The following is a 445,308-nucleotide window of genomic DNA, read 5'->3' as shown; positions in this document are numbered from 1 at the left end:
GCGAAGAGGACGAGGCAGGCCCAGGCGGCGGCGGCCCCGGTGGCGCGAGGATCGGGCGCCTGAGCGTCGAAGGTGCTGCGCTTCCACGGCTGCCAGAGGCGCAGCAGCAGGAAGAGGAAGGCGCTGGCGCCGATCACGCCGGTCGACCCCAGGATGGCCGTGGCGATGCTGGACGAGCGGAAGCTGCCGGGGCCGATGCCGAGCCCGGCGGTAGCGACGAAGGCGTCGAGCCCCTGCCGCGCCCAGAAGCTGCGCTGCAGCCCGGACAGCGAATTACCCTTGTCGACCGTGAAGTGAAGGATGAGGTTCCCGACCTCTGCCGCGAACCGGTGACTGCCGGCCATTACGCTTAGCACGAGCAACACGCCGACGACCGCGACCACCAATACGCCAAGCATCGCCGCCGGGCGTATCGCGCGCGGGAAGAGGAGCATGCGCAGCACCAGCACCGCGATATACAGGCCGAGCCCGAAGTAAGCGGTGGTGGAGGTGGAAGCGGCGAGCACCGCGAACAGCGCTAGCGCTGCGGCGCCGGTGAGCCGCGGCCGCACGCCGCGCACGGCGCACTCGGCGAGGAACACCATCCACACCAGGCCATAGGTGCCGTAGCCGGACGCCTCCGGGAAAATGCCGGTGATGCGCACGAAGCCCTGGTAGCTGTGATCGAGGATCGCATAGGATCCGTTGCGGAACAGCTGGATGACCTGATCCGCCGGCGCGCCCTTCACGACGAGCGCGACGACGCCGAGCAAGGCGTGGATCAGGCCGACCGCGGCGCCGGACTTGACCAACGTGTCGCGGCCGCGCGGATTGCCGATCGCGACGTAAGCAGCGAGCGCGAGCACCAGCGTGCCGGCGAGATAGATGGAAGTGGTGATGTTCTGCGGCGTCGGGCGCAGCGGCACCGCGGCGTAGATATAGGCCATCATGTTCGTGTACGAACTGGCGGACTGGCCGCGCATGGGCGTGACGTCGATCTGCCCCGCGAACAGGCGGGGGCCGATAAACGCCATCAGCAGGCCATAGCCGACGAAGACGGCGAGCGGCGCGAGATCGCGCAGCGCCATCAGCAGGCGGGGGCCCTGCGCCGCGCCGTCGCGCAGCAGGCGAAGCACGAGGAAGACCATGGCGAGGTTGATCGGGGGGATCGAGGAACCACCGAGCGCTGGCAGCAGGAGCGCGGCCGATCCGCCCATCAGGCCGGACACGATAACGAACGCCAACGTGGCCGGGATGCTGCCCCAGACCAGCAGCACGGCGCCGATCAGTAGCTGCGCAATGCCGATGAAGGTCGGCTGCATCGATCAGCCGGCCGGCACGGCCCGGTTGGGGCAGGCAACCGTGCGCCCGCTGCCTTGCGTGAACAATCGCGCGCGATAGCTGAAGCTGTCCCCACCACTCGTCTGGTTGGGCCCGACGCTGATGTCGAGCTGATCGCCGCGAGCGAGCGAGACGTCGATCGGCGCCACAATCTCCTGCGTCTTCAGCACCCGTTTCCAGATCGTTCGCCCGGCAGCGACGATCGCAATGTCGACGCCGTCGCCGTTCGCTTGCTTCATGAAGCAGGCGGCGAGGCTGACCGTTCGCGCCGCCGGTGCAGTATAGCGGATGATCGCACGAGTCGGCGAACCGCCCGTGCCCGCCACGGCGGCGCTGACGCCGCTGATCCGCAGCGGCCTGTAAAAGCGGGAGCCGAACGACGTATCGAACTGGCCGTCGAGCAGGTCGAGCGGGTGGAGTTTCCGGTCGCTCGTCTGCGCGAGATAGGACCAGGGCGCCTTGCCATAGCCGAACAACGTATCGGCGAGAATGCCGCTTCGCTGCGCGAGGCGCGCGCCGCTGGCCCCGGTGATGACGAGCGGGATCGTGCCCGCCTCGACGGTGGCGCCGCCGCCCTGCACCGCGCGGCCGTAGGCATCGCGGACCACCGGCCTGCCGCTGAACGTGACACGCCCGCCCCCACCCCACAGCACGAAGCCGGCGTTGCCGAAGCGGTAGAGCCGAATACCAGCGTCACCGACATCGACCGAGGTGGCGCGGGCGGCGCGGGTGAGCGGGATCATCTGCGCATAGGCACGGGCGGCCGGCTTCTCGCTGCCGTTTGCCGCGTAGAGCCCCATGTTGCGGAACCAGCGCTGGTCGATCAGCGCGTACCAGTAGGAGCGCGCGACGCCGGCGGCGCTGAGCAGCGTCACCATCCGCACCAGCTGTTCGGCGGCGAGCGTGTCACTGGCGAAATTGTCACTGAACTCGGTCGCCCAGATCGGCAGCACCTTGCCACGCCGGCGCATCACCGCCTGGAGATGGGCGATCTCGAAATCGACATTCTCCGCGTCGGATCGGTACGGGTGGACCGCGATCGCATCCGCGGCATTGAGCAAGCCGGCGGCGAACAAGGTGTCGAGGAAGCCGGTGCCGATCACGTTGGTCGATCCGCCGACCGCCGCCGCATTCGAGCCGCGACGGCGCAACTCGCGTCGCACGGCGCGCACGAGGATGACGTAGCGCGGCTGCCAGTTGAGGCCCGCCGGATAGTTGAGGTTGCGGCTGTCGTTGATCTCGTTGCCGATTTCGATCCCGGCGAGGCAGGTGCCGTAGCGCGCGCCAAGCTCCCCGGCGTAGCGCGCGAAGGCGGTGATGCCGGCATCGCTGTTGACCGTCCGGCCATTGTCATAGGCCGGATGTTGCGGGGTGAGCGTCAGGAGCAGCGAGCCGCCAGCGCGGCATATGGCGTCGAGCGCCGCGGGTGCGGCGCTGTCGATCGCGTAGCGGCCGCGCGTCGGCTCCCCGCGGGACCAGGGAATGCTGTCCCGCACGCCCATGGCGCCGCTGCTGCGCACGCGATCCACGAGGCTGGTGGCCCAGCCCTGGCTGAAATGCGTCTGGACGCCGAGCGGCATCGCGGCGCTGCCGCTGGCCGGCGCGGCCTGCAGCGCCGCCGCGGCCGCCGCCGCGCTGGTGGTGATCGCGCCGGCTGACGGCGGCGCCGTGCCGTCAGCCGCGGTGAACCGCGTCACCGCGCGCATTACCCTTGGGCCGAACTCGCCTTGCGCGAGAAGCAGCATGGCCGCCAGCGGCGCGGCGGCCAGTGCGGCGCGTCGGATCATCACAGGGCGAGTGCCTGCAATATGCCGGCATCGAAATGTGCCGGCGCGAAACGACGGGCCTGCTGCACCGCTGCCACCGGATCGAAGCCGGGAAGCCAATCCTCGAAGGTGCGCACCGCTTCCGCCAGCGAACCGGCGTTCTGCTCCTCGAAGAAGATGCCGGTGCGCTGGGGCACCACGCTGTCGAGCACGCCGCCGCAGCCGTAAGCGATGACCGGGCGACCCGAGGCCATCGCCTCGACGGGGACAATGCCGAAATCCTCCTCCGCGGTGAACACCAGGGCGCGGCAGGTGGCATAGGCGCGGCGCAGGCCGTTGAAATCGAGGCGCTCGACGATCTCGATCGTCGGGCCCGCGCGGCGGCGAAGCTCCGCCGCCATCTCCCCCGTCCCCACCATCAGCAGCGGCAGGCCGAGCTGGTTGAACGAGTCCAGCGCGATGTCCGCGCGCTTGTACGGCGTCATCTGACCGACCCACAGGTAGCGATCAGTGACCTGATCGGGTGGCACCGGGGTATACAGGTCGACCTCAACCGGCGGGTGGACCACCGCGGAGCGACGGCCCCAGGATTTGGTGATCCGCCCCTGGATGAAGCGTGAGTTGGCCACCAGCCGGTCGACCCGTTGGGCCGAGGCGACGTCCCAGCCGCGCAGGCGATGGAACAGCCAGGGCATCATCGCGCGGGCGACGGCGCCGGCAGTGCCGCGATACTGGTGGTAGTGATCCCACAGATAACGCATCGGCGAGTGGACGTAGCAAAGGTGAGTGGCGTCGGGCGCCACGATCACCCCCTTGGCAGGGCCGGACTCGCTGGAGATCACCAGATCGTAGCCGGTGAGATCGAGCTGCTCGAGCGCCATCGGCATGAGCGGCAGATACTTCTGATAATGGCGACGTGCGCCGGGCAAGCGGCCGATGAACGTCTCCGTCACCCGCTGCCCGCGAATGAGATCGGACACGCCGTCCGCCGCATAGACGTGGGTGAAGAGATCGGCGTGCGGGAACAGCCGCAGCAGCTGCTCCACCACCCGCTCCCCGCCACGCATCGTGACGAGCCAGTAGTGGACGATGGCGACACGCCGCGGCCAGCCGGGCGGGCGGCCCTCGATCACCTGGCGCGGCAAGCCCGAAGGACAAGCCTCGATCGCGCTGCGCACCATGGCGTCTGCATCAGCCATAATAGCTTTTGTACCGATCGTAATAGGAGACATCGTCGCCCAGCCCGAAGCGGCTGAGCTTCTTGAGATCGACGCGCGTGAGCACCACGCCGGTGACCGATGCGCGCTCGTGCGAGAGTTGACGGAAGGCGGCGCGCACCGCGTGATCAGGGGTGCTTCGCCAGCGCACGACGAAGATCTTGGCATCCGCCTTGTCCAGCATCAGCCGCGCATCGGCGATCGGCAGAACCGGGGCGGTATCGAGGATGATCGCATCAAACCGGGCGCGCAGTGTCGCGAGTAGGCGATCCATCTCCTCCCCGGTCAGCAGCTCTGATTGATCATGCGCATCGACCACCGGCAGCACTTCCAGCCCGGTCTGGAAATCTTTCGACAATGCCTCATCGAGCGTGTTCGCGCCGCGCAGTACCTCGATCAGGCCGGGCCGCCCTTCCCGCCCCGGCAGGCGGCGGCTGACGCCCTGCTGGCGCAGGTCGCAATCGACCAGCACGGTGCGCTCGCCGGACAAAGCGAAGGAGCGGGCGAGGCAGATCGCGGTTGCCGTCTTGCCCTCGCCGGGGAGCGCCGAGGTGATCGCGATCACCTTCGCCTCAGTACCGGCGGCAAAGCGGATCGAGGCGCGCAGCGAGCGGAAGGATTCGGCGAAGAACGATCGCGGATCGTTGACGATCAGCGAGGCCGGCGTCTCCTTTGTGCGCGTGACGCTGCCGACGCTGGGCACGAGCCCAAGATAGCGAACGTGGAGCTTCTTCGCGACGTCACCCGCGGTGGTGAGGCCGGCGAAATGAAGCTCCCGCGTGAAGGCCGCCGCGATACCGAGCGCGGTGCCGAGAACGATCGCCAGCGCCATGTTGAGCACGCGGTTGGGCGTGGTTGGCCGATCCGGCACACGCGCATTGGTGAGCACGGTGGCGGTCGGCTGCTCGGTGCCTTCGCGTGCGCTCAGTTGCTTGTAGCGGTTGAGATAGCTTTGATAGAGTTCCTGCGAGGTCTGCGCGCGCTGTTCAAGATCCTTGAGATCGACCATCGCGCGATTGTTCTGCGCCAGGGCGCCGCGCGCCTGGCCGAGCGTGCCGGTGAGCGAGGCGAGCCGCTGCTGCGACACGCGGGCGCGGGCAGCGAGGTTCGAGATGACGCGATCGATTTCCGACGCGATCTGGCGATTCACCGATTCCAGCTCGCTGCGTGCGCGGACCACATCGGGGTGGACCGCGCTGTACCGTGCCGTCAGATCCGCCAGCCGTGCGCCGATCGCTGCCTGCTGCGTGCGGAGCGATCCGATCACCGGGGAGCCGAGCGCCTCACCCACGTCATCGCCCTCCGAGCCCGAGCGAAGCTGCGCGCGTGCCGTGGCGAGCCGCGCCTGATCCTCGGCCGCCGCCGCCCGTGCGGTCGCGACCTGCTGGTTATAGGTCGAGATTTCCTGCTCGGTGAGCGACGTGCCCGTGGTGCTGAGCAGGTTGTTATCGATGCGGTAGCGCTGCACCGCCGCGGTTTCCGCTTGGGCGCGGGCGCGCAGTTGATCGAGCCGCTGTGCAATCAGCGTATTGGCGTCTCGCGTTTGCGCCTGCTGATCACCGAGATCGGCGAGCGCATATTGCCGCGCATATTCATTGGCGAGCCGCGTCGCTTCGACCGGATCCTCGGATTCCACGGCAATGTCGAGCGCATAGGTGCTGCCACTGCGGCGCACGTCGAGCCCGCGTTTCGCGTAATCGATCGCCGCCAGCCGCCGCTCCTCGCCGGTGCGCGGCCGCGCCTCCCTCCCGGACGAGCCGAACAATCGTGCGAGCATCCCCGGCCGGCTGGCTTCCGCCACGCGCACGTCCTGGCGCGCCTCGAGATTGAGCGCGTCGGCGACCTTTTCCGCCATCCCGTCCGAGCTGATCACCGCCACCTGGGTATCGACATATTGGTCGGTGGGATTGCTGGGGGGCGCGCCGCCCTCCTCGAGCGATGGCGGCGCGACGGGTGGCGTGCCCTTCAGCGCGACGCTGGCACGCGCGGTGTAGATCGGGGTCTGCCGCAGGGTGATGATCACCCCGGCGAGCAGCACCAGCATAAGCACGGCCAGGAAGGTGCCGATCCGCCGTCGGAAGATCGACCAGATGCCGCGGAGGTCGATCCGGTCCTCCGGCACCGGGGCGGCATATTCAAACGGGATCGCAAGCTGCGTTCCAGCGCGCAGTGCATCGACGGTGGCCACTGCGTTCGTCACGCTTGTTCACCTTTCACCGATGCGGCGCCTGGACCCGAAAGGAGCATGCGCGCGCGCATCACAGCTGCAGCCGCACGCCGGCGGTGATGCGGACGCGGTCATAGTCGCGACTGAGCAGCGAACTGGCGCCTCGGCGCTGCTTCGCACCAGAGATCGAGCCGACCAGCGACAGGTTGCGGTTCGCCAGATAGCGGACGCCGAACGCGCCCTCGAGGCGGCGATCGCGCCGGTCGAGACCACGATAATCGGCGATTGTATAGGTGACACCGCTGTCGAGCAGCAGGTTGCGGAGCAGTTCATAATCAGCGCTGATCGTGGCGCGATCGAGCCGGATGCCGGCTGCACCGATCAGGGCGCTGCGCTGGAACGTTCGGCCGACATCGAGATGAATGTCGGCTAGCGGCGTCGGGCCCCAGTTCAGCCGGACGCCGTAATTGATCCCGCTGATGTCGCGATACAGCGGCGACTTAAACGTCTGGCGCATGTAGCCGACGCCTGCCTCGCCATTGATAAGCGAGTTGGCGAAAGCGACCCCGCCAAGCAGCGCGTAACCGGCAGAATCGCGGTTCGGCAGGCGCGTGCTGCGAGCGTAGCGCGCATCATTGTATCGTGCCGCCGCGAACACGCCGACGGCCGGACCGACCGCCACCGCAACGCGCGCATTCGCACCCGCCTGCTCGGCATTGTTATCGCGCAGGGATACGCGCCGTCCGTCGACCTGGGTGGATCCATAGCGGAACTGGCTGACCGTGCCGCCGAGCGCGGCGGTGACCGGGCCGAAGCGCCGTTCCGCGCCTAGCGTGCTGGTGAGCTCGCGATAGGCAACGGGCGGCAGTGCACCGACCAGCGCTTCGTCCTCCGTGCCGCGGCGCTGGATGCGCCGCGCCGCGGTGAGGCTGGCGGATAGCTGAGTATCGCGATCCAATTCGATCCGGCCGGTGGCCGAAACGACCCCGCTGGTGTTGTTCTCGATCGTCTGCTGTGCGTAGCGCGTGATCGCGGCATCGGCGATCAGCGCGATATCGTAGCGCCGCGTTTCTTCCGAGCGGAGCGTGAGCCGCGGACTGAGCACCAGCGCGACATCATCGACCGGCGAGCCCGGGAGCGCATAGATGTTGCTGTCATAGCTGCCGCGGGCCTCGAGCGAGGGAAAGAGGCGGAAGCCGCCGACCGGAATGCCGATCGGGGCGTAGCCGGGTCGCGCGCGACCGGTCACCGTCTCACGTCCCGTCGGCGGCCTAGCGTCCCCCGCGGCAACCTGCGCCGCGCCGGGAGGAGAGGCAATAAGGCCGGTGATGGCAACAAGGCGCACGGCCGCGACTCCGCCTCGCCGCGATCGCCCTCGCCGGTCGTATCGCCCGTGCCGGCCAGCGCGCTCCTGTCGCCCATCCCGCGCATGCCCCAATGTTCACCCCCGACAGCCAGTCCGCCGAGCAAACCGCCCGACGATGAGGGAACATCTTAGACGGATGCGCCGATCGCGGCGCGACGACTGCGTCCGAAGTGAAGCTAAATCGAAACTGATCGCGCGCTGCGCAAGCTAACGCTGTGGTGACGATCACCCGCAGCGATCATCCGCACAGATGAGGCGCAGGCGATAACATGGAGGATGGTGGCATGTGGAAGACCGTGATCTTGCTGACTAGCTGTTGCGTTGCCCCAGCACTTGTCGCGTGCGGCCAGACTCCGCCGCCACTTACTGCCTCATCAAATAGTCGTCCAAGCGGCTACATGCTGGATTCGGGCGACAAGTTGCGGATCAACGTCTATAATGAGGAAAAGCTGAGCGGCGATTACGCGATCTCGGCGCTGGGCACCGTTGCATTCCCATTGATCGGCTCCGTCGATGCGAAGGGCCTGACGGCTGATCAAGTAGCTGCGGCAATCGCGGGTAAGCTCAAGACCTATGTCAATGAACCACGGGTCGCGGCCGAGGTGCTGAACTATCGCCCGTATTACATCCTGGGCGAGGTCAATCGGCCCGGCGAATATCCTTATGTGAACGGCATGCGGATCGAGCAGGCCATCGCCGCTGCCGGCGGGTATACGTATCGCGCGAACCAGAAGCGCGTTTTCGTGCAGCGCGGCGAGGAGGCGGAACGGACCGTCACCTTGCGGGACACGCCGATACGCGTGATGCCGGGGGACACGATCCGGGTGGGGGAACGCTATTTCTGACGCTTCGGTCCTGACGCGTTCAGGGCCGAGACCTCAGGCGAGTGCCTTTACCAGCCCGAACACTGCCGCCCAGGCGGCGGCGCCACCGATCACGAAGATTGCCAAGCGGACCATCCGCGGCCAGCGGCGCCCAGGATCGTCGACGCCCATTTCGTCTCCCGGCGTGATGCCTGACACCTCGGCACAGGTAAAAGCGGAGTCGAGTTGCGCTGCGGTGAGCGGCCAGTGAAACTCGCAGCCATGATCGTCCCCGTCGCGCCGGACGACACGGGCATTCGCCGATCCGGGACCAGCGAGACCCAAGCGGACCGATGCGCCGACGGGGATGTGGGACGACGAGGAAAAGCGAAAACCGGTGCGCGAGAGATCGTGCACGAGCACCTCGTGTGGGGCGCCGCCTTCGTCCCGCAGCGTCGAACCGCGCTCGACGCTGACCCGCGTCGCACGGTCGCTCAATTCGCGGTCCAGCAGGTCGATCGTCGCAGCAAGCGGCATAGTCTCTTTCCCTTCGCTGCTGCGACCAATACCCATCAGGCGTTAATCTCCGGTTCGCGGCAGAGCTTTTCGCTCGATATCGGATGATCCTATGACCGGGCGAAAGCGGAGATCAAGGCGAGTTGCTGAGGAAACGATGATTATGAGCTAGGTCTCTCCGATGCTGGAGTGTTCTGGCGGATCTTGACCGCTGCCGAGACTTGTAGAGATCGAGGACGTCCCCCACCCGAATTTGAAGTACAATTTTCGTGGATGGGTGAGGAATATACGGTTTTGCGCCCGACTCTTCAGCCACCTTTTTTACACAAAATACGTGAAAAAGTTCGGGCGACGCGCTTGCGATTATCGAACAGACGTCACGTAGAAGAGATGACCACGCGCTATCCTCTCACTGCACCTCACCGAGTCGGAACAGAGCAAATGCGGCGACGTTTCTGTTAGCCGAGAACAATAAGAGAGGATGGCTGATGCGCACCTTGGCCGCAGGCGCTGTGCGTCGCAATGCACGTGTCGAGCGCCGCGAAAGTGGCGCTCAGTTGAAGCTGCATCCCAAGCCCCGCTCCGACCTGCATCTTTCCGCGATGATCAACGCAGCGGGCCTGTCCGCGCTGCTGTGGGCCGGCCTGTATCATCTCATCCTGGGCTGAGAGGGTTGGATTGAAAGCGCCTCAGTAGGACCCACGCGCGAAAACGACACTCGGGATGGTCAGAGCCAGGATCTTGGCATCCATCAGGGCGGAGCGGGAGCGGCTGTAGGCGACATCAAAGGCGACTCGACGGCGGTATGAGACGTCGTTCCGCCCGCTGATCTGCCACAGACCGGTGATCCCTGGGCGCACGCTACAATAGTGGCTGAAGTAGCGACCGTAGCGATCGACCTCCGCATCCACGATCGGGCGGGGGCCGACCAAGCCCATTTCGCCGCGCAACACGTTAAACAGCTGGGGCAGCTCGTCGAGGCTGCTCTTGCGCAGGAAGCTCCCGACAGTGGTGATCCGCGGATCGCGCTTCAGCTTATGGTCCCTCGACCACTCCGCGCGGGCCGCCGGATCGTTCGCCAACAGCTCCGCCAGGCGCGCCTCGGCGTCCACCGCCATGCTGCGGAACTTGAGGCAGCGGAAATGGCGCCCCCCTTTCCCGACGCGCCGGTGTGCGAAGAGCACAGGGCCCGGATCGCTGGCATAGATGAGCAGCGCGATGATCAGCATCAGCGGAAGGAAGAAGACGAGCGCGATGAGCGCCGCCACTACATCCATCGCACGCGTAACGACGCTATCAAAATGTGGTGCAGCGGAGCCGCGGCCCTGCGCGGCAGCGGCCGATGCCCCTGTAGCAGTCAGATACATCACGGCTCCCCAATCCCGCGAGGCGCTGCCGCCGCGAGTCACTGTTGTGTTGCTGCTGGTATAATCAGGTTATTGTGTTGGACGGCCGGGCGTTGATCAATGTCCGTGCCTGCGAGTTCCGTTCACATCGGAAGCATTTCTCTGACGCGCAAGTCTTTCATAAGCCCGGATACAATCAAGAAGACCGGCCGAACTCTTGCTCGACCGGCCTTCCCGCGACCTTATCCATGGCAGGTGCGTTAAACCTGCGCCGCCTGTGCCGCTGTCACCAGCGCGTACAACTCGTCGTAGGTATAGGTGATCGAGGTGTAATTGATGCCAGTCGCTCGATCGACGTTGCGAAACGTGAACTGTTCCGCATCATAGAAGGTTATTGCATCACCCTTGCCGTCGGCGTCGGCAAGATATTGGATCTTGATCCCTCCATCCGAACGGGTGGTGAAGACGAAGTCCTCGACGCGGTAGTTGAGAAATACCCGGTCGAAGCCAGTACCCATCTTGACGACGCCGTTCAGATCGACATTCGGAGTGTTCGGCCCGAAGACGAATACGTCGTCACCGCCACCCAGGTTGATGACCTTGTCCTTGTCCTGCATGAGGTCATTCAGCGTCGCCCGCTCTGCAGCATCGGAGCCGGCGACTTTGCCGGTGCTTTGTCCGGTAACCGTCGCATAGCCCGTGGGCGTCGGGTCATTATCCGTCGTGGTTGGAGTGGTCACATCAAGTGAAACTGCCATCGATACTCTCCCGGTTAGGTGACCAGAAGAACGGCCCTATCGCCGCCCATAGTTCCTCCGGATCACCGGCACGCATTATCATCGTGATTGGGAGTATCCGACCCCCTTCTTACGAGATCCTCGTCCGCTACGGATAGATACACAATTTATGCATCTTGCCCCTGCCTCACTCTTGCTTCTTTAGCTTTGTTGCGGTGAAATACCTAATGCCGCTTATTTTGTACGGAATTGCACCGATAACTGCCCGATGTCACGCGACATTCATGCGAAATTGGCGGCTGCTAAAGTCGACATGTCCGAGAGATGACCGCGTCGGCACGCGGCGTCGAAGTTCAGGGCGCTTTCGACCGCCTTCGCGATGTATGATCCGGCATCCCCGGCGAGCAGCGGAAGACCGAAACGCTCGGCAATGAATTGCGTCTTGGCGTTGCCATCGTCCAGGACCACGACTGCGCAGCCGGACAGCAACGCGAAGATGATCGCGTGAAGACGATTGGTCACCACCAATGAGGCATGCCGATACTCGCTGAGCAGAGCGTCAAGATCATAGCTCGCGCTGATCCTCGCGCTTTCAAGCCTGGAGGCGCTTATCAGCTGTTCGGCGGCATCCCGATCCATTCCCGGTCGCGGATCGTGGCACGCGAACAGCAATTGATCAGCCGGCCGCTGCGCGCGTGCGGCGTTTACAATGTCAGTGATCGACGCCGCGGTGGTGGCCCGATCCTCACTGCGATCGATACAAGGTGCGATGATGATCCGATCGCGCGCCTGCGGCTCGCTCCCGGCGCGCTGGTTAAGGCGGCCGGGCATGAATGCCGCGTCTGCCGTCTGCCGCACTCGTTCTTTGCCGACCAATGCGATGGCGTTCGCGGCAGAGGCGGAGTCGCGCACGCGCACCTCCTCCGCCAGACGCAGCAGGGCACGCCAGATGGTCCGGCGGCGCGGGTCGCGGAGCGCGCTGACGCCGAGGCCCCGCGTCGTCACCCGCCCGCCCCGCGCCCGTGCGGCGCGCGCGCCGGCATATTGCGCGATCAGGCTGGCGAGCGAAACGTTGTCGCGGACGAGTTGGCCACCGCCAATCACCACGTCGCACGTCGAGGCGAGCCGAATGAAGGAGAGGATGCCGCGCCCGTCGACCAGCCGGCCGCCGGCAGCGTTCACCTGGCGCACGATTTCCGGGGGCAGCGGGTTCCAGCGGCGGACGTACGCGACCGATCCGGACGGCAGATGCTCGAGGTTTTGCAGCAACAGTGCAAGGTCGCCAAGATTACATAAATCCCCGCAGTAGAACATCACCGGTCGCATCGCTGCTCTTTCTCCGATCCCGCGTATCGATGCCGCGCCATGACCTTGAGCGAGGCGCACGCCTGCTCCACGCGCCGAAGTTCAATCCATCGATCAACTCCTTCTCAAGCATGGAAATTGGTGCAGCCGGGATCTTGTAAATCCGGGATGGTGCAATCTGGCCATTATCCGTGCGCTCGCTGCGATAGACAGGCGGTCAGCATCCACCGGTCGGCGCCTGGGGGGCGCAGAGGCGAACGCAACCGGAGTCGCGCGTGAAGGTCGCTATCCTCAACGTGAAATACAGCCCGAACCTGGGCGACGGACTGCTGGCGGAATGTCTCGAGTGCGAGCTTCGGCGTCATCACCCCTGCATCGAGCTGATCCCGATCGATCTGGCCGGCCGCACCAAGTACGATCGCCATGGCCGCCATCGTGCGGCAGCGATGCGCACGCTGGAATGGCTACCCCAGCCGCTGCGTCGCGCCGCGGCGCTGACGGTGCTGAGCATGCTGTCGCGCGCCAAGCTGCGCCCGGCGTTCAGGATGGCGCTGACTTCATGCAACGCTGCCGTCATCGGTGGGGGCAATTTGTTTGCCGACGACGATCTCAACTTCCCGGTGAAGATCGCCTCGGGACTCGCAGAGGCTCGGAAGCGCGCACTGCCGGTCGCCGTCCATGCGGTGGGCGTGGCCGACAACTGGAGTTCGACCGGCCAGCGCCTGTTTACGCGTGCGTTGGGGGAAGCACGGATCGCGGCGATCGCGGTGCGTGATGAGCGGTCGCAGGAGATTTGGAACCGGCGGCTCGGCGAACGTGGCATCCGTCCGGCTGACATCGCGCGTGATCCGGGACTGCTTGCCGCACGCTGCTACACATTGCCGGAAAACAGGGCGTCTCGGCGCCGCGTCGCGCTGTGCATCACCAACCCGCTGGCGGTTCGTTACCACGGCGGCGCGGCCGGCGGGGATGAAGCGCTTGGTGCCTGGTATGGCGCGACGATCGCGGCACTCGCAACGGACGGCTGGGAGGTGGCGCTGTTCACCAACGGCAGCCCCGAGGACCGCGCCTATCTGGATCGCCAACAAGGATCATGGAGCAAGCTTGCCGCCCCGGGGATTGTCCGCGCGGTGCCAGCGTTCGCACGGCCGGCCGATCTTGTGGCCGAGCTATCGCAAGCGACCGTGGTGATCGCGCACCGCATGCATGCGTGCATCGCAGCCTATTCCTGCAAGGTGCCGCCGATCGGCCTGAGGTGGGATCCGAAGCTCGACAGCTTCTTCGCGCTCTCGGATCGAAGCGACTTCATGGTGGATACCGCCGGCGTCGATGCGGCGGTGATGGTCGCATTGGTCAACCTGGCGGCGGCGGAGGGGATCGAACCTGTCCGCCACGAACGGCTGCTCGACGAGGCAAGCGTCAGCATCGCCGAGCTGGGGCGCACGCTTCGTCTGGCGGTGGCGGCGGCATGATCGATCGGATCGTGATCCTGAACGACATCGCACAGCCGATGGGCGGTGCGACTGCGCTGGCATTGCTTTCCGCACAGCTGTTCCGCGCGCGCGACATGCCCGTCACCTTCATCTGCGGCGATGATGGACGGAACGACGCACTGGTCGGCGCGGGGGTCGAGGTGGTCGCTCTGGGGCAGAAGCGGCTGGAAGCGGCTGGTAAGGCGACGGCGATGATCGGCGGGCTGTACAATGCTGCGGCGGAGGCAATGATCGGGCGCTGGATCGCCACGAACGATACGCCGCGCACCGTCTATCACCTTCACGGCTGGGCGCAGATCCTGTCGCCAAGCGTCTTCAAAGCACTTCGCCCGGTGGAGGATCGGCTGGTGCTTTCGGCGCACGACTTCTTCCTCACCTGCCCCAATGGCAGCCAGGCATTTCTGAAGAGCGGGAGGATCTGCCCGCTGACGCCGATGAGCACGGCCTGTGTCACGGCGAATTGCGACCGGCGGCATTATGCGCACAAATTGTGGCGGGTCGCGCGGCAGGCTGTCCAGCGGCGTTATTATCAGCCGCGCCAGTCACCCCCGGTGCTGGCGATTCACGAGGCGATGCGCCCCTTCCTGATGCGTGCGGGCATCGGAACCGAGCGCATCCACACCCTCCCCAATCCGGTGACGGCGTGGACGCAGACGCGGATCGCGGCGGAGGACAATGATGAGGTGCTGTTCGTCGGGCGGCTGGAGGCAACGAAGGGGCCCGACCTCGCCGTGCGCGCGTGCCGGGCGGCGGGCGTGAAGCTGCGGATGATCGGCGATGGCGTAATGCGCGAGCAACTGGCGCGGGAATATCCCGAGGTAAGCTTCATGGGGCGACGGGGGCCTGAAGAAATCGCGAGGATTGCACGCGGGGCGCGGCTGCTGGTGATGCCGAGCCGTTATCCCGAGCCGTTCGGGTTGGTGGCAGTCGAGGCGCTATGGAGCGGACTGCCGGTCATCGCCAATGATACCGCCTTTCTGGCGGGCGATATCGTGCGCGCAGGCGCCGGGTTGGCGGTGGCGCCGCGCGACACCGGCGCCTTTGCGGCGGCGATACGGACGCTGTTCGATGATGACGTTCGCTGCTGGACAGCGAGCGTGGCGGGGTATCAGCGAATGCCGGACGTGGCGCTGTCGCCGGAGTCCTGGGCCGAGCGGCTGATCGGCGCGTATCGCGCTCGGCTGAGACCTGAGCTTGAGGGGGGGCGCGGAGGGCGACTGGTTGGTGCCGTCTGAAAACCGGCGCCGATGCGCAAGCGGGATTCCGGCTCGAGGCCGGAGTGACGGTCAGGCCTCTCGGATTTTCCGCGCCGGATCAGGCGGCGGGGTACTGCTCGCGGCGAGCGATGCGGAGTACGATCCACCCGGCGAGACCCGCGACAAGCGATCCGACGAGGATCCCGATCTTCACCTCTTCCTGCAGCAGCGGATCATCGGCGAAGGCGAGCAGGCCGATGAACAGGCTCATGGTGAAGCCGATGCCGCACAGGAGCGATACGCCGAGCAACTGGAAGCCGCTGGCGCCCGCCGGCATGTCCGCGACGCCCGCCTTGATCAGCAGCGACGCGCTGCCGAACACGCCGACCAGCTTCCCGACCAGCAAGCCAAGCGCGACGCCGAGCGTCAGGTGATCGGTCAGCACCGCAGGCGAAACCCCTGCGAAGGAAACGCCGGCATTGGCGAAGCCGAAGATGGGGACGATCAGAAAGGTGACCCAGCCATGCAGGTGATGCTCCAGCCGGTGGAGCGGCGAATGGTCCATCTCGTCCGGCCGGCCGAGAACGCGGCGCAGCGGGATGGTGAGCGCAAGCACGACGCCGGCGATGGTGGCGTGAACACCGGAGCGAAGCACCAGATACCAAAGCAGAACGCCGAGGATCAGGTAGGGCGTCAGGCGAAGCACGCCGAAGCGGTTGAGCCCGATCAGTACGGCCGTGACGAGGCCGGCGCCGGCGAGATGGCCGACGGACAGATCGCCGGAATAGAACAGTGCGATGATCACCACGGCGCCGAGATCGTCGATGATCGCCAGCGCCGTCAGGAACACCTTGAGCGAGGTCGGCACACGATCGCCGAGCAGCGAGAGCACGCCGAGTGCGAAGGCGATGTCGGTCGCCGAGGGGATCGCCCAGCCACGCGCCGTTTCCGCATTGTCGATATTGAAGCCGAGGAAGATGAGCGCTGGCACCACCATGCCGCCGATCGCCGCGGCACCCGGGAGGAGGCGCCTGCTCCAGCTGGAAAGCTGGCCGTCGAGCACCTCCCGCTTGATCTCCAGCCCGACGAGCAGGAAGAACAGCGCCATCAGCCCATCGTTGATCCAGTGCGTGACACTGAGCGGACCGAGATACGCGTGCAGCGCGCCGAAATAGAGCGGTGCGGCAGGCGAATTGGCGACCAGCAGCGCCAGCGCGGCGGCACCCATCAATACCAGTCCGCCCGACGCCGAATTGTCGAGAAAGGCCCGCAGCATGGAAACCGGGCGTCCAGCAGGTCGCGTCGTGCTCATGTCAGAAGCTCCCGCGTTTCAACTGGACGATGGCTGCAGGACCATCGCAACGCTTACTCCCACTCGATGGTGCCCGGCGGCTTCGACGTATAATCGTAGGTGACCCGGTTGATGCCGCGCACCTCGTTGATGATCCGCGTGGTGACGCGGGAAAGGAAGCCGCCCGGGAATTCGAACGCCTGCGCCGTCATGCCGTCGGTGGAGGTGACGGCACGCAGCGCCAGCACGCTGTCATAGGTGCGGCCATCGCCCATCACGCCGACGGAGCGGACCGGCAGCAGCACCGCGAAAGCCTGCCAGATCGCATCGTAGAGCCCGGCGTTGCGAATCTCCTCCAGGTAGATCGCGTCTGCCTTGCGCAGGATGTCGCAGCGCTCCTTGGTGACTTCGCCCGGGATGCGGATCGCGAGGCCCGGCCCAGGGAACGGGTGGCGACCGACGAACACGTCCGGCAAGCCAAGCTCCCGGCCGAGATCGCGCACCTCGTCCTTGAACAATTCCCGCAGCGGCTCGACGAGCTTCATGTTCATGCGCTCGGGAAGGCCACCGACATTGTGGTGGCTCTTGATCGTCACCGACGGCCCGCCGGTGAAGCTGACGCTTTCGATGACGTCCGGGTAAAGCGTGCCCTGCGCGAGGAACTCGGCCCCGCCGATCTTCTTCGCCTCGGCCTCGAACACCTCGATGAAGGTCTTGCCGATGAACTTGCGCTTGGCCTCGGGATCCGTGACACCGGCGAGGCCGTTCATGAACAAAGCCTCGGCGTTCACATGGACCAGCGGAATATTGTAATGGCCGCGGAACAGGCTGACGACCTGATCGGCTTCGCCTGCGCGCATGAGGCCGTGGTCGACGAACACGCACGTCAGCTGATCACCGATCGCCTCGTGGATCAGCACTGCGGCAACCGCCGAATCGACGCCGCCCGAAAGTCCGCAGATCACCCGGCCCTTGCCGACCTGCTCGCGGATCTCCGCGATCTTGGTTTCGCGGAACTCGGCCATCGTCCAGTCGCCGGCGAGACCGCAGACGTGGCGCGCGAAGTTCTTGATCAGCCGTCCGCCGTCGGGGGTGTGCGCGACCTCCGGGTGGAACTGCATGCCGTAGAAACGGCGGCTCTCGTCCGCGGTGATGGCGAACGGGGCACCGGGCGACGTGGCGACCGGGACGAAGCCGGGGGCAAGCTCGGCAACGTGATCGCCGTGGCTCATCCACACCTGATGCCGCTCGCCTTCGCGCCACAGGCCGTCGAACAGCCCGCAGCCCGTCTCCACCTCGACGAAGGCTTCGCCGAACTCGCCCGAATAACCCTTCTCGACTCGCCCGCCGAGCTGGGTGTTCATCACCTGCTGGCCGTAACAGATGCCCAGCACCGGAACGCCGCTTTCGAACACGATCTGCGGGGCGCGCGGGCTGCCGTCATCGACGACGGAGGCGGGACCGCCCGACAGGATGACGCCCTTGGGCTTCAACCGCTCGAACGCTTCGGCGGCGGACTGGAAGGGCGCGATCTCGCTGTAGACGCCGGCCTCGCGCACGCGGCGTGCGATCAGCTGGGTCACCTGGCTGCCGAAATCGACGATCAAGATGCTGTCGGGGTGTTCCATCGCGCGCCTGTAGCGACAGACGCCGGACAAATGAAGAGGCCGCGCTCCCGGTGGGGAACGCGGCCTCTCGTGGATCTTAACGTTCGTGCCGGATCAGGCAGCGACGTCGAAGTCCTCGTCGGTCATCACCGGGCCCGAATCCTGGCCCTTCGCCGAGACGTCGCGATCGACGAACTCGATGATCGCCATCGGCGACGCGTCCGACGCGCGGATGCCGGCCTTGATGACGCGGGTGTAACCGCCGTTACGGCCGGCATAGCGCGGCGCCAGCACGTCGAACAACTTCACCAGCTGCGCATCGTCAAGCAGACGGGCGTGCGCGAGACGACGGTTCGACAGGCCGCCCTTCTTGCCCAGCGTGATCAGCTTTTCGATGTACGGGCGAAGTTCCTTCGCCTTGGCAAGCGTGGTGGTGATCTGCTCGTGCTTGATCAGCGCGGCCGACATGTTGCGGAACAGCGCGGCGCGATGTGCCGAGGTACGCTGAAGCTTACGACCGCCTACACGGTGACGCATGGTATGTCCTTCTCGTTCGTTCGGGGGCCGTATGAGGTACCCCGGACCAGGTGGGACGTGTGGGCCACCCTGTGTACGTCACCCCGGCATTGTGCCGGGGCCCCGGAAACTTTTCGCCGGTCCGACGTGGCGAAGCCACGTCGTCGGTCGGGATCGGCGTTGCCGACCCGCCGGCCGGGCCTGTCCTGTCTCCGGCGCAGCCATGCTGCGCCGGTGCAGGATCAGCCCATGATTTCCTGCTCGAGTTTCTTGGCCATCTCTTCGATGTTCTCAGGCGGCCAGCCCGGGATTTCCATGCCAAGACGCAGGCCCATCGAGGACAACACTTCCTTGATCTCGTTCAAGGACTTGCGGCCGAAGTTCGGGGTGCGCAGCATTTCCGCCTCGGTCTTGCCGACGAGATCACCGATATAGATGATGTTGTCGTTCTTAAGGCAGTTGGCCGAGCGGACCGACAGTTCGAGCTCGTCGACCTTCTTGAGCAGGTAACGGTTGATCTGCTGCGTGTCGCTGGCGACTTCGCCAGCCGGCGTCGGAGCGGCAATGCCGACCGGTGCCGAACGCGAAACCGCCGAATCGTCGAAGTGGACGAAGAGCGACAGCTGGTCCTGAAGGATGCGACCGGCGTAACCGAGCGCGTCTTCCGGGGTGACGGTGCCGTCGGTCTCGACGGTCAGCGTCAGCTTGTCGTAGTCCAGATCCTGACCGACGCGGGTCGGGTCGACCTTGTAGCTGACCTGACGTACCGGCGAGTACAGCGCATCGACCGGGATGAGGCCGATCGGCGCGTCGGCCGGGCGGTTCACGGTGGCCGGGACGTAGCCCTTACCGGTGTCGGCGGTCAGCTCCATGTTGAGCGTCGCGCCTTCGTCGAGGTGGCAGATCACTAGTTCGGGGTTCATCACCTCGATGTCACCCGAGACGGCGATGTCGCCAGCCTTCACTTCAGCCGGGCCGGTCGCGGAAAGCTGCAGACGCTTCGGGCCTTCGCCCTGCATCTTGAGCGCGATCTGCTTCACGTTGAGGACGATGTCGGTCACGTCCTCACGAACACCTGCGAGGCTCGAGAATTCGTGCAGCACGTTCTCGATCTTGATCGAGGTGACGGCGGCGCCCTGCAGGCTCGACAGCAGCACGCGGCGCAGCGCGTTGCCGAGGGTCAGACCGAAACCGCGCTCCAGCGGCTCGGCGACGAAGGTCGACTTGCGCTTGCCGTCGCCGCCCTTCTTCTCGAGCGCGTTGGGCTTCTTAAGTTCCTGCCAGTTCTTTGCGTTGACGGACAAGGCTCGTGTCCCCTGATGTTGGGCCGGACAGGGGCACGTCCGGCCGGGAGTAAAAAGCGCACCGGCTCGTCAGCCGGGCGCCGGAAGCATCAGACGCGGCGGCGCTTCGACGGACGCACACCGTTGTGCGGGATCGAGGTCACGTCACGGATCGACGTGATCTGAAAACCGACCGCCTGCAGCGCGCGAAGCGCCGACTCGCGGCCCGAACCCGGACCCTTCACCTCAACCTCGAGCGTACGCACGCCGTGCTCGGCGGCCTTCTTGCCCGCGTCCTCGGCTGCGACCTGGGCAGCATAAGGGGTCGACTTACGCGAGCCCTTGAAGCCCATCATGCCGGCCGACGACCAGCTGATGGCATTGCCCTGCGCGTCGGTGATGGTGATCATGGTGTTGTTGAAGCTGGCGTTGACGTGCGCCACGCCGGCGGTGATGTTCTTGCGCTCGCGACGGCGAATACGCTGCGGTGCCTGTGCCATTTGGTAATCCTGACCTTTGTTTCAAGCGGAGGCCGGGAGGCAACGTGCCTGCAACCAGCCCCTCGACCGAAGAAGAAGCGCGAAGCTTACTTCTTCTTGCCTGCGATCGGCTTCGCCTTGCCCTTGCGGGTGCGCGCATTGGTGTGCGTGCGCTGGCCGCGGACCGGCAGGCCCTTGCGGTGGCGCAGGCCACGGTAGCAGGCGAGATCCATCAGGCGCTTGATGTTCATCGCGGTCTGACGACGAAGATCGCCTTCCACGGTGTAGCCGGCGTCGATCGCCTCGCGGATCTGGAGCACTTCCTGATCGGTCAGGTCCTGCACCCGGCGCTCCGGAGCGATTTCCAGCTTCTCGGTGATTTCCTTGGCCTTGGCCGGACCGATGCCGTGAATGTACTGAAGCGCGATCAGAACGCGCTTGTTGGTCGGGATGTTAACACCCGCGATACGTGCCATGAACTTCTATCTCCTCGTGCTCCACAGGGTGCGGCATGGTACACGCACCCCATCTCGTCGCATGACGCTCCACCACGCAGGAAAACGGCAAGCGTTTGACAACGCTGCCGGTGACCGGGGTGTTGGAAGGGGGCTCAACTAGGCGCGGGCGAACGCAGTGTCAAGCGATCGGTTCCCGCAGCAACGGATTGATCGCAGCGTGGCGGCGACCAAATATTCGCCGCCCTGACACTCGCCAGGGCGGCAGCAAGCAATCAGGCAGCGCCATCGAGGATCGACTCGATCGAGCGCGTGACCTCGGCGATGTCTGCCATGCCATCGACCCGGCGCACCAACCCGCGCGCCTCGTAGATCGGCAGGATCGGCGCGGTCTTGGCGCGATATTCGGTCATGCGCGTGCGCACGGTTTCCTCGTTGTCGTCCGGACGGCGCTTGAATTCATGGCTGCCGCAGACGTCGCAGGTGCCCTCGACCTTCGGCTGCTTGAACCGGTCGTGATAGCCAGCACCGCAATTGCCACAGGTGAAGCGGCCGACGATGCGCTCGACCAGCGCATCCTCGTTCACTTCAAGCTCGATCACGTGATCGAGCGATCGACCGCGCTCGTCGAGCAGCAGATCCAGCGCGTCCGCCTGTGCGGCGGTCCGGGGATAGCCATCGAAGATCGCACCTTGCCCCGGGCCCAGACGATCGAGGTTCTCACCGATCAGCGCCGAGACGATCGCATCGGAAACGAGCTCGCCCGCGTCCATCACGGCCTTCGCCTGGAGCCCAACCGGCGTGCCCGCCTTCACCGCGGCGCGCAGCATGTCACCAGTCGACAGCTGCACCATGCCGCGCTCGGCCACGAGTCGTTCGGACTGGGTGCCCTTGCCCGCTCCCGGCGGCCCAAGAAGAATGATGTTCACGGAAAAAACGCCCTCCCCGTTCGACCGCTAGCGCCACTCAGCGCAGGCGGCCACCCTTCAGCTTCGCCTTCTTGATCAGATCGCCATACTGGTGGGCCAGCAAGTGCGACTGGATCTGCGTGACCGTGTCCATCGTCACGTTGACGACGATGAGCAAGCTCGTGCCGCCAAGATAGAAGGGAATCGACAGCGCCGAGACGAGATATTCCGGCACCAGGCAGATGAAGGCCAGATACGCCGCACCGATGACGGTGATGCGCGTCAGCACGTAATCGAAATAGACCTCGGTGTTCTTGCCCGGACGGATGCCCGGCACGAAGCCGCCATAGCGCTTCAGATTCTCCGCCGTCTCCTCCGGGTTGAAGACCACCGCGGTGTAGAAGAACGAGAAGAAGATGATGCCGGCGCCGTAGAGCAACATGTACAGCGGGCTGCCGTGCTGCAGATACTGGTTGAGGCTGATGATCGTGTCACCCCACCAGCTCTCGCCCGAAACGGCGGTGCCGGCGAACTGCGTGATCGTCAGCGGCAGCAGCAGCAGCGACGAGGCGAAAATCGGGGGGATCACGCCGGCGGTGTTGATCTTCAGCGGCAGGTGGCTGCGATCGGCCTGCATCCCGCGCTGCGTCTGGCGCTTGGGATACTGGATCAGGATGCGGCGCTGCGCGCGCTCCATGAAGCAGATGAAGAGCACGAGGCCAGCCACCGCGACGATGATCGCCAGCAGGACCGCCGGGTTCATCGAGCCGGTGCGGCCGCCCTCGAGCAGGTTGACGATCGTCGTCGGCAGGTGCGCGACAATGCCCGCCATGATGATCAGCGAGATGCCGTTGCCGATGCCGCGGCTGGTGATCTGCTCACCGATCCACATCAGGAACATCGTGCCGCCGATCAGCGAGATGACCGCGGCGACGCGGAACAGCATGCCCGGCTCGACCACCGCACCGCCCGCCTCGAGGCCGGTCGCAATGACATAGCCCTGGATCGCGGTGAGCAGCACCGTGCCATAGCGCGTGTACTGGTTGAGCTTCTTGCGACCGCTCTCGCCCTCCTTCTTGATCGCCGCAAGCTGCGGGGACAGCGAAGTCGCGAGCTGAACGACGATCGAGGCCGTGATGTACGGCATCACGCCCAGCGCGATCAGCGAGGCACGCTCCAGCGCACCACCCGAGAAGGTGTTGAAGAAATCGAGCACGCCGCCCTGGGTCTGACGCGCGAGCGCGGCGAGGCCGGTCGGGTCGATGCCGGGAAGCGGCACATAGCTGAGCAGGCGGAAGACGATCAGCGCACCGATCGTGAACCACAATCTCTTCTTGAGATCGGTCGCCTGCGCGAATTTCGCGAGGCTGATGTTTTGCGCCATCTGGTCGGCTGCGGATGCCATCGTACGTCGGTGCCTTCGGAAACGAAAAACGGCGGAGAAGGTCTAACGCCCCGCCCCGCCGCTCATATAGTCTCGCTCGAAGGCTTGTCTAACCTAGCGAGCAAATTCCGCTCCGGCTCGAGGCCGGAACCCAGTCGCGAGCGGCCCGTAACTGGGCCCCGGCATGGCGCCGGGGCGGCAGCTATGGCTTACTTGGCCTGCTTGGCAGCCTTGTCGGCCAGGCGCGCTTCGCGGGTCTTGCCCTTCTTCGCGGCAGCCTTCTCGCCAGCAGCGACGACTTCGATCACGTTGACCGAACCGCCGGCCTTCTCGATCGCTTCACGCGCCGAGGCCGAGACGCCGGCAACGGTGAAGTTCAGCTTCGCGCTGATCTCGCCCTTGGCGAGGAGACGAACGCCGTCCTTGCCACCGCGCGCAAGGCCTGCGGCCTTCAGCGCTGCATGGTCGATGTCGGTGCCGGTCAGCTTGCCTGCGTCGACCGCCTTCTGGATCGCGCCCAGGTTCACCTCGGCATAATCCTTGGCGAAGATGTTGTTGAAGCCGCGCTTCGGCAGACGCATGTGGAGCGGCATCTGACCGCCCTCGAAGCCCGCGATGGACACGCCCTCACGGCTCTTCTGACCCTTCTGGCCACGACCGCCGGTCTTGCCCTTGCCCGAGCCGATGCCGCGGCCGACGCGGATCTTGCGATGACGGGCGCCTTCGTTGTCCCGCAGTTCGTTCAGTTTCATGTGTGCACTCGCTTTCGCTTTTGTCGCGCTGATAAAAAGGAAGGGGGCCGCTTAGCCCCCTCCCCCGTGTTTGTCACTAGTCAGGCAAGGACGCTCAGTCCTGAACCTCGACCATGTGCTGCACCTTGCGGATCATGCCGCGGACCTCGGGGCTGTCCTCGAGCTCCGAAACACGGTGCATCTTGTTGAGGCCAAGGCCGATCAGCGTTGCACGCTGGTCCTTGGTGCGACGGATCGGCGATCCGGTCTGCTTCACCTTGATGGTTGCCATGTCGGCTTACTCCGTGATGGCCGCAGCGTCCGCCTCGGCGGTCTGCGAACCACCGCGGCCGAGCAGGTCGGCGATCTTCTTGCCACGACGCTGGGCAACCGCCTTCGGCGAGGTCTGGTTGTTCAGCGCCTCGAACGTGGCGCGGATCATGTTGTACGGGTTCGACGTACCGACCGACTTGGTCACCACGTCGGCGACACCGAGCGATTCGAAGATGGCACGCATCGGGCCACCCGCGATGATGCCTGTGCCCTGCGGCGCCGAGCGAACGGTGACGCGGCCGGCACCGAAGTGGCCGTTCACGTCATGGTGCAGCGTGCGGCCTTCCTTCAGCGGCACGCGGACCATCGCCTTCTTGGCAGCGGCAGTGGCCTTGGAGATCGCCTCCGGCACTTCGCGCGCCTTGCCGTGACCGAAGCCGACGCGGCCCTTGCCGTCACCGACGACGACGAGCGCTGCGAAGCCGAAGCGCTTACCGCCCTTCACCGTCTTCGACACGCGGTTGATGTGAACGAGCTTTTCGATCAGCTCCTCACCACCGTCATCACGGTTGCGGTCGTCACGACGACCACGACCGCCGTCACGGCCGCCACGATTGCCACCGGGGCCACCACGGCCACGACCGCCACCCGGACCGCCGCGACCGCGACCGCCACCGCCGCCACCGGCGTAACCGCCGCCCTGCGGCGCGTCGTTGGTGGCGGGAGCTGCGTCCTGCTGCACCGCTTCCGGCGCGTTGTTTTCGTCAGCCATGTCTTAGAACTCCAGTCCGGCTTCGCGCGCGGCTTCCGCCAGCGCCTTCACCCGTCCGTGAAAGAGGAAGCCGCCACGGTCGAACACGACCTGCGTGACGCCGGCAGCCTTCGCCGCCTCGGCGATGCGCTTGCCAACGGCACTGGCAGCATCGACGTTCGACGTCGCACCTTCGTGGCCCTGGAGCGTCGAGGCAGCAGCGACCGTGCGGCCCTGTGCGTCGTCGATCACCTGAGCGTAGATGTGCTTGCCCGAGCGATGCACGGACAGACGCGGACGGCCGCCGCTGCGCGCACGAAGCGCCGTACGGTTGCGGCGACGCCGCTTCTCGAAAAGCGAAAGGCCCTTGGTCACTTCTTCTTTCCTTCCTTACGGAAGATGAACTCGCCGTCGTACTTGATGCCCTTGCCCTTGTACGGCTCGGGCTTGCGCCAGCGGCGGATCTCGGCGGCCAGCTGGCCAACCTTCTGCTTGTCGGCACCCGAAATCTCGACCGTGGTCTGATCCGGGGTCTTCACCTCGATGCCTTCCGGCACGTCGATGTCGACATCATGGCTGTAGCCGAGCTGCAGCTTGAGCTTGCGACCCTGCGCAGCGGCGCGATAGCCGACGCCGGTGATCAGCAGCTTCTTGGTGAAGCCCTCGGTCACACCGGTGACCAGGTTCTGCACCATCGTACGCTGCATCCCCCAGAAGGCGCGCGCCTGCTTGGAGTCGTTCGCCGGCTGCACGGAAATGCCACCGTCCTCGAGCGTGTACTTGATCTCGTCGCGCAGCGTGAGACCGAGGGTACCCTTCGGGCCCTTCACGGTCAGCTGCTTGCCCTCGATCGTGGCAGTGACACCGGCCGGAACCGTGACTGCCTTCTTGCCGATGCGGCTCATCAGAACACCTCCGCCAGCACTTCGCCGCCGACGTTCTGCTCGCGTGCCTCGGCATCCGAGAGCACGCCACGCGGCGTCGAGACGATCGTGATGCCAAGGCCATTCATCACACGCGGCAGGCTCTGCGAGCCGCTGTAGATACGACGACCAGGCTTCGAGACGCGGGCGACATGCTTGATCGCCGGCTGGCCCTCGAAATACTTGAGCTCGATGCGGACGCCCTTCACGGGGCCCATATCTTCCTCGCTATAGCCACGGATGTAGCCTTCGCGCTGAAGCACGTCGAGCACGCGGGTCCGCAGCTTCGACGCCGGCGACACGACGCTGTCCTTGCGTGCGCGCTGGCCGTTGCGGATGCGGGTGAGCAGGTCACCCAGGGGATCGGTCACTGCCATCTTGGTGTCCTTACCAGCTCGACTTCGTCAGACCGGGGATCAGGCCCTTGTTGGCCAGATCGCGCAGCATCACGCGGGCAAGACGGAACTTGCGATAGTAAGCGCGCGGCCGGCCGGTGATTTCGCAGCGATTGCGGACGCGGGTCGGGTTCGAATTGCGCGGAAGTTCGGCCATCTTGAGGCGCGCGATGAGACGCTCGGTCTCGTCGAGCGACTTGTCGTTCGCCGTTGCCTTCAGCTTCGCCCACTTCGGGGCATATTGCTTCACGAGCTTCTTGCGACGCTCGTTCTTGTTCACGGAACTCAGTTTCGCCATGGACTTAAGCTCTCTCGTTCAGTTCGTTGCCAAGGGGCTCACGCCGCCTTCTTCTCTTCTTCCGCCTCGTCCCGCGGGAACGGGAATCCGAACAGGCGAAGCAGCTCGCGCGCCTCCTCGTCGGTCTTGGCGGTGGTAGTGACGATCACGTCCATGCCGCGCACCTTGTCGATGCGGTCATAGTTGATTTCCGGGAACACGATCTGCTCCTTCAGACCGCAGGCATAGTTGCCGCGTCCATCGAAGCTCTTCGGGTTCAGGCCGCGGAAGTCGCGGACACGCGGAAGCGCGATGGTGATGAAGCGATCGAGGAATTCGTACATGCGTTCGCGACGCAGCGTGACCTTCACGCCGATCGGCATGCCTTCACGCAGCTTGAACTGCGCGATCGACTTCTTCGCCTTGGTGATCACCGGCTTCTGGCCCGCGATCAGCTCCATTTCGGAAGCGGCCTGCTCGACGCGCTTCTTGTCCTGGGTCGCCTCACCGACGCCCATGTTGAGCACGATCTTCTCGATCCGCGGGATCTCGAGTGCGTTCTTGTAGCCGAACTTCTCGGTCATCGCCTTGGCGATCGACTCGTCGTACAGCTTGCGCAGGCGCGGCGTGTAGCCATCAGCCATCGATCTTCTCCCCGGTCTTGACCGCGACGCGGACCTTCTTGCCGTCCTGCGTCTCGAAACGGACGCGCGTCGGCTTGCCGTCGGCAGTCACGTGCGCGACCTTCGACACATGGAGCGGCGCTTCGAAGCGCTGCAGGCCACCCTGCGGGTTCAGCTGGGTGGGCTTGGCGTGGCGGGTCGCGACGTTGACGCCCGACACGACGACCTTGCCGTCCTTCGGCATGGCGGCGGTGACGGTGCCCGTCTTGCCCTTGTCCTTGCCGGACAGGACGATGACCTGATCGCCCTTCTTGATCTTCGCGGCAGCCATTACAACACCTCCGGAGCCAGCGAGATGATCTTCATGTGCTTCTTGCCACGAAGTTCACGCACCACCGGGCCAAAGATACGGGTGCCGATCGGCTCCTCGTTCTTGTTGACCAGCACGGCGGCGTTGCCGTCGAAACGGATGGTCGAGCCGTCCGCACGGTGAATGTCCTTGGCGGTGCGCACGATGACGGCGCGATGCACGTCACCCTTCTTCACCTTGCCACGCGGCTGAGCTTCCTTGATCGACACGACAATGATGTCGCCGACGCTGGCCGTGCGGCGCTTGGAACCACCAAGCACCTTGATGCACTGTACCCGCTTCGCGCCGCTGTTGTCAGCGACGTCGAGATTGGACTGCATCTGGATCATCGATCCGCTTCCTTCTCTCTGATGGGGTGGATACCGACCCAGCCCCGCCTAAAAAAACGCCCCGGGCGCGGAGCATTCCGCGTCCAGGGGGAGCGGCCCGTTAGCCGCTCCGCAGGAGAAAGGCAATGCCCCGTGGTGCGCTGCCTATTCCTGCCGTCGCTTCCTCGTGCCCCTCGACTGGTCTCCGGCGGATGCCGGACCCTGGCCGATACTGGCGCGAGGCCCTGGTCTACGTGCCGAGCGGCGGCTTACGCCGACGCCGGCTCGTCGATCTCGACCCGCTCCGGCGTCGCATGGGTGTTCACCCGATCGACGACCTTCCAGGTCTTCAGCTTGGAGATCGGCGCGGTCTCTTCGATCCGCACGGTCTCGCCCTGCTTGTACTCGTTCGCCTCGTCATGGGCGTGATACTTCTTCGAACGGCGGATGATCTTGCCGTAGAGCGGGTGCTTCACCTTGCGCTCAACGTTCACGACCACCGTCTTGTCGCCCTTGTCGGAGACGATCAGCCCGGTCAGCACGCGCTTCGGCATTGCTGTGGTCCTCTTACTTGCTGGCGGCAGCGGAACGCTGCGCCTGCAGGGTCTTGATGCGGGCGATGTCCTTGCGGACTTCGCGCACGCGGCTCGGCTTCTCGAGCTGGTTGGTCGCCGCCTGGAAGCGCAGGTTGAACTGCTCGCGCTTCAGGTTGCCCAACGCCTCGACGAGCTGATCGTCGCTCTGGCCGTTGTAGTCAGTCTTCGCCATCTTACTCGCCTCCGAGGTGCGACGTGTCGCCGAGGCGCGCCACGACCTTGGTCTTGATCGGCAGCTTCATTGCCGCGCGCTCGAACGCCTCGGCAGCGAGCGGCCCGGGAACGCCGTCCAGCTCGAACAGGATACGGCCCGGCTTGACGCGAGCCGCCCAGAATTCCGGCGAGCCCTTACCCGAGCCCATGCGGACTTCGGCCGGCTTGCCCGACACGGGCACGTCCGGGAACACGCGGATCCAGAGGCGACCCTGGCGCTTGATGTGACGCGTGATCGCGCGGCGAGCCGCCTCGATCTGCCGCGCGGTGATGCGCTCCGGCTCCATCGCCTTCAGGCCGTACGACCCGAAGTTGAGCGCGGTACCGCCCTTGGCGTCGCCGCTGATGCGGCCCTTGAACGCCTTGCGGAACTTGGTGCGCTTTGGTTGCAGCACTTCTTCTACTCCTTAGCGGCGGTCATCGCGCGCAGGGCGCACGCCGGAGGTCTGGGCCTCCATCATCAGGCGATCGGTCGCCGTCGGATCATGGCCCAGGATCTCACCCTTGAAGATCCAGACCTTGACGCCGCACACGCCGTAAGCGGTGTGGGCCTGCGCCTCGGCATAGTCCATGTTCGCACGCAGCGTGTGGAGCGGAACGCGGCCTTCGCGATAGCTCTCGGAACGCGCGATCTCGGCGCCGCCGAGGCGGCCACCACAGGCCACGCGGATGCCGTCGGCACCCAGGCGCATCGCCGACTGCACCGCACGCTTCATGGCGCGGCGGAAGGCGATACGACGCTCGAGCTGGTCGGCAATCCCCTGCGCGACGAGCTTCGCGTCGACTTCCGGCTTGCGGATCTCGACGATGTTCAGCGACACATCCGACGAGGTCATCGAGCCGAGCGTCTTGCGCAGCTTCTCGATGTCCGAGCCCTTCTTGCCGATGATCACGCCGGGGCGTGCAGCGAAGATGGAGATGCGGCACAGCTTGGCCGGACGCTCGATCACCACCTTGGAGATCGCTGCCTGCGGCAGCGTCTTCAGGATGTACTGGCGGATCTTGAGATCCTCCAGCAGCAGGCGACCATAGTCCGCGCCGTCGGCGTACCAGCGGCTGTCCCAGGTGCGGTTGATCTGCAGGCGCAGACCGATCGGGTTGCTCTTATGACCCATTAGGCTTCTTCCTGCTCACGCACGACGATCCGCAGCCGCGAGAACGGCTTGAGGATGCGGGTGGACTTGCCGCGGCCGCGCGTGGCGAACCGCTTCATGGTGATCGACTTGCCGACCGACGCCTCGGCGACGACGAGTGCATCGACGTCAAGGTTGTGGTTGTTCTCGGCGTTGGCGATCGCGGAGGCGAGCACCTTGCGCGCGTCGACCGCCATGCCCTTCTTCGAGAAGGCCAGGATGTTCATCGCGTCGCCGGCCTTCTTGCCGCGGATCAGACCCGCGACCAGGTTCAGCTTCTGCGCCGAACCACGGATCTGCGTGCCGACCGAGAGGGCTTCCTTCTCGCCGACCTTGCGGGGGGACTGAGGCTTGCTCATCAGCGCTTGCCCTTCTTGTCAGCGGCGTGACCCGGGAAGTAGCGCGTCGGCGCGAACTCACCCAGCTTCATGCCGACCATCTCTTCGTTCACCGACACCGGCACGAACTTGCGGCCATTGTAGACATTGAACGTCAGACCGACGAACTGCGGCAGGATGGTCGAACGACGCGACCAGGTCTTGATCGGACCCGAGCGGCCATTCTGGTCCTGCGCCACCTCTGCCTTCTTCAGCAGGTGAAGGTCCACGAACGGACCCTTCCAGACGGAGCGAGCCATTACTTCTTCCTCGCGTGACGGCTGCGGATGATCATCTTGTCCGTCGCCTTGTTGTGGCGGGTGCGCGCACCCTTCGTCGGCTTGCCCCACGGGGTGACCGGATGACGGCCGCCCGAAGTGCGGCCTTCACCGCCGCCGTGCGGGTGGTCGACCGGGTTCTTCGCGACGCCACGGGTAAGCGGACGCTTGCCCATCCAGCGGCTACGGCCCGCCTTGCCGAAGTTCTGGTTCTGGTTGTCGGGGTTCGACACCGCGCCAACCGTCGCCATGCAGTCGCTGCGCAGGTAACGCTGCTCGCCCGAGTTCAGGCGAACGATCACGAGACCGCGGTCACGACCGACGACCTGCACGTAGGTGCCGGCCGAACGGGCGATCTGGCCACCCTTCATCGGCTTCATCTCCACATTGTGGACGATGGTGCCGACCGGGACCTGGCCCAGCTCCATGGCGTTACCCGGCTTCACGTCGGTCTTCTTGCCGGCGATGATCTTGTCGCCGACATTCAGGCGCTGCGGCGCGATGATGTAGGCCTGCTCGCCGTCGGCGTAGCTGATCAGCGCGATGAACGCCGTGCGGTTCGGGTCATACTCGAGCCGCTCAACCGTGCCCTCGGCGTCCCACTTGCGACGCTTGAAGTCGATGTAGCGATACTTCTGCTTGTGGCCACCCGCGATGCCGCGGCTGGTCACGTGACCCTTGTTGTTGCGACCGCCGGTCTTGCGCTTGCCTTCGGTCAGCGCCTTGACGGGCGCGCCCTTGTGCAGGCCCGACCGGTCGATCAGCACCAGCCCGCGCATCGCGGGGCTGGTCGGGTTATAATGCTTGAGTGCCATCTTACTTGGCCCCCTCGGTGACGTCGATCGTCTGCCCATCCTTGAGCGTGACGATCGCCTTCTTCATGTCCGACCGGAAATAGGGCTTGCCCTTCCAGCGCTTCGTCTTGCCCTTCTGGACGATGGTGTTCACGCCAACGACGCTGACGTCGAAGATCGCTTCAACCGCCGCCTTGATCTCCGGCTTGGACGCGTTCTGCGCGACCTTGAACACCACGGCGTTCTGCTCGGAGAGAAGGGTCGACTTCTCGGTGATGTGCGGCGCGACGATCACGTCATAGTGACGGTTGTCGATCGCCTTCTGCTGCTGCTTAGCCATTGAAGCGAGCCTCCAGCTTCTCGACCGCAGCGCGGGTCAGCACCAGCGTATCGGCCTTGATGATGTCATAGACATTGGCGCCAACCGCAGGGAGCAGATCCACACCCGGCAGGTTGTAGCCGGCGCGGAAGCCCTCGGCCGTCTCGGCGTCGATGACCAGCGTGCGCTTGCCAACGTTGAGCGCCTCGAAGTGGCCCTTCAGTTCCTTGGTCTTGGCGACCTGGAAACCGTCGAGCACGATCAGCGAGCCGGCCTTGGCATGGCTCGAAAGCGCCATCTTCAGGCCGAGCGCACGAACCTTCTTGTTCAGCGACGGGTTGAAGTCGCGAACGCGGGCACCGTGAGCCTTACCGCCGCCGATGAAGACGGGAGCGCGGCGATCGCCGTGACGCGCCACACCGCCGCCCTTCTGGCGACCGAGCTTCTTGCCCGAACGTGCGACGTCCGAACGCTCGCGGGTGCCGCGGGCGGTGCCGCGACGCTTTTCGAGCTGCCAGGTGACGACGCGATGCAGGATGTCGGCGCGCGGCTCGAGGCCGAAGACCTCGTCCGACAGCTCGACGTCCGCGGCGCTCGCCTTGGCATCGAAGGAGGAAACCTTGACCTTCACGTTCAGCCCTCCTGGCCGTCGGTCGCTTCGGTTGCCGGAGCAGCCGCTGCGTTGTTGCTATTGGCAGCCTTCAGGCCGGCCGGACGCGGTGCGCCGGCATGCGGCTTCAGCTTCACGGCGTCCTTGACGAACAGCCAGCCACCCTTCGAGCCGGGCACCGAGCCCTTCACGAAGATGAGGCCACGCTCGACGTCGGTGCCGACGATCTCGAGGTTCTGCTGCGTGCGGTTACGATCACCCATGTGACCGGCCATCTTCTTGTTCTTGAAGACGCGGCCCGGATCCTGGCGGTTACCGGTCGAACCGTGCGAACGGTGCGAGACCGACACGCCGTGCGTCGCGCGCAGACCGCCGAAGTTCCAGCGCTTCATCGCGCCGGCAAAGCCCTTACCCTGGGTGCGACCCTGGATATCGACGAACTGGCCGGTGACGAAGTGATCGGCAGCGATCTCGGCGCCGACGTCGAGGAGGTTGTCCTCGCTGACGCGGAATTCGTGGACGATCGCCTTCGGCTCGACTTCGGCCTTGCCGAAGTGGCCGCGCTGCGGCTTGGCGACATTCTTTGCCTTGGCGACGCCTGCACCAAGCTGGACGGCCGTATAGCCATCACGTTCTGTTTCGCGGCGAGAGATGACCTGAAGCCCTTCCAGCTGCAGGACGGTGACGGGCACGTGGCGGCCGTCGTCCTGGAACAGGCGGGTCATGCCCATCTTCTTCGCGATCACGCCGGTACGCATGATCCGTAGCTCCTCAACAGAGGCACCCTGAGGCCCATCCCCAAGGTGCTTGTGACACCCCCTGGAAGGAGGCATCGTTTCGGGACCCCATCAAAGAACGCCTTTGACGAGATCCCTCAGCCCGGAAAATGCGAAACGTGCCCCCGTCCCGGGCTGGTCGCTTCCTCGCGGAAGCAGACGGGAGACGCTGTCCCAGCCGCGAGCGACTGGCGGTATCTCTTGCTTGTCAGGGGCCCCCGGGGCTTCCCAACCATTCCCTCACCACGGGAACGACAAACCCGCGGGACTCACGTCAACCGCGGGATGCGGGCCATTACGCCAGCTTGATCTCAACGTCAACGCCCGCGGCCAAGTCGAGCTTCATCAGCGCGTCGACGGTCTGGGGGGTCGGCTGCACGATGTCGAGCATGCGCTTGTAGGTGCGGACCTCGAACTGCTCGCGGCTCTTCTTGTCGACGTGAGGACCACGGTTGACCGTGAACTTCTCGATGCGCGTCGGCAGGGGAATAGGACCACGAATGAGGGCACCGGTACGTCGGGCCGTGTCGGCGATGTCGCCGGTGGCCTGATCGAGCACACGATGGTCGAACGCCTTCAGGCGAATGCGGATGTTGCTGTCCATAATCCCTACCGATGCGAAAGAGCGGGCCACGTGAACGCGGCTCTTGCTGTTCGTGAAACTGTCGAAGGCGCGGCCAATAGCCCTGCCCTCACTAAAAGGCAACCGCCCGACGCACCTTGTGGCGCGCCGGGCGGCAGCTTTGCGGCGAACCGCTAGATCTTAGAGAAAGATCTTACTTGGCGATCGCGCTGACGACGCCTGCACCGACGGTGCGGCCGCCTTCGCGGATCGTGAAGCGCTGGCCCACGTCCATAGCGATCGGCGCGATCAGCTTGATGCCCAGAGCGACGTTGTCGCCCGGCATCACCATCTCGGTGCCCTCAGGCAGCTCGACGGTGCCGGTCACGTCCGTCGTACGGAAGTAGAACTGCGGACGATAGTTGCCGAAGAACGGGGTGTGACGACCGCCTTCTTCCTTCGACAGCACGTACACTTCCGACGAGAACTCGGTGTGCGGCTTGATCGAGCCCGGCTTGCAGAGCACCTGGCCACGCTCGACTTCGTCGCGAGCAACGCCGCGGATCAGCGCACCGATGTTGTCGCCAGCCTGGCCCTGGTCGAGCAGCTTGCGGAACATTTCGACGCCGGTGACCGTGGTCTTGCGGACTTCCGGGTGGATGCCGACGATCTCGACTTCCTCACCAACCTTCACCACGCCGGTTTCGACGCGGCCGGTGACGACCGTGCCACGACCCGAGATCGAGAACACGTCTTCGATCGGCATCATGAACGGCTTGTCGAGCGGACGCTCCGGCTGCGGGATGTACTCGTCAACAGCCTTCATGAGCTCCATGACGGCGTCGGTGCCGAGCTTCTGGTCCGAACCCGAGAGGGCGCAGGTAGCCGAGCCCTTGATGATCGGAATGTCGTCGCCCGGGAACTCGTACGAGCTCAGCAGCTCGCGGACTTCCAGCTCGACCAGCTCGAGGATTTCCTCGTCGTCGACGAGGTCGACCTTGTTGAGGAACACAACCATCGCCGGCACGCCGACCTGACGGGCCAGCAGGATGTGCTCGCGGGTCTGCGGCATCGGGCCGTCGGTCGCCGAGACGACCAGGATCGCGCCGTCCATCTGGGCCGCGCCGGTGATCATGTTCTTCACGTAGTCGGCGTGACCCGGGCAGTCGACGTGCGCATAGTGACGGTTGGCCGTCTCATACTCGACGTGCGCGGTCGAGATCGTGATGCCGCGCTCACGCTCTTCCGGAGCCTTGTCGATGTTCGCGAAGTCGACCGCTGCGTTACCAGCGACGTTCTCAGCGAGCACCTTGGTGATTGCCGCCGTCAGCGAGGTCTTGCCATGGTCGACGTGACCGATGGTGCCGATGTTCAGGTGCGGCTTGGTCCGCTCAAACTTAGCCTTAGCCATTGTTGTCCTACCTTCTGGATTTCCACTTGAGCCGCACGAGGACTCGCCGTGAAGGCGGCCCCATAGCGGCTGAATTCCCGTTTCGCAAACCCTGCCTTCCGGCGGGGCCGACGCGGAAACAAGTCCCGCGTCGTCGGACGGGTCCGGCTTTGCCGACCCGCCGGCCGGCCTTGCAGCGTGTCGGGAGCAAGCATGCTTACTCCCGCGCGCCTCAGGCGAGCTTCGCCTTCACTTCGTCAGCGACGTTCTGCGGCACTTCGTCATAGTGCGAGAACTGCATCGAGTAGCTCGCACGGCCCTGGGTGAAGGAACGCAGCGAGTTCACGTAGCCGAACATGTTCGCCAGCGGGACCATCGCCGTCACCGCCTGCGCGTTGCCGCGCGTGTCGGTGCCCTGGATCTGGCCACGACGCGAGTTCATGTCACCGATCACGTCCCCGAGGTAATCCTCGGGCGTCACGACCTCGACCTTCATCACCGGCTCGAGCAGCGTGATGCCGGCCTTCTGCGCCGCTTCGCGCATCGCGCCGCGGGCGGTGATTTCGAACGCCAGAGCCGACGAGTCGACGTCGTGGTACGCGCCGTCATACAGCACGATCTCGAAGTCGATGATCGGGAAGCCGACCAGCGAACCGGTAGCCGCCGTCTCGCGGAAGCCCTTCTCGATCGCGGGGATATATTCCTTCGGAATGTTACCGCCCTTGATCTCGTCCTTGAAGATGATGCCGGCACCGCGCTCGCCCGGCGTCAGCTTCACCTTCACGCGACCGAACTGACCCGTACCACCCGACTGCTTCTTGTGGGTGAAGTCGATGTCGACAGGCTTCTTCAGGTATTCGCGATACGCCACCTGCGGCGCACCGACGTTCGCCTCGACCTTGAACTCACGCTTCATGCGGTCGACGAGGATCTCGAGGTGGAGTTCGCCCATCCCCTTGATGATCGTCTGGCCGGATTCGTGATCGGTCGACACGCGGAACGAGGGATCCTCGGCAGCCAGGCGGTTCAGGGCCACGCCCATCTTCTCCTGGTCGGCCTTGGTCTTCGGCTCCACGCTGAGCTCGATGACGGGCTCGGGGAATTCCATCCGCTCGAGGATGATCGGGTTGGCCGGATCGCACAGCGTGTCACCGGTCGTCGTTTCCTTCAGACCCGCGATCGCGACGATGTCGCCAGCGCGCGCTTCCTCGATGTCCTCACGCGAGTTCGCGTGCATCAGAAGCATACGGCCGATCTTTTCCTTCTTGTCCTTCACCGAGTTCAGGTAGGTGCCCTTGGCGAGCTTACCCGAATAGATGCGAGCGAAGGTGAGCGAGCCGACGAACGGATCGTTCATGATCTTGAACGCGAGCAGCGACATCGGCGCGTCATCCGACGGCGGACGGGAATCGACGGTCTCGCCGTCGAGCTTCACGCCCTGAACGTCAGGAATGTCGAGCGGGCTCGGCAGGTAGTCCACCACCGCGTCGAGCAGCGGCTGAACGCCCTTGTTCTTGAACGACGAGCCGCACAGCACCGGCACGAAGTCGAACGCCAGCGTGCCCTTGCGGAGCAGGCGCTTCAGCGTCGCCGTGTCAGGCTCGTTGCCTTCGAGATAGGCTTCCAGAACCTCCTCGTCCTGCTCGACGGCGATCTCGATCAGCTCGGCACGTGCTGCGGCAGCCGCGTCCTTCATGTCGTCCGGGATCTCGCGATACTCGAACTTCGCGCCCAGCGACTCGTCCAGCCACACAATCGCGCGGTTTTCGACGAGGTCGACGAGACCAACGAACTGGCTCTCGATGCCGATCGGCAGGTAGAGCACGGCCGTGCGCGCACCCAGACGATCCTTGATCATCTGCACGCAGCGATCGAAGTTCGCACCGGTGCGATCGAGCTTGTTGACGTAACAGAGACGCGGAACGCGATACTTGTCGGCCTGACGCCACACCGTCTCGGACTGCGGCTCAACGCCGGCGACGCCGTCGAAGCAGGTAACCGCGCCGTCGAGCACGCGCAGCGACCGCTCCACCTCGATGGTGAAATCGACGTGGCCGGGCGTGTCGATGATGTTGATGAGGTGCTCGTCACCCTTGCCTTCGTTCGCGCGCCACTTGCACGTGGTCGCCGCGGACGTGATGGTGATGCCGCGCTCCTGCTCCTGCTCCATCCAATCCATCGTCGCGGTGCCTTCGTGCACTTCGCCGATCTTGTAGGACTTACCGGTGTAATAAAGGATGCGCTCGGTCGTCGTCGTCTTGCCGGCGTCGATGTGCGCCATGATGCCGATGTTACGGTACTTCTCGAGCGGATGGCTGCGGGCCATGGTCGGGCTTTCCTTAGCGATGTGGGGAGCAGGCCCATGGCCGGCTCCCCACGATATAGTTCAGGTGCGTTGCGCTTCCAAGACGGAAGCCGCGGCCATTACCAGCGGTAGTGGCTGAAGGCGCGGTTCGCTTCCGCCATGCGGTGCGTGTCTTCGCGCTTCTTCACCGCGTTGCCGCGGTTGTTTGCCGCGTCGAGCAGTTCACCCGACAGACGCGCATCCATCGTGTTCTCGCTGCGGCCGCGCGCGGCGTTGATCAGCCAGCGGATCGCCAGCGCCTGCGCGCGCTCGGGACGAACCTCGACCGGCACCTGGTACGTTGCACCACCGACGCGGCGCGAACGGACTTCGATGCCCGGCTTGATGTTGTTCAGCGCTTCGTGGAACACGCCGAGCGGCTCACGCTTGGCGCGGGCTTCGACGGTGGTCAGCGCGGAATAGACGATGCCCTCCGCGACGGACTTCTTCCCGTCCAGCATCACGGAGTTCATGAACTTCGACAGAACCTCATCCCCGTAAACGGGATCAGGCAGGATTTCCCGCTTCTCGGGACGACGACGACGAGCCATCTGGTATCTTCCTTCTAAACTTCAGCCTGGGTGATCGCATTGCCACGTCCGGCCATGGCCGGAGGGCAGCGACCGGCTTACTTCGGACGCTTGGCGCCGTACTTGGAGCGGGACTGACGACGGTCCTTGACACCCTGTGTGTCGAGCACGCCGCGCAGCACGTGATAGCGCACGCCCGGAAGGTCGCGCACACGGCCGCCGCGGATGAGCACCACCGAGTGCTCCTGCAGGTTGTGGCCTTCGCCCGGGATGTAGCTGATGACTTCGCGCTGGTTGGTCAGGCGGACCTTGGCCACCTTGCGCAGCGCCGAGTTCGGCTTCTTCGGGGTCGTGGTGTAGACACGGGTGCAAACGCCGCGCTTCTGCGGGTTCTGCTCCATCGCAGGGACCTTCGACTTGGCCTTCTGCGGTTCGCGGCCCTTGCGGACCAGCTGGTTGATCGTCGGCATTGAAGCCTTCACCTTTCCATAGGTTACTTTGCTGGAGCCATAACAGCACGTGGAATACAAAAAGGACCGGGGGCGGTCGCAAGGCGACACTTCCGGCCCTTAACGCATCCAGCAATGTTCAAGCTGCTCGGACGGGCAGGACCCACCACGAACCGGCGGCCCTATACGCATCGACTCGCCACGCGTCAATGCTGGCGGGCTTGGCGGGGCAGGAGGACAGCCCCCTGCCCGGCTGCAATCAGCACAGGCTCAGTCGACCTGTTCGCCGCCCTTGATCACCGCTGCCGGGCGCTCCAGCGCCGTCACGTCGGTCAGTGGATTGCCCGGCACTGCCACCATGTCGGCATAACGCCCGACCGCGATGGCGCCGACATCGCGGGTGCGGCCCAGCGCTTCGGCCGCGGTGACGGTGGCGGCGCGGATCGCCTGCAGCGGCGTCATTCCATATTGCACCATGATGCGGAACTGCTTGGCGGCATCGCCATGCGGCATCACGCCAGCATCGGTGCCGAACACCATCCTTGCGCCGGCCGCATTGGCCTTGCGGAAATTGTCGCGCTGGATCTGCGCGACCTCGCGGTCCTTGCGCAGGTTATCCTCGAGGATGCCGTTCTTCTTGCCCTCGGCCTGGGTATATTCGGTGTTGTAGATATCCATCGAAAGATACGCGCCCCGCTCCTTGGCCAGGCGGATACCCTCGTCGTCGATCAGGCTGGCATGCTCGATCGTGTCGATGCCGGCGCGGATCGCGGCCTTAATGCCGGCCGCGCCATGCGCATGGGCGGCGACTTTCAGGCCCCATTGATGCGCCTCGTCGGCGATCGCGCGCAACTCGGCTTCGGACAGTTGCTGCTGGCCAGGCTCGGTGTTGCGGCTGAAGACGCCGCCCGTCGCGCAGACCTTGATTACCTCGGCGCCATATTTGCGCTGCTGGCGAACATGGGTGCGAAGCTCGTCGGGCGTGTCGCCGACCGCCTTGCCGCGCTGGTTGAACGAGGGCGGGAAGAAGGTGCTGTCACAATGGCCGCCGGTCGCGGAAAGCGCATGCGCTGCGGGAACGATGCGCGGCCCGGTCATCAACCCCTCCTCGATCGCCTGCTTGTAAGCGACGTCGTCATAGTTCTCGGAGCCGACGTTGCGCACGGTCGTGAAGCCAGCGCGCAGCATCGCCTGGGCATTGGCGACACCCTGCACTGCCCAGAAAGTGTCGGTAAACTGAAGCGCTTGATAAGGGCCGTAGCGCGGGTTGGCATCGAGATGGACGTGCATGTCGATCAGCCCGGGCAGCAGCGTCACGTCACCCAGGTCCAGCCGCTTTGCTCCGGCCGGCGCATTCGGCTCACCGCGGTTGATCAAGGCGATGCGGCCGTCGGTCACCACGATCACCGGCCGGTCGACGATCGCGCCCTTCTCGACGTCCAGCATCCGGGCCGCTGTAATGACCACAGTTTCGGCCGCGGCCGCGAACGGCGCCACCATTGCCGCCGCGCCCAGCAGGCTGGCAAGACACTTCATCTTCAAAGAACACCCCCCATTGAATCCATCGCGCGGCGATACTCCCCCGCCGCCTGTGCGATATCGACGAAATAGCCGATCCACATCGCCATCAGCACGATCACCGACAAAAGGTACACCAGGAACCGCGCCTGCACCTTCTTCGGGCCGATGTGAATGAAGCTGTGCAGCGCCCTGAGGCCGACGAACAGCCAGGCGAGCGTGACCTGGATGTAGTTTACCTGCGCCGTCAGCATCATCAGCGGCACTAGCGCGAAGTACAGCACCGGCATCTCGAACAGATTGGCGAGGTTGTTGGCCGGCATCTCGACCGGGCGGAAATAGCGCATCGCCGTCTCGCCATCGGCAAAGTCCGCGGGCTTCGGCGGGTTGCGCTTCATGTGGCCGAAGCGCTGCAGGAACAGCGTGAACCACACGATGAACACCAGCGCCACCAGCGCAAACGTCGGCCACAGAATATCAAGGATCGCCATGCGTCCCGCCCCCCAATCATTTTGCCCCATTGATCTGGCGGGCAGCATGGCGCGGAACAGGGCGCGTGGGAAGCCGCAGCCGTCAGCCTGCGGGCGACACACGCCCTAACGACGACGCCTTACTTCAGCGGGACAATGATCTCGTCGGGATGCGCGACGTTCAGTTCGCGCCGCACCAGTTCATCGACCATGTCAGGGTTGGCATGGCGCGGATCGAGAAGTGCCACGCGGTTGCGCAGCATCTCGCGCCGCTGATCAAGCGCGGCATAATGCCGCTCGCGCTGCGCCAGTTGCCGCTTGTAGTCTCCAAAGGCCAGCAAGCCGTTGGCGCCCAGCACGGCATAGCCGCCAAAGAACGCCATGATCGTCAGCGCCACCGCCGGCCAGGCGGCGCGCTTCAGCACGGACCGGAAGTTGGAGGGTTTGCGGCGCATCGGCATCGATTCTCGCGCAAACCCCCAATGGATTCAAGCGTCTTTACCGCGTGCGCAGCACGTCCCGGCCAGCATAAGCGGCGATGCTGCCCAGCTCTTCCTCGATACGGATCAGCTGGTTGTACTTGGCGAGCCGGTCCGACCGGGCGAGGCTGCCCGTCTTGATCTGGCCGCAGTTGGTGGCGACGGCGAGATCCGCGATCGTCGCATCCTCGGTTTCGCCCGACCGGTGGCTCATCACGGCGGTGTAGCCGGCGCGCTCGGCGACGCGGATCGCCTCCAGCGTCTCCGAGAGTGTGCCGATCTGGTTGACCTTGACCAGCAGCGAATTCGCAAGGCCGCGCTTGATGCCGTCGCGCAGACGCGTCGGATTGGTGACGAACAGATCGTCACCGACGAGCTGCACCTTGTCGCCGATCTTGTCGGTCAGCGCCTTCCAGCCCTCGAAATCGTCTTCGGCCATGCCGTCCTCGATCGAGAGGATCGGATAGCGGGCGACGAGATCGGCGAGGTAATCGGCCATGGCACCCGGCTCGAGCGACAGGCCCTCGCCCGAAATCTCATACTTGCCGTTCTTGAAGAACTCCGTCGCCGCGCAGTCCAGTGCCAGCATCACGTCGTCGCCCGGCGTGTACCCCGCCTTTTCGATCGACTGCATGATGAAGTCGAGCGCATCGGTTGTGCTCGCGAGGTTCGGGGCAAAGCCGCCCTCGTCGCCGACGGACGTCGCCAGGCCCTTGTCGTGCAGGCCCTTCTTCAGCGTGTGGAAAATCTCCGAACCGCAGCGCACCGCCTCGACGATATTCGCCGCGCCGACCGGCATGATCATGAATTCCTGGAAGTCGATCGGGTTATCGGCATGTTCGCCGCCATTGATGATGTTCATCATCGGCACTGGCAGCACATGGGCGGCGACACCGCCGACATAGCGATACAGCGGCAGGCCGCGCGCATCCGCCGCGGCCTTCGCCACCGCCAGGCTGACGCCGAGGATCGCGTTGGCGCCGAGGCGACCCTTGTTCTCCGTTCCGTCGAGCTCGATCAGCGCGGCGTCGATCTCGATCTGGTCCTCGGCCTCAAGCCCGCGGATGGTGTCCGCGATCTCGCCGTTCACCGCCTCGACCGCAGCGTCGACGCCCTTCCCCATCCAGCGGCTCTTGTCGCCGTCGCGCTTCTCGACCGCCTCATGCGCGCCAGTCGACGCCCCCGACGGCACGGCCGCGCGGCCGAAGCTGCCATCCTCAAGGAACACATCGACCTCCACGGTCGGATTGCCGCGGCTGTCGAGGATCTGGCGGCCCTGGAGGTCAATGATTGCGGTCACGTAACGATCCTTCTACGATATCGAGGAACGGGTTCGGCAAGCCCGATAACGAGGCGAGCCGCCCGCGGCAATTCACGATGGAACCGCTGCGCGCGCCACGGGGTTTGTCGCTTCGACCAAGGAAGGATTCGCAATGGCAGACGACACTCTGAAGCCGATGACCGATCAGGACATTACGCCGGCGGCGGCTGATCCGTTCGCTCCTGCCGATCCGCTGAAGGGGCTGGACACCGATGGCGGTGACCCGCTTGCCGCGGCAGGCAGCAACGGTTCGGCCGCCAGTGCCAGCGGCGAAGGCGCGAAGCAGACGATCAGCGACAGCGTCCAGAAGCTGAAGGGCGAGGCCGGCGACCGGGCGCGCACCCTCGCAGACGAAGGCAAGGCAAAGGCGACGGGCGCGCTCGATCAGCTGTCGCAAATGCTGAACGATGCCGCCGCGCAGGTCGATGAGAAGCTCGGCTCGCAATATGGCCAATACGCCCGCCAGGCGGCGGATTCGGTGCAGGGCCTCTCGTCCTCGCTGAACGACAAGTCGGTCGATGACCTGCTCGATGATGCGCGCGAACTGGTGCGCAAGAGCCCGGCGGTGGCGATCGGCGCCGCTGCGACGATCGGCTTCGTCCTCGCTCGCCTGCTTTCGGCCGGCCTCGACCAGCGTGAGCAGGGCGGCCAGAGCAACCAGCGCGATCAGGCCTAAGCTTCGTGCTGGGGGACAGGACGGCCCGTGACGAGGAAGCCGGCATTGCCGAGCTCGTCGCGCAGCTTGCACTCGACACGCGCGAAATGGCGCAGGCGGAAGTGGCGCTTGCCAAGGCTCGCGCCACGTCCGCCGTCGCACGTTATCGCACCGCCGCCGTCTATTTCGCGGTGGCCGGTGTGCTCGCGCTGGCGGCGCTGATCGCGCTTCTCGTCGGGTTGATCCTGTCGCTTGCCACGTTGATCGGGCCGGGGCTCGCGACACTGGCGGTGGTCGGCACCGTGCTAATCATCGCTGCGGTCCTTGGCCTGATGGGCAAGAAGCGCCTTACGCCGCAGGTGACGCCTTGAGCACCGACGCCGCAGCGGCCAGCCTTGCCCTTGCCGAAGCCCGTGCCGCTGCCGCACGCGAGCGGCTGAACAGAACGATCGGCGCGCTCCAGGTGAAGCTCGATCCGCGCCTGCTGGCACGCGGGGCGATGGATGGGCTGACTGAATCCGGCACGAAGGCGCTGCGCACCAGCGTTGATACCGCCAAGACACACCCCGAAATCGTCGCCGGGGTAGGCGCGCTGGCGGTCGCCTGGCTTGGCCGACGCCGGATCGCCTCGCTGTTCCGACGCCGCCACAAGCACGGCGCAACCGCCGACAATCTAGCGCGTTCGATCCCTGGTGACTGGCCAGCCACGGCCGAGAGGAACGATATATGACCGACGACCAGACGCAGACCAATCACGATCATGAGTCGCTGCGTGAGCGCGCGACTCACGCCTATGAAAGCGCCGTCGCGCGCGCGGGCGACACCGTTGAGCATTCGCGCGACACCGCCGGCAGCGCGATCGAGAACAACCCGCTGGGCGTCCTGGCGGGCGGGCTGGCGCTTGGCGCCCTCGTTGGTGCGCTGGTGCCACGCAGCGAGCGCGAGAAAACCATCCTCGCGCCGGTCGGCAAGCGCGTGAACGCCGCCGCTGCCGCCGCGGTCGTCGCCGCCAAGGAAGCCGGGCGCAACGAACTCCACGAGCGCGGCCTCAGCAAGGAAGCGGCGCGTGAGCAGGTGAAGTCGCTGTTCCAGGGCGTGACCAAGGCGGCGGCGCAGGCCGGAACTGCTGCGGCCCAGGCCGGAAAGGAGCAGATGACAGCCACGGCACAGTCGCAGGAGCAGTGAACGAAACTGCCGGCGAGATGATTTTCGTGGGCGCGATCGTGAATAGCCGTCTTCCTACGGCTTCAAACAAGGCCGCCGAGGCACTATGGAGCGCCGCATGAGCAAGCTTCATCTCGTTTTCGGCGGCCGGGTCTCCGACCCCCGTACCCTTGAGTTCGACGATCTCAATTCGATCGATATCGTCGGTGTGTTCCCTGATTATGCCTCGGCCGAAAAGGCGTGGCGCGGCGCAGCGCAGCGCACGGTGGACGACGCGGAAATGAAGTATGTCGTCGTACACCTGCACCGGCTGCTCGAGCCGGATCTGCTGAAGCCCGACACCAAGGACTGATCCAGGATCCGAGATCGCCAACCTTCACGTGCCGGGACTGACATCCCGGCACTTTCTTTATGTCCGTTGTGCGCTGGCGCTTATGGTGCCGCAGGCCCGCCCTGAGACGCGAGACGCGGCTACACACATGGGCGGCCGTAAAGGGCAGGTTTCCCTGCCCCGCGGTTCAGATGAACTCGATCTTCGAGACGACGTAGTAGCGGTCGCCAGCCGGCACCGACACCTCGACCTCGTCGTCGACGCTGCGGCCGATCAACGCGCGCCCGATAGGCGAATTGTAGCTGATCCGCCCAGACTTTGCGTCGGCCTCGGTCTGGCCAACGATCTGATACTTGATCGGCTTGTCGTCCTCGTCGAGCAACGTCACCGTCGCGCCGAACACCACCTTGTCGCCGGACAGGTCACGCGGATCGATGATCTGGGCGCGCGACAGCTTGTCCTCGATGTCGGCGATGGTCGCCTCGATCTGGCCCTGCCGCTCCTTGGCGGCATGATATTCGGCGTTTTCCGACAGATCGCCGTGGGCACGCGCTTCTTCGATGGCATCGACGATCTGTGGCCGTTCGATTTTCAGCCGTTTAAGCTCCGCAGTCAGCTTGTCATAGCCTTCCTGCAGCATCGGCATCTTCTCGACGGTCGCCATGTGCGCGTCACCCTTCAATAAACACGTCCCCGAGCGGCCTCCTCTTAGCCGCTTCGCACCTCAAACAAATTGTCGGGGATTAGTTGTGCGACTGCGAATAATAGGCCTGCAACGGGCGCACTTCAAGGTTCTGCGACACCGTCGTGATAGCCTTTGCTGCCTGAATGCTTGCTTGGGCGGTGGTGAAGTACGGGATCTTCTGATTCACCGCAGACGCGCGGATCGGCTGCGAATCCTTCAGGCTCTGCCAACCTTCGGTGGTGTTGAAGATAAGCGCGATGTCGCCGTCCTTGATCCGGTCAACGATGTGCGGCCGGCCCTGCGCCACCTTGTTTACCACCTCGACCGGCAGGCCGGCACGCTGCAGGTGATCGGCGGTGCCGCCGGTCGCGACGATGGTGAAGCCGGCGTCTACCAGTTCGCGGATCGCGGGCGTGATCGCCGCCTTGTCATTGTCCTTCACGCTGACGAACACCTTGCCGCCGCTCGGCAGCACATTGCTTGCCGCGAGCTGTGACTTGGCGAAGGCGGTGGTGAAATCGCGATCGATTCCCATCACTTCGCCGGTGGATTTCATTTCCGGGGACAACACGGGATCGATTCCCGGGAAGCGGTTGAAGGGGAACACCGCTTCCTTCACCGCGACATAATCGATGTTGCGATCGATCGCCGGCAGGTCCTTCAGCTTCTCACCCGCCATCACGCGCGCCGCGATCTTGGCGATCGGCGATCCGATCGCCTTGGCGACAAACGGCACCGTGCGGCTGGCACGCGGGTTCACCTCGATAAGGTAGACCTTGCCGTCCTTCACAGCGAACTGGATGTTCATCAGGCCGCGCACGCCAAGGCCGTGCGCCAGCGCCTCGGCCTGACGCTCGATCTCTGCGATGATCTCGGCCGGCAGCGAATAGGGCGGGATCGAGCAGGCGCTGTCGCCGGAATGGACGCCGGCCTCCTCGATATGCTGCAGCACGCCGGCAACCACGACATCGTCGCCGTCGCAGATCGCGTCCACGTCCACCTCGATCGCGTCGCGCAGATACTGGTCGATCAGCACCGGCGCGTCGCCGGACACCTGAACCGCGGTCTGGATGTAATCCTCCAGCTGCTGCGGCCCGTCGACGATCTCCATCGCGCGGCCACCGAGCACGAAGCTCGGGCGCATCAGCACCGGATAGCCGACGCGTTCGGCGACGTTCAGCGCCTCTTCGCGGCTGCGGGCGATGCCATTGTTGGGCTGGAGCAGGCGCAGCTTGTCGACCAGCGCCGCGAACTGCTCGCGATCCTCGGCCAAGTCGATTGCCGAGGGCGAGGTGCCGAGGATCGGAATCCCTGCCGCCTCGATCGCACGCGCCAGGTTCAGCGGCGTCTGGCCACCGAACTGGACGATCACGCCGACGAGTTCGCCCTTGGACTGCTCGACATGCAGGATCTCCAGCACGTCCTCGGCCGTCAGCGGCTCAAAATACAGGCGATCCGACGTGTCATAGTCGGTCGAGACCGTCTCCGGGTTGCAGTTGACCATGATCGTTTCGAACCCGGCATCCGCCAGCGCGAAACAGGCGTGACAGCAGCAGTAATCGAACTCGATCCCCTGCCCGATCCGGTTCGGTCCACCGCCCAGGATCACGATCTTGCGGCGATCGGACGGCATCGCCTCATTCTCGGGCTCGCCGAAGCTGGGCGCCTCATAGGTCGAATACATGTAGGGCGTCTTGGCGTCGAACTCGGCCGCGCAAGTGTCGATCCGCTTGAACACCGGGCGCACGCCCAGCTTGTGGCGATGCTCGCGCACCTCCTGCTCGGTGACGCCGCCGGTCATCGCCTTCACCGCCTCATGGATCAGGCCCGACCCTTGCGCAATGCCACGACGCATGCCGCGAAGGTTCGCCGACTGGAGCGCGAGCCAGGCAAGCCGCTTGTCGCTGAATCCCATCGCCTTCAGGCGGCGCATGCCGGCCGCGTCGATCGGCAGGCCGTTGCGGCACACTTCCTCTTCGGCGCGCACGATCTCCTCGATCCGCTCAAGGAACCAGGGGTCGTACTTGGCGATCGCGTGCACTTCGGCGACGGTGAAGCCCTCGCGCAGCGCCTGGGCGGCGACCAGCAGGCGATCGGGCGAGGCAACGGCAAGCGCCGCCTCGATCTCGGCGCGCGGCGCGCCGACCAGCCGCTCGACGCGATCGAAGCCGCTGAGACCGGTCTCCAGGCCACGCAGCGCCTTCTGCATCGACTCATGGATATTGCGCCCGATCGCCATCACTTCGCCGACGCTCTTCATCGCGGTCGACAGCACGGCTTCGGCGCCCTTGAACTTCTCGAAGGCGAATCGCGGGATCTTGGTGACGACATAGTCGATCGTCGGCTCGAACGAAGCCGGGGTCGCGCCGGTAATGTCGTTCTCGATCTCGTCCAGCGTGTAGCCAACCGCCAGCTTCGCCGCGACCTTGGCGATCGGGAAGCCGGTGGCCTTGGAGGCGAGCGCCGAGGAGCGCGACACGCGCGGGTTCATCTCGATCACGATCAGGCGGCCGTCCTTCGGATTGACCGCGAACTGTACGTTCGAACCGCCTGTTTCCACGCCGATTTCGCGCAGCACCGCAATGCTGGCGTTGCGCATGATCTGATATTCCTTGTCGGTCAGCGTCAGCGCCGGCGCGACGGTGATGGAATCGCCGGTGTGGACGCCCATCGGATCGATATTCTCGATCGAGCAGATGATGATGCAATTGTCCGCACGGTCGCGGACCACCTCCATCTCATATTCCTTCCAGCCGAGCAGCGATTCCTCGATCAGCACCTCGGTGGTCGGCGAGGCATCGAGCCCCTTGCGGACGATCTCGAGGAACTCCTCGCGATTGTAGGCGACGCCGCCGCCGGTGCCGCCCAAAGTGAAACTCGGCCGGATGATCGCGGGAAGCCCGGTCTTCTCCAGGGCCTCCAGCGCCTCCGCCTCGGTATGCGCCACGGCCGAGCGAGCGCTTTCCAGCCCGATCTTGTCCATCGCGTCGCGGAATTTCTGGCGGTCCTCCGCCTTGTCGATCGCTTCCGCGTCGGCGCCGATCATGGTCACGCCGTACTTCTCCAGCGTGCCGTCGCGGAACAGCGCCAGCGCAGTATTTAGCGCGGTCTGCCCGCCCATCGTCGGCAGGACGGCGTCGGGCCGCTCCTTCTCGATGATCTTCGCGACGATCTCCGGCGTGATCGGCTCGACATAGGTGGCGTCCGCCAGCTCGGGATCGGTCATGATCGTCGCCGGGTTCGAATTGACCAGGACGATGCGATAGCCCTCTTCCTTGAGCGCCTTAATCGCCTGCGTGCCCGAATAATCGAACTCGCACGCCTGACCGATCACGATCGGTCCGGCGCCAATGACGAGGATGGAGGAGATGTCGGTGCGCTTGGGCATTATGTCTCTCTTGGTCCTACTCGGCGGCGCCAGCCGTCGCGCCGATCGGCGTGAGGCTGGCTCCCGAAATCTTCTTCACTTCGGCGGCGATGCAGGCGGCGGCCTTTTCGGCAGCAGACGCTGGCATGTCGCCCGGCAATTCCATCGTCACGTCCGCGGCAGACGTCGCCTTGAGCCGCGCTTTCTCCACCCCGCATTTGTTCGGGATCGAGGAAAGCCGCGCCTGCAACTGGTGCTGGTTCGCCGGGGCAGCCTGCGAACAGGCAGCCAAGGCGAGGATCAGCACCGGAGCAGCAAGCCGGCCCGTGGTGATCAACGCAGCGAGCCCACGAACCGTTCGAACAGGTAGAAGCTGTCCTGCGGACCCGGGCTCGCCTCGGGGTGATATTGCACGCTGAACGCGGGCTTGTCGGTCAGCTCCAGGCCGGCATTGCTGCCGTCGAACAGTGAAACGTGGGTCTCGCGCGCATTCGCCGGCAGGCTTTCGCGTTCGACTGCGAACCCGTGGTTCATGCTGGTTATCTCGACTGCGCCATCCGCGAGGCGCTTCACCGGGTGGTTTGCACCACGATGGCCCTGGAACATCTTGGTCGTGCGCGCACCGACCGCAAGGCCGAGCAGCTGGTGCCCAAGGCAGATGCCGAACAGCGGCTTTCCGGTCTCCAGCAGCTTCTGGATCACCGGGACCGCATATTCACCGGTCGCGGCGGGATCGCCCGGGCCGTTCGACAGGAAGATGCCGTCGGGATTGAGCGACATGATCGTGTCGAAATCGGTCTCCGCCGGCACCACCGACACCTTCGCGCCCGCCTGAACTAGGTTGCGGAAAATATTGTGCTTGCTGCCATAATCGATCGCCACGACGTGCGGGCGATCGTCGCCCTGCACACCGTTATAGCCAAAGCCGATCTGCCAGATCCCGCCGTTGCGGTCCTCACCCCAGGTGGCGTGCGTCTCACGAGTTACCGTCTTGGCGAGGTCCATGCCCTCCAGCCCCGGCCACTCACGCGCCATCTTCAGGAGAAGGTCGAGATCGAAATTGCCGTCCGCGGAATGCGCGACGACGCCGGTGGGCGCCCCGCCCGCGCGGATGCGGCGGGTCAGCGCGCGGGTGTCGATCCCGGCAAGGCCGATGCGTGCGTGGCGCTTCATCCAGCCCTCGAGGTTCTCGGCGGCACGGAAGTTCGACGGCGCGGTCGGATCCTCGCGCACGATCATGCCCAGCGCGTGCGGCTCATCCGCCTCCACATCGTCCGGGTTCGCACCGACATTGCCGATATGCGGAAAGGTGAAGGTGATGATCTGCCCGGCAAAGGAGGGATCGGTCATGATCTCTTGATAGCCGGTCATCGCGGTGTGGAAGCACACCTCGCCCACTGCCTGTCCCTCGGCGCCGAAGCCACGGCCCCAGATCACATCGCCTGAGGCGAGGACGAGGACGCCGGTGGCGCCGTCAGGTTTGGGCGCGTGCGAAGGGTCGGCGTCGGCCATGGTGGCGGGCACTCCTGGGGTAAGCGGCGATGTACGTTAAGTGCGGCGCGCTAAACTCGCCCCTCCCCCGCGTCAATCTGATATGGGCGCAGTCATCATGATTCGAGACGATATCAAGCAAGCCCAGATCGCCGCCATGAAATCCGGCGACAAGGAAACCCGCGCTGCGATCAGCCTGATTCAGGCCGCGATCAAGAATCGCGACATCGAGGCCCGCACCCAGACGAACGCGCCGGAAGACGATGCGCTGGTCGTCGAAGTGCTGCAGAAGATGAAGAAGCAGCGCATCGAGTCGATCGACATGTATCGCAAGGGCGGCCGCGAGGAACTGGCCGCAGCCGAGGAAGCCGAAGTCGCCGTTATCGACCGCTTCCTCCCCCGCGCATTGAGCGAGGAAGAAACCACCGCCGCGATCGAGGCCATCAAGGCCGAGATCGGCGCTTCCGGCATGAAGGACATGGGCCGCGTAATGGCGGAACTGAAGGCGCGCCACGGCACGGTGCTGGACATGTCGAAGGCCAGTGGGCTGGTGAAGGCGGCGCTGGCCTAGGTTCAGGCTGTCAAACCGGACAGCACAAAACCCTCCGTTCGTCCTGAGCCTGTCGAAGGGCGCGCCCACCCACCGCCCCTCGACCGACTCGCATCGATCTGCCAAGCCAACGACATGCTGTTCTGGGTCTACTTACTGCACTGTTCGGACGGCAGCTTCTACGCCGGACATACGGGTAACTTGGACCCGCGAATTTCGCGGCATCACGCCGCACGCAGGAGTGACTACACGGCACGGCGGCAGCCGGGTTCGCTGGCATGGTCCCGGGAGTCTTCAACGCGGTTGGAGGCGCTCGAGACCGAACGCCGCATCAAGGGATGGTCACGTGCCAAGAAGGAAGCGTTGATCACGGGTGGGTGGGATCAAATTTCCCGACTGGCCGCCTCCCATCCGGCACGCCCTTCGACAGGCTCAGGGCGAACGGGCGGAGAGAGGCCCGGCGCCGCGCGAAAGCGCGCTCGTTCCGAGCTTCTCGAAGGACGTCGATTGAAGACAGAACACCCATGTCCCTGACCCCCGCCTTCCTCGACGAACTGCGCGCACGCACGTCGCTGTCTGCGCTGATCGGCAAGACGACCAAGCTCACCAAGGCGGGCCGGGAGTATAAGGGATGCTGCCCGTTCCATAACGAGAAGACGCCCAGCTTCTACGTCAACGACGACAAGGGCTTCTATCATTGCTTCGGCTGCTCCGCTCACGGCGATGCGATTCGCTGGATGACGGATCAGCGCGGGCTGCCGTTCATGGATGCGGTGAAGGAACTCGCGCAGGCGGCGGGAATGGACGTGCCCGCGCCCGACCGTCGCGCGGCCGAGCGAGCCGAGAAGGCGCAATCGCTGCACGACGTGATGGCGGCGGCGGCGGAGTGGTTCCGCACCCAGCTAGACGGGATTGAGGGCGCGCCCGCCCGCGAATTGCTCGAACGACGCGGCATCACGGAAGCGACTCGCCGCGCCTTCGGCTTCGGCTTCGCGCCCGATTCGCGCGGCAAGCTTCGCACCGCCCTGAAGCAATTCGGGGACGCGATGCTGATCGAGGCTGGCCTTCTGATCAGCGTCGAAAACAAGGAGCCCTATGACCGCTTCCGCGGGCGGCTGATGATCCCGATCCGCGATCAGCGCGGGCGGGTGATCGCCTTCGGCGGCCGGATCATCGGCGACGGCGAGCCTAAATATCTGAACTCGCCCGATACGCCGCTCTTCGACAAGGGCCGCACGCTCTACAATCTCGATCGCGCCCTGCCTGCCGCCCGCAAGGCGGACCGGGTGTTCGTGGTCGAGGGCTATATGGATGCGATCGCGCTGGCGCAGGCCGGGATCGGCGAAGTGGTCGCCCCGCTCGGTACTGCACTGACCGAGCATCAGCTGGAGCGCCTGTGGCGGATCAGCGACGTGCCGACTTTATGCCTCGATGGCGACAATGCCGGGCAGAAAGCCGCGATCCGGGCCGCGCACCGCGCCATGCCGCTGCTCGGGCCCGGCCGCAGCCTGCAGTTCGTGACGCTGCCCGAAGGGCAGGATCCTGATGACCTGATCCGCGCCAAGGGTGTCGGCGCGTTCGAAGCGCTGGTCCGCGAGGCGACCCCCCTGGTCGACCGGTTATGGGCACATGAACTCGCCGCCGAGCCGCTGACGACGCCCGAGCAGCGCGCGGGGTTCCGTGCCCGCATGGGGGAGCTCGCCAAGACGATCGGCGATCCGGTGGTGCGATCGGAGTATCAGGCCGAGTTCCGTCGCCGCTACGACGAGCAGTTCGGCCAAAGCCGCCGCCCTTTCGAGCGCGGGCGTCCGTTCGAACCACGCCAGCCCTTCACCCCGCGGCGCCCGGGGCAGAAGTGGACGCCGCCGCCCGCCCCCGTCACCGAGGACGCAAAGGCCTTCCGCGTTGCCGGTATCGACCGCGTCCTTGCCAAGGCGGTGCTCGCCGGTCTGATCCGCCATCCGGCCGAAATCGCCCGCCACGTCGAGGTGCTGGGATCGCTCCGCATGGCGGATGGCGCCCTTGGCCGATTGTTCGAGGCGGTTGTTGATGTGGCGCTTGAAGATCGGGCGCTTGATAGCGACCGCCTCGTCACCATATTGGCCGGCAGTGGTTTCGAAGCGATCGCCCGCGATCTGCTGAGAGCCGATACGATGCCCTATTCCTTCACGCAACCGACGGGGGACGAGACGCGCGCCAGGGAAGACCTTGACGAAGCGATCGCGATCCTCGTCGCGCAGCCAGAAGTGGATGCGGCATTGGCCGATGCAACCTCTGCCATGCAGGCGCGCTTCACCGAAGAAGCGTTTGAACGGCAGGTTGCGTTGGTGAAGGAAAAACAGGCGCTGGAGCTTCGGCTTGCAAATCTCGTGCAGTCGAACGAAGACGCCCGCGCTTTTGATGCCGAGGACGATTGATGGCGAAGGTGAACGGTAGCGGTGCAGACGAAGGCGCGGAAGTGGCCGATGCCCCGCTGATCGACCTGAATGACGCGGATATCAAGAAGCTGATCGCCCGCGCGAAGAAGCGTGGGTACATCACGTATGACCAGCTGAACGCCGCGCTGCCGCAGGACCAGATGTCCTCGGATCAGCTCGAAGACGTGATGTCCGCGCTCAATGAGATGGGCGTCAACATCGTCGAGAACGAGGAAGCGGGCGAGGACGGCGAGGATCAGCCTGAGGACGAGGTCGAGACCGTCGACGTCGATCAGGAAAACGCGCCTGTCGTCGAGAAGAAGAAGGAAACGGTGGACCGCACCGATGATCCGGTGCGCATGTACCTGCGCGAGATGGGCGCCGTCGAGCTGCTCAGCCGCGAAGGCGAAATCGCGATCGCCAAGCGCATCGAAGCCGGCCGTGACACGATGATCATGGGCCTGTGCGAATCGCCCATCACCTTCAACGCGATCATCGACTGGTCCACCCAGCTCAATGAAGGCACGATGCAGCTGCGCGAGATCCTCGATCTCGACGCGATGCTTTCCAAGGGTCCTTCGGCCGAACAGGTCGAGGGTGCCGAGGAAGACAATGGCGAGATTAGCGAGAAGACCGCTGGCGCCTCCTTCAAGGAAGAGGAAGAGCCCGAGGAAGTCTCGGCTGACGACGACGATGACATGACCGAGCGCCGCACGCCGCGGCCGTCGGACGACGAGGAAGAGGACAATACCCTCAGCCTCGCGCAGATGGAGGAAACGCTCAAGCCGATGGCGCTTGAGAAGTTCGCCAACATCACGTCGATCTACAAGAAATTCTCGAAGATGCAGCAGGGCCGGCTCGACGCCATGGGCGGCGGGACCGAGCTGACGGCGGCCGATGAGCGCAAGTACCAGAAGCTGCGCGAGGAACTGACGGCCGAGGTCGAGAGCGTCCAGTTCCACAACGCCAAGATCGAGTATCTGGTCGACCAGCTGTACAGCTACAACCGGCGCCTTACCGCGCTGGGCGGTCAGATGCTGCGGCTGGCGGAGCGGCACAAGGTAAGCCGCAAGGACTTCCTCGATCGCTACATGGGCCATGAACTCGACGATACGTTCCTGGCGACGGTGAACGGCCTCGACAAGAAGTGGACCGCCTTCGCGACCAACGAGGCGGCTGCCGTTGAGCGCATCCGCAGCGAAATCGCCGAGATCTCGCAGCAGACCGGCATGGCGCTGGGCGAGTTCCGTCGCATCGTCAACATGGTGCAGAAGGGCGAGCGCGAAGCGCGTATCGCGAAGAAAGAGATGGTCGAGGCGAACCTGCGCCTCGTGATCTCGATCGCCAAGAAGTACACCAACCGCGGCCTGCAGTTCCTGGACCTGATCCAGGAGGGCAACATCGGCCTGATGAAGGCGGTGGACAAGTTCGAGTATCGCCGCGGCTACAAGTTCTCCACCTACGCCACGTGGTGGATCCGGCAGGCGATCACCCGCTCGATCGCGGACCAGGCGCGCACGATCCGCATCCCGGTCCACATGATCGAGACGATCAACAAGCTGGTCCGCACCAGCCGCCAGTTCCTCCACGAGCAGGGCCGCGAGCCCACGCCCGAGGAAATGGCCGAGCGCCTGAGCATGCCGCTCGAGAAGGTGCGCAAGGTGATGAAGATCGCCAAGGAGCCGATCTCCCTCGAAACCCCGATCGGCGACGAGGAAGACAGCCACCTGGGCGATTTCATCGAGGACAAGAACGCCGTCATTCCGGTGGATGCCGCGATCCAGGCGAACCTCAAGGAAACGGTCACCCGCGTCCTCGCCAGCCTGACGCCGCGTGAGGAGCGCGTGCTGCGCATGCGCTTTGGCATCGGCATGAACACCGATCACACGCTCGAGGAAGTCGGCCAGCAGTTCAGCGTGACGCGTGAACGTATCCGCCAGATCGAGGCGAAGGCGCTTCGCAAGCTGAAGCACCCGAGCCGCAGCCGCAAGATGCGCAGTTTCCTCGACCAGTAACCAACGGCTGAAATGACACGAACGGAGCGGGAGGAGTGATCTTCCCGCTCCTTTTTTTGCGTTCGGAACGGGAGGCGCGGACGGAGTTCAAGCCAGATCGGCGCGATCGGCCACGCAAATACGCGCGCCTCTTGCCACTTTGGATCGATCCACTTGTCGCCCCCGGCATCGCGCCCGCAAGTTTCGGCTCATGAAGAACGCTCCCGTTTTTCCGATCGCTTCGGACCAGCAGGTCACCGCCTCCGATCTCGTGCGCCACTTCGGCATCTGGCAGGAGCGCGCCGGGCGCGGGCCGGTCTATATCCTCCACCGCGGCCGTCCCCGGCTGGTGATGACCTCGGTTGACGTGATGGACGCGCTGTGCTCGACGCACAGCGGTCAACCGGTCGAGGGCGGGCAGCTCGGCGCGTTGCTCGACGCGCTCGGCGATATGATCGTCGTGCTTGGCGCGGAGCAAACGATCATTGCGGCAAGTCGGGGCGCGCGCGCCTATTTTGGCGATGCCGCTGATGTCGGCGCGCCGGTCAGCGGCTTGGCCTCTCCCGGTGACGAAGCACTGGCAGCGACGGTCACGCGCGTCGCCGTCTCCGGCTTGTCGGAGACGACCGAGTGCCGCTCCCCTCGCTTCCCCGATCGCCTGCTCGCCTATGCGGTCGATTGCGTGCCCGCCGGCTGCATCGTTCAGATCAGCGACGCGACTGCAGCGGAGGAACGCCAGCACTGGCGGGACCGGCATGATTCGGCGTTCAGCGCGCTCGAGGCCGCCGGCGCTGCCTGCGCGATCATCAATTTGCGGGGTCGGATCGAACAGGCCTCCCCTGCCCTTGCCAAGCTCACCGGCGCCAGTGTCGAGGCATTGTCCCTCGCGCGCATCGTCTCGCTGGTTACCGTGGGAGATCGCAGCACCGTGGGCGAAGCGTTCGAAGCGGCGATCGACGAACGCACCCCGCAGTCGGTCACCGCCTCGCTGCTGGTCGGCGGCGCCGAGCTTCGCCCGGTTCGCGTCGGCCTGGCGCCACTTGCCAGCTCCGGGCGCGTCGTCGGGGTTACCGTCGTCGTCACGCCTACGACGTCGTAAACGCCATGTTTACGCTGTCGGCCTATGGTCAACCCTCAACCATCGGGGAACATGGGTGCCGACGCTTACCAGTCCAGGCTTCGCGACGACGGGTCGCTCGATCGGCGATCTGGTCGCCGACGAGGGCAGCGCCGCCATGGAGCATGCACTGGCACTGCGCGCGCCGGCGGCGCTGACGCGCGATCTGTCCGATGCGGTCCATGCTTTGTGCGCGCTACACGGCGCCGCGCCCAGCATGGTCGAGATCTCGCTTGATGCGCGCGGTGCGCAGGATATTCGCGCCTGGCTCTACGAGACGGCGGTCGCCTTCGATGACGAGCGCCACCTCCTGGTCAAGCTGACCGCCGCGATCGGCCCGCTCCCCTCCACGCCCGGACAGGCGGAGACTGAAGCCGCGATCGCCACGCAGCAGCGCGCGCTCGCCACATTGGCGCGCTCGGACCGCAATGGATGCGCGCTTGGCGCTACCTTCGCGTTCCTCATCGACTGGCGTGCGATCCGCTCCGTCCTGGCGGTGGCCGCCACCCGTGCCGGAGTCACGCTCCGCGAAACCTCATTGCCGTCCGCGGACGACATCGCGCCGATTGCCGAGCGGCTAGCCAGCGAGCCGGCCTGCGCCCGCGCCATGATGTTCGGCGCCCAGCAACTCGTCGCGCAGCATCGCGGCCTGTGGCATCTGCTCGCCGCCCGCGCGGAGGCACGCAACGCGCTTTAATCACCGCGGCTTAACTGGCTTGCGCACGATCGAAAATTCCCCCATCGTCGTACCCGATAGTCGAACGAGACGGGATGAGGGCATGAAGCGGTTCGAGGGCACGCAGAGCTACGTTGCGACCGACGATCTGAAAGTCGCGGTGAACGCCGCCGTGTCGCTACGCCGGCCGCTGCTGGTGAAGGGTGAACCGGGCACCGGCAAAACGGTTCTGGCCTATGAGATCGCCAAGGCGACCGGCGCGCCGCTGATCGAGTGGAACGTCAAATCCACCACCAAGGCGCAGCAGGGCCTGTACGAATATGACGCGGTCGCCCGCCTGCGCGACGGTCAGCTCGGCGACGAGCGCGTGCACGACATTTCGAACTATATCCGCAAGGGCAAGTTGTGGGAGGCGTTCACCTCCCCCGAACTGCCGGTGCTGCTGATCGACGAGATCGACAAGGCGGATATCGAATTCCCGAACGACCTCCTGCAGGAGCTCGATCGCATGGAATTCCACGTATACGAAACGAAGGAGACGGTGCGCGCCACCGAGCGCCCGATCGTCGTCATCACGTCGAATAACGAGAAGGAACTGCCGGACGCGTTCCTGCGCCGCTGCTTCTTCCACTATATCAAATTCCCCGACCGCGAAACGATGCAGGCGATCGTCGACGTCCACTTCCCCGGCATCCAGAAGATCCTGGTCTCCAAGGCGATGGACATCTTCTACGAGGTCCGCGACGTGCCAGGCCTGAAGAAGAAGCCGTCGACCAGCGAGCTGCTCGACTGGCTGAAGCTGCTGCTGCATGAGGACATGCCGCTCGACGTGCTGCAGAACCGCGATCCGACGAAGGCGATTCCGCCGCTCCACGGCGCATTGCTGAAGAACGAGCAGGACGTGATGCTGTTCGAACGCCTCGCCTTCATGGCGAAGCGTCAGGCGAACAAGGGCTGATCACCAGCCTCACGACGATCCCCGCCGCCTGCCGATGCTGGACGGCGGCGGTGATCGTTGAACGGGCGCCCAACGTACCCCTGACATGCCGGTAGCCGCTTCCGCGGTGCCGCGCTAAACGCACAACGTGTTGCTTCTCCCGTTGCTTGTCGCTGCCGCCGCACCGCTTGCCCTGCCCGCGGCCCAGCCGGTCGGCAGCGCGACTTTGGCGCGCGACGCCGAAACGCGCTGGGTGCCGTTCGAGCTCACGCCCGGCAATCAGCTCCGCTTCACCATGACGGTCGACGGCCGGCCGGCAACGGCCATCCTCGACACCGGGGTCAGCTATTCCGTCCTCTCCCGTCGCTTCGCCGAGCGCGCAGCGCTGAAGGTGCGCCCCGGCGGCAATGCGACCGCCATCGGCGGCGTGGTGGACATTGGATGGACGCCGACCGCGACGATCGCGATGGGCGGCCTGACGCGGCGCGGCGGCGGCCTCACCGTGGCCACGCTCCCCGCGATCGCAACCGGCAGCGCCGATGCGGTCGACCTTCTCGTCGGCCGGGACCTCACCGGCGGCTTTGCGCTCGACATCGATTATGCCGGCCGGCGCTTCCGCCTGCTGCCAAGCGGCCGCCTGCCTTTCCGCGGCTTCACCGCGCCGCTCAGCATTTCGCGCGACCGACTGGTGTATGTCAGCGAGATCACGCTGGGCGCCGCGCGGCTGCGGCCAATGGTGGTCGATACCGGCGATGGCTCGTCAGTGACGGTCACCGCCGGCGGCTGGGCCAATGCCCGCCTTCCCGGCATCCCCACGACCACCGCCATCTCCTTCGGCCTCGCCGGCGCGGTCACCAGCACGATCGGCATCGTGCCGACGCTCCGGCTGGGCGAGCTTACCGCGCGCAATGTCGAAATCCGTGTCGAGCCGGCTGGCGGATTCTCCGATTCGATCGAGGCGGCGGGCCGGATCGGTTCGGGCTTCCTGCAGAATTACCGCGTGCTGCTCGATCCCACCGCCGGGCGAATGATCCTGAGCCCCGTCCCGCATGCCGATCAGCCCCCGGTCCGCTCGACCAGCGGCCTGTTGGTCGGCGTCGCCAGGGACCGGCTGAAGGTTCTGCACGTGATGCAGGGCGGGCCGGCACAGGCGGCGGGGTGGAAGGAAGGCGACATGATCTGCGCCATCGACGGGCAAACGATCCCGGCCGATTATCCCGCCAGCCCGCTCGCCAGCTGGTCCGCAGGGACGCCGGGCCGAACCGTCACGCTCCGGATGTGCGACGGCACCGAGCGCAAGCTGACGCTGCGCGACTTCTACTGATCAGACGAACGGCGCGATGGTGATCCCGCGCGCCATCAGCACGTCGCGCACGCGCCCGGCCATCGCCACCGCGGCCGGGTTGTCGCCATGGACGCAGATCGAATCGACGTCGAGGCGCACCGTCCCACCCTCCATCGTCGCCATTTCGCCCGTCTCCAGGAAGCGCGCGAGACGCGCCGCCGCCTCGTCGGCGTCATGGATCACCGCGCCCGGCATGCTGCGCGGGACGAGGTCACCAGCGGGGGTGTAGCCGCGATCGGCGAAGACCTCGCTGAACACGCGCAGGCCCGCTGCCCGCGCGGCCTGCTCAAGCGCGGTGCCGGAAATCGCCAGAACGGCAAGCTCGCGGTCCACCGCCGCCACCGCGCGTGCGATCGCCGCCGCCACCTCGGCCTCTGCGGCTGCGACATTGGCCAGCGCGCCATGCGGCTTCACATAGCTGACGGGATGATCGGCAAGCGCGCCGATCGCGATCAGGGCGCCCACCTGCGCCGCAACGAATCGCTCGATCTCGGCCGGGGTGGCCGGTAGCCGCCGCCGTCCGAATCCCGGCAAATCCGGATAGCTCGGATGCGCGCCCACCACGACGCCGCGCTCGCGCGCGAGCCGCATCGTACGGAACATCGTCTCTGGGTCGCTCGCATGGCCTCCGCAGGCGACGTTGGCGCTGCTGACGAGCGCGAGCATCGCGGCATCGTCGCCCATCGACCAGGGGCCAAAGCCTTCGCCGAGATCGGCGTTCAGATCGATCGACCGCATCGCCGCCATCTACGCCTTTCACCCCCCGCTTGTCTAAGGGGGCTGTGACGGAACGCGCGCCTAGAGCGACTGGCCGTCGTCGATGTCCACCACCGTGCCGGTCACCATCTCGCTGGCATCGGATGCGAAATAGAGGAGCTGAGGGTCGAGCACGTCGATCGGCATGAAGCGCCGGCGATGCCAGCTGGAAACCTGCTTGGCCCCGCCCTCGGTCTCGAACCAGTCGCCGGCGATCTCGGTTTGGATATAACCCGGCTGGATCACGTTCACGTTGATTCCCATGCGGACCCACTCGCGCGCCAGGTTGCGCCCCAGATGGGCGACGGCTGCCTTGGAAGCGGCATAGGCGCTGTCGCCATGGCCGGTAACATGGGCGGTGATCGATCCGATCAGCACGATGCGTCCGCGGCCGGTATCGCGCGATCCTGCCGCCATCAGCCGCTTGGCGCCTTCACGGGCGGTCAGCAGCACGCCGGTGAAGTTGGTGTCGATCGTCTGGCGAAGCGCGTCGGGCGCGACGTCCACCGTGCGCCCGCCGTTGGCGACACCGGCATTGGCGATCACGGTGTCGACCGTGCCGAAATGCGCCTCGGCAGCGTCATAGGCAGCGGCGATGGATTGTTGGTCGGTCACGTCGATCGCGACGGGCAGCGCCTTGTCGCCAAGCTCGGCGGCAAGCGCCTCGACCCGGTCGATCCGCCGCGCGCCGATCACTACCCGCGCGCCGGCAGCAACAAAGATTTCCGCGAAATGGGCGCCCAGACCGGAGGATGCACCGGTAATGAGCGCAATGCGCCCAGTGAGATCGAAAGCCATTCATCCCCCCTCGCCTTGCGCCCGTTCGGTGACGCAAGCTGCGAGCGGGCGATGTGCTGGTGACCCCTACGGGACTCGAACCCGTGTTTCAGCCGTGAAAGGGCCGCGTCCTAACCACTAGACGAAGGGGCCAGCGGGGGGTGCAGCTAGAGGGGGTCTCCCGACCTGTCAATCGCACTCACGCCCGAAAGATATTTTTATTGCTGCAGCTGCTCAATCCGCCCAGGCCGCATCGTCGAGATGAAGCTCGGCGACCGGGCGCTGTGCCCAGTCGTCGATCTTTGCGCGGCCGGCGAGCCACAGCCGGCGGTGCGACGCGGCGCCGAGCAGCGCGGCGCCCAGCGGCGTGTCCGCGGCGCGAAAGGCCATCGCCTTCAGGCTGCGGCCGTCATCTCCGGCGACGATCGCGCGGACATGGCCATTGCCGACCACGTCCACGCGCACTGCGCGCACCGGCCCGATGGCCACACGCGGGCTCGGCCATCCCATGCCATAGGGCCCGCCCATTTCCAGCGCGGTGACGAGATCAGGCGTCACACCCCCTGGCGCATGAACCGAATCGACCAGCAAGGCGCGATCCGCCACCGCCGCCGCGACCCGCGCGGACAGAAGCTCCTCCAGAAAATCGGCAAAGGCCGGCACCTTGTCAGCATCGATGGTGAGGCCGGCCGCCATGGCATGGCCGCCGCCCGCCACCAGCAGCCCTGCCTCCTTCGCCGCCAGCACCGCCTGGCCAAGGTCGACGCCGGGGATGGAGCGACCCGATCCCTTGCCGAGGCCATGTTCGTCCAAAGCGATGACGATCGCCGGCTGCCCCAGCTTCTCCTTCAGGCGCCCCGCCACGATGCCGATCACGCCAGGATGCCAGCCGCGCCCCGAGACCACCGTCACGGCGCGATCCGCCGCGTACATCGTCTCCGCCTCGGCCTGCACGGCGCCTTCAATCGCACGCCGCTCCTCGTTCAGCCGATCGAGCTCCTGCGCGATCATCCGCGCTTCGTCCGGATCGCGCGTGGTCAGCAGGCGCACGCCCAGGTCCGCGCGCCCAACCCGCCCGCCGGCATTGATCCGCGGCCCCAGCGCGAAGCCCAGGTCACTTGCGGTCGGTGCGCGGGTCAGGCGCGACGCTTCGATCAGCGCAGCAAGGCCGATGTTGCGCCGCCCGGCCATTACCTTCAGCCCCTGCGCGACGAAGGCCCGGTTCAGCCCGCGCAGCTGCGCAACGTCGGCAACCGTTCCCAACGCGACCAGATCGAGCAGGTCGAGCAGGCGCGGTTCCAGCCGTGCCGCGAAGAAGCCACGGCCGCGCAGCACGCGCAGCAGCGCCGCACCCAGCAGGAAGGCGACGCCGACGGCCGCGAGATGCCCGTGCGCCGCGCCTTCATCTTCGTCCAGCCGATTGGGGTTCACCACCGCATGGGCGACCGGCAAGGCGCTGGCGCATTGATGATGGTCAACGACGATCACGTCGACCGGCACCGCACGTGCCGCCTCCAGCGCCTCGAACGCTTGCGCGCCGCAATCGACCGTGACGATCAGGCTCGCGCCTTCCTGCGCCAGCCGCGTCATCGCCGTCGCGGTCGGGCCATAGCCCTCGACCAGCCGGTCCGGGATATAGGGCCGCGCCTCGATCCCCAGCTGCCGCAGCAGCAGGATCATGACCGCCGCCGATGTCGCGCCGTCGACGTCATAATCGCCGAACACCGCGATCTGCTCGCCTGCCACCACCGCGTCGGCGAGCCGCTCGGCGGCACGGTCCATGTCGCGAAAGATCGACGGATCGGGCATGAAGGCGCGGATCGACGGGCTGCGGTGATCGTCCAGCGCCTCCCGCGGGCAGCCGCGCGCCAGCAGCAGCTGCGTCACGAGGTCGTCGAGCGACAGATTGTCCGCCGCCGTCGCGCGCCACCGCCACGGCTGGCCCATGATTGACCGTTCGACCCCCAGAACGTGCATCATCGGTTCACGCCCGCGCCGTCCAGGGCGCTTCGCGGAACCACTTGGTGATGATGTACTTCACCCCCTCGGACACTGCCGTCCCTTCGTGCAGCGTCATCGGATTGGGGCTGCCGTCCGCCAGCATGTTGTTCCACGCGAGCAGCGTGCCCCGCTTGGGCGCAACCCGCACGCCGGCCTGCGGAAACCAGGTCGCGCCACCTTCCTCCACATCGTTGAGGAAGATCATCGCTGTCCACACACGCTGCCCGCCGGACGCCTTCATGGCGGGCCAATAGCTTTCGCCCTCGTGGAAATAATCGTGGTGCGCCTTGAAATACTGGCCGGGCGCGTAGCGCTGCCCCTGCATCGTCTCGCCCCAGGCAGGATCGAGCCCCAGCAAGTCCGCCAGCCCCTCGTCGATCGGCCGGATCTCAGGCGAATGCCGGTTCATGTCGCAGCTTTCGGAGGTACGGAACGACGTATCGCCGCGATCGGACAGCAGCGTCGAGGGCCGCCGGTTGGCGTCGATCATCGCCACCAGCCGCTTGCAGGTGGCGACATCGAGATAGTTCGGGATCTTCCAGGCGTCGGCGACTGCGCTCAGCAGCTTCACGGCGCGCGGATCAGCCGACAGCCGCGCCGCGACCGCCGCCCCGATCTGCGCGCGATGCTGCGATGGATGTCCGGGTACAGATTGGCTCGCCATGGCACCTATTTGCGCGCCGCCCGGCCGAAGACAAGGGCGGTGCCAATGCGGCCCTCTCGGCGGGCACGACTGACCTTACCGCGCCAGCTTCGGGACGCGTGTCGATGTTGAGGAGACATGGCAGGTGGGGGGCTTCTGTTGCCCGGCGCCCCCCGTGCCGCTGGAATCCGCTTCTGTTGCCCGGTGCGGTCCAACCGCGCTATTTTGGTATAACCTTAGGCCGTTAAGCCGTCAGGTTACGCCGCAATCGCGAGTGCTTCGTTATCGTTGGCACTTGTGTATGGGCCGTCACGGTGGTCCCATTCCGAGCAAAAGCCAGCGCCTTTCAACACACGTCGATCCTGGTTCGGCCCCGTCAACGTCTCTGCTGAAAGCAGAAGCGATGGTGGAGCCGCCGGGTACTGCCCCCGGGTCCGCTGTGCCTATTCTTCGCCGGCGTTTATCGCCATAGCCGTGGGGCAAGCCCCGCGAGCCCGACCGATATAGGGCGTCGGGACGAAACTGCAAAGACCGCCTTTCGGTCGCCATAATGCGGGTGCATATAACAGGGTATCATGCTTACCCAGCGTTCCCGTTACGCCCTGCGCTCGATGCTGTATCTCGCAACGACGCCCGCAGGCGGCCCGCCCGTGCCGATGAACCGTATCGCCGTCGAGGCGAACGTCCCGCGCAAGTTCCTCGAGCTGATCCTCGCCGATCTGCGTGATGCCGGGCTGCTGCACAGCCACCGCGGCAAGATGGGCGGCTACGTCCTCGCCCGTCCGGCGCATCTCATCTCGCTGGGTGAGATCATCCGCGTGATCGAAGGCCCGCTCGCGCTCGTCCCTTGCGTCAGCCGGACCGCGTATCGCCCGTGCCGCGATTGCAAGAGCGAGGCGGATTGCGCGATCCGCCACGCCATGGCCCGCGTACGGGACGAGACGGCGCGGATCCTCGACGGCACCAGCCTCGCCGATGCGACGGCGGTGGAGATGGCCGCCGCCTGATCGCGGCGCGCCGATCCTCACCGTCCGCTGCGCCGGATTTAGATTTTCGGCCGCGCCTTCAGTTCGTCGCGAATCTCGCGCAGCAACGCGACATCCGCGGGTTCCGCCTTGGGCTCCTCGGCGCTCTTCTTCTTCTCGTGCTCGAACATCGCCACCGCGCGGTTCACCGTGCGCATCAGCATGAAGATGATGAACGCGACGATGACGAAGTTCACCGCCTGGGTGATGAACGCGCCATAGCCAAGCAGCGGCACGCCCGCCTTCTTCAGCGCGACATAATCGGTCGATCCGACGAGGTTCGGCGGCACCTTGCCCAGCGTGATGAAGTAGCTGGAGAAATCGAGCCCCCCGAAGACCCTGCCGATCACCGGCATCAGCACGTCCTCAGTCAGCGACGTGACGATCTTGCTGAACGCGGCGCCGATGATCACCGCCACCGCGAGATCCAGCACGTTGCCGCGCGCGATGAACGCCCGGAATTCCTTGAGCATGACAAAACCTTCCGCTGTTCTAATCTAGGTTACGCGCCGATTGCCCCCTCGCCAAGCGCAGCCGCTGTCCTATATGAATGATACAGGCCGTTTTCGGAGACCCACGCTAATGACCTTTCGTCCCCTTCTTATCGTTGCGCTTTCCGCCAGCGTCGCCGGCTGCGGCATCAACAGCGTTCCGACCGCGGAGGAGAATGCCAAGGCGCGCTGGGCCGACGTGCAGAATCAGTATCAGCGCCGCGCTGATCTGATCCCCAATCTCGTGTCGACCGTGAAGGCGGCCGGCGCGCAGGAGAAGGATATTCTCACCGAGGTGACCAACGCGCGCGCGTCCGCCACGCAGGTCCAGGTGTCGCCTGACGATCTCAGCGATCCGGCGAAGATGCAGGCCTATCAGCGCGCGCAGGCGGGCCTCACCTTGTCGCTGCAGCGGCTGCAGGAAGCGTATCCGGAGCTGAAGAGCCAGGCGAATTATACCACGCTGATGAGCCAGCTCGAGGGCACGGAGAATCGCATCACCATCGCCCGCAACGATTATAATGCGGCGGTGCAGGCGTATAACACGCGCATCCGCACCTTCCCCGACGCGGTCGGCGCGAAGATCTTCTACGGTGCAAAGCCGATGGTGCCGTTCCAGGCGACCACGCCCGGCGCGGAAGCCGCGCCCAAGGTCGATTTCGGCAGCTGATCGATCGTTTCCCGGCGGGGTCGCCTCCCGGGGCGCCCCGCCCCATCTTGCGCCGGAGTAAATAGTGCAGCGCTTCCACAGGCTCAGCGCGAACGCATGGCGGTCCTTGCTCGCCGCGATGATCGTGGCCCTTGCCGCGATGATTGTCCTGCCGGCAACCGCGCAGACATTCCCCAAGTTCACCGGCTTCGTCGTCGACGCGGCCGATATCCTGCCCCCGAATGTCGAGGCGGAGCTGACGCAGAAGCTCGACGCGCTGCAGCGGGATACGAAACGGCAGCTGGTCGTCGCCACCGTTCCCAGCCTCGAAGGCTATCCGATCGAGGAATATGGCTACAAGCTCGGCCGGGCCTGGGGCGTTGGCCTGAAGGACGTCAACAACGGCGCGATCCTGCTGGTCGCCCCCAATGATCGCAAGGTGCGGATCGAGGTCGGCAATGGCCTCGAGCCCTTCCTGACCGACGCTTATTCCAGCGTCGTCATCAACAATGATGTCCTGCCTTACTTCAAGGAAGGCGACATGGCGGCCGGTGTGGTCGCCGGCACGGACGCGCTGATCGCGCAGCTGCGCGCCTCGCCGGAGGAAGCGCAGGCCAGGCTCGACGCCGCGATCAAGGAATTCGACAGCACCCGCAAGGCGCAGCGCAGCGGCGGCGGTGGCGGCTTCCCGCTCGGCCTTGTCTTCTGGGGCATGGTCGCGATGTTCGTGCTGCTGTCGCTCGGCCGGCGCGGCTCGGTCGGTCGCGGCAAGCGCTACCGCGACGATGGCGGCCTCAGCTCCGTCATCCTGTGGAACATCGCAGCCAATGTCGCGAGCGCGGCGCTGCGTGATAACGACGACGACGATCACTGGGGCGGCGGGGGCTTCGGCGGTGGTGGCGGCTTCGGCGGCGGTGGCGGCGGCTGGGGTGGCGGCGGCTTCGGCGGCGGCGGCGGCGGATCGTTCGGGGGCGGCGGCGCCTCGGGGAGCTGGTGATGCGCCTGTCTGCTGAAGATCATGCCAAGGTGACGGCGGCGGTCGCTGCGGCCGAAGAGCATACCGATGGCGAGATCGTGACGATCGTCGCCCGCACCTCCGATGCGTATCACGATGTCGGGCTGCACTGGGCGGTGCTGGCCTCGCTGCTCGTGCTGGCACTGCTGTCGGCATTCCCCAATTCGGTCGATGCGATCCATTTCCTCACCGGCGATCCGTGGAACGAGCATGTCTCGACCGGCACGGCACTCACCATCGCAACCGTGCTCGCGACGGTCACCTTCCTTGTCGTGCGTTATCTCCTCGCGATCCGCCCGCTGCGTATGGCGCTCACACCCGCTGCGACCAAGACGCGCCGGGTCCATGCCCGCGCGCTCGCCCTGTTCCGCACCAGCGCCGAACACCGCACCATCGCCGCGACCGGCGTGCTCCTTTACCTCAGCCTCGACGAGCATCGCGCCGAGATCGTCGCCGATGTCGGCATCCACAGCCGCGTTTCCAGTGACGTGTGGGGCCACGCGATGGCCGCGCTCGTCGCCGCGGTGAAGGACGGGCGCCCCGGAGACGGCATGGCGGCGGCAGTCCAGGAAATCGGCGTCGTGCTGGCCGAACATTTCCCGCGCACCGGCAGCAATCCCAACGAATTGCCCGATCGCCTGATCGAGCTATGAGCGCACCCACCGATGCCCCGCAAGTCATGTGGGAAGGCCGCTTCATTCGCATGATGCGGCAGGGCAATTGGGAATATGCCGATCGCAGTCGCGGAATCGGCGCCGCGGTGATTTCTGTTCCTCGCCCGGCATGGTCAGCGAAAGCTTTACGCTGGTGCGCGCCCGCGATCTCACGCGGGTCAGCGATGGCGGCGGCGATGCGGACGAGGATATCACCGTCCATCTCGTCCTGCGCCGGAATCTTGCTGCCTTCGTCGCGGCGAAGCGCGCCGCGGGCGTCGCGATCGATGTGAAGCTTATGCTGCTGCTCACCGACGTGCTGCTGCCCTGACCGGTCGGTTCGCGCCGGCAACGAACCACCCTTCCCCCGCTTCGCGTCGCGGCCTATCTCTTGGTCATGCGCAAACACATCCTGATCGTGATCGGCCTGCTGATCCTGGTGGCTGCCGGCATCCTTGTCTGGCTTGGCTGGCCCGACAAGGCGAAGGTCGATTTCGCCGACGTCACGGGCCAGCGGCCGCAGATCACCGAACCCCGCCGGCAGATGATCCCAACGGTCAAGGTGGCGAAGGCCGTCGGCTGGCCGCAGGGCGCCGCCCCGACGGCGGCCGAGGGCCTCACCGTCACCCGCTATGCCGAGGGCTTCGATCACCCGCGCTGGCTGTACCGCCTGCCCAACGGCGATATCCTCGTTGCCGAGACGAACTCACCGCCGCGTGAGGGTGGCGGGATCACGGGCGCTGCGATGAAGCTTCTGATGGGTCGCGGCGGCGCCGCGGTGCCGTCCGCGAACCGCATCACCCTGCTGCGCGATTCGAACGGCGACGGCCGGGTCGATGAAAAGCACGTGTTCATGACCGGGCTGAACTCGCCGCATGGCATGACTCTGTTCGAAGGACAGCTCTACATCGCGAACACCGATGCGCTGGTGCGCGTGCCCTACACCGAGGGCGCAACCAAGGTCACCGCCAAGCCCGAGACCGTCATCAAATATCCGGGCGGCGCCAATCACTGGGCGCGCAACGTCATCAATGCCGAGGATGGCCGCACCCTCTATCTCTCGATCGGCTCGGCCTCGAACATCGGCGAGAACGGCCTCGACAAGGAGCGGTTGCGCGCCGTCATCCTGCAGGTCTGGCCGAAGGAAAAGACGTACCGCATCTACGCCGCCGGCGTGCGCAACGCGAACGGCATGGCGCTCAACCCCAATACCAAGCAGCTGTGGACGGTCGTTAACGAGCGCGACATGCTCGGTTCGGATATCGTGCCGGACTATCTGACCGCGATTGAGCTTGGCGATCACTTCGGCTGGCCTTGGTATTATTGGGGCGGTTACCCCGACAAGCGCGTCGAGCCCGCCAACCCGCAGCTTCAGCAGTATTCGAAGCGTCCGGATTACGCGCTCGGGCCGCACGTCGCAGCGCTCGGCCTCACCTTCGCTACCGATGCGAAGCTTGGCGATCGCTTCGCGAACGGGGCCTTCATCGGCGAACATGGCTCATGGAACCGCGTGCCGGTCTCCGGCTATAAGGTCGTCTTCGTGCCCTTCACCGATCGCGGCTGGCCGGTGCCCGGCGCAAAGCCGGTCGACGTGCTCACCGGCTTCCTCAACGCCAAGGGCGAGGCGCAGGGCCGCCCGGTTGGCGTCATCACCGATCAAACCGGCGCGCTGCTGGTGGCGGACGACGTCGGCAACGTGATCTGGCGGGTGAGCGCGGCAGGGCAGCCTGCCGCAGGCCAGCCGGCTGCAGCACAGCGGGCTGGGCAGCCCGCCACCCGCTGATCCCTTCCCTGGCGCGCTTCCCTTGGGAAGCGCGTCAATTGTGACACGGCCAAGCAAGACAGGCGAGATCCCAGGCGCTACCGGGGCGCCCATGTTTCGCCGATTCCTCCCGACTCTCGCTGCGCTCTCCGCTCTGGCCGGATGCGCTTATCCCGCCAACCCACCGGCGCTCCCGCCCGCGAACACACCGGCCCCGCTTGCCGCCGCCGATGCCGTCGCGCGCCGCGCCCCGGTCACCATCCTGATCTCGATCGACGGCTTCCGGCCCGATTATCTCGATCGCGGGCTGACGCCGGTGCTCTCCCGCCTCGCCGCGGATGGCGTCACCGGGCCGATGCGGCCGAGCTTCCCGTCCAAGACCTTCCCGAACCACTGGACGATCGTCACTGGCCTGCGCCCCGATCGCCATGGCATCACCGCCAATTCGATGGAGGATCCCGCGCGCCCCGGCGAAGTCTTCACCATGGCGAACGACGATCCCTTCTGGTGGAACGCCGCTCCGCCGATCTGGGTGACGGCGGAAAAGGCGGGCATTCCCACCGCCTCCATGTACTGGCCCGGATCGAACGTCGGCTGGGGCGGCGTGCGCGCTTCTACCTGGCCCAACTATGTCACCGGCGGCACGCGGCCCACGGACTGGCAGCAGTTCAGCCAGCAAATGCCGAACGAGAACCGCGTGCGCGCAATCTTGGACTGGATGCGCCGTCCGGCCGCCACCCGTCCCCGGCTGGTGACCACTTATTTCGACGTCGTCGACACCGCCGGCCATCAATACGGTCCCACCTCGCCGCAGGTGAACGAGGCGCTGGTCGAGGTCGACCGCGCCATCGGCCAGCTCGTCGAAGGGCTTGCCGCGCAGGGCCAGGCCGCGAACCTCGTCATTGTCTCCGATCACGGCATGGCGGCCACCTCGAGCGATCGCGTGATCGCGCTCGACAAGATCGTTTCGACCGAAGACGCGCGCGTGGTCGAAAGCGGTCCCTACGCCACCTTCGCCCCGCTGCCGGGCCGCGACGCGGCCGTCGCTGCCGCGCTGCTGAAGCCGCACGCGCACATGGAATGCTGGCGCAAGGCTGAGATCCCGGCCCACCTCCATTATGGCAAGAATCCGCGCGTCCCGCCGTTCCTCTGCCTCGCCGAGGACGGCTGGATGACGTACAAGACCGCGCCGACCACGCCCTTCTCGCGCGGCGAACATGGCTTCGACAACAATCTGCCCAGCATGCGCGCGCTGTTCATCGCCAATGGCCCGGCCTTCGCCCGCGGGCAGCGTATCGAAGATTTCGACAACGTCTCGGTCGCGCCGCTGCTGCGCACGTTGCTCGGCCTGCCGGCGGATCCTACGCTGGACGGGACGGATGCACCGTTCCGCCCGGTGCTGACGCAACGATAAGGAGAGGCAATGCAGTATTTCGAGGACATCGCTGTCGGCACGAAGGCCAGTTTCGGCAGCTACCGGGTGACGCGCGAGGAAGTGATGGAATTCGCCGCGCGTTACGATCCGCAGCCGTTCCACCTCTCCGACGAAGCTGCCGCGCAGACGCACTTCGGCCGCATCTCTGCCAGCGGCTGGCATACCTGCGCGATGGTGATGTCGATGATCGTCGAGAACCTGAAGAACAACCGCCAGGCGGGCCTCGGCTCGCCCGGTGTAGACGAGCTGCGCTGGCTGAAGCCGGTCTATCCCGGCGATACGCTGCGCTGCGAAACCGAGGTGATCGAGAAGCGCCAGTCGCAGTCACGCCCCGAAATGGGGATCTTCAAAAGCCGGATGACAGTCTACAATCAGGATGACGTGCCGGTCATGTCGATGGTGTCTAACGGCCTCATCGCCACGCGCCCGGCCGCCTGACGCTCAACGACAAACGCCACCCCGGATGATGATCCGGGATGGCAGTTCGTTTCCCTTAGACCACGCGCCGTGGCCCGGCCCGGTTACTGCCGGCGCGGCCGGGCGTAGCGCGGCTGCGCCGTGCGCGGCTGGGCACGGTTGAACCCCGGCGAGGATCGCGGCGCGCGATATCCCTCGGTGCGGTTTTCGCGGCGGTAGTCGCGATAGTCCTGCCTAACGTCGTTGCGGAATTCGCGGCGTGCCTCGCGCCGCCCCTGCTGGAACTGCCCGCGATCGATTTCGCCGCTACCATACGCGCGGCGATTGTCGCGCAGGTCGCCGCGATAGTCGCGCCGCTCATTGCGGTAATCACGCCGGAATCCGTCCCAGTTCGCCTGCGCGCCCGAACGATTCCACCCCGGCCGGCCCTGCCAGTAACGACGCTGTGCATCGTTCCAGCGATGCGGGCGGCGATAGCGATCGTACACGTAGATGCCGGTGCCCGGATAATAGAAGTTGTTATACCAGCCGAAGGTGCTGCCATAGCCATAGCCGGCATAGCCCGGATAACCGCCGAACCCGTCGTAATAGGGATCGCCGACATAGCCCGAGCTATAGCCAAGCGACGCACCGCCATAGCCATAGCCGTCGGTGCAGGCGGCCGTGCCCATGCCGATCCCGGCGAGCAACGCGACTAGGCCGATGCGTTTCCACTTCATCTCATGTCTCCCGAACGTTGGAGCCGCGGCAGAAAACGCGCCGCGCAGTTAACGGCAAACTCGGCCTGATAAGTGAAGTTCCCTAGTGCCCGGGAAACGACATCAGCGCGTCCACCTGAATACCATCGCCGCGCAGCAGATCGGCGCCGCCCAGATCGGGCAGATCTACCAGGAACTGCGCCTGTACTACCTCGGCCCCCGCCTTGCGCAGCAGCCGGACCGCGGCGCGCGCCGTGCCGCCGGTTGCGATCAGGTCATCGATCAGCAGCACGCGCGCGCCCGGCGCACAGGCATCGGCATGCATGGCGATCCGGTCCTGGCCATATTCCAGCGCGTAATCCTCCGCGATCGTCGCACCCGGCAGCTTGCCGTCCTTGCGGATCAGCAGCACGCCTGCCTTCAGCGGCACGGCCAGCGCAGCGGCGAACAGGAAGCCGCGCGCCTCGATCCCCGCAACGAGATCCACCGGCCCCTTCACCGCTGCCACCATCCGATCGACGGCGGTGGCGAGGCCGTGCGGGTCGAGCAACAGCGTGGTGATGTCGCGAAACTGGATCCCGGGCTTCGGGAAGTCGGGGATCGTCCGGATCAGCGCTTTCAGGTCTTCGTTGCTGCCTCCCGTCGATACGGGCAACAGGTCGGTCGAGCGGCGGTCGTCATAGCTCATCCGCCCCACATGCTCTTCGCCGCCCGCCATCGCAAGCAACCGTGATGCGCCCTCCCCCGCGGGCTGCGCGTGCCCGGCCCACGAAAAAGCCCCGCTCGCATCATGCGGGCGGGGCTCGTTCTCGTCAGCCTTCGGTGAAGGCCGGGCTCAATGCTTCACGTTGCGCCATACGTTCTGGTAGGCGCCCCAGGTCAGGAACACGAAGATCGCCAGGAAGATGATCGTCGCGAAGCCTGCGGCGTGGCGGGACTCCAGGTTCGGCTCCGCGGTCCAGGTCAGGAAGGCGGCGACGTCGTCGGCCATCTGCTGCTTGGTCGCCTGCGTGCCATCCTCGTAGGTCACCTGCCCGTCCGAGGTGAGCGGCGGCGGCATCGCGATGTTGAGGTTCGCGAAATACGGGTTGTAGTGCAGGCCTTCGGGCGTCTTGGCGTCCGGGAACTTGCGCAGAAGCTCGGCCGGCTGGTTCTGGTAGCCGGTCAGCAGCGACGCGACATAGTTCGCCCCGTCGTGACGTGCCTTGGTGATCAGCGACAGGTCAGGCGGCAGCGCATTGTTGTTCGCCGCGCGGGCCGCAACCTCGTTGGCATACGGGCTCGGGAAGCGGTCGAACGGCAAGTTCTTGCGCGTCGCGGCTTCGCCCGTGTCCGGGTTCACGCTCGGCTGCTCGATCGGCCAGGCCTGTGCCAGCGCCTTCACCTGACCCTCGCTATAGCCGATCTGCTCGAGATCGCGGAACGAGACGTACTTCAGGCTGTGGCAGGCGGCGCAAACCTCCTGATACACCTTCAGGCCGCGCTGCAGCTGCTGCTTGTCGAACTTGCCGAACATGCCGGCCGAGGAGAGCCCCACATCCTTGGGATGGAGGTGGAACTCATGCTCCGCGGTCTCGGGCGCCGGATCGGTGATCGCGGTCGAAATCGTGCCGAACAGCGCGATGCCGAGCACGAAGACGAAGCCGGCCCCGATCAGGAGTGCGATGGTACGAACCATTGTTTTCTAATTCCCCCGTATCGGCTCAGTGCGCCATCGCGGTCTTGGTCGGCGAGGTGCCGCCATGCTTCGCGAGCACCGCTTCGGTGATCGAGTTCGGCAGCGGGAGCGGACGCTCCGAGCGCGAAACGATCGGCAGGATGATCAGGAAGTGCGCGAAGTAATAAGCCGTCGCGATCTGACCGATGATAACGTTGCGCGCGGTTGCTTCTGCGCCGCCGACATAGCCGAGCACCAGCACGTCGATGAGCAGGACCAGCAGGAACCAGCGGTACGTCGGACGATAGTTGGCCGAACGGACCGGCGAGCTGTCCAGCCACGGCAGGAAGAACAGCAGCAGGATCGAGCCGAACATCGCCAGCACGCCCCACAGCTTGCCCGTCAGGATGAAGTCCGCGGTGAAGCTCTTGAGGATCGCGTAGAACGGCAGGAAGTACCATTCCGGAACGATGTGCGCCGGCGTCGAGAGCGGGTTCGCCTCTATGTAGTTGTCCGGATGGCCAAGCAGGTTCGGCGAGAAGAAGATCAGCGCCGCGAAGATCAGGAAGAAGACAGCGACGCCAACGCCGTCCTTCGCCGTGTAATACGGGTGGAACGGCACCGTGTCCTGCTCGCCCTTCACGTCGACGCCGGTCGGATTGTTCGAACCCGGGATGTGCAGCGCCCAGATGTGCAGGATGATGACGCCCGCGATCACGAACGGCAGCAGATAGTGCAGCGAGAAGAAGCGATTAAGCGCGGCATTGTCCGGCGCGAAGCCGCCCAGCAGCCACACGCGGATCGGCTCGCCGACCAGGGGGATCGCCGAGAAGAAGCCGGTGATCACCTGCGCGCCCCAGAAGCTCATCTGGCCCCACGGAAGCACGTAACCCATGAAGGCGGTCGCCATCATGAGAAGGAAGATCACGACGCCCAGCAGCCACACCATCTCGCGCGGCGCCTTGTACGACCCATAATAAAGGCCGCGGGCAATGTGGATGTAGACGACGGCGAGGAACATCGACGCGCCATTGGCGTGCGCATAACGCAGGAACCAGCCGGCATTCACGTCACGCATGATGCTTTCGACCGAGGCGAAGGCCACCGCGCCATTGGCGGCATAATGCATCGCCAGCACGACGCCGGTGACGATCTGCACCACCAGCGCAAGGCCGGCGAGCACGCCGAAATTCCACCAATAGTTGAGGTTGCGCGGCACCGGATAACCGGCACCAACGGCGTTGTAGACGAGGCGCGGCAGCGGCAGCTTCTCGTCCATCCACCGCATCAGCGGCTGCTTCGGCTCATAATGATTGGCCCAGGGAAAGCTCATCTGTGTGCTACCTCAACCGACCGTCACGACGGTGTCGGACGTAAATTCATAATCGGGAACGACGAGGTTCGTCGGTGCGGGTCCCTGGCGGATGCGGCCGGCGGTGTCATAGGCGGAGCCGTGGCACGGGCAGAAATAGCCGCCGAACGGCCCCTTGTTCTCGCCTTCGCCGGCGCCCAGCGGCACGCAGCCGAGATGGGTGCACACGCCCAGCGTGATCAGCCAGTTCTTCTTGCCGCTCTTGGTGCGCTCTTCCAGCGTCTGCGGGTCGCGAAGCGAACTCACCGCCACCGCATCGGCTTCCGCGATCTCCTTCGGCGTCAGGTTGCGCACGAACAGCGGCTGCTTGCGGAACGTGGACTTGATCGCCTGCCCCGGCTCGATCTTGCTGATGTCGATCTCGGTGGTCGACAGCGCCAGCACGTCGGCCGACGGATTCATCTGGTTGATCAGCGGCAGAACGATCACGCCTGCGCCAACGCCCGCCCATGCAACGGCCGCGATATTGATGAAATCGCGCCGGCGGGGGTCGTGGGCTTCCTCCAGATAAGGTTTCGGGTTTTCGCCTGGAGGAATCGTGCTCTCGACCGTCGCCATTCGCTAAACCCTTGTCCTTCCTGCCGGAGTCGGCCGCATCTTTGGAGATAGAGGTCCCCTGCGCCCGCCCATGGAATCCCCCCGTCCCCACGGAGGTTCGCGGCCTGATAGCTGCGCCCCCCGCGCCTGCCAACTGCCATTTTGCGCGGGCGTGACGGTGCTGTAACGGGCGCCATGCGCCTCGCCCTCTACGAACCGGACATCGCCGGCAACGTCGGCACCATCATGCGGACCTGTTCCTGCTTCGGCGTCGGGCTGGATCTGATCGAGCCGATGGGCTTCCCTTGGGGCGATCGCGCCTTGCGTCGCGCCGGCATGGATTATGCCGCCGCGGGGGACATCGTCCGCCATGTCGATTGGCGATCGTTTGAGGCGCACATCACCGGGCGTCTGGTGCTCGCCACCACACGCGGCGCGGTGGATCTATGGTCCGCCCGGTTCGATCCCGATGACGTGCTCCTCTTCGGCAGCGAGGGCGCGGGCGTGCCCGATCACGTCCATGCCCGCGCCGATCTTGCGGTGCGAATCCCGCTGCGCCCTGGCCTCCGCTCCCTCAACGTCGCGGTCAGTGCCGGCATCATGCTGGCAGAGGCACTTCGCCAGACGCAGCCACAACGGTGACCTCCTCTCCTTCCCCGCTGAGACATTCTGTCACCTCGACACGCCGTCCGCGCTATCGTTAAGGCACCACCATGATCGACCTCGACACCGAACAAGAAATCGCCCGCACGTGGTTCGAACAGCTGCGCGACCTGATCTGCGCCGAGTTCGAAGCGATCGAGCGTGAGGCCGGTTCCGATGCCAGCTTCACCTATATCCCCTGGGACCGCCCCGATCCCTCCCGCGCGCCCGGCGGCGGCGGTGTCCGCGGCGTCATGAAGGGCCGCGTGTTCGAGAAGGTCGGCGTCAACGTCTCCACCGTCGGCGGCAGGTTCGAGAGCGATTTCGGCAAGACCATTCACGGCGCGGAGGAAGACCCGACCTTCGTCGCCACCGGCATCAGCCTCGTCGCGCACATGGCCAACCCGCACGTTCCCGCGGTGCACATGAACACGCGCTTCCTGTCGACCACCAAGCGCTGGTTCGGCGGCGGCGCCGATCTCAACCCGCCGTTGCCGATCGCCGAGGATACCGAGGACTTCCACCGCACGCTGAAGAATGCCTGCGATGCCCATGATCCCACGCACTATCCGCGCTTCAAGCAATGGGCGGACGATTATTTCTACATCCCCCATCGCAAGGTTCATCGCGGCGTCGGCGGCATCTTCTACGATCACCTCGAGGGTGATTTCGCCGCCAACTTCGCCTTCACCCAGGATGTCGGCCGCGCCTTCCTCGACGTCTTTCCCCGCATCGTCCGCCGCCGCATGAACCTGCCCTTCACCGAGGCGGAGATGGAACAGCGCAACGCGTGGCGTGGCCGTTATGCGGAATTCAACCTCGTCTATGATCGCGGCACGCTCTTCGGCCTCAAGACCGGCGGCAACATCGATGCGATCCTGATGAGCCTGCCCCCTGTCGCCACCTGGGGCTGAGCAAGGAGGCTGACGGCATGAGCCTGATCGACGTCCCCGATGATCAGCTCGCGACCATCGTCACCACGCTCGAGATGCACCGGCGCCCGCCGCTCCGCCCCAGCCCGCCCTCGCGGTTGCGGCTGGTGCGCTGGGATCGCCCTTCCCCGGCCGCCTATCGCACGCTGTTCCGCCGTGTCGGCGCGCCATGGCTGTGGTTCTCGCGCCTCGTGCTCGACGATTCGGCGCTGCTCGCGATCATCCACGATGCCGGCATCGAGGTGTATGCCGCCACTGACGCGGCCGGCATCGAGGTCGGGATGCTGGAGCTCGATTTCCGCCACGCCGGCGCCTGCGAGCTTTCCTATTTCGGCCTCGTGCCGGAACTGACCGGCCAGGGCCATGGGAGCTGGCTGATGGCCGAGGCGATGACGCGCATGTGGCGCAAGGGGATCGATCGTGTGTGGGTTCACACCTGCACGCTCGATCATCCCTCCGCTCTCGGGTTCTACCGTGCCAAGGGCTTCATCCCGGTGAGGCGCACCGTGGAAACCTTCATCGATCCCCGCGCCGCGGGCCTGCTACCCGAGGAGTGCGCGCCTCACGTGCCGCTGCTGGCGAAGCCGCGATAGGTCGCGATCCCCAACATCAGCAGCGCGACATTGTAGATCGTCCCCGCGATTGCCATCAGCGCGGTCACCAGCGCGATCACGAACGGATTGTCATGCCCCGGCTCGCGCAGCCACGTGTCGAGCGGGAACAGCGGGCTCACCACCATCCATTGCACCAGGAACAGGGTGACGACGGCGCCCAGCAGCGCCCAGCGCACATCGCCGGTCACACGCCAGCTGCGCCCCATCGCGCGCGCGGCGCTCTGGTTCGGCTCCGCCACGATCACCGGTACCACCACGATCAGCCGTGCCTGCATGAACAGGCCGGGCAGCACGAACATCCACAGGCCAAGCCCCACGGGGATCGCGACCAGCAGGTTCGCCAGCACGAACCGCCCGATCCGGCGCAGCGCCAGCCGCAGCGCGTCGGCAACACTCGGCCGGTCGGGCGTCAGCAGCAAGGTGGCGATCGCTGACAGCCCGACGATCCCGATCAGGTCCGCCGCGACATACCAGAAGGCGTTGCCCTGCCCCCAAACCGCGACGGCGTTGAACCACGCCTCCATCGCCTGTTCATCGCCGCTCTCGCGCGGCAGCGTCGGCAACGGATCGCACAGCAATTGCACCGCAAAGGCGGGCAGGAAGATCAGCGCGCCGGCCAGGCGCACGATGAGATCGGCCTCGCGCCGGAAGACGCCCCAGGCGTCTGCCAGCAGCCGCACGAAGGAAGGGTTCATGCTTCCCCGCGCGCGTCCCGGGCCGCCAGGTAGAACTGGCCGGAAAAGACCGACTGGAGCACGCTGAACACTGCGGTCACGGCGGCGGTCGACAGCGCGACCATGAAGGTCACCGTCGCCGCGCCCTCGCTGCCGACAACCAGCCGCACGACGACGCCGATGATTGAGGTCACCGCCAGCAGCGTCACCAGCATCACGATCGAATAGAGGATCAGCACGCCGATCAGCTTCATCGTCGATCCGCGGGTCAGCGCAAAGGAGCGCCGGATCGCGCCCAGCCCCAGCCGTTCGTTCACGATGACGGCGAGCAGCGGCACCAGCCGCGCCGTCACCCAGAACAGCGCGATCAGCAGCGCCATGAAATAGAGCGAGGCAAATCCGGCGCTGGCAAGGTTCACCCCCTCCTGCGGCAGGTTCGCCCGCGCGCGAACCGGATCGAAGCCGGACGAGACGAGCAGCAGAACACCCGGCAGCGCGGCCATGAACAGCACCAGCACCAGCACGATGAGGATCCCCAGCAGCGGCCCGACGCGCGCGCCGCCGATCGCCAGCGCAGAACCGCGATCGACCGACGGGTCCGTCGCCACGGCCGTGATCGCCAGCGCCCCGATCGCGGTCGCCACCGCTACGGCGATCGAGACGAGCCCGCCAATTATGGATGTCGTCGATCCGCTCGTATTCGCGTCGACCAGCGCCTGCAGCACCGTCGGCACGAACAGCAGCATCAGCGCGATGGACGCGAGGATCGCGAACCTTCCCGCGATCACATCCATCGTCCGGTCCCAGACCGTACCCACGCTGACCATCAACCGACCCGTCTTTCGCTGTTGCCCGTCGCCCACGCTACTCTATCGCTGCGATGCTTGCCAATTGGTTCGCCCGTCCGCATCTCGCACGGCGTGATTGATGACACTATCGAATGGCGGGTGACGCCCGGCCTCACTGACTATCCCGCTGCCCTGGCCGAGATGGAGGCGCGCGCCGCCGCCGTCGTGGCTGGCGAGGCGCGCGAGCTGGTCTGGCTGCTCGAACATCCGCCGGTCTATACTGCGGGGACGAGTGCCGATCCCACCGAGCTGATCGACCCGCGCTTCCCCGTGGTCGATGCCGGCCGCGGCGGTCGCTACACCTATCATGGGCCCGGCCAGCGCATCGGCTATCTCGTGCTCGACCTCAATCGCCGCGGGCGCGACGTGCGCTGTTTCGTCCACGCCGTCGAAGGCTGGGTTATCAACGCGCTGGCGCAGCTTGGCATCACCGCCTTCCGCGCGCCCGGCCGGATCGGCATCTGGACCCATGACGCGGCAGGACAGGAAGCGAAGATCGGCGCGATCGGCGTCCGTGTGCGCCGCTGGGTGACGATGCATGGTTTCTCGGTGAACCTGTCCCCTGATCTGGCGCACTTCGGTGGGATCGTCCCCTGCGGCATCGCGGAATACCCGGTTACGAGCGCTGCGGCGCTCGGCAGCGACGCCACCCTTGAAACCTTTGACGCCGCGCTCGCGTTGACGGCCGACGCGTTCCTGCAAAGTCTTTCTTGCAAGGGTGAAATCGAGGCTTGAGGGGGCGCGGTTCTGTGTCTAATATCCACTTTGATTTGGGTATTAAGGATCCATCCGCGTCCAAATCCACTATCTAGGGAGCTATCCATGCGTGTTATCTCGAAGATTCTGACGGGTTCCGCCCTCGCCGCGGCCGCTCTGGCCGTGTCGGCTTGCGGCTCGAAGACCGACACGACCGTCGACAACACCACCATCACCGACATGAACGCCACCGAGGGCATGGACACCATGACCGACAACATGACGGCGGTGGACGCTGGCATGAACGGCGGCATGATGGCGAACGACACGATGATGTCGAACGACACGATGATGTCGAACGACATGACCGCCACCAACGCGATGTAATCATCGCGCCTTTGGCGTGTTTGAAGGGCCGCTCGGGCAACCGGGCGGCCCTTTCCATATCTGAGGCGGTACCCACACCGGCGGTCGTTTCACCAGCGTCCGAAATGTTCCATGCCGGCCACAAATTAGGTTGGCGATTCACGCCAAAACGCCTATGAATCCCGCGCGTTGCGTCAAAGGGGTTTTGTGATGAGCGGGTTGCGGTTGGTTGGCGCTGGCATGGTGGCAGCGACGCTTTTGATGTCCTCGCCGGCATCGGCGCAATTCTTCATGAAATCCAAGGATCTGTCCGGCCAGGTGGTGCGTGGCGACGAGCAGGGCGTGGCGCAGCCGATGCCCGGCGCGACCGAGAAGGAGCTGCGCGCTGGCCTCAGCTGGACGCTGCGTGCCGCGCTCAACGTCGCCGCGCTGCAATGCCAGTTCGAGCCGACGCTGCTGACGGTCGACAATTACAATGCCGTGCTGACCGATCATAAGGACGAGCTCAAGGAGTCCTATGATACCCTGCGCGGCTATTTCGCCCGCACCAACAAGGGCGTGAAGGCCGGTCAGTCGGCGCTCGACCAGTTCGGCACCCGCACCTATTCCAGCTTCAACGCCGTCGCATCGCAGTACAATTTCTGCCAGGCCGCCGGCGAGATCGGCCGTCAGGCGCTATATGCGCCGCGCGGCAGCTTCGGCACCGTCGCGCAGGAGCAGATGCGTAAGCTGCGCAACAGCCTGGTGCCGTGGGGCGAGCAGCAGTTCCCGCGCTATGTTCACACCGATCCGCGAATCCCGCGGCTGGACAATGTCTGCTGGTCCAAGAAGGGCGAGTGGCAGGTGCGCAAGTGCGGCGCGCTCGATTTCCCGCCGCCGCTCGCGCCGGTCAACGTCGCGCAGCGCTGAGCCCCGCCATTCGGATCACCATCTGACCCGACGGGTGTGACGCGCGTGCCGCGCCACACCCGCCCGGCTCTGGTGCTTACTTCTCGCCGTTGTCCTTGACGCCGACCACCGGCACGTCGACTTCGGTCTTCTTGGTGCCGACGACCACTTCCTTGCTGTCGACGTCCACCTTAGGCAGCTCGCCGCCCTTGGCGCTCACGTCCACCTGCGGCAGCGACCCTTCCTTGACGTCCGCGCTCCAGAAGCCGGTCGCGAAGAGGACCACGACCACCAGGGCCACGATCCCGAGCAGAATTGCAATCGTCCGCCCGGCGCCGCCACGGCGAACCACGACATGATCGTCCGTTGTACGATAATCGGCCATGACTTCCTCTCCCTCAACACTGTCTACACTGCGCTGGAACCCGTCTTGCTGCGCCTTTGTTCCGGCACCGTAAGCAAACATTTCTGGATCCGGCCTGTCGGGCGACCGCGCCGTCTCTTTCCCATGTAACACTTTGCGCCTAACGCCCGGCGACCATGGAACTTGCCGCCCCTCCCCCGCTGACCGGTAGCCGGCCGGAAACCGATCGCGCGGAATTGTCGGCGCTCGTTCGGATCGCGGCGCCTTTGGTGGGCGCGAACCTGCTTCAGATGGCGGTCAGCGCAGTCGACGTGATCTTCGTCGCGCGGCTCGGTACCGTCGATCTCGCCGCCGCGACGCTTGGCGTCTTCATGTTCAATCTCACCATGTACGCGCTGATCGGCCTCACCAGCGCCGCCGCGCCGCTGATCGCCGCGGAGCTCGGCCGGCGCAAACATGCCGTCCGCGAGGTGCGTCGAAGCGTCCGCATGGCCTTGTGGGTCGGCGCCGCGGGCGCGATCCCGGTGATCCTGCTCCTCGCGCACGGCGAGACATTGCTGCTGCTGGCCGGCCAGGATCCCGAGGTCGCGCGGCGCGCCGGCCATTTCCTCGACATCATCATGATCGCGATCGTTCCGGGCGTTGCCGCGGGCGTCATGCGCACCTCGGCGGCTGCGCTCGGCCGTCCGGGCTGGGCCTTCGTCGTCACCGGCCTGGCGCTCGGCATCAGCATCCTGGCCAATTGGATGCTGGTGTTCGGCAATCTCGGCGTCCCTGCGCTGGGGCTCGAAGGCTCCGCGCTCGCCAGCGTCATCAGCCTGACCGCCATGGCGCTGGCCTATGGGGTGATCCTCAAGTTCGACCGCCGCCTGCGTCGGTACCGTCTGTTCGGCCGCTGGTGGCGCACCGAATGGTCCCGCTTCCGCGAGATCATCCGGCTAGGCGTGCCGATCATGCTGACCTGGGTGTTCGAGGGCGCGCTGTTCGGCGGCGCGGCGATCCTGATGGGATTGATCGGCGTCACCGAGGTCGCCGCCCATGCGGTCGCGCTCAACATCGCCGCGATCGCCTTCCAGGTGCCGTTCGGCATCGCCCAGGCAGCCACGATCCGCGTCGGCATGGCCTATGGCGCCCGCGACACGCTGTGGATCGCCCGCGCCGGCCGCGTCGCGCTCACCCTCGGCATCAGCTTCATGGCGGTCACTGCCTTTGCGATCTGGGCGATGCCGCGCCTATTCGTCAGCGCCTATGTCGATGTCGATGATCCTGCCAATGCGGCCGTCGTCGCGCTCGCGATCAAGTTCCTCGCCATCGCCGCCATGTTCCAACTCGTCGACGGCGCGCAGGCCGTGGCGGCGGGCGTGCTCCGCGGCCTGCAGGACACGCGCGTCCCGATGCTGATCGCGCTGTTCGGTTATTGGGTGATCGGCTTCGGCACGTCCGGGCTGCTCGGCTTCTGGGCCGGATGGGAAGGCGTCGGGATCTGGGTCGGCCTGGCCGTCGGGCTGCTCGCCGTCTCGATCCTTCTCATGTGGCGGTGGCATGCACGCGGGCGGCTTGGGCTGTTGCCACGCACGTCCTGACGATTTGTTCCGATTTTTTGCGTCGTCCCCCCGTTGACGACTCAACGGGCCATTCACATATGGCGGCTGTTGGCACTCGTTTCAGGGGAGTGCCAAGAAACTGTCACACACCGCTCAACAAGAGGGTACAGCCATGAACTTCCGTCCGCTGCACGACCGGGTGCTCGTACGCCGCGTCGAGGCCGAGGAAAAGAGTGCTGGCGGGATCATCATCCCGGACACCGCAAAGGAAAAGCCGCAGGAGGGCGAAGTCGTCGCCGCCGGTTCGGGCACGAAGGCCGAGGACGGCAAGGTCACGCCGCTGGACGTCAAGACCGGTGATCGCGTCCTGTTCGGCAAGTGGTCGGGCACTGAAGTCCGCGTCAACGGCGAAGACCTGCTGATCATGAAGGAATCGGACATCCTCGGCGTCATCGCCTGAGATCTCGTTCGATCGCCTCAACTTCCTCAACATTCGTTCATTTGAAAGGGTAGCCCCATGGCAGCCAAGGACGTAAAATTCGGCCGCGACGCACGCGAGCGCATCCTGAAGGGTGTCGACATCCTCGCCGACGCGGTGAAGGTCACGCTCGGCCCGAAGGGCCGCAACGTCGTCATCGACAAGAGCTTCGGCGCGCCGCGCATCACCAAGGACGGTGTGTCGGTCGCCAAGGAAATCGAGCTCAAGGACAAGTTCGAGAACATGGGCGCGCAGATGGTGCGCGAAGTGGCCTCGAAGACCAACGACATCGCCGGTGACGGCACCACCACCGCGACCGTTCTCGCTCAGGCGATCGTTCGCGAGGGCATGAAGTCGGTCGCAGCCGGCATGAACCCGATGGACCTGAAGCGCGGTATCGACCTCGCCGTCCACAAGGTCGTCGACGACATCAAGGCGCGCTCGAAGCCCGTCTCGGGGTCGCAGGAAGTTGCCCAGGTCGGCATCATCTCCGCGAATGGCGACCGTGAAGTCGGCGAGAAGATCGCCGAGGCCATGGAGAAGGTCGGCAAGGAAGGCGTGATCACCGTCGAAGAGGCGAAGGGTCTCGAATTCGAGCTCGACGTCGTCGAGGGCATGCAGTTCGACCGCGGCTACCTGTCGCCGTACTTCATCACCAACCCGGAAAAGATGCAGGTCGAACTGAACGACCCGTATATCCTGATCCACGAGAAGAAGCTGTCGAACCTGCAGTCGATGCTTCCGATCCTCGAGGCGGTTGTGCAGTCGGGCCGTCCGCTCCTCATCATCGCCGAGGACATCGAGGGCGAGGCTCTGGCCACGCTCGTCGTCAACAAGCTGCGCGGCGGCCTGAAGGTCGCAGCGGTCAAGGCACCGGGCTTCGGCGATCGTCGCAAGGCGATGCTCGAGGACATCGCGATCCTCACCAAGGGCGAAGTCGTCTCCGAGGATCTCGGCATCAAGCTCGAGAGCGTCACGCTCGGCATGCTCGGCACCGCGAAGCGCGTCACGATCGACAAGGACAACACCACCATCGTCGATGGCGCGGGTGATGCCGAAGCGATCAAGGGCCGCACCGAGGCGATCCGTCAGCAGATCGAAGTCACCACGTCCGACTACGATCGTGAGAAGCTCCAGGAGCGTCTCGCGAAGCTCGCTGGCGGCGTTGCCGTGATCAAGGTCGGCGGCGCGACCGAGGTCGAGGTGAAGGAGCGCAAGGACCGCGTTGACGACGCGCTGCACGCAACCCGCGCTGCCGTCGAAGAGGGCATCGTTCCGGGCGGCGGCACCGCGCTGCTGTACGCGACCAAGGCTCTCGAAGGCCTGAAGGGCGACAATGACGACCAGACGCGCGGCGTCGACATCGTCCGCAAGTCGCTGACTGCGCTGGTGCGTCAGATCGCACAGAACGCTGGCCAGGACGGCGCCGTCGTCTCGGGCAAGCTGCTCGACCAGACGGATACCGCGTTCGGCTTCAACGCTGCGACCGACACCTACGAGAACCTGGTTGCGGCCGGCGTGATCGACCCGACCAAGGTCGTCCGCACCGCGCTCCAGAACGCCGCATCGGTGGCGGGCCTCCTCATCACCACCGAGGCGACCGTTTCCGAGCTGCCGGAAGACAAGCCCGCAATGCCGGCAATGCCCGGCGGCGGCATGGGCGGCATGGACTTCTGATCAGATTGCGGCCGTCGCCAGCGCGAACGCTGGCGACGGACTCGCACCGGATCGGCCAGCCGGTCGGCAAAGCCGAACCAGTCTGACGTCCAGCAGCGGCTCCGCCGCTGCCATCGACCAAAAGAAAGGGCCGGAGCGCACCAGCGCCCCGGCCCTTTTCTTATGCGGGCGCCAGGTCCCTCAGGCCTGCTCCCGCTCCGCCAGCAACTGCGTCGCCTTCTTGGATCGAAGCGCTACCACCAGCACCCCCGCCAGCGCCAGCATCGCCCCCGCAATCATCCGCATGTCCAGCTTGTCCCCGGTCAGCGCGACACCAAAGGCGATGGTGAACAGCGGCGTCATCAGCGTCAGCGGCGCTAGCAAATTGGCCTCATAGCGGCGGATCAGCCCGTAATAGCTTGTGTGCCCCAGCACCGAGACGACGAGCGCGGCAAACAGCACTGCGCCAACGAATGGCCAGCCGACTGCCATCGCACTCGCCCATTGGCCGTCCTCGAACACTGCCGATGCCAGCGCCAGCGGCAGGAACGAGACCAGGCCCACCCACGCCTGGAAGCGCAGCGGCGCCACATCCTCCACCTGCTTCATCAGCACCGCGCCCAGCGATCCCGTGAACGCCGCGCCGACGACGAACCACAGCCCGGCGGAAAGATCGATGCCCTCCGGGTTCCACACCACCAGCAGCACGCCCGCCAGCGTCAGCGCAATGCCCAGCCCGCGACGCCAGTGGATTCGCTCGCCCAGCATGACGATCGACAGCAGTGTCGTGAACGGCACGCCGATCTGGATCACGACCGCCGCGGCCGACGGCGACGCGGTCTGCAGACCGATGAAGAGAAGCGCGAAATTGCCCGCACCCATCAGGATGCCGATCGCCACGATCCGCCAGCGCGGCCGCGGCATCGGCAGCAGCCACGGCAAGGTCGCCGCGATCACCACCAGGAAGCGCACCGCGGCGAAGAACAGCGGCGGCACCGCCCAATTGCCCACCACGATCTTGCTCAACACGTTGCTATATCCCCACACCAGACAGATGAGGACGAGGAGCAGGAAGTCGCGGATCTTCATGCCGCACCCGTGGCAGAGGGCGACGGCGGACGCCAGACAGCCGCGCTTTTGCGGGCGATACCTCTCACCCCATCGCAAGAAGCCGCCCGTCGTTATTGCCGGCTTGGCGCATCGCGCCCGGCCCCCTATCTGCCGCCCCCATGGCTGCCCCTATTCTCGCGTACGAAGACCTTGGCCTCATCCAGGGCGCCGGCTGGTTGTTCCGCCACCTCAATTTCTATGTCGGCCCGCGTGATCGGCTGGCGCTGATCGGCCGGAACGGCGCCGGCAAGACGACGCTGTTGAAGCTTATCGCCGGCACGATCGACAGTGACGAGGGCCGCCGCACCATCGTGCCCGGCACCCGCGTCGTTCTGCTCGAACAGGATCCAAACCTCGCCGGCTTCGCCACGCTGGCCGATTACGTCCTTTCGGGAGCCGACGCGCCCCAGCATTTCGAGGCGGATGCGATCGCCGACCAGCTTGGCATCGATCTGTCGCGCGACGCCGCCACTGCCTCAGGCGGCGAGCGCCGCCGCGCCGCCATCGTCCGTGCACTGGCACAAGACCCGGACGTGCTCCTGCTCGACGAGCCGACCAACCATCTCGACATCGGCGCGATCGAATGGCTGGAGGAATGGCTGAACCGCTACCGCGGCGCCTTTGTCGTCATCAGCCACGACCGTACCTTCCTGACCCGCCTGACCAAGCAGACGCTGTGGCTCGATCGCGGCAATCTGCGCCGGGCCGAGGTCGGCTTCGGCGGCTTCGATGCTTGGACCGAGCAGGTCTATGCAGAGGAGCAGCGCGCCGCCGAACGGCTCGACGCGAAGCTCAAGCTTGAGGAACACTGGCTGCTGCGCGGTGTCACCGGCCGCCGCCGCCGCAACCAGGGCCGCCTTACCAAATTGAAGGAAATGCGCGCCGCCCGCGCCGCAATGATCGGCCCGCAGGGCGCTGCCGCGCTCGCCATGGGGCATGACGACAACAAGACGAAGGTCGTCATTGATGCCGAGCATGTCACCAAGGAATATGACGGCCGCACGATCATCCGCGATTTCACCTTCCGGGTGACGCGCGGCGACCGCATCGGCATCGTCGGCCGCAACGGCGCGGGCAAGACCACGCTGCTGCGCCTCCTCACCGGCGAGCTTGCCCCCGATAGCGGCAGTGTGAAGCTTGCCAAGACGCTCGACGGCATCATCATCGATCAGCAGCGCAAGCTGATGGCGCCGGAGAAGACGGTGCGCGATGTGCTGGCCGACGGTGGCGACTGGATCGACGTGCTCGGCACCAAGAAGCACATCCACGGCTATCTCAAGGAATTCCTGTTCGATCCGAGCCTCGCCGAGGCCAAGATCGCTTCGCTCTCCGGCGGCGAACGCTCCCGCCTGCTGCTCGCGCGCGAGTTCGCCCGCCACTCGAACCTCCTCGTCCTCGACGAGCCGACCAACGATCTCGACCTCGAAACGCTCGATCTGCTGCAGGAAGTGATCGGCGACTATGACGGCACGGTGCTGATCGTCAGCCACGATCGTGATTTCCTCGATCGCACCGTGACGGTCACGCTCGGCCTCGATGGCTCGGGCAAGGTCGACATCGTCGCCGGCGGCTATGAAGATTGGGAGCGCCAGCGCGCCGTTCGGGCCGAGCCCGCACGCAAGGCCGCGGCAAAGACGGCCACCACGCCAGCCCCCCCGCCGCCGACGCGCACCAAGCTCAGCTACAAGGACCAGCGAGATTTCGACCAACTGCCCGCGCGGATCGAGGCGCTCGACGCAGCGATCGCGCGCGATGAGGCACTGCTCGCCGATCCCGCCCTCTACACCCGCGATCCCGCCCGATTCGACGCGCTGATGAAGTCAGTCGCTGCCGCCCGCGACGAGAAGGACGCCGCCGAAATGCGCTGGCTGGAACTCGCCGAGATGGTCGAGGGGCTGGGCTAAAGCGCCTTGCCCGCGCGCCCGGCAAGGTCGACCACATATTGCCACGCGACGCGGCCCGATCGGCTGCCGCGCTTCGTCGCCCATAGCAGCGCATCCTGCGGCTCGAACGGCAAGCCGTAGCGCTCGGCATAGCCGCGCACGATGTCGAGGTAGAGCGGCTGGTCGACGACGTGGAAGCCCAGGCTCAGGCCGAAGCGGTCCGCCAGGGCGAGATGATCGTCCACCGCGTCGCGCGGATTGATCGCATTTTCCTGCTCGTGAATGTCACGCGGGATGAGGTGCCGCCGGTTAGACGTGACCACGAGCCGCGCATTGGCTGGCCGCGCCTCGGCACCCCCTTCCAGCAGTGACCGCAAGGTGCGCGCATCGGCCGCCGCATCGAAGCCCAGATCGTCGAGGAACAGCACGAAGGCGCGCGGCACATCCGCGATTGTGTCGAACAGCGCCGGCAGGCTGTCGAGCCGATCCGCAGCCATCTCGATCATCGCGAGCGCTCCGCCCGCGCCCTGCACCGCACCAACCGCAGACTTCACCAGTGCGGACTTACCGGTGCCCCGCGCACCCCACAGCAGCACGTCCTGCGCGGCATGGCCAGCCGCCAGTCGTTCCAGGTTCGCCAGCAGCGCATCCTTCTGCGCCTCCACCCCGTGGAGCAACTCCAGCGGCAGCGGCGCGAAGGCGCGCGCCGCCACCAGAACGCTGTCACGCCAGACGTAGGCGGGGTGGGCTAGCGGATCGGCAGCCGCCGGCGGCGGGGGCGCCAGCCGCTCCAGCGCGTCGGCAATGCGGGCGAGATCGTCCATACCCGGCTGCTACGTGCCGGGCGACGCCGGTGCAACGCCTCCCGCCCATCGCCGCGGGATCAGTCCTTCATCGCCTCCAGCAGCTTCTTCACGTCCTGGCTGCGTCCGCGCGGCAGGATCAGGATATCGTTCCCCGACGCGACCACGATCAGGTCCTGCACGCCCACCATCGCGATGCGCACGCCGTCAGTCCGCGCCAGGCAGTTGGTGGTGTCGAGCGCGATCACTTCTCCGCGGATCGCATTGCCGGCCTCATCGGCTGCGCTAATCGCGTGCAGCGCGTCCCAGCTGCCGACGTCGTTCCAGCCCATCGCCACCGGCACCACCGCCACGCGGTCGGCCTTCTCCATCACCGCATAGTCGATCGACTCGTTCGGCGCTTCGGCGAAGGCGCGCGCCGACGGCCGGACCTGCGTGCCGGCGCGCTCGCCTTCCGCGAGAGAGCGCCGCACCGCCTCCAGCATCTTGGGTTCGTACTGCGCGAGCGCATCCAGGAACGCGTCCGCGCGAAACAGGAAGATGCCGCCGTTCCACGCATGGTCGCCGCTCGCCAGCATCGCCTCGGCCGCCGCGCGCGGCGGCTTTTCGACAAAGCGGTCGACGCGGTGGACGCCCTCGGCGATCTCCTCGCCCACCTTGATATAGCCATAGCCGGTTTCCGGAGCGTCCGGCGTGATGCCGAAGGTTACCAGCCAGCCGTCCTCCACCATCGGCAAGGCAGACGCGATCGCCGCGCGGAACGCGGCCACATCCTCGATCACATGGTCGGACGGCATCACCAGTAGCGGTGCGTCCGGCTGCGGCGCAACCAAGGCGGCGAGCGCGATGGCCGGCGCGGTGTTGCGGCCCATCGGCTCCAGCACCAGCGCCTGCGGCTTGGCGCCGATCGCCGCCAGCTGTTCCTCGATCATGTCGGTGTGCCGCGCGTTCGCCACCACGATCGGTGCTGCGAACTGTTCACCGGCCGCACGACTTGCGGTCAGCTGAAGCATGGTCTCCTCCGCGGTCAGCGCCAGCATCTGCTTGGGACGCTCCGGGCGGGACATCGGCCACAAACGTGTCCCCGATCCACCGGACAGGATGACGGGAACGATCGACGGCATCGTTTACTCCTCACATGGCAGAGCAGTCGACCGGATGGCCGACACGCAGATGGTTATCTGGAAATCCCCCGCGCCGTACAATGCGCATGTTTCATTTCCGATCCATCACCAACTCCGCGATTCAGGCTTTGTTTGCCATTTCCTGCGACAGGGGGTGTCGGATCCCTTTACACGGCGGTACGGGCAAAGCGCGGGCGATGATCAGGGTATTCAAACATTACGTTCCCAATGCCGTCGCGCTGCTTGGCCTCATTGACCTCGTCATCCTGCTGTTCGCCGCCGAAGCCGGTTGGCTGATCCGCGCCTGGCAGCTCGATATGGCGCCGGAGACGATCTGGACCCGGCTGCCGCAGCTCGTCACCTTTGCGCTGCCCCTCGCCACCGCGATGGTCGCGGTTGGCGCCTACCAGGCCGACGTGCTCGTCTCGACCCGCCAGGCAACCATGCGGCTGGTGGTCGCGATCTCGCTCGGCGTCATCTTCCTCAGCCTGCTCTTCTTCTTCTTCCCCTCGATCACCTTCTGGCGATCGAGCCTCTTCTACGCGATGCTGATCGCGATCACCGGGCTCGTCGCCGTCCGCCTCCTGTTCGGCAAGCTGCTTGGCGGTGAACGGTTCAAGCGCCGCATCGTGGTGCTCGGCGCCGGCCATCGCGCCGCGCGGCTCGCCGCCCTGGAGCACGCCAATCGTTCCAGTTTCGTCGTCGCAGGCTTCGTGGCCATGGGCGAACCGGCAATCGTCGTCGACGGCGCTATCCCGCGCAGCGACATTCCTAACCTCGCGGCCCATGTCGTCGAACTCGGCGCGACCGAGGTGGTGCTCGCGATCGAGGAGCGCCGCAACGCGCTGCCGCTGAAGGATCTGCTGCGCGTCAAGACGACGGGCGTCCATGTCAACGAATTCTCGACCTTCCTCGAACGCGAAACCGGCCGGATCGATCTCGCCAGCGTCAACCCGTCGTGGCTGATCTTCTCCGATGGCTTCGCGTCGGGACGCATGCTGTCGGGCATGGCCAAGCGCGCGTTCGACGTCGCTGCGAGTGCGCTACTGCTGCTGTTCGCCGCGCCGGTGATCCTCCTCACCGCGATCGCCATCAAGCTCGAAAGCCGCGGCCCCGCCTTTTACCGCCAGCGCCGCGTCGGGCTCTACAACGAGCCTTTCGATATCCTGAAGCTCCGCTCGATGCGCGCCGATGCGGAAGTCGCCGGCAAGGCGGTCTGGGCCGCAGAGAGGGATCCGCGCGTCACCCGCATCGGCCGCTTCATCCGCAAGGTGCGGATCGACGAGCTGCCGCAATGCTGGAGCGTGCTGAAGGGCGAGATGAGCTTCGTCGGTCCCCGCCCGGAGCGCCCGCAGTTCGTCACCGAACTGGAAGAGCATCTGCCCTATTACGCCGAACGGCATATGGTGAAACCGGGCATCACAGGCTGGGCGCAGATCAATTATCCCTATGGCGCCTCGGTCGAGGATGCGCGGCACAAGCTGGAGTATGATCTCTATTACGCGAAGAATTACTCGCCGTTCCTCGATCTCTTGATCCTGCTCCAGACATTGCGCGTGGTGCTGTGGCCGGCAGGCGCGCGCTGATGCGTCAGCCTTGGTCGTGACGCGGTGATCGGCGCATCGCTCGGCTTGTGGACGCACGCGCTTGCCGCGCTGCTGTTCGGTACGCTCGCGCTGGCGCAGCTTCGCGCCGGCGGCAGCGGGCTGCCGCGCGTCACCTTCATCGCCGCGCTGCTCGCGACCTCGCTCTGGGCGCTCGCCGTCGCCGGGATCGACAATCTGGACGTCGCCACCCGGATCGCCGAAAGCATCCGCAATCTCGCCTGGCTCGCCTTCATGTATGCGATCGCCCGGCGGGATAGGGGCAATCCCGATCTTCACTGGATCGCGGGGGTCTATGCGGCGGTCGCGCTGGTGGTGGTGGCCACCGCGGGCCTCGCGATCGCCTCGGCGATGGTGGATGATCCGGAGGCAACCGCCGCAATAGCTTACACCCGCTCGGCGTTCCGCACGCTGTCGACCGTCGCGGCGCTGATCCTCGTTTATCGGCTCCGCGGCGCGGCGGCCTGGCGCACGCGCGGCGGCGTGCGGGTGGCGACGCTCGCGCTCACCCTGATGTGGAGCGCGGATCTGGTGATCTATGCCGCCGCCTGGGCAACGGGCGATTGGCCGGTCGGGCTGATCGACGCCCGCGGCGCGGTGATGGTCGCGCTTGCCCCGTTATTCGGTCTCGCCGTCCAGCGGGACGGCGAGTGGCAGCTCCAGGTCTCGCGCACGATTGCGCTGCAATCGCTCTCGTTGCTGACGATCGTGCTCTACGTGGTGGTGACGGGTCTCGCGACCGGGCTGCTTGCTTCGGTCGGCGGCAGCCACGCGCGGATCGTACAGACAGCCTTTGTCTTCGGCACCGCCGCGGCATTGCTGACGGTGGTCTCCACCCCCTGGATTCGCGCCTGGGTGAAGGTGCTCATCTCGAAGCATCTCTTCTCGCACCGCTACGACTACCGCAACGAATGGCTGCGCTTCACGGAGACGTTGGGCACGCCCGGCGCCGGCGCATCACCGCTCGACACCCGCGTCGTGAAGGCGGTGGCGGACCTCACCGGTTCGCCGGGCGGCGCCTTGCTGGTGCCGGATGATGCGGGTCTGGATGCCGGCCCGGCGTGGAACTGGCCCGACTCGCCAGCGCCGCCGGCCGCCGACAAGGCGCTGTTCGCCCATCTCGCCGCCAGCCACCGCATCCTGGAGCTCGACGCAGTGCGCGCCGGTCGTGCCGATCGCGCCGATGCGGCAAGCATCGCGCCCTGGCTGCGCGATCATGCGGATGCCTGGGCGGTGGTCCCCCTGATCCACTTCGATCGGCTCGCCGGAGCGATCGTGCTTGCCCGCCCGCCGGTCGACCGCGCGCTCGACTGGGAGGATTTCGACCTGCTCGGCGTGGCTGGGCGACAGGCCGCCAGCTATATCGCCGAGGCACGCACCCAGGCCGCACTCGCCGACGCGCAGCGGTTTGACGAGTTCAACCGCCGCTTCGCCTTCATCATGCACGATCTGAAGAACATGGTGAGCCAGTTGACGCTGGTCGCACGCAATGCCGAGCGGCATGCCGACAATCCGGCCTTCCGTGCCGACATGGTGGCGACTCTTACCGAAACGTCGAACCGCATGAACGCGCTTCTCGCGCGCCTGTCGCAGCATCACGGCGCGCGCGGCGAACCGCGCCGCGCGGTCGCGCTGCTTGATCTCGCCGAACGGATAGCCAACGCCCGCCGCGCCCAGCACCCGGTCACCGCCGATGGCGCCCCTCACGTGCTCGCCAACGCCGATTGCAGCGCGCTCGAAACGTTGCTCTCGCATCTGGTGCAGAATGCGATCGAGGCGAGCGGCCAGGAGGCCGCCGTCGCACTCCACGTTTCCGCCGAAGACGGCCGCGCCGTCATTACCGTCAGCGATCGCGGCTGCGGCATGTCGCCCGCCTTCGTGCGCGATCAGCTCTTCAAGCCGTTCGTCTCCGCCAAGCCCGGCGGGTTCGGCCTCGGTGCGTTCGAGGCGCGCCAGTTGGCCGAGGCGATGGGCGGCACCGTCACCGTCACCAGCCGCGAAGGCGAAGGCACGAGCTTCCGTGTCACGCTGCCGCTGGCGGCACCCGAAACCACCGCGGTGGGGATTGCGGCATGACCGAACAACGCAAGCTGCTGATCGTCGAGGACGATCTCGGGCTGCAGCGCCAGTTGCGCTGGGCTTATGATGGATATCAGGTGATCGTCGCCGGCGATCGCAGCAGCGCGATCGAGGCGCTGCGCGCGGAGGAGCCCGCCGTCGTCACGCTCGATCTGGGTCTGCCGCCCGATCCCGACGGCACCAGCGAGGGTTTCGCGCTCCTTGCCGAAATCCTGTCGCTGAAGCCCAATACCAAGGTGATCGTCGCCTCCGGCCACGGCGCGCGCGAGAGCGCGCTCAAGGCGATTGCCGACGGCGCCTGGGATTTCTACCAGAAGCCGATCGACATCGATGCGCTCGGCCTGATCGTCGCGCGCGCCTTCCACGTCCACGATCTGGAGGCCGAGAACCGCCGCCTGTCTGCCAGCGCCGCCGCCCCGGCGCTCGGCGGCCTCATCACCGCCGCGCCCGAAATGGCCAAGGTCATGCGCACGATCGAGCGGGTGGCGCCGGCCGATGTCTCGGTAATGCTGCTCGGCGCCAGTGGCACCGGCAAGGAGCTGCTCGCCCGCGGCCTGCATGAAGCCTCGCCACGCGCCAAAGGCGCCTTCGTTGCAATCAACTGCGCCGCGATCCCGGAAACGCTGCTCGAAAGCGAGCTGTTCGGCCACGAAAAGGGTGCCTTCACCGGAGCGGTGAAAACCACCGAGGGCAAGATCGAACAGGCACAAGGCGGCACCCTGTTCCTCGACGAGATCGGGGACGTTCCCTTGCCCTTGCAGGTCAAGCTGCTGCGCTTCCTTCAGGAACGCGTGATCGAGCGGATCGGCGGCCGCAAGCCGATCGCGGTCGACACGCGCATCGTCTGCGCCACGCACCGCGACATCGATGCGATGGTCGCCGACGGCTCGTTCCGCGAAGACCTCTACTATCGCCTCGCCGAAATCGTCGTTCGCATCCCCGCGCTGGCCGAGCGTCCCGGCGACGCGGCACTGCTCGCGCGGCATTTCGTGGCGAAGTACGCGCGCACCATGAACCCCGCCGTCACTGGCCTTGCGCCCGACGCCCGCGCCGCGATCGACGCGCACGACTGGCCCGGCAATGTCCGCGAGTTGGAGAACCGGATGAAGCGCGCGGTGATCATGGCCGACGGCAAGCTCGTCACCGCCGCAGACCTCGATCTTGCGTCTGCGGACGACGCGCCGATCAACCTTCGCGCCGCCCGCGAGGCGGCGGACCGTCGCGCGATCCGCCACGCACTCGCCCGGGCGGATGGCAATATCTCGCACACCGCCCGCCTCCTCGGCGTCAGCCGCCCGACGCTCTACGATCTCCTGAAAAGCTACGATCTGCATGCTTGATACGCCCGCGCGATACCCGATGCTGCGGGGCAGACGCCGCCGTTCGCGCGCGGGCATGCCCGGCCGCGCTTGGTATCGCGCGCGCACCACGCGCATCCTGGCCGTGCTCGCCGCGATCGCGCTGGTGCTGGGCGGCATCGTCTTCCTCGCCCGCCGTGCCGCCGCGCCGGATCCCGCGGGTGCGCTACAGGCCAGCCTCGCCGCGCTGGCGCGTGGCAATTACAGCGCCGCGCGCAACCATGCGATCACCGCTACCAAGGGCCCGGACGGGGCGGTGGCGAGCGCGCTGCTGGGGCGCATCTATCTGCTGCTGGGCGATGGGGCCGCCGCTGAAGGGGCGCTCAACCGTGCCCGTGCCGACGGCGTCCCGGCTGCGCGCCTCCACCACCTGTTCGCCGACGCCTGGCTGATGCAGGGCGATCCGCAGCGCGCGCTGACGGAGGCCGCACGCGCGGCGCCGCCCTACGCCGCTTACGCGGTCCGCGTGCGCGCCCGCGCCCTCGCCGCCGCGGGCGACGTTCCCGCCGCCACCCGCATGCTCGAGGCGCTCGTCGCCCGCGCGCCCCGTGACGCTTATGCCTACGCCGATCTCGGCCGCGTCCGCTTCGACGCGGGCGACATTGGTAGCGCAGACGTCGCCGCACGCCAGGCACTCGCACTCGATCCGACGAACCTTGCCGCCATCGTCCTTGCCGGGCAGGTCGTGCGCAGCCGCTACGGCCTCACCGCCGCCCTGCCCTGGTTCGATCGCGCGCTCGCGCTCGACGCTTATTATCACCCCGCCTTGATCGAATATGCCGCCACGGCTGGCGACGCCGGGCGCTACGCCGACATGCTGGACGCCACCCGCCGCGCCCGCGCCGCGCGCCCCGGCAGCCCGCCGGCGCTGTATCTCGAGGCGGTCATGGCGGCGCGCGCCGGCAACCGCGATCTCGCCCGCGCCTTGCTCGCCAAGATGGGCGACGCCGGCCTCGACACACCCGGCGTCGTGCTCCTCACGGGCATGCTCGCTTATGCCGACGGCGGCTACGAGCAGGCCGTCGTCAGCTTCCGAGAGATCGTCGGCCGCCAGCCGATGAACCTCGCCGCCCGCCGGCTGCTCGGTGCCGCGCTGCTGCGCTCGGGCGACGCACGCGGCGCACTGGACATGCTTCGCCCGCTGGCGCTCCGCCCGGATGCGGACAGCTACACGCTCGCCCTCGTCGGTCGCGCCTTTGAAGCGACCGGGGAGCGCGACTGGGCTGCCCGCTTCCTCGATCGCGCCGCTCGCCCGCTGCTCGCCGGCCCGACGCCCTTCGACGGCGACAATGGCGTTGCCGTCCTCGCCAACGAAGTCGCCGCATCGCCTGGCGATCCCACTGTCTCCGTCCCCTATGTCCGTGGCCTGCTCGCCGCCGGGGACCGTGACGGCGCGCTTCGCCGCGCACAATCGATCGCTGGCGTTTCGCCCGGCGTGCCGGACGCGCAGTTGCTCGCAGGTGATGTGCTTGCCAGCACCGGCAACTTCGCGTCCGCGCTCGATGCATACCGTCGTGCCGCTGATCTCCGCTTCGATGCGCCCGCGCTGCTGCGGCTCGCCGAGGCCGCCGGCCACACTGGCCAGCAGCGGCTCGGTGCGGAGGCGCTGGCGCTGTACCTGTCGCAGAATCCGCAAAGCCTCGTCGCCCGCCGCGCGCTGGCGAACCTTCAGCTCGCCGCTCGCGAATGGGAACCAGCGATCGAGACGCTCGAGGATCTGCGCGCCGCGATCGGGAACCGCGACGCGCTGCTGATGGCCCAGCTCGGCTACGCCTATTCCGGTGCCGGCGACGCGCCAACGGCGACGATCTACGCCCGCCATGGATATTCCCTGGCGCCGATGAACCCCGCCGTCTGCGACGCTTACGGCTGGGCGCTCTATGAGGGCGGTAACACGCCCGGCGCGCTGCAGTTGCTCGTCAAGGCCTCGAAGCTCGCCCCCGCCCATGCCGGCATCGCCTGGCATCTTGCGCAGGCACTGGCAGAAGCGGGCCGCAAGGCCGAAGCGCGCGCGCAGATCTCGATCGCGCTGCGCGACCCCGCCTTCCCGGATCGCGCACCCGCCACTGCCCTGCTCCAGGCCTTGGCCGGCTGACGCAAAGCACCGTCAGGCCGGGCACAGCCCGCGCTCCAGCCTCTTGTCCTTTGTCGTGAAACTTGGCCGAAACGGCACCGCTCAGGCCCGCTCGCGCTCCAGCAGGCCCGCCAGATCCAGTCCCAGCAGATCGATATAAGCGCGGATCCGCGGCCATTGCTGGGTCACGAACGCATCGCGCTCCGCCACGCGGAGCCGCTCCGCGGCGCCCGGCAGCACGAACATGCCCACACCGCGCCGCACCTCGACATAGCCTTCGTCCTGGAACGACTGATAGGCCTTGGCGACGGTCAGCGGGTTGGCGCCATGCTCGGCGGCAAGCGCCCTGACGGAGGGAAGCTGGTCGCCGGCGCGGAAGTCACCGCGCAGGATCCCCGCCGCGATCGTGCCACGCAGCCGGATGTAGACCGGGCTGTCCTCACTGCTCAGCGCTGTCATGCTGCCTTAATACAGCAATGGTGCGCCCAGTCGAGTCTTAAGCTGTCCACTTCCGGACGGTCGTGGCGAGGTCCGGCCGCGGGCGTTCGTCCAGCGGGCGCGTGGGCGTGCCGATGAAGATGAACCCCGCGATCCGCTCGGGCGCCGCGCCGAACGCGTCGCGCACCCGGTCGTTGAACGCGGCCCAGGTCGTCAGCCATCCGCCGGCAAAACCCATCGCATGCGCTGCGTGCAACAGGTTCATGCACGCCGCGCCTGCCGACAGTTCCTGCTCCCACACGGGAATTTGGCTGTCGAGTCGCGGCGAGGATAGCGCCACCACCAGCGCCGGCGCCTGGTGCGCGAATTGCTCGATTGCCTCGATCTCCGCCCGCTTCGCCTCCGGGCGGTCGGCGCGATAGGCATCCAGCAGCAACGTCGCGAAGGCGTCGCGCTGCTCCGCGCCGACGATCACGAACCGCCATGGCGCCAGCTTGCCGTGATCGGGCGTGCGCGCAGCGATGGCGCACATTTGCGCCAGCTGCTCCTCACTCGGTCCGGGCGCCCCGAGGTCGCGCGGCTTGCCCGATCGGCGGGTGGCGAGAAGCGACAATGGCGTGGCGGTATCGTTGAACATGCACCCTCTTATCGCGAACGGCTCGCAAGTCGAGCACCCCCTCAGAAACGTTTCGTTCGTAACAATGCTTTAGCAGCGCGAATTTCCGCGCTAGGCTCGCCACTTCCGGGGCGACCGCCCCGATCGTAATCACCTGGGGAGCGTATCCTTGCCCATCATTCCCGCGATCGCGTTAGGGTTTCTCGCGATCCTGCTGGCCGGCGGTGCCGCCGCCGCGACCACCAAGGGCCCCGAGTTCATGGGGCACCCGAAGGGGCTCTACGTCCTGTTCTTCGCCGAGATGTGGGAACGCTTTTCCTACTACGGCATGCGCGCGCTGCTGATCTTCTACCTGACGAAGCACTGGCTGTTCGACGACGGCAAGTCGAACCTCATCTACGGCGCCTACACCAGCCTCGTGTACATCACGCCGGTGCTCGGCGGCTATCTCGCCGATCGCTATCTGGGTCAGCGCAAGGCGGTGCTCTACGGCGCCGTGCTGCTGACGTTCGGCCACCTGTTGATGGCGGTGGAAGGTGACGGCGGCCAGGGATCGGCCGCGATCAACGTCTTCTGGCTGGCGCTCGCCTTCATCATCGTCGGCTCGGGCTTCCTGAAAGCGAACATCTCGGTCATCGTGGGCCAGCTCTATCCGCTGACCGACGTTCGCCGCGACGGTGCGTACACGATCTTCTACATCGGCATCAACACCGGCGCCGCGATCGGCACGATCATGGCCGGCTGGCTGGGTGAAACCTATGGCTGGGCCTATGGCTTCGGCGCCGCCGGCGTCGGCATGCTGCTTGGCCTGATCGTCTTCATCCTCGGCAAGCCGCTGCTGCTCGGCAAGGGCGAAGCGCCGAACCCGCTGACGAAGAAGAAGGAATTGTCGCTGTACGGCCTCGGCCTCGCCGCGATCGCGGTGATCTGGGCGCTGATCCAGTATCAGAGCGTGATCCAGACGCTGCTGATCATCTCGGGCGTCGCCTTGCTCGGCTATGTGCTGTTCGAAAGCTTCAAGCTCGAGCCGCACGCGCGCGATCGCATGTTCGCGGTGCTGTTCCTGATCGCGTTGAATCCGGTGTTCTGGGGCCTGTTCGAACAGGCCGGCGGCAGCCTCAACCTCTACACCGATCGCTACGTCGATCGTGGCGGGGTCCCGGCATCGCTCTTCCAGTCGATCAACCCGATCTACATCGTCCTGCTCGGCCCGATCTTCGCCGGGCTGTGGGTATGGCTCGGCAAGCGCGGGCTGGAGCCGTCCGCGCCGGCCAAGTTCGGCCTTGCGCTGGCGCAGGTCGGCCTGTCGTTCCTGGTCTTCGTCTGGGGCGCGAACACCGTCGGCGTCGAAGTCGCGACGCCGGTGTTCTTCGTCTTCGCGATCTACTTCCTGCAGACGACCGGAGAGCTTTGCCTGTCGCCCGTCGGCCTCAGCGCGATGAACCGGCTCGCCCCCAAGCACCTCGCCAGCCTCATCATGGGCGCGTGGTTCTACATGACGGCGGTCGGCAATTTCGTCGCCGGCAAGATCGGCGAGGCGACCGGCGGCGAAGGCGGAGAGATGACCAAGGAGGGCACGCTCGCCATCTATTCCACGATCGGCTGGTGGACGATCGGCATCGCGGTCGCGGTGCTGGCACTCAGCCCGCTGGTGCGCCGCTGGATGCATCTCGATACGCTGCGCGACGAGGCGGGCCATGGCCTCGCGGGGGAAGCCGAGCTGGCCGAGCCGCAGGCCGCAGGGGTCAACACGGCAGGCGAAACACGCCGATAAGCTAAAAGGGGGGAAGAGGATGGGAAATGTCGTCGCGGCAGCAATCGCCTTCGTTGGGACGCATTTCCTCCTCTCCCACCCGTTGCGCGCGCCGCTGGTGCGCGCGGCCGGCGAAAAGGGTTTCCTTGGCCTCTACAGCCTCGTTTCGCTGATCACCCTGGTCTGGCTGGCGCTCGCCTATCGCGCGGCGCCAGCCGAAGCCCCGCTCTGGCCGGTCGGTGATGGCCTGTGGGCGCTCGGCACCGTGCTGATGCTGGCCGGCGCGATCCTCTTCATGGGCTCGCTCGTCCGCAATCCCGCGCTGCCCGAAGCGAAGACCGATGTGGTGCCGGAGGCACGCGGCGTCTTCGCCATCACCCGCCACCCGATGATGTGGGGGTTGGCCATTTGGGGCCTCGTCCACATCCTCGTCTTCCCTGATCCGGCGAACATCGTGCTGGCCGGCGCGATCATCATCCTCGCGCTAGTCGGTGCGCATCTGCAGGATCGCAAGAAGGAGGCGCTGCAGCCCGAATTCTGGCGCGAATGGGAACGGCGCACCAGCTACTGGCCGTTCCTCGCCATCGCGCAGCATCGCGCGCGCATCGGCAAGATCGGCATGCATGCGCTCGGCGGCGGCGTCACCGTCTGGCTGGTCGCCACCTGGGCGCACCTCCCGCTCGCCGGCTGGCCCGCCGGCATCTGGCGCTGGATCGGCTAAGCGCCGCTTAGCCCGTCCAGATCCGCCACCGTATTCACATTCGCCGGCAGCGTCTCCAGCACCACCGATCGCGCGCCCACCGCCGCTGCCCAGTGCCGCACCGCGCGCGACCGGTCTTCCGCCAACCAGGCGTCCAGCGCGCCTGACAGGGTGGTTGGCCACCAGCCGATCACCGGCAGCCCATCCACCACTGCCGCCCCCTCGCCCGCCAGTGCGTGCGCAAGATCCAATGGCAGCAGCGGCGTATCGCACGGCACCGTCAGCACCGCGTCGAACCCGTGCGCACGCCCCCAGTGAAGCGCGCCGGCAATGGCCCCCAGCGGCCCCAGGCCATGGGCCGGCCGATCCTGCACACGCGCCAGCCCCGCATGATCGCGGCCCACCACCACCACACCATCCGTCTGCGGCGCCAGTCGCGCGATCACATGGTCGATCAGCGGCCGTCCCTCGAACAGCGCCAGCGCCTTGTCCGATCCGAACCGCCGCGCCTCGCCGCCGGCCAGCACCGCGCCCAGGACTGTCAATTCGCCACTCACGCCTGTGGCTCTAGCCTCCCGCGCTACCAAAAGCGACGAGGCCCAGCGATCGCCCGCTGAGCCCCGGCTCCCTTTTCTGCTCACTCACCGATCAGCGGCAGATCACCTGCCCACGATCGATTGCATTGCCGAGCGCCGCACCCGCGCCCAGCCCGATCAGCGCGCCGACGGTGTTCGAATCGCCATTGCCGAGCAGGCTGCCCAGAATGCTGCCGCTGATCCCGCCGATGATCAGCCCGGTCGTCCCGTCGCTGCGCCGGCAATAATAGCGCCCGTTAAAGCCGCGATAGATGCGGTCGTACCGCCCCAGACGCCGCGGCCGATAATAGCGGCCGTCACGGTAATAATGGTCGGCATAATACCAGGGCTGCCCCGGCGGCGGCCGGTTATAGTCCCAGCGGCGCCACTGCCTCCAATTGTTGCGCCAGTTTGACGGCAGCGGGGCCGGCGGCCGCATATTCGGCGGGCGGTTCCACGCCGGCCCACCCGGCGGGCGTACCGGCCCGGGCCCTTGCGCTCCCGGCGGCCGCACCGGGCCGGGCCCCTGCGGACGGGGCGGTGGCCCCGCACCCGGTCCGCCCGGGCGTCCGGGCGGCGGTTGCCCGGGAGGGCCCTGCGACTGCGCCGGCGCAGCAGCGAAGGTTGTCGCGACCAGCGTAGCAACAACGAGCAGACGCATGTTTCTCTCCCGTCCTGTGAACGAAAGAGCATCCGCGTGCGCGCCGCCGTTGCCGATACGTTAAGCTACGTACGGGCAACGGCGACGATGGTCATTCCGCCAGCGAATGTGTCAGCGTGATCTCGCAGTTCAGCACCTTGGACACGGGGCAATTCGCCTTGGCATCCGCTGCGATCTTCTCGAACTCGTCGGACGAGATGCCCGGGACCGAGGCCCGCAGATCAAGCGCGGACTTGGTGATCGAAAAGCCGTCGCCGTCCTTCTCCAGCGAGATCTTGGCGGTCGTTTCCAGCGTGCCCTTGTCGTGCCCGGCGCGCGCCAGCGCAAAGCTCAGCGCCATGGTGAAACAGCTCGCATGGGCGGCGGCGATCAGCTCTTCCGGGTTCGTCCCCGGCGTATCCTCGAAGCGCGTGCCAAAACCATAGGATTGATCGGCCAGCACGCCGGACTGGGTCGAAACCCAACCCTTTCCGTCCTTGCCAAAGCCTTCATACCGCGCGGAACCACTACGTGTCGGCATCTCGTCTTCTCCTCAAAGCGCAAGGGGCGCAGCCTGCATCAGACCGCGCCCCCAGAAACTCAGATGGTGGCAGCGCCGATCAGCGGCAACGCTTGCGGCTGCCGCTGCGCTCGATTTCGCGGCCGGCGAGCGCGCCCACCGCAGCGCCGCCCAGCGTGCCCAGCGTGCGATCGCCGCGCGTATCGATCGTGCGGCCGACCAGGGCGCCCGCAACGCCACCGACGATCAGGCCGGTCGTGCCGTCCGGCTTGCGGCAGCGCCAGCGGCCGTCCGTGCCCTTCCATTCGCGATACTGATAGCGGCGCTGCGCATCGGCATCGGTAGTGGTCACGGCGAGCGTCGGCAGCACCAACGCCGAGGCGCCAAGCGCCAGCATCATCTTACGCATGTAACTTCCCTCCAAGAAGACCCCAAACAAGTGACGGGGTCGTAACGTGTGCTGATGGCGAGGGTTGCATGAACGCAGCACAACGTCCGGTTCATCGCAAAGGCAGCGGCGCGCCGCCGATCACGACTGTCCACGCGGTTCGCAAGATCACTGGCAGAATAGCTGATGCTGTGTCAGCATCATCACCATGCTGATGCTGCTCGCGATGCTTGTTTCTGCGCCGCCTCCGACGGCACAGGCTGATGTGGCAAAGAAAAGCGTCCGCGACGCCGTCTGTACGCAAACGCTCGCGGCGGTGCCGGGCGACCGTTTCAGCCTGATGGCATTTGCCGGGCCCGGTCGCCGCAACGAAACCGGCGTGCTGCTCTTGGTGAATTGTTCTGATCGAAAGATCGTCAGCGTGCGCGATCCCAGCACCTCGCGCCGGCATCTCACGAAGTTTGTCTACGCCCCGGGCGTGCGCCGCCAGCTTCGCCGGGATCCTGACAGCTACGAATTCCTCAACTTCAACGAGCGCCCGAACAATTCCGCGATGGAAGTGACCAGCTACTCCCGCGAAACCTACTGGCGCGGCCCCTGCCGCTTCGACGGGCTGGAACTCACCACCATCGATCCGCGCGACGATCAGGATCGCCGCACGATCACCTTCAGCGTCAACGTGTGCGAGAACCACGTCCTCGCCCTCGTTCGCCCGCCCGAACCGGCCACGCCGCCGCTTCCGTAAGCGGCAGCGGCGCAAACGAGCCCGGCGCCCGCCCCCGCCTCAGTCGCGCAGCAGCTCGTTGATGCTCGTCTTGCTGCGGGTGCGCTCGTCGACGCGCTTCACGATCACCGCGCAATACAGGCCCAGCCCGCCCGAGGTCGTCGTCGTTCCCGGCACCACCACGGCATAAGGCGGCACTTCGCCGATGAACGTCTCGCCCGTCGCGCGGTCGATGATCTTGGTCGAGGCGCCAAGGTACACGCCCATCGACAGCACCGCGCCTTCGCCGACGCGCACGCCTTCCGCCACTTCGGACCGTGCACCGATGAACGCGCCGTCCCCGATGATCACCGGGTCCGCCTGCAGCGGCTCCAGCACGCCGCCGATCCCCGCGCCGCCCGAAAGGTGGACGTTCTTGCCGATCTGCGCGCAGCTGCCCACCGTCGCCCAGGTATCGACCATCGTCCCCTCGCCGACATAAGCCCCGATGTTGACGAAGCTCGGCATCAGGATCGCGCCCTTGCCGATGAAGGCGCCGCGCCGCACCACGCTGCCCGGCACCGCGCGGAAACCGGCATCGCGGAACTCGCCCTCGCTCCAGCCAGAGAATTTCGACGGCACCTTGTCGAACCAGTGGCCAGCGCCCGGCCCGTTGTCGATCAGCGCATTGTCATTGAGGCGGAACGACAGCAGCACCGCCTTCTTCAGCCACTGGTTGACGCGCCAGCCGCCCTCGCCGTCCGGCTCCGCCACGCGCGCCGCGCCCGAATCGAGCAGCGCCAGCGCCCGGTCCACCGCGATCCGCACCTCGCCCGCCGTGGTAAGGCCGATCTCCGCGCGATTCTCCCAGGCTGCGTCGATGGTCGCTTCGAGGTCGCTCATGCCGTCTCCAATATCCCTTCCAGCCACGCCGTCAGGTCGTGGGTCGTGTAATCGATAAAACTGCGGTCCATGTCCGCCGCCTGCTCGGATCCATTGTCGACCCACACGGTCGTCATGCCGATCGCCTTGGCCGGCGCCAGGTTGCGCGCCATGTCGTCGGCGAACAGCGCGGTCGTGGGATCGATGTCGAGCGAGGCGCATAGCCCTTCATAGGCGGAGGCGGCGGGCTTGGGCGCCAGGTCCATCGCGTGGATGTCGTGGATCGCCTCGAAGCTTCGCCCCAGCCCCAGCCGGTCGAGCACGCGCCGCGCATAGGGTCCGTCGCCGTTGGTGAACACCACCTTGCGCCCCGGCAGCTTCGCCACCGCCGCGGCAAGCGGCACATTCTCCTCCAGCACGTCCATCTCCACGTCATGGACGAAGTTCAGGAAATCGTGCGGGTCCACCTGGTGCTCGGCCATCAGCCCGGCCAGCGTCGTGCCATGGCCGAAGAAATACGCCTTCTGGATCCGGCGCGCTTCCACGCGGTCGAGGTCCAGCAGCCGCGCGATGTAATCGGTCATCTTCGCATCGATCTGCGCGAACAGGTCCGCGCTCGACGGATACAGCGTGTTGTCGAGATCGAAGACCCAGGCGCGGATATGGTCAAGGTCCGGCGGCATGGCGGTGCGTTAAGCGGCACGCGCGCATTGGGCAATGCCGATCGCCGTACATCCTCCCCAAGCCCAGCTTGGGCCGGCTGAAGGGCAAAGCACGGTTGCGATCCGCAACCGGTCGGCCCACATTTCGAATATGACCAAATATTCGCTGCTCGATCTCGTCCCCGTCGTCGAAGGCGGCACCGTCGCCGGCGCGCTCGCGAATGCCGCGGATCTCGCGCGCCATGCGGAGGCCAATGGCTACAACCGCTATTGGGTGGCCGAGCATCACGGCATGGCCGGCATCGCGTCGGCCGCCACCGCGGTGGTGATCGCGCACGTCGGCGCAGCGACCAGCACGATCCGGGTCGGCGCCGGCGGCATCATGCTGCCCAATCACGCGCCGCTGCAGATCGCCGAGCAGTTCGGCACGCTCGACGCGCTCTTCCCCGGCCGGATCGATCTCGGCCTCGGCCGCGCCCCCGGAAGCGATCAGCGCGTCGCCCGCGCGATCCGCCGCACGCTCGACAGCGATCCCAACGCCTTCCCGAACGATGTGGTCGAGCTGCAGAGCTATTTCGCGGACGATGGCCGCACCGGCATCACCGCCACCCCCGGCGCCGGCGCGAAGCCCGAGCTGTGGATTCTCGGCTCCTCCACCTTCGGCGCGCAGCTCGCCGCGATCCTCGGCCTGCCTTATGCCTTCGCGTCGCATTTCGCGCCCGATGCGCTGGACGAAGCCATGGCCATCTACCGCCGCGATTTCCGCCCCTCGGCGGCGCTCGACAAGCCGTATGCGATGGCCGGCTTCAACGTCTTCGCCGCGGAGACGCGCGACGAGGCGGAGTTCCTGGCAAGCTCGCAGCAGCAGCAGTTCGTTGCGCTGCGCACCGGCAACCCGGGCAAGATGAAGCCGCCCGTCCGCGGCTATCTGGAAAGCCTGCCGCGCTCACATGCCGCGATCCTGAACTCGGTGCTCTCGTGCAGCGCGATCGGTGACCGCGACGACGTTGCCGCCGGCATTGAAGCCTTCGTCAAGCGCACCGGCGTCGACGAAGTGATGCTCACCAGCAGCATCTACGATCACGAAGCCCGCAAGCGCAGCATCGCCATCGCCGCAGACGCCATGCGGGTAAGGGAAGCGGCCTGACCGCCAACCCCGTCGTCCCGCGGGACGTCGGGGCTGGCCGAGCAACTTGCGCCACCCCGGCCTAGGTCCGGGGTCCGCTCCTTACCCCATCACGTCGCCATCGGCAGCCGCAGCCGCACCAGCAGCCCGCCCAGGTCCTCGCTCTCTTCCAGGCTCACCGTGCCTTCGTAGATCTCCGCCACGTCGCGCACGATCGCGAGGCCAAGGCCGGTCCCCGGCTTCCCCGTATCCAGCCGCACTCCGCGATCGAAGATCCGCATGCGGTCTTCCTCGGGAATGCCCATCCCGTCATCCTCGACGAGGATCTCGACGAACCCGGCCTGCGCGCCCACGGTCACGAACACGCTGCCGCCGCCATATTTCGCGGCATTCTCGACCAGGTTGCCCATGATCTCGTCGAGGTCCTGCCGCTCGATGTGCGCGACCAGGTCCTTCGGCCCGTCCACGTCCACCCGCACATGCGGATAGAGCCGCCGCACTGCCCGCTCGACCGATTCGACACTCGGCCACACCTCCGCCCGGCTGTGCGCCGATCCGCGCCGGCCGACCGCGCGGGCGCGCGCCAGATGATGGTCCACCTGCCGCCGCATCGTGCGCGCCTCGCGCACCACGGTGTCCGCCAGATCGTCCGACTGCGCGGTCGCCGCATTCATGATCACCGTCAGCGGCGTCTTCAGCGCATGGGCGAGGTTCCCGGCGTGGCGCCGCGCTTCCTCCGCCTGCGTCTCGTTATGCGCGACAAGGGCGTTCAGCTCCTCCACCATCGGCGCGACTTCGTTCGGCATCGGCCCGCCAACGCGGTTCGTCCGCCCGCCGCGCATCCGCGCGATCTCCAGCCGCAGCTTCCTCAGCGGCAGCAGCCCGTAGAACGTCTGCAGCGCCGCCAGAACCACCAGTCCCAGCCCAAGCAACAGGAAACTGCGCACCAGCGTGCGGCGTAGCGCGCCGATCTGCGCGTCCAGCCCCTCGCGGCTCTGCGCCACCTGGAACCGCCAGCGCACGTCCGATCCCGGCAGCTTCACGTCGCGCTCGACGACGCGCAGCTTTTCCGCACCGAACTGCGTGCTGTCGTAGATGTGCACCGCGCGATCGTCGTGCGGCTGGCCATAATCGAGCTGCCGGTCCCACAAGGATCGTGACGGAAACGCCTCCCGCCCCTTGGCGGAAACCTGCCAGTAGAGCCCCGAATACGGCTCCAGGAAGCGCTGGTCGGCCGGCTCGCGGTTGAACATCACCTCGCCGTCCGGGCCGATTTCGGCTGAGACCAGCAAGGAACGAAGCACATATTCCAGTTGATCGTCGAAGTTTTGCGTGACGGCAGAAGTCAGCACGCGGTCGAGCGCAAATCCTCCGCCCGCCAGCAGCAAGCTGATCCACACTGCCGCGATCACGATCATGCGACGCGTCAAGGATCCCGCACGCCGGATCTTTGCGCCGTTGTTCACTTCGTCGCGATTCGGAACCATGTCGTCGCCATGATGTTGGGCAGCGGAGAAGGGAGACCAGTCGTGGCGCGTACCTTTCCGTTATATGCCGTCGGGTTCTTGGGCGGTCTTGTCGTCAGCATGCTTGCCGGCTTCCTGCTGGCGTCCTGGGCGATTGCCGGCATCACCCCCGCCTATGCCGTTCCCCCCGCGGTTTCCTCCAGCAACGTCCCCGGCGTCGCCAGCGTGGACTCGAGCCTTGCCGCCCCCGACAGCTGGCGCGAGGCAGGCTATGCCCGCATCGGCCTATGGGAAGAGCCGAGCGATCTTCACGCCGACGGATCTTCCAGGCTGTAACCAAGGCCGCGGATCGTGGTGATCACGTCCTGGCCCAGCTTCTTTCGGATGCGCGTCACGAACACTTCGATGGTGTTCGAATCGCGGTCGAAATCCTGGTCGTAGATGTGCTCGATCAGCTCGGTGCGGCTGACCACCTTGCCCTTGTGATGCAGCAGGTATGACAGCAGCTTGTATTCCTGCGCGGTAAGCTTCACCGGCTCGCCGGCGCGCGTCACCTTGCCCGATCGGGTGTCGAGGCGAACGTCGCCAGCCGTCAGCTCGGACGAGGCGTTGCCGGATGCCCGGCGGATCAGCGCGCGCAGGCGGGCGATCAGTTCCTCGGTCTGGAACGGCTTGGCGACATAATCGTCCGCGCCAGCGTCGAGCCCGGCCACCTTGTCGGACCAGCTGTCACGCGCCGTCAGCACCAGCACCGGCGTCACCTTGCCTTCCTTGCGCCAGCGGTCGAGCACGGTCAGCCCGTCGATCTCCGGCAGGCCAAGATCGAGCACGATCGCGTCGTAATTCTCCGTCGAGCCGAGGAAATGCCCTTCCTCGCCGTCCGTGGCGAGGTCGATCGCATAGCCGGCGCCCTCCAGCGTATTCTTCAATTGCTGGCCCAGATTGGGCTCATCCTCGACGATCAGGACGCGCATGGTGACTCCCGGAAATGAAGAGGGGTGGTTAGCACCGCCGTGGCGTGCGCAAAAGTGTGCTCACTTGCCGGTGCGACCGATCACTTGGCCGGAACGTCCATCCACATCCACCCAGATGACATTGCCGTCCTTGAGGAACTTCAGCGTGTAGATCGCGCTCGGCATCTCGAAATCGAAACCGATATATTGCGCGTCCTTCATCGTCGGGATCACCCGCCGCTCGATGTCCTTGATCGAAAGGATGCGTCCTTCGCGCAACGCCCGCCACGCGGCGATGCCGTCGCGCTGCTGGTCGCCCGGTTGCGCGGCAACGGGCGCGGCCGGCAACAGCAAGGCAAGGGGAATGAGCATCCGCATCGGGGGTGGCATAGCGGTAAGGGATTGAACACCCAGTGAATGCAGCAGCGACGTTCCCGGGCCACACCGTGGCGTCAGGGCAACACCGCCCCGATGCCGCCGGCATCGGCCGTTCGCATAACGCGGCTGCGTTTGGAAAATCCGGACGGCGATCGCCGGTGCGGGCGATAGATCTCGCGACGTCGGACGCCGGACGAACACCGGGGTCCGGAGAGCCGGGGAGCGGCAGCGGCATCGAACCGCTGCATTCCCGTCGCCCGCCGAACCCCGGTAACGATCGTCAGTTGATCCTTCTACATCGCCTCAGCCGGCGAGATCCTTGAACGCCGCGTCCTTGTCCGTCCGGATTTCGCCCGGCAGGCCAAGCACGCGCTCGGCGATGATGTTCTTCAGGATCTCGTCGGTGCCGCCGGCGATGCGCAGGCCCGGCGCGTTCATCACCGCGCCCTGGAACAGCCCCTTCAGCGGCAGCAGCGCGGGATCGTTGATGATCCCATACTGATCCTCCGCCTCCACCGCGGCATTGCCCAGGTCCTGCAGCACGTTGGCGGCGATGATCTTGCCGATCGAGCTTTCCGGTCCCGGCGTCTGCCCGCGGCTCAGCGCGGTCATCGTGCGCATGCGGGTGTTCTTCAGCCCCTCGGACTGGACGTACCAGTCGGCCAGCCGCTGGCGGAACGCGCTGTCCTTGATCAGCGGGCCGTCCGCCGCGTCCAGATCCTTGGCCAGCGCCAGGATCTCCTTCGGGCTCGCCCCGCTCGCACCGCCGACCGCGAGCCGCTCGTTCATCAGCGTGACCAGCGCGACCTTCCAGCCGTCGTCCACCGCGCCCAGCCGCTGCGAATCGGGGATGCGAACGTCGGTGAAATACACTTCGTTGAAGTTCGACCCGCCCGACATCTGGTGGATCGGCCGGATCTCGACTCCCGGCGATTTCAGGTCGAGCCAGAACATCGTCAGGCCCTTGTGCTTGGGCACGTCCGGGTTGGTGCGGACCAGGACGATGCCATAGTCCGAATAATGCGCGCCAGATGTCCACACCTTCTGGCCGTTCACCACCCAATCGTCGCCGTCCCGCACCGCACGGGTGCGGATCGCCGCCACGTCGGAGCCACCCGCGGGTTCGGAGAACAGCTGCGACCAGATTTCCTCCCCGCGCAGCGCCGGGCCGACGAAGCGCTTCTTGGTATCGGCATCGGCGAAGGCCATCACGGTCGGCACGCACATGCCGAGCCCGATGGTGAAATAGCCGTATTGCACGGGGAACTTGGCCTCTTCCTGGCCGAAGATCACCGACTGGATCGGCGTGCCGCCGGCGCCGCCCCATTCCTTGGGCCAGGTGATCTGCGCATAGCCGGCCTCGGCCTTGCGCCGCTGCCACGCCTTGCCCGCCGCCATGTCGTCGGCGTGATTCATCGCCTTGTGCTCGGCGACGTTCTTTTCCAGCCAGGCGCGCGCCTTGGCGCGATACTCGGCTTCTTCCGGGGAATCGTTGAAGTCCATCTCGCTATCCTCTCACGCGCTCAGGCGGCGTTCTTCATTTCAAGCTGGCTCACCAGCCGCTCACGCCACGTCGCGGGCGCACCCGCCACGAGGCTGAGCTGCCGCGAGCGACGGTAATAAAGCTGCGGGTCCGCTTCCCAGGTGAAGCCGATGCCGCCATGCGTCTGGATATTTTCCTTGGCGGCGAACCAGAACGCCTCGCTCGCCGCGACGCGCGCGGTCGCCGCCGCCAGCGGCAGCTCGCCCGCATCGGTGTTGAGCGCCCAGGCGCCGTAATAGGCGTTCGACCGCGCGATCTCGTTCTTCACATAGATGTCGGCCAGCTTGTGCTTGATCGCCTGATAGCCGGCGATCGCGCGCCCAAAGGCATGGCGCTCCAGCGCATAGGCCTTGGCCATCTCCAGGCACTTGTCCGAACCGCCGACCTGCTCGAACGCCAGCAGGATCGCCGCGCGGTCGAACACCGCCTGCATCGCCGCAATGCCGTCCTCGTCCCCCAGCCGCTCGGCCGGCGCGCCGGAGAAGGTCAGCTTCGCCGCCGATCGCGTCGGGTCCAGCGTCGTCAGTACCTCGGCCGATACGCCCTCGCCCTTCTCGACCAGATACAGCCCGTCCTTGGCCAGCACGACGATCAGGTCAGCGACATCGCCATCGGTGACCGGGATCTTCTCGCCGGTCAGCTTCCCGCCCGACACGCTCGTCTTGATCGAGCGCACCGTCACCGGCCCCTTGCCCTCGGCCGTCGCGAACGCGCCGATCACTTCGCCCGCGGCGATCTTCGGCAGCCACTTGGCCTTCTGCTCCTGCGAGCCAAACTTCATCAGCGCCTCGGCGACGAAGTAAACGGTCGAGGCGAACGGGATCGGCGCACAGGCGCGGCCCAGTTCCTCCGCCAGCGCGCACAGCTCGACATGGCCGAGCCCCAGCCCGCCGAACTCCTCAGGGATCGCCGCGCCCAGCCAGCCCTGCTCGGCCACGCCCTTCCACAGCGCCTCGTCATAGGCGCGGTCGTCATTGTCGAGCACGCCGCGAACCACCTTGGCGTCGCACTTCGCGGCGAGGAACTTGCGCGCCTCGTCCTTCAGCATCTTCTGGTCGTCGGAATAATCGAAGTTCATCTAAACTCTCCCCGCCCGCGCCGTTCGTGCTTCGGCCATGCCCAGCACGAACGGGAAGCTGCCATCCTGTTGGTTACTTGGGCTGCATCCGGATCGCGCCGTCCAGCCGCACGTCCTCGCCGTTGAAATAGCCGTTGCGGATCATCTCCAGCGCAAGCTTGGCATATTCCTCCGGCATGCCCAGCCGCTTGGGGAACGGCACCATGGCGGAAAGCGCGGCCTTCACCTGCGGCTTCGCACGGCCCAGCAGCGGCGTGTCGAATATGCCCGGCAGGATCGTGTTGCAGCGGATGCCTTCCGACGACAGGTCACGCGCGACGTTCAGCGTCATGCCGACGATGCCCGCCTTGGCCGAGGTATAGGCCACCTGCCCGATCTGGCCGTCCTCCGCCGCGACGCTCGCGGTGTTGACGATCGCGCCGCGGTCGCCATCCTCGGTCGGCTCCAGCGTCATCATCCCGGCAGCCGCGCCGACGATGCAGCGGAACGAGCCGACGAGGTTCAGCTCGATCGTCTTCTGGTAGTTCTCGACCGGATAGGGCTTGATCGAGCCGTCTTCCTTCGACCGCGCGACCGTCTTGTTCGGCCCGCCGAAGCCGCCACCGGCGCAGTTCACCAGGATACGCTCCTGGCCGTTCGCTGCACGCGCCTTGGCGAAGCCGGCGTCGACCGACGCCTGGTCCATGACGTCCACTTCGCAATAGACCGCGCCGATTTCCTCCGCGACGCCCGGGCCGATCTCGCCATTCTTGTCGAACAGCGCGACCTTCACGCCTTCCGCGCGCAGCGCCTTCGCCGTCGCGAGCCCCAGTCCCGAGGCGCCGCCAGTGATGATCGCGGCGATATCTGGTCCAAGCTTCAAAGCATCCCCTCCCGAGTCGTGCGCGGGTCTCATGCGACCTCGCGATTGCAGGATAACTTTAGTTATGTAGGATGCGCCGTCAACAGATCAGTGCAACAAGCAGGAACGGGAGAGGCACGTTGGAATATGAGATGATCTCGGTCGAGCGCCGGGGCGAAGTCGATTGGGTGACGATGAACCGCCCGCACGTCCTGAATGCGCTGAACGATCGCCACGTCGAGGAGCTGAGCCATTATTTCGGCGCGCTCCACAAGGATCGCGACTGCCGCGTCGTCGTGCTGAAGGGCGCCGGCCGCGCTTATTGCGCCGGCCTCGATCTTCAGGAGGGCGGCCGTTCCGAGTTCGATACGATCGATCGCCTCGCGCACCAGCGCTCGATCGCCGAGATCGTGATGAAGATGCGCTATTGCCCGCAGCCGATCATCAGCCTGGTCCACGGGCCCGCATGCGGCGGCGGCTTCGCGATGGCGCTGGCATCGGACATCCGCATCGCGGGCGAATCCGTCCGCATGAACGCCGCTTTCATCCGCATTGGCCTTTCCGCCTGCGACATCGGCGTCAGCTACTTCCTCCCCCGCCTGGTCGGCGCGAGCGTGGCAGCCGAATTCATGCTCACCGGCAATTTCATCACCGCCGATCGCGCACTCGCCACCGGCCTCGTCAGCCGCGTCGTGCCGGACGACCAGATGGAGGAAGCCGCCGCGCCGCTGATCGAACAGATGCTCACCACCTCGCCGATGGGCCTTCGCCTCACCAAGGAGTGCCTGCGCATGTCGATCGACGCGCCCAGCCTAGAGGCGGCAGTGGCGATGGAGGACCGCAACCAGATCCTGTGCGCGACCGCCCCCGATTTCGGCGAGGGCATCAAGGCGTTCTTCGAGAAGCGCCGCCCGAATTACAGCAAGAAGAGCAAGGAGCAGGCGGCATGAGTGGGGGACTTGAGGGCCGGGTCGCACTGGTAACCGGCGGGGGCCGCGGCATCGGGCGCGAGATTGCGCTCCGCCTGGCGCGCGACGGCGCCGACGTCGCGGTCAACTACCGACGCGATGCCGAGGCCGCCGAGGAAGTGGTGCGCGAGATCGAAGGCCTCGGCCGCCGCGCCAAGGCCTATGCCGCCTCGGTCGACCGGTTCGAGGATTGCGAGAAACTGGTCGGCGCGGTCGTCGCTGACTTCGGCGGCATCGATATCCTCGTCAACAACGCCGGCATCGCCAGCCGTGGGCAGAGCGTCGCCGATACCGACCCGGCCGAGTTCGAGCGTGTCATGCGCACCCACTGCTTCGCGCCGCACTACATGTCGAAGCTCGTCCTCCCCTCGATGCGTGAACGCGCCAAAGAAAAGGGTCGCGGCGACATCATCATGATTTCCAGCGTTGCGACGCTCTATCATGCCCCCAATGGTGCGCCCTATTCGATGGGCAAGGCCGCGGCCGAGGCACTCGCGCTCGTTCTGTCGAAGGAGGAGCGGCCCAACAACATCCGCACCAACATTGTCGCCCCCGGACTCACTGTCACCGACATGGGCGAGCGGCTAGCCAAGGCGACGCGCGGCGTGGCGGATATCCACGATCTGGCGGCACAATCCCCCTTCGGCCGCGTCTCCACCCCGGCGGATGTCGCCGCGGCGGTCGCTTATTTCGTTTCGGCCGACGGCGAATATACCAACGGTCAGAAGATCAACCTCCACGGCGGCGGCTGATCCCACATCCCACCGTCACCCCGGGCTCGACCCGGGATCCCGCTTCTTCTGTACCTGACGAGCAAGGCAGCGGGGCCCCGGTCCAGTCCGGGGCAACGGCAACCCCCTTACCCCTCGCGCAGCTTGCGCTCGCCCTCGATCATGTAATCGCGCGTCAGCGGCACCGAATAGCGCCCCTTGGTCAGCTGCACCTGGTAATTGCACAGCCCCCCGTTGCGGAACGCCGCCGCCGCGCCGGCGAGGTAGAAGGTCCACATGCGGAAGAAGCGCTCGTCATACAGCGCGACGATCGCGTCCTTGGCCGCCACCGTCCGGTCGTACCAATGGTCGAGCGTGTACGCGTAATGGACGCGCAGCACCTCGATATCGGTCGGGAACAGCTTCAGCCCCTCATACGCCGTCACGATCTCGCTCAGCGCCGGGTTATAGCCGCCCGGGAAGATGTATTTTGCGGTCCAGTCGTCGGTGACGCCCGGAGGACCCATGCGGCCGATCGTGTGCAGCAGCATCACGCCATCATCGGTCAGCAGCTCGCGGCACTTGCGGAAGAACGTGCGATACTGCGGCGGCCCGACATGCTCGAACATGCCGACCGAGACGATCCGGTCGAAGCTTCCCGTGACGCGGCGATAATCGATCAGCTCGAACTTCACCCGGTCGGCGACGCCCGCCTCGGCAGCGCGCTCGCGCGCTACCTTCAGCTGCTCTTCGGACAGCGTCACGCCCAGCACGTCGACGTCGAAATGCTTGTTGAGGTACAGCGCCATGCCGCCCCAGCCGCAGCCGATGTCCAGCACGCGCATCCCCGGCTTCAGCGCCAGCTTGGCCGCGATATGCGCCTTCTTGTCTTCCTGCGCCTGCTCCAGGCTGTTGCCCGGATCGGTGAAATACGCGCAGCTGTACTGCTTGTCGCGATCGAGGAAGAGGTCGTACAAACGTCCCGACAGGTCATAGTGATGCGCCACGTTGCGCTTCGATCGGCGCTCCATGTTGATCCGGTCGGCGCGATATTTCACCGCGTTGAAGGTGCGCGCGGCAAGGCCGGGCTTCAGGTTCTTCTGCCCCGATTCCCAGGCATCGTTGCGCTTCAGCAGCTCGACGAGGTCCCGAATGTCGCCCTTCTCGACGATCAGCCGCCCGTTCATGAAGCATTCGCCCGCGCCAAGCGCGGGGTTGCGCGCGATCGTAAGCGCAACGCGGCTGTCGGCGAAGCGGATCGTCACGTCGGGAAAGCCTGGCTCCGGCGTGCCATAGGTGCGCGTCGCAGCCTTGGGGCGATGAAGGGTCAACGTTCCGCGCTTCACGGCGCGCGAGAGGAAGATATCGATCAGGGCCATGGTGCGAACCCGTAACAATCAGATGCCGGCATACCAATCGTAATCGACATTATCCTCCCAATAGCCACCCTTGCCTTTGCCTACGCCTGCAAGGCTCGCCACGGCGTCGATCCGCATCAGATATTTGGCGTGCTTGTATCCCAGCTGCCGCTCCACTCGCAGGCGGCACGGCGCGCCGTTCATCACCGGCAGGAACCGGTCGTTCAGCGCCCAGGCCAGGATCGTCTGCGGGTGAAAGGCGTCGATCAGGTCGATCGATTCATAATAAGGTGCGCCGCCGTACAGGTCGGCGCAGGTGAAGACGATGTAGCGCGCGCCGTCGCGCATCCCCGCCGCCTTCAGCACCTGGCCCAGTTGCGGTCCCTGCCACTTGCCGATCGCGCTCCACCCCTCCACGCAATCGTGGCGCGTGATCTGCGCACGCTGCGGCATCGCGCCAAGATCGGCGAGGCTCAAGGACAGCGGCCGCGCCACCAGCCCGCCCACCGCCAGCCGCCAGTCCGCGAACCGCCCATCGCGCAGCGCGGCATATTCGGGCGTGCCCGGATCGCGCGTGCCGTTCGGTCGGAAGAAGGGTGATCGTTGGTCGGGCCGGAACTCGGGCGCCAGCGCATCGCGGTTGGTCAGCGCGCGCTGCAGCCCGCGGTGCATGTCCTCGCCCATGAACAGGATCCGCCGCGCCGCGGGCTGCTCGATCACCCGGTCGCATCCCGCCAGCAGCGCCGCACCGCCCAGCGCCCCGCCCGCGATCAGCCGCCGCCGCGAGATGATCATGGCCGCGGCTCCTCTGGCACTCGCCACCAGCCGGTGATTACCGAACGCACCTCGTTGAGCGGCCCGGCCAGGATCACCAGCGATAGGTGGATGATGACGAACAGCGTCAGCGCGATCATGCACAGGAAATGGATCGAGCGCGCCGATTGCCGCCCGCCGAACAGCTCGATCAGCCACGGCCAGGCCGCGTCCATGTTCGGGGACAGCGCCAGGCCCGTCAGGATCACCAGCGGCAGCAGCACGAAGATCACGCCGACGTACGACAGCTTCTGCCAGATGTTATAGGCCAGCGGCCGTTCCGGATCGTGGAAGCGGAAATCGAGATGCGCCTGCGCGTCCTCGATCAGGTGCCTCGGCGCCAGCTCGGCGCGCCGCACGCGCAGGTCACGCGCGAAGTGGCGGTTGATCAGGCTGACGATCATGTAGCCGAGCAGCCCGAACGCCAGCACCAGCGCGAAGAACAGATGCCAGCGGCGGGAGAGTGCCAGATTGTAGTTGGCCGGGATCGTCAGCCACGCGGGAAAACGCGGCAGCTGCCACCAGGCATGATCGAAGTTCGCGCCATAATGTCCCCAGTACAGGCGGGGATGCGCGTTCGAGATGCCGAGGCCCGATCCGATCAGGATGAAGATCGCGACTGCGTTGATCGCATGCCAGATCCGCGTGGCGAGCCGATGGCGATAGACGGCAGTCATCGGCGATCATCTAGCATGGCGCGGCGCCGCGGCGAAGGCAGCGCGGATCATCCTCAGGTATAGGCGCGCCAGAAGAACACCAGTGTCGTGGCGCCGGTCACGAACAGGGTCCAGATGCGCACCGCGACCGGCGGCAGCCGCTTGCCGACGGCCGCCCCGCCCCATCCGCCAAGGATCGCGCCCAGCATCATCGGCACGAACGCGGTCCACGCCACCATGCCCGCCGCGACGAAGACGATCGCCGCCGCGGCATTCGCCACCGCCAGCATCAGCGTGCGCGGCGCGAACATGCGCCGCGGGTCCAGCCCCGCCAGCAGGCCATAGGTCGCGGTCATCATCAGCCCGACGCCGCCGCCGAAATACCCGCCGTAAATGCCCAGCAGCACCTGCACCACGATCAGTGTCGGCACGCCGATCGTCACCCGCGCCGCCAGCCACGCCGACGCGCGCTGCCCGAACGCCAGCACCACGAAGGCGTAGAGCACTAGCCAGGGGATGATGAGGTCGAACGTGCGCGACGGGGTCAGCACCAGCAATGCGCTGCCCACCAGCCCCGCAAGGAAGGTGACGCTCGCCAGCACGCGCACGGACAGCCCGCCCACCGGCTCCAGCTCGTCGCGAAACGCCCAGGCGCTGGTCGCCGCGCCCGGCAGCAAGGCGAAGTTCGATGTCGCATTGGCGATATTGGCGGGCAGCCCCATGCCCAGCAGCGCGGGCAGCGTCGCAAAGGTGCCGCCCCCCGCCAGGGCGTTCATCGCCCCGCCGATGACGCCCGCGCCCGCCGCCAGCGCCACCGCGGCCCAATCGATCAAGTTCGCCGTTCCACGCGGCTATTCCCCCCTGTGGCGCGCCTCCCGGCGGCGATTGGCGATCAGATGCGGGTCGTCCCCGGATAGGCGAACAGCATGTCCGCATCGACGGACGCGTGCAGGATCTCCTCGCCCGTCACCATCACGCACTCGCCCGCCTTCCACGCGACGCCGCCGATCACGCCCTCGCCGCGGATCGGCACCAGCCAGCCCGTCTTGCCCTCGGGCAGCGCGATGTCGCGCTTGCCGCCGGTCCAGCGCTCCAGCACGAACTTGGGCCCTTCCACCAGGATCGTGCGTCCCGGCTCGACCGTGCCGGGCTGCGGCGGCGCGACATAGGGGTTGAGGTCCGCCACCGCGATCCCGTCGTCGAGGTGAAGCTCGCGCGGCCGCCCATAGTCATACAGGCGATAAGTGGTGTCGGAATTCTGCTGCACCTCGATCAGCGTCAGCCCCGCGCCGATCGCATGGACCACGCCGGAATGCGAATAATAGAAGTCCCCGGCCTTCACCGGCTTCCAGTCCAGCTTGTCCTCGATCGAACCGTCCAGTGCGCTGGCGCGCAGCTCGTCGGCGGTCATCGGCTGCTTGGGGCCGATCGCGATCGTCGAATCCGGCTCGGCGTCCAGGATCAGCCAGCATTCGTCCTTGCCGCGCGGCAGGCCGCGCTTGTGCGCTTCCTCGTCCGACGGATGGTCCTGCACCGACAGCTTCTCGCTGGTGAACAGGTACTTGATCAGCATCTCGGGTTCTTCGGGGTGCGGCGACTGGAACCACACCTCGCCGATCGGCTCGCCGCCGGGCGCGGGATCGGGAAAGCCGGGATACAGCTTGTGGCGTCCCCACGGCTTTTCGACGCGCTTGGTGGCCAGCAAGGTTGCAGTCATCTTTATGCCCCGATCTTGGAAGATGTTTCGTTACCCGCTCAACGCTGCCACGACCAACCTGTTTCACATCGCTTCTTCCCCCGAACCGGCGCGAACGTTTCGCCATTGTTCGCATGCGCCGCCCTGCGCTAAAGGCCCTTCCCGATGCGTATCAATCCGTCCCGCCCACTCGTCGCTCTGCTGCTTGCGGCAGTCGCCCTGCCGATGGCGGGTTGCGCCCGCAACAGCACCAAGGGTGATCTTCCCTATGTCGCGCGCGACGTGGGCACGCTGTACACCGCCGCCAAGCAAAAGCTGGATCAGCGCCAGTACAAGGTGGCTGCCGCCTTGTTCGACGAGGTGGAGCGCCAGCATCCCTATTCGGTCTGGGCCCGGCGCGCGCAGCTGATGGGCGCGTTCAGCAACTATCTGGCGAAGAACTACACCGCCGCGATCCAGGGCGCGCAGCGCTTCCTGTCGGTCCACCCCGGCAACCGCGACGCGCCCTACGCTTATTACCTGATCGCGATGAGCTATTACGAGCAGATCAGCGACGTCACGCGCGATCAGAAGATCAGCGAGCAGGCACAGGACGCGCTTGGCGAGCTCACCCGTCGCTATCCCAACAGCCGCTATGCCGCCGATGCGCGGCTGAAGATGGACCTCGTGCGCGATCACCTCGCGGGCAAGGAAATGGAAGTTGGCCGCTTCTACGAACGCCGCGGCCAGTGGCTCGCCGCCACGCTGCGCTTCCGCAAGGTCGTCGACGATTATCAGACCACCACGCACACGCCCGAGGCGCTGATGCGCCTGACCGAGACGTATCTGGCCCTCGGCGTGCGCGAAGAGGCGAAGCGCGCCGCCGCGGTGCTCGGCGCCAATTACCCCGAAACCTATTGGTACAAGCGCGCCTTCGATCTGCTCGGCGAGAACCCGGCGACGCCGATCAAGCCGCTCGCGCCGGGCGAACAGGTCGTGCCGCAGCTCACCGTGCCCGCGCCGGCCACCCCGCCGCGGACCGAGGTGGAAGTGCTGCCGATCGAGGGCGATGCGCCCACCCCGCGTGCCGAGGCACCGGGCGCCCCCACGCCGGCCACCACCAGCGGCGGCGCAGGCGCCACGCCCGGCGGCAACGCGCCCAGCACCGCGACGCCCACCGGCGTCCAGCCCGGCACGCCGCCCGCATCGGACACGCCCTCGGCGGATGCGCCGCAGAACCCCTGAGGCACCCCGCGCATCCTAGGGCGTTGACGCACCCATGCTGACCGCGCTCTCGATCCGCGACGTGGTGCTGATCGAGGCGCTCGACCTCGATTTCGGCCCCGGCCTTGGCGTCCTCACCGGCGAAACCGGGGCGGGCAAGTCGATCCTGCTCGATGCCCTGGGTCTCGCGCTCGGTGCGCGCGGGGACAGCGGCCTCGTGCGCCACGGCGCCGCGCAGGCCAGCGTCACCGCCACCTTCGATCCGCCCCCCGGCGTCGCCGCGCTGCTCGACGACAATGGCATCGAGGCCGATTCGGGCGAGCCGCTGATCGTTCGCCGCGTGGTGAAGGCGGACGGCGGCAGCCGCGGCTTCGTCAACAACCAGCCCGCTTCCGCGGCGCTGCTGCGCGAGCTCGGCACGCGCCTCGTCGAGATCCACGGCCAGCACGACGATCGCGGCCTCCTGAACCCGCGCGGCCACCGCGCCTTGCTCGATACGTTCGCCCGGCTCGACACCGCCGCCGTGGCGCAGTCGTGGCGCAGCTGGCGCGAGGCGGAGGACGCGCTGGCCGAGGCGCGCGCCGAGATCGAGACCGCAGCGCGCGACCGCGAATGGCTCGACCACGCCGTCGCCGAACTCGATTCGCTCGCACCGGAAGTGGGCGAGGAGGAAGCGCTCGCCGAACGCCGCCGCATCATGCAGCGGTCGGAAAAGATCACCGAGGATCTGAACGCTCTCGCCGATACGCTCGAGGGGTCCGACGGCGCGATGTCGAACATGCGCCAGGCCGCCCGCATCCTCGATCGTATCTCCGGCGATCACGAGGCGCTGGCCGAAGCGCTGGCCGCGATCGACCGCGCGATGATCGAGGCCGGCAATGCCGCCGAGCAGGTGGCCGAGGCCGCGCGCGCCCTGAGCTTCGATCCCCGGGCGTTGGAGGATGACGAGGCCCGCCTGTTCGAGCTTCGCGCCATGGCCCGCAAGCACCGCGTTCAGCCCGACGATCTCGCGGCCCTCGCCGAGGAACTGCGCGGCCGCCGTGATCGGCTGGAGGCCGGCGAGGAAGGCATCGCTGCGCTCCAGCAGCGCGCCGCGACCGCGCGCACCAGCTATCTCGCCGCCGCCGAGCGCCTGTCGGCCGATCGCGCCGCCGCCGCTGCCCGCCTCGACGCTGCCGTCGCCGCCGAACTGCCGCCGCTGAAGCTCGATGCCGCTCGCTTCCGCACCACCGTCGCCGAGCTGCCCGAGGAGCAATGGGGCCCCGCCGGGCGCGACCGCGTCGAGTTCGAGATCGCGACCAACCCCGGCGCGCCGTTCGGCGCCCTGATCAAGATCGCTTCGGGCGGCGAGCTTTCGCGCTTCATCCTCGCGCTGAAGGTCGCGCTCGCCGAGGAAGGCGGAGCAGCGACGATGATCTTCGACGAGATCGACCGCGGCGTCGGCGGCGCGGTGGCCTCGGCGATCGGCGAACGCCTCCACCGCCTCGCCTCCAGCGCGCAATTGCTGGTCGTGACGCACTCGCCACAAGTCGCCGCCCGCGGCGCCGCGCACCTCCTCATCGCCAAGCGCAACGACGGCGTGGTCACCCGCACCGGCGTGCGTCAGCTCGACGACGCCGAACGCCGCGAGGAAATCGCCCGCATGCTGTCGGGCGCCACGATCACCGACGAAGCCCGCGCCCAGGCCGATCGCCTGATCGAGACGGCGTAAAAGGCCGGCTCATCCGGTCGTAACCAGCGAAGTCGAGACGCGGCGCGCCCGCAACTCCGCCGTCATCCACGCAACGCAGATCCTGCGCGGCAACGTAACAGCTCAGTGTCGCTTCGGACGTGATCCGGGGTCCCGCTCACCTTCAAGCAACCGCAACGCTCACCCCAAAGCGGCGAGCTTTTCCTCCGCCTGCCGGTCCAGCTCTGCGCGGGTCTTCTTCTCCGCGGCGGTCTTCAGCTGGCCGCATGCCGCATCGATATCGCGCCCGCGCGGGGTGCGGGTCGGCGCGGAAATGCCACCCTCGAAGATGATGTTCGAGAACGCCCGGATCCGCTCCGGCGTCGAACACTCATACGGCGCGCCCGGCCAGGGATTGAACGGGATCAAATTCACCTTCGCCGGCAGCTTGTAGTGCCGGATCAGGCGCACCAGTTCGCGCGCGTCGTCATCCGAATCGTTCTTGTCCTTCAGCATCACGTACTCGAACGTGATGCGCCGGGCGTTGTTCGCGCCGGGATAATCGGCGCACGCCTGCAGCAGCTCCTCGATCCCGTATTTGCGGTTCAAGGGCACGATCTCGTCGCGCACTTCCTTGGTCACCGCGTGCAGTGAGACGGCCAGGTTGACGCCGATCTCCGCGCCCGCACGGGCCATCATCGGCACCACGCCGGACGTGGACAGTGTGATACGCCGCTTCGACAGCGCCAGGCCGTCGCCGTCCATCACCACGGACAAAGCGTCGCGCACATTGTCGAAATTATACAGCGGCTCGCCCATCCCCATCATCACGATGTTGGTGAGCATGCGGCCCTCGGGCTGGCTCGGCCATTCGCCCAGCGCGTCACGCGCCAGCATCACCTGGCCGACGATCTCGCCCGCCGTCAGATTGCGCACCAGCCGCATCGTGCCGGTGTGGCAGAAACGGCAGTTCAGCGTGCAGCCGACCTGGCTCGACACGCACAGGGTCCCCCGATCCGCATCGGGGATGAACACCATCTCGTAATCCTGCCCGTCGTCGGATCGCAGCAGCCACTTGCGCGTACCGTCGGTCGATACCTGCGCCTCCACCACGGCGGGACGTCCGATCACGAACCGCTCGGTCAGCCACGGATGCTGCGCCTTGGCGATGTCGGTCATCACCGAAAAGTCGGTCGCGCCGCGATTGTAGATCCAGTGGAAGATCTGCTTGGCGCGCAGCTTCGCCTGCTTGGGCTCCAACCCGGCGGCGGCCAGCGCCTCGCGCACTTCATCGCGTGACAGGCCGACGAGGTCGACGCGGCCGTCCTCACGCGGGGTGATGGCGCGTGCAACGGGCACGGGATCGATGTGCCCCGGTATGGGCATGGGAGCGGCCGACAGTGTCTGCATCGCGCGCATATAGCGCAAAAGCCCGGGAGTTTCCAGCCGGCCGCCCAAACTCCCCTCCCGCTCGCGAGAGGGGTCGGCGAGGGGCCTTGCCCTTGCCCACCAGCCAATCTCCCACCGTCCCGTTCGTGCCGAGCCTGTCGAGGCTCCCGCCTCACGCTCCCGCCCGGAAGCGGGAGGAGATCAGATCACCCCACACACCCCAGCACCGCCGCGTCGATCGCCGTCGCCGCGCCGCCCAGCGCATAGCTGTCGGCAAACGGCCGCCCGCTCGCGCTTACCGATGATATGCTCATGCTTCGGCCGCCACGCATGGCCGCCACGATCGCGCGGTCGGTAGCCGCATCCGGGGACCACGCCGCCCGCGCATTGCCCGACAGGGTGAAGCGCCGCTCCCCGATCGCCAGCGTCACCGGCGCGCGCGCGCTTCGTTCGGTCGACAGGCGGATGAACAGCGCGGGGCGCCGCGTGCGCCCGAAATGCGCCGCCACGCTTGCGAACGGCTTGGTCGCCGCCCGGCGTGCGCGCGATCCGCGCACCGGCGCGCTGATCGCATAGCAGCGCGGCGGCGATCCTTCGCGGAATGCACCCCAGGCGTCATAGACGCCGATCGCCGTCCGATCGCTCGCCAGCAACAGGGCGAGCAGCGCGATCAAGCCGGGGCATGCCCCGTGCCAAGGTGGATCACCGTCTCGCGCCCGCGCTCCAGCATCGTCACCGTGCCTTGCGGATGCGCGTCCATCACGGGCGCCCCGCACGGGTCGATCGGCGCACCGGTCATCACGCCGCGCATCACCCGGCTGGAAATGCCGTGCATGATCACCAGCCGGTCGCCGTGGTCGTCCATCGTCTCGCGCAGCCAGCCCGACACGCGCTCCGCGATCGCTTCGTAGCGCTCGCCATCGGGGGCGCAGCGCAGCAGGCCGCGCTCGTCGATCACCGGACCAACCTCGCCGACCACGTCGGAGTAATAACGGCCGCCCCAGCTTCCCATGCCGATCTCGATCAGCCGCCCGTCATGCTTCGCCTCGTGCCAGTCGAGTTCCAGATGCTCGGCGATGATCGCCAGCGTCTGCAGCGCGCGGCCGGTGGCGGAAGCATACATGGTCAGCTTCGGCTTGGGCCCCAGATAGTCGCGCAGCGCGCGGCCCATCTCCTCCGCCTGGGCGAAACCGGCGCGGGTCAGCGGGGTATGCGGTGCCTCGCCCTGCAGCCGGCGGGCAGCATTGAATACAGTCTCTCCATGCCGCGCGACGAAATCACGACCGCGGCGCTCAAAAGGGTTTATCGCCATCCGCCCGCTTTTGGTCGCCACGGGCGCGAAAGCAACGGCTTTTGGCGCGCAGCGATGGGACAGCCGCGCCCCGCACCGCAAACCGGCCCTCGCAAGGCCGCCAGCCCGGCGGCACGACAAGGGGATTCATCATGCGATTGTTCGTCATCACCACCGCCGCCGCCGCGGCCCTCCTCACCACGCCGGCCCTGGCGCAGGACGGCGGCAAGCCCGATTTCAGCGGCTTCCGGCTGGAGGCACTCGCCGGCTACGATCACATCTCGGGCGACGGTGATGGCAAGGGCGGTTTCACCTACGGCGCCGCCGGCGGCTATGATGCCGCGCTCGGCCAGGTGCGGCTCGGCCTCGAAGGCGAGATCACCGATTCCACGGTGCGCCAGCGCGATGTCGGCTTCCGCAGCGATCTCGGCCGCGACCTCTATCTCGGTGCGCGGGTCGGGTACGTCCTCTCGCCGCGCGCGATGATCTACGCCAAGGCCGGCTACACCAATGCCCGCGTCACGACGCGCATCACCACCGGGCCGACGACGCTGAAGGATTCGACCAATCTCGATGGCTTCCGCGCCGGCGCCGGCGTCGAGGTCGCGATCAACCCGCGCTTCTACGTGAAGGGCGAGTACCGCTACTCGCATTACGGCGATCAGAAGGGCCTCGATATCGATGCCGATCGTCACCAGCTGATGGCCGGTGTGGGCGTCCGCTTCTGATCAAGGGACGCGTGTAGCCCATGCGCTACCGCCGCCGGGGCAAGGCGGTCGCCGCACATGGGCTACAATCGCAACACAGCGTTTCGATAAGCGAAGCCGATGCTCGCCAAGAAAAGTTCCGAGCCCCTCCTGTATAAGCAGCACGCAGGTGCGCTCGCGCGTAAGAGAGTCAGCTTCCTCTTCAAGTCCCTGTTGCCAAAAAGCCACGAAAATTGCTGTTTATCTGAGGTTCATGCAACGCCTGCGCTTTCCCCCCATTTGAGCGCTGTCGCCGGCGAGTTTCGGCGACCAACGTGAAAATGGAGTCTCTTATGCGTAAGCTCATCCTGGCGACGCTCGCCGCCACCACCGCCGCAGTTGCCGTTCCTGCTGCCGCGCAGGATGCGGGGCCGTTCACTGGCCCGCGCGCTGGCGTCATCCTCGGGTACGACGCGCTGCGCCCCGGCGACACGCAGGATTCGCAGATCCGTGGCGATCAGGGTGCCGACGGTTTCCTGTACGGCGGCGAAATCGGCTATGACGTGGCCTTCAACAACCTCGTCGTCGGCGTCGAAGGCGAAATCACCGGCTCGACCGGCAAGGTCCGCAACGATCCGCGCAACCCGAACGACTTCGGCTATGGCCGCGTGAAGGCTGGCCGCGATCTGTACGTCGGCGCCCGCATCGGTGTCATGGCCGCGCCGCAGACGCTGATCTACGGTAAGGTCGGTTACACCAACGCCCGTCTCGATCTGACGCGCGCTGACGCGACCACCACGACCGGTGCGAACTTCAACCTCGACGGCTACCGCCTCGGTGCCGGTGTCGAGCAGTCGCTCAGCCCGAACACCTATGCGAAGCTCGAGTATCGCTACTCCAACTATGGCGATGCCCGCCTCGAATATCCGAACGGCGCCAGCACCGGCACGTTCGGCGTGGATACCGATCGTCACCAGGTGGCGGTTGGCCTGGGCTTCCGCTTCTGAACTCCTGCGGGTGCGGCCTCGCCGCACCTGTCTGGACGAAGATGCGAACTATCCACCGAAAACAAGGGCCGGGGCGCTTGCTCCGGCCCTTTCTCTTTGTCTAGGAAACCCGGGAGTTGCCCCTGGTCGAATCCGGCGGGCCGGGGGATCTGAATCATGAAGGCGACGATCGAACGCGCGACGCTCCTCAAGGGGCTGAGCCATGTCCAGTCGGTGGTGGAGCGGCGCAACACCATCCCGATTCTGTCGAACGTGCTGATCGAGGCGACGGCCGAAGGCTCGCTGAAGCTGATGGCGACCGATCTCGATCTGCAGATCAACGAGAATGTCGCCGCCGCGGTCGACCAGCCGGGCGCCACCACCGTGTCGGCGCACACGCTGTTCGACATCGCGCGTAAGCTGCCCGAGGGCGCGCAGGTCTCGCTCACCGCCGCGGACGGCCGCATGACGATCGTCGCCGGCCGCGCGCGCTTCTCGCTCGGCACGTTGCCGCGCGACGATTTCCCGGTTATCGCCGAGGGCGAGCTGCCGACGCAGTTCGAGATGCCGGCCGAGGCGCTGAAGCAGATCATCGACAAGACGCGCTTCGCGATCTCGACCGAGGAAACGCGGTATTATCTGAACGGCATCTTCCTGCACGTATCGGACGAGGGCGGATCGCAGCCGGTGCTGAAGGCCGCGGCGACCGATGGCCACCGGCTAGCGCGCGTGACGCTGCCGCGCCCCGAAGGCGCGGAGAACATGCCCGACGTCATCGTGCCGCGTAAGTGCGTGGCGGAGCTGCGCAAGCTCCTCGACGAGGTCGACGGCTCGGTCGGCGTGTCGCTGAGCGGCACCAAGATCCGCTTCGATCTCGGCAAGGCGATCCTCACCTCGAAGCTGATCGACGGCACCTTCCCCGATTACAGCCGCGTCATCCCGACCGCGAACGACAAGATCCTGAAGCTCGATCCTTCCGCCTTCATGGAGGGCGTCGACCGTGTCTCGACCATCGCCACCGAAAAGACCCGCGCGGTGAAGATGGCGCTCGATCGCGACAAGATCACGCTTTCGGTGACCAGCCCGGAAAACGGCACGGCGGCCGAAGAAGTGCCCGGCGAATATGTCGCGGCCCCGTTCGAGATCGGCTTCAACAGCCGCTACCTCATGGACATCCTCGGCCAGATCGACGGTGACGTGGTGGAGGTCCACCTCGCGGACGCCGCCGCGCCGACGCTGATCCGCGAGAACGACAAGGCGCCCGCGCTCTACGTCCTGATGCCGATGCGCGTCTGACGCGGACCCTCGCGGCAAGAAAATGCGTCCCGCCGGCCCCTCGCCGGCGGGACGTTTCGTATCAGCTCCCGATCTCGAACCGCAGGCCGACACGAAACGTGCGGCCGAGGAAATCGTACAGCGACCGGTTCGTCCCCGGATCGGGGCTTGACGTGTCGGACGGCCCGCTCCCCACCAGCGCCGGATCGCGGTTGAACAGGTTGTTGGTCTGGAAATAAAGCTCGCCGCGCGCGCCGCCCAGCGTCACCTTCTTCGCCAGATAGGCATCGACATAGAAGGCGCCCGGCAGCCGGTTGTTCGAGATCGTGCGGTTCAGCGCGGTCGAGGCCGGGCAGCCGCTCGTGCACTCGATGTAGGTGTTGTTGTACACCCCCGCACTAAATCCGCGCCCGGTGAGCTGCACCGTCAGATCGTCGAGCGAATAGTTCGCCGTCACGCGATATTTCCACTTCGGCAGCGCGCCGCTGTTCTGCCCAACGCTGTTCACCGGCGGCTGCGTGCCATTGTCGGACCAGCGCTCGATGAAGCGGGTGCCCAGCGCGCGCAGGAAGATCGTCCCCGGCAGCCCGGCCGAGATGCGGTCGAGCGCAGTGCGATAGCTCGCCTCCACGTCCAGCCCGCGGGTACGCTCGACGACGTAATTGAAGTTGGTGGTATAGACCCAGATGTCGCCAAGGTTCGGGATCACGTTCGGCCCCGTCGTCCGGTCCCACCCGTCGCCATAGGCATAGCGCGGCGCGGCGACATTGTCGGTCGTCGCCAGCGCGATCTGCTGGCACAGCGCCTCGTTCCCCTCGAAGCAGCGGTCGACGATCTGCTGCGCGCTCAGCGCGCCGATCGATCCATTGATCTTGATGTCGTAATAATCGACCGACAGGCCCAGCCCCGGCACGAACGACGGGCGATAGATCAGCCCCACGTCCCAGGTATCCGCCTTCTCCGGCCGGAGGTTGAGGTTGCCCTGCGGCACCCCGCGATAGCGCGCGCTCGCCTGCGTCCACGGGTTCAGCAGCGAGTTCGTGTTCCCCCCGCCGGATTGGAACAGCTCGGACAGGTTGGGCGCGCGGATGTCGCGCGATCGCACCGCGCGCAGCTGCAGGTCGCTCACCGGGCTCCACGTCAGCCCCGCCTTCCACGTCACCACCTCGCCCGCCTGGCTGTAGCTGGTCAGCCGCGCTGCGCCGTTGAACCCGATGTTGAACGGCAGCGAGATCAGCGTCTCGATATAGCCTTCGGTCACGTCATAGGCGCCCGCCACCTGCGAATTGTCCGGGAAGTTCCCGCTGTACCAGCCGCTCTGCGCAAATGGCGGTGTATAGGCGGACGTCTCCTCGCGGCGATGCTCGATGCCGAAGGCAAGGCCGATCGGCTTGATCCACGGATTGGCGATATCGGTGCTGAGGTTCAGCGCCGCGACATCCTGCTGGAAGCGGGTCTTCGTCCAGGGATTGCCCATGATGTAGCCGACCGCGGCGGGTGAATTCACCCCGATGCCGAAGCTGTTGTACGGCACGCATCCTTGCGCCAGCGGGTCGCTGCTCCCGTCCCGCGTCACGCGGCACACGATCGTGGCGCGCGCCGCATCCCACACCGCATCGCGCGCATAGCCAAGCTTGGTGCGATTGGGCGACACCAGCGAGATGTGGTTCTCCGTCACCCCGCGCTGGTAATAACCGTCCCAGCTCCACCGCGTCCCGATCAGGTCGAACTTGCCCTCGGCCCCGATCAGATAGCGCTGCACCTCGCGGCGATTGTCGCTCTGGCGCGTCGGATAATCGGCGTTGAACGATCCCAGCGTCAGGCCGGTGGTGGCGATGCTCGGATATTGCGCCAGCAGCGCGGCCGGGATGAAGGCATTGTCGCCGCGGATCGCGATGTTGCCGCGGTCGGTCTGCCGCCCGCCCCAGTTCAGGCCGCGCGTGTAATTATACGCCGCCTCGCCGAACAGCTCGATCCCGTCGGTGATCTCGTAGCTCAGCCGGCCGTAAAGCCCGCGGATCCGCTCGCCCGGCTGAAGCGAGGTGCCGTCGACATGCTGGTTCTCGCGCCAGTCGCCGCCGATCGTCCACTCGCCATTCCCGGCGCGATTGTAACCGGGGCCATAGTCATAGCGGTTGATCGTCCCGCCCTGCCCGAAATAGACGCCGCGCGCCGGCCCGCTCACCACGATCCCGCCGCCCGTCACGCTGTTCAGCCCGGCGCTGGTGGACGGCATATATTGCGGCTGGCCGTTCCCCGGCACGTACGCCGGGTTCTGCGTCATATACATGCCCTTCGCCGCCCAGCCGCGCGGGGCACCGTTCACGCCCTCGCGCTGGATGAAGGTCCCGTTCAGCAGCACATGGCCGCGCCCGCCGGCGAACGGCGCCCCCGCCGTCAGCGTCGCGCGATAGCTGTCGTCGTCGCCATAGGTGGTCTGGCCGTAGCTCAGGTCGCCCTTGATGCCGGTATAATCCTTGTCGAGGATGTAATTCACCACCCCCGCCACCGCGTCGGAACCATAAACGGCCGAAGCGCCGCCGGTGACGATCTCGATGCTCTTCACCAGCCCCTGCGGAACGGTGTTGATGTCCACCGTCCCGTCCGTCGTGGAGGCCACCGATCGCCGCCCGTCGACCAGCACCAGCGTGCGGTTGCTTCCCAGCCCGCGCAGGTTGACGGTGTTCAGCCCCGCCGCCCCGCTCGCCAGTGATCGGTTGCTGTTCGCCGGCGTGATGCTTCCCGCCACCGAAGGCAGCTGGTTCACATAATCGGCAAGGTTCGCCGGGGCCGCCGCCTCCAGTTCCTGCGTGCTCACCACCGTCAGCGGTGTCGGCGCATCATAGCCGTTGCGGATCACCCGCGATCCGGTGACCGTGATGTCCGGCCCGCTGTCACCCTCCACCACCGTCGCGCCTGCGCCTGTCGCCACCCCAGTGCCTGCCTGCGCCGCGTCGGCGGAGACCGTGTCTGCCGAGGCTGCTCCTGCAGAGGCCGGGTCCACGGGGGCCGCCACGCCGCTCGTATCGGGCGCGGTCTGCGCCATCGCCGTCGCCGGCAGCAAGGATGCGGACACCAGGAACACGAAGCGACGTGCGAACACCATTCAATCCCCCACCATCTTGCGTGCGGCGCCGGCTGCTTGTCGCCGCTCGGGCCGCGTGGAGGGGCTGGTTACGAACGATCACCTACTAAGTCGATAGGCTTTATAGGATCATCATTGATGGAGATCCTATCTTGATCCGCGGAACTGGCCCCAAGCGACAGAGAACACGCTCTTTTCTCGGAAACCGCCCCGCACCTGGCTTCGAAAAACAGCCGCGCGGGCCGCAACTGCATTGCGAAGGTAGCTAGGAGCAGTCGTCGCGCAGCCCGTCCGTCACGAACCTCAGCCATCGCGATCGCCCCCTCATCTCGCGAAAGGAAAACGCCCGATGGCGGTCTCGCTGATGCTCAAGATTACCGCCAAGCCGGGTCACGGCTGGAAGGTCGTCACCTATCTGGCACCCAGGCTGAAGGAGACCCGCGCCTTCCCTGGCTGCGAGTCAGTCGCGCTCTACACGGTGGATGATCAGCCCGATCGCGCGCTGCTGCTGGCACGCTGGGCGTCGATCGAGGATTACGAGAAATATGTCGCCTGGCGACAGGGCAGCGGGGCGATGGATCAGCTGATGCAGCTGCTTGCCCGGCCGCTGGAGGTGGTGAAGCTCCAAGAAGCCGCCACCTGATGCGCCATGGACGGGCGCCCCGGCATGCACCGGGGCGCCGCGCCATGGGTCAGTCGCGGCGTTCGCCGCGCGGGGTCAGCTGCCCCGGGGAGATGAAGCCGATCGGCTGGATCGAGGCCGCGTCCTGCTTCAGCTTGGATGCGATCTGCTGGTAATCGCGCTCCATTTCTTCGGTCACGCTCGCGCGGGATTCCTCCAGCGCCGCCTCGAAGTCACCCATGTACACTTCGCGCGCACCCAGCGACCGCCGCAGCGCGATCAGGCCCGCGCGACGCACCACGTCGCCAAGGTCGGCGCCGGTGAACCGCTCCGTCCGCCGCGCCACCACGTCGAGGTCCACGTCATGCGCCAGCGGCATCTTGGCGGTCTGGATGCCCAGGATGCGCCGCCGCCCGGCCTCGTCCGGCACGCCGACATAGATCAGCTCGTCGAACCGCCCCGGCCGCAGCAGCGCGGGATCGACCAGGTTGGGCCGGTTGGTCGCGCCGATCACCACCACGGACTGCAATTCCTCCAGCCCGTCCATCTCGGCAAGGATGGTGTTCACCACCCGCTCGGTCACCTGCGGCTCGCCGAGGCCACCGCCGCGCGCCGGCACCAGGCTGTCGAGCTCGTCGATGAAGATCACCGTCGGCGCCACTTGCCGCGCGCGCTGGAACAGCCGGGCGATCTGCTGCTCGCTCTCGCCATACCATTTGCTCAAGAGGTCGCTCGATTTGGTGGCGATGAAATTCGCCTCCGCCTCGCGCGCCACCGCCTTCGCCAGCAGCGTCTTGCCGGTGCCCGGCGGCCCGTAGAGCAGGAAGCCCTTGGCCGGCCGGATGCCGAGGCGCCGGAACGCATCGGGATCCTTCAACGGCAGCTCGACGCCTTCCTTCAGGCGCATCTGCGCATCGTCCAGCCCGCCGACATCGTCCCAGCGGACGGTCGGCGCCTGCACCATCACTTCGCGCATCGCGCTCGGCTGGACGCGCTTCAACGCTTCCATGAAGTCCTCGCGAGTCACCGCCAGCGTGTCGAGCACCTCGGGCGGAATGGTCCGCTCCTCCAGGTTCAGCCGCGGCATGATCCGCCGCACCGCCTCGATCGCCGCCTCGCGGGTCAGCGCGGCAAGGTCCGCGCCGACGAAGCCGAAGGTGGTGCGCGCCAGCTCGCCCAGGTCCACCTTGTCGCCCAGCGGCATGCCGCGAGTGTGGATGCCCAGGATCTCGCGTCGCCCGCGCTCGTCAGGCACGCCGACCACGATCTCGCGGTCGAACCGCCCCGGCCGCCGCAGCGCCTCGTCCAGCGCCTCGGGCCGGTTGGTGGCCGCGATCACCACCAGGTTCGCGCGCGCCTCCAGCCCGTCCATCAGCGTCAGCAGCTGCGCGACGACGCGCTTCTCCGCCTCGCCCGATACCTGCCCGCGCTTGGGCGCGATCGAATCGATCTCGTCGATGAACACGATCGAGGGCGCGCTCTTGGCCGCTTCCTCGAACACCTGCCGCAGCCGGCCCTCGCTCTCGCCATAGGCGGAGCCCATGATCTCGGGGCCGTTGATCAGGAAGAACTGCGCGTCGCTTTCATTGGCAACCGCCCGCGCCAGCCGCGTCTTGCCGGTGCCGGGCGGGCCATGAAGCAGCACGCCCTTGGGCGGGTCGACGCCCAGCCGCTGGAACAGCTCGGGGTAGCGCAGCGGCAGCTCGACCATCTCGCGCAGCTGGTCGATCGTCGCCGCCATGCCGCCGATATCGTCGTAGGTGACGTCGGCGCGGCGCGCCTCGTTCGGCTCCTCATACTCGGGCCGCAGCTCGACCTCGGTATTCTCGTCGATGTGGACGATGCCCTTGGGCGCCGCGGACACGACGACCAGCCGGATCTCCTGCAACGCATAGGCCGGGGCGTTGACGAACTGCTGCATCCCCGGCGGCATGTTCGCCACGCGCTGGTGCCCGGCAGTCGCCACCACATCGCCCTGCGCCAGCGGCCGGCCGATGAAGGTGCGTTTCAGCGCCACGGTCGACCCTTGCAGCCGCAGGTTCTGCGCCGCCGGCGCGAACACCACGCGCGTCGCCGGGCTCGACTCGGCCTTGCGCACCTCGACGAAATCGCCCGAGCCGACGCCGGCATTGGCGCGCTGCAGGCCGTCGATGCGGACGATCGCCAGTCCCTCGTCCTCGGAATAGGGGCCGACCGCGCGCGCCGGCGTGGTCTTCTTGCCGATGATCTCGATCACGTCGCCTTCGGTGAGGCCAAGCGACGCCATGAACGCCCGCGGCAAATGCGCGATACCGCGCCCGCTGTCTTCCGGGCGGGCGTTGGCAACCTGCAATTTGGTGGCTTGTGTGTCGCTGTCGGCCAAGCCGCTTCTCCTTCGGTATCCGTGTCCGCTAAGATAGATACGCACGAACGCTTTTGGAGTAGCCGGCCCGGCGGCCTTTTTCGTGCACGACGCACGAATGTCCCATGCCCCGGCAAAGGCACAAAAAAAGGGCCGGCCCGAAGGCCAGCCCATGGAAGTTTTTAGGAGAGGATGCCTGAAAGGCCCGCCCTATGTGCGTCGAACCCGCTTATTGTGCAAGTGCGAAGAAAACACCGCCGCGTGCATTTTGTGCAATTCGGCTTGCCGCGTGTCCGGCATTCCCGCATGATGCACCGCACCATAAGCGACTGGATTGACGATGCGCCGGCTCCCTCCCCTCACCGCGATCGAGGCGTTCGTCGCCGTCGCGCGCCTGGGATCGGTGAAGCTCGCGGCGGAGGAACTCGCGCTCTCCGCCCCCGCGCTCAGCCGCCGCGTGCAGACGCTCGAGCGCTTCCTCGGCCGCCCGCTGTTCGATCGCCGCCACCAGGCGATGGTCCCCAATGCGGAAGGCGAGCGGCTGCTGGCGCAGATCGCGCCGGTGCTCGATCAGCTGTCGGATGCGGTCGAATCCATGACCAGCGCGGTCGAGGTCGTCCGCCTGCGCCTCGGCGTGCTCCCGCTCTTCGCCTCGCAGCGGCTGTTCCCGCGCCTGCCCGAATTGCGCGCCGCGCATCCGGAGCTTCACCTCGATATCGACACCGCCGGCCACGGCATCGCCCGGCTGGGTGACGGGCTCGACGCGGTCATCGCCCTCGCGCGCGACATCGATCCCGCGCTCTACGCCCGCCGGCTCGATCGCAACATGGTCTATGTCATCGGCAGCCGCTCGCTGATCGAGCGCCCCGACCCCGTCGTCCGCCCGCAGCAGCTCGCCGCGCTCACCGCGCTCGTCCACCGCGACATGCCGGATACGTTCGTCGCCTGGCGCACCGCCGCCGGGCTCAACGACATCGAGCCGATGGCGGTCGATCATTTCGATTCGGGCGCGCTGATGCTGGAGGCCGCGGCACAGGGCCTCGGCGTTGCCTTCATGCACGAAAGCCATTTCGCCGACGCCGCGGATCCGCGCCTCGTGCGGCTCTTCGATATCGAGGTCGTCAGCCCCTACAGCTACTGGTTCGTCTGCCGCCCGCGCGCGCTCCAGCTGAAGCAGGTGCGCATCTTCCGCGACTGGCTGATCGACACGCTCGCTTCCGACCCGAGCTGAACGCCCGCCCCATCGCCCGGCTCGGCGCAAAGAAAAAGGGGGCCAGTCACCCGAGCCCCCTTCATCCCTCGACGATCGGCCGGTGCTTACTCGGCGCGTGCCTTCACGATCTTGCCCGGCTCGCGCGGCGGCTCGCCCTTGGGCAGCGCGTCAATCAGCTCCATGCCGTTCGTCACTTCGCCCCACACGGTATACTGGCCGTCGAGGAAGCGCGCGTCGTCGAAGCAGATGAAGAACTGCGAATTGGCGCTGTTCGGATCATTGGTCCGCGCCATGGAGCAGACGCCGCGCACGTGCGGCTCCTTGGAGAACTCCTGCTTAAGGTTCGGCTTGTCCGAACCGTGCATGCCAGTGCCCGTCGGATCACCGCCCTGCGCCATGAAGCCCGGGATCACGCGGTGGAACACGACGCCGTCGTAAAAGCCCTCGTTGGCCAGCTCGCCGATGCGCTTCACATGCTCGGGCGCCAGGTCCGGGCGCAGCTTGATCGTCACGTCGCCGCCGTCCAGCGTCAGCGTCAGGGTGTTGTACGTATCGGCCATGGAAAGCCTCCTTCGGGATAACCGGAAAGCCGGCGCCCTATACTTGGCTCTCTTCGAACGCAAATCTCCCCCGGTTGGCAGGCGCCGTCGCGGCGGCTAGGAGCGCCCGCAGATCAACCCGCCGGAGGAGGCCAGCGATGAGCGAAACCGAACTCCGTAGTGCCGAGCGTCCGGGCGAGGACGAGAACCAGCTCGACGCGGACGATCGGCTGAAGCCTGATTATGTCGACGCGGTGCTCGATGCGGTCGATCGCGGCGATACCGAGGAGGCGCAGCGCCTCGTCGAGCCGCTCCACCCCGCCGACATCGCCGACCTGTTCGAGCTGACGCCGGAGGATCGACGCGCCGCGCTCGCTGCCGCGGTGGCCGATCTGCTCGACGGCGACGTGTTCGCCGAGATGAACGATCACGTCCGCGAACAGCTGATCGACGCGCTCGATGCGCGCCAGGTCGCGGATCTCGCTTCCGAGCTCGATACCGATGACGCGGTCGCGATCATCGAGGATCTCGACGTGGAGGAGCAGCGCGAGGTGCTCCGCGCGATGGAGCCCGACGATCGCGCCGCGATCGAGGAGGCGCTGAGCTACCCGGAGGAATCCGCCGGCCGCCTGATGCAGCGCGAGCTGATCGCGGTGCCGGAACATTGGACGGTCGGCGACACGCTCGATTTCCTGCGCGGTGACGAGGAACTCACCACCGACTTCTGGGAAATCTTCGTCGTCGATCCGCAGCACAAGCCGGTCGGCACCTGCGCGCTGTCGTGGATCCTGCGCACTCCGCGCGCGATCGCCATCTCCGACGTGATGGCGCGCGAACAGACGCTGATCCCGGTCGACATGGATCAGGAAGAGGTCGCGCTCCGCTTCCAGAAATACGCGCTCATCTCCGCCGCGGTGGTCGACGGCTCGGGCCGCCTCGTCGGCATGATCACCGTCGACGATATCGTGCACATCATCCAGGAAGAGGCCGGCGAGGACGCCCTGCTGCTCTCCGGCGCTGGCGAAGGCGACATCAACGAGCCGGTGCTGGACAGCTACAAGGCGCGCGTCCGCTGGCTCATCGCCAATCTCTTCACCGCGCTCGTCGCCTCGTTCATCATCTCGCGGTTCGAAGGCACGATCGAACGCATGGTCGCGCTCGCCACGCTGATGCCGATCGTCGCCGGCGTCGGCGGCAATGCCGGCACGCAGACGCTCGCCGTCACGGTGCGCGCGATGGCCACCAACCAGCTGACGCAATCCAACACCGCGCGCGCGATCGGCCGCGAGATCCGCGTCGCCCTGCTCAACGGTGCGACGATCGCGGTGGTGATCGGCACCGGCGTCGCGCTGATCTTCGCCAATCCCCTGCTCGGCGGCGTCATCGCCGCGGCTATGATGACCAACATCCTCGTCGCCGGGCTTGCCGGCGTGCTCGTCCCCGTCGTCCTTGAGCGGCTGCGCGCGGACCCCGCGGTCGCCTCCTCCGTCTTCGTCACCATGACGACGGATTCGATCGGCTTCCTCGCCTTCCTCGGCCTGGCCACCGCCTCCGGCCTCGTCGGCTAACCCACGCGCGGTCGCCACCCGGGCTTGCCACACGAGGTAACGGGATGACCGCCCCCGTTCGTCCCGAGCCAAAGCGATCGCCAACGCTCGTCTCCAGCAACGAGGGGCGCCCTCAGCCCGTTCGTCCCGAGCGCAGTCGAGGGATAGCCCCGCTCGCCACGCAAACGCCATTGGCAACCCGCCCCCACCCACCCCACATGCCAGCCCCGATGGATTCAGAACGCCCACCGCTCCACATCACCAAGGTTGCCTTCGGCCACAGCGCGGTGGAGCATCTCGCCGACCGCCTGCGCCAGCGTGGCGAGGAAGGCCCGCTGTTCCTGACGACGCGCTATCTGCCCAAGCGGCATGAGGAGATCGCCGGCCGAGGCTCGCTGTTCTGGATCATCAAGCACCAGCTCGTCGCCCGCTCCCCCATCCTCGGCTTCGGCGAGGCAGAGGGCGGCCGCGTCGCGATCCACATCGATCCCGCGCTCCGCCTCGTCGCCGCCCGCCCGAAGCGCGCCCACCAGGGCTGGCGCTATCTCGAACATGCCGACGCGCCCGTCGATCTCGGCGGCGACGGCAGCGGCATGGCCACCCTGCCCCCCGCCCTGCTCGGCAAGCTCGCCGAACTCGGCCTCGTCTAGGCCCCGCCGCCGCACCGCGCCGCCGCCCCCCGAACACCCACCCCCGGCACCCCAAAAAGCCCCCGTCGGCCCGGTCACCCGGGCACGGCCACTCCGCTACCCCAGAACGCCCCGTCACCCCGGCCTTGAGCCGGGGTCCCGCTTCTTAACCACCTGCGCGACAAGCCTGTCGTTGAAGGGGACGCACCGCCATTGCTCTCGGTCAGGCGGCCACATCCTGCGCTCACCCCGGCACTGCACCCAGCACCGCGACAAAGACCACCCTCACCCCGGCCCTGAGCCGGGATCCCGCATCCTCACCAGCAACCGAGAAAGGCGCCGCGGCTCACCGCTCGCGCGCAGGCACGCTTACCGCCGCGGCTCCGTCAGCGCCGCCGCATTGGTCACAACAGATGCAGCACGAACAGGATCAGCCCGGTGGCGTCGCTCGCCTCGATGCTCCAGTCACCATCGTCCCAGACCTGCGAAGCCCGTGCGCGCAGCATGTCACTGGCAAACAGCGCCGCCTCATGGCGCAGCGCCGCCAGATCATCCTTCTCCACGTTCCGCGTCGCCTGTACGCCAGCGGGCGTGCGCAGCTCGATCCGGTATCGCGCCATCCTCAGCCTCCGCGCCCTTAACGTCGCTTCGCCGCGGTGTGTCCCTGATTTGGACGACTTTTGCGCGACTTCGACGCAATCGCTGTGACGCCGCAAGCCGCCGACGCTACTCAGCCGACGTCGATTGCGCCCGTGTCGCCCGCCGTTACAACAATCGCGCCTGCACTTCTGTGGTTTCGCGCGCGGCGCGTTTGAACGCGGCACTCGGATCGACATAGGGAATGTCCGGCCGCTTCCCCGCGAACAATTCCGCCAGCGTCAGAATCTGCAACCAGGGATAGCTCTTGCCGGTCAGCGCAGAGTGGAACACCCCACCGCCGCCGCCCCGCGCTCCATCACCTTGGTCGGCAGCGCCTTGGTGATGAACACGCCGATCGGCGTCTTTTCGCGCGCCATCGCCGAATGAAGGTCGCGGATCACCGGCACGCCGACATTGTCGCGCCCTTGACGGAAACGATCGCCTTCTCTGCCTCCTTCCCATCAGGCTTGAAGCGGCGATACCGTTGTTCCCACGGTCGGGGCCCGCGTTCTTGCCGCCGAACGGCAGTTGGATCCACTAGCTGACACGGCGCGATCCGCCCAAGCGGGGCTTTGTGGAAAGAGCCAGCGCCAACTTTTCGCAGGCTTCGCGGGTCAGGTTTAGGTGGGAACGCCGCCGATCAAACGGATCTGCCTCCCTGCTCAGAAGCCCAATGGTCACCATCTTGTCAATCCAGCGCAACGCAGTTGTGGCGGGTACATAGGAGGCAATGCAAGCGGAGCTGATCGATGTAGCCCGCCCATCGGCGCAATCAATCAAGAGCGCGAGCATCATATCCCAAGCTGGATCAGCGAACAGATCACTGTTCCGGAAATGAAAATCACGCTGGCGCCGTGCACTGTAGATCGCCCGGGCAGCTGCTACATGGTCATGGCCGAGCCCATAGTCTGAAAGCGGCGCCGAGAAGCGCGCCGATTGTTGGCATTCCCAATCGGAATCAAAGCGGCTAGTCATCTCACTACTCCCCAGTAGTCGGTTGTACGCGACTTATTATCTCGCCGTTAACCCTATTTCGAAACGATAGCTATGGCACATTCAAGCGATAATGAAGAATTGATCAAGCGAGTTCGACAGGCACTTGCGATGTCAGATCGGCTCGGCCTAACCGACACAAGTATTGCTCTGAACAGCGCCCTTATTACCTTGGACGGAGTGGGAACCCACGGCACGAACGTCGACGGGAGGCGTGATATCGGCCCGAACAGTTGTTCCGATCAACCGATCCGATGATGATCCATGTTTGAAGAGGTATCTCCAGAACGGATGCTTCTTGTTAGATCTTCGAACCCACGCACCGTTCCGTCTTAGGTAGAGTCCTCTTCGAGTCGCGGCGCACTTGCCGCGTGCCGGTGGGATTGATCGGACCTGAGGAGTCGCGCTTTCGTCGCACACATGCTCGCGCAGCACGTTCAGATTGGCGCTGTAGTACGGCCGGTTCACCATGCCGCACGGCAACGTTCTAACTCGCCTGCATCGCTCCACTCGCAACCCCGCTGCCCGCTTCCTACATCTCCGGTCTATCCTCCCGACCGGAACGGAAGTAGAACTAAACGCATGCTGACTCACATCTCCGTCCGCGGCGCGCGCGAGCACAATCTCAAGGACGTAAGCGTCGATATCCCCCGGGATACGCTGACGGTGATCACCGGCCTCTCCGGCTCGGGCAAGTCGAGTCTCGCGTTCGACACCATCTATGCCGAGGGTCAGCGCCGCTACGTCGAGTCGCTCTCCGCCTACGCCCGCCAGTTCCTCGAACTGATGCAGAAGCCGGACGTCGATCATATCGAGGGGCTCTCGCCGGCCATCTCGATCGAGCAGAAGACGACCAGCCGCAACCCGCGCTCCACGGTCGCGACCGTGACCGAGATATACGATTACATGCGCCTCCTCTGGGCGCGCGTCGGCGTGCCCTACAGCCCCGTCACCGGGGAGCCGATCGCGGCGCAGACGGTCAGCCAGATGGTCGACCGCGTCATGGCGCTGCCCGAAGGCACGCGGCTCTACCTCCTCGCCCCCGTCGTGCGTGGCCGCAAGGGTGAGTATCGCAAGGAAATGGCCGAGTGGCAGAAGGCCGGCTTCACCCGCGTACGGATCGACGGCGAGATCCACGAGATCGAGGACGCGCCCGCGCTCGACAAGAAGTACAAGCATGACATCGAGGTCGTGGTCGATCGCCTCGCGGTGAACGCGGACATCGCGACGCGCCTCGCGGACAGTTTCGAAACCGCGCTGAAGCTCGCCGACGGCCTCGCGTACGTCGATCTCGCCGACGGCGTCGTCCCGGGGCGCGAGGATGAGGCCGCGTCGGGCGGCGCGATGAAGAACGCCGGCATCCCCGCCAACCGCATCGTCTTCTCCGAAAAGTTCGCCTGCCCGGTCAGCGGCTTCACCATCGCCGAGATCGAGCCGCGCCTCTTCTCCTTCAACGCCCCCCAGGGCGCCTGCCCGGCCTGTGACGGCCTCGGCGAAAAGCTGATCTTCGACGAGGATCTCGTCGTCCCCAACCACGCGCTCACCATCAAGAAGGGCGCCGTCGTCCCCTGGGCGAAGTCCAACCCGCCCTCACCCTATTACATGCAAGTGCTCGGCTCCCTCGCCCGCGCCTATGATTTCAGCCTCGACACCCCCTGGGCCGAGCTTCCGGAGGAGGTGCGGAACATCATCCTCCACGGCACCAAGGGAAAGGCGGTCACCCTCACCTTCATCGACGGCAAGAAGAGCTACGACGTCAGCAAGCCGTTTGAGGGCGTCATCGGCAATCTCAATCGCCGCATGCTCCAGACCGAGAGCGCGTGGATGAAGGAGGAGCTCGGCAAGTACCAGTCGTCCCAGCCGTGCGAGGTCTGCCACGGCGCCCGCCTGAAGCCCGAGGCGCTGGCGGTAAAGGTCGCGATGCAGGACATCAGTCACGCGACCCACCTCTCGGTGGTCGACGCGCTCGCCTTCTTCACCGACCTCCCCAATCACCTCAACGACCAGCAGCGCGCCATTGCCGAGCGCATCCTGAAGGAAATCGTCGAGCGCCTCGGCTTCCTCAACAACGTCGGCCTCGATTATCTCAACCTCGATCGCACGTCCGGCACGCTCTCCGGCGGCGAAAGCCAGCGCATCCGCCTCGCCTCGCAGATCGGCAGCGGCCTCTCCGGCGTCCTCTACGTCCTCGACGAACCCTCGATCGGCCTGCATCAGCGTGACAACGACATGCTGCTCGCCACGCTGCGCCGCCTGCGCGATCTCGGCAACACCGTGCTCGTCGTCGAGCATGACGAGGATGCGATCCGCACCGCCGATTACGTGATCGACATGGGCCCCGGCGCCGGCGTCCACGGCGGGCAGATCGTGGCCCAAGGCACGCTCAAGCAGCTCCTCAAGTCGAAGGGCAGCGTCACCGCCGATTACCTCAACGGCACGCGCGAGGTCCCCGTGCCGGCCAAGCGCCGCAAGGGCTCGGGCAAGAAGCTGACGGTGCACAACGCCACCGCCAACAACCTCACCGGCGTCACCGCCTCGATCCCGCTCGGCACCTTCACCTGCATCACCGGCGTCTCCGGCTCGGGCAAGTCCAGCTTCACCATCGACACGCTCTACGCCGCCGCCGCGCGCCAGTTGAACGGCGCGCGCATCCTCGCCGGCAAGCACGACAAGGTCACCGGGCTGCAGCATCTCGACAAGGTGATCGACATCGATCAGTCGCCGATCGGCCGCACCCCGCGCTCGAACCCGGCGACCTATACCGGCGCCTTCACCCAGATCCGCGACTGGTTCGCCGGCCTGCCGGAGGCGCAGGCGCGCGGCTACAAGCCCGGCCGCTTCTCGTTCAACGTCAAGGGCGGCCGGTGCGAGGCGTGCCAGGGCGATGGCGTGCTCAAGATCGAGATGCACTTCCTCCCCGACGTGTACGTCACCTGCGACGTGTGCCACGGCGCGCGCTACAATCGCGAGACGCTGGAGGTGAAGTTCAAGGGCCACTCGATCGCCGACGTGCTCGACATGACGGTCGAGGACGCGGCGGAGTTCTTCAAGGCCGTCCCCCCGATCCGCGACAGGATGGCGATGCTGGTCGAGGTGGGCCTCGGCTATATCAAGGTCGGCCAGCAGGCGACGACGCTGTCCGGCGGCGAGGCGCAGCGCGTGAAGCTCGCCAAGGAACTCTCCCGCCGCGCCACCGGCAACACGCTCTACATCCTCGACGAGCCGACCACGGGCCTGCATTTCGAGGACGTGCGCAAGCTCCTCGAAGTGCTCCACGCCCTCGTCGAACAGGGCAACACCGTGGTGGTGATCGAGCACAACCTGGACGTCATCAAGACCGCCGACTGGGTGCTGGACCTGGGCCCCGAAGGCGGCGTCAAGGGCGGCGAGATCGTCGCCGAAGGCACGCCGGAGGTGGTGGCGGCGGAACCGCGATCATTTACGGGCAAGTATCTGGCGCCGTTGCTGGGGAAGCGGGAGGCTGTGGCGGCGGAGTGATCGTCGTTGATTGACGACGGGCATAATCTCGACTCATTGCGCGCCCAAACGGGCGCCAAGGGGAACGGCTTATGACTATGCTCGCTACGATCGGCTACGAAGGTGCTTCAATCGCTGATTTTTTGGCCACGCTGGACCTTGCTGGCGTAAAGCAAGTAATTGATATTCGGGATGTTCCTGTGTCCAGGCGTCCAGGCTTTTCGAAGAATATCCTCGCAAGCGCCCTTCACGACCAGGGTGTAAGCTATGTGCATTACAAGGCGCTCGGCGATCCCAAGCCGGGCCGCGAGGCTGCACGAGCAGGACAGTTTGATGCATTCCGGGCGATCTATGAAAAACATTTGACACTTGATGCTGGACAAGAAGCTTTGAAGTCGGCGGTGGAAGTTGCGAAGAGCGTTCGATCTGTGCTGCTATGTTATGAACGGGACAGCAGACATTGCCATCGAACGATTGTAGCGAACGCAATGTCCGAGCTTTATGCCTTTCAGATACGTCATTTAGGCGTTCAGAAGGTAGGGCGCTCGACTGAGAGAGGAACACCGAAGGGCCATGGAACAGTCGCGATCGCACCGTGCTGAGGTTCACATAATCGCCAAAGCATTGCCGCAGGTCGGCGATAAGCACGGTGAGACTGTATGCGTGGCAGCTTTGGACGATAATAGGCAATGGTTCAGGCTCTACCCCATCACTTTCCGAATGCTGTCGGGTGATCAGCGCTTTACAAGATGGAGCAGAGTCGGCGTCCAACTCAGGATGGTGCCTCCGAACAAGGATCGACGATTTGAGTCTCGAAATGTCGATCAAGATTCGATTGAGTTGCTGGGCGAGTTGAAGCCTCAAAATAGAACAGCGTTCATAGAGAAGGCGCTTGTAGATAGTACTAAAAGAGAGCGCTCAGAAGGTCGCAGCCTAGCCCTTATAAAGCCGAGCGACGTAGAGTTCTTTTGGCGCGCGCGTTCGGATGATGCCATAGCGGATCGCTTGTCCGCTTACAGGCGACTGGCTAGTCAACCCGACATGTTCAACAGCAAGCCTCTTAAGCCACTACCCCCGGCACCTTACGAGTTCTACTACAAGTATCGCGACAACGATGGACCTCACGAATGCAGATGTCATGACTGGGAGGTCGAGCAGACCTTTATAAATTGGCAGCGAAAATACGGGGAACGGCGAACTCTGGAGCTCATGGCTGAACGTTACGGGAAGGAGTATCCTTCAGGCGGCATGGCCCTCGCGATGGGCACTCACTCAGCTTATCCGGACGTATGGATGATCATCGGCGTGGTCCGTATGAAGCCAACGGTTCAACCAACATTGTTCTAATCAACCCAACCCCACCGCCTTCCGCAGCGCCTCGTTCATCCGCGCCTGCCACCCCGGCCCGCCCTCGCGAAACTTCTCGATCACGTCGGGATCGAGCCGCAGCGTCACTTGCCGCTTCGCCGCGCCGCGCAGCGGCGGGCGGCCGCGCACGACGCCGGTCCGGCCAAGATAGCCCGTCGCGGGGCGCACGACCTTCCCGCCGATCGAGAATTCGGCGGTCTCGAACATTTCCTCCGTCCACTCCGGTGCGTCGTCGGGATCAACCCAATCGCTGCCGATATCGGGCTTGTTCGCGTTCATTGGCCTTCCTCATCGAAATAATGCGCCGTCCCCCGCTGGTGGCGGTCCAGACGATGACGATCATCCGGCCGTCAAGCAGGCCGAAAGTGACGAACCTCGGCTCCGATAGTCGAACCGTTCGTCCGCCTGCGTAAATGCCGGCCCGGCGAACACCTGCTCCGCCTGCGCAAAGTCCAGCCCGCGCTCGTGCAGCGTCCTAGCGCGCTTCTCCGGGTCGAAGCTGATCTCCAAATCGGAAAATATGTAGCTACGGATTGTTGACGGTCAATGTGGCCGCACCGTTTCGGCGTCACTCACTCGTCATCCCCGCGCAGGCGGGGATCCAAAACCTCCGAACCCCGGCGATCGTGAGCGCTGGCGTTTATGGATTCCCGCCTTCGCGGGAATGACCCCTACAAAGGGAACGGGAACACCCCGCCGCGGCAAAGCCGCGTCGTCAGTCGGCGCTTGAGCGCCGCTGGCGGGGTCCCCGCAAAGTACTACTTTGCGGGGTGCCCTTGGCCGTGGCCGCGCCGGGTGCGCTCGTGCGTAGCTTTGCTACGCCCTCGCGGCGCACGCCGCGCGCGCTGTCCTACAACCCCCTTTTCGGTATAACTCCCCCGTCCAGCGATCACCCGCGAGGACGAAGTCGATGCCGCATCCTGCCGCCATCCCTCCCTTTCCCACCCACGCGCCCATCAGCGACACCAGCCTCGATGCCGTCCGCCACTGGCAAGCGCTGCTTGATGCGCGCCTGATCGGCACCCGCCCCGAAACCCCGCCGAACGTCGCCGCCAACCGCGCCGCCACCGACGCGCTGTTCCGCAGCATCGCGCACGATCGCCGCCGGCTGGAACGCGCCGCCTCCTTCACCCTGCCACCGCCCTGCATCGATCCCGGCCACCCCCGCCCCGCCGCTCCCCCAACCGGGCAGCCACTCAGCACGGGAGAAGCACGATGAGCCGCCGCAAGGCCCCCGCCAGCCTCTCCCCCGCCGCCGCCATCATCGACGCGCCCGCCGCGCCGGAGCCCGCCATCGCCGCGCTCCCCGCCCCGCCCGCGCTGCCGGACGAAACCTTCCTCCCCGATCCCGATGCGGAGGAGCCGTTCGGCCGTGTCTCGCGCCGTGCCGATGGCTGGTCCGCCGCCAACCAGCGCCGCTTCCTCGAGGCGATCGGCGAAGGGCATGGCGTGGAGGCCGCGTGCCGCCGCGTCGGCCTGTCGGTCGCGTCCGCCTATGCCTTCCGCCGCACGCCCAAGGGCGCCGCCTTCGCGCTCGGCTGGCGCGCCGCCTCGCTCGTCGCGCGGGAGGCGATCGCCGAAACGCTGCTCGTCCGCGCCCTTGAAGGCCAGGTCGATACCTATGTCCGCGCCGACGGCACCCACGTCACCCGCCACCGGCACGACAATCGCCTCGCCATGTCGCTGCTCGCCCGGCTCGATCGCCAGGTGGAGGCCGCGCCCGATGCGGATGTGAAGGCCGCGCGGCTCGTGGCGCAGGAATTCCACGCCTATCTCGATCTCGTCGGCCGCGATGAAGGCCCGGCGCGCGCCGGCCTGTTCCTCGCCCGGCGCTGCGGCGGCCTCATCGGCGATGATGGTGACGAGGCGGGCGACACCGCCGATCTCGCGCCCATCTATGCGCTCGCCACCGCCGATCGCCTCGCGCGCACCGGCATCGCCACCGCCGGCGAGGTGCCGGTCGATGATCTCGATCCCGCCCGGCGCGGCGAATGGACCGCGGAGCAATGGGCCCGCGCCGAGGCCGCCGGCCTGCTCCGCCTCGCCGTCCCGTCCGATCCCGCCGCAGACACCGATCCGCTCGCCGGCGAAAACGCGCCAGCGCCTCAACTTCCTCAACATTCGCGGGAGACTGACCTGCTCGACGGCGATGGCGACGGCCCGATCGAGCCCGAAACCCTGTTGTGGTGGGACGAGGATCAGCAGGAATGGCTCACCCGCTTTCCCCCGCCCGACGATTTCGATGGCGATGAGGAGCATACGCCCGATCATCCCGATTATTGCCGCACGCTCACCCCGGCGGAGGAGGCGGCGATCGGCCCCCCTCCCGAATATCTCGACGATACGACGCTCGATCTGCTCGCGGATCGACGCGAGGGCTTCTTTGCGGGGGCGGCGATGCGGCTGGCGGAGCGTCAGCGGCGGTGGGCGGAGGCGTCCGATTCGCTATTTCCGGCCGATGCGCCTATATAGGTAAAGCTACGTTCGCAAATCGACGGTCTTTGGCGCTTTGCGGCACCTTCTTCCTTCTTTCCCTGCTGCCGCGGCACCGGGGCGTACCGGTCGTCGGCCCCCGTCCGAAACAAGAAGGAAAATACACATGGCTAATCTTGGCACCGTCAAGTTCTTCAACGCTGACAAGGGCTTTGGCTTTATTGCTCCCGACAATGGCGGCGCGGATGCGTTCGTCCATATTTCCGCGGTGGAGCGTGCCGGCTTTGTTACGCTGAACCAGAACCAGCGGGTCAGCTACGAGCTGGAAAATGATCGCCGCGGGCGGACCAGCGCGGTCTCGCTCGAAGCCGCGGAGTAACCCTCCCGTTGCCGCGTGGGCCGGCAATGGTGCCGGCCCGCGGATCCTCGAACCAAGGAGCTTCCCCCGATGGCCGATGATGCAACCATGTACCGGGCCCGCGCCGCGACCGAAATGGCCAATGCGAAGGGCGCAACGCTCGCCAATGTGCGCGATCGCTGCGAACGCGCCGCGCGTGCGTGGGAAACCATGGCCGAGCGCGCCGAGCGGGTCGCCGTCCAGCGTCACGAGCGCGAGGCCGCAACCGCGGCGCAGCGCGATGCCGCTGCTGCCGCCACCGCCCCGCTCACCGCGGCCGGCTAGAACCCTCCTTCCCTGATCGTCTCCATCACCACGAAGGTGGAGGTGCTGGCGACATGCGGCAGCGTTGAGATCCGCTCCCCCAGCACGTCGCGATACTGGCGGATGTCGCTGGTGCGGATCTTCAGCAGATAGTCGAAGCTGCTGGCGATCATGTGGCATTCCTCCACCTGGGGGATGGCCAGCACGCCGCGGCGGAATTCCGCCAGCGCCGCCTCCCGCGTGTCGGACAGTTTCACCTCGGTGAAGGCGACATGGCCAAGGCCCAGCTTTTCCGGGTCCACGACGGCCTTGAACCCGCGGATATAGCCGCGGTCGGTCAGCCGCTTCAGCCGCGTCTGGCACGGTGTCTTGGACAGGCCCACCCGCTTCGCCAGCTCGGTGACGGAAAGCCGCCCGTCCTTCTCCAGCACCGCGATGATTTTCCGGTCAAACGCGTCGATCTCGTCCATTTGGCCTGTCCTACATTCCGGTGCCAGGCTAAATAGCCTGCGACGGCCGCGATCAAAAGTCGGATGGCCTGTGGCGGAATCGCTATATCTGCGGCCATGGAACCGCTGTTCGCCGATTTCGCCCCGCCGATCCGCCCCGCGACGCCGCTTCGCGCCGCGATCACCGCCGCCACCCGCCGCCCGGAGCCGGAGGCGCTGGCGCCGCTGCTCGACGAGGCGACGCTACCCGATGCGGTGAAGGCGCAAGCGCTGGCGACAGCGACGAAGCTGATCACGGCGCTGCGGGCCAAGCACAAGGGCACCGGTGTCGAGGGCCTCGTCCAGGAATATGCCCTGTCCAGCCAGGAAGGCGTCGCCTTGATGTGCCTCGCCGAAGCCCTCCTCCGCATCCCCGACGACGAAACCCGCGACGCGCTGATCCGCGACAAGATCGCCGGCGGTGACTGGCGCAGCCACATCGGCGACGGCCGCTCCCTCTTCGTCAACGCCGCCACCTGGGGCCTGGTGGTGACGGGCAAGCTCACCAACAGCGTCAACGACCGCGGGCTCGCCGCCGCGCTGACCCGCCTCATTGCCCGGGCCGGCGAACCGGTGATCCGCCGCGGTGTCGACATGGCGATGCGCATGATGGGCGAACAGTTCGTCACTGGCGAGACGATCGACGAAGCGCTGAAGCGCGCCCGCCCGCTCGAGGCACGCGGCTTCGGCTACAGCTACGACATGTTGGGCGAGGCCGCGACCACCGCCGCCGACGCCGATCGCTATTATCGCGACTATGAAACCGCGGTGCACGCGATCGGCAAGGCCTCCGCTGGCCGCGGCATCTATGTCGGCCCCGGAATCTCGATCAAGCTGTCCGCCCTCCACCCCCGCTACGCCCGCGCGCAGGCCGACCGCGTAGTGGCCGAGCTGCTGCCCAAGGTCCGCGCCCTCGCGCTGATCGCCCGTGGCTATGACATCGGCTTCAACATCGACGCGGAGGAGGCGGACCGCCTCGAACTCTCGCTCGACCTCCTCGAAAGCCTGGCGCTCGATCCCGCTCTCGCCGGCTGGAACGGCCTCGGCTTCGTCATCCAGGCCTATGGCAAGCGCTGCCCGTTCGTCATCGACTGGATCGTCGACCTCGCCCGCCGCGCCGACCGCCGCATCATGGTCCGGCTGGTCAAGGGCGCCTATTGGGACGCCGAGATCAAGCGCGCGCAGGTCGATGGGCAGGCGGATTTCCCCGTCTACACGCGCAAGATCCACACCGACGTATCCTACCTCGCCTGCGCCCGCCGCCTGCTGGCGAACCGCGATGTGGTGTTTCCGCAATTCGCCACCCACAATGCGCAGACGCTGGCCACCGTCCACGCCATGGCCGGCCCCGACTTCACCATCGGCGATTATGAGTTCCAATGCCTCCACGGCATGGGCGAGCCGCTGTATGATGAGGTGGTTGGCGCGGACAAGCTGAACCGCCCCTGCCGCATCTACGCGCCGGTCGGCACGCACGAGACGTTGCTCGCCTATCTCGTCCGCCGCTTGCTGGAAAACGGCGCGAACAGCTCGTTCGTCAACCGCATCGCCGATCCCGAGGTGTCGGTCGCCGATCTCGTCGCCGATCCGGTCGCGGTCGTCCGCGCGACCGATACGCCGGGGCAAAAGCACGCCGCGATCGCGCTCCCGGCCGATCTCTACCCCCGCCGCTGCAATTCGGACGGCCTCGACCTCACCGACGAACGCACGCTCGCCGCGCTGGGCGAGACGATGCAGGCCGGCGCGTACGGCAACTGGCGCGCCGCCCCCGCCGATGGTCAGGGCACGCCCCGCCCCGTGCTGAACCCCGCCGACCACCGCGACACCGTCGGCACCGTCGTCGAGGCAAGCCCCGAGCAGGCATGGGCCGCCGCGCGCACCGCCGCTGCCGCCGCCCAGTCATGGGCCGCCACCTCCCCCGCCGACCGCGCGGCCATCCTCGATCGCGCCGCCGACACGATGCAGGCGCGCATGGCCGAGCTGATCGGCCTGACCGTGCGCGAGGCCGGCAAGTCCGTCCCCAATGCGATCGGCGAGGTGCGCGAGGCGATCGACTTCCTGCGCTATTACGCCGACCAGGCCCGCCGCAGCTTCGGCCCCGCACACCAGCCGCTCGGCACCGTCACCTGCATCAGCCCGTGGAACTTCCCGCTGGCGATCTTCACCGGGCAGGTCTCCGCCGCGCTCGTCGCAGGCAACACCGTGCTGGCGAAGCCGGCCGAGGAAACCCCGCTGATCGCCGCGCAGGCCGTCGCGATCCTCCACGCGGCCGGCGTCCCCACCGACGCGCTTCAGCTCGTTCCCGGCGACGGATCGATCGGTGCCGCGCTGGTTGCCGCGCCGGAGACTGCCGCAGTGATGTTCACCGGCTCGACCGAAGTCGCCCGCCTCATCCAGCGCGAGCTCGCCACCCGCGTCTCGCCCGATGGCGCGCCGATCCCGCTCATCGCCGAGACGGGCGGCCAGAACGCCATGATCGTCGACAGCTCCGCGCTCGCCGAACAGGTGGTGGCAGACGTCATCGCCTCCGCCTTCGACAGCGCCGGCCAGCGTTGCTCGGCGCTGCGCATCCTGTGCCTGCAGGAGGAGGTCGCCGACCGTATCCTCACCATGCTGCGCGGCGCGCTGCAGGAGCTGCGCATCGGCCGCACCGACCGGCTGGCGGTCGACATCGGCCCGGTCATCACCGCCGAGGCGCAAGGCAACATCACTCGCCACATCGCGGCGATGCGCGATCGCGGGCACAAGGTAGATTCGCTCCCGCTCGGCGAAGCGACCGCCAACGGCACCTTCGTCGCCCCCACGATCGTCGAGCTGCCCGACATCGCCGAGCTGGAGCGCGAGGTGTTCGGCCCGGTGCTCCACGTCATCCGCTACAAGCGCAGCGGGCTCGACGCGCTGATCGATCGCATCAACGCCACCGGCTACGGCCTGACCTTTGGCCTCCACACCCGCCTCGACGAGACGATCGCCCATGTCACCGCGCGGGTGAAGGCAGGCAATCTCTACATCAACCGCAACGTCATCGGCGCGATCGTCGGCGTTCAGCCCTTTGGTGGGCGCGGTCTGTCGGGCACCGGGCCCAAGGCGGGCGGACCGCTTTATCTCGGCCGCCTGGTGCGAGGCGCGATCGAGGCGCCCGCGGGCACCTCGACCGCCACGGATGCGGCCACCCGCGACCTCGCACTCTGGCTCGAACAGCACGGCGACACCGCAGGCGCCGCGCACGCCCGCGACATCGCCGCCACCTCCCCGCTCGGCCTCGAGGCGGAGCTCGACGGCCCGGTGGGTGAGCGCAACCTTTATGCCCTCCACCCGCGCGGCCGCATCCTGCTGCTGCCGGAAACCAGCGCCGGGCTGATGGCGCAGCTCGCCGCCGCGCTCGCCACCGGTAACGATCTGGTGGTGGACTCGGCGCTCCGCACCGATCTGCCTGCGCCGATCGCGGCGCGCGTCCGCTGGACCAGCGACTGGGCGAACGATGGTCCCTATGCCGGCGCGCTGATCGAGGGCGACGCGGCGCGTGTGCAGGGCCTGCAGCAGCGACTCGCCGCGCTCGACGGCCCGATCGTGCTGACGCAGGCGAATGACTATCGCCTCGAATGGCTGGTCGAGGAGGTTTCCACCTCGATCAACACCACCGCGGCGGGCGGCAATGCCAGCCTCATGGCGATGACCTGACCGGCCACGCAGGCGGCGCAGCGCGGGTCGTGCACGGGACTGGATTTTCCCGCGCGACCCCGCTATGCGCGCGCTCTTCCAGGTAAATCGCTGGAACGCTTGCGGGAGGGTGCGGCAACGCGCCCGCGACGACCGCTAAACTTAAAGAGAGTGACATGGCGAAGAAAATCACAGGCTATATCAAGCTGCAGGTGCCTGCCGGCGCTGCAAACCCGTCGCCGCCGATCGGCCCGGCGCTGGGTCAGCGCGGCGTGAACATCATGGAGTTCTGCAAGGCGTTCAACGCGCAGACCGCTGACATGGAAAAGGGTTCGCCCCTCCCCACCGTCATCACCGTCTACGCCGACCGCTCGTTCAGCTTCGAGACGAAGACGCCGCCGGCGACCTTCCTCATCAAGAAGGCGCTGAACCTGAAGTCGGGCTCGAAGGAGCCGGGCAAGACCAGCGCGGGAACCATCAAGCGCTCGCAGCTGTCGGAAATCGCCCAGGTCAAGATGAAGGACCTGAACGCGAACGACATCGACGCAGCAACGAAGATCATCGAAGGCTCCGCTCGCGCGATGGGCCTCCAGGTTGTGGAGGGCTAAGAACATGGCGAAGCTCACGAAGAAGCAGAAGGCGATCACGATCGACCGCGAGAAGCTGCACGGCGTTGACGAGGCGATCCAGCTCGCCAAGTCGGGTGCGACCTCCAAGTTCGACGAGACGATCGAAGTCGCGCTGAACCTCGGCGTCGATCCGCGTCACGCTGACCAGATGGTCCGCGGCGTCGTCACGCTGCCCAAGGGCACCGGCAAGACCGTTCGCGTCGGCGTGTTCGCCCGCGGCGCGAAGGCTGACGAGGCCCGCGAGGCCGGCGCCGACGTCGTCGGTGCGGAAGACCTGATGGAAACCATCCAGGGCGGCAAGATCGACTTCGATCGCTGCATCGCAACCCCGGACATGATGGGTATCGTCGGCCGTCTCGGTAAGGTCCTGGGTCCGAAGGGCCTGATGCCGAACCCGAAGCTCGGCACCGTGACGATGAACGTCGCCGAGGCAGTGAAGGCGGCCAAGGGTGGCCAGGTCGAGTATCGCGTCGAAAAGGCCGGTATCATCCACTCCGGCATCGGCAAGGCGAGCTTCCCGGCCGAGGACCTGCGCGCGAACTTCGACGCGCTGGTCGATGCGGTGGTCAAGGCCAAGCCGGCCGGCGCCAAGGGCAAGTACGTCCGCAAGGTCGCGATCTCCAGCACCATGGGTGCGGGCATCAAGGTCGACGTGGCGGAAGTCGCTTCGGCCTGATCCGGGCTTTCCAGTTCGCGTAACGAAAAAGGCCGGGGGTAACCCCGGCCTTTTTTGTTGCCCGCTGCCGCCGCCGGCATCGCCCGCGTGAACCCATCCATTGCCGGGGCGTTACGAACCGCATGAGCGAGGGCACCCCCGCTGCGCCCTGGTGGAAGCGCGGCGTCATCTATCAGGTCTATCCGCGCTCCTTCGCGGACAGCGATGGCGACGGCATCGGCGACCTCGCGGGGATCGAGGCGCATCTCGATCATATCGCCTCGCTCGGCGTCGACGCGATCTGGCTCTCGCCGATCTTTCCCTCGCCAATGGCCGACTTCGGCTATGACGTCGCCGATTACACCGGCGTAGAGCCAATGTTCGGCGACCTCGCCGCCTTCGACCGCCTGCTTGCCGCGGTCCATGCGCGCGGGCTGAAGCTGCTGCTCGATTTCGTCCCCAACCATTCCTCGACCCAGCATCCCTGGTTCGTCGAAAGCCGCTCCAGCCGCGAAAACCCGCGGCGCGACTGGTATATCTGGCGCGATCCCGCACCGGAGGGTGGCCCACCCAATAACTGGATCAGCGACATGGGCGGGCCAGCGTGGGAGTTCGATCCCGCGACCGGCCAATATTACCTTCACACATTTCTGAAGGAGCAGGCCGACCTCAACTGGCGCAATCCTGAGGTCGCGGCGGCGATGACCGATGTGCTGCGCTTCTGGCTCGACCGCGGCGTCGACGGCTTCCGCATCGACGTTCTGTGGCACATCGTGAAGGCGGAAGGGCTGCCCGACAATCCGGCCAACCCCGACTGGCACGAAGGACAGGCCGAGAAGCTGCGCGTCCTCCAGCACAATTCCACCGACCAGCCCGAGGCGCACACCTTGACCCGCGCGATGCGCCAGCTCGCCGACACGTACGGCGAGACGCTGCTGGTGGGTGAGATCTTCCTGCCGCGCGATCGCCTGATGCGTTGGTATGGCAGCACCGCCGAGCCCGGCGTCCACCTGCCCTTCAATTTCGAACTGATCGAAAATCCGTGGGATCGCGACACCCTCGCGCGGCTGATCGCGGAATACGACGCCGCCATTCCGGACCACGGCTGGCCGAACTGGGTAATCGGCAGCCACGACGCGCCGCGCATCGCTGCACGCATCGGCGAGGCACAGGCACGCGTCGCCGCCATGCTGCTGCTGACGCTGCGCGGTACCCCGACGCTCTATCAGGGTGACGAGCTTGGCATCGGCACGGTTGACATCCCGCCCGACCGGATCCGCGACCCGCAGGACCTGCGCCAGCCCGGCATGGGGCTCGGCCGCGACCGCTCGCGCACCCCAATGGCATGGGATGCCTCGCCCAACGCCGGCTTCTCGACCGCCGAGCCGTGGCTCCCGCTCCACCCGGACTGGCGCACCCGAAACGTCGCCGCGGAGGAGGCGGACCCGGCCTCGATGCTATGGCTCTACCGCCGCCTGCTTGCCGCGCGGCGTGCCAGCCCCGCATTGTCCTTGGGCAGCATGACGCTGCACGCGGCCGCACCCGACGTGCTCGCCTACGAACGCCGCCACGGCGACGAGCGGCTGCTGGTCGTCCTCAACCTCGGCAGCACGCCGCGCGGCGTGGCGCTGCCCGATGCCACCCGCCCCGGCCGGATCATCGTCGCGACCGGCACGCGGACCACATTCGACGGCACGGTCGGTGCCGATGAAGCCTATGTCGTGGAGCTACTCGCCTGATGCGCATTGCCATGTTGTCGTCGATCTCCTGGCCGACGCCGCCGACCGGCTATGGCCCGTGGGAATTGGTGACCAGCCTCTTGACCGAGGCACTGGTCGCGCGCGGCGTCGACGTCACGCTTTTCGCCACGCAGAATTCGCGCACCGCCGGCAAATTGGAGGGCGTCGCCCCGCGCGGCTATTCGGAGCCACCGCACCTCGACGCCAAGGTGTGGGAGGCGATGCACATCGCGCATTGCATCGAGCGCGCGGGCGATTTCGACCTCATCCACAACCAGGCCGATTTCATGCCGCTCGCCTGGTCGCGGCTGATCGACACGCCGATGCTGACGACGATCCACGGCTTTTCCTCCGAACGGATCGTGCCGGTGTACCAGCGCTATGACGATCACGTGCATTACGTCTCGATCAGCGACGCGGATCGGCATCCGTCGCTCAGCTATGCCGCTACGATCCATCACGGCATTCCGGTGAATGAGTTCGCCTTTGATCCTGCGGGAAGCGAGGACCTGTTGTTCTTCGGGCGGATTCACCCGGACAAGGGGCCGCATGATGCAATTTCCGCGGCGAAGGGTGCGGATCGGCGGTTGATCATGGCGGGATTGGTGCAGGACCATGACTATCACCAGCGCGAGGTTGCGCCGCATATCGATGATGATCGCGTGGTCTTCCGGGGCGTGGTGGGTGGAGAGGAACGGGTCCGGGCGTTGGGGCAGGCTCGTGCTCTCCTCCACCTGATCGGGTTCGACGAACCGTTCGGGCTTTCCGTTGTCGAGGCGATGGCGTGCGGGACGCCGGTGATCGCGTTTAACCGCGGATCGATGCCCGAGCTGATCGAGCATGGCGTCACCGGGTTCCTGGTCGACACTGTCGAGGAAGCGGTGGCGGCGATCGAGCGGGTCGGCGAGATCGATCGCGCCGCCTGCCGCGCCCGGGTCGCCGAACGGTTCAGCGTTGAGCGGATGGCGGACGATTACATCAAGCTCTACGAACGGCTCCTCGATCAGGCATAAGCGTAGGGGCCGCCCTTGCGCAGCGCCTGCTGGAAGGCAGGACGGGCGTGAACCTTGTCGAGCCAGGCGATGGTGGCGGGGCGTGACGCGTCGAGGCCGGCACGGCTGCGGGCGGCCTCCAGGGGGAAGCTCATCATCACGTCGGCGGCAGTCATCGCATCACCGGTAAGCCATGGGCGCGTGGCGAGGTGCGCCTCGACGAAATCGAGATGGACGTCGATCATCGGCTGAATCCGCTTGAGCGCCGCCTTGCCGAACAGGGGAATCCGGCCGAGCACGAGCTTCAGCAACAGCGGCGGCATGAGCGAGCCTTCCGCATAATGTAGCCAGTAACGATATTCGAGCGCGCCCTTGCGGTTCGCCGGTGCGCCGAGGCGTCCATCGGCCTTGTCCACGAGATACTCGACGATTGCACCGGTCTCCGCGATCACGCGATTGCCGTCGTCGGTATCCTCGATCACCGGTGACTTGCCGAGCGGATGGACCTGCTTCAGCTCGGGCGGCGCGAGCATCGTCTTCTTGTCGCGCTCATAACGCTTGATCTCGTAGGGCAGGCCCAGTTCCTCGAGCATCCACAGCACGCGCTGCGACCGGGAATCCTCGAGGTGGTGGACGATGATCATTGGCCTCTCCCGCTAACGCGCGCCGTGACCAGCCAGGCGGCAGCGGGAAAGTCGAGCGCATTCCCCCTCACCTGCTCAGCCAGAACGGCGTGCAATCGGGACAGTAACGCCGGACGATCGGCATCGGATGCCTCGGCGATGGTGCGGGAGACCGGGCCGATGCGCTGGAAGAAGCTGGCGCCGTCCGCTGCCGGATCGGGGCCGGCGCCGGCGTGATAGGCATAATCGGCGGCGACGATCGACGGATCGTCAAAGCCCGCGCCGGTCAGGATGCGGCGGATCACAGCGGGATCGGCGAAGGCGAACGGGCCCGGCGCATAATCGCCGGGCGGATCAAGGCGACCGCCGATCGCGGCGATCGTTCGTGAGGCCCATGCATTCTCCTGCGAGGAGCGGAAGCAGGAGAACACGAGCGGAGCGCGGGATTTCAACGCAGCCGCGATCCCGCGGAAGGCGCCGATCGGATCGTCGAAGAACATGACGCCGTGGCGCGACACGGCGAGATCGAAGGGCTGATGCGCCTGAAGCGCCTCAGGAACGGCACCGACAGCGAAGGATAGGTTGGGCAAACCTTCTTCGGCGGCGCGGCTGCGCGCGACGTCTATCAGCGGGGCTGACAGGTCGACGCCATATACGTCGAGCTGCGGCCTTGCGGCGGCCAGGGACAGACTGGTCGCCCCGGCGCCGCATCCAAGATCGGCCACGCGGCCTTGCGTGGGAGCGACGGCAAGGATCGCCGCGTCCAGCTGCCTGGCGAGATCGGCGAAGCTCCGATCGGTACGGCGCCACTCGGCTGCCCAGACGTCACCGACGCGTGCTTGCCAGTCGGGTGCAGTGGTCATCGGCGCTCCTTCTTCGTCGCGGATGCGGGGATGGTAGCAGATTGCCGACCGCCTGCATGCAACGCGAATGTTGAGGAAGTTGAGGCTCTGGCGCGTTTTTTCGCACGCGTGCGCGAGACCGATGACTGTGCGTGTTGGAGCGAATGTTGAGGAAGTTGAGGCGCTGGCGCTTTTTTCTCCAACAGATGCAGTTCCCCACGACGTGCGAAGGGCCGGCACCTTGCGGTACCGGCCCCTCGTCGATGCTGGATCAGCGGCGCTGGACATGGCCGGCCGGCAATTGACGATTGATCAGACGTCATCCTCGTCGGTCTGGCCGGCCATCAGTTCCTCGCCGAGGCCTTCCTGACGCGCACGGATCTGGCGTTCCAGCCGCTCCGCGACTTCGGGATTGTCGCGCAAATAGCCCTTCGAATTCTCACGGCCCTGTCCGATGCGGATCGAATCATAGCTGAACCAGGAACCCGACTTCTCGACGAGCCCGGCCTTCACACCGAGATCGATCATCTCGCCGAGCTTCGAGATGCCTTCACCGAACATGATGTCGAACTCGACCTGCTTGAACGGCGGGGCGACCTTGTTCTTGACGACCTTCACGCGCGTCTGGTTGCCGGTCGCTTCCTCGCGATCCTTGACCGAGCCGATGCGGCGCACGTCGAGACGCACCGAGGCGTAGAACTTCAGCGCGTTGCCGCCGGTCGTCGTTTCAGGCGAGCCGTACATCACCCCGATCTTCATGCGGATCTGGTTGATGAAGATGACGAGACAGTTCGACCGGCTGATCGTGCCGGTAAGCTTGCGCAGCGCCTGGCTCATCAGGCGAGCCTGGAGACCGACATGGCTGTCGCCCATCTCGCCCTCGATCTCGGCGCGCGGCACCAGCGCGGCGACCGAATCGACAACGAGAACGTCGATCGCGTTGGAGCGCACGAGCGTGTCGACGATCTCCAGTGCCTGCTCACCGGTGTCCGGCTGCGAGACGATCAGTTCGTCGATGTTGACGCCCAGCTTCTTCGCATAAGCAGGATCGAGCGCGTGCTCGGCATCGACGAAGGCCGCCATGCCGCCTGCCTTCTGCGCCTCTGCGATGGCGTGGAGCGCCAGCGTCGTCTTGCCCGAGGATTCCGGACCGAAGATCTCGACGATACGGCCCTTGGGAAGACCGCCGACGCCAAGCGCGATGTCGAGCCCGAGGCTGCCGGTGGAGACCACCTCGACCTTCATCGTTTCCTTCTGGCCGAGCTTCATCGCCGAGCCCTTGCCGAAGGCGCGGTCAATCTGCGCCAGGGCGGCGTCCAGCGCCTTCTGACGATCGGAGTTCGCGCTTGCCATGTTGTTGGGGATCACCTTGAGATTGGCGGCCATTGGGAAGCCCTTTCGCTAGAGCAAGCGCGCGAACCGTTCAACGCGTGAACTTCGTGTATCTTGTTTGTTCCATCGGAACAAGAGGCGAACGAAGTTATTTGCGATAGGTGTGGGAAGGCAGCAGCGGGACCCCGGATCAAGTCCAGGGTGACGGCGCGGGTGTGGCTGAGGCAAGTCGGGTCGATGGGCGAGATGGCGCATGGGCGCACGCCCCTCGACGTTGCTCCGGCCGAACGGACGGGAATGCGAACGAGGACGCGGGAGCCGTGGACGCGAACGGGCGGGCGCTGCGGCTCGTGCCGGGCAGCGCCCCTGCCCCGTTCTTACTGCGCGCTCGTGAGCGTCGTGCGGGAAGCCGGGGCCACCGTGGCGTTGGAAGCGATGGTGTTCGCAGGGGCGCGCGCCGCCATGCGGATCGCGGGCTCGCCCTTCATGCCCGGGAAGCGTGGCCACATGCCCTGGGCGAGTGCCGAGCGGCTGACAGAGTTCTCGCGGCCGGTCTGGCCTTCGTACATCCAGTAATTGCGCAGCACCGTCACGACATAGCCGCGGGTCTCCCAATAAGGGATGCTCTCGATGTAAAGCAGCGGATCGCCATTGTCGCGAACGAGCGAGTTCCATTCGCCAACCGGCTTGGGTCCGGCATTATAGGCGGCGATCACCTTGGGCAGCAGGCCCTGGGTCAGCCCCATGTCGCGAAGCCGCTCAAGATGGCGCTGGCCAATGTCGATATTGGTCGAGGGTCGGGTGAGCGCCGTCTTGTCGACAGTGACGCCGCGCTCGCGCATGTAATCGGTCGCGGCGGCGGGCATGATCTGCATCAGGCCATAGGCGCCCGCGGGCGAGACGACCTTGTTGCGGAAGCCCGATTCCTGCAGCGTGTGCGCGTACACCAGTGCCTTGTCGACGCGCCACCCGGTATCCGGCGTCCAGTTCGGCGTCGGGTAGCGCGTATCGGCGGTGGCGACGAACCCTTCCGGGCAATTGTGCGCGAGCCAGACGACGCTTGCCGGCAGGTTCATCTGCTCGGTGACACGCACGAGACTGGCGAATTCGGCTTTCGGGCCGATCTTCGCCTGCTGGCGGATGACGGTGTCGGCGGCGCCCTCCTCGCCGATCTCGATCAGGGCAGCGGCGACGCGGATGTTCGGGCGACGCTCAAGGCTGGCCCAGTCGCTGGTCACCTTCTGCGGCTTCACCGCGGCGGTGCGCATCCCGAGCGCCTGACGGGCGAGCTGGCCGTAGAAGGTCTCGCCATATTGGGCGGCATTCTTGAGCCGTGCCTCGATCCGGTCCGGGCGGCCGCAGACCATGTCGGAGCGGCTTGCCCAGTAGAGGCCGGCGGCGCGCATGTCGGTGTCCCCGGCGCGGGCGGAGACCGCCTCGAAGCCTTCACCGGCGGCGGCGCAATCGTTCTGGCGCCAGGCAGCGAGGGCCGACGTCCAGCGGCCGTGAGTGGCCCAATCGCCCTGCCCGCGCGAGGCCTTGTCACCGACGCGACGAGCATCGGCATCGAGCCCCTGGAGGAAATAGATCCATGCGACGCGCGATTGCCATTCGGTCTGCGCCTCCGGCGTCAGCCCGCTGGTGGAATCGAGCAGGGATTCGGCCTCGCGGCCCATGTCGCCCTTCACATAGGGCTGCATCTTCAGCGCAAGATCGGCGGCGATCGCATCGCTGCGCGTCGCCTTGGCGCGAACGCGGGTGGGCGCGCCATTCTGCCACACGAGGCGCTGCGCGACCGGGAGCGCAGGCAGCTCCTCCGCGCCGCGCATCTTGGCGAGGCGCGCGATCGCCTCCGCCTGCGGCAGTTCCGGCGCTTCAGTGAGGAGGCGCACCAGCGGCTCAAGCTCGACGCGGGGCGAGCCCTTGGCGGTGTACAGCTCGGCGCGGGCGTAATTGTGCAAGGGCCCGGGCGCCATGGAATCGAGGCCGATCTGCGCATCCTGCCAGCGGCTTTCGCGGATCGCGGTGAAGACGGCGCGATATTGCGTGCGCTGCTCCGCGGTCAGCTGGTTCGGGATCACCGGCTTGGCCGACGCCTCGCGCGCGGGCTCGGCCGAGGCCAGCACCGGCGTCATCGCGGCGAGCGATGCTGCGGTCAGCAACTTCCGGATCACTTCGTTTCCCCCGTTTTCCCGGCGATCAGCATTTGCAGGTTCCTCCACGCCTCTGCCTTGAGCGCGGGCCGCTCCACCAACATGCGCGGGTGGAAGCTCGCGATGGCTTCGGTCGTTTTCCCGTTGCTGTGGTTAAGTACCTGTAAATGATGACTGGCTGCCATGACGTTCGCCGACAGGATCGCACGGCTCGCCGCATCACCGAGCACCAGAAGCCGTTTCGGCGCAACGAGCGCGACATGGTGACGGGCGATCTCGCCGAGCCGCGCCTCCATGTCGCGCGGCAGCCGGCCGACGGCCGGGCGCGCGGCGCAGACGCTGGCGAGGTGGACATCGGCACGGCTGCGGCCGATCGCAGCGAGCATCCGATCAAACAGGCGACCGGCACTGCCGCCAAGCAGCGAATCGGCCGCATCCCGCTCTGGGCAATCGACGAGGATCATGAGATCGGCGTCGAGCGGACCAGTCGCCGAGACGAGGGGGATGCCCCAGCCCGCCTCCGGCGCGCCATCGCCTGTGCGCCACGTAAGGAACGCGTCGAGCGTCTGCGGCAAGGCGGCGGCATCAGTTGCCGGCGCCGCAATCGCCGGGGACGCTACGGCAAGCGGCTCCTCGGCGCCCAGCCAATCGAACGGATCGTCGCCGACGAGCACGTCGACGCCGGCATCCCGCCACCATTCCAGTGTACTTGCGGCCTGTTGCCGCCAATCGTGGTTTTGCTCGGCCCCCATCGCATTACCGTTAGCGCAATGGTTGACGCAGCGGTCAATTCGCTCGACAGCCGATGAGGATAGGACGTTGCCGGCGCGCGCCCGAACGCGCGCCCGATCAAGGCTAGCGGTCGAGGCTAGCGATCAGGGGCCGGCGGATGGAGATGGTGATGAGCGAACGCGAGTCGATGCCTTATGACGTGGTGATCGTGGGTGCGGGGCCGGCCGGCCTCAGCGCGGCGATCCGCCTGAAACAGCTCGCGGCGGAAAAAGAGGCCGAAATCTCGGTCTGCGTGCTCGAGAAGGGCAGCGAAGTCGGCGCGCACATCCTCTCGGGCGCGGTGATCGATCCGCGCAGCCTGGACGAGCTGCTGCCGAACTGGCGCGAGGACGGCTGCCCGCTGGCGGAAGTGCCGGTGACGCAGAACATCCACTGGGTGCTGAGCAAGCAGGGCAAGTTCAACATGCCCCACCTCGTCACCCCGCCGTTCATGCACAACAAGGGCACGTACACCGGGAGCCTGGGCAATCTGTGCCGCTGGCTGGCGGGCAAGGCCGAGGAGCTGGGCGTCGAGATCTTCCCGGGCTTCGCCGCGGCCGAGATCCTGTTCAACGAGGACGGCAGCGTGAAGGGCGTCGCGACCGGCGACATGGGCGTGGCGCGCGACGGCACCCGCAAGCCCGATTATCAGCCGGGCCTCGAGCTGCATGCGAAATACACCTTCTTCTCCGAGGGGTGCCGTGGGCATCTGTCGAAGGAGCTGATGCGCATTTTCGACCTGCGCGCCGATTGCGATCCGCAATCCTATGGCCTTGGCATCAAGGAATTGTGGGACATCGACCCCGCGCTGCACGAGCCGGGCAAGGTGATCCACACGCAAGGGTGGCCGCTGAGCGAGAGCGACACCAATGGCGGCGGCTGGATCTATCATCAGGCGAACGGGCAGGTGAGCCTGGGTCTCGTCACCTGGCTCAATTATTCCAATCCCTATGTCTTCCCGTTCGCCGAAATGCAGCGCTGGAAGACGCATCCCGAGATCGCGCGGCTGCTGAAGGGCGGCAAGCGCGTGAGCTATGGCGCGCGCGCGATCAGCGACGGCGGGCTGCAGTCGATCCCGAAGCTCGTGTTCCCGGGCGGCGCGCTGATCGGCGACAGCGCGGGCTTCCTCAACGTGCCGCGGATCAAGGGCACGCACACCTCGATGAAGAGCGGCATGATGGCCGCCGAGGCCGCGGTCGACGCAATCCTGTCGCAGCGTCAGGGCGACGAGCTGACCGCCTATCCGGCGGCGTTCGAGACGTCGTGGGTGAAGAAGGAGCTGTCGATCGTCCGCAACGTCGCGCCGCTGGTGAAGAAGTTCGGCGACTTCATGGGCTCGGGCATCGCCGGCATCGCGATGTGGATGGAATATATCGGCTTGAAGTGGCCGCTGACCATGAAGCAGCATGCCGACCATGAGACCTTGTGGCGCAAGGATCTGGCGAAGAAGATCGACTATCCCAAGCCCGACGGGGTGCTGACGTTCGATCGCCTCTCGTCGGTGTTCCTGTCGAACACCAATCACGAGGAGGACCAGCCGATCCACCTGACGCTGAAGGACCCGAACATCCCGGTCGAATACGACCTGCCGCTGTATGACGAGCCGGCGCAGCGTTACTGCCCGGCGGGGGTGTATGAGATCGTCGGCGAGGAAACGGGCGATCCGAAGTTCGTGATCAACGCGCAGAATTGCGTCCACTGCAAGACGTGCGACATCAAGGACCCGACGCAGAACATCAACTGGGTGGTGCCCGAGGGCGGCGGTGGCCCGAACTATCCCAACATGTAAGCTGCTGGCAGCGGCGGCGCTTGCGGCGATCATCGCCGCAGCGCCGGCGCATGCCGCCGCGCCCGACCTGCTCGCCTATCTGAAGGCACGGGCCGCGAGCGGTGACGATGCGGCCGATCAGGCCGCAGCTTATTATACCCAGACGCTGAATGCGACGCCGGACGATCCGCGGGTGGCGGCCTATGCCTATCGCGAGGCGATCAGCGCGGGCGACTTGGCACTGGCGCTGCGGGCCGCCCGCGCGCTCGGCCCGGCCGCGCCGGCCGATGCCGACCTTCTGATCGTCGCTGATGCCGCCGTGCGTGGCGACCGCGCAGCCGCGGACAGCGCGATCGCCCGGCTCGCCAAGGGGCGACTGGCGGTGCTGGCAGCGCCGCTGGCGGGCTGGGCGGCCTTCGAGCGCGGCGAGAACCCGCTGCCGCTGCTCGCCGCGCATCGCGACGACATGGTGGCGCGGCGCTTCGCCGGCGAGGCACGCGGGCTGATCCTGATCGCGCAGGGGCATCATGCCGAAGGACTGGCGACGCTGCGCGCGGTAATGAGCACCGGGCAGGCGGGCGAGGATCTGCGCATCGCGGCGGCGCGCCTGCTGATCGGGGTGGGCCGGACCGAGGATGCGCGATCGCTGCTGGTGGGCGATGCGGCGCCGATCGCCGCTCTGCGCGCCAAGCCTGCCGGCGGCGCGAAGCCCTCGCTGGGGTTCGGTGCGTCGATATTGTTCACGCGCGTCGCGACCGACATTGCGCTTGGGCCCCCGGGCCCGCTTCCGCTGTCGCTCGCCCAGGCGGCGGTAATCGCGGACCCGACCAATGACCGCGCGAAGTTGCTGCTGGCCTATGCGCTGGGGCGCAGCGGGCAGGAAGACCGCGCGCTGACAACGCTGGCCGAGATCCCGGAAGCCAGCCCCTATATCGAGCCGGCGCGCGCCGGCCGGGTGCAGACGCTGAGCCAGTCCGGCCGAATGGAGCAGGCGCTGGCTGAGGCGAAAGCGCTGGCGAGCGACGGATCACGGGCAGGATCGCAGCGCTATGCCGATCTGCTGATCGAGGCGGGCAAGCCGCGCGAGGCGGCCGCGATCTATCGCCGGCTGATCGACGATGCGGACACGCCCGAATGGTCGCAGTGGCTTCAATATGGCGCAGCGCTGGACGAGGCCGACGACTGGCCGCGCGCGCGCGCCGCGCTGCAGAAGGCCGTCGAGCTCGCGCCGGACGAGCCGCTGGCGCTGAACTACCTTGGCTATGCGCGCATCATCCGCGGCGAGGCGATCGCGGAATCGGAAGCGCTGCTCGAGAAAGCGAACCGGTTGCGCCCCGACGATGCCGCGATCGGGGACTCGCTGGCCTGGGCCTATTACCTGTCCGGCAAAGCCGATCGCGCATTGCCCCTGATCGAGCGCGCCGCAGCGGCCTCGCCCGACAATGCCGAGATCGGCGAGCATCTCGGCGACATCTACTGGACGCTCGGCCGCCGGTTCGAGGCCCGTTATGCGTGGCGCGCGGCGAAGCTGACGGCGGAGGACGCGGAGAGCGCGCGGCTCGAGGCCAAGATCGCGAACGGGCCGGGCCAACAGAGATCAGTCGAAGAGAAATAATGTCGCACATCGTCGAGGCCGCGCCGGCCAAGCTGAACCTGGCGCTTCACGTCCGCCGCCGGCGCCCGGACGGCTATCATGACCTGGAGACGCTGTTCGCCTTTTGCCGGGACGGCGACGTGGTGACGCTGGCCGACGCACCGGAAGATTCGCTGCTGATCAGCGGGCCGTTCGCCGAGGGACTCGGTATCGGTGACGCTTGGCCGGCAGGCAATCTGGTCGTGCGCGGGGCCGACGCGTTTCGCGCCGCCTTCGGCATCGACCAGCGCCATGCGATTGCGCTGGAGAAGAACCTGCCGATCGCATCCGGCATTGGCGGCGGATCGGCCGATGCGGCGGCGACGCTTCGGGCGCTGGCACGTCGGCATGGGATCGCACCGGATGATGCGCGGCTGGTGGCGATCGCCGCGGCACTCGGGGCCGACGTGCCTGCCTGCCTTTCGGGAAAAACCGCATTCGGTACCGGCAAGGGTGACGCGCTCGTGCCGCTCGATGGCTGGTCCGGCACGCCGGCGCTGCTGGTGAACCCTGGCGTTGCCGTTTCGACCGGGCCGGTGTTCGCCGGGTGGGATGGCGTGGATCGCGGCGCGCTGGATCCTGCCGACCCGCTTGGTGGGCGCAACGATCTCGAGCCCCCTGCCCGAGCCATCGCCCCGGTGATCGCGGAGGTAGTGTCGCTGCTTCAGGCGCAACCGGGCGTGACGATGGCGCGCATGTCGGGTTCGGGCGCGACCTGTTTCGCGCTGTTCGATACGGAAGCCGCGCGTGATGCGGCCGATGCGGCAGTCGCGACCCAAGCGCCGCACTGGTGGCGGATGGCGACGGTGCTGGCATGATCCGGCTGGATGACGATGGCACGGTCGCGGTACTGGCGCTCGACCGCCCGGCGCAGCGCAACGCGCTCGCGACCTCGGACTGGCGGCTGCTTGAAGATACGATCGCCGCGGTGCCGCGATCGGCGGCGGCGGTGCTGCTGCGATCCTCGACGCCGGGCATCTTTTCCGCGGGCGCAGACCTGCGCGATCTGGCGCTGCTGGCCGAGGACGCGGGCCGGCGTGCGCCGTTCCGGCTGGCGATGCGCGGCGCGATCGACGCGCTGGCGGCCCTGCCGATGCCGGTGGTGGCCGCGATCGACGGCGGCTGTTTCGGGGCTGGCGTCGCACTGGCGCTGGCGGCTGACCTGCGGATCGCGAGCGATCTGGCGAGTTTCGCGGTGCCGCCCGCGCGGCTCGGCATCGCTTATCCGGCCGAGGATGTCGCGCGGCTGTCGGCGCGGGTCGGCGAAGCGCAGGCAGCGCGGCTGCTGTTCACCGGCGCGACGATCGACGCCGCGGAAGCTGTGCGCATCGGACTGGTGGATACGATCGACGACGGCGCGGCGGTGGCAGCGGCAATCGCCGAGAACGATCCCGCCGCGCTGGTGACACTGAAGGCGATGCTCCGGTCGCCGAGCGACACGGGCCATGCCGCGGCATTCGAGGAGAGTTTCGCCAATCCCCGCTTCGCTGCCGCCACGAAGCGCTATCGCTGAAGCTGGGGCGTTGATCGTGGGCGGGCGGCAGGCGATAGATGACCAATGCCGATCGACGAAACCCGCCGCTTCATCCCCGTGCGCATCGCGGTGCTCACCGTTTCCGACACGCGCGGGCTGGCGGAGGACCGATCCGGCGACACGCTGATCGCTCGGCTGAGCGACGCGGGGCACGAACTGGCGGAACGCGCGATCCTGCGCGACGATTGCGACGCCATCGTCGCCCTGCTGCACCGTTGGATCGACGACGAGAACGTCGATTGCATCATCACCACCGGCGGCACCGGCGTGACGGGCCGCGACGTGACGCCGGAAGCGGTGGAACGGGTGGCGGACAAGATGATCCCGGGGTTCGGCGAACTGTTCCGCTGGCTGTCGTACCAGACGATCGGCACCTCGACGGTGCAGTCCCGCGCCTGCGCGTGCGTGGCGCGCGGGACCTATATCTTTGCCCTGCCCGGCTCGACGGGCGCGGTGAAGGATGCGTGGGACGGGATCCTGGCGAGCCAGCTCGATAGCCGCCACGGGCCCTGCAACTTCGTGGAACTGATGCCGCGGCTGATGGAGCGCTGAGCGGCGGCGTTGGGCAGCTTGACGTAACGGCCGGCGGATTTGGGGCACGCTGCGGGACCCCGGCTCAAGGCCGGGGTGGCGGGGATCGGTCTATCGGCGCAAACCAGCTCGGGGCGACTCAGCGCCAGCCGAGTGCCGGCGCGACGTGCGTCAGGAGCGCCTCTATGACATGGGCATTATAGTCGACACCAAGCTGGTTCGGCACCGTCAGCAACAGCGTATCGGCTTCGGCGATCGCCTCGTCGGCGCGGAGCTGTTCGATCAGCCGGTCGGGCTCGTCGGCATAGCTGCGGCCGAAGACGGCGCGCATATTGTCGATCACGCCGATCTGGTCCTCGCTGCGATCACGCCCGAAATAGGCGCGGTCGCGATCGTCGACGAGGGCGAAGATCGAGCGGGAGACGGAGACGCGCGGGGCGCGATCGTGGCCTGCCGCGGCCCAAGCCTCGCGATAGGCGCGGATCTGCTTCGCCTGCTGGACGTGGAACGGCTCCCCGCTCTCGTCCATCTTCAGCGTCGAGCTTTGCAGGTTCATGCCCATCTGCGCCGCCCACGCCGCGGTCGCGTTCGAGCCGGCGCCCCACCAGATGCGGTCCCGCAAGCCCGGCGCGTGCGGCTCGAGGCGCAGCAGGCCGGGCGGGTTGGGGAACATCGGGCGCGGGTTGGGCTGCGCGAAGCCCTCTCCCTTCAGCAGTTCGAGGAACACCTCGGCATGGCGGCGGCCCATGTCGGCATCGCTCTGGCCCTCGGCCGGCTGGTAGCCGAAGTGGCGCCAGCCATCGATCACCTGCTCGGGCGAGCCGCGGCTGATGCCGAGCTGAAGTCGGCCGCGCGAGATGAGATCCGCCGCGCCGGCGTCCTCCGTCATGTAGAAGGGGTTTTCGTAGCGCATGTCGATGACGCCGGTGCCGATCTCGATCCGCCTGGTGCGCGCGCCGACGGCCGCCAGCAGCGGAAAGGGCGAGGCCAGTTGCTGCGCGAAATGGTGGACGCGGAAATAGGCGCCGTCCGCGCCAAGCTCCTCCGCCGCCACCGCAAGGTCGATCGACTGGAGCAGCACGTCGCTCGCCGAGCGAGTCGCGGATTGCGGGGACGCGGACCAATGGCCGAACGAGAGGAAGCCGATCTTTTTCATGTAGAAGAAGCTGGCGAGTTACGCCTGTGATCACAAGGCCGCGCGAGGAACCGCAGGGTTTCCGTTACTGCTCAATGCGTTAGCCGAGCCGCAAAAGCTTGGAATCATTGACGGGACAATATATATACCAGCCGTTATGGAAACAGCCACCATCCCCGCCCCCAAGGGCCGCCCGCGCGAGTTCTGCACGGAAGCGGCGCTGGCGGCGGCGCTTCGCGTATTCTGGAGCAAGGGTTATGAGGGCGCCTCGCTGGCCGATCTGACGGAAGCGATGGGCATCACCAAGCCAAGCCTCTACGCCGCCTTCGGCAACAAGGAGGCGCTGTTTCACAAGGCGCTCGACCTCTACGAGGCCGAGAAGCTGGAATATACCCGCGAGGCGCTGCTGGAGCCGACCGCCCGCAAGGTCGCCGAATTCTACATGCGCGGCGCGCTCGACGCGCAGATGAGCTGCAGCGAGCCCAAGGGCTGCCTTGGCGTCATCAGCTCGGTCGCGTGCGGTTCCGAGGCGGAGGCGATCAAGGCCGATGTGGTGGCACGGCGCGCCTCCTCGCAGGTCATGCTGGTCGAGCGGTTCCGCCAGGCGCAGCGCGACGGCGACCTGCCCGAGCACGTCGATCCCGAAGGGCTCACGAGCTATCTCTATGCCCTGCTGCAGGGAATGGCAGTGCAGGCCGGATCGGGCGCGACGCGCGAGGAGCTGGAGCGGCTGATCGAGACCAGCATGGCGATGTGGCCGAGCAAGTAGCGCTCGGCCGCTCGATTAAAGTACCGATCGGTAGAAAAGGCGATTGACGCGCCGGTCGGTGGTTTATATACCCCTTGGTACGGAATGAAGTGAAGCGACGCAGTTAGCCGCTCCCACGCGGTGTACCGCAGGCTTCCTCTCAGGATCTGACGACATTTTCCACCGGGCGCAGTGCGTCGCCGGCAACGGCGAGTGCTGTCCGGTGTACCAAAGGGAGAGTTTCCATGGCTTATCTGGCCTTTTCCGAAGCGAGCAGTGTCGGCGGGCAGGTCGCCCGCTCCTTCGTGCCGCAGCTCGTCAACGAATCCGAAGTGGAAGCCAAGGCGCCGAACCTGTCGGCGCTGGACTGGCTGGTGGTGGCGCTGGCCAAGCGTGACCGGCTGTCCTCGCTGCGCGAGCCGAGCCGGCTGTCGGTGGCGATGGGGACGATCTTCGGGTCGCGCGGCAATCCGCGACTGGCCGACGAGCGGCTCGAGGCGCTGCGCCGGATCGCGGTGCTGAGCTGGCACTTCGGCTATACGGTGCCGGGGCGCGAAGTGGAGCGCTTCCTCGCGGCGGGCTTCACGCCCGAACAATATGAGCTGGTGGTCGACAGCATCAGCGCGGACCAGCAGGCGCAGCGCAAGGAACGCTTCCGCGCCGCCGCCTGATCGATCAGCCGGCGTTGAGCTTCTGCAGCGCGATGCCGGCGAGGTTCTGCGTACGCCGCAGGTAGCGGATTACGAGCCGCCCCGGCGGCCGCGGCAGCGCGCGGAAACGATCGAGATGCTGGCGGCAGGAGGCGGGGCATCGGACGGCGCCGTTTGCCTGCGCGATCACCGCCGCGGCATCACCGAGCAGCAACGCATCCTCTAGGGCCAGATCATGCGCGAGCCGCGTCGCCTCGATCAGCGCCAGCCACTCCGCATCCATGCTGCTGCCCGGCCCGAGATCGCGCGTGACATAGCTGCGGCCGGCGGCGACCACAGCGATCTCCATGCCGGAAGGCCGGCTGCCGCCATCGAAGAAGATCTTCACGCGCGGCGCCATTCGCCCGGCACGATCCCGTCGAGCGACCAGTCCCCGATCCTCCACCGCACCAGCCGGAGCGTGCCGTGACCGAGCGCCGCCGTCATCCGCCGCACCTGGCGATTGCGTCCCTCGCGGATCGTGAGGCGCAGCCAGTGATCGGGGATGCTGGCGCGGTAGCGGATCGGCGGCACGCGCGGCCAGAGATCCGGGGGGTCGATCGCCTCCACCTCCGCCGGGCGGGTGACACCATCCTTCAGCGTGACGCCGCGGCGCAGCCGGTCGAGCGCCTCGGCGCTCGGCTCGCCTTCCACCTGGACAAGATAGGTCTTGGGCAGCTTGAATCTGGGATCCGCGATCCGCGCCTGGAGGCGGCCATCATCCGTCAGGAGCAGCAACCCTTCGCTGTCGCGATCGAGCCGGCCGGCGGGATAGACGCCGGGGACGTCGATATAGTCCGACAGCGTCGCCCGCTTGGTGTCCGTGCCGCGATCGGTGAACTGGCTCAGCACGTCATAGGGCTTGTTGAACAGGATCAGCGCCACGCGGTGAGACTTTGCGCGCCGACCAGACCTGCCCCCTGCATCATGCTCTGCGCCACCGCTTCCGCCACCTTGATGCCATCGACGGCGGCGGAGAGGATGCCGCCGGCATAGCCAGCGCCCTCGCCCGCCGGAAAGAGCCCGGCGGTATTGAGGCTCTGCATGTCCTTGCCGCGCGTGAAGCGGACCGGCGAGGACGTGCGCGTCTCCACCCCCGTCATCACCGCATCCTCATGATCATAGTCGCGGATCTGCCGGCCGAAGACGGGGATCGCCTCGCGCATCGCCTCGACGACGAAGCCGGGCAGAACGTCGGCGAGGTCGGTCGGCGTCACGCCGGGGCGGTACGACGGGACGACGCTGCCCAGTTCGGTCGACGGGCGGCCAGCGAGGAAATCACCGACCCGTTGCGCCGGCGCCTTGTAGTTCGATCCACCGGCGACGAAGGCCTTTTCCTCCAGCCGGCGCTGAAGCGCGATGCCGGCGAGCGCATCGCCGGGATAGTCGCGCGCAGGGTCAATCGCGACGACAAAGCCGGAATTGGCGTTACGCTCGTTGCGCGAATATTGGCTCATGCCGTTGGTGGCGACGCGCCCTTCCTCGGACGTGGCGGCCACGACCGTGCCGCCGGGGCACATGCAGAAGCTGTAGACCGTCCGCCCGTTATTGCAGTGATGCGAGATATGATATTCCGCGGCGCCGAGGATCGGGTGGCCGGCATCGTCGCCGAAGCGAGCGCGGTCGATCCAGGATTGCGGATGTTCGATCCGGACGCCGATGGCGAACGGCTTGGCCTCCACATGGACGCCGGCCTGCTGCAGCATCGCGAAGGTATCGCGCGCGCTGTGGCCGACGGCGAGCACGACATGTTCTGCCTCCAGGTATCCGCCGCCCGCCAGATGAAGCCCGCGCACGCGGCGCACGCCCGAACCGTCGGTGGCGATGTCGAGCCCGTCGACGCGGGTGGAGAAGCGATACTCCCCGCCGAGCGATTCGATCGTCTCGCGGATGCTCTCCACCATCGTCACCAGGCGGAACGTGCCGATATGCGGATGCGCCTCGGTCAGGATCTCCTCCGGGGCGCCGGCTTTGACGAACTCGGTCAGCACCTTGCGATTGAGATGCCGGGGATCCTTGATCCGGCTGTAGAGCTTGCCGTCCGAGAAGGTACCCGCCCCGCCCTCGCCGAACTGGACGTTCGACTCAGGGTTGAGCACGCTGCGGCGCCACAGCCCCCAGGTGTCCTTCGTGCGTTCGCGCACCACCTTGCCTCGATCGAGGACAATCGGACGATATCCCATCTGCGCCAGGATCAGCGCGGCGAAGAGGCCGCACGGCCCCGCCCCGACCACCACCGGGCGCGGGGCGCCGGCAGGGGCCGTGCCGATCGGGCGATATTCGGTGTCGGGCGTCGGCTGAACATCCTGATCCGCCGCGAACCGCGCGAGCAGTGCCGCCTCGTCGGCGACCTCGACGTCAACCGTATAGACCAGCATGATCCGGCCGCGCTTGCGGGCATCGTTGCCGCGCCGTGCAACGCTGTGGCCAAGCAACTCGTGCGACGCGAGGCCAAGCCGATCAGCGATGGCGGCGGGCAAGTGTTCGGCGGCGTGGCGGAGCGGCAATCGCAAATTGGTCAGGCGGATCATGCCGCGCCTTTACAGCGGGATGGCGCGCCTTGCTAACCGCACGTGCACGGCCGGTTATGGTATTTGCCAATCGGCTTCCTAGATGGCGCAAGCCCCGGCCGGGGCAGCCTACCTCCCCTTCCGGAGAAGCAATGCAACCTGTCATTTCGATCCGTGGCCTGCGCAAGGCCTATGCTTCCGGTCATCAGGCGCTGAAGGGAGTGGACCTCGATATCGCGCGCGGCGAGATCTTCGCGCTGCTCGGCCCCAATGGTGCGGGGAAGACGACGCTGATCGGCGCAATCTGCGGCCTGGTGACGGCGACGGGCGGAACGGTGCTGGTCGACGGTTATGACAATGTTCGCCAGTATCGCGAGGCACGCGCGCGCATCGGGCTGGTGCCGCAGGAACTCTACACGGATCAGTTCGAGCCGGTTGGCGCGACCGTCGCGTTCAGCCGTGGGCTGTTCGGCCGGCCGCCCAACCCCGCGCTGGTCGAGGAACTGCTGCGCGAACTGTCACTGTGGGACAAGCGAGACGCGCAGATCAAGGAACTGTCGGGCGGCATGAAACGCCGGGTGATGATCGCCAAGGCGCTGGCGCACGAACCCGAGATCCTGTTCCTCGACGAGCCGACCGCCGGCGTCGACGTGGAGCTTCGCCGTGACATGTGGGCGATGGTGCGGCGGCTGCGCGAGCGCGGCGTGACCATCATCCTCACCACCCATTATATCGAGGAGGCCGAGGAGATGGCCGACCGGATCGGCGTGATCGATCGCGGCGAACTGGTGCTGGTCGAGGAAAAGGCCACGCTGATGAAGAAGCTGGGCCGCAAGGAGCTGATCGTCCAGTTGGCCGAGCCGCTCGACGCACTGCCGCCCAGCCTCGCCGACTGGAAGCTGGACCTCACCGCCGATGGGCGCGAGCTGCGCTACGTCTTCGATCGCCACGCCGAGCGCACCGGCGTTCCGTCGCTGCTGGCGCGGCTGCGCGATCTCGGCATCGAATTCTCGGATCTCAACACTCACCAAAGCTCGCTGGAGGAAATCTTCGTCGGGCTGGTCAACGATCGGCGGGCCGCATGAACCAGAGCAGCATCAACCCGGCCCGCTTCAACGCCCGCGGCGTCTGGGCCCTCTACCGCTTCGAAATGCATCGTTTCCGCCGGACCTTGTGGACCGGCCTTGCCGTGCCGGTGATCACGACGACGCTTTACTTCGTCGTCTTCGGCTCCGCGATCGGATCGCGCATGACCGAGGTGAACGGCATTCCCTATGGCAGCTTCATCGTGCCCGGGCTGATGATGCTGTCGCTGTTCCAGGAAAGCACGTTCAACGGCGCGTTCGGCATCCACATGCCGCGCTTCACCGGGACGATCTACGAACTGCTTTCCGCCCCCATGTCCGCGTTCGAGACGGTGCTGGGCTATGTCGGCGCGGCGGCGACCAAGGCGATGGCGGTGGCGCTGGTGATCCTGGGCACCGCTCACCTCTTCGTCGATGTCGAGGTGGCGCACCCGGTGGCCATGCTGGCGTTCCTGATGCTCGTCGCCTGCGCCTTCTCGCTCTTCGGCTTCGTGCTGGGGGTGTGGGCCAAGGGCTTCGAGCAATTGCAGGTCATCCCCCTGCTCGTCGTGACCCCGCTGACCTTCCTCGGCGGCGCTTTCTACTCGCTCGACATGCTGCCCGAGCCGTGGCGCACGGTGACGCTGTTCAACCCGATCGCGTATCTCATCAACGGCTTCCGCTGGACCTTCTTCGGCACCGCGGACGTGTCGCCGCTGATCAGCCTTGCCGTGACGGCCGGCTTCCTGGCGGTGTGCCTGGCCGCAGTGTGGTGGATATTCCGCACCGGCTATCGCCTGAAGGCGTGAGCCGCGATTGCGCGATTGAGGAACCGCGGCCAAGGCGCTGACCATGGACTATGTCGCGCTCAAGACCCACGTTGCCGGCATCCTCACCACCGGCGGCGATTCGCTGGCGCACGTGCATGGCGGCATGGCGGTGCTGCTGCTCGCGCGGCTGATCACGCGCCGGTCGCTGGCAACGCCGATCCCGCTGCTGTGCGTGGTGGTGCTGCAGGCGATCAACGAGTGTATCGACCGGTACAACCATGGATCATGGCGCTGGCCGGACACGATCGGCGATACGCTGAACACGCTGTTCTGGCCGACGGTGCTGTTCATCGGCCTGCGGCTGCGGCGGCAGCGCGAGCATTGAGCCTGAAAAGTCCCTGATCTGCCGCAAGATCAGGAACCGTTGCGGGCGACCGGGCTTCATGAAGGCAGGCAAGCCTCTGCCGCTTCAGGGAGCCCATGAATGCTGGCGATGAATTACCGCGGGCCGTATCGCGTCCGCGCCGACGAACGACCGATGCCCAAGATCCTGCATCCCGAGGATGCGATCGTGCGCGTCACCCGATCCTGCATCTGCGGATCGGACCTCCACCTCTATCACGGCATGGTGCCCGACACGCGGGTGGGCATGACGTTCGGGCACGAATTCTGCGGGATCGTGGAGGAAGTGGGGCCGGAGGTGCAGAACCTGAAGCGCGGCGATCACGTCATCGTGCCGTTCAACATCGCCTGCGGTAAATGCCATTTCTGCCAGCAGGGCCTGTTCGGCAATTGCCATGAATCGAACGCCCAGGCGACCGCGGTCGGCGGCATCTTCGGCTATTCGCATACCGCCGGCGGCTATGACGGCGGGCAGGCGCAATATGTTCGCGTGCCCTATGCCGATGTGGGCCCGACGGTGATCCCGGAATGGATGGACCCGGATGATGCGGTGCTGCTGACCGACGTGGTGCCGACCGGCTACCAAGCCGCCGAGATGGGCGGCATCCAGAAGGGCGACACCGTCGTCGTGTTCGGCGCCGGCCCCGTTGGCCTGATGGCGGCGCGATCGGCCTGGCTGTTTGGCGCAGGCCGCGTGATCGTGATCGACCATCTCGACTATCGCCTTGAGTTCGCCCGCGTCTTCGGCCCGGCGGAGGTCTATAATTTCCGCGAGATCGACGACGTCGTCGTGTTCCTGAAGAAGCAGACGGATTCGCTGGGCGCCGACGTGTGCATCGACGCGGTCGGCGGCGACGCGGCGGGCAATGCGATCCAGTACGTGCTCGGCACCAAGCTGAAGCTGGAAGCGGGCAATGCCATCGCGCTCCACTGGGCGATCAACTCGGTGAAGAAGGGCGGGATCGTCTCGATCGTCGGCGTCTATGGTCCGACGGGCAACATCGTGCCGATCGGCAACGTGGTGAACAAGGGCATCACCATCCGTGCCAACCAGGCATCGGTGAAGCGCCTGCTGCCGCGGCTGATCGATCACGTGAAGGCCGGACACATAAACCCTAAGGCGATGATCACGCACCGCGTGCCGCTGGAGGACGTGGCCGACGCCTATCACATCTTCTCCGCCAAGCTCGACGGCTGCATCAAGCCGCTGCTGCTGCCCAACGGCCAGTGAGAGAGGACGCAAGGATGACGAAAGCCATGGTGGATACGTCCACGATCCCCGGCTGGGGCGTCGATGCCGAGCCGGACAACAACCCGACCTGGCCGATCCGGCACATCGAGAACCAGACGCGGGGGCTGACCTGGGAACGCCCGGCGCAGCAGAGCCCCAAGGTGGAGGTGCTGCGATCGATCGAGCACAACCGGCTGCCCGCGGTGATCGGCACCTCGACCCCGCCGAGCGGGCTTTCGGGCATGATTCGCCGCTACGCCTTCCGCCACAGCGAATCCGACTGGTGGCACTGGCTGCTGCTGATGGGCGCGGACCGGATCAACGTGGTCGAGGGCGTGGTCGAGGATTTGGCCAAGGGCAAGGTGCCCAACGTACCGGCCGAGATGGGCGCGCAGGCCGAGTGGAAGCATAACAAGGCGGGCTTTGCGCTGAAGGCGGGTGCGGTGCTGGCCGTTGGTGTTGGTTTGTTCGCGGCGCTTCGCGGCGGGAAGAGCAAGTCCTCGACCTGGCCATCCTCTGCCCCGCGGCAGCTCCCGCCGCCGCCCGCACCGAAGCGACCGACCCACGAAGCGGCTTGGGTGACGCCGACACCGCCAGGATTGACGCCCGAGCCGCCGGCCCACCCGGGAACGGCGCCGTTCAAGGTGGAGCCTCCCGAAGGCAATTGATCGACATCGTCACCCCGGCTGCGCGCCGGGGTGACGAACCATTATTGCGCCAGGTAGCGTTCCAGATCGTCACTGCCGCCGATCCGCTCTCCCTGGATGAACACCTGCGGCGTGGTGGCGACGCCATGCTCGTCCTTGAACGCATCCACCTCCCCGCGCGTGGCGAGGATGTGATCCTCCACCGTATAGCCCGCCTGCTCGAGCATCTCCTTGGCGCGTACGCCGAAAGGGCAGGTGTGATCGGGCAGCACCATGCGATAGAGGATCGCTTTCTTCGTCTCGGCCATGTCGAACTTCCGTTGTTGCGGCGCGTCAGCGAAGCAGCGGCGCGCGCGTTCCGGGACGGGCTCGAAATTTCCGCCCGGCGGCCCCATCTTGGGCGGCGAATGGAGGCGCTGATGACAAGCTACCGCAAGACCGACGAAGCGATCGCCGCACTGACCCCCGAGCAATATTACGTGACGCAGGAGAGCGGCACCGAGCGGCCGGGCACCGGCGCCCTGCTCTACAACAAGGAGCCTGGGATCTATGTCGACGTGGTCTCGGGCGAGCCGCTGTTCGCGAGTTCCGACAAATATGAATCCGGCTGCGGCTGGCCGAGCTTCACCAAGCCGATCGAGCCCGCGAACGTGACGGAGCTCGCCGATCACTCGCACTTCATGACCCGCACCGAAGTGCGCTCCAAGCACGGCGACAGCCATCTGGGCCATGTCTTCCCCGATGGGCCGCGTGATCGCGGTGGGCTTCGTTACTGCATCAATTCGGCCTCGCTCCGCTTCGTCCACCGCGACGACATGGAGGCGCAAGGCTATGGCGCGTACCTGCCGCAGGTCGAGGAAGTCGCCTGACACGACCGGCTGACTGACCATCGCGGCGGCGCGGCTTATCGCATCGCGCCGCCGCGGTGTTCCGCATCCGTTCCGCAGCTGCTATAGGCCCGCAGATGGAAGGCGGATCGACTCGCAAGATCATCCATGTCGACATGGACGCCTTCTTCGCGTCGGTGGAGCAGCGTGACGACCCGGCGCTGCGCGGCAAGCCCGTTGCGGTCGGCAGCGCCGCCGCGCGCGGCGTGGTGGCGGCGGCGAGCTATGAGGCACGGGCTTTCGGCGTCCGCTCAGCCCTTCCCTCGGTAACGGCCCTGCGCCGCTGCCCGGACCTCATCTTCGTTCGCCCGCGGTTCGACGTCTACAAGTCCGTATCGCGGCAGGTGCATGCGATCTTTGCCGAGTTTACCGACATCATCCAGCCGCTGTCGCTGGACGAAGCCTATCTCGATGTGACGGCAAATCGCGCCGGGCTGCCCACCGCCTGGGCGACGGCGAAGGCGATCCGCGCGCGCATCCTCGAGGAAACCGGCCTCACCGCCTCCGCCGGCGTCTCGTACAACAAGTTCCTGGCGAAGCTCGCGTCCGATCATCGCAAACCGAACGGTCAGTTCGCGGTGACGCCGGAGATGGGCCCGGCCTGGGTGGAGACGCTGCCAGTGTCGCGCTTCCATGGCGTCGGGCCGGTGACGGCGGCGAAGATGAAGCGGCTGGGCATCGAGACGGGCGCGGACCTGCGCGGCAAGTCGATGGCGTTCCTAGAGCAGCATTTCGGCAGTTCGGCGGGCTGGTATTACGCGATCGCCCGGGCGCAGGACGACCGGCCGGTGAACCCCAATCGCGAGCGCAAATCCTCGGGCTCGGAAACCACGTTCCGCACCGACCTGACCGAGCCGGCCGAGATCGAGGCCGGCGTGCTGCGCATGGCGGACGACGTGTGGGAGTGGTGCGAGAAGGCGCAGGCCTTTGGACGGACGGTGACGGTGAAGATCAAGTTCCAGGATTTTCGCCTGATCACGCGCAGCCGCAGCCACCCCGGGGCGGTCAACACGCGCGAACAACTGCACGCAGCCAGCCTTGATCTCATCCGGTCGATCTATCCACCCGAGAACGGGATCCGCCTCGTCGGCGTGACCGTATCGAACTTCGAGGCGGCGAGCGCAGCGCCGGCGGAGACGCTGCCGCTGTTCGACGCCGTCGCTGCGGGAGCACGCTGATGGGGCGGCGGGCGGGAAGCGCGGATCTGCCGCTGCATGGCGGCCGCGTGCCGGCATGGCTGGGCCAGCGGATGACCCGGCTCGGCGCCGTCATCACCCAGGCGATCGTGCTGGAATATGGCCGCGACGAGCTGCTGCGGCGGCTCGCCCACCCCTTCTGGTTCCAGTCGTTCGGCGCGGTGATGGGGATGGACTGGCATTCGTCCGGCATCACGACGAGCGTGATCGGCGCGTTGAAGCGTGGGCTCGCCCCGCTTTCCGGCGAGCTTGGCCTTCACGTCTGCGGCGGACGCGGACGGCATAGCCGCGCCACCCCGGGGGAACTCGTCGCGATCGGTGAGCGTGTCGGCATCGATGGCGCGGCTTTGGCGCAGGCCAGCCGGCTGGTCGCGAAGGTGGACAGCGCCGCGGTACAGGACGGGTTCGACCTGTACCTCCACGGCTTCATCGTGGCGGACGACGGCCGCTGGGTGGTGGTGCAGCAGGGCATGAACGGCGATCGCCGGCAGGCGCGCCGCTATCACTGGCTGTCGGAGGGGCTGGAAAGCTTCGTCGACGCGCCGCACGCCGCGATCGAGGGTCGGCAGCAGGGCGCGATCGTGAACCTCGCGGATCGACGGGCGGCAGCCTCGCGGAACCGCCAGCTCGATCTGCTGCGCGATGCCGGGCCGGACGGCATCATGCGCGAGGTTGCCCGCCTCGAACCACCATCGGCGCGTGCCGCCACAGCATCGGCCCAGCCGCTGCTGCCGCATCTCGTGATGCCCGATCATCATGCCTTACACGCGGAGAATGTGGTGGAGCGACGGCTCCACGGCGCGCTTGCTGCTGCCGCCGATCGCGGCCCGAAGGATTTCGCCGACCTGCTGCTGGTGCCGGGCATCGGCGCACGAACCGTCCGCTCGCTCGCGCTGGTGGCGGAGGTGGTGCACGGCGCGCCGTGCCGCTTCACCGATCCGGCGCACTTCAGCCTGGCGCATGGCGGCAAGGATCGTCACCCCTTCCCCGTGCCCACCAAGGTCTATGACCGGACGATCGCGGTGATGAAGCAGGCGGTGGATGCGGCGAAGCTCGGTCAGGACGAGAAGCTGGCTGCGATCCGCCGCCTCGACCAACAGGCGCGCCGGCTGGAGCGGACCGCGACCGGACCATCGGTGGAAGCATTGATCGCCAAGGAGCGCGCGCGATCGCACGACTATGGCGGGCGAAGCGTTTTCGGCTGGGAGCCGCCCGCCGGCGGCGAGCAGGCGAAGGCGTCCTGATGCTCGACCTGTTCGATACGCCGCTGCTGCCGGGCCTCACAGCGACCGACGATCTCGTCAGCGAGGCGGAGGAGCGCGCGCTGACCGCCGCGATCGATGGCGAAGCGCTGGCGCCGTTCCGCTTCCAGGGATGGACCGGCAAGCGGCTGACCGCCTCGTTCGGCTGGACCTATGACTTCGACAAGGGCCGCCTGCTGACGGGCGAGCCGCTGCCGGACTGGTTGCTGCCGATCCGCGCCCGCGCGGCGCGCTTCGCCGGCCTTCCCGAGGACGAACTCGTCCAGGCATTGCTGATCCGCTACGATCCGGGCGCCGGGATCGGCTGGCATCGCGACCGGCCGGCGTTCGAGCATGTCGTCGGCCTATCGCTCGGCGCGCCGACCGCGATGCGCTTTCGCCGGCGCGTGGGCGCGAAGTTCGAGCGCGTCTCAGCGCCACTGCCGCCGCGCGGCGCCTATCACCTTACCGGTGAGGCGCGCCACGATTGGGAGCATAGCATCGCCGAGATGGACCGGACGCGCTGGTCGATCACCTTCCGAAGCCTGCGCGCGCGCTGATCGCTCCTCGCCGGCTTCCAAACGAAACGGCGCCCCGGTTTTGCCCGGGGCGCCGTCGTCATCCCGTTCGAGCCATAGCTTAGAAGCGGAAGGCCCCCGTCACGCCATAGGTGCGGACCTGGCCCGGGAAGCGGACCACGATGTTCGCGTTGCTGGCGACGGCGTTCCAATAATATTGGTTGAAGAGGTTACGCGCCCAGGCGTTCAGCGCCCAGCTGTCGTCGGTCGCCTTCACGCCGAAGCCGGCGTTGACCACCGTGTACGGCTTGATGTCATACAGCGGATTGACCTCGAAGATCGTGGTCTGGCGCGACTGATACCGCACGTTGGCATTGGCAGTGAACGCCAGGTCGTCGTTGATCGGCTGATCGAGCAGCGCGGTTCCTGACAGCGTCCATTCCGGGCTGTAGATGAAGCGCGCGCCGTCGAAATCCTGCGGCTTGCCGGCGGCGTTGGTGCCGACATAGCCGTTGATCCGCGTCTTCAGCCACAAGGCGTTCGCCATCAGCGTCAGCGGACGGGCCGGACGGACCGTCAGCTCGCCTTCGATACCATAAGCTTCCGACTTCGGAATGTTATCGAGGCGGGCAAGCGCGGTGTAGATCGGATCAGCGAAATAGGCGCTGATCTGCTTGTCCTTGTAATCATAGTAGAAGCCGGCGAGATTCAGCTGGACCTTGCGATCGAGGAAACCGAGCTTCGCGCCGATTTCATAGGCGGTCAGCTGCTCCTGCCTGGCTGGCAGGTTCTGGCGCGCGTTGCTGGCTGCGTTGATCGGCGAGGTGCCGGACTTATAGCCGCGCGAGATCGAGGCGTAGAACAAGGTGGTAGCGTTCGGCGTCACGTCGATCGAGCCGCGCCAGGCGAAATTGTCCTCGTCGAGGCGCGAATTGACCACGCCGAAGCTGTTCGTCGCCGGGTTGAACGTGTTGCAGTCATTCACCCCGATCGGCGCCGCGAGCGGGCCGGTGGGATTGAACAGCTGCTGGTAGAGGCCGCGGTTGAACAGGTTGATGTTGGTGACCATGCTGCCGTTGAAATCGCGCGAGCAGCCAGTGAACTTCTGCAGATCCTGCGTGTACCGAGCGCCCAGCGTCAGTTTGATGAGATCGGAGAAGGCGTAATCGCCGTTGGCGAAGATGCTCCACGTCCGCGTGTCGAACGCACCCTCGTCGCGATAGGTGCGGAAGGTGCTTGCCGCGTCCGCCAGCGTATAGCCGAAGGTGTTGATCGGCGTGTTGATCAGCTGCGACGTGGCGAAGCGCAGCAGCGCCGAGTTCGCATTCTGGCCAAGCAGCGTGCGGTTCGTGTCGCTGATCGTGTCCTTCGAATAATAGCCGCCGACGAGCCAGTTATAGCCCGGGCCGTCGCCTTCGACGCGCAGCTCCTGCGCGAAGCTTTCGATATGGCCGTCCGCCTTCTGGATCAGCACTTCCGCCGGGATGCCCGACCAGTCGAAGGTCGCCTTGCGATCGAACTCGTTATAGCCGGTGAGCGACACGACGCGGACACTGTCGGACACGTTGAGCTGGATGCGGCCCTTCAGCCCGAGGAAGTAATTGTCCTCGGCGAGCGGATCGCTGATGCCGGCGCCGCGACCAATGTCTGCCGAGCGGCGCGCGTACGGCGCCCAGTCGGCCTGGTTGCCGCGGGTCGGGAAGTTCGCCGCGATATAGGCGGCTGCGCCCGGCGCGTTGAAGTTGCTGGCCGAGCCGCCCCCGCCCGGCGTCGTCGCCGGGGTGAAGCCGATCGCCTGGCCAGAGACGGTATCCGACTTGTTGACCCAATAGGTGGCCGACAGATCGATCTCGAACGGGCCCGGCTGGAACGCCAGCGAGCCGCGCAAGCCATAGCGCTTCACGCGGCCGAGCCGCTCGTCGGGCCGGCTGTTGCTGATCTGCCAGCCTTCGTTCGACAGGTCGACGCGGTAGCCGATACGCGCCTGGATGCCCTCGGCGATCGGGCCGGTGACATAGCCGCCGACGTTGAACGTCTCGTAATTGCCGACGTCGACCGTCATCGCGCCGGACGCGGTCTCGCTCGGCTTGCCGGTGACGAAGTTGATAAGGCCGGCGGTCGTATTGCGGCCGTAGAGTGTGCCCTGCGGGCCCTTCAGCACTTCGACCCGCTCGATATCAATCATCGGGCCGGTGTTCATGATCGGATAGGCGTACGCCACTTCGTCGACGTACGTGCCGACAGTCGACTGTGCCGAAAGGTTGATCGAATTGAAGCCGATGCCGCGCAGCGTGTAGGTCGGCACGCCCTGATAGCTTTGCGCAACGGTGAAGCTTGGCACCACGGCGGCGAGATCGCGCACGTTCTGGACGCGCAGCTCCTGCAGCGTGTCCGCTTCCAGCGCCTGAACCGAGATGCCGACGCGGTTGATGGATTCTGCGCGGCGCTGCGCCGTCACGACGATATCGCCGATCGCGCCGTCGTTCGCGGCCGTGGCGTGATCTGCCGGTGCCGCGGTGGTCGTCTGGGTGGTCTCGGCAGGCGCTTCCGCTGCGGCCGGCGCGTCCTGCGCCTGCGCGGCCCCTGCGATCACGAAGGCACCCAAGCTGACGCCAAGACCCAGCAAGTGCGCGTGCGAACCGATCCGACCATGTTATTTCCTCTCTAGATGTCACGGGCCCGTTCGTCCGGGCTCTGTAGCGTGCGTAGGTAGCAGCGCCGCCGGTGGGCGCGCCTGACACCTTAGACAGGTTGAGAATGAGCAGCGGCGCCCTTAGCGCGCCAGCCGCGGTAACGCGCGCAGCAGCCAGCGCCGCGCGCGCCTAGTTCAGCATATCGTCATTGCGCGGTGACGCGGACGAGCGACCAGTCGTAGCCCAGTTCCTGCACCCGCTTCTTCAGCAATTCCATGGTCTCGGCGCTTGGCTTCTTCTCGCGCGTCAATGCCCACAGGTAACGGCCGGACGGCTCGCCGACGATTGACCATTCGTAATTGTCGCCATGGTCAAGCACCCAATAGTCGCCATAGAACGGGCCAAAGAAGGAAACCTTCAGCTTGGCGTTGGTCGCAGGATCGACGATCTTCGCCTTGCCGGTGGTGGACTTCTCCTTGCCGTTCACGCCGCCCTTGCGGCCGCTGTTGACCACGCGGATCGATCCATCATCGTTCAGGCTGTAGAATGCCATGACGGCATCCATCCCCTTCTGGAACGATGCTTCGTAGCGAAACTGTTCGTACCAGCGGCCGAGATATTGCGGCAGGTCCACCGGGCGCGCGGGATCGGGGACGGACCGGTTGCCGACCGGGCCCGGGCGAGGAATGGCCACACAGGCCGCCAGAACTGCCGGGATGCCGATCGCGGCAGCGCCGACCAGAAGCTTTCTCATCGGGTTCCTTCTTCTTGTTAATGCCGATCAAGGTACGCGCCGCGGGCGGCTTGGTTGCGGGCCGGCGCTGATCGCGGGGTGGGGAACATCCGCCATCGGCAAGTCACGTGATCTTAACGGAAAGGCGCCGATAGCGAACGGCTATGTTCGGTTGGTGATCAAGCCCATGCTGTCCAGTCCGCTCAAGGAAATCACGAACAGCCCCGACGATCTGGTCCGGGCGCAGTTCGCGAACCTGCGTACGCAGATCCCGCTGATGTACGCGCTGATGCTGATGAATGCAGGGTTCCTAGCGCTTGCCACGGTGGGCGAGGTGCCTCTCACCTACAGCCTTGCTGCACCGCTGCTGCTGCTCGTCGGCACCGCGGCGCGATCGGGAATATGGATCTTCCGCGGGTTCAAGGATCCCGATCCGGAGACGATCCGGCGCTATTTCCGCGGGACGGTGTTCGTATCCGCCGTGTTGAGCGCGGGGTTCGGCGCCTGGGGCGTTCTGCTGCTGCAGGAAGCCGGGCCGTCGCGGGCCACCGCGATCGCGCTCTATGTCTTCGTCGGCTCGATCAGCTGCTGCTACTGCCTGCAGGCACTGCCGATCGCGGGCCGCTTCGTCCTGCTGTTCGGCGCGCTGCCGATCACGCTGACGCTGGCGGGGTCGGGCGACTGGTACCAGGTGGGCACGGCGGCGAGCTTCCTGCTCGTGTCGGGCGTGATCCTGCGCACGCTGACCGCGAACCACGCGACCATGGTGGCCTCGATCAAGGCGCAATCGGCGATGAGCGAGCTTATCGCAGCGCTGCGACAAAGCGAGGAGCATTACCGCCACTCGGTCGACCTCAACCCGCAGATCCCCTGGATCAGCGACCCCTATGGCCTGCTGACTGAACTCAGCCCGCGCTGGACACGGCTGACCAATTTGCCGGTCGAGCAATCGCTGGGCGCGCGCTGGATCGACAACATTCATCCGGAGGACCTTTCCCGCACGCGAGCGCAGTGGAGAGAGGCGCTGACATCAGGGCGGACCGACCTGGCGGACGCCCGCTTCCGCGTGCGCGTCGCCGACGGCAGCTATCGCTGGTTCCGCTCGCGTGCCGCCCCGCGGCGGGACGCCGATGGCACGATCATCTCGTGGTACGGCAACCTGGAGGACATCCACGACCAGGTGCTCGCGGAGCAGGCGCTGCAGCACAGCGAGGAGCGGTATCGCCTCGCGTCCCGTGCCACCAACGACATCATCTGGGACTTCCGCGTCGATGAGGGCGTGATCTCCTGGAGCGGGGCGACCAGCGCCGTGCTGGGCTTCCCGGAGACGGCCGAAGGCACCTCGTTCGCCTGGCTGCTGGCGCATGTTCATCCCGACGATCGCGGCAGGGTCGGCACCGAGGTGAGGCTGGATGATCCGGCCTTCACTTACTGGTCGGAGGAGTTTCGCATGCTCGCCGCCTCGGGCGAATATCTCCACATGCGAAGCCGCGGCTATGTGGTGCGCGACGAGGAGGGCCGTGCGACCCGGCTGATCGGATCGCTGCAGGACGTGACGGCCGAACGGCGCTTCCAGGACGAGCTGCGGTTCGCCGCACATTACGATGCGCTCACCCGCCTGCCCAACCGGCTGCTGTTCGCCGAGCGCCTGGACGCTGCGCTGGAGGATGCGCGCCGGTTCGGCCACGAAGTGATCCTGGTCGTGCTCGACGTCGACGGCTTCAAGACGGTGAACGACAGCCTCGGCCATGATTGCGGTGATGCGCTGCTGCGCGAGATCGCGGCGCGGCTGATGGAGTCCGCGCCAGGCCAGGCCACGGTCGCGCGGCTCGGCGGCGACGAATTCGCCATCATCCTGCCGGGCGCCGCGGGTGGCCAGAACAGTATCGGCGCCATCGAAACGCTGCTGACCGACATATCCACCCCGATGGTCTACGCCGGCCGTACGATCGAGGTCGGTTTGAGTGCCGGCATTGCGGTCGCGCTGCGCGACGGCGCCGTCGCGGAGGAACTGCACAAGAGCGCTGACCTTGCCCTGTACGCCGCCAAGCGCGACGGACCGGGCCGGGCTCGCACCTTCCAGCGCGAACTTCGCGATGACGCGGAGCGGCAGAAGCAGATGCTGTCGGATGCACGCGCCGCCCTGCAGGGCGAGTGGATCGTGCCGTTCTACCAGCCCAAGGTGTGCCTGCGCAGCGGCAAGCTTCTGGGGCTGGAAGCGCTGCTTCGGCTCCACCATCCGCAACAGGGGCTGTTGGCGCCGCATGCCATCGCGGCCGCGTTCGACGATCCGGGAACGTCCGTTCAGATCACCGACCGGATGCTCGACCGCGCCATCACCGACATGGCGCAATGGCAGGAGCACGGCCTCGACTTCGGCCGGCTGGCGATCAACGGCTCTCCGGAAGATTTCCGGCGCGGCGACTTTGCCGACCGGATCCTGGAACGCCTGCATCGCGCAAACCTGTCCCCTTCCCTCCTTGAGCTCGAGGTGACGGAAACGGTGTTCCTGCGTCAGCTGGCCGCCAACGTCAGCGCTGCGCTCACCACCTTGTCAGCGGAGGGTGTGACGATCGCGCTGGACGATTTCGGGACCGGCTATGCTTCGCTGACCCACCTCAAGCAGTTCCCGGTGGACGCGCTGAAGATCGACCGGTCCTTCGTCTCGCGCCTCGGCTCCGCAGATGGCGAGGACGCGGCGATCGTTGGCGCGGTCATCGATCTGGCCAGGAACCTCGGCATCGATACGGTGGCGGAGGGCATCGAGACGCCGGAACAGGCGAAATACCTGATCCTGAAGGGATGCGACGCGGCACAGGGCTTCCTGTTCAGCCGTCCGCTCGACGCCGATCAGGTGCCGCGGATGGTGCGCGACTGGAGCGCCAAGGCCATGGTGGGGCGGTGCGGCACTGATGATTGGGGGCCGGAGATGCGCCGCCAGTTCCTCAACCGCTTCACTTGAGCTCGCCACCAGTCGGCCGCTTCAACACGCCGGCTTGTTTTCGAGCTTCGCCGCCCGGTTCGCGGTCCGGGGACAGTGCGACCGGCAAGCGCCAGCCGAAGTGGATCGCCGCTACCCGCACGCCGAAACAGGCCAGGGCAGAGACGATCATCGTCGGCACCAGCGGCAGGCCAAAGTGAGTGCCCGTCACCGCAAGCCCCGCGCCGAGCAGCGCTGCAACCGCATAGATGTCGCTCTGCAAGATCGCTGGCACGCGCGCCACCAGAATATCCCGCGCGACGCCGCCGCCCGCCCCCGTCACCATTCCGAGCAGCGCCGCCATCAGCGGATCAAGCCCGTGCGCCAGTGCCTTTTCCGCGCCGGCGACCGAAAAGAGGGCAAGGCCAGCGGCATCGAACATCATGATCGCATTGTGGAGGCGCGACATCGGCGTGTACCACAGGAAGATGATCAGCCCCGCCGCGACCGAGGCCGCGAGATAGCGCCAGTCGCTGATCGCTGCCGGCGGCACCACACCGATCAGGATATCGCGCAGGATACCGCCTGCACTGGAGGCGGCGAACGACAGTACCAGCACGCCGAATATGTCCAGGCGGCGTTGAACGCCCAGCATCGCGCCGCTGATCGCAAAGACAAACGTGCCGCCCAGATCCATGAAGGACAGCAACTGATGCAGCATATGCTGCTCGATAAGCTCGCCGCTCGTCATCGGCCGCCACCTTCCATCATGTGAGCGCTGTTGCGACGTGGGGCGCGAAGACGCGGGCGGTCAGTTCTGCATCCGGATCTGCTGGCCTTGGATCAGCGGATAATTAGCGAGCGCCGATCCATCCAGATCCTCCTTGTGCATGTCGACGGCAGTGATCTGGCTGTTCTCGTACGTGGTGTAGTAATAGATGCCCTTGTCGACGTTGCAGCAGGACGAATAGATCGTGATCTCATATTGATCGCCGCCGACGTTCGCGCAGCCGCGTTGCTGGGCGACCGACCCCAAAATGTGGAAGAACTGGCTGACCGACGCGGATTCGGATTCATCGGCGATCGAGTTCATCTTGGTAAAGACGGCACGCACGAAGCGCGACGAGGAAGACAGGTCCCCCGGCAGGCCCAGCGCACCCATGCCCCGGCTATAGACGTCGAACTTGATCGCGTCCGAGAAGGTATTGGTCGGCGAATAGCGCGACAGGTGTATGAAATTGTTGAGGTTGAACAACTGAATATCGAAAGTGGGGTTGTTGGTCAGCACCCCCACCGGATTGTCATAGACCTTCAGCCCGTCGGGCATCGGCTCCACCGTGATCGACTTCGACCGATCGGCGATGATCCAGTGCAGCGGTGACGGCGGCAGGCCCTCGCTGAACGCGATGTCGACGAGATTGACGGCGCGCAGCGCCTCCTTGACCTCGTCAACGGTCTCGAACTGCGCGAGCACCCACAGGACGAACTCGAACGACGTGACGTTCGTCTTGCCCGGTTCCTCTGGCCGGTAGACGGCGTTCCCCATGAAGGCGAGCCCGGCCATGCTGAGCCCCTTCTCGTTCGTGCCATCGTAATAGAGCGGGGAATCATTCACGACCGTCGCCATGCCGATGATCGCATGGTGGGTGGGGATCGGCGGAAGCTTGCGAAGCTCGATCGCATAGTTGCGCGGCGTGACGGCGACCGATTCTCCATAGGATCGCTCGTAATCGAGATTGCGGCCGAAATAATGATCCTTGGTAGCGAAGCTGAGCCCCGTACACATGTCCGGCCTCCATTTTCCTGAAACACGGCAAACTGCGGCGTCCGGGCGCGCTTCGTTCAGTTTATCAATGGTTCCTCACTGTAGTCAGGGCACCATCGGCTCCTTCATCGTCATCGACGCGCCTATTGCCCCCTGCACGTGGGGACTACAGCATTCAGGTTAGACCATCTTGAAGGGGTACATATCCGCGAATTTACCTATTTCCCTGAATGCGCAAACGTTCCGATGTGACTGAACGGCTTCGGGAAATTCCGGCATGACAAGATCACAACAGATGAACACGTTCAGTGTTGTCAGCAGACTCCATCGGCTCTCACCTGCGAAGAAGTGATCTTCGCCTTTCGATAAGTACTTGCCACTATATGTCCTGGATTCAGCGCGTCGTACAAATTTGCTCAAAGGGAGCAAGTCTATGGGCAGCAGTCGTCAGACGATGCTTGGGCAGGCAAATGCCTCCCGGCGCGATGCCGACGCCACTCCATCGTGGCGGGAACTCACACAATGATGGATGTGCCGCCCGCCATCGTCGCGCAAGCCGTGCAGGAGGCGCCGCCGGCACGCCGCACATCCGGCGACATTCCCGCCGGCCGCGCGGACGGCATCCAGGTGATTGACGGTAGGATACGACGGTCTGGCCCGCCCACGCTGCCACAAGGCGGCCCGTCCGGATTGCGGACCGAGCAGCTCACCGCCGCCGCCAAGGACAGACCGCCCATCACCGACATCTACGACAAGGACGGGCTGCATGTGCGTTGGTATCTGCAGGGCGGCCTCGACTACGATGTTGAGAACAACCTCTTCTGGAATCTCGCATCCGCCTATTCGCCGCAATCGAAGTTCAATTCCGACGAGGATTGGCTCGAGGGATATGTGAAGCCGGGGATCGGCTTCGATAAAGCCTTCTCGGGCGGCAACGTCTTCTACGGCAAGATCTCGGGCGTCGCGTCGCGCACCTGGGGGACGGACGCGTTCGACTCGCGCAACCAGGGCGCGATCACGCTGGAGGAAGGCTATCTTGGCTTCCGCACCGAGGGCACCGGCACCAATTTCGACCTGTCGCTCGGCCCGCGCGAGCTGGTGCTGGGCAGCGGCATGCTCATCGCCAACGGCGGCGTGAACGGGTTCGAGCGGGGCGCGCTGAAGTTCGGGCCGCGCAAGGCGTGGAAGCAGGCCGCAATCGGCCGCATCATCAACGGTCGCCAGACGATTACCGGCTATTTCATCGAACCGCGCGAATTGAAGTCCAATAACGGGCACAACCAGCTTGCCGGCGTCGACTTCCGCTATGACGCGACGAACGAGGACTTCATCGGCTTCACCTATATCAACGCCCTGAAATCGCAGTCCCCCTACATCCGCGCCGCGCCGGGGGGCATCGGCGCGCCGACCATCATCCCCGACGGGCGCGACAAGACGAACGTCATCAACCTCTATTTCAAGGGCAGCCGCGACCAGGGCATCTGGCGCAACTGGTTCGTCACCGGCGATGTCGCCTACGAGTGGAACAACCGGATCAACATGTCCGCCTGGGCGGCACGCGGGCAGATCGGCTACACGTTCGCCGAGGCCCCCTGGAAGCCGACGCTGATCTACACTGCGAAATTCTTTTCCGGCGACGATCCGAACACGCCGAAGCTCGAGCGGTTCGATCCGCTTTATTATGAGGGATCGCCCGGCATCTGGGCGACGGGCGCGGAATCATCGATGGTGTTCATCAACACCAATCTGAAGGCGCTGGAGTTCAGCGCGGCAGTTCAGCCGTCGGACAAGATCACGGTCACGCTGCGCTACGCCTATATCAGCGCGGACAAGCTGGAGAGCCCGCTGCAGTTCGGCCAGGCGACCCGCCTCGTCTCCACGCCGAGCGGCTTCAACCTGGTCGACGGCGTGACCAAGCACCATCTGTCCGACGACCTCTTCCTGGAATACAACCAGATCCTGACCGAGAATCTGTTCCTGACGATCGGCCTCGCCGCGTCCTTCCCCGGCGCCGGCATCAAGGCGGAGCTTCCGGGCAAGGCGCCGACCTGGACCGGCGCGTTCGCGAACGTGGTGTTCAACTTCTAGCCGAGGCGCGGCGCGCCACATGCGGAAGCGCAGCCTGCACCGATGCTGCGCAGATCGCTCGTTGATCCGAGGACCAACCGGCGAGGGCCGGACGTGTCAATGCCGCCGGATTAAAGCCGCTGGCGTAGCTCGCATGGCTCATCGTGTTTTCAACCGCCTGCCACGCAATGTTGCCGCGGCTCGGCAGCCTGCCGTCCCTGCCATGCGCTTCGTAGCTGTGCGGGTGCAGCACGCAGACGTGCCAATAAGGATCAGGTGCCCTGTGGGGAGAGAAGCGACACGTCGCTTCCGCTCCACCCGCCAGCTGAGTGGCGGAAATCTCTGGTCGGGGCGACAGGATTCGAACCTGCGACCCCCACACCCCCAGTGTGATGCGCTACCAGGCTGCGCTACGCCCCGACCGAGGGGCGCGGCTCTACGCCGCGCCCGCCGGTTATGCAAGCACCGTTCAGATCAGCTTGCGCCAATGCTGCCCGTCCCACGCGTCGATCGACATGGCGCTGGGTGAATGGGCCCGCAGCGCGCGGCCGAATGCCTTCTGGTGTTCCGCCTGGCCGTGTGCGCCTAGCGCCTCCGCATTGGCCCAGCGTTCGGCGACGCGGACCAGATCGGGATCGGCCGCATCGAAGGCGAAGCTATATTCCTCGCAGCCTTCCTCGGTCTTCACCACGGCCGCATGATCCGCGAACAGCTTGGCCGCCTTGGCGCCTTCGCCCTCACCCAGCTTGATCGTGCCCATCACCAAAATCGTCATCATTCTCTCCCGTTGGCGGCCGTGTTGCCGACCGGTCGCGAGCAGCACCTATCGCGGCGCGCGAGTTGCGCCAAGGCCGCAGCGATGGTAGCGGCTCGCGCTTCACGTGGGGTCCGATCTCGGGCCCCGCGCCCCATGTGCACGCAAGGACGGCATGTTCATTTCCCCAGCTTATGCTCAGACGGCGACTGGCGCCGGCTCGCAGGGTGGCCTCGCCGGCTTCCTCAGCCTCGCGCCGCTGATCCTCGTCTTCATCGTCTTCTATTTCCTGATGATCCGCCCGCAGCAGAAGCGCATGAAAGCGCTGCAGAATGCGGTCGCCGCGGTGAAGAAGGGCGATAGCGTCGTCACCGCCGGCGGGCTCGTCGGCAAGGTGACCAAGGTGGAGGAACGCTTCGTCGAGGTCGAGATCGCGCCGAACACCCGCGTCCGTGTGGTCAAGGCCACGCTCGCCGAGGTGACCGCGCTCGGCTCCAAGCCCGCCAACGACTAAGACTGGGCAACCGAGATGCTCGATTTCCCGCGCTGGAAGGTCGTATCGATCTGGCTGACGATTGCGGTGCTTTGCGCGCTCGCCATCCCCAGCCTTCTGCCGCAGCGCATCACTGACCAGTGGGGCAGCTTCCCGCATCCGCGGATCAACCTTGGCCTCGACCTGGCCGGGGGAAGCTACCTGCTGCTCGAGGCCGACGTGAACGACGTCGCCGCGAGCCGGCTGGAAGCGATGCGCGAACAGGTGCAGACCGAGATGCGGCGGCAGAAGCCGCGGATCGAGATCGGCGACATCTCCACGCGCGGCGGGCGCCTCTCGTTCCTGCTGCGTGATCCGAGCCAGGTGGACGCGGCACGCGAGCGCCTGCTGAGCATCACGGGCGGCGGCGTCGGCATGACCGGCCAGCGCGAGTGGGACATCCAGGTGGTCGATTCGAGCCGCCTGGTGCTCACCCCCACCAAGGCCGGGCTCGACCAGGCGATCGACACCGCGATGGGCGATGCGACCGAAGTGGTCCGCCGCCGTATCGACGAGCTCGGCACGCGCGAGCCGACGATCATCCGCCAGGGTTCGAACCGCATCGTCGTGCAGGTGCCCGGCCTGCAGGATCCGCAGGCGCTGAAGGAGCTGCTCGGCAAGACCGCGAAGCTTGAATTCAAGCTGGTCGACGAAAGCGCGACCCCGCAGCAACTGGTCGCTCGTCAGGCGCCCCCGGGCAGCCAGGTGCTTCCCTATCCCAACAATCCCGCCGGTATCCCGTTCATCGCGGTGAAGCGCACGGCGATCCTCACCGGCGACCAGCTGACCGACGCCCGTCAGGAATTCAGCCAGCAGACCAACGAGCCGCAGGTCGCGATCACCTTCGACAGCCAGGGCGGCCGCAAGTTCGCCCGGGTGACGACGGAGAACGTCAACAAGCCGTTCGCCATCATCCTCGACAATCAGGTGATCTCGGCACCGAACATCAACGAGCCGATCATCGGCGGCCGCGCGCAGATCTCGGGCAGCTTCACGACGGAAAGCGCCAACGCGCTCGCCATCGCGCTGCGGTCGGGCAAGCTGCCGGTGACGCTGAAGGTCGTCGAGGAATCGACCGTCGGCCCGGATCTCGGCGCCGAATCGATCCGCGCCGGCATCCTCGCCTCCGCCGTCGCGGTGGCGCTGGTCGTCGCGTTCATGTTCGTGACCTACGGCCGCTTCGGCATCTATGCGAACCTCGCCGTCATCATCAACGTGTTCGTCATCGTCGGCGTCCTGGCGCTGATCGGCGGCACGCTGACGCTGCCGGGCATCGCCGGCTTCGTGCTGACGATCGGCACCGCCGTCGACGCGAACGTGCTGATCAACGAGCGTATCCGCGAGGAACGGCATCGTGGCCGCAGCGTGGTCCAGTCGGTCGAACTGGGCTATAAGGAAGCGAGCCGCACGATCTTCGAGGCGAACATGACGCACGCGATTTCGGGCATCATCATGTTCCTGCTCGGCTCGGGCCCGGTGAAGGGCTTCGCCGTCGTGCTGCTGATCGGCATCGCGACCAGCGTGTTCACCGCCGTCCTCTTCACCCGCATGCTGGTTGCGCAGTGGCTGCGCCGCACGCGGCCGCAGACGATCAACATATGATCGCCTCCCCCACCTTGATCGCCATGCCCGCCGGTGCGGGCCTGGCGGAGGTTTGCGAATGAAACTCCTCAAGCTCGTCCCCGACAACACGAACTTCGATTTCGTCCGCCTGCGTGGCTGGGCGTTCGGCCTGACGCTGATCCTGTCGGTGCTGGCGGTCGGCATCACCTTCGCCAAGGGTTTGAACTTCGGCGTCGACTTCGAAGGCGGTCTGATGATCGAGGAGCGGTTCGCAACGCCGCCCGATCTCGACAAGCTGCGCGCCGTGGTCGACGCCCAGGGCCTGGGCGAGGCATCGCTGCAGCAGTTCGGTGATCCGCGCACGCTCACCATCCGCCTGCCGGTGCAGGAAGGTGCCGACGAAGGTGCCACCAACGCCGCGGTGAAGAAGGTGGAGCTCGCGATCGCCGAGGCGTTCCCCGGCGCGACGTTCAGCCGTTACTCGACCATTTCCGGCAAGGTTTCGGGCGAGCTCATCCGCAACGGTATCCTGGCCGTCGTCCTGTCGATCCTGGGCATCGGCCTGTTCGCCATCGTGCGTTTCGAATGGCAGTTCGGCGTCTCGACCATCGCGGCGATCGTCCACGATCTCCTGATGACATTGGGCTTCTTCGCGCTGACGCAGTTCGAGTTCGACCTCAACATCGTCGCCGCGGTGCTGACGATCATCGGCTATTCGATCAACGACAAGATCGTCATCGACGATCGCATCCGCGAGAACATGCGCCGCTATCGCAAGATGGACATCCGCGAGATCGTGAACCTGTCGGTGAACGAAACGCTGCCGCGCACGGTGATGACCTCGGTCACCATCCTGCTCGCGCTCGGCGCGCTGCTGTTCCTGGGCGGCCACGTGCTGCGCGGCTTCACCGCGGCGATGATCCTGGGCATCGTCGTCGGCACCTATTCGTCGATCTACGTGTCCTCGTCGCTGCTGATCGTGCTCGGCCTGCGCGCCAACCCGGCGCCCGACAAGCCGGCGCGCGGCGGCAGCATCGACAATGCCGAGCGTGTCGCCCCGCGCGAGCCGCGCGCTTAAGGGCGACCAACGCGGTGCGGATGAGCCTTGACCGGAGCGCGGGAGGGCCGCTGGTGCGCGGCTTCACCCGCACCGGCTTTCGCATCGATGAGGAAACGGTCCTTCCCGCTGCCCTGCTGACAGTGAAGGAAGCGCGCAGCTGGAGCCCCCCTGTCCTCGGCGACCTGACGATCGAGGCGCTTGAGGCCGTCCTGGAAGAAAACCCCGAGTTCGTCCTGGTGGGCACCGGCAAGCTGCTGGCGCGGCCGCCCCGCGGGCTGGTGACGGCGCTCGAGGCGCGCGACATCGGCATGGAGGCGATGGACAGCCGCGCCGCAGCGCGCGCCTGGGGCGTGCTGCGCAGCGAAGGACGGCAGATCGCTGCCGCACTCTACCCGATCGACTATACCGCCTGAGCAGCCGCTGGAGGGCCGCCACGGCGGTTCCTCACGGCGATGTGGCCATGGCGGCCATCCCACGCCCTAAGCTCTACACGGGCGCCCTGCCCCGCCTGGAAGCACTGCTGCTCATGCAAAATAAAAGCGGCCCCGGCACATGGCCGGGACCGCTCAGTCTCTTGCCTGTTGTCGGCATCAGGCCACGGCAGGGCGCCGCGCGAACACGCCGAAGCCGGCGATCACCACGTAGCACAGCACCGGCAGGATCAGCGCGAACGACAGGCTGTTGAACCCGTCGGCCAGCGAGCCGTAGAGCGGCGGGATCACCGCACCGCCAACGATCGCGGTGGCGATCACGCCCGACCCTTCCGCCGCGCGCTTGTCCAGCCCTTCCGACGCAAGGCTGAAGATCGTCGGGAACATCACCGAGTTGGCGAGGCCAACCGCGATCAGCGCCCAGCCGGCCGACACGCCCGTCGCGTTGGCGGAGTAAGCGATCAGCAGGATGGCCAGCGTTCCGGCCGACGCCAGCACCTTGCCCGGCGACGCGACACGCAGCAGCCCCGACCCCAGGAAACGCCCGATCAGCGCGCCGCCCCAGTAGAAGGGCACGTAATTGCCCGCGATCTGGTGCGGCACGTTCCAAACCGTCGGCTGCGCGAGATACACGACGAGGTTCGAGCCGATCGCCACTTCCGCACCGACGTAAAGGAAGATGCACAGCACGCCGAATGCGAAGCGCGGCCGGCCGAGCAACGTCAGCGCGTGGAAGATCGAGCCGGTCTGCTCCTGCTCCTCCTGCAACCGGTTGCGCCGCGTCCAGACGACCGCGGCGATCACCAGCAGCGCAACGGCAAGGCCGATATAGGTGTGGACGATGGCGCGCGACGCCTCGACGCGATATGCGTCCAGCGCCGGCCCGCTCAGCGCCGACGCGCTGACGCCGGCGAGGCTGCCGAGGATCAGTGTCGAGCCGACGCGCGGGAAGATCGTCGTGCCGAGCGAGTTGAACGCCTGCGCGAACGTCAGGCGGCTGTGCGCGGTGCGCGCCGGCCCGAGCAGCGAGATGAGCGGGTTCGCCACCACCTGCACCACCGTGATGCCGGCACCCAGCACGAACAGCGCCAGCAGGAACATGCCGAACGTCGCCGAACTCGATGCGGGGATGAAGAGCAGACAGCCCACCGTCATGGTGACGAGGCCGATCGATGCGGTGCGCATGTAGCCTGCACGGCGCACGATCGCCGCGGCCGGGAGCGAGAACAGCAGATACGCGAGGAAGAAGGCCGAATTGACCAGGTTCGCCTGCGCGTGGCTGAGGGTGAAGAGTTCCTGCAGCTTCGGCATCACGATGTCGTTGAGGCTGGTGATGCCGCCGAAGATGAAGAACAGTGCGAAGACGAACCAGCGCAGATCCGGCGCGTCTACATGCCCGCCATCGCCCGTTTCAGGCACCGGGTCGGCACTGTTGGCGGTGTTTGTGCCGTGGGCGAAAGCCATAAGATCCCCTTTAAAACGTGTAACCGTTTACCGCGGAAATTTGCTGGAGCAATCACTGCTGAGCCGGGAACCAGTGCAGGACGGTTGACGGAAAAGGCGTCCAGGCGCCGATACGGATACCGGCGAAACGCAAAGCATCGCCGATCCAGGCGTTGCAGGTGTGCACCGCGCTGTAATGGCCCCTGGCGGCGTAGAAAGCGTCGTAGCCGTAATAGCCGGGATAGCGCTGACCGCCCGGCACCAGTGACGCCTGTACGTAGGCGGCCAGGCGGCGATATTCGGCCGGCCGTACGATGACACGGCGAACGTCTTCTCCGGCCTTGGGCCGCGGCACGTGATCGACATGCACCAGCGTGCGATCGCTCCCGAACGCCGCGGCGATCACGGTAGAGAGCCTGAGATCGGACCAGGTCGGCGTTTCGAGGTAAAAGTCCTGCTCGCCCCAGCCGATCGAGACATGGTCGAACCCGGCGTAGCGCGGATCGGCGAGGTCGCGCGCCGGGAAGACGCCGCGCCAGTCAACCCCCGCGGCCTGTTTGGGCATGACGATGCCCGCGTGGACGCCATTTGATTCGACATAGAGCACGATGCCCGCTGAAGGCTCCGTCCAGCCGGCGTTGCTCGGTATCGTGCCCCCGACAAGCCCGGCCACCGGATAGGCCGCGAGCACGCCGCTGATCCCCGCGATGGCGATAATGATCCGGCGCATGAGCAATCGCTTACCGCGTCCGCTCGCCCAAAAGCAAAAGGGCCGCATCCTTGCGGACGCGGCCCCTTCGTGATCCCAAGATCAGGCGGTGATCAGTTCAGGCGGCCAAGGCCCGAGATCGCGCGATCGACCAGTGCCCGGTCGGCCTCGGCGCCGTGGCGCTGCTTGATCAGCTGCGCCGCTGCGCTGGCGGCAGCGCTGGCCGTCTTGGCGCGGACTTCCGCGATCGCTGCACGCTCGGCCGCGGAGATGCGGTCCTGCGCCATGCGCGCACGACGCTCGACCAGCTCGGCCGCATCGGTGCGCGCCTGCGCCACGATCGCCTCGGCCTCATGCGTCGCCTGCGTCGCCATGTCGGCGGCGCTCTTCTCGGCGTCGGCGATCTTGCGCGCATATTCGTCGCGCAGCGCCTCGGCCTCGGCACGAAGCGTCTTCGCCTCGTCCAGCTGGCGGCGGATGTCCGCGATCTGCTTGTCGAGGCCGCCGACGATCATCGCCGGCACCTTCTTCACCAGCAGAATGATGATCAGCACCAGCATCGCCAGCGAGACGATCACCGTGCCGTTGGCAAAGCCGAACAGCGCCGGATCGACGTGGTGATCGGGCCCGCCCTCGGCGATCGAGGTCGACAGCGCCTCGGTGCCATGCGCGTTCATGCCCTCGGCATTGGCGGCGGTGGCGAGGTTGTGCGCCACTTCGGCCGAGCCCGGGGACATGGCGCTCATGATGATGAACTCAGCCATTGGCCATCGCCGCCTGAACGGCGCTCCTCGCTTCCTCGGCCGACACCTGGGTGCCGGACACGCGCGCCACGATATCCTGCGCGGCCTCAGCGGCAACCGCCTCGATCTCGGCCAGCGCCCGCTCGGTCGCCGCCCGGATATCAGCCTCGCCGGCCGCGATACGCGCCGCCTGCTCGGCATGCGCCGCGCTCAGCGTCTCCGCCGACGCAGCAGCGGCGCGCTGGCGCGCCTCGGCGACGAGCGCCTGAGCCTTTTCGCGGTTGGCCTGGTCGCGCACGCGCCATGCCTCTTCCGCCTGATCCGCCGCATCGCGCGCCGCCGACGCCGCAGCGAGATCGGCAGCGATCGACTGATCGCGCGTATCGATCGTCTTCTGCACCTTGGGCAGCATGCCGCGGCCCACGACGAAGAAGACGATACCGAAGGTCACGGCCAGCCAGAAGAACTGGGAAGCCCAGGTCGCGGCAAGTTGGGAGATCTGAGGCATCGAAAATCCCGCCTGAACGGGGCGCGCCGACCGGCGCGCCCCGTCGAGGATCGTAATGTTAGGCGACGAAGACCAGGATCATCGCCACGACGAACGCGAGCAGACCGAGAAGCTCGGCGCCGGCGAAGCCGATGAACAGACGGCCCTGCTGCGCGTCAGCCGCGCCCGGGTTGCGCAGCGCGCCTTCGAGGAACTTGCCGAACACGTTGCCCACGCCGAGCGAGGCGAGGCCCGCACCCACGGCTGCGAGACCAGCGCCGAGCAGCTTTGCGGCTTCTGCGTCCATTTCAATAACTCCCTATGAAAATCAAACGGTTGGAAAGAACAGGTGAAACTTAGTGCAGGTTGACCGCATCGTTCAGATAGAGCGAGGTCAACAGCGCGAAGACATAGGCCTGGATGCCGGCGACGAGCAGCTCGAGCGCCGAGATTCCGACCATCAGGCCAAAGCTGGGGATGCCCACCAGTAGGCCGACGCCGAGCCCGGCACTGCCGGCATTGACGACGAACCCGGCCAGCACCTTCAGCAGGATGTGCCCGGCGGTCATCGCGACGAACAGTCGCAGGCCGAGGCTGAACGGGCGCACCATGAACGACACGAACTCGATCAGCGGGATGACCGGCATCAGCCACCACGGCGTGCCGTGCGGCACGAACAGGCTGAAGAAGTGCAGGCCATGCCGCCAGAAGCCGACCACCAGGACGATCGCGAACGACATGATCGCGAGCACGCCGGTGATGGTGAAGTGGCTGGTGAAGGTGAAGGGGTGGATGCCGACGACGCCGAGCGGCAGGAGGCCGAGCACGTTGGCGAACAGGATGAACATGAACAGCGAGAAGACGTAGGGAACGTAGCGCTTCCCTTCCGGCCCGATGTTCGACGCGAGCATGTTGTCGACGAAGCGCACCGCGCCCTCGACCATCATCTGCCCGCGGGTGGGAACAACCTTGCCCTTGGTGCCGAGCGACATGAACGCGATCAGCACGATCGTCGCCACGGCCATCCACATCGCCGAGTTGGTGAAGGCGATGTTATAGCCGGCAATCTGCCAGTCCTGGGTGCCGAACAACGGCTCTACCAGAAACTGGTGCATCGGATCGATCTTGCCGCCGCCTTCCGCCACGCCTGTAATTCCCTAACGAAAGCGCCCGATCGTTACTTCGGGCGCTTGGTCGAAATCCGAATGATGTTTCTGAACGCGGCGATCGTCCCGAGGGCGAGCATCACGAGCAGACCCCAGGGCTGCGTGCCCGCAAATCGGTCGATTACCCAACCGATCAGCGCGCCGCCGACCATTCCGCCAGTCAATTCTGCGAGCACGCGGTTGCCGAGGCGATAGCCGCCATCGGATTCCGCCTTGCTCGCCTTTGTCCGGCGTGCCTCGTCCGCTTGCGCTGCATTCAACCGCTCGTCGAGCGAGGTGATGCGTGCATCCTGGCCGAGGGTGTCTGGTCCGGGCTCGTTCTCCGCCATCCGCGCGCTTCCCCGTGTTCTGGGCAGGCGCGAAGAGTGCCAAGTGGCGAGCCCGCCAAGGCGCGGTCCGGTTAGCCGGGGGGTCCGGGGGTGTCAACCTTTGCGCAACATTCGGACACGACCCGGAATGCCATGCCAGGGCCCCGTCCGGTCCAGCGGAAACAGCCGCTTAGCGAGCGTCCCTGCCGCGGCAGGGAACCCGCCCGGCGACCTCAGACACAGCGCGGGTCGCGAATCGGTGCGCCGGCGCCGCGCGTCTCCCAGTTGCCGTCCGGCGTGCGATACTTCTCGCCCGGCGCGGTCTGCTGGATGAGGTTGCAGCCGCTGGTGAAGGCCAGCTGTTCGACGGTGGCGCCCGAGGCCTGCGCCTTCTGCGTGTAGGCTGCCTTGCGCTGAATGTTGATCGCATTGACCAGCGCGCGGACCTGCGGCGAGCCGGCACCCACGACGCCAAGATAGCCGTCAGGCTGTTCGCCGACCTCGCCGGCAGAGCGCGCCGCTGCATAGGCCGGGTCGCGCTGCGCCCAGGCAGTGGCCGACACGCCGGTCAACGCCAGCGCCCCCGCCATCATCAGGATCGTCTTGCTCACTGCCTTGCTGGTCATCTTAAAAGATCCCCGGATTCTGTTTGATCAGCGACTTCGCTTCGCTGTCGAGACGGTACACCACTTCCTGCGTCACGCTGATGTTGAGGTTGATCACGATCGGCTTGTCAGGTGCGGCGACGTTGACGCACCCGCCCGTCACCACCGCCAGTCCGATCGCCGCCTTCCTCGTCATCGTGGAAATCGGGTGCCCTCCTCGCTTCTTCAATGTGTCGCTCATGGCATGTTCTCGCTTGCGGATGACTGAATGGCCGGCGTCGCTGCCGATGAAGGCACGGCGGGCGGGTTGGTGCGCTTGTTCTGCTCTTCCAGCAGGGCGGGCAGGTTGCGTTCGATCAGACGCTTGGGATCGTAGAAGCTCGCGGCCGAATCGATCAGCCCGCGGAACGGCGCCTTGATCCTGATGTTGAACACGAACGGCAGCCGCTGCAGCCGGCGGATGAGGAAGTTCGATTTCGCGCCCTCCCCCTGGCTGACCCCGGCGAAGCGCACCTCCGTGATCATCTCGCCCGCCAGCGGCCCGTTCATCACGACGTCCAGATTACGATAGCGCAGCGAGCGCAGCGCCTGGAACGCGATATTGCCCCAGGTACCCAGGTCCTCCTTGGTCAGCTCGCCGAGATAGGCGAGGCTGCCGCCGCCTTCGCGCACGGTCAGCGTCCCGTTCTCGATCCGGCCGCCGGTCTGGTCGAACACCATCGGCAGCTCGCCGTCGAAGACGCCGGTCGCGTCGAGGTTCTTGAAATCGAACTGCTGCAGGAACTGGCGCGCCTCGGCGCCTTCGACATGGAAGGTCAGTCGGCGCTGCTGCTGCGCGCCGAAATCGAGCAAGGTGGGCCGCAGCGTCAGCGTCCCACCGGCGAACGGCCAGCGCCCGTCGTTCACCTTGATGCGCAGACCCGGCAGCAGCTGATAATCGATCCGCCCGTCCGTCACCTCGACACCGGGGTTGATCGAGGCGACCGTTGCCACTTGGCTGGGCGCGCTCTCCAGTCCGAGAAGGTCGGTGAAGACCACCTCGCCCTTCAGCCCGGCGACCGGCCCGAAAGCGGCGGCGAGATCCGCGCGGTCCGTCGCGAACCTACCGGTGGAGGTGACGCCCTCGGGCGTCCAGGCGATATCGCCGCTGCCGCGCACCGTTCCGCGCACGTCGGCGATGACGCCGAAGGTGAGCGGGGTCAGTTCCTCCGGCTGGAAACCATCGCCGAAGGTGATGCCCGAGACGGCGAGGTGCGCGGCGCCGGTGCCACTCGCGAGCACGTGGCGGAGTGTCACGTCGGCCACCTTCACGCTCTTGCCCGGTTCGAACAGCGCGCCTTCCGCGCTGATCGTTCCATTCGCCAACCGAAGCGTGACATTGCGCGCCATCAGCTGCCGGAACCTTGCCGACGCTGCCGCATCCGCCACCGTCAGCGCGCCATTCAGCGCCAGATTTGCACGGGCAAATCGCCACTCTCCGGCGGCCTCGCTCAGCAGCAGCGGCACCGCGCCGATCTGCCCCGCTCCGCCGGCAAAGCGCCCGCTGATCCCGCCGCCGCTTATCCCGCCATCAAGCCGCGCGAGATCGAGCCGGGTGACGCGATCCCCCTGCCCCAGCCGCGCCTTCACGTCATCTAGCACGAAGCGGGCCGAGCCGTGCCGCCACTCGGCACGCGCCGCCGCCAGCGTCACCGGTGATCCGCCGAGCGCCCCCGCAAGCCGCGGCGCGGCAATGACCAAGCCGCCACCGATCTTCCCGCCATCGATCCGCAGCAGCGCACCGTCGAGCGGACATAGCCGCAAACCCGTCTCACGCAGCGTGAGGCCCGCCACCGCAAGTCGCCGGAAGCTTGCCGGTGCGCATGTCTCGATCACGCGCAGATCACCACCGGCGCTCCGCCGCGCGACGATCGGCAGGCGCAGCCCCTCGACCGCGCCGTCGCCCAGCGGACCACTCACGTCCGCCACGGTGCTCAGCCGAAACGCGCCGTCGGGCGCCAGGGTGAAGCGCGCACCGGCTAGCGCCAGTCGGGCGCCGCCGGCCGCATAGGGCGCCAAGGTCGCAGTGCCGGTGACGGTCTCGCCCGGTGCCGCTTGGGCCAACGTCAGTCGTGCATCGGGCAGCCCCCCGCCGCCCATCGACAAAACGCCGTCGGCGCGAACGCCGTCGGGCGCACCGAACACCAGCCCTTCGCCATCGCCGAACTGGATCGATGCGCCACTCGCCGCGCGCAAGACGAGCTGCCGCACCGTCGCCAGCGGCTGGCCAGAGGCAGTGCCAATTGCGACTTCACCGCCGAGGTCGAAGCGTTGCGCAGCGCGCGCAGCCGCGCGTGCCGCTGCTGCAGCGATGGGGCCGACCGGCGTTCCCGCCGTGCTGTCCGCGAGCGAGGCGAATTCAGCGCGTCGCGAGGCGGAAACGGAGACGTCGCCAGCGTCGACCCGGCCGGCCGCCAGCGCCCGGCCGGCTGCCACCCGCCAGGTACCGGCATAGGCGAGCAACGCCCCGCTCACCCCGGCGGCGCTGAACCTTTCGCCCCGCACCTGCGCCTCGCCTTCGGTGCGCGAGGCGTTGCCGCGAAACTCGATCTGGCCCGTCAGCGCACCGAGCGATGCATTGGCCGCCGTCATCTTTCCGGCGCGCAGCCCGGCCGATCCCTGCCAGCGGTCAAGCGCCGGCCCCAGAGTCACGTCGACCCGCGCCTCGGGCGCCGCGACCGTGGCCTGGCCGCATCGCAGCCCGGCCAGCCGCACCGGGCCGCTTAGTTGCGGCGTGAAATTGTTCACCGCCACGCCGAGCAGCGCGCTGGGACGCAGCAGCCGGCAATCGCCGATCGCCACCCCGTTGCTGATCGCCGCGACGGTGCCGCGGAAGCCGTCGTCCAGCCGCCCCCGGCCGGCGATGCGAAGGCCCACCGGTCCCAGCGGCGTCTCCAGCCGGACGCGTGCGTCGTCGACAGACAGGTCGAGCGCCGGCAACGCAAAGGGGCCGCCGCTGGGCGCCGGCAGCAACTGATCGATCGCGCCGAGCGATATCCGGCCCTCGACAAGGCGCGCGCGCATCCGAAGCTTGCCCGCGCGAATGCCGCTAAGCCGGGCGCCGCCGGGGTCGCTATCGGTGTAGGTTTCGATCCAGTCCGCGACGAGATCCGGCGAACGCGGATCGCCTACCACCACGTTGGTCAGCCGCTGGCGCCCGAAACCGAGTTCAGTGATCGCATAGCGTGCCGGCACCTTGCGCGCGCCGAGCGTGCGATCGATGTAGCGCGTCGCGATCGGCACCCTCGCCAGCCACAAGCCAAGCAGCAGAAGCGCCAGCAGGATCGCGGCGACCGCCAGCCTCCGGCGGAAGGGCCGGCGGCGGACATGCGGCAATCGTTCCTCGTCTGCCGCTTCCACGCGCCCTCGTTCGTCCTCCCGACGCGGGCCGCTCTACCGGCTGAACAGGGCCCCGTCATCCCCACGCACTGCCGCCCACGACCGATCGTTCCCGATTGCGTACAAGCTGCGTCCTGCTAGCCTTTCGACGATGGCCGACGCCGATCCACCGAACGACACACAGGGCCATCGCGCGCGGCTGCGCGAACGACTGCTCGGCAGCGGCGGTGACACGTTGCTCGACCACGAGCTGCTCGAGTACCTTCTTACCGTCGCCACCCCGCGGATCGATACCAAGCCGATCGCCAAGGCGTTGCTGCGCGAGTTCGGCGGCATCGGCGGCGTCTTCACTGCCGATCGCGAGGCGTTGCTGCGGGTGAAGGGCATGGGCGAAGTCAGCATCTCCGCGCTGAAGATCGCGCAGGCCACCGCGCTGCGATTGCTGCAGGCGGAGGTCGCGGCGCGACCGGTGCTCGGCAACTGGCAAGCGTTACTCGACTACCTGCGCGCCGACATGGCGCATCATGCCATCGAACGAGTGCGCGTGCTGCACCTCAACACGCGCAACATGCTGATCCGTGACGAGGTGATGAGCGAAGGGTCGATCGACCAAGCGCAAGTTCATGTGCGCGAGGTGATCCGCCGCGCCATCGATCTTGGTTCGGCCGCGATCATCCTCGTCCACAACCACCCGTCCGGCGATCCCTCACCGAGCCGGGCCGACATCGACATCACGCGCGCGATCGTCGAGGCAGGCCGCGGGCTGGGGATCGCGGTGCACGATCACCTGATCATCGGCACGAGCGGCCATGTCAGCCTCCGCGCCAAGGGGCTGATGTAGGCGTGGTGCCGCTTGCTGCAGCATGGCTGCGGCAAGAAATTTGCAAACTTATGTTGCGTTGCGCAACCGACCGATTTCTCGCGCATTATCCGCAGCATGCCCAGCTACTTCTTCCGTGTCCGTACTCCTGATCAGGTCGTTCGCCGGGCGGAGTGTCATGAGCTTCCGGATATCAATGCTGCGCTTGCTTTTGCGCAGCGTACCGCGCGCTCGATGGTGCGGGTGCCCGTGCGCCGTGGCACGCGCGTACTCGGCGGCAGCCTGGATATCGAAAACGAGATCCAGCAGCCCATCGCGCGCGTGATGCTTGCCGAAATGGCGCAGCAGATTTCCTGATTTCGCCTGAGATTTTCGATCAGACGCCCGGCAGGCGTCACTTCGCGTGGTAGAAGTCGTACACCTGTTGCGCGACGCCGGCGCTGACGCCGGGCGCCTTCTGCAGATCGGCAAGACTGGCGTTGCGCACCGCGCGCGCGGTGCCGAAGTGCATCAGCAGCGCCTTCTTGCGCGCCGGGCCGATGCCGGGGACTTCATCGAGCGGGCTCGCCCCCATCGCCTTTGCCCTTTTCTCACGATGCGCTCCGATGACGAAGCGGTGCACCTCGTCACGTAGCCGCTGGAGGTAGAACAGGACCGGCGAATTGACGGGCAGCGTCAGTTCGCGCCCGTCCATCAGGTGGAACACCTCGCGCCCCTCGCGGCCGTGGTGCGGTCCCTTGGCGACACCGACGAGACACACGTCCTCGATGCCGAGATCCTCGAGCACCGCCTTGGCAGCGTTCAGCTGCCCCCGGCCACCGTCAAGCAGCACCAGATCAGGCCAATTGTCACCATCACGATCGGGATCCTCCTCGATCGCGCGGGCGAAGCGGCGGGTGAGCACTTCGCGCATCATCGCGAAATCGTCATCGGTCGCCGCCTGCTTGATGTTGAACTTGCGATACTGCCCCTTGCGGAAGCCCTCCGGCCCAGCGACGACCATCGCACCCACCGCATTCGTGCCCTGAATATGGCTGTTGTCGTACACCTCGATTCGCTGCGGCGGCTCCGCCAGGCCGAACAGGTCCGCGACCTCGCGGTTGAGCTTCGCCTGCGTGGTGCTTTCCGCCAGACGGCGTTCCAGCGCCTCCTTGGCATTGCGGCACGCCTGTTCCATCAGCCGCTTGCGCGTGCCCCGCTGCGGCACCTCGATCGACACCTTGCGCCCGGCCTGCGTCGTCAGCGCCTCGGCCAGCAGGTCGGCCTCCGGCAGCACGCGATCGACCAGCACTGCCTTGGCCGGCGGAACCTCCTCATAGAATTGCATCAGGAACAGGGTCATCACCTCTTCCTCAGTCACATCGGCGGTGTGCGCGGGGAAGAAGCTGCGGTGGCCCCAATTCTGACCACCGCGGATGAAGAAGGCCTGGATGCCGATCACGCCCTCATGGCTGGCGAGCGCGAAGATATCCGCATCGCCCACCCCTTCGGCGTTGATGAACTGCGATCCCTGGATGAAGGTCAGCGCGCGCAGCCGGTCGCGCAGCACGGCGGCGAGCTCAAAGTCCATCGCCGCGGCCGCGGCCTCCATCTGCGCGCCAAGCTTCGCCTGAACGTCGGTGGTCTTGCCGGCGAGGAATTTCTTCGCGTCTGCGATGAGCTCGTCATAGCCGGCCTTGTCGATCCGGCCGACGCACGGGGCCGAGCAGCGCTTGATCTGGTACAGCAGGCATGGCCGGTCGCGCGTCTTGAAGAAGCCGTCGGTGCAGCTTCGCAGCAGGAACAGTTTCTGAAGCGCGTTCAGCGTGTTGTTGACGCTGCCGGCGCTGGCGAAAGGACCATAGTAATCGCCCTTCGCGCGGCGCGCGCCACGATGCTTCTGGATGCGCGGGAAGTCATGGTCGGCGCGCAACAGGATGAAGGGGAAGCTCTTATCGTCGCGCAAAAGCACGTTGTACGGCGGGCGGTAGCGCTTGATCAGCTGCGCCTCGAGCAGCAGCGCCTCGGCCTCGTTGTTGGTCGTGACGATCGTCATCGACCGGGTCTGCGACACCATCCGCTGGAGCCGCTTCGACAGGTTGTTGATCTGCGTATAGTTGCTGACGCGGTTCTTCAGCGCACGCGCCTTCCCGACATAGAGCACGTCGCCGCGCGCATCCTGCATCCGGTACACCCCCGGACGCGCCGGCAGCGTGCGCACGACGTTGCGGATCGCCGCCACGCCAGCATCCAGATCGGGCTGGTCGCTGCCGCGGATCGCGAACGTCGCTTTCTCTTCGTTGAACCGGTCTGGCGGGCCGTAGGAACCTTGCATCGTTCTCGCGATCTAGGGCCGGGCGGCCGGTTTTTGAACCATGTAGCGCCCAGAGTGCAGTGCATGCAGCATCGGGGGGAACGCGCGGCTTGCCACAGGTGTTGAGCGCGCATGACCCAGAAACGCGATAGCAGCGGCCGCTTCAAGGCCGATCACAGCCAGCGCAACACCGCGATCGGCGTTGCCACCGCGATCGGGGCGATTGCCACCGGCCTCGCCAGCGCGATCCATTTCGGCCTGTTCGACCGCTTCTTCCCACCGAAGGACGGGCACCCGGCGCCGGATCTCGAGGGCGATCATCACCCCGGGCCCCATGATCGGGCGGTCGATCATTTCCGCCCCGATCCCACCGCGCCGGTGCCCGCATCGGAACGTGAGGCGCTTCGCCCGGCGACCGGCCACGCACCGGGCTTCGCGGCCGACCGCGGCAGCACGCTGGGGTAACAGCGCCGACCCGTCGCTGCATCAGTACCGGCAGCACCGGCGGCGGAGCGAGAGGGAAAATACGCTCCGCCGCCGCCCCTCCCCTGCCGCCGGGTGCCGCGGCGGCAGGGTCGAGCCTGTTTGCGAAACTCCTTATTCGTAACGCAGCGCCCGGATCGGGTTCGCCCGCGCCACGCGCCATGCATGGCCCGCGATTGTGCCGACCGCGATCGCCAGCGCCAGTGCCCCGGCCAGCAGGAACGGCGTCGGCCCAAGCGTCACCCGCGTGTCGAAGCTGTTCAGCCAGTCACGCATCACCCACCAGGCGATCGGCCAGGCGATCAGATTGGCGATGAGCACCGGCCGGCTGAACTGCCACACCAGCAGCCGGACGATATCCTGCGTGCGCGCGCCCAGCACCTTGCGGATGCCGATTTCCTTCGTCCGCCGCTCCGCCGTGAAGGCAGCGAGGCCGAACAATCCTAGGCAGGCGATCACCACGGCCAGCAAAGCGAAGCCGGCGAATATCTTCGCCCGCACATCCTCGGCCTTGTACAATTCCTGGATGATCGCTTCGCTGAACTCCGCCTCGAACGGCACATCCGGCGCGGCTTCCTTCCACACCCGCTCGACACCCGCACGCACGGCGGCCGGATCGCCATCGTAGCGGATGACCATCTTGGTCTCGCCCTCACGCGTGCCGAGGAACATGATCGGATCGAGCGGCTGGCGAACCGAGCGGAAGCGCGAATCCTTCACGACGCCGATGATCGTGTTCGCCATGTCGCCATGTTCGGTGGAAATGCCGATCCTGATCGTCTTGCCCACGGCGTCGGCAGGATTGCGGTAGCCCATCTTGCGGGCCGCCAATTCGTTGACGAGGATGTTCGCGCCGCGGGCCGCCAGTGCGCGGATCTCCTCCTTATTTTCGGGGAAGGAGGTCGTCTGGTCATCCATCGGGCGCGCCCGATCGAACCAGCGGCCCGCGACGAGATCCAGCCCCATCGCATCCTTGAAGCCGACATCGACCCGGTAGCGCCCCAGCGTCACCGGCTGTGGCTGCCCGGGCACCAGCACGCCGGTGTTGCTCGAGTCGCTCGTTGCGACGCCGATGTCCGTACGGCCGACCGCGACCACGCCGGGCACCCGCTTCATCCGCTCCGCCAGCTGCTCACCGCGGCCGATCAGCTGGTATCGGGCCAGCCCGTCGATCTGGAGGATGTTGTTGCGCTTATAGCCCGGATCCACCGAACGCGCGTACACCGTCTGGCCATAGACGATCGCGGTGCAGATGATCAGCCCGATCGAGATGGCGAATTGCGCCACCACCAGCACGCTGCGCAGCCGGCCCGTGCCCGGCGTTTCCGCAGAAGATTTATTGGCCTTCAGCACGCTCGCCGGCTGGAAGCGCGACAGGAAGAACGCAGGGTAAAGCCCGCCGAGCACGCCAACGATCAGCACCAGCGCCAGTGCCGGCAGCAGCATGCCGTCCGCGCCGAGATAGCTGAAGCCAAGATCTGCATCGAGGAGCGCGGAGAACGGCCGGACGAGCAGTTCGCCCAGCGCGAGCGCCATCACCACCGCAATGGCGGAGACGAGGAGCGATTCGCCCACGAACTGCCCGATCAACTGCTTGCGCGTCGCGCCCAGCACCTTGCGCAGCGCCACTTCCCGCGCGCGCTGGCCGGCCCTGGCGGTGGCGAGATTGGTGAAGTTCACCACCGCCATGGCCAGGATCAGCACGGCGATGATCGCGAAGGTCGCGATGGTGCGGCGGTCGTTCCCCGGCGTCATCGCGCCGGCCTGGGCCGTGCCGAGGTGAACATCGGCCAGCGGCACCAGCTTCCAGTCGGTGTCGTCGCCGGCGTTGTAGTGGGTGCCGCCGAAATTCTCGTCGGCGATATTGCGCTTTTCCCACGCCGGAAGCTGCGCGTTGATCGTGTCGACGTCCGTGCCCGGCTTCAGCTTCACATAGACCCAGCCGGACTGGCAGCCCCAGCAATCAAGGAAGCCGGGCTCCTGCGCGAAGTAGGACGGGAAGTCGCGGCGCACCACGGCGTTGATACGCAAGTGCGAGTTCTTCGGCAGGTCCTCGAGTACCGCGTTGATGCGATAGTCATAGGTCTTGCCCTTCTGGATCAGGCTCAGCGTGCGACCGATGACATCATCCGTACCGAACTGGCGGATCGCTTCCGATCGCGTGATCACCGCGGTGTCCGGTGCGTTCAGGGCCGTCTTCGATCCGCGAAGGAGCGGCAGGTTGACGACCGCCAGGAAGTCCCCGTTGCTGATCAGGTAGTCCTTGGCGCTCGTAACCGTCCCGTCCTTGACGATCGTCGGGCTGCCGCCGAGGACGTAGACGGTCTTGTCGATCTGCGGGAAATCCTTCCGCAGCCGATCCTCGGTGATGTAGCTCGTCATCTGCAGGAACGTCGGCGGCCCGTCGCGCGGGTTCGGCCACCAGGTCTGCACCTGATAGGTGTTCTCGCCATCCGGCACCCAGCGATCGAAGCTGGTTTCGTAGCGGATGAAGACCAGGATCAGCAGGCACGCCGCCATGCCGATGGCGAGACCGAGCAGGTTGATCAGCGAATAGGTGCGGTTCTTCGCCAGCGCCCGGAACGCGACGGTGATATAATTGCGCCACATGGGCTTTGCCCCCCTTGCCGGTTACGCCGCGCGGCGCCGTTCTTGCAGTATCCGCCCGTCGAGCATGTTGACGACGCGGCTGGCGTAATCGGCATGCGCGGGCGAGTGGGTGACCATCACGATCGTCGCCCCTTCGGCGTTCAGCCCCTGCAGCATCCGCATCACTTCCTCGCCATGATTGGTGTCGAGGTTGCCGGTCGGCTCGTCTGCAAGGATCAGCTTGGGCTTGGCGACGAGCGCGCGAGCCACCGCCACGCGCTGCTGCTGGCCGCCGGACAGCTGGCTGGGCCGATGCCGCGCGCGATGCGCGATGCCGACCCGATCCATCACCTCGTCGGTGCGCCGCCGCCGCTCGGCAGCCGGCACGTCATGGTAGAGGAGCGCAAGCTCGATATTGTCGCGCACCGACAGCTCATCGACCAGGTTGAAGCTCTGGAAGATGAAGCCGATGTTTTCCTTGCGGAAATCGGCAAGTTTCCCTTCGGCAAGCCCCGCCACCTCGGTGCCATCGAACACATAGGATCCGCTGGTCGGGCTATCGAGCATGCCAACGACGTTGAGCAACGTCGATTTGCCGCAGCCGGACGGCCCCATCACGGCCACGAACTCGCCAGCGGCAATATCCAGGTCGATCCCGTCGAGCGCCACCGTCTCCACGCTGTCCGTGCGATAGAGCCGCGCCACATCACGCATGCGGAGCATCAAATGTCCTTTCCTTTGGTGAGGTCGAGCGCGTCCTTGTCGGCGAACCCGGTATAGGGAGAGGTGATCACGCGCTCGCCGGGGCTGAGCCCGTCGAGCACCTCGATCGTATCGGCATTGCGTCGACCGAGGCGGACGTTGCGCTTCACCGCGCGCGATCCGTCCGGGGTGACGACAAAGACCCAGGCGCCGCCCGTGTCATTGTAGAAGGCGCCGTTGCGGATCAGCACCGCCGGCGTTGGATCGCCCAGGGTGAGCCTGGCTTGTACCGTCTGGCCGCGCTGCAACCCGGCCGGCTCGGTGCCGACGAACTGAAGCTCGATCTCGAACTGGCCGTTCTGCACCTGCGGGAAGATCTTCGTCACCCGTGCCTGCTGCCGCTCGCCCCGGCCGCCCGCCGTCTCGATCGTCGCGCGCTGGCCGACCGCGACCCGGCCGAGATAATATTCGTCGACGCCGGCGCGCAGCTTGTTCCGGCCGGGGCTGTCGATCTGCCCGATCCGCTCGCCGCGCTGCATCGACTGGCCGACCTGGATCGAGAAGCCTGACAATTGCCCCGCCACCGGTGCGCGCAGCTTGAGCGCTTCGAGGTTCGCACGGGCAAGTTCCAGCCCGGCCTGGAGCGATCCGGTGGAGGCGCGTTGCTGGGCCAGCTGGCTGCGCAGCAACCGGTCGTCGGTCGTCTGCCCCTGGCGCAGCACGGCGACGCGGCGCTGTTCGTAATGGAATTGATCGGTCGTGTCGGCGAACTGCCGCCCGGCGACGAACCCGCGCTTCGCCAACGGGGCCTCGCGCTCATACTGACGCCGCGCCTTGTCGAGCGCCAGCTCAGCCTCCAGCACGTTGCGCTGATTGGCGACGCGCGTCTGCGCCAGCGCCAGTTCCTGGCTGCGCATGTTGTTGATCTGCTGCTCCACCTCGGTCTGCCGCGCGAGGGTCGACAGCTGAAGCTCCGCATTCGACAGCACCGCGATCGGCTGCCCCTTGGCAAGGTTGGCGCCGTCCTCGACCAGCACTTCCTCGACGCGGCCGCCCTCGATCGCGTCGATGTAGACGGTCAGAAGCGGCTCCACCCGGCTGCGCAGCGGGATGTAATCGTCGAATGTGCCGCGCGCGACGGTGGCGATGTTCAGCCGCTCCGCCGCCACGCTCTGAGTCCCGGCGCGCGGCGCGGCCCACCAGAATAGCCCGGCGGCGATCAACACGACCAGCGCGACTGCACCCGCGATCACCGCCTTCGGCATCTTCCGGCGCTCGATCACCCGGTCCATGCCGCTGCCGGAGACCGCGGCGCTCCCCGTTTCCCGATCCTTGGGCAAGGAAACGACGCTCATGTCCGCTTCCGAACGCAAGCATTGTCCGCTTCCGGACAGAAGCTCGAGGAAAAGTTCCGGCAGAAGCCCCCGCGCATGCTCACAGCGAGACCGCCAAGCTCAGTGTCGGCGTGGTGATCGTCAGCGATAATCGCGGCAGGCGGGGTTCGCTCAAGACACTCGCCGCCACAGCGATCGCACCGGCAGCGATCAGGATACGGTTACAGGCTTGCCTCATCATGAGACACAGCATTGCATCGTGCGTGCCAATTGGCGCGTGGAGAGATGCTCTTTGACAAATCTCCCGGGGTTTCCTCCGCGCCGGCGAGGTGTATGATCAATGTGGCACAGTTGTTGATTGTCCGCGGATGGACACTTGCTGTACGGGATCGAACGGGATGGGGCCTGAATTCAACCGATGCGTCATCGTCGATGACGACGACGATATCCTTTTGGCCGCCCGCTTGCTGCTGCGGCCGTTATTCCAGGAGATCATCACGGCCGGCACGCCGGACGAGGCCCTTCCGGAAATCCGCAGCATCGTGCCTGACGTAGTGCTGCTCGACGCCAACTTCGCTCGCGGCGCGACCGATGCGCGCGAAGGGCTTGCCTGGCTCGATCAACTGGTCGCGATCGATCCCGAGATCGTGGTGGTCATGATCACCGCCCATGCCGGCGTCCACGTCGCGGTGGAGGCGATGAAGCGCGGCGCGACGGACTTCGTGCCAAAGCCGTGGTCGAACGAACGGCTGCTCGCCACCGTCCGCACCGCAGCGGCGCTGCGCCGATCGCGGGTCGCGGCCGGCGCCTCGCGCGGGCAGGATACCGAGCGTAGCGGCGCAAAGTCCTCGCTGCTCGGCCGGTCGCCCGCCATGGCACGCGTCCATTCGCTGATCGAGCGCGCCGGGCCCACCGACGCCAACGTCCTGGTGCTGGGCGATAATGGCACCGGCAAGGAGCTGGTCGCGCGGGAGCTTCATGCGCGATCGCTGCGCGCGGGGCGCGTCCTCCAGACCGTCGATCTTGGCGCAGTATCGGCCGAGCTGATCGACAGCGAGCTGTTCGGCCACGTGAAGGGCGCCTTCACCGACGCTCGAACCGACCGGGTCGGCCGTATCCAGGAGGCGGATGGCGGCACGCTGTTCCTCGATGAAATCGGCAACCTGCCGCTGCACTTGCAGCCCAAGTTGCTCACCGTGCTGGAACAGCGGCAAGTGACGCCTGTCGGCGCGAACAAGCCGATCAAGGTCGACATCCGCGTAATCGCCGCGACCAATATGACGCGGGACCGGCTGACGGACGAACGCGTGTTCCGGCAGGATTTGCTCTACCGCCTCAATACCGTCGAGATCACCCTGCCGCCGCTTGCCGAGCGGCCCGAGGATATCGGCGACCTCGCGGAGCATTTCCTCACCGTCTACGCCGAACGATACAACCGTCCGCGGCCGACGCTGAGCGACAGCGCGCGCGCCGCGCTGACGCGCTACGACTGGCCAGGCAATGTGCGCGCGCTGCGCCACGCCGTCGAACGCGCGGTGATCCTCTCCACCGGTCCGGTGCTGGAGATCGAGGATTTCGGGCTCGAGGCGGCCGCGCCGCGCAATGCCGCCGCCGCGCCCCACCGTGCCGCGACGGACGATCTCAACCTCGACCGCGTCGAGCGCCGGCTGGTCGAGGAGGCGCTGCGCAAGCACGGCTACAATATCACCCTCGCTGCCTCCGAACTGGGCCTGTCACGCGCCGCTTTGTACCGGCGCATGGAAAAACATGGGCTTTGACGGGCGCTTCACGCTCGGCCTGATCTTCCGCGTCGCGCTGCTGGTGCTGGCGCTGATGATGGTGGTGTGGGCCTTCCGTACGCCCTCCTTCGTGATGGTCCGTCTGGTGGCGGTCGGCGTCGCCATCGTCGCGGCGATGACCCTGTGGTATCACGTCGAGCGAACCAACATCGCGCTCGCCCGCTTCCTCGAGGCGCTGCGGATCGGCGACTTCGCGGCACATTTCCCCGAACGGGGCGGCGCCGGCTTTCGTGCGCTCGGAGCGGCGCTGAACGATACGATCCGGCGGCTGCGCGAGCAGCGCGGGCAGACCGACTCCGAGCTGCGGTACTTCGAGGCGCTGATCGACGACATGCCGGTCGCACTGCTGACGATCGACGGTGGCCGGGTCGAGCTTGGCAACAAGGCCGCCCGCCGCCTGTTCGCGCGTCATAGCGGCGTGCGGCCGGAGGATTACGCCGTCTATGGCGCGACCTTCGCCGCGCGCCTCGCCGATCCGCGCGAAAGCGAGGAGATGCTGATCCTGAACCTCGACGGCCGTGCCAAGCGCACGCTCGTCCGTCACGCCTCGCTCAACCGGCTCGGTCGGCAGACCAGCGCGGTCGTCGTCCAGCCGGTGCAGGAGACGCTCGACGCGGTCGAGATGGCGGCGCAGACCGATATCGTGCGCGTCCTGACGCACGAGATCCTGAATTCGCTGACGCCCGTGATGTCGCTGGCGCAGACCACCGCCGGCCTGCTCGGGTCCGTCGACACTGCCGATCCGCGCATTGCCGACGCGCGCGAGGCGGCCGGCGCGCTCGCCCGGCGCACGGAGGGGCTGCGGCACTTCATCGACAGCTACCGCGCCGTCGCGCGCGAGCCGCGCGTGGTGCGCCACCGCTTCTCGGCACGCGAATTCGCCGACGAGCATGAACGGCTGTTCCGCGCCGAATGGCCGCATGTGGCGCTGGATGTGGAATGCGCCGACACAACGATTGACGGCGACCGCGCGCTCCTGTCGCAATTGCTGCTCAACCTGATGCGCAACGCGGCACAGGCAGCGAGCTCCCATGGTGACCAGCCGGAGGTAAAGCTCTCGATCACCCGCACTGCCGATGGCGTCGCCATCACCGTCGAGGACAATGGCCCTGGCGTGCCGGACGCGCTGCGGCAGGAGGTGTTCCTGCCCTTCTTCACCACGCGTGCTCAGGGCACGGGCGTCGGCCTCAATCTCGCCCGGCAGATCGCCGTCGCTCATGGCGGCACGCTGGATATTGGTGACAGTGCCTTAGGGGGCGCTGCCTTCCGCCTGCTGCTCTAGGCTCGGCGTTGGTCCGGTGAGCGCGCGCACTGCCTCCATGAAGCGGACCAGGCTGATCGGCTTGGAAACATAGGCCTCAGCCCCCGCCGCGCGGATTCGCTCCTCGTCCTCGCGCCCGGCATAAGCGGTGACTGCCATTACCGGGATCTCGCGCAGCCGTTCGTCAGCCTTCAGCTCCAGGATCAGCTCATAGCCGGTCACATGCGGCATCTGGATGTCCATGATGATCACATCCGGGGCGAATTCGCGCGCACGTTCGACCGCTTCTCGACCATCGCGGACCGGTTCGACCACATAGTCGTGCGCCCGCAACAGATCGCAAAACAGCTTCAGGTTCAGTTCGTTGTCCTCGACAACGAGCACCTTCTTTGCCACGCGCGTTTGTCCCCCGTTCGCGGATGACGATAGGCAATGAGACAGAGCGATTCAAACGGAGAACCTGCCGATGCGCTCGCGCTGCGTGCGCTGGTGTGGACGTTGCAGGAGCCCGATCGCGCTTCCCGCCTGATCTCGCTCACCGGCCTTGATCCCGATGATCTGCGCGCGCGGCTTACCAAGCCAGCCGTACTCGCCGCCTGCCTTCAGTTCCTGGAGGCATACGAACCCGATCTGATCGCCTGCGCCGCAGCGATCGACAGCCGGCCCGAGGCCCTGGTCCGCGCCCGCCAAACACTGGAAACCGCATGAAGCGTCCGCTGCTGATCTCCGATTGTGACGAGGTGCTGCTGCACATGGTGCGGCATTTCGGCGAATGGCTGGGCGATGCGCATGACATCGATTTCACGCCATCGAGCTGGGAATTGGCGAAGAACATGCGCCGTCGCGGCACCGGCGCCCCCGTCGAGCGCGAGGAGATGATGGGCTTCCTCGGCGGCTTCTTCCCGCACCAGATGGGGCGGCAGACGCTGGTGCCCCATGCCCGAGAAGCGCTGGCCGCGATTGCCGAGGTGGCGGACATCGTGATCCTCACCAACCTGCAGGACGATTGCCGCGTGCATCGCATCGAGCAGCTCTCCGCTTTCGGCATCGAGCATCGGGTCGAATGTAACCAGGGGCCCAAGGGCGGTCCGGTGGCCGCGCTGGTGGCGGAGCACGGCAATCCCGTCACCGTGTTCATCGACGATCTGCCGCATCACCACGAATCGGTCGCCGAACTCGCGCCTCATGTCCACCGCCTGCACATGGTGGCCGAGCCTGCGCTCGCGCCGGGCGTGCCCCCCGCCCCGGCGGCGCATGCGCGGATCGATGATTGGACTCAGGCGCTGCCCTGGATCACGCAGCGCTTCGCTGATGGGCGCCCCGCAGAGGATTGACGCTTCGAAGGCGCTGTGTTGAACCCGAGGTCATGACGAACCGTACCGATCGCGCGCTCGAAGAGCTTGGCCTGACGCTGCCGCAGGCCGCCGCTCCCGTTGCCACCTACGTCCCCACGGTCGAGGCCGGCGGGTTGCTCCATGTGTCGGGCCAGCTGCCGTTCCGCGATGGCAAGGTGGTGACCGGCCGGCTGGGTGACGATCTCGATGTCGCAGCGGGCAAGGATGCCGCCCAGCTCTGTGCGCTGATGGTGGTGGCGCAGGTGAAGGCCGCGCTCGGCGACCTCTCGCGGGTTGCGCGGATCCTGAAGCTCGGCGTGTTCGTCAATTCCGCGCCCGGTTTCGGTGATCAGCCGGAAGTGGCGAACGGTGCGTCTGACCTGATGGTCGCGCTGTTCGGCGATGCCGGCAAGCATGCCCGCGCCGCAGTCGGCGTCGCCGCGCTGCCGCGCAATGCGGCGGTCGAGATCGACGCCATCATCGCCGTGGCTTGAGCGCGAGCGATCGCACCCTAGATTAGGCGGGCATGACCGCCGTCACCGCCCGCCTCGCCGACGGCGTCGCCAGCATCCCCGCCGACCAGTGGGATGCCTGCGCCGGCAGCGACAACCCCTTCGTCAGCCACGCCTTCCTCAGCGCGCTTGAGCGATCGGGCAGCGTCGGCGGGCGAAGTGGGTGGCAGCCGATTCCTGTCATCGTCGACGGAGCGGATAGCGCCCCCGTGGCAGTCGCGCCGGCCTATGCGAAGTCACACAGCCAGGGCGAATATGTCTTCGACCACGCCTGGGCAGACGCCTGGGAGCGCGCGGGCGGAAACTATTACCCGAAGCTTCAGGTTGCCGCACCCTTCACCCCGGTGCCGGGTCCGCGCCTGCTGCTGCGCGATCCCACCGCGGCACCTGCGCTGATCGCCGCGCTAGAGGCCGTCACAGACCAGCACAACCTCTCCTCCGCACATGCAACCTTCGTCGAGCGTGATCAGGTGGCAGCGTTCGAGGCGGCGGGCTGGCTGATCCGGGAAGGCACCCAGTTCCACTGGCAGAACCAGCGCTTTGGCAGCTTCGACGATTTCCTCGACACGCTTGCGAGCCGGAAGCGCAAGGCGATCCGCAAGGAACGCGCCGCAGCCGTCGAGGGCCTCACCATCCGCCATCTCACCGGCCGTGAGATCGGCTCACGTGAGTGGGACGCCTTCTGGACCTTTTACCAGGACACCGGCGCGCGGAAGTGGGGGCGCCCCTACCTCACCCGCAGCTTCTTTCCGCTGCTGGGCGAGCAAATGGGCGAGCGGGTTCTCCTGATCCTCGCGGAGCGGGACGGCGTGCCGATTGCCGGCGCGCTCAACCTCATCGGCGGCCATGCCCTCTACGGGCGCTACTGGGGCTGCACGGAGGACGTACCGTTCCTCCATTTCGAGCTCTGCTATTACCAGGCGATCGATGCCGCGATCGCGCGGGGGCTCTCCACCGTCGAGGCGGGCGCGCAGGGCGAACACAAGCTTGCGCGCGGCTATGCGCCGATCTCCACCTGGTCGGCGCACTACATCCCCAACCCGGGGTTTCGTCGCGCGGTGGCCGACTATCTGGTGCGCGAACGTGCCGCGGTAGAGGCGGACCAGGAGTTTCTCGGCCGCATGACGCCCTTCAAACGCGGCTAGGGCGCCATATCCCGAGCGGCCGCCCTATTTGATCACCACGCTTTCATAGCCTGATGGCGGCCCCGCCTCCGGCCCGAGCGTGCGCACCGCGACTGGTGGCCGGATCTTCGGAGACAGCCGGAAAGACACACCGACCACCGCGGCGTGATTCATGTTCGCCCGGCCATTCACCGCACGCTGGCGCTGATTGAGATATCCAAGCTCGAGCGCCGCCGCCTCCGCGACCGGCAACTGCACGCCAGCATAGGTCCATAGATCGTCATAGCCCTTGCGGGCGCCCCAATCGGCATCGGTCAGGTTCCAGTAGAGCTCCATCGAAAGGACGCCGACCGGCCCGCCGCTTTCCTTGCGCGTCAGCGGCGTCGCGACCAGCACCTGCTGCGCGACGCGCAGGTTCCAGTCTTTCCCAGTGGAGCGATTGCGCTGTTCCAGCCGGGTCTGCGCGCGAAGTCCGATACGGCTGACCGCGCCCAGCCGGTACGATGCCTGCTGGAAGAAGCGGTTCTCGTGCAGGTCCTTCGGCAAGCGCGCGCCATCAATCAGTGCGTAGAGATAGCCGCCCGACAGGATCAGCGATTCGTTCTTACGCCACGAGATCACCGGCGGAATAAAAGTGATCGGGGCGGTGGCGGCATTGCGGGTGGTGAAGCGCGGCTGGATCTCGCTGGTCAGGAACCAATCGTCGCTGATCGGGGCGATCACCTGCACGCTGCCCCAGATCTGCCCGCCATGGTTGGTCTCTGCCGCCGCGGGAATCGCGAGACAAGCGATCCCCGCCGCGCCCGCGGCCACCCAACGATTCATGCAGCGCCCCCCGAGTCTTCTTATGAGGAAGCAAACACGTCACCCGGCAATCGGATGCGCGGCATGCCGCATTTTTGCGCGGCGCTGTCGATTCAGGACTTCGGCGGCGGCGGCAGTTCCTGCTGGCGCGCGCGCATCCGCCGCTCGCGCAACTCGAGGAACCACTTGGGGTACAGCTCCTCATCGGTGATCTGCGGCGCCGGGCGATCGTGGTTCACCTTGAACAGCGCACTCGCGCCGGTCGGCGAGCGCCAGATCCGGTCAAGGTCACTGGCGTAGCGCGAATTGAACGGCGGCGTGCGGATCAACCAGACATAGTCGAACGCCTCGCGCGGGAAGCGGGCCATCGAGAAGTCGATCGGCTTCCACCATTCGCGCGGGCACCAGCCCGGCGTCACGATTTCCGATGGATCATGCGCGAACATGCCGGCCTGACGGTAGCGCGCGGTCAACAGCTGTGCGCCGGCCATCGACCATTGATCGTTGGCATAGGCAAGCTTTCGCTCCAGCGCGATTGCCGGCAAATGTTCCAGCCGGCTCATCTTCCATTCGTTGTGGCAGTTGGTGCCAACGAAGGTGACGAGGCGCGCGCCGACCGGCACCTTGTCCAGCGCGGCCAGTTCGGTGTCGTAATCCCGGTCGAACATCCAGTAACTGACCGTCGTGCCGGCGGTACGCGCGAGGAAGAAGGCAAGACCAAGCGTCGCAAGGATCGAGGCATGCCGCGCCGTCATCGCCGGCCGCGGCCGGATCGCGATCAGCGCAATGGCGATGACGAACGGGGCAAGCCGCATGTCCGCATAAGCAGATCCAAATACGATCCGCGGCAGCAGCACGAAGACGGCGAGCAGGAACAGCGCCGACAGCGCGAGGTTGCGGGAATACTCGATTGCCGGATCGCGCAGCCCCTTGAACAGGATCAGCAGGCAGATCGCAGTGGAGGCGATGTCCCACAGCTCCCACCGGTCGCGCAGGACCATCATCACCCAGGCGACCTTGGCCTGCCAGTTGAACCAGTCCGCCGTCTGGCCAGTCACATGGTCGCCAGTGCGCCAGAAGATCATCAGCACCATCGGCAGCGCGAGCGGCACGCAGCCAAGCCCGGCGCGCACCCAGCTCTCCAGCCAATGGCCCGATCCCGCGTCTTTGCGGGCATCGTGCTGGCGGATCATCTCGGCCGAGAAGGCGAGCACGCCAAGCACGCCCCAGCCGAAGGTGTGGCACAGCCACAGAAGGCACGAGGCGGGGATGAAGATCGCGGTGCGCAGGCCGAACCGCTTGAGCCGTGCGAGCCGCAGCCAGAGCGCGAAGAGGCACAACGCCAGCGCCATCGACAGCGCGAAGTTCACGAAGCCGAACTGGAAGGGGTAGCTATAGGCCAGCGGCAGCGCAAAGAGTGCCGTCGGCGGGATTCGGCCGTGCACCTCGCGCGCGATCCACAGCAGCCCGGCGGTGGTCAGCGCCGGGATCGAGATCACGATCAGCTTCACGCCCAATTCCAGGCCGAACAGCTTGGCGAACGGCACGACCAGTAAGTCGATGCCGAGGTTGCCGATCAGCGACCATTGGAAATCATACCATTCGGCCAGCCACGGTGCATCGGCGCTGGGCGTCAGCTGCACGCGATAACGGCCCATGTGGCCGGGCAGGTCGACGAGCGGCGGTATCTCGGGCCACAGCAGTGGCACGATCGAGATAAGCGTCGCGATCAAGACGAACGCGCGCGTCTGCCACCAGCGAAGGGGGGCCCCCGTTTGCTCCATCAACCCGCCTTACGGTTCGGGTGTCGGCGAGGGCAAGGGGCGAATGACCCGCCAGGCCAGTGCCGGAGTGCCGGTGGCGATCGGCTGCAGCCACTCGAACCGCTCCCCGCGCTCCAGCCGGGCCCACAGGCCGTTCGGAAATCGGTCCCGATAAAGATCGGTTTCATTCAGCCCGGGGCAACCCGCCACATAGCTGGCGCCACTTGCGAGGATGATGCGCCGTGCGCGTTCCGGATCGGCAGAAAAGCCCTCCAGCACCGCTGCCAGCGCCTGCGGCGCGCGATGGTAGCCGCCGGCGACGCCGCGATGATGGGTGGTCGCCAGGATGTCCGGCGTGATGTCGATCGGGGCAAAGACGATGCCCGCTGGTAGCCGGCCGATCACGCGCACGTCGCCCACCCGGTCGCATGACGGGCGATGCGGCGCCGATGCGGCGTCGCTCGCGCTGTCCTGCCGCCCGGCCGCCATGAGGCCGATCGCCGCGACCTGCCCGGGCGACGCGACCAGCAACGCGCCGGCCGTCGCAGCCAACCGCGGCGCAAGTCGCGAGATCCCTCGCGCCCGAACGAGCAGCGCCAGCAACAGTGACGCGGCGCCCGGAATGGCGAGAGCATTGGCGGTCGCGCCCGCGCGGTTCACCATCAACGCGATGGCGAACGAAACAGTCGCAACCGCCAGCAACAGCGCCCAGCGCACGCGCCGCTCTCCCGTCGCCCCCCGCCACGCGCGCCAGCCGCCATAAAGGCCGACCAGCGGCAGCCCCACGCTCATCGCAGCCCAGGACGCATCCTGCTCCCACAGCGGACGGCCTTCCAGAACATTGACGTACCACAGGTCGTAGACGATCGGCGGCAGTGTCGCGAACGGCCCAGCAATGCACGCGGGCGACAGCACCACCAGCGTCGCCGCAGTGGCCGCTCCGGCCCCACCCAGCATCGCGGCCCGCCCCATCGGTCCGGTCCGCGTCCCCGCCATGGAGGCAATGGTGATGCCCAGCGCCGCAACGCCGAGCATCGCCAGCCATGCCGGCGCAATCGCGTCGCAGGCCGGTGCAAGGACCGCTGGTCCGCGCGTGGCAAGATGCAGCGCCAACGCGCCGACGAACAGGCTCCAGCCCAGCCCCAGCAGAAACGGCCGCCGCTCCGGCTGCCATGCCCAGGCAAGCGCCGCGACACCGGCGATACAGGCGGCAATCGGCATGCCCTCCAGCGATATCGTCAGCAGGGCCGCAAGCGCGAAACCCGCCAAGGCCCCGCCGCGAAACGTGGACCGCCCGAGCAACGCGGCAACGGCTGCAAGCGCCAACAAGATCTGCCAGCCATGATGATCGACGCGCATCGGCCGCAATTGGTAAACCAGCGACACGGATAGCGGCGCCAGCAGCACGGCGTAGCGCGCCACCTCTACCCCCGCGACTCGCCGCGTGATCTGCGCCACCAGTGCCATGGCGGCCAGCAGCGAAAGCAGCGGCACCACAACCAGCGCGATCCGCGTCGCCGCGGGCTCGCCGAGCGGGCTGGCGAGCATCAGCACCGCTGCGATCGGTAGATCGACGAGCCGCGACCAATGCATCGGGAAGGCACCGCCATTGAGCCGATGCTGCGCAACATCCCACCAGCTCTGCCCGGCCAGCCAGTCACGCACCTGAACCAAACGCATCGGATCGTCCGGATCGGCGAAGCGCAACGTCGCGATATTGTCCGCCATCGCCAGCGAAAGGACGATCGCGGCCAGCAACCAGGCGACAAGCACCGGGACCAGGATTGAGCCGGTCTCGATTTCGTCGCCCGGCTCCGCCGTGGCTATGCCAAAAGAGGTGAAGGCTCGTTCTTGAACCGGCTCTCCGGCCACACGTCCCTCGCCACCGCTCGGGACGAAAGGGCCGGTCAGTTGCCCCGCTTCCACAGGATCACGCCGCCTTCAGGCGTTCCGGCACGACACGCACGCTGGCGAGCGCCGCGCGCTCACCCTCGTTGCCGCTCTCGTGATACTCGGCGTCCTCGTTCACCGCCCAGATATCGTACACCCGCGCCCCAGCCTCGATGTTCCGCACCGTCAGCATCGCGGTCATCATCGCGTGATCCTGATTGTTGTAGCGGTGCATGCCGTTGCGGCCGACGCAGTGGAGCGTCGGATAGCGCGTCTCGATCTCCTGTCGGAGCATCTCGACGTTCGCGGCATAATCCTCGTCATAAACGGGATAAGCCTTCTCCTGCCGTACGACCGTACCGCCGACCACCTGCTCGGCTGCGCAGAGGCCAAGCTGCGCCATCTCCCTTTTCGCCAGCGCGACGAGCTCGTCGTCACTCGCGGACCACAAACCGTCGCCCTCGAAGCAGAAATATTCGAGGCCGACACAGGCGAGATCGGGATCGGGCACCATCTCGGGTGACCAGGAACGGAAGTTCTGCACCCGCCCCACCTTCACCTTGGAATCGTGAATGTAGATCCAATTGTCCGGGAACAGGTCAGGCGAGCGGATCATCAGTGCGACGGTCAGGAAGTCACGATACTTGAGGTTCGCGGCCTCCGGCAGCGCAGCCGGCAGCGGATGCAGCCGGCTCGCGAGTTCGCGCATCGGCGCCGAGGAAATGACGTGCGCCGCCTTGATCGCGACCTGCCCGCCATCGCCATCAACCGCGGTCATCGTCCACTGCTGCGTAACGTCATTGAACGCCAGCTGCTTAAGCTTGTGGTCCATCAGCACATGGTTGCCGTGCGCCACCACATGATCGCGCGCCGCTTCCCACATCATGCCCGGCCCGAGCCGCGGATAACGAAAGCTTTCCAGCAGCGTCTTGACGGCCATCCCGTCGTTCGGCCGCTTGTTGAGGCCAAGGCTGCGCTTCAGCCCGTCGGTAACGGCACCCCACAGCGACAGCCCCTTGATCCGCTGCGCCGCCCAGTCCGCGCTCATCTCGTCGCACGGCATGCCCCACACCTTCTCGGTGTAGGTCTTGAAGAAGATCGAATACAGCTTCCAGCCGAACGCGTTGACGGTCCAGTCCTCGAAGCTCTGCACCCTCTTGTTGGGCATCAGCTTGGCCTTGGCGAAGCTCGCCATGCACGACGCTGACCGCCAGACGCCAAGGTTCCACAGCGCCTCGAACGCACGCAGCGGATAGCTGTAGAATTTCCCCTCGTAATAGATGCGGCTCATCCGCGGCCGCTCGATGAAATCGTCCGGCAGGATCTCGTTCCAGAGATCGACGACTTCCTTCGATCGCGAGAAGAAGCGGTGCCCGCCGATGTCGAAGCGGAAGCCCTCATGCTCGACGGTGCGGCTGATCCCGCCGACGTAGCGCGGGTCCTTCTCGATCACGGTGACCGAATAGCCGGCCTTGCCCAGCAGATAGGCCGCCGTCAGCCCCGCCGGTCCCGCGCCGATGATCGCCACGTCCACCGTGCCGACAGGATTCGCCATGTGATGCCCGCCCCAAAGCACTACCCCATGGCAATGCAGCATCGGCAATGACGAAGGATGGTTGAGGCGTGGTTAACGCCCTGCCTTCCCCCTTAGCGACTGGCGAGGTGCTGCAGCGCAGGTTCGTCGCGATTGTAGACGTCCGCGACATATTTCACGCCGCCCTCGCTGGGGCTGGCGGTAAAGTACATGAGGTACACCGGCACGGGTTCCGGCACGGGCACGTGCTGCTCCGGCTTGGAGCTGTCCGGCTTCAGCGGGCTGCCGAACAGCCAGCGACCGAGCCGCGGCGCATCTTCCAGCCGCACGCAGCCATTCGAGAAGTGCCGATCGGGTTTGGCGAACAGGTTCTTCTGCGGCGTATCGTGAAGGTAGATGCCCAGATCGTTGGGGAACATGAACTTGACGGAGCCCATCGAATTGCCCCGGCCGGGCAGCTCGCGCACGCGCGGCTCGACCGTGCCGTCCGCCACGCCCTGCCAATCAATCGAGTTGGACGGGATCACCTGCGCATCATGCGTCCAGTCCGAAAGCGCTTCATAGCCCTGACGCTCCAGCGAGGTGCCCGCCAGTACCTTGGGCGCGATTCGCTTCCGCACCAGATCCACCGGCACGTTCCAATAAGGGTTGAGCGTCGCGTAGCGGACCATGCCGGCCATCATCGGCGTCTGCGTCTCAGGCGTGCCGGTGACGACGCGCATCGTCCCCTGCTCTGCGCCGGCGCCGTAATACCAGAGCCGCGCGGCGGCCGCGTCGACCACGATGTGCCGCGTATATGCATCGGGCAGCAGCCGCGCACGTTCGAGGTTGAGCCGAAGCAGCGCGGTTCGATCAGGCCCGCTCTCCAGCGCGTTCAGCGCCGCCAGCGTCTTCGCGCCGACGATACCGTCTGCCGGCATGCCGCGCGACGCCTGGAAGCTTCGCACGCGAGCGGCAAGCGCGGGATCATAGCTGTCGCCATCGGGCAGCCCCAATCGCTGACGAAGCAGCATGACACGCTCACCCGTCGCACCAGGCTTGAGCAGTGGTCCGCCGGGCACCAGAACCCCCGGATCACCGCCGCCGCCCTCACTCGCCGCCAAAGCCTCGCGAAGCTGCACATAGAGCGGGTTCATCCAACCCAGATTGCGGACATAATCCGGCATCGACTTGGCCAGCCCAGCGCGGCGCAGCACGTCATCCGGCTTCACTTTCGTCGGCGCGAGCGATTCCTCGAGGTAGCGAATCTCGACGTTCGGCTGGCGCATGTCCCGCACAAGATCGGCAAGCGTGCTGCTCAGCGCGATCTCGAGATAGGCAAGTGCGCGCAGATTGCCGTCCTGCGCCTCGTCGATCAGCCGCCGCAGGCGATCGGGCGAGTAGCGGCTTGGCCGCAGCCCATCGACTTCGATCATGTCGATCACGTCGACCAGCGCCACCGCCTGTGGGCCCGGCGCATTGTCGACGATCCACAGCGGCCAATAACCGCGTGAACGGTAAAAATCCTTGAGGCGCCCACCCACCTGACTGCGGATTGCCTGGGCAACCGCATTGTCGGGCTGGCTGGCTGCCGCCTCGGGAGCAACGGTCTGGGCGACGGCGACGCCCGGAAGCGCCACCGCCGCGATCAACATCAGTGATGCCAGCCGGCCGACGCGCCGGGCCGGCGCGCTGGGGCCGACCGGCAAGTCTTAGCCTCGCTCGCCGCGCGGGGTGGGCGGCGGGGGCGGCGGCGGCGGGGTCGGGCACGGCGGTGCCTGGAACGCCACATAGATGCCGTCTGCGGTGTAATAGCCGTCGACGATCCCGTCGCCGTCGCGATCCGCGGCAACGGTGCCGACGAGCGCGCCCGGGCCGGCGGGCGGTGCAGGCGCAACCACGTCTTCGCGTGTATTGGCGCAGGCGGTGAGCACGGACGCGCCGAGCAGCACCGCGGCGAATGTAGCACCCTTCATCACAATCTCCCTTCAACTCGGGGTGCGAGCACCCCAGGCGATTGATGAACGCCACATCCGCCGGACTCGTTCCCGGTCAGAAACGACCACGTGACCGGGGCGCGGCGCTTCGCCGCGCCCGAGCCGAGATCAGCGGCCGTCGCGGCGACCCAGCAGGCGGAGGCGAAGCGCGTTGAGCTTGATGAAGCCTTCCGCGTCGCGCTGGTCATAAGCGCCCTGATCGTCCTCGAACGTCACTACCTTCTCGCTGTAGAGCGAGTTGGGCGAATTGCGGCCGACGACGCCGACATTGCCCTTGTACAACTTCAGCCGAACCGTGCCGGAAACCTTCTCCTGGCTGTAGTCGACTGCCGCCTGCAGCATCTCGCGCTCCGGCGAGAACCAGAAGCCGTTGTAGACCAGCTCGGCGTATTTGATCGCCAGTTCGTCCTTCAGGTGCGCTGCGCCGCGATCGAGCGTCAGCTGCTCGATGCCGCGATGCGCCAGGTGATAGATCGTGCCGCCCGGCGTCTCGTACATGCCGCGGCTCTTCATGCCGACGAAGCGGTTCTCGACCAGGTCGAGCCGGCCGATGCCGTGCTTGCGGCCAAGGTCGTTCAGCTTGGCCAGCAGCGTCGCAGGCGAACATGCCTCGCCATTCAGCGCCACGCCGTCGCCGCGCTCGAAATCGACGGTGATATATTCCGGTGCGTCGGGCGCGTCCTCCGGGTTCACGGTGCGGGAATAGACGTAATCCGGCACTTCCTCCCACGGATCCTCCAGCACCTTGCCCTCGGACGAGGTGTGCAGAAGGTTCGCGTCGGTCGAGAACGGCGATTCGCCGCGCTTGTCCTTCGTCACCATGATCTGGTTCTGCTCGGCGAACTCGATCAGGCGGGTGCGGCTGGTGAGATCCCACTCACGCCACGGTGCGATCACCTTGATATCGGGCGCCAGCGCGTAATAGCCGAGTTCGAAGCGGACCTGATCGTTACCCTTACCGGTCGCTCCATGGCTGACGGCATCGGCGCCGACCTGACGCGCGATCTCGATCTGCCGCTTGGCGATCAGCGGACGCGCGATCGACGTGCCGAGCAGGTACAGTCCCTCATACGTCGCATTCGCGCGCATCATCGGGAAGACGTAATCCCTGACGAACTCCTCGCGCAGATCGTCGATGAAGATGTGCTCCGGCTTCACGCCCGCCAGCTGGGCCTTGCGACGTGCCGGCTCCAGCTCCTCGCCCTGGCCGAGATCGGCGGTGAACGTCACGACTTCGCAGTTATACGTCTGCTGCAGCCACTTCAGGATGACGCTGGTGTCGAGGCCGCCCGAGTAAGCAAGGACGACGCGCTTGATGGAGGAGTCAGTCATGGCGCGCGCGTCTACGGCTGCTGGGGCGGGACCGCAACGAAGGATTCAGATCACCGGATCGTCGAACGCCGCCACCTCCTGCGGATCGGGCTCGCGCAGGGCTACCCAGCAATAGGCGAACAGCGCGATACAGCCGATGCCGGCGACGAAATACGGCAGCGAATGCCAGACCTCGTAAAGGCCAACGCCGATCGACGGCCCAAGCACGAAGCTCGCCCCGTTGACGCTCGTCACCTTGCCGGCGACCGATCCCTGCTGCCCCGGGCCCACGGCCAGGCTCGATCCCGCCGTGAACCCCGGTCGCGTGAAGCCGAAGCCGAGGCTGGCGAGCGCATAAGCCGTGGCAATGCCGTAGAGAGAGTCGGCGAAACCCGTGAGGGTCGTACCCGCGGCCGCCAGCACGAGGCCGACGAGCACCAGGGCGCGCGGCGCGAGGTTAAGCGTCGGGATGATCCCCCATTGCGCCAGCAGCGCCGTGCCCGCGCCCATCATCAGCACGATGCCGGTAGGCTCGAGCGCCAGTGCCGGCGGCAGGTTCAACCGGTCGATCACAAGGAAGCCGATCGCCTGGCCGGTCATCGCTTGGGCATGGCCCATGACGAGGCCGGCGATCATCCAGGCGCGGATTCGGCGATCGAAGTAACTTACCTTCGCGCCGCCCTTCGGCTCGGTCGCGCTGCGTACGCTGGCGCCGGTCCCCTGCCCGCCGATCGAGGGATAGCCTGTGGTGCCGCCGTGCACGTTCGCCAGATCGCGATCATCGGGCAGCATGGCGCGCACCGTCAGGAACATCGCCACACCAAAGATGGTGAAGACGAACGCCGGCCCGGCAAGCCCGATCTCGACGGGCCCGAAATGGCCGAGCAAGAGATACGGCGCGATCGCCGGGCCCAGGATGGTGCCGAGGCCGAAGGCGCTGGCGATCAGCGTCAACGCGCGCGTGCGCTCCTCCCGCGTCGTCTCACCAGCGACCATCGCCTGGACGGCCGGCGGCGCGGCCGAACCGAAGGTGCCGTAGATGATCCGCCCCATGATGAAGAGCAGGAAGGCGGTCGTCCCGCCGATCCACCCGTTGATCCCCGCGGCAAGAAAAACGCCGCAGGTCGCAAGGCTGACGCAGAAGCCGCCCATGCCAAGGAGGATCATCACGCGGCGGCCGTGGCGGTCCGAACGATTGGCCCAGAATGGGGCAGCGATGACCCACAGAAGCGCGGAAACGGAGAAGGCCGCCGCCACCGCGCTGTCGGCCACGCCAAGCGATCGCCCGAGCGCCGGCAGCACCGATTGCAGCGCGGTATTTCCCGCCGCGATCGTCAGCATCACCATGAACAAAAGGGCAAAGCGTCGGTCCAACGGTTTACCGTTTCGCTTGCCCCGGCCGCGTGCGTGCGCGCCCCTCCCCTGCCCCGCAACGTTATTCATGCGGCTCGATTAGGGCCTTGGGGCGGCGGCGCAACCCCGCTATGGCAACCGACGTGCGTGTGCCGCGTTCGGCACGTTTGACGATCCGTTCGGGAGATATCTTTCCTCCATGCCAAGCTCCACCAGTGCGGTGCGCCGCGAGAGATCCCGTACCGGCGTACCGGGCCCCTGGCAGATGTTCTTCTCCGGGTTCCTGAAGCATCCCGTGATGGTGGGGTCGATCATCCCCTCCTCGGGCAAGCTCATCGACAAGATGCTGGCCCCGGTAGATTGGGCGAACTGCAAGCTGTTCGTGGAATATGGCCCCGGCGTCGGCACCTTCTGCCGCCCGATCCTGGAGCGGATGGCGCCCGACGCGACCTTGATCGCTATCGACACCAACGCCGATTTCATCCGCTATCTCGATCACACGATCGTCGATTCGCGCTTCGTCGCGGTCGAAGGCTCGGCGGCGGACGTCGAGGCGATCGTCGCCGAACACGGGCATGAGGCGGCGGACTTCGTCCTTTCCGGCCTGCCCTTTTCCACCCTGCCGGCGGGAGTCGGCCCGGCAATCGCAGAGGCAACGCAGCGCGTGCTCCGGCCCGGCGGCGCGTTCCTGGTCTATCAGTTCAGCCCCAAGGTGCGCGACTTCATCGCGCCGCATTTCACCCGCATCGATCACGACATGGAATGGTGGAACGTGCCGCCAGCGCAGCTCTACTGGGCCTGGAAGAACTGAACGCACACCGCCCGAACCGAGCGGTCACACCTCCAGGTACGTCGCCTCGTACCGCACCGGGAAGGCGACCGAGCGGGCAACGAAGCACACCTTGCCGATCTCATGGTGGATCGCGTCGGCCCGGGCGTGGTCGCTTCCCTGACGTAGCGTGATCCGCGGCCGAAGCGTCGCCGCGACGAAACGACCCGCACCATCCGGCGTGCTTTCGCCATGGCCGAGCGGCGCGTCCTGATAATCCTCCACCACAAGGCCCGCTTCGCTCGCGAGGTGGAGGTACCACAGCATGTGGCAGGCGGAGAGCGAGGCGATCAGCAGGTCCTCGGGATTGTGGAGCGCCGGATCGCCGCCGAGCCGCGGATCGTTCGAACAATCCACCCGCGGCTTGCCCGGCGTGGTGATCGACCAGGTCCGGTCGTAGCCGCGATAGCTCGCCGTCCCTGCGCCGCGATTGCCGGTCCATTCGATCCGGCTGGCGAAATCGTGCTTCTGGTTCATTCGTCGATCCCGAAGTTGAGGCTTCGCGACACCAACGGATCCGCGACGCCGACGATCAGATAGGCGACGAACTGCTTGATCCGCTGCAACGGGCCGGTCGCCGCCAGATAGCCTTCCTGCGTGATCTCCTCCGAACGCGCGATCTCTCCGTCGATATATTCGCGGACGTGATCGGCGAAGGCCTTGTCCTCGATCCGCAGCATCAGCTCCAAATTGATGAACAGGCTGCGCATATCGAAGTTGGCGCTGCCGATATGAACCACGTCGCCCGCCGCATAGAGCTTGGTGTGTAGCTTGGTCGGCAGATACTCGAAGATGCGTGCGCCTTTTTTCAGGAGGCCGCGGTAGGTGAAGCGCGCCGCAGCGATCGTCGCATTGTTGTCCGAATGGCGCGCCGTCACCACTCGGACCGCGCGGCCCAGCCGCCCGGCGCGATCCAGCCGGCGAAGCATCGTCGGGCTCGGCGTGAAATAGGCAGCGATAATGTCGATCCGGTCGGCGCGGCGCATGTCGTTTCGCACTGCCCGCGCCCACGGGGACAGCCGGCGCGTCGGCCCGCCGATCAGCCACCGCACCGCGCCCTCGCGCTCGCTCCACTGCGCCAATGCACGATTGAGGTGACGCAGCTTGCCGTTGGATGAGCGGATCCAGTCTTCCAGGGCATCGAAATAGCCGGCCATCCGCGCCGCCGCGGGCCCTTCGACGAGCAGGCCCAGGTCGCGCCACGCCTTCTCGTCGACCGTGCCGAAATAATCGTCCTCGATGTTGAACCCACCGATGATGATCCGGCTGTCGCCCGTCTCGCCATCGGCCAGTGCCAGCTTCTGGTGATTGCGCAGCAGGTATCGCCGGCCAAGCCGCGGCATGAAGCGGCACACGCTGACGCCCGCCGGCTCGAGCGGATCGAAGAACCGGCGATCCGCCGCCTCGTCGCTGCCGAAGCCGTCGACGATCAGCGCCACCTTCACGCCGCGCTGCGCCGCCGCGATCAGCGCGTCGCGCACCTGCCGCCCGGCATGATCGTCGGCATAGATATAGTAGAGCATGCGCAGCGACTGTTGCGCGCCGTTGATCAGGTCAGTCAGGGCGGCAAGACGATCCGGTCCCTCGGTCAGCAACGTCAGCTGGCTGCCGGCAACCTCGAAGGCAGGTGGATGCTTCATCGTTCCGCCCCTGATGGCCGCCCGCTCCCCCCGGGGCAAGCACGCGCTTTCCTTGACTTGTGCCGCGCCGCCCCCTAGATCGCCCGCCTTCTACCCAGCGGTATTTTTGCGAAGGAAGCGTCCATGGCGCGCGTCACCGTCGAGGATTGCGTCGACAAGATCCCCAACCGGTTCGATCTGGTCCTGCTCGCTGCGCAGCGTGCACGTCAGGTGTCGGGCGGTGCGGAGCTGACCATCGATCGCGATCGCGATAAAAACCCGGTCGTCGCGCTGCGCGAAATCGCGGAGCAGACGGTCAAGCCGACGGATCTCAAGGAAGCCGTCGTGCAGAGCCTGCAGCGCGTGCAGATCGACGACGAGGAAGAGGCCGATGCGGTCGGCTCGCTGGCGGCTTCGGCCGAGGCACTTCGCCTCACCGCCGCTGCCCCGCCGCGCAACCAGAACCTCGGCGCCGACTACGACGGCTAAACCGGCGCGGCGATCAGTCGCTGCCCCATCCGAACAAAAAAGGCCGCAGCGGACGCTGCGGCTTTTTTTGTGCCCCTTGCCCCGCGAACCGGCCTCGCGTTCTCAGAGAACAGCTTCTCAAATCCGGCGCCTTTCAGCCCGAAGGCACTGACAACAATCAATATGTTCTAGGTTGTCTTACTTATCGCCGCGCCATTCGATTCCGATAACCCTCCCCGCTCCGAAGCACTCCGCATGAAAAGCGCGGCGACGATCATCGATCGGGAAGGAGAGACAGCATGGCTGAAAGCGAGCAATTGACCCTGGCGCTCGAAGCAGAGCCAGGCCGAGGTGGCGGACGGCGGGACTTCTTCCGAATGGCGCTGGCCGGGGCGGCGCTTGGTGTCGGCGCCGTCGGCCTGGCCGGGCGTGCGGCGGCGCAAACCGCACCAAGCGACATCGATCTTCTCAACTTCGCACTCAACCTCGAATATCTTGAGGCGCAATTCTACAGCTTCGCCACGATCGGCACGGGCATCCCGCCGGATCGTCTGACGGGGACGCAAACGCAGGGCCAGGCGGTCGGCGCGCGGCAAGCCAATCTGCAGGACCCGGCCGTCATCCAATATGCCCGCGAGATCGCCTCTGACGAGCTCGCGCATGTCACCACGCTGCGTCGCGTGCTCGGCTCATCCGCCGTTGCGCAGCCGGCGATTGACCTGTCGCCCACGATATTCACCGCAGCGGCCGTCGCGGCCGGAATCGATCTATCCGCCTCGGGCGGCGTGTTCGATCCCTATGCCAGCGACGACAATTTCCTCCTCGCCGCGTACATTTTCGAGGACGTCGGCGTCACCGCGTACAAGGGCGCGGCACCACTGCTGACCAATGTCGACAATATCGACGGCGCGGCCGGAATCCTCGCTGCCGAGGGCTTCCACGCCGGGATCATCCGCGGCGCGCTTTATCGGCGCGGCGTCGAGGTCCCGGTCCTCCGTACGAATACCGACAAGATCTCCGCGCTGCGCAATCTGGTCGACGGATCGTTCAACTCGGCGGGGCCGCCGCAGATCGTCGCCGATGACGATTCGGGCGTCTCGCCGGTGGAGACCCAGTTCGGCCTCACGGCCAATTTTGTGCCGACCGACGCGAACGGCATCGTCTTCAGCCGGAACACCGAGCAGGTCCACAACATCGCCTATCTGACGCGCAATGCCGTGACGTCAGGCGGCTTCTTCCCGAACGGCACCAACAATCCGAACCCGGCGCTTCGCCGCTCGGGCGCAAATTGAGGAGGCGGCGATGAGCGACCAAATCGAGTTCCTGGATCTGATGGAGCGCGCAGAGCATCAGCGGCAAGCGCGGCGCAGCTTCATCCGCCTGTGCGGCGGCGCGGCCGCGATGACGGGGGGCCTGTCCCTGCTTTCGGCATGCGACGATGACGATGATGTCATTCCGCCGCCGCCTCCACCGCCGCCCCCGCCGCCTCCGGGGCTGACCGATCAGGACATCCTGAACTTCGCGCTTCAGCTCGAGTATCTGGAGGGCAATTATTACGCCTACGCCGTCTCCGGCCAGGGCATCCCCGCCGCTCTGCAGACGGGCACCGGCACGCAAGGGGCTGTCGCCACCGGCACCGGTCCGGGAGCGGCGCGCGCCGTCACCTTCACCGATCCGGTGGTGCAGCAATATGCGCGCGAAATCGCCTTCGACGAGATCGGCCACATCACCTTCCTGCGCAATGCACTGGGGAGCGCGGCGGCCGCGCAGCCGGCGATCAACCTCTCGGGGAGTGCCACCGTCACGATCGGCAATGCAACGCCGGTTGGTGCGTTCACGGCGGCTGCGCGAGCAGCTGGTGTGGTTGGACCGAACGACATCTTCGATCCCTTCGCCAATGACGAAAACTTCCTGATCGGCTCGTATCTCCTCACCGATGTCGGGGTCACCGCTTATCGCGGCGCGGCGCGGCTGATCTCGAACAAGACGTTCCTGGAAGCGGCAGCCGGCATCCTTGCCACCGAATGCTACCATGACGGGGTCATTCGCGCCGAACTCTGGCGGCGTGGGCTGACGACGCCGGCGATCTACGGTCAGATCGCGCGGATCTCGGAATCGCGGGATCTACTCGATGGCGGGGATGACACAGACCAGGATATCGGCACCGCAGCCGTCGCCAATCTGGTGCCGACAGATCCTGGTGGCCTGGTGATCGGCCGCACGGGCCAGCAGGTTCTGAACGTCGTCTATCAGAGCCGCTCGGCGGTCCAGAGCGGCGGCTTCTTCCCCGCCGGCGTCAACGGCACGATCCGGGCGAGCGGCGGCCCTGCATAGCGGCTGGGAACGTCACCCCGGGCTGCCCGGGGTGACGCATCCGCTTATTCCTCCGCGGCCTCATCAGGCCGGCCCTTGAAGCCCTGCGCCACGACGAACCATTCCACCGAACCCTTGCGGCTCGACGGCGGCTTGGCGTGCTTCACGGTCGTGAAGTTCTTCTTCAGAAGGGCGATCAGCGACGAATCGGCGCCGCCGGCGAACACCTTCGCCACGAACGTGCCGCCCGGCTTCAGCACCTGGATGGCGAAGTCGCTTGCCGCCTCAACCAACGCCATGGTGCGCAGCGCATCGGTCTGCGGGTGGCCCACCGTATTCGCCGCCATGTCGGACATGACGACATCGGGCGCGCCGCCGAGCGCCTCGATCAGCCGGTCGGGCGCTTCGTCCGCCATGAAATCCATCTGGAAGATCGTAACGCCGTCCAGCGGGTCTACGGGCAACAAGTCGATCCCGACGACGGTGCTTCCCGGCACCTGCCGGCGCACCACCTGGCTCCAGCCGCCCGGCGCCATGCCCAGGTCGACGATCCGCTTTGCGCCCTTCAGGATGCCGAACCGCTCGTCCAGCTCGATCAGCTTGTACGCCGCGCGGCTGCGATAGCCCTCGGCCTTCGCCCGCTTGACGTAGGGGTCGTTGAGCTGCCGCTCCAGCCAGCGCGTGGATTGCGCCGTCCGGCCGCGCGCAGTGCGCACACGCGTGCGCAATCCGCCTCCGCCTCTCACCGTCCGTTCGCCATCAAACGCCGCAAAATGCCCTCCCGTATGCCACGATCGGCCACGCCAAGCCGCTCGGCGGGCCATAGATCGAGGATCGTCTCCAGGATAGCGCATCCGGCAACCACCAGATCCGCCCGCTCGCGGCCGATGCAGGGCAACTGCGCGCGCTGCGCGATCGACATATGGGCAAGCTCATGGCTGATCCGGCGCATCGACTCGGCCGGCGCAATCAGCCCGTCCACCTGGGTGCGATCATAACGATCGAGCCCAAGGTGAACGCTTGCCAGCGTCGTCACGGTCCCCGACGTGCCGAGCAGCCGGCGAGGCCCCGGCTCCTTGGGGAGGCGGGCGGCAAACGGCGCGAAGCTCTCGCGCACCAGCCCGCGCATCCGCTCATAAGCCGCAGCCAGCCCCGCCGGCCCCTCGCCGCCGCCGGCACTTTCGGTGAGCGACACGACGCCCCATGGGGCCGAATGCCAGTCGATCACCGTCGGCACGGTCGTGGAAGTGTCGATCAGCACCAGTTCGGTCGAGCCGCCGCCGATGTCGAACACCAATGCCGGCGCGTTGCCGGGTTCCAGCAGCACGTGGCAGCCAAGCACCGCCAGGCGTGCCTCTTCCTCTGCCGAGATCACATCGAGGTGGATGCCGGTTTCCTCATAGGCGCGGGCGATGAACGCAGCACCGTTGCTCGCCCGCCGACACGCCTCGGTGGCGACAGACCGCGCCAGTGTGACGTTGCGGCGCTTCAGCTTGTCGGAACAGATGCGTAGCGCCCCGATCGTGCGCTCGATCGCCTCGTCGGACAGGCGCCCCGTGATCGCCAGCCCCTCGCCCAGCCGCACGATTCGCGAAAAGGCGTCGACCACCGCAAAGCCGTCTCCCTGCGGCCGTGCGATCAGTAACCTGCAATTGTTGGTGCCAAGATCCAGCGCCGCATAATGGCGCGCAAAGCCTTGGCGAAGGCGGGCCACAGGTGGGCCCTCGGAGGCCGAACGGGCGCGGGCCTCTCCGCGCCGGTACGGCAGGTCGGCGGATTGTTTCGCCACGTGCCGTGTCTTTCTTCTATGTTCTGCCGTCACGGGCCCTCGCGGCCCGCTCGGTGCTTGAAGCGGAAGGTAGCGTGAGCAACCACCTGCCGCAAGCGGCGCGCGATTCCAGTGCTTGACCTTCGTTTCATGCCGGCTTAGAGGCGCGCCCCTGTCGTTGCTTCTCGGAGCAGCGAGCGGCTGTTGCCCGATCCTCTAATGGTAAGAGAGCGGACTCTGACTCCGTCAATCAAGGTTCGAATCCTTGTCGGGCATCCAGCACTATCCTCCCCTTCGATGGCGATCCCCCGCTTCCCGCGGCCAGCATCGCTGCGCGGATGACGCTCCCCATGTCGCGATCTGACCACCGCCGGTTTGCCGGGTCTCTCCGTATGGCGCTCGGCGCCGCAAGCGCGGTCGCCGCCGTCAGCGTCGGGACGCCCGCGCTGGCGCAGCGGCACGACGAGCAGCTCTGGTTCCAGATCAACACGCACGTGCCGATCCAGGATAAGGTCCGCGTCACGCTGGAGCAGATCGCTCGCTTCAGCGATCGGCAGGACGGCCTCTACCAAACCGAGTTCGGCGTGCTGATCGGCTACCGCGTCGCTGACAACGTCGAGATCGGCACCGGTTATCGCAAGGTCGGCGCGCATAACGGCAACAACAGCGGTGACGAGGATCGGCTGCGCCAGCAGGTCGTCGCCAGCTTCGGCCCGTTCAGCACCCGCTTCCGCGTCGACGAGCGCTTCTCCGTTCGTGGCGGCGGCGTCGGCGTGCGGATCCGTCCGCTGGTCCGTTACAACCACAAGATCGGCGAGAACGGCCTCGCGCTGTTCCTAAGTCACGAGAGCTTCTTCATGCCCAACAGCACCCGCTGGGGCCAGCGCAGCGGCTATGACCGCATGCGCAACATCGTCGGCTTCGCGGTGCCGCTGGGCAAGAACACGGTGGCCGACATCGGCTATCTGAACCAGTTCCGACCCGGCCGCGACGGCGGGGAATCGCAGATGGAACATGCGCTGAGCGTCCAGCTGACGATCAACCTGCGCGATCTCCAGATCTTCCACGTCGACGACTGAGCAGCCGCGCGCCGCCGCAAAGCACTCACGTTCCGTTCATCGCCGCTGCGGAAAACAGCGTTGACGGGCATGCCATCCAGCCGCGATGGCAGGCCCCTCTCCTTTTCTTGTGCGAACACCGGCCGACCGATGCTGATCCTCCCCCTGCTTCTTCAGGCCACGCCTGTCCCCGCCGTGCCCCCCGGCCCCGCCCAGCCGCCGGCGACCATGGCCTATGAGCCTGCCGCGATGCTGATCGCGACCTTCGATGCCGATGGTGACGCACGCGTGACGCGCGCGGAACTCGATGCAGGCGCTCGCCGCACGTTCGAGGCGATCGACACCGGCGGCACCGGCGCGCTCGGCTATATCGCCTTCGCCGACTGGGCAGAGCGGTTCCTGGGCGATCGCAACGCCCTGCCAAGCCCGTTCGAGACCGATCGTGACGGCGACAATCGCATCACCCTCCCCGAGCTTCAGGCGAAGCTCGGTGAATTCTTCACCCGCTACGACCGTGACAAGGATGGTGTCGTCACACGCGCGGAGCTGCTGACGATCCGTGCGCGCGCGTTCGGCGACGATCGCATGCCGCAGGGCAAGGGAAAGCGGCGCCGGTGATGAGCGATCGCTTCACCTTCACCATCGCTGCGACTGATGGCGCCGCGCGCACCGGTTCGATCGCGATGCAGCGGGGCGTCATCCGCACGCCGGCTTTCATGCCGGTCGGTACCGCGGCCACCGTCAAGGCGATGAAGCCAGCTGATGTTGCCGCGACGGGCGCTGACATCATCCTTGGCAACACCTATCACCTGATGCTCCGCCCGGGGGCGGAGCGCGTCGCGCGCCTCGGCGGCCTTCATCGCTTCATGGGCTGGGACAAGCCGATCCTGACTGACTCCGGCGGCTATCAGGTGATGAGCCTCGCCGATCTCACCAAACGGTCGGAAGAAGGCATCACCTTCAAGTCGCACCTCGACGGGACGCGCCATCTGCTGAGCCCCGAACGGTCGATCGAGATCCAGCGCCTGCTCGGCTCGAACATCATCATGGCGTTCGACGAACTGGTGCCGACCACCTCGACGCGCGAGGTGCAGGCCGCCGCGATGGAACGTTCGATGCGCTGGGCCAAGCGCTCGCGCGAGGCATTCGACAGCGGCGGTGAGCATGCCGCCAACAATGCGATCTTCGGCATCCAGCAAGGCGCGCTGGACGAAGGCTTCCGCAAGGCAAGCGCGGACGCGCTGATCGACATCGGCTTTGATGGCTATGCGATTGGTGGCCTTGCCGTGGGCGAAGGACAGGAAGCCATGTTCGGCTGCCTCGATTTCGCTCCCGGCCAGCTTCCGGCAGACAAGCCGCGGTACCTGATGGGCGTGGGCAAGCCCGACGACATCGTCGGCGCGGTCGAGCGCGGCGTTGACATGTTCGATTGCGTGCTGCCCACCCGCTCCGGCCGCACCGGCCAGGCGTTCACCCGGAACGGGCCGATCAACATCCGCAACGCGCGCTTTGCGGAGGACCAGGGACCGCTCGATCCCGAATGCGCCTGCCCGACCTGCGCGACGTGGAGCCGCGCCTATCTCCATCATCTGGTGCGCGCCGGAGAAATCCTCGGCGCGATGCTGATGACCGAACATAACATCGTCTTTTACGAGGCCTTGATGGCCGACCTGCGCGCGGCAATCGCCGAGCAACGGCTCAAATCGTTCGCGGACACGTTCCGCGGGCGCTATCAACGGAGCAAAGGAGAGTAAGCGTGTCCGACGAACCCAATGAGATCCTCGCCACCGCCGCTTCGGCAAAGCAGCACGAGAAGGCCGCCAAGGACGCCAAGCGCGACCGCAAGGGATGGGATCTGGGCAAAATCGGGCTTGGCGTGGGCATCGGCTCCGCCGCCGTCGCCGCCGCGGTGCTCTTCGCGAACCGTAACAAGGATTGATTGCAGCTGTCCGCCGCCACGGCGGACCTGCCGCCTAACCAACACGTTCGCGTCACCCCGGTGCCGATCGGGGTGACGTTCGCTAACGGTGCCGGCTCCTCAGATCGGCTGGAAGGTCACCGGCAGGCCATCCTTCGGCTTCGGGATCGGAAAGATCTGCCAATCCTCACCTGCGCCCGGCGCCAGCTCGATGCGATAGCGGCTCAGCAGCTGCGCCATCAGGATCCGGATCTGCATCGTCGCGAAGTGAAGCCCGATGCACATATGCGCGCCGCCGCCGAACGGCACCCAGGCGAAACGATGCCGCCCCTTTGATGCTTCTGGCGTAAAGCGCATCGGATCGAACTGGTCCGGGTTCGGCCAATGCTCCGGCATGTGATGAGTGTAAGCGGTGTTGACGCCCACGAACGTTCCAGCAGGGATGCGATAACCGCCGAATTCGAAATCCCGCATCGCGCGGCGCGGGATTGAGGGCACCGGCGGCATCATCCGCAGCGCTTCCTTGAAGGCATATTCGGTCAACACCAGCCGATCGAGCTGGCCATAGGGCACCGTGCCGTCGTTGCTGCCGATGCCGGCAATTTCCTCGCGCAGGCGGTCCTGCCATTTCAGGTGCTGCCCCAGCAGCATCACTAGGCTCGTCGCCGAGGAGGTGATCGTGTCGTGCGCCGCCATCATCAGGAAGTTCATGTGATCGACGATCGCGTCGGTCGGCAGCAGGTCGCCCTTCTCGTCGGTCGCGCGGCAGAATTGCGAGAAGAAATCCTGCCCCGTCCCGTTGCGCCGTGCGGGCACTTCGCGAGTGAAGAAGTCGACCAGATATTCGCGTGCCTTCACGCCCTTGCGCATCGACGTGCCCGGCAGCGGCGTGCGGATGGGGGAGACCGAGGCCTGCACCTCGTCGACAAACGCCTGGTTGATTCGCGCCGCCTCCGGCCCCAGCGGCACACCGAGGAAGCTCGTTGCCGCAAGATCGAGGCTCAGCGCCTTGATCGCGCTGTAGAAAGGCATGGTGCGGTTGGCCCAGCCATCCACCTGTGACGCTATGCCGGCGTTCAGTTCCTCGGCGTAATGCTTCATCGGCTCCGGCTTGAACGCCACCGACAATGCCTTGCGGTCGGCACGATGCTTTTCGAAATCCATCAGCATCAGGCCGCGCGGGAAGACGAGATTGAGGATCGGGCCCCAGCCCTGTTCGGAAGAGAAGTTCTTCTCTTTGTCGAACAGCACCAGTTCGTTCGCGTCGGGACCGAGCAGGACGACCGAATCGCCGCCGAAGCTGTTGTTGCGATAAACCGGCCCGTGCTTGGCCACCATCTTCCGGGTGAAGCCCAGCGGGTCCTTCAGCACGCGGAACGTGTTGCCGACGAAGGGCAAACCGCGCTCACCGGGAATATCGTTCAACGCGGACGGGGGATTAACCGGCAGCCAATGCGGGTTACCCTCGATCGTGTGGGCGTACGGCATCCTCTTCCTCCGTGAGCTTACTTACACCCGTATAAGTAAGCTCACGGAATCTTGCCAGATACTTTATGTCGCAGCCGTCATCTGCGGCTGCGCTTGATCAGGATAGACGATCGCGAAGGTCCATCATCGCGATCGCGGCCAGCGCGGCGCCGCCGCCCTTGTCGAGCTGCGCCGGATCCGCGCGCCGGATCGCCTGCCCCTCGTTTTCGGTGGTGAGGATGCCATTGCCGATTGCAATGCCGTCCATGGTTAGCGCCATGATCCCGCGCGCGCTTTCGTTGGAGACGATCTCGAAGTGATAGGTCTCGCCCCGGATCACCACGCCAAGCGCGACGAAGGCGTCATAGCGTCCGCTTTCCGCAGCCATCGCGATCGCACCGGGCACTTCCAGCGCGCCGGGGACCGTCACCACCTCGGCCTGGTGGCCAGCCGCCTCGATGGCGGCGCGGGCGCCGGCGATCAGCATGTCGTTCAGATGATCGTAGAAGCGGGCTTCGACGATGAGGATGTTGGCCATCAATCTTCCTTCGGTCTGCCATGCTCGACCAGCGCGCCACCTTGGTAGCGCGGGTCGTTGCTGACTTCCCGTATCGAACCGGGCGGCGGCGGCAAGCCTCGAAGCCCGGCATCGTCCGGCCATTCGATCTCGGCGAGTTCCAGCCCCTCGAGCGGGCCGGCAAAACGATCGAGGCTGTAGGTGACCGGCCCGCCGACCAGATCGTGCCGGCGCTTGATCAGCGCCGTTCCCGGCAGGCGTGCCAGCAGGGTAAATTCCGCCTCTTTCAGATACGTGGTGACGATCGCGCGGGCGAGCGGATCGTCCGCGGTATATTTCTTGGTCAGCTTCAGCGCGACCTGTCCGGTCGTGCTGTCCGTCATCCGCCGCAGCCGCATCCGAGTTCTGTGGATGTACCGATCCTCGATCAGCACGTGATCGGTCGGCACAGGCGGTCGCGCCGCCGGGTCGACCAACCAGCGGCGCTCACGCTCGACATGCGCATATTTGGGCGAACGCGCTTCGTCCGCCCCGGTTCGCATCACTCGCCGCCGGTACCCGGGATCGCGCGTTCGCCGACGATCGACAGGCCGTAGCCTTCGAGGCCAACCAGCGTGTGGTGCGTGTTGGTGAGAAGCACCATCTCCTCAACCCCCAGTTCGGCCAGGATCTGCGCGCCGACGCCATAGTCGCGCAGTTCCTCAACCTCCGGTGCGCCGGCGCCCTTCCCCTCGGCGCGAAGCTGCATGAAGCGCGAAACCACGCCCTTCATCGCGCGGTTGATCACCACGATCACCCCCGCACCTTCCTCAGCGATCATCTCCATCGAGGTGGAGAGCAGCCCAGCGCGTTCGGAAACCTCACCGAACATGTCGACGAAGAAGCTCGCGGTGTGCATGCGCACCAGCGTCGGCTTGTCGGGATCGATCTTGCCCTTCACCAGCGCGATCGTCTCGTCGCCAGTCGCCTTGTTGTGGAAGGTCACGGCCTTCCACTGCCCGCCCCAGCGCGATTCGAAGGTCATCTCCGCCTTCTTCTCGACCAGATGATCGTAGCGGCGCCGATAAGCGATCAGGTCACGGATCGTGCCGATCTTCAGGTTGTGGAGCTGCGCGAACGAGACGAGATCGTCCATGCGCGACATCGTGCCATCCTCGTTCATGATCTCGCAGATCACGCCCGAGGGGTTGAGGCCGGCGAGGCGCGATACGTCGACCGCGGCCTCGGTATGACCCGCACGCACCAGCACGCCGCCGTCGCGCGCAACCAGCGGGAAGACGTGGCCCGGCGTCACGATCTCCTCCCGCCCCTTGCTGGCGTCGATCGCGACGGCGATCGTCCGCGCGCGGTCCGCGGCCGAGATGCCGGTGGTAACGCCGTCGCGCGCCTCGATCGAAACGGTGAACGCGGTCTCGTGCCGGGTGCCGTTATGGCGGCTCATCAGGTCGAGTCCGAGCGCATCGACCCGCGACTTGGTGAGCGCAAGGCAGATCAGCCCGCGCCCGTGCCGTGCCATGAAATTGATCTTTTCCGGCGTCGCCATCTGTGCGGGGATGACGAGATCGCCCTCGTTCTCGCGATCCTCGTCATCGACCAGGATGAACATCCGGCCGTTCTTGGCCTCGTCGATGATCTCTTCCGGAGTCGAAAGAAAGGCGTGGCGCAGGCGCGCGAGTTCAGCGGGCTTTTGCACGATAATGTTCCATCCGTTGGAGGTAGCGGGCCAGCACATCGATCTCGATGTTGACGGCGCTGCCCGGCGCCAGATCCGAAAGCGTCGTCACCGCCTGGGTGTGCGGGATGATGTTGACCGCGAAGTGGGTGAAGCCGTCATCGGCATCGGACACCTCGTTGACGGTCAGCGACACGCCATCGACCGTCACCGATCCCTTGGCGGCGAGGAATGGCGCGAGATCGCTGGCGACGCGGAAGCCGACTCGCTTCGAATCGCCCTCGGGGCAGATGCCGATCACCTCGGCGATGCCGTCGACATGGCCGGTTACGATATGACCGCCCAGTTCGTCGCCAAGCTTCATCGCGCGTTCGAGATTGAGGCGACGGCCGACCATCCACTGGCCCTGCTGCGTCCGCGTCATGGTCTCGCCGGAAACGTCGAAGGCAAGCCAGTCCGGCCCCTTGTCGACCACGGTCAGGCAGACACCCGAACAGGCGACTGATGCGCCAAGATCGATGTCGATCGTTTCGTAGCTGGTGGAGACGACGACGCGCGTATCGCCGCGCGTATCGACGCGCGTGATCTCCCCTACGTCCGTTATGATCCCGGTGAACATCGCGCCCGCTCGTAGACCTCGAGCCGGTCGCTGCCAAGCATCCGTGAATCGGTCAGCGTCCAGCGCCAGTGCGCATCCGCCAGCCGCTCCAGGCCGATGTCGCCCAGCGCCGGGCGTCCGCCACCGATCAGGATCGGCGCGCGGTACAGCAGCAGGCGATCGACCAGATCGGCGGCCAGGAAAGCCGAGGCCGCCCCGGCGCCGCCTTCCACGAAGACATGATCGCCCGGTAATGTCGCCACATCTTCGGGGCTCGCGATTCGCGTCACCCCGTCCTCCGCGCTGCCACGCGACAGCACTACGCGCGTCGGCGCGCGCGCTTCCAGCCCCGGCAGCCGTACGTCCAGCGCCGGCCGATCCATGTCCCAGGTGCCGCGCCCGACCAGGACGATCTCGTGCCGGCTGCGCTCAAGATGCACATGCGCGCGCGCCGCCGCGCCGGTGATCCACCGGCTTTCACCATCTGCACGCGCGATGCAGCCATCCAACGACGTGGCGAGCTTGAGCGTCACCAGGGGCCGCGCTTGCGCCTGGCGCATCAGGAAACCGGCCATCGACGCGCGCGCCTGGTCACTGCGGATGCCGACCGTGGTGGAAATCCCCGCTGCAGCGAGTCGCGCCAGCCCCTTGCCGTTCGTGCGCGGATCAGGATCGCCGATCGCCGCCACGACCCGCGCGACCCCCGATGCCAGCAAAAGATCGGCGCAAGCCGGCCCGCGAGGTGAAACATGCGCGCAGGGTTCCAGCGTCACGTACGCGGTTGCACCGCGCGCCGCCTCACCCGCCTCACCCAGCGCCATGGCCTCCGCATGCGGCCGCCCGCCCGGCTGGGTCCAGCCGCGTCCCACCACCACGCCATCGCGCACGATGACGCAGCCGACGGCCGGATTGGGACTGGTGCGCCCCCGTGCCCGTGACGCCAGGGCGAGCGCCGCGCCCATCCAGCGATGGTCGCCGGCGGTTACAGGCCCCACTTATCCATCTTGCTCTCGAGCCGCTTGAACGCCGCCTGGCGCTCCTCACGGCGGCGCTTTTCCTCGTCGATCCGCTTCTGCTTGATCGGCGCGTCGATCGCCTGCTGCGCCTTGATCTCGGCGTCGGTGCGATCAAGCGTCCATTGCTGAACGTAGACGATGTTCGGCCGATACTCCTTCTCGATCTTCGAATCCTTGGCGAAGCCGATCAGCAGCAGGCCAGTGATGAAGATCGACAGGAACAGGAAGATCAGCTCGTGCTTCTGCCGCTGGTGCAGAAACAGGCGCAAATCGCGCACGGCGCGCAACGGGCTCATGCGAGCGAAGAATTGCATAGCGACGAAGATAGGGATGCGGGGCCGGATAGGCCAGCCCCGCAACGCCCACCACCCTGAGAGGGCGCGTCAGGATTCGAGCTCGAACCTGACCGTCAGATCCTTCGTCGCCGTGACCGGCACGCCGTCGCGAGTCGCCGGGCGGAAACGCCATTTCGCCAGCGCCTGCTGCCGTGTCGCGCGGCAGAATTCGGTCGTGGTGGCGCTGAGGCACTCCACCGTCGCGACTCGCCCATCGGCCCGGATCGTCACGCGGACGGTAACGCTTCCCTCCCGCTCGGCCCGGCGCTCACCGGCGGGGTAGTGGGGCTGCAGATCACTGGCGTAGCGGGGGTCCACTTCGGCTCCGATCAGAACCGGCTGCGCTGGCGGATCGATGACCGTGGCCTCGCCCGTCGGAAGCGAAAGCGGGAGTGGTGGCAGGGGCAACGGCGGCAAATTAGGTACGACATAATCGCTGGTTGCTGTGACCGAGCGGGAAGCATCGACCCGTTCAGGCTGAGCCGCCGTTCGTGCATCCGGCTGGCGCTGAGGGGCGATCTCGATCAGCGGCGGCGGCGGCTCGTCTAGCGGGACGGAGGTAATGAGAAGCGACTTGTCGCCTTTCAGCACTCGGAAAACCGGCGTCGACAACATCAAGGCCCCGATCACGCCGGCATTGATCGCAATCGCAACAACGAGGCTGCCGACTCTCACGCTTTGCTGGGCGCCATAACGGTCCACGGTCATGCTTCCTCTCCTTGGCTATGCTCCTTCCCGGGTCTTCCGCCCGTATAGAGATGTTACAACGTCGCCAGTACGTAGCAAGCGATATTATCACCTGCTCCATCACGCCTGCTTCAGCCGCGCAATTGCACGATCGCGGCCGATCAACGGCAGCAGCGCGGCCATGTCCGGCCCATGATCGCGCCCGGTCAGGGCCCGGCGAAGCGGCAGGAACAGCGTCTTGCCCCTGCGTCCGGTCGCTTCCTTCAGGGCGGCGGTCAGCGCGTGCCAGGGGTCCCCGTCCCACACAATCGTGCCGGCGATCTCGGCAGCCGCGGCGAGGTATTCCGCATCCTCGCCAGCCGGCGGCGCCTCCACCGGCCCCTCGATCACGCGCCACCAGTCGGCAGCCTCGGCCACCGTCGCCAGGTTCGGCCGCACGGCCTCCCACGCCGCCTCTGTCATCCCGGCCGGGAGGCGCGCCTCGACCCACGCGAACGGCAGCTGGTGCACGATCCGCGCATTCAGCTGCGTCAGCTCTGCCTCGTCGAACCGCGCCGGTGCCCGGCCGAAGCGCGCGAAATCGAATGTCGCGAACAGCGGCGCCATGTCGATCACCGGCTCAACGGGATCGCTGGTGCCAAGCCGCGCCAGCAACGCACGGATCGTCTGCGGTTCGATGCCCTGCTCGCGCAGCTGATCCACCCCAAGGCTGCCAAGCCGCTTCGACAACTTGCCTTCCGCGCCCGTCAGCAGCGCGGCATGCGCGAACTGCGGCGGCGTCGATCCCAGCGCTTCGAACATCTGAATCTGCAGCGCGGTATTGGCGACATGATCCTCGCCCCGCACGACGTGACTGATCCCCATGTCGACGTCATCGATCGCGGAAGGCAGCATGTAGAGCCACGAGCCGTCGGCGCGACGCACGACGGGATCGCTCATCGTCGCGGGGTCGAACCGCTGATGACCACGCACCAGATCGTCCCATTCCACCGGCGCCGCATGATCCAGGCGGAAGCGCCAGTGCGGCTTCACCCCTTCCGCCTCCAGCCGCGCGCGATCCGCGTCGGTCAAGGCCAGCGCCGCACGGTCGTACACCGGGGGCAAGCCGCGCCCGAGCTGGATCTTGCGCTTCAGGTCGAGCTCCTGGCTCGTCTCGTACGCGGGATAGATCCGGCCCGCTGCCACCAGCTGGACGAACCGCTCCTCGTACAGCGCAAATCGCGCCGATTGGCGGACCTCGCCGTCATGGTCGAACCCCAGCCACCCGAGATCGGCGCGAATCGATTCGACGAAGCGCTCCTCGCTCCGCTCGCCATCGGTATCGTCGATCCGCAGCAGGAATTTGCCGCCATTCGCCCTAGCGAACATCCAGTTCTGCAGCGCGGTGCGAATATTGCCGACGTGCAGGCGCCCGGTGGGCGACGGGGCAAAGCGGGTGACGATCGTCTGGGGAGCGGTCATGCGCCGCGCGTACCCCGCGGGTCTTTTCGTCGCTAGCCCCTCGGCCTAAGGAGCCCCCGATTCGAGCATAGGGACGCGCGCACATGAAACTGATGACCGGCAACTCGAACCTGCCGCTGGCGCGGGACATCGCCTCCTATCTCGAAATCCCCCTGACGGAGGCGCTGGTGCGCCGCTTCGCCGACGAGGAGATCTTCGTCGAGATCATGGAGAACGTGCGCGGCGAGGACGTCTTCCTGCTCCAGTCGACCAGCTATCCGGTCAACGATAACCTGATGGAGCTGCTGATCTGCATCGACGCGCTGAAGCGCGCGTCGGCCAAGCGGATCACCGCAGTCGTGCCCTATTTCGGCTATGCCCGGCAGGATCGGAAACCAGGCCCGCGCACGCCGATCTCGGCCAAGCTCGTCGCCAACCTCATCACCACCGCGGGCGCCGACCGCGTCCTTTCGGTCGATCTTCACGCCGGCCAGATCCAGGGCTTCTTCGACATCCCGACCGACAATCTGTTCGGCGCGCCAGTGATGTCGGCGGACATCCTCGCCCGCTTCGGCAGCAAGAACCTGATGGTCGTTTCGCCGGACGTGGGCGGCGTGGTTCGCGCCCGGGCGCTGGCGAAGCGACTCAACAACGCGCCGCTCGCCATTGTCGACAAGCGCCGTGAGCGTGCCGGCGAATCGGAAGTGATGAACATCATCGGCGACGTCGAAGGCCGCTTCTGCATCCTGGTCGACGATATCGTCGATTCGGCCGGCACGCTGTGCAACGCGGCGACGGCGTTGAAGCAGTCCGGCGCCGAAGACGTCGTCGCCTACGTCACCCATGGCGTGCTGTCTGGCGGCGCAGTCGCCCGCGTCGAGGGTTCCGACCTGCTTGAACTCGTCGTCACCGATTCGATCGGCAATCAGGAATCGATCGGCGCCGCCAAGCGCATCCGCCACCTGACCATCGCGCCGCTGCTGGCCGAGGCGATCAAGCGCATCGCGGACGAGACCAGCGTCTCCTCGCTGTTCGACTGACAGAAAAAGGGGCAGGTATCGCCTGCCCCCACACGCCGTCGAGCCGTTCGGAACGCTCCGCGACTCGGCCGCGTAGTCTGTGCGGCTCAGCTGTTGCCGAGCGCCACGATGTGATCGAACACCGCCGGGTGCAGCGGCTTTGTGAAGGCGCAGCCGTAGCGATATTTGTCGCGCCACGCGACCACCGCCTCCAGCCCGGCCAGCCCAGGCAGAGTCAGCCACACGGTCGTCCCCGGCCATAGCGTGAAGCTCGTCTGCGCCCGAAAGCCGGTGGTGGACAGGTCCACGACCTCGATCTCGAAGCGAGTCGTGCCGCGGTCGCGCAGGTGAGCGCGCATCTTCACCGCCTTGCGTAATGCGCGGCGGCTTTCTTCGCTCTCGCCCGGGTTGGGAAGGGGTACAGCGGGGTCCATGCGCGGCGTTATCCGCGCCAGAAGTTACTTTTCGGCAAACATTGGGTCCGGGGTGGCCCAGGAAAGTCGCTCAGGATCGCCCGTCTGCGCCGGCTGGCGCTCGTACGCCGGCGCGCCCGCGGCGCTTCAATTCGGCCTTCAGCGCTTCCGGCTTGGGCGCGACGAGGAAGCCGAAGCTGACCGTGCCTTCCTTGGTATTCACCACATGGTGCAGCCGATGCGCCTGGACGATCCGCTTCATGTAGCTGGATTTCGGCAGATAGCGCGTGCGCACCCGTTCATGCACGATCACGTCGTGGAAGCCGAAATAGATCGCCCCATAGGCCGCAATGCCGGCGCCGACCCAGGCCCAACCCTCGCCCCAGCCGCCCTGCACCCCGCCATAGATCAGCAGGATCGAGGGGATGGCGAAGATCACGCCATAGAGGTCGTTCAGTTCGAACCGCCCAGTGCGCGGGCGATGATGGCTCTCATGCAGGAACCAGCCCGGCCCGTGCATCACCCAGCGGTGCATCACGTAAGCAAAGCCTTCCATCCCCGCGACGGTGAGGAAGAACAGGAGAAGGCCGGTCCAGATCGACATGCGCTGCCCATATAGCCATCGCGCGCCCGCGTCGCTACGTCGCACCGCGTTATGACAGACGCATTCGATCCCGAACGGCGCGCCGCAGCGCTTGAGTCCAAGGCTTGGCCCTATGAGGAAGCGCGAAAGCTTCTGAAGCGCTGGCCCGAGGGCAAGCCGAACGGTGAACCCATGCTGTTCGAAACCGGCTACGGCCCCTCGGGCCTGCCGCACATCGGCACCTTCCAGGAGGTGCTGCGCACCACCACGGTCCGCCGCGCCTATGAGGAAATGACCGGCCGCCCGACGCGGCTGGTAGCGTTCAGCGATGACATGGACGGCCTGCGCAAGGTGCCGGACAACGTGCCGAACAAGGAACTGCTGGAGGCGAACCTCGGCAAGCCCCTGTCGCGCGTGCCCGATCCCTTCGGCAAGTTCGACAGCTTCGCCGCGCACAACAACGCCATGCTGCGCGACTTCCTTGATCGCTTCGGCTTCGATTACGAGTTCGTTTCCTCGACGGACTATTACACCTCAGGCCGCTTCGACGAGAAGCTGCGCGACGTGCTGCGCAACTACGACAAGATCATGGCCGTCATGCTGCCGACGCTGCGCGCCGAGCGGCAGGCGACCTATTCGCCCGTTCTGCCGATCAGCCCCACCTCGGGCATCGTGCTCCAGGTCCCGGTCGAGGTGGTCGACGCAGAGGCCGGCATCATCCGCTTCCAGGATACCTCTGTTCCCGGGGGCCAGACCGTCGAACAGTCGATCCTCGGCGGCAAGGCGAAGCTCCAGTGGAAGCCCGATTGGGGCATGCGCTGGGCCGCACTCGGCGTCGATTATGAAATGTACGGCAAGGACCTGATCGATTCCGGCATCCTCGGCGGCAAGATCGCGCAGATCCTCGGCGGCCGTAAGCCCGAGGGCCTGGTGTACGAGCTGTTCCTCGATGCCAAGGGCGAGAAGATCTCCAAGTCGAAGGGCAATGGCCTTTCGATCGAGGAATGGCTGACCTACGGCCCCGACGAGAGCCTCGCCTTCTACATCTATCGCGAGCCGAAGAAGGCGAAGTCGCTCCACCTCGGCCTCATCCCGCGTGCGGTGGACGACTATTGGCAGTTCCGCGCCAATTATCCCGCGCAATCGTGGAAGGAGAAGCTCGGCAACCCCGTTCACCACATCCACACTGGCGACGTGCCGGCGGCAACGCTGCCGGTCACCTTCGGGCTGCTGCTGAACCTCGTCGGTGTGATGGGCGAAGGCGCGACGAAGGAGCAGGTCTGGGGCTATCTCGGCAATTACCTGTCGGATGCCAACGCCGCGGCGCATCCGGAGCTCGACCGGATGATCGGCTATGCCCTCGCCTATCACCGCGACTTCATCGCCCCGACGCTGAAGCGCCGCGCGCCCGAGGGCGTCGAGGTTGCCGCGCTCGAACGGCTCGACGCCGATCTCGCCACGCTGGGTGAGGACGCTTCGGCGGAGGATATCCAGAACGCCGTCTATGAGATCGGCAAGACCGCCGGCTTCGCGGAGCTGCGCGGTTGGTTCAAGGCGCTGTACGAAACGCTGCTCGGCTCCAGCCAAGGCCCCCGCATGGGCAGCTTCATCAAGCTCTACGGCGTCGCCAACACCCGCCGCCTGATCGCCGAGGCGCTCGCCGCGGCCAAGTGATACCGGCAGCTGGCGCCAATCTCCCCCGCCGCGGGAGGTTGGCGCCAGCCCCGCCGATCCGCTACCCTCCCGCCCATGTGCAACGAGGCCGCCCGTCGCATCGCCATCGGCGAATTGCGCAACGATTGGGGTGAGACGCGCATTCCGCTCGTCTTCCCCGAGGGCGTGCCCAACATGGCGCCGCTCGACAGCTTCCGCATCACCGATCCGACGATCATCATCCGCGGCGTCGACGGCCGCGCGGATGCGGCGGAATGCGTCACCCGCCGCTGGAGCTGGCCCGGCTCGGGCGGAAAACCCGTGTACAATTTCCGCTCCGACGGGCGAGATCTGCGCACCGGCCGCTGCCTGATCCCGGTCGACAGCTTCTTCGAATTCACCAAGCCCGCTGATCCCAAGGCGAAGCGCAAGGACAAATGGGCCTTCCGCCTCACCGGCCATGACTGGTTCTGCATCGCTGGCCTGTGGCGCAAGGACGCAAGTGTCGGTGAGGCCTTCACCATGCTCACCTGCGAGCCCGGTCCCGATATCGCGCCCTACCATTCGCGGCAGGTCGTCGTACTTAGCCGTGACGCCTGGTCCGCCTGGCTCGATCCCGCCGTGCCATCCGCCGATCTATGCCAGCCGCTCCCGGCAGGCAGCCTGACCGTCACTCAGGTGCGCTGAGCAACCTCCTTCCTCCTATCAAGGTACAGCCCGATGCGGCGCTTCTTCTCCCCCGATCAGCTCCATCACGCCCCGGCGCAGGAGCTGCACAACGGCAATTTCACCGACTATGCCGAAAAGCCCTCGCGCGCGCAGATGATCCTCGATGCCATCGGCGGCGCCGAGGAACCGGAGGATCGCGGCGAGGCACCGATCCGTGCGGTGCATGATGCTGGCTACCTGCAATTCCTGCAGGATGCGCCCGCCGCCTGGGCCGCCGCCGGACGCCCCGGCGATGCCATCCCGTACGCCTTCCCGGTCGTCGGCCGCCGCCCGCTTCGCCTAGATCGCATCGATGCACTGTTGGGCCGCTACGCCTTCGACGCCACGACCCCGATCACTCCCCAGACTTGGGCCAGCGCCTATGGCAGCGCACAGTCCGCGCTCGCGGCCGCCCACGCCGTGCTGGCCGGAGACCGCGCCGCCTTCGCGCTCTGCCGCCCGCCGGGCCACCACGCGGGCGCCGATTACTTCGGCGGCTACTGCCACCTGAACGTTGCCGCCATTGCTGCCCAAGCCGCGCGCGATGCCGGGCACGAGCGGGTGGCGATCCTCGACATCGACTACCATCATGGCAACGGCACGCAGGACATCTTCTGGCAGCGCGGGGACGTCTTCTACGCCAGCGTCCACGCCGATCCCGCGACCGATTATCCCTTCTACTGGGGCCATGCGGACGAAATCGGCGAAGGCGCTGGAGAAGGCACCACGCTGAACCTCCCGCTGCCGCACGGCACAAAGGCGGAGGCCTTCCGCGCCGCACAGGCCACCGCGCTGGAGGCCATTGCGCGTTTCGGCGCCACCTTCCTCGTGGTCAGCTTCGGCGCGGATACCTGGGAAGGCGATCCGATCAGCCAGTTCGCGCTAACGACGCCAGACTATGCAATCCTGGCCCGGGACATCGCCGGCTTAGGCCTGCCGACCGCCATCGTGATGGAAGGCGGCTATGCGATCGACGCGCTCGGCGCCAACGTCGCCAGCCTGCTCAGCGGCTTTTAACGCCCGGCGCCGCAATGAACGTGACCCCTGGGCATTTCCTCAAGTGACGTTCTGTAGCGTCAGGCGCCGCCCCGCGTGATCTTCGCGATCTCGCGGGCGACCAGCGTCTCCACCATCGCCGGCAGGTTCGCGTCCATCCACTCGCGCAGCATCGGGCGCAGCATCTCTCGCACCAGCCCTTCCAGCGTGCCGTCGCTCGGCGGCTCGGGCTTCACCATCATGCGTGACAGGTTTTCCAGCGCTCCGCGGGTCGCCTGGGCGGTTTCCTTGGAGATGATCTCCGCCAGCGTTCCCTCCGCCGGTTCGGTCGCGGCCGTGTCCTCGCGCGCCGCGGCTGGCGGCATGGGATCGCTCAGTTCGAGCACTTCTCCGGCCTCTTCCTCATCGGCTGCCTGCGAAACGGACCGGGCCAACGGGCGCCGCGGGCGCACGGGGCGATCATCGCCTTCCTCGGCGATGATACGCTTGATGGACGACAGGATGTCCTCCATCGACGGCTCGGCGCTGATATCCCCCATCCGCGCACTCCACCTTCGTGACGATTGACCGCTGACGATCAGCGGTTCGGTGCGTTCTCACCTGTCGTTAACGTCGGGCTCCTGTCAACCTTGCTGTCGAGCAGCGGGTCGAGCGGCCGGGTGACTGACGCGTCCTGTGGCGGGACGGTTGCGGTCGACGGCGCCAGCGGCGTCGGAGCCGGCCCATCGCTGAAGTCGGAGAAGCGTCCGCGCACCGAACGGAAATTGTCGTTCGGGTTGTATAGCGGTCCGCCGTCCAGCCCCAGATCTTCGGCCTCCGCCTCGCCCATCGCGGCAAGCAGCGCGAAGCCGGCGACATAGGCATCGCGGCGCGCCGTCACCAAGGTCACCTGGCTGTTCAGCAATTCCTGCTCGGCGTTCAGGATATCGAGGATCGTACGCGTGCCGACGCTGTTCTCGGCCCGCACGCCCTCCAGGCTCAGCCGATTGGCGGCGACCGCCTGCTCGGACGATCGGATCACCTGAAGCGAGGATTGCCAGACGGCGTAGGCGGATCGTGCCGAGGCGATCACCTGCCGCTCCGCCGCCGTCACATTCTCGAACGCCAGCGCGCGATTTGCCTGTGCCTGCCGCACCTGTGCCGCCGGCCGGCCACCCTGGAACAAGGGCAGGCTCATGTTCAGCCCGATGCCGGCAGACTTGCCCGACTGGCCGACACCAAGCCCGGTTCCGTCGCCCAGCGAGCCCAGATAGTTCACGTAATTTCCGGTGGCGCCCACGCCCAGCGTGGGCAGACGCCCCGCGCGCGCGACGCGTACGTCATAGGCGGTCGCGTCGCGCTCCTTCAGCGCCGCCAGCAGGTTCGGATTGTCGCGCAGCGCCACTTCCACCGCGCCATCGGCATTCTGCGGCAGGTTGGGGAGCGGCGGCGGCGGCTCAAGCGTCCCCGGCGCCGTGCCGACCAGCCGCACGTAATTCTCGCGGCTGCCGATCAGCGTCGCCTGCGCCCGCTCCAGCTGGGCGCGCGCCAAGCTCAGCCGCGCCTCGGATTGCGCCACGTCGGTCCGCGTCAGGTCACCCACCTGGAAGCGGTCGCGCGTCGCCTCCAGATTGGTTTCCAGCACGCGCACGTTCTGGAGGTTGAGGCTGACGATCGCCTCGTCGCGGATCACGTCGTTGTACGCGCCCACCACCTCGGTGAAGAGCGACGCCTCGGTGCCCCGGAGCCCCAGTTGCCCGGCCTCGACCCGGGTTTGCGCCGCACGCACCGAATTCTTCACCGCGCCGCCCGAATAGAAAGGCACGTTCAGCGACAGCTGCGCCTGCGCCACGCGTTCGGGCGTGGTGAAGGAATTGCCGCTGCGCAGGTAATTGTCGACTACCCCGGCGTTGCTGGAAAGGTTGGGTCGCCCCGCCGCCCGCGCGATTGGCACGGTCTCGTCGGTCGCCCGCTGGCGCGCCCGGCTGCCGGTGATGGTCGGATTGTCTCGGTAGGCCTTGGCAAGAGCCTCTCGGAGCGTGTCCGCGGAAGCTGGCGCCGATGCAAATGCCAGCGAAAGGGCAAGGGGAACGACGCGCTTCATCGGGGTCCTTATTAGAAGGTGAAACGGCGCGGGGTGGCGAAGCCCGGCAGCAGGCAGCATTCGATGTCGGCAAAATCCATCATCGCAAAGCCGCCCTCGCTGCGCCGACCTGCAGCGAGCCGGGTCACGCCCCGGTCGACCAGACCGCCGACCACGCGGCCGCCGACACGAACCTGCTCTTCCAGCGCTTCGGGCACGCGCTCGACCGCGCCATCGATGACCATCACGTCATAGGGGGCGCCTGCCGGATGGCCGGCTTCCAGCGGTCCCTCGATCAATGTCACCCGGTCCTCACCGGCCAGTGCCTCGCGAGCCATGGCGGCCAGCGCGGGATCAACCTCGACTGCCACGACGGATGCGACGATCATCGCCAGCACCGCCGCGGTATATCCGCCCGCGGCACCGATCAGCAGCACGCGGTCGCTCGGCAGCAGCCGCGCCTCGGTCAGCAACCGGCCCGTGGCGATCGGCAAATTGGCATGACGGCCCGCGCCCAGCGGCAGCAGCGCGTCGCGATACGCAAAAGCGGCCGACTCTTCCGGCACGAAGCGTTCACGCGGCACGTTCGCCATCGCGGCGATCACGCGCGCGTCCGACACCGCATTCGTGCGCAGCTGGCTGGCCACCATCGCGGTGCGCATCGCGGCAAAGTCCGGGCGGCGTTCGGTCGTCATGGTCATCGGGGTCATCCTGTCGCACAGCTGTTTTAGCGTTGCAATACACGTCGTCGAAGCTCGCGCTTTATCGCGCGCGCTCCGCCACGCCAACGATGAAACCCGCAACGGCCAAGCATAAACTTGACAGGGCCGCCCGCCCGCCGCATCTGCGCGCCTCGCTCGCATCGAGGCCCGATGGCGGAGTGGTGACGCAGAGGACTGCAAATCCTTGCACCCGGGTTCGATTCCCGGTCGGGCCTCCAGCGGCGACAGGCTGCCCGCCGTGGGCCAGCCTGTGCCCGATGCTTTTCAGATCACTCCGGCAGTCCCTTGATGATCTTGTCCAGTGTCAGCGGGAAATCCCGCACGCGGACGCCGCAGGCATTGTAGACGGCGTTGGCGATCGCCGCGCCGGCACCCGAAATGCCCAGCTCGCCCAATCCCTTCGCCTGCAAGGGATTGGCATGAACGTCTCGCTCCTCGAGGAAATGTACCTCGAGCTGCGGCACATCGGCATTCACCGGCAGATGGTATTCGGCAAGATCGCGGTTCACGAGCTTGCCGTTCCGGGGATCATGCACCAGTTCCTCGGTCAGCGCAGCGCCGATGCCGAAGGTCATGCCGCCGAGGCACTGTGACCGCGCAGTCTTCTCATTGAGGATCCGCCCCGCCGCGAACACGCCCAGCATCCGCCGCACCCGCACCTCACCCGTCACCGCATTGACGCCAACCTCCGCAAAATGCGCGCCGAACGACGCCTGGGTGGTTTCGTCCTTCTGCTTGCCCGGCTTGATCTCGCCCGTCGCTTCGATGCCGTCGCCGACGATGTCGGCAAGCCGCACCGATCGGTTCGCGGCGATCACCATGCCGTCCTTGAAGGTGACGTCCGCCGGCTCCGCATCCAGCTTCTTTGCGATATCTTCGCGGATCTTCTCGCACGCGAGATACACCGCTGATCCGGATCCGCATGCACCCCAGGACCCGCCCGAGCCCGCCGACGGCGGCGCCGCGCTGTCGCCCAACTTTACGGTGATCGCCTCGGGCGCAAGGCCGAGCAGTTCGCCCGCCACCTGTGAAAGGATAGTGTAGGTGCCGGTGCCGATGTCGGTCATCGCGCTTTCGATCGTCGCGTGGCCGGCGGAATTCACGGATACCTTGGCCGATTCGCTCTGGAGCAGGTTGCTCCGGCAGGCCGCGGCGACGCCCATGCCCACCAGCCATTCGCCCTCACGCCGTTTGCCGGCAGGCTGGCGCGCATCCCAGCCGAACCTGGCCGCTCCCGTCTCCAGGCACTCGATCAGGCTGCGCGACGAGAAGGGAACGCCCTTCTCTGGATCCTGCGCCGGCTCGTTGCGACGGCGGAGCTCGATCGGATCGATCCCGATCTTCTCTGCCAGCATGTCCATCGCCGATTCGACCGCCAGCATGCCGACCGCCTCGCCGGGAGCGCGCATCGACCCCGACAAAACGAGGTTCATGCGCACCAGATCATGAGTGATCCGCCGGTTCTCGCCAGCGTAAAGGAAGTGGGTGCCGATCCCGGCCGGCTCGAAGAAATCCTCGTTCGGCAGGTTCGCGCACACCGTCTCGTGGCCGATCCCGGTCAACCGCCCGTCGGCGTTCGCCGCCAGCAGGATGCGCTGCTCGGTGTTCGAGCGGCGCACGGTCGTCTCGAACACCTGCTGGCGCATCATGACTGCCTTCACTGGTCGACCAAGCTGTTTCGCCGCGATCGCTGCCGCCGCGCTTTCCGGCGAGATGCCGAGCTTCGATCCGAAGCCGCCGCCAACATATTCGGCGATGATCCGCACCTTCTTCGACGAAATGCCTAGCGCATCCGCCAGCGCCATCGCGTCCTTGGTGGGGATCTGGTACGATCCGTAGATCACCAGCTCTCCATCTTCCCACGTCGCGACCGAGGCGTGGGGCTCCATCGCCGCGGAATTCTGGCTCGGCGTCGTGAACGTCTCGTCGATCGTCACTGCCGCCTTGGCCATCGCCGCATCAAGATCACCTTGGGTAAAATGCGCGGGGATATTGTTCGGCGGCGGCACCTCGGTCTCGTGGCGATGCGCATCGAAGTCCCAGCGCCCGTCCGCCTCCTCCACCTCGATCGGTAACCGGAGTGCAGCGTCACGCGCCGCTTCGTAGCTCTCGCCCAGCACGATCGCGACGACCTGGCCAAAATAGGCCACGTCCTTGACGCCGGTAGTGGGTGCCTTGCTCTCGCCGCCCTGGCCCGCATTGCGAATGAAGTGTTTGAAGTCGGTCACGACGTCGATGACGCCGGGCAGCCGCTTCACTGCCTCCGCATCGATCGACTTGACGGTGCCGGCACCCTGCCTTGCACCGACGAGCACGCCATAAGCCATGTTCGGCAGGCTGTACTCGGCTGAATAGATCGCCTTCCCCGCCACCTTCTTGCGCCCTTCATGGCGGTTGAGCGGCTTGCCGATGACGTTCTGCGCACCTGAATCGAGCAGGCTCTGCTCGACCGGCTTGTCCATCTTCAGGCTGTTCGTGTGGCCAAAGCCGAACATCAGCGCTCTCCCGTCAATTCGTTGAGCGCCGCGATCAGCGTGCGCCGCGCGAGCGGTATCTTGAAGTCGTTGGCGCCATAGCCACGCGCGCCAGCCAGCAGCGCGTCCGCGGCCGCAGCGAACGCCTCGTGGCTCGGCGCCTTTCCGATCAGCGCCTGCTCCACCGCGGGATCACGCCACGGCTTGTGCGCAAGGCCGCCGAAGGCGAGCGCCGCGGATGCGATCTTCCCGTCCTTCATGTCCACGACGCCCGCCACCGACACCAGGGCGAAGGCATAGGACGCGCGGTCGCGCACCTTGCGGTACAGCTGGCGACCGGTTGGGGGCGGCGGCAGCTCGACTGCGGTGACCAGTTCGCCCGGCTCCAACACCGTCTCGATGTGCGGCGTGTCACCGGGCAGGCGGTGGAAGTCCGCGATCGGGATCCGACGACGATCGCCATCAGGCTTCAGTGTGACGATCGTTGCGTCGAGCGCCATCATCGCCACCGCCATGTCGCTGGGATGCGTGGCGATGCACTGTTCCGACGTACCGAGCACCGCGAGAATACGGTTGAACCCGCCAATCGCATCGCATCCGCTGCCCGGCTCGCGCTTGTTGCACGCACTGGCAGTGTCGTAGAAATAATAGCAACGCGTGCGCTGCAGCAGATTACCGCCGGTCGAAGCCTTGTTGCGCAACTGGCCGGATGCGCCGGCCAGCAATGCGCGGCTCAGCACTTCATAGCCTTCGGTCACGCGCTTGTCGGCGGCAAGGTCGCTGTTCGGGACCAATGCGCCGATCGTCAGGCCGCCGTCATCGCGTTGCTCGACAGTATCGAGCGGGAGGCGGCTGATATCAACCAGCCGCTCCGGTGTCTCGATCTGCAGCTTCATCAGGTCGAGCAGGTTCGTCCCGCCCGCGATGAACTTGGTCTGCTGTGCATTCGCCTGGCTCGCGGCAGCCTCCGGGCTCGCCGCACGCTCATATTGGAACAGCCTCATGCCCGTTCCTCCCCGAGCATGACCTTTTCGGGCCGACGATCGCCCATGCCCGCCACCTCGCGGATCGCATCGACGATATTGGGATAGGCCGAACAGCGGCACAAATTGCCGCTCATGCGCTCGGAGATCTCATCATCATCGAGCGAAACATCAGCAAGGTCGGCCGAGACATGGCTCGGCCACCCCTTCGCCACCTCGTCCAGCATGCCGGCCGCGGAGCAGATCTGACCCGGCGTGCAATAGCCGCATTGATAGCCATCGTGGCGGACGAATGCTTCCTGCAGCGGATGAAGCGTGTCGACACTGCCCAGGCCCTCGATCGTCGTAATCTCGTCGCCTTCGTGCATCACCGCCAGCGTCAGGCAGCTGTTGATGCGCCGGCCGTTGACCAGCATCGTGCAGGCGCCGCACTGGCCGTGATCGCAGCCCTTCTTGGATCCGGTGAGGCCGAGATGCTCGCGGCACAGGTCGAGCAGCGATGTTCGGATGTCGGCCTCAACATCGTGCGTATGGCCGTTGATGGTGATCCGCATGGGCAGCCTCTGGCGATAGTCGGGGGAATTGCTGGCTGAACGCCATCATCGCCCATCGGCTCCGCTTGCGAACCACTCGCAGCCGGCACGCAGCGCCGCCAGCGCGTCATCACGTCGTTTCGTCGATCCTTCCTCGCGCCGCCGCACGCGCGCGGTAAGCCTTGCGCCAAGCTCCAAAGCCGGGGGGCGACTCGTGCGTGACATGGATGGGGATTCAGACTGGATGGTGCGTTCGCACCCTTGGCTCGTGTTCGCCTTTGTCTTCTGCAGTCTCAGCATCTGCCTCGCCGCCTGACGGTTCCGATCTGATCAACAGATCGACAAAGGCCGCATCACCCGGTGGCATTGCCAGCCGCACAAGCGCCTGCGGCGCACCCCAGCATAATCCGGCCGCTTCGATTGCGCGCGGCTCGCCCAGCCATCGCTCAATTCGATAAAGCAGGAGCACAAGCTGCCGCCCGCGCGCTGCCGGGCGACTGGCGAAGCTCAACGGATAGAGATCGGTCGGATCCACCGCCACATCCAGTTCCTCCCGAAGTTCGCGGACCAGCGCCTCCTCCGGTGTCTCGTCTGCCTCTACCTTGCCGCCGGGAAACTCCCACAACCCGCCATGTTCCTTGTCGGCAGGTCGCTGCTGCATGAGGAACCGGCCGTCCGGCGTGCCGAGCGCGCCAGCAACCACCAGGAAGCTTCGTGAGTTTTCAGGCGCCTCGTTCGGCATGTCGACCTTTCATTAACGCTGGCGTGTCATCCCTAAGCCATGCGCCGCCCCCCGTCCTCGCCCGAACGATCGCTCATCCGGGCGCTTTTGCACTTCGTGCGTGACACGCGCGGTGCAACCGCGGTCGAGTATGGGCTGATCCTCGCCGTCATCGTGCTGGCGTTGATGGCCAGCCTTATCGGAGTGGCAGACGTCACGACGAACATGTGGAGCGACATCAGCTCCAAGGTCGTCGCGGCTCGGTAAAAGTTCCCTGCCAGCTTAAGTTTTTTTCAACCTGCCCGCCCTACCAGATCTATCACCGGACGGGGGCCATGTTCCAATCCGGTCGGGTGACTGAAGCTAAGACAACCACTGGAGATCGAACATGCAGAAGATCCGCGCCTTCCTGAAGAATTCCAAGGGCGCGACCGCGATCGAGTACGGCCTGATCGCCGCGCTGATCGCCGTCGCCGCCATCGCCGCCATGCAGGGCCTCGGCAATCAGCTGACCAAGACCTTCACCAACGTTTCGACGAACATGAAGGCTACCTAAGCCTCCATTTCCAAGATCGAAATAGAAAGGGCGGTGAGCTTCGGCTCACCGCCCTTTTCTTTGCCCAGACTACATCGACAAAATCACGCCCGAACCCTCAGGCCAGCGCACGGCCCATCGCGAGGAACTTCTCGCGCCGATCACGGCGCAGCGCGTCTGGGTCCAGCGATGTCAGCTCACCCAGAGCGCCGTCGATTGCATCGCCCAGCGCGCCGATCGCCGCCGCTGGCCCGCGATGCGCGCCGCCCAGCGGTTCGGGCACGATCGTGTCGATCACCCCCAGTTCCTTCAGATGCTGCGCCGTCACCTTCATCGCCTCGGCGGCATCCGCCGCCTTATCCGCGGTGCGCCACAGGATCGAGGCGCATCCCTCGGGCGAGATCACCGAATAGACGGCGTGTTCGAACATCAGCACGCGGTTTCCGCTCGCCAGCGCAATCGCGCCGCCCGAGCCACCCTCGCCAACAACCGCGGAGACCAGCGGCACACCAACGGCAAGGCACATCTCGGTCGATCGCGCGATGGCTTCAGCCTGTCCGCGCTCTTCCGCCTGCAGACCCGGGAAAGCACCCGAGGTATCCACCAGCGTCACGATCGGCAGGCCGAATCGGTCCGCCAGCGACATCAACCGCACGGCTTTGCGATACCCTTCGGGCTTCCCCATGCCGAAATTGTGCTTCAGCCGGCTTGCGGTATCCGCACCCTTCTCGTGTCCCAGCACCAGCACGCGCTGCCCGCGAAACGTGGCGAAGCCGCCCAAGATCGCCTGGTCGTCGGCGAAGGCGCGGTCGCCGGCCAGCGGCACAAATTCGCTGAACAGCCCGGTGACATAATCCTTGAAATGCGGGCGCTCCGGATGGCGGGCGACCTGCGTCTTCTGCCACGGCGTCAGCTTGGAAAAGGTGTCGCGCAGCAGCTTGTCGGACTTGGCCTGAAGCTTGGCGATTTCGGCGGTAATGTCGACGCCGCCATCGGCGCCGGTCTCGCGCAATTCATCGATGCGGCCTTGAAGCTCCGCAATCGGCTTTTCGAAGTCGAGGAAAGTCGGCATCGCGCGCAGCTAGGCGCGCCGGTTCGCTGCGTCAACGAGCGGGTGGCGTTCATTGACGAGCGCGACGAGACGCGAGCGATCAACATGGGTGTAGATTTCGGTCGTCGCGATATCGGCATGGCCAAGCATTGACTGAAGCGCGCGCAGATCTGCGCCGCCTTCCAGCAGGTGGGTGGCGAAAGCGTGACGCAGCACGTGCGGGCTGATCCGGTCGGGCGGAATTCCCGCCTCCGCCCCTAGCGAACGGATGATCTGGAACAGCCTGACGCGCGAAAGATGGGTTGCGCCGGAGGGAAAGAGAAATGGCCGATCGACGGCGACATGTGCACGCCAAGCCGCCACCGCGGCTCGCGCGCGGTCGGAAATCGGTACCAGCCGCTCCTTCCCGCCCTTGCCCGTAAGGATCACGAACGGGCGATCAGGATGAACCGCGTTGCGCGGCAGGGAGACGAGCTCGGTAGCGCGCAGGCCCGATCCGTAGAGCAGCTCCAGCAGCGCGGCGTTGCGCAGGTCCGCCGGCAGCGGCGGATCGCGCGCCACCCGCGCGGCGACCACCGCGAACAGCCGATCGACATCCTCGTGGCTCAGCGTCTTGGGCAGCGGCCGCCGGCTACCCGGCTTGGGTAGCGCATCCCCCGGGTCGTCGGCGCGGTCCCCTTCTTCGACCAGAAACGCAAAGTATCGGCGCAGCGCAGCGGCCTTCCGCGCCACCGTCGCGCGCGACAGCTTCGCCCATCCGTCGCCAAGCCGCGCCAGCGCCGCACCATCGGCGATCGAGAGCGCACCATCCAGTGCCTCGGACGCCAGCATCAAGTCGCTGCGATAGGCGGCGATCGTATTGCGCGCCGCCCCCGCTTGCGCTGCCAGCATTTCCAGGAAGCGGTCGATCGAGGCGTCGTCCGCGCCCATCGTTAGGCCCGTGCCAGCGCCTCGGCGGCGATCATCCGCGCCTCGCCGTCGAGGCCGACGGCGCGCAGCGATGCAACGATGCGGTACAGCATCTCCGGCGGCACGCCGCGCCAGCTCGCCGTCTGCATGGCCACGGCGGACAGCAGGATGACGGTCGCCGGCTGGCGCTCCCGCACTGCGCGGTCCATCGCGCGCGTCCAGGAATTGGTCGCGCCGATCGGAACGTCCAGCGCCTGCGCCCCGCGCTCCACATCGTCCTGCGTCATCCGGCCGAGCCCGGCCATGCCGGCAAAGAACATCCGCCGCTTCAGCGCCGCATCGCCCGCCCCCGAGTAGCCGGCGACATTGCTGTAGCTCATCCGCGTATTCGCATCGGGATCGGCAAGCGCCAGCATCGCCCACGCATCGCCGCCCTCGTCCACTTGCCCGCGCCAGCGCTGCGCGGAGCGGTCGAGCCCGGCGGTCAGCATCGAGGCAACGATGCGGTCAGCTTCCTCTCGGCCGTCGGTCGGCCGGATTCGTGCCGCAGCCCGGGCCGTCAGTACCAGCCGGGCGTAGCGCGTAGACGGCGTCTCGCCCGCATTCCACAGCTGTCGAAGCGCGCCCAGCCGGGTTGCGACATCGCCGCCGACATAAGCCGCGCGCAAGTCCGATGCGATTGCGCCAAGCGCCGCCGGAGTGTCGTCGGCGGCATCGAGCGCGGCGAACAGATCGACCAGCGCGGCGTTCGAGATCACCCCCATCGCCGCCGCCGCTTCCGCCGCCGGTGCGCGATCGGCAAGCGGAATGGCAGGCGCCAGCGCGCGCCAGCCGGTCACCTGCGGACCGACCGTCTCGTACAATGCGGCCGGGATCGCCACGCCAGTCGCCGTCGCCAGCCCGAAGCGCCAGGTGGTGAGCTGAACCACTGGGTCCCACTCGATCGTGATCGCCTGCCGGCTGTCGCGCCCCGCGCCGATCACCTTCTGCGCCAGCTGCAGATCGATCCCGCTCGCGACACGGCGGCGGCGCGCGTCGGCGAGCAACGGCTGCGCGCCACCATCGGCATTGCCCAGCGCCGCGCACATCGCGCGCGCCATGATCCAGCCGCGCTCGCTGTTCTCCGCATCATCGGCAAGCGGACACAAGCCGGCGGGATCCGCATTCGCCAGCATCGCCTGCATCGCGACCTGCCGGTACTTGGGCGTCGCATTGCCGGTGTCGACGCTCTGGATCACGCTGCGCGCCGCGACCGATTCGCCCATCCGCAGCAGCAGCCACGCGCGCTCGGCGGCGAAATCCGCGCCGTTGAGGCCCGCCGGCGTATCCAGCTGCGAGACGAGCGTACGGCGAAGCGCGATCGACAGCCAGCGTGATGGCAGCGGAGCCGAGAGCCGCCGCATCAGCGTTTCGACGAAGCCGCCATCGGCAGACCCGAAGGCATTACGCGGCAGGCCACCTTCCGCCGTCCCGATCGGGCCGACGATGGCGAGCGAGCGCCGCGCGAACAGCGGCATCTCGTAGCGCGCCAGTTCTTCTTCGCTCGGCGGCGTGGGCGTCGGTGTCGGGGTGGGGCTCACCTCCGGCAGGGGCAGGTCCAGCGGCGCCGGCAGCGGCTGCACGGTCGCGCCGTCAGGTGTTTGTGCCGGCGGCGCGGGAGCCACGGGCTCGCCGAACCCGGGCGGCAGCAGTGATTCGGGTGCCTGGGCGTTCTGCGCGACCGCCGCGGCAGCCAAGGAGGCAGCGGCGGCGAGCGCCGCCAGTGCCTTAGCTCGCGAGATTGCCAAGCTCGACCGCCTTTTCGACACGCGTCGTCGGCCGCTCGGTCGCGCTGCCCGCGAGGAAGAACAACCCGCCGACCACCACGACCAACAGCACCACCAGCGAGACGATCAACCGCGACATGTTTCTACCCTGTACGACGCGAGTACACCCGCAGCCCAGTTCCCCACGCACGTACCTTGTGCCCGGGGCGCCGACGCGCTGTATAGCCCGCCAGCCGATGATGCAAAGCCCCGCCCCTGCCGAACCTGTGAACAACGCCCGCCGCCCGCGCGGCCCGATCGTGCTGGTCGGCCTGATGGGTGCGGGCAAGTCAACGGTCGGCCGCCGCCTGGCGCACCGCCTCGGCCTGCCGTTCGTCGATGCCGACAATGAGATCGAGGATGCCGCGGGCATGACGATCCCGGAGATCTTCGCCCAGTTCGGTGAGGATTATTTCCGGGATGGCGAGCGGCGCGTGATCCAGCGGCTGATTGATGGCCGGCCCAAGGTGATCGCCACTGGCGGCGGCGCCTTCATCAACGATGCGACGCGCGCGCTGATCCTCTCCGAAGCGCTGGCGATCTGGCTCGATGCCGATATCGACGTTCTGGTCGAACGCGTGCGCAAGCGGGATACGCGGCCGCTGCTGCGCGGCAAGGATCCCGCCAAGGTGCTGCGCGAGCTCGCCGAGGTGCGCAATCCGCTCTACGCCCAGGCGCATATCCGCGTGCCCAGCAACAATGTCCCGCACGAGGCAACGGTACGTGCCATCCTCGATGCGATCGGTTACGGGGCGGCATGACGACGGTTCGGGTGGCGCTCGGCGCGCGCAGCTATGATGTGGTGATCGAGGCGGGACTGCTCGCCCGCGCGGGTGAACAGATCGCCCCGCTCGCCCGCGGCCGCCGCGTTCCGATCGTCGCTGACGAGAATGTCGCGCAACATCTCGAGACGCTGCGCACCTCGCTCGATGCGGCCGGCGTGGCCAGTGAGCCGATCGTGCTTCCGGCGGGTGAAAAATCGAAAAGCTGGGGCACGCTGGAAACGCTGACCGACCGCCTGCTCGATCTCGGCGTCGAGCGCGGCGATCACGTGATCGCGCTTGGCGGCGGCGTCATCGGCGACCTGGTCGGCTTCGCCACCGCGATCCTGAAGCGCGGCTGCGGCTTCGTGCAGATCCCCACCACCCTGCTGGCACAGGTCGATTCGTCCGTCGGCGGCAAGACCGGGATCAACACGCGCGCGGGCAAGAACCTGATCGGCGCGTTCCATCAGCCCAAGGTCGTGCTGATCGATCCCGACGTGCTCGATACGCTCCCGCCCCGCGAGCTTCGCGCTGGCTACGCGGAAGTCGTGAAATACGGCCTGATCGACGACGCGGATTTCTTCGCCTGGTGCGAGGCGAACGGCGCGAAGCTCCTCGCCGGCGACAGCGCGGCGCGCGAATATGCCATCGCTCACTCCGTCGCTGCCAAGGCGCGCCTCGTGGGCGAGGACGAATTCGAAACGCTCGGCCGCCGCGCGCTGCTGAACCTCGGCCACACCTTCGGCCACGCGCTGGAGGCGGAAGCCGGCTTTTCCGATCGCCTGCTCCACGGCGAAGCAGTGGCGGCCGGCTGCGCGCTCGCCTTCGGTTATTCGGCGGCGCAGGGGCTTTGCTCGGCCGAGGACGCGATCCGCGTCTCGGCGCATTGGCAGGCGGCCGGGCTGCCCGACGGCCTCGCCGCCGCTGGCATCAATGCCCCGGCAGAACGCCTCGTCGATCACATGCGGCACGACAAGAAGGCGAGCGGCGGGCGCATCCCCTTCCTGCTCGCTCACGGCATCGGCCAGACCTATCTCGACAAGAACGTCTCGCTCGACGACGTCCGCGACTATCTGGCAATCGCGGGCTGATGCCGAACGGCGTCGCCAAGCGCGATTTGCCGACGAAGATCTGCCCCGCCTGCCACCAGCCGTTCACGTGGCGCAAGAAATGGGCCCGCGACTGGGACAGCGTCCTCTATTGCTCGGACGCCTGCCGGAAGAAGCGCTGAGCCCGCGCACGAGCGTCGGCTAGGAGCGCATCCCGGCCCACGCCAGCCACAGCCAACCGGCGATTAGCAGCGTGCCACCCACCGGCGTGATCGCGCCCAGCCAGCGCGGCGCGCCCAGCGCCATCAGGTACAGGGTACCGGCGAACAGCGCGCCGCCGGCGATGAACAGCCAGCCCGGCCCGCGCACCTCCAGCCGAAGCGCCACCAGCGCCGCCACGGCATGGATCAGCTGATATTGCCCACCGGTCCGCAGCCATTCCGCCGCCTGCCCGCTCGCCCCATGCGCGCCGAACGCACCCGCGCCCACCGCCAGGGCGCCGGACAGTCCCGCCAACACCATCAGCCAGTTCATTTGCCGTTCCCCCATGGCTGTTGCTCCGCCACCAGCGCGCGTGCCGTGCGCAGGTCGCCCGCCTCGATCTGGATGCGCAGCCGCTCCTTGTCGCGCGCACGATACATGTCTTCCGCCCGGTCGATGTCACCGCGCTCGATACCCAGCCCCTCCATCGCGGCCCGGGCCATCTTGACCGCCGATTCCATCACTTCGCGCACCACGAGCTTCGCCGGGCCGTTCTTCAGCTTGATCAGCGCCCGGCGATCAAACGCGCGCACATAGATCGCCGCGTTCGGGAAGGCCTCGTGCACCGCCTCCACCACCTCGGGCGTCACCTGTTCGCCATCGATGCAGAACAGAATCAGCTCCGCCTCCGCCGCACCCGCCTGGCGCAAGAGGTCGAGCCGGGTGCCGTCACCATAATAGACCTTCGCGCCAAACTCGCCGGCGATGTCGATCATCTCGATATCGGTGTCGATCAGCGTGACGGGAATGTCCTGCGCCAGCAGCATCTGCCCCACCGTCTGCCCGAACCGGCCATAGCCGACGATCAGCGCATTGGCGCCGTCCGCCATCGGCCCGTCCCGCTCCTCCTTCACGATCGGCTCCTCGCGGAACCGGCGCGTCGCGGACATCAGGAACGGCGTCGTCGCCATGGAAAGCGTGATGATCGCGCCGAACAGCGAGGCAGCCTCGGGCGCGATCAGGTACGCGTGGGTCGCCTGCGCGAACAGCACGAAGCCGAATTCCCCGCCCTGGCTCAGCAGCAGCCCCAGCGCGAGCGCGGAGCGCCAGGTCATCTTGAAGGCAAGGCCAAGGCCGAAGATCACCAGCGTCTTGGTCGCGATCAACGCCACCGCCATCGCCAGGACGAAGAACGGCCGTTCCGCGATCGCGCTGAGGTCCAGCAGCATCCCGATCGTCAGGAAGAACAGGCCAAGCAGGATCGAACGGAACGGATCGACATCTGCCTCCAGCTCGTGCCGATACGGGCTGTCCGCCAGCATCACGCCGGCGACGAACGCGCCAAGCGCGGTCGACAGCCCAAGCGCCTCCATCAGCGCGGCACTGGCGATCACGGTGAACAACGCGGCGAACACGAACATCTCGCGCTCGCCCATGTTGCCGATCCAGCGGAACAGCGGGCGCAGTAGGAAGCGGCCCGCCGCGATGAGGCCCGCGACCGCGCCGATCGTGTAAAGGATCAGCAGCCATCCCGGCGGCCCGCCGGCATCGGCCGGGTTGCGGCTCAGCGCGGCGATGATCGTGATCAGCGGGATGATCGACAGATCCTGGAACAACAGGATCGAGAATGCCCGCTCACCGAACGGGGTGCGCAGCCGGCCCGACGATTGCAGCATCGGCAGCACCTGCGCGGTCGACGACAGCGCCAGCGGCAGGCCCAGCGCCAGCGCGGCCGGAAGCGAGAATTTGACGAACACCGCCACGATCGCGGCGATCACCATGCCGCACAGCGTCACCTGCAGCAGCCCGAGGCCGAAGATGTCTTCCTTCAGCTTCCACAGCCGCGTCGGGTTGAGCTCAAGCCCGACGACGAACAGCAGCAGCGTGATGCCAAGCTCGGCAATGCCAAGCTTCGCTTCGGCATCCCCCACCAGCCCCAGGATCTGCGGGCCCACGACGGCGCCGGCAACAAGGTAACCCAGCGTCGCGCCGAGGCCCAGTCTTCGGAACAGCAGGACAAAGCCTAGCCCCGCCCCCAACAGGATGAACCCGTCGCGGAGCAGGGATCCCGCCGCGTCTTCCATCAGGCCTCGTTCGCCTCCGTTGCCGGCCCTTGAGCCACCTGCGCGGCCTGGGCTGCCGCTTCCGCCGCCGCTTCGAACGCGAGACGGATCGAGGCATGGCGAGCGTGATAATCCAGCGCCGGGGCCAGCACGTCCAAGCCCGGCCAGTCCGGTATCGCCCCCTCCCGCGCCAGCCACGCGGTCAGCGCATCACGCGCTGCGGCGAGTTCGTCGGGCGTGCGGCCCACGATGTTGCCGGCCAACAGGGAGGAACTCGCCTGCCCCAGCGCGCAGGCGCGCACCAGCATGCCTGCTTCACTGACGCGGCCATCGGCGCCGATGTTCACGTCCACCGTCACCCGGCTGCCGCAGATCGGCGATCGTTTCTCGCTCGTCCCCTGCGGCTCAGCCAGGCGCTCGTCGATCGGATTGTCGGTCGCCAGCTTCAGGATCGCATCATTGTAGAGCGTGCTGCTCATGACGGGCTACTCGCATTGGCGGGGGGCGCCGCCGGGGTGCGCGGGCCGAACACCGGCTGGCCGCGGCGGCGGCGATCGACGAAGTCGGCCATGGCGGCGCTCGTCGCGCTCAGCAGCGGATAGGTCCGCGCCTCCCGCGTCCACGCCGGCCGCTGCCGCGGGCCGCCGCTGATCGTGTCGAGCACCAGGAAGACGAGCAGGAAGGCAAGGCTCGCCAGGATCAGCCCCTTCAGCGCACCAAAGCCGAAACCAAGCGCGCGGTCGACCGGCCCCAGCACCGACTTCTTCACCCGCTCGCCGAGCGCCCGGGCCACCATCCGTCCCAGGAAATAGGTGACGCCCGCCAGCAGCACGAACGCCAGCGCCGCGCCGCCTGATGGCGTACCGACCGGCCCGGCCAGGAACTGCGCAGTCGGCAAGTGGAAGATCTTCACCGCGAAGATCACCGCCACCCACGCGAACAGCGCCAGAACCTCGGTGACGAACCCCCGTTTCAGCCCCAGCAGCGCGCTCCCGCCAACCAGGGTGAGCACTGCAATGTCGAGTCCGTTGAGGTTCATTGTCGTCATCTAGTGCGACGCAGCGAAATCGTCACCCTGCCCGCCGCACGCTTTGTCGCGCCGCTGTCGCCGTCACTCGGCGAGCAGCGCCTTCGCCTTGTCGCCGGTCCAGTCGAGCGCGCCGGCCACGCGCCACAGTTCGCGCCCTTCGGCATCGAACATGATCGTCGTCGGCAGGTTCACCCGGTAATGCAGGCTCAGGCCCATGTCCGGATCGGTGTAGGGCTTCAACCGCGCCAGCTTCCGCTCGGTGAAGAAGGGCGCCACCTTCTCGGGCTGCATGTCCTGGCTCAACGCCAGCACCTGGATCCGCGGGTCCGCCGCCGCCGCATCCAGGCTCGGCATCTCCTTGATGCACGGCGCGCACCACGTCGCCCACAGGTTCAGCAGCACCGGCTTGCCGCGGAAGTCCGCCAGCGTCACCTTCTTGCCCGCCGGATCGACGAACGACACCGCCGGCGCCGCCTCGCCCCTGTGCGACCGATCGACCTCGCCCGACTTTGCCGCCGGGGTGCCCGTCCCGGGCGCGACTTCGTCCGGCGACACTTCGTCGGGGGTCACCGCGACGTTCGCTTGCTCCGGCGCAGGCGTTTGCCTATCGCAAGCCGCTGCCGCGAGCGCGGCCATGAGGAGAAAGACGGTTCCCGAGCGCGATGACATGAGCGGTTCCAACCAGATGTGGGGCGGTCGTTTCGCCGAAGGGCCCGCCGCGGTGATGCGCGAGATAAATGCCTCCATTCCCTTCGACAAGCGGATGTGGCGGCAGGATATCCGCGGCAGCCAGGCGCATGTCGCGATGCTCGCGAAGCAGGGCATCGTGTCGGGCGAGGATGCGGACGCGATCAGCGCCGGCCTGGGCAAGGTCGCCGAACAGTATGAGGCGAACGGCGTCGCGGAGGATCTCTCACTCGAAGACATCCACATGCAGACCGAGGCGCGCCTTGCCGAGGCGATCGGCCCCGCCGCGGGCCGCCTCCACACCGCGCGCAGCCGCAACGATCAGGTTGCGACCGACTTCCGCCTCTGGGTGCGCGACGCGATCGACGAGACGCTCGCCGCCCTCGCGGCCTTCCAGCGCGCACTGCTCGCCCGGGCGGAGGAACATGCCGGCAGCGTGATGCCCGGCTTCACCCACCTCCAGTCGGCGCAGCCCGTCACGCTCGGCCACCATCTGATGGCCTATGTAGAGATGGCGCGGCGCGACGTCGGCCGCTTCCGCGATGCCCGCGCCCGGATGAACCTGTCGCCGCTCGGCTCGGCGGCGCTGGCCGGTACCGGCTTCCCGGTCGACCGCCAGGCTACCGCCGCCGCGCTCGGCTTCGATGGTCCCACGCGCAACTCGCTGGACGCGGTGTCGGACCGCGATTTCGCGATCGAGTATCTCACCAGCGCCGCGCAATGCGCGCTTCACCTCTCGCGCCTCGCCGAGGAGTTCGTCCTCTGGGCCTCGCAGCCCTTCGGCTTCGTCTCGCTTAGCGACCAATGGTCCACCGGCAGTTCGATCATGCCGCAGAAGCGCAATCCCGATGCGGCCGAGCTGGTGCGCGGGCACGCCGGCCGGATCACCGGCTGTCTCGTCAGCCTGATGGTGACGATGAAGGGGCTGCCGCTCGCTTATTCGAAGGACATGCAGGACGATAAGCCGCCGGTCTTCGAATGCCATGATCTCCTGGGGCTCTGCCTCGCCGCGATGACCGGGATGGTCGAAAGCGCCACCTTCCGCACGGATCGGATGCGGGGCCTCGCCGAAAGCGGCTTTGCCACCGCCACCGATCTTGCCGACTGGCTGGTGCGTGAGGCCGGCGTTCCGTTCCGCGAGGCGCATCACATCACCGGCCGCGCCGTTGCGCGGGCAGAAGCGCTCGGCGTGCGCCTCGATCAGGTGCCGCTCGATGATCTCGTCGCGATCGATCCGCGCATCGACGCTCGCGTCTATGACGTGCTGTCGGTCGATGCCTCGGTCGCCAGCCGCACCAGCTTCGGCGGCACGGCGCCCGACAATGTCCGCGCAGCGATCCGCGAAGCACGTGAGGCCCTGGGATGAAGCCTGCAACACCGCTCGCCCTGCTTGGCGTTATCCTGCTGCTCGCCGGCTGCGGCGCATCGCGGGGGTTGAAACCGGCGCCGGGGGAACAGCTGCCGCCCGCCCCTTACGGCGCCGATGCACGCCCTACCCCGGCCGAACTTCTCACCCCCAGCGCTCAGGCCCGCCCGGGCCGCAGCGACGAGCTTCTGCGCAATTCCGATGAGCGCCGCAGCGACGAATTCGATCTCCCGCCAAGGTAATCATGGACCATTTCTCACTCGTCGACGGCGAGCTTCATTGCGAAGCCGTGCCGCTTTCGCGCATTGCGGCGGAGGTCGGCACCCCCGTCTACGTCTATTCGGCCGCCACGCTGCGCCGCCACGCCCGCGTCTTCCGCGATGGGTTGAAGCACGCCGGTCCGGTCCATCTCGCTTATGCGATCAAGGCCAATCCCAATATCGCGGTGCTGAACGTGCTTGCGCGCGAAGGCTATGGCGCTGACGTCGTCTCGGGCGGCGAAATGGCCCGCGCGCTCGCCGCCGGCATGCCCGCCGCCGACATCGTCTTCTCCGGCGTCGGCAAGACCCGTGCGGAGCTGACCCGCGGCCTCGAGGCGGAGATCGGCCAGTTCAATATCGAGCTGGAGGAGGAAGGCGCCGTCCTGGCGCAGCTCGCCGCGGCGATGGGCAAGACGGCGCGCGCCGTGCTTCGCGTCAATCCGGATGTCGATGCCGGCACCCACGCCAAGATCTCGACCGGCAAGCGCGAGAACAAGTTCGGCGTGCCGATCGACGAGGCCGCAGGGATCTTCGCTCGTCTCTCCGGCCTGCCCGGCCTCGACCTGCGCGGCGTCGCGATCCACATCGGCAGCCAGCTGCTCGATCTCGCCCCGCTGGAGGCAGCCTATTCTCGCATCGGCCAGTTCATCGCCGAGTTGCGCGCGGCCGGCCACACGATCACCCATGTCGATCTCGGCGGCGGCCTTGGCGTCAACTACAGGGCGGGCGACGTGCCGCCCGATCCCGCCGATTTTGGGGCGATGGTCGCGCGGGTCACGAAGGATTGGGGCGTCACGCTGATGTTCGAGCCCGGCCGCGTGATCGCGGGCAATGCCGGCGTGCTGCTGACCGAGGTGATCTGGGTGAAGCCCGGTGTCAGCAACCCCTATGTCATCGTCGATGCGGCGATGAACGATCTCGCCCGTCCTGCGCTTTACGATGCATGGCACGATTTCCAGGCGGTGCGGCCGACCGGCGATCGCATGATGGCGAACATCGCCGGCCCGGTGTGCGAAACCGGCGACACCTTCGCGCGCGATCGGGAGATCGATGCGGTGAAGTCGGGCGATCTGGCGATCTTCCGCACCGCCGGCGCTTATGGCGCGACCATGGCGTCGACGTACAATTCGCGCCCGCTGGTGCCTGAGGTGCTGGTCGACGGTGATCGCTACGCCGTGGTGGCGGATCGCATTGCGGCCGAGACGATCCTCGCTGCCGAGCGCGTGCCGGACTGGCTGTGACGCTGCACAGCCTGCCGATCTTCGTGCGGCTGCAGGGCCGCGCGGTGATCCTGGTGGGCGATGGCGAGGCGGCAGACGCCAAGCGCCGCTTGCTTGAACGGGCCAGCGCGATCGTCGTCGGTGAAGACGAAACTGACGCGGGCGCCCGGCTCGCCATCGTGGTCGACGACGACGCTGCCGTCGCGCGGCTCAAGGCACGCGGCGTGCTCGTGAACGCGGTCGACCGGCCGGAGCTGTGTGATTTCACGCTGCCCGCCATCGTTGACCGCGATCCGGTGATTGTCGCCGTGGGCACCGGCGGCGCCTCCGCCGGCCTCGCGGCCGCGCTTCGCCAGCGGCTCGAAAGTCTATTCCCCGCCAGCCTCGGCCGCCTGGCCGATGCGCTTTTCGCGGCGCGCGGCGCGATCCGCACGGCCTTTCCCGATGCGGCCGAGCGCAGGCGCGCCATTTCGGACGCGCTTCGACCCGGCGGTCTGCTAGATCCGCTTTCCTCGACCTCAGATGTCGCCCGTTGGCTCGCACGGGCTGGCAGGCGAGGCGACGGTGCCGGCACGATCGAGACCATTCGCCTCACCTCCACCGATCCCGATGATCTGACGCTGCGTGACGCGCGCCTTCTCGCCAATGCCGATCGCGTGACTCACGATGCCGCGGTGCCAACGGCGATCCTCGACCGCGCCCGCGCCGACGCCGATCGCATTGCCTGTGCCGAGCCCCCCGCCGGGCTCCCCGGATTGACCCTCGACGTGAGGATGATGTGAGCGGATTTGCCTATCGCATCGACGACGCCGGCGCGCACGAGATCGACATCAAGGACGCACTTGCCGTCCGCGATGCGATGGCCTGGGTGCATCTCACCTCCACCGCCGAGCATGCCCAGGCATGGCTCACCGACGAAGCGAAGCTGCCCGACTACGTCGTCGAGCCTTTGACGGCGAGCGAAAGCCGCCCGCGCTGCGAAGCGTTCGATAGCGGTGCCTTCCTCAACCTGCGCGGTCGCAGCACCGAACCGCTCGATTCGTCCGACATGCTCGCCTCGCTGCGGATCTGGGCGGTGAAGGGCCGCGTTATCTCGGTCGCACGCAAGCGACTCCTCGCGGTCGATTCGGTGCAGCGGGAAGTGAAGACCGGCAGCATCCGTGATCCCGGCGATCTCATCACTGCCTTCGCTACCGCCATCACCAGCGATCTAGATCCCGTCGTGGCCGATCTTGGCGATGATCTCGACGATTGTGAGCAGCAGCTCGACAGCAGCCAGATCATGAAGCTTCGCCTCAACGTCACGCGCGTGCGCGGCGAAGCCATCAGCTACCGCCGCTTCCTCAATCCGCAGCGTGCTGCGCTCGAGCGGCTTGTCGCGTTGCCCGGGGACTGGCTTGGATCGGACGATCGCGCGCACCTTGCCGCCGCGGCCGATCGCGCCGCGCGCATGGCGGAGGAACTGGAGGCGATCCGCGAACGATCCAGCCTGATGCACGAGGCACTGACCGATCTCCGCGCCGAACAGCTCGACAAGCGCAGCCTCATCATCTCGATCGCCGCCCTCGTCTTCCTGCCGCTCACCTTCATCACCGGCCTCTACGGGATGAACGTGGAAGGCCTTTGGTACGCCAAGGAGCCATGGGCATTCGACGCCATTCTCGGGATCTGCGCGGTGATCTCGGTCCTTGTCACCGGCTATTTCATGGCGCGCCACTGGCTTCGCTGACGCGGTAAGCAATCAACCAGGGTGACGCCGTCGCCCCGGGCGCCGGCTTCTGACCGCGACGACGGTCAGGCGGCCCGCGCCACCTTCCAGGCCTGGCCAATCTCGTCAAATGTATCCGCCACGGTGCGGAACGGCGCGCCGTCATTCCCCAGGCTCGCCTCGATCACCTGCCGCCGCGCACCGGCATAGAGCTTGGCGAGCGTGGTCGACACCTCGCCGCCTTTCTCGAAGTCGAGCCCCGCCTCCAGTGCGAACAGGATGGCGGTTGCCCTCGTCACGCGGTCGCTTTTTGTGGAAAATTTCTTGTGCTCCGCCGCCCAAGCCGCCGCGCGAAGTGCCTGGCACAGTTCCTCGTAGAGCAATTGCACCAGCGCCGGTCCGTCCGCGGTGGCGGTGCGTCCCGCAAGGTCGATCTGGCGATAGGTCTGCGCGGGATCGCGCGACAGTACGGACGCGTAAATCATCAGGGTTTCTCGTTGGTCCACGCCTTGATCTGATTCTCCATGAAGGTCATCGTCGACTTGTAAGCTGCGACGCGCGCGTTCATAGATGCGAATTGCTGCGTCATGCGCGTCGTCAACCGGTCGCGCTGGTCTGTCATCTTGTCCTGCTCTTTGGTGAGTTCGCCCTTCGCCTCGGTGTAGCGTTTGGCCGATGCGCCAAGGCCATAGAGCGCACTCGTTGCGTTCAGCTTCACCGAGTTCATCGCCGCCAGCAGGCCCGAGCCATCCGAGGAATTGGAAAAGATCGCTTCCAGGGCGCCGGGATTGTTGGTGATCGCCTTCGATAGTGTATCAACGTTCACCGATAGTGTGCCGTCGCGATTGGTGTTGACGCCGAGCTCCGCCAGCGTGCGGGGCGTGCCAGGCGCTCCGCCCGGCAGTAGGTCACGCAAGGTAAGCGCCTTCATGCTGCGCAGCAGGTTTTGCGCGCCTGGATCGCCGCGCAGGTCGCCGGTGATCGGGTCGGTCTGCTTCTTAAGCTCCGCCATCACCAAGTTGTAGGTGAAGACCACGTCTTCGATTGCGTTGGTCAACGCCGTCGTCGGCGTAGTGGTGGACAGCGACACGGGGGCTTCCGACGTGCCGGTCAGGTCCAGCTTCACGCCCGTCACCAGGTCGCTGATGCTGTTGCTCGCACGTTGCACGCTGATGCCGTCAACCGTCAGCTTTGCATTGCCAGCGGTGCTGTTGATCGTCATCCCGGTCGCATCCGGCCCGACGCTCAGCTTCTTCAGCTCGTCCGTCGAATCCCCGGAGGCCGTCAGCGTGAACGCCTTGGCCGCGCCGGTGTCGCCCTTAAGCGACAGAAAGGCGTGTCCATCCGCATCGGTCACCACCGTTGCCGTCACGCCGCTCTTCTTGGCGTTTATCGCCGCAGCCACGCCGGTCAGCGAGGTATCGCCGGTGAGGTCAATCGTGAACGTGTTCGTGGTATCGCCATTGGCGGGATCGGGACCAATGCTGAGCGTCAAGCTTCCCTTGAATGATGGCGCGTCCTTGGACTCGACACTCTCCTTGCTCACCGCTGTCTGCGGCGTCGCTAGTTGATCGACGCGAATGTTAGCCGTCAGCCCGGTCAGTTTGGCACCGGAGATCGCGGTCGCGGTCAGCACGCGGTCATCCGAACTCTTTGGCTGCGATTGCAGCGTCCCGCTTTTTACCAACGCTTCCAGAGCCGAGGCGAAATCCGTGATCGCGCTCTTCAGCGTGGACACGCCCGAAAGCTGAGCCGTCAGCCGGTCGGACTTTGCCGTGAGCATCGAGCTCTTGGCCGCGAACTGTGCCTCCACCAGGCCAGTGACCAGCGCATCGGTATCCACGCCCGATCCCGTATTCAGCGACGTCAGCAGCGCGCTTGCCGCCGATTTGGTGACGCTGGTCGTGGACGGCGTCGGGGTCGGCGCGGCGGTGGTGCTGGTCGTGGTGGTCATGACGTCGCATCAAACGACCAAGGCGCGCCAAACTTTACCATCTTTGTACCATCGGTGACCGTCTGTCACCGGCGCGGATCAATGCAGCGCCGCCCCATGCTCGTCGAAGCGCGCCCCCTCGGGCACATCCACCGCCGGCAGCGGCGGCGTTGTCCCGCCCGCCGCGGCGTTCAGCCCGAAGACAAATGCCAGCACCGTCGCGATCGCGAGGTACAGATCGTCCCGCACCTCCTGCCCCTCGCGGCTGGTGTAATACACCGCACGCGCCAGCATCGGATATTCCAGGATCGGCACTGCCGCCTCGCCAGCGAGTTCGCGGATCGCCAGCGCCGTCGCACCGCGGCCCTTCGCCACCACCACCGGCACCTGATCACGCCCGCGATCATAGCGCAGCGCAACCGCAAAGTGCGTCGGGTTGGTCAGGATAACATGCGCCTCCGCCACCGCGGCGCGCGTGGACCCGGATAGCATCGCCCGCTGCCGCGCGCGGATCTGCCCCTTCACTTCGGGATTGCCCTCGCTCTCCTTGTGCTCGTCCTTGATCTCCTGCTTGCTCATGCGCAGCTTCTTCATGCGCTGGAACATCTGCAGCGGCACGTCGACAAATGCGATCGCGGCCAGCCCCATCGCCATGACGACCATCAGGTGAGTCAGCGATCCCCCAAGCGCGTTCACCGCCTCGTTCAGGTTCGACCGCGCGAGGCTTAATGTGGTGCGTGAGGACTGCATCAGCAGCCATCCGCCGACCGTACCAAGCAGCGCCACCTTCAGCAGCGATTTGCCTAGCTCGATCCAGCCGTGCATCCCAAAGATGCGCTTCAGCCCGGAAGCGGGGTTGATGCGGTTGCCCTTGGGCGCCAGCAGCGACGCATTGAAGCGCAGCGAACCCAGCCCCGCCTGGCTCAGCACGCCCGCCACCACCGTGATCGCGAACAGCGCGCCAAGCGCCGGCAGCAGCTTCCACCCCGCCGCCGCAAGCGGGCGGAACGGCTGGAAATCTTCCACGTCACCGCGCCCGAAGCGGAAGCTTTCCGCCATCACGCCTTTGCACGCCGCAACCAGCGACGGGCCGAAGAAGACGAGCCATGCCACCCCCGCCAGTACCACCAGCGCGGTCGCGAACTCGCGGGACTTGAGGACATCGCCCTTGTCGACGGCGTCCTTCAGCCGCTTGGCTGTCGGGGCTTCTGTTTTTTCGCCGAACTCGTCTGCCATCAGCCAAGGACCAGGCTTTGCGTCGCTTCCAGCCCTTCGCGCACGATCACGAGCATATAATCACCCATGGCAGGAAAGCCGGCGGCCATCGCGATCACGCCGACCGCAAGGCTTGCTGGCAGGCCGATGGAGAACAGGTTCAACGCCGGCGCCGATCGGGAGATCATGCCGACAACCAGGTTAAGGCACAGTAAAAGGAAGCCGACGGGGAGCGCGAGCAGGAGGCCGGCAAGAAAGGCATAGCCACCGAACATCGCAATGTCCCGCAGTTGCGCGGGCGCGAGCCAAGCGGCCCCCGGCGGCAGCGCGACATAGCTTTTCGCCACCATCTCCACCAGCACGAGGTGGCCGTCTACCGACAGGAACAGCAAAGTCAGCAGGATCGACAGGAACTGGCCGATCGCCGGCGAGGAACGTCCGGTGTTCGGATCGATCATATTGGCAAAGCCAAGCCCCATGGATCCGCCGATCAGCTCGCCCGCGATCAGCGGCGCCGCAAAGGCGACTTGCAGGATGAAGCCGATCGCCAGCCCCACCAGCGCCTCCGCGGCAACGGCGAGGAAGGTAGCGAGCCCGAACACCTGCGCCGGCGGCGTGATGTTCTGGGTACCCAGCACCAGCACGCCCACCGCCCCCGCTAGCACGACGCGCACCTGCAGCGGCACGGAGACGTTGCCGAACACGGGCGCTGCAATGAATGCGGCGCCGACGCGAACCATGACGAAGACCAGCGCCCACAATTGCGGCTCGATCGAGAGGCCGAAGCCTAGCATCCGGCGTCGCTCTGCGGCCATGAGGTGATTTCACGCACCAACCCAACGCCGTTCGTCCCGCGCACGGTCGAGTGGCGAGCCGGGCATAACAGGAACAGCGCCTCGACTGCACGCGACACCACGGGAGGGCAGTTCAACCGCACCCGTTTAGCGGACCAGATCCGGGATCCGGTCGAAGATCGAAATGGTGAAATCGGTCAGCAGCCCGAGGATCATCGCCCCGAAAATCACGAGTGACAGGCCGACGACGATCAGCTTCGGCACGAAGCTCAACGTCTGCTCCTGGATCGACGTCGCGGCCTGCACCATGCCAAGGATCAAGCCGGAAACGAGCGCCGGGATCAGGATCGGCGCGGCGGCAAGCGCCAGCACCCAGAGCGTCTGGTTCGCGACGGTCAGGAAGTAATCTGCGTCTACCATGGTCGCCTGCTCAAATCCGTTCGTGCCGAGCGCCGTCGAGGCACGTGCCTCCGAGCCAGCACCATGTTGCCCGTCCCTCGACTTCACTCGGCACGAACGGGAGGATGCCGACTAAGTCGCGAAACTGTTCGCCAGGCTGCCCATCGTTAGCGCCCATCCGTCCACTAACACGAACAGCAGCAGCTTGAACGGCAGCGAAATGATCGTCGGGCTCAGCATCGCCATGCCGAGGCTCATCAGCACGGTCGCGACCACCAGGTCGATCACCAGGAACGGCAGAAAGATGAGGAAGCCGATCTGGAAGGCGGTCTTTAGTTCGCTCGTGACGAAAGCGGGCAGCAGCACCGAATAAGGAATGTCATTCGGGCTCGCATACGGACCGGACTTCGCCATCTCGGCGAACATCGTCACATCCTTTACCCGCGTCTGCTTCGCCATGAAGGCGTGAAGCGGCGCGCCGACCGTCTTGATCAGGTCCGTCCCGCCGATCTGCCCCGCGGCATAAGGCTGCACCGCCGTTGTGTTGATCTGGCTGATCACCGGCGCCATCACGAACATCGACAGGAACAGCGAGAGGCCGATCAGCACTTGATTTGGCGGCGTCTGCTGCAGCCCCATCGCCTGGCGCAGGATCGACAGCACGATGATGATCCGCGTGAAGCTGGTCATCATGAGGAGGATGCCCGGCAGTATGCTCAGCAGGCCCATGATGATGAGGACCTGGAGCGACAGCGACATGGATCCCGAGCCGTTCGCCCCGCCGCCTAGCTGGCCAAGCGCGCGATCCACGGCGTCTCCTGCGCCCGGCACAGCAGGTGCGGCCGGTGCAATCGGCGCGGTCTGGGCAAAGGCAGGCATCGCCACCAGCAGCGCGACGACCATGGCCAGCACGACCAACACGATAGTGTGCGCGCACAGCGGCGGGGCGGCGGTGCGCGAGCGAGCGCCATGCCGCGCCGGCGCTCCGCGCTCCGCGAACAGCGCGATGCCGCTATTGGTGCGGCGAACAGTGATCACAGCTGCGTCTTCCCATCAGCGCGGTCCACCAGCGTCACGCCGCCGCGGCCAACCGACACGAGCAGGCGCTTGCCCTCGAAATCGATGACCGCAAGCCGCAGGCCGGGCGAGATCATCATGGTTTCCTTCACCGTGATCAGCCGCGTCTCGGCGCGGCCCGGCATGCGGCTCTCCAGCCGACGCCACAGGTACAGGCAGCCGATCATCAAGCCGCACACGAGCGGCAGCAGCACGATCAGCTTCAGGATGTAGGACCACAGCATCGGGTGGCTCAGCCGCGCTTGTCGGGGTTGACGAGCTCGGTCATTCGCACGCCGAACCGGTCACCTACGGTCACCACTTCGCCGCGTCCAATAAGCGTGCCGTTGACGAAGACGTCGAGCAGTTCGTTCGCCTGCCGGTCGAGCTCGATCACGCTCGACTCGCCAAGTGCCAGCAGCTCCCGCAGCGTCAGCTGCGTCGAACCGATTTCCACCGTCAGCTTCACGTCGACGTCCTGCAGCAGCCGGAAATTGGCCGCCAACGCGCCGTCCGCAGGGAAGCCCCCGCTCATGTCGTTCATGGATTTAGTCCTTCGAGAGAGGCAAGCGAGGTGAGGCGGATGGCAGCATGGCCGTTCGACGTGCCGACGGTGCCCGTGCCCAGGCGATCATTGCCGACCATCACCGGCACATCCTGGCCGAAGCTGATCGGAATGACGTCGCCGGGCTGAAGTGCCATCAGCTTCGACAGGCGGATCGTCGGCTCGGCCAGAACCGACCGCACCGGAAAGCGGATGTTCATCGCCGCGCGGGTCAGCGCGGTCTGCCACAGCGCATCTTCGGCCGCCGCCTTGGCGACGACCTTGCCGGTCAGCGCGGTGCCGTGCGGCTTCAACGCGGACACTGGGTAAATGAGATCGATAAAGGCAGGCTTTCCGTGGCCCGGCGCCACGCCGAAACGGGTGATGATCATCGCATCGTCGCCATCGAAATCGGAAAGCATCGCGGCGTTGGCTTCGCAGCGTCCGATTGAAAAGCTGACGCGCGCCAGCGGCTCCCAAGCACTGGTCAGCGGCACCGCGATCATCTGCCCCAGCCGCGCGACCATCGCTTCGGCCGCGGGGGAAAATTCGCGCGGCATATCCGCCGGCGCCGCACCGGTGCCACCGAAGAACAGGTCCAGCAGCTCGAGCACGAACTTGCCGTCGAGCACCAGCAGCGCGGTGCGATCGTCCATCCCCAACGGCAGCCACGCGGTCAGCCGGTCCGGCCGTTCCGCGCGATAATCGGCGAAGCGCTGCACCGACAGCGGCTCCGCCCAGGCCCGCACCTCATCGCGCAGCAACGGCTCGAACACGCCGCGCATCCCCCGCGCAAGACGCGCCGAGAGATGCTGCAGCGTATGCAGGTCGCCGAACGGATTGAGCTTCGCCTGCCCCAGGCCGCCCGGCTGGACCGCTTGAGCGCGGGCGCGCTCGCGCCGTTCAGGCGCAGGGGAGGATTTGGCGTTAACCATGCCCGTTCACTGAACAACGAAATTGGTAAAGTAGACGTTACTAACGCCACCAAATCCCTCTTTCTGCTTCAGCGTGGTGTTGACTGCCGCCACCAGCCGCTTGGCCAGCTGCGCCTTCCCCTGGGAGGTAAATACCTGATCTTCCGTGGTATCTCCGAGCGCCATCAGGATCGCTGAGCGGATCGCGATGTCGTTCGTCTTGATGTTCTGGATTACCTTGTCGTCATAGGGGGTCGACACGGCGATGCCGACCTGGATGAAGTGCACCGAATCCTGCAGATTCGCGGTGAACTCCTTTTCAAGCGCATAATAGTTGGAGGCATAAGCCTCGCCACCCGCCCCGTCCGGCGTCGGCATGCCCTCGTGGCCGGCATCGCCTTCGGCTGCTTCACCGCCACCGTCGCCGCCCTCACCGCCGCGCTTCTGCGCGCTCTTGGGCACCAGCTTTGGCGTGTTCGGAGCTTCCGCCGAATGCGCGCCGCTCCCGACCAGGCCGGAGCCGGCAGCATAGAGGCCCGCGCCGACGCCCCCGCCGACCAGCACCATAACGCCAACCGCCATCACGACGATCTTGCCGAGCTTGCCGAGCTTGCCCTTCTTCTTGGACGCGGGCTCGGCCGCTGCTTCCTTTTCAATCATTGCTCAAAAATCCCCGCTCTCATGCGACTCGCTCGTCGGCCGACGACGCGCCCGTCTGGGCAGCATCCGGCGACACGTTGTTGGTGGGCGCGGTGCCGGTGCCAGCGCGCTGTTGCTGTTGCTGTGGATGGCTGCCGCCGTCGCTCGTCTGGGTCGACAAGCGCAGCCCACGCGCTTCCGCCATGTCGGCCAACCGCGGCTGGGCCTCGGCAATCAGCTGGCGCGTCTCGGCGTGCTGCGCCTGGAAGTGCACGGCAACCGTATCGCCGTCGCGGCGCAGCGAGACGTCGATCGTCCCCAGCCGATCGGGCACCAGGCGAATGCTGGTGTCGTTCGCGTTTGCCGCGTCGCGCAGCATCTCGATCCGCTCGATCATCTTGGCTGGCCAAGTGTCGCGCGCCATGTCGAGCGCGGCGTGGCGGCTGCTCTCCGCCGCGGTGACGGCGTGCGCGGCGAGATCCGTCGTGGGAGCGATGGCCACGATCGCCTGCTCCGCGGCAGCCGGGCGACGCTCCTCGCGCACCACTTGTTGAATCGCGGCGGCGAACACCTGCGCGGCCGGCGCGATCCGGTTTGCCTCGGCCGGCTGCAGCACGGGCCCTGCCTGCACACTCGCAGCCGGCAGATGCGCGCCACGATCTCGGCTACTTGCGGCTCCCGAGCCAGTGACCTTGTCCGCCACGGTCTGCGCCGACGCCGACTTATCACTCAGGCCGCTTTCCGGGCTCGGTGACGGGCTGTCGGATAGCGCGGTGTGCGTCCCATCTGGCCCGCCAGCTTCCGGCCGGCTCAGCATCGGGGGCATCGTCGCCGGTCCGACAAGAGCCGGAGCCTCCGCTGGCACGAGCCGCGCGGCGTTACCGCCAGCGAGCGGATCCGCAACTACCTGAGATGGTGACCGCCACATATAGCGCGGAGTCAGCGATGCTACCGGCTCTGCGTTCTCGCACTTCGACACCGAGGCGCCCTCGGAGGAGCGCTGCATCACACCTTCGCCATCGTGATCCAGCCAGCTCACAGGCAGCGGCACCACAGGAGCCGGAGCGTCCACTCGTACCAGCCGCGCGGCGTCGCCGCCAGCAAGTGAGTCCGCCACAACCGAGGATAGCGGCCGCGAGAGTTCAAACGGTGCCCGCCATACGCCGGGGGCGGCATTCCCGTGCTTTGGCGGCATCGCGTAGCCTGCGTGGCGCCTGGCAGTACTTTCGCCGCCGCCGTCCAGCCAGCTTGCCAGCGGAGTCGCTCCCGGCGGCGGCGACTGCGGCGTGTTCGCGAGAGTGCCAACCGGCAACAGATGCGCTGTGTTTCCGCCAGCATGTGGATCCGACATCACCGGAGATGGCGAACGCCACAGATGGCGCGACGTCAGCGGCGCGCCCGAAATTACATTGCGGCGCTTCGACGCCACGGCGCGATCGGATGCGGGCTGCGTCATACCTTCAGCGCCGCTATGCAGCCCGCCCGGCAGTGGGGGCACCGCATCAGCTATGGCGCCCTCCGAAGCCAGCCGCGAGGTGCCGGCAGCAATAGAGTTTGCCACGATTGGATATAGCGGCCGCGAAATATGGGTTGCCTTCGGCGATGGGTCCAGCGCCGCCCCTTGGCTCACCGGCACCGCAGCGCCGGCTGACGGGCTCTGCGCGAAGCTTTTCTCCGCGGCATCAGACGGGCTTACGACCCGGCGCGCTAGCAGTGGCACCAAATTGGCAACCGCGCCACCTGGCGCCGGCCGCGCGGCGTTCCCGTCAGCAAGGGGATTAGGAAGAACCGAAGAAGCCGTCCCCAGCGTGGCAGGCGGCGCAAGGGACACGTCGGGGGCCGTATCGTCGCTCTTCGGTGCCGCGGCGCCTGAATAGATGGCGGTCGTCACCGAAGGCGCGAGCCACAGAACAGTGCCGGCGCCGGCAGTCACGGCGTCATCCTCGCCGCCGGCAACCGGCAAGTCCTTGCCGGCACCTTCCGGCGCCATCGGCATCACCGGTACCATCATCGCAGGCAGCAACGCGGCAAAGCTCTCACCCGCGGCTGCGCCAGCAGGCAGGATACCGGCTGGTGAAGCCACCGGCGGGATAGTGATGGTGCGGATCGACATCATGGATCGGCTTCTCGTCGGATCTATTCCGACGTTAGTTCAGCAAGGATCGTGCCGGATCTTCCGGGTCGGCGGCGCATCCTGAAGCGCCCTGATCGCACGCAACGCCGCTTCCGCTTCGCCGCGCGCGATCAGCTTCTCCACCGCCGTCTGATCACGCTTGGCAGCACGTGTGGCTTCCACGGCGCGAGCGGCCGCTGCCTCAGCCGCGCGGACGCGATTGTCCACCGCCTGCGCATTGCGGTGCAGCTTTTCCCGATAATGCGCCATTGCCGCGAAGGAGAACGCCGCTCTCAGTCCTTCTTCGGGCGAAACCGCTGCGGCAAGCTGGGCGATCCGCTGCGACAGAGTCATCTCGCTCGACACCTGCTCATGCGCGCGCGTTTCCTCCGCCCGCGCCATGCCAAGCTGAAGCGTACGCACGCGATGCAACCGCTGGAGCTTCTTGTTATCCATCGCCGAACACGCCGGTCAGTTCCGTCACCGCATCCTCCAGTGACACGCTCGCGTCCGCATCCTGCCGGATGAACTCCATGACCGCGGGATGGTAGGCGATCGCTGCGTCGATCGCCGGATCGGCGCCTGCACGATAGGCGCCCATCAGCACCAGATCGCGGTTCTCTTCGTAGGTCGCCAGATGGCGCCGCAGGACTCGTGCGGCCTGAACGTGCGGCTTCACCGCGATGTCAGTCATTACGCGGCTGACGGACTTGGACACGTCGATCGCTGGGTAGACGGCATGCTCGGCAAGCGCGCGGCTCAGCACGATATGGCCGTCTAGGATCGATCGCGCGGAATCCACCACGGGATCGTTGCCGTCGTCGCCGTCCGCCAGCACGGTGTAGATCGCGGTAATGGCGCCGCCGGTGTTCACATCGGTACCGGCGCGCTCGATCAGGTTCGGCAGCATGGCAATCGCAGAAGGCGGATAGCCCCGCGCGGAGGCTGGCTCGCCAAGCGCCAGCCCGATCTCGCGCCCGGCATGCGCCACACGTGTGAGCGAATCCATGATGAGGAGCACATTCTTGCCCTCGGCGCGGAATGCCTCTGCGATCGCCGTCGCGCGCAGCGCGCCGCGGATGCGCAGCACCGGTGAATGGTTGGCCGGCACCGCGACGACCACCGACCGTTTGCGCGCCTCACCCGCCACCTTCGTTTCCAGAAAGTCAGCGACTTCGCGACTGCGCTCACCAATCAGGCCAATGACGATCACGTCCGCCTTGGCCGCGCGCACCATCATGCCGAGCAGCACCGACTTGCCGACGCCCGAGCCCGCCATGATGCCGACGCGCTGACCCTTGCCGATCGTCAGCAAACCGTTGATCGCGCGCACGCCGACATCGAGCGGCTCCAGCACGCGACCACGGTCGAGCGGCGACTGAAGCTTGCCGGCAAGCGGCCAGCGACCGGCGCCGCGGATGGGCCCCAGGCCGTCAATCGGATTTCCCGCGCCATCGACCACCCGGCCCAGCAGCGCCTCGCCAACTTCCGCTTCGCCCGGCGCGCCCGTTGGCCGCACCGGCATCTGCGGCAGCAGCGCGGCGGGGCCGCCGAGGTTCATCAGCAAGGTCCGGCCATTGCGAAAACCGATCACCTCGGCCTCCACGCCCACACGCGCGTCGCCGATCCGGCACACGGTACCTACAGGCAGTGTCAGGCCGACCGCTTCCATCAACAACCCGTCATAGGACGCAAGCCGCCCGGCCACCTTCGGCGCCGGTCGGAAATCGGCATCACCAAGCGCGTCGAGATAATCGGCGGTGAAACGGTTCAGCATTGATTGTCCCGTGGAAGAACACCCGGAACGCGTCGGCAGTCCGGCGTCTGGAGCGCAATCCCGGCGGTTGCCGGGCAGTCAGGAAATGGTCAAGCCGCGGCCGGCACGGCGACCTTGTCGAGTGCACTGGTCAGTTGCTCCAGCCACAGCTCCGGCCCCTCCTCGACGATCGTAGAGGCCGCCTCCAGCACGAAGCTGCCGCGTGTCAGCGCGGCATCGCCGACCGCAAAAACGGTATCCGGCAAGCGGCCCTCAAGCAGCGCCACATCCGCCGGGTTCACGCGCAGGATCGCGCTTTCGCTCTGGTCGGCCAGCAGTTCAGCCGCTGCCTCCACTCGGGCGGCGAGCAGCTCGGCGGAAATGCCGGTATCGCCCACCAGGCGGGTCACGAGATGCAGCACCGTCTGGCGCAGCTGCTGCGCAATACGCTCCCGATCGAGCCGTTCATCGGACTTCAGAGACGCAGCGATGCCCTCGAGCAACGCCAGATCCCGCGCGGTCTGCTGTTCCTGCTCGATCCGCCCCGCAGTATAACCGGCGTCGTAACCGACACGATGCGCCTCCACCAGCGGATCGATCGCCACAACCTCGGCCGCCGCCGTTACTGGATCAAGGCTCGGCGTCTCTTCCTCGTCTATCTCTGTGCCTGCTGACGCAGGACCAAAGCCGTTCGGTGAGGCCGCGAACGCTTCCTCGATTCGCGCGATCAGGTCGCCCGGCGCGAAGCCTGACGGCCGCTCCGCGAACATGCGGTGCAGCCGTACTGCCGCATCATCCTGTCGCGCGGAAAAGCCCGCAACGAACGCACCGCTCACCGCCGCCTCAGACATAATCGTCCTCACCCCCACCCATCATGATAGTACCGTCTTTGGCGAGGTTGCGGGCGATCGCGATGATCACCTTTTGCGCCTCAAGCACTTCGGACAGCTTCATCGGGCCACGCGCTTCCATCTCGTCGCGAATGCCGTCGGCGGCACGGGCAGACATGCAGCCCAGGAACCGGCTGCGCGCCGCTTCGTCGACGCCCTTCAGCGCGCGCGTCAGGATATCGCTGTCGATGTTTCGGATCAGCGTGCCCAGGTTCTTGTCGTCCATGTCGAGCAGGTTGTCGAAGACGAACATCGCCTCCTCGATCGCCCGCGCGGTTTCCTTGTCCAGCTTGAGCAGCTTGGGCATGACCCGCTGCTCGGTTGTCTTGCGCGCACCTTGCAGGATCTTTGCCGCCTCGCGCGTACCGCCCAGCTTGACCTGCGTGCCCTGCGCGGCACTCGCCGCGCGGCTGCCGATCATCGTCTTCAGCGTTTCCACCGCTTCCGGCGTGATCGGGCCAAGCTTTGCGATGCGATGCAGTATCTCCGGCTGCGCAGCATCGGGCAGCAATTCCAGCACCTGCGCCCCGACAGCGGGATCAAGATTCGCGATCAGCAGGGCGGCGACTTGCGGATGCTCCTTCTCGATCATGGCGGCGATGTCGGTCGCGTCAAGCCAGTCGAGCAGTTCGATCTCGCACGCGGCTTCCGGCGGCGTGATCCGCGCCAGGACGCTTTCGGCTTTCTCTTGGCCCAGCGCACGGTGCATCACCGCCTCGATCTTCGGCTTGGGATCGAAGGTGATGCCGGTCCGCTCACGCGCACGGCCGACGAAATCGTCCAGCACGCCCTCCACGTCGGCCTCGCTCACATCGGCGACGGTGTACATGGCGCGGCCAAGTTCGCGCACTTCATCAGGCTCCAGCTTTTGGAGGATCGCTGCGGCTTCCTCCTCGCCCACCAGCATCATCAGCACCGCGGCGCGTTCCGTGCCGGTGAAAGTGCGAAGCGCGATCTCGTTCACTGCGCCGTCGCCTTCATCATGTCACGCACCGCAAGTGCGGCGCGCGCCGGATTGTCACGGGTAAAGCCACGCACCTTGCCGATCCGCTCGTCATAGTTGCGACTGGCCTCGATCTCGTCGAGCGTCACCGGCGGGGTCACTGAGATTTCGGCGCCCCCATTCGCGCCCTCCTCGCCCTCAGCGATGGCCTCGCCCCCGGCGCTGAGCACGGCGTGCGACGGTGCCTCCGCCTCTTCCTTCTTCTTCATCAGCGCCTTGGCCAACGGGCGCACGCCCAGCAACAACACCATCAGCGCAATCACGATCGCCGTCACGTTTCGCGCGATCACCGGCAGCCAGCTATTGTCATACCAGGCCGGGCCGTCACTTGCGCCCTCGCCTTCGCCGGCGAACTTGCGACTGATCACCGTCACCTGGTCATTGCGGGCCTGATCAAAGCCAACGGCTGAGCGAATAAGCTGGGTAATCTGGTTGATTTCGGCTGCGGTGCGGCGGCCCTTCTCCGGTTCGCGCAGCAGGACGGCCACGGATAGACGCTTGACGGCACCCGGTGCCGCGCGGGTGACCGAAACTTCGCGGCCAAGGTCATAGGACCGGGCGAACTGGTCCGATTGCTTGTTCGCGTTCGGCGCCGGGCCACCGGCGATCGGCTGGCCGGACTGAACCGGCTGGCCGTCCGCGCCTACCGCCACCTGCGGCTGCTGCAGCGTCGCAGCCGGCGGCGGCGTGTTGCTCAACGCACCCGGAATGCCGCCGGGCGCCTGTGCGTCGCTTGCCTGGTTGCTGGTCCAGTTGCCGGTTTCGGCACGCAGCGCACCCTGCTTGTCATAGCTTTCACGCGTAGCGGAGGTCTCGTCCATGTTGACGTCGGCCTGCACCTCGGCCGTAAAGTTCCCCGCGCCGATCAGCGGCGTCAGCAGCTGGATCAGCTGCGTGCGATATTTCTCCTCCACCTGCCGCTGCAGCGCGATCCGTTGTTCGGTGCCGCTCTGGCCCATGGCGCCAGGCTTGGAGAGGAGGCCGCCCATTTGGTCGACGATTGTCACGGCTTCGGGCTTCATGCCCGGCACCGACGATGCCACGAGGTTGATGATCGACTGCACCTGCGCCTCGCTCAAAGCGCGGCCTCCCTGCAGCTTCACTACTACGGAGGCGGATGGCTGGGCATTGTCGCGCACGAACACGCTCGATTCCGGCATAGCCAGATGCACGCGCGCCTCGGTGACGACGTCGATCTCCTGGATCGACCGGGCAAGCTCGGTCTCGCGCGCCTGGCGCAGGCGCTCACCCTCGACGGCACGGCTGACGCCCATCGGCAGCTGATCGAGGATCGCGTACCCGCCCGGCGCCGCTTTAGGCAGTCCTTGGCCGGCGAGCAGAAGGCGCGCACGGGAATAATCTTCCTCGTTCACCGTCACCGCATCGGTCGCCTCGTCGATGTGGCTCGTGATGCTGGCGGCGGACAGTGCCTGGGTGACGGCTGCCTTGTCGGCGTCCGGCAGGCCCGAATAGAGCATCTTTTGCGGCGGCGTGGACAATGCCGACCAAGCGAGCGCCGAGGCGCCGATCAGGCTGACCATCAGCGCCATCGGGCCGGCACGGCGGACCGCGGGCTGCGCGAACACGCCCTGGATCTGCTTCAGCGGGTTCGCGAAGCGCTCCGGTATTATCGCGCTCGAAGGGGCAAGTGCGTTAGCCATATCAGACCGGCATGCTCATGATGTCCTTGTACGCGGACAGGATCTTGTTGCGGACTTGCAGCGTCGCCTCGAAACCGACCGACGCTTCCTGGCGGGCGAGCATCACTTTCGCGATGTCGACCGTCTCGCCGCGTTCATAGGCTTCCGACAGAGCGGAGGCCTTTTGCGACTGCGCATTCACGGACTGAAGCGCGCTTTCCATCGTCGCGGCAAAGCTGCCCGCCTGTTGCGCGCCGGAAGCGGGTGCTGTCTGCTCCGCCGCAACGGTCGCGTTCGCACGGCTCAGCGCGGCATTACGCTCCAGGATCTGGGCACGAAGCGCCATCACCCGGTCAATGCCGCCTACCCCACCAACACCGCTCATGCCGTCAGTCTCCGATCGTGCGGCGCAGCGATCTCTTCACCCTGTTCGCGCGCCTTCGCAAGACGGTAACGCAAGGTTCGTTCCGAAATGCCGAGGCGGCGGGCGGTTTCGATACGATTTCCGCCGCACGCCTTCAAAGTCTCTCGAATGGCGGCAAATTCGGTCAGCTGAACCACCGACCCCAGCGTGCTGGCAGGGGTTGCGGCGGCCTCTTCGGCAATGACGAACGGGCGCGGCGCGCTGGCGCGATCGAACAGGATGTGATCGGCCTCGATCGTGTCGCCACCGCAGAACAGCAGGGCGCGCTGGATGACATTCTCGAGTTCGCGGACATTGCCCGGCCAATCGTGCGCGACCAGCTTCGCGATCGCCTCGTGCGAGGGCCAAGGCACCACGGCGCGAACGCCGGCATGGCGCAGGATCATCGTCGCGGCGAGCGCCGGCACGTCCTGCGCGCGATCGGCCAGCGCGCGGGTGGTCAGCGGGAACACCGACAGCCGGTAGTAAAGATCGGCGCGGAAACGGCCCGCAGCGACCTCTTCCTGAAGGTCGCGATTGGCGCAGGCGACGACGCGCACGTCGATGGGCACCGGATGCGTCGCGCCGATCGGTACCACTTCGCGCTCCTGCAGCACACGCAGCAGCTTGGCCTGCAGCGGCAGCGGCATCTCGGCGATCTCGTCGAGCACAATCGTGCCGCCATTCGCTGCGCGAAAAAAGCCTTCGCCGCCGGACGACGCGCCCGTGTAGCTGCCCCTCATATGGCCGAACAGCATCGCTTCCAGCATGGTCTCGGGCAGCGCGGCGCAGTTGATCGCGATGAACGGGCCGTCCGCGCGCCCCGAATTGCGATGGATCGCACGCGCCAGCACTTCCTTGCCGGTGCCGGTCGGCCCGTTGATCAGGACGGTGATGTCGGCCGCAGCGACGCGCTCGGCCAGCGCGAACAGCGCCAGCGTCTCGGGGTCAGCGGCGGTTGGAAGCTCAGGGCCGCCAGCCAGCGCGCGGGCAAAGGCGTTGCCTACCGCCGAATCGCCATGGTCGAACCGCAGCCGCGCCGGCGCGCCGTCGCGAAAGGGCGTAACCTGCGGCGCGCCGCGCGACAGGATGACCGTGCGCGCCGGCACCGGAGAAGCTTCGCCCTCGGTCACCAGCCAGGCAGTGTCCGGCTGCGGCCGGACGGACGGGGCGGCAACAATAAAACCCTGGGCGCGGAGCGATGAAACCAGCGTGACATGCGAATCGGCAACAGCAGCGGACGGAACGATCGAGCGCAAAACTTTTCCCCCACGGAATGATCCTGCCTCTACCGGCCATTTGGTTAACGACCTCTTGAACCGGCAGCCGGCCGGCAGAATTTTTCCGGGCACGCATCGCGCGCGCGCGCGAATGCGCCCGAACGCACCTGCGCACACGAATGGGCGCGTTCCCGCATGAACTTGCGCGCGATGACGGCAACTTGGGCAGCCGCTTGCCGCCTTGCCGGAAAGGCCGGCCAAATCTTGCCGCCTGCCGGCAATCACCAGCGTTAGCGCCCGGCATTTCCCCCCGTCCGGCGGGCCCACAAAAAGTTCTAAAGGCTTCCACGCGTTGGCCGTTTCGTATGGCGACGGCTCGGCCCTCCGCTCCGGGGGCGGCGGGGCGGTCGTAGACACCGAAGGAACCCACCATGACCGTTATCGGAAGCAACATCTCGGCGCTTCGCGCCGCCAACGCATCGACGAAAGCGCAGTCGGATCTCTCGACCGCGATGGAGCGCCTCTCGACCGGCAAGCGCATCAACTCGGCGAAGGACGATGCCGCCGGCCTCGCGATCGCCAGCCGCATGACCAGTCAGATCAAGTCCATGGGTATCGCCGTTCGCAATGCCAACGACGGCATCTCGATGGCGCAGACCGCTGAAGGCGCGCTGAGCGAAGTCACCAACATGCTGCAGCGCATGAAGGAGCTGGCCACCCAGGCTGCCAACGGCACGCTGGGCACGTCGGAGCGTAAGGCGCTGCAGGCAGAAGTGTCTCAGCTGACGGCGCAGATCGACGATATTGCAAAGTCCACGAACTTCAATGGCCTGAAGCTGCTCGACGGCACCGCCAAGAACATCAAGCTCCAGACCGGCGCCAGCGCTGGTGACACCGTCTCGGTTTCGATGGGCTCGGTATCCACGAACGCGCTGGGGCTGAACGGCTACCGCGTCGAGGGTCAGCTGACCACGGGTCGCGTCGGGGACACCCTGGCTGCTGTCGCCAAGGGCGACATCACGCTGAATGGTAAGGCAGCCTTCGCCGCGGATCTGACGGCGGCCACCGACACCGCGAAGGCGTTGGCAAAGGCTGTCAACGACAATAGCGCCAAAACCGGCGTTTCGGCGACGGCCTACAACACGCTGACCGGCAACTCCGTGTCCTCGTCCGGGGTCGAAGCAGGAAAGCTCGAGATCAACGACGTCGAAGTGTCGGGTGCGAATGCGGAGGAACTGGTCAAGAACATCAACCGCGACGTGGCGGGTGTGACCGCGACGCTCAAGGATGGCAAGATCACGTTGTCCAACGACACGGGCATCGCGATCAAGATTGGCGGTACTACTCCAGGTCAGGCTGGCTTCGAAGCTGGTACTTTCCAGGGCTTCGTGGCGCTTTCGAGCAACGATGGCTCGCCGGTCGTCGTTGGAAAGGGCAAAGATGGCAGCGACACAGACTTCGCGTCCGTCGGCCTGAACCAGACCGCAGCCAACGGCGCGGTCACCGGCATCAAGGCGAGCGCGGACGCTCTCGACGAGAGCGACGATCTGAAGATCAACGGCGTCACCATTGGAAAGTCGTCGGACGCGTCGGCCGCATCGAAGGCGGCAGCGATCAACGCAGCATCCGGTGAGACTGGTGTTCAGGCGAGCGCTCGCAATCAGGTGACGTTGGACATCGATCTCACTGCAGTCGCTCCTGACGAATTCAGCATTAACGGCACCGTTGTCGATCTGTCCGCTGCAACGGACACCGCTGCCGTAGTAAAGTCCATCAACGAGGCACAGGTTTCGGGCATCAAGGCGTCGACCGACGCTGACGGCAAGCTGGTGCTGACGTCCGACACTGGGCAGGACATCACGATCAAGGATGATGGCGCCTTCACGACGGCAGTCACCAACGTCGATGGCACAACTGGTGTGTCAGACGGCTCGGCGGCGTCGCGTGGCCAGCTGACCCTGTCTTCGCAAAGCGGCGCGGACATCCGCGTGCAGGGTTCCGCCGCAACGCTTGAAAAGGTGGGTCTCACCGCACAGGGCGGCGAGGACGGAAAGCTGGCTGGCGGCATCTCAATCGCGACGCAGGACGCAGCAACTCAGGCTCTCAGTGCGATCGACGCCGCTCTCGACAAGGTCTCGGCGACGCGCGGCGACCTCGGCGCGGTCCAGAACCGGCTGGAGGTGACGGTGAACAACCTGACCACCACGAGCACCAACCTCGCCGACGCTCGCAGCCGCATCGAGGACGCCGACTTTTCGGCAGAATCGACGGCTCTCGCCAAGGCGCAGATCCTGAGCCAGGCGTCGACCGCGATGCTGGCGCAGGCCAACCAGTCGCAGCAGGGCGTGATGAAGCTTCTCGGCTGATCCGTGAGCGGCACCGGCACCGCCCCCAAATGGGTGCAGGTGCCGCTCCGCTCGGCGCAGCAGAGAAGATGTGGGAGCCCGGTGGCCGATCGGCCGCCGGGTTTTCTTGTTCATGGGCGACGAGCAGAGCGCCGGCTCATTCCCGCGCGCTCTGGCGGCGCGCTAGCCGGCGATCCGATAATCAATCGGCTTGAAGCTGCCGCCGTTGGAATCATACGCTGAACAGGCGGTCAGCCCGATCACCAGGTCCATCGCCGCGCGGAACACGATCTTGTCGCCCGCTTTGCTGATCGGCGGCAGCACGCGCAGCTTGCCGGTCTCGCCATCCACCGGTACGTTCATGAAGCAGTTGAATGCGCTGGGGATCATGTCCTCGGTCACGCCGTAAGGTCCCAGCGCCGCGGCGAGGTTGCCGAAGCAGCCGCGATGCAACGGCTTGTCTGGATAGAAATGCCGGAACGTGTCCACGCTGCACGGCGTCAGCAGGAAATCGTGCCGCCCGACATCGTCGGCAATGATCTCCAGCAACGGGCGCGAGCGGTTGGAATAGAGCGTGTGCCCGGTGGTGAGATAGATCGTCTCCGCATAGTCGAACGTCCGCCCGGAAGAGATCGCCTCCCCCGCGTCGTCCGCGTTGAATGCCAGTAGGTCCGCCACTTGGCATCCTTTCGGATCGATCACCTCAAGCGTTGCGCCCTTCTCCAGCCGGAACGCGGTACCGCTTCGCTCCGGGATGCGCGTCGCCTCAATCATCGGCGGTGGCGCCGGCATCGGTATCAGCGCCGCGATAATGGAACGGGCAGGCCCAGCCTTCATCGACCACGCGGCCGCTATATTGCCGTGCCTCGCTGGCCGCGCCGTGGCGCGCCAGCATCGGATTGCGCGATCCCGCCAGCGCCTCGTCGCGCACCAGGATCTTCTCGCGCATGCCTTCGTAGCGGCCCTCGGCGCGCAGCCGTTCGAACTGGTCGTGCAGGTTGAACACCAGCGCCGGCTTGGCGAAACGGCGCGCGGGGCGGCTGGCATTGGGGTGGATGCCGACGACGAAGAACGCCTCGCCGCCGAAGCTCAGCGAGAAATGCGGATCATCCGGATCATGGCTGACGCGCTGGTCATAAGGCTGGCCGCGCCACACGTCCTTGTCGGATAGCGATTGCACGCGGTCCCACAAGGCGCGCTCGAACGTCGCCTCATCCAGATCGACCGGCCCGTTGAAAACGACCGCGAAGCTGCGAAACAGCGCCGGCTCCTCGCGGTAGGCAGCGGCAAAGCGCATCAGCCCGTCGTGAATGCGCAGATCGTCCCACCCGCTGTCGATCCGGTTGCAGGCAAGGACGCTCAGCGTGCCACGCGCCAGCGCCGCCTTCGCCCCGACGCACGGGAACAAGCGGTCGGCCACATGGTCCTGAAGCAGTCGTTCAAAATGATCCTGGTCGGCGTGGCGCCAGGGAAAGAGCGGTGTTTCGGGCTGCGGCATGGACCGGTCCTACGCACAGCGGCCCGGCCGCGTTCCGTCGATTTGAGTTGATCTCAATCAATATCTTGCGAACGCAAGCTCACGGATTGCCGGTCAGACGCGCAGCATCGCCTTCTTCAAGCGGGCGTGCGCACTCGCCTTGATCTGGCACACCCGCGCCGCGCCGACCCCCAGCACTTCGCCGATTTCCTCGAGGTTCAGTTCCTCCACGTGATACAGTTGGATTACCATCTGCTCGCGCTCGGGCAGCGAAGTGATGGCGGTGATCAGTCGAGCGCGCATCTCCCCCTCCGCCAGCTGGTCAAACGCGCTCGGCTCGTCGCTCGCGAACCAGGGCTGGTCGTCGGCATAGACTTCATCGATCGAATCGAACTTCGCCGCTTCCGCGGTGACATAATCCGCACGCAGCTTCTCTATCGACACGCCGAGCCGCGCCGCACTTTCCGCGTCCGACGGCGCGCGTCCCAGTTCGCCGGTCAGCGCCTGCACCGCACGGTTATAGTCGCGCCGCCGCTTGATCGCACCGCGCGTCATCGCGGCATGGCGGCGAAGCTCGTCGATCATCGCGCCGCGCAGCCGGGTGGTGAGATATTGCTTGAACGTCACCTGCCCGCGATCCTCGAACGATCCCGCAGCCTCGACCAGCGCGACCAGGCCGGTCTGGACCAGATCCTCCACCTCAATCGCAGTCGAAACGCTGCCATGAACGTGCCACGCCAGCCGGCGGACCAGCGGCAGGTGCTCGCGCACCAGGGCGCCTTCGTCGCGCGCGCGCTGCCGCGGCGAATAGGTCAGCGGCATCGCCTCGGCGAAGGCTGCTGCCATCGGCATCGCGCTCATGCCGCCACCGCCATCTGCGGCTGGCCCGCACCGATTGCAGGATGCGTGTCATTCGCGCCGATCACGGCGACGACCTCGACGGCCTTGTCCTCGGGGACTTCGAAGAAGCTCATGACGGGGGTATCCGGCAGACAGGTTTTGACCAACTTGCGGATCGCGACGCGGATCGCGGGCTGAACGACGAGCGCGAAGGGCTTGGCCTCGGCGATCATCGGCTGGGCGGCGCGCTGCAGCGCATCGACAATGCGGCGGCCGAGCTCGGGCTCGACGACATGGCGGCGCGACGGGTCGGACCGCATCGCCTGGCCAAGCAGGCCCTCGAGGCCGCCCTCCAGCGTCATCACGCGCAGCGGCTCGCGCACGCCGCACAATTTCTGGATGATCAGCGGGCCCAGTTCCGGGCGGATCAGCTCGACGATCTCCTCGGCATCCTGCGTGCGCTGCGCCACGACTGCGACGGCAGAGGCGATACGGCGGAATTCCTTCAGCGTGATGCCTTCGTTCAGCAGCGCCTTCAGCACGCTGGTCAGCGTGGTGAGCGACAGCGGCTGCGGCACCATCGAGGCGACGAGCTGCGGGTTGCGCTCCTTCAGCCCGTCGAGCAGCGCCTGAACCTCGTCCGCGCCCAGCAGATCGGCGGCATTGGCGCCAAGCGCATGGTTGAGGTGCGTGGCGATCACGGTGCCGCTATCGACCACCAGGTAACCCGCGCCGGTCGCGGCATCGGCATCACCCGGCGCGATCCACGTCGCGTCGAGGCCAAAGGTGGGGTCCTTCGCCTTCTTGCCCTGCAACTCGCCGAAGCCGGTGCCGGTGTCGAGCGCCAGCATCTCGTCCGGCGACACCTGATCCTCGCCGACGACCACGCCGCCCACGAGGAGGCGATAGGTGTAGGGAGCGAGGTTGATGTCGTCGCGCACCTTCACCTGCGGCACGACGAAGCCGAGTTCCTTCGACAGCTGCCGGCGCACGCCAGTGATCCGGCCCATCAGCGGCGCGCCCTTGCGCTCATCGACCAGCGGCACGAGGCCATAGCCAATGTCGAGATTGACCATCATGCCGTCGGTCACTTCCTCCCAGCCGATGCGCGACTGGTCGACCGGCTCGGGCGCGGCGACTTCCTCGATGGGCGCCGGGCGCTGCGCGATCTTGTGCAGCTTCCACGCGGTGAAGCCGGCGATCGCGGCGGCGGGCAGCAGAATGAGGTGCGGCATGCCCGGCATGACGCCCAACAGGCCAAGGATGCCGGCCACCGGCGTCCAGGTGCGCGGGCTACCGAATTGGCTGCCGATCTGGCCGGCAAGATCCTTCTCGCTCGACACGCGGGTCACGATCGCGGCGGCAGCGATCGACAGCATCAGCGCCGGCAGCTGCGCGACCAGCGCGTCGCCGATCGCGAGCAGCGTATAGGTCTTGGCCGCTTCGGCGATCGACAGCCCGTGACTGACCGGGCCCAGGATCAGCCCGCCGATGATGTTCGCCGCAAGGATCAGGATTGCGGCGATCGCATCGCCCTTCACAAACTTCGACGAACCATCCATCGAGCCGTAGAAATCCGCCTCCGTGGACACCTCGATACGGCGCTTCTTGGCTTCGTCGGGCGTCATCAGTCCGGCGTTGAGATCGGCGTCGATCGCCATCTGCTTGCCGGGCAACGCGTCGAGCGTGAAGCGCGCCGACACTTCGGACACGCGGCCCGCGCCCTTCGTCACCACGATCAGGTTGATGATCATCAGGATCGCGAAGACGAAGATGCCGACGATATAGTCGCCGCCGATCAGGAAGCTTCCGAACGCCTCGATCACATGGCCGGCCGCCGCCTCGCCTTCATGCCCATGCACCAGCACGACGCGCGTCGAGGCCACATTGAGGCCGAGGCGAAACAGCGTCGCGAACAGCAGCACGGTCGGGAAGGACGAGAAGTCGAGTGGCTTCTGCGCGTTCAGCGCGACCATCAGCACGGCCAAGCTGATTGCGATATTGGCGACAAAAAAGATGTCGAGCAGGAAGGCCGGGATCGGCACAACCATCACGAGCACCAGCAGCAGGATCGCGGCGGGCAGCGCCACCTGGCGCGAATTGGCGAGCAGCTTCACTTAGGTCAGCCCCCCATGCTCGCGAGCATCATGTACGCCAGCCGGGCATTATCGGGCGACGGGCGCAGCAGATTGGCGGCCTGCGCCGATGCCTGATTGGCGGTACGGCCCATGGCGGCATTGGCCCAGGTCATGGCGTCGGACGCGGACTGGTTGGCACCGGTGATCACCGTCGCGCCCTCCATGTCGAGCATCTGGGCGGCAAATTGCAGACGCGGCAACGAATTGCCGGCATTGCCGGTGCTGCCGGCAGGCCCTGCCCCGTCGCCGAGCTTCGCGCCGAACCGCTCGTACACGTCGGACAGCGAGCGGGCGGAGCCGTCGCGGTTGAAGAATACGTTGCGGTTCGCGCCGGCCGCGGCGGGGAACATGCTCGCCGCGTTGCGATCGGGCGATACCTGCATTGCCTTCAGGAACTGCTTGGCCCCGCCCAGCCCCAGGAAATGCGCCATGTAGAGATCAGTGCCGGTCGCCTCGCGGCCAAGGCTCGCCTCCAGCGCATCCTTGTTGTCGGACGCATGTTCGGCCGCCATCAGCGACGCGGCTTCGGGGTTGTTGCGCAGGTCGAGGATCGCGCGGCGCAGGCCGGGATCGCTCACCGTCAGGCGTCCGGCGCCATTGCGCTGGATGCCGTCCGCGGCCCAGCCCATGCCATGCTCCGCGCCATGGTTCTTCACCACGGCCAGCCAGCTCTGCTCGATGAACTGATACAGGCCGCTCGCCGACGAGGTGCGCGCACGCGCCGATGCGTTGAAGCCGCTTTCCACCTTCGCCTGGCCAAGCAGGTAATCGAAATCGATCCCGGTCTTGGCAGCGGCGCGCTGGATCGCGGTCTGCACCCGCCCAGCGGCGGCATTGAGAGCGTTGACGGTCATCGGTGCTGAAACATTCCCTGTTCGCAGGAACGATCAGCAAGGAGTGTGCCAGAAGGCGTGTGCGTCAGCGAGGGATCAGGGGCACGCCAGGTCGAACGGCAAACAGGTGCTGCGCGGCCCGAACGCCGCCCGCACCACAGAACGATGACAGATCAGGCGTAGGCCGGTGCCCGACGATAGGAATTGCTGTCCTCACCGGTGAGGAGCTGCAGGCGACGGCGCACATTGGCCGCCATCAGGTTCACGTAAATCCGGCAGGTGTCGTTGAGCCGGTTGGCCTCGTCGGCCAGGTCGCGAAGCTCCGGCCCCGCGGGCCCCTCGCCCAGACCCCGCAGCGTCTCGATCGCGGTCAGCTTTGCCGAGGTCGCCTTTTCCAGCTCGGCGACATTGTTCGCCTTCAGCGCGGCGATCTCGCCGTGCAGCGTGTCGATCACGCGGATAAGGGCATCACGCCTTGTCATTCGACATCCATTCGTAGCGGGCGGCGATCAGCGCGTCGGCGATGGTGGAGGGGGAAAGCGGAAACGTGCCTTTGGCAATCGCTTCCTTGATCTTGGCGACGCGCTCCACATCGACCGGCGCGCTGGCCGACAGCTGCGCCGCCACGGTCGGCGTCGGCGCGGCCTGCGGCTGTTTCGTCACGCCGGCGGCGGCCGCCGGCGTCGTAACGCGCGACACGCCGGCGATGCGGTCGCGCGGTCTCGTCCCGATCGGTTCGACCATAAAAATCCCCGTTGCACCTCGATCCCACCGGCATAAACGGCCGGCGGCGAGGCACCTTTAGGAATTTTTTCACTCCACCCATCCGGGCAGGGTCGCGCGACCAGCGGCAACGGCCACTGCCTGCACCGGCATCTTGCCGCCATCGATTCGCACCATCAGGCGCTGGCCCTCTGCCGCGTCGGCCATGGCGATGCCCTCGCGCGTGATCGAAAAGCCGTCGGATCCCGCCTCGATCACCAAAGGATCGCCGCGCTTGATGACCTTTTCCGCCATCGCGGCCGGCGCCGCGGCGGCGCCCCCCGGCCGGGTCACTACCGTCGCGCCGGCGGGCATGCGGATCGGCACGAACAGCCGCCATTCCGGCGCGGCGCACGACACCACCACGGCATCATGCGCATCGGTGCGCCAGGACAGCGCCACGGTGGAACATTGCTTCAGCCGCAGCCGCGGGTCGATCGCGGCACGCGGGCCGCCATCCTCGCCGATCGACTTGCCGGCAAAGGCGGCGACCGCCTTGTCGAGTGCGGTCGTATCCTGATGGGCGGTGGCAGGCGCAGCGAGCGCCAGGACGAGCGCGATCACATGGATTCTCCGGTAAGGGACAAGGTAACGACGACCTGCCGGCGCGATGGCCGGTCGGCGGTCAGGATGATGATGCGGCCATTCGCCACCGGGGCAAGCGAGGACGCGACGGCGCGCGCGCGATCGGCGGCAAGCACCGCAGCACTGCCGGTCGCGCGATCGACATCGGCGGGTGACCCGTCGACCGCGCCCGTGATGCGCAGCGTCACACGCGGGTCGCGCGCCGCTTCTTCAGCCCAGGCGACAAGGCTGCCCGGCGCGGCCGGCAGGCGCGCAGAGCCGGGTGCGAAGTTGAACATGCCGGCGGCCGCCAGCGGCAATGGATCCGGCCTTGGCGCCGCGGCCGGCTCGCCAAAGGCCGCCCGCACCCCCTGCATCAGCGCGGCGCGGTCAAGATTCTGATTGGCGTGGAGCAGCACGAAGAAGCCGACCAGCAGCAGCGCGAGGTCCGCCAGCGTGATCAGCCACAATGGCCGATGCGCCGCCGCAACGGGAAAGTCGTCGGCTGTCGTCATGCCGCCTCGCTCCGCCGCGCGGGCGAGAAGCTGACCGGCTGCGGCTCCTCGCGCGCGGCCAGCGCGACGAGCGGCGCCTCCAGCCGCTGGCGCTCGAACCCCTCGATCCGCGCCGCCGTCCGCAGCCGCGTGGCAATCGGCAGCGCGACGAGATTGCCCAGCAACGCGCCATAGAGCGTCGCCAGCAGCGCCACCGCCATCGCCCCACCGATCGCTTGCGGATCGGTCATCTGCACGAACATCGCGACCAGCCCGACCAACGTTCCGACCATCCCCATCGACGGCGCGGCTTCCGCCATGCCGGCCCAGATGTCGGCAACCGACACGTGACGCTCGATCCGCGCGCGACGCAGATAGTGCAGCCGTGCGGCGACCTGCGCCGGGCCGTGCCCGTCAACGATATCGGCGATCGCCGCCGCAACATCGGGGTCGGCAATGACCGATCGGTCCAGCGCGAGGACCCCGTGCCGCTTCGCGATCCGGCTGAACGCTCCGATCTGCTCGATCAGCGGATCGGCGCTGAACGGGCGACGCGGCAAAGCGCGCAGCGCGACGATCGCGCCGCCCACATCGCGCAGCGGGCTGCGCAGGATGGCCGACGCCACCGTGCCGCCGCCCACGATGGCAAGCGCTGTTGGATCGAGGAAGGCACCAAAGTTCATCCCCGCGCCTACGCAAGCGCCGGGCCAGTTCCGTCGCCCACGGGCCAAGTCCTTGTTGATACGGCAATCGCGCCGGCTCACCGCCGCCACCCGGCAACCTTGCCGGCCGCCCGGCAACATCTTGCCGCCCGCGCCTTGCTGGCGGGTGGCGCTCTGCCGGCAAGGCGAAGTGGCACACACCTTGCTGGGACACTGCGCGCACAGGCACGTGCAGGAGATTTCAGGCCAATGGCCAACGGCAGTCTTTTCGGGGTTCATGGCGCGGCGCTCGAGGTGCGGGCGCAGCGCATGAACGTGCTCGCCTCCAACATCGCCAACGCCTCCACGCCGAACTTCAAGGCGAAGGACATCGATTTCACCAAGGCGCTCGCCTCGGTGGAGCGGCAGGGCGGCGTCGAGCAGGCGACACTGTACCGCACGCCCGACTCGCCCTCGATGGACGGCAACACGGTCGAGCTCAGCAAGGAGCAGACCGCCTTCGCCGAGAACGCCGTCCAGTATCAGACCACGCTGTCGTTCCTGAACGGTCGCATCAACCAGCTCACCCGCGCGCTGAAGGGAGAATAACCCATGGCGAACCAGCCTCTATCGATCTTCCAGGTCGCTGGCCGCGCAATGTCCGCGCAGCTCGTGCGGATGAACACGACCGCCTCGAACCTCGCCAATGCCGGCGCGGTGACCGGCTCGTCGGAAACCGCCTATCGCAGCATGAAGCCGGTGTTCCGGACACAGTTCGATCAGGCGAGCGGCATGGCTACCGTCAACGTGGAACGCGTCGTCACCGCCGGTGAGGACCCGATCAAGATCCGCGATCCCAACAACCCGATGGCTGATGCCGACGGCTTTGTTTACCAGTCGGCGGTCGATGAAACGCGCGAGCTGGTCGACATGATGGAGACCGCGCGCAGCTACCAGAACAACGTCGAGGTGATGAACACCGCCAAGTCGTTGATCGTCGACACGCTGAAGCTGGGGCGCTGATAGATGGCGACCTCCTTTGACGCCACGATCGGCAATTTGGGCATCGGCACCGCGAACGCGGCGGCCAAGAATGCGGCCGCAAAGTCCCCGACGATGGGCCAGGCCGATTTCCTGAAGCTGATGACCGCGCAGATGAAGAACCAGGATCCCTTCGATCCGGTCGACAATACGCAGATGGTTGCGCAGATGGCGCAATTCTCCTCGCTCGCCGGCATCACGGAGATGGGCTCCACGCTGAAGGCGATCGCCGACAAGCTGGGCGCCACCAGCATGCAGGACGCGGTCAGCTATGTCGGCCGCACCGTGCTGACGCCGGGCAATGTCGCCTACGGCCGCGCCTCGGGGGGTATCGCCGGCGGGATCGAGCTTGGCGCCGATGCCAGCAACGTCACCGTCGCGATCTCCGATGCCAACGGCCAGCTGCTGCACAGCGCCGATCTCGGCGCGCAGAAGGCGGGCACCGTCAGCTACGACTGGGACGGCAAGACCGCGGCCGGCGCGGATGCCGGCCCGGGCCCCTTCACCGTCAGCATCAGCGCCAATGACGGCAGCGGCTCGGTCGCCGCCAACAGCCTCGTCTGGGCGCCCGTCACCTCCGTTTCGACCACCAGCGGCGCTGCCGTCCTCACCTTGCCGGGGATCGGTGAGGTTCCCGCCACCGCCGTTCGCCAGATCGGCTGACCTCTCCCCTCACCTATCCCACGTTCCAGGAGCTTCCCTCATGTCCTTCTACACTTCGCTTTCCGGCCTCCAGGCTGCGCAGACCGACATGTCGACCATCTCGCACAACCTCGCCAACGTCTCGACCAACGGCTTCAAGAAGAGCCGCAGCGAATTCACCGACATCATGGCATCGAACTTCACCAGCGATCCGCGCCGCCTGACCGGCTCGGGCGCCGCGCTGGCGCAGAACAAGCAGATGTTCGGCGCGGGCAGCCTGGTGACGACCGGCTCGTCGCTCGACCTCGCGATCGCCGGTGACGGCTTCTTCCCGGTCAAGACGACCGCGCCCGGCGGCACCACCATCGCCTACACCCGCAACGGCAGCTTCGGCGTCGATCCCAACCGCTTCATCACCGATGCGCAGGGCAGCCGCCTGCAGGCCTATGCGGTCGAGACGGACGGCACCGTGCCCGGCGCCGGCACGCTGATCGACGTGCGCGTTCCCGACAGCAGCGGCCCGGCGATCGCGACCAGCAAGCTGTCGCTGAAGGCCAATCTGAACGCCGGCGCCGCCGCGTCGGACGTCGAGTTCAACCGTACCAATCCGGCCAGCTACGGCAGCGCGACCACCACCACCATCTATGACGCGGCCGGCAATCCGCAGACGCTGACCAACTATTTCGTGCGCAAGGCACCGGCCGATGCGACCAGCACCGCGAGCGAATGGACCGTCCACAGCTTCGTCGGCGACGTCGAACTGAACGAGGGCGGCACCGACATCGCCTTTGATTCGAGCGGCAATCTGCTGGGCAGCGGCACCTTCTCGCTCGCCTTCCCCGACGCTGGCGACGCGACCCGCGCGCCGATCAGCTTCGACCTGACCGGCACCACCGCCGGAAAGCAGCCGTTCAGCGTCGCTTCGCGCGCGCAGAACGGCGCCGCGCCCGGCGAATTCGCCGGCATCACCGTCGACAACAGCGGCATCATCACCGCCAGCTATTCCAACGGCGACGCGGTGAAGCTGGGCAAGGTCGCACTGGCGAACTTCGTCAACCCGACGGGCCTGCGCCAGACCGGCGGGCAATATTGGAGCGCGAGCGGTCTTTCCGGCACGGCAACGATGGGCGCCGCGAACGAGAACGGCTTCGGCAAGCTGATGTCGGGCACGATCGAGGGATCGAACGTCGACATTACCGAGGAGCTGGTCGAGCTGATCGCTGCGCAACGCAACTTCCAGGCGAACGCCAAGGCGCTCGATACCTCCAGCCAGATCTCGCAGACGATCTTCAACATCCGCGCGTGATTCTGGCCTGACTCTTGCTGTGTTCCGTTTGCGCTTCGGCGTGGACGGAACACCTTTGGATCGATCGAACCATGGACAAGCTGGTCTATACGGCGGCGACGGGCCTCAAGGCGCACATGGCGGCGCAGGCCGCCATCGCCAACAACATGGCAAATGCCTCCACGACCGGCTTTCGTGCCGATCGCGTGGTGTTCGACCGGATCGAACTGAAGGGCGGCGGCGCACGCTTCGATGCGCGCGCGCCGGCCGCGCAGGAAGTCACCGATGCCGACCGCAGCGTCGGCGCGATGATCCAGACGAGTCGCAATCTCGACGTGGCGCTGACCGATGCCGACACCTGGCTGACGGTACAGGCGCCCGACGGCACCGAAGCCTATACGCGCCGCGGCGACTTGACCGTCACCGCATCGGGCACGTTGCAGACGGGCGACGGTTACCTGGTGATGGGGTCGGGGGGCCCCATCACCATTCCGCCGTACAATTCGCTCTCGATCGGCTCCGACGGCTCGATCTCGATCGTGCCGCAGGGCGGCGACGCCACCGACGTCACCGTGATCGACAAGCTGAAGCTGGTGTCGGACCGCGGCTCGTCGACGGTGAAGGGCCTCGACAATCTGATGCACGTGCGCGGCGGCGGCGTGCTGCCCGAGAACATGGACGCCAAGATCGCGTCCGGCACGCTCGAACAAAGTAACGTCAACATGACCCAAGTGCTCGTCGACATGATCGAGAACCAGCGCAGCTACGAGGTCCAGGCGAACCTGCTGAAGGAAGCCAAGACCATGGACGAAGGCGCCGCCTCCGTCATGCGGATGCCCGGCTAAGCCCCGCGCGCGATTAGAAGGAATTAGACCATGACCACCGCCGCCATGCACATCGCGCGCACCGGGCTCGACGCCCAGGATACGCGCATGCGGGTGATCTCGAACAACCTCGCGAACGTGAATACCACCGGGTACAAGCGTGATCGCGCCGCGTTCGAGACGCTGAGCTATCAGGTGATCACCGCGCCCGGCGCGCAGTCGACGCAGGAAACGAAGTACGCGACCGGCCTGAACCTGGGCACGGGCGTTCGCGTACAAAGCACGGCGCGGATTGACACGCAGGGCTCGCTCGCCACCACCGGCAACAGCCTCGACATGGCGCTGGACGGCGACGGCTATTTCCAGGTGCAATTGCCCGGCGGGCAGCTCGGCTACACCCGCGCCGGCAATTTCTCGCGCTCGCCCGAAGGCCTGCTGGTCACCTCCGAGGGGTATCAGGTGATGCCGGGCATCAACGTGCCCGAGAATGCCACCGCGATCACCATCGGCATGGACGGCACGGTGTCAGCGACGATCCCCGGCCAAGCGGAATCATCCAACCTCGGTCAGATCCAGGTCGCCAGCTTCCCCAACACCGCCGGGCTCCAGTCGATCGGCGACAATTACCTCGTCGAAACCGCCGCGTCGGGCACCGCCAACATGGGCGTTCCCGGTGAGGACGGCCGCGGCAAGGTCCGCCAGGGCATGCTGGAGGCGTCCAACGTCAACGTCGTCGAGGAACTCGTCGACATGATCGAGACGCAGCGCGCCTATGAGGTCAATTCCAAGATGATCTCGGCCACCGACGAAATGCTCAAATACGTCAATCAGAACATCTGAGGACTGACCGGCCATGACGTCCCGCACGCTCCCGCTCGCCGCCGCGCTGTGCAGCGCCGCGCTCCTCGCCGCGCCCGCGCACGCTGGCCTGTTCGGCAAGAAGGCGCCGGCGGAGGATTTCACCGCCGTCCATCCCCTCCCCGTCGCCTCGGCGCCGGCGCCGGCGACCGGCGCGATTTTCCAGGCGGCGGACGGCTATGCCGCACTCCACGAGGGCTGGCGCGCGCGCCGCGTCGGCGACCCGCTGACGATCGTCCTGGTGGAACGCACCGCAGCGTCCAAGTCGTCGACGTCGAAGCTCGACTCCGGCGGCGGCTTCGGCATCACCCCGCCGACCACCGGCCCGCTCAACCTGTTCAACACCAGCGACGCCAGCGTCAGCGGCAATCGCAACTTCAACGGTACCGGCACCGCCGGCCAGGCCAATTCGCTGTCGGGCGAAATCTCGGTCACCGTGGCGCAGGTCTATCCCAACGGCACCATGCTGGTGCAGGGGCAGAAGCGCGTGACGCTGAACCGCGGCGACGAATTCATCCAGATCAAGGGGCTGGTGCGCACCGCCGACGTCGACCGCGACAATCGCGTGGCGTCGACGCGCGTCGCCGATGCCCAGATCGCCTATACCGGCAAAGGCGATGTCGCACGCGCCGGGCGGCAGGGCTGGCTCAGCCGGTTCTTCCAGGTCGTCAGCCCGTTCTGACCGCCGCCATTTAGCGCCGAATTAACCACGCCTGCCCCAGAAGCGAGCATCATGACCATGTTCCGCACCCTTCTCGCCCTCCCTGCGCTGCTGATCGCGGCGCTGTGCGTTGCGGCGCCCGCCTCGGCCGACCGGATCAAGGATCTCGGCGGGTTCCAGGGCATCCGGTCGAACCAGCTCACCGGCTATGGCGTGGTCGTCGGCCTGCCCGGCACGGGCGACGACAATCTCGAATATACCGTGCAATCGATGAAGGCGGTCGCCTCGCGCTTCGGCCTGCAACTGCCGCCCAATGCGAATCAGGGGCTGAAGAACGCCGCGGTCGTGATGATCACGGCCGAGCTTCCCGCCTTTGCGAAGCCCGGCCAGCGGATCGACATCACCGTCTCCTCGATGGGCAAGGCGAAAAGCTTGCGCGGCGGCAGCCTGATCATGGCGCCGCTGCTCGGTGCCGATGGCCAGATCTACGCCATGGCGCAGGGCAACCTCGCCGTCGGCGGGCTCGGCGCGGAGGGCAAGGACGGGTCGCAGATCGTCGTCAACACGCCCTCGACCGGCCGCATCCCCGAAGGCGCCACGGTGGAGCGCGCGGTTGCGACCGGCTTTGCCGATTCGCCCAACCTCACCTTCAATCTCCAGCGCGCGGATTTCACCACCGCGCAGAATGTCGCCGCGGCGATCAACCAGCGTCTCGGCTTCGGCGTGGCGCAGGCGGTCGACGCCGTGTCGGTCGCGGTGCGCGCACCGGTCGGTGCCGACGTGCGCGCGACGCTGATGTCGACGATTGAGAACCTCGACGTCGTCTCGGCAGAGCCGCCCGCCAAGGTCATCGTCAACGCCCGCTCCGGCACGGTCGTCATCAATTCCGCGGTGCGCGTCGGCCCCGCCGCCGTGACGCACGGCAAGCTGACGGTGCGGATCGACGAGAATCAGCGCATCAGCCAGCCCGCGCCGTTCAGCCAGGGCCAGACCGCGCGGGAGCAGAAATCGGGTGTTGCGGTGGATGAGGAGCATCGCCCGATGTTCCTCCTCGCCCCCGGCCCCAAGCTCGCCGACATCGTCAAGGCCGTGAACGCGATCGGCGCTTCGCCGGCAGACCTCGTCGCCATCCTCGAGGCGCTGAAAGAAGCCGGCGCACTCAAGGCCGAGTTGATCGTCCTGTGAGCGGGCCGACGCAGATTGCCGCCGCCCCGATCGGCCGCATTTCCGGAACCACCGGCATCGACTCGGGCCTGAAGCGTGAGGCTTCCAGCGAAAACCTGAAGGCCGCCGGGGAGCAGTTCGAGGCGGTGTTCACCGGCATGATGCTGAAATCGATGCGCGCGGCAAAGCTTGCCGAGCCATTGTTCGACAGCCAGGCGATCGACACCTTCCGCGACATGCAGGACCAGAAAATGGTGCAGCAGATGGCGCAGCACACGCCGCTCGGCATCGGCAAGGCGATGGCCGAATTCCTGTCGCGTGGCCTTTCCGCCACAAGCGCCGAAAATCAGAACGTCGGCCAAAAAGATGCGGAACCAACGCCTGCGCCTCAACCCCGCCTTAACTACGACTGATCCACAAGGCCCGCGTGAGCGACCTTCTTTCCATCGGCGCATCGGGCGTCCGCGCGAATCAGACCGCCCTTGGCGTGGTGTCGGAGAACATCGCCAATGCCGGGGTCACGGGCTATTCGCGCCGGACGATCACGACGACGGAGATCAGCAGCGCGTCGGGCACGACGGGCCGCGCGACCGGCCACGGCGTCTTCGTCACTGGCGTCACCCGCGCCGCTGACCAGTTCAAGGCCGCCGCCGTGCGCACCGCCGGTGCCGACCTCGCGCGCACCCAGGCTGGCGGCGTGTGGATGGACCGGATCCAGTCCTCGTTGACCGGCGCCGGGCTTGAAGGGCGGCTCACCGCCTTCTTCAACGCCGCAAAGGGCGTTGCCGCCGACCCCACTGCCACCGCGCCGCGCGCGGTGATGCTGGAACAGGCGAATGCCGTCGCCGCCTCCTTCACCGCCACCGGCGTAGCGCTCGCCAATGCCATGGCGGAGCTCGATGCGACCGCCGACGGCGCGGTCGCTGATCTCAACAGCCTGTCGGCCGCGCTCGCCAAGGTGAATGACGGGCTGAGCCGCGTCACGCCCAACACCAACGCCGCCGTGAATCTCGCCGACCAGCGCGACGCCCTCCTCGAAGAGATGAGCGGCCTGGTCGACATCACCGCCAGCTATGACGCGGCCGGCCGCGCCACCGTGCGCGCCGGCGGCGGTACCGGCACGACGCTCGTCAGTGGGAACCAGGTCGCGACCGTCAGCTACGCGCGCAATGCGCAAGGCGCGGTCGCCTTTGCCGTCACCAACGGCGACACCGTATCAGTGGTGTCGCCTCAGGGCGGCGCGCTGGGCGGGATCGTTGATGGTGCGCAGCGCATCGCGGGCGCGCGGATCGAGCTCGCCGAACTCGCCACCCAATTCGTCGATGGCGTCAATGCGGTGCAGGCGGGCGGTCGCACGCTCGACAATGGCGCCGGTGCGCCGATGTTCGCTGTCGGCGCCTCTCCCACCGATATCACCATGACGATGACCGACCCGCGCGAGATCGCCGCGGCGGCACCGGATGAGGGGACCCGCGGCAACGGCAATCTCGCCGCGCTCGAAACGCTGCGCGACAATGCGCGCTTCGAAGGCACGATCGGCAACATGGTCGCGACCAACGCCGCCGCGATTCAGGCACGCGGCGTCGTCGCCGATGCGCAAAGCGCGATCCATGACGGCGCGATCGCCGCGCGCGACACGATCTCGGGCGTCGATCTCGATCGCGAGGCGGTCGACCTCTTGCGCTTCCAGCAAGCCTATCAGGCGTCGAGCCGCGTCATCTCGATCGCCCGCGACACGTTCCAGACGTTGCTGGATATCCGCTGATGAGCGTCAATCTCTCCACCAACCTGTTCTACAACCGCTCGACCGCATCGATGCAGAAATTGCAGGCGGATTTCGACCGGCTCAACGAACAGGTCGCGACCGGCAAGAAGCTGCTCGCTCCGTCGGACGACAGCGTGGGCTATCAGCGGCTGCAGGTGATCAACCGCGCCAACGCCGATGGCACGCAGGACGCCGCCAATGTGAAGCTCGCCCAGGCGACGCTGCAGCAGGCCGGCACCAACCTCTCCTCGATGACCGAGCGGCTGCAGCGTGCGTCCGAACTGGTGATCCAGGCTCGCAACGGCACCAACTCCCCCGCCGCCAAGCAAGTGATCGCGACCGAGCTCGACAGCATCATGGAATCGATCGTCGCGCTGGCGAACGGCAAGGATGCCCGTGGTCTGCCGCTGTTCGGCGGCAAGGACGACGGTACGGCCGTCGCGACGGGTGCCGCCGGCGCGCTGACCTTTGCCGATGGCGAGGCGGCGGCGATCCCGATCGGCGACGGCCAGAGTGTCGAGGTGACCGTCAACGCCCGCGAATTCCTGGCGGTGAAGGACGGCGACGACCTCGGCACCGCCATGGCCGCGATCATCGCCGCGCTGCGCGCCGACGAACCGATCCCCGACAGCGCGGTCGATACGCTTGGCACGATCGGTGATCAGGTCACGGCGATGCAGACGTCGCTCGGCGCACGTGAGGTGCGCGTCGACCTGCAGCTCGCCCAGCTCAAGACCAGCGCCGACGACCGCGAACTCGCCCGCGCCGAGATCGAGGATGCCGACCCGACCGAGACGATCGTCCAGCTGCAAAAGACCATGACGATCCTGCAAGCGACGCAGGCGAGCTTCTCCAAGCTCTCCAGCCTGTCGGTGTTCGACTATCTGCGCTGAGGCCGGCCGCCCGCCTCCGCGGGAGGCACTTTTTGCGGTAAAGAAATCGCCCGGCCGGTCGTTTTACAGATAGCACCTTATGTAGCGTCCGGGGATAAAGATGTTCGCCGCCATCGGCCTTGTTGTTCTTATCGCCATGGTCTTCGGCGGCTTTGCCTTCACGGGCGGATCGCTGGGCCCGGTGCTCCACGCCCTGCCGCACGAGATGCTGATCATCGGCGGCGCCGCTGCCGGCGCGCTGATCATCGGCAATTCGGGCAAGGAGCTGAAGGCAGTCGGCGGCGGCCTCGCCAAGGTGTTCAAGGGCCCGAAGTACAAGAAGCAGGATTATCTCGACGTCATCTTCCTCGTGTCGAAGCTGATGAAGATGCTGCGCATGGAAGGCCCGATCGCGCTGGAGCCGCATGTCGAGGATCCCAAATCCTCCGCGATCTTCGCCGAATATCCCCGCCTGCTGGCCGATCACACGCTGGTCAATCTGGTGTCCGACACGCTGCGCCTGGTGGTCGTCTCCTCCGGCACGCTCGACGTGCACGCGGTCGAGGAAGTGATGGATAACGCCATCAAGACCCACCATCACGAGGTGGAGGGGCCGCACACCACGCTGACCTCGCTCGCCGATGCGCTCCCCGCGCTCGGCATCGTCGCCGCCGTGCTGGGCGTGGTGAAGACGATGGGCTCGATCGATCAGCCGCCAACCGTGCTCGGCGGCATGATTGGCTCCGCGCTCGTCGGCACGTTCCTTGGCGTGCTGCTCGCTTATGGCATCGTCAGCCCGCTCGCCTCGCGGCTGAAGCAGGTGATCGATGCCGATGCGGCGATCTATCACGTGGTGAAGCAGATCATCATCGCCTCGCTCCACGGCCATCCGCAGCCGCTGGTGATTGAGGCCGCGCGCTCGGGCATCGCCCACACCAACCAGCCCGGCTTTGCCGAGGTGTTCGACGGCCTGCGGGGCAAGTAAGCCATGGCCGCGCGCGCACCCCATGGCAGCAACCAGCCGCCCAAGATCATCGTCAAGAAGGTCTATGTCGAAGGGCATGGCGGCCATCACGGCGGCGCCTGGAAGGTCGCTTATGCCGATTTCGTCACCGCGATGATGGCGTTCTTTCTCCTGATGTGGCTGCTCGGCGCCACTACGGAGAAACAGCGCAAGGGCATCGCCGACTATTTCGCGCCGACGGTCATCAACACCCGCTCCCTCGGCGTGGGCGGCACCGGACTGCTTGGCGGCGAATCGGCGACCTCACAGCAACAGACCGGCCCATACGAGGGTAATTCACGTATGCCCACGATCGTCTCGCGCGCCGATGGTGCCGGCGGGCCTGACATGGGAACCGGCAAGAAGGGATCACTGCGCAGTCCGACGTCAGTTGCTGCGGAGGACAAGCGCAACTTCGCCAAGCTCAAGCAGCAGGTCGAACAGCAGCTGAAGGAGCGAAAATCGCTCGCCGCGCTCGCCAAGCACATCCGCTTCACGATGACGCCCGCCGGCATGCGCATCGATCTGGTCGACGACGCCAATTACTCGATGTTCGCGCTCGGCACGACGACGCTCGAAAGTGATGCCTCAGCGCTGATCGGCATGGTGGCCGAAGGGATCCGCGCCACGCAGAATCCGATCATGATCCGCGGCCATACGGACAGCCTTCCCTATGGCGATCCGCGCGCGATGAACAATTGGATGCTGGCCACCGGCCGCGCCGAGGCGACTAGGCGGCGGCTGGCGCTTGGCGGCATTCCGGAAAGCCGCTTCCATCGCATCGAAGGTGTCGCGGATCGTGAACCGATGATTGCCGCCGATCCCGGCGATCCACGTAATCGGCGTGTCGCTATTACCCTTCTCTATAGAACCGGTGTGTTCGGCCAGTAACGTAACCATCCCGGATGCATATCTTCTCGTAACACGGGCGGGGGGCTGCCACGGCGCGGAATAGAGCATTTGCTTGTCCGCGGGGGGCGCCGTGTTTTTGTTCCCGGTTGTTGGGTGCAGAGGTGTGTTGTGCGCCGCTACCACAGGGTTCGCGGTGGCGGGGCTTGCTGTGCCCGTCGCCGCACAGACTGCCGCTCGATCTTTCAATAACGCGCCGCGCGCGACCCCGCTGCTGCCCGCGCACAGCGGGGATCCGATGCGGATCCGCGCCACCGATGATCCGCTGATCGCGCTCCTGCGCACCACCGCGCCGACTGCACTGATGCAGCAGATCGTCGCGGAGACGATCGCCCGTGCCCCGGAGGCGACTGAGGCGGAGGCGACCCGCGACGAGGCCGGCGCCGCCCTCGGTGAAGCCAAGGCGGCACGTCGCCCGACGGTCGATCTCACCATCACCAGCTATAAGGTGCTGTCGCGCAACTTCGGCAACAACATCGAGAACGTGATCGAGGAGGCGCGCCCCGGCCACCGCACCGATCAGTTGCTCAATGTCGATCAGCTACTGCTCGACGGGGGCAGCACCAACGCCCGGATCGGCGCCGCCCGCGATCGGCTGCGCGCAGCGGAGACGGACATTCTCGGCGCGCAGGACCGCATCGCGCTGCAGACGCTCGCCTCCTGGTACGACGTCTTCACCTATCGTTCGCTTGTCGCCCTCTCCACCGCCTTTGCCGCCAGCCAGCGTGAGCTGCGCGTGATGGTGCAGGAGAGGATCCGGCGCGGAGTCTCGGCAGAGGCGGATATCGCGCGGGTCGACAGCTATATCGCTTCGGCCGACGCGCGGCTTGCCCGCTTCCGACGGATCGAGGCGCAGGCGACCGCGCGCTTCCAGTCGCTCACCGGCACGCCGCCCCCGCTCGGGCTGGCCCGCGCGCCGTTCGTCGGCCAGGCTGCCGTCAGCAAGGATCTTGCTGTCGCACAGGCGGTGGACGTGCCGGCGGTGCGCTCAGCCCGCTCGCTGGCGGAGGCGTCACGCAACGATGCCAGGGCGGCGCGTGCCGATCGTCTGCCCACTCTCTCCGCCGGCCTCGATACCGGCCGCTACGGCATCTACGAAACGCCGCGCGATTATGACGTGCGCGCCCGCCTCACGTTGCGCCAACGTTTGTGGGGCGGTGTCGAGGAACGTGCGCAACAGGCGCAGGCCCGCGCCCGCGCAACCGAGGCACGCGCCGATCGGGTCTCGATCGAGGCCGCGCGTGACGCTGAAATCGCCTGGTCCGATGTTCAGGCGCTCGAAGAGCAGCGCACCGCGCTGGAGGCGACCTATATCGCCAGCCGCCGCTCCCGCGATTCCATCGCCGAGCGCTTCCGCGTCGCGTCGGGCACCCTGTTCGACGTGATTGGCGCGGAGGACAGCTATTTCGAGACGGCCGTCGGCTATCTCCAGGCCGTCACCGAGCTCGACGCCTCCCGCTACGTTCTGCTTTCCAAGACCGGGCAGTTGCTCCCGACACTTGGCATCACCGATCCAGTCCAAGGACGCCAGCCATGAGCGATTTCACGCTCGTTCCCGAACCGAAGAAGCGCTTTGCCGCCTGGCTGCTCGAGCCGATGCTTGAAAACCGGCAGACCTATTTCAAGGTCGCCGCCGCCGCAGTGCTGATCAACATCTTCGGCCTCGTCACGTCGCTGTTCTCGATGGTCGTCTACGATCGCGTCATCCCGAACAACGCCATGTCCAGCCTGGTCGCGCTGTCGATCGGCTTCGGCATCGTCATCATCTTCGATTTTCTCCTGAAGATGCTGCGTTCCTATTTCGTCGACGTAGCCGGGGCGGACATTGATTACGAGGTGGGCAAACGGGTCTTCGCGAAGCTGCTGGCGATCCGGCTCGATCACAAACAGGGCTCCACCGGCGCGCTCGCCGGCATGATGCGCGAGCTGGAGGCGCTGCGCGATTTCTTCGCCTCGGCCACCATGTCCGCGCTGGTCGATCTGCCGTTCCTGCTCCTCACCGTGATCGTCATCTGGATCATCGGCGGCAAGCTGGTGATCGTCCTCCTCGTCATCATTCCACTCGTCCTTCTCACCGCCTGGGCCACCAACCCGGCACTTGAGCGGCTCACCGCGCAGACGATGCGCGAAGGGCTGTCGAAGCAGGCGGTGCTGGTCGAGACGATCGGCGGGCTGGAGACGGTGAAGGCATCGGGCGCCGGGCCGATGCTGTCGCGCCGCTGGCTCACCGCCGTTCGGCAGCAATCCGAATCCTCGCTGCGCCAGCGGCTCATCTCCGCCATTGCGATTACGGTCGCGGGGTCGGCCAGCACGGTCAGCTATGCCGCGGTGGTAATCGTCGGCGTGAACCTCATCGCCGCGCGCGAACTCACCTCGGGTGGCCTCATCGCCTGCTCGTTGCTGTCGGGCCGCGCCATTGCGCCGCTCACCACCATCTCGCAGCTGCTCGGCCGCCTCTCTGCCACGCGCACAGCCTATCGCCAGATCAATGCGATGATGGAGCAACCGAGCGAGGGGCCAGCGGGCGAGCCGCTCAAGCTCGCGCGGATTGCCGGCCGAATCGAGTTCCGCAACGTGTCCTTCCGCTATCCCGGCGCGTCGGAGCCGGCGCTGCAGGGGATCTCCTTTACGATCCAGCCGGGCGAGCGCGTCGCGCTGCTCGGCCGGGTGGGTTCGGGCAAGTCGACGATCACCCGGCTGATCCTCGGCCTCTATCCGCCCGCCGACGGGCTGGTGATGATCGACGGCACGGACCTGCGCCAGATCGATCCTGCTACGCTCCGCGCTCAGATGGGGGTCGCCATGCAGGACAGCGTTCTGATGACGGGCTCCGTGCGCGAGAACATCAGCCTCGGCCGCTCCGGGGTCGACGATGCGGAGGTGCTGCGCGCCGCCGAGCTTTCCGGCACGCACCAGTTCATGGGGCAGCTCGCCAACGGCTATGATCTGAAACTGGCCGATCGCGGTGAGGGCCTGTCGGGCGGTCAGCGGCAGTCGATCGCCATTGCCCGTGCGCTAGCCGGGCGCCCGTCGATGCTGGTATTCGACGAGCCCTCCGCCAGCATGGACGCGCAAACCGAACAGGCGCTGATCGACCGTTTGCAAGGCGAGGTGCAGGGCCGAACGATGGTGCTCGTCACGCATCGCCAGCCGCTGCTTCAGCTCGTCCAGCGAGTCATCGTCATGGATCGCGGCAAGATCGTCATGGATGGTCCGCGCGATCAGGTGATGCAGCAGCTTACCCGACCCAAGGTGGCCTGAGCCATGTCCCAAGCAGCTATTCCGCACGCTACTGCCGCAGCCGCCGCACCGGTCGAACTGGCATCGGCCGATCATCCCAGTCAGCTTGAGGAGTTCGCCGCGCGCATCAAGCCGCGCCAGGCATCCAGCGTGCTTCTGTGGGCGATCCTCGCCTTCTTCGTCATCTTCGTCATCTGGGCGTCCTGGGCGACGCTCGATCGCACCGTGCGCGGCAATGGCCGCGTGATCGCCAGCTCGCAGCTTCAGGTCGTCTCCAACCTCGAAGGCGGCATCGTGAAGGAGATATTGGTTCGGACCGGCCAGGTCGTGCGCGCCGGCCAGCCGCTCGTCCGTCTCGATCCCACCGCTATGGGCGGCGAACTCGGCTCTGGCGAAGCGCAGACTGGCGCGCTCCTCGCCAAGATCGCCCGCCTGAAGGCCGAGGTGCTCGGCCGCGAGCCGGTCTATCCGCCGGCCACCAACGCCGTGGTCGCCGAGCAGATCGAGATCGAGAAGGCGCTCCACGCCGCGCGGATGCAGGAGCTCGCCGGCATCACCGGCACCTATGCCGCGCGCGGCGTTCAGGCCAGCCGCGCCGTGGCGGAAGCGCAATCTTCGCTCGCCGCCAAGCAGAGCGCGCGGGAGGCGCGCGAGGTGGAATATGCCACCATCAAGCCGCTGGTCGAAAAGGGTATCGAGCCGCGCCTGTCGCTCACCCAGTCGAGCAGCGCCGCCGCCGTCGCCGCCAGCGAAGCCGCGCAGGCAGCGGCCGCTCTGGCACGCTCGCAGGCGGGCGTCGCGGAGGCACAGGCTAGCCTCGCCCAGGCACGGCAGGATTGGCGCGCCCAAGCGGCGGACGAGCTTGCCCGCGCCCAGGCCGATCTCTCCGCACGCGCCTCGACCATCCCGGCGCTCGCCGCCCGGCTCGAGCGGACGACCGTTCGCGCGCCGCTCGCCGGCCGGATCAACCGCGTGATCGTCACCACGGTCGGGGCCGCCGTCGCCCCCGGCGCGCCGATCGTCGAGCTGTCGCCAAGCCGCGATACGTTGCTGGTCGAGGCACGGGTGATGCCGCAGGATATCGCCCGCGTGCGCACCGGGCAGCATGCGCGGATCAACATCACTGCCTATGACAGTGCCATCTACGGCTGGATCGATGGCAAGGTGGAATCGATCTCGCCCGACGCAATCGTCGATGAGCGCACGCAGATGAGCTATTACAACGTCTTCGTGCGGACCGACACGAAAGGGCTGCTCGATCGCCGCACCGGCAAGCTGCTCCCGATCGGCACCGGCATGACGGCGGAGGTCAATCTGCTCGGCGATCCGCGCACCGTCATGCAATACATCCTGACGCCGATCACCCGCCTGTCGGAACGCGCCTTCCGCGAGTGACAGCGCGCCCGCCCCGCCCCTCGCCGCGTCAGATGATCGCGGGGCGGGGCGGCACAGCGGCGCTGGCCCGGTGCAGCCGCAGGCCGATCAACGGGCGCAGCCACATCACTTCGCGTCCGGCAAGGTAGAAGGCCCAGCATCCCGCCACCGTCGCCGCGACCAGGATCGCGAACTCCGCGCCGCCGGAAAGCCCCAGCGGCATCAGCCAGTAAGCGACGACGACGATGATCGTCTGGTGGATGATGTAGAAGGGGAATACCGCCTCGGTCAGCATCGGCCGCCAGCGGTGGTCGCGGTTCCAATAAGTCTCCGCGACGCCAATCAGCGCGGCGATCGTCATCCAGCCCTGCACCCCGCGCGCCAGGCTGAAGATCGTGCCAAACGGCCGCGGCGTCACGCGGTAGCCGGCAAAGACGATCTGGATCGCCGCCACCGTTAGGAACGCCAGCAGGGCGGCCAATGCCGCCACCTTCCACCAGCGCGCGAAGGTGGCGATCATCCGCTCGCTGCCGGCCATGGCGTATCCCAGCGCGAACATCGGGAAATAGGTCGCATGCGCCACCCAGTCCCCGATCATCTCATGCGTCTCGCGCGCACCCGGGAACAACACGCCGCTGACCAGCATCAGCCACGCCATGGGCAGGATCAGCGCGCCGACGCCGCCGAACAACCGCTCGAACCCCCGCTGCGCCGCTGCTCGTACCCCGCGTGGGGTGATCGCCAGCACCGCCGTGAAGACCAACGTGTAAACCCACAGATAGGCGACGAACCACAGGTGGTTCCACGTCGGCAGCGCGATGCCGTCGACGCGGCGGAACACGAAATAATCGTGGCTCCAGAACGCCAGGAAGCCGCCCGCCCAGCCATGCTGGGTCACCAGTTCGACCCATGGCTGCGGCGGCACGATCACTGCCATGCCGAAGATCAGCGGGATCAGCAGCCGCGCGGTGCGATTGCGTACGAACGGCCATGGCCCCGGATGCCGCACGCACAGCGCCCGGCTGGCATAGCCAGACACCAGGAACAGCAGCGACAATCGCCACGGGTTGGACAGCATCATCGGGATGGTCACCCATTGCTCCGTCGCCAGCTTGGCGTGAAAGCCCCAGGGCACGAAGACCATGCCGATATGGTAGAGGATAAGGATCGCGAACGCCCCGATGCGGAGCCAGTCCAGACCATAATGCCGCTGCATCGCCGGGCTCGTAGCAGGTTCGCTTAAGGGCGGATACCGCTAGGCCAGGCGCCGCGCCGGCCGGGGTTTCGCCGGCGCAAGACCGATCAGCGGCCGCAGCCACGCGACATCGCGCCCGATGACGTAACAGGCAGCACAAGCGGCGGCGGTCGCGCTCAACAGGAAGACGAAGCCGGCACCCGCGCTCAGCCCCCATGTGGACGCGGCCCAGGCGAGCACCACCAGGACGGGGTGATGGATCAGATACGCCGGGAATACCGCTTCCGCGAGCGGCACGCGTACCGGGTTATCCCGGTTCAGCACCACGTCTGCCAGCCGCAGCAGCGCGACGATCACGCCCCAGGCCATGGCAAGCCGCGCCGCGCGATCCGCCGCCATCAGCGCATGCCCCGGCACGTCGGCCCCCTGGTAATGCAGCTCCACCAAGATCACGAGCAGCGAACAGGCCGCCGCGATGACGAGCGCGCCCGCCCAGTGCCGCCCGATCGCACGCCACAGCATCGCCGAGCCGCCCAGCGCGAAGCCGAAAAGGAACAGCGGCAGGTATCCCGCATGTCCCGCCCAATCGGTCGTCAGCCCCTGAGTTTCCGGCACCACGAACATCAGCGCGATCTTCGCGCCGGCCAGCGCCAGCATCGGCACCCAGATCATCCGGCGCCCTACCGTCAGCCGCTCGAACCACCCCTGGATTCGCCCGGCATCCACTCTGGCCAGCAGCGCACTGAGCACCATGGTGTACGCCCATAGGTACACCACGAACCACATATGCTCCCACTGCGGGAAACTGCGGCCGTAATGCGCCAGGGGGCTCCAGTAACCGCCCAGCCAATAGGTCGCGAGGCCATCAGGATCGCCGGCCAGCCGCACCCGCACCCAAAGCTCCGGCGGCAGCAGCACCAGCATGGCGAACGCGAGCGGCACCAGCAGGCGCAGGCTGCGCTGCTGCGCGAACGCGCCGATGCTCGGCATGCGGGCGATCAGCCGCCGCGTCGCAAAGCCCGATACGACAAACAGCAACGGTATCCGCCACGGCGTCAGCAGCGCCATCGGCACGATCAGCGACGGGAACGTCTCGGGCCATTTCACCACCCACGGCCATGGCGCGAACACCATCGCCACATGGTAGACGATCAGCAGCCCGAACGCACCAATCCGCAGCCAATCGAGACCATAGTGGCGCGTGTCGGGTACAGGGTCGTTCATTGGCGGCCGCTATAGCGCCACCGATGATGACAAAACATTGCTGAAATCGATGCTTGCCGTCGCGGCGCGCGTCACCGCTTGATGCGCAGCGCCCCCAGGAAGTCTCGCTTGCCCAGCTTCACGCCCTGCGCCCGCAGGATCCCGTATGCGGTCGTGGCGTGGAAGTAGAAATTGGGCTGCGAGAAGGAGAGCAGGAACTGCGCGCCGGTGAACGGCATGCGGAGCTCGCCCATCGAAAATTGCGTGTCACGGTCAGCCAGTGCGTCGAACTCGGCACGATCCACGCCCTTCAGCGTCTCGATCGCATCCCGCATCCGCTGGTGCAGCCCGGCGAAGTCGGTCGGCCATGCCGCCAGGCTTGGCGAGAAATTGCCGCTCTTCACGCCTTCGATCCCGCCGATCGAATGCTCCGCCACCGATTTGATCTGGTATCCGAACGGCAGCATGTCCGGCGCCAGCCGCGCATCGATCAGCGCCTCCGGGGTCATGCCCTTCTCGGCCGCGAACGCTTCCGCCTTGTCGATCAGCCCATCCACCGCGCCCAGGATCTGGAGGTTCGACGGCACCACGGCGTCGTACAGCGAAAACGTCATCATCCTGCCCTTTGTTTCGTTTATTGGTGCAAGGCGCTATATCGCTGCCAAAGCCGTTAGGAAGCCTTTCATGTCCCTCCGCCCCTGGCGCGATATCCAGCGCCGCCAATGCCGCCAGATCATGGTCGGCAATGTCCCCGTCGGTGGCGACGCGCCGGTGACGGTTCAGACGATGACCAACACGCCGACCGCCGATGCGCGCGCGACGATCGATCAGATCCGCCGTTGCGAGGATGCGGGCGTCGACATCATCCGCGTCAGCTGCCCGGATACCGATTCGACCTCGGCGCTGCCGCAGATCGTGCGCGCAGCCCGCGTGCCGATCGTGGCCGATATCCACTTCCACTATAAGCGCGCGCTCGAGGCGGCGGACGCCGGGGCCGCGTGCCTGCGCATCAACCCGGGCAACATCGGCTCGGCGGATCGCGTCAACGAAGTCGTCAACGCCGCCAAGGCGAACGGCTGCGCGATCCGCATCGGCGTCAACGCCGGGAGCCTCGAGAAGGACCTGCTCGAAAAATACGGCGAGCCCTGCCCCGAGGCTTTGGTCGAAAGCGCGCTCGATCACATCAAGCTGCTGCAGGACCGCGATTTCCACGAATTCAAGGTGGCGGTGAAGGCGTCCGACGTGTTCCTCGCCGTCGCGGCCTATCAGCAGCTCGCCGAGGCGGTGGATTGCCCGCTGCACCTCGGCATCACCGAGGCGGGCGGCTTCGTCGGCGGCACGGTGAAGAGCGCGATCGGCATCGGCTCGCTGCTGTGGTTCGGCATCGGCGACACGATCCGCGTCTCGCTCTCCGCGGAGCCGGAAGAGGAAGTGCGAGTCGGCTTCGAGATCCTGAAGTCGCTCGGCATCCGCAATCGCGGTGTCCGCGTAGTCAGCTGCCCCAGCTGCGCGCGCCAGGGCTTCGACGTGATCCGCACCGTACAGGCGCTGGAGGAACGGCTCCAGCACATCCGCACGCCCATGTCGCTCTCGGTGCTCGGCTGCGTCGTTAACGGCCCGGGCGAGGCGCGCGAGACGGACATCGGCATCACCGGCGGCGGCAACGGCAAGCACATGGTGTATCTGTCGGGCGTCACCGATCACCACGTGCAGGACGCGGGCATGATCGACCATATCGTGAAGCTGGTCGAAGCGAAGGCAGCGGAGATCGAGGCAGTCGAGGCCGCCAGCAAGGTCGCGGCCGCCTGACCTCCGTCTAGTTCCTGGCACTCTGGCGCGGCGGCACCTCAGCCCCGCGCCAGTTGCGCCGCCAGTTCCTGCAACGCCGCACCGACCGCCGCATCTGTGTGGCGTGCGGCATCGGCGAAGAAGGATACCGATAGGCACAAGGCCGGGTCCGTGCGCGGCACCGCGACGGCGATCGATCGCACGCCGGCATGGCCGTAGCGATCATCGACGGCATAGCCCGCCTGCGCGGCGTCGCTCACCTGCTGCAGGTAGAGGGCAAATTCCAGCGGCCGCTCCCAGCGAACCGCGGTGAAGCGCGTCTCCAGCCGCGCTGGATCCACGCCTTGCGCCGCCGCCAGCGCACGCCCAGTCGCGCCGCCGCCGATCGGCTGGCGCTGCCCCACCTGCATGTGGATCCGCGTTGCCGCCCCGCTTTCTCCCAGGGCGATCAGCTGCAGTCGCTCGCGCGGCACGACGCACCATAGCCCCACCGGCGCGTCCAGCGTGCGGGCGAGCCGGTCGAGCTGCGGCTGGGCAAGTGCGATCATCCGCGCCTGCGGATCGGCCCAGCGCGCCGCGCCCTCGCGCCACGCCGGAGCCAGCGCATATCGCTTGCTCGCCGCGGCGATCAGCACCCGCTCCGCCACCAGCGTCCTGAGCAGTGCGAGGCACGACGAGGGGCTGAGCGAACAGGCGCGCGCGATCTCTGAAAGGGTGCGCGCCTCGCCATCCGCTAGCAGGCGCAGGATCGCAAAGGCGTGGCTCACCGATCTCACCTGCGCATCCATCACGCCTTCATTATCTTTCAGTATTCTGAAAAACAATGCGGCGGCCTGAAAGAAGCGCGGTTGAAATCGGCCGCCCGCTGCGATAGCGCGAAGCGCAACAAGGAGAGCGGAATGGCGGGTATTCTCGAGGGCAAGGTCGTCGCGGTCACGGGCGCCGGGCGCGGCATCGGGCGCGAGATCGCCCTGCTCTGCGCCCGTGAAGGCGCGTCGGTCGTGATCAACGATCCGGGCGTCGGCGGTGGCGGCGAAGGGGGCGAATCGGGCCCCGCCGAACAGACTGCGTCGGACATTATCGCCGCCGGCGGCAAGGCCGTCGCCAATCTCGCCAGCGTCGCCGATCCCGCCGCAGCCGCCACGATCGTCGAGGATGCTGTGAAGCATTTCGGCCGCATCGACGCGGTGGTGAACAACGCCGGCATCCTGCGCGATTCGATCTGGCATAAGATGAGCCATGAGGATTGGCGCGCGGTGATCGACGTTCACCTCAACGGCGCGTTCAACGTCTCCAAGGCCGCCACGCCCTATTTCCGCGAGCAGCAGTCCGGCAGCTTCGTCCACTTCACCTCGACCAGCGGCCTCATCGGCAACATCGGCCAGGCGAATTACTCCGCCGCCAAGGCCGGCATCATCGGCCTGTCGCAGTCGATCGCGCTCGACATGGCGCGCGCCGGCGTCCGCTCGAACTGCATTGCGCCGTTCGCGTGGAGCCGCATGACCGCCTCGATCCCGGCCGAAACTCCCGAAGCCAAGGAGCGTGTCGCCCGCCTCCAGACGATGAGCGCCGACAAGATCGCGCCACTGGTCGCGTTCCTCGCCTCCGATCTGTCGAAGGACGTCAGCAACCAGATCTTCGCGGTGCGCAAGAACGAGATCGTGCTCTTCTCCAAGCCGCGCCCGATCCGCTCGATGACGAAGCTGGAAGGCTGGACGCCGCAGTCGATCGCCGACGAGCTGATCCCCTCCTTCCGCCCGAGCTTCGCCCGCGCCGACGAAGTCTCCGCCCACGTCTTCCCCTACGATCCGATCTGAGGCCACTGCCCATGTCCAATCTCAACCCCGGCATGGATGCCGAGACGTTCGAACAGTTCATCGATCAGCTGCGCCGCTACGTGCGTGATCGGCTGATCCCGGCCGAACGCGACATCATCGAGAGCGACTGCATCCCGCCCGAGATCATCGACGAGCTGCGCGAGATGGGCCTGTTCGGCATCACCATCCCGGAGGAATATGGCGGCGCGGGGATGAACATCTCCCAGTACACGCGCACGATCCGCGAACTGGCCTATGCCATGCCGTGCTTCCGCTCGATCATCTCGATCACGATCGGCATGTTCACCTCGGCTATGAAGAACGGCGCGACCGAGGCGCAGCGGCAGGGATGGCTGCCCAAGCTCGCCGCCGGCACGATCACCTCCTTCGGCCTGACCGAGCCAGGCTCCGGCAGCGATTCAGCCGGCATGCAGACGATGGCGGTCCGCAGCAGCGATGGCGGGTGGGTGCTGAACGGCACGAAGCGCTACATCACCAACGCGCCGCAGGCGGAGGTGGCGCTGATCATGGCGCGCACCTCGAAGGAGCCGCTGCCGAAGAACGCGCACGTCTCCGCCTTCATCGTGCCCATGAACACGCCAGGCGTCAGCGTCGGCAAGTCCGACAAGAAGATGGGCCAGGCCGCCAGCCACATCGCCGACATCATCCTTGAGGACGTGCACCTGCCCGCGGACGCGCTGCTCGGCGGCGAGGAAGGCAAGGGCTTCATCACCGCGATGAAGAGCCTCGACAACGGCCGCCTGTCTGTCGCCGCCGCCTCGATCGGCTATGCCCAGCGCGCGCTGGATTCGGCGCTCCGCTACGCCAACGAGCGCAAGGCGTTCGGCGAGCCGATCGCCAATTTCCAGCTGATCCAGCAGATGCTGGCCGACAGTGATATCGAGATCTACGCCGCGACGACGATGCTGGAAGACGCCGCACGGCGCGCCGACGCTGGCGAGAACGTGCTGCGCAAGGCGGCTGCCGCCAAGGTCTTCGCCTCCGAGGCATGCGGCCGGATCGTCGATCGCGTGGTCCAGGTATACGGCGGCGCGGGCTATCTCGCCGAATATGAGGCGGAGCGCTTCTTCCGCGATGCGCGCGTCTATCGCATCTACGAAGGCACCACCCAGATCCTCCAGCTCCAGATCGCCAAGCACATGCTGCGCGAGTTCAACGCCGGAGTGAATTGAGATGTACAACCTCCTCCCCGGCCTGACCGTGATCGAGGCGTCGTCCTTCGTCGCCTCGCCCACCGCCGGGCTCTATCTCGCGCAGATGGGGGCGGAGGTTATCCGCGTGGACCAGATCGGCGGCGGCCCCGATTTCCGCCGCTGGCCGGTCACGCAAAACGGCGACTCGCTCTATTGGGAGAACCTCAACCGGGCGAAGAAGAGCCTCGCGCTCGATCTCGGCCGGCCGGAGGGGCGCGAGCTGCTTCAGGCGCTGGTCCGCGCGACCGGGCAGTTCGTCACGAACTTTCCGGTAAAGGGCTTCCTCGCCCATGAGACGCTGGCGCAGGGCCGCCCCGATCTCATCACCGTGCGCGTGATGGGCTGGGCCGACGGCAGCCCGGCGCTTGACTATACCGTCAACAACGCGGTCGGCTATCCGATGCTGACCGGGCCGGGTCCGGACCCGGTAAACCACGTCCTCCCCGCCTGGGATTTGCTGACCGGCGCCTATGCTGCCTTCGCGATGATGGCCGCGCTTCGCCGCCGCGACGCCACCGGCGAAGGTGGCGAGATCCGCGTGCCCTTGTCGGACGTCGCAATCGGCACCGTCGCCAATCTCGGCGGTATCGCCGAGGTGATGGACACCGGCGCTGACCGCCCGCGCCTGGGCAACACCGTCTTCGGCCTGTTCGGGCGAGATTTCACGACGCGCGATGGAAAGCGGACGATGATCGTCGCCGTCACCCATCGCCAGTGGGCGAACCTCGTCGCCGCGCTGAACCTCGGCGACGCGATCGGGCGGGTCGAGGCGGAACGCGGCGTCAGCTTCGCAAAGGACGATGGCCTGCGCTTCACCCACCGCGATGCGCTGTTTCCGCTGTTCGAGGCTGCGATCGCCGCGCGCGATCATGCCGATCTAGCCGCCGCCTTCGACGCCGGCGGCATCGTCCACTCCGCCTACGGCACCATGGCCGATGCGGTGCGCGATCCCCGCCTCGTCACCGAAAACCCGATCTTCGGCACCGCCGACGATCCCAGCGGCACGCGCTATCCCGCGGTCGGTGCCTTCGCCACGCTGCCGGGCGAGGAACGCCGCCCACCCGCTCCCGCGCCGCGCAACGGCCAGCACAGCGAACAGGTGCTCGCCGAAACCCTCGGCCTGTCATCGGGTGAGATCGCGCGGCTGTTCGATGCCGGCATCGCCGCCCCGCCCCGCAACCCGGAATGAACCTTCCGTCCCGTTCGCCTCAGACTAGGATCCCATCATGACCCCCAGCACCGGCCTGCGCCGCGCCGCCATCGTCGCCCCAATCCGCACCGCCGTCGGAAAGTTCGGCGGCAGCCTCTCCTCGCTCACCGCGGGCCAGCTTGGCGCGACGATCCTGAAGGCGCTGATGGAGCGCACCAAGATCGATCCTGCCCGCGTCGACGACGTCGTGTTCGCGCAAGGGTACGGCAATGGCGAGGCGCCCGCGATCGGCCACTGGGCATGGCTGGCCGCCGGCCTGCCGATCGAGGTGCCGGGCTATCAGCTCGACCGTCGCTGCGGCTCCGGGCTTCAGGCCGTGATCGACGCCGCGATGATGGTGCAGACCGGCGTCAGCGACGTGGTCGTCGCCGGCGGCTGCGAAAGCATGTCCAACGTCGAACATTACACCACCGACATCCGCAAGGGCGTGCGCTCGGGCAACCTCACGATCCACGACCGCCTCACCCGCGGCCGCCTGATGTCGCAGCCGGTCGAACGCTTCGGCGTCATCAGCGGCATGATCGAGACCGCCGAGAATCTCGCCAAGGATTACGACATCAGCCGCGAGGAGGCTGACGCTTACGCCGTCCGCTCGCACCAGCGCGCCACCGCTGCCTGGGAAAAGGGCCTGTTCGCCGACGAACTCGTCCCCGTCTCGGTACCGCAGAAGAAGGGCGAGGCGATCGTCTTCGATCACGACGAAGGCTACCGCCCCGACGCCACGCTTGAATCGCTTGGGCGTCTGCGTCCGATCGAGGGCGGCGTCGTCACCGCCGGCAACGCCAGCCAGCAGAATGACGCCGCGGCCGCCTGCCTCGTCGTCGCCGAGGACAAATTGGAGGAACTGGGCCTGGAGCCGATCGCCTGGTTCCACAGCTGGGCCGCCGCCGGCTGCGATCCCTCGCGCATGGGCATCGGCCCGGTCCCGGCGGTCGAGCGCCTGTTCGCCCGCAACGGGCTCGGCTGGGACGATATCGACCTCGTCGAGCTGAACGAGGCGTTCGCGCCGCAGGTGCTCGCCGTGCTCAAGGGCTGGGGCTGGAGCAAGGACGACAGCCGTAACGAGATCCTCAACGTCAACGGCTCGGGCATTTCGCTCGGCCACCCGATCGGCGCCACCGGCGGCCGCATCCTCGCCAACCTGACGCGCGAACTCGTCCGCCGCGACGGCCGCTATGGGCTGGAAACGATGTGCATCGGCGGCGGCCAGGGCATCGCCGCGGTCTTCGAGCGCGCCTGATGCTGGGGCTTTCGGTGAGGACGCGCGCATGAGCTTGCTTGGGGGGGCACTGGCGGCGGCGCAACGCTATCGCGACGACGCCCGTGCCGCCCTCGCGGCCCGGCTCGACGCCGCGCCGATCGATACGGAACAACGGGCAGCGCACGGCTTCGCCTGGGTCGCCACCACCGTCGCTGCGCTGGAGGCGTTGGCCGACTGGGCCGATCGCAACGAGGGTGAGGTCAACGCCCTCGTCGCCCGCCTCGCCTTTCAGGAAAGCATCGCTCAGCTCGTGGGTGGCCTGCCGATGGGCCAGAATGAACTGTTCCGCCCCGCCGACCTCGGCCTCACCGCCGCCGCTCGCACGCTGGCGACCGCCTGCGCCGACCTTCTCGATCACGACGCCGCCGCGGATCGCCGCGCGCTGGTCGAGCGGCTCGCCGCCGGCGAATGGCCCAGCGAAACGCTCCACGACGCGGAGCTCGACGCGATCCGCGACCAGTTCCGCCGCTTCACCGATGCCGAAATCCTGCCCCACGCCCACGGCTGGCATCTCGCCAACGACCTGATCCCCGACGCCACCGTCGCCAAGATGGCCGACCTCGGCACGTTCGGCGTCTGTATTCCCGAGACTTACGGCGGCCTCGGCCTCTCCAAGCTCGTGATGTGCATCGTCACCGAGGAATTGTCGCGCGGCTGGATCGGCGCCGGCTCGCTCGGCACCCGCTCGGAAATCGCCGGTGAACTGATCGCCGGCTCGGGCACCGACGCGCAAAAGGCCCAGTGGCTCCCGCGCATCGCCAGCGGCGAAGTGCTGCCCACCGCCGTCTTTACCGAACCCGATGTCGGCAGCGACCTCGGCTCGCTGCAGACCCGCGCCCGCCGCGATGGCGATACGTGGCGGATCGACGGCACGAAGACGTGGATCACCCACGCCAGCCGCTCCGACCTCATGACCCTGCTCGCCCGCACGCTGCCGGATGCGAAGGGCTATGCCGGCCTGTCGATGCTGCTCGTCCCCAAACCGCGCGGGACGCAGGGCGATCCCTTCCCTGCACCCGGCATGTCGGGCAGCGAGATCGAGGTGCTCGGCTATCGCGGGATGCGCGAATATGCGCTCTCCTTCGACGGCATGGTCGCCCCCGCCGACGCGCTGCTCGGCGGCGAGGAGGGTCAGGGCTTCAAGCAGCTGATGCGCACTTTCGAAGGCGCGCGCATCCAGACCGCCGCCCGCGCCGTCGGCGTCGCCCGCCGCGCGCTCGAACTCGGCCTGTCCTACGCGCTCGATCGCCAGCAGTTTGGCCGCGCGATCATCCACTTCCCGCGCGTCGCCGACAAGCTCGCGATGAGCCTCGTCGATCTCATCGCCGCGCGCGAACTCACCTACGCCGCCGCGCGCGCCAAGGATTCGGGCAAGCGCTGCGATATCGAGGCCGGCATGGCAAAGCTGCTCGCTGCCCGCGCCGCGTGGAGCAATGCCGATGCCGCGCTCCAGATCCACGGCGGCAACGGCTATGCGCTGGAATTCGAGATCAGCCGCATCCTGTGCGACGCGCGCATCCTCAACATCTTCGAGGGCGCGGCGGAAATCCAGGCGCAGGTGATTGCGCGCGGGCTGGTCGCGCAGCGCAACTGATCGCTCCCGCCCGCCGCCTTTCGAAAAAATCCCTGGCGGATCGTTGCGGATTGTCGTTCGTAGCTCCGTCTTGCGTCGTGCCTGTCATTTTGTTCAGGAAACGGACAGCGAAACGATCTAGGCCCGTCCGGTGCAGCGCCGGTCGGCGCGAGTTCAGGGAAGGATGCTGCGATGTCGCAATCGGATCAATTGCTTGAGACGCTGGAATCGCGGGCCCGCGTGCGGGAGGATCGTCGAGCCTTCTTCGCCGCCGCGCTTGGCGCTGCCGCGGTCGGGGCGGGCGCCGTCGCCCTTTCCACCCCCGCCGCAGCGCAGACGACGATTACCGACGTCGACGTGCTGAACTTCGCGCTGAACCTCGAATATCTCGAGGCGAACTTCTATTCCTTCGCTACCACGGGCTCCCCGCTCGCCAGCGCTGACACCAGCGGCACCGGAACGGCGGGCGCCGCCACTGGCGGTCGCCAGGTCAGCTTCACTGATCCGGCGGTCGCCTCGTTCGCGCGGGAAATCGCCGCGAACGAACTGGCGCACGTGCGCTTTCTGCGCACCCAGCTTCCCTCCGTCGCGATCGCCCAGCCGCAGATCGATCTCAGCGCAACGCCGCTCAGCCCGTTCAGCACCATCGCGCGCACCGCGGGGCTGATCAGCACCGGGCAGACGTTTGATCCCTATGCCAGCGAGGACAATTTCCTCCTCGCAGCTTTCCTGTTCGAGGATCTGGGCGTCACCGCCTATCGCGGCGCGACGGGCCTTCTCGCCAACAAGACCTTCCAGGAAGCGGTCGGCGGGATCCTTGCCGTCGAGGCGTACCACGGTGCGATGATCCGCACGACCTTGTACCGCAAGGGCCTCACCACGCCGTCGCTGATCAACGCGACCGAGGCGCTGTCGAACGTGCGCGACTCGTTCGATGGCGGCAGCGATCTCGATCAGGGCGTCGCCCCAACCACCGTCAACGGCCAGCAGGTCGCCAATATCGCGCCCCTCGATGGCGACGGCATCGCCTTCGGCCGCTCGCCCGGCCAGGTGCTGAACATCGTCTATCTGAACCGGGCCGCGGTGTCCGCCGGCGGCTTCTTCCCCGCCGGCGTCAACGGCACGATCAAGACGTCTGCCGCGAGCTGACGGCGCGCCCGCGCCTCGCTCCACCTCATCCGGATTTCAGGGACAGCCCTCATGATCGACCAGAAGAACCTCGACGCCATCCTCGACGCCACCGAACGGCGCCGCGCCGAACGCCGCCGCTTCCTCCAGCTCGCCGGTGGCGCCTCCGTGGCAGCCGGTGGCCTTGCGCTGCTGTCGGCCTGCGGCGGCAACGACGATGACGACACGCCCTCGCCGACGCCCAGCCCGACGCCAACGCCCACCGGCACGTCGACCACCAACCCGGACGGCGATCTCCTCAATTTCCTGCTGCAGTTCGAATATCTCCAGGCGCAATATTACTCTTTCGCCGCCACCGGCGTCGGCCTGCCCGATACGTTGCTCAGCGGCACCGGCACGCTCGGCGCCGTGACCGGCGGCGCGCTGGTGCCCTTCGCCGATCCGCTGGTCGCCGCCTGTGCGCGGGAGCTCGCCGCTGACGAACGTGCCCATGTCGCGTATCTGCGCGCGCAGCTCGCCGCCGTCGCGGTCGCGCAGCCGGCGATCAACATCTCGGGCGCGGCCGACGGCCCCTTCACCACGCTCATGCGCAATGCCGGGGTGATCGGCGCGGGCGCGGTCTTCAACCCCTACGCCAACGACAACAGCTTCCTGCTCGGCGCGTATGTGTTCGCCGACGTCGCTGTCTCGGCGTACAAGGGCGGCGTGCCGCTGATCGTCAGCCCCACGATCGCGTCGGCCGCGGCCGGCATCCTCGGCGCGGAGGGCTACCACGCCGGCCTGATCCGCACGCTCCTCTACACCCGCGGCAGCGATCCGGCGACGGGCCTGCGCGACGCGGCAAACAAGATCAGCGACGAACGCGATCGCCTCGATGGCACCACTGACATCGATCAGGGCATCACCCAGGCCGATGGCGCGGCGAACATCGTGCCGGCAGACGGCAACGGCATCGCCTACAGCCGCTCCGCCGCCCAGGTGCTGAACATCCTCTACCTCAACAAGGCATCGGTGAATTCGGGCGGCTTCTTCCCCGCCGGGCTCAACGGCAACCTCAAGACGAGCGCCGCCAGCTGATCGGCCGCGGGGCGCTTTACCGCGCCCCGCAAACCACGTACACATGACGCATCCTCGGGGGACCGCTGTCGGCGGTTGAGAGGCGGGCACGAGCCCGCGACCCGCTGAACCTGATCCGGTTGACACCGGCGGAGGGAAGGAGCGGCCTGCCACCCAAGGCACCTGTTCTCTCTCCGTATTGAGGAGAGAAAAGCATGGCCGACGCAGATTCCCCCATCGAAGCAGCGCGCGGCGCCATCGGCGTCACCACCGGCCCGATCCGCGGCAGCCGCAAGATCCACGTCGGTCCGCTCAAGGTCGCAATGCGCGCGATCGATCTGGAGCCGGGCTGCGGTGAGCCGCCGCTCAACGTCTATGACACCTCGGGGCCGTACACCGATCCCACCGCCCGCATCGACATCAACGCCGGCCTCGCGCCGCTGCGCCGCGAGTGGATCATGGCCCGCGGCGACGTCGAGGCCTATGATGCGCGCGAAATCCGCCCGGAGGATAACGGCCAGCTCGGCCCCGACCGTTCCGGCGGGGTCCAGCCCTTCCCCAATGTCGTGAAGCGCCCGCTGCGCGCAAAGCCGGGCGCCAACGTCAGCCAGATGCACTACGCCCGCCGCGGTATCATCACGCCCGAGATGGAATATGTCGCCACGCGCGAAAACCTCGGCCGCGAGATGCTGCGCGAATACGCCCGCGACGGCGAAAGCTTCGGCGCCGCCATCCCGGATTACGTCACGCCCGAGTTCGTCCGTGACGAGGTCGCCCGCGGCCGCGCGATCATCCCCAACAACATCAACCACCCTGAATCCGAGCCGATGGCGATCGGCCGCAACTTCCTGGTCAAGATCAACGCCAACATCGGCAACAGCGCCGTCGCCAGCAACGTCGCGACCGAGGTCGACAAGCTCGTCTGGGCGATCCGCTGGGGCGCCGACACGGTGATGGACCTCAGCACTGGGCGCAACATCCACGACACGCGCGAATGGATCATCCGCAACTCGCCCGTCCCGATCGGCACCGTGCCGATCTACCAGGCGCTGGAGAAGGTCGGCGGCATCGCCGAGGACCTGACGTGGGAGATCTTCCGCGACACGCTGATCGAGCAGGCCGAACAGGGCGTCGACTATTTCACCATCCACGCCGGCGTCCGCCTGCCCTACGTGCCGCTCACCGCCAAGCGCGTCACCGGCATCGTCAGCCGCGGCGGCTCGATCATGGCGAAATGGTGCCTCGCGCACCACAAGGAGAGCTTCCTCTACGAGCGGTTCGACGAGATCACCGAGATCATGAAGGCCTATGACATCGCCTATTCGCTGGGCGATGGCCTGCGCCCCGGCTCGATCGCCGACGCCAATGACGAGGCGCAGTTCGCCGAACTCTACACGCTGGGCGAACTCACCAAGCGCGCCTGGGCGCAGGACGTTCAGGTGATGATCGAGGGGCCCGGCCACGTGCCGATGCACAAGATCAAGGAGAATATGGACAAGCAGCTGGAGGCGTGCGGTGAGGCACCCTTCTACACGCTCGGGCCGCTGACCACCGATATCGCGCCCGGCTATGACCATATCACCAGCGGCATCGGTGCGGCGATGATCGGTTGGTATGGCACGGCGATGCTTTGCTACGTCACGCCCAAGGAGCATCTCGGCCTCCCCGATCGTGACGACGTGAAGGTCGGCGTGGTGACGTACAAGCTCGCCGCCCACGCCGCCGATCTGGCCAAGGGGCACCCCGCGGCCAAGATGCGCGACGATGCCCTGTCGCGCGCCCGCTTCGAATTCCGCTGGCGCGACCAGTTCAACTTGAGCCTCGATCCCGACACGGCGGAAAAGTACCACGATCAGACGCTGCCCGCGGAGGGCGCCAAGACCGCGCATTTCTGCTCGATGTGCGGGCCGAAGTTCTGCTCGATGAAGATTACGCAGGAAGTGCGCGACTTTGCCCGGCTGCAGAACCAGGGCAGCGAAGGCTTCATCGCCAGCGAAGAGGCGGAAGCCGGCATGGCAAAGATGAGCAACGTCTACGAGGAAACCGGCCGCGAGCTCTACATGGGCGCCGGTGACCGCGAACACGACTGACACCGCACGCGCGATTGTTTCTCCCGTACCCGCGGCCCACCAGCCGCGGGTACAATCGTTTTGGGGGTCACGCTTGCCGGTCGCTCCGCTAGCCTCAGTGTCAGGATCAGGTGGGACAGCGTGAGGTTTGATGGCTCCCGGAGTTGAGGCGCTGACAGAAAAGGAGAAGGAGACGCTTCGCCTGCTCCTTGTCGGGCACGACGCCAAGTCGATGGCGCGGCACTTCGATCTGTCGGTCCATACGATCAACGAGCGGTTGCGCGACGCACGCCGAAAGCTCGCCGTCTCCAGCAGCAAGGAAGCCGCACGGCTGCTCCGCGAGGCGGAAGGCACGACCCCCGAAATCCTCGGGGACACCGGATTACGGGGTGCGCAGCCCGGCCACGATCAACACCATGAGCCTCTATCCCCACCAACGCCGCGATCGTCGCGAGCGACTGGCTGGGCGATCGGAGGAGTTGCCATGATCACCATCGCCGCTGCCCTGCTGGCCTTGACCAGTCCCATCACCCAGCCCGCCGAACAATCCCCGTCAGCCGCCACCGTGCCCCTGACCGAAAGCGAGGGCGCGAAGGCCGCACGGGAATGGCTGGAGCTTGGTGACGCTGCCAACTGGCGGGACAGTTATGCCGCCACCGCCCAGTCCTTCCGCACCGCCAACACACTCGAAAACTGGCAATCCGCCGCGCAGAAGGTGCGCCTGCCGCTCGGCAAGGTCGTGTCCCGCACCTTGATCAGCGATATCGACACGCCCGCGCCGCCCAATGGCAATCGCACCGTCCAGTTCCGCACCGATTTCGCCAACAGGAAAGGCGCCATCGAAACGGTTGCGCTCAATCGCGAAGGCGGGACCTGGAAGGTCGCCGGCATCTACGTCGAATAAGACGCCAGCTGTCTGCCGATCGGAGGTGCAGAAGGGCCGCTGCCCGCGCCGCGGCCCCGCGCCATCCTCAATAATGATACCGGCACTGCGCGATCTCCAGCGTCTGCGCATCGCCACTGCCGCTCACCCGGTACACCAGCCGATGTTCGCGATTGATCCGGCGGGACCACCAGCCGGTCAGGTTGCCGCCGAGCGGCTCGGGCTTGCCGGTGCCGCGAAACGGGTCACGCTGGCATTCCTTGATCAGCGCATTGACGCGTTCCAGCCCCCGCCGATCGTCGCCCTGCCAGTGCAGATACTGGTTCCAGGCGCGGTCGGAAAACATCAGCCTCACGGCTCGATCAGGTCGCGCTCGCTGCCCTTGCCCGCATCCAGCTCGGCGATGCTCGCCAGCAACTCACGCGCGTTCGCCGGCGATTGCAGCAGGTAGAGCGTCTCCTCGATCGAGGCCCATTCGCTTTCGGAGATCAGCACCGCGCCTTCGCCCTTCTGCCGGGTGATCGCGATCGGCGCCTTGTCGGCCACCACGCGGTCCACCAGCGCCTTCATGTTGGCGCGCGCCTCGGAAATGCTGATCGATTGCATCGGAACAATGTACGAATTTACGTACAGTGTTCAAGCGGTGTAGCCATGCGACCGCGGCGTCGGCTTTCAGAGCCCGGCCACCACTTTGGCCTGACAAGGGGACTGCGCGATGGCGTATCCCTGCTACACCAACCGCCATGCCTCCCGAATCCACGCTCGCGCATCTTGCCGAAACGCCGCCCACGCCTGATCAGACCGCGCCCGAAGGCATCTCCCACCCGCCCTATATCTTCATCGCGCTGGCCGCGGTTGCGGGGGCCGTGCTGATCATTGCGCTGCTCGGCGGCACCATCGCGCGCGGGGCGCAGTTCGATTTCGATCACGCGATCATGCTCGCGCTGCGCACCCCTGCCGACCTCGCGACGCCGGTCGGCCCGAAGTGGCTGGTCGAGGCGATGATCGACATCACCGCGCTTGGCGGCAAGACGGTGCTGACGCTCGTCGTCATGCTGACGCTCGGCTTCCTCCTCGCGTCGCGCCACTTCCTCACCGCCGCGCTCGTCCTTGCCGGCACGGTCAGCGGCTCGGCCGCCATCTCGATCGGCAAGCGGCTGGTCGGGCGCGAGCGGCCGGCGCTGGTGGATCACCTCGTCGAGGTTTCCTCGGCCAGCTTCCCCAGCGGTCATGCCGGGAACAGCGCGATCATCTACCTCACCATCGCGCTGATGGTGATGCAGATCGTGCCCAGCCGTGCGGCGCGCTGGTATCTGTTCAGCGCGACGATCGCGCTCGTCGTGCTGATCGGCTTCAGCCGAGTCTATCTCGGCGTCCATTGGCCGAGCGACGTGATCGCCGGGTGGAGCGCCGGCACCTTGTGGGCGCTTGCCTGGTGGGCGTTCGGCTCGTGGCTGCGACTGCGGCGCACCGGCGCTTCTCATTCAGCCACCGCTTATTGATTCCGATCGAACGCCTCCCGGCAAGCGGCAGGCTGTCCTACAAACACGCATCCGTGCCATGTCTCCATGCGGAACACAAGGAGAACATGATGCAGATGCTGGCGGAACGGGGCGTGGATTCGGATGGGCGGGTGGTGGCGGCGCGCCGCGCCCGCAGCGTCACGGTAAACCTCGCCGAATCGCCGCTCTCGTGGCTCGGCGCGCGCGGGCTGGTTGATGCGCGCCAGATCGAGGCGGGCGAGCGGCTGCGCGCCGATTACGAGCGCGCCGCCTTGCCGCAGCGCACCACCATGCGATGGACGGCGCGGGTCGACGGCGGCGCCGGCACCGGCCTTGATCCGACGAGCGCGCAGATTGCCGCCAAGCGCCGCTTCGATGCGGCGGTCGCCGCGGTCGGGCGCGGCCTCAGTGACGTGTTGTGGCGCGTGGTATGTGCGGGTGAGGCGTTGCCGGTGGCCGAGAAGTCGCTCGGCTGGCCGGCGCGCTCGGGCCGGCTGGTGCTCACCATGGCACTCGATCGCCTGGCGGATCATTACGCCTTGCCTTGACTCGCCGTGTCTCGGGCGGCGGAGGGTTGCGGCATCCCCCGCCCGGGTCGATATGCGCCACCATGCGTCTCCAGATCACGAAGTGCCACGGCTCCGGCAACGATTTCGCGCTGATCGATGCGCGTGCGCTTGATCTGTCGGACGCCGCCTGGGCCGGCATCGCCCGCGCGCTGACGAACCGCGCCGGGCCGGTCGGCGCCGATGGCATCCTGCTGCTGACGGCCGGCGATGACCGAGCCGCCTTCGGCATGCGCATTTTCAACGCCGATGGCTCGGAACCGGAAACCTGCCTCAACGGCCTGCGCTGCGTCGCGCGCGCCGGGCTCGATGCGCTGGGGCTGGAGGCGGCCACCGTCCGCCTCAAGACCAGCCATGCAGAGGTCGCGCGCGACCCCGACCTCGCGCCCGGCGTCTATACCGTGCGCGAAACCGCCGGCCCCGCCACACTAAGCATCGCCGATTGGCCGCTCCTGGGCGAAGGCGACGAGATCATCGACCGCCCGATCGCGCACCTCTCGCCCACCCTCGCCTTCACCGCCGTCGCCATCCCCAATCCGCACCTCATCGCCTTCGTCGATACGGTGGACGAGGCGGAACTGGTCCGCATCGGCACCCTCTGTGAGGCTGCGCCCGCCTGGCTCCCCAACCGCGCCAACGTCTCCTTCGTTCATGTGCGTGATGATCGAGAAGTTTACGTGCGCACCTTTGAACGCGGCGTCGGCCTCACCAACGCCTGCGGCAGCGCGATGGGCGCCTCCACTTTCGCCGCTGGCCTGACGGGTCGCCTGCCGTTCGATCGGTCGATCGTGGTGCGCAACCGCGGCGGCCTCGTCCGCGCGATTGCCGCGACGGACGGGATGGTCACGCTTAGCGGCAATGCGACGTTCGAATGGTCCGGCACCGTCATCGTGGAGAACGGCGCGGCCCGCGACCTCGTGATGTCGGAGCAGCACGCGGACGAAGTCGCCGCCTGGGCCGCCGCCGTCGCAGCCTAGCTCAGCGCCGCCGCCACCACATCAGCACGCCGGTCACCGCCAGCAGCGTCGGCATCAGCCCGGCGGCAAAGATCAGCGCCTGCCACGCCAAGCCCATGCCGGTCCCGTCATGCAGCCGCCGCGCCCATTGCGCGAAGCTGACCCCGCCCGCCGCCGCAAAGGCCCTCCCCGGCGCCGCCGTCCCGCTGTCGTCCGCCACCATCACCGTGCGTAGCGGCATGGTGTCATAGGAAAGCGTCCAGTCGGCCTGCTGCTCGGTCGGCAGGATGATCGTGCGCAGCGGCGCGGAAGGCGCGAACGGCTGCCCGCGCGCCACCACGTCGTCGATCTCCAGCGCGGGCTGCGCCACCGGACGCTGCGCGATCGCCAGCGCCCGCCGCTGCACCGGCTCCCCCACCAGCGCGCCGAAGAAGGCCGGGAAGCTGATCCACGCCCCCGTCAGCGCCAGCAGGAACAACGGCAGCGCGATCCAGAAGCCAGCCATGTGGTGCAGGTTGGCGGCAAGGCTCGGCTGCCGCCGCCAGCGCAGCCCGCGCGCGATGCGGCCAGTGACCGGCCACCACAGCCACAAGCCGGTCAGGCTCGCCACCATCAGCGCAACGCCGATCCACCCCACGATCAGCCGCCCCGCACCCGGCACGAACAGGCTGCCATGCAGCACATGCAGCGCCCGCATCACGCCCGTGCCGCCATCCGCCACGTCCAGCACGCGCGCGGTGGCCGGATCGAGATAGATCAACAGCCGCCGCCCACGCGGGTCCGGCAACGCGGCGGGCGCGGTCAGCGTCACCAGCACGGGGCCATGCTGCGCGGGCAGAACCAGGTTCGCGATCCGCACGCCGTCCCGCACCTCCGGCTGCACAGCCGCGACATAGCGCGCCAGCGGCAGCAGCACGGAACCGCTGGTCGAATGGCGCGCAGGATGGATCAGCCGGTCGAGCCCGTCGCTCCAGACCAGCGCGGCGCCGCTCAGCGTGATCGGCACGATCACCGCGGCCAGGAGCAGCCCGATCCATCGGTGGACCTGAAACCAACGCCGCCGCACCGCCAGCCTGTTCATCGCGCGCCCTTCGTAGCGGCGCGCGGGTGACACGCCGGCCGACCGGCCGTCAATCGGCCTGTCAGGCGTCCGCCCAGCGGCGCAGCAGATTATGGTACACGCCGGTCAGGCGGATCGTCGTCGGGTCGTCCTGCCCCTTGTCGCCGGCCACCGCCTGCACCCCGCGGTCGAGATCGAACAGGATGCGCCGGGCACCATCGTCGCGCACCATGGATTGCAGCCAGAAGAAGGATGCGACGCGCGTGCCGCGGGTCACCGGCGTCACATGATGCAGGCTGGACGAGGGATAAACCACGGCATACCCCGCCGGAAGCTTGACGCGCTGCTCGCCGAACAAATCCTCGATCACCAGCTCCCCGCCGTCATAATCGGCAGGATCGGCGAGGAACAACGTCACCGAGATATCGGCGCGGATGCGAAAGTCGGTTCCGCGCTGGATCCGCACCGCATTGTCGACATGCGTGCCGAACGTCTGCCCCTCGCCATAGCGGTTGAACAGCGGGGGGAAGACCTTGAGCGGCAGGGTCGCGGCGAAGAAAAGCGGCGATCGGCCCAGCGCCTCGAGCACCATCCGGCCAGCCTCGCGCGCTGCCGCGCTGTCCTCCGGCAATTGCTCGTTTTGCTTGGCGAGCGCGGATTGATGGCCGGACGTCGCGTTGCCATCGACCCACTCGGCCGCATCGATGATCCCGCGCAGCCGCGCGACGCCCGCGGTATCGAGCAGGTCGGGAACAGCGATCAGCACGGCACGGTCTCCTTCGATCTCGTCATGACGAAGGCCGCACCGCGCTCCATCGTCAGAAGTTGTAGAACAGGCTCAACGTCGCCTGACGCCCATCGCCCGGCACGGCCCAGCCGCCGGTGATCACACCGCTCGTCGCATTCGCATTGTTGCGGATGCCGGTGTAATATTTCTCGTTGGTGAAGTTCTGCACGTTCAGCTGCGCTGTCAGTCCGCCCGCGATCGTGTACGCCATATACGCGCGGTGGATCAGGTAATCGTCGGAACGGAACTGCGGCGTGTCGATGGTCACGCCGTTCACGACGGCGCGCACGCGGTTGTTGAGCGCGAAGCTGCCCTGATAGGTCAGGCCGTAACCGATCTCGAGGCCGAACGGCAGCTTGTAGGTCGTGAACAGGCTGCCGGAATGGTCCGGCGTCTGCAGCAGGTCCTGCCCCGCTTGCGCATCGAACACACCCGCCGCCCGGTCACGTACAGAGATGCTCTGCCGCACCTTGCCGTCGAGATAGGTGTAGTTGGCGAAGATCGTCCATTGCGGCGTGATGTTGCCCGATGCGCCCAGCGTGATGCCGTCGACCCGGCTCTTGCCGTCGAGAACCTGCAGCCCCGCCGGCAGCAGCGGATCGTTGGAAGGGACACGGAAGTTCGTTCGTTCGTTGCGGAAGAACGCGGCGGTCAACTCCAGCCGGCGATCGAACAGGCCCGCCTTCACGCCCGCCTCGTAGTTCTTCGCCGTCTCCGGCGCGCTGGCGCACGGATCCGCCGCACCCGGCGCGCTGATCGTGCCGCAGCCCAGCCGAACCGTGGCCGAAGCCGGAACCTTGGAATTGCCGAAGCTTGCGTAGACGCTGACGTCGCGGACCGGGTGGAACACGCCGCCCACGCGATAGGACAGCAGCTTCTCGCGGCTGATCTGCCGCGCCTGCTGCGCCGGCGTCAGCGGCGCCGTGCCCGGCGGCGTGATCTGCAGCGGCAGGGCGCGGAAGTTCGCATATTGATACTCCCAGCGGATGCCACCGTTCAGCTCGAACAGCTCCCCGATCTCGAGCGTGTCGAACGCGTAGACAGCAAGATTCCGCCACTCGCCCTTGTTCTGGCCGGTGATCGTCTTGTTCACCGGGCCGGTCCATGTTGTGTCTGGATGGCGCAGCGCCAGGATCGGCAGCGGCGTTATGGCGGCGCCGGCCGGGGTGCGCAGCAGGGAACCGGACGAGATCTGATAATCCTCGATCATGCCGGCCACGCCGATGTTCAGCACGTTGCGGAAGGCTCCGCCCCGTTCGCCGCTCTCGACGCGCAAATCGGTCTGGTTGACGAGCAGCTGGTTCTCCTGGTCGCGCACCGTGCCCCGCGGTCCGGACGGCAGATACTGGCCGGGCGCGAGTCCCGACGGGCACGGAATGCCGACGGTCGACAGGCCATTGGCACCCACCGGCTGCAATCCGTTCGGCAGGCAGAAGGTGCCCTGCGGCGCCGAGGTCTGGCTATACTGGCCGACGCGCTGCCAGCGCGTGATGTTGCGCAGCGAAATGCCGTCGCCGGCATCGTGGCGGAACGTCGCAGTCAGCCGGTCGACGACGGTGTCCTGCTTGTCCAGGTTGACGATCCCGTAATAGTCGGCGCGGTCGACGCTCGGCAGGCCGCCGTCGTTCACCAGGCTCTTGAAGTATGGCACGCCATAGACGGGCGTGTTGTTGTCCTCCTGATGGACATACGCCAGCGTCAGGCTCGACGGCCCATCGATTCCAAGCGTGATCGCAGGCGCCACGCCCCATCGCTCGAACTTCTCGAGGTTGCGGCCCGGGATCTTGTTCTGGTGGTACATCGCGTTCAGGCGAACCGCGACCAGATCGTTGGCGCGCACGTTGCTGTCGATCGCCGCGCGATAATAGTCCGACGTGCCGAGCGCGCCCTGAACGATGGTGAGGTCAACGGGGGTCGGTACTTTGCTGACCAGATTGATCGTTCCGCCTACACTTCCCGAACCATTGAAGACCGAATTGGCACCATTGTAGACCTCGATCTGCTGAAGATTGAACGGATCTGTACGGCTATATTGGGCTGAATCGCGCAGCCCATCGATGGTGATGTCATTCGCGGCGGAATAACCGCGCAGGTTGATCGAATCCCCATAACCGCCGCCGCCCTCGCCCGCGCCGAAGGTGATTCCCGGCACCGTCTGCAGCGCATCGCGCAGCGTCTGGAGGTTCTGCTTGCGCAGCGTCTGATCGCTGATGACGGTGATCGTCTGCGGCGTATCGAGGATGTCGGACGTCGCCTTCGGGCTCTCAACCTCCGGCGGGCGCGCTTCCGCGGTGCCGGTCACGATGATCTCGTCCCGCTCCGCCGGCCTGTCCTGCCCTCCGCCCGCCGTGGGTGCATCAGCCGCAAGTGCCGGTGCGCTGGCGATAAAGCCGACTGCGGCGAGTGCAAGAAAGGCCGGTCCGCTGCGCGGCGCGCCGAGAGTCGACATGAAAGCTGCCCCTTTTTATTTCCCTGGGACGCAGCTATTGCGAGTCGTTCTCACTGTCAACGCTAATGAGAATGACTCTTATTTTTCCGAAACAGTGGTGACGATCCAGGTGCGCAAAGCGCTAGCCAAGTTCGGCGGATCTTCAGCGGCGATGCGAAGCGCATCGATCTGCGCGACGAGGGCGGAAAGCGGCAGCGCGCGGGCCGCGGCCGCCTCTTCCAGCAACTTCCAAAATAGGGGTTCCAGGCTAATCGAGGTGGTGTGCCCGGCGATGGTGATCGAGCGCTTCACCGGTCCGATGAAGCCGTCGGCCGGTGGCATGATCGCCGCAGCCATCGTGCCGCCCGTCAGTTCGCGTCGAACAGCGCCGCCAGCTGCTCGATGATCGTGCCGCCAAGCTGCTCGGCATCCATGATCGTCACGGCGCGCTTGTAGTAGCGCGTCACATCATGCCCGATGCCGATGGCGATCAGCTCGACGGGCGACTTGCGCTCGATCCAGTCGATCACCTGGCGCAAATGCCGCTCCAGATACGAGCCACTGTTGACCGAAAGCGTCGAGTCGTCGACCGGCGCGCCGTCCGAAATGACCATCAGGATGCGCCGCTCTTCCGGTCGCGCGATCAGCCGGCCATGTGCCCAAAGCAGCGCTTCGCCGTCGATATTCTCCTTGAGCAACCCTTCGCGCATCATCAGCCCAAGCGAGTTGCGCGCGCGTCGCCAAGGCTCGTCCGCCTGCTTGTAGACGATGTGGCGTACGTCATTGAGGCGACCGGGCTGCGGCGGGCGACCGGCGGCGAGCCACGTCTCGCGGCTCTGGCCGCCCTTCCAGGCCCGCGTGGTGAAGCCAAGGATTTCGGTCTTCACCCCGCAGCGCTCAAGCGTACGCGCGAGGATATCCGCGCTGATCGCCGCGATCGAGATCGGCCGGCCCCGCATGGAACCGGAATTGTCGATCAGGAGGGTGACCACCGTGTCCTTGAATTCGGTGTCCTTCTCCACCTTGTACGACAAGGATTGCATCGGGTTGATCACGACACGCGCCAGCCGGGCGGCGTCGAGCAGCCCTTCTTCCTGGTCGAAGTCCCACGAGCGGTTCTGCTGCGCCATCAGGCGGCGCTGCAGCCGGTTGGCGAGTCGCGACACCACCGCCTGCAGCGGCACCAGTTGCTGATCGAGATAGCCACGAAGCCGCGCTAGTTCGTCCGCGTCGCACAGTTCGGTCGCGGCGATGATCTCGTCGAACTGCGTCGTCCACACCTTATAGTCAAAGTGCGGCGACAGATCCGCGACCGGGCGGTTTGGGCGAACGGGCTGCATGCCCTCCTCCCCGTCATCCCCTGGCTCGCCATCGAGATCGTCGTAGCTTTCCTCGCCCTGCTCCTGCCCTTCGCCCTCGGTATCGTCGGACTCGCGCTGCTCGCCGCGCTGCTCGCTCTCGGCCTGGCCCTCCCCGTCCTGGTTCTCGCCTTCCTCGCCTTCGTCCTGCTGCTCGCTGTCGGTGCCCTCGTCCTCGTTGCCGCCCTCGTCGCTGTCCTCGGGCGTCTGGTCGCCCTCGACGAGCTCGAGGTCCTCGAGCAGCTTCATCGCGAGCGTCTGGAAGGCGCGCTGATCGTCGAGCGCCAGCGCGAGGTTCGACAGGTCCGCCTTCTGCTCGATCCATTCACGCACCAGCGCGATTCCCGGCGCAGCGGCGGCCGGCGCCTGTTCGCCCGTCAGCGCTTCACGAACCATTAGGCCAAGTGCGGTCGAGAGCGGCACTTCGTCCTTCGTCCGCGCACGGGTGATCGGATCCGCACGCAGCCTGACGTCGAGCGCGTGCGCGAGATTGTCGGTGATCCCGCGATAGCCACGGCTGCCCAGCGCCTCGACGCGCGCATTCTCGACCGCGTCGAACACGGCGCGCGCAACGGCCTCAGGCGGTGCACCGCGCAGGTGAAGCGCCGGATCGTGATGCTTCAATCGCAACGCGAAGCTGTCGGCAAAGCCGCGCGCCTCCGCCACCTGGTCCGCCGGCAGGCTGCGCGCGGGCATCGGCACCTTGAGGTGCTTGCCCGACTGGCTCGGCGCGTCGGCGGTGAAGGCGAGTTCGATCTCCGCCTCGTCGGCAAGCGCCCGCGACGCGCCGCCAAGGACGTTCTTGAAGCGATCGATGGGCGTTTCGGTGGCCAGAGGTTACGCTTTCCCCACCACGCTCTCCGGCAGGTCCTTGCCGAAGACGCGCTGGTAATATTCAGCGACCAGCGGCCGCTCCGCCTCGTCGCACTTGTTGAGGAACGACAGGCGGAACGCGAAGCCGACGTCCTTGAAGATCAGCGTGTTCTGCGCCCAGGTGATCACCGTGCGCGGGCTCATGACGGTCGAGATATCGCCATTGATGAAGCCCTTGCGGGTGAGATCCGCGACGCGGATCATGTCCTCGACCTGCTTGCGGCCCTCCGGCTTGTCATATTCGCCGGACTTGGCGAGCACGATGTTCGCCTCAGTCGCCGCCGGCAGATAGTTCAGCGTGACGACGATGTTCCAGCGGTCCATCTGGCCCTGGTTGATCTGCTGCGTGCCGTGATAAAGCCCGCTCGTGTCGCCCAGGCCCACCGTGTTGGCGGTCGCGAATAGCCGGAAATACGGGTTCGGGCGGATCACCCGGTTCTGGTCAAGCAGCGTCAGCTTTCCCTCGGTCTCCAGCACGCGCTGGATCACGAACATCACGTCCGGGCGCCCGGCGTCATATTCGTCGAAGACGAGCGCGGTCGGGGTCTGCAGCGCCCACGGCAGCAGGCCTTCACGGAATTCGGTGACCTGCTGGCCGTCCTTCAGGACGATCGCGTCGCGCCCGATCAGGTCGATACGGCTGATGTGTGCATCGAGGTTGATGCGGATGCACGGCCATTTCAGCCGCGCCGCCACCTGCTCGATATGGGTCGATTTGCCGGTGCCGTGATAACCCTGCACCATCACGCGGCGGTTGTGCGCGAAGCCAGCCAGTACCGCGAGGGTCGTGTCGGGATCGAACACATAAGCGGGGTCGAGATCCGGCACACGCTCGTCCGCCTCGCTGAAGGCCGGGCACTGCATGTCCGAATCGATGCCGAACATCTCGCGCACGCTGACCATCTTGTCAGGCGCGTCGAGGATCGTCGTCTCGCGGCTGTCGGGAAGCGTGTTCGGAATATCGGTCATGCGCGCCTCGAAAGTAACACGACTGCCTTAGGCGCGATTTCGGGGGTTATTCAACCTTTGCCTTCGCCGGAAGATAGAAGAGATCGATGAAGCGCGCCGCCGCGGCGCGATCGCCGCTGAAGACGAGTTCGCCAGCGCTTTCAGCCTCTTCCAGCGGCCACTTGCCGTAGATGAGGTTCGCCAGCAGCCGCGCGCTGGTGGCGAAATGCACGTCGCCAGCCCCCGTCTCGCGCGTGATCGCAAGTTCACCGTCGGCAAGGCGTGCAACGAACGAGTCGGCACCCATAGTGAAGCCGACCGTCATTGTCGGCATGGTACGCGCTCGTCCGTGATCGATGTTGACACGCAGAGACATCATCATCGACGCGGCGGACAGCGACAGCAGCGGATTATAGTCCGGTGATCGGGCGGCCCAGGCGGCCAGCGCCTTGATCGGCTCCTCCGCCTGGTATCCCCAAGGGGTCAGTTCATAGACCTGGACGTTGGCCGGCGACGGCAGCTTCACACGGCGGAGGATGTGCGCTGCCTCCAACCCCTCCAGACGCTGCGTCAGCACATTCGCGCTGATCCCGTTCAGCGCCGCCTTGATCTCCCCGAAGCGCCGGGCGCCGAACAATAGCTCTCGCACGATCAGCATCGACCAGCGCTCGCCGACCAGTTCCATCGCGAGCGCAGTGCCGCACGCATCATCATACCAGCGCCTGGCCGCACGATCCTCCTTGGTCACTTTTTCTAACTTCATAGTTGCTTTTAGTAACTGTTGCCGGCATCAAAGACAAGGATCGAGTCGGCAAAGGAGTGTTTGCCATGGCCAAGAAGATCTTCGTGAACCTGCCCGTCAGCGACGTTCCCAAGGCGACCGCCTTCTACGAAGCACTCGGTTTCACCAGGAATCCGATGTTCTCGAACGAGCAGGGCTCCGGCATGGTGTGGTCCGACGAGATCGGCGTCATGCTGCTCGATCGCGCATTCTACGCCACCTTCACGCCAAAAACGATCATCGACGCGCATTCGCAAAGCGGCGTGTTGTTGGCCTTGGCGTTCGACAGCCGGGGCGAGGTGGATGCGATCACCGAGGCGGCGATAAAGGCGGGCGGGCGCGAGGCCCATGATCCGGAGGACCACGGCTATATGTACAGCCGCGCCTTCGAAGACCCCGACGGCCACGGCTGGGGACCGTTCTTCATGGACATGGCCGCCGCTGAACAGACGATGGCGCAGCCCGAAGCGGCCACCGCCTGACGCCCCGCCCGAGCACGCATCGCCGGCAACTGCCGGATCAATGACAGGAGAGAGAGGATGTCGAGACCCGTCATCACGGCCTTCGACTGGGTGCCCCCGTTCGCGGAGGGCCAGGTGCGCGACCTGCGCGTGCGCTGGGCATTGGAAGAAGCTGGCCAGCCCTATGAGGTTCGCTATCTCAGCCAAGGTAGCCAGAAACACGCGCCGCACCGTGCGCGCCAGCCGTTCGGGCAAGTGCCGACCTATGAGGAAGGCGATCTCACGTTGTTCGAGAGCGGCGCGATCGTGCTCCACATCGCGGAGCGGTTCGGCGGCGGGCTGCTCCCGAGTGATCCCGGCGCGCGCGCGCGCTCCATTGGCTGGATGTTCGCCGCGCTCAACACGGTCGAGCCGCCGATCATGGATCATGCCATCTGCACTTTGTTCGAGGCGGAGCAGCCCTGGTCGAAGCCGCGGCTGCCCTCGGTGGAAACGCGCATCGACGAGCGGATAGGCGAAGTTTCCCAGGGGCTCGGCGACCGCACCTGGCTGGATGGCGACACTTTCACCGCTGGCGATTTGCTAATGGCCGATGTGCTTCGGATCGTGTCTGGCGACGGTTATCTCGACCGCTACGACAATCTCGTCGCCTACGTTGCGCGCGCGACCGCGCGACCTGCCTTCCAGCGCGCGATGGAGGCTCAACTGGCCGGCTTCACCGGCAGCCCGCCGCCCGAAATCAAGGCGTGGCTCGAACGCCAGGGAGAAGCCGCATGACCTATGTCGATGGCTTCCTGGTCGCCGTACCGACCGCCAACAAGCAGAAGTACAAGGATCATGCGGAAAGCGCCCTGCCCCTGTTCAAGGAATTCGGTGTCGCCCGGATGGTGGAAGGCTGGGGCGATGACGTCCCCCGCGGCGAGGTGAACGATCTCTATGGCGCTGTGCAGGCGAAGGATGACGAGGCGGTCCTGTTCAGCTGGGTCGAGTATCCCGACAAGGCGACGCGCAACGCCGCGGGCGAGAAGATGATGAACGACCCGCGGATGAAGGCCATCCACGATATGCCGTTCGACGGGCAGCGCATGATCTATGGCGGGTTCGAGCTCCTGCACGAGGACGGGCCGGGCGGCGCGTGCGGTTATATCGACGGGGTGGTGACGCCGGTGCCGGAGACGCAGAAGGACGCCTATCGGGCCTATTGCGCGGCGGTCGATGCGGCGTTTCTGGAACATGGCGCGACGCGGGTGGTCGACACTTGGGGCGACGATGTCAGCGATGGCAAGGTCACCGACTTCCGGCGCACCGTAAAGGCGGAGCCGGGGGAAGCGGTGGCGTTCGGGTGGATCGAATGGCCGTCCAAGCAGGTCCGTGACGCGGCGTGGGAGAAGCTAATGAGCGACGAGCGGCTCGCGCCGAGCGACCGGCGCCCGTTCGACGGCAAGCGCATGGTGTTCGGCAGCTTCACGCCACTGGTCGATCGTTGAAGAGGGCAGGGTGCGCAACGTGCATGGCTCGCCGATCTGGTACGAATTGCTCACGCCGGAGCCCGAGCGGGCAATCGCTTTCTATGAGGCGGTGGTCGGGTGGAAGTTCGGCGACCGGCCGGCGGATGGTCCCGACTATCGCATGATCATCGCTCCCAACGGGGAAAATACCGGCGGCATGATGCCGCTGTGGCGCGAGATGATCGATCAGGGGGCGAAGCCGACGTGGCTGTTCTACATCGGCGTTGATGATGTCGATGTGGCGGTGGAGAGGATCACGGCCGCGGGGGGCAGCGTCCACCTTCCGGCGCGCGACATACCGGGGGTCGGCCGCCTGGCGATGGTGGCGGATCCGCAGGGCAATACCTTCTACGTCATGCGCGGCGCGGTCGACGCACCGAGCACCGCCTGGGAACGGACGGGCATGGGCAAGTGCAACTGGAACGAGCTTGCCACGGCCAACCCGTTGGACGGACAGGCCTTTTACGCCGATGTGTTCGGCTGGCGATACCCGGACAAGATGGTCATGCCGGACGATCTGGGTGATTATACCTTCATCGAAATCGGCGCTGAGACGATCGGCGCGATGATGAAGATCAACGACCAGCAGCCGCCTGGATGGCTGTTCTACTTCCGCACGAACGACATTCAGGCCGCCAAAAAAGCGGTCGAAAATGGCGGTGGAACGGTCCTGTCCGGTCCGATGACGGTGCCAGGTGGCGACGAGGTGATCGTCGCTGGAGACCCGATGGGGGCTGTTTTCGGCGTCGTTGCGCCAGGCAGAGCGTGAGGAGACACCATGAGCGACGACAAGATGGTGACGTGCCTGTGGTTTGACCAAGGCCAGGCCCGCGAGGCCGCGACCTTCTATGCCAGCATCTTCCCCGACAGCGGGATCAAGGCGATCCAGGCATCTGCCGCGGATAACCCGTCGATGCCCGCAGGCGGCGAGCTGACGGTCGAATTCACGGTGCTGGGCCGACCGTTCCTGGGATTGAACGGCGGGCCGAACTTCAAGCCCAATGAAGCGGTGAGCTTCATGGTGATGACCGAGAGCCAGGAAGAAACGGATCGCTACTGGGACGCGATCGTCGGGAACGGCGGGGCCGAGAGCGACTGCGGCTGGTGCAGGGATCGCTGGGGCTTTTCCTGGCAGATCACGCCGCGCGCGCTGATGGAGGCAATGGCCGATCCTGACCGCGAAGCGGCGAAGCGGGCGATGGAGGCGATGATGACGATGCAGCGGATCGATATCGCAGCGATCGAGCGCGCCCGCGCCGGAGCCAAAACCGTATGAGCAACGAATTGCGGATCACGCGGCTGATCGATGCCCCCGTTTCGACCGTTTGGCGTGCTTGGACCGATCATTTCACCGAATGGTTCGTGCCGCGCCCATGGACGGTCGAGCTTGTCGAAATGGATCTTCGCCCCGGCGGCCGATCAGCAATGATCATGCGCGGCCCCGATGGCGAGGAGAACCCGTCCGAGGGCGTTTATCTGGAGGTGGTGCCGGAGCAGCGGATCGTTTCGACAGACGCTTTTGCGCCCGGCTGGGTGCCGCAGGGGCCATTCATGCTCCGGATAGACGAGTTCGCCGATGAAGGCGGCAATACGCGCTACAACGCCATCGCGCGCCATTGGACCGAGGACGCGCGCGACCAGCACGCCGCCATGGGGTTCGAGCCCGGGTGGAATGCGGCGACCGACCAGCTGGAAGAGGTCGTCCGCCGGATTCGGTGATGACGTCCCGGACGGCGATTAGTACGCCCCCGGCGTCTCGCGCTGCGCCGTAGTCGGGCGCGCGGGCACGAGAAGCTCGCGCCGCGCGGGCACGTCGCGCGTGCGCGCGGCGGAGGCACTGGCACTCGCCCCGCCGATGCGGGTGCAGCTGCGCCCGGCCAAGAAGTCGAGCGCCTGCCGGGTCGATGCTTCGCGCGGATCGCCGAGCGGATAGTAGAGATCGTCGCCGGCCTGACAGGTCGCCTCCATGACGGGTGCGAGCCCGTTGTAATAGGCCCCCTGCCGGGCGGCATTCTGCGTTGCGAACGCCACCACCCGCAGGCGATCGTCGCACGCGGTGAGATCGCGCGCGATCTGGCCGACCGGCTTGCCATAGGTGTTGGTGCCGATCAGCGCGGCGTTGCCGTGCAGATAGGGCACGAACGCGTTGATCACGACTTCGCTGGCAGAGGCGCTCTGATCCGTGCCGATGAAGGCGATCTTCGTCGGCGACACGGATTGCGGTTGCGGCGAGAAGAGGCGCTGCTCGTTCTCGGACGATTTCTCCGATCGGTAGCTGATGTAGCCGAACACCTCGTTCGAGGAGCGATTGCCGCCGAGCAGATCGCCGAGCAGCTCCGCGGTGGAGACCAGCCCACCGCCATTGTAGCGCAGGTCCACGATCAGTTCCGTGATGCCCGCCGCGCGGAGCCGCGCAAAGCCGTCGCGCAGCGCCTGATCAGCGGTGGAGATGAAAGTGCGAAGGTTCACATAGCCGACGCGGCGCCCATTATCCTCGATGATCTTGACGCCATAGCGACTGGAAACAGGCGCGATCTCGTAATCGGCCTGAGCGATCGTCACGTCCCGCTCTGCACCGCCCGGCACGCGCACCCGGAAGACGCGCGACACGCCGGCCTGCGACGGCCCGAGCGCATTGTTGAGCGCGTTGACGCCACCCGACTGGTACAGGCTGGATACGCTGAGCAAACCCGCAACCGTTTCGCCGATCGCGACGATTTCGGCCCCGCGATCGACCCCGGCGGCGAGCGCCGGCGTCTGTTCGAACGTTTCCGTCACGAAGATCCGCCCCGAGGCATCGAGCGCCAGGCGGAAGCCATAGCCGGCGCTGGAGCCACTTTGATAATAAGCATTCTCCTCCTTGATGGAGGTGACGTAAGTGAAATAGCGATCCTTGTTCTGCGCCCGCGCCGTGGCAGTCAGCGCGTCGACATAGTCCGACAGGTCCGAAAAGCCGCCCGGATTGAGGCTGGTCGGCAGCGTCTCAGGGAAGAGATACCATTCGCGCAGCTGCGCCGCAGCCCAGTCCTGCCGGGCGCGAAGGCTGCAGGCACCCGTGGGCGTCGGGCTTGGCGAAGGGGTTGGCACCGCAGCGGTGCCGCCGCCAGCGACCGGCGACGAGCCGCCATCGCCGCCCCCGCAGCCGGAAACGAGCGCGAGCAGCGCAACGGACGCGGCAACGCGCCGGCGGAAGTTCCCCATCATGATATCCCCCCATTTTCCAAGGGGGTTAGCGCAAGCGCCTGATGCGCGCTAGGCGCCTGTTCGGCCTTTCAGCACATCAATCGTTGCCGCGTCCTCTTGGCCGGCAAAGAAGCGGTCGAGCGCGGCCCGGAAGGGCGCCGGATCATCGGCGGCAAGGGCAAACAACGTCATCGAGGAACGCAGCTTCATCGCATCGACGTCGCCAAGGGTCGTCTCCGCGCTGCCAGGCGCAGCCAGCAGCGTCGCCGTCGCCTCGTACAGCCGGGCCCCGAGTACCGGATGTGCGAGATAGGCACGCGCCTCGTCGAGCGAGGCAATGCCATAGGTATGCGCCATGGCGCTGCGGCCGAGCCCGCGAAGCTGCGGGAAGATGAACCACATCCAGTGACTGGTCTTTCGTCCGCGCCGCAGTTCGCCAAGCGCGTCTTCCCAGACGCCCTGTTGCGCGGTGACGAAACGATCGAGATTGTGCGGGTCTGCCATCAGCGGCCAACGCGCGGGTGGGACCGCGGTGCCGCCTGACGCGTTTGATGGATCGGAGGAGGTACCATGTTAGAACATGTTCCCGCATGGCTTGGCCGTGCGCTTTCCGGCATCCGCGCGGGTGCGGACAAGCTGGCGATCGTTCAACCCGAACTGGGCGGTCGTTTCGACGCCCTCGATCTTTCCAGCCCCGCCTTCGCGAATGAAGGGCGATTGCCACCCCGCTTCACCGCGGACGGCGCCGGCATTTCCCCGCCGCTGGTGTGGGGTGCCACGCCCGAAGGCACGATGATGCTGGCGCTTCTGGTGGAGGATGCGGACGCCCCTGCCCCGCAGCCGCTGGTTCATGCGGTGGTATGGGGCCTGCCCGCGGATGCCGCGCGGCTGGCGGAAGGTGCGATCAGCGCCGATGGCACGGGTAGCGAGGAGCGCGGCGACGTCGGCCGTCATTCCTATTTTGGCGAGGGCTGGCTGCCACCCGATCCCCCGACGGGACACGGGCCGCACCGTTATGCCTTTCAGCTGTTCGCGCTGGACGCTTCGGTGGAGGATCCCGGCCCATCGCCCGGCCGCACCGCGCTGATGCGGGCGATGGCCGGGCATGTGTTGGCTGCGGGATTGCTCATTGGCACCTATTCACGTGGTGAGGAAGGAAGGGTGGAGCCGGTTCAGGCGACCACGGCGGCAGCTGCATTGACGTAGAGCAGCAGGGCCGAGGAGCTGGCGAGCGCGGCAACGGCGAGGGCGGCGGAGCGGAACATGGCGATATCCTTTCGGTGAGAGTGAGAGTGGCTGGTTGCGGTCAGGCGATCGGCGATACGGGCACTGCAGCGCTGATCATCAGGGCGGCGAATGCGAGAGCGCCGAGGAAGCTGACGGCGTGGTTCTGAAGGTTGGCGAAACGGTTGATCATGGTGTGTCTCCTGGGTGGCAGTGGGTGATCCATCTGCATGCCAGGGACATTGCATCGACCGTGCCAATTTCACGGCCCACGCAAAATCAACAACTTAGGACAGCGCCGCTTTTCGCGTGGAAAATTCCGCCAACCCCTGTTGGCGCGCTACACCATCAAGCGGCGCAGATTACGCGATTCCGACCATTGGCCTTCGCCTCATACAAGGCCGCGTCCGCTACCGCGTACAGCGCCTCGAGCGCATCGGCTGCGCGACCGATGGCGATGCCGCCGGAAATGGTCACCTCGCCGATCGGCATGTCCGTATCGCGCACGCGGAAACGGCGCGCCGCCACCGCGCCGCGGGCACGGTCAAGCGCATCACGCGCCGAGGCGACGGCGGGGCCGCTCATCAGCACCGCAAACTCCTCGCCGCCATATCGGGCGACGAGGCCATGTTCGACGGCACCCGCGAGCGTCTGTCCTACTGCGCGCAGGACCCGATCGCCGACGGCATGTCCGAATTCGTCATTCACCCGCTTGAAGTGATCGATATCGCACAATGCGATTGCGATCGGCGTATCTGGGGACAAGGCGCCGAACGCCTCGTCGAAGCCGCGGCGATTGGTCAATTCGGTCAGCGGATCGAGTCGCGCGCAGTCCCGCGCCTCGTCAAGCGCACGGCGCAGCTCGTCAGCTTCCTGCTCGGCCGCGGCCAGCCGCTGTTCGGATGACCGAACCCGCTCGATCATCGCGCCCGTGAGGCGAGCCAATTCGTCACCCCCTGCGAGCGGATCCGCACGGCGGATGGCCGCAGCGCTTTCTTCCAGGTTGCGGCCGAAGCCGGTCGTTTCGGCGTGCATCGCACGGACCAGATCGGAGAACCCGCTGACCTGAAGATCGGCGCGTGCGATCAGCTGGTCGGCGCGCTGGTTGGCAGCGGCCACATGATCCGCCAGTTCGGCGCGTGCCGCGTCGGCCGCGCGCCACGGCGCCCAATCGCCGCCGGCGCCGACGCCAAGGTTGCGGATGTCCTCTCGCGACAGGCGAATGCCGCCGTCGGTGATTTCGGCAACGGCACGTGCCAGCGGCCCGGCAGGATCGCTCAGCACCGTGTAGGCGAACGCGTAATTGGCCGGTTCGGGACTGAGGTGATGATCGGCGAGGAAGGTGCCGATGGCGTCGAAGAGATCGGACGGTGCGATCCCTATCGGCGTCATCATCGAACCCACAATCAGCTTCTCCGCCCCGCGATGCCGCCCGAAGCGCGGCCTTTCCCGGAACCGGTGGTTAGCCGAGAGTTGCTAATATTGCGTTGTCGTCATTGGTCCTTCAGCTTGCGAACGGCGGCAAGCGTGAGCGCGACATGATGGTCCGCCGCCAGCTCGCTGTGGACGAAGGTGACGCGCCCATCGCGATCGATCACGTAGCTGGTGCGGTTGGTGGCATCCCGCCCCTTCACCTGACGGCCGAGCGCCACGTCATAGCCGGCGACGACGCCGGGGCCAGCGCTCGCCACCGCGAACTTGCCAGCGCATTCGGTGGCGGAGAACTTCTGCAGCGCCTCGACCGGATCGGCCGACATGCCGATCACGGTGGCGCCGGCGGCACGGAAGTTGGCGATATTCTCGGCAAAGGCACGCGCCTCGGCATTGCAGCCGGCGGTGAAGGCGGCGGGGAAGAAGTACAGCACGACCGGCCCCTTCTTCAGCTGCTGCGCGAGGTTCACGGTGACGATCTTCCCCGCGACCGCGCCGCGGGTGGTGAAATCGGGGGCCTTGGCGCCGACCGGCAGAGCGGCGGAAGCAGGCGTGGCGAGGATGGCAAGCGACACGGCGGCAATCAGACGGCGCATGATGGTTCTCCCAGGGTGGGTTGATCCTAGCGCGGGCGGGCGGCGCACGATAGGGCAGTGAGGATGCCGATCCGCCAGTCCGACCTCGATCTCGCCGCCCGCCTCGCCGATGCTGCCGGCGACGCCATCCGCCCCTATTTCCGCGGGGAGCTCGGCACCGAGATGAAGGACGATCACTCCCCCGTCACGCTGGCGGACCGGGCGGCCGAAGCGGCGATGCGCCGTATCCTCGATGCCGAGGCGCCGGGCGACGCGGTGCATGGCGAGGAATATGGCAGCAAGGACGGCGTCACCGGGCGGCGCTGGGTGCTCGACCCGATCGACGGCACGCGCAGCTTCACCGTCGGGCGCGCGATCTTCGGCACGCTGATCGCGCTGGTCGAGGATGGCTGGCCGATGCTGGGCGTGATCGACCAGCCGATCCAGCGCGAACGGTGGATCGGCGCGGCGGGGCGGCCGACCCTGTTCAACGGCGCGCCGACGCGCACCCGCACATGTCGCGAGATCGAGGGCGCGATCCTCGCCACCACCAGCCCGCATGCCTTCAACGACGACGAGGTACCGCACTTCATGGCGCTGGTCGCGGCGGTGTCGGGCGGGCATGCGCGGCAAGGGCCGGTCTATGGCGGCGACTGCTACAATTACGGGCTGCTCGCGAGCGGGCACCTCGACATCGTGTGCGAGGCGGGGCTGGCGCTGTACGACTTCGCCGCGCTCGCCCCGATCGTCGAGGGCGCCGGCGGGCGGATGTGCGACTGGAACGGCGATCCGCTGACCGAGGCGAGCACGGGCCAGGTGCTGGCGATCGGCGATCCTGCGCGGATGGACGAGGTGCTGGAGGCGCTGCACGCCATTCGGCACGCGCACTAGGGGCCGCTGCGGGGATCAGAAGATCCCCCCGGCTCAGAAGATCCCGAGGAACTTCTTGCGCTGTTCCTTGCCGGGCTTGTCCTTGCCCTTCTCGTCCTTGGCGGTCGTCCCGCTGCCGACGTCGTCGCGCGGCTGGCCCTTGGTGGTGCGCTGCGCGGCGGCGGTGGCGGCGGACAGCACCGGACCGCAGGCGGCCGATTTCGCGTCGCCGATATCCACAAAGGCCAGCACGCCCGCGACCGGCGCGGCGGCCACGGCAAGCCCCAGGCCCACACCGGCGCGGCCGATCAGTTGCGGGCTGATCACGTTCAGCGTCGGCGCGGAGAAATAGCCGCCGATCCCGACCGGCGACTGGCCGGAGAACAGGCTGAACTTCTTGGCATCGGCGCGGATCGCGATGTCGATCGCCTCGGTCCGGAAGCTGAAGCCACCGCGGCCGAGGATCACGTTCTTGCTGGTATCGATCAGGATCGGGTCCGCCGCCGCGATCCCGCTGCGCACGGTGAACGCGACGAGACCGCAATTGATCTCGACCGGCTTCTTCAGCTTGCCGGCGAACATCTTCTGGACGAACGTGCCTATGTCGAGCTCGGACAGCTGGACGTTGCGCGTCCACAGCGCGCCCTGCGGCATGACGAAGGCGATGCGGCCGCTTGATGTCGCGAGCGAATCCGCGATCGAATCGCCGCGGCCGTTCAGCTGGATGCGGCCCTTGATCGTGCCGGTGGTGCCCGATTCCGCGACGCCCCAGCCGGCGAACAGCCGCCCCATCGGCGTCGGGGCCAGCCGGAAGTCGTACTTCACCGCGCTCGGCCGCTGGCGCGTGTCGAACACGATGTCGCTGGCGACGTTGCCGCGCGCCATGGCGAAGTTGAACGGCGACAGCGCAAGGCGGCCGCGGTCGAGATCGAGCGTGAGCTCCATGTTCGAGATTGGCACGCGGCGCGACTTCACCTGATCGACCGTCCAGACGAGATCGGCGTCGAAGGTGCGCATCTTCTCGACCGGCATGTCATCGTCCGGCAGCAGCTTGCGCGGGCCGGAGCCGGTGGCGGCCGCTGCGGCAACCGCGCCCTTCGTTTCGACGATGTCGGGATTGTAGCCGACCAGCACCGACGCATCGACGATATCGAGGCTGCGGGTGCGGATCACCGAATCGAGGTGCAGCCGATCGCCATTCGTCACCGTCAGCTTGCCGGCGACATCGCTCTCACCCACGGTGCCGGCGATGTTGGTGAAGCGGTAGACCTCACCGTCCTTCACCATCCGGCCCTTCAGGGCGTAGCGCCGCGTTTCCGGCAGCACGACGCCGATGATGCCGAGCAGTTCAGACAGGTCGCGACCACGCGCTCGCGTCTCAAGAGGCACCTTCTCGATCTCGGCCAGAGAAGGAAGCGTGCCTGACACGTCGACCACGTTGTTCGCCGCCCAGGCACGCGCGGTCAGCTTGTTCTCGCCGCGGTTCACCGTCGCGTCGGGCGACAGCAGTTGCGCGGTGACGCGGAACGGCGTGTCGCGGATGCGTCCGGTGCCGCCCACCCGAACCGACTTGCCGATCTGCGCATCTTGCGAGCGGATATCCTCGATCCCGAGGTCGGCGAGCAGCCTCATGCGGGGATCGAGATAGCGCACCGTCGTTCCACGCACCGTCGCCACGTCGATGCGGGGAAAATCGAGCGGCTTGCCGCCCTTCTTCTCGCTGAACGTCCAGGTGTTGGTGGTGTGCCCGGCGTTCCATTCCAGGTCCGCCGCGCCGTTCTGAAGGTCGAGCCAGTACAGCCGCCGCTTCCCGAACAGCAGCGACAGTGGCGCGATCCGAGTGTCGATCCGGTCGGCGCGGAACAGATAGGGCCGCGTCGCCCAGGCCGGATTGGCGATGGTGAAGCGCTCGGCGTAGAATTTGATCCTGAGCGGCGCGAAATACAGCTGGAAATCGCCGCCGACGCGCACCTCACGGTTGGTCATCCGGCCGACGATCGTCTCGAACGGCCCTTTCAGAAATCGGCCCTTGGTGATGAACAGCACCAGCCAGATGAGCGCGGGGATGGCGAGGATGGCGATGATCGTGTTGCGCAGGATATGGCGGCGGCGACGCGGATCGCGCAGGCCGGTGCCCGGCGGGGGCTTCACCCCAGACAGCGCAGGCTGCCGATCAGGTTCAGTCGCCATGTCCATGAAAGCGCAAATCGCATGGCGCAGGGGTTGGTTGCATTTCACCCGCCCCGCCGCTATGCGCCCCGCTTCTTCCCAGCGAGGTGAAAAGAATCGCCCGGCCATCAGGGCTGCCGCGGCGGTTCCAGTCTCGCTCGATTTGAAAGGACCAAAATGCCCAAGCTCAAGACCAAGAGCGGCGTCAAGAAGCGCTTCAAGCTCACCGCATCCGGCCTGCTCAAGCACGGCGTCGCTGGCAAGCGCCACCGCCTGATCAGCCACAACAGCAAGTACATCCGCCAGAACCGCGGCACCAAGGTGCTGTCGAAGGCCGACACCGCGACGGTGAAGGCCTGGGCGCCGTACGGCCTGCGTTGAGCGAGAGGAACTAGCACATGGCACGCATTAAGCGGGGCGTAACCACTCGCGCCAAGCACAAGAACATTCTGGAACAGGCCAAGGGTTACCGCGGCCGCCGCAAGAACACGATCCGCATCGCGCGTCAGGCCGTCGAAAAGGCCGGCCAGTATGCGTATCGCGACCGGAAGGTTAAGAAGCGGACTTTCCGCGGCCTGTGGATCCAGCGCATCAACGCCGGCGTCCGCGCCGAGGGCCTGACCTACAGCCAGTTCATGCATGGCCTGAAGCTTGCGGGCATCGATCTGGACCGCAAGGTCCTGGCCGACATCGCGATGCACGAAGGCGAAGCGTTTACGGCGCTCGTCGCTCAGGTGAAGAACGCGCTGCCGGCCCAGGCCTAAGCCTCTTCACCTGAAGCGACACGAAGGGCGTGGGTGGCAACACCCGCGCCCTTTGCGTGTCTGGCGCCTGGCGATCGAAACGTCATTCCCGCGCAGGCGGGAAGCCATATTCTCCGACCCCAGGTGAGGAGAACATCAGGTGGCCAAACAACCCTGCGTCTACATCCTCGCCAGCGGCAAGCACGGCACCCTCTACATAGGCGTCACATCGAACCTGCTGGCGCGGCTGCATCAGCACCGCGCAGGATTGATCGAAGGGTTCACCAGCCGCTACGGGGTGCATCGTCTTGTCTGGTTCGAGATGGCAGACACGATGGAAGCCGCGATCGGCCGCGAGAAGCAGCTGAAGAAGTGGAATCGCGACTGGAAGCTGCGGCTGATCGAGGAAAACAACCCCGGGTGGGTGGACTTGGCGATCAACCTTGGCTTCGAGCCAGTCGAGGATACAGCGCGTATGGATTCCCGCCTGCGCGGGAATGACGGGATAGTTACCGATGACCGAGATTGACGACCTGAAAACGCACCTGCTGACCGCGATCGAGGCTGCGGCGGGGCTGGACGCGCTGGACGCGGTGCGTGTCGACGCGCTGGGCAAGCAGGGCCGCGTTACCGCGCTGCTGAAGTCGATGGGCGGCCTCAGCCCCGAGGAGCGCCAGGTGAAGGGCCCGGCGATCCACGGCCTGCGCGAGGCGGTTACCAACGCGATTGCCACCCGCAAGGCCACACTGGAGGCCGCCGCGCTGGAGGCAAAGCTCGCCGCCGAGCGGATCGACATGACGCTGCCGGTCGATGCGCCGCTCGCCGGCACGATCCACCCGGTGAGCCAGGTGATGGACGAACTGGCGGAAATCTTCGCCGATCTCGGCTTCGCGGTCGCCACCGGCCCGGAGATGGAGACCGACTGGCACAATTTCACCGCGCTCAACATTCCGGAAACCCATCCGGCACGCGCGATGCACGACACCTTCTATCTCGCCGGCGATCATGTGCCTGAGGATCGCGAGCGGCCCCGCCTGCTGCGCACCCACACGTCGCCGGTGCAGATCCGCACCATGCTGGCGAACAAGCCGCCGATCCGAATCATCGCGCCCGGCCGCACCTATCGCAGCGACAGCGACGCGACCCATACGCCGATGTTCCACCAGGTCGAAGGGCTGGTGATCGACAAGGGCATCACCATGGGTCACCTGAAATGGACGCTGGAGACCTTCCTCAAGGCCTTCTTCGAGCGTGACGACATCGTGCTTCGCCTGCGCCCCAGCTATTTCCCCTTCACCGAACCCTCGGCGGAGGTCGACGTCGGCTACACGCTGCAAAAGGGCAAGCGCGTGATCGGCGGCGGTGGTGACGTGCCCAACGGCGGCTGGATGGAAGTGCTGGGCAGCGGCATGGTTCACCCCAAGGTGATCGCCGCCTGCGGGCTCGATCCCGACGAATGGCAGGGCTTCGCCTTTGGCTGCGGCATCGATCGCCTCGCCATGCTGAAATACGGCATGGACGATCTGCGCGCCTTCTTCGACGGCGATATCCGCTGGCTCAAGCATTATGGCTTCTCCGCCCTCGACGTCCCGACCCTGTCGGGCGGCGTCGGCGCGGCGTGATCGGACGATAGAGATGAAATTCACGCTTTCCTGGCTCAAGGACCACCTCGACACCGCGGCATCGCTGGACGAGATCCTCGTCGGCCTCACCCGCATCGGCCTTGAGGTCGAAGGGGTCGAGAACCCCGGCGAGAAGCTCGCCGCCTTCCGCATCGCCAAGGTGCTGACCGCCGAGCGGCACCCGCAGGCGGACAAGCTTCAGGTGCTGTCGGTCGACGCCGGCGACGGCCCGCTTCAGGTCGTGTGCGGTGCGCCCAACGCCCGTGCCGGCCTCGTCGGCGTGTTCGGCATGCCCGGCGCGACGGTGCCGGCCAACGGCATGGTGCTGAAGGTCGCGGCGATCCGCGGCGTCGAATCGAACGGCATGATGTGCTCCACGCGCGAGCTGGAGCTGGGCGACGATCATGACGGCATCATCGAACTGGCCGCCGACGCGCCGGTCGGCGAAGTCTATGCCGAATGGGCGGGCCTCAACGATCCGGTCATCGACGTGTCGATCACGCCCAACCGGCAGGATTGCATGGGCGTGCGCGGCATCGCGCGCGATCTCGCCGCCGCCGGCCTCGGCACGCTGAAGCCGCTGACGGCAGAGCCGGTTGCGGGCGAAGGCCCCGGCCCCGACGTACGGACCGACGATCCCGCCGGCTGCCCCGCCTTCTTCGCGCAGGGCGTCAATGGCGTCAGCAACGGCGCCTCGCCCGAATGGCTGGCGAAGCGGCTGCGCGCGATCGGTCAGAAGCCGATCTCGGCATTGGTCGACGTCACCAATTACGTCACCGTCGATCTCGGCCGCCCGCTGCACGTCTATGACAAGGCGAAGCTCTCCGGCGGCCTCGTCGCGCGCAAGGCAAAGGCCGGCGAGACGGTCCTTGCCCTCAACGGCAAGACCTACACGCTTGATCAGACGATGACGGTCATCGCCGATGATGCCCATGTCCATGACATCGGCGGCATCATGGGCGGCGAGGAATCGGGCGTGTCGGACGCGACCACCGACGTCATCATCGAATGCGCCTTTTTCGATCCCGAGCATATCGCGCGCACCGGCCAGAAGCTGATGCTGACCAGCGATGCGCGCCAGCGGTTCGAACGCGGCGTCGATCCGGCGTTTCTGGACGATGGCCTCGCGATCGCAACGCGCCTCGTGCTCGACCTGTGCGGTGGTCAGCCGACCGGCACCACCCGCGCCGGTGAGCCGCCGCTGGGTACGCGCAGCTATGCCTATGACCCCGCGCGCGCCGAAACTCTCGGTGGCCTCGCCGTCGCGCCGGAGCGGCAGCGCGCGATCCTCACCTCGCTCGGCTTCACCGTCAGCGACGATTGGCAGGTCACGCCGCCAACGTGGCGCCGCGATATCGACGGCGCGGCCGATCTGGTCGAGGAAGTGATCCGTATCGAGGGGATCGATAACGTCCCCTCTGTGCCGCTGCCGCGTGCGCCGGGTGTGGCCACGCCGACCGCAACGCCGGAACAGAAGCTGGAACGCCGCGTCCGCCGCGCCGCCGCCGCGCGCGGCCTGGACGAAGCAGTGACGTGGAGCTTCATCTCGGAAGGCGAGGCCGCGCCGTTCGGTGGGGGTGCTTTCACGCTCGCCAATCCGATCAGCGAGGACCTGAAGGTCATGCGTCCCTCGCTGCTGCCGGGGCTGCTCTCGGCCGCCGCGCGCAACGTGCGGCGCGGTGCCGGCACGATCCGCCTGTTCGAGATCGGTCGCCGCTATCTTGCCGACAAGGAGCGCCCGACGCTCAGCCTCGTCCTCGCCGGCGACCGCCGCGCGCGGCACTGGCAGACAGGCAAGGCGCAGGCCTTTGATGCGTTCGACGCCAAGACGGAGGCGCTGGCGCTGCTCGCCGCCGCGGGTGCGCCGGTCGATAATTTGCAGGTGTTCGGCGAAGCAGGCGACGCCTGGCACCCGGGCCAGTCGGGTACGCTGCGGCTTGGGCCGAAAACGGTGCTTGCTGCTTTCGGCATCCTCCACCCCAATGTCACCCGCGCGTTCGATCTCGACGCTGGCGTTGCCGCGCTTGAGCTGTACCTCGATGCCATCCCGGCGAAGCGTTCCGCTGGCTTCATGCGCCCCGCCTATACGCCGCCCGCGCTCCAGGCCGTCCGCCGCGACTTCGCCTTCCTGGTGCCGGAGGGGCTGGCGGCCGATGCGCTCGCCCGAGCGGTGAAGGGCGCGGACAAGGCCGCGATCGTCTCCGCCCGGGTGTTCGACGTCTTCACCAAGGATGGCGAAACATCGATGGCGGTCGAGGTGGTGCTGCAGCCGGGCGACAAGGCGTTCGTCGAGGCGGAGCTGAAGGCGATCGCCGACAAGGTCGTCGCCGCCGCCGCCAAGCTCGGCGCCTCGCTGCGGGGCTAATATATGTCCGTCATCCTCGCGCTGGCGGGGATGACGGATCGGCCAGGGAGGCGAGCATGACCGACTGGATCACCATCGCGAACGATCAACTGTCCGCAGCGATCAACCCGCTCGGCGCGGAACTGTCCTCGCTGAAGGACGCCGCCGGGCGCGAGCTGATGACCGACGCGGATCCGAAGTTCTGGACCGGCCGCGCGCCGCTGCTCTTCCCTGTCGTGGGCAAGCCCGCGGGCGAGAAGATCCGCGTCGACGGGCGCAGCTATCCGATGAAGCAGCACGGCTTCGCGCGGCGACTGCCGTTCGCGCTGGTCGAGCGGGACGACGCGCGATTGCTGTTCCGGCTGGAAGCGGACGCGCAGACCCGCAAGCAATATCCGTTCGATTTCGTGCTCGACGCGGCCTTTCGCCTCGACGGCGCGACGCTCGTCACCGAGATCACGGTCCGCAATCCGGGCGCCGAACCCATGCCGGCAAGCTTCGGCTTCCACCCGGCGTTCGCATGGCCCCTGCCCTATGGCCGCGACCGCAGCGATCATCGCATCACCTTCTCGCATGACGAGCCGGAGCCGCTGCGTGTGATCGCCAGCGACGCGACGATCGCGCCCGGAACCCGCCCCTCCCCGCTCGACGGGCGCACGCTGTACCTTGCGGACGACCTGTTCGCCAACGACGCGCTGGTATGGGACGACATCCGCTCGTCCAGCGTGACCTATGGCGCAAGCGACGGTCCGCAGCTGGAGATCAGCTTTCCGGATACGCCGATGCTGGGGATCTGGACCAAGCCGGGTGCGCGCTACATCTGCGTCGAGCCGTGGCATGGCATTGCCGATCCGCAAGGCTATCGCGGCGAGCTCAAGGACAAGCCGGGCATCTTCCTGGTGCCGCCCGGCGGTTCCAAGCAGATCGCAATGTCGGTAACGCTGCGGCCATGAAGCTTGAGACGCTGATTGGCGAACCCTGGGGCGATTATGGCCTCGTCGATTGTGGCCATGGTCGCAAGCTGGAGCGCTACGGCGACTATCGCTTCATCCGCCCCGAACCGCAGGCGCTGTGGGCGCCGGCACATGACAATTGGCAGGCGCATGGTGAGTTCGTCCCCGGCAGCGACGAGGATGGCGGCGGCCAGTGGCATTACAGCCGGCCCGTGCCGCGCAATGGCTGGCCGCTCTCCTGGGGTGTCGGCGCCGGGACGATCCGCTTCACGGCGCAGAACACGCCGTTTCGCCACCTCGGCTTCTTTCCCGACATGGCCCCCGTCTGGTCATGGCTGCGCGAGCAGATCGACGGCGTTGCCGAGCCCGAAGCGCTGAACCTGTTCGGTTATACGGGCGTCGGCACGCTCGCGCTGTCCGCGGCGGGCGCGAAGATGGTCCATGTCGATGCGTCCAAGAAGTCGGTCGAGGCGGCGCGCGCCAATGCGAAGCTCTCCGGCATGGCCGATCGCCCGGTGCGCTGGATCGTCGACGATGCGGCGAAGTTCGTCGCGCGCGAGGTACGCCGCGGTCGCCGCTATGACGCCATCCTGCTCGATCCGCCCAAATACGGTCGTGGACCGGAGGGCGAGATCTGGCGGCTGGAGGAGCATCTGCCCGCTCTGATCGCCGATTGCCGCCAGTTGCTCGATGCGAACTCGCGCGCGCTGTTCCTCACCGTCTATGCGGTCCGCATGTCCGCACTGGCGATCGGCGAGATGCTGCGCCAGCTGTTCGCCGACCTGCCCGGCACGGTCGAATGCGGCGAGCTTGGCGTGCGCGAGGAAGCGCGCGGGCTGGTGCTGCCCACCGCCATCTGGGCACGCTGGTCGAACGACTGAACGCGGCGGGCGCAGCTAACACCCTGGGATGAGCGCGAGCCGAATCGCGTTGCCGCGCGTTACCCGCGGACATGAACGCCCATCTCAACATGATCGGCACGGCGGTGCCGGGGCACGACATCCATGGCGCCTTCATCGCCTGGGCCCGTGCTCGCCTGCCCGAGCGGGAGCGCCGGCTGTTCGATCGCATGGGCACGCGATCGGGGATTGAGCATCGCTGGTCGGTATTGCCGGACGCGAACGGATCGCCGGTTGATCCCGGCGGCTTCTACGCCGCGGAGCCCCACCCCGGAACGGCCGAACGGATGCGGATCTATGCCGAGGCGGCGCCGGTCCTGGCACTCGCCGCGATCGACGATCTCGCCAGCCGCCAGCCGCTCGGCGCGATCACGCACCTGGTGGTGGCGAGCTGCACCGGCTTCGTCGCGCCAGGGATCGACCAGATCATCGCCGCCCGGCTTGGCTTGCCGCCCAGTGTGGAACGGCTGCTCGTCGGGTTCATGGGCTGTTATGCTGCGGTCGCGGCACTCCGAAGCGCCCGCCACATCGTGCGATCGGAGCCAGAGGCACGCGTGCTGGTGGTAACGGTGGAGCTTTCCACCCTGCACCTGCAGGCTGCCGACGCGCTGGAACCTTTGCTTGCCATGCTGCAGTTCGGGGACGGCGCAGCGGCCGCGCTCGTCACTGCCGAGCCGAATGGCTTTGCGCTGGAGCGCCCCTTTGCCACTACCCTTCCCGGCTCCGCCGAGCTGATCCGCTGGGACATCACCGACCGCGGCTTTGCCATGCATCTGTCTGGCGAGGTGCCCGGCCGGATCAGCACCGCGCTTGCCGATCCCGACCTCGTGGAGGTGCTGACCCAAGGCGCGACGCCGGACGTCTGGGCGGTCCACGCCGGCGGACGTTCGATCCTCGATGCGGTGGAACATGCCCTACGGCTGCCGGATGATGCGCTGGCCGGGTCGCGCGCCGTGCTGGCGGACAACGGCAACATGTCCTCCGCGACGCTGATGTTCGTGCTTGCGCGGCTGTTCGCCGGCCCGCCGGTGACGCACGGCGTGGCGCTCGCCTTCGGGCCGGGGCTGGCGGCGGAAGGCTTCGGCTTCCGGAGCGCCGCATGAGCCTTGCCGTGCGCGCTACGGCCGAGGAACTGATGGACGCTGATGATCTCGAACCAGAGGTCTATGCCGCTGTCGTTGCCGATCTGGCGAAGGTGAATGTCGTGACGCTGGCGGCCCGGCCGACGCTCGCCTTCCTGTCGCGCGCGACGCGTAAGGGCGGGCGTTACCGGCTGCTGGACGTCGGCTTTGGCGATGGCGACATGCTGCGCCGCATCGGCAAATGGGCCGACCGGCACGGCCGAAGCTTCGATCTCGTCGGCGTCGATCTCAATCCACGCAGCGAACAGGCCGCCCGGCCACGCACGCCGGCATCGATCCGGCTCGTCACCGGCGACTATGCGGATCTGGCGGCCGAACCGTGGGATTTCGTCATTTCCAGCCTCGTCGCGCATCACATGAGCCACGATCAACTCGTCGCTTTCCTGCGCTTCATGGAGGCTGAGGCGCGCGTGGGCTGGCTGGTCAACGACCTGCATCGCCACGGTTTTTCCTATCGCGGCTATCCCCTGCTCGCCCGCCTCGCGCGCTGGCATCCGATCGTGCGGCATGACGGCACGCTCTCGATCGCCCGCAGTTATCGGCCATCGGAATGGCCGCCGATCCTTGCCGAGGCCGGCATTCAGGATGCGCGCGTGTCGCGCTATTTTCCCTTTCGGCTGTGCGTGGAGCGCGTGTGCGAACGCTAGACGCGCTGATCGTTGGTGGTGGGCCCGCGGGATCGGCGGCGGCGATCACGCTCGCGCGGGGCGACGAAGCGCCGCTTTTGCTGGAGCGCAATCGCGAAGCCGGTGATGCGCTGTGCGGCGGCTTCCTCAGCTGGCGCACGCTGGAAACCCTGCAAGACCTCGGGATCGAACCGGATTCGCTGAACCGGGAACGGATCACCCGCGTCCGGATCATCGCCGGGGACCGGGTGGCCGAGGCGGCGCTGCCGCGCCCTGCGATCGGCGTATCGCGCCGACGGCTCGACGCCCTGCTGCTCGACCAGGCGGCGGCGCTGGGCGCGGCGGTTGAGCGAGGTGTTTCGGTTCGGTCGATCCGCGACGCCGTCAGGCTCGACGATGGCAGTTTGTTTGCCCCCAAGGCGCTGTTCCTCGCGAGTGGGAAGCATGAGGTGCGCGGCCTCGGGCGCCCATCCGGCGCACGCGGCGAGGATCCGGCACTCGGCCTGCGCGTGCGGGCCGCGACGCACCCGGCGCTCGATCGGCTGATCGGCGATGCGATCGAGCTTCACTTGTTCGATCGCGGCTATACCGGCGTGGTGCGGCAGGAGGACGGGTCGGCGAACATCTGCCTCGCGGTGCGCCGGTCCCGCCTGCACGAGGTGGGCGATCCTGCCACCCTGTTGGCCGGCATCGGCCGCGAGGCCCCACAGCTCGGCGACCGCCTCGCCTTTGCCCATAGTGGCGCCGACGCGGTGGCGAACGTGCCGTACGGGTGGCGCGACGAGGAATCGCATCCCGGGCTGTTCCGGCTGGGCGACCAGGCCGGAGTGATCCCCTCGCTCGCCGGTGAGGGCATGGGCATCGCGCTGGCCAGCGGGGTTTCGGCGGCGCGCGCCTATTTGCGCGAAGGGGCGATGAGCGACTGGCAGCCGCGCTTCGCCCGGCGCCTGCGCCGCCCGATCGGAATTGCCGATGCGGTGCGCGGCGCCGCCGAGCATCCGCCGCTCGCCGCGCGGCTGCTCCCCGCCTTCCGCCACGCGCCCGCGCTGGTGCGGATGATCGCCCAGGCGACGCGGATTTCGGCCGAGCGGGGGTGATCGCGGCCTGTCCGGCCATCTTGTTAAGCATGGCCTAAGCTTCTATCCGGCAAGCGGTATCCAATGGCACGCCGCCCCGCACCCCGCTCGCCCTGGCGCCGCCGCCTGTCGATCACGATCAAGGTTATGATCGCGCTCGCCGTGCTGGCGCTGGGTGCCCTCGTCACCGCGGTCTATATCGCCCGCGCGCAGCTCCCTTCCTTCGAGGAGCTGAAATCGTCCCCCAACGGCCAGATGATCCGCGTCCATGCGGCCGACGGCACCGTGCTCGTCTCGATCGGGCCAAGCTATGGCGAATGGCTCGCCTATGATCGCATCCCGCGCGTGATGCGTGACGCGACCGTCTCGGTCGAGGACAAGCGCTTCTACAGCCACCTCGGCGTCGATCCGATCGGCGTCGCGCGATCGGTGAAGGTGCGGCTGGATCGCGGCCGCTGGGTGCAGGGCGGCTCGACCATCACGCAGCAGCTCGCCCGCAACGTCTTCCTCAACAACCAGAAGAAGTTCGGCCGCAAGTTCCGCGAATGGATCCTCGCGCTCGCGATGGAGCGCAAGTTCAGCAAGGATCAGATCCTCGAGCTGTACCTGAACAAGGTCTATTACGGCGGCGGCGCCTATGGAATCGACGCTGCGTCGCGCAAATTCTTCGGCCATGGCGCGAACCGGCTGACGCTGAGCGAGGCGGCGATCATCGCTGGCCTCGTCAAGGCGCCCTCCAACTACTCGCCGACAGCCGACGCGCAGGCAGCGGTCGATCGCGCGCAGGTGGTGCTGCGCGTGATGGCCGACAACGGCACGATCTCGCCCTCCGAAGCGGCCAGCGCCGATCCGCAGGCGGTGAAGCTGGCGCCCGAGCCCAAGCAGAACAGCGTACGCTATTTCACCGACTGGGCGCTGCCCCAGTTGGAAATGCTGATCGACGAGACGGAAAAGCCGCTGGAAGTCTGGACGACGCTGGACCTCTCGATGCAGCGCGCGGCCGATGCGGCGATCCGCCAGCAGGCACCCGGCGGCGCGCAGGGTGCGCTGGTCGCGCTCGACCGCGACGGCGCCGTTCGCGCGATGGTCGGCGGCAAGGATTACGTCTCGTCGATCTATAACCGCGCGACGCAGGCGCAGCGCCAGCCGGGATCGGCGTTCAAGCTGTTCGTCTATCTCGCCGCGCTGGAAGCCGGGAAGACCCCGGAATCGAGCGAGCTCGACGGCCCGATCACGATCGACGGCTGGAGCCCGCGCAACGATTCGCGCCGTTTCTCCGGCCAGGTGACGCTGCGCACGGCCTTCGCCTATTCGCTGAACACGGTGGCGGCGCGGCTGGGCCAGCAGGTGGGCTTCACTACGGTGGCGGACATGGCGCGCCGCTTCGGCATCACCACGCCGGTCAACACCCAGCCCTCGATGGTGCTCGGCACGTCGGACGTGCGGCTGATCGACATGACCCGTGCCTTCGCCAGCGTGGCCAACAAGGGCGTTGCCGTCACGCCGTTCGGCATCACCAAGGTGACCGCGAACAACGAGGTGATCTACAACCACGAGGTGGATCGCAGCCGCGTGCTGGTGGCGCCTTACGTCGCGGCACAGATGACCGATCTGCTCCAGACGGCCGTCAACACCGGAACCGGCCGCGCGGCGCAGATCGGGCGGCCGGTGGCGGGCAAGACCGGCACGACCTCTTCGTCGAAGGATGGCTGGTTCCTCGGTTTCTCCTCCGGGATCACCACCGGCGTCTGGATGGGCCGGGACGACGCGAGGCCAGTGCCGGGCCTCCACGGCGGCACCGCCCCGGCGCGCGCCTTTGCTCAGTTCATGCGCGTCGCGGTGGCGAACCGGCCGATCGAACAGTTCGACACCGAAGTGACGTTGCCCGAATGGCAGCTGGAGCCGGACGAGGAGAGCTATTTCGGCGAACCCGACAATGGCGTGTTCGTCGACGAGAACGGCGATCCGGTGGCGGCCGGCGGCGTGCCGGTGCCGGTCGACCCGGCGGGCCAGGGCATCGAGCGGCCCTCATCGCGCGCCGAACGGCCGGTGCCCGAAGGCTATCCGGATGGCGATCAGCCGCCGCCGCAGCAACTGGACCAGGACTGGATCGACCGTGTCACGGGTCGGGATCAACCGCGCGAGCCGCGGCGTGAACAGGGGCGTGAGCCGGGCCGTGAGCAGGGGCGTGACATGAGCCGGGAGATGGGCCGCGACCCCTATCGCGAGGCGCGCCGCGATCCCCGCTATCAGGCGCCGCCCCCGGCCGACCGCCCGTACCAGTGAAGCGCCGCGCCGTTGGTGCGCAGCCAGCGGCGATGCGGGGTTGGATCGCTGCCATAAAGCGCCGCGACCAGCGCGTGGAACGCCGGCGAGTGATCCATGTGGACGCGGTGCGCCACTTCATGCGCGGCAGTCGCCCGCCGCACCGCTTCGGGCGCCAGCACGAGCCGCCAGCTGTACCTGATCGCGCCGCTTCTGCTGCAACTGCCCCAACGGCCGCGCGGATCGCCGACCGTCACCTTGTCCACCGACACGCGCGCACGGGCCGCATAGAAGGCCGTATCCGTTTCCAGTAGCCGCAGCGCCTCGCGTCGTAGCCAGGCCTCGACTCGCCGGGCAATCGTCTCGCGCGGGCCGGACAGCATGAGCGTGTCGCCTTCGCGGCGAACGACGCGCGACGCCCCTTCCCGCCACGCGATCGTCAGCACCGCGTCCGCGAACGGCAGGGTGGCGCCATCGACGAACGGGCACGCATCGGGCAACTTGGCGCGCTGCGCGGCGATCCAATCCTCGTAATCGGCCGCCCAGGCGAGCGCGGCCTTGGCCGAGGCGCGGCGGGGAATCGTAAGGCGGACGCGGCCGCTCGCCGGATCGAAGGCCAGCTTCAACCGCCGTGCGGTGGGATGCCGCACGACATCGATGTCGTGGCTCACAGCACCCGATCGACGATATGATGCTCGAATTCGCCGGCGTCGTCTTCGCTTACCGTCCAGCCGCGCACTGATTCGCCGGCGCGATGCACCGCATCCCGGTCTCCCGAGACGAGGTAATGCCAGTCGGGAAGCGCTTCCCCCGCCGCCCGCAGGCGATAGGCGCAGGTGGTCGGCAGCCAGTCGATCTCGCGCACGTTGCGCATCGTCAGCCGCACGCATTCCGAGACATAGGCGTGGCGGTGCCGGTAATCCGAACACTGGCCGCTGCGCCGGTCGAGCAGCCTGCATGCGACATTGGTCGGGATCAGTTCACCTGTCTCTTCATCTTCCAGCTTGTGAAGGCAGCATTTGCCGCAGCCGTCGCACAGCGCCTCCCACTGCGCGCGATCAAGCTTTTCCAGCGGTGTGTCTTCCCAGAACCGACTCATTTCGCCCAGCGTTTGATCTCGTCCACGATGCCCTGCGGCGGCCCTTCCTGCGGCAGAAGCGCCAGCGGTTTACCGTCCGGCGACATCAGATAGGCCTGGCGGCTGTGGTCCATCATATACCCATCTGGGGTGCCGGCACCGCGTTTGAAATAGACGCCATATTCCTTGGCGACGCGCGCGATCTCTTCCGGGCTGCCGGTGAGGCCTACCATGCGCGGGTGGAAGGCGGAGACGAACTGCTTCATCACCGCGGGCGTGTCGCGCGCGGGATCGACGGTGATGACGATCGGCACGATGTTGCGCGCCAGGGTGGGATCGGTCTTCTCCAGCAGCTTGAGCGCCGCGCCGATGTTCTGCGCGTCGAGCGGGCAGACATCCGGGCAGAAGGTGTAGCCGAAATAGACGATGCGGTACTTTCCGGCGAAGCTTGCGTCGGTAACCGCCTTTCCGTCCTGATCAGTCAGCGCAAAGGGGCCGCCGATCCGCGCGCCCTCAAGCGGCGGGCGCTGCGGCGGAGCTTCCGGCGAACAGGCGGTTGCGGCGAGTGCGGCGAAAAGGGCAAAGATACGGGCGTTCATAGCCTTGCCAGCCTTGGTCTGTTAGGGCCGTCGCTGCAACCATGACGATGGATTGACCCCCGTGAAGACGATGCGCCGACTGATCCTTCCTGCCCTTTTCGTCCCCGCCCTCATCGGCACTGCCCTGCCCGCTGCCGCGCAGCAGCAGTCGCAAGGGTACAAGTTCCTCGAAGCCGTGAAGAGCGCCAAGGGCGAGGAGGTGATCAAGATCCTCGACCAGCCGGGGCAGACGATCGTCAACGCGCGCGACGTGACCACCGGCGAAGGCGCGCTGCACATCGTGATCAAGCGCGGCGACGAAACCTATCTGCGCTATCTGCTGTCGCGCGGCGCCGATCCGAACCTGCGCGACGGCCGCGGCGACACACCGCTGCTGCTCGCCGTGCAATATGGCCAGAACGGCATGGTCGACCTGCTGACCGGGGCCAAGGCGAATCCCAATCTCGGGAATGGCGGCGGCGAAACGCCGCTGATCCGGGCCGTGCAGAAGCGGGACCTCGCATTGGTGCGCGCGCTGCTCGCGGCCGGCGCCAACCCTGACCAGACCGATAATGTCGCCGGCATGTCCGCGCGGGACTATGCCCATGCCGATGCGCGCTCCCCCGCCATCGCCAAGCTGATCGACGAAAAGCCAAAACGCGCGCCGCGTGCCGTCGCGGGCCCGAAGTTCTGACGAACGTTTCTTATCAGGTGAGGGCCAGAGTTTCGGGCCCTCATCTTTGATCTGGCGAGTTATGCCAAGATCACGCTAGACTTATAGTTTGGTTAACGTATCCTTTTCGCGAGTCGCGGTTGAACAACCCGGCCGTGGGGGGATCGCTGACATGGCCAGTGCAGTGCCAACCAACTGTATCCGTGCGCACTCCAGGAGAACTCCAGCGATCCGATCGATCGCGTGATCGGCTCTTCCCTGGATATCCTGATCCTCGGTCACAATTACGCGCCTGAGCCGATCGGAATCGGACCCTGCACCGCAGGGATGGCCGAAGCATTGGCAGAGAGTGGCCATCGCGTAAGGGTGATCTGCGGCCAACCCTGCTATCCCGCATGGAAGATCGATCCGGCCTATCGCGGTATCTTGCCTCGGCGATCGCGCGAAAGCGGGGTGTCGGTGCTTCGGCTCCCGCTTTACGTGCCTGCGGTTCCACGCGGCTGGCCGCGGGCGGCGCATCATCTTTGCTTTGCTCTGCTGGCGGCCGCGGCGCTGATCGCGGTGCTGTTGCTTCGGCGGCGGCCGGACATCGTCGTGGCCATTGCACCGTCCTTCCTCTCGACGATCGTCGCCCGCTTGTTTGGGTGGGCAGCACGGCGCCCCGTGTGGGTCCATGTTCAGGATTTCGAGCTCGACATGGCCAGCGCAACCGGCCAGCTCTCGATCGCCGATCATCCGCTGATGCGCCGGCTCCAGCGCCTCGGCCATCGCGGCAATCGCGTGAGCAGCATCTCACCGGCCATGTGCGACAAGCTGGTCGCCAGCGGCAACGATCCACGTCGGGTGATCGAGTTCCGCAACTGGGCAAATCCAGCCGTTGAGCCGCTCACCGAAGCGTCGCCCTGCCGCGCACAGTGGCGGATCAACGAACCGTCCATCGCGCTCTACTCCGGCAACATCGCCGCCAAACAAGGCATTCCCATCATCATTGAGGCAGCAAAGTTGCTCGCGGCGCGGCGCGACCTGCTGTTCGTGATCTGCGGCGATGGGCCTGAGCGCGAGCGGCTGGAGCACCTTGCGGCGGGTTGCGAGAACGTGCGCATCTTCGGCCTTCAACCCATGGCGCGATTGGGCGATCTGCTGGGGCTTGCGACCATCCACCTCCTGCCGCAAATAGGCGGTGCGGCGGATCTGGTGCTGCCGTCGAAGCTACCCAACATGCTCGCCTCCGGCCGGCCGATCGTTGCCACGGCCGCACAGGGCACCGGGCTCGCCGAGGAGATCGGCGCGGGCGGCCTGACCACGCCGCCGTCTGATGCGCTGGCGTTTGCCGCGGCGATCGAGCGGCTGCTGGACGATGCACCGCTGCGCGCTGCGTGCGAACAGGCGGCGAAGGAGCGCGCGGCCTCCCGCTGGAGCAAGGCCGCGATCCTCGCCGATCTCGAGCGCGAATTGCGGCTCCTCCACGCAGAGTGGCGCGCGCTGCCGAGCTGGCGTCGTTCTCTGCCGATGCCGAGGCTCGGGCTGCTGGCGGAATGAACCAGCAGCCCGGTTGCATCAGGCGCCCGCCAGCACCGGCAGCACCTTGGCCCGGATCGCCTGCTCGATCCGCTGGGCATAATAATCGAAGCCGATCTCCGGCGGATGCACATTATCCGCGGCGACATAGAGCCCGCCATTGACCGTACCGCTCGGCACACCGCCGCCGCCATTGTTCCAGCTGCCCAGCACCCAGGGCGGCGATGCACCGCAAATGGGAACGAAGAAGGCCAGCGGGTCCCCTGACTGCGCAACCCCCGCCTGAACTGCCCCTTCCGCGGCCACGGCGCCTGCAACGTTGATCGACGGAACACCGACGACGATGATCGGCGCCGGTGTGCCGGCACGGATGGCCCGCATCGTCTGCAGCACTTCGGCCTGCAGCGCCGCCGGCGGATGATCGACATCGTTGGTGGAACCCATCAGCAGCAGCACGTCCGGAGCGAGCGCCAGCGCTTGCGGCACGCGCTGTCGGAAAGTGAAGAAGCCGGTCGGAGACGGGTTTAGATACCCCGTGCCGCCGATGGACAGGTTCCACGTGTCGCGCCACCCGAGCCGCTTCCCCAGCAGCTGCGCGATCGATCCCCCGGCGAGCCACGGCCCGTAGCTGGAGCCGGCATTGTAGCTGTCGCCGATCACCACCATGCGCGGCGTGCCGGCGCCGGCCGCGCTGACCGTCGAGGTCACAGGAACCTGTGCGCAGCCGAAGAAGGAGGCGCTCTTGCCCGTTTCCAGTTCGTAGCGCCGCAGCCGACGCCCGGTGCTACCCGTCCAGTCGATCACCATCCACTGGTCGTTGCCGCCCACCACATGGCTGCCCGGCATGAGATAACGGCCGCCGACGATCACGCGGACCTGCGCCGAATTCGCCGGTAGGAACAGCGCCAGCCGATCCGCGTCGCTTTCGAACACCACCGATGCGCCGGCCGACATGACCGTGCCGAGCTTCGCCTCGAACGTGCCGAGCGACCAGAAGGTCGATCGGTAAGGCGAGGGCGCGGCGCCGCGAACAGCGTAAGCGGCGGGGTAGGTCTCCGGCTGCCAATTGGGCCCGATCGACGGGCTGGCAGTGACGATGGAGACCGTGGGTGCGCCATCGCCCTGATCAGGAGCACGTGCCCCGCCAAGGCAGGTCCAATAGACACCGCTCCCGCCATCCGCGACATATTGCCCGCTGTTGGTGACCAACGGACCACCACCCGTTGCCGGCGTTGTACCGGCCAGACCGCACATGAACCAAAAGCCACCATTGGTGACCACCTGACCCACATTGTAGCTCGTGCTGGCGGCGTAGGCGGGCGGCGCGAGCCAGGGCGGGAGAACGACCGGGTTGCGGCCCTCGGCGGCATCTGCGGCGCGCAACAACCGGCCGTGCCGACTGCCCGCCGCGACGGCGCTGCGCGCACGAACGGCAACGCCGCGCGCTACCACGTCCACCGCGCTCATTGCGCCACCCGATACGCGAGCGTGCCGGACTGCAGGGCAACCGCGAGGAAGTAGCTCGCCGCCGCTTCCCTTTCCTCCGTCACGATCTCGTTGGCGTTACCAGTGAACCGGCCCCAGCGTTCGCCGCCGATCGTCAGCGGCAGCTTGGTCGCGCCGCCGTCCACCGATCGCACCAGCTCCACCGCTCCGGTCCACGCGCCCGAGAGTGTGACGCGGATCGGATGATCGAGCGCAGGCACGAATGGTCCAAAAACGCCGCTCGCCGTGGCGATGCCCGCCAAAGCAACCGTCGCCGCCTCCGCCGCCACCGAGCGAACGGGCAGCGGATTGGCCATGTTCACCGATACCGCGGGGCCGTCCACCGCGCCGAACGCCACTGCATATTGCGGGACAAAACCCGCCGGTACTTCCACCTCGACCGCCATCTAAGCCTCCGTTGCAGTTCTTGTTATGTTCCTGCCACAGACGGTCGCATGTAGGACAGCGGCTAGCGGATTTCGCGTTGGAGGAGGGTCATGAGTTCGGCTGCCGCGTGTTCGAGATCGAAGCGATGCTCGAAACAGTGCAAGGCCCTACCGCGCATCGCAGCGCGCTCCTCCGGCGAAAGCGCGAGAAAGCGGGTGAGCAGATGCGCCGTTCCGGCAAGCGTGTCCGGCGCGACGAGCCCGGCACCCTCCGCGAGCACTTCTCGCCAGATGTTCACCTGATCGCTGATTAGCACCGGCGTGCCATGCGCAAGCGCCTCGGCCACGGCGATGCCGAAATTCTCCTGGTGCGAGGGAAGGATGAAGGCTTCCGCGGCGCGAAGCGCACCTGCCTTTGCCTCCCCCTCGATCATGCCAGGGAAGTGGATGCGGTCGCTGAGGCCAAGCTTCTGCGCCGTCTCCTGCAGCGACGAGCCGAGCCCGGTCTGATCGGGCCCGGCAAGCACCAGATCGAGGTCCGGATGATGGGGCGCGATCTTGCCGAAAGCCTCTACCAGCAAGTCGCAACCTTTCTTGGGATGAAGGCGGCCGAGGTACAGCAGGTATCGGCAATCGCCGAGCGACGGGAAGAGGGCGCGAAAGGCCGCAGCGGAAGCGTCGCTGTGGCTCGGGCGCGGCGTGCCATAGGCAACCACGGTGCCGTTGACGCGGTACGGCCAGAATGCGCCTCGGGCACGGCACCTCTCCTCCTCGCTCGTGAACAATACGTGGCGTGCGCCGGCGAGCAGCCGACCCTCCGCCCACCACCAGGATGCCTGTTTTCCGAGGTGCTTGAGCGGCGCGGTACGCCGAAACCAGGGATCGAGCATCCCGTGCGGGAAGACGACATAGGGTATGTCGCTGCCCGCCAGCGCCCGCATCGCGCCACGCGCCGCATAGCGCCACAGGCCGGACACGATCACCGCGTCATAATCCCGCAGGTGCGCCGCCAGCCATGGCAGCATCGCCGGGCTATAACGGTAGCGCTCGGCCAGCCGCGTACCGCGTGACGGGCCAAGCGCGACGATGGTGCCAGGATAATCATGAAGGTGATGTTCATCCGGCGGATCGAGCGTCAGCAGATCCTGTTGGTGGCCGGCTCGCGACCAGATCTCGCCGACTTGCCGTGCGCCTTCGATCGGCCCGCCGGTGCGCGGATCCGCGCTGGTGATGATACGCAGGATCCGCGTCACGTCGCGGCGCCAAGGGTAAATCCGGACAGGCGCGAAAGGCAGGCGATCTGCTCGTCGCGCGACGTGCAGCGCGCCAGCGTCGGCCCCCACTCCGCAACCTTCGCCGCGACCAGGAAGCGATACCAGAAGCCTTGCAGCAGATGATAGACGAGGCCCGGCCGCCCATCGAGGAAGCCAAGCTGCACCACGTAGCGCTGGAGAAAATAGGTTAGTGGCCCCGCCCACAGCGGCAGTCGATTGTAGATGCGCAGCTTGATCCAATGCCGTCGCCGGGCCTGGCGGGTGGAGGGTGGCGGGGCGGCCTCGAACAGGCCGTGGCGTGCCGCCAGCACTTCCACCGCCTCGCGACTGGCGTAATCATTGTGTTTCGCGGTGAAGAAGCTGAGGTCCCCCAGGTTCATGTCCGCGAGACCGCCGCGCAACAGGATCGTGCGGCCGCCGTGGACGACCACGTGCTCATCCATCCAGCGCTGTTGCACTCGCCCGCTGCCCGTGCGCCACAGCCGCACCAAGCGCAGCGGGTAACGGCCGCCATGCCTGATCCAGCGTCCCATGAAGATATGCTTGCGATCGACCTCAGCACCGCAGACATCGGGTGGCAGATCGGGCAGGCGTCGCGCAATTTCATCCGCGAGGTCAGCTTCGACCACTTCGTCGGCGTCCAGCCGCATCGTCCAGTCGGTGGTGATGTCGCCATGATCGAGCGCCCATTGCAGCTGCGCCGCATGGCTGACGAAGGTGTGCTGGATCACGCGCGCACCGAGCGCCTGCGCCAGTGTAACAGTCGCATCGCTGGAGAAGCTGTCGATAACTAGGATCTCGCGCGCGATATTCCGAACGCTCTGGATGGCGCGCGCGATGTGATGCGCCTCGTTGAAGGTGAGGATGACCACCGTGAGGTCAGGCGGCTCGCCCGCCGCGGCGGTAATCATGCAGTAGCGACGAAGCGAATTCGGCGCTGCCGCACCACGCGTGCCGGATTACCGCTACATACCGTCCACGCGGCGACATCTCGCATCGCGCAGGCGCGCGCGCCCAGCACTGCCCCTTCCCCAATGCTCACGCCCGGCCCGACGAAAGCCTCCGCAGCAATCCAGGCGCGTGCGCCGATGACGATCGGGCGTACGCGGAGCTGGAAGGCTGAATCCTCGATATCATGTGTCCCGGCGCATAGATGGGCACCCTGGGAGACCACGGCGTGTGCACCGATCCGGATCGGGGCCATCGCATAGATCGTCGCGCGCGGCCCGATCGCGGCATGATCGTCCATGATGAGGTTGCCAGGCGACCAGATGCGCGCACTGCCATAGACATTGGCGGTTGGGGCTATCGAAGCGCCGAACAGCCGTAACAAGACACGGCGCCACGCCCGGAACCCTGGTGGCGTCCACGCGGCAAGGAGACACCAAGTAACGATCCAGACCGCGCGATAGAGCCGATTGCCGAGCGTGAAGCTGGCGCCGCCCTCCCACGAACGCGCCATGTGGCCGTCAAGCGGCCGCCCCATCCTATTGGCGTGACGAATCATGCAAGCTCCCCGCAGAGGTTTGTAGGTGCTGTTGAGAACAGCAGCAACAGTTATGGTTAATCTGGCGTGACGTAGCGCCATCTAGCCTTTACGGTGCGAGCAAGGACGCGGGGAGGTTCAGCGCCGATGAGGGTTGTTTATGTTATATACAGCGTTTCTCTTGCTCTTATTTTTTTCGCGCAGCTCATGCTCGGCGCGGATATTCCCGTTCTATTATCACTCGTGATCGTTGCAGCATGCGCGCTTATTCCGTTGCAGATGCGCGGGTGGCGCATTTCGGACGGCCTTTATGCAGTGATGTGCGTTTATTTTGGAACCGCCAGCCTGATCGTGAAGACAGCGGCGATGCAGCCGGTGCAATCGAATCTTCGGATGCCGGAACTCTCCGCGGGATTGCTGCTCGCCGGCTTTGCCTCGATCAGCATTGGTTATTTGGGGAGCCATCTGGTGCGGCAGCCGTGGCGGATCGAGCATGATTTGCACGGGATCACCGCCGCGCCGGTCAATCTCGCCCGACTTGCACTACCGACATTCACGCTCGGCGCCGTTCTCTACTTTCTGCAGACGCAGATGCGGCCACTCGCCAGCAACGGTGGCTTCGAGACGAGCGGGTTCGGTGGCTTCGGTGCCTTCTACCCGCTGCTGCTGCTTGGCGCCGCGATGCAGACGGCGCTGATCGCCAGCCACCCAGGGCAGCTAGGCCACAAGGCCCGGCTAGGCCTGATGACGATCGTCATCGTAGCGCTGACGCTGGCGGACAACACGAAGCGCACCTTGTTCGATTTCGTGATGGTAGTCGGCGTTACTTTCCTAGCCTTTGGCGTGCGGCCCAGACTGCGGTGGATCGTGCCGCCGGCGGCGGCTGCTCTGATCGCGATCGTCTATGTCGTGCCCGCGATCCATATCGTGCGGATGCAGCCTGACGTGCGGAGCATCAGCCGGATTGCGGCGACCTTCGAAGTCATTCGTAACGCGGGGTTCGACCCCGTCGAACTGTCGCAGCGCGCCGATGCGATTGCCGCGGGCTACCACCTGACGTACCGCGACAGTTACGTTTACCCGCTGACGTGGAACACGGAACGTTTCACAATGATCCAACCGATCGACCAAGTGGCGCGAAAGCTGGAGGAACGGGGTACCATGGGCGGCGCGGATCTGTGGCGCGACGCCGCGGAAACGCTATTGCCGTCGTTCCTGCTCACGAAGACGCTCGCTACCGCGCCTGATCGGATCGCCTGGCATTACGGGTTTCGCGCGAAAGGATCGATCGCGCGCCCGGTCGTCGGGCTGATTGCGAGCAGCCTTGCGGCCTTCGGCCTCGCGGGCGTGCTGCTGCTGCCCGGGCTGACGGTGGCGTTCACGTTCATCATGCTGGACGGCATTGGCGGACGAATGGTGAGCAACTGCTGGGCGAGCTTCGTATTCGCGTCCACAACGTTCCTCGCGGAACGGGAGGTCAGCACCATGCTGTCGTTCTTCTGCCGCGGCTACCTGTTCCTGCTGATCGTCGCGGGAGCGCTGTTACTGCTCGGCTATCGCAGGGTGCCGCGTGCGTCAGCGCCCAGCAACGCGCCCAGATTGGCGACGAACGCTTCGGCAGAATAGAGGCGCGCGACCTTCTCGTGCCCGGCAGTCGCCATCCGCGCCGCCAAGTTTGAATCCCGAAGCAACGTGACGAGAGCATCGGCCAGCGCCGGCACATCATGCGGATCGACGGTGAGGCCATCGACGCCGTTCTCGATCACATCGGGCGCAGCGCCGAACTGCGAGCCGACGACCGGGAGGCCAGCGGCCCATGCTTCGAGGAAGACGATGCCAAATCCCTCTTTCGACGAGGGCAGGCAGAAAACCGCCGCGTTGTTGAAGGCATCGGCAAGGCCGGCGGCGTCCACTGCACCCGACAGCGTGACGCGATCACCTACGCCCAATTCCTTCGCAAGCGCCTGCAGGCGACCACGCAGGGCGCCCTCACCCACGACCCGCAGCCGTGCGGCAGGAACCTCGGCCAGCACCCGCGGCATGGCCTCGATCAAGCGATGGATATTCTTCTCATGCTCACCGGCGCCAAGCCGCGATACCGAAAGGATCGTGGATCCTTGCTTCGGCCCGACAGGTGTTGACGGAAGGTCGACCGCGTTTGGGAAATGCGTGAAGCTCGCGTCGGCGATATCGAATGCCTGCATCATCCGATTCCGCGAATAGCGACTGACGATCGCTATCTGGTCCACCAGCCGGCGCAGCAGCAACGTATCTCGCGCGCGAGCGGGGCGATACGCAGGATCGCCCCACACCTCGATGCCGTGCGCGAACAGGATCACCCGCCCCCGCGGACGAAGCATACGATAGAGCGCGGCGATCGGGAGCAAGTTGATGTGACCAAGCAGCAACATATCCGTGCTGCGCGCCCGAGATGACACGGCCCTCAAAAGGCCAAGAAAGCTGCCGCAGAGCGCTTCGGTCTCCCCCTCGCCCTCCGGATCGGCGTACATGATCACGCCGGCTTCCACCGACAGTTGCCGAAGCGCGCCGCTCAACCGACGGTTGAAACCCTGGATGCCGCCATGCCCCATCGCGGAGAGGCCAACGAACAGGACCCGCGGCACGCGTTCACGCGCCATGGTTGGTCTTTTTCAGGACCAGCAGGCAGAGCGGGATCATTGCCAGTTGCGCGGCGAGCACGCTGCACGCGATCCCCGTGAGCCCGTACGCCCGGCTCAGCGCGGGACCTCCGGCCAGCGCGACGAGCGCAATGATGAGGAAGCCGAAGGTGGCCCGTCCGTGCCGATTGACCGCAGAGATCGGCGTGAACAGGGCGGACCAGAAGAGTTCCGCCGTCACACCCATCAGTAGGATGAAGAAGAAGGGCTGCTGCACCGCAACATTGCCGTGCGTCAGGAGCCGCAAGCCCCAGGGGGCAAGCACCAAGAGCGCCACGATATAGATCGCACCGAGGATCAGCGTCGCCCCGACCTGCGTCCTGATCAGGCGCGCGAATCCGATCCAGTCGCCGGCGCCCGCGAGGGCGGAAAACTCGCTCACGACGCTGTTGTTGAGCATGTTGCCAGCCGACGTGCCAAGGCGCGCGAGCGTGCGGGATGTCGACAGGACGACCACAGCCGACGCTCCCAACGTGCCGCCGACAATGATAACGGGCCCCTGGATGAGCAGCGCCTGACCAAGCGGCATCGCCATATAGGCGAACGCCAGAGGCGCGATCCGACGCAGTTCCGCCACCGAGGCTTGAGCGAAGCCGAAGCGCAGCCATGCCGAGCGCACGTGGAGCCAGTGGCTGGCAAGCACGATGAACAACAGACGGCTCAGCAACGCCGCCCCCGCTGCCGCGATCACACCCCCCCCTCCCAGTGCCGCGAGCGCAATCGCAGCGCCCTCCCCGAGGCGCGCGGTCGCGGCCCAGCCAGCCTCGCTGGCGGGCCGATTCTCTGCTCGAATCCCGGCGCAGATCAGGAGAAACAGCTGGTAGAGCAGCACGTTCGCGGTAAGCAGCAGGAGCACGCCACTGACAGCGCCTGCACCAAGCGCGTTGATCCGCAGAACCGCGCGAACATCGACGACCACGAAGATGAGCGCGGCAACGACAAAAAGCAGCGGAAGCGCAATGCTGAGTAGCGCAAGAATGCTCTGGAACGTGCGCAATGCGCCGTCGCGCCGGCCAGCGGCCACAGCCATCACCATCTCGTTCTTGGCGACGAAGGTGAAGCCGAGGTCGCTGAAGGTAAGGAAGAACGGGATCGCCGCCAGAACCAGCCAGGCGCCGTAAACATCCGCGCCCCAGGCATCGAGCAACAACGGCACGAGTGCGAGCTGAACGACGATCGTGACGACCTGGCCATAAGCCTGCGCCGACAGCGTCCGCCCGAGCCGCAGCGTGGCGGCGCGATCGAGCGAACCGATCACCTGCCGCCGTGCCGGCTGATCACCGCCATCCTGCCCCCCGCCTGTTGCCCCAAACGAAGCTGCGCGGTTTGTGAGCGCAGGACAAGCGTTGATCTCGACCGGCAGTTGGCGAGGGCCGCCGAGCGGCTAGTTCAGCCGCTTGAGCCAATCGAGAAGCAACCGGTTCACTTCCTCCGGCCGCTCCTGCTGGGTCCAGTGACCACACCCTTCCAGCATATGTCCTTCAACGTTCGGGACGTGCGGACGCATGATCGCGATCGGATCGGCAATCGCGCCAAAGCCGGTGCTGGCCGGGTCCTTCGTGCCACCGATGAACAGCGCCGGCTGCTCGATCTTGCGGTCACGAAACTGCTGCAGCCAGGCCCAGTCACGCTCGTGATTGCGATAGCGGCTGATCGGGCCGAAGAAGCCGGAGCCTTCGAACTCCGCGACATAGTAATCCAGATCCTCCGGCGTCATCCACTCGGGGAACTTGCCCGGATCGACCATGCCTTCCAACAGCGTCGCGTCTGCGGCCTTAGTCGGCCACGTCCCTTCGGGCGCATCGCCAGCGATGCCGAAATAGAATTTGCGCAGGAAATCGCGCACGTCGCGCTCCGCCTCTTCCTCCGGCGGACCCACCTTCTGGAACCATTCCTGATAGAAGAAGCGGTTCTTCTTCGTGAACGCCTCGCGGAAGATCTCGGTGAATGGGCGCGCAGGCACGCCCGTGTAGGGGACCGAAAGCGCCGCGATGGCGGAGAACTGCTCCGGCCGCGTCAGCGCGGAATTCCACACCTGCGGCGCGCCCCAATCGTGGCCGACGAGGATCGTCGGGCGATCGGGCTGAAGCGTTTGCGCAACGGCCGCGATGTCAGCGACCAGTTCCTCCATCGCGTAGGCCTCGATCGTCTTCGGCTTGTCCGATCCGCCATAGCCGCGCACGTCGATTGCCGCAGCGGTAAATCCCGCGTCCGCAATCGGACCCATCTGGTGACGCCAGGAATACCAGCTTTCCGGAAATCCATGCACCATCAGCACCAGCGGCCCCTCGCCTTCGATGGCGGTGCGGATCGTCGACCCACCGGTGTCGATCATGCGGAAGGTCGGCATCATGTTCTCCCCAACGTTTTGTTGCTCTGTCGGCGCAAACCATGACGCAGCCGCCGTGGCAGGGCTAGAGTGAGCGCATGCGACCACGTCATCTTTTCTTCGCCGCTGCTGCAATCACCACCGTGCTTCCAGGCGTCGCACGCGCTCAGACGAGCCATGACGAGGGGGCCTGGATCAACGCGACGGTGATGGGGCCCATCAGCGGTCGCTTGGTGTTCTTTGCGGAGGTCCAGCCGCGCGTCACCGATGGCGTATCACGCCTGTCGCAGGTGCTGCTGCGCCCGGCGATCGGCTGGCAGGTGTCGAAGGACCTGACGCTCTACCAGGGCTATGCCCATGTCATCGAGCCGCTGGCGGACGGGCCGGATCGCAACGAGGATCGATCGTTCCAGCAGGCGACGTGGAACGTCGGCAAGATCGGGAAGCTGGAGGTGCAATCGCGCACCAGGCTCGAGCAACGGTGGCGCTCGGACGGTAACGGCATGTCGCTTCGCGCACGCCAGATGGTCCGACTTGAGTATCCGTTGCGCCCCGGTGCGCAACGCTTGGCGCTGCTTGGCTCCACCGAGGCGTTCGTCGGGCTGAAATCCGCTGACTGGGGCGGCAGCAAAGGCTTCGACCAGATCCGCACGTTCGCGGGGTTTGAAATTCCGATCGGCGGCACCTCCACGGTGGAAGCGGGCTATCTCAACCAGACGCGGGACGCACCGGGCCGACAGGTGGCGATGGCCCATGTCGCATCGCTGACGCTGTTTCTACGCCTCTAGGGCGCAGCCCCTCCTTACCGGCCGGGCAGCCAAGCCCGCCATCGTCGCAAATGAAAGCGCCCCGTGAGTTTCCTCGCGGGGCGCTTCCGTTTTGTCATCGAGCGTGTCGACGATCGAAGATCAGGCTCAGTGCTTGGAGTCCTCGATCACCGGCAGCGTCTCGAACTGGTGATACGGCGGCGGCGAGGAGAGCGTCCACTCCAGCGTCGTCGCGCCTTCACCCCAGGGATTGTCCGGGGCCTTCTTGCCCGCGATCAGCGACCAGATCACGTTGACGAAGAAGATTGCCATGCCGACGGCCATGATCTCGTAGCCGTGCGTCGCGAACTGGTTCCAGTACGCATAGGCGTCCGGATAGTCCGGGTAACGACGCGGCATGCCCTGCAGGCCGAGGAAATGCATCGGGAAGAACAGCATGTTCACGCCCAGGAAGAACACCCAGAAGTGCAGCTGGCCGAGGTACTCGTTGTACATCTTCCCGAACATCTTCGGGAACCAGTAGTAGAAGCCCGCGAACAGAGCGAACACGGCGCCGAGCGAGAGCACGTAGTGGAAGTGTGCCACCACGTAATAGGTGTCGTGCATGTAATCGTCGACGCCGCCGTTGGCGAGGACGACGCCCGTCACGCCCCCGACGGTGAACATGAAGATGAAGCCGATCGCCCAGGTCATCGGCGTCTTGAAGGTGAGCGAGCCACCCCACATCGTCGCGATCCACGAGAAGATCTTGATGCCCGTCGGCACCGCGATGACCATCGTCGCGGCGGTGAAGTACATCTTAGTGTTCACGCTGAGGCCGGTGGCGAACATGTGGTGCGCCCACACGACGAAGCCGACCACACCGATGGCGACCATCGCGTAGGCCATGCCGAGGTAACCGAAGACCGGCTTGCGGCTGAACGTCGCGATGATGTGGCTGATGATGCCGAAGCCCGGCAGGATCATGATGTACACTTCGGGGTGACCGAAGAACCAGAACAGGTGCTGGTAGAGAATCGGATCGCCACCACCGGCCGGATCGAAGAAGGTCGTACCAAAGTTACGATCGGTGAGCAGCATGGTGATCGCCGCAGCAAGAACCGGCAGCGAGAGAAGCAGCAGGAACGCGGTGACGAGAACCGACCAGGCGAACAGCGGCATCTTGTGCAGCGTCATGCCCGGGGCACGCATGTTGAAGATCGTGGTGATGAAGTTGATCGCGCCCAGGATTGACGAAGCGCCGGCCAGGTGGAGCGAGAGGATGCCCATGTCGACCGAAGGCCCTGGCTCACCATAAGTGGAGAGCGGCGCGTACACCGTCCAGCCCGTGCCTGCACCGGCGCCGAAGAACGGCGAGGCGAGGAGCAGCAGGAAGGCCGGGATCAGAAGCCAGAAGCTGATGTTGTTCATGCGCGGGAACGCCATGTCCGGCGCACCGATCATGATCGGAACGAACCAGTTGCCGAACCCGCCGATCATCGCCGGCATCACCATGAAGAACACCATGATGAGACCGTGCGCCGTGATCATGACGTTCCACAGGTGGAGCGCTTCGTCGAACGTGCCCGGGCCGTGCAGCATGGCGAGCCACGTCGGCAGATACTGAATGCCCGGATCGCGCAGTTCGACGCGCATCAGGCCGGAAATCGCGCCGCCGATGATCCCCGCGACGATCGCGAAGATCAGATAGAGCGTGCCGATGTCCTTGTGGTTCGTGGACATGAACCAGCGCTGGAAGAAACCGGGCTTGTGATCCGCGTCATGGTGATGCGCGTGATCGCCGTGCGCCTGGAAGGCGGAGGGGTGAAGAGCGGTGTCGGTCATGATCTTAGCGTCCCGTGTCGCCGGTGCCGCCCGGGTTGCCGGTGGCGCCTTGCGGGGAAGTGGGAGAGGTGCCGGTCGCGTTGACGACCGGGCCCGTAGCGTTCGACGCGGCAGCGGCATCCTCGACCGCGGCGGCCGAGTTGTCGGCGCCCGGCTGCGGGATCACGGACGACGACGGTTCGGCCGCGCCCGGCATCTTGCCACCCTTGGCAGCGATCCACGCCGCGAACTCGGCCGGCGGCACCGCCTCGACGGCGATCGGCATGTAGGCGTGGCGCGCGCCGCACAGTTCCGAGCACTGGCCGAAGTAGAGGCCCGGCTTCTCGATGGTGAAGCTGGTCTCGTTCAGACGGCCCGGAACGGCGTCGAGCTTGATCCAGAACGCCGGCATCGCCCAGCTGTGGATCACGTCGTTCGCCGTGGTGATCAGGCGGATCGGCACGCCGACCGGCAGCACCACGCGATTGTCGATAGCGAGGAGACGGGGACCATCAGCGTCGGTGCGGAAACGCTCACCGGCGGCGACCTCATTCTTCTCCTTCAGCATGTTGGCGGTGATCTCGATCCCGCCATGATCCGGATACTGGTAGCTCCAGTACCATTGGTTGCCGATCGCCTTCAGCGTGACGGCACCGGCCGGAGCCGGCTTGAACTGCGCCGAGAGGAGGCCGATCGACGGCACGGCGATGGCGACCAGGATCAGCACCGGAACGAGCGTCCAGACGACCTCGATCATGGTGTTGTGGCTGGTCTTCGACGGCACCGGGTTGCGAGCGCGGCGATAGCGGATCGAGACATAGACCAGCAGCGCGAGCACGAGCAGACAGATGATCGTGATCAGCGGCAGGAGGATGCGATCATGGAACCAGTGCGCGCGGCGACCATTTTCGGTCACCTGCGGCTGGATCGTCATCAGGCCGTCGGTCGGCTGTCCCAGCATCGGCTTCGCCGTCATGGCAGGCGCGCCGTCCATGGCGAGGACCGGGGCAGACGGGGCGGTATCCGCCGTCACGTTGCCCGTATCCGCCGAGTTTCCGATCGCCGTCGCCGCTTCAGCGGTGGCATTGCCCGCCGGCTGGGCGGCGGCCGGGGCGAGCCCCGCCAGCGCGAGCCCCGCGGCCAGCATCACTCCCTTAAACGCGCTTCTCATCGTTTTGTCGTTACCCCTGCTCGTCCCGGCCGACGCCAGCGCCATGCCGCGCGGAATCCGTCCATCGGGCGGCCTATACGCAGGGCACCCCTGCGCCTCAAGCACGCAAGCGGCATTATTTGGCGCCGGACGGCCACGTTCCGTTGCACAGGCGCCACAGCAACCGTATCTCGCCGGCAAGACGAAAGGGCGAATTGTGACTGAAGACGAGGTGTTGGCCGAATTCCGCGCGGCGGATGCGTTGCTCGAAGGCCATTTCATCCTTTCATCCGGACTGCGGTCCTCGCGCTACCTGCAGTGCGCGCGCGTGCTGATGGACCCGCGCCGCGGTGCGCGGCTGGCCGAAGCACTTGCCGCGCAGATCCCGGCCGAACTTCGCGAGCGGATCACCGCCGTGGTATCGCCGGCGATGGGCGGCGTCATTGCCGGGCACGAGATGGCGCGCGCTCTCGGCGTCCCCGCGATGTTTGTCGAACGCCCCACTGGCACCTTCGAACTGCGCCGCGGTTTCCGCCTCGAGCTAGGCCAGGAAGTGCTGATGATGGAGGATGTCGTCACCACCGGGCTTTCCAGTCGGGAGGCGATCAAGGCGATCGAGGCCGCGGGCGGGCGGGTGATCGCCGGCGCAGCGCTGGTCGACCGATCGAACGGCAGCGCCGACATCGGCGTCCCGTTCTTCCCGCTGATCCGGCTCGACGTGCCCACCTATGACCCCGATGCCTTGCCGCCGGAACTGGCCGCGATTCCGGCGATCAAGCCGGGCAGCCGGGCGGCGGCCTGATGCCGCCCCGCCCGCTTCGCCTCGGCGTCAACATCGATCATGTCGCGACCGTGCGGAATGCGCGGGGCGGCGAATATCCCGATCCGGTGCGCGCGGCGCTGCTCGCCGCCGACGCCGGCGCAGACGGCATCACCGCCCATCTGCGTGAGGACCGTCGGCACATTACCGACGAGGACATCGCACGGCTGATGGACGCGCTGGACATCCCGCTCAACCTCGAGATGGCAGCGACCGAGGAAATGCTGGCGATCGCGCTTAAGCATCGCCCGCATGCCGTTTGCATCGTTCCGGAAAAGCGCGAGGAGCGCACCACCGAAGGTGGCATTGACGCTGCGGGTCAGCACGATCGGCTGGCACCGCTCGTCGCGGCACTGAACGACGCCGGCTCGCGCGTGTCGCTGTTTATCGAGCCGGACGCCCGGCAGATCGACGCCGCAGCCCGGCTGCGCGCGCCGGTCGTGGAGCTTCACACCGGCCGCTATTGCGAACTGCAGGGCCCGGCACGGGCGGAGGAGCTTCGCCGACTAACCGACGCAGCGGCGCTCGCGGCGAAGAACGGCATCGAGGTGCATGCAGGACACGGCCTCACCTTCGACAATGTCGCGCCCGTCGCCGCGATTCCGCAAGTGGTGGAGCTCAACATCGGCCACTTCCTGATCGGCGAAGCGATCTTCGTCGGGCTCGACGCAAGCATCCGGCAAATGCGCGCGGCGATGGACGCCGCCCGGTGATCATCGGGATGGGCGCGGATCTCTGCAATATCGAGCGGATCCAGACGTCTCTGACCCGGTACGGCGCGCGCTTCGAGGAGCGCATCTTCACCGCCGGCGAACAGGAACGCGCCCGCAGCCGGCCGTTCACCGCCGCCGGCACTTATGCGAAGCGTTTCGCCGCGAAAGAGGCTTTCTCCAAGGCGATCGGCACCGGCTTTCGTGGCGGTGTGACGATGAAGGATATCGAGGTCGTCACCGACGCGGCGGGTGCCCCCGCGCTAACACTGACGGGCGGCGCACGCGCCCGGCTGGCGGCAATGACGCCGGCGGGGCATAAGCCGCGTATTCACCTGACCTTGACCGACGATCATCCTTGGGCGCAGGCCTTCGTGATCATCGAAGCGGTCGCGGCATCAGACCGATTTTCTCCAACCGAGTGAATGATGTGGCCGAGGACGTGGCGTTGACGGGCAAACCAGCAGCCGACGAGGGGCCGAGGCGTCCCGCGCGCGGATTGGACTGGTGGGGCGAGGCAAAGGGCCTCTTCTGGCTCATCCTCGCTGTCCTCGGCTTTCACAGCTTCATCGCCAAGCCGTTCTACATCCCCAGCGAATCGATGCTCCCGGGCCTAGAAGTGGGCGATCGCCTGATCGTGTCCAAGTTCGCCTATGGCTGGTCGTTCGTATCGCCGACCGTCCCCAATCCGGTGGCGATCTTCGAAGGGACGGTGCTGCACAAACCGGTGGAAAGCTGGTCGTTCCAGTTGCCGGCATGGCAGGGCCGCATCTGGGGGAAGATGCCGGAACGCGGCGACGTGGTGATCGTGACCCCGCCCGGTCAGACCAGCGACTATATCAAGCGGGTGATCGGGCTGCCGGGCGACACCTTGGAGGTCCGCGGCGGCACCGTGATCCTGAACGGGAAGCCGCTGGCACGCGGGCCGCTCCACTACAAGGACCTGCCAGTCGACGCCAATGCGACCTGCGATCAGTGGCAATATCCGGATGCGCGTGTGACGCGGGCGGACGGCACGACTGTGTGCCGCCTGCCGATCGTCACCGAAACCAACCCCGAAGGCCGCCGCTATGACACTGTTGAGCTCGGGGCGAGCCCGGGCGACGATTATGGCCCGGTCAAGATCCCGGCCAATCACGTCTTCCTGATGGGCGACAATCGCGACCGCTCCGCCGACAGCCGCTTCGCGCTGGGCGGCACCGAAAAGGGCCTTGGCGGCGCGGTGCCCTGGGAGAATATCGGCGGCCGCGCGGAGTTCATCACTTTCTCGGTCGATGGATCGGCGACCCTCAATCCGCTGAGCTGGTGGTCATCGCTTCGACCGGGCCGCGCCGGCACGTCACTGAGGCCAGAGGAGACCCGATGAGCCAAGACCAGGTCCGCGTCGTCAAGGGCGCCAGCCCAAGCGAGGTGCACGATCCCGCCACCCGGCGCGAGATCAAGCGGGCCGCGGTGTGGCTTGGGATGGCATCGGCGATCGCGCTCGTCGTGCTGCTCATCCAGCCGCTGCTGATCATCTTTGCAGGCCTCGTCTTCGCCTCCTTGCTCGATGGCGGCGTGCGGCTGCTGAACCGGGTGCTGCCGATCGGGCGCAGCTGGCGGCTGCTGATCGTCTGCGTTCTGACAATCGTCTTCCTGCTCGGCACCTTCTATCTCACCGGCGTTCAGGTCGCGGAGCAGATCTCGCAGCTGCGCACGACACTCGAGGCGCAGACGGTGAAGCTGACGACGTGGCTCACAAGCCAGGGCCTGATGCCGGGCGCGTCCGACATCAGCAGCGTCGCACGCCAGGCGCTGAGTTCGGTCGGTCGGCTGACCTCCTGGGTCGGCAGCGCGTTCGGCGCGCTCACCACCATGTTCATGATCATCGTGATCGGCCTGTTCGTGGCGATGGATCCCAGGGTCTATGATCGCGGGCTGCAGTGGATGATCCCGGAGGAGCATCGCACCGAGTTCGCCCTCACCATCACGCGCATGGGGACGACGCTGCGCCGGCTGCTGTTCGGGCGGATCATCGGCATGGTGGCGGAGGGTGTGCTCACCTGGGTTGCGCTGATGATGGGCGGGGTCCCGATGGCGATGATCCTCGGCATCCTGACCGGCGTGCTCGCCTTCATCCCGAATATCGGCGCGTTCGTCTCCGGCGCGCTGATGGTGGCTGTGGGCTTCTCGGCCGGCGTCGACACCGGGATCTGGGCCATCGGTACCTACGTGATCGTCCAGACGTTCGACGGTTATGTGCTGATCCCGATGGTCGCGAAGCGCACCGTCGATATGCCGCCGGCGCTGACGCTGGGCGCGCAGATCCTGGCCAGCGCATTGTTCGGCATCCTGGGCCTTGCGCTTGCCGACCCGATGACGGCGCTGATCAAGACCGCGATGGAGCGCCGCAGCGAGATCGAGGAAGAACGCGACGACGACAACACCCCGGAAGCGGCCATGGTATGAACATCGTCCTCCACGATTACTGGCGATCCTCCGCTTCTTACCGGGTCCGGATCTGCCTCAACCTGAAGCGCGTCTCCTACGAAACGCTGCCGGTGAACCTGCTGACGGGGGAGCAGGCCGGCGCGGAAAACCGCGCGATCAATCCGCAGGGCTTCGTGCCGACGTTGAGGGTTGATGGTCGGCCGCTGGTGCAGAGCCTCGCGATCGTCGACTGGCTGGATGCCAACTTCCCCGAACCGCCGATGGTATCGAAGGACCCGTTCGAGCGATCCGGCCAGCTCGCCCGCGCGCTGGTGATCGCCGCGGATATCCATCCGATCGACAATCTGCGCGTGCTGAAGCGGCTGGAGACCCAGTTCGGCGCCGATCAAGCGGCGAAGGACGATTGGTATCGCCACTGGATCGCGGAGGGCCTGGCCGCGCTGGAGGAGATGGCGGCGCCATTGCCCGGCCCGTTCCTTGGCGGCGACGGGCCGGACATCGCGGACCTGTGCCTTGTCCCCCAGATGGCGAACGCGCGCCGTTTCGCGCTTCCGCTCGACGCCTATCCACGGCTTCTGACGGCAGAAGAGGCGAACCTTGCGCTGCCCGAGGTGCAGGCTGCAGCCCCCGACCGCGTCAAGCCCGCCTGAGCGAATCGAAGAGCTCAAGGTAGCGCAGCGCCGAATCAGCACCGGGCGGCGGCACCGGCGCCGGGCGCGCCGCGCCGTCCAGCCAATGATCCAGCGCCGCGATGAGCGCATCAGGATCATCTCGCGCCACGATGGTGCCGAGGACCGGCGAGACCACGATTTCTGCCACTGCCGGCGACGCATCGGTCGCCACCACCGGCGTGCCGACCGACAGGGCCTCTCGCAACACGCCCGGCACCCCCTCGAAGTCCGACGACAGCGCCACCACCGCCGCATTCGCCATCGCCCCGAGCGGATCGCGGACATGGCCCGGCATGATGAGCCGATCCGCGATGCCGAGTGTTTGAGCCTGCGCCATCAGCGCGGCGCGCTCCTCTCCCTCACCCAGGATGACCAGCGGCACTTGCCGATCCCGTAATCGCGGCACGGCGGCAACGAGGCGGTCCCAGCGCTTCTGCCGGGCAAGCCGCCCGACGCCGAGGATGTAGCGCGGGGGCAACTGCACAGGTGCCCCACTGGGGATCGGCCGGGCCGGCGGATTGGGGATCACCACCACATCCTCGGGCGCCAGCCGCATTGCCGCCGCAATTGCCGCAGCACTCGCCGCGCTCATCCCCACCACTCGATCGAGAAATAGCGGATGGAGGAGAAGCCAGGCGGCGTGACCGGCGGCTAGCGCGACATGATGATCGGGTCGGCGGATTGCATTCGACACTTTCCCGACGATCGGCGGGCAGGCTCCCCTCAACCGTAGCCGTGTCCATGCCGCCACACTCGTATAATGGCTCCCGGCGCAGAAAATGACGTCTGGCCTGATTGTCCGCACATGCCGGGGTAGTGCGAACAACGCACGATAAGTGGCTGATCCAAGCGGCACGACGTCGACATCTTCAGCGACCTCGGCGGCCAATGGGCCTCGCGGGTCGGCGACCACCAGCGTTACCCTTCGCCCCGCCTCCACCCAGGCGCCAGCCAGCCGTAGAAGCGCACGCTCCACCCCGCCGCCTTTGAAGCTTTGCGCATATCCAAGGATGTGGTGAGCCGCCGTCATCTTGAAGCCCGTCATGCTGCAGCCCAAATTGCCGCTCAAAGACACCACATTCCGCGGGCACCGGCCAGACCGACCTGCCGTATGTTGCGTGGGAATGTGCAAAGGAACTCGCCTGTCTTGACCGCGAAAGCTGACCGGATGCCGGCATCGGTAATCGATGCCGAACTGCCGGACATTGCAGCGCTTGAGCCTGCCGAAACGATCCGTCGGCGCTGGCCGACGATCGTCGGCGGGCTGATCAGCGCGGCGATGGTCGTGATGCTCGGCCGTGAGCTCCTGGGCTCCGGCCTTGAGGGGCTGAGCCGCACAACGCCTGATTCGCCGTGGTTCTACCTTGCCTTCTTCTGCCTCTACATGGCTGCACCGACGGGCGATTTCATCATCTTCCGCCGGCTCTGGCGCATCCCGCTGTCCGGCTTCGTCGCGCTTCACAAGAAGCGGATCGCGAATGACGTGGTGCTCGGCTATTCGGGCGAGGCATATTTCTACGCCTGGGCACGGGCACGGGCGAACATCGTGGCGGCCCCATTCGGTGCGGTGAAGGACGTGTCGCTACTGTCGGCGATCGCCGGCAATACCGTCACCATCCTGTTGTGCGCCATCGCGCTGCCGATCGGCTATCAGCTGATGTCGCCGAACGTGCTGCACGCCGTGGCGGGATCGGCCGCGATCACGCTCGTGATCAGCCTGTTGATGCTGATCTTTTCGCGGCGGATCTTCTCGCTGCCCCGGCAGCAGCTGCGCTGGATCTTCTGGATCCACACCGGCCGTATTGCCGCAAGCTCGCTGTTCGTCGCGCTTGCTTGGCATTTCGCGATGCCGGACGTGGCGCTTGGCGTTTGGCTGTTCCTGGCCGCGGCGCGCCTGCTCGTCTCGCGCTTGCCGCTGGTGCCGAACAAGGACCTGCTGTTCGCGAGCTTCGCAATCCTGGTGATCGGGCAGGACGAGGCGCTGAGCGCGATGATAGCCTTTGTCGCCGCGCTGACGCTTGGCGTGCATCTGTTGCTGGTGCTTGTCTTCTCTGGGGCGGCTGGCTGGAAGGGGCTGCGGCTGTGGCGCGGCTGATGCTGTTCGGCCTCGCCGCGCTTCTTGCGCCTGCCGCCGCCGTCGCTGCCCCGATCGGCAGCGATGCCCCTGCTTGCGCCGCGCGTAATGTGCCGGCGATCGAGGTGACGGTGGAGGGGCTGAAGGACCGCACCGGTGGGCTGAAGCTCGAGCTATACCCGGCCACCGAAGAGGATTTCCTGAAGGACGACCGCGATCTGCGGCGCGAGGGCAAGGTGTTTCACCGCGTACGCGCCGATACGCCGGCGCGCGGGCCGGTGGTGCTGTGCATCCAGGCACCCCAACCGGGCCGTTACGCACTGTTCTTCACCCATGATCGCGACGGCAAGAACAAGTTCAACGTCTGGACGGATGGTGCAGGCGTGCCGACCAACAACCGCATCGGCCGGGCCAAGCCGAAGCTGTCGCAGGCGATCGTGAACGTACCGCGCGGTTTGACCCGCCTCACCATCCGCGCACAGTATCTGCGCGGCATCATCCCGAGCTTCGGACCGGTCGGCAACTGACGTGCGCGTCGTCGACGTCAACGAATTCTATTCGCCGACCGGCGGCGGGGTACGCACCTATATCGATCGCAAGATCGGCATCATGAACGATCTGGGCCACGAACTGATCGTGCTCGCGCCCGGGCCTGACGAACGGATCGAGGAACAGCCCGGCGGCGGGCGGATCCATTACGTGCGATCACCCCGTCTGCCGTTCGATCGGAACTACGGCCTGTTCTGGGATCGCGCCGCGGTTCACCGTCTGCTCGATCGCTACGCACCGGATGTGGTGGAATGCTCCTCGCCCTGGCGGCCGGCCTGGTTCGTGGGCGAATGGCAGGGAACGGCGCTCAAGTCGTTCTTCATGCACAACGACAACATGGCCGCCTACGCCCAGCGCTGGTTCGAGGGGTTCGCCAGCCACGAGCGGATCGAGCAGGCATTCGGCTGGTACACCCGCTACATGGCGCGCTTTCTCGATCTTTACGACTGCGTCGTCACCAACGGCCCGGCGCTCGTGAAGCGGCTGCGCGCACGCGGCCTGCGGATTGACGCGGCGATGCCACTGGGAATCGAGCGCAGCCACTTTTCCCCCGGGTTTCGTGACGAGCGCCTGCGTCGCGCGCTGCTGGAGCAGTGCGAGTTGCCGCACGACGGCCTCCTGCTGCTCGGGCTTGGCCGCCATCACCCTGAAAAGCGCTGGCCGATGGTGATTGATGCGGTGGAGCGGGCGGGCGCCAACCTGCCGGTCGGGCTGGTGCTGCTCGGCCAGGGGGTCGACAGCGACCGGATCGAGCGCCGGATCGCTGGAAGCCCGCACATCCGCATCTTCCGCCCGGTCTATGATCGCGAGCGACTCGCGCGGATCATGGCAAGCTGCGACGCACTGATCCATGGATCGGAGGCCGAGCCGTTCGGGCTGGTCGCGGCCGAAGCCATGGCATCGGGCCTGCCGCTCATCGTGCCGCACACCGGCGGATGCGCGGAAGTGGCGGACGCACGGTGCGCCGAGCTGTACGAACCGCGTGACCCGATGTCCTGCGCCTGGGCGATCGAACGAATGCACGCGCGCGATCGGGCACTCCTCCGAAGGACGGCCCTCGTTGCGGCCGGGCAAGTGCGCACCGACCGGGAACATACCGTCGAGCTGATGGCCTATTACGCGGATCAGATCGCGCAGCGCGAGCGGCGCGCCGCCTGACCATCAAGCCTCAGCGCCGCTGGTAGATCGTCAGCACCTCGTTCCCCAACGGATGCCGGGCGGCGACAACATAATCCGCACCGACGGCACGCTCGACCATAGCGCGAATGTCGCGCCGCTCGCCGATCGACGGCGGCCGCATCACGATCACCTCCGGCCCCCGGCGCAGGATCCGCGCGACTTCCAAAGCCTGCGGAACGCCAATCGCGCCGTCTTCACGCGTGCGATAAAGGTGGCTGGGGAAGAGGTAGCGCGTGACATGGCATCGGTTTGCCGTGGCATATATCTTCGGGCTGCCGGAATAGACCCACAGGCAACCGGGCCCCGCCCCGATCGACGCGGTGATGGCGGCCAACTCGCGCCCATTGCCCCGTGACACGCGGTTGGCGATCACCAGCACCTGCCCGATCAGCGCCGCCGACAGCAGCACGGCGATGCGGCCACGAGGTCGCGTCTCGAGGAAACCGGCGGCGCAGACCGCGCCCGGCACCGCCGCCGGCAGCGCATAATGATCGAACCAGCCGCCGAGGACGAGGATGCCGAGGAGTGCCGCGGCAAACCAGCACAGCATGAAACGACGCTCGGACGCTTCTGCCAACGTGCTCCTTCTCGCCGACACAAGCGCCATCGCCATCAGGGGCGACAGGATCAGGACGAGCTTGGCGAGATTGCCCCAGCGCTCGCGTGGCGGATCGGCCTGCCGCGCGATGATCGACTCGAAATTCGCGTAGAGGAAGGCGTCGATCTGCCCGATCGCCGCGTAATAGCCCATGACTGCCAAGGTCGGCAGCAGCGCGATGGCCGCCAGCACGCCGGCGCGAGCGGCGATGCGGGATGGTCTCACCCCCGCACGCCACTCGCGCACAAGAGTCCACAGGCCGAAGAACACGCCCTCGAACACGACGGAATACTTTACCTGCAGCGCAAGGCCCATCAGCGTCATCGCTGCTGCGTCCTGCCACCAACTGCGGCGGCGCGTGTTGGTGACGATCAGCCAAGCCGCACCAGCCACCAGCGGGTTATAGAGGATCGGCGCCTGCCCGCCGTGCCCGTCCGCCAGGTTGAGCCACAGGATGTAGAGGATTCCGGCATATGTGGCGCCCCGTCCCCACCCTGCGAGCATTGCCAGGCGTGCGACGATCCACGCGGCGGTCACCACCGCGGCGAGCGCCATCAACTGATAGGCGATGATCCCCCAGCCGAACGGCAGCGAGGCCGGCACAAGGTAAAGCAAGAACAGCCCGATCGGCTTACGGTCCCACACCTCGACGTACGGCACCGCCCCATCCGCGATCAGCCGCGCCGCGGCGAAGTAGAAATCCTCGTCGACGTGGATCAGCGGGTTGCCGAACGTGGCGGCGCGCGCGGCGACGGCAACAGCGATCAGCACCATCAAGCGATTGCGATCGAGCCAGCGCGCATCCATCCATGGCGCGCCTAGCGGGCCTGACACCGATCTGTCACCTTCCCACGGCAGGGGCGGCACGAACCGCACCGCTTTTGGGGAGGGATTTGATGATCAACGTCAGCCGCCGCTCGCTCTTGGCCACTGGCATGTTCGGCGCAGGCGCACTCGCGCTGCCCGGGCTTGCCCCTGCGCAGACCGTCCTCACCGCGCGCGGCTTCACCCATTCGGTGGCCAGCGGTGAGCCCGGGCCCGACGAGATGCTGCTGTGGACCCGCTACGTGCCGGCCAGCGGCGATAGCGCGCGTCTGAAGCTGGAACTGAGCGAGACACCGGATTTCGCGCGCGTTGCCGCCGGCGGGGAGACAATCACAGGGCCATGGCGCGACTGGACCGCGAAAGTCACCGTGACCGGGCTGAAGCCGGCCCGCGATTATCACTTCCGTTTCGTCGCGGCGGACGGAACGATGTCACCCGTCGGCCGCACGCGTACCCTGCCGGATGATCGCGCAAGCCGCTTTCGCGCCGCGATCTTCTCCTGCTCCAATATCGGCTTCGGCTTCTTCAACGCTTATGCCCATGCCGCCGCCCGCGATGATCTCGATCTGTGGATCCACCTCGGCGACTATTTCTACGAATATGCCAACGGCACCTATCCATCGCTTCAGGAAGTGGTGGCGAGCCGGCTGCCGCAGCCGCGGACCGAGATCATCCACCTTGCCGATTACCGACTGCGCTATGCGAGCTACCGCGCCGATCCCGATCTCCAGGCACTGCACGCGCGGCTGCCGATGATCGCGTCGATGGACGACCACGAAAGCGCCAACAACAGCTGGGAAGGCGGCGCACAGAATCACGATCCGGCGAGCGAAGGCGAATGGATCGCGCGGCGTGCGGCCGCGATCCAGGCGTGGCGCGAATGGATGCCGGTCTCCGACGAACCGTGGAAGGCCTATGACATCGGCCGCCTCGCGACGCTGTTCCGCACCGACACGCGCCTTGCCGGCCGGTCACAATCGCCGGAACTGGCCGACATGCTGCGCGGCCCCGATCCGATGCGCGCGCTTGCCGCCTATCGCGACGGCGCATGGCACGATCCGGCGCGGACCATGCTCGGGTCACAGCAGGAAGCATGGCTCCAGCATGGTCTCGCCAGATCGGTGACGTCGGGTGCACGGTGGCAGATCGTCGGCTTCGGCACGATCATGGGAACGATGCGCGTGCCGCCCGAAGTGGAAGGCTGGATCGCGCAGGCGCGCCCGGGGGCGGCAGGATACATCCAGGCTGCAGTGGCGGTCGGAAAGGCCGGTCTGCCGTCGGACCTCGACAATTGGGGCGGCTATCCGGCGGCGCGCGCCCGCTTCCTCGATGCGGCGCAAGCGGCAGACGCGAACCTCGTCGTGCTGTGCGGTGACAGTCATAATGCCTGGGCGTTCGACCTCGCGCAGAAGGGTAAGCCCGTCGGCGTGGAATTTGCCGGCCAGTCGGTCACGTCGTCCGGTTTCGAAAGCGCCCTCACCGTCGACCCGGCGACCGTCGCGCGCGCCCTCGTTGCGGCCAGCCCGGAGCTCAAATGGTGCGATACCAGCAGGCGCGGATATATGGCGCTGACGATCACGCCCGATCGCGTCAGCAATGACTGGCTGTTCGTCGACACCGTCAAGACCCCCAATCCGGCTGCCAGGGTGGGGCACAGCGCGACGGTCGAGCGGGGCCGCCGCCAGATGGCCTGACGGCCACTTAATAGTAGGCGCTTAGCGCGGCCGCGTCCAAAGCCGCGGATCGCGGGGCGTCTCTCGCACGGGCCGCCGAGCCGCCACGGCCGCCTTGGCCACCCAGCCGAGCTTCGCCGCCTTCGAGGTACTGGCGCGATGATCCCAGGCGTGGGCACCGCGTGCCGCCACTTCGCGTGCGATGTCGCCATAGATCCCGGCCGCGGCCAGGACCGCCCAGCGTGCCCGCGGCGGCAGCTTCGCCGCACCGACCCGCGCGCTCGCCTCATGCAGCGCAGCGCGACCGGCAAGGCGGCGCGCAAGCACCACCAGGCGATCACGGAATGGCGGCTTCATGTGCTGACCCGGCGGGATGTCCATCTCCACCAGCCATTCCACCGGCAGGTAGCACCGGCCGATGCGATCATCCTCTTCGATGTCGCGCGCGATGTTGGCGAGTTGGAAGGCAAGGCCGAGGTCACATGCCCGGTCCAGCGTATCCTCGTCGGCCGGGTCCACCCCCATCACCACCGCCATCATGCAGCCGACCGCGCCGGCAACATGATAGCAATAGCGATACAGGTCGTCCTCGCTACGCGGCCGCCAATCTTCGGCATCAAGGCGGAAGCCGGCGACAAGGTCGTGCGCGAAACGGGGCGGGAGGCCGGTCTCCGCCGCCACGACGCGCAGCGCATCGAAGGGCATATCGCCAACCACCCGCCCGGCCAGCGCCGCGGTCGTCTTCTCGGCGATCAGCGCGACGCGCGCTTCCGCGTCGCTGACGGCGGTGGCGCCATGGCCATGGTCCTGCCCGTCGACGATATCGTCGCAGGCACGGCACCAGGCATAGAGCAGCCACGCCCGCTCGCGCGTTTCCCGATCGAACAGCTTGCTCGCCATGGCGAAGCTCTTGGAGCCGCGCGCGATCGAGTCGCGAGCCGCCTCGACTAGCCGGGCGCGCTCTTCAGGTGCCGCGGCCACTGCCTGCCTCAAAGATCGGCCGCGCTCATCCGCACGATCGGCTGGCTCGGCTGATGCGCCGCCATCCGCTCCAGGAGCAGATCGAGCGTGTCGGCGACGATCAGCAGGTCCCGATGCTGCGGACGCAGGAAGCCGACCTCCCCCATTTTCTCCCAGAAGGCGATGAGGTGATCATAATAGCCGTCCGTGTTGAGCAGGCCGACCGGATCGGAGTGATAACCGATCTGCGCCCAGCTCAGCGCCTCCCACAATTCGTCCATGGTGCCGGTACCGCCGGGCAGTGTGACGAAGCCGTCCGCCAGATCGGTGAAGATACGCTTGCGCTCGTGCATCCCTTCCACGACGTGAAGCTCGGTAAGGCCGCGGTGCGCGACTTCAGCATTGACCAGCGCCTGCGGGATCACGCCGATCACCTCGCCGCCGGCCTCCAGCGCGCCATCCGCCACTGCGCCCATCAGGCCCAGCCGTCCGCCGCCGTAGACCACGCCGATGCCGCGCTCGGCCAGCGTGCGACCGATCGTGCGCGCATTCTCCATGTAGATAGGGTCACGCGGCGTGGCAGAGCCGCAGTAAATTGCCAGGCGCTTCACCGCCTTACTCCTTCAAGCATGAGCGCCGCAGTCGCTTTCGCGCTGCCGACGACGCCCGGGATACCCGCGCCGGGATGCGTACCGGCGCCAACGAAATAGAGGTTCGAGATCGCATCGTCCCGGTTGTGCACGCGGAACCAAGCGCTTTGCGTCAGCACCGGCTCTAGGCTGAAGGCGCTGCCGAGATGGGCGTTCAGATCCCGCGCGAAATCGGGCGGGGCGTAGCTGAACTTGGTGATGATCCGATCATGGATGTCGGGGATCAGCCGCCGCCCCACCTCGTCCAGAATGCGCTTCTCCAGGATCGGGCCGACGCGATCCCAATCCTCCGGGAACTTGCCCATGTGGGGCACCGGCGCGAGCGCATAGAAAGTCGAGCAACCCTCCGGCGCCAGGCTCGGATCTGTCACGGTCGGATGGTGCAGGTACAGCGAGAAATCCTCGCTAAGCACGCCGTGATCATAGATGTCCGCCAGCAGCCCCTTATAGCGCGGGCCGAACAGGATCATGTGGTGCGGGATCCCGGGCCAGGTGCCCTTGATCCCGAAGTGCACCACGAACAGCGACGGCGAATACTTCTTCTGCTCCAGCCGTGCCGCAGAACGGCGCGCGCTGCTCGATCCGCTCAGCAGATCGCGATAGGTGTGGACGATATCGCCGTTGGAGGCGACCATCGCCGCTTCCTGCCGCCAGCCGCTCTGCGTGCGCACCGCCGTCACCCGGTCACCCAACGTCTCGATTTCGGCCACGGGATCATCGAGCCGCAGCTTCCCGCCGAGGCGCTCGAACAGCGCCACCATTCCGCGCACCAGCCGGTTGGTGCCGCCATGCGCGAACCACACGCCCCCGTCCCGCTCCAGCTTGTGGATGAGCGCGTAGATCGCACTGGTCGTCATCGGATTGCCGCCAACGAGCAGCGTGTGGAACGACAGCGCCTCGCGCAGCTTCTCGCTCTTCACGAACGAGGACACCATCGAATAGACCGAACGCCATGCCTGGTATTTCGCCAGCGCCGGCGCCGCCTTGATCATCGAGGCGAAGTCGAGAAACGCGACGTGGCCAAGCTTCTCATAGCCTTCGCGATAAACGCCTGCGGAGTAGGTCAGGAACTTCTCGTAGCCAGCGACGTCAGCCGGATCGAGCTTCGCGATCTGATCGCGCAGCAGGACGTCGTCGTTGGTGTAATCGAAATTCGTACCGTCGGGCCAGTTCAGCCGATAGAAAGGCTGAACCGGTTCCAGCATCACGTCGCTGGCCATGTTCTGACCGGTCAGCGCCCACAATTCCTCCAGGCAGGCGGGATCGGTGATGACGGTCGGGCCCGCATCGAAAGTGAACCCGTCGCGCTGCCATACGTAAGCCCGACCACCTGGCTTATCGCGTGCCTCGACAATGGTGGTGTCGACTCCGGCCGATTGCAGCCGGATGGCGAGCGCGAGCCCGCCGAAACCGGCACCGATGACGATCGCCTTGGTCATGACACACGCCTCGCCACGCGTACCGCGCGCCAGAAGGGCACCGGCGGCTTGCCGGACAGAATCCGCATCTTGTCTGCGCCCGTCGAGCGCGCGGCGTAGAACCGCGAGATCAGCCCGGGGCGCAGGCGGTAGAAACGTTCGAGCACCTTGTATCGGGCCTCCGGGTCAGCGGCGCGAAACAGCATCGCGTCAAGCAAGCGGTAGAAGCGGCGTTCGTCCCACCGCTCCCGCGCATAATCATGGGTCAGTTCGTGTAATCCTTCACCACTAAGGTCCGCCGTCCCGGCGATCCGCACCGCGAGCCGGACGGCGTCGGGCAGGGAATAGCCGGTCGTGGGGTGGAACAGCCCGGCCCGCGCCCCGGCCTTGGCGACCTTCGCCCCGCCCCAACGCCAGTAAGCCTCGAAGTCTCCGCCGATCACCACCGGTAGCGCGCCTTTTTCCTCGCGCCCCGACGGGGTGGCGGCCCAGCCGCGGCTTTCAGCATAGACGCCGATGCGGCGATTGAGCGCCCCGACATTCAACGCGGGTGTATCGCTGTAATAGGTGTCCTCGACGAAGATCTGCGTCGGCGAGAAGGGCAGCAGATAGATGAAGCGATATCCGTCGTGCTGCATGACGGTCGCGTCCATCACCATCGGTCGCTCGACGCCGTGGCCGGCAGGAACATCGAGCAGTCGCCCGACGAATTTCTGCCAGCCCACTTCCAGCATCGACATGTCGCCCGCGCCGCGCGCGTCGATCACGCCCGTCGCCTCGACACGCTCGCCGTCGGCCAGCACTACCGCCGTGGCGCTGCATGCCAGCACCTTGCGCTCGGTCATGATCGCGCTCGCCGGCAGCGCCTTGCGCACAACCGCATCGAAGCGCTCCGACTCGATCGAATAATAAGGCTGCGCGATGGTGCGGCTGTGTGCCGGGAAGCGCACGTCGTAGCTCGGCCAGGCATGGCAGACGAGCGGCGTCAGCAGCCAGCGGTCGTCCTTCGCCACGTCACCATCGAAGAACGACCAGACGTGGTTGCCGCCCAGCTTCTCGCCGCTGTCGATCAGCCGCACCGACAAATCAGGGCGGCGCGCGGCCATCGCCAGCGCGATGAGGCCGCCTGCCAACCCGCCGCCGACGATGGCGAGATCGCAATGGTGGGTTTCGGGCATAACCCTCCGCCTAGCGGATCGGGCATGCGCGCGAAAGCGGGATCGGCGCATGGCCTGTCTCGGCACGGGGTGGCGAGCTTGTCCAACGGCGCATCAACGGCAGCGCCTTCCCCCGTCCCACCGGCAGGCGTAGAGCAGCAGCATGACCGCTGCGCTTGCCATTGCCCTCTCTGCTGTCGCCATGACGCTGATCGTTGGCGTACGCTATCTCGCGGCAAGCGGCGCCTTCGCATTCGTCACCCGGCGCAAGCATCCGGGACTCTACGTCGGCCTCGATCCGCAGATCCGGCGCGAGATCCTGTGGAGCCTCGCCTCCGCGGCGATCTACGGCATCCCGGCCGGCATCGTCGCCTGGGGCTGGCAGAACCGCGGCTGGACGCGGATCTACGACGACGTCCACGCTTATCCCTTGTGGTATCTGCCGGTGTCGGTGCTCCTGTACCTGGCTGCACACGATACCTGGTTCTACTGGACGCACCGCTGGATGCACTGGCCAAAGCCTTTCCGCATCGCCCATACCGTCCATCACGCCAGCCGCCCGCCCACCGCTTGGGCGGCGATGGCGTTCCATCCGATCGAAGCGATCACCGGTGCTGTGGTAATTCCGCTACTGGTGTTTCTCATTCCGATCCACGTCGCGGCGCTCGGGGTAGTGCTGACGATCATGACGGTTATGGGAGTGACCAACCACATGGGTTGGGAGGTTTTCCCGCGGTTCATGTGGCGCGGGCCATTGGGTGCCTGGCTGATCACGGCCAGTCACCATCAGCGCCATCACGAACGGTACGGATGCAATTATGGGCTTTATTTCCGCTTCTGGGACCGGTTGTGCGGCACCGATGACGGGCTCGGCGATTTCACGCGCGATCAGGCCCGCGCGCGCGCTCGTGCTGGGGGCGGCTGCGCTGCTCATGATCGGCGCGGCGCCGGTGGGCCAGCTTGACCTAACCTTTTCCAATGTGCGCTCGAACAAGGGCATGCTGCGCATCTGCGTGACGGGTGATCCGGACAATTTTCCCCGCTGCACGAACGATCACAACGCCACCAAGCGTTCGATCCCTGCCGGCACGACCGCGCTTCACCTCGCCGGGCTCCCCTATGGCAAATATGCCGTGGCGGTGATCCATGACGAGAACGGCAACAAGAAGCTCGATACCTTCGCCGGCATCCCGCGCGAAGGCTTCGGCTTCTCGCGCAATCCGCCGATCCGCTTCGGCCCGCCGAAGTTCGAGGCGGCGCGCTTCACCCTCGATGGTGATGCTGAATCGCAACAGGTGAAATTGCGCTACATGCTCTGACGCGCGGGGCGGACCTTAAATCAATCAGGGTTGTTACGCAGGGCGACCATAAGGAAGCCCCAACGTGAATCCCAAGAGCCTGATCGGATTTGTTGCCCTCATTGCTGCCGTCCCAACGGCCGTTTCGGCCCAGAGCGTCTCTGGCCCTGCCGATACCCCCACGGCGACCGAGCAGCCGAGCGGCGACATGGTCACGATCGGCATCGGCGCAGGTTACCTGCCTGATTACGACGGTTCGAACGACTATCGCTTCGTTCCCGTACCGGCGGCAATCGGCACCATCGGCGGTATCAATTTCTCCGTCACCGGCAACCGCGCTAGCGCGGATCTCCTCCCCAGCCGCCCGGGCGAGGCATGGGACATCCAGCTGGGCCCGGTGGCAGTGATCAACTTCACCCGCAGCAGCCGCCAGGGGATCGATGACCCGCGCGTACGCCGCCTGGGCGAGCTTGATACAGCGGTCGAAGTGGGCGGCTACTTCGGCATCGGCAAAACGGGCGTCATCACCAGCCCGTATGACAAGCTATCCCTGTCGCTGAGCTATCGTCACGACGTCGCCGGCGTTCATCGCAGCGGCATCTGGCAACCGACCCTGAATTATTTCACGCCGTTGAGCCGGAAGACCGCGGTCGCTCTGTTCGCCTCGGCTGAGCGAGTCGAATCGAAGTACGTCCGCACCTATTTCAACGTGTCGCCGGAGGCATCGGTGGCTTCCGGCCTGCCAGTCTACAACGGCCGCGGCGGCTGGAAGAGCTATACGCTGGGCGCAGTCGGTACGGTCTCGCTGACCGGGGACCTGCTCAAGGGCTTCAAGCTGGTCGGCGGGGGTACGTACCGCCGGATGCTTGATGACGTGGCGGCAAGCCCGCTCGTCAGCATCGCCGGTTCGCGCAACCAATGGGCCGGCGTGCTGGGCATTGGCTACACCTTCTGATCGCCACCAGATGTGTCCCCGAAGACGAGGCCGGCGGTTGATCCGCCGACTCGCTTCGGGCAAGGCACGGGGATGGTTCCCTTTTCGTTCGCCGGGCATGATCTGACGCCGCTGCCGCAAGGCGCGATGTTCTGGCCTGCACGGCGCGCGTTGCTGGTCGCCGATCTCCATCTGGAGAAGGCAAGCTGGTTCGCGCGATCGGGCCAGATGCTGCCGCCCTATGATTCGCTGGCGACCCTGGCGGAACTGTCCGCCGTCGTTTCAGCAACCGGGGCCGAGGAGGTCTGGTGCCTGGGGGACAGCTTCCACGATCCCGCCGGATGCGAACGGCTTCCCGAGACAGCGCAGGCGGCGCTGAGAACTCTGACGCAAACGACTCGCTGGACGTGGATTACCGGCAACCACGATCCCCACTTCGTCGACCGGTGCGGCGGCGATGTCGTGGACGAGGCATCGGTGGACGGTCTGGTGCTGCGGCACGAGGCATCGCCAGCCGAACACCGGCCAGAATTGTCGGGCCACTTCCACCCCAAGCTGCGCGTACGCGTGCGCGGCAAATTGGTGTCGCGGCGGTGTTTCGTGGCCACGAGCACGAAGATCATCCTGCCGGCGTTCGGCTCGCTCACCGGCGGGCTGGATGCCGATCATCCCGAGATCGTGCGCGCGATGGGCGGCCCCGCGCAGGCACTGGTCGCGATCAACGATCGCCTGCTGCGTTTCCCACTCGCCGCCTGAGGCAGCCTCGGCCGTCTCAGGCCGCTTCCAGTGCTCGCTGCAGTCGATCGCGGATCGAGATAAGCGCGGTGTGATCCGGCTTGGCGCCCGGCACATCGATGGGCGTGGCAGCCCCGGCGGGCTGATCCCCCTCGGTCGCCAGCAGCTTCTGCACGCCCTTCACTGTATAGCCTTCAGTCGCCAGCAGCCGCTGAATCCGCTCCACCAGCGCCACGTCCTCGGGCCGATAATAGCGGCGATTGCCGGCACGCGTGATCGGGCGCAGCTGCGGAAAGCGCGTTTCCCAATAGCGCAGCACATGCGGCGCGACGCCCGTCGCCGTGGCGACTTCGCCGATCGTCCGAAAGGCGCCGGCGGCCTTGTCGCTGCCGCTCACGCGCCCGCGGCGACGATGCGATCGCGCATCATCTGGCTGGCGCGGAAAGTGAGAACCCGGCGCGGTGCGATCGGCACCTCGACGCCCGTCTTCGGATTGCGTCCGATCCGTTCGCCCTTGTCACGCAGCACGAATGTGCCGAAGCCGGAGATCTTGACGTTCTCCCCCTTGGCCAGCGCGCCGCACAGCTTTTCCAGAATCTGCTCTACCAACTGAGCGGAATCCGCGCGTGACAGGCCCACTTGGCGATGAAGTGCCTCGGCCAGATCGGCCCTGGTCAACGTGCCAGCTTCGCTCATCGTTCGTGCCTTATCCCCCGGAAGTGATTGGAGGACGTTACCACCTCCCACCGATCACCGGAAGGCACATGTATGGTAATTGTTACATATTAGAAACGGACTACCGCAGCGCCCCACGTAAATCCGCCACCCATGGCCTCGAGGACAAGGATCTGTCCCGGCCTGATACGCCCATCCCGCACCGCAGCATCCAGCGCGAGCGGTACGGAGGCGGCAGAGGTGTTGGCGTGCTGGTCAACGGTCATCACCACCTTCTCGGCCGGCAGCCCCAGCTTGCGCGCGGTCGCATCGAGAATGCGGGCATTGGCCTGATGCGGTACCACCCAGTCCACCGCGTTCGGCTCCAGCCCGGCGATGGCGAGCGATTCCTGCATGACCGTGGCAAGGTTCACCACGGCATGGCGGAACACCTCCCGCCCCTTCATGCGCAGCTTGCCCACGGTGCCGGTCGTCGATGGTCCCCCATCGACATAGAGCAGTTCATTATGGCGGCCGTCGGCGTGCAGCTTCGTCGCCAGGATGCCGCGCCCGTCGGCATCGGCGCTTTCCTGCGCTTCCAGCACCATCGCGCCCGCACCATCGCCGAACAGGACGCAGGTGGTGCGATCCTCCCAGTCTAGGATGCGGCTGAACGTCTCGGCGCCGATCACCAGCGCGCGCTTCGCCGTGCCGGCGCGGATCATGCTGTCCGCCACCTGCACCGCGTAGAGAAAGCCCGAGCAGACCGCCGCGACGTCGAACGCGACGCAATCGTCGATGCCAAGCATCGCCTGCACCTTCGTCGCCGTGGCGGGGAAGGTCTGGTCCGGCGTCGCGGTCGCCAGCACGATCAGGTCGATGTCCTGCGCGGTGATGCCGGCGGCCGCCAGCGCTGCGCTCGATGCGTCGCGCGCCAACGTTGCAGTCGTCTCGTCAGGGCCGGCGATGTGGCGAAAGCGGATACCGGTCCGCTCGACGATCCACTCGTCCGTCGTATCTACCATCTGCGCCAGATCGGCATTCGACACGCGACGCGCGGGCAGCGCCGAACCGGTTCCGATGATGACGCTGCGAATCATGCCGCCTGTTTCTCGAAATGTCTGAGGTCGTCGGCAATACGCCGGACAAGATCGGCCTGCACCATCTTGGCCGCGGCACCAATCGCCGTCGCGATACCGAGCTCGTTGGCGCCGCCATGGCTCTTCACCACCAGGCCATTCAGGCCAAGGAAGACGGCGCCATTGTGATTGTTGGGATCGAGATGGTCGCGCAGCAGCTGGGTCGCCGGGCGCGAGATCAGGAAGCCGATCTTCGAGCGGACCGAGCTGGTGAAGGCGCGCTTCAGCAGGTCCGCGACGAACCGCGCGGTCCCCTCCGCGGTCTTGAGCGCGATGTTACCGGAGAAGCCGTCGCAGACGATCACGTCATGATCGCCACGAGACAGCCGATCGCCCTCGACGAAACCGGTGAAGGTCATCGGCAAATGGCCGCCACCGCGCAGCGCAGCGGCGGCGTCGCGGATTTCCTCGGTACCCTTCTGGTCCTCGCTGCCGATGTTGAGTAGCGCGACGCGCGGGCTGTCGAGATCCATCGTGACGCGCGCATAGGCAGCGCCCATCACGGCGAACTGGACGAGGTTCTTCGCCTCGACCTCGGTGTTGGCACCAAGATCCAGCACGACGACGTCGTTCTCGCCCAGCGTCGGCAGCAGCGCAGCAAGCGCCGGGCGATCGATGCCGGGCATCGTCCGCAGCGACAGCTTGGCCATCGCCATCAGCGCACCGGTATTGCCGGCAGACACGGCGGCGGCAGCGCGACCCTGCTTCACGCAGTCGATCGCGATCCCCATCGACGTGGTCTTCGCACGGCGAAGCGCCTGACCGGCCTTCTCGTCGCCCGAAATCACATCGGGCGCGTGCACGATCTCGGCGTGGCGACTGAGATTGGGGTGACGTTCCAGGCCGGCGCGAATCGCCTGCTCGTCACCGACGAGGAGGAATTTGATCCCCTCGAACCGATGACGCGCACGCGCGACTCCGGACAGCATCACCGCCAGCCCCTCGTCGCCGCCCATCGCATCGACGGCGATCCAGGAACTGTCGGCCATGATGCGTCGTACTCCCGTGACCTGTGGGGTCAGCCCTCGACCGACACGACCTCACGGCCATTGTAGTGGCCGCACGAGGTGCACAGGTTGTGCGGGCGACGCAGCTCGCCGCAGTTCGGGCATTCCTGGAACGCTTCGACCGACAGCGCATCATGCGAACGGCGCATGCCACGACGGGAGGGGGAGGTCTTTCGCTTGGGGACGGCCATTGCGGCACCTTAATCTTGATGTTCTAAACAAATGCGATTGGCCCGACGACGATCGGCACGGACCGGAGGGAACCGGCCGCGCCGGGCAGCCGGGCGCATCGCGAAGCCCCGCGCCTATAGCGGAACACGCGGCGGTTGCAACCCGCCTCCGCCCCCGGCAGGCTGATCCGCACAGCAAAGGGGAGGCACAATATGGTTCTACCGGTCACGCTCGCCACTGCGGCGGCCTGCGCGGTGATCAACATCTGGCTGGCGGTACGGCTGGTTCGTGGGCGCGTGCGCGGCAAGGTGATGGTGGGGGATGGCGGCGATCCGGCGATGCTGTCTGGCATGCGGGCACATGCGAACTTCATCGAATATGCCCCGATCGTGCTGATCCTGATGGGCCTGATCGAGTTCGCGCGCGGGCCGCTGGTGGCCCTGTGGGTGCTGGGCATCCTGTTCGTCATCGCGCGCGTCGCGCACCCCTTGGGCATGGCGCGCAACAGCCCCAATCCGCTGCGCGCCGGCGGCGCTCTGGTGACATGGGTGGTGACGCTGGTGCTTGCCGGCTGGGCGATCGCCATCGTGATCGATTCGCCGAGTGCCCGGCCAGTGACGGTCGTGCCGGCCGAATCGGTGCCGCACGCCTGATCTGATCGGCTGCGGCCGGCGGCAGTCAGTCTTCGAGGCGCGCGCCGTCGAGGGCGCGCTCCTGCCGCTCCTGCTCGGCCTTCGCGGCGGCGCGCTCAGCCTTGGTGCGGCCGAAGGCCACCCGATTCGCCGCGGCGGTCGCGGCAGCATCTTCCCGCGCGCGTGCCTTCCGCATGCGACGCAGGTTGATGATTTCCACCATCAGGGGCGGACCTCGCGCGCAATCGCATCGAGCAGACCGTTGACGAAGCCCGCCTCGCGCCGCTCGTAGAAGGCGTGCGCCACATCGACATATTCGCTGATCACCGCGCCCTTGGGCACGTCAACGCGCGACAGCAACTCATAGGTGCCGGCGCGCAGGATCGCCTTCATCGGCTTGTCGAGCCGATCGAGGCTCCACCCGGCGGCAAGCTTCTTCTCGATCAGCTGGTCGATCTCGCCCATCCGGGCATGGGCGCCCGTGACGATGTCGTCGAAGAAAGCGACGTCGGCTTCGGCATATTCGGCGTCCTCGATGGTCGCGCCGATGCGGTGCATATGGAATTCGTGCAGCAGCGCCGGAATCGCGGTCGATTCCATATCGTGCTGATAGAGCGCCTGGGTGGCGGCGAGGCGCGCAGCGGCGCGGGCCTTGGTTCGGGCAGCGGTACGGGACATGGCGGCGGCCCTTACGCCGCCAGGCGCGGATCGGCCAGTCCCCCTGGCCTGCCCCGTGCTGGCGGTGCCGTGATTAGAGCCGCAGCGCCACCGATTGCGCGTGCGCCGGAAGCCCTTCCGCTTCGGCCAGCGCCACCGTCGCCGGACCAAGCTTCTGCAGGGCCGCAGCGTCGAGCTGGAGGAAGCTGGTGCGCTTCATGAAATCGGTCACGCCCAGCCCGCTGGCGAACCGCGCACGGCGCCCGGTCGGCAGCACGTGGTTGGGCCCGGCCACATAATCGCCGATCGCCTCGGGCGTGTGCCGGCCAAGGAAGGCGGAACCCGCATGGCGCAGTTGATCGAACAGCGGCTGCGGATCATCCACCGCGATCTCGACATGCTCTGGAGCCAGTGCATCCACCAACGGCATCGCCTCCGCCAAGTCGCGCACCAGCACGATCGCGCCATTCGCCTCCCACGCGATGCGCGCCGTCTTGCCGGTCGCCAGATCGCCAAGCTGGCGCTCCACCGCCGCCACGACGGCGTCGGCAAATTCGGGCGAGTCGGTGAACAGGATGGACTGGGTGGTCACGTCATGCTCGGCCTGGCTCAGCAGGTCGGCCGCGATCCAGTCCGGATCGTTCTTGCCATCGGCCACCACCACGATCTCGCTAGGTCCCGCGACCATGTCGATGCCGACGACGCCATAAACCTGCCTTTTGGCCTCAGCGACCCAGGCATTGCCCGGTCCGGTGACGACATCGACGCGTGCGATCCGGTCCGTGCCCCAGGCGAGCGCCGCGATCGCCTGCGCGCCGCCGATCCGCCACACCTCGTCAGCGCCCGCCAGGTGCGCCGCCGCCAGCACCAGCGGGTTGACGATGCCATCAGGGGTCGGCGTCACCACCACCAGCCGCTCGACGCCAGCGACTTTCGCGGGGATCGCGTTCATCAGCAGCGTGGAGGGGTAAGCCGCCCGGCCGCCGGGCACATAGATGCCTGCCGCATCCACCGCCCGCCACCGGGCGCCCAGCCGGACGCCGGCGTCGTCGGTGAACGCGGTATCCTCGGGCCGCTGCTTCTCGTGATAGGCGCGGATCCGCGCCGCGGCGAGTTCCAGCGCCTCACGCAGCGCCGGGTCGAGCCCGCCAAAGGCAGCGGCACATTCGCTCAGCGGGATCGACCAGCCGCTCGCATCAAGATCGTGCCGGTCGAGCTTCAGCGTGAAAGCCTTCAGCGCGGCATCGCCCTCGTCCCGTACGCTGCGCAGGATCGTGGTGACATCGCGGGTCACGTCCGCATCCGATTCGCGGCGTGCATCGACCAAGGCGGCAAAGTCCGTCGTGAACGATGCGTCGGCAGTGGACAGGCGGATCATGCGGCGGCCGCCTCGTTCGCGGCGCGTCGGAACGCCTCCACCAGCGGAACCACCGCGGCGCGCGTCTTCATCGCCGCGCGATTGACGATCAGGCGCGAGGAGACCTCGACGATCGTCTCCACCTCGACGAGGCCGTTTTCCTTCAGCGTTCGGCCCGACGAGACGAGATCGACGATGCGCGGCGCCAGGCCAAGCATCGGCGCCAGCTCCATCGCACCGTTCAGCTTGATGCATTCCGCCTGCACGCCGCGGCGCGCGAAATGCTGCGCGGTAAGGTGGGGATATTTGGTCGCCACTCGCACGTGGCTCCAGCCGCGCGGATCGTCCGTGGCGGCGAGGTCCGCCGGCTCGGCCACCGACAGTCGGCAATGGCCGATGCCCAGATCCACCGGCGCGTAAAGCTCGGGGTAGGCGAATTCGCCCAGTACGTCGGACCCGACCACGCCAAGCTGCGCCGCGCCATGTGCGACGAAGGTCGCGACGTCGAATGCACGCACGCGGATCAGCGCGATATCGGGGTCGCTGGTGGCGAAGCGCAGCGCCCGGCTGTCCTCGTCGAAGAACGCGGCCTCCGGCACGATGCCGGCCGCCGCGAGCAGTGGCTGCACCTCGCCGAGAATACGGCCCTTGGGCACGGCAATGACGATCGGATCGCTCATGCCGCGGGCTTTACGCAGCGCCCCCGGAAGGCGCAACATGGGCACAAGAGGGAGAGAGCGGATGGCAAACGAGCACACGAACCGCGGCGCGTTCCTGATTCAGCACCATTATTGCACCGTCATGGCGGCGCCGATCACCGCGCGAATATGCAAGGCGCTGGCAAACGCAGTGTCACGCGACAGCCGCACCGGCGCCCGCGTGCTCGACTGGCCCGGCGAGCCCACCGCCGACGCCCTGCCGCTGCGCCTCGTCGGCGGCCTCCACGCACTGCATCGCACGGGCGCTGACGCACGCCTCGACCAGGTCTTCACCGGCGCGGTAGCGGAGGAGGGCGAGGTCGCCGCGATCATCGGCGAGACGCTGGTGGCGCATGACGACGAACTCTACCCCTGGCTCGACGGCCCGCCGCAAACGAACGAGCCTGGTCGCTCGGCGGCGCTGATGGTCGGCCTGATCGACGTGGCGCGCCGCTTCGGCCAGCCGATCGAGCTGCTGGAGATCGGATCGAGCGCCGGACTGAACCTGATGATCGACCGCTTCGGTTTTGATCTCGGCGGCAGTCGCTACGGGCCGGCCGATGCAGCCGTGACGATTCGGCCGGAGTGGCACGGCGCAGCCCCGCCGCCGGCCGACGTGCGTTTCGCCTCGGTGCGCGGCGTTGATGTACATCCGATCGACGCGCGCGATCCGGCCGCAGCCCGGCGGCTCGCGGCCTATGCCTGGATCGACACCCCCGAACGGATCGCGCGGATCGAGCAGGTCATCGCGCTGATCAACGCCGATCCGCCTGACCTCACGCATGGTGACGCGGCTGACTGGCTGGAGGAGCAACTTGCGCAATCGCAGGCGGAAGGCACCACGCGCACGCTCGTTCATTCGGTGGTGTGGCAGTACCTCGGCGAACAGCGGCAGGAGCGGATTCGCGCCACCATGGCGCGCGCCGCCGCTGCCGCAACGCCCGAGCGCCCGCTCGCCTGGGTACGGATGGAGCCGAACAAGGACACGGCGGTCCAGGAAGTCTGGGTTCAGGCATGGCCCGGCGCTGCTGCCCCGCGCCGCCTGGCGCAGACCCACGCACACGGCACCTGGGTATCACTGACGGATCCTGCCGATACGCCGATGGAGAGCGATTTCGTTACCGGCGGGGAAGGCTATTGGGCCAACGCCGCGACTCGCAAGCTGGCGGGGGCATGAAGCCGCCCGCCGCCGCCCCAAGGCGTCACGGATAGCTGACGGTCTTCGGCTGTCCCGGGATCGGGATCCACTCGATCTCGTCGCCCGGCACCACCGGAAACTCCCGCGCCATCCACGCGCGCCGCGCTTCCTCGATCCGCTCGCGGGAGGAGCTGACGAAGTTCCACCACACATGCCGCGGCGTCTTGAAGGCGTCGCCTCCGGCCAGCATCGCGCGCGCGCCGCCGGTCGTGCGCAGCGTCGCCGCGATGCCCGGTCGAAGCACGTAGAGCTTCTGCGGTTCCAGCGGCACGCCCTCCAGCACGGCATCGCCCTCGACCAGGTAGATCGCGCGTTCGTCGGCATCGGCATCGATCGGCACGCTCGCGCCGGCCGCCAATGCGATATCGGCGTAGATTGTGTCGGCATAAGTGGTCGTGGGTGCGGACTTGCCCCACAGGCTGCCCATGATGACGCGCGCGTTGACGCCCGCACCCTCCACGATCGGCAGGTCGCCGGCGGGCACGTGCTCGAACGCGGGATCGATCTCCTCGCGCCCGTCCGGCAGTGCCAGCCAGGTCTGGATGCCGGACAGGCCCGGGCCGGCCGCGCGCTCGTCGCCCGGCGATCGCTCGGAATGGACGATGCCGTGCCCTGCCGTCATCAGGTTCACCGCACCGGGACGGATGACGATCTCGGTACCCAGCGAATCGCGATGCCCGATCGCGCCGTCGAACAAATAGGTGACGGTGGCGAGATTGATGTGCGGGTGCGGCCGAACGTCGATCCCCTGCCCCGGCGGCAGATGCGCTGGCCCCATCTGGTCGAAGAACAGGAACGGGCCGACCATCGTGCGCTCGCGATGCGGCAGCGTGCGGTGAACCTTGAAGCCGCCGATGTCGTGCGTCGCCGGTAGCAGCGTCAACTCGATCAGTTCGTCTCTCGTCATCGATCCGTCGCCTCCAGCATCGCCATCAGATCCGCAGGATAGATCAACTCGGGCCAATCCGCGATCTCATCACGCGCGAACCAGCGCCACTCGGTCATCACGCGCCGCTCAAGCTCGGTATGGCCCACCGGATCCACCTCCGCCGCGTCGATATCGACACGGAACCAGCGCTCGTCCGCAGTCACCGGCACCCGCTCGATCGTCAGGAAATCAACGGTGCGCTGCGCAACTTCAGGCCCCGGATCGGCGATGATGCCGGTCTCCTCGAACAACTCGCGCCGCGCCGCCGCGACGTAGCTTTCGCCGGGATCCAGCGCGCCGCCAGGCGTACACCAGAACGGCGGCCGATCGTCCGTCACGAAACGGAACAGCAGCGCGCGGCCTGCTCCATCGACCAGCAATATCCGCGCCGCGGGCCGCGCCGCCCGCGCAATCGTGTCACTCACCGTCAAGCTCGGGATAATGGCGGAAGATGCCGTCGGTGTTGAACGCCAGCCGCCGATCGCTGGCGAGATAGGCCGCGATGCCGGGCAACGCCGAGACAGAATCGCGGATCCGGATCAGGCCGGGATAATCCTCCTCGATCGCCGCCATCCGGCGCGGGAACATGTAACGAAGCCCCTCGATCAGCTGGAACAGAGACGTATCCGCACAGGTCCAGCGGCCCTCGATCAGCCATTCGCCGGGGTTCGCGTTCGCCGCGGCCTCGAAATAGTCCAGGAACTTGGGCAGCCGCTCTTCGCGGAACTGGCGTGCGGCACGTGCCGCCTCGTCCTTCTGCTCGTCATAATAGGACATCAGTTCCACCGGATGGTGGACGTTATGGACCTCGGCCACAATGTCCGTGACGGTCAGTTGCAGCTGGTGGATCCAGTAACGATCGGCGGGTGCCTCCGGCGCCAGATCATGACGCTCGCCGAGGAACAGAAGGATGTTGGCGACCTGCGCGATGGTGAAGCCGTCCGCCTCCAGATAGGGCGGCGCGAACGGCCCGCGCCCCCCCCATGCCTCCATGTTCGCGACCAGCGCGTCCGCACCCTCTTCGCGCGCGCAATCCTCATATGCGATTCCGGCTGCCTCCAGCGGCAGGCGGACGAACTCACCCCGCCCCTGGATCCCCGGCCAATACCAGAGGCGGTACGTCATCACGCTTCTCCCGGTGCCATGGTCTTCATCGCCAACGCATGAACATGATCACGCAACAGCTCAGCGAGCGCCTGGTTCACCAGTCGCTGCCGCGCGACTCGATTGAGGCCGGCGAAGGCGGCGCTTTCCACCATCACGCGAAAGTGCGATTCGCCGGAGCCGTCATCGCCGGCGTGGCCGCGATGCTGGGCGCTTTCGTTGATCACCTCCAGCCGGGTTGGATCGAGCGCCTCGGTGAGACGGGCCGTGATCGCCTGCTGGATCGGCCCGATGAAAGTATCAGTCATCGCGCCTATATAGCCGGTTTTTGCAGGGAAGATCGGATTTTGGCGAAGGAGCGTCGGAACACGCGCTTTCATGGAAGGATCGAGGGGGATCGGCCGTGCGGCGTGCCGGGCTGCGATGAGCCGGGCGAGTTCCGCGCGCCGCCGCTGGAGGGTCCCAGCAGCGATGGTCCGCCGGCGTTCCGCTGGTTCTGCCTCGATCACGTGCGCGCGTTCAATGCCGGCTATAACTACTTTGACGGCATGACGGCCGAGGAGATTCACCACGCCCAGCGGCCGATGGCCGGCTGGGAGCGGGAGACACGCGCCTTCGCGCGTGCCGGCGGCGGGGACCAGGGGCCACGCTGGGCCGACTTTGCCGATCCGCTCGACGCGATCGGCGCGCGCTTCCGCCGCGAAGTCGCGCCCGAGCGCAAGGACGGCAAGCCGCTTTCCGGCCAGGATCGCGCCAGCCTGAAAGTGCTCGGCCTCGCCCCCGACGCGGATCGCAGCGCCCTGCGCAAGCGCTACAGCGAACTGGTGCGCCGCTATCATCCGGATCGGAACGGCGGCGATCGCAGCCACGAGGCGATGCTGCAGAAGGTAATCTCCGCCTATCAGCAGCTCCGCCAGGCGCCCGCGTTCGCCTGACCTTCCGACTCCTCCACTCCCCGAAACGAGAAAGGGCCCCGGCATCGCTGCCGGGGCCCTTCCTGTATCACCCGAAGGCGACGGATCGCTTAGTCGCGATCGCGGTCGTTCGTCAGGAACGCAGGTGCGAACTCGGGCGCCGGGCCGTCATCGTTGCCACCGCCGTTGCCGCCTTCCGAACGCTCGCGGCGCGGGCCACGGTCACGGCGCGGGCCGCGATCGCCACCACGGTCACCACCGCGACCACCGCGATCACCACCGCCATCGCGGCGCGGACCACGATCACCACGCGGCTCGCGCGGTTCGCGTGCCGGACGAGTGTCTTCCAGCTCTTCGCCAGTTTCCTGGTCCACGACCCGCATCGACAGGCGAACCTTGCCGCGCGGATCGATCTCGAGGACCTTGACCTTCACTTCCTGGCCTTCGGACACGACGTCGGTCGGCTTCTCGACCCGCTCGTTCTTCATTTCGGAGACGTGGACGAGGCCGTCCTTGCCACCCATGAAGTTCACGAATGCACCGAAGTCGACGATGTTGACGACTTTGCCGGTGTAGATCTTGCCGACCTCGGCCTCTTCGACGATGCCCTTGATCCAGTTGATCGCGGCTTCGATCTGCGAGTGGTCGGACGAGCTGATCTTCACCACGCCCTCGTCGTCGATGTCGACCTTGGCGCCGGTGGTGGCGACGATCTCGCGGATCACCTTGCCGCCGGTGCCGATGATGTCGCGGATCTTCGACTTGTCGACCGTGATCGTCTCGATGCGCGGTGCGTGCGCGCTGAGCTCGGTGCGGGTCTCGCCCAGCGCCTTGTTCATCTCGCCCAGGATGTGCGCACGACCGGCCTTCGCCTGGTTCAGCGCCGCCTCGAAGATCTCCTTGGTGATGCCCGCGATCTTGATGTCCATCTGCATCGTGGTGATGCCTTCGGACGTGCCAGCCACCTTGAAGTCCATGTCGCCCAGGTGATCCTCGTCACCCAGGATGTCGGACAGGATCGCGAAATCCTTGCCTTCCAGGATCAGGCCCATGGCGATGCCGGACACCGGACGCTTGATCGGCACGCCGGCGTCCATGAGGGCCAGCGAGCCGCCGCACACCGACGCCATCGACGACGAGCCGTTGGACTCGGTGATGTCGCTGGTCAGACGGATCGTGTACGGGAACTCTTCCTTCGATGGTAGCACCGGGTGCAGCGCACGCCACGCCAGCTTGCCATGGCCAACCTCGCGGCGGCCCGGCGCGCCGAAGCGGCCCACTTCACCGACCGAATACGGCGGGAAGTTATAGTGCAGCATGAAGTGCTGGTACGACAGGCCGTTCAGACCGTCGATCATCTGCTCCGCGTCGCGGGTGCCAAGCGTCGCAGTCGCGATCGTCTGGGTTTCGCCACGCGTGAACAGTGCCGAGCCATGCGCACGCGGCAGGAAGTGGGTTTCCGCCTCGATCGGGCGGATCTGCGTGGTGGTGCGGCCGTCGATGCGCTTGCCGTCCTTCAGGATCGCCTGACGGACGATGTTCGCCTCCAGCTTCTTCACCAGCTTCAGCGTGCCGAGATACTGGGCGGGATCGCTTTCCTTGAGGTCCGCGAAGGCTTCGCGGGCCTTGGCGCGCGCCTCGTTCAGGGCGTTCTGGCGCTGCTGCTTGTCGGTCAGCTTGTAGGCAGCGGCGATATCCTTGCCGATCGCCTTGTCGAGCTTCTTCAGCGTCGCCGACTTGTCGTCGACCGGCGCCAGCTCCCACGGATCCTTGGCGGCCTGCTCGGCGAGCTTCACGATCGCCTTGACGACCTCACGGCAGGCATCGTGCGCGAACAGCACGGCGCCCAGCATGATCTCTTCCGACAGCTCCTTGGCTTCGGATTCGACCATCATCACCGCGTCGTAGGTAGCGGCGACGACCAGGTCGAGCTGACCCTCTTCGACCTGCTTGTCGGTGGGGTTGAGGATATACTCGCCATCGACATAGCCGACGCGCGCCGCGCCGATCGGGCCCATGAACGGCACGCCCGAGATGGTGAGCGCAGCCGAGGCGGCGACCATCGAGAGGATGTCCGGCTCGTTCTCGCCGTCATAGCTCAGCACCTGAGCGATGGCGTTGATCTCGTTGTAGAAGCCTTCGGGGAACAGCGGGCGGATCGGGCGGTCGATCAGGCGGGAGACCAACGTCTCCTTCTCGGTCGCGCCACGCTCACGCTTGAAGAAGCCGCCCGGGATACGACCGGCGGCGGAGAACTTTTCCTGGTAGTGGACGGTAAGCGGGAAGAAATCCTGCCCTTCCTTGACCGTCTTGGCCGCGGTGACGGCGCACAGCACCACCGTCTCGCCGAGCGTCGCGATGACCGCGCCGTCGGCCTGGCGGGCAACCTTGCCCGTCTCGAGCGTCAGGGTCTTGCCGCCCCACTCGATGCTTACCGTTTTCTTGTCGAACATTTCGTTTCCTTCACTCCGGCCGCCCTATGCAGCCGGGGCCTGCTTGAGCCAGTCTTGGCTCGTGCCAGTCGGGCCTTATTGCCCGCTGGCGTTGCACGCTCGCGTCACACGCGAAGCGCATATGCGAGAAGGGCGCCGCGAGGGCGCCCTTCCGTTATTACTTGCGAAGACCGAGCTTCGCGATGAGGGCGAGGTAGCGATCCCCGTCCTTCTTGCGGAGATAGTCGAGAAGCGAACGACGCTTGTTGACCATCATCAGCAGGCCGCGACGCGAATGGTTGTCCTTGGCGTGGCCCTTGAAGTGCTCGGTCAGGTTCCGGATCCGCTCGGTCAGGATCGCGACCTGAACTTCCGGCGAACCGGTGTCGCCTTCGGCGCGGGCGTGATCCTTGATGAGTTCCTGGCGGCGTTCCGCAGTGATCGACATGTGTTTTCCTTCGACATCTTTACAGGTTGAAGCCGCGGACGACACGACCCTCGCGGGCCTGGACCTCGATCAGCGCTACCGGCACATCGTGCAGGCAGGCAAAATACTGGCCATCGTCGGCAACGATCCCGGCCAGAACACGCCCCTGGCGGAGCGCCCCTGCCTGGTCGGGAGTGAGGGGTAGAGCCGGGATGTCGTCCAGCCCCGCCCTCAACGGCAGGAGAATATGTTCAAGGGTGCGCGCCTTAGCGGCTTCGCTCAAATTGTCCAGCGATATCGCTCGGCCGAGGCCAAAGGGCCCCGCCTTGGTCCTCCTGAGATAGGTGACATGGCCGACGGCTCCAAGGGCGAGCGCAATGTCCCGCGCGAGGCTGCGGATATAAGTGCCCTTGGAAACATGCGCGGTCAGCGTCGCTTCTTCCAGCGCGCCTGCGTCGGCCGCCGCGGTGACGCTCAGCGCGAACACCGTCACCGCGCGCGTCTTCAGGATCACCTCCTCGCCCGCCCGCGCCAGGTCATAGGCGCGCTGCCCATCGACCTTCAGCGCGGAGAACGCCGGCGGCATCTGCTCGATCGGCCCGGTAAAGTCCGCCAGCACCGCCGTCAGCGCATCCCGCGTCGGGCGCACGTCGCTGGTCGCGATCACCTTGCCCTCGGCGTCCAGCGTATCGGTCTGCTCGCCGAAGCGGATGGTGAAATCATATACCTTATCGCTGTCGAGCATCCGCCCGGCGAGCTTCGTCGCCTCCCCCAGCGCGATCGGCAGCACGCCCGACGCCAGCGGGTCGAGCGTGCCGCCGTGGCCCACCTTCGCCTTGCCATATCCGCCCTCGCGCAGCGACCGCTTCACCGCGCTCACGCCCTGAGTCGATCCAAGCCCCAGCGGCTTGTCGAGGATCAGCCATCCATGCATGTCAGGGGTCCTCAGGCGAACAGCTGCGCAAAGGCGAGATACTGGCGCACGAGCCAGTCGGCGGGCGGACCGACGATCTTGCCGACGATGCTCGCGCTCGGCCAGATCATCGGCACCACCACCAGGAGGACGATGATCAGCGGAAAGCCGAAACGCGCCAGCTTCGCCCATTCCACTGCCAGCCGCCGCGGCAGCACGCCTTCCACCACATGCCCGCCGTCAAACGGCGGCAGCGGCAGCAGGTTGAACACCGCGAGGAAGATGTTGATCAGCAGGAAGTTGACGAGATTGGCGAAGATGAACTGGCTGACGCCCTCCGGCGGCCCGCTCATTTGCCCATAAAGCACGCCGATCGCGATCGCCGCGACCGCCGCCAGCAGGAAGTTCATCCCCGGCCCGGCGAGCGCCACCGCCACCATGCCCCAGCGCGGATTGCGCAGCCGCCGCGCATCCACCGGCACCGGCTTGGCCCATCCAAACACCGGCGCCTTGGCGAGCGCAAGGCCCAGCGGCAGGATCACGGTTCCAATCGGATCGACATGGCGGATCGGGTTGAACGACAGCCGGTTGAGCTGCGCCGCGGTCGGATCGCCGAGCGCACGCGCCATCAGGCCATGCGCCACCTCGTGAAAGACGATCGCGATGATCAGCGGAATGATCCACACCGCCGCGGCGTAGATGGGATTGTCGGGTGTCATGATGCCGGCGAGATAGGGGGGCGGGCGAGCGAGCGCCAGCGCCCCCGCGTGTCACGCCTGGCCCGCGGCGCCCAATTCCAGCGCGGCGGTGAAATGCCGCCGGCACAAGGCGACATAGCGGTCGTTCCCGCCGATCACCGTCTGCGCCCCCGCCGCGACCGGGCGCCCCTTGGCGTCGACCCGAAGGTTCATGGTCGCCTTGCGCCCGCATTCGCAAACCGACTTTATCTCGATCAGCGCGTCGGCCAGCGCCAACAGCCGCGCCGATCCCTCAAACAACGCCCCCTGGAAATCGGTGCGCAGGCCATAGGCCAGCACCGGAATGCCATCGACATCCGCCAGCCGCGCGAGCTGATCGACCTGCGCCGCCGTCAGGAACTGCGCCTCGTCCACCAGAACGCACGCCACCGTTTCCTCGGCATGGCGATCGAGCACGCAGGCGGCGATGTTGGTGCTCGCGTCGAACATCGTCGCCGGCGCCGACAGGCCGATGCGCGAGGTAATCGTGCCCGCCGCAAAGCGATCGTCGATCGCAGCGGTGAACAGCATCGTCGCCATGCCGCGCTCGCGATAGTTGAAATCGGCCTGCAGCAGGTTGGTCGATTTCCCCGCATTCATGCTGGCATAATAGAAATAGAGCTTGGCCATCGCGTTGCTGTTCCCCATCGGCGCGTGCCGCGCCACTATTTTCCTGCCGCCCGTTTTGCAGCTCGCGCGGGATACGAAACCGCTCCCAGCGATTGTTCGCGCGAACCACACGAGGAATTCGCCGATGCTTCGTTCCTACCTCATCGGGCTGGCCGCGGGTCAGCGCGGGATCGTGCCGCTCGCCGCGCTCGCCGCCGCCGGCCGTCGCGGCGCGCTGCCCGATGACATGCCGCTCGCCAAATTGTTCAAGAACCCGCTGATCGCCTGGGGCGCCGTCGCCTTCAGCGCCGCGGAAATGGCGGGCGACAAGCAGAAGACCGCACCCGACCGGATCGTGCCGATCGGCCTTGCCGTGCGCAGCGTCACCTCCGCCTATGCCGGCGCGGCGCTGGCGCCCAAGGGGCAACGGGTGACCGGCGCCGCGGTCGCGCTCGGCACGGCACTTGCCAGTTCCTACATCGGCTGGCGCATCCGCATGGCCGCGCTTCGCCGCTATGGCCAGACCGCCACCGGCTTCGTCGAGGATGCGCTGGTGCTCGCCACCGGCGTCGCCGCCGCCGACCCGCGCCTCGTCAAGCGCGCTGCCTAAGCCGGATCGTAGCTAAGCTGAACCTTCGACGCCGCCTCGGCCGCAATGCGCCGGGCGTCGTCGGTGGTCGCGGCGCGCGCCAGCGCCACGCCCATGCGGCGATAGGGCCGTGTCGTCGGCTTGGCGAAAATCCGCACGTCCACGTCGCCCCCCGGTGTAGCCAGCGCCTCGGCGATGCCGTCATAGCGCACCGTGTCCGACGCGCGATCCGCCAGGATCACTGCGGAGGCGGACGGGCCGTAGCTGGTCAGCGTCGGGATCGGCAGGCCAAGGATCGCGCGGGCGTGCAGGTCGAACTCGCTCAGCGATTGCGAGATCAGCGTCACCATCCCCGTGTCATGCGGGCGCGGTGACAATTCGGAAAAGATCACCTCGTCATCCTTGACGAAGAACTCCACGCCGAACAGGCCATACCCGCCCAAATCGTCGACCACCTTGCGCGCCATGTCCTGCGCGTCGGCGATCGCCTTTTCCGACATGGCGGCCGGCTGCCAGCTTTCCTGATAATCGCCGCGTTCCTGCCTGTGGCCGATCGGCGGGCAGAAGACGACGCCGTCGCGCGTGCGCACCGTCAGCAACGTGATCTCATAGTCGAAATCGACGAACTCCTCGACGATCACCCGCGCCCGGTCGCCGCGCATATTGGCGACGGCATAATCCCACGCCGCTTCCAGATCCGCTTCGCTGCGAACCGTGCTCTGTCCCTTGCCCGATGAGGACATGACCGGCTTGATCACGCACGGCAGCCCGGTGTGTGCCGCGCCCGCGCGCACCTCGTCCAGCGTCTCGGCATAGCGATAGCGCGACGTGCGCAGCCCCAGCTCGACCGCCGCCACTTCGCGGATGCCGTCGCGGTTCATCGTCATCATCGTCGCGCGCGCCGACGGGACGATCGTCGTCCCCGCCGCCTCCAGCTCGGCCAGCACTTCGGTGCGGATCGCCTCCACCTCCGGAACAACGAAATCGGGCCGGTGCCTCTCCACGGCTGCACGCAGTAGGTCGGCGTCGAGCATGGAGAAAACCTCGCGCGCATCCGCCACCTGCATCGCCGGCGCGCCGTCATAGCTGTCGCAGGCGATGACATAGCAGCCGAGCCGCTTGGCCGAGATCACGAACTCGCGTCCAAGCTCGCCCGAACCGAGCAGAAGGATTGTTGCCGTGAACGCCATGCCGCACCGCCTTGCTGTTGCCGGTCGCGTGAGTGGCCCGATCGACGCGGCTTGTCCACGGGGGGCATCACTCGTAGCACCCGGCAAAAGGGCGCGCCGCGACGCGCCGGTGCAATCTGCGAGGGGATGAAATGGCCGGTTCCGATTTGCCGAAGGTGCTCGCGTTCGACGTGTTCGGAACGGTGGTCGACTGGCGCACCAGCATCACCGCCGAATCCGCCGATTTCCTCGCGCGCATCGGCCGCAGCGACCTCGATCCCGCCACCTTCACGGACAATTGGCGCCGCCGCTATCTCACCGGCATGGCGACCTATGCGAAGTCGGGCCGCGACTTCACCATCCTCGATGTGCTTCACCGCGAGATGCTGGACGAAACGCTGAACGATGCGGGCGTCGATCCCGCCACGCTCGACGAGGCATTGCTGCAGGACTGGACCTTCGCCTGGCGCCGCCTCACGCCGTGGCCCGACTCGGTTGAGGGGCTGACGCGCCTCAAGGGCCGCTTCCCGATCGTCACCTTGTCGAACGGCAATATCGCGCTGATGCTCGAAATGGCGCGTCGCGGTCGCCTGCCCTGGGACGCGATCATGGGGGCTGAGGTCACCCGCGCCTACAAACCCGATCCGCGCGCCTATCTCGGCACTGCCGAGATCCTCGGCTTGTTGCCGCAGGAGGTGTGCCTGGTCGCCGCACACCACAGCGACCTCGCGGCCGCGCGCGCCTGCGGGCTGAAGACCGCCTTCGTGTCACGCCCGATGGAATATGGCGGCCGCCCCGCCCCCGATGCCAAGCTGGCGCAGGATTGGGAATGGTCCGCCGACAGCCTCATCGACCTGGCGGCAAAGCTCGGCTGCTGATCGGCAGCCGGCGGCTTACTCCTCGCCCGCCTCCAGGTCGCGCGCCACGGTGGGCGATCGTAGCAGCTGGTCGATATGGCTGCCCTCGTCGAAGCTCTCGTCGCTCAGGAACTTCAGGCGCGCGGCATATTTCATCTTCACCCGCCGCGCGACTTCGCGCTGCAGATAGGCGGTGTTGGTACGCAGCGCCTTCAGCACCGCTTCCTCGTCCTTGCCCAGCAGCGGCTTCACGAACACCGTCGCATGGCGCAGGTCGGGGGACATGCGCACTTCGGTGATGCTCACCAGGTGAGTCGTGAGCACGTCGTCATGCACGTCGCCGCGCTGCAGGATCTCCGACAGGATATGACGCACCTGCTCGCCAACGCGCAGAGTACGGACGGATTTTTCTGGTTGATCGGTCATCGTGAGACTCCCCTCTCCCCGCATGGGGGAGAGGGTTCATGTCCTTACAGCGTGCGTTCGCGCAGCTCGACCTCGAACGTTTCGAGGAAGTCGCCCGGGCGGATGTCGGTGAAGTTCTGCGTGAACGTCACACCGCATTCCAGACCAGCGCGAACCTCGGGCACGTCGTCCTTGAAGCGCCGCAGCGAAGCAATTTCGCCATTGTAGATAATGACGTCGTTGCGCGTGATGCGGGCCTTGAGCGCCTTGCGGATGACACCCTCGACCACCAGCAGACCGGCCGCCTTGCCGTGCTTGCCGGCGGAGAAGACCTCGCGGATTTCGGCGCGGCCAACGACCGTCTCGAACGCCTCGGGGCCAAGCTCGCCCGCCATACCGGCGCGGATCTCGTCGATCAGGTCATAGATGACGTCGTAATATTTCAGCGCCACCTTGTGCCGCTCGGCGATCTCGCGCGCCTTGGCATTGGCACGGACGTGGAAGCCGATGATCGGCGCGCCCGAGGCCGCAGCCGCGTTCACGTCGCTCTCGGTGATGCCGCCGACGCCCGAATGCAGGATGCGCGCGCGGATGTCGTCGGTCGAGATCTTGTTGATCGCAGCGACGATCGCCTCGACGGTCCCTTGCGTATCCGCCTTCACCACCAGCGGATATTCGATCGCCTTGTTCGCTGCCAGCGCAGAGAACATGCTCTCGAGGCTCGCCGGCGCCGCCGTCGTGCGCTTCTGCGTCAGCACGCCCTGGCGATATTCCGCCACTTCGCGTGCTCGCGCTTCGCTCTCGACCACCTGCAGCTGGTCACCAGCCGACGGCGTGCCCGAAATGCCAAGCACCTCGACCGGGGTCGACGGGCCCGCTTCCTTCAGCTGGCGACCCTTGTCGTCGACCATCGCACGCACCTTGCCGCTTTCCGCGCCGACGACGAACACGTCGCCGACCTTCAGCGTGCCGCGGGTGACGAGCACGGTGGCAACCGGGCCACGGCCCTTGTCCAGCTTCGCCTCGATCACGCTGCCTTCGGCATCGCGGTCGGGGTTGGCCTTCAGGTCCATCAGCTCGGCCTGCAGCTGGATCTTCTCGATCAGCTCGTCGAGGCCGGTCTTCTTCAGCGCGGAGACCTCGACGTCCTGCGTCTCGCCGCCCATCGCCTCGACCTGGATGTCATGCTCCAGCAGGCGCTCGCGCACGCGCTGGGCATTGGCATCGTGCTTGTCGATCTTGTTGATCGCCACGATCATCGGCTTGCCGGCCGCCTTGGTGTGATTGATCGCCTCGATCGTCTGCGGCATCAGCCCGTCGTCTGCGGCAACCACCAGCACCACGATATCGGTGACGTCGGCACCACGCGCACGCATGGCGCTGAACGCCTCGTGGCCCGGCGTGTCGAGGAAGGTGATCTTCGACTTGTCCTTCAGCGTCACCTGATAGGCGCCGATATGCTGCGTGATGCCACCGGCCTCGCCGCGCACCACGTCGGTGCCGCGCAGCGCGTCGAGCAGGCTGGTCTTGCCATGGTCAACGTGGCCCATGATCGTCACGACCGGCGGACGCGGCTTCAGATCGGCCTCGGCGTCGGGCGCGGTATCCAGCACCAGATCGATGTCGCTGTCGCTGACGCGCACGACATTGTGGCCGAATTCGGTGACCAGCAGCTCGGCCGTATCCTGGTCGATCGTCTGCGTCATGGTGACGGGCGAACCCATCTTGAACAGCGCCTTCACCAGGTCAGCGCCGCGTTCCGCCATGCGGTTCGCCAGCTCCTGGACGGTGATCGCCTCCGGCACCTGAACGTCGCGGACCTGCTTGGCCTGCGGTTCGCGCGGGCCGGTCCAGCCACGCTTTTCCTTTTCGCGCGCACGCTTCAGCGCGGCGAGCGAGCGGGCGCGTGCGCCATCCTCGTTCAGCGCGCGGGTAACCGTCAGCTTGCCGCCACGACGCTCGTCGCCCTTGCGGTCGCGCTGCTGCGGACGCGCCGGCGCCGCATTGTTGCGCGGCGTCGCCTGCCCCGACGGCAGGTTGCGCTGCTGCGGGGTGGACGACGAGGACGACGACGAAGCGGTCGCGGTGGGCTGCGCAGGCTCGGACTTCGGCTCGGGCTTGGGCTGCGGCTTAGGGATCTCCGGGCGCGGCACCGGCGAGAAGCGGCGCGGCGCCGGCATCGACGGATCCCGGCTCAGTTCCAGCACGGGCGGCGGCGCAGGCGGTGCCGGCGGCGCAGCCTTGGGCGCGCGCGGTGCTGGCGTAGCGGCAGCACGCACGACTTCCGGCTCATGCGCCGGCGCGGCCGGTGCAGGCGTTGCCGCCGGCGCGTCAGACGGTTCCGCCGCCGCGGGCGTCACGTCAGCCTTCGGCTCTTCCGCTGCAGGCGCCGGCGTAGCAGCCGCCTCGGGAGCCTTCGTCGGCTCGGGCGCGGGCTCGGCCTTGGGTTCCGGTGCAGCGGCGGCAGCAGCGGCAGCGGCGCGCTCTTCCGCACGGCGGCGCTCCTCCTCGGCCTGGCGGGCGCGCTCGGCTTCCTCGCGCAGACGCTGCTCTTCCAGCGCGCGCATCCGCTGCGCTTCGGCCTCGCGCAACAGGCGGGCCTGGCGCTCCTGCGGCGTCTCGTTCGACGGCGGGCGCGCGGGTGCGGGCGCCGGGGCAGGCGCCTGCTGGACCGGCGCGGGCGCAGCTTCAGGCGCCGCAACCTGCTCGGCCGGGGCGGGGTCGCCCGGCCGGCGCATCGGGCGCGCCTTCTTCGTCTCCACGATCACCGTATTCTTGCGGCCGTGACTGAAGCTTTGCTGCACCTTGCCGGTCTCGACCGTGCGCCGAAGGCCCAAGGGCGCGCGCATGCCAAGTTTCGGCTTTTCGTTGTCGGTGTCGCTCACTCAAATTCCTCGTGTGTCGTCACGGCCGGTACGCGCCCGGAAAGTCCGGGCGCCGATGCGCCTTGCGCGGCCGTTGCGCAAGATGCGGAGTCTAAAGCGCCCATCAAAGTGTCACCTTGACGGGCTTCTACAGGGTCGGGGCCGATAAAGCGCCGCCAGCGATCGAGTGCTTCGCCCAATCTGCCGGCCGCCATGCGGTCGATGACGCCGATATGTACCACGTTCTCGCGGCCCAGCGCCATCGACAATATGGGGCGTGGGACCGGAAGAACCAACCCCTCAAGATCGCTGCCCTCCCGATCGGATCCCACGCGCCATGCTTGGGCAAGCCGGCGACGGCCGTCCTCGCTGGCGTCCGACGCATGATAAAGCGCGAATACCCGCCCTTTGCGCGCCGCCTCGACGATGCGCTCCGATCCCGTCAGCACCATGCCGGCGCGCGATTCCAGCCCCAGCCGGTCGAGCGCATTTCGCTCGAGTGCAATGGCGATCAGCGCCGGCAGATCGTCCGGTACGGTGAAGGTGCCGGTCTTGAACGAACGGGCAAGCGCGCCGCGCAGCTTGCCCTTGGCCTGCGCCTCGGCAAGCTCGGCCGCAGTCACGCCGATCCAGGCGCCGCGGCCCGGCGCCTTCGCGCGCACGTCAGGCAGCACGCGTCCTTCGGGCGCCAGCGCCAGCCGGATGAGATGCGCCGGCGACGACGAGTCGCGGGTCAGGATACAGGTACGCTCGCTCATCGCCGCGCCTCCTTCGGAAGCGCGTCGCAACGCGAGACACTGATACGGGGCGGCGTTAGCGCATCATTGTGAGGGTTCCGCATGTGCGTCTCCCTCACTTGGCACCTTGGCACTTGGCACCTTGGCACTTGGCACCTTCGGCGCGTCCCGGTCGGCGATCAGCACGCCGCCGGCACCATAATTCTCGGTCGAAACTTCCTCGATCACGATCTGCACCGCGGCCGGGTTCTTGCCCAGCCGCGTGACCAGCGAGGACGTGACGTCAGCCACAATCCCCGCCTTCTGCTCCTTGGATGCGGAGCCCGACAGTCTGATCGATACGAACGGCATCAGGCGTTCGATTCCTCCGTTGCGGCCGCCGGCTCGCCAGCGTCCTCATTCTCGTCCTCGAACCAATGGGCGCGGGCAGCCATGATGATCTCGTTGCCCTGCTCCTCGGTCAGGCCATACTGGCCCAGCACGCCGCCCTTGTGCTCCGGCCGGCGCGGCGCATCCTCGTTGCGGCGACGCGGCTCGGCGCGCTTCTTCTCGATCAGCTCGTCGGTCGCCAGATCGGCGAGATCGTCGAGCGTCTTGATGCCCGCCTTGCCCAACGTGACGAGCATCGCCTCGGTCAGGTACGGCAGCTCGGCCAGCGCATCCTCGACGCCCAGCGCACGGCGCTCGTCGCGGTTCGCCTGCTCGCGACGCTCGATCGCCTCGGCAGCGCGGCTCTGCAGCTCCTGCGCGAGATCCTCGTCGAAGCCTTCGATCGCGGCGAGCTCGTCGAGCTCGACATAAGCGACCTCTTCCATCTCGGTGAAGCCTTCGGCGACCAGCAGCTGCGCCAGCGTCTCGTCAACGTCGAGCTCGTTCTGGAACATCTCGGTGCGGGCGACGAAGTCCTGCTGGCGCTTCTCGCTCGAATCGGTCTCGGTCATGATGTCGATCGCCTTGCCGGTCAGCTGGCTGGCGAGGCGAACGTTCTGGCCGCGGCGGCCGATGGCAAGGCTCAGCATGTCATCGGGAACGACGACTTCGATCCGCTCCTCTTCCTCGTCGATGATCACGCGGCTGACGTTTGCCGGCTGCAGCGCGTTGACGACGAAGGTCGCGATGTCGGGCGACCAGGGGATGATGTCGATCTTCTCGCCCTGCATTTCCTGCACGACGGCCTGAACGCGGCTGCCCTTCATGCCGACGCAGGCGCCGACCGGGTCGATCGAGGAATCGTGGCTGATGACACCGATCTTGGCGCGGCTCCCAGGGTCGCGGGCGGCGGCCTTGATCTCGATGATGCCGTCGTAGATCTCGGGCACTTCCTGCGCGAACAGCTTCTTCATGAAGTCGGGATGCGCGCGGCTGAGGAAGATCTGCGGCCCGCGGTTTTCGCGCACCACCTTCAGGATCAGCGACCGGATACGATCGTTCACGCGCACCACTTCGCGCGGGATCTGCTGGTCGCGGCGGATCACGCCCTCGGCGCGGCCCAGGTCGACGACAATGTGCCCGAACTCGACGCGCTTGACGACCCCGGTGATGATCTCACCCGCGCGGTCCTTGAACTCCTCATACTGGCGCTCGCGCTCGGCGTCGCGCACCTTCTGGAAGATGGTCTGCTTGGCGGCCTGTGCCTGGATGCGGCCGAATTCGATTGGCGGCAGCGGATCGACCAGGAAGTCGCCGACGCTCGCGCCCGCCTGCAGCTTCTGCGCGCCCTTCAGGTCAACCTGCTTGTAGATGTCGTCGACCTGCTCGACCACCTCGACGACGCGCCACAGCCTGAGGTCGCCGTTGTTCGGGTCCAGCTTCGCGCGGATATCCATTTCCTGGCCGTAGCGGGTACGTGCCGCACGCTGGATCGCATCCTCCATCGCCTCGATGACGATCGCCTTGTCGATCATCTTCTCGCTGGCGACGCTGTTGGCGATCGCGATCAGTTCCGCGCGGTTCGCGGTGACGCCGGTAGCCATTACTCGGTTTCCTCTGCTTCGATTTCTTCTTCTTCCGCGCCCTCGACGGAGAGCGGGACGGTGGCAGCGATCAATTTGTCGGTCAGCACCAGCTTCGCATCGATGATCCGACCGAAGGGAACGTGGGCGACCGTGCCGGTACGATTGCGGATGGCGATGTCCTCACCCTCAACGCCGGCAATCTCGCCGCGGAACTGCTTCTGCCCGTCGAGCGGCGCGTCCAGTGTCAGCTTCGCCTCATGCCCGGTCCAGTCGGTGTAATCCGACAGGCGCGTCAGCGGGCGATCGATGCCGGGGCTCGACACTTCCAGGCGATAGGCGCCCTCGATCGGGTCACGCCCTTCTTCCTCCAGCACGTCGAGCACGTCGGAGATGCGGCGCGACAGGTCGGCGCAATCGTCGATCGTCAGCTGCCGCGTATCGGGCCGCTCGGCCATCACCTGCAGCGTGCGCTCGTCACCCTTGCCGAACAGCGCGACACGCACGAGGTCGAAGCCGAGCGCCTTCGCCTCGGTCTCGATCATCTGGGTCAGCGCGGCAATATCCGCCATCGGGGCTCCACATACACACAGGTTGTTGCCGCCGCGAAGCCTTGCCCCGCGACCCCTCGCATCTGACGATGTAAGAGAAAGCACAGCCAATATAGATCGGGATGGGTTGCGGAGCAATCCCCCACCGGCGGGCAGGCCGCATCCATCATCCACGGGGCCGGGCACGTGTTACACAATGTTGCCGGCCAGCACGGAACGGTCGCTCCACGGCATCGTTCACAAGGCATAAGCTTGAAAGGAACGCGCCTTGCTCTGGACGATCGTTGTTATCCTGTTGATCCTGTGGCTCCTCGGCTTTAGCCTGCATGTCGCCGGCGGCCTGATCCACATTCTCCTGGTGATCGCACTGATCGTCGGCCTCGTGCAGCTCTTTACCGGCCGCCGCGTCTAGCGACTTGCGTCCGGCCGGCGCGGCGAATCGTCAGCCGCGCTCGGCCAGCGCCTTCAGCGTCGCCAGGTCCTTGCGGATCCAGCGGCGGTCGCGCGCAAACGCCTCGTCATCCATGCCGGGCTGGCGGAACAGCGTCAGCTGAACCTCCGCGCCTTCGCCATTGGCGATCACGCGCAGCGGCACGTTCACCGGCTCCCCGCCGTCCGGCTCGACGCGATGATCCATCACGCCAAACTCGTTGTGCGGCGTAAAGAAGACGCGGATTCCACCGTCCGCGCCCTCGCCGACCCACGAGTCGCCATCCTCGCGCAGCGCGAACTCGCTGAGCCCTGAGGCCCAGCGCGGGAAGGCCGTCGGGCGCCAGAACGCCTCGTAAACCTCTCGCCATGGCCGCGCGATCGTGACGGACAGGACGATAGCGGGAAGCATCGCCCCCCTCAGTCCGCAAACAGCAGCACGGGCGTCTCGAGCAGCTTCTTCACCGCCTGGACGTAGCTTGCCGCATCCCAGCCATCGACCACACGGTGGTCGCAACTGATCGACAGGTTCATCAGCTTCGCGCGCACAATATCATCCCCTCGGAACACCGGCCGCTCGACGATCTTGTTCGGCCCGATGATCGCCACTTCCGGCCGGTTGATCACCGGCGTCGTCGCGATACCGCCCAGCGGGCCGAGCGAGGTAACGGTAATTGTCCCGCCGCCCAGCTCCTCGGGCTTCAGCTTCTGCGTGCGCGCCGCTTCCGCCAAGCGCCCGATCTCGGCGGCGAGCTGCCAGACGTTCTTGTCCTGCGCATCGCGGATCACCGGCACGGTAAGGCCCGCATCGGTCTGCGCCGCCATGCCGAGATGCACCCGGCCCGACCGCGTCACCACGCCCGCCTCGTCGTCATAGCGCGCGTTCAGCATCGGGAAGTCCGGCAACGTGCGGCAGATCGCGACGATCAGGAACGGCAGCATGGTCAGCTTCGGCCGCTGCCCGCGATTGTCGTTCAGGTCGGCACGCATATCCTCCAGCGCCGTCACGTCGATCTCGTCGACATAAGTGAAGTGCGGGATGTTGCGCTTCGACGCGGCCATGTTCTCGGCAATGCGACGACGCATCCCGATCACCTTGACCTGCTCGTCCGCGCGCGCACGGCTGGCATGCGGCGGGTGATAGCCCTGCCCGCCCGCGTAGCGCAGGTACGCGTCCAGATCGGCGTGGCGGATGCGATCGCCTTCCGACACCTTCACCTCGGACAGGTCGACGCCCAGATCCTTCGCGCGCGCCCGCACCGCGGGCGAAGCAAGGACGGGAGCCGTTGGCGATGCCGCGGCATCAGCCGGAGCCACGTCCGCAGCGGGTGCAGCAGGAGCCGGCGTGGCAGGAGCGGCTTCCACCACCTCCTCGACCCCCGGGTTCTCCGCCTCGAACGCCTCGGCTTCGTCCGCGCCGCCCAGCTTGTGCTCGACGTCCGCCGCCGTCTCGCCCTCCGGCTCCACCGCGCCATCGGCATCGGTCTCGATCACCACCAGCATCGCGCCGATCGCGATCTGGTCGCCGACCTCGCCGGCCAGCTCCACCACCACGCCGGACACCGGCGATTCCATCTCGACCGTCGCCTTATCGGTCATCATGTCTGCGATATTCTGGTCTTCCTCGACGCGGTCGCCCACCGCGACGTGCCAGCCGACGATCTCCGCCTCGGCAATGCCTTCGCCGATGTCCGGCAGCTTGAAGGTAAAACGCGCCATGTGCCGATCAGTCCTTCAGAATCTTCTTGAGGGCCATGCCGATGCGCACGGGGCCCGGGAAATATGCCCATTCCAGGCTGTGCGGATAAGGCGTGTCGAAACCCGTCACGCGCTCCACCGGCGCCTCGAGATGGTAGAAACAGCGCTCCTGAACCAGCGCCGACAGCTCCGCACCGAACCCGCCGGTGCGCGTCGCCTCATGCACGATCAGGCAGCGCCCGGTCTTCTTCACGCTCTCCTCGATCGTCTCGATGTCGAGCGGCACCAGGCTGCGCAGGTCGATGATCTCGGCATCGACGCCGGTATCCTCCACCACCTGCGCACAGACGTGCACCATCGTGCCATAGGCCAGCATCGTCACCGCCTCGCCCTCGCGGACGACGGCGGCCTTGCCGATCGGGATCTTGTAATAGCCGCTCGGCACGTCGCCGCCGGGATGCTTGGACCAGTTCGCCGCCGGCCGGTCCCAATGGCCGTTGAACGGCCCGTTGTAGATGCGTTTGGGCTCGAAGAAGATCACCGGATCATTGTCCTCGATCGCGGAGATCAGCAGGCCCTTGGCATCATACGGCGTCGACGGGATCACGGTCTTCAGGCCCGATACGTGGGTGAAGATGCCTTCCGGGCTCTGCGAGTGCGTCTGCCCGCCGAAGATGCCGCCGCCGAACGGCGATCGCACCGTGATCGGCGCGGTGAATTCCCCGCCCGAACGATAACGCAGCCGCGCCGCCTCGCTGACGAGCTGGTCGAGCGCGGGATAGATGTAATCGGCGAACTGGATCTCTGGCACGGGCCTCAGGCCATAGGCACCCATGCCGATCGCGACGCCGATGATGCCGATTTCGGTGATCGGCGTGTCGAACACGCGCGTCTTGCCATATTTCGCCTGCAGGCCCGCGGTCGCGCGGAACACGCCGCCGAAATAGCCGACGTCCTCGCCCATCACCACCACGTCCGGGTCGCGCGCCATCATCACGTCCATGGCGGAATTGATCGCCTGGATCATGTTCATGCGCTGGGTGGCATCGGTGCCATCCGCGGCTCCGGCCGCTTCAGCCTGTGCAGTTTCGATCTGCGTGTCGGTCATAGCATGTCACCGTCACCCCGGCCCTGAGCCGGGGTCCCGCTGTTTTGAAGCGGGAGAAGAGAAGCGGGGTCCCGGATCAAGCCCGGGGTGACGACAGAGGAGAGGCTCACTTGCGCGCCCATGGCCGCCCGCTTTCCTCTTCCTCGGCCAGCATCTGCGCCTGCTGTTCGCGCAAATGCCACGGCATCTCCTCGAACACGCCGTCGAACAACGTGTCGAGCGGCTGGTGCAGGCCATGGCCAAGGATGCCGTTCTTCTCGGCTTCCTTCTGCGCGGCCTTCACCGCGTCGGCAACTTCCTTGTCCATCGCCGCGTGGCGTTCCTCGTCCCATTCGCCGATGGCGATCAGGTGGTCCTTCAGCCGCCGGATCGGGTCGCCCAGCGGCCATGCCGTTGGTTCGCCCGCGCTGCGATATTGCGACGGATCGTCGGAGGTGGAGTGCCCCTCGGCACGATAGGTGAAATGCTCGATCAACGTCGGGCCCTGGTTGGTCCGCGCGCGCTCCGCCGCCCATTGCGTCGCGGCATAGACCGCCAGCGCGTCATTGCCGTCGACCCGTAGGCCAGCGATGCCATAGCCCACGGCGCGCGCGGCAAAGGTCGTCGCCTCCGCGCCGGCAAAGCCGGAAAAGCTTGAAATCGCCCATTGGTTGTTGACGACGTTGAAGATCACCGGCGCGCGGTAGACGGTGGCGAAGGTCAGCGCGGAGTGGAAGTCGCCTTCCGCGGTCGATCCCTCGCCGCACCAGGTGGCGGCGATGCGCGTGTCACCCTTCGATGCCGACGCCATCGCCCAGCCCACGGCCTGCGGATATTGCGTCGTCAGGTTGCCGGAGATCGAGAAGAAGCTGAAGCGCTTTTCCGAATACATGATCGGCAGCTGCTTTCCCTGCAGCTTGTCGCCCGTGTTCGAATAGATCTGGTTCATCATGTCGACCAGCGGGCAGCCGCGCGCGATCAGCAGGCCCTGCTGGCGATACGACGGAAAGCACATGTCGTCGGCGTCCAGCGCATAGGCCTGCGGCACGGCGACCGCCTCCTCGCCCAGCGACTTCATGTAGAAGCTGGTCTTGCCCTGCCGCTGCGCGCGGAACATGCGCTCGTCGAACGCGCGCACCGTTGCCATGTGGCGCAGCATGCGCCGCAGCGTGTCGGGTGACAGCTTGGGATTCCATGGGCCGACGGCCTGGTTGTTCTCGTCCAGCACCCGCACCATCGTGTAAACGAGGTCGGTGAAGGCGCGTGGGTCCTCGGCCGTGTCGGGCCGGCGCACGGATCCTGCCGCGGGAACATCGACGTCCGCGAAATCCACCGTGTCGCCGGGTCGAAACTTGGGCTCGGGCACATGCAGCGCGAGCGGGGGCAAATTGCTGCGGGCGGCGTCCGCCATGATCTCTCCGGTCTGAAAACCGCCGGCAAAACGCACCAGCGGGTCCTTGGAGCCCTTGTTATAAAATTTCAAAGCGCCGCGCTAGTGATGGTTGCAGCTGAAACGATCAGCGCGGAAATCAGGGCGCGGTTTTGCCTGATTGACTCTGATGACTGTTGGAACAAAATGGGAACAACAGTCTTGATCGAGTCGTGCCAGTGTCCTCTCCCGCCGTCATTGCAGAGCTTCGCGAAACGCTCCGCGCCATTGAAGGCGACGGTCATCGCCGGCGTGAAACCCTGCCGTTCGGGATTGCGCAAGTTGATTCGCGGCTGGCCGATGGCGGGCTGCGGCTGGATGCCCTGCACGAGGTCGCGGCCGGCTCTGCCGAAATGTCGGACGATGCCGCCGCCACCTTGTTCATGGCCGGGATCGCCGCGCGTGCCTGGGGCCCGATCCTGTGGGTCGTGCGTCGCCGCGATCTGTTCGCTCCCGGCCTCTATCAGGCAGGGCTGACGCCCGAACGCGTCCTTTATGCCGAGGCACGCGATGATGCCGAATTGCTCGCGCTGATGGAGGAAGGGCTGCGTCACCGCGGCCTTGGTGCGGTGATCGGCGAAGTGAAGCGCGCCGGCATGGGCGCCACCCGCCGGCTGCAACTCGCGGCAGAGGGGGGCCGCACGATCGCGCTCCTCATGCGCCGCCATGCGCGCGAGGATTCCGATCCGCTCGGCATGCCTTCTGCCGCGCTCACCCGCTGGCGAATCGGCGCTGCTCCTTCCGTTCCCCTGCGCTGCGGCAGCATGGGCCGTCCGCGCTGGTCCGTCTCGCTGGTGCGGCAACGCGGCGGCGAACCTTTCGATACTTTACTGGAGGCCTGCGATGACACGGGTCGTCTCGCTCTACCTGCCGCACTGGGCAATCGATCGCGTGCGCCGGGCCGAGCGTCGCCGCGCACCAACGCCGCGGCCTGAACCGGGAACCCCGCTCGATCTCGCGCCGCTCACCGCGGCGGTGGCCGAGGAACAGGTGCTGCAATGCGACGCGCCCAAGAACACCGGCTGGCGTCCCGGCGCCCGCTGGGCTCGCGGTGATGCGGCTGCGCCTGTTGAGAAGCGCTGGTCGCAATCGACGCGCGCCGATGTCGCACGTCAGGTGGAGGCCATGCCCGCGCACCAGCGCCCGCCGATGCGCGAAATGGGTCGCCGCAGCGAGGCCGCCGATCATCCCTTCCGCGCCATGCCGCCGGACGAGGGCGCGCGCCCCGTGCCGACGAGCCTTCCCGGGCGTCCCGATCCGGAGGACGTGCCCAATACCCGCTGGCGCGGTTTCGAGGGCCTCGATCCCAATGCTGACGACCGCGCCGCCGCCGCGCTCGCGCGGTGGAATGCCATGCCGTCGGTCCGCTACCCGGGCGAGGGTCCACATCCCGACAAGCACGCCCGGTGCGGCTCCAACGATGCCGGTGCCCATGTGCCGGGCGTCGCCGCCTTTTTCGACACTGGCCGCACCCTCGCCAACACCGTCGCCCGCGCCAGCAATCTCCAAAATCCCGCCAACCAACCCCATAAGCGCAATGTTCGAGAAGTTTGCGCCCCCCTCATCACCGTGCACAAGGTAGGCAGCCGCATCGAAATCGCCGCCGCCTCGCCCGAAGCACGCGCCCTCGGCCTCACGCCCGGCATGGCGCTGACCCAGGCACGCGCCTCCGTGCCCGACATCGACGTGCGCGATGCGGATGCCACCGGCGATCTCGCCGATCTGCAGCGCCTTGCCACCGCGCTCGCCCGCCGCTGGTGCCCGGTGGTTGCGCTGTCCGGCGAAGACGGCCTGTTCCTCGAGATCAGCGGCACCGCCCACCTTCACGGCGGCGAGGAAGCGATGGCGCGCCGCCTGCTGCGCCTGCTCGCCCGGCTCGGCATCACGGCGCAGCTGGCGATCGCCGACACTGCCGGCGCCGCCTGGGCCTTCGCGCGTCAGGCCGCGCCCGCTGCGATCATCCCGCCCGGCGCGCACGTCGCCGCGCTCGCCCCGCTGTCGGTCGCGGCGCTGCGCCTTGAGGATGCCGCGCGCGAGCTGCTCGCCCGGCTCGGTGTCGACACGATCGGCGAACTCATGGCGATGCCACGCGCCCCACTCGTCCGCCGCTTCGGCAAGGCAATTGCGCAGCGGCTCGACCAGGCGACCGGCGCCGTGCCCGAACCGCTCGATCCGATCATCCCGGTGCAGCCGATCGCCATCACCCGCCGCTTCGCCGAGCCGATCGCCACCGCCGATGCGATCGGCCATTGGTTGTCCGGCCTCGTCGATGATCTGGCAGACGCGCTGGCGAAGGCTGGGGTCGGTGCCCGCGCGCTCGCCTTCGTCGCCGCGCGTGTCGATTCGACCGATCAGGTGATCCGCATCGGCCTTGCCCGTGCCAGCCGCGAACCATCGCACCTCTTGCGCCTCATTGCCCGCCGCATCGAGGAAATCGACGTCGGCTACGGCCTTGACGCGCTGACGCTTCACCTCGTCCGCGCCGATCCGCTTGCCCCCGAAACGCTGGGCGCGGCCCTCGCGGAACAGCAGGCGCCCGATCTCGCCCCGCTGGTCGATACGCTCGCCAATCGCATCGGCCCGACGCGTCTGTGGCGGCACCAGCCGATCGAAAGCGATGTTCCCGAACGCTCGGTCGCCCCGCTGCCGCCGCTCGATCCCCCCGCCACTGCTGCCACCCGGCTGAAGCGCGACGACGTGCGTCAGCTCGACGCCCGCACGCCGGATCATGCCTGGCACCCGCGCTGGCCGCGCCCCCCGCGGCTACTGCGCCGGCCCGAGCGGATAGACCACGTCATCGCCGAAATGCCCGATCATGCGCCCCGCCGCTTCACGTGGCGTGGCCGCCCGCACCGAGTCACCCATTCCGACGGCCCCGAACGGATCACCGGCGAATGGTGGCGCCGCGCCGGTGAGCGCGACGGGGTGCGCGATTATTTCCGCGTCGAGGACGAACATGGCCACCGCTACTGGCTGTTCCGCCGCGGCGATGGCGTGCGCGCGGAAACGGGCGATCTCAGCTGGTACATCCATGGCACATTCGCGTGATCCGCATGGTGCCGCATGACCTACAGCGAGCTTCAGGTCACCACGCACTTCTCCTTCCTGCGCGGCGCATCCTCGTGCGAGCAACTGTTCGCCACCGCCGCGCTGATGGGGATGCCAGCGCTCGGCATCACCGATCGCAACTCGGTCGCCGGCGTGGTCCGCGCGCTCTACGCTACCGAACAGGTACGCAAGGATCAGGGGCTGGAGATCCGCTCCATCCCCGGCTGCCGGCTCGATCTTGTCACTGGCGAATCCCTGCTCGTCTGGCCGGAGGATCGCGCCGCCTGGAGCCGGCTCACCCGTCTGCTCACGCTCGGCAAGTCGCGTGCGGACGCACAACGCGGTGAAAAGGGGCAATGCTTCCTCCATTGGGAGGATGTCTCCGCTTACGCCGATGGCCTCGTTTCGGCGCTGGTGCCGGGGCGCAGCGGCGCGCCGCCCAATGCGCTCGCCGCCACCGCCGACATCTTCGGCAAGCGCGGCCATGTCTGCCTCACCCCCTGGCGCCGCCCGGGCGAGTGGCGGCGCTTCGCCGAGACGATCGCCGCCGCCACCGCTTACGGCCTCACCCCGCTCGCCACCGGCGACGTGCTTTACCACCATCCCGACCGACGGATGCTGCAGGATGTCGTCACCGCGATCCGCGAGAAATGCACCATCGACGAACTTGGCTTTCGCCGCGAACGCCATGCCGATCGCCATCTCCAGCCACCCGAGGAAATGGCGCGCCGCTTCGCTGCCCACCCCCATGCGCTCGCCGCGGTCGAGGCGATCGTCGAACGCTGCACCTTCTCGCTGCGCGACCTCGACTATCAATATCCCGACGAGATCATCATGTCCGGCCGCAGCGCGCAGGAAGCGCTGGAACGCCTGTCGCGCAACGCGCTCGCCGCCCGCTTCGATGGCCAACCACCCGACGCTTATACCCGGCAACTCGAACACGAACTCTTGCTCGTCGCGAAGATGGGCTACGCGCCGTATTTCCTCACCGTAAACTCGATCGTCAGCTACGCCCGCTCGATCGAGATCCTGTGCCAGGGCCGGGGATCGGCGGCCAATTCGGTCATCTGCTTCGTCCTTGGCATCACCTCGATCGACCCGATCAAGCACCAGCTCCTCTTCGAGCGCTTCGTCTCGGAGGAACGCCGCGAGCCGCCCGACATCGACATCGATTTCGAGCATGAACGGCGCGAGGAAGTGATCCAGTGGATCTACGAAACCTACGGCCGTGACCATGCCGCACTGACCGCCGTGGTCAGCCGCTTCCGTACCCGCGGCGCGATCCGCGAAGTCGGCAAGGTGCTCGGCCTGCCAGAGGACATGACCTCCGCGCTGGCCGGCCAGGTGTGGGGCTGGTCGAACGACGGCGTGCCCGACAGTCACGTACAGGCACTCAACCTCGACGCCGGCGAACCGCGCCTCGCGCTCGCGCTGGAGCTAGCCCGGGAACTGATCGGCACCCCGCGCCATTTGTCGCAGCACCCCGGCGGTTTCGTCCTGACGCGCGATCCGCTGCATGATCTCGTACCGATCGAGCCCGCCGCGATGGTCGATCGCCACGTCATCGAATGGGAAAAGGAGGATATCGAGCATCTCGGCTTCATGAAGGTCGATATCCTTGGCCTCGGCATGCTCGGGTGCATGCGCCGCGCGTTTGATCTGCTCGGCCAGCAAAAGGGCATCGCGATGACGATGGCCAGCGATCCCTTGCAGGACGACGATGAACCGACGTTCGAGATGATCCGCCAGGCCGATACGCTCGGCGTGTTCCAGATCGAGAGCCGCGCGCAGATGAGCATGCTGCCGCGCATGAAGCCGAAAAATTTCTACGACATCGCCATCCAGGTCGCGATCGTTCGTCCCGGCCCCATCCAGGGCGACATGGTGCATCCGTATCTGAAGCGCCGTGAAGGCAAGGAACTGGTCGAATACCCCAATGAGGCCTTGAAAGCGGTGCTGCAGAAGACACTTGGCGTGCCCTTGTTCCAGGAACAGGCGATGCAGGTCGCGATCATCGGCGCCGGCTTCACCCCAGGCGAGGCCGACTTGCTGCGCCGCGCGATGGCGACGTTCAAGATGACCGGCGGGGTGGGCGAGTTCCGCGAGAAGCTGATCGCGGGGATGCGCGCCAACGGCATCTCGCAGGCTTTCGCCGAACGGCTGGTGAAGCAGATTGAGGGGTTCGGCAGCTACGGCTTTCCCGAAAGCCACGCGGCCAGTTTCGCCAAGATCGCCTACGCCTCGTCATGGATGAAATGCCATCATCCCGACGTGTTCTGCGCGGCATTGCTCAACGCCCAGCCGATGGGTTTCTACGCCCCGGCGCAGATCGTCCGCGACGCCCGGGCGCATGGTGTCGAGATCCGGCCGGTATGCATCATGGCCAGCGAATGGGACACGACGCTGCTGGAGGATCGGAGGGCGCGAAAGCCGCTCCGCCTCGGCCTGCGCATCGTCCACGGGCTTTCCGCCGCCGATGCAGGCAAGATCCTCACCGCTCGCGCCGTCCGCCCCTTCACCTCCGTGGAGGATGTATGGCGCCGCTCTGGCGTACCGCTCGCCGCGCTGGAGAAGCTGGCCAAGGCCAATGCCTTTGCCGGCATGGGGCTCGATCGGCGGCAGGCGTTGTGGGCGATCCGCGGCCTTGGCGATACGCCGCTCCCGCTACTCGCCGCGATCGAGACGAAGGAGGATCCTGTCCACCTGCGGGCGCTCACCGCGGGGCGCGAGGTGGTGGAGGATTATCGCGCCACGCAACTCACGCTGCGCCAGCACCCGCTCACCTTCCTGCGCGATCGCTTGCGTGAACGGCGCTGCGTCCGCTGCGAGGACCTGAAGACGATCAAGGAAGATGCGCTGGTCGACATCGCCGGCATCATCCTCGTCCGCCAGCGACCGGGCAGCGCCAAGGGCGTGCTGTTCATCACCATCGAGGACGAAACGGGTGTCGCCAACGGCATCCTGTGGCCTGACCGGTTCGAGGCGCAGCGCCGCACCGTCATGTCCTCCGCGATGGTGAGCATCCGCGGGCGCGTGCAGAAAGAGGGCATCGTGATCCATGTCGTCGCGGATCTGATCACCGATCTCACCTGGATGCTGCGCGAGGTGGGCGAGATCGACCTCCCCTCCCTCGTCGCGCGCGGCGACGGCGCGACCCACCCCGGCGCCCCCGATCGCGGCGACGCCGGGTGGAAGCCGCGCAACCGTACGGATTATCATTATCGCGACAGGCCGGAGGACGTGATTCCGATCCGCAGCCACGACTTCCATTGATCTTGATAAAGCGATCGGCTTACGTCGCGGCGAGCCGGCGGTGCGACCGGCATGATGGAGAGAGATACCATGGCCACAGCCGCCGCCATTGCCGAACCGGACATCGGCCTCACCCCCAACGTTCCCTCGCCTGCTGACAAGGCCGCTCTCGATGCCGCGATCGTCGATCCCGACAGCTACGCGCATGAGGAGCGGTACCACGCGATCTTCAAATACCTGCGTGAGGAAGCGCCGGTTTATTGGTGCGAGCCAGAAGGCTATCGCCCGTTCTGGACCGTGGCGCGCCACGCGGACATCAAGCGGGTCGAACTCGATACCGACACGTTTCTCAACGACCCGCGCCTGACGCTGACGACCATCGCCGACGAGGAACGCGTCAAGGCGATTACCGGCGGCGACGGCAAACTGACCCGCAATCTCGTCAGCATGGACAACCCCGATCACCGCCACTTCCGCGCGATGACCCAGGGTTACTTCTCGGCCAAACACATGCGGCAGCTGGAAGAGGACATCCGCTTGCTGGCGAAAGAAAGCGTCGAGCAGATGGTCTCGCTCGGCGGCGAATGCGATTTTGCGACCGAGGTCGCGATCTGGTTCCCGCTGCGCGTCATCATGCTGACCCTCGGCGTGCCGCGTGAGGACGAGAAGTTCCTGATGAAGATCACCCAAGAAGTATTCGGCGCCCAGGACTTCGATCACATGCGGCCTGAAGAGATGGGTGGCCTCTTTGCTACCATCGCCGAATTCAACGCCTGGTGTGATCGCATCACTGCCGACCGCAAGGCCAACCCGCGCGACGACGTGTCGACCATCATCGCCAATGCCACCCTGACCGACGGTTCGCCGATGGGCAACATGGAGGCGATGAGCTATTACCTCATCATCGCCGCCGCGGGCCACGACACTACCAGTTCCTCCTCCTCCGCCGGCTTGCTCGAACTGATCCGCAATCCCGGCGAGCTTCAGAAGCTGCGCGACGACCCCGATCTGCTGCCCAACGCAGTCGACGAGATGATCCGCTGGTCCAGCCCGGTGAAGCATTTCTTCCGCACTGCCGCCGCGGATGCGGAAGTTGGCGGCATGCAGGTCAAGGCCGGCGACGGGCTTGTCATGGCCTATCCGTCCGCTAATCGCGACGCTGCGGTGTTCGAAGATCCTTTCGCATTCCGCGTCGATCGCGAGAATGTGCGCCAGCATCTCGCCTTCGGCTATGGCCCGCATCTGTGTCTGGGCCAGCATCTGGCCAAGATGGAGATGCGTATCCTGTTCGAGGAATTGCTCGCCCGCTTCGATGATTTCGAGCTCGCCGGCGAACCAGCATGGACCCGCGCCAGCTTCGTCAGCGGCTTGAAGCGCCTGCCGATCCGGTACCGCACGAAGTGAGCCGCAGCGATCCTGAGCGGCTGTACCCGGGCTTTCCGGGCAGCCGACCCAACGAGCATATCAGCACCATCCCGGCCTGCGCAGCACTCGGCATGCGCCAATGCGCGACCGTTGGCGAACCAGTGTCTACCTCGCTTGACGGGGCGCTGCCGGCCGTCTGCGACGCGGACGGACGCATATCACGCGGCGCAGCGCTGGTGCTTGCAGACCAGGCGACTGCCGGCGGCGTGTTCACCATCCTGCCGCGGCCAACGCCGATGATGACGCTGGACCTGCGTGTCGACTGGTTCGGCCCGCTGCCCGCCGGCCCGCTCGACTGCGTCATCGACGACGTGACGCGCGAGGGCGACCTGGCGCTGTCACGCGCTCGCCTGACGTCGAATGGCCAACCCGTCGGAGCCGCGATGGCACGATATCTGATTGGTTCGATGCCTGGCGGCACGCCGGGGCGGATGGATGAACGCCACGAGGTGCTGCCGCCCTCGCCCGCGCCAGACTTCGCCGCTTACCTCAGCGCGATCGCTTCAACTGACGGGCTGACGATGCAGCCGTGCGTGGAGCATGTCGGCGCGCCACTGCCCGCTTACCACGGCGGCGTGATCGCGGCATTGCTTGAACATGCCGGCGTGTCAGCGATCGATCCTGCCTTCCGCCCGCTCGATATCGAGATCCGCTTCCTGGCGCCTGCGCTCGCCACGCTACCGCTCGTCGCGCGTGTCACACCGCGTCGCACCGGCCGCCGCGCGGTGACGCTCGACATGGATGCACATCAGGGTGATCCGAACCGCCCCGTCGCGAGCGCCCGCATGCTGGGGATCACGGACGCGGCGGGGGAGCCCAGCCGCCACGAGCTGCCCCGCGGCTAAGAAGCCTTCCAGCCGCCGGCCGCCCGGCGGCTGGCGTCGCATCAGCCTCCAACAACCTGCTCGATTACGCCGAAGATAGGATGATGCCGATCATCCTCGGCCCAGATGCGGACGGTGTCGCCCTTCCTCAGGAACGGCGTCATCGGCTTGCCCCCCGCGATCGTCTCGATCGTGCGCACCTCGGCAATGCAGGAATAGCCGACCCCGCCCTCGGCGATCGGCTTGCCCGGGCCCCCGTCAGCATCACGGTTGGACACCGTACCGGAGCCGACGATCGTCCCCGCGCCAAGAGCACGTGTTCTCGCGGCGTGCGCGATCAGCGTACCGAAGTCGAACGTCATGTCCTCGCCCGCCTCGGCGCGGCCAAACGGCTGGCCGTTCAGGTCCACCATCAGCTTGCGGTGCAGCTTGCCGTCCCGCCACCAGTCGCCCAGCGCGTCAGGCGTCACGAACACTGGTGAAAAGGCGGATGCCGGCTTCGATTGGAAGAAGCCGAAGCCCTTGGCGAGTTCCCCCGGGATCAGATTACGCAGCGAAACGTCGTTGGTGAGGCCGACGAGCCGGACGGCCGCCAGTGCCTCCTCTCGGGTCGCGCCCATCGGGACGTCACCGGTGACCACCACCACTTCCGCTTCCAGGTCGCAGCCCCAGCTCTCGTCGGCGAGCGGGATCGGATCGCGCGGGGCCAGGAAACCATCCGAGCCGCCCTGATACATCAGCGGATCGTGCCAGAACGTCTCCGGCATCTCTGCGCCGCGCGCCTGCCGCACGAGCGCGACATGATTCACATAGGCCGAGCCATCCGCCCAATGATATGCCCGCGGGAGCGGTGAGGCCGCCTCGCGCTCGTGGAAGCGCTCCCGCGGGATCACCTCATGATCGAGGTCGGTGGCGAGGTTCTGCAGGTCCGGCAGCAGCCGATCCCAGTCGTCCAGCGCCGCCTGCAGCGTTGGCGCGATGTGCGATGCATCGGCATACCAGGCGAGATCGGTCGACACCACGACGAGCTTGCCGTCACGACCATGTTTCAGGCTCGCAAGTTTCATCCGTTACCTCTCTTTCCCATCCCGCATAGGCCTTGGCCGCAATGGAAGTCGAGGGCCGCGGCACGCCGCCTGCCACCATAACAAAAGTTACTTGACCCTCTGCGGCCGCATCGCGAGAAGAAGCGATCAGTTTTCGGAGGGGTTTCTTCAATGTCGCTCGACCAGATCGCGGGCCGTTTCGCTTACAACGAAGATCATGAGGCGTTCCGCCAGACCGTCCGCAGCTTCCTGGCCAAGGAAGGCGTGCCGCACGCGGATCAGTGGGAAAAGGATCGCCTCGTTCCCAAGGCTTTCTGGCAGAAGGCAGGCGAAGTCGGCATGCTCTGCCCGACCGTTCCGGAAGAGTATGGCGGCCTTGGCCTCGACTTTGGCTATAATGCCATCGTCGACGAGGAAATGGCCTATTCGGGCGTCCCCGCCGGCTTCTCGCTCCAGTCCGACATCGTCGCCGGCTATATGGAGACCTACGGCTCCGAAGAGCAGAAGAAGGAATGGCTTCCGAAGATGGTGTCGGGCGACGTCATCACCGCGATCGCGATGACCGAGCCGGGCACTGGCAGCGACCTTCAGTCGATCCGCACGACCGCGAAGAAGGACGGCAATCACTACGTCATCAACGGCTCGAAGACGTATATCACCAACGGCCAGAACACCGATCTGACGCTGGTCGTCGCGAAGACCGATCCCGATGCGCAGCCCGCCTATAAGGGCATGTCGATCATCCTCGTCGAAAGCGACCGTGAGGGCTTCAGCAAGGGCCGCAAGCTCGACAAGATCGGCCAGGACGCCGCCGACACCTCCGAGCTGTTCTTCGAGGACGTGCGCGTTCCGATCACCAACTGCCTTGGTGAAGAGGGCATGGGCTTCATCTATCTGATGAGCCAGCTGCCGCAGGAGCGTCTGTCGATTGCGGTCAGCACCATGGCCTCCTCGCAAAAGGCGTTCGACGACACGGTTGCTTTCGTGAAAGAGCGCAAGGCGTTCAAGGGCACCGTGTTCGATTTCCAGAACACCAAGTTCGTACTCGCTGATCTGAAGGCGAAGCTGCAGGTCGGCTGGGCGCACCTCGACTGGGCGATCGCGCGCCATCTGAAGGGGGAACTCACCAACGAGGAAGGCGCGGCGGCCAAGCTGTGGCATACCGACCTCCAGTGGGAAGTCATGGACAAGTGCCTCCAGCTGCACGGCGGCGCTGGCTATATGAACGAATATCCGATCGCCAAGATGTGGCGCGGCGCGCGTGTCAGCCGGATCTATGGCGGCACGAACGAGATCATGAAGGAAGTGATCAGCCGCAAGCTTTAAGCAGCGCAACTAAGCGGCCTTGCGGCCGGCCGCCACGCTGCCGGCCGTTCTTTTCTGGCTATGCCGCGACTTTGGCCGTCAAGCTGTGCGGTGCCGGCGTATCGCCACTGCGCAGTTGCTGCACGAAGCCATCGGTGGTGACGCGCAGCCTCCGCGCCTGATCGGACAGTGCGTCCGCAGCGTCGCGCACGTGACGCGACAGCGCACCCACTTCGTTCGCCGCGGTGGCGACCTCGACGATGCGCCGCTCGATCATATCGACGCCCCGGGCGGCCTCCTGCGAGGTTCGCTCGATCGTTGCTGCCATCAAACGCTGATCGCTCACCGCACCGCGGATGTCGCTTGCGGCTGTTGCGACACGGCCGACCCCGTCGGACGCCTCCACGATGTTCGCCTCGGTCGCCCGGATTGCCTGTTCGACGCCCTGCATCAGCGCCACAATCTTTTCGGTAGCGCGTGCTGTTCCGCCAGCAAGCTGCTTCACCTCACCTGCCACCACCGTGAAGCCGCGGCCGGCGTCTCCTGCGCGCGCGGCCTCGATGGTCGCGTTCAGCGCGAGGAGATTGGTGCGCGCGGCAATCGCGTGGATCTCGCCCACCAATCCGCCAATGCTCTGTGCCTGCACGGAGAGGTCAAGCACCGCGCCTTTGCCCTCATCGGTATGGCGGCGCACGCTGCTGGTGAGTGTCGCCTGAGCCTCCGCGCTACCGGAAATCCCGACGATCGAGCCGGTAAGGCGGTGAACCGCGTCGGCCACGTCCTGGGTTGCACCGGCAGCCTGGCTTGCACCTGCAGCCACTTCGCTCGCCTGTCTCCCCGCATCCGCGGCAATCCGCGTGAGGTTCGCTGCCGACACTTCCATTGATGACGCCGCGCCTTCGATCGCGACGGCCACACCTGCCACGGTTTGCTCGAACTCGTCCGCCAGGGCGGCCAGCGCATGACGGCGCTCATCGTCCAGCCGCGCTTCCGCCGCGACACGCCGACGACGTTCATCGGCGGAACGCTCCTCCGCGACCTTCGCGGATGCCAGCGCGTCGATCGCGCGCCGCCGCTCCTCCTCTGCTACGGCGACCAACTGCTCCCCTTCGGCCCGCGCCGCATCCAGCCCGACGATCAGCGTGCGCAGGCGTACGGTGAGATAGCCGAGCGCCGCGAACTGCAGCGCTACGGCAAACGCATGGAACAGCACGCGCCCCATCGTTCCATCGGTTCCAAAGACCCAGGCCGGCATCAGGAAGGACAGCGAGAAATGGTGAAGCGCGACGAGGACCGAGGCCAGCGCCAGCGGTCGCCAGTCGCACAACACCGCCAGCATCGACAACGCGACGAAAAAGTACATGTGCGCGTCCATCTGCCACGCATTTCCCGCCAGCATGTAGACGAAGCAGGCCGGCAGAACCGCACCCAGCGCAGCAACGCTCATCCGCGCCGCCGCATCGTGCCGGCGGCGCAGCACCATCATCGTGGGCACGACGTTCGCCGCGGCGGCGACAGCGACAGCAAACCCGATGTTCGGGCTCGACAGCGCGTGCCCCAGGATCAACAGCGAGGGAATGCACAGCCAGCCCATGCCGACCAGCAACCGCATGCCGCGACGCCGCAGTGAGACGAGGGAGGACATCAGCCCGGCTCCCCGCAACCACTGACCGGCGCGGCCACGACGAGAATACCCGCCTTCATGAGGGGCCAGAGCAATTCGTCGCGCTCCCCCCGCACGACCAGTTGGCCGCCGGCACTCGACGAGACGAGCAGCGCATCATGCTTGCGCGCAATCGCAACCCCCGATGCGCCGTCCGTCAGCGGTAGCAGCAGCATCGCGCCGTTGGCGGGCGGCGCGAACGCCAGCGCAGCCAGCGCGCCGCTCCCAAGGGCAAATTGCGTGAGAACCGCGATCCAGGTTGCAGGCACAGAAGATACGCTCATGCGCTCCCCTTGGCGGAAGAACAATTAGCGCCAAGTAAAGGTTAATCCGCGCCATGCGTGGCAGTTGGCACTCGCGGCGCAGCTTGACTTACGCGCCGCACGTGCGCATTTATTCGAGCATCGAGGCGTATGCAGCGTGATCGGGCATCAAGCCCAGGCTCCGCCTCGGTCGATCGAACCGGCTTCCCAAGTCACGCGGGGTGTCATTTTTCCCCGCTACCCGTGTGTCCTCGTGATGCGCGGGTGCGATCATATTAGGTACGTTTTTGATGAACTTCTCCGATCTCGGTCTCGCCGAGCCTCTCGTTCGTGCGCTCGAGACCAAGGGTTATGAGACGCCGACGCCGATCCAGCGCGATTCGATCCCGATCGTGCTGACCGGGCGCGACCTTCTCGGCATTGCCCAAACGGGTACCGGCAAGACCGCCGCTTTCGTTCTCCCCTCGATCCAGCGCTTGCTCGAAGGCCAGAAGCGGGTGCTGCCGACGCATGTGCGCATGCTCGTGCTCGCCCCGACGCGCGAACTCGCCAATCAGATCGCGGACAATGCGCGCGGCTATGCCCGCAACTCGCGGCTGACCGTCGCGACCGTTTTCGGCGGCACCAGCATCAACAAGAACCGCCAGGATCTGTCGCGCGGCGTTGATATCCTTGTCGCGACGCCGGGTCGCCTGCTCGACCTCGTCGAGCAGGGTTTCTGCAACCTCACCATGCTCGAGATCCTCGTGCTGGACGAGGCCGACCAGATGCTTGACCTCGGTTTCATCCACGCACTGCGCAAGATCGTGAAGATGGTCCCGCGACGCCGCCAGACACTGTTCTTCTCGGCCACCATGCCAAACTCGATCCGCGAACTCGCGGACCAGTTCCTGCATCAGCCGCAGACCGTCTCCGTCGTTCCGGCCTCGACCACGGCGGAGCGCGTCGACCAACAGGTTATCTTCGTCAACCAGACTGAAAAGCAGGCGCTGCTGACGATCCTGATCCAGGAAGAGCAGATCGACCGTGCGCTCGTCTTCACGCGCACCAAGCACGGCGCCGACCGCGTCGTGAAGCTGCTGGCGGGCAACGGTATCGCGTCCAACGCCATCCACGGCAACAAGAGCCAGCCGCAGCGTGAGCGTGCGCTCGCCGCGTTCAAATCGGGCGAAGTGCCGATCCTCGTCGCGACCGATATCGCGGCGCGCGGCATCGACATTTCGGGCGTCAGCCACGTGTTCAACTTCGAACTGCCGAACGTCGCGGAGCAATATGTGCACCGCATCGGTCGTACGGCGCGCGCCGGCGCCAGCGGCATCGCAGTTGCCTTTTGCGCGGACGATGAGCGTCCGTACCTGAAGGACATCGAAAAGCTGACGCGCCAGAAGGTGCCGGTCCGCGCGCTTCCGGCAGATTTCATGAAGCGCGCCGACGCGTTGAAGGCGGCGCGGATCAAGGCGATCGGCAATGATCCCGCCCCGCGCGAGGATCGCCCACGCCAGCAGCGTGGCCCGGCACGTCCGAAAGCAACGCATCAGCCGACCGCCACACGCGACTATGCGAACGCCAGCCGCCGTGGGGCGGGCGGCAGCCGTGGTCGCGGCGGACGCGGCCGTGGCGGCCCGCGTGCGGCCGCCCAGGCCTGAACGGCTTACGGTCGTTGATAAGTGCGGCGCCGTGGAAACCCGGCGCCGCCTAAACTGTTGCTTCTCCGGAACAAGGAGAAGCCAGCATGGATATAGCTACCGTCCCGGCACTTGAACGGATTGCGCGGGTCCTCGCCGGCCAGCGCATCAGCGCGAACGGGGAAGGCGATCAGGAATCGGCGGCCGATGCGGTGGACGCAACCTGGCGCGATTTCCGCAACGATGCGCTGGCGGTTCTACACACCCTGCGTGCGCCCACCGAAGCGATGGCGAACGTCGGTGATACCGCCGCATGGGAACGGATGATCCTCGCCGCCATCGACGAGGGCAAGCCAGACTAAGCGCCGATAGCTTGCTGAAGCAGGGGAAGCCGCGATCCGCGCGGCCCCCCTCCTTTTATCCCTACCGCTGCCTACGCGAGGATGGTCAGCCATTCCTCTTCCGGCGCGCGCGGCGCGCGTGTCCGGTTCGCTGGCTCCTCCGGGTCTTCATAGCCGATCGCCACGCCGCAGAAGAGCATCCGCTCCGCCGGTGTGCCGAGGAAGCCTTCAACGGTATTGGGGTAAACCGCCCAGCATTCCTGCGGGCAGGTCGCCAGTCCTTTCTCGACCGCGAGCAGCATCAGGTTTTGCAGGTACATGCCAAGGTCGGCCCATTGCGGCGGCCCCATGCGGCGGTCCACCGTCACGAAAAACGCCGCCGGCGCGCCAAAGAACTGGAAGTTGCGCGCGAACCATTGCGCGCGTGCCGCCTTGTCCTCGCGCGGAATGCCAAGATGGCCGTACATGATCTCGCCGATCTGGAAGGTGCGCTTCTTCGTCGCCTCGGTCATTTCACGCGGATAGATGTCATAGCCCGGCGTTTCCTTTTCGCGCCGCTCCAGCTTGCCGCGCATGATCGCCTTCAGCTCGTCCATCTTCGCACCGGTGACGATGTCGATGTGCCAGGGCTGAATGTTGCCGCCCGTCGCGGCGCGTGCCGAGCGCAGCGCGA

The 445,308-nt window shown here is 66.6% G+C and carries 466 protein-coding genes, 4 tRNA genes, 1 other RNA gene, 2 pseudogenes and 1 riboswitch (2 of these 474 cut by a window edge); of the genes and pseudogenes, 205 read left to right on the top strand and 268 right to left on the bottom strand.

Annotated features, from left to right (window positions below):
• From ACH0AE_RS05700 to ACH0AE_RS05680, 5 genes are all read right to left on the bottom strand, one after another.
• On the bottom strand, positions 1-1,301 hold the 5' portion of the coding sequence (locus ACH0AE_RS05700; protein WP_294442374.1) for a hypothetical protein. 145 nt of this gene lie to the left of the window's left edge; only the first 1,301 of its 1,446 coding nucleotides appear in the window; it begins with the start codon at positions 1,299-1,301; its stop codon lies beyond the left edge, outside the window.
• 3 nt (positions 1,302-1,304) lie between these two features.
• Positions 1,305-3,107: a glycosyl hydrolase gene (locus ACH0AE_RS05695; protein WP_294442425.1), complete on the bottom strand. Its 1,803-nt coding sequence runs from the start codon at positions 3,105-3,107 to the stop codon at positions 1,305-1,307.
• A complete protein-coding gene (locus ACH0AE_RS05690) occupies positions 3,107-4,153 on the bottom strand; it encodes a glycosyltransferase (RefSeq protein ID WP_294442424.1) in 1,047 nt (348 codons plus the stop codon). The genes ACH0AE_RS05695 and ACH0AE_RS05690 overlap by 1 nt, the downstream gene beginning before the upstream one ends.
• A 124-nt stretch (positions 4,154-4,277) precedes the next feature.
• Positions 4,278-6,503 (bottom strand): GumC family protein, encoded by a 2,226-nt coding sequence (locus ACH0AE_RS05685; RefSeq protein WP_406875530.1) that lies wholly within the window; start codon positions 6,501-6,503, stop codon positions 4,278-4,280.
• A 58-nt stretch (positions 6,504-6,561) separates the two neighbouring features.
• Positions 6,562-7,815, bottom strand: a complete 1,254-nt coding sequence (locus ACH0AE_RS05680) for an outer membrane beta-barrel protein (RefSeq protein ID WP_294442372.1) — start codon at positions 7,813-7,815, stop codon at positions 6,562-6,564.
• A 290-nt stretch (positions 7,816-8,105) separates the two neighbouring features.
• Between ACH0AE_RS05680 and ACH0AE_RS05675 the strand changes: the two genes are divergently transcribed.
• On the top strand, positions 8,106-8,681 hold the full coding sequence (locus tag ACH0AE_RS05675; RefSeq protein ID WP_406875529.1) for a polysaccharide biosynthesis/export family protein: 576 nt from the start codon (positions 8,106-8,108) through the stop codon (positions 8,679-8,681).
• 33 nt (positions 8,682-8,714) lie between these two features.
• Here ACH0AE_RS05675 and ACH0AE_RS05670 read toward each other — a convergent pair whose 3' ends face one another.
• A complete protein-coding gene (locus ACH0AE_RS05670) occupies positions 8,715-9,176 on the bottom strand; it encodes a PilZ domain-containing protein (RefSeq protein ID WP_406875528.1) in 462 nt (153 codons plus the stop codon).
• A 467-nt stretch (positions 9,177-9,643) separates the two neighbouring features.
• On the opposite strand from ACH0AE_RS05670, the gene ACH0AE_RS05665 reads away from it, so the two are divergent.
• Positions 9,644-9,823 (top strand): hypothetical protein, encoded by a 180-nt coding sequence (locus ACH0AE_RS05665; protein ID WP_294442369.1) that lies wholly within the window; start codon positions 9,644-9,646, stop codon positions 9,821-9,823.
• Positions 9,824-9,844: 21 nt separating this feature from the next.
• Here ACH0AE_RS05665 and ACH0AE_RS05660 read toward each other — a convergent pair whose 3' ends face one another.
• From ACH0AE_RS05660 to ACH0AE_RS05650, 3 genes are all read right to left on the bottom strand, one after another.
• On the bottom strand, positions 9,845-10,522 hold the full coding sequence (locus ACH0AE_RS05660) for a sugar transferase (RefSeq protein ID WP_406875527.1): 678 nt from the start codon (positions 10,520-10,522) through the stop codon (positions 9,845-9,847).
• Between the two features lie 239 nt (positions 10,523-10,761).
• Positions 10,762-11,259 (bottom strand): hypothetical protein, encoded by a 498-nt coding sequence (locus tag ACH0AE_RS05655; protein ID WP_294442368.1) that lies wholly within the window; start codon positions 11,257-11,259, stop codon positions 10,762-10,764.
• 261 nt (positions 11,260-11,520) lie between these two features.
• A complete protein-coding gene (locus ACH0AE_RS05650) occupies positions 11,521-12,564 on the bottom strand; it encodes a polysaccharide pyruvyl transferase family protein (protein WP_294442367.1) in 1,044 nt (347 codons plus the stop codon).
• A 254-nt stretch (positions 12,565-12,818) separates the two neighbouring features.
• Between ACH0AE_RS05650 and ACH0AE_RS05645 the strand changes: the two genes are divergently transcribed.
• Positions 12,819-14,015, top strand: a complete 1,197-nt coding sequence (locus ACH0AE_RS05645) for a polysaccharide pyruvyl transferase family protein (RefSeq protein ID WP_294442366.1) — start codon at positions 12,819-12,821, stop codon at positions 14,013-14,015.
• Positions 14,012-15,271 carry a glycosyltransferase family 4 protein gene (locus ACH0AE_RS05640; RefSeq protein WP_294442365.1) on the top strand — a complete coding sequence of 420 codons (1,260 nt, stop codon included), beginning with the start codon at positions 14,012-14,014 and terminating at the stop codon, positions 15,269-15,271. The genes ACH0AE_RS05645 and ACH0AE_RS05640 overlap by 4 nt, the downstream gene beginning before the upstream one ends.
• A 79-nt stretch (positions 15,272-15,350) precedes the next feature.
• Here ACH0AE_RS05640 and nhaA read toward each other — a convergent pair whose 3' ends face one another.
• The 37 genes from nhaA to eno all read right to left on the bottom strand — a co-directional run bounded on the left by nhaA (position 15,351) and on the right by eno (position 41,944).
• On the bottom strand, positions 15,351-16,544 hold the full coding sequence (gene nhaA / locus ACH0AE_RS05635) for a Na+/H+ antiporter NhaA (RefSeq protein WP_294442364.1): 1,194 nt from the start codon (positions 16,542-16,544) through the stop codon (positions 15,351-15,353).
• A gap of 53 nt (positions 16,545-16,597) precedes the next feature.
• Positions 16,598-18,151, bottom strand: coding sequence for a glutamine-hydrolyzing GMP synthase (gene guaA / locus ACH0AE_RS05630; protein ID WP_406875526.1), 1,554 nt, complete (start codon positions 18,149-18,151; stop codon positions 16,598-16,600).
• 93 nt (positions 18,152-18,244) lie between these two features.
• Positions 18,245-18,667: a 50S ribosomal protein L17 gene (gene rplQ / locus ACH0AE_RS05625; protein ID WP_406875525.1), complete on the bottom strand. Its 423-nt coding sequence runs from the start codon at positions 18,665-18,667 to the stop codon at positions 18,245-18,247.
• 221 nt (positions 18,668-18,888) lie between these two features.
• Positions 18,889-19,950, bottom strand: coding sequence for a DNA-directed RNA polymerase subunit alpha (locus ACH0AE_RS05620; RefSeq protein WP_406875524.1), 1,062 nt, complete (start codon positions 19,948-19,950; stop codon positions 18,889-18,891).
• An 89-nt stretch (positions 19,951-20,039) separates the two neighbouring features.
• Entirely contained in the window at positions 20,040-20,429 is a 390-nt protein-coding gene (gene rpsK / locus ACH0AE_RS05615; protein WP_019516037.1) for a 30S ribosomal protein S11, read from the bottom strand.
• Between the two features lie 86 nt (positions 20,430-20,515).
• Entirely contained in the window at positions 20,516-20,884 is a 369-nt protein-coding gene (gene rpsM, locus ACH0AE_RS05610) for a 30S ribosomal protein S13 (RefSeq protein WP_406875523.1), read from the bottom strand.
• A gap of 254 nt (positions 20,885-21,138) precedes the next feature.
• Positions 21,139-21,792, bottom strand: a complete 654-nt coding sequence (locus ACH0AE_RS05605) for an adenylate kinase (RefSeq protein ID WP_294445077.1) — start codon at positions 21,790-21,792, stop codon at positions 21,139-21,141.
• Positions 21,793-21,829: 37 nt separating this feature from the next.
• On the bottom strand, positions 21,830-23,176 hold the full coding sequence (gene secY / locus ACH0AE_RS05600) for a preprotein translocase subunit SecY (protein ID WP_294445078.1): 1,347 nt from the start codon (positions 23,174-23,176) through the stop codon (positions 21,830-21,832).
• A gap of 188 nt (positions 23,177-23,364) precedes the next feature.
• A complete protein-coding gene (gene rplO, locus ACH0AE_RS05595; RefSeq protein WP_294445079.1) occupies positions 23,365-23,907 on the bottom strand; it encodes a 50S ribosomal protein L15 in 543 nt (180 codons plus the stop codon).
• A 94-nt stretch (positions 23,908-24,001) separates the two neighbouring features.
• Complete coding sequence (gene rpmD / locus ACH0AE_RS05590; RefSeq protein ID WP_046408576.1) at positions 24,002-24,178, bottom strand: 50S ribosomal protein L30; 177 nt, start codon at positions 24,176-24,178, stop codon at positions 24,002-24,004.
• A gap of 6 nt (positions 24,179-24,184) precedes the next feature.
• On the bottom strand, positions 24,185-24,931 hold the full coding sequence (gene rpsE / locus ACH0AE_RS05585) for a 30S ribosomal protein S5 (protein ID WP_294445080.1): 747 nt from the start codon (positions 24,929-24,931) through the stop codon (positions 24,185-24,187).
• Between the two features lie 3 nt (positions 24,932-24,934).
• Positions 24,935-25,285 (bottom strand): 50S ribosomal protein L18, encoded by a 351-nt coding sequence (rplR, locus tag ACH0AE_RS05580; RefSeq protein ID WP_227770943.1) that lies wholly within the window; start codon positions 25,283-25,285, stop codon positions 24,935-24,937.
• The gene (gene rplF, locus ACH0AE_RS05575; protein WP_294445081.1) at positions 25,282-25,815 is read right to left on the bottom strand and encodes a 50S ribosomal protein L6; all 534 of its coding nucleotides are present in this window, start codon (positions 25,813-25,815) and stop codon (positions 25,282-25,284) included. The genes rplR and rplF overlap by 4 nt, the downstream gene beginning before the upstream one ends.
• Complete coding sequence (gene rpsH / locus ACH0AE_RS05570) at positions 25,815-26,210, bottom strand: 30S ribosomal protein S8 (protein WP_046408570.1); 396 nt, start codon at positions 26,208-26,210, stop codon at positions 25,815-25,817. Before rpsH ends, rplF begins: the two co-directional genes overlap by 1 nt.
• Before the next feature lie 10 nt (positions 26,211-26,220).
• Positions 26,221-26,526, bottom strand: coding sequence for a 30S ribosomal protein S14 (gene rpsN / locus ACH0AE_RS05565; RefSeq protein WP_231021864.1), 306 nt, complete (start codon positions 26,524-26,526; stop codon positions 26,221-26,223).
• Between the two features lie 38 nt (positions 26,527-26,564).
• Positions 26,565-27,149: a 50S ribosomal protein L5 gene (gene rplE, locus ACH0AE_RS05560; protein WP_406875521.1), complete on the bottom strand. Its 585-nt coding sequence runs from the start codon at positions 27,147-27,149 to the stop codon at positions 26,565-26,567.
• The gene (gene rplX, locus ACH0AE_RS05555) at positions 27,142-27,459 is read right to left on the bottom strand and encodes a 50S ribosomal protein L24 (protein ID WP_294445084.1); all 318 of its coding nucleotides are present in this window, start codon (positions 27,457-27,459) and stop codon (positions 27,142-27,144) included. Before rplX ends, rplE begins: the two co-directional genes overlap by 8 nt.
• Positions 27,459-27,827, bottom strand: coding sequence for a 50S ribosomal protein L14 (rplN, locus tag ACH0AE_RS05550; RefSeq protein ID WP_017979484.1), 369 nt, complete (start codon positions 27,825-27,827; stop codon positions 27,459-27,461). Before rplN ends, rplX begins: the two co-directional genes overlap by 1 nt.
• A gap of 248 nt (positions 27,828-28,075) precedes the next feature.
• On the bottom strand, positions 28,076-28,360 hold the full coding sequence (rpsQ, locus tag ACH0AE_RS05545; RefSeq protein WP_046408562.1) for a 30S ribosomal protein S17: 285 nt from the start codon (positions 28,358-28,360) through the stop codon (positions 28,076-28,078).
• A gap of 13 nt (positions 28,361-28,373) precedes the next feature.
• Entirely contained in the window at positions 28,374-28,574 is a 201-nt protein-coding gene (rpmC, locus tag ACH0AE_RS05540) for a 50S ribosomal protein L29 (RefSeq protein WP_294444132.1), read from the bottom strand.
• A gap of 1 nt (position 28,575) precedes the next feature.
• Positions 28,576-29,010: a 50S ribosomal protein L16 gene (gene rplP, locus ACH0AE_RS05535; protein ID WP_066776779.1), complete on the bottom strand. Its 435-nt coding sequence runs from the start codon at positions 29,008-29,010 to the stop codon at positions 28,576-28,578.
• Positions 29,011-29,022: 12 nt separating this feature from the next.
• Entirely contained in the window at positions 29,023-29,730 is a 708-nt protein-coding gene (gene rpsC / locus ACH0AE_RS05530) for a 30S ribosomal protein S3 (RefSeq protein WP_294444134.1), read from the bottom strand.
• Complete coding sequence (rplV, locus tag ACH0AE_RS05525; protein ID WP_227770950.1) at positions 29,730-30,107, bottom strand: 50S ribosomal protein L22; 378 nt, start codon at positions 30,105-30,107, stop codon at positions 29,730-29,732. Before rplV ends, rpsC begins: the two co-directional genes overlap by 1 nt.
• Positions 30,107-30,385 (bottom strand): 30S ribosomal protein S19, encoded by a 279-nt coding sequence (rpsS, locus tag ACH0AE_RS05520; RefSeq protein WP_085810277.1) that lies wholly within the window; start codon positions 30,383-30,385, stop codon positions 30,107-30,109. The genes rplV and rpsS overlap by 1 nt, the downstream gene beginning before the upstream one ends.
• Positions 30,385-31,218 (bottom strand): 50S ribosomal protein L2, encoded by an 834-nt coding sequence (rplB, locus tag ACH0AE_RS05515; protein WP_227770951.1) that lies wholly within the window; start codon positions 31,216-31,218, stop codon positions 30,385-30,387. Before rplB ends, rpsS begins: the two co-directional genes overlap by 1 nt.
• A 1-nt stretch (position 31,219) precedes the next feature.
• Entirely contained in the window at positions 31,220-31,537 is a 318-nt protein-coding gene (locus ACH0AE_RS05510; protein WP_227770952.1) for a 50S ribosomal protein L23, read from the bottom strand.
• Positions 31,530-32,147, bottom strand: coding sequence for a 50S ribosomal protein L4 (rplD, locus tag ACH0AE_RS05505; RefSeq protein WP_294444135.1), 618 nt, complete (start codon positions 32,145-32,147; stop codon positions 31,530-31,532). The genes ACH0AE_RS05510 and rplD overlap by 8 nt, the downstream gene beginning before the upstream one ends.
• Before the next feature lie 2 nt (positions 32,148-32,149).
• A complete protein-coding gene (gene rplC, locus ACH0AE_RS05500; RefSeq protein ID WP_406875520.1) occupies positions 32,150-32,884 on the bottom strand; it encodes a 50S ribosomal protein L3 in 735 nt (244 codons plus the stop codon).
• A gap of 313 nt (positions 32,885-33,197) precedes the next feature.
• Positions 33,198-33,506: a 30S ribosomal protein S10 gene (gene rpsJ / locus ACH0AE_RS05495; protein WP_066776796.1), complete on the bottom strand. Its 309-nt coding sequence runs from the start codon at positions 33,504-33,506 to the stop codon at positions 33,198-33,200.
• Positions 33,507-33,678: 172 nt separating this feature from the next.
• The gene (gene tuf, locus ACH0AE_RS05490) at positions 33,679-34,875 is read right to left on the bottom strand and encodes an elongation factor Tu (RefSeq protein WP_294444137.1); all 1,197 of its coding nucleotides are present in this window, start codon (positions 34,873-34,875) and stop codon (positions 33,679-33,681) included.
• A 211-nt stretch (positions 34,876-35,086) separates the two neighbouring features.
• Positions 35,087-37,180, bottom strand: a complete 2,094-nt coding sequence (gene fusA, locus ACH0AE_RS05485; RefSeq protein WP_294444138.1) for an elongation factor G — start codon at positions 37,178-37,180, stop codon at positions 35,087-35,089.
• A 98-nt stretch (positions 37,181-37,278) separates the two neighbouring features.
• A complete protein-coding gene (rpsG, locus tag ACH0AE_RS05480) occupies positions 37,279-37,749 on the bottom strand; it encodes a 30S ribosomal protein S7 (protein WP_294444139.1) in 471 nt (156 codons plus the stop codon).
• Positions 37,750-37,826: 77 nt separating this feature from the next.
• Positions 37,827-38,198: a 30S ribosomal protein S12 gene (gene rpsL / locus ACH0AE_RS05475; RefSeq protein ID WP_029936467.1), complete on the bottom strand. Its 372-nt coding sequence runs from the start codon at positions 38,196-38,198 to the stop codon at positions 37,827-37,829.
• A 249-nt stretch (positions 38,199-38,447) separates the two neighbouring features.
• The gene (locus ACH0AE_RS05470) at positions 38,448-39,713 is read right to left on the bottom strand and encodes an amidohydrolase family protein (RefSeq protein ID WP_406875548.1); all 1,266 of its coding nucleotides are present in this window, start codon (positions 39,711-39,713) and stop codon (positions 38,448-38,450) included.
• A 2-nt stretch (positions 39,714-39,715) separates the two neighbouring features.
• On the bottom strand, positions 39,716-40,186 hold the full coding sequence (locus tag ACH0AE_RS05465; RefSeq protein ID WP_294444141.1) for an MAPEG family protein: 471 nt from the start codon (positions 40,184-40,186) through the stop codon (positions 39,716-39,718).
• Positions 40,187-40,305: 119 nt separating this feature from the next.
• Positions 40,306-40,620 (bottom strand): septum formation initiator family protein, encoded by a 315-nt coding sequence (locus ACH0AE_RS05460; RefSeq protein WP_294444142.1) that lies wholly within the window; start codon positions 40,618-40,620, stop codon positions 40,306-40,308.
• Positions 40,621-40,663: 43 nt separating this feature from the next.
• Positions 40,664-41,944 carry a phosphopyruvate hydratase gene (eno, locus tag ACH0AE_RS05455; protein ID WP_294444143.1) on the bottom strand — a complete coding sequence of 427 codons (1,281 nt, stop codon included), beginning with the start codon at positions 41,942-41,944 and terminating at the stop codon, positions 40,664-40,666.
• 133 nt (positions 41,945-42,077) lie between these two features.
• On the opposite strand from eno, the gene ACH0AE_RS05450 reads away from it, so the two are divergent.
• From ACH0AE_RS05450 to ACH0AE_RS05430, 5 genes are all read left to right on the top strand, one after another.
• Positions 42,078-42,641, top strand: coding sequence for a hypothetical protein (locus ACH0AE_RS05450; RefSeq protein ID WP_294444144.1), 564 nt, complete (start codon positions 42,078-42,080; stop codon positions 42,639-42,641).
• A 5-nt stretch (positions 42,642-42,646) separates the two neighbouring features.
• Positions 42,647-42,991: a phage holin family protein gene (locus ACH0AE_RS05445; protein ID WP_294444145.1), complete on the top strand. Its 345-nt coding sequence runs from the start codon at positions 42,647-42,649 to the stop codon at positions 42,989-42,991.
• Positions 42,988-43,350: a phosphatase gene (locus ACH0AE_RS05440; protein WP_294444146.1), complete on the top strand. Its 363-nt coding sequence runs from the start codon at positions 42,988-42,990 to the stop codon at positions 43,348-43,350. Before ACH0AE_RS05445 ends, ACH0AE_RS05440 begins: the two co-directional genes overlap by 4 nt.
• Entirely contained in the window at positions 43,347-43,805 is a 459-nt protein-coding gene (locus tag ACH0AE_RS05435) for a hypothetical protein (RefSeq protein ID WP_294444147.1), read from the top strand. Before ACH0AE_RS05440 ends, ACH0AE_RS05435 begins: the two co-directional genes overlap by 4 nt.
• A gap of 97 nt (positions 43,806-43,902) precedes the next feature.
• Positions 43,903-44,136, top strand: coding sequence for a DUF4170 domain-containing protein (locus ACH0AE_RS05430; RefSeq protein WP_294444148.1), 234 nt, complete (start codon positions 43,903-43,905; stop codon positions 44,134-44,136).
• Between the two features lie 166 nt (positions 44,137-44,302).
• Here ACH0AE_RS05430 and greA read toward each other — a convergent pair whose 3' ends face one another.
• From greA to carA, 4 genes are all read right to left on the bottom strand, one after another.
• Positions 44,303-44,779 carry a transcription elongation factor GreA gene (greA, locus tag ACH0AE_RS05425; RefSeq protein ID WP_294444149.1) on the bottom strand — a complete coding sequence of 159 codons (477 nt, stop codon included), beginning with the start codon at positions 44,777-44,779 and terminating at the stop codon, positions 44,303-44,305.
• Positions 44,780-44,858: 79 nt separating this feature from the next.
• A complete protein-coding gene (gene carB, locus ACH0AE_RS05420) occupies positions 44,859-48,188 on the bottom strand; it encodes a carbamoyl-phosphate synthase large subunit (RefSeq protein ID WP_294444150.1) in 3,330 nt (1,109 codons plus the stop codon).
• Between the two features lie 16 nt (positions 48,189-48,204).
• On the bottom strand, positions 48,205-48,504 hold the full coding sequence (locus tag ACH0AE_RS05415; protein ID WP_294444151.1) for a hypothetical protein: 300 nt from the start codon (positions 48,502-48,504) through the stop codon (positions 48,205-48,207).
• Positions 48,501-49,679 (bottom strand): glutamine-hydrolyzing carbamoyl-phosphate synthase small subunit, encoded by a 1,179-nt coding sequence (carA, locus tag ACH0AE_RS05410; RefSeq protein WP_406875519.1) that lies wholly within the window; start codon positions 49,677-49,679, stop codon positions 48,501-48,503. The genes ACH0AE_RS05415 and carA overlap by 4 nt, the downstream gene beginning before the upstream one ends.
• A gap of 97 nt (positions 49,680-49,776) precedes the next feature.
• Between carA and ACH0AE_RS05405 the strand changes: the two genes are divergently transcribed.
• From ACH0AE_RS05405 to ACH0AE_RS05370, 8 genes are all read left to right on the top strand, one after another.
• Entirely contained in the window at positions 49,777-50,229 is a 453-nt protein-coding gene (locus ACH0AE_RS05405) for a GatB/YqeY domain-containing protein (protein WP_294444156.1), read from the top strand.
• Positions 50,230-50,343: 114 nt separating this feature from the next.
• Positions 50,344-50,742 carry a GIY-YIG nuclease family protein gene (locus tag ACH0AE_RS05400; RefSeq protein ID WP_294444153.1) on the top strand — a complete coding sequence of 133 codons (399 nt, stop codon included), beginning with the start codon at positions 50,344-50,346 and terminating at the stop codon, positions 50,740-50,742.
• Positions 50,733-52,625, top strand: coding sequence for a DNA primase (dnaG, locus tag ACH0AE_RS05395; protein ID WP_406875518.1), 1,893 nt, complete (start codon positions 50,733-50,735; stop codon positions 52,623-52,625). The genes ACH0AE_RS05400 and dnaG overlap by 10 nt, the downstream gene beginning before the upstream one ends.
• The gene (gene rpoD, locus ACH0AE_RS05390; RefSeq protein WP_406875517.1) at positions 52,625-54,640 is read left to right on the top strand and encodes an RNA polymerase sigma factor RpoD; all 2,016 of its coding nucleotides are present in this window, start codon (positions 52,625-52,627) and stop codon (positions 54,638-54,640) included. The genes dnaG and rpoD overlap by 1 nt, the downstream gene beginning before the upstream one ends.
• 190 nt (positions 54,641-54,830) lie before the next feature.
• Positions 54,831-55,718: a PAS domain-containing protein gene (locus ACH0AE_RS05385; RefSeq protein ID WP_294445099.1), complete on the top strand. Its 888-nt coding sequence runs from the start codon at positions 54,831-54,833 to the stop codon at positions 55,716-55,718.
• 55 nt (positions 55,719-55,773) lie between these two features.
• The gene (locus ACH0AE_RS05380) at positions 55,774-56,433 is read left to right on the top strand and encodes a DUF6975 family protein (RefSeq protein WP_294445098.1); all 660 of its coding nucleotides are present in this window, start codon (positions 55,774-55,776) and stop codon (positions 56,431-56,433) included.
• 82 nt (positions 56,434-56,515) lie between these two features.
• Positions 56,516-57,370, top strand: a complete 855-nt coding sequence (locus tag ACH0AE_RS05375) for a MoxR family ATPase (protein ID WP_294445097.1) — start codon at positions 56,516-56,518, stop codon at positions 57,368-57,370.
• A 130-nt stretch (positions 57,371-57,500) separates the two neighbouring features.
• A complete protein-coding gene (locus ACH0AE_RS05370; protein WP_406875516.1) occupies positions 57,501-58,673 on the top strand; it encodes an aspartyl protease family protein in 1,173 nt (390 codons plus the stop codon).
• On the opposite strand, the gene ACH0AE_RS05365 is transcribed toward ACH0AE_RS05370, so the two are convergent.
• From ACH0AE_RS05365 to ssrA, 6 genes are all read right to left on the bottom strand, one after another.
• Positions 58,674-59,441, bottom strand: coding sequence for a LamB/YcsF family protein (locus ACH0AE_RS05365; RefSeq protein WP_406875515.1), 768 nt, complete (start codon positions 59,439-59,441; stop codon positions 58,674-58,676).
• Positions 59,442-59,492: 51 nt separating this feature from the next.
• A complete protein-coding gene (locus ACH0AE_RS05360; protein ID WP_294445094.1) occupies positions 59,493-60,248 on the bottom strand; it encodes an SDR family NAD(P)-dependent oxidoreductase in 756 nt (251 codons plus the stop codon).
• 57 nt (positions 60,249-60,305) lie between these two features.
• Positions 60,306-60,380, bottom strand: a tRNA-Glu gene (locus tag ACH0AE_RS05355).
• A gap of 81 nt (positions 60,381-60,461) precedes the next feature.
• The gene (gene recJ, locus ACH0AE_RS05350; protein WP_294445220.1) at positions 60,462-62,207 is read right to left on the bottom strand and encodes a single-stranded-DNA-specific exonuclease RecJ; all 1,746 of its coding nucleotides are present in this window, start codon (positions 62,205-62,207) and stop codon (positions 60,462-60,464) included.
• A 4-nt stretch (positions 62,208-62,211) separates the two neighbouring features.
• Entirely contained in the window at positions 62,212-62,892 is a 681-nt protein-coding gene (locus tag ACH0AE_RS05345; RefSeq protein ID WP_294445218.1) for a 2OG-Fe(II) oxygenase, read from the bottom strand.
• A 123-nt stretch (positions 62,893-63,015) separates the two neighbouring features.
• Positions 63,016-63,404, bottom strand: a transfer-messenger RNA (tmRNA) gene (ssrA, locus tag ACH0AE_RS05340).
• A gap of 42 nt (positions 63,405-63,446) precedes the next feature.
• Here ssrA and ACH0AE_RS05335 point away from each other — a divergent pair.
• A complete protein-coding gene (locus ACH0AE_RS05335; RefSeq protein WP_294445036.1) occupies positions 63,447-63,878 on the top strand; it encodes an Rrf2 family transcriptional regulator in 432 nt (143 codons plus the stop codon).
• Positions 63,879-63,916: 38 nt separating this feature from the next.
• On the opposite strand, the gene mscL is transcribed toward ACH0AE_RS05335, so the two are convergent.
• Positions 63,917-64,369, bottom strand: a complete 453-nt coding sequence (gene mscL, locus ACH0AE_RS05330) for a large conductance mechanosensitive channel protein MscL (RefSeq protein ID WP_294445037.1) — start codon at positions 64,367-64,369, stop codon at positions 63,917-63,919.
• 109 nt (positions 64,370-64,478) lie between these two features.
• Here mscL and ACH0AE_RS05325 point away from each other — a divergent pair, with 109 nt between their 5' ends.
• From ACH0AE_RS05325 to ACH0AE_RS05295, 7 genes are all read left to right on the top strand, one after another.
• The gene (locus ACH0AE_RS05325; protein WP_294445038.1) at positions 64,479-65,057 is read left to right on the top strand and encodes a LemA family protein; all 579 of its coding nucleotides are present in this window, start codon (positions 64,479-64,481) and stop codon (positions 65,055-65,057) included.
• A gap of 118 nt (positions 65,058-65,175) precedes the next feature.
• Complete coding sequence (locus ACH0AE_RS05320; protein WP_294445048.1) at positions 65,176-66,033, top strand: YgcG family protein; 858 nt, start codon at positions 65,176-65,178, stop codon at positions 66,031-66,033.
• Positions 66,033-66,704: a TPM domain-containing protein gene (locus ACH0AE_RS05315; protein WP_294445039.1), complete on the top strand. Its 672-nt coding sequence runs from the start codon at positions 66,033-66,035 to the stop codon at positions 66,702-66,704. Before ACH0AE_RS05320 ends, ACH0AE_RS05315 begins: the two co-directional genes overlap by 1 nt.
• A gap of 154 nt (positions 66,705-66,858) precedes the next feature.
• Positions 66,859-67,035: a hypothetical protein gene (locus ACH0AE_RS05310; RefSeq protein WP_406875514.1), complete on the top strand. Its 177-nt coding sequence runs from the start codon at positions 66,859-66,861 to the stop codon at positions 67,033-67,035.
• Positions 67,036-67,101: 66 nt separating this feature from the next.
• The gene (locus tag ACH0AE_RS05305) at positions 67,102-68,487 is read left to right on the top strand and encodes a sorbosone dehydrogenase family protein (protein ID WP_294445042.1); all 1,386 of its coding nucleotides are present in this window, start codon (positions 67,102-67,104) and stop codon (positions 68,485-68,487) included.
• Positions 68,488-68,578: 91 nt separating this feature from the next.
• Positions 68,579-69,880 (top strand): ectonucleotide pyrophosphatase/phosphodiesterase, encoded by a 1,302-nt coding sequence (locus ACH0AE_RS05300; protein ID WP_294445044.1) that lies wholly within the window; start codon positions 68,579-68,581, stop codon positions 69,878-69,880.
• Between the two features lie 9 nt (positions 69,881-69,889).
• The gene (locus ACH0AE_RS05295; RefSeq protein ID WP_294445045.1) at positions 69,890-70,339 is read left to right on the top strand and encodes a MaoC family dehydratase; all 450 of its coding nucleotides are present in this window, start codon (positions 69,890-69,892) and stop codon (positions 70,337-70,339) included.
• Between the two features lie 83 nt (positions 70,340-70,422).
• Here the strand turns inward: ACH0AE_RS05295 and ACH0AE_RS05290 are convergent, their stop codons facing one another.
• The 5 genes from ACH0AE_RS05290 to petA all read right to left on the bottom strand — a co-directional run bounded on the left by ACH0AE_RS05290 (position 70,423) and on the right by petA (position 74,603).
• Entirely contained in the window at positions 70,423-71,037 is a 615-nt protein-coding gene (locus tag ACH0AE_RS05290; RefSeq protein WP_406875513.1) for a peptidase, read from the bottom strand.
• A gap of 82 nt (positions 71,038-71,119) precedes the next feature.
• Complete coding sequence (locus tag ACH0AE_RS05285; protein ID WP_294443762.1) at positions 71,120-71,704, bottom strand: adenine phosphoribosyltransferase; 585 nt, start codon at positions 71,702-71,704, stop codon at positions 71,120-71,122.
• 147 nt (positions 71,705-71,851) lie between these two features.
• Entirely contained in the window at positions 71,852-72,694 is an 843-nt protein-coding gene (locus tag ACH0AE_RS05280; RefSeq protein ID WP_294443709.1) for a cytochrome c1, read from the bottom strand.
• Positions 72,695-72,719: 25 nt separating this feature from the next.
• A complete protein-coding gene (locus ACH0AE_RS05275) occupies positions 72,720-74,006 on the bottom strand; it encodes a cytochrome bc complex cytochrome b subunit (RefSeq protein WP_406875512.1) in 1,287 nt (428 codons plus the stop codon).
• A 12-nt stretch (positions 74,007-74,018) separates the two neighbouring features.
• Positions 74,019-74,603: a ubiquinol-cytochrome c reductase iron-sulfur subunit gene (gene petA, locus ACH0AE_RS05270; RefSeq protein WP_294443711.1), complete on the bottom strand. Its 585-nt coding sequence runs from the start codon at positions 74,601-74,603 to the stop codon at positions 74,019-74,021.
• A 174-nt stretch (positions 74,604-74,777) separates the two neighbouring features.
• On the opposite strand from petA, the gene ACH0AE_RS05265 reads away from it, so the two are divergent.
• The 3 genes from ACH0AE_RS05265 to ACH0AE_RS05255 all read left to right on the top strand — a co-directional run bounded on the left by ACH0AE_RS05265 (position 74,778) and on the right by ACH0AE_RS05255 (position 76,749).
• Positions 74,778-75,224: a tRNA (cytidine(34)-2'-O)-methyltransferase gene (locus ACH0AE_RS05265; protein WP_294443712.1), complete on the top strand. Its 447-nt coding sequence runs from the start codon at positions 74,778-74,780 to the stop codon at positions 75,222-75,224.
• A 71-nt stretch (positions 75,225-75,295) separates the two neighbouring features.
• Positions 75,296-76,138, top strand: a complete 843-nt coding sequence (gene hemF, locus ACH0AE_RS05260) for an oxygen-dependent coproporphyrinogen oxidase (protein ID WP_294443714.1) — start codon at positions 75,296-75,298, stop codon at positions 76,136-76,138.
• 17 nt (positions 76,139-76,155) lie between these two features.
• A complete protein-coding gene (locus ACH0AE_RS05255) occupies positions 76,156-76,749 on the top strand; it encodes an N-acetyltransferase (protein WP_294443716.1) in 594 nt (197 codons plus the stop codon).
• On the opposite strand, the gene ACH0AE_RS05250 is transcribed toward ACH0AE_RS05255, so the two are convergent.
• Together ACH0AE_RS05250 and ACH0AE_RS05245 are read right to left on the bottom strand one after the other, a co-directional pair.
• A complete protein-coding gene (locus ACH0AE_RS05250) occupies positions 76,719-77,465 on the bottom strand; it encodes a hypothetical protein (RefSeq protein ID WP_294443718.1) in 747 nt (248 codons plus the stop codon). The genes ACH0AE_RS05255 and ACH0AE_RS05250 overlap by 31 nt on opposite strands.
• Positions 77,462-78,262, bottom strand: coding sequence for a hypothetical protein (locus ACH0AE_RS05245; protein ID WP_294443719.1), 801 nt, complete (start codon positions 78,260-78,262; stop codon positions 77,462-77,464). Before ACH0AE_RS05245 ends, ACH0AE_RS05250 begins: the two co-directional genes overlap by 4 nt.
• Positions 78,263-78,367: 105 nt before the next feature.
• On the opposite strand from ACH0AE_RS05245, the gene lipB reads away from it, so the two are divergent.
• From lipB to ACH0AE_RS05230, 3 genes are all read left to right on the top strand, one after another.
• Positions 78,368-79,027 (top strand): lipoyl(octanoyl) transferase LipB, encoded by a 660-nt coding sequence (lipB, locus tag ACH0AE_RS05240; RefSeq protein ID WP_294443765.1) that lies wholly within the window; start codon positions 78,368-78,370, stop codon positions 79,025-79,027.
• A gap of 87 nt (positions 79,028-79,114) precedes the next feature.
• Positions 79,115-79,375 carry a hypothetical protein gene (locus ACH0AE_RS05235; RefSeq protein ID WP_294443722.1) on the top strand — a complete coding sequence of 87 codons (261 nt, stop codon included), beginning with the start codon at positions 79,115-79,117 and terminating at the stop codon, positions 79,373-79,375.
• 189 nt (positions 79,376-79,564) lie between these two features.
• Entirely contained in the window at positions 79,565-80,263 is a 699-nt protein-coding gene (locus tag ACH0AE_RS05230; RefSeq protein WP_294443724.1) for a hypothetical protein, read from the top strand.
• Positions 80,264-80,339: 76 nt separating this feature from the next.
• On the opposite strand, the gene ACH0AE_RS05225 is transcribed toward ACH0AE_RS05230, so the two are convergent.
• Positions 80,340-80,627 carry a hypothetical protein gene (locus ACH0AE_RS05225; protein ID WP_294443726.1) on the bottom strand — a complete coding sequence of 96 codons (288 nt, stop codon included), beginning with the start codon at positions 80,625-80,627 and terminating at the stop codon, positions 80,340-80,342.
• 155 nt (positions 80,628-80,782) lie between these two features.
• Here ACH0AE_RS05225 and ACH0AE_RS05220 point away from each other — a divergent pair, with 155 nt between their 5' ends.
• The 3 genes from ACH0AE_RS05220 to groL all read left to right on the top strand — a co-directional run bounded on the left by ACH0AE_RS05220 (position 80,783) and on the right by groL (position 84,305).
• A complete protein-coding gene (locus ACH0AE_RS05220) occupies positions 80,783-82,189 on the top strand; it encodes an MATE family efflux transporter (RefSeq protein ID WP_294443727.1) in 1,407 nt (468 codons plus the stop codon).
• Positions 82,190-82,322: 133 nt separating this feature from the next.
• Complete coding sequence (groES, locus tag ACH0AE_RS05215; protein WP_406875511.1) at positions 82,323-82,610, top strand: co-chaperone GroES; 288 nt, start codon at positions 82,323-82,325, stop codon at positions 82,608-82,610.
• A gap of 57 nt (positions 82,611-82,667) precedes the next feature.
• Positions 82,668-84,305, top strand: a complete 1,638-nt coding sequence (gene groL, locus ACH0AE_RS05210) for a chaperonin GroEL (protein ID WP_406875510.1) — start codon at positions 82,668-82,670, stop codon at positions 84,303-84,305.
• Positions 84,306-84,485: 180 nt separating this feature from the next.
• On the opposite strand, the gene ACH0AE_RS05205 is transcribed toward groL, so the two are convergent.
• Positions 84,486-85,373 carry a DMT family transporter gene (locus ACH0AE_RS05205; protein WP_294443732.1) on the bottom strand — a complete coding sequence of 296 codons (888 nt, stop codon included), beginning with the start codon at positions 85,371-85,373 and terminating at the stop codon, positions 84,486-84,488.
• Positions 85,374-85,513: 140 nt separating this feature from the next.
• On the opposite strand from ACH0AE_RS05205, the gene ACH0AE_RS05200 reads away from it, so the two are divergent.
• Positions 85,514-87,298 (top strand): ABC-F family ATP-binding cassette domain-containing protein, encoded by a 1,785-nt coding sequence (locus ACH0AE_RS05200; RefSeq protein ID WP_294443734.1) that lies wholly within the window; start codon positions 85,514-85,516, stop codon positions 87,296-87,298.
• On the opposite strand, the gene ACH0AE_RS05195 is transcribed toward ACH0AE_RS05200, so the two are convergent.
• Positions 87,295-88,101: an ATP-binding protein gene (locus tag ACH0AE_RS05195; RefSeq protein WP_294443735.1), complete on the bottom strand. Its 807-nt coding sequence runs from the start codon at positions 88,099-88,101 to the stop codon at positions 87,295-87,297. The genes ACH0AE_RS05200 and ACH0AE_RS05195 overlap by 4 nt on opposite strands.
• A 59-nt stretch (positions 88,102-88,160) precedes the next feature.
• Positions 88,161-89,147: a mannose-1-phosphate guanylyltransferase gene (locus tag ACH0AE_RS05190; RefSeq protein ID WP_406875547.1), complete on the bottom strand. Its 987-nt coding sequence runs from the start codon at positions 89,145-89,147 to the stop codon at positions 88,161-88,163.
• Between the two features lie 254 nt (positions 89,148-89,401).
• On the opposite strand from ACH0AE_RS05190, the gene ACH0AE_RS05185 reads away from it, so the two are divergent.
• From ACH0AE_RS05185 to ACH0AE_RS05170, 4 genes are read left to right on the top strand one after another with little or no spacing between them, the layout of a single operon-like run.
• Complete coding sequence (locus ACH0AE_RS05185; protein WP_294443739.1) at positions 89,402-90,790, top strand: TIGR03013 family XrtA/PEP-CTERM system glycosyltransferase; 1,389 nt, start codon at positions 89,402-89,404, stop codon at positions 90,788-90,790.
• A gap of 24 nt (positions 90,791-90,814) precedes the next feature.
• Positions 90,815-92,884 (top strand): XrtA/PEP-CTERM system histidine kinase PrsK, encoded by a 2,070-nt coding sequence (gene prsK, locus ACH0AE_RS05180; protein ID WP_294443740.1) that lies wholly within the window; start codon positions 90,815-90,817, stop codon positions 92,882-92,884.
• A complete protein-coding gene (gene prsR / locus ACH0AE_RS05175; RefSeq protein WP_294443741.1) occupies positions 92,881-94,227 on the top strand; it encodes a PEP-CTERM-box response regulator transcription factor in 1,347 nt (448 codons plus the stop codon). The genes prsK and prsR overlap by 4 nt, the downstream gene beginning before the upstream one ends.
• Positions 94,228-94,282: 55 nt before the next feature.
• Complete coding sequence (locus tag ACH0AE_RS05170) at positions 94,283-96,340, top strand: tetratricopeptide repeat protein (RefSeq protein WP_294443742.1); 2,058 nt, start codon at positions 94,283-94,285, stop codon at positions 96,338-96,340.
• Positions 96,341-96,421: 81 nt separating this feature from the next.
• On the opposite strand, the gene ACH0AE_RS05165 is transcribed toward ACH0AE_RS05170, so the two are convergent.
• Positions 96,422-96,778 (bottom strand): GntR family transcriptional regulator, encoded by a 357-nt coding sequence (locus tag ACH0AE_RS05165; protein ID WP_294443746.1) that lies wholly within the window; start codon positions 96,776-96,778, stop codon positions 96,422-96,424.
• 37 nt (positions 96,779-96,815) lie between these two features.
• The gene (locus ACH0AE_RS05160) at positions 96,816-97,394 is read right to left on the bottom strand and encodes a nitroreductase (protein ID WP_294443748.1); all 579 of its coding nucleotides are present in this window, start codon (positions 97,392-97,394) and stop codon (positions 96,816-96,818) included.
• A gap of 238 nt (positions 97,395-97,632) precedes the next feature.
• Here ACH0AE_RS05160 and ACH0AE_RS05155 point away from each other — a divergent pair, with 238 nt between their 5' ends.
• Both ACH0AE_RS05155 and ACH0AE_RS05150 read left to right on the top strand, forming a co-directional pair.
• Positions 97,633-99,147: a peptide MFS transporter gene (locus ACH0AE_RS05155; RefSeq protein ID WP_294443767.1), complete on the top strand. Its 1,515-nt coding sequence runs from the start codon at positions 97,633-97,635 to the stop codon at positions 99,145-99,147.
• A 19-nt stretch (positions 99,148-99,166) separates the two neighbouring features.
• Positions 99,167-99,847, top strand: coding sequence for an NnrU family protein (locus ACH0AE_RS05150; protein WP_294443750.1), 681 nt, complete (start codon positions 99,167-99,169; stop codon positions 99,845-99,847).
• Here ACH0AE_RS05150 and ACH0AE_RS05145 read toward each other — a convergent pair.
• The 4 genes from ACH0AE_RS05145 to ACH0AE_RS05130 form a co-directional block, all read right to left on the bottom strand.
• A complete protein-coding gene (locus tag ACH0AE_RS05145; RefSeq protein WP_294443753.1) occupies positions 99,844-100,383 on the bottom strand; it encodes a molybdenum cofactor guanylyltransferase in 540 nt (179 codons plus the stop codon). The two genes, ACH0AE_RS05150 and ACH0AE_RS05145, sit on opposite strands and share 4 nt — an antisense overlap.
• Before the next feature lie 91 nt (positions 100,384-100,474).
• Positions 100,475-100,840, bottom strand: a complete 366-nt coding sequence (locus ACH0AE_RS05140) for a glycine zipper 2TM domain-containing protein (protein WP_365928428.1) — start codon at positions 100,838-100,840, stop codon at positions 100,475-100,477.
• Between the two features lie 313 nt (positions 100,841-101,153).
• On the bottom strand, positions 101,154-101,582 hold the full coding sequence (locus ACH0AE_RS05135) for an OsmC family protein (RefSeq protein WP_294443758.1): 429 nt from the start codon (positions 101,580-101,582) through the stop codon (positions 101,154-101,156).
• 79 nt (positions 101,583-101,661) lie between these two features.
• Positions 101,662-101,970 carry a glycine zipper 2TM domain-containing protein gene (locus tag ACH0AE_RS05130; protein WP_406875508.1) on the bottom strand — a complete coding sequence of 103 codons (309 nt, stop codon included), beginning with the start codon at positions 101,968-101,970 and terminating at the stop codon, positions 101,662-101,664.
• A gap of 187 nt (positions 101,971-102,157) precedes the next feature.
• Between ACH0AE_RS05130 and ACH0AE_RS05125 the strand changes: the two genes are divergently transcribed.
• Positions 102,158-102,694: a hypothetical protein gene (locus ACH0AE_RS05125; protein WP_294445246.1), complete on the top strand. Its 537-nt coding sequence runs from the start codon at positions 102,158-102,160 to the stop codon at positions 102,692-102,694.
• 39 nt (positions 102,695-102,733) lie between these two features.
• On the opposite strand, the gene dapD is transcribed toward ACH0AE_RS05125, so the two are convergent.
• On the bottom strand, positions 102,734-103,555 hold the full coding sequence (gene dapD / locus ACH0AE_RS05120; protein ID WP_294445245.1) for a 2,3,4,5-tetrahydropyridine-2,6-dicarboxylate N-succinyltransferase: 822 nt from the start codon (positions 103,553-103,555) through the stop codon (positions 102,734-102,736).
• Positions 103,552-104,217: a pyrimidine 5'-nucleotidase gene (locus tag ACH0AE_RS05115; RefSeq protein ID WP_406875507.1), complete on the bottom strand. Its 666-nt coding sequence runs from the start codon at positions 104,215-104,217 to the stop codon at positions 103,552-103,554. Before ACH0AE_RS05115 ends, dapD begins: the two co-directional genes overlap by 4 nt.
• A gap of 130 nt (positions 104,218-104,347) precedes the next feature.
• Between ACH0AE_RS05115 and ACH0AE_RS05110 the strand changes: the two genes are divergently transcribed.
• Entirely contained in the window at positions 104,348-105,343 is a 996-nt protein-coding gene (locus ACH0AE_RS05110; RefSeq protein ID WP_294443608.1) for an LLM class flavin-dependent oxidoreductase, read from the top strand.
• A gap of 89 nt (positions 105,344-105,432) precedes the next feature.
• Here the strand turns inward: ACH0AE_RS05110 and ACH0AE_RS05105 are convergent, their stop codons facing one another.
• Positions 105,433-106,809, bottom strand: coding sequence for an ATP-binding protein (locus ACH0AE_RS05105; protein ID WP_294443607.1), 1,377 nt, complete (start codon positions 106,807-106,809; stop codon positions 105,433-105,435).
• A 42-nt stretch (positions 106,810-106,851) separates the two neighbouring features.
• On the opposite strand from ACH0AE_RS05105, the gene ACH0AE_RS05100 reads away from it, so the two are divergent.
• A complete protein-coding gene (locus ACH0AE_RS05100; RefSeq protein WP_294443606.1) occupies positions 106,852-107,124 on the top strand; it encodes a hypothetical protein in 273 nt (90 codons plus the stop codon).
• On the opposite strand, the gene ACH0AE_RS05095 is transcribed toward ACH0AE_RS05100, so the two are convergent.
• The 5 genes from ACH0AE_RS05095 to ACH0AE_RS05075 all read right to left on the bottom strand — a co-directional run bounded on the left by ACH0AE_RS05095 (position 107,097) and on the right by ACH0AE_RS05075 (position 111,602).
• The gene (locus ACH0AE_RS05095; protein WP_406875506.1) at positions 107,097-107,762 is read right to left on the bottom strand and encodes a response regulator transcription factor; all 666 of its coding nucleotides are present in this window, start codon (positions 107,760-107,762) and stop codon (positions 107,097-107,099) included. The two genes, ACH0AE_RS05100 and ACH0AE_RS05095, sit on opposite strands and share 28 nt — an antisense overlap.
• A 60-nt stretch (positions 107,763-107,822) precedes the next feature.
• Complete coding sequence (locus tag ACH0AE_RS05090) at positions 107,823-108,119, bottom strand: hypothetical protein (RefSeq protein ID WP_294443604.1); 297 nt, start codon at positions 108,117-108,119, stop codon at positions 107,823-107,825.
• A gap of 303 nt (positions 108,120-108,422) precedes the next feature.
• A complete protein-coding gene (locus ACH0AE_RS05085) occupies positions 108,423-109,622 on the bottom strand; it encodes an acyl-CoA dehydrogenase family protein (RefSeq protein WP_294443603.1) in 1,200 nt (399 codons plus the stop codon).
• A gap of 20 nt (positions 109,623-109,642) precedes the next feature.
• Positions 109,643-110,740 (bottom strand): acyl-CoA dehydrogenase family protein, encoded by a 1,098-nt coding sequence (locus ACH0AE_RS05080; protein WP_294443602.1) that lies wholly within the window; start codon positions 110,738-110,740, stop codon positions 109,643-109,645.
• A 73-nt stretch (positions 110,741-110,813) separates the two neighbouring features.
• On the bottom strand, positions 110,814-111,602 hold the full coding sequence (locus tag ACH0AE_RS05075) for an SDR family NAD(P)-dependent oxidoreductase (RefSeq protein WP_294443601.1): 789 nt from the start codon (positions 111,600-111,602) through the stop codon (positions 110,814-110,816).
• A gap of 131 nt (positions 111,603-111,733) precedes the next feature.
• On the opposite strand from ACH0AE_RS05075, the gene ACH0AE_RS05070 reads away from it, so the two are divergent.
• Both ACH0AE_RS05070 and ACH0AE_RS05065 read left to right on the top strand, forming a co-directional pair.
• Positions 111,734-112,531, top strand: a complete 798-nt coding sequence (locus ACH0AE_RS05070) for an enoyl-CoA hydratase/isomerase family protein (protein ID WP_294443610.1) — start codon at positions 111,734-111,736, stop codon at positions 112,529-112,531.
• A complete protein-coding gene (locus tag ACH0AE_RS05065; RefSeq protein WP_294443600.1) occupies positions 112,528-113,301 on the top strand; it encodes an SDR family NAD(P)-dependent oxidoreductase in 774 nt (257 codons plus the stop codon). Before ACH0AE_RS05070 ends, ACH0AE_RS05065 begins: the two co-directional genes overlap by 4 nt.
• A gap of 107 nt (positions 113,302-113,408) precedes the next feature.
• Here ACH0AE_RS05065 and ACH0AE_RS05060 read toward each other — a convergent pair whose 3' ends face one another.
• From ACH0AE_RS05060 to ACH0AE_RS05040, 5 genes are read right to left on the bottom strand one after another with little or no spacing between them, the layout of a single operon-like run.
• Positions 113,409-114,638: a cyclopropane-fatty-acyl-phospholipid synthase family protein gene (locus tag ACH0AE_RS05060; protein WP_294443599.1), complete on the bottom strand. Its 1,230-nt coding sequence runs from the start codon at positions 114,636-114,638 to the stop codon at positions 113,409-113,411.
• An 18-nt stretch (positions 114,639-114,656) separates the two neighbouring features.
• Positions 114,657-115,412 carry a molybdopterin-dependent oxidoreductase gene (locus ACH0AE_RS05055; protein ID WP_294443598.1) on the bottom strand — a complete coding sequence of 252 codons (756 nt, stop codon included), beginning with the start codon at positions 115,410-115,412 and terminating at the stop codon, positions 114,657-114,659.
• Positions 115,409-116,107 (bottom strand): cytochrome b/b6 domain-containing protein, encoded by a 699-nt coding sequence (locus tag ACH0AE_RS05050; protein ID WP_294443597.1) that lies wholly within the window; start codon positions 116,105-116,107, stop codon positions 115,409-115,411. The genes ACH0AE_RS05055 and ACH0AE_RS05050 overlap by 4 nt, the downstream gene beginning before the upstream one ends.
• A 53-nt stretch (positions 116,108-116,160) precedes the next feature.
• On the bottom strand, positions 116,161-116,919 hold the full coding sequence (locus ACH0AE_RS05045; RefSeq protein ID WP_294443596.1) for a sulfite exporter TauE/SafE family protein: 759 nt from the start codon (positions 116,917-116,919) through the stop codon (positions 116,161-116,163).
• Positions 116,920-116,978: 59 nt separating this feature from the next.
• A complete protein-coding gene (locus tag ACH0AE_RS05040; protein WP_294443595.1) occupies positions 116,979-117,803 on the bottom strand; it encodes a class I mannose-6-phosphate isomerase in 825 nt (274 codons plus the stop codon).
• Between the two features lie 144 nt (positions 117,804-117,947).
• On the opposite strand from ACH0AE_RS05040, the gene bamD reads away from it, so the two are divergent.
• Complete coding sequence (bamD, locus tag ACH0AE_RS05035; RefSeq protein ID WP_294443594.1) at positions 117,948-119,006, top strand: outer membrane protein assembly factor BamD; 1,059 nt, start codon at positions 117,948-117,950, stop codon at positions 119,004-119,006.
• A gap of 34 nt (positions 119,007-119,040) precedes the next feature.
• Complete coding sequence (gene recN / locus ACH0AE_RS05030) at positions 119,041-120,696, top strand: DNA repair protein RecN (RefSeq protein WP_294443592.1); 1,656 nt, start codon at positions 119,041-119,043, stop codon at positions 120,694-120,696.
• Between the two features lie 159 nt (positions 120,697-120,855).
• Here the strand turns inward: recN and rlmN are convergent, their stop codons facing one another.
• From rlmN to ACH0AE_RS05015, 3 genes are all read right to left on the bottom strand, one after another.
• Positions 120,856-122,040 (bottom strand): 23S rRNA (adenine(2503)-C(2))-methyltransferase RlmN, encoded by a 1,185-nt coding sequence (gene rlmN / locus ACH0AE_RS05025; protein WP_294443591.1) that lies wholly within the window; start codon positions 122,038-122,040, stop codon positions 120,856-120,858.
• 209 nt (positions 122,041-122,249) lie between these two features.
• On the bottom strand, positions 122,250-122,717 hold the full coding sequence (locus ACH0AE_RS05020) for a hypothetical protein (protein ID WP_294443590.1): 468 nt from the start codon (positions 122,715-122,717) through the stop codon (positions 122,250-122,252).
• Positions 122,714-123,355 carry a histidine phosphatase family protein gene (locus ACH0AE_RS05015; protein ID WP_294443589.1) on the bottom strand — a complete coding sequence of 214 codons (642 nt, stop codon included), beginning with the start codon at positions 123,353-123,355 and terminating at the stop codon, positions 122,714-122,716. Before ACH0AE_RS05015 ends, ACH0AE_RS05020 begins: the two co-directional genes overlap by 4 nt.
• 131 nt (positions 123,356-123,486) lie before the next feature.
• Between ACH0AE_RS05015 and ACH0AE_RS05010 the strand changes: the two genes are divergently transcribed.
• From ACH0AE_RS05010 to dnaN, 3 genes are all read left to right on the top strand, one after another.
• A complete protein-coding gene (locus ACH0AE_RS05010; protein ID WP_294443588.1) occupies positions 123,487-124,062 on the top strand; it encodes an outer membrane protein in 576 nt (191 codons plus the stop codon).
• Positions 124,063-124,373: 311 nt separating this feature from the next.
• On the top strand, positions 124,374-125,027 hold the full coding sequence (locus ACH0AE_RS05005) for an outer membrane protein (RefSeq protein WP_294443587.1): 654 nt from the start codon (positions 124,374-124,376) through the stop codon (positions 125,025-125,027).
• Positions 125,028-125,183: 156 nt separating this feature from the next.
• Complete coding sequence (gene dnaN / locus ACH0AE_RS05000; RefSeq protein WP_294443586.1) at positions 125,184-126,302, top strand: DNA polymerase III subunit beta; 1,119 nt, start codon at positions 125,184-125,186, stop codon at positions 126,300-126,302.
• 61 nt (positions 126,303-126,363) lie between these two features.
• Here the strand turns inward: dnaN and ACH0AE_RS04995 are convergent, their stop codons facing one another.
• Positions 126,364-129,387 carry a TonB-dependent receptor domain-containing protein gene (locus tag ACH0AE_RS04995; RefSeq protein ID WP_294443585.1) on the bottom strand — a complete coding sequence of 1,008 codons (3,024 nt, stop codon included), beginning with the start codon at positions 129,385-129,387 and terminating at the stop codon, positions 126,364-126,366.
• 328 nt (positions 129,388-129,715) lie between these two features.
• On the opposite strand from ACH0AE_RS04995, the gene ACH0AE_RS04990 reads away from it, so the two are divergent.
• Positions 129,716-130,009 carry a putative quinol monooxygenase gene (locus ACH0AE_RS04990; RefSeq protein ID WP_294443584.1) on the top strand — a complete coding sequence of 98 codons (294 nt, stop codon included), beginning with the start codon at positions 129,716-129,718 and terminating at the stop codon, positions 130,007-130,009.
• A 49-nt stretch (positions 130,010-130,058) separates the two neighbouring features.
• Here the strand turns inward: ACH0AE_RS04990 and ACH0AE_RS04985 are convergent, their stop codons facing one another.
• Complete coding sequence (locus ACH0AE_RS04985) at positions 130,059-132,350, bottom strand: CDC48 family AAA ATPase (RefSeq protein ID WP_294443583.1); 2,292 nt, start codon at positions 132,348-132,350, stop codon at positions 130,059-130,061.
• A gap of 319 nt (positions 132,351-132,669) precedes the next feature.
• On the opposite strand from ACH0AE_RS04985, the gene ACH0AE_RS04980 reads away from it, so the two are divergent.
• On the top strand, positions 132,670-133,560 hold the full coding sequence (locus ACH0AE_RS04980; protein WP_294443582.1) for a LysR substrate-binding domain-containing protein: 891 nt from the start codon (positions 132,670-132,672) through the stop codon (positions 133,558-133,560).
• An 86-nt stretch (positions 133,561-133,646) separates the two neighbouring features.
• Here the strand turns inward: ACH0AE_RS04980 and ACH0AE_RS04975 are convergent, their stop codons facing one another.
• Entirely contained in the window at positions 133,647-134,102 is a 456-nt protein-coding gene (locus ACH0AE_RS04975; RefSeq protein ID WP_294443581.1) for a peptidylprolyl isomerase, read from the bottom strand.
• Positions 134,103-134,239: 137 nt separating this feature from the next.
• Between ACH0AE_RS04975 and mgtE the strand changes: the two genes are divergently transcribed.
• Together mgtE and ACH0AE_RS04965 are read left to right on the top strand one after the other, a co-directional pair.
• The gene (gene mgtE, locus ACH0AE_RS04970; RefSeq protein ID WP_294443580.1) at positions 134,240-135,649 is read left to right on the top strand and encodes a magnesium transporter; all 1,410 of its coding nucleotides are present in this window, start codon (positions 134,240-134,242) and stop codon (positions 135,647-135,649) included.
• A 209-nt stretch (positions 135,650-135,858) separates the two neighbouring features.
• Positions 135,859-136,278, top strand: coding sequence for a DUF1489 family protein (locus ACH0AE_RS04965; protein WP_294443578.1), 420 nt, complete (start codon positions 135,859-135,861; stop codon positions 136,276-136,278).
• A gap of 383 nt (positions 136,279-136,661) precedes the next feature.
• On the opposite strand, the gene ACH0AE_RS04960 is transcribed toward ACH0AE_RS04965, so the two are convergent.
• The 4 genes from ACH0AE_RS04960 to ACH0AE_RS04945 all read right to left on the bottom strand — a co-directional run bounded on the left by ACH0AE_RS04960 (position 136,662) and on the right by ACH0AE_RS04945 (position 137,871).
• The gene (locus ACH0AE_RS04960) at positions 136,662-136,877 is read right to left on the bottom strand and encodes a DUF6894 family protein (protein WP_406875504.1); all 216 of its coding nucleotides are present in this window, start codon (positions 136,875-136,877) and stop codon (positions 136,662-136,664) included.
• A 145-nt stretch (positions 136,878-137,022) separates the two neighbouring features.
• On the bottom strand, positions 137,023-137,187 hold the full coding sequence (locus ACH0AE_RS04955) for a hypothetical protein (protein ID WP_406875502.1): 165 nt from the start codon (positions 137,185-137,187) through the stop codon (positions 137,023-137,025).
• Positions 137,169-137,297, bottom strand: coding sequence for a hypothetical protein (locus ACH0AE_RS04950; protein WP_406875501.1), 129 nt, complete (start codon positions 137,295-137,297; stop codon positions 137,169-137,171). The genes ACH0AE_RS04955 and ACH0AE_RS04950 overlap by 19 nt, the downstream gene beginning before the upstream one ends.
• Before the next feature lie 136 nt (positions 137,298-137,433).
• Positions 137,434-137,871, bottom strand: a complete 438-nt coding sequence (locus ACH0AE_RS04945; RefSeq protein WP_406875500.1) for a MarR family transcriptional regulator — start codon at positions 137,869-137,871, stop codon at positions 137,434-137,436.
• Positions 137,872-138,471: 600 nt separating this feature from the next.
• Between ACH0AE_RS04945 and uvrA the strand changes: the two genes are divergently transcribed.
• The 3 genes from uvrA to ACH0AE_RS04930 all read left to right on the top strand — a co-directional run bounded on the left by uvrA (position 138,472) and on the right by ACH0AE_RS04930 (position 142,713).
• Complete coding sequence (gene uvrA, locus ACH0AE_RS04940) at positions 138,472-141,387, top strand: excinuclease ABC subunit UvrA (RefSeq protein ID WP_406875499.1); 2,916 nt, start codon at positions 138,472-138,474, stop codon at positions 141,385-141,387.
• A gap of 71 nt (positions 141,388-141,458) precedes the next feature.
• Complete coding sequence (locus ACH0AE_RS04935) at positions 141,459-141,968, top strand: DUF488 family protein (RefSeq protein ID WP_406875498.1); 510 nt, start codon at positions 141,459-141,461, stop codon at positions 141,966-141,968.
• On the top strand, positions 141,940-142,713 hold the full coding sequence (locus ACH0AE_RS04930; protein WP_406875497.1) for a hypothetical protein: 774 nt from the start codon (positions 141,940-141,942) through the stop codon (positions 142,711-142,713). The genes ACH0AE_RS04935 and ACH0AE_RS04930 overlap by 29 nt, the downstream gene beginning before the upstream one ends.
• On the opposite strand, the gene ACH0AE_RS04925 is transcribed toward ACH0AE_RS04930, so the two are convergent.
• Together ACH0AE_RS04925 and ACH0AE_RS04920 are read right to left on the bottom strand one after the other, a co-directional pair.
• A complete protein-coding gene (locus ACH0AE_RS04925) occupies positions 142,714-143,013 on the bottom strand; it encodes a BrnA antitoxin family protein (protein WP_294443509.1) in 300 nt (99 codons plus the stop codon).
• Positions 142,973-143,077 carry a hypothetical protein gene (locus tag ACH0AE_RS04920; RefSeq protein WP_294443508.1) on the bottom strand — a complete coding sequence of 35 codons (105 nt, stop codon included), beginning with the start codon at positions 143,075-143,077 and terminating at the stop codon, positions 142,973-142,975. The genes ACH0AE_RS04925 and ACH0AE_RS04920 overlap by 41 nt, the downstream gene beginning before the upstream one ends.
• Positions 143,078-143,644: 567 nt before the next feature.
• Between ACH0AE_RS04920 and ACH0AE_RS04915 the strand changes: the two genes are divergently transcribed.
• The 4 genes from ACH0AE_RS04915 to ACH0AE_RS04900 all read left to right on the top strand — a co-directional run bounded on the left by ACH0AE_RS04915 (position 143,645) and on the right by ACH0AE_RS04900 (position 145,849).
• Positions 143,645-143,953 carry a hypothetical protein gene (locus tag ACH0AE_RS04915; protein ID WP_294443507.1) on the top strand — a complete coding sequence of 103 codons (309 nt, stop codon included), beginning with the start codon at positions 143,645-143,647 and terminating at the stop codon, positions 143,951-143,953.
• Entirely contained in the window at positions 143,950-145,206 is a 1,257-nt protein-coding gene (locus ACH0AE_RS04910) for a hypothetical protein (RefSeq protein WP_294443506.1), read from the top strand. Before ACH0AE_RS04915 ends, ACH0AE_RS04910 begins: the two co-directional genes overlap by 4 nt.
• Positions 145,207-145,333: 127 nt before the next feature.
• Complete coding sequence (locus tag ACH0AE_RS04905) at positions 145,334-145,546, top strand: cold-shock protein (protein ID WP_227771683.1); 213 nt, start codon at positions 145,334-145,336, stop codon at positions 145,544-145,546.
• Between the two features lie 69 nt (positions 145,547-145,615).
• Positions 145,616-145,849 (top strand): hypothetical protein, encoded by a 234-nt coding sequence (locus ACH0AE_RS04900; protein ID WP_294443505.1) that lies wholly within the window; start codon positions 145,616-145,618, stop codon positions 145,847-145,849.
• Here ACH0AE_RS04900 and ACH0AE_RS04895 read toward each other — a convergent pair.
• Positions 145,846-146,298, bottom strand: a complete 453-nt coding sequence (locus ACH0AE_RS04895) for an Lrp/AsnC family transcriptional regulator (protein ID WP_294443504.1) — start codon at positions 146,296-146,298, stop codon at positions 145,846-145,848. The genes ACH0AE_RS04900 and ACH0AE_RS04895 overlap by 4 nt on opposite strands.
• Before the next feature lie 96 nt (positions 146,299-146,394).
• Between ACH0AE_RS04895 and putA the strand changes: the two genes are divergently transcribed.
• The 5 genes from putA to ACH0AE_RS04870 all read left to right on the top strand — a co-directional run bounded on the left by putA (position 146,395) and on the right by ACH0AE_RS04870 (position 154,012).
• The gene (putA, locus tag ACH0AE_RS04890) at positions 146,395-149,997 is read left to right on the top strand and encodes a trifunctional transcriptional regulator/proline dehydrogenase/L-glutamate gamma-semialdehyde dehydrogenase (protein ID WP_294443503.1); all 3,603 of its coding nucleotides are present in this window, start codon (positions 146,395-146,397) and stop codon (positions 149,995-149,997) included.
• Between the two features lie 155 nt (positions 149,998-150,152).
• Positions 150,153-150,584 (top strand): 50S ribosomal protein L11, encoded by a 432-nt coding sequence (gene rplK / locus ACH0AE_RS04885; RefSeq protein ID WP_227771686.1) that lies wholly within the window; start codon positions 150,153-150,155, stop codon positions 150,582-150,584.
• A gap of 4 nt (positions 150,585-150,588) precedes the next feature.
• Positions 150,589-151,281, top strand: a complete 693-nt coding sequence (gene rplA, locus ACH0AE_RS04880) for a 50S ribosomal protein L1 (protein ID WP_227771687.1) — start codon at positions 150,589-150,591, stop codon at positions 151,279-151,281.
• Between the two features lie 122 nt (positions 151,282-151,403).
• Positions 151,404-152,999 carry an alpha-amylase family glycosyl hydrolase gene (locus tag ACH0AE_RS04875; protein WP_294443502.1) on the top strand — a complete coding sequence of 532 codons (1,596 nt, stop codon included), beginning with the start codon at positions 151,404-151,406 and terminating at the stop codon, positions 152,997-152,999.
• On the top strand, positions 152,999-154,012 hold the full coding sequence (locus tag ACH0AE_RS04870; RefSeq protein WP_294443501.1) for a glycosyltransferase family 4 protein: 1,014 nt from the start codon (positions 152,999-153,001) through the stop codon (positions 154,010-154,012). The genes ACH0AE_RS04875 and ACH0AE_RS04870 overlap by 1 nt, the downstream gene beginning before the upstream one ends.
• On the opposite strand, the gene ACH0AE_RS04865 is transcribed toward ACH0AE_RS04870, so the two are convergent.
• The 5 genes from ACH0AE_RS04865 to ACH0AE_RS04845 form a co-directional block, all read right to left on the bottom strand.
• On the bottom strand, positions 154,003-154,635 hold the full coding sequence (locus ACH0AE_RS04865) for a glutathione S-transferase family protein (protein ID WP_294443499.1): 633 nt from the start codon (positions 154,633-154,635) through the stop codon (positions 154,003-154,005). The genes ACH0AE_RS04870 and ACH0AE_RS04865 overlap by 10 nt on opposite strands.
• Positions 154,632-155,477 carry a trans-aconitate 2-methyltransferase gene (locus ACH0AE_RS04860; protein WP_294443498.1) on the bottom strand — a complete coding sequence of 282 codons (846 nt, stop codon included), beginning with the start codon at positions 155,475-155,477 and terminating at the stop codon, positions 154,632-154,634. The genes ACH0AE_RS04865 and ACH0AE_RS04860 overlap by 4 nt, the downstream gene beginning before the upstream one ends.
• A 291-nt stretch (positions 155,478-155,768) precedes the next feature.
• Positions 155,769-156,842, bottom strand: coding sequence for a recombinase RecA (recA, locus tag ACH0AE_RS04855; protein WP_294443497.1), 1,074 nt, complete (start codon positions 156,840-156,842; stop codon positions 155,769-155,771).
• A 323-nt stretch (positions 156,843-157,165) separates the two neighbouring features.
• Positions 157,166-158,923 (bottom strand): lytic transglycosylase domain-containing protein, encoded by a 1,758-nt coding sequence (locus tag ACH0AE_RS04850; RefSeq protein ID WP_294443512.1) that lies wholly within the window; start codon positions 158,921-158,923, stop codon positions 157,166-157,168.
• A gap of 35 nt (positions 158,924-158,958) precedes the next feature.
• The gene (locus ACH0AE_RS04845) at positions 158,959-159,693 is read right to left on the bottom strand and encodes a uracil-DNA glycosylase family protein (protein ID WP_294443496.1); all 735 of its coding nucleotides are present in this window, start codon (positions 159,691-159,693) and stop codon (positions 158,959-158,961) included.
• Between the two features lie 149 nt (positions 159,694-159,842).
• Here ACH0AE_RS04845 and ACH0AE_RS04840 point away from each other — a divergent pair, with 149 nt between their 5' ends.
• The 5 genes from ACH0AE_RS04840 to moaB are packed head-to-tail and all read left to right on the top strand — an operon-like array spanning position 159,843 to position 165,199.
• Positions 159,843-161,501, top strand: coding sequence for an electron transfer flavoprotein-ubiquinone oxidoreductase (locus tag ACH0AE_RS04840; protein WP_294443494.1), 1,659 nt, complete (start codon positions 159,843-159,845; stop codon positions 161,499-161,501).
• Positions 161,476-163,095 (top strand): tetratricopeptide repeat protein, encoded by a 1,620-nt coding sequence (locus tag ACH0AE_RS04835; protein WP_294443492.1) that lies wholly within the window; start codon positions 161,476-161,478, stop codon positions 163,093-163,095. The genes ACH0AE_RS04840 and ACH0AE_RS04835 overlap by 26 nt, the downstream gene beginning before the upstream one ends.
• Positions 163,095-163,931 carry a 4-(cytidine 5'-diphospho)-2-C-methyl-D-erythritol kinase gene (locus tag ACH0AE_RS04830; protein WP_294443490.1) on the top strand — a complete coding sequence of 279 codons (837 nt, stop codon included), beginning with the start codon at positions 163,095-163,097 and terminating at the stop codon, positions 163,929-163,931. The genes ACH0AE_RS04835 and ACH0AE_RS04830 overlap by 1 nt, the downstream gene beginning before the upstream one ends.
• Positions 163,904-164,626, top strand: a complete 723-nt coding sequence (locus ACH0AE_RS04825) for an enoyl-CoA hydratase/isomerase family protein (RefSeq protein WP_294443489.1) — start codon at positions 163,904-163,906, stop codon at positions 164,624-164,626. Before ACH0AE_RS04830 ends, ACH0AE_RS04825 begins: the two co-directional genes overlap by 28 nt.
• 45 nt (positions 164,627-164,671) lie before the next feature.
• Positions 164,672-165,199, top strand: coding sequence for a molybdenum cofactor biosynthesis protein B (gene moaB / locus ACH0AE_RS04820; protein ID WP_294443488.1), 528 nt, complete (start codon positions 164,672-164,674; stop codon positions 165,197-165,199).
• Positions 165,200-165,317: 118 nt separating this feature from the next.
• Here moaB and ACH0AE_RS04815 read toward each other — a convergent pair whose 3' ends face one another.
• The gene (locus ACH0AE_RS04815) at positions 165,318-166,334 is read right to left on the bottom strand and encodes an LLM class flavin-dependent oxidoreductase (protein ID WP_294443487.1); all 1,017 of its coding nucleotides are present in this window, start codon (positions 166,332-166,334) and stop codon (positions 165,318-165,320) included.
• Between the two features lie 136 nt (positions 166,335-166,470).
• Between ACH0AE_RS04815 and ACH0AE_RS04810 the strand changes: the two genes are divergently transcribed.
• Together ACH0AE_RS04810 and ACH0AE_RS04805 are read left to right on the top strand one after the other, a co-directional pair.
• Positions 166,471-167,082, top strand: a complete 612-nt coding sequence (locus ACH0AE_RS04810; protein ID WP_294443486.1) for a TetR/AcrR family transcriptional regulator — start codon at positions 166,471-166,473, stop codon at positions 167,080-167,082.
• Between the two features lie 224 nt (positions 167,083-167,306).
• Positions 167,307-167,732, top strand: a complete 426-nt coding sequence (locus ACH0AE_RS04805; protein WP_294443485.1) for a hypothetical protein — start codon at positions 167,307-167,309, stop codon at positions 167,730-167,732.
• A 4-nt stretch (positions 167,733-167,736) separates the two neighbouring features.
• Here the strand turns inward: ACH0AE_RS04805 and ACH0AE_RS04800 are convergent, their stop codons facing one another.
• The 3 genes from ACH0AE_RS04800 to ACH0AE_RS04790 are packed head-to-tail and all read right to left on the bottom strand — an operon-like array spanning position 167,737 to position 170,281.
• The gene (locus ACH0AE_RS04800) at positions 167,737-168,099 is read right to left on the bottom strand and encodes a hypothetical protein (RefSeq protein WP_294443484.1); all 363 of its coding nucleotides are present in this window, start codon (positions 168,097-168,099) and stop codon (positions 167,737-167,739) included.
• Positions 168,096-168,635, bottom strand: a complete 540-nt coding sequence (locus ACH0AE_RS04795; RefSeq protein WP_294443483.1) for a pseudouridine synthase — start codon at positions 168,633-168,635, stop codon at positions 168,096-168,098. The genes ACH0AE_RS04800 and ACH0AE_RS04795 overlap by 4 nt, the downstream gene beginning before the upstream one ends.
• Positions 168,626-170,281, bottom strand: a complete 1,656-nt coding sequence (locus ACH0AE_RS04790) for an NAD(P)/FAD-dependent oxidoreductase (protein WP_294443482.1) — start codon at positions 170,279-170,281, stop codon at positions 168,626-168,628. Before ACH0AE_RS04790 ends, ACH0AE_RS04795 begins: the two co-directional genes overlap by 10 nt.
• A gap of 131 nt (positions 170,282-170,412) precedes the next feature.
• Between ACH0AE_RS04790 and ACH0AE_RS04785 the strand changes: the two genes are divergently transcribed.
• The 5 genes from ACH0AE_RS04785 (at position 170,413) to ACH0AE_RS04765 (ending at position 174,395) form a co-directional block, all read left to right on the top strand.
• Positions 170,413-171,345, top strand: coding sequence for an ABC transporter ATP-binding protein (locus tag ACH0AE_RS04785; RefSeq protein ID WP_294443481.1), 933 nt, complete (start codon positions 170,413-170,415; stop codon positions 171,343-171,345).
• Positions 171,342-172,133 carry an ABC transporter permease gene (locus ACH0AE_RS04780; protein WP_294443480.1) on the top strand — a complete coding sequence of 264 codons (792 nt, stop codon included), beginning with the start codon at positions 171,342-171,344 and terminating at the stop codon, positions 172,131-172,133. Before ACH0AE_RS04785 ends, ACH0AE_RS04780 begins: the two co-directional genes overlap by 4 nt.
• A gap of 43 nt (positions 172,134-172,176) precedes the next feature.
• Positions 172,177-172,479 carry a hypothetical protein gene (locus tag ACH0AE_RS04775; protein ID WP_294443479.1) on the top strand — a complete coding sequence of 101 codons (303 nt, stop codon included), beginning with the start codon at positions 172,177-172,179 and terminating at the stop codon, positions 172,477-172,479.
• Between the two features lie 99 nt (positions 172,480-172,578).
• On the top strand, positions 172,579-173,727 hold the full coding sequence (locus tag ACH0AE_RS04770) for a zinc-dependent alcohol dehydrogenase (protein ID WP_294443477.1): 1,149 nt from the start codon (positions 172,579-172,581) through the stop codon (positions 173,725-173,727).
• Between the two features lie 14 nt (positions 173,728-173,741).
• Positions 173,742-174,395: a hypothetical protein gene (locus ACH0AE_RS04765; RefSeq protein ID WP_294443476.1), complete on the top strand. Its 654-nt coding sequence runs from the start codon at positions 173,742-173,744 to the stop codon at positions 174,393-174,395.
• Positions 174,396-174,436: 41 nt separating this feature from the next.
• Here the strand turns inward: ACH0AE_RS04765 and ACH0AE_RS04760 are convergent, their stop codons facing one another.
• Positions 174,437-174,682 (bottom strand): glutaredoxin domain-containing protein, encoded by a 246-nt coding sequence (locus tag ACH0AE_RS04760; RefSeq protein WP_365928277.1) that lies wholly within the window; start codon positions 174,680-174,682, stop codon positions 174,437-174,439.
• A 111-nt stretch (positions 174,683-174,793) separates the two neighbouring features.
• On the opposite strand from ACH0AE_RS04760, the gene msrB reads away from it, so the two are divergent.
• From msrB to ACH0AE_RS04740, 4 genes are all read left to right on the top strand, one after another.
• Complete coding sequence (gene msrB / locus ACH0AE_RS04755; protein WP_294443474.1) at positions 174,794-175,243, top strand: peptide-methionine (R)-S-oxide reductase MsrB; 450 nt, start codon at positions 174,794-174,796, stop codon at positions 175,241-175,243.
• 95 nt (positions 175,244-175,338) lie between these two features.
• Positions 175,339-176,439, top strand: a complete 1,101-nt coding sequence (dinB, locus tag ACH0AE_RS04750) for a DNA polymerase IV (protein ID WP_294443511.1) — start codon at positions 175,339-175,341, stop codon at positions 176,437-176,439.
• Complete coding sequence (locus tag ACH0AE_RS04745) at positions 176,439-177,701, top strand: DUF763 domain-containing protein (protein WP_294443472.1); 1,263 nt, start codon at positions 176,439-176,441, stop codon at positions 177,699-177,701. The genes dinB and ACH0AE_RS04745 overlap by 1 nt, the downstream gene beginning before the upstream one ends.
• A complete protein-coding gene (locus tag ACH0AE_RS04740; RefSeq protein ID WP_294443471.1) occupies positions 177,701-178,258 on the top strand; it encodes an alpha-ketoglutarate-dependent dioxygenase AlkB in 558 nt (185 codons plus the stop codon). Before ACH0AE_RS04745 ends, ACH0AE_RS04740 begins: the two co-directional genes overlap by 1 nt.
• Before the next feature lie 79 nt (positions 178,259-178,337).
• Here ACH0AE_RS04740 and ACH0AE_RS04735 read toward each other — a convergent pair whose 3' ends face one another.
• Positions 178,338-180,809, bottom strand: a complete 2,472-nt coding sequence (locus ACH0AE_RS04735) for a TonB-dependent receptor (RefSeq protein WP_406875495.1) — start codon at positions 180,807-180,809, stop codon at positions 178,338-178,340.
• Between the two features lie 245 nt (positions 180,810-181,054).
• Positions 181,055-181,603, bottom strand: coding sequence for a lipocalin family protein (locus ACH0AE_RS04730; RefSeq protein ID WP_294445165.1), 549 nt, complete (start codon positions 181,601-181,603; stop codon positions 181,055-181,057).
• Positions 181,604-181,769: 166 nt separating this feature from the next.
• On the opposite strand from ACH0AE_RS04730, the gene ACH0AE_RS04725 reads away from it, so the two are divergent.
• Complete coding sequence (locus ACH0AE_RS04725; RefSeq protein WP_294445166.1) at positions 181,770-184,544, top strand: bifunctional diguanylate cyclase/phosphodiesterase; 2,775 nt, start codon at positions 181,770-181,772, stop codon at positions 184,542-184,544.
• Here ACH0AE_RS04725 and ACH0AE_RS04720 read toward each other — a convergent pair.
• Both ACH0AE_RS04720 and bsh read right to left on the bottom strand, forming a co-directional pair.
• Positions 184,537-185,253 carry a trimeric intracellular cation channel family protein gene (locus ACH0AE_RS04720; RefSeq protein ID WP_294445167.1) on the bottom strand — a complete coding sequence of 239 codons (717 nt, stop codon included), beginning with the start codon at positions 185,251-185,253 and terminating at the stop codon, positions 184,537-184,539. The genes ACH0AE_RS04725 and ACH0AE_RS04720 overlap by 8 nt on opposite strands.
• 60 nt (positions 185,254-185,313) lie before the next feature.
• A complete protein-coding gene (bsh, locus tag ACH0AE_RS04715) occupies positions 185,314-186,288 on the bottom strand; it encodes a choloylglycine hydrolase (RefSeq protein ID WP_406875494.1) in 975 nt (324 codons plus the stop codon).
• 501 nt (positions 186,289-186,789) lie between these two features.
• Between bsh and ACH0AE_RS04710 the strand changes: the two genes are divergently transcribed.
• Positions 186,790-188,355 carry an alginate export family protein gene (locus ACH0AE_RS04710; RefSeq protein WP_294445204.1) on the top strand — a complete coding sequence of 522 codons (1,566 nt, stop codon included), beginning with the start codon at positions 186,790-186,792 and terminating at the stop codon, positions 188,353-188,355.
• Between the two features lie 322 nt (positions 188,356-188,677).
• Here ACH0AE_RS04710 and ACH0AE_RS04705 read toward each other — a convergent pair.
• Positions 188,678-188,754 (bottom strand) — tRNA-Pro (locus ACH0AE_RS04705).
• A 49-nt stretch (positions 188,755-188,803) separates the two neighbouring features.
• Positions 188,804-189,109, bottom strand: coding sequence for a putative quinol monooxygenase (locus ACH0AE_RS04700; RefSeq protein WP_406875493.1), 306 nt, complete (start codon positions 189,107-189,109; stop codon positions 188,804-188,806).
• A gap of 154 nt (positions 189,110-189,263) precedes the next feature.
• Between ACH0AE_RS04700 and yajC the strand changes: the two genes are divergently transcribed.
• The 4 genes from yajC to ACH0AE_RS04680 are packed head-to-tail and all read left to right on the top strand — an operon-like array spanning position 189,264 to position 192,656.
• Positions 189,264-189,602, top strand: a complete 339-nt coding sequence (gene yajC, locus ACH0AE_RS04695; protein ID WP_294445032.1) for a preprotein translocase subunit YajC — start codon at positions 189,264-189,266, stop codon at positions 189,600-189,602.
• A 15-nt stretch (positions 189,603-189,617) separates the two neighbouring features.
• Positions 189,618-191,222 (top strand): protein translocase subunit SecD, encoded by a 1,605-nt coding sequence (secD, locus tag ACH0AE_RS04690; protein WP_294445031.1) that lies wholly within the window; start codon positions 189,618-189,620, stop codon positions 191,220-191,222.
• A gap of 58 nt (positions 191,223-191,280) precedes the next feature.
• The gene (gene secF / locus ACH0AE_RS04685) at positions 191,281-192,261 is read left to right on the top strand and encodes a protein translocase subunit SecF (RefSeq protein WP_294445030.1); all 981 of its coding nucleotides are present in this window, start codon (positions 191,281-191,283) and stop codon (positions 192,259-192,261) included.
• Positions 192,262-192,281: 20 nt separating this feature from the next.
• Entirely contained in the window at positions 192,282-192,656 is a 375-nt protein-coding gene (locus ACH0AE_RS04680) for an Mth938-like domain-containing protein (RefSeq protein ID WP_294445027.1), read from the top strand.
• Positions 192,657-192,833: 177 nt separating this feature from the next.
• On the opposite strand, the gene ACH0AE_RS04675 is transcribed toward ACH0AE_RS04680, so the two are convergent.
• The 10 genes from ACH0AE_RS04675 to ACH0AE_RS04630 all read right to left on the bottom strand — a co-directional run bounded on the left by ACH0AE_RS04675 (position 192,834) and on the right by ACH0AE_RS04630 (position 201,534).
• Entirely contained in the window at positions 192,834-194,138 is a 1,305-nt protein-coding gene (locus tag ACH0AE_RS04675) for a sugar MFS transporter (protein ID WP_294445026.1), read from the bottom strand.
• 52 nt (positions 194,139-194,190) lie between these two features.
• Positions 194,191-194,847 carry a TIGR02117 family protein gene (locus ACH0AE_RS04670; protein ID WP_294445025.1) on the bottom strand — a complete coding sequence of 219 codons (657 nt, stop codon included), beginning with the start codon at positions 194,845-194,847 and terminating at the stop codon, positions 194,191-194,193.
• 92 nt (positions 194,848-194,939) lie between these two features.
• The gene (locus ACH0AE_RS04665; protein WP_406875492.1) at positions 194,940-195,590 is read right to left on the bottom strand and encodes a hypothetical protein; all 651 of its coding nucleotides are present in this window, start codon (positions 195,588-195,590) and stop codon (positions 194,940-194,942) included.
• Complete coding sequence (locus tag ACH0AE_RS04660; protein ID WP_294445024.1) at positions 195,583-196,077, bottom strand: ATPase; 495 nt, start codon at positions 196,075-196,077, stop codon at positions 195,583-195,585. Before ACH0AE_RS04660 ends, ACH0AE_RS04665 begins: the two co-directional genes overlap by 8 nt.
• A 58-nt stretch (positions 196,078-196,135) precedes the next feature.
• Positions 196,136-196,363 carry a F0F1 ATP synthase subunit C gene (locus tag ACH0AE_RS04655; RefSeq protein WP_228945703.1) on the bottom strand — a complete coding sequence of 76 codons (228 nt, stop codon included), beginning with the start codon at positions 196,361-196,363 and terminating at the stop codon, positions 196,136-196,138.
• Positions 196,364-196,412: 49 nt separating this feature from the next.
• Positions 196,413-197,201 (bottom strand): F0F1 ATP synthase subunit A, encoded by a 789-nt coding sequence (locus ACH0AE_RS04650; protein WP_406875491.1) that lies wholly within the window; start codon positions 197,199-197,201, stop codon positions 196,413-196,415.
• A 32-nt stretch (positions 197,202-197,233) separates the two neighbouring features.
• A complete protein-coding gene (locus ACH0AE_RS04645) occupies positions 197,234-197,551 on the bottom strand; it encodes an AtpZ/AtpI family protein (RefSeq protein ID WP_294445102.1) in 318 nt (105 codons plus the stop codon).
• Positions 197,552-197,763: 212 nt separating this feature from the next.
• Entirely contained in the window at positions 197,764-198,156 is a 393-nt protein-coding gene (locus tag ACH0AE_RS04640) for a YdbL family protein (RefSeq protein WP_294445103.1), read from the bottom strand.
• A gap of 1 nt (position 198,157) precedes the next feature.
• Positions 198,158-198,376, bottom strand: a complete 219-nt coding sequence (locus ACH0AE_RS04635) for a YnbE family lipoprotein (protein WP_294445104.1) — start codon at positions 198,374-198,376, stop codon at positions 198,158-198,160.
• Positions 198,373-201,534: a YdbH domain-containing protein gene (locus tag ACH0AE_RS04630; RefSeq protein ID WP_406875490.1), complete on the bottom strand. Its 3,162-nt coding sequence runs from the start codon at positions 201,532-201,534 to the stop codon at positions 198,373-198,375. The genes ACH0AE_RS04635 and ACH0AE_RS04630 overlap by 4 nt, the downstream gene beginning before the upstream one ends.
• A 130-nt stretch (positions 201,535-201,664) precedes the next feature.
• On the opposite strand from ACH0AE_RS04630, the gene radC reads away from it, so the two are divergent.
• Both radC and ACH0AE_RS04620 read left to right on the top strand, forming a co-directional pair.
• Positions 201,665-202,354 carry a DNA repair protein RadC gene (radC, locus tag ACH0AE_RS04625; RefSeq protein WP_406875489.1) on the top strand — a complete coding sequence of 230 codons (690 nt, stop codon included), beginning with the start codon at positions 201,665-201,667 and terminating at the stop codon, positions 202,352-202,354.
• 12 nt (positions 202,355-202,366) lie between these two features.
• Positions 202,367-202,690 carry a DUF6894 family protein gene (locus ACH0AE_RS04620; RefSeq protein ID WP_294445107.1) on the top strand — a complete coding sequence of 108 codons (324 nt, stop codon included), beginning with the start codon at positions 202,367-202,369 and terminating at the stop codon, positions 202,688-202,690.
• A 37-nt stretch (positions 202,691-202,727) separates the two neighbouring features.
• Here the strand turns inward: ACH0AE_RS04620 and uvrC are convergent, their stop codons facing one another.
• A complete protein-coding gene (gene uvrC, locus ACH0AE_RS04615) occupies positions 202,728-204,647 on the bottom strand; it encodes an excinuclease ABC subunit UvrC (RefSeq protein WP_406875488.1) in 1,920 nt (639 codons plus the stop codon).
• Positions 204,648-204,758: 111 nt separating this feature from the next.
• Between uvrC and ACH0AE_RS04610 the strand changes: the two genes are divergently transcribed.
• On the top strand, positions 204,759-205,091 hold the full coding sequence (locus ACH0AE_RS04610) for a hypothetical protein (protein ID WP_294444349.1): 333 nt from the start codon (positions 204,759-204,761) through the stop codon (positions 205,089-205,091).
• A gap of 132 nt (positions 205,092-205,223) precedes the next feature.
• Here ACH0AE_RS04610 and ACH0AE_RS04605 read toward each other — a convergent pair whose 3' ends face one another.
• From ACH0AE_RS04605 to ACH0AE_RS04595, 3 genes are read right to left on the bottom strand one after another with little or no spacing between them, the layout of a single operon-like run.
• Positions 205,224-207,719: an ABC transporter permease gene (locus ACH0AE_RS04605; protein WP_294444347.1), complete on the bottom strand. Its 2,496-nt coding sequence runs from the start codon at positions 207,717-207,719 to the stop codon at positions 205,224-205,226.
• A gap of 21 nt (positions 207,720-207,740) precedes the next feature.
• Complete coding sequence (locus tag ACH0AE_RS04600) at positions 207,741-208,421, bottom strand: ABC transporter ATP-binding protein (protein ID WP_294444346.1); 681 nt, start codon at positions 208,419-208,421, stop codon at positions 207,741-207,743.
• Positions 208,421-209,755, bottom strand: a complete 1,335-nt coding sequence (locus ACH0AE_RS04595) for an efflux RND transporter periplasmic adaptor subunit (RefSeq protein ID WP_294444345.1) — start codon at positions 209,753-209,755, stop codon at positions 208,421-208,423. The genes ACH0AE_RS04600 and ACH0AE_RS04595 overlap by 1 nt, the downstream gene beginning before the upstream one ends.
• A 377-nt stretch (positions 209,756-210,132) precedes the next feature.
• Here ACH0AE_RS04595 and ACH0AE_RS04590 point away from each other — a divergent pair, with 377 nt between their 5' ends.
• Both ACH0AE_RS04590 and ACH0AE_RS04585 read left to right on the top strand, forming a co-directional pair.
• Positions 210,133-211,512 (top strand): sigma-54 dependent transcriptional regulator, encoded by a 1,380-nt coding sequence (locus ACH0AE_RS04590; protein ID WP_294444343.1) that lies wholly within the window; start codon positions 210,133-210,135, stop codon positions 211,510-211,512.
• Entirely contained in the window at positions 211,502-212,815 is a 1,314-nt protein-coding gene (locus tag ACH0AE_RS04585; protein ID WP_294444342.1) for a PAS domain-containing sensor histidine kinase, read from the top strand. Before ACH0AE_RS04590 ends, ACH0AE_RS04585 begins: the two co-directional genes overlap by 11 nt.
• Here ACH0AE_RS04585 and ACH0AE_RS04580 read toward each other — a convergent pair.
• A complete protein-coding gene (locus tag ACH0AE_RS04580; protein WP_294444341.1) occupies positions 212,783-213,190 on the bottom strand; it encodes a response regulator in 408 nt (135 codons plus the stop codon). The genes ACH0AE_RS04585 and ACH0AE_RS04580 overlap by 33 nt on opposite strands.
• A gap of 36 nt (positions 213,191-213,226) precedes the next feature.
• Between ACH0AE_RS04580 and ACH0AE_RS04575 the strand changes: the two genes are divergently transcribed.
• The 4 genes from ACH0AE_RS04575 to ACH0AE_RS04560 are packed head-to-tail and all read left to right on the top strand — an operon-like array spanning position 213,227 to position 215,785.
• A complete protein-coding gene (locus ACH0AE_RS04575; RefSeq protein ID WP_294444340.1) occupies positions 213,227-213,502 on the top strand; it encodes a DUF3572 domain-containing protein in 276 nt (91 codons plus the stop codon).
• Complete coding sequence (locus ACH0AE_RS04570) at positions 213,499-214,128, top strand: HAD family hydrolase (RefSeq protein WP_294444339.1); 630 nt, start codon at positions 213,499-213,501, stop codon at positions 214,126-214,128. The genes ACH0AE_RS04575 and ACH0AE_RS04570 overlap by 4 nt, the downstream gene beginning before the upstream one ends.
• Positions 214,129-214,160: 32 nt before the next feature.
• Complete coding sequence (locus ACH0AE_RS04565; protein WP_294444338.1) at positions 214,161-214,622, top strand: RidA family protein; 462 nt, start codon at positions 214,161-214,163, stop codon at positions 214,620-214,622.
• A 32-nt stretch (positions 214,623-214,654) separates the two neighbouring features.
• On the top strand, positions 214,655-215,785 hold the full coding sequence (locus tag ACH0AE_RS04560; protein WP_294444337.1) for a GNAT family N-acetyltransferase: 1,131 nt from the start codon (positions 214,655-214,657) through the stop codon (positions 215,783-215,785).
• A 24-nt stretch (positions 215,786-215,809) separates the two neighbouring features.
• Here the strand turns inward: ACH0AE_RS04560 and ACH0AE_RS04555 are convergent, their stop codons facing one another.
• The 8 genes from ACH0AE_RS04555 to ACH0AE_RS04520 form a co-directional block, all read right to left on the bottom strand.
• Complete coding sequence (locus tag ACH0AE_RS04555) at positions 215,810-216,589, bottom strand: DUF2490 domain-containing protein (RefSeq protein ID WP_294444336.1); 780 nt, start codon at positions 216,587-216,589, stop codon at positions 215,810-215,812.
• Positions 216,590-216,681: 92 nt separating this feature from the next.
• A complete protein-coding gene (locus ACH0AE_RS04550) occupies positions 216,682-218,352 on the bottom strand; it encodes a hypothetical protein (protein ID WP_294444335.1) in 1,671 nt (556 codons plus the stop codon).
• A gap of 9 nt (positions 218,353-218,361) precedes the next feature.
• Positions 218,362-220,203, bottom strand: a complete 1,842-nt coding sequence (locus tag ACH0AE_RS04545; protein WP_294444334.1) for a hypothetical protein — start codon at positions 220,201-220,203, stop codon at positions 218,362-218,364.
• 58 nt (positions 220,204-220,261) lie between these two features.
• Positions 220,262-221,776: an NAD(P)/FAD-dependent oxidoreductase gene (locus ACH0AE_RS04540; protein ID WP_294444333.1), complete on the bottom strand. Its 1,515-nt coding sequence runs from the start codon at positions 221,774-221,776 to the stop codon at positions 220,262-220,264.
• A gap of 92 nt (positions 221,777-221,868) precedes the next feature.
• Positions 221,869-223,389, bottom strand: a complete 1,521-nt coding sequence (locus tag ACH0AE_RS04535) for a murein L,D-transpeptidase (protein ID WP_294444332.1) — start codon at positions 223,387-223,389, stop codon at positions 221,869-221,871.
• Positions 223,390-223,446: 57 nt separating this feature from the next.
• Positions 223,447-223,710, bottom strand: coding sequence for a hypothetical protein (locus tag ACH0AE_RS04530; protein ID WP_406875487.1), 264 nt, complete (start codon positions 223,708-223,710; stop codon positions 223,447-223,449).
• A 129-nt stretch (positions 223,711-223,839) separates the two neighbouring features.
• On the bottom strand, positions 223,840-225,063 hold the full coding sequence (locus tag ACH0AE_RS04525) for an argininosuccinate synthase (RefSeq protein WP_294444733.1): 1,224 nt from the start codon (positions 225,061-225,063) through the stop codon (positions 223,840-223,842).
• A gap of 45 nt (positions 225,064-225,108) precedes the next feature.
• Positions 225,109-226,389: an MFS transporter gene (locus tag ACH0AE_RS04520; protein WP_294444748.1), complete on the bottom strand. Its 1,281-nt coding sequence runs from the start codon at positions 226,387-226,389 to the stop codon at positions 225,109-225,111.
• A gap of 205 nt (positions 226,390-226,594) precedes the next feature.
• Between ACH0AE_RS04520 and ACH0AE_RS04515 the strand changes: the two genes are divergently transcribed.
• Positions 226,595-227,206: a class I SAM-dependent methyltransferase gene (locus tag ACH0AE_RS04515; protein ID WP_294444734.1), complete on the top strand. Its 612-nt coding sequence runs from the start codon at positions 226,595-226,597 to the stop codon at positions 227,204-227,206.
• A 24-nt stretch (positions 227,207-227,230) separates the two neighbouring features.
• Here ACH0AE_RS04515 and ACH0AE_RS04510 read toward each other — a convergent pair whose 3' ends face one another.
• Entirely contained in the window at positions 227,231-227,701 is a 471-nt protein-coding gene (locus ACH0AE_RS04510) for an OsmC family protein (RefSeq protein WP_294444735.1), read from the bottom strand.
• Positions 227,698-228,864 (bottom strand): phosphatidylserine/phosphatidylglycerophosphate/cardiolipin synthase family protein, encoded by a 1,167-nt coding sequence (locus ACH0AE_RS04505; protein ID WP_294444736.1) that lies wholly within the window; start codon positions 228,862-228,864, stop codon positions 227,698-227,700. The genes ACH0AE_RS04510 and ACH0AE_RS04505 overlap by 4 nt, the downstream gene beginning before the upstream one ends.
• A gap of 123 nt (positions 228,865-228,987) precedes the next feature.
• Here ACH0AE_RS04505 and rpoZ point away from each other — a divergent pair, with 123 nt between their 5' ends.
• The 3 genes from rpoZ (at position 228,988) to ACH0AE_RS04490 (ending at position 231,645) form a co-directional block, all read left to right on the top strand.
• Complete coding sequence (rpoZ, locus tag ACH0AE_RS04500; RefSeq protein ID WP_294444737.1) at positions 228,988-229,332, top strand: DNA-directed RNA polymerase subunit omega; 345 nt, start codon at positions 228,988-228,990, stop codon at positions 229,330-229,332.
• 278 nt (positions 229,333-229,610) lie between these two features.
• Positions 229,611-230,603: a ferritin-like domain-containing protein gene (locus tag ACH0AE_RS04495; RefSeq protein WP_294444738.1), complete on the top strand. Its 993-nt coding sequence runs from the start codon at positions 229,611-229,613 to the stop codon at positions 230,601-230,603.
• A 10-nt stretch (positions 230,604-230,613) separates the two neighbouring features.
• Positions 230,614-231,645 carry a ferritin-like domain-containing protein gene (locus ACH0AE_RS04490; protein ID WP_294444739.1) on the top strand — a complete coding sequence of 344 codons (1,032 nt, stop codon included), beginning with the start codon at positions 230,614-230,616 and terminating at the stop codon, positions 231,643-231,645.
• A gap of 44 nt (positions 231,646-231,689) precedes the next feature.
• Here ACH0AE_RS04490 and ACH0AE_RS04485 read toward each other — a convergent pair whose 3' ends face one another.
• Both ACH0AE_RS04485 and ACH0AE_RS04480 read right to left on the bottom strand, forming a co-directional pair.
• Positions 231,690-232,352 (bottom strand): RlmE family RNA methyltransferase, encoded by a 663-nt coding sequence (locus ACH0AE_RS04485; RefSeq protein WP_406875486.1) that lies wholly within the window; start codon positions 232,350-232,352, stop codon positions 231,690-231,692.
• 14 nt (positions 232,353-232,366) lie between these two features.
• Positions 232,367-233,413, bottom strand: coding sequence for a Ppx/GppA phosphatase family protein (locus ACH0AE_RS04480; protein ID WP_406875485.1), 1,047 nt, complete (start codon positions 233,411-233,413; stop codon positions 232,367-232,369).
• A gap of 184 nt (positions 233,414-233,597) precedes the next feature.
• Between ACH0AE_RS04480 and ACH0AE_RS04475 the strand changes: the two genes are divergently transcribed.
• From ACH0AE_RS04475 to ACH0AE_RS04455, 5 genes are all read left to right on the top strand, one after another.
• Positions 233,598-233,671 (top strand) — tRNA-Gln (locus ACH0AE_RS04475).
• Between the two features lie 113 nt (positions 233,672-233,784).
• Positions 233,785-234,471, top strand: a complete 687-nt coding sequence (locus ACH0AE_RS04470; protein ID WP_294444743.1) for a DUF2490 domain-containing protein — start codon at positions 233,785-233,787, stop codon at positions 234,469-234,471.
• 129 nt (positions 234,472-234,600) lie between these two features.
• On the top strand, positions 234,601-235,068 hold the full coding sequence (locus tag ACH0AE_RS04465) for an EF-hand domain-containing protein (protein ID WP_294444744.1): 468 nt from the start codon (positions 234,601-234,603) through the stop codon (positions 235,066-235,068).
• On the top strand, positions 235,068-236,204 hold the full coding sequence (gene tgt / locus ACH0AE_RS04460; RefSeq protein WP_294444745.1) for a tRNA guanosine(34) transglycosylase Tgt: 1,137 nt from the start codon (positions 235,068-235,070) through the stop codon (positions 236,202-236,204). The genes ACH0AE_RS04465 and tgt overlap by 1 nt, the downstream gene beginning before the upstream one ends.
• A 2-nt stretch (positions 236,205-236,206) precedes the next feature.
• A complete protein-coding gene (locus ACH0AE_RS04455) occupies positions 236,207-236,389 on the top strand; it encodes a hypothetical protein (protein WP_294444746.1) in 183 nt (60 codons plus the stop codon).
• Between the two features lie 99 nt (positions 236,390-236,488).
• On the opposite strand, the gene ACH0AE_RS04450 is transcribed toward ACH0AE_RS04455, so the two are convergent.
• The 9 genes from ACH0AE_RS04450 to gltX all read right to left on the bottom strand — a co-directional run bounded on the left by ACH0AE_RS04450 (position 236,489) and on the right by gltX (position 244,121).
• A complete protein-coding gene (locus ACH0AE_RS04450) occupies positions 236,489-237,856 on the bottom strand; it encodes a cytochrome P450 (protein ID WP_406875483.1) in 1,368 nt (455 codons plus the stop codon).
• Positions 237,857-237,953: 97 nt separating this feature from the next.
• Positions 237,954-238,373 carry a 6,7-dimethyl-8-ribityllumazine synthase gene (gene ribH / locus ACH0AE_RS04445; RefSeq protein WP_294442274.1) on the bottom strand — a complete coding sequence of 140 codons (420 nt, stop codon included), beginning with the start codon at positions 238,371-238,373 and terminating at the stop codon, positions 237,954-237,956.
• Entirely contained in the window at positions 238,373-238,894 is a 522-nt protein-coding gene (locus ACH0AE_RS04440) for a hypothetical protein (RefSeq protein ID WP_294442275.1), read from the bottom strand. The genes ribH and ACH0AE_RS04440 overlap by 1 nt, the downstream gene beginning before the upstream one ends.
• Complete coding sequence (gene ribB, locus ACH0AE_RS04435; RefSeq protein WP_406875481.1) at positions 238,894-240,084, bottom strand: 3,4-dihydroxy-2-butanone-4-phosphate synthase; 1,191 nt, start codon at positions 240,082-240,084, stop codon at positions 238,894-238,896. Before ribB ends, ACH0AE_RS04440 begins: the two co-directional genes overlap by 1 nt.
• Positions 240,029-240,643, bottom strand: coding sequence for a riboflavin synthase (locus ACH0AE_RS04430; RefSeq protein ID WP_294442277.1), 615 nt, complete (start codon positions 240,641-240,643; stop codon positions 240,029-240,031). Before ACH0AE_RS04430 ends, ribB begins: the two co-directional genes overlap by 56 nt.
• Entirely contained in the window at positions 240,625-241,584 is a 960-nt protein-coding gene (gene ribD, locus ACH0AE_RS04425; protein WP_294442359.1) for a bifunctional diaminohydroxyphosphoribosylaminopyrimidine deaminase/5-amino-6-(5-phosphoribosylamino)uracil reductase RibD, read from the bottom strand. Before ribD ends, ACH0AE_RS04430 begins: the two co-directional genes overlap by 19 nt.
• Positions 241,585-241,604: 20 nt before the next feature.
• Positions 241,605-241,934: a hypothetical protein gene (locus ACH0AE_RS04420; protein ID WP_294442278.1), complete on the bottom strand. Its 330-nt coding sequence runs from the start codon at positions 241,932-241,934 to the stop codon at positions 241,605-241,607.
• Between the two features lie 87 nt (positions 241,935-242,021).
• Positions 242,022-242,681, bottom strand: coding sequence for an energy transducer TonB (locus ACH0AE_RS04415; protein ID WP_294442279.1), 660 nt, complete (start codon positions 242,679-242,681; stop codon positions 242,022-242,024).
• A 99-nt stretch (positions 242,682-242,780) separates the two neighbouring features.
• Positions 242,781-244,121, bottom strand: coding sequence for a glutamate--tRNA ligase (gene gltX / locus ACH0AE_RS04410; RefSeq protein WP_294442280.1), 1,341 nt, complete (start codon positions 244,119-244,121; stop codon positions 242,781-242,783).
• 83 nt (positions 244,122-244,204) lie between these two features.
• Between gltX and ACH0AE_RS04405 the strand changes: the two genes are divergently transcribed.
• On the top strand, positions 244,205-245,140 hold the full coding sequence (locus ACH0AE_RS04405) for a ribose-phosphate pyrophosphokinase (RefSeq protein WP_294442281.1): 936 nt from the start codon (positions 244,205-244,207) through the stop codon (positions 245,138-245,140).
• Positions 245,141-245,226: 86 nt separating this feature from the next.
• Here the strand turns inward: ACH0AE_RS04405 and ACH0AE_RS04400 are convergent, their stop codons facing one another.
• Together ACH0AE_RS04400 and ACH0AE_RS04395 are read right to left on the bottom strand one after the other, a co-directional pair.
• On the bottom strand, positions 245,227-245,478 hold the full coding sequence (locus tag ACH0AE_RS04400) for a PilZ domain-containing protein (RefSeq protein ID WP_231731744.1): 252 nt from the start codon (positions 245,476-245,478) through the stop codon (positions 245,227-245,229).
• 145 nt (positions 245,479-245,623) lie between these two features.
• Positions 245,624-246,136 (bottom strand): sterol desaturase family protein, encoded by a 513-nt coding sequence (locus ACH0AE_RS04395; protein ID WP_294442282.1) that lies wholly within the window; start codon positions 246,134-246,136, stop codon positions 245,624-245,626.
• A 51-nt stretch (positions 246,137-246,187) separates the two neighbouring features.
• Between ACH0AE_RS04395 and ACH0AE_RS04390 the strand changes: the two genes are divergently transcribed.
• From ACH0AE_RS04390 to ACH0AE_RS04380, 3 genes are all read left to right on the top strand, one after another.
• Positions 246,188-247,789, top strand: coding sequence for a lysine--tRNA ligase (locus ACH0AE_RS04390; protein ID WP_294442283.1), 1,602 nt, complete (start codon positions 246,188-246,190; stop codon positions 247,787-247,789).
• A gap of 75 nt (positions 247,790-247,864) precedes the next feature.
• Positions 247,865-248,455 (top strand): SOS response-associated peptidase family protein, encoded by a 591-nt coding sequence (locus ACH0AE_RS04385; RefSeq protein ID WP_294442285.1) that lies wholly within the window; start codon positions 247,865-247,867, stop codon positions 248,453-248,455.
• A 33-nt stretch (positions 248,456-248,488) separates the two neighbouring features.
• Entirely contained in the window at positions 248,489-249,493 is a 1,005-nt protein-coding gene (locus ACH0AE_RS04380) for a histone deacetylase family protein (protein WP_294442286.1), read from the top strand.
• A 59-nt stretch (positions 249,494-249,552) separates the two neighbouring features.
• Here the strand turns inward: ACH0AE_RS04380 and ACH0AE_RS04375 are convergent, their stop codons facing one another.
• The 3 genes from ACH0AE_RS04375 to ACH0AE_RS04365 are packed head-to-tail and all read right to left on the bottom strand — an operon-like array spanning position 249,553 to position 252,235.
• On the bottom strand, positions 249,553-250,011 hold the full coding sequence (locus ACH0AE_RS04375) for a DUF2497 domain-containing protein (RefSeq protein ID WP_294442287.1): 459 nt from the start codon (positions 250,009-250,011) through the stop codon (positions 249,553-249,555).
• Between the two features lie 38 nt (positions 250,012-250,049).
• On the bottom strand, positions 250,050-251,555 hold the full coding sequence (locus ACH0AE_RS04370; protein WP_294442289.1) for a TolC family outer membrane protein: 1,506 nt from the start codon (positions 251,553-251,555) through the stop codon (positions 250,050-250,052).
• Between the two features lie 11 nt (positions 251,556-251,566).
• A complete protein-coding gene (locus ACH0AE_RS04365) occupies positions 251,567-252,235 on the bottom strand; it encodes a protein-L-isoaspartate O-methyltransferase (protein ID WP_294442290.1) in 669 nt (222 codons plus the stop codon).
• 165 nt (positions 252,236-252,400) lie between these two features.
• Between ACH0AE_RS04365 and ACH0AE_RS04360 the strand changes: the two genes are divergently transcribed.
• A tRNA-Cys gene (locus ACH0AE_RS04360) sits at positions 252,401-252,474 on the top strand.
• Between the two features lie 51 nt (positions 252,475-252,525).
• Here ACH0AE_RS04360 and ACH0AE_RS04355 read toward each other — a convergent pair.
• The 4 genes from ACH0AE_RS04355 to ACH0AE_RS04340 all read right to left on the bottom strand — a co-directional run bounded on the left by ACH0AE_RS04355 (position 252,526) and on the right by ACH0AE_RS04340 (position 256,988).
• A complete protein-coding gene (locus tag ACH0AE_RS04355) occupies positions 252,526-254,751 on the bottom strand; it encodes a xanthine dehydrogenase family protein molybdopterin-binding subunit (RefSeq protein WP_294442291.1) in 2,226 nt (741 codons plus the stop codon).
• Positions 254,751-255,734, bottom strand: a complete 984-nt coding sequence (locus ACH0AE_RS04350) for a xanthine dehydrogenase family protein subunit M (protein WP_294442292.1) — start codon at positions 255,732-255,734, stop codon at positions 254,751-254,753. Before ACH0AE_RS04350 ends, ACH0AE_RS04355 begins: the two co-directional genes overlap by 1 nt.
• On the bottom strand, positions 255,731-256,267 hold the full coding sequence (locus ACH0AE_RS04345; RefSeq protein WP_294442293.1) for a 2Fe-2S iron-sulfur cluster-binding protein: 537 nt from the start codon (positions 256,265-256,267) through the stop codon (positions 255,731-255,733). The genes ACH0AE_RS04350 and ACH0AE_RS04345 overlap by 4 nt, the downstream gene beginning before the upstream one ends.
• Positions 256,268-256,481: 214 nt before the next feature.
• The gene (locus ACH0AE_RS04340; protein ID WP_294442294.1) at positions 256,482-256,988 is read right to left on the bottom strand and encodes a (deoxy)nucleoside triphosphate pyrophosphohydrolase; all 507 of its coding nucleotides are present in this window, start codon (positions 256,986-256,988) and stop codon (positions 256,482-256,484) included.
• A 96-nt stretch (positions 256,989-257,084) separates the two neighbouring features.
• On the opposite strand from ACH0AE_RS04340, the gene ACH0AE_RS04335 reads away from it, so the two are divergent.
• Positions 257,085-257,234, top strand: a complete 150-nt coding sequence (locus ACH0AE_RS04335; RefSeq protein ID WP_406875480.1) for a Flp family type IVb pilin — start codon at positions 257,085-257,087, stop codon at positions 257,232-257,234.
• Positions 257,235-257,355: 121 nt separating this feature from the next.
• Entirely contained in the window at positions 257,356-257,523 is a 168-nt protein-coding gene (locus ACH0AE_RS04330; RefSeq protein ID WP_294442296.1) for a Flp family type IVb pilin, read from the top strand.
• A 97-nt stretch (positions 257,524-257,620) separates the two neighbouring features.
• Here the strand turns inward: ACH0AE_RS04330 and ACH0AE_RS04325 are convergent, their stop codons facing one another.
• Genes ACH0AE_RS04325 through ACH0AE_RS04310 form a run of 4 tightly spaced genes read right to left on the bottom strand, consistent with a single transcriptional unit; the run spans position 257,621 to position 261,367 of the window.
• Complete coding sequence (locus tag ACH0AE_RS04325; RefSeq protein ID WP_294442297.1) at positions 257,621-258,574, bottom strand: acetyl-CoA carboxylase carboxyltransferase subunit alpha; 954 nt, start codon at positions 258,572-258,574, stop codon at positions 257,621-257,623.
• 9 nt (positions 258,575-258,583) lie between these two features.
• A complete protein-coding gene (locus ACH0AE_RS04320) occupies positions 258,584-259,483 on the bottom strand; it encodes a tyrosine-type recombinase/integrase (protein WP_294442298.1) in 900 nt (299 codons plus the stop codon).
• A gap of 2 nt (positions 259,484-259,485) precedes the next feature.
• The gene (locus tag ACH0AE_RS04315) at positions 259,486-261,249 is read right to left on the bottom strand and encodes a hypothetical protein (protein WP_294442299.1); all 1,764 of its coding nucleotides are present in this window, start codon (positions 261,247-261,249) and stop codon (positions 259,486-259,488) included.
• Positions 261,230-261,367, bottom strand: coding sequence for a hypothetical protein (locus tag ACH0AE_RS04310; protein ID WP_294442300.1), 138 nt, complete (start codon positions 261,365-261,367; stop codon positions 261,230-261,232). The genes ACH0AE_RS04315 and ACH0AE_RS04310 overlap by 20 nt, the downstream gene beginning before the upstream one ends.
• Before the next feature lie 97 nt (positions 261,368-261,464).
• Here ACH0AE_RS04310 and ACH0AE_RS04305 point away from each other — a divergent pair, with 97 nt between their 5' ends.
• Genes ACH0AE_RS04305 through ACH0AE_RS04295 form a run of 3 tightly spaced genes read left to right on the top strand, consistent with a single transcriptional unit; the run spans position 261,465 to position 263,262 of the window.
• On the top strand, positions 261,465-262,028 hold the full coding sequence (locus ACH0AE_RS04305) for a shikimate kinase (protein WP_294442301.1): 564 nt from the start codon (positions 261,465-261,467) through the stop codon (positions 262,026-262,028).
• On the top strand, positions 262,025-263,122 hold the full coding sequence (aroB, locus tag ACH0AE_RS04300; protein WP_294442302.1) for a 3-dehydroquinate synthase: 1,098 nt from the start codon (positions 262,025-262,027) through the stop codon (positions 263,120-263,122). Before ACH0AE_RS04305 ends, aroB begins: the two co-directional genes overlap by 4 nt.
• Complete coding sequence (locus ACH0AE_RS04295) at positions 263,122-263,262, top strand: DUF2256 domain-containing protein (protein WP_294442303.1); 141 nt, start codon at positions 263,122-263,124, stop codon at positions 263,260-263,262. The genes aroB and ACH0AE_RS04295 overlap by 1 nt, the downstream gene beginning before the upstream one ends.
• A gap of 19 nt (positions 263,263-263,281) precedes the next feature.
• Here the strand turns inward: ACH0AE_RS04295 and ACH0AE_RS04290 are convergent, their stop codons facing one another.
• The 5 genes from ACH0AE_RS04290 to ACH0AE_RS04270 form a co-directional block, all read right to left on the bottom strand.
• Entirely contained in the window at positions 263,282-263,614 is a 333-nt protein-coding gene (locus ACH0AE_RS04290) for a DUF423 domain-containing protein (RefSeq protein ID WP_294442304.1), read from the bottom strand.
• A complete protein-coding gene (locus ACH0AE_RS04285; protein ID WP_294442305.1) occupies positions 263,611-265,365 on the bottom strand; it encodes a cation:proton antiporter in 1,755 nt (584 codons plus the stop codon). The genes ACH0AE_RS04290 and ACH0AE_RS04285 overlap by 4 nt, the downstream gene beginning before the upstream one ends.
• Positions 265,365-265,823 carry an iron-sulfur cluster assembly scaffold protein gene (locus ACH0AE_RS04280; RefSeq protein WP_406875479.1) on the bottom strand — a complete coding sequence of 153 codons (459 nt, stop codon included), beginning with the start codon at positions 265,821-265,823 and terminating at the stop codon, positions 265,365-265,367. The genes ACH0AE_RS04285 and ACH0AE_RS04280 overlap by 1 nt, the downstream gene beginning before the upstream one ends.
• Entirely contained in the window at positions 265,820-266,383 is a 564-nt protein-coding gene (locus ACH0AE_RS04275) for a CvpA family protein (RefSeq protein ID WP_294442307.1), read from the bottom strand. Before ACH0AE_RS04275 ends, ACH0AE_RS04280 begins: the two co-directional genes overlap by 4 nt.
• A gap of 72 nt (positions 266,384-266,455) precedes the next feature.
• A complete protein-coding gene (locus ACH0AE_RS04270; protein ID WP_294442308.1) occupies positions 266,456-266,944 on the bottom strand; it encodes a TlpA disulfide reductase family protein in 489 nt (162 codons plus the stop codon).
• Between the two features lie 115 nt (positions 266,945-267,059).
• On the opposite strand from ACH0AE_RS04270, the gene argH reads away from it, so the two are divergent.
• The 5 genes from argH to ACH0AE_RS04245 are packed head-to-tail and all read left to right on the top strand — an operon-like array spanning position 267,060 to position 271,636.
• Positions 267,060-268,427 (top strand): argininosuccinate lyase, encoded by a 1,368-nt coding sequence (gene argH, locus ACH0AE_RS04265; RefSeq protein WP_294442360.1) that lies wholly within the window; start codon positions 267,060-267,062, stop codon positions 268,425-268,427.
• Positions 268,424-268,669: a hypothetical protein gene (locus ACH0AE_RS04260; protein WP_294442309.1), complete on the top strand. Its 246-nt coding sequence runs from the start codon at positions 268,424-268,426 to the stop codon at positions 268,667-268,669. Before argH ends, ACH0AE_RS04260 begins: the two co-directional genes overlap by 4 nt.
• A 2-nt stretch (positions 268,670-268,671) precedes the next feature.
• The gene (lysA, locus tag ACH0AE_RS04255) at positions 268,672-269,928 is read left to right on the top strand and encodes a diaminopimelate decarboxylase (RefSeq protein WP_294442310.1); all 1,257 of its coding nucleotides are present in this window, start codon (positions 268,672-268,674) and stop codon (positions 269,926-269,928) included.
• A 2-nt stretch (positions 269,929-269,930) separates the two neighbouring features.
• Positions 269,931-270,689, top strand: a complete 759-nt coding sequence (locus ACH0AE_RS04250) for a bifunctional precorrin-2 dehydrogenase/sirohydrochlorin ferrochelatase (protein ID WP_294442361.1) — start codon at positions 269,931-269,933, stop codon at positions 270,687-270,689.
• Positions 270,686-271,636 (top strand): CorA family divalent cation transporter, encoded by a 951-nt coding sequence (locus ACH0AE_RS04245; RefSeq protein WP_294442311.1) that lies wholly within the window; start codon positions 270,686-270,688, stop codon positions 271,634-271,636. The genes ACH0AE_RS04250 and ACH0AE_RS04245 overlap by 4 nt, the downstream gene beginning before the upstream one ends.
• 65 nt (positions 271,637-271,701) lie before the next feature.
• Here ACH0AE_RS04245 and fliS read toward each other — a convergent pair whose 3' ends face one another.
• From fliS to ACH0AE_RS04190, 11 genes are all read right to left on the bottom strand, one after another.
• Positions 271,702-272,100, bottom strand: a complete 399-nt coding sequence (gene fliS, locus ACH0AE_RS04240; RefSeq protein WP_294442312.1) for a flagellar export chaperone FliS — start codon at positions 272,098-272,100, stop codon at positions 271,702-271,704.
• A complete protein-coding gene (gene fliD / locus ACH0AE_RS04235; RefSeq protein WP_406875478.1) occupies positions 272,100-273,569 on the bottom strand; it encodes a flagellar filament capping protein FliD in 1,470 nt (489 codons plus the stop codon). Before fliD ends, fliS begins: the two co-directional genes overlap by 1 nt.
• Positions 273,570-273,647: 78 nt before the next feature.
• Positions 273,648-274,784, bottom strand: coding sequence for a flagellar biosynthesis protein FlhB (locus ACH0AE_RS04230; RefSeq protein WP_294442315.1), 1,137 nt, complete (start codon positions 274,782-274,784; stop codon positions 273,648-273,650).
• Complete coding sequence (gene fliR / locus ACH0AE_RS04225; protein ID WP_294442316.1) at positions 274,784-275,557, bottom strand: flagellar biosynthetic protein FliR; 774 nt, start codon at positions 275,555-275,557, stop codon at positions 274,784-274,786. Before fliR ends, ACH0AE_RS04230 begins: the two co-directional genes overlap by 1 nt.
• 147 nt (positions 275,558-275,704) lie before the next feature.
• Positions 275,705-275,977, bottom strand: a complete 273-nt coding sequence (gene fliQ / locus ACH0AE_RS04220) for a flagellar biosynthesis protein FliQ (RefSeq protein WP_294442318.1) — start codon at positions 275,975-275,977, stop codon at positions 275,705-275,707.
• Positions 275,978-276,088: 111 nt separating this feature from the next.
• On the bottom strand, positions 276,089-276,859 hold the full coding sequence (gene fliP, locus ACH0AE_RS04215; protein ID WP_294442362.1) for a flagellar type III secretion system pore protein FliP: 771 nt from the start codon (positions 276,857-276,859) through the stop codon (positions 276,089-276,091).
• Between the two features lie 131 nt (positions 276,860-276,990).
• A complete protein-coding gene (locus tag ACH0AE_RS04210; RefSeq protein ID WP_294442319.1) occupies positions 276,991-277,257 on the bottom strand; it encodes a flagellar biosynthetic protein FliO in 267 nt (88 codons plus the stop codon).
• Positions 277,258-277,265: 8 nt separating this feature from the next.
• On the bottom strand, positions 277,266-277,556 hold the full coding sequence (gene fliN, locus ACH0AE_RS04205) for a flagellar motor switch protein FliN (protein WP_088333445.1): 291 nt from the start codon (positions 277,554-277,556) through the stop codon (positions 277,266-277,268).
• Complete coding sequence (locus ACH0AE_RS04200; RefSeq protein ID WP_294442321.1) at positions 277,553-278,491, bottom strand: flagellar motor switch protein FliM; 939 nt, start codon at positions 278,489-278,491, stop codon at positions 277,553-277,555. Before ACH0AE_RS04200 ends, fliN begins: the two co-directional genes overlap by 4 nt.
• 6 nt (positions 278,492-278,497) lie before the next feature.
• Positions 278,498-279,130, bottom strand: coding sequence for a flagellar basal body-associated protein FliL (gene fliL, locus ACH0AE_RS04195; protein WP_294442322.1), 633 nt, complete (start codon positions 279,128-279,130; stop codon positions 278,498-278,500).
• 19 nt (positions 279,131-279,149) lie between these two features.
• Positions 279,150-279,725, bottom strand: coding sequence for a flagellar hook-length control protein FliK (locus tag ACH0AE_RS04190; protein ID WP_294442323.1), 576 nt, complete (start codon positions 279,723-279,725; stop codon positions 279,150-279,152).
• A 1,261-nt stretch (positions 279,726-280,986) separates the two neighbouring features.
• Between ACH0AE_RS04190 and ACH0AE_RS04185 the strand changes: the two genes are divergently transcribed.
• The gene (locus ACH0AE_RS04185) at positions 280,987-281,307 is read left to right on the top strand and encodes a hypothetical protein (RefSeq protein ID WP_294442324.1); all 321 of its coding nucleotides are present in this window, start codon (positions 280,987-280,989) and stop codon (positions 281,305-281,307) included.
• On the opposite strand, the gene ACH0AE_RS04180 is transcribed toward ACH0AE_RS04185, so the two are convergent.
• The 7 genes from ACH0AE_RS04180 to ACH0AE_RS04150 all read right to left on the bottom strand — a co-directional run bounded on the left by ACH0AE_RS04180 (position 281,262) and on the right by ACH0AE_RS04150 (position 288,173).
• A complete protein-coding gene (locus ACH0AE_RS04180; RefSeq protein WP_294442325.1) occupies positions 281,262-281,678 on the bottom strand; it encodes a hypothetical protein in 417 nt (138 codons plus the stop codon). The two genes, ACH0AE_RS04185 and ACH0AE_RS04180, sit on opposite strands and share 46 nt — an antisense overlap.
• Positions 281,671-282,999 (bottom strand): FliI/YscN family ATPase, encoded by a 1,329-nt coding sequence (locus ACH0AE_RS04175; protein ID WP_294442326.1) that lies wholly within the window; start codon positions 282,997-282,999, stop codon positions 281,671-281,673. The genes ACH0AE_RS04180 and ACH0AE_RS04175 overlap by 8 nt, the downstream gene beginning before the upstream one ends.
• Before the next feature lie 89 nt (positions 283,000-283,088).
• Positions 283,089-283,829 (bottom strand): FliH/SctL family protein, encoded by a 741-nt coding sequence (locus tag ACH0AE_RS04170; RefSeq protein ID WP_294442327.1) that lies wholly within the window; start codon positions 283,827-283,829, stop codon positions 283,089-283,091.
• A complete protein-coding gene (gene fliG, locus ACH0AE_RS04165; RefSeq protein WP_294442328.1) occupies positions 283,822-284,832 on the bottom strand; it encodes a flagellar motor switch protein FliG in 1,011 nt (336 codons plus the stop codon). Before fliG ends, ACH0AE_RS04170 begins: the two co-directional genes overlap by 8 nt.
• A complete protein-coding gene (gene fliF / locus ACH0AE_RS04160; protein WP_294442329.1) occupies positions 284,829-286,532 on the bottom strand; it encodes a flagellar basal-body MS-ring/collar protein FliF in 1,704 nt (567 codons plus the stop codon). The genes fliG and fliF overlap by 4 nt, the downstream gene beginning before the upstream one ends.
• A gap of 1 nt (position 286,533) precedes the next feature.
• Entirely contained in the window at positions 286,534-286,896 is a 363-nt protein-coding gene (gene fliE, locus ACH0AE_RS04155; protein ID WP_294442331.1) for a flagellar hook-basal body complex protein FliE, read from the bottom strand.
• Complete coding sequence (locus ACH0AE_RS04150) at positions 286,893-288,173, bottom strand: sigma-54-dependent Fis family transcriptional regulator (protein ID WP_294442332.1); 1,281 nt, start codon at positions 288,171-288,173, stop codon at positions 286,893-286,895. The genes fliE and ACH0AE_RS04150 overlap by 4 nt, the downstream gene beginning before the upstream one ends.
• 392 nt (positions 288,174-288,565) lie before the next feature.
• Here ACH0AE_RS04150 and ACH0AE_RS04145 point away from each other — a divergent pair.
• Together ACH0AE_RS04145 and ACH0AE_RS04140 are read left to right on the top strand one after the other, a co-directional pair.
• Positions 288,566-289,969 (top strand): annotated as a pseudogene (locus tag ACH0AE_RS04145) (flagellin hook IN motif-containing protein); the annotation flags it as partial.
• Positions 289,970-290,245: 276 nt separating this feature from the next.
• A pseudogene (locus ACH0AE_RS04140) lies at positions 290,246-290,500 on the top strand (flagellin); the annotation flags it as partial.
• A gap of 162 nt (positions 290,501-290,662) precedes the next feature.
• Here ACH0AE_RS04140 and ACH0AE_RS04135 read toward each other — a convergent pair.
• From ACH0AE_RS04135 to ACH0AE_RS04090, 10 genes are all read right to left on the bottom strand, one after another.
• Positions 290,663-291,253: an urea carboxylase-associated family protein gene (locus ACH0AE_RS04135; protein ID WP_294442333.1), complete on the bottom strand. Its 591-nt coding sequence runs from the start codon at positions 291,251-291,253 to the stop codon at positions 290,663-290,665.
• Positions 291,246-291,977 (bottom strand): guanitoxin biosynthesis heme-dependent pre-guanitoxin N-hydroxylase GntA, encoded by a 732-nt coding sequence (gene gntA, locus ACH0AE_RS04130; RefSeq protein WP_294442334.1) that lies wholly within the window; start codon positions 291,975-291,977, stop codon positions 291,246-291,248. The genes ACH0AE_RS04135 and gntA overlap by 8 nt, the downstream gene beginning before the upstream one ends.
• A gap of 93 nt (positions 291,978-292,070) precedes the next feature.
• Positions 292,071-292,817 (bottom strand): sigma-70 family RNA polymerase sigma factor, encoded by a 747-nt coding sequence (locus ACH0AE_RS04125; RefSeq protein WP_294442335.1) that lies wholly within the window; start codon positions 292,815-292,817, stop codon positions 292,071-292,073.
• Positions 292,814-294,913, bottom strand: a complete 2,100-nt coding sequence (gene flhA, locus ACH0AE_RS04120; RefSeq protein ID WP_294442336.1) for a flagellar biosynthesis protein FlhA — start codon at positions 294,911-294,913, stop codon at positions 292,814-292,816. Before flhA ends, ACH0AE_RS04125 begins: the two co-directional genes overlap by 4 nt.
• A 5-nt stretch (positions 294,914-294,918) precedes the next feature.
• Positions 294,919-295,788 carry a lytic transglycosylase domain-containing protein gene (locus ACH0AE_RS04115; RefSeq protein WP_294442337.1) on the bottom strand — a complete coding sequence of 290 codons (870 nt, stop codon included), beginning with the start codon at positions 295,786-295,788 and terminating at the stop codon, positions 294,919-294,921.
• Positions 295,789-295,940: 152 nt separating this feature from the next.
• The gene (locus ACH0AE_RS04110; protein WP_046407784.1) at positions 295,941-296,249 is read right to left on the bottom strand and encodes a hypothetical protein; all 309 of its coding nucleotides are present in this window, start codon (positions 296,247-296,249) and stop codon (positions 295,941-295,943) included.
• On the bottom strand, positions 296,236-296,511 hold the full coding sequence (flgM, locus tag ACH0AE_RS04105; protein WP_294442338.1) for a flagellar biosynthesis anti-sigma factor FlgM: 276 nt from the start codon (positions 296,509-296,511) through the stop codon (positions 296,236-296,238). Before flgM ends, ACH0AE_RS04110 begins: the two co-directional genes overlap by 14 nt.
• Positions 296,512-296,580: 69 nt before the next feature.
• Positions 296,581-297,093 carry a flagella basal body P-ring formation protein FlgA gene (locus ACH0AE_RS04100; protein ID WP_294442339.1) on the bottom strand — a complete coding sequence of 171 codons (513 nt, stop codon included), beginning with the start codon at positions 297,091-297,093 and terminating at the stop codon, positions 296,581-296,583.
• Positions 297,090-297,608: a flagellar motor protein MotB gene (locus tag ACH0AE_RS04095; protein WP_294442340.1), complete on the bottom strand. Its 519-nt coding sequence runs from the start codon at positions 297,606-297,608 to the stop codon at positions 297,090-297,092. Before ACH0AE_RS04095 ends, ACH0AE_RS04100 begins: the two co-directional genes overlap by 4 nt.
• Positions 297,605-298,270, bottom strand: a complete 666-nt coding sequence (locus ACH0AE_RS04090) for a motility protein A (RefSeq protein ID WP_294442341.1) — start codon at positions 298,268-298,270, stop codon at positions 297,605-297,607. Before ACH0AE_RS04090 ends, ACH0AE_RS04095 begins: the two co-directional genes overlap by 4 nt.
• Before the next feature lie 228 nt (positions 298,271-298,498).
• On the opposite strand from ACH0AE_RS04090, the gene ACH0AE_RS04085 reads away from it, so the two are divergent.
• From ACH0AE_RS04085 to ACH0AE_RS04010, 16 genes are all read left to right on the top strand, one after another.
• The gene (locus ACH0AE_RS04085; protein ID WP_046407777.1) at positions 298,499-298,837 is read left to right on the top strand and encodes a flagellar basal body protein; all 339 of its coding nucleotides are present in this window, start codon (positions 298,499-298,501) and stop codon (positions 298,835-298,837) included.
• 3 nt (positions 298,838-298,840) lie between these two features.
• Positions 298,841-299,251 (top strand): flagellar basal body rod protein FlgC, encoded by a 411-nt coding sequence (gene flgC, locus ACH0AE_RS04080; protein ID WP_046407775.1) that lies wholly within the window; start codon positions 298,841-298,843, stop codon positions 299,249-299,251.
• A 3-nt stretch (positions 299,252-299,254) separates the two neighbouring features.
• Positions 299,255-299,932, top strand: a complete 678-nt coding sequence (locus ACH0AE_RS04075; RefSeq protein ID WP_406875468.1) for a flagellar hook assembly protein FlgD — start codon at positions 299,255-299,257, stop codon at positions 299,930-299,932.
• A gap of 40 nt (positions 299,933-299,972) precedes the next feature.
• On the top strand, positions 299,973-301,217 hold the full coding sequence (locus ACH0AE_RS04070; RefSeq protein ID WP_294442343.1) for a flagellar hook protein FlgE: 1,245 nt from the start codon (positions 299,973-299,975) through the stop codon (positions 301,215-301,217).
• 71 nt (positions 301,218-301,288) lie between these two features.
• Positions 301,289-302,041 (top strand): flagellar basal body rod protein FlgF, encoded by a 753-nt coding sequence (locus tag ACH0AE_RS04065; protein WP_294442344.1) that lies wholly within the window; start codon positions 301,289-301,291, stop codon positions 302,039-302,041.
• Positions 302,042-302,071: 30 nt separating this feature from the next.
• Complete coding sequence (flgG, locus tag ACH0AE_RS04060; RefSeq protein WP_294442345.1) at positions 302,072-302,860, top strand: flagellar basal-body rod protein FlgG; 789 nt, start codon at positions 302,072-302,074, stop codon at positions 302,858-302,860.
• Between the two features lie 13 nt (positions 302,861-302,873).
• Entirely contained in the window at positions 302,874-303,560 is a 687-nt protein-coding gene (locus ACH0AE_RS04055; protein ID WP_294442346.1) for a flagellar basal body L-ring protein FlgH, read from the top strand.
• Positions 303,561-303,617: 57 nt separating this feature from the next.
• On the top strand, positions 303,618-304,724 hold the full coding sequence (locus ACH0AE_RS04050) for a flagellar basal body P-ring protein FlgI (RefSeq protein WP_294442363.1): 1,107 nt from the start codon (positions 303,618-303,620) through the stop codon (positions 304,722-304,724).
• A complete protein-coding gene (locus ACH0AE_RS04045; RefSeq protein WP_294442347.1) occupies positions 304,721-305,116 on the top strand; it encodes a rod-binding protein in 396 nt (131 codons plus the stop codon). Before ACH0AE_RS04050 ends, ACH0AE_RS04045 begins: the two co-directional genes overlap by 4 nt.
• A 14-nt stretch (positions 305,117-305,130) precedes the next feature.
• On the top strand, positions 305,131-306,468 hold the full coding sequence (gene flgK / locus ACH0AE_RS04040; RefSeq protein WP_294442348.1) for a flagellar hook-associated protein FlgK: 1,338 nt from the start codon (positions 305,131-305,133) through the stop codon (positions 306,466-306,468).
• Positions 306,468-307,361 carry a flagellin gene (locus ACH0AE_RS04035; RefSeq protein WP_294442349.1) on the top strand — a complete coding sequence of 298 codons (894 nt, stop codon included), beginning with the start codon at positions 306,468-306,470 and terminating at the stop codon, positions 307,359-307,361. The genes flgK and ACH0AE_RS04035 overlap by 1 nt, the downstream gene beginning before the upstream one ends.
• 100 nt (positions 307,362-307,461) lie before the next feature.
• Positions 307,462-308,325, top strand: a complete 864-nt coding sequence (gene motA / locus ACH0AE_RS04030) for a flagellar motor stator protein MotA (RefSeq protein ID WP_294442350.1) — start codon at positions 307,462-307,464, stop codon at positions 308,323-308,325.
• Between the two features lie 3 nt (positions 308,326-308,328).
• Positions 308,329-309,234: a flagellar motor protein MotB gene (locus ACH0AE_RS04025; RefSeq protein WP_294442351.1), complete on the top strand. Its 906-nt coding sequence runs from the start codon at positions 308,329-308,331 to the stop codon at positions 309,232-309,234.
• A 256-nt stretch (positions 309,235-309,490) separates the two neighbouring features.
• Positions 309,491-310,789: a TolC family protein gene (locus ACH0AE_RS04020; RefSeq protein WP_294442352.1), complete on the top strand. Its 1,299-nt coding sequence runs from the start codon at positions 309,491-309,493 to the stop codon at positions 310,787-310,789.
• Positions 310,786-312,513 (top strand): type I secretion system permease/ATPase, encoded by a 1,728-nt coding sequence (locus ACH0AE_RS04015; protein WP_294442353.1) that lies wholly within the window; start codon positions 310,786-310,788, stop codon positions 312,511-312,513. Before ACH0AE_RS04020 ends, ACH0AE_RS04015 begins: the two co-directional genes overlap by 4 nt.
• 3 nt (positions 312,514-312,516) lie before the next feature.
• Complete coding sequence (locus ACH0AE_RS04010) at positions 312,517-313,887, top strand: HlyD family type I secretion periplasmic adaptor subunit (protein WP_294442354.1); 1,371 nt, start codon at positions 312,517-312,519, stop codon at positions 313,885-313,887.
• Between the two features lie 28 nt (positions 313,888-313,915).
• Here ACH0AE_RS04010 and ACH0AE_RS04005 read toward each other — a convergent pair whose 3' ends face one another.
• The 3 genes from ACH0AE_RS04005 to ACH0AE_RS03995 form a co-directional block, all read right to left on the bottom strand.
• Positions 313,916-315,082 (bottom strand): acyltransferase, encoded by a 1,167-nt coding sequence (locus tag ACH0AE_RS04005; protein ID WP_294442355.1) that lies wholly within the window; start codon positions 315,080-315,082, stop codon positions 313,916-313,918.
• Between the two features lie 39 nt (positions 315,083-315,121).
• Positions 315,122-316,285 (bottom strand): acyltransferase family protein, encoded by a 1,164-nt coding sequence (locus ACH0AE_RS04000; RefSeq protein ID WP_294442356.1) that lies wholly within the window; start codon positions 316,283-316,285, stop codon positions 315,122-315,124.
• Positions 316,286-316,356: 71 nt separating this feature from the next.
• Positions 316,357-316,878 carry a DUF1993 family protein gene (locus tag ACH0AE_RS03995; RefSeq protein WP_294442357.1) on the bottom strand — a complete coding sequence of 174 codons (522 nt, stop codon included), beginning with the start codon at positions 316,876-316,878 and terminating at the stop codon, positions 316,357-316,359.
• Positions 316,879-316,948: 70 nt separating this feature from the next.
• On the opposite strand from ACH0AE_RS03995, the gene ispG reads away from it, so the two are divergent.
• On the top strand, positions 316,949-318,073 hold the full coding sequence (gene ispG / locus ACH0AE_RS03990) for a flavodoxin-dependent (E)-4-hydroxy-3-methylbut-2-enyl-diphosphate synthase (protein WP_406875463.1): 1,125 nt from the start codon (positions 316,949-316,951) through the stop codon (positions 318,071-318,073).
• 38 nt (positions 318,074-318,111) lie between these two features.
• Here the strand turns inward: ispG and ACH0AE_RS03985 are convergent, their stop codons facing one another.
• Positions 318,112-318,828: an IclR family transcriptional regulator gene (locus tag ACH0AE_RS03985; protein ID WP_406875462.1), complete on the bottom strand. Its 717-nt coding sequence runs from the start codon at positions 318,826-318,828 to the stop codon at positions 318,112-318,114.
• A gap of 123 nt (positions 318,829-318,951) precedes the next feature.
• Between ACH0AE_RS03985 and ACH0AE_RS03980 the strand changes: the two genes are divergently transcribed.
• The 9 genes from ACH0AE_RS03980 (at position 318,952) to ACH0AE_RS03940 (ending at position 330,284) form a co-directional block, all read left to right on the top strand.
• Positions 318,952-319,869, top strand: coding sequence for an SDR family NAD(P)-dependent oxidoreductase (locus ACH0AE_RS03980; protein WP_294444054.1), 918 nt, complete (start codon positions 318,952-318,954; stop codon positions 319,867-319,869).
• Between the two features lie 11 nt (positions 319,870-319,880).
• Positions 319,881-321,062: an acyl-CoA dehydrogenase family protein gene (locus tag ACH0AE_RS03975; protein WP_294444055.1), complete on the top strand. Its 1,182-nt coding sequence runs from the start codon at positions 319,881-319,883 to the stop codon at positions 321,060-321,062.
• 1 nt (position 321,063) lies between these two features.
• On the top strand, positions 321,064-322,272 hold the full coding sequence (locus ACH0AE_RS03970; protein WP_294444057.1) for a CoA transferase: 1,209 nt from the start codon (positions 321,064-321,066) through the stop codon (positions 322,270-322,272).
• 37 nt (positions 322,273-322,309) lie between these two features.
• Complete coding sequence (locus tag ACH0AE_RS03965) at positions 322,310-323,533, top strand: acetyl-CoA C-acetyltransferase (protein ID WP_294444058.1); 1,224 nt, start codon at positions 322,310-322,312, stop codon at positions 323,531-323,533.
• A gap of 28 nt (positions 323,534-323,561) precedes the next feature.
• Positions 323,562-325,148: an acyl-CoA dehydrogenase family protein gene (locus tag ACH0AE_RS03960; protein WP_294444059.1), complete on the top strand. Its 1,587-nt coding sequence runs from the start codon at positions 323,562-323,564 to the stop codon at positions 325,146-325,148.
• Between the two features lie 171 nt (positions 325,149-325,319).
• The gene (locus ACH0AE_RS03955) at positions 325,320-326,276 is read left to right on the top strand and encodes a ferritin-like domain-containing protein (RefSeq protein WP_294444060.1); all 957 of its coding nucleotides are present in this window, start codon (positions 325,320-325,322) and stop codon (positions 326,274-326,276) included.
• A 51-nt stretch (positions 326,277-326,327) separates the two neighbouring features.
• Positions 326,328-327,332 carry a ferritin-like domain-containing protein gene (locus ACH0AE_RS03950; protein WP_294444061.1) on the top strand — a complete coding sequence of 335 codons (1,005 nt, stop codon included), beginning with the start codon at positions 326,328-326,330 and terminating at the stop codon, positions 327,330-327,332.
• Between the two features lie 45 nt (positions 327,333-327,377).
• Positions 327,378-327,486: riboswitch (TPP riboswitch) on the top strand.
• A gap of 40 nt (positions 327,487-327,526) precedes the next feature.
• Positions 327,527-329,401 (top strand): phosphomethylpyrimidine synthase ThiC, encoded by a 1,875-nt coding sequence (gene thiC / locus ACH0AE_RS03945; RefSeq protein ID WP_406875459.1) that lies wholly within the window; start codon positions 327,527-327,529, stop codon positions 329,399-329,401.
• Between the two features lie 130 nt (positions 329,402-329,531).
• Complete coding sequence (locus ACH0AE_RS03940) at positions 329,532-330,284, top strand: DUF4019 domain-containing protein (protein ID WP_294444063.1); 753 nt, start codon at positions 329,532-329,534, stop codon at positions 330,282-330,284.
• Positions 330,285-330,351: 67 nt separating this feature from the next.
• Here ACH0AE_RS03940 and ACH0AE_RS03935 read toward each other — a convergent pair whose 3' ends face one another.
• Together ACH0AE_RS03935 and ACH0AE_RS03930 are read right to left on the bottom strand one after the other, a co-directional pair.
• Positions 330,352-330,618, bottom strand: coding sequence for a Txe/YoeB family addiction module toxin (locus ACH0AE_RS03935; RefSeq protein WP_365928594.1), 267 nt, complete (start codon positions 330,616-330,618; stop codon positions 330,352-330,354).
• The gene (locus tag ACH0AE_RS03930) at positions 330,615-330,869 is read right to left on the bottom strand and encodes a type II toxin-antitoxin system Phd/YefM family antitoxin (protein WP_294444065.1); all 255 of its coding nucleotides are present in this window, start codon (positions 330,867-330,869) and stop codon (positions 330,615-330,617) included. Before ACH0AE_RS03930 ends, ACH0AE_RS03935 begins: the two co-directional genes overlap by 4 nt.
• Positions 330,870-331,006: 137 nt before the next feature.
• Here ACH0AE_RS03930 and ACH0AE_RS03925 point away from each other — a divergent pair, with 137 nt between their 5' ends.
• The 3 genes from ACH0AE_RS03925 (at position 331,007) to dapF (ending at position 333,308) form a co-directional block, all read left to right on the top strand.
• Positions 331,007-331,765 carry a phosphatase PAP2 family protein gene (locus tag ACH0AE_RS03925; RefSeq protein WP_294444066.1) on the top strand — a complete coding sequence of 253 codons (759 nt, stop codon included), beginning with the start codon at positions 331,007-331,009 and terminating at the stop codon, positions 331,763-331,765.
• Positions 331,766-331,854: 89 nt separating this feature from the next.
• A complete protein-coding gene (locus ACH0AE_RS03920) occupies positions 331,855-332,313 on the top strand; it encodes a DUF6456 domain-containing protein (RefSeq protein WP_294444067.1) in 459 nt (152 codons plus the stop codon).
• A gap of 62 nt (positions 332,314-332,375) precedes the next feature.
• Entirely contained in the window at positions 332,376-333,308 is a 933-nt protein-coding gene (dapF, locus tag ACH0AE_RS03915) for a diaminopimelate epimerase (RefSeq protein ID WP_294444068.1), read from the top strand.
• A 1-nt stretch (position 333,309) separates the two neighbouring features.
• On the opposite strand, the gene ACH0AE_RS03910 is transcribed toward dapF, so the two are convergent.
• The 7 genes from ACH0AE_RS03910 to ACH0AE_RS03880 all read right to left on the bottom strand — a co-directional run bounded on the left by ACH0AE_RS03910 (position 333,310) and on the right by ACH0AE_RS03880 (position 341,504).
• Positions 333,310-334,368, bottom strand: a complete 1,059-nt coding sequence (locus ACH0AE_RS03910) for a PepSY domain-containing protein (RefSeq protein ID WP_294444069.1) — start codon at positions 334,366-334,368, stop codon at positions 333,310-333,312.
• Positions 334,369-334,429: 61 nt separating this feature from the next.
• On the bottom strand, positions 334,430-335,113 hold the full coding sequence (locus ACH0AE_RS03905; protein WP_294444070.1) for a Fe2+-dependent dioxygenase: 684 nt from the start codon (positions 335,111-335,113) through the stop codon (positions 334,430-334,432).
• Positions 335,114-335,165: 52 nt separating this feature from the next.
• Complete coding sequence (locus ACH0AE_RS03900) at positions 335,166-337,583, bottom strand: TonB-dependent receptor (RefSeq protein WP_406875458.1); 2,418 nt, start codon at positions 337,581-337,583, stop codon at positions 335,166-335,168.
• Positions 337,584-337,661: 78 nt separating this feature from the next.
• Positions 337,662-337,919, bottom strand: a complete 258-nt coding sequence (locus ACH0AE_RS03895; protein WP_294444072.1) for a ribbon-helix-helix domain-containing protein — start codon at positions 337,917-337,919, stop codon at positions 337,662-337,664.
• 11 nt (positions 337,920-337,930) lie between these two features.
• Positions 337,931-339,754 (bottom strand): cobaltochelatase subunit CobT, encoded by a 1,824-nt coding sequence (cobT, locus tag ACH0AE_RS03890; RefSeq protein WP_406875546.1) that lies wholly within the window; start codon positions 339,752-339,754, stop codon positions 337,931-337,933.
• A gap of 3 nt (positions 339,755-339,757) precedes the next feature.
• Positions 339,758-340,762 carry a cobaltochelatase subunit CobS gene (gene cobS, locus ACH0AE_RS03885; protein ID WP_294444073.1) on the bottom strand — a complete coding sequence of 335 codons (1,005 nt, stop codon included), beginning with the start codon at positions 340,760-340,762 and terminating at the stop codon, positions 339,758-339,760.
• Between the two features lie 46 nt (positions 340,763-340,808).
• Positions 340,809-341,504, bottom strand: coding sequence for a helix-turn-helix domain-containing protein (locus ACH0AE_RS03880; RefSeq protein WP_294444074.1), 696 nt, complete (start codon positions 341,502-341,504; stop codon positions 340,809-340,811).
• 65 nt (positions 341,505-341,569) lie between these two features.
• Between ACH0AE_RS03880 and ACH0AE_RS03875 the strand changes: the two genes are divergently transcribed.
• The 6 genes from ACH0AE_RS03875 to ACH0AE_RS03850 are packed head-to-tail and all read left to right on the top strand — an operon-like array spanning position 341,570 to position 345,210.
• On the top strand, positions 341,570-342,004 hold the full coding sequence (locus ACH0AE_RS03875) for a VOC family protein (protein ID WP_294444075.1): 435 nt from the start codon (positions 341,570-341,572) through the stop codon (positions 342,002-342,004).
• Between the two features lie 57 nt (positions 342,005-342,061).
• Complete coding sequence (locus tag ACH0AE_RS03870) at positions 342,062-342,760, top strand: glutathione S-transferase family protein (RefSeq protein WP_406875457.1); 699 nt, start codon at positions 342,062-342,064, stop codon at positions 342,758-342,760.
• Entirely contained in the window at positions 342,757-343,470 is a 714-nt protein-coding gene (locus ACH0AE_RS03865) for a DUF1428 domain-containing protein (protein ID WP_406875456.1), read from the top strand. The genes ACH0AE_RS03870 and ACH0AE_RS03865 overlap by 4 nt, the downstream gene beginning before the upstream one ends.
• A gap of 10 nt (positions 343,471-343,480) precedes the next feature.
• Positions 343,481-344,260 (top strand): VOC family protein, encoded by a 780-nt coding sequence (locus tag ACH0AE_RS03860; RefSeq protein WP_294444799.1) that lies wholly within the window; start codon positions 343,481-343,483, stop codon positions 344,258-344,260.
• Positions 344,261-344,269: 9 nt separating this feature from the next.
• Positions 344,270-344,767 (top strand): VOC family protein, encoded by a 498-nt coding sequence (locus ACH0AE_RS03855; protein ID WP_294444801.1) that lies wholly within the window; start codon positions 344,270-344,272, stop codon positions 344,765-344,767.
• Complete coding sequence (locus ACH0AE_RS03850; RefSeq protein ID WP_294444803.1) at positions 344,764-345,210, top strand: SRPBCC family protein; 447 nt, start codon at positions 344,764-344,766, stop codon at positions 345,208-345,210. The genes ACH0AE_RS03855 and ACH0AE_RS03850 overlap by 4 nt, the downstream gene beginning before the upstream one ends.
• Before the next feature lie 18 nt (positions 345,211-345,228).
• On the opposite strand, the gene ACH0AE_RS03845 is transcribed toward ACH0AE_RS03850, so the two are convergent.
• Together ACH0AE_RS03845 and ACH0AE_RS03840 are read right to left on the bottom strand one after the other, a co-directional pair.
• Entirely contained in the window at positions 345,229-346,695 is a 1,467-nt protein-coding gene (locus tag ACH0AE_RS03845) for a S41 family peptidase (protein ID WP_294444805.1), read from the bottom strand.
• A 48-nt stretch (positions 346,696-346,743) separates the two neighbouring features.
• Positions 346,744-347,178 carry a DUF1810 domain-containing protein gene (locus ACH0AE_RS03840; protein ID WP_294444807.1) on the bottom strand — a complete coding sequence of 145 codons (435 nt, stop codon included), beginning with the start codon at positions 347,176-347,178 and terminating at the stop codon, positions 346,744-346,746.
• A gap of 66 nt (positions 347,179-347,244) precedes the next feature.
• Between ACH0AE_RS03840 and ACH0AE_RS03835 the strand changes: the two genes are divergently transcribed.
• Positions 347,245-347,880 (top strand): YbhB/YbcL family Raf kinase inhibitor-like protein, encoded by a 636-nt coding sequence (locus ACH0AE_RS03835; protein WP_294444808.1) that lies wholly within the window; start codon positions 347,245-347,247, stop codon positions 347,878-347,880.
• Positions 347,881-348,246: 366 nt separating this feature from the next.
• Here ACH0AE_RS03835 and ACH0AE_RS03830 read toward each other — a convergent pair whose 3' ends face one another.
• Both ACH0AE_RS03830 and ACH0AE_RS03825 read right to left on the bottom strand, forming a co-directional pair.
• On the bottom strand, positions 348,247-349,293 hold the full coding sequence (locus ACH0AE_RS03830) for a diguanylate cyclase (RefSeq protein WP_294444809.1): 1,047 nt from the start codon (positions 349,291-349,293) through the stop codon (positions 348,247-348,249).
• Positions 349,294-349,391: 98 nt separating this feature from the next.
• The gene (locus tag ACH0AE_RS03825) at positions 349,392-349,925 is read right to left on the bottom strand and encodes a peroxiredoxin (RefSeq protein ID WP_294444810.1); all 534 of its coding nucleotides are present in this window, start codon (positions 349,923-349,925) and stop codon (positions 349,392-349,394) included.
• 63 nt (positions 349,926-349,988) lie between these two features.
• Here ACH0AE_RS03825 and ACH0AE_RS03820 point away from each other — a divergent pair, with 63 nt between their 5' ends.
• Entirely contained in the window at positions 349,989-350,795 is an 807-nt protein-coding gene (locus tag ACH0AE_RS03820; protein WP_294444811.1) for an inositol monophosphatase family protein, read from the top strand.
• 33 nt (positions 350,796-350,828) lie between these two features.
• On the opposite strand, the gene ACH0AE_RS03815 is transcribed toward ACH0AE_RS03820, so the two are convergent.
• A complete protein-coding gene (locus tag ACH0AE_RS03815) occupies positions 350,829-352,964 on the bottom strand; it encodes an AsmA family protein (RefSeq protein ID WP_294444812.1) in 2,136 nt (711 codons plus the stop codon).
• Between the two features lie 156 nt (positions 352,965-353,120).
• Here ACH0AE_RS03815 and rpmI point away from each other — a divergent pair, with 156 nt between their 5' ends.
• From rpmI to ACH0AE_RS03760, 11 genes are all read left to right on the top strand, one after another.
• Positions 353,121-353,324 carry a 50S ribosomal protein L35 gene (gene rpmI / locus ACH0AE_RS03810; RefSeq protein ID WP_046407959.1) on the top strand — a complete coding sequence of 68 codons (204 nt, stop codon included), beginning with the start codon at positions 353,121-353,123 and terminating at the stop codon, positions 353,322-353,324.
• 17 nt (positions 353,325-353,341) lie between these two features.
• A complete protein-coding gene (gene rplT / locus ACH0AE_RS03805; RefSeq protein WP_145117787.1) occupies positions 353,342-353,707 on the top strand; it encodes a 50S ribosomal protein L20 in 366 nt (121 codons plus the stop codon).
• Between the two features lie 139 nt (positions 353,708-353,846).
• Positions 353,847-354,215, top strand: a complete 369-nt coding sequence (locus tag ACH0AE_RS03800; protein WP_406875455.1) for a GIY-YIG nuclease family protein — start codon at positions 353,847-353,849, stop codon at positions 354,213-354,215.
• Positions 354,202-355,308: a phenylalanine--tRNA ligase subunit alpha gene (gene pheS, locus ACH0AE_RS03795; RefSeq protein WP_406875454.1), complete on the top strand. Its 1,107-nt coding sequence runs from the start codon at positions 354,202-354,204 to the stop codon at positions 355,306-355,308. The genes ACH0AE_RS03800 and pheS overlap by 14 nt, the downstream gene beginning before the upstream one ends.
• Before the next feature lie 13 nt (positions 355,309-355,321).
• Positions 355,322-357,673 (top strand): phenylalanine--tRNA ligase subunit beta, encoded by a 2,352-nt coding sequence (gene pheT, locus ACH0AE_RS03790; protein ID WP_294442701.1) that lies wholly within the window; start codon positions 355,322-355,324, stop codon positions 357,671-357,673.
• Positions 357,674-357,729: 56 nt separating this feature from the next.
• Positions 357,730-358,605 (top strand): aldose 1-epimerase family protein, encoded by an 876-nt coding sequence (locus tag ACH0AE_RS03785; protein ID WP_294442699.1) that lies wholly within the window; start codon positions 357,730-357,732, stop codon positions 358,603-358,605.
• Positions 358,602-359,486 (top strand): class I SAM-dependent methyltransferase, encoded by an 885-nt coding sequence (locus ACH0AE_RS03780; protein ID WP_294442698.1) that lies wholly within the window; start codon positions 358,602-358,604, stop codon positions 359,484-359,486. Before ACH0AE_RS03785 ends, ACH0AE_RS03780 begins: the two co-directional genes overlap by 4 nt.
• A gap of 71 nt (positions 359,487-359,557) precedes the next feature.
• Complete coding sequence (locus tag ACH0AE_RS03775) at positions 359,558-360,607, top strand: type III polyketide synthase (protein WP_294442697.1); 1,050 nt, start codon at positions 359,558-359,560, stop codon at positions 360,605-360,607.
• Complete coding sequence (locus tag ACH0AE_RS03770; RefSeq protein WP_294442696.1) at positions 360,604-361,293, top strand: methyltransferase domain-containing protein; 690 nt, start codon at positions 360,604-360,606, stop codon at positions 361,291-361,293. The genes ACH0AE_RS03775 and ACH0AE_RS03770 overlap by 4 nt, the downstream gene beginning before the upstream one ends.
• Positions 361,281-362,369 carry an NAD(P)/FAD-dependent oxidoreductase gene (locus ACH0AE_RS03765; protein WP_294442695.1) on the top strand — a complete coding sequence of 363 codons (1,089 nt, stop codon included), beginning with the start codon at positions 361,281-361,283 and terminating at the stop codon, positions 362,367-362,369. The genes ACH0AE_RS03770 and ACH0AE_RS03765 overlap by 13 nt, the downstream gene beginning before the upstream one ends.
• A 63-nt stretch (positions 362,370-362,432) precedes the next feature.
• A complete protein-coding gene (locus ACH0AE_RS03760) occupies positions 362,433-364,634 on the top strand; it encodes a transglycosylase domain-containing protein (RefSeq protein ID WP_294442694.1) in 2,202 nt (733 codons plus the stop codon).
• Here ACH0AE_RS03760 and ACH0AE_RS03755 read toward each other — a convergent pair.
• The 3 genes from ACH0AE_RS03755 to ACH0AE_RS03745 are packed head-to-tail and all read right to left on the bottom strand — an operon-like array spanning position 364,598 to position 366,290.
• The gene (locus ACH0AE_RS03755; protein ID WP_294442693.1) at positions 364,598-365,284 is read right to left on the bottom strand and encodes a M48 family metallopeptidase; all 687 of its coding nucleotides are present in this window, start codon (positions 365,282-365,284) and stop codon (positions 364,598-364,600) included. The genes ACH0AE_RS03760 and ACH0AE_RS03755 overlap by 37 nt on opposite strands.
• Positions 365,281-365,712 carry a YcgN family cysteine cluster protein gene (locus tag ACH0AE_RS03750; RefSeq protein WP_294442692.1) on the bottom strand — a complete coding sequence of 144 codons (432 nt, stop codon included), beginning with the start codon at positions 365,710-365,712 and terminating at the stop codon, positions 365,281-365,283. Before ACH0AE_RS03750 ends, ACH0AE_RS03755 begins: the two co-directional genes overlap by 4 nt.
• Positions 365,709-366,290 carry an SCO family protein gene (locus ACH0AE_RS03745; protein WP_294442690.1) on the bottom strand — a complete coding sequence of 194 codons (582 nt, stop codon included), beginning with the start codon at positions 366,288-366,290 and terminating at the stop codon, positions 365,709-365,711. Before ACH0AE_RS03745 ends, ACH0AE_RS03750 begins: the two co-directional genes overlap by 4 nt.
• Positions 366,291-366,360: 70 nt before the next feature.
• Here ACH0AE_RS03745 and ACH0AE_RS03740 point away from each other — a divergent pair, with 70 nt between their 5' ends.
• Positions 366,361-366,963, top strand: a complete 603-nt coding sequence (locus ACH0AE_RS03740) for an ankyrin repeat domain-containing protein (RefSeq protein ID WP_294442705.1) — start codon at positions 366,361-366,363, stop codon at positions 366,961-366,963.
• Between the two features lie 222 nt (positions 366,964-367,185).
• Entirely contained in the window at positions 367,186-368,481 is a 1,296-nt protein-coding gene (locus ACH0AE_RS03735) for a WcaI family glycosyltransferase (RefSeq protein WP_406875453.1), read from the top strand.
• An 18-nt stretch (positions 368,482-368,499) separates the two neighbouring features.
• Here ACH0AE_RS03735 and ACH0AE_RS03730 read toward each other — a convergent pair whose 3' ends face one another.
• The 5 genes from ACH0AE_RS03730 to ACH0AE_RS03710 all read right to left on the bottom strand — a co-directional run bounded on the left by ACH0AE_RS03730 (position 368,500) and on the right by ACH0AE_RS03710 (position 373,193).
• Entirely contained in the window at positions 368,500-369,927 is a 1,428-nt protein-coding gene (locus ACH0AE_RS03730; protein ID WP_406875452.1) for an SGNH/GDSL hydrolase family protein, read from the bottom strand.
• Positions 369,924-370,352 (bottom strand): hypothetical protein, encoded by a 429-nt coding sequence (locus tag ACH0AE_RS03725; RefSeq protein ID WP_294442687.1) that lies wholly within the window; start codon positions 370,350-370,352, stop codon positions 369,924-369,926. The genes ACH0AE_RS03730 and ACH0AE_RS03725 overlap by 4 nt, the downstream gene beginning before the upstream one ends.
• Before the next feature lie 62 nt (positions 370,353-370,414).
• Complete coding sequence (locus ACH0AE_RS03720) at positions 370,415-371,584, bottom strand: glycosyltransferase (RefSeq protein ID WP_294442686.1); 1,170 nt, start codon at positions 371,582-371,584, stop codon at positions 370,415-370,417.
• Positions 371,581-372,516 carry a glycosyltransferase family 2 protein gene (locus ACH0AE_RS03715; RefSeq protein WP_294442685.1) on the bottom strand — a complete coding sequence of 312 codons (936 nt, stop codon included), beginning with the start codon at positions 372,514-372,516 and terminating at the stop codon, positions 371,581-371,583. The genes ACH0AE_RS03720 and ACH0AE_RS03715 overlap by 4 nt, the downstream gene beginning before the upstream one ends.
• Entirely contained in the window at positions 372,513-373,193 is a 681-nt protein-coding gene (locus ACH0AE_RS03710; RefSeq protein ID WP_406875451.1) for a putative colanic acid biosynthesis acetyltransferase, read from the bottom strand. The genes ACH0AE_RS03715 and ACH0AE_RS03710 overlap by 4 nt, the downstream gene beginning before the upstream one ends.
• Positions 373,194-373,484: 291 nt before the next feature.
• Here ACH0AE_RS03710 and ACH0AE_RS03705 point away from each other — a divergent pair, with 291 nt between their 5' ends.
• Positions 373,485-374,717, top strand: a complete 1,233-nt coding sequence (locus tag ACH0AE_RS03705; RefSeq protein WP_294442683.1) for a hypothetical protein — start codon at positions 373,485-373,487, stop codon at positions 374,715-374,717.
• Here ACH0AE_RS03705 and ACH0AE_RS03700 read toward each other — a convergent pair.
• The 3 genes from ACH0AE_RS03700 to ACH0AE_RS03690 form a co-directional block, all read right to left on the bottom strand.
• Positions 374,645-375,730, bottom strand: a complete 1,086-nt coding sequence (locus tag ACH0AE_RS03700) for a glycosyltransferase family 4 protein (RefSeq protein ID WP_294442682.1) — start codon at positions 375,728-375,730, stop codon at positions 374,645-374,647. The two genes, ACH0AE_RS03705 and ACH0AE_RS03700, sit on opposite strands and share 73 nt — an antisense overlap.
• Positions 375,720-377,027 (bottom strand): lipopolysaccharide biosynthesis protein, encoded by a 1,308-nt coding sequence (locus tag ACH0AE_RS03695; RefSeq protein WP_294442681.1) that lies wholly within the window; start codon positions 377,025-377,027, stop codon positions 375,720-375,722. Before ACH0AE_RS03695 ends, ACH0AE_RS03700 begins: the two co-directional genes overlap by 11 nt.
• 126 nt (positions 377,028-377,153) lie before the next feature.
• On the bottom strand, positions 377,154-378,119 hold the full coding sequence (locus ACH0AE_RS03690; RefSeq protein ID WP_294442680.1) for an alpha/beta fold hydrolase: 966 nt from the start codon (positions 378,117-378,119) through the stop codon (positions 377,154-377,156).
• A 77-nt stretch (positions 378,120-378,196) separates the two neighbouring features.
• Between ACH0AE_RS03690 and ACH0AE_RS03685 the strand changes: the two genes are divergently transcribed.
• Positions 378,197-378,886, top strand: coding sequence for a DUF2490 domain-containing protein (locus ACH0AE_RS03685; RefSeq protein ID WP_294442679.1), 690 nt, complete (start codon positions 378,197-378,199; stop codon positions 378,884-378,886).
• Between the two features lie 126 nt (positions 378,887-379,012).
• Here the strand turns inward: ACH0AE_RS03685 and ctaD are convergent, their stop codons facing one another.
• Entirely contained in the window at positions 379,013-380,689 is a 1,677-nt protein-coding gene (ctaD, locus tag ACH0AE_RS03680) for a cytochrome c oxidase subunit I (RefSeq protein ID WP_294442678.1), read from the bottom strand.
• Positions 380,690-380,693: 4 nt separating this feature from the next.
• Positions 380,694-381,839, bottom strand: coding sequence for a cytochrome c oxidase subunit II (gene coxB / locus ACH0AE_RS03675; protein ID WP_294442677.1), 1,146 nt, complete (start codon positions 381,837-381,839; stop codon positions 380,694-380,696).
• Positions 381,840-382,035: 196 nt separating this feature from the next.
• On the opposite strand from coxB, the gene pyrE reads away from it, so the two are divergent.
• From pyrE to maiA, 6 genes are read left to right on the top strand one after another with little or no spacing between them, the layout of a single operon-like run.
• Entirely contained in the window at positions 382,036-382,620 is a 585-nt protein-coding gene (gene pyrE / locus ACH0AE_RS03670) for an orotate phosphoribosyltransferase (RefSeq protein ID WP_294442675.1), read from the top strand.
• Complete coding sequence (locus tag ACH0AE_RS03665) at positions 382,620-383,351, top strand: pyridoxine 5'-phosphate synthase (RefSeq protein ID WP_294442674.1); 732 nt, start codon at positions 382,620-382,622, stop codon at positions 383,349-383,351. Before pyrE ends, ACH0AE_RS03665 begins: the two co-directional genes overlap by 1 nt.
• Positions 383,348-383,773 (top strand): holo-ACP synthase, encoded by a 426-nt coding sequence (gene acpS / locus ACH0AE_RS03660; protein WP_294442673.1) that lies wholly within the window; start codon positions 383,348-383,350, stop codon positions 383,771-383,773. The genes ACH0AE_RS03665 and acpS overlap by 4 nt, the downstream gene beginning before the upstream one ends.
• Before the next feature lie 5 nt (positions 383,774-383,778).
• Positions 383,779-384,714, top strand: a complete 936-nt coding sequence (gene lepB, locus ACH0AE_RS03655) for a signal peptidase I (RefSeq protein ID WP_294442671.1) — start codon at positions 383,779-383,781, stop codon at positions 384,712-384,714.
• On the top strand, positions 384,711-385,796 hold the full coding sequence (locus ACH0AE_RS03650) for an AI-2E family transporter (RefSeq protein ID WP_294442669.1): 1,086 nt from the start codon (positions 384,711-384,713) through the stop codon (positions 385,794-385,796). The genes lepB and ACH0AE_RS03650 overlap by 4 nt, the downstream gene beginning before the upstream one ends.
• Positions 385,793-386,428 (top strand): maleylacetoacetate isomerase, encoded by a 636-nt coding sequence (maiA, locus tag ACH0AE_RS03645; protein WP_294442668.1) that lies wholly within the window; start codon positions 385,793-385,795, stop codon positions 386,426-386,428. Before ACH0AE_RS03650 ends, maiA begins: the two co-directional genes overlap by 4 nt.
• On the opposite strand, the gene ACH0AE_RS03640 is transcribed toward maiA, so the two are convergent.
• The gene (locus ACH0AE_RS03640) at positions 386,415-387,494 is read right to left on the bottom strand and encodes a glycosyltransferase (RefSeq protein ID WP_294442667.1); all 1,080 of its coding nucleotides are present in this window, start codon (positions 387,492-387,494) and stop codon (positions 386,415-386,417) included. The two genes, maiA and ACH0AE_RS03640, sit on opposite strands and share 14 nt — an antisense overlap.
• A 102-nt stretch (positions 387,495-387,596) precedes the next feature.
• Between ACH0AE_RS03640 and ACH0AE_RS03635 the strand changes: the two genes are divergently transcribed.
• Genes ACH0AE_RS03635 through ACH0AE_RS03625 form a run of 3 tightly spaced genes read left to right on the top strand, consistent with a single transcriptional unit; the run spans position 387,597 to position 390,230 of the window.
• Positions 387,597-388,544 (top strand): hypothetical protein, encoded by a 948-nt coding sequence (locus tag ACH0AE_RS03635; RefSeq protein ID WP_294442664.1) that lies wholly within the window; start codon positions 387,597-387,599, stop codon positions 388,542-388,544.
• On the top strand, positions 388,544-389,050 hold the full coding sequence (locus ACH0AE_RS03630; protein WP_294442704.1) for a DUF2141 domain-containing protein: 507 nt from the start codon (positions 388,544-388,546) through the stop codon (positions 389,048-389,050). The genes ACH0AE_RS03635 and ACH0AE_RS03630 overlap by 1 nt, the downstream gene beginning before the upstream one ends.
• 1 nt (position 389,051) lies before the next feature.
• Positions 389,052-390,230: a glycosyltransferase gene (locus ACH0AE_RS03625; RefSeq protein WP_294442663.1), complete on the top strand. Its 1,179-nt coding sequence runs from the start codon at positions 389,052-389,054 to the stop codon at positions 390,228-390,230.
• A gap of 10 nt (positions 390,231-390,240) precedes the next feature.
• Here the strand turns inward: ACH0AE_RS03625 and ACH0AE_RS03620 are convergent, their stop codons facing one another.
• Complete coding sequence (locus ACH0AE_RS03620; protein WP_294442662.1) at positions 390,241-391,656, bottom strand: hypothetical protein; 1,416 nt, start codon at positions 391,654-391,656, stop codon at positions 390,241-390,243.
• 89 nt (positions 391,657-391,745) lie between these two features.
• Here ACH0AE_RS03620 and ACH0AE_RS03615 point away from each other — a divergent pair, with 89 nt between their 5' ends.
• Positions 391,746-393,368 carry an alkaline phosphatase D family protein gene (locus ACH0AE_RS03615; RefSeq protein ID WP_406875449.1) on the top strand — a complete coding sequence of 541 codons (1,623 nt, stop codon included), beginning with the start codon at positions 391,746-391,748 and terminating at the stop codon, positions 393,366-393,368.
• A gap of 21 nt (positions 393,369-393,389) precedes the next feature.
• On the opposite strand, the gene ACH0AE_RS03610 is transcribed toward ACH0AE_RS03615, so the two are convergent.
• Genes ACH0AE_RS03610 through crtY form a run of 4 tightly spaced genes read right to left on the bottom strand, consistent with a single transcriptional unit; the run spans position 393,390 to position 397,553 of the window.
• Positions 393,390-394,328 (bottom strand): phytoene/squalene synthase family protein, encoded by a 939-nt coding sequence (locus tag ACH0AE_RS03610; protein ID WP_294442660.1) that lies wholly within the window; start codon positions 394,326-394,328, stop codon positions 393,390-393,392.
• A gap of 8 nt (positions 394,329-394,336) precedes the next feature.
• Positions 394,337-394,918: a TIGR00730 family Rossman fold protein gene (locus tag ACH0AE_RS03605; RefSeq protein WP_294442659.1), complete on the bottom strand. Its 582-nt coding sequence runs from the start codon at positions 394,916-394,918 to the stop codon at positions 394,337-394,339.
• Entirely contained in the window at positions 394,915-396,396 is a 1,482-nt protein-coding gene (locus ACH0AE_RS03600; RefSeq protein ID WP_294442656.1) for a phytoene desaturase, read from the bottom strand. Before ACH0AE_RS03600 ends, ACH0AE_RS03605 begins: the two co-directional genes overlap by 4 nt.
• On the bottom strand, positions 396,393-397,553 hold the full coding sequence (gene crtY / locus ACH0AE_RS03595) for a lycopene beta-cyclase CrtY (RefSeq protein WP_294442655.1): 1,161 nt from the start codon (positions 397,551-397,553) through the stop codon (positions 396,393-396,395). The genes ACH0AE_RS03600 and crtY overlap by 4 nt, the downstream gene beginning before the upstream one ends.
• 142 nt (positions 397,554-397,695) lie before the next feature.
• On the opposite strand from crtY, the gene ACH0AE_RS03590 reads away from it, so the two are divergent.
• The 4 genes from ACH0AE_RS03590 to pdeM all read left to right on the top strand — a co-directional run bounded on the left by ACH0AE_RS03590 (position 397,696) and on the right by pdeM (position 400,520).
• A complete protein-coding gene (locus ACH0AE_RS03590; protein WP_294442653.1) occupies positions 397,696-398,496 on the top strand; it encodes a sterol desaturase family protein in 801 nt (266 codons plus the stop codon).
• On the top strand, positions 398,465-398,851 hold the full coding sequence (locus ACH0AE_RS03585) for a DUF2141 domain-containing protein (RefSeq protein ID WP_294442652.1): 387 nt from the start codon (positions 398,465-398,467) through the stop codon (positions 398,849-398,851). The genes ACH0AE_RS03590 and ACH0AE_RS03585 overlap by 32 nt, the downstream gene beginning before the upstream one ends.
• 64 nt (positions 398,852-398,915) lie before the next feature.
• Complete coding sequence (locus tag ACH0AE_RS03580; RefSeq protein ID WP_294442651.1) at positions 398,916-399,785, top strand: MipA/OmpV family protein; 870 nt, start codon at positions 398,916-398,918, stop codon at positions 399,783-399,785.
• Positions 399,786-399,857: 72 nt separating this feature from the next.
• Positions 399,858-400,520: a ligase-associated DNA damage response endonuclease PdeM gene (gene pdeM, locus ACH0AE_RS03575; RefSeq protein WP_294442650.1), complete on the top strand. Its 663-nt coding sequence runs from the start codon at positions 399,858-399,860 to the stop codon at positions 400,518-400,520.
• A gap of 16 nt (positions 400,521-400,536) precedes the next feature.
• Here the strand turns inward: pdeM and ACH0AE_RS03570 are convergent, their stop codons facing one another.
• The 5 genes from ACH0AE_RS03570 to rpmF all read right to left on the bottom strand — a co-directional run bounded on the left by ACH0AE_RS03570 (position 400,537) and on the right by rpmF (position 403,490).
• Complete coding sequence (locus ACH0AE_RS03570) at positions 400,537-400,896, bottom strand: MerR family transcriptional regulator (RefSeq protein WP_294442649.1); 360 nt, start codon at positions 400,894-400,896, stop codon at positions 400,537-400,539.
• Positions 400,893-401,195 (bottom strand): integration host factor subunit alpha, encoded by a 303-nt coding sequence (locus ACH0AE_RS03565; protein ID WP_294442648.1) that lies wholly within the window; start codon positions 401,193-401,195, stop codon positions 400,893-400,895. The genes ACH0AE_RS03570 and ACH0AE_RS03565 overlap by 4 nt, the downstream gene beginning before the upstream one ends.
• A gap of 89 nt (positions 401,196-401,284) precedes the next feature.
• Positions 401,285-402,253, bottom strand: coding sequence for a beta-ketoacyl-ACP synthase III (locus ACH0AE_RS03560; protein ID WP_294442647.1), 969 nt, complete (start codon positions 402,251-402,253; stop codon positions 401,285-401,287).
• Positions 402,250-403,281 (bottom strand): phosphate acyltransferase PlsX, encoded by a 1,032-nt coding sequence (gene plsX / locus ACH0AE_RS03555; protein ID WP_294442646.1) that lies wholly within the window; start codon positions 403,279-403,281, stop codon positions 402,250-402,252. The genes ACH0AE_RS03560 and plsX overlap by 4 nt, the downstream gene beginning before the upstream one ends.
• A gap of 29 nt (positions 403,282-403,310) precedes the next feature.
• Positions 403,311-403,490, bottom strand: coding sequence for a 50S ribosomal protein L32 (gene rpmF / locus ACH0AE_RS03550; RefSeq protein ID WP_294442645.1), 180 nt, complete (start codon positions 403,488-403,490; stop codon positions 403,311-403,313).
• Positions 403,491-403,682: 192 nt separating this feature from the next.
• On the opposite strand from rpmF, the gene ACH0AE_RS03545 reads away from it, so the two are divergent.
• Positions 403,683-404,123 (top strand): MAPEG family protein, encoded by a 441-nt coding sequence (locus tag ACH0AE_RS03545; RefSeq protein ID WP_294442644.1) that lies wholly within the window; start codon positions 403,683-403,685, stop codon positions 404,121-404,123.
• A gap of 25 nt (positions 404,124-404,148) precedes the next feature.
• Here the strand turns inward: ACH0AE_RS03545 and ACH0AE_RS03540 are convergent, their stop codons facing one another.
• The 4 genes from ACH0AE_RS03540 to hisG all read right to left on the bottom strand — a co-directional run bounded on the left by ACH0AE_RS03540 (position 404,149) and on the right by hisG (position 406,796).
• Positions 404,149-404,325, bottom strand: coding sequence for a DUF4169 family protein (locus tag ACH0AE_RS03540; RefSeq protein WP_294442643.1), 177 nt, complete (start codon positions 404,323-404,325; stop codon positions 404,149-404,151).
• Complete coding sequence (gene nusB / locus ACH0AE_RS03535) at positions 404,325-404,780, bottom strand: transcription antitermination factor NusB (RefSeq protein ID WP_294442642.1); 456 nt, start codon at positions 404,778-404,780, stop codon at positions 404,325-404,327. Before nusB ends, ACH0AE_RS03540 begins: the two co-directional genes overlap by 1 nt.
• A gap of 73 nt (positions 404,781-404,853) precedes the next feature.
• Positions 404,854-406,137, bottom strand: coding sequence for a histidinol dehydrogenase (gene hisD / locus ACH0AE_RS03530; RefSeq protein WP_294442641.1), 1,284 nt, complete (start codon positions 406,135-406,137; stop codon positions 404,854-404,856).
• On the bottom strand, positions 406,134-406,796 hold the full coding sequence (gene hisG, locus ACH0AE_RS03525; protein WP_294442639.1) for an ATP phosphoribosyltransferase: 663 nt from the start codon (positions 406,794-406,796) through the stop codon (positions 406,134-406,136). Before hisG ends, hisD begins: the two co-directional genes overlap by 4 nt.
• A gap of 61 nt (positions 406,797-406,857) precedes the next feature.
• Between hisG and ACH0AE_RS03520 the strand changes: the two genes are divergently transcribed.
• Positions 406,858-407,991 (top strand): DUF2332 domain-containing protein, encoded by a 1,134-nt coding sequence (locus ACH0AE_RS03520; protein WP_294442638.1) that lies wholly within the window; start codon positions 406,858-406,860, stop codon positions 407,989-407,991.
• Between the two features lie 25 nt (positions 407,992-408,016).
• Here the strand turns inward: ACH0AE_RS03520 and ACH0AE_RS03515 are convergent, their stop codons facing one another.
• From ACH0AE_RS03515 to ACH0AE_RS03500, 4 genes are read right to left on the bottom strand one after another with little or no spacing between them, the layout of a single operon-like run.
• Positions 408,017-408,919, bottom strand: a complete 903-nt coding sequence (locus ACH0AE_RS03515) for a pirin family protein (protein WP_406875448.1) — start codon at positions 408,917-408,919, stop codon at positions 408,017-408,019.
• The gene (locus ACH0AE_RS03510) at positions 408,916-409,365 is read right to left on the bottom strand and encodes an NUDIX hydrolase (protein WP_294442636.1); all 450 of its coding nucleotides are present in this window, start codon (positions 409,363-409,365) and stop codon (positions 408,916-408,918) included. The genes ACH0AE_RS03515 and ACH0AE_RS03510 overlap by 4 nt, the downstream gene beginning before the upstream one ends.
• Positions 409,358-410,065, bottom strand: a complete 708-nt coding sequence (locus ACH0AE_RS03505) for a glutathione S-transferase (RefSeq protein WP_294442635.1) — start codon at positions 410,063-410,065, stop codon at positions 409,358-409,360. The genes ACH0AE_RS03510 and ACH0AE_RS03505 overlap by 8 nt, the downstream gene beginning before the upstream one ends.
• Positions 410,065-410,352 (bottom strand): BolA family transcriptional regulator, encoded by a 288-nt coding sequence (locus tag ACH0AE_RS03500; RefSeq protein ID WP_294442634.1) that lies wholly within the window; start codon positions 410,350-410,352, stop codon positions 410,065-410,067. The genes ACH0AE_RS03505 and ACH0AE_RS03500 overlap by 1 nt, the downstream gene beginning before the upstream one ends.
• Before the next feature lie 39 nt (positions 410,353-410,391).
• On the opposite strand from ACH0AE_RS03500, the gene ACH0AE_RS03495 reads away from it, so the two are divergent.
• A complete protein-coding gene (locus ACH0AE_RS03495; RefSeq protein ID WP_406875447.1) occupies positions 410,392-410,979 on the top strand; it encodes a J domain-containing protein in 588 nt (195 codons plus the stop codon).
• 89 nt (positions 410,980-411,068) lie between these two features.
• Here the strand turns inward: ACH0AE_RS03495 and pnp are convergent, their stop codons facing one another.
• From pnp to ACH0AE_RS03470, 5 genes are all read right to left on the bottom strand, one after another.
• Positions 411,069-413,411, bottom strand: coding sequence for a polyribonucleotide nucleotidyltransferase (pnp, locus tag ACH0AE_RS03490; protein WP_294442632.1), 2,343 nt, complete (start codon positions 413,409-413,411; stop codon positions 411,069-411,071).
• Between the two features lie 157 nt (positions 413,412-413,568).
• On the bottom strand, positions 413,569-413,838 hold the full coding sequence (gene rpsO / locus ACH0AE_RS03485; protein WP_046409695.1) for a 30S ribosomal protein S15: 270 nt from the start codon (positions 413,836-413,838) through the stop codon (positions 413,569-413,571).
• Positions 413,839-413,857: 19 nt separating this feature from the next.
• On the bottom strand, positions 413,858-414,751 hold the full coding sequence (gene truB, locus ACH0AE_RS03480; protein WP_294442630.1) for a tRNA pseudouridine(55) synthase TruB: 894 nt from the start codon (positions 414,749-414,751) through the stop codon (positions 413,858-413,860).
• 11 nt (positions 414,752-414,762) lie between these two features.
• Positions 414,763-415,449 (bottom strand): site-2 protease family protein, encoded by a 687-nt coding sequence (locus ACH0AE_RS03475; protein ID WP_046409692.1) that lies wholly within the window; start codon positions 415,447-415,449, stop codon positions 414,763-414,765.
• Between the two features lie 51 nt (positions 415,450-415,500).
• Positions 415,501-416,097, bottom strand: a complete 597-nt coding sequence (locus tag ACH0AE_RS03470) for a thymidine kinase (RefSeq protein WP_046409979.1) — start codon at positions 416,095-416,097, stop codon at positions 415,501-415,503.
• A 124-nt stretch (positions 416,098-416,221) separates the two neighbouring features.
• On the opposite strand from ACH0AE_RS03470, the gene ACH0AE_RS03465 reads away from it, so the two are divergent.
• Entirely contained in the window at positions 416,222-416,686 is a 465-nt protein-coding gene (locus tag ACH0AE_RS03465) for a hypothetical protein (protein ID WP_046409690.1), read from the top strand.
• On the opposite strand, the gene purT is transcribed toward ACH0AE_RS03465, so the two are convergent.
• Entirely contained in the window at positions 416,683-417,855 is a 1,173-nt protein-coding gene (gene purT, locus ACH0AE_RS03460) for a formate-dependent phosphoribosylglycinamide formyltransferase (RefSeq protein ID WP_294442629.1), read from the bottom strand. The two genes, ACH0AE_RS03465 and purT, sit on opposite strands and share 4 nt — an antisense overlap.
• Positions 417,856-417,986: 131 nt before the next feature.
• Here purT and ACH0AE_RS03455 point away from each other — a divergent pair, with 131 nt between their 5' ends.
• Positions 417,987-418,712, top strand: a complete 726-nt coding sequence (locus ACH0AE_RS03455) for a haloacid dehalogenase type II (protein ID WP_406875446.1) — start codon at positions 417,987-417,989, stop codon at positions 418,710-418,712.
• Between the two features lie 15 nt (positions 418,713-418,727).
• Here the strand turns inward: ACH0AE_RS03455 and rbfA are convergent, their stop codons facing one another.
• The 6 genes from rbfA to rimP all read right to left on the bottom strand — a co-directional run bounded on the left by rbfA (position 418,728) and on the right by rimP (position 425,221).
• Positions 418,728-419,117, bottom strand: a complete 390-nt coding sequence (gene rbfA / locus ACH0AE_RS03450; RefSeq protein ID WP_294442627.1) for a 30S ribosome-binding factor RbfA — start codon at positions 419,115-419,117, stop codon at positions 418,728-418,730.
• Positions 419,118-419,161: 44 nt separating this feature from the next.
• Positions 419,162-421,981 carry a translation initiation factor IF-2 gene (gene infB, locus ACH0AE_RS03445; protein WP_406875445.1) on the bottom strand — a complete coding sequence of 940 codons (2,820 nt, stop codon included), beginning with the start codon at positions 421,979-421,981 and terminating at the stop codon, positions 419,162-419,164.
• Positions 421,978-422,718, bottom strand: coding sequence for a DUF448 domain-containing protein (locus ACH0AE_RS03440; RefSeq protein ID WP_294443573.1), 741 nt, complete (start codon positions 422,716-422,718; stop codon positions 421,978-421,980). The genes infB and ACH0AE_RS03440 overlap by 4 nt, the downstream gene beginning before the upstream one ends.
• A 63-nt stretch (positions 422,719-422,781) precedes the next feature.
• A complete protein-coding gene (locus tag ACH0AE_RS03435) occupies positions 422,782-423,048 on the bottom strand; it encodes a 4-oxalocrotonate tautomerase family protein (protein ID WP_294443572.1) in 267 nt (88 codons plus the stop codon).
• Entirely contained in the window at positions 423,048-424,670 is a 1,623-nt protein-coding gene (gene nusA / locus ACH0AE_RS03430; protein ID WP_294443571.1) for a transcription termination factor NusA, read from the bottom strand. Before nusA ends, ACH0AE_RS03435 begins: the two co-directional genes overlap by 1 nt.
• On the bottom strand, positions 424,670-425,221 hold the full coding sequence (gene rimP, locus ACH0AE_RS03425) for a ribosome maturation protein RimP (RefSeq protein WP_294443570.1): 552 nt from the start codon (positions 425,219-425,221) through the stop codon (positions 424,670-424,672). Before rimP ends, nusA begins: the two co-directional genes overlap by 1 nt.
• 247 nt (positions 425,222-425,468) lie before the next feature.
• Here rimP and ACH0AE_RS03420 point away from each other — a divergent pair, with 247 nt between their 5' ends.
• Positions 425,469-425,612 (top strand): lmo0937 family membrane protein, encoded by a 144-nt coding sequence (locus ACH0AE_RS03420; protein ID WP_294443569.1) that lies wholly within the window; start codon positions 425,469-425,471, stop codon positions 425,610-425,612.
• Positions 425,613-425,642: 30 nt separating this feature from the next.
• On the opposite strand, the gene ACH0AE_RS03415 is transcribed toward ACH0AE_RS03420, so the two are convergent.
• The 4 genes from ACH0AE_RS03415 to ACH0AE_RS03400 all read right to left on the bottom strand — a co-directional run bounded on the left by ACH0AE_RS03415 (position 425,643) and on the right by ACH0AE_RS03400 (position 429,825).
• Positions 425,643-426,041, bottom strand: coding sequence for a polyketide cyclase (locus tag ACH0AE_RS03415; RefSeq protein WP_294443568.1), 399 nt, complete (start codon positions 426,039-426,041; stop codon positions 425,643-425,645).
• An 8-nt stretch (positions 426,042-426,049) separates the two neighbouring features.
• On the bottom strand, positions 426,050-427,348 hold the full coding sequence (locus ACH0AE_RS03410; protein ID WP_294443567.1) for a dihydrolipoamide acetyltransferase family protein: 1,299 nt from the start codon (positions 427,346-427,348) through the stop codon (positions 426,050-426,052).
• Positions 427,349-427,355: 7 nt separating this feature from the next.
• Positions 427,356-428,360, bottom strand: a complete 1,005-nt coding sequence (locus tag ACH0AE_RS03405) for an alpha-ketoacid dehydrogenase subunit beta (RefSeq protein WP_294443577.1) — start codon at positions 428,358-428,360, stop codon at positions 427,356-427,358.
• A 181-nt stretch (positions 428,361-428,541) separates the two neighbouring features.
• The gene (locus ACH0AE_RS03400) at positions 428,542-429,825 is read right to left on the bottom strand and encodes a 3-methyl-2-oxobutanoate dehydrogenase (2-methylpropanoyl-transferring) subunit alpha (protein WP_294443576.1); all 1,284 of its coding nucleotides are present in this window, start codon (positions 429,823-429,825) and stop codon (positions 428,542-428,544) included.
• A gap of 197 nt (positions 429,826-430,022) precedes the next feature.
• Here ACH0AE_RS03400 and ACH0AE_RS03395 point away from each other — a divergent pair, with 197 nt between their 5' ends.
• From ACH0AE_RS03395 to ACH0AE_RS03375, 5 genes are all read left to right on the top strand, one after another.
• Positions 430,023-430,778, top strand: a complete 756-nt coding sequence (locus ACH0AE_RS03395; protein WP_294443566.1) for an ImuA family protein — start codon at positions 430,023-430,025, stop codon at positions 430,776-430,778.
• Positions 430,687-432,891, top strand: coding sequence for a DUF6504 family protein (locus tag ACH0AE_RS03390; RefSeq protein ID WP_294443565.1), 2,205 nt, complete (start codon positions 430,687-430,689; stop codon positions 432,889-432,891). Before ACH0AE_RS03395 ends, ACH0AE_RS03390 begins: the two co-directional genes overlap by 92 nt.
• A 15-nt stretch (positions 432,892-432,906) precedes the next feature.
• Positions 432,907-436,164: an error-prone DNA polymerase gene (locus tag ACH0AE_RS03385; RefSeq protein ID WP_294443564.1), complete on the top strand. Its 3,258-nt coding sequence runs from the start codon at positions 432,907-432,909 to the stop codon at positions 436,162-436,164.
• Positions 436,165-436,233: 69 nt separating this feature from the next.
• Positions 436,234-437,547: a cytochrome P450 gene (locus ACH0AE_RS03380; protein WP_294443563.1), complete on the top strand. Its 1,314-nt coding sequence runs from the start codon at positions 436,234-436,236 to the stop codon at positions 437,545-437,547.
• Positions 437,484-438,413: an acyl-CoA thioesterase domain-containing protein gene (locus ACH0AE_RS03375; RefSeq protein WP_294443562.1), complete on the top strand. Its 930-nt coding sequence runs from the start codon at positions 437,484-437,486 to the stop codon at positions 438,411-438,413. Before ACH0AE_RS03380 ends, ACH0AE_RS03375 begins: the two co-directional genes overlap by 64 nt.
• Positions 438,414-438,454: 41 nt before the next feature.
• Here the strand turns inward: ACH0AE_RS03375 and ACH0AE_RS03370 are convergent, their stop codons facing one another.
• Positions 438,455-439,459 (bottom strand): fumarylacetoacetate hydrolase family protein, encoded by a 1,005-nt coding sequence (locus tag ACH0AE_RS03370; protein WP_294443561.1) that lies wholly within the window; start codon positions 439,457-439,459, stop codon positions 438,455-438,457.
• Positions 439,460-439,609: 150 nt separating this feature from the next.
• Between ACH0AE_RS03370 and ACH0AE_RS03365 the strand changes: the two genes are divergently transcribed.
• A complete protein-coding gene (locus tag ACH0AE_RS03365; protein WP_294443560.1) occupies positions 439,610-440,764 on the top strand; it encodes an acyl-CoA dehydrogenase family protein in 1,155 nt (384 codons plus the stop codon).
• A 58-nt stretch (positions 440,765-440,822) separates the two neighbouring features.
• On the opposite strand, the gene ACH0AE_RS03360 is transcribed toward ACH0AE_RS03365, so the two are convergent.
• On the bottom strand, positions 440,823-442,388 hold the full coding sequence (locus ACH0AE_RS03360; protein WP_294443558.1) for a methyl-accepting chemotaxis protein: 1,566 nt from the start codon (positions 442,386-442,388) through the stop codon (positions 440,823-440,825).
• The gene (locus tag ACH0AE_RS03355) at positions 442,388-442,690 is read right to left on the bottom strand and encodes a hypothetical protein (RefSeq protein WP_294443556.1); all 303 of its coding nucleotides are present in this window, start codon (positions 442,688-442,690) and stop codon (positions 442,388-442,390) included. The genes ACH0AE_RS03360 and ACH0AE_RS03355 overlap by 1 nt, the downstream gene beginning before the upstream one ends.
• Positions 442,691-442,959: 269 nt before the next feature.
• Here ACH0AE_RS03355 and ACH0AE_RS03350 point away from each other — a divergent pair, with 269 nt between their 5' ends.
• Positions 442,960-444,315, top strand: coding sequence for a DEAD/DEAH box helicase (locus tag ACH0AE_RS03350; protein WP_294443555.1), 1,356 nt, complete (start codon positions 442,960-442,962; stop codon positions 444,313-444,315).
• 86 nt (positions 444,316-444,401) lie between these two features.
• Positions 444,402-444,656, top strand: coding sequence for a hypothetical protein (locus tag ACH0AE_RS03345; protein WP_294443554.1), 255 nt, complete (start codon positions 444,402-444,404; stop codon positions 444,654-444,656).
• Positions 444,657-444,727: 71 nt separating this feature from the next.
• Here ACH0AE_RS03345 and ACH0AE_RS03340 read toward each other — a convergent pair whose 3' ends face one another.
• A protein-coding gene (locus ACH0AE_RS03340) for a nitroreductase (protein WP_294443551.1) crosses the window boundary here: on the bottom strand, positions 444,728-445,308 show its 3' portion. The gene runs 85 nt beyond the window's last position; only the last 581 of its 666 coding nucleotides appear in the window; the start codon falls outside the window, past its right edge; its stop codon occupies positions 444,728-444,730.

Origin of the sequence: Sphingomonas sp. 179-A 2A2 NHS, assembly GCF_045371305.1 — a bacterium.
Classification (GTDB): domain Bacteria; phylum Pseudomonadota; class Alphaproteobacteria; order Sphingomonadales; family Sphingomonadaceae; genus Sphingomonas.
This window is presented reverse-complemented; position numbering and strand designations above follow the sequence as displayed.

Coding starts and splice junctions, on each gene's coding strand:
- ACH0AE_RS03620 (WP_294442662.1), bottom strand. CDS start 391,656: ATGGATGCGCGCTGGCTCGATCGCAATCGCTTGATGGTGCTGATCGCT.
- ACH0AE_RS04670 (WP_294445025.1), bottom strand. CDS start 194,847: ATGCGCCGGATCATTATCGCCATCGCGGGGATCAGCGGCGTGCTCGCG.
- ACH0AE_RS04125 (WP_294442335.1), bottom strand. CDS start 292,817: ATGAGCGCGATGCCGATGGCAGCAGCCTTCGCCGAGGCGATGCCGCTG.
- rplB (WP_227770951.1), bottom strand. CDS start 31,218: ATGGCACTCAAGCATTATAACCCGACCAGCCCCGCGATGCGCGGGCTG.
- ACH0AE_RS04945 (WP_406875500.1), bottom strand. CDS start 137,871: ATGACTAGCCGCTTTGATTCCGATTGGGAATGCCAACAATCGGCGCGC.
- ACH0AE_RS04640 (WP_294445103.1), bottom strand. CDS start 198,156: ATGACCAGCAAGGCAGTGAGCAAGACGATCCTGATGATGGCGGGGGCG.
- ACH0AE_RS03785 (WP_294442699.1), top strand. CDS start 357,730: ATGACCGACTGGATCACCATCGCGAACGATCAACTGTCCGCAGCGATC.
- ACH0AE_RS04505 (WP_294444736.1), bottom strand. CDS start 228,864: ATGAAGCATCCACCTGCCTTCGAGGTTGCCGGCAGCCAGCTGACGTTG.
- putA (WP_294443503.1), top strand. CDS start 146,395: ATGGAACCGCTGTTCGCCGATTTCGCCCCGCCGATCCGCCCCGCGACG.
- ACH0AE_RS05150 (WP_294443750.1), top strand. CDS start 99,167: ATGGGAAATGTCGTCGCGGCAGCAATCGCCTTCGTTGGGACGCATTTC.
- ACH0AE_RS05125 (WP_294445246.1), top strand. CDS start 102,158: ATGCTGATGCTGCTCGCGATGCTTGTTTCTGCGCCGCCTCCGACGGCA.
- ACH0AE_RS04645 (WP_294445102.1), bottom strand. CDS start 197,551: ATGGCGGAGAACGAGCCCGGACCAGACACCCTCGGCCAGGATGCACGC.
- ACH0AE_RS04095 (WP_294442340.1), bottom strand. CDS start 297,608: ATGACGACAGCCGACGACTTTCCCGTTGCGGCGGCGCATCGGCCATTG.
- ACH0AE_RS04595 (WP_294444345.1), bottom strand. CDS start 209,755: ATGAGCGTCGTTTCCTTGCCCAAGGATCGGGAAACGGGGAGCGCCGCG.
- ACH0AE_RS04280 (WP_406875479.1), bottom strand. CDS start 265,823: ATGAGCAGCACGCTCTACAATGATGCGATCCTGAAGCTGGCGACCGAC.
- ACH0AE_RS05105 (WP_294443607.1), bottom strand. CDS start 106,809: ATGGTTCCGAATCGCGACGAAGTGAACAACGGCGCAAAGATCCGGCGT.
- cobS (WP_294444073.1), bottom strand. CDS start 340,762: ATGACCGATATTCCGAACACGCTTCCCGACAGCCGCGAGACGACGATC.
- ACH0AE_RS05165 (WP_294443746.1), bottom strand. CDS start 96,778: ATGACAGCGCTGAGCAGTGAGGACAGCCCGGTCTACATCCGGCTGCGT.
- ACH0AE_RS04790 (WP_294443482.1), bottom strand. CDS start 170,281: ATGATCCGCCTGACCAATTTGCGATTGCCGCTCCGCCACGCCGCCGAA.
- ACH0AE_RS04405 (WP_294442281.1), top strand. CDS start 244,205: ATGAAACTGATGACCGGCAACTCGAACCTGCCGCTGGCGCGGGACATC.
- ACH0AE_RS03845 (WP_294444805.1), bottom strand. CDS start 346,695: ATGATGGGGAACTTCCGCCGGCGCGTTGCCGCGTCCGTTGCGCTGCTC.
- ACH0AE_RS05170 (WP_294443742.1), top strand. CDS start 94,283: ATGCCCGGCCGCGCTTGGTATCGCGCGCGCACCACGCGCATCCTGGCC.
- ACH0AE_RS04565 (WP_294444338.1), top strand. CDS start 214,161: ATGACGAACCGTACCGATCGCGCGCTCGAAGAGCTTGGCCTGACGCTG.
- rpoZ (WP_294444737.1), top strand. CDS start 228,988: ATGGCGCGCGTCACCGTCGAGGATTGCGTCGACAAGATCCCCAACCGG.
- ACH0AE_RS05650 (WP_294442367.1), bottom strand. CDS start 12,564: ATGCGACCGGTGATGTTCTACTGCGGGGATTTATGTAATCTTGGCGAC.
- ACH0AE_RS04070 (WP_294442343.1), top strand. CDS start 299,973: ATGTCCTTCTACACTTCGCTTTCCGGCCTCCAGGCTGCGCAGACCGAC.
- ACH0AE_RS04075 (WP_406875468.1), top strand. CDS start 299,255: ATGGCGACCTCCTTTGACGCCACGATCGGCAATTTGGGCATCGGCACC.
- fliN (WP_088333445.1), bottom strand. CDS start 277,556: ATGAACGACATGAGCGGGGGCTTCCCTGCGGACGGCGCGTTGGCGGCC.
- rpsO (WP_046409695.1), bottom strand. CDS start 413,838: ATGTCGATCACTGCGGAACGCCGCCAGGAACTCATCAAGGATCACGCC.
- ACH0AE_RS04110 (WP_046407784.1), bottom strand. CDS start 296,249: ATGACAAGGCGTGATGCCCTTATCCGCGTGATCGACACGCTGCACGGC.
- ACH0AE_RS04720 (WP_294445167.1), bottom strand. CDS start 185,253: ATGACGAGCGGCGAGCTTATCGAGCAGCATATGCTGCATCAGTTGCTG.
- ACH0AE_RS05080 (WP_294443602.1), bottom strand. CDS start 110,740: ATGAACTTCGATTATTCCGACGACCAGAAGATGCTGAAGGACGAGGCG.
- ACH0AE_RS05335 (WP_294445036.1), top strand. CDS start 63,447: ATGCTTACCCAGCGTTCCCGTTACGCCCTGCGCTCGATGCTGTATCTC.
- tuf (WP_294444137.1), bottom strand. CDS start 34,875: ATGGCTAAGGCTAAGTTTGAGCGGACCAAGCCGCACCTGAACATCGGC.
- ACH0AE_RS03520 (WP_294442638.1), top strand. CDS start 406,858: ATGGCAAACGAGCACACGAACCGCGGCGCGTTCCTGATTCAGCACCAT.
- rpoD (WP_406875517.1), top strand. CDS start 52,625: ATGGCGAAGGTGAACGGTAGCGGTGCAGACGAAGGCGCGGAAGTGGCC.
- ACH0AE_RS05040 (WP_294443595.1), bottom strand. CDS start 117,803: ATGACTGCAACCTTGCTGGCCACCAAGCGCGTCGAAAAGCCGTGGGGA.
- ACH0AE_RS03355 (WP_294443556.1), bottom strand. CDS start 442,690: ATGAGCGTATCTTCTGTGCCTGCAACCTGGATCGCGGTTCTCACGCAA.
- bsh (WP_406875494.1), bottom strand. CDS start 186,288: ATGTGTACGGGGCTCAGCTTCGCTACCAAGGATCATTATTTCGGCCGC.
- ACH0AE_RS03435 (WP_294443572.1), bottom strand. CDS start 423,048: ATGCCGTTCGTATCGATCAGACTGTCGGGCTCCGCATCCAAGGAGCAG.
- ACH0AE_RS05470 (WP_406875548.1), bottom strand. CDS start 39,713: ATGAAGTGTCTTGCCAGCCTGCTGGGCGCGGCGGCAATGGTGGCGCCG.
- ACH0AE_RS05135 (WP_294443758.1), bottom strand. CDS start 101,582: ATGCCGACACGTAGTGGTTCCGCGCGGTATGAAGGCTTTGGCAAGGAC.
- ACH0AE_RS05010 (WP_294443588.1), top strand. CDS start 123,487: ATGCGATTGTTCGTCATCACCACCGCCGCCGCCGCGGCCCTCCTCACC.
- dinB (WP_294443511.1), top strand. CDS start 175,339: ATGGAAGGCGGATCGACTCGCAAGATCATCCATGTCGACATGGACGCC.
- ACH0AE_RS04555 (WP_294444336.1), bottom strand. CDS start 216,589: ATGAATCGTTGGGTGGCCGCGGGCGCGGCGGGGATCGCTTGTCTCGCG.
- ACH0AE_RS03540 (WP_294442643.1), bottom strand. CDS start 404,325: ATGGTGGAAATCATCAACCTGCGTCGCATGCGGAAGGCACGCGCGCGG.
- fliS (WP_294442312.1), bottom strand. CDS start 272,100: ATGATTTACGCGTCCGTACTGTCGCGCGATCCCGCGCAGACCTATCGC.
- secD (WP_294445031.1), top strand. CDS start 189,618: ATGCTCGATTTCCCGCGCTGGAAGGTCGTATCGATCTGGCTGACGATT.
- hisD (WP_294442641.1), bottom strand. CDS start 406,137: ATGATCCGCCTGTCCACTGCCGACGCATCGTTCACGACGGACTTTGCC.
- ACH0AE_RS05450 (WP_294444144.1), top strand. CDS start 42,078: ATGGCAGACGACACTCTGAAGCCGATGACCGATCAGGACATTACGCCG.
- ACH0AE_RS04980 (WP_294443582.1), top strand. CDS start 132,670: ATGCGCCGGCTCCCTCCCCTCACCGCGATCGAGGCGTTCGTCGCCGTC.
- ACH0AE_RS05110 (WP_294443608.1), top strand. CDS start 104,348: ATGACCAAATATTCGCTGCTCGATCTCGTCCCCGTCGTCGAAGGCGGC.
- ACH0AE_RS05055 (WP_294443598.1), bottom strand. CDS start 115,412: ATGATCATCTCGCGGCGGCGGCTGATCGCGGGCGGGGCGCTGGGCGGT.
- pheS (WP_406875454.1), top strand. CDS start 354,202: ATGACCGAGATTGACGACCTGAAAACGCACCTGCTGACCGCGATCGAG.
- ACH0AE_RS04920 (WP_294443508.1), bottom strand. CDS start 143,077: ATGATCGTCATCGTCTGGACCGCCACCAGCGGGGGACGGCGCATTATT.
- rimP (WP_294443570.1), bottom strand. CDS start 425,221: ATGGCGGATATTGCCGCGCTGACCCAGATGATCGAGACCGAGGCGAAG.
- ACH0AE_RS03770 (WP_294442696.1), top strand. CDS start 360,604: ATGAGCCTTGCCGTGCGCGCTACGGCCGAGGAACTGATGGACGCTGAT.
- ACH0AE_RS04875 (WP_294443502.1), top strand. CDS start 151,404: ATGAGCGAGGGCACCCCCGCTGCGCCCTGGTGGAAGCGCGGCGTCATC.
- ACH0AE_RS04515 (WP_294444734.1), top strand. CDS start 226,595: ATGCCAAGCTCCACCAGTGCGGTGCGCCGCGAGAGATCCCGTACCGGC.
- tgt (WP_294444745.1), top strand. CDS start 235,068: ATGAGCGATCGCTTCACCTTCACCATCGCTGCGACTGATGGCGCCGCG.
- ACH0AE_RS05315 (WP_294445039.1), top strand. CDS start 66,033: ATGCGCCTGTCTGCTGAAGATCATGCCAAGGTGACGGCGGCGGTCGCT.
- ACH0AE_RS03715 (WP_294442685.1), bottom strand. CDS start 372,516: ATGATTACCGCCGCGGCGGGCGAGCCGCCTGACCTCACGGTGGTCATC.
- ACH0AE_RS04230 (WP_294442315.1), bottom strand. CDS start 274,784: ATGGCAGACGAGTTCGGCGAAAAAACAGAAGCCCCGACAGCCAAGCGG.
- ACH0AE_RS05220 (WP_294443727.1), top strand. CDS start 80,783: ATGGAACTTGCCGCCCCTCCCCCGCTGACCGGTAGCCGGCCGGAAACC.
- rpsL (WP_029936467.1), bottom strand. CDS start 38,198: ATGCCGACGATCAACCAGCTGGTCCGCAAGGGCCGCGAACCGCAGAAG.
- uvrA (WP_406875499.1), top strand. CDS start 138,472: ATGCTGACTCACATCTCCGTCCGCGGCGCGCGCGAGCACAATCTCAAG.
- rpsQ (WP_046408562.1), bottom strand. CDS start 28,360: ATGCCGAAGCGCGTGCTGACCGGGCTGATCGTCTCCGACAAGGGCGAC.
- recN (WP_294443592.1), top strand. CDS start 119,041: ATGCTGACCGCGCTCTCGATCCGCGACGTGGTGCTGATCGAGGCGCTC.
- ACH0AE_RS04325 (WP_294442297.1), bottom strand. CDS start 258,574: ATGCCGACTTTCCTCGACTTCGAAAAGCCGATTGCGGAGCTTCAAGGC.
- ACH0AE_RS04860 (WP_294443498.1), bottom strand. CDS start 155,477: ATGACCACTGCACCCGACTGGCAAGCACGCGTCGGTGACGTCTGGGCA.
- rplN (WP_017979484.1), bottom strand. CDS start 27,827: ATGATCCAGATGCAGTCCAATCTCGACGTCGCTGACAACAGCGGCGCG.
- maiA (WP_294442668.1), top strand. CDS start 385,793: ATGAACATCGTCCTCCACGATTACTGGCGATCCTCCGCTTCTTACCGG.
- hisG (WP_294442639.1), bottom strand. CDS start 406,796: ATGAGCGATCCGATCGTCATTGCCGTGCCCAAGGGCCGTATTCTCGGC.
- fliR (WP_294442316.1), bottom strand. CDS start 275,557: ATGCTAGGCTTCGGCCTCTCGATCGAGCCGCAATTGTGGGCGCTGGTC.
- coxB (WP_294442677.1), bottom strand. CDS start 381,839: ATGAGAAGCGCGTTTAAGGGAGTGATGCTGGCCGCGGGGCTCGCGCTG.
- ACH0AE_RS05465 (WP_294444141.1), bottom strand. CDS start 40,186: ATGGCGATCCTTGATATTCTGTGGCCGACGTTTGCGCTGGTGGCGCTG.
- ACH0AE_RS04085 (WP_046407777.1), top strand. CDS start 298,499: ATGGCCAACGGCAGTCTTTTCGGGGTTCATGGCGCGGCGCTCGAGGTG.
- rplQ (WP_406875525.1), bottom strand. CDS start 18,667: ATGCGTCACCGTGTAGGCGGTCGTAAGCTTCAGCGTACCTCGGCACAT.
- ACH0AE_RS04065 (WP_294442344.1), top strand. CDS start 301,289: ATGGACAAGCTGGTCTATACGGCGGCGACGGGCCTCAAGGCGCACATG.
- mgtE (WP_294443580.1), top strand. CDS start 134,240: ATGAGCGAAACCGAACTCCGTAGTGCCGAGCGTCCGGGCGAGGACGAG.
- ACH0AE_RS03590 (WP_294442653.1), top strand. CDS start 397,696: ATGACCGCTGCGCTTGCCATTGCCCTCTCTGCTGTCGCCATGACGCTG.
- ACH0AE_RS05430 (WP_294444148.1), top strand. CDS start 43,903: ATGAGCAAGCTTCATCTCGTTTTCGGCGGCCGGGTCTCCGACCCCCGT.
- ACH0AE_RS04665 (WP_406875492.1), bottom strand. CDS start 195,590: ATGGCTGAGTTCATCATCATGAGCGCCATGTCCCCGGGCTCGGCCGAA.
- ACH0AE_RS04590 (WP_294444343.1), top strand. CDS start 210,133: ATGGGGCCTGAATTCAACCGATGCGTCATCGTCGATGACGACGACGAT.
- ACH0AE_RS05005 (WP_294443587.1), top strand. CDS start 124,374: ATGCGTAAGCTCATCCTGGCGACGCTCGCCGCCACCACCGCCGCAGTT.
- ACH0AE_RS03740 (WP_294442705.1), top strand. CDS start 366,361: ATGCGCCGACTGATCCTTCCTGCCCTTTTCGTCCCCGCCCTCATCGGC.
- ACH0AE_RS03560 (WP_294442647.1), bottom strand. CDS start 402,253: ATGATTCGCAGCGTCATCATCGGAACCGGTTCGGCGCTGCCCGCGCGT.
- ACH0AE_RS03880 (WP_294444074.1), bottom strand. CDS start 341,504: ATGAAGTTAGAAAAAGTGACCAAGGAGGATCGTGCGGCCAGGCGCTGG.
- ACH0AE_RS04805 (WP_294443485.1), top strand. CDS start 167,307: ATGGCTTATCTGGCCTTTTCCGAAGCGAGCAGTGTCGGCGGGCAGGTC.
- ACH0AE_RS05305 (WP_294445042.1), top strand. CDS start 67,102: ATGCGCAAACACATCCTGATCGTGATCGGCCTGCTGATCCTGGTGGCT.
- ACH0AE_RS04840 (WP_294443494.1), top strand. CDS start 159,843: ATGAGCGAACGCGAGTCGATGCCTTATGACGTGGTGATCGTGGGTGCG.
- ACH0AE_RS04895 (WP_294443504.1), bottom strand. CDS start 146,298: ATGGACGAGATCGACGCGTTTGACCGGAAAATCATCGCGGTGCTGGAG.
- ACH0AE_RS03505 (WP_294442635.1), bottom strand. CDS start 410,065: ATGACGTACCGCCTCTGGTATTGGCCGGGGATCCAGGGGCGGGGTGAG.
- ACH0AE_RS04975 (WP_294443581.1), bottom strand. CDS start 134,102: ATGGCCGATACGTACAACACCCTGACGCTGACGCTGGACGGCGGCGAC.
- ACH0AE_RS04355 (WP_294442291.1), bottom strand. CDS start 254,751: ATGTTCGGCTTTGGCCACACGAACAGCCTGAAGATGGACAAGCCGGTC.
- ACH0AE_RS04495 (WP_294444738.1), top strand. CDS start 229,611: ATGGCTGAAAGCGAGCAATTGACCCTGGCGCTCGAAGCAGAGCCAGGC.
- ACH0AE_RS04005 (WP_294442355.1), bottom strand. CDS start 315,082: ATGCAGCGGCATTATGGTCTGGACTGGCTCCGCATCGGGGCGTTCGCG.
- argH (WP_294442360.1), top strand. CDS start 267,060: ATGTGGGGCGGTCGTTTCGCCGAAGGGCCCGCCGCGGTGATGCGCGAG.
- ACH0AE_RS03665 (WP_294442674.1), top strand. CDS start 382,620: ATGCCGCCCCGCCCGCTTCGCCTCGGCGTCAACATCGATCATGTCGCG.
- ACH0AE_RS03920 (WP_294444067.1), top strand. CDS start 331,855: ATGCAGATGCTGGCGGAACGGGGCGTGGATTCGGATGGGCGGGTGGTG.
- ACH0AE_RS03950 (WP_294444061.1), top strand. CDS start 326,328: ATGATCGACCAGAAGAACCTCGACGCCATCCTCGACGCCACCGAACGG.
- ACH0AE_RS04010 (WP_294442354.1), top strand. CDS start 312,517: ATGTCCCAAGCAGCTATTCCGCACGCTACTGCCGCAGCCGCCGCACCG.
- ACH0AE_RS05190 (WP_406875547.1), bottom strand. CDS start 89,147: ATGTCCCGCCCGGAGCGTCCCAAGCAGATGCTGGCGCTGACCGCGGAG.
- ACH0AE_RS05320 (WP_294445048.1), top strand. CDS start 65,176: ATGATCGTGGCCCTTGCCGCGATGATTGTCCTGCCGGCAACCGCGCAG.
- flgC (WP_046407775.1), top strand. CDS start 298,841: ATGGCGAACCAGCCTCTATCGATCTTCCAGGTCGCTGGCCGCGCAATG.
- rplV (WP_227770950.1), bottom strand. CDS start 30,107: ATGAGCAAGCCTCAGTCCCCCCGCAAGGTCGGCGAGAAGGAAGCCCTC.
- secF (WP_294445030.1), top strand. CDS start 191,281: ATGAAACTCCTCAAGCTCGTCCCCGACAACACGAACTTCGATTTCGTC.
- ACH0AE_RS05255 (WP_294443716.1), top strand. CDS start 76,156: ATGAGCCTGATCGACGTCCCCGATGATCAGCTCGCGACCATCGTCACC.
- ACH0AE_RS05285 (WP_294443762.1), bottom strand. CDS start 71,704: ATGAGCTATGACGACCGCCGCTCGACCGACCTGTTGCCCGTATCGACG.
- ACH0AE_RS03565 (WP_294442648.1), bottom strand. CDS start 401,195: ATGAGCGAAGCTGGCACGTTGACCAGGGCCGATCTGGCCGAGGCACTT.
- ACH0AE_RS03970 (WP_294444057.1), top strand. CDS start 321,064: ATGTACAACCTCCTCCCCGGCCTGACCGTGATCGAGGCGTCGTCCTTC.
- ACH0AE_RS05050 (WP_294443597.1), bottom strand. CDS start 116,107: ATGACTGCCGTCTATCGCCATCGGCTCGCCACGCGGATCTGGCATGCG.
- ACH0AE_RS04510 (WP_294444735.1), bottom strand. CDS start 227,701: ATGAACCAGAAGCACGATTTCGCCAGCCGGATCGAATGGACCGGCAAT.
- ACH0AE_RS03455 (WP_406875446.1), top strand. CDS start 417,987: ATGGCCGGTTCCGATTTGCCGAAGGTGCTCGCGTTCGACGTGTTCGGA.
- rpsG (WP_294444139.1), bottom strand. CDS start 37,749: ATGGCTCGTCGTCGTCGTCCCGAGAAGCGGGAAATCCTGCCTGATCCC.
- hemF (WP_294443714.1), top strand. CDS start 75,296: ATGATCGACCTCGACACCGAACAAGAAATCGCCCGCACGTGGTTCGAA.
- crtY (WP_294442655.1), bottom strand. CDS start 397,553: ATGCCCGAAACCCACCATTGCGATCTCGCCATCGTCGGCGGCGGGTTG.
- ACH0AE_RS04420 (WP_294442278.1), bottom strand. CDS start 241,934: ATGAGCCCGTTGCGCGCCGTGCGCGATTTGCGCCTGTTTCTGCACCAG.
- purT (WP_294442629.1), bottom strand. CDS start 417,855: ATGGCGTTCACGGCAACAATCCTTCTGCTCGGTTCGGGCGAGCTTGGA.
- ACH0AE_RS05360 (WP_294445094.1), bottom strand. CDS start 60,248: ATGGCTTTCGATCTCACTGGGCGCATTGCGCTCATTACCGGTGCATCC.
- ACH0AE_RS04090 (WP_294442341.1), bottom strand. CDS start 298,270: ATGAACTTTGGTGCCTTCCTCGATCCAACAGCGCTTGCCATCGTGGGC.
- ACH0AE_RS05375 (WP_294445097.1), top strand. CDS start 56,516: ATGAAGCGGTTCGAGGGCACGCAGAGCTACGTTGCGACCGACGATCTG.
- moaB (WP_294443488.1), top strand. CDS start 164,672: ATGCCGATCGACGAAACCCGCCGCTTCATCCCCGTGCGCATCGCGGTG.
- ACH0AE_RS03965 (WP_294444058.1), top strand. CDS start 322,310: ATGACCCCCAGCACCGGCCTGCGCCGCGCCGCCATCGTCGCCCCAATC.
- ACH0AE_RS04710 (WP_294445204.1), top strand. CDS start 186,790: ATGATGGATGTGCCGCCCGCCATCGTCGCGCAAGCCGTGCAGGAGGCG.
- ACH0AE_RS03500 (WP_294442634.1), bottom strand. CDS start 410,352: ATGACTGATACTTTCATCGGGCCGATCCAGCAGGCGATCACGGCCCGT.
- ACH0AE_RS04530 (WP_406875487.1), bottom strand. CDS start 223,710: ATGAAGGGTGCTACATTCGCCGCGGTGCTGCTCGGCGCGTCCGTGCTC.
- rpsM (WP_406875523.1), bottom strand. CDS start 20,884: ATGGCACGTATCGCGGGTGTTAACATCCCGACCAACAAGCGCGTTCTG.
- ACH0AE_RS04020 (WP_294442352.1), top strand. CDS start 309,491: ATGCGGATCCGCGCCACCGATGATCCGCTGATCGCGCTCCTGCGCACC.
- ACH0AE_RS04745 (WP_294443472.1), top strand. CDS start 176,439: ATGGGGCGGCGGGCGGGAAGCGCGGATCTGCCGCTGCATGGCGGCCGC.
- ACH0AE_RS03895 (WP_294444072.1), bottom strand. CDS start 337,919: ATGGCTGCGGCGATCATGCCACCGGCCGACGGCTTCATCGGACCGGTG.
- ACH0AE_RS04035 (WP_294442349.1), top strand. CDS start 306,468: ATGAGCGTCAATCTCTCCACCAACCTGTTCTACAACCGCTCGACCGCA.
- pheT (WP_294442701.1), top strand. CDS start 355,322: ATGAAATTCACGCTTTCCTGGCTCAAGGACCACCTCGACACCGCGGCA.
- ACH0AE_RS04635 (WP_294445104.1), bottom strand. CDS start 198,376: ATGAGCGACACATTGAAGAAGCGAGGAGGGCACCCGATTTCCACGATG.
- rpmF (WP_294442645.1), bottom strand. CDS start 403,490: ATGGCCGTCCCCAAGCGAAAGACCTCCCCCTCCCGTCGTGGCATGCGC.
- fliQ (WP_294442318.1), bottom strand. CDS start 275,977: ATGGTAGACGCAGATTACTTCCTGACCGTCGCGAACCAGACGCTCTGG.
- ACH0AE_RS03850 (WP_294444803.1), top strand. CDS start 344,764: ATGAGCAACGAATTGCGGATCACGCGGCTGATCGATGCCCCCGTTTCG.
- ACH0AE_RS04780 (WP_294443480.1), top strand. CDS start 171,342: ATGAACCAGAGCAGCATCAACCCGGCCCGCTTCAACGCCCGCGGCGTC.
- ACH0AE_RS04260 (WP_294442309.1), top strand. CDS start 268,424: ATGAAGCCTGCAACACCGCTCGCCCTGCTTGGCGTTATCCTGCTGCTC.
- ACH0AE_RS05280 (WP_294443709.1), bottom strand. CDS start 72,694: ATGGTTCGTACCATCGCACTCCTGATCGGGGCCGGCTTCGTCTTCGTG.
- ACH0AE_RS05155 (WP_294443767.1), top strand. CDS start 97,633: ATGGGGCACCCGAAGGGGCTCTACGTCCTGTTCTTCGCCGAGATGTGG.
- ACH0AE_RS04765 (WP_294443476.1), top strand. CDS start 173,742: ATGACGAAAGCCATGGTGGATACGTCCACGATCCCCGGCTGGGGCGTC.
- ACH0AE_RS05265 (WP_294443712.1), top strand. CDS start 74,778: ATGCGCCTCGCCCTCTACGAACCGGACATCGCCGGCAACGTCGGCACC.
- ACH0AE_RS05230 (WP_294443724.1), top strand. CDS start 79,565: ATGAGCGGGTTGCGGTTGGTTGGCGCTGGCATGGTGGCAGCGACGCTT.
- carA (WP_406875519.1), bottom strand. CDS start 49,679: ATGGCCGACGCCGACCCTTCGCACGCGCCCAAACCTGACGGCGCCACC.
- ACH0AE_RS04520 (WP_294444748.1), bottom strand. CDS start 226,389: ATGGTGATGCTGACGATCGCGGCGGGAAATACCGCGCTGCAATCGGTG.
- rpsH (WP_046408570.1), bottom strand. CDS start 26,210: ATGGCAGTGACCGATCCCCTGGGTGACCTGCTCACCCGCATCCGCAAC.
- ACH0AE_RS03475 (WP_046409692.1), bottom strand. CDS start 415,449: ATGACACCCGACAATCCCATCTACGCCGCGGCGGTGTGGATCATTCCG.
- rplE (WP_406875521.1), bottom strand. CDS start 27,149: ATGGCTGATGGCTACACGCCGCGCCTGCGCAAGCTGTACGACGAGTCG.
- ACH0AE_RS04660 (WP_294445024.1), bottom strand. CDS start 196,077: ATGCCTCAGATCTCCCAACTTGCCGCGACCTGGGCTTCCCAGTTCTTC.
- ACH0AE_RS05200 (WP_294443734.1), top strand. CDS start 85,514: ATGGCTGCCCCTATTCTCGCGTACGAAGACCTTGGCCTCATCCAGGGC.
- ACH0AE_RS04170 (WP_294442327.1), bottom strand. CDS start 283,829: ATGTCTGAGGCGGCGGTGAGCGGTGCGTTCGTTGCGGGCTTTTCCGCG.
- ACH0AE_RS04285 (WP_294442305.1), bottom strand. CDS start 265,365: ATGGAAGACGCGGCGGGATCCCTGCTCCGCGACGGGTTCATCCTGTTG.
- ACH0AE_RS04680 (WP_294445027.1), top strand. CDS start 192,282: ATGAGCCTTGACCGGAGCGCGGGAGGGCCGCTGGTGCGCGGCTTCACC.
- ACH0AE_RS04560 (WP_294444337.1), top strand. CDS start 214,655: ATGACCGCCGTCACCGCCCGCCTCGCCGACGGCGTCGCCAGCATCCCC.
- pdeM (WP_294442650.1), top strand. CDS start 399,858: ATGGTTCCCTTTTCGTTCGCCGGGCATGATCTGACGCCGCTGCCGCAA.
- recA (WP_294443497.1), bottom strand. CDS start 156,842: ATGGCCGCCAATCTCAAGGTGATCCCCAACAACATGGCAAGCGCGAAC.
- dapF (WP_294444068.1), top strand. CDS start 332,376: ATGCGTCTCCAGATCACGAAGTGCCACGGCTCCGGCAACGATTTCGCG.
- ACH0AE_RS03820 (WP_294444811.1), top strand. CDS start 349,989: ATGCCGATCCGCCAGTCCGACCTCGATCTCGCCGCCCGCCTCGCCGAT.
- ACH0AE_RS05640 (WP_294442365.1), top strand. CDS start 14,012: ATGATCGATCGGATCGTGATCCTGAACGACATCGCACAGCCGATGGGC.
- ACH0AE_RS04365 (WP_294442290.1), bottom strand. CDS start 252,235: ATGACCATGACGACCGAACGCCGCCCGGACTTTGCCGCGATGCGCACC.
- fusA (WP_294444138.1), bottom strand. CDS start 37,180: ATGGCCCGCAGCCATCCGCTCGAGAAGTACCGTAACATCGGCATCATG.
- ACH0AE_RS04370 (WP_294442289.1), bottom strand. CDS start 251,555: ATGAAGCGCGTCGTTCCCCTTGCCCTTTCGCTGGCATTTGCATCGGCG.
- ACH0AE_RS03370 (WP_294443561.1), bottom strand. CDS start 439,459: ATGAAACTTGCGAGCCTGAAACATGGTCGTGACGGCAAGCTCGTCGTG.
- ACH0AE_RS05675 (WP_406875529.1), top strand. CDS start 8,106: ATGGAGGATGGTGGCATGTGGAAGACCGTGATCTTGCTGACTAGCTGT.
- ACH0AE_RS04415 (WP_294442279.1), bottom strand. CDS start 242,681: ATGACCGTGGACCGTTATGGCGCCCAGCAAAGCGTGAGAGTCGGCAGC.
- ACH0AE_RS05205 (WP_294443732.1), bottom strand. CDS start 85,373: ATGAAGATCCGCGACTTCCTGCTCCTCGTCCTCATCTGTCTGGTGTGG.
- ACH0AE_RS04275 (WP_294442307.1), bottom strand. CDS start 266,383: ATGAACCTCAACGGACTCGACATTGCAGTGCTCACCCTGGTTGGCGGG.
- ACH0AE_RS04960 (WP_406875504.1), bottom strand. CDS start 136,877: ATGGCGCGATACCGGATCGAGCTGCGCACGCCCGCTGGCGTACAGGCG.
- ACH0AE_RS04345 (WP_294442293.1), bottom strand. CDS start 256,267: ATGCGGATCACCATCAACGGCCATACGCACGATGTTGAGGCCGACATC.
- plsX (WP_294442646.1), bottom strand. CDS start 403,281: ATGGCCGACAGTTCCTGGATCGCCGTCGATGCGATGGGCGGCGACGAG.
- ACH0AE_RS03830 (WP_294444809.1), bottom strand. CDS start 349,293: ATGATGACGCCGATAGGGATCGCACCGTCCGATCTCTTCGACGCCATC.
- ACH0AE_RS03975 (WP_294444055.1), top strand. CDS start 319,881: ATGTCCAATCTCAACCCCGGCATGGATGCCGAGACGTTCGAACAGTTC.
- ACH0AE_RS05290 (WP_406875513.1), bottom strand. CDS start 71,037: ATGAAGTGGAAACGCATCGGCCTAGTCGCGTTGCTCGCCGGGATCGGC.
- ACH0AE_RS03955 (WP_294444060.1), top strand. CDS start 325,320: ATGTCGCAATCGGATCAATTGCTTGAGACGCTGGAATCGCGGGCCCGC.
- fliP (WP_294442362.1), bottom strand. CDS start 276,859: ATGGTCGTCGCGCTGCTGGTGGCGATGCCTGCCTTTGCCCAGACCGCG.
- ACH0AE_RS05655 (WP_294442368.1), bottom strand. CDS start 11,259: ATGGCAGTTTCACTTGATGTGACCACTCCAACCACGACGGATAATGAC.
- ACH0AE_RS05295 (WP_294445045.1), top strand. CDS start 69,890: ATGCAGTATTTCGAGGACATCGCTGTCGGCACGAAGGCCAGTTTCGGC.
- ACH0AE_RS04055 (WP_294442346.1), top strand. CDS start 302,874: ATGACGTCCCGCACGCTCCCGCTCGCCGCCGCGCTGTGCAGCGCCGCG.
- ispG (WP_406875463.1), top strand. CDS start 316,949: ATGTCCCTCCGCCCCTGGCGCGATATCCAGCGCCGCCAATGCCGCCAG.
- ACH0AE_RS04815 (WP_294443487.1), bottom strand. CDS start 166,334: ATGAAAAAGATCGGCTTCCTCTCGTTCGGCCATTGGTCCGCGTCCCCG.
- ACH0AE_RS03380 (WP_294443563.1), top strand. CDS start 436,234: ATGGCCACAGCCGCCGCCATTGCCGAACCGGACATCGGCCTCACCCCC.
- ACH0AE_RS03375 (WP_294443562.1), top strand. CDS start 437,484: ATGGACCCGCGCCAGCTTCGTCAGCGGCTTGAAGCGCCTGCCGATCCG.
- ACH0AE_RS03360 (WP_294443558.1), bottom strand. CDS start 442,388: ATGTCCTCCCTCGTCTCACTGCGGCGTCGCGGCATGCGGTTGCTGGTC.
- ACH0AE_RS04465 (WP_294444744.1), top strand. CDS start 234,601: ATGCTGATCCTCCCCCTGCTTCTTCAGGCCACGCCTGTCCCCGCCGTG.
- ribD (WP_294442359.1), bottom strand. CDS start 241,584: ATGGGCGCGGCGCTCGCCCTGGCGTCACGGGCACGGGGGCGCACCAGT.
- ACH0AE_RS04760 (WP_365928277.1), bottom strand. CDS start 174,682: ATGGCCGAGACGAAGAAAGCGATCCTCTATCGCATGGTGCTGCCCGAT.
- ACH0AE_RS05250 (WP_294443718.1), bottom strand. CDS start 77,465: ATGAACCCTTCCTTCGTGCGGCTGCTGGCAGACGCCTGGGGCGTCTTC.
- rplX (WP_294445084.1), bottom strand. CDS start 27,459: ATGGCTGCCGCGAAGATCAAGAAGGGCGATCAGGTCATCGTCCTGTCC.
- rbfA (WP_294442627.1), bottom strand. CDS start 419,117: ATGACCGATCAACCAGAAAAATCCGTCCGTACTCTGCGCGTTGGCGAG.
- ACH0AE_RS04915 (WP_294443507.1), top strand. CDS start 143,645: ATGCCGCATCCTGCCGCCATCCCTCCCTTTCCCACCCACGCGCCCATC.
- dnaN (WP_294443586.1), top strand. CDS start 125,184: ATGAAGGCGACGATCGAACGCGCGACGCTCCTCAAGGGGCTGAGCCAT.
- ACH0AE_RS05325 (WP_294445038.1), top strand. CDS start 64,479: ATGACCTTTCGTCCCCTTCTTATCGTTGCGCTTTCCGCCAGCGTCGCC.
- ACH0AE_RS04490 (WP_294444739.1), top strand. CDS start 230,614: ATGAGCGACCAAATCGAGTTCCTGGATCTGATGGAGCGCGCAGAGCAT.
- ACH0AE_RS04990 (WP_294443584.1), top strand. CDS start 129,716: ATGGCGGTCTCGCTGATGCTCAAGATTACCGCCAAGCCGGGTCACGGC.
- ACH0AE_RS03930 (WP_294444065.1), bottom strand. CDS start 330,869: ATGCAATCGATCAGCATTTCCGAGGCGCGCGCCAACATGAAGGCGCTG.
- ACH0AE_RS03710 (WP_406875451.1), bottom strand. CDS start 373,193: ATGGCGCTACGTCACGCCAGATTAACCATAACTGTTGCTGCTGTTCTC.
- ACH0AE_RS03465 (WP_046409690.1), top strand. CDS start 416,222: ATGCTTCGTTCCTACCTCATCGGGCTGGCCGCGGGTCAGCGCGGGATC.
- ACH0AE_RS04905 (WP_227771683.1), top strand. CDS start 145,334: ATGGCTAATCTTGGCACCGTCAAGTTCTTCAACGCTGACAAGGGCTTT.
- ACH0AE_RS04015 (WP_294442353.1), top strand. CDS start 310,786: ATGAGCGATTTCACGCTCGTTCCCGAACCGAAGAAGCGCTTTGCCGCC.
- lysA (WP_294442310.1), top strand. CDS start 268,672: ATGGACCATTTCTCACTCGTCGACGGCGAGCTTCATTGCGAAGCCGTG.
- radC (WP_406875489.1), top strand. CDS start 201,665: ATGGCCGACGCCGATCCACCGAACGACACACAGGGCCATCGCGCGCGG.
- ACH0AE_RS05015 (WP_294443589.1), bottom strand. CDS start 123,355: ATGGCGATAAACCCTTTTGAGCGCCGCGGTCGTGATTTCGTCGCGCGG.
- ACH0AE_RS03960 (WP_294444059.1), top strand. CDS start 323,562: ATGAGCTTGCTTGGGGGGGCACTGGCGGCGGCGCAACGCTATCGCGAC.
- ACH0AE_RS04725 (WP_294445166.1), top strand. CDS start 181,770: ATGCTGTCCAGTCCGCTCAAGGAAATCACGAACAGCCCCGACGATCTG.
- rpmD (WP_046408576.1), bottom strand. CDS start 24,178: ATGGCAACCATCAAGGTGAAGCAGACCGGATCGCCGATCCGTCGCACC.
- ACH0AE_RS03345 (WP_294443554.1), top strand. CDS start 444,402: ATGGATATAGCTACCGTCCCGGCACTTGAACGGATTGCGCGGGTCCTC.
- ACH0AE_RS05060 (WP_294443599.1), bottom strand. CDS start 114,638: ATGGCCCTGATCGATATCTTCCTCTCGCGCGCCGTGAAGCGCGGAACG.
- flgG (WP_294442345.1), top strand. CDS start 302,072: ATGACCACCGCCGCCATGCACATCGCGCGCACCGGGCTCGACGCCCAG.
- ACH0AE_RS04525 (WP_294444733.1), bottom strand. CDS start 225,063: ATGACTGACTCCTCCATCAAGCGCGTCGTCCTTGCTTACTCGGGCGGC.
- ACH0AE_RS05065 (WP_294443600.1), top strand. CDS start 112,528: ATGAGTGGGGGACTTGAGGGCCGGGTCGCACTGGTAACCGGCGGGGGC.
- ACH0AE_RS05460 (WP_294444142.1), bottom strand. CDS start 40,620: ATGCGCCGCAAACCCTCCAACTTCCGGTCCGTGCTGAAGCGCGCCGCC.
- ACH0AE_RS03940 (WP_294444063.1), top strand. CDS start 329,532: ATGGCTCCCGGAGTTGAGGCGCTGACAGAAAAGGAGAAGGAGACGCTT.
- ACH0AE_RS05435 (WP_294444147.1), top strand. CDS start 43,347: ATGACCGACGACCAGACGCAGACCAATCACGATCATGAGTCGCTGCGT.
- ACH0AE_RS04575 (WP_294444340.1), top strand. CDS start 213,227: ATGAGACAGAGCGATTCAAACGGAGAACCTGCCGATGCGCTCGCGCTG.
- ACH0AE_RS03640 (WP_294442667.1), bottom strand. CDS start 387,494: ATGACGGGCTTCAAGATGACGGCGGCTCACCACATCCTTGGATATGCG.
- ACH0AE_RS05115 (WP_406875507.1), bottom strand. CDS start 104,217: ATGCCGCCGGACCTTGACCATATCCGCGCCTGGGTCTTCGATCTCGAC.
- ACH0AE_RS05275 (WP_406875512.1), bottom strand. CDS start 74,006: ATGAGCTTTCCCTGGGCCAATCATTATGAGCCGAAGCAGCCGCTGATG.
- ACH0AE_RS04200 (WP_294442321.1), bottom strand. CDS start 278,491: ATGGTTAACGCCAAATCCTCCCCTGCGCCTGAACGGCGCGAGCGCGCC.
- ACH0AE_RS04430 (WP_294442277.1), bottom strand. CDS start 240,643: ATGTTCACCGGGATCATAACGGACGTAGGGGAGATCACGCGCGTCGAT.
- secY (WP_294445078.1), bottom strand. CDS start 23,176: ATGGCATCCGCAGCCGACCAGATGGCGCAAAACATCAGCCTCGCGAAA.
- ACH0AE_RS05695 (WP_294442425.1), bottom strand. CDS start 3,107: ATGATCCGACGCGCCGCACTGGCCGCCGCGCCGCTGGCGGCCATGCTG.
- truB (WP_294442630.1), bottom strand. CDS start 414,751: ATGCATGGATGGCTGATCCTCGACAAGCCGCTGGGGCTTGGATCGACT.
- fliF (WP_294442329.1), bottom strand. CDS start 286,532: ATGGCTAACGCACTTGCCCCTTCGAGCGCGATAATACCGGAGCGCTTC.
- ACH0AE_RS04385 (WP_294442285.1), top strand. CDS start 247,865: ATGTGCAACGAGGCCGCCCGTCGCATCGCCATCGGCGAATTGCGCAAC.
- dnaG (WP_406875518.1), top strand. CDS start 50,733: ATGTCCCTGACCCCCGCCTTCCTCGACGAACTGCGCGCACGCACGTCG.
- rplK (WP_227771686.1), top strand. CDS start 150,153: ATGGCGAAGAAAATCACAGGCTATATCAAGCTGCAGGTGCCTGCCGGC.
- groL (WP_406875510.1), top strand. CDS start 82,668: ATGGCAGCCAAGGACGTAAAATTCGGCCGCGACGCACGCGAGCGCATC.
- ACH0AE_RS05400 (WP_294444153.1), top strand. CDS start 50,344: ATGCTGTTCTGGGTCTACTTACTGCACTGTTCGGACGGCAGCTTCTAC.
- ACH0AE_RS03415 (WP_294443568.1), bottom strand. CDS start 426,041: ATGCTTCCCGCTATCGTCCTGTCCGTCACGATCGCGCGGCCATGGCGA.
- ACH0AE_RS04655 (WP_228945703.1), bottom strand. CDS start 196,363: ATGGACGCAGAAGCCGCAAAGCTGCTCGGCGCTGGTCTCGCAGCCGTG.
- ACH0AE_RS04440 (WP_294442275.1), bottom strand. CDS start 238,894: ATGCGAACCGGGGCGGACGAAGCGCGTTCGCCCAAATATGCGCATGTC.
- ACH0AE_RS03865 (WP_406875456.1), top strand. CDS start 342,757: ATGACCTATGTCGATGGCTTCCTGGTCGCCGTACCGACCGCCAACAAG.
- ACH0AE_RS04550 (WP_294444335.1), bottom strand. CDS start 218,352: ATGGAGCAAACGGGGGCCCCCCTTCGCTGGTGGCAGACGCGCGCGTTC.
- msrB (WP_294443474.1), top strand. CDS start 174,794: ATGACAAGCTACCGCAAGACCGACGAAGCGATCGCCGCACTGACCCCC.
- ACH0AE_RS04400 (WP_231731744.1), bottom strand. CDS start 245,478: ATGCGCGCTCACCTGCGCGACCGCGGCACGACTCGCTTCGAGATCGAG.
- ACH0AE_RS03385 (WP_294443564.1), top strand. CDS start 432,907: ATGACCTACAGCGAGCTTCAGGTCACCACGCACTTCTCCTTCCTGCGC.
- petA (WP_294443711.1), bottom strand. CDS start 74,603: ATGGCGACGGTCGAGAGCACGATTCCTCCAGGCGAAAACCCGAAACCT.
- ACH0AE_RS04730 (WP_294445165.1), bottom strand. CDS start 181,603: ATGAGAAAGCTTCTGGTCGGCGCTGCCGCGATCGGCATCCCGGCAGTT.
- ACH0AE_RS04910 (WP_294443506.1), top strand. CDS start 143,950: ATGAGCCGCCGCAAGGCCCCCGCCAGCCTCTCCCCCGCCGCCGCCATC.
- ACH0AE_RS04390 (WP_294442283.1), top strand. CDS start 246,188: ATGACAGACGCATTCGATCCCGAACGGCGCGCCGCAGCGCTTGAGTCC.
- ACH0AE_RS03545 (WP_294442644.1), top strand. CDS start 403,683: ATGGTTCTACCGGTCACGCTCGCCACTGCGGCGGCCTGCGCGGTGATC.
- mscL (WP_294445037.1), bottom strand. CDS start 64,369: ATGCTCAAGGAATTCCGGGCGTTCATCGCGCGCGGCAACGTGCTGGAT.
- groES (WP_406875511.1), top strand. CDS start 82,323: ATGAACTTCCGTCCGCTGCACGACCGGGTGCTCGTACGCCGCGTCGAG.
- rpmI (WP_046407959.1), top strand. CDS start 353,121: ATGCCCAAGCTCAAGACCAAGAGCGGCGTCAAGAAGCGCTTCAAGCTC.
- rpmC (WP_294444132.1), bottom strand. CDS start 28,574: ATGGCGAAGACTGACTACAACGGCCAGAGCGACGATCAGCTCGTCGAG.
- ACH0AE_RS04785 (WP_294443481.1), top strand. CDS start 170,413: ATGCAACCTGTCATTTCGATCCGTGGCCTGCGCAAGGCCTATGCTTCC.
- ACH0AE_RS03705 (WP_294442683.1), top strand. CDS start 373,485: ATGCCGGAACTCTCCGCGGGATTGCTGCTCGCCGGCTTTGCCTCGATC.
- ACH0AE_RS05085 (WP_294443603.1), bottom strand. CDS start 109,622: ATGGACTTCAACGATTCCCCGGAAGAAGCCGAGTATCGCGCCAAGGCG.
- ACH0AE_RS05345 (WP_294445218.1), bottom strand. CDS start 62,892: ATGGCGAGCCAATCTGTACCCGGACATCCATCGCAGCATCGCGCGCAG.
- ACH0AE_RS04995 (WP_294443585.1), bottom strand. CDS start 129,387: ATGGTGTTCGCACGTCGCTTCGTGTTCCTGGTGTCCGCATCCTTGCTG.
- ACH0AE_RS04290 (WP_294442304.1), bottom strand. CDS start 263,614: ATGAACTGGCTGATGGTGTTGGCGGGACTGTCCGGCGCCCTGGCGGTG.
- ACH0AE_RS05140 (WP_365928428.1), bottom strand. CDS start 100,840: ATGCGGCCGCCGGCCCCGCTGCCGTCAAACTGGCGCAACAATTGGAGG.
- ACH0AE_RS04865 (WP_294443499.1), bottom strand. CDS start 154,635: ATGATCATCGTCCACCACCTCGAGGATTCCCGGTCGCAGCGCGTGCTG.
- rplF (WP_294445081.1), bottom strand. CDS start 25,815: ATGAGCCGCATCGGCAAGAAGGCAGTCACGGTTCCGGCCGGTGTCACT.
- thiC (WP_406875459.1), top strand. CDS start 327,527: ATGGCCGACGCAGATTCCCCCATCGAAGCAGCGCGCGGCGCCATCGGC.
- ACH0AE_RS03995 (WP_294442357.1), bottom strand. CDS start 316,878: ATGACGTTTTCGCTGTACGACGCCGTGGTGCCGTCGAACCTCCAGATC.
- rpsJ (WP_066776796.1), bottom strand. CDS start 33,506: ATGGACAGCAACATCCGCATTCGCCTGAAGGCGTTCGACCATCGTGTG.
- ACH0AE_RS04775 (WP_294443479.1), top strand. CDS start 172,177: ATGGACTATGTCGCGCTCAAGACCCACGTTGCCGGCATCCTCACCACC.
- ACH0AE_RS05095 (WP_406875506.1), bottom strand. CDS start 107,762: ATGCGCGTCCTGATCGTCGAGGATGAGCCCAATCTGGGCCAGCAATTG.
- yajC (WP_294445032.1), top strand. CDS start 189,264: ATGTTCATTTCCCCAGCTTATGCTCAGACGGCGACTGGCGCCGGCTCG.
- prsR (WP_294443741.1), top strand. CDS start 92,881: ATGACCGAACAACGCAAGCTGCTGATCGTCGAGGACGATCTCGGGCTG.
- greA (WP_294444149.1), bottom strand. CDS start 44,779: ATGGCGACCGTCGAGAAGATGCCGATGCTGCAGGAAGGCTATGACAAG.
- ACH0AE_RS03685 (WP_294442679.1), top strand. CDS start 378,197: ATGCGACCACGTCATCTTTTCTTCGCCGCTGCTGCAATCACCACCGTG.
- ACH0AE_RS05090 (WP_294443604.1), bottom strand. CDS start 108,119: ATGCGGATGCTCATTCCCCTTGCCTTGCTGTTGCCGGCCGCGCCCGTT.
- ACH0AE_RS05195 (WP_294443735.1), bottom strand. CDS start 88,101: ATGGACGATCTCGCCCGCATTGCCGACGCGCTGGAGCGGCTGGCGCCC.
- ACH0AE_RS04185 (WP_294442324.1), top strand. CDS start 280,987: ATGGCGGTCGTCACCGAAGGCGCGAGCCACAGAACAGTGCCGGCGCCG.
- ACH0AE_RS03780 (WP_294442698.1), top strand. CDS start 358,602: ATGAAGCTTGAGACGCTGATTGGCGAACCCTGGGGCGATTATGGCCTC.
- ACH0AE_RS04025 (WP_294442351.1), top strand. CDS start 308,329: ATGGCCGCGCGCGCACCCCATGGCAGCAACCAGCCGCCCAAGATCATC.
- ACH0AE_RS04570 (WP_294444339.1), top strand. CDS start 213,499: ATGAAGCGTCCGCTGCTGATCTCCGATTGTGACGAGGTGCTGCTGCAC.
- guaA (WP_406875526.1), bottom strand. CDS start 18,151: ATGGAACACCCCGACAGCATCTTGATCGTCGATTTCGGCAGCCAGGTG.
- ACH0AE_RS04675 (WP_294445026.1), bottom strand. CDS start 194,138: ATGGCTTTCGCCCACGGCACAAACACCGCCAACAGTGCCGACCCGGTG.
- ACH0AE_RS03900 (WP_406875458.1), bottom strand. CDS start 337,583: ATGTCGACTCTCGGCGCGCCGCGCAGCGGACCGGCCTTTCTTGCACTC.
- ACH0AE_RS03750 (WP_294442692.1), bottom strand. CDS start 365,712: ATGAGTCGGTTCTGGGAAGACACACCGCTGGAAAAGCTTGATCGCGCG.
- ACH0AE_RS04295 (WP_294442303.1), top strand. CDS start 263,122: ATGCCGAACGGCGTCGCCAAGCGCGATTTGCCGACGAAGATCTGCCCC.
- ACH0AE_RS04810 (WP_294443486.1), top strand. CDS start 166,471: ATGGAAACAGCCACCATCCCCGCCCCCAAGGGCCGCCCGCGCGAGTTC.
- ACH0AE_RS04470 (WP_294444743.1), top strand. CDS start 233,785: ATGGCGCTCGGCGCCGCAAGCGCGGTCGCCGCCGTCAGCGTCGGGACG.
- ACH0AE_RS05365 (WP_406875515.1), bottom strand. CDS start 59,441: ATGGCGGCGATGCGGTCGATCGATCTGAACGCCGATCTCGGCGAAGGC.
- ACH0AE_RS03825 (WP_294444810.1), bottom strand. CDS start 349,925: ATGCGCCGTCTGATTGCCGCCGTGTCGCTTGCCATCCTCGCCACGCCT.
- nusB (WP_294442642.1), bottom strand. CDS start 404,780: ATGTCCCGTACCGCTGCCCGAACCAAGGCCCGCGCCGCTGCGCGCCTC.
- ACH0AE_RS05660 (WP_406875527.1), bottom strand. CDS start 10,522: ATGTATCTGACTGCTACAGGGGCATCGGCCGCTGCCGCGCAGGGCCGC.
- ACH0AE_RS04740 (WP_294443471.1), top strand. CDS start 177,701: ATGCTCGACCTGTTCGATACGCCGCTGCTGCCGGGCCTCACAGCGACC.
- ACH0AE_RS04380 (WP_294442286.1), top strand. CDS start 248,489: ATGCGGCGCTTCTTCTCCCCCGATCAGCTCCATCACGCCCCGGCGCAG.
- ACH0AE_RS03745 (WP_294442690.1), bottom strand. CDS start 366,290: ATGAACGCCCGTATCTTTGCCCTTTTCGCCGCACTCGCCGCAACCGCC.
- ACH0AE_RS04310 (WP_294442300.1), bottom strand. CDS start 261,367: ATGTCGCGGTTGATCGTCTCGCTGGTGGTGCTGTTGGTCGTGGTGGTC.
- ACH0AE_RS04340 (WP_294442294.1), bottom strand. CDS start 256,988: ATGCCGAACGAGGCGCCTGAAAACTCACGAAGCTTCCTGGTGGTTGCT.
- ACH0AE_RS04050 (WP_294442363.1), top strand. CDS start 303,618: ATGTTCCGCACCCTTCTCGCCCTCCCTGCGCTGCTGATCGCGGCGCTG.
- ACH0AE_RS04605 (WP_294444347.1), bottom strand. CDS start 207,719: ATGTGGCGCAATTATATCACCGTCGCGTTCCGGGCGCTGGCGAAGAAC.
- rplO (WP_294445079.1), bottom strand. CDS start 23,907: ATGAAACTGAACGAACTGCGGGACAACGAAGGCGCCCGTCATCGCAAG.
- ACH0AE_RS03365 (WP_294443560.1), top strand. CDS start 439,610: ATGTCGCTCGACCAGATCGCGGGCCGTTTCGCTTACAACGAAGATCAT.
- ACH0AE_RS05070 (WP_294443610.1), top strand. CDS start 111,734: ATGATCTCGGTCGAGCGCCGGGGCGAAGTCGATTGGGTGACGATGAAC.
- ACH0AE_RS03410 (WP_294443567.1), bottom strand. CDS start 427,348: ATGGCGCGTTTTACCTTCAAGCTGCCGGACATCGGCGAAGGCATTGCC.
- ACH0AE_RS04870 (WP_294443501.1), top strand. CDS start 152,999: ATGCGCATTGCCATGTTGTCGTCGATCTCCTGGCCGACGCCGCCGACC.
- rpsN (WP_231021864.1), bottom strand. CDS start 26,526: ATGGCGAAACTGAGTTCCGTGAACAAGAACGAGCGTCGCAAGAAGCTC.
- ACH0AE_RS04395 (WP_294442282.1), bottom strand. CDS start 246,136: ATGTCGATCTGGACCGGCCTTCTCCTGTTCTTCCTCACCGTCGCGGGG.
- ACH0AE_RS04700 (WP_406875493.1), bottom strand. CDS start 189,109: ATGACGATTTTGGTGATGGGCACGATCAAGCTGGGTGAGGGCGAAGGC.
- ACH0AE_RS03600 (WP_294442656.1), bottom strand. CDS start 396,396: ATGACCAAGGCGATCGTCATCGGTGCCGGTTTCGGCGGGCTCGCGCTC.
- ACH0AE_RS04180 (WP_294442325.1), bottom strand. CDS start 281,678: ATGGATAACAAGAAGCTCCAGCGGTTGCATCGCGTGCGTACGCTTCAG.
- ACH0AE_RS03630 (WP_294442704.1), top strand. CDS start 388,544: ATGCTGTTCGGCCTCGCCGCGCTTCTTGCGCCTGCCGCCGCCGTCGCT.
- ACH0AE_RS04305 (WP_294442301.1), top strand. CDS start 261,465: ATGATGCAAAGCCCCGCCCCTGCCGAACCTGTGAACAACGCCCGCCGC.
- ACH0AE_RS03585 (WP_294442652.1), top strand. CDS start 398,465: ATGATCGGCGCGGCGCCGGTGGGCCAGCTTGACCTAACCTTTTCCAAT.
- rplA (WP_227771687.1), top strand. CDS start 150,589: ATGGCGAAGCTCACGAAGAAGCAGAAGGCGATCACGATCGACCGCGAG.
- ACH0AE_RS04320 (WP_294442298.1), bottom strand. CDS start 259,483: ATGGGCGCGGACGACGCCTCGATCGACCGCTTCCTGGAAATGCTGGCA.
- ACH0AE_RS03700 (WP_294442682.1), bottom strand. CDS start 375,730: ATGGCGCGTGAACGCGTGCCGCGGGTCCTGTTCGTTGGCCTCTCCGCG.
- ACH0AE_RS03470 (WP_046409979.1), bottom strand. CDS start 416,097: ATGGCCAAGCTCTATTTCTATTATGCCAGCATGAATGCGGGGAAATCG.
- ACH0AE_RS04830 (WP_294443490.1), top strand. CDS start 163,095: ATGTCGCACATCGTCGAGGCCGCGCCGGCCAAGCTGAACCTGGCGCTT.
- ACH0AE_RS05385 (WP_294445099.1), top strand. CDS start 54,831: ATGAAGAACGCTCCCGTTTTTCCGATCGCTTCGGACCAGCAGGTCACC.
- ACH0AE_RS04600 (WP_294444346.1), bottom strand. CDS start 208,421: ATGCTCCGCATGCGTGATGTGGCGCGGCTCTATCGCACGGACAGCGTG.
- ACH0AE_RS03760 (WP_294442694.1), top strand. CDS start 362,433: ATGGCACGCCGCCCCGCACCCCGCTCGCCCTGGCGCCGCCGCCTGTCG.
- rplT (WP_145117787.1), top strand. CDS start 353,342: ATGGCACGCATTAAGCGGGGCGTAACCACTCGCGCCAAGCACAAGAAC.
- ACH0AE_RS05690 (WP_294442424.1), bottom strand. CDS start 4,153: ATGCGTGGCGGGGAGCGGGTGGTGGAGCAGCTGCTGCGGCTGTTCCCG.
- ribB (WP_406875481.1), bottom strand. CDS start 240,084: ATGTGCTGGCCCGCTACCTCCAACGGATGGAACATTATCGTGCAAAAG.
- ACH0AE_RS04850 (WP_294443512.1), bottom strand. CDS start 158,923: ATGACGCCGGTGCTGGCCTCGGCCGAGCCCGCGCGCGAGGCGTCGGCC.
- ACH0AE_RS03980 (WP_294444054.1), top strand. CDS start 318,952: ATGGCGGGTATTCTCGAGGGCAAGGTCGTCGCGGTCACGGGCGCCGGG.
- gltX (WP_294442280.1), bottom strand. CDS start 244,121: ATGACCGCTCCCCAGACGATCGTCACCCGCTTTGCCCCGTCGCCCACC.
- recJ (WP_294445220.1), bottom strand. CDS start 62,207: ATGATGCACGTTCTGGGGGTCGAACGGTCAATCATGGGCCAGCCGTGG.
- ACH0AE_RS03925 (WP_294444066.1), top strand. CDS start 331,007: ATGCCTCCCGAATCCACGCTCGCGCATCTTGCCGAAACGCCGCCCACG.
- ACH0AE_RS03405 (WP_294443577.1), bottom strand. CDS start 428,360: ATGAACATGATCCAGGCGATCAATTCCGCCATGGACGTGATGATGGCG.
- ACH0AE_RS03730 (WP_406875452.1), bottom strand. CDS start 369,927: ATGAGCGCGGTGGACGTGGTAGCGCGCGGCGTTGCCGTTCGTGCGCGC.
- ACH0AE_RS03390 (WP_294443565.1), top strand. CDS start 430,687: ATGACACGGGTCGTCTCGCTCTACCTGCCGCACTGGGCAATCGATCGC.
- rplC (WP_406875520.1), bottom strand. CDS start 32,884: ATGCGTACCGGCGTGATCGCGAAGAAGATGGGCATGACCCGCCTGTTC.
- aroB (WP_294442302.1), top strand. CDS start 262,025: ATGACGACGGTTCGGGTGGCGCTCGGCGCGCGCAGCTATGATGTGGTG.
- ACH0AE_RS05300 (WP_294445044.1), top strand. CDS start 68,579: ATGTTTCGCCGATTCCTCCCGACTCTCGCTGCGCTCTCCGCTCTGGCC.
- ACH0AE_RS04770 (WP_294443477.1), top strand. CDS start 172,579: ATGCTGGCGATGAATTACCGCGGGCCGTATCGCGTCCGCGCCGACGAA.
- ACH0AE_RS04935 (WP_406875498.1), top strand. CDS start 141,459: ATGACTATGCTCGCTACGATCGGCTACGAAGGTGCTTCAATCGCTGAT.
- flgM (WP_294442338.1), bottom strand. CDS start 296,511: ATGGTCGAACCGATCGGGACGAGACCGCGCGACCGCATCGCCGGCGTG.
- rpsS (WP_085810277.1), bottom strand. CDS start 30,385: ATGGCTCGCTCCGTCTGGAAGGGTCCGTTCGTGGACCTTCACCTGCTG.
- ACH0AE_RS05665 (WP_294442369.1), top strand. CDS start 9,644: ATGCGCACCTTGGCCGCAGGCGCTGTGCGTCGCAATGCACGTGTCGAG.
- ACH0AE_RS04610 (WP_294444349.1), top strand. CDS start 204,759: ATGACCCAGAAACGCGATAGCAGCGGCCGCTTCAAGGCCGATCACAGC.
- ACH0AE_RS05130 (WP_406875508.1), bottom strand. CDS start 101,970: ATGCGTAAGATGATGCTGGCGCTTGGCGCCTCGGCGTTGGTGCTGCCG.
- rpsE (WP_294445080.1), bottom strand. CDS start 24,931: ATGGCTGACGAAAACAACGCGCCGGAAGCGGTGCAGCAGGACGCAGCT.
- ACH0AE_RS04925 (WP_294443509.1), bottom strand. CDS start 143,013: ATGAACGCGAACAAGCCCGATATCGGCAGCGATTGGGTTGATCCCGAC.
- nhaA (WP_294442364.1), bottom strand. CDS start 16,544: ATGAGCACGACGCGACCTGCTGGACGCCCGGTTTCCATGCTGCGGGCC.
- ACH0AE_RS04210 (WP_294442319.1), bottom strand. CDS start 277,257: ATGCTGTGGTCCTACATCCTGAAGCTGATCGTGCTGCTGCCGCTCGTG.
- ctaD (WP_294442678.1), bottom strand. CDS start 380,689: ATGACCGACACCGCTCTTCACCCCTCCGCCTTCCAGGCGCACGGCGAT.
- rpsC (WP_294444134.1), bottom strand. CDS start 29,730: ATGGGTCATAAGAGCAACCCGATCGGTCTGCGCCTGCAGATCAACCGC.
- nusA (WP_294443571.1), bottom strand. CDS start 424,670: ATGGCTACCGGCGTCACCGCGAACCGCGCGGAACTGATCGCGATCGCC.
- ACH0AE_RS05160 (WP_294443748.1), bottom strand. CDS start 97,394: ATGTTCAACGATACCGCCACGCCATTGTCGCTTCTCGCCACCCGCCGA.
- ACH0AE_RS04930 (WP_406875497.1), top strand. CDS start 141,940: ATGGAACAGTCGCGATCGCACCGTGCTGAGGTTCACATAATCGCCAAA.
- ribH (WP_294442274.1), bottom strand. CDS start 238,373: ATGGCCAACATCCTCATCGTCGAAGCCCGCTTCTACGATCATCTGAAC.
- dapD (WP_294445245.1), bottom strand. CDS start 103,555: ATGAGCGACCTCGAAGCGACCATCGACGCAGCCTGGGAGAATCGCGCG.
- ACH0AE_RS03690 (WP_294442680.1), bottom strand. CDS start 378,119: ATGCCGACCTTCCGCATGATCGACACCGGTGGGTCGACGATCCGCACC.
- ACH0AE_RS04450 (WP_406875483.1), bottom strand. CDS start 237,856: ATGCCGTACGCCCACACGATCGAGGGTAACCCGCATTGGCTGCCGGTT.
- ACH0AE_RS05235 (WP_294443722.1), top strand. CDS start 79,115: ATGCGTGTTATCTCGAAGATTCTGACGGGTTCCGCCCTCGCCGCGGCC.
- ACH0AE_RS04585 (WP_294444342.1), top strand. CDS start 211,502: ATGGGCTTTGACGGGCGCTTCACGCTCGGCCTGATCTTCCGCGTCGCG.
- ACH0AE_RS04845 (WP_294443496.1), bottom strand. CDS start 159,693: ATGGGGGCCGAGCAAAACCACGATTGGCGGCAACAGGCCGCAAGTACA.
- ACH0AE_RS03840 (WP_294444807.1), bottom strand. CDS start 347,178: ATGGCAGACCCGCACAATCTCGATCGTTTCGTCACCGCGCAACAGGGC.
- ACH0AE_RS04900 (WP_294443505.1), top strand. CDS start 145,616: ATGGCCGATGATGCAACCATGTACCGGGCCCGCGCCGCGACCGAAATG.
- ACH0AE_RS04540 (WP_294444333.1), bottom strand. CDS start 221,776: ATGGCGAATCCTGTCGGCACGGTGGACGTGGCGATCATCGGCGCGGGA.
- fliL (WP_294442322.1), bottom strand. CDS start 279,130: ATGATTGAAAAGGAAGCAGCGGCCGAGCCCGCGTCCAAGAAGAAGGGC.
- ACH0AE_RS04375 (WP_294442287.1), bottom strand. CDS start 250,011: ATGGGGGATATCAGCGCCGAGCCGTCGATGGAGGACATCCTGTCGTCC.
- pnp (WP_294442632.1), bottom strand. CDS start 413,411: ATGTTCGACAAGAAAACGGTAAGCATCGAGTGGGGCGGCAAGACCCTG.
- ACH0AE_RS03350 (WP_294443555.1), top strand. CDS start 442,960: ATGAACTTCTCCGATCTCGGTCTCGCCGAGCCTCTCGTTCGTGCGCTC.
- ACH0AE_RS04000 (WP_294442356.1), bottom strand. CDS start 316,285: ATGAACGACCCTGTACCCGACACGCGCCACTATGGTCTCGATTGGCTG.
- ACH0AE_RS03440 (WP_294443573.1), bottom strand. CDS start 422,718: ATGAGCGAGCGTACCTGTATCCTGACCCGCGACTCGTCGTCGCCGGCG.
- ACH0AE_RS03615 (WP_406875449.1), top strand. CDS start 391,746: ATGATCAACGTCAGCCGCCGCTCGCTCTTGGCCACTGGCATGTTCGGC.
- uvrC (WP_406875488.1), bottom strand. CDS start 204,647: ATGCAAGGTTCCTACGGCCCGCCAGACCGGTTCAACGAAGAGAAAGCG.
- carB (WP_294444150.1), bottom strand. CDS start 48,188: ATGCCCAAGCGCACCGACATCTCCTCCATCCTCGTCATTGGCGCCGGA.
- ACH0AE_RS03835 (WP_294444808.1), top strand. CDS start 347,245: ATGTTAGAACATGTTCCCGCATGGCTTGGCCGTGCGCTTTCCGGCATC.
- ACH0AE_RS04115 (WP_294442337.1), bottom strand. CDS start 295,788: ATGACCGTCAACGCTCTCAATGCCGCCGCTGGGCGGGTGCAGACCGCG.
- rpsK (WP_019516037.1), bottom strand. CDS start 20,429: ATGGCACAGGCACCGCAGCGTATTCGCCGTCGCGAGCGCAAGAACATC.
- ACH0AE_RS03725 (WP_294442687.1), bottom strand. CDS start 370,352: ATGGCGGTCGAGGTGGAAGTACCGGCGGGTTTTGTCCCGCAATATGCA.
- ACH0AE_RS04535 (WP_294444332.1), bottom strand. CDS start 223,389: ATGTTGATCGCGGCGGTGGCGCTTCCGGGCGTCGCCGTCGCCCAGACC.
- ACH0AE_RS04330 (WP_294442296.1), top strand. CDS start 257,356: ATGCAGAAGATCCGCGCCTTCCTGAAGAATTCCAAGGGCGCGACCGCG.
- ACH0AE_RS03855 (WP_294444801.1), top strand. CDS start 344,270: ATGAGCGACGACAAGATGGTGACGTGCCTGTGGTTTGACCAAGGCCAG.
- bamD (WP_294443594.1), top strand. CDS start 117,948: ATGCGTATCAATCCGTCCCGCCCACTCGTCGCTCTGCTGCTTGCGGCA.
- ACH0AE_RS05185 (WP_294443739.1), top strand. CDS start 89,402: ATGATCAGGGTATTCAAACATTACGTTCCCAATGCCGTCGCGCTGCTT.
- gntA (WP_294442334.1), bottom strand. CDS start 291,977: ATGCCGCAGCCCGAAACACCGCTCTTTCCCTGGCGCCACGCCGACCAG.
- ACH0AE_RS04965 (WP_294443578.1), top strand. CDS start 135,859: ATGGATTCAGAACGCCCACCGCTCCACATCACCAAGGTTGCCTTCGGC.
- rlmN (WP_294443591.1), bottom strand. CDS start 122,040: ATGCCCATACCGGGGCACATCGATCCCGTGCCCGTTGCACGCGCCATC.
- ACH0AE_RS05405 (WP_294444156.1), top strand. CDS start 49,777: ATGATTCGAGACGATATCAAGCAAGCCCAGATCGCCGCCATGAAATCC.
- fliD (WP_406875478.1), bottom strand. CDS start 273,569: ATGACCACCACGACCAGCACCACCGCCGCGCCGACCCCGACGCCGTCC.
- ACH0AE_RS05670 (WP_406875528.1), bottom strand. CDS start 9,176: ATGCCGCTTGCTGCGACGATCGACCTGCTGGACCGCGAATTGAGCGAC.
- ACH0AE_RS03875 (WP_294444075.1), top strand. CDS start 341,570: ATGGCCAAGAAGATCTTCGTGAACCTGCCCGTCAGCGACGTTCCCAAG.
- ACH0AE_RS03775 (WP_294442697.1), top strand. CDS start 359,558: ATGAACGCCCATCTCAACATGATCGGCACGGCGGTGCCGGGGCACGAC.
- ACH0AE_RS03650 (WP_294442669.1), top strand. CDS start 384,711: ATGAGCCAAGACCAGGTCCGCGTCGTCAAGGGCGCCAGCCCAAGCGAG.
- ACH0AE_RS05225 (WP_294443726.1), bottom strand. CDS start 80,627: ATGGCCGATTATCGTACAACGGACGATCATGTCGTGGTTCGCCGTGGC.
- ACH0AE_RS03400 (WP_294443576.1), bottom strand. CDS start 429,825: ATGGCGGACGCCGCCCGCAGCAATTTGCCCCCGCTCGCGCTGCATGTG.
- ACH0AE_RS03910 (WP_294444069.1), bottom strand. CDS start 334,368: ATGAACAGGCTGGCGGTGCGGCGGCGTTGGTTTCAGGTCCACCGATGG.
- ACH0AE_RS04350 (WP_294442292.1), bottom strand. CDS start 255,734: ATGAGGCTGTTCCAATATGAGCGTGCGGCGAGCCCGGAGGCTGCCGCG.
- motA (WP_294442350.1), top strand. CDS start 307,462: ATGTTCGCCGCCATCGGCCTTGTTGTTCTTATCGCCATGGTCTTCGGC.
- ACH0AE_RS04175 (WP_294442326.1), bottom strand. CDS start 282,999: ATGCTGAACCGTTTCACCGCCGATTATCTCGACGCGCTTGGTGATGCC.
- ACH0AE_RS03870 (WP_406875457.1), top strand. CDS start 342,062: ATGTCGAGACCCGTCATCACGGCCTTCGACTGGGTGCCCCCGTTCGCG.
- ACH0AE_RS04135 (WP_294442333.1), bottom strand. CDS start 291,253: ATGATTGAGGCGACGCGCATCCCGGAGCGAAGCGGTACCGCGTTCCGG.
- ACH0AE_RS03515 (WP_406875448.1), bottom strand. CDS start 408,919: ATGACGAGAGACGAACTGATCGAGTTGACGCTGCTACCGGCGACGCAC.
- ACH0AE_RS05510 (WP_227770952.1), bottom strand. CDS start 31,537: ATGGCTAAGCAGCAGCAGAAGGCGATCGACAACCGTCACTATGACGTG.
- fliE (WP_294442331.1), bottom strand. CDS start 286,896: ATGAGCGGTGTTGGTGGGGTAGGCGGCATTGACCGGGTGATGGCGCTT.
- ACH0AE_RS03815 (WP_294444812.1), bottom strand. CDS start 352,964: ATGGCGACTGAACCTGATCGGCAGCCTGCGCTGTCTGGGGTGAAGCCC.